The sequence below is a fragment of the Flavobacterium aestivum genome (assembly GCF_026870175.2).
GTDB lineage: Bacteria > Bacteroidota > Bacteroidia > Flavobacteriales > Flavobacteriaceae > Flavobacterium > Flavobacterium aestivum.
The window spans coordinates 3,690,484-4,151,856 of record NZ_CP113977.2 but is presented as its reverse complement, the minus strand read 5'-3'; the positions used below and the strand labels follow the sequence as shown (position 1 = coordinate 4,151,856).

General features: G+C 33.2%; 340 protein-coding genes, 3 tRNA genes and 1 other RNA gene (2 of these 344 cut by a window edge). 166 read left to right on the top strand and 178 right to left on the bottom strand.

Annotation, left to right across the window (positions count from 1 at the left end; all coding sequences use genetic code 11):
• Both OZP08_RS17645 and OZP08_RS17640 read right to left on the bottom strand, forming a co-directional pair.
• Positions 1-610: the beginning of a hypothetical protein gene (locus OZP08_RS17645; protein ID WP_281322475.1), read on the bottom strand. It extends 5,060 nt beyond the left edge of the window; 610 of the gene's 5,670 nt are visible here — the first part of the coding sequence; the start codon lies at positions 608-610; its stop codon lies off the left edge, out of view.
• A gap of 5 nt (positions 611-615) precedes the next feature.
• Entirely contained in the window at positions 616-8,097 is a 7,482-nt protein-coding gene (locus OZP08_RS17640) for a hypothetical protein (protein ID WP_281322474.1), read from the bottom strand.
• A gap of 638 nt (positions 8,098-8,735) precedes the next feature.
• On the opposite strand from OZP08_RS17640, the gene OZP08_RS17635 reads away from it, so the two are divergent.
• Positions 8,736-9,659, top strand: a complete 924-nt coding sequence (locus tag OZP08_RS17635) for a leucine-rich repeat domain-containing protein (RefSeq protein ID WP_281322473.1) — start codon at positions 8,736-8,738, stop codon at positions 9,657-9,659.
• Positions 9,660-9,953: 294 nt separating this feature from the next.
• Here the strand turns inward: OZP08_RS17635 and OZP08_RS17630 are convergent, their stop codons facing one another.
• From OZP08_RS17630 to OZP08_RS17580, 11 genes are all read right to left on the bottom strand, one after another.
• On the bottom strand, positions 9,954-10,580 hold the full coding sequence (locus tag OZP08_RS17630) for a hypothetical protein (RefSeq protein WP_281322472.1): 627 nt from the start codon (positions 10,578-10,580) through the stop codon (positions 9,954-9,956).
• Positions 10,581-10,583: 3 nt separating this feature from the next.
• Positions 10,584-13,535: a hypothetical protein gene (locus OZP08_RS17625; protein ID WP_281322471.1), complete on the bottom strand. Its 2,952-nt coding sequence runs from the start codon at positions 13,533-13,535 to the stop codon at positions 10,584-10,586.
• Positions 13,536-13,537: 2 nt separating this feature from the next.
• Complete coding sequence (locus tag OZP08_RS17620) at positions 13,538-15,706, bottom strand: hypothetical protein (RefSeq protein WP_281322470.1); 2,169 nt, start codon at positions 15,704-15,706, stop codon at positions 13,538-13,540.
• A 41-nt stretch (positions 15,707-15,747) separates the two neighbouring features.
• Positions 15,748-16,239: a hypothetical protein gene (locus OZP08_RS17615; RefSeq protein ID WP_268847389.1), complete on the bottom strand. Its 492-nt coding sequence runs from the start codon at positions 16,237-16,239 to the stop codon at positions 15,748-15,750.
• A 15-nt stretch (positions 16,240-16,254) separates the two neighbouring features.
• A complete protein-coding gene (locus OZP08_RS17610) occupies positions 16,255-16,707 on the bottom strand; it encodes a CHAP domain-containing protein (RefSeq protein ID WP_281322469.1) in 453 nt (150 codons plus the stop codon).
• Positions 16,704-16,991, bottom strand: coding sequence for a hypothetical protein (locus tag OZP08_RS17605; protein ID WP_268847387.1), 288 nt, complete (start codon positions 16,989-16,991; stop codon positions 16,704-16,706). Before OZP08_RS17605 ends, OZP08_RS17610 begins: the two co-directional genes overlap by 4 nt.
• Positions 16,992-17,309: 318 nt before the next feature.
• Positions 17,310-17,555 (bottom strand): hypothetical protein, encoded by a 246-nt coding sequence (locus OZP08_RS17600; RefSeq protein WP_268847386.1) that lies wholly within the window; start codon positions 17,553-17,555, stop codon positions 17,310-17,312.
• Positions 17,556-17,982: 427 nt separating this feature from the next.
• Positions 17,983-18,183 carry a hypothetical protein gene (locus OZP08_RS17595; protein WP_268847385.1) on the bottom strand — a complete coding sequence of 67 codons (201 nt, stop codon included), beginning with the start codon at positions 18,181-18,183 and terminating at the stop codon, positions 17,983-17,985.
• Positions 18,184-18,305: 122 nt separating this feature from the next.
• Entirely contained in the window at positions 18,306-19,022 is a 717-nt protein-coding gene (locus OZP08_RS17590; protein ID WP_268847384.1) for a DUF3164 family protein, read from the bottom strand.
• Positions 19,023-19,034: 12 nt separating this feature from the next.
• Positions 19,035-19,319 carry a hypothetical protein gene (locus tag OZP08_RS17585; RefSeq protein WP_268847383.1) on the bottom strand — a complete coding sequence of 95 codons (285 nt, stop codon included), beginning with the start codon at positions 19,317-19,319 and terminating at the stop codon, positions 19,035-19,037.
• Positions 19,312-19,449 carry a hypothetical protein gene (locus OZP08_RS17580; protein ID WP_268847382.1) on the bottom strand — a complete coding sequence of 46 codons (138 nt, stop codon included), beginning with the start codon at positions 19,447-19,449 and terminating at the stop codon, positions 19,312-19,314. Before OZP08_RS17580 ends, OZP08_RS17585 begins: the two co-directional genes overlap by 8 nt.
• Before the next feature lie 284 nt (positions 19,450-19,733).
• On the opposite strand from OZP08_RS17580, the gene OZP08_RS17575 reads away from it, so the two are divergent.
• A complete protein-coding gene (locus tag OZP08_RS17575; protein ID WP_268847381.1) occupies positions 19,734-20,417 on the top strand; it encodes a S24 family peptidase in 684 nt (227 codons plus the stop codon).
• A 1,318-nt stretch (positions 20,418-21,735) separates the two neighbouring features.
• Here OZP08_RS17575 and OZP08_RS17570 read toward each other — a convergent pair.
• Positions 21,736-22,689 carry a T9SS C-terminal target domain-containing protein gene (locus OZP08_RS17570; protein ID WP_281322468.1) on the bottom strand — a complete coding sequence of 318 codons (954 nt, stop codon included), beginning with the start codon at positions 22,687-22,689 and terminating at the stop codon, positions 21,736-21,738.
• 342 nt (positions 22,690-23,031) lie between these two features.
• Here OZP08_RS17570 and OZP08_RS17565 point away from each other — a divergent pair, with 342 nt between their 5' ends.
• The 11 genes from OZP08_RS17565 (at position 23,032) to ftsY (ending at position 32,115) form a co-directional block, all read left to right on the top strand.
• Positions 23,032-24,222 carry a BamA/TamA family outer membrane protein gene (locus OZP08_RS17565; RefSeq protein WP_281322467.1) on the top strand — a complete coding sequence of 397 codons (1,191 nt, stop codon included), beginning with the start codon at positions 23,032-23,034 and terminating at the stop codon, positions 24,220-24,222.
• 82 nt (positions 24,223-24,304) lie between these two features.
• Positions 24,305-25,468 (top strand): glycosyltransferase family 2 protein, encoded by a 1,164-nt coding sequence (locus tag OZP08_RS17560; protein ID WP_281322466.1) that lies wholly within the window; start codon positions 24,305-24,307, stop codon positions 25,466-25,468.
• 83 nt (positions 25,469-25,551) lie between these two features.
• Positions 25,552-26,892 (top strand): dihydrolipoamide acetyltransferase family protein, encoded by a 1,341-nt coding sequence (locus OZP08_RS17555; protein ID WP_268847378.1) that lies wholly within the window; start codon positions 25,552-25,554, stop codon positions 26,890-26,892.
• Positions 26,893-27,020: 128 nt separating this feature from the next.
• The gene (locus OZP08_RS17550; protein WP_281322465.1) at positions 27,021-27,791 is read left to right on the top strand and encodes a 3'-5' exonuclease; all 771 of its coding nucleotides are present in this window, start codon (positions 27,021-27,023) and stop codon (positions 27,789-27,791) included.
• Between the two features lie 54 nt (positions 27,792-27,845).
• A complete protein-coding gene (locus OZP08_RS17545) occupies positions 27,846-28,457 on the top strand; it encodes a fumarylacetoacetate hydrolase family protein (protein ID WP_268847377.1) in 612 nt (203 codons plus the stop codon).
• Positions 28,457-28,801: an Hpt domain-containing protein gene (locus OZP08_RS17540; protein ID WP_268847376.1), complete on the top strand. Its 345-nt coding sequence runs from the start codon at positions 28,457-28,459 to the stop codon at positions 28,799-28,801. The genes OZP08_RS17545 and OZP08_RS17540 overlap by 1 nt, the downstream gene beginning before the upstream one ends.
• 182 nt (positions 28,802-28,983) lie before the next feature.
• Positions 28,984-30,237 carry a CinA family nicotinamide mononucleotide deamidase-related protein gene (locus OZP08_RS17535; protein ID WP_268847375.1) on the top strand — a complete coding sequence of 418 codons (1,254 nt, stop codon included), beginning with the start codon at positions 28,984-28,986 and terminating at the stop codon, positions 30,235-30,237.
• Between the two features lie 72 nt (positions 30,238-30,309).
• Positions 30,310-30,546, top strand: coding sequence for a 50S ribosomal protein L28 (gene rpmB / locus OZP08_RS17530; RefSeq protein WP_024980263.1), 237 nt, complete (start codon positions 30,310-30,312; stop codon positions 30,544-30,546).
• Between the two features lie 27 nt (positions 30,547-30,573).
• On the top strand, positions 30,574-30,756 hold the full coding sequence (rpmG, locus tag OZP08_RS17525) for a 50S ribosomal protein L33 (RefSeq protein WP_017495179.1): 183 nt from the start codon (positions 30,574-30,576) through the stop codon (positions 30,754-30,756).
• Positions 30,757-30,831: 75 nt separating this feature from the next.
• Positions 30,832-30,984, top strand: coding sequence for a DUF4295 domain-containing protein (locus tag OZP08_RS17520; protein WP_116760430.1), 153 nt, complete (start codon positions 30,832-30,834; stop codon positions 30,982-30,984).
• Between the two features lie 177 nt (positions 30,985-31,161).
• Positions 31,162-32,115: a signal recognition particle-docking protein FtsY gene (gene ftsY, locus OZP08_RS17515; RefSeq protein ID WP_281322464.1), complete on the top strand. Its 954-nt coding sequence runs from the start codon at positions 31,162-31,164 to the stop codon at positions 32,113-32,115.
• Between the two features lie 324 nt (positions 32,116-32,439).
• Here ftsY and OZP08_RS17510 read toward each other — a convergent pair whose 3' ends face one another.
• A complete protein-coding gene (locus OZP08_RS17510) occupies positions 32,440-33,507 on the bottom strand; it encodes a serine hydrolase domain-containing protein (protein WP_268847374.1) in 1,068 nt (355 codons plus the stop codon).
• Between the two features lie 283 nt (positions 33,508-33,790).
• Between OZP08_RS17510 and OZP08_RS17505 the strand changes: the two genes are divergently transcribed.
• The 3 genes from OZP08_RS17505 (at position 33,791) to OZP08_RS17495 (ending at position 35,410) form a co-directional block, all read left to right on the top strand.
• Positions 33,791-34,234: a hypothetical protein gene (locus OZP08_RS17505; RefSeq protein ID WP_268847373.1), complete on the top strand. Its 444-nt coding sequence runs from the start codon at positions 33,791-33,793 to the stop codon at positions 34,232-34,234.
• Positions 34,215-34,511 (top strand): DciA family protein, encoded by a 297-nt coding sequence (locus tag OZP08_RS17500; RefSeq protein WP_268847372.1) that lies wholly within the window; start codon positions 34,215-34,217, stop codon positions 34,509-34,511. The genes OZP08_RS17505 and OZP08_RS17500 overlap by 20 nt, the downstream gene beginning before the upstream one ends.
• A 179-nt stretch (positions 34,512-34,690) precedes the next feature.
• Positions 34,691-35,410 carry a hypothetical protein gene (locus OZP08_RS17495; protein ID WP_268847371.1) on the top strand — a complete coding sequence of 240 codons (720 nt, stop codon included), beginning with the start codon at positions 34,691-34,693 and terminating at the stop codon, positions 35,408-35,410.
• A gap of 97 nt (positions 35,411-35,507) precedes the next feature.
• On the opposite strand, the gene OZP08_RS17490 is transcribed toward OZP08_RS17495, so the two are convergent.
• The 3 genes from OZP08_RS17490 to bshC form a co-directional block, all read right to left on the bottom strand.
• Entirely contained in the window at positions 35,508-35,927 is a 420-nt protein-coding gene (locus OZP08_RS17490; protein WP_268847370.1) for a nucleoside-diphosphate kinase, read from the bottom strand.
• Positions 35,928-36,038: 111 nt separating this feature from the next.
• On the bottom strand, positions 36,039-37,310 hold the full coding sequence (locus tag OZP08_RS17485) for an acyltransferase family protein (protein WP_268847369.1): 1,272 nt from the start codon (positions 37,308-37,310) through the stop codon (positions 36,039-36,041).
• A gap of 114 nt (positions 37,311-37,424) precedes the next feature.
• Complete coding sequence (bshC, locus tag OZP08_RS17480; protein WP_281322463.1) at positions 37,425-39,023, bottom strand: bacillithiol biosynthesis cysteine-adding enzyme BshC; 1,599 nt, start codon at positions 39,021-39,023, stop codon at positions 37,425-37,427.
• Positions 39,024-39,608: 585 nt separating this feature from the next.
• On the opposite strand from bshC, the gene OZP08_RS17475 reads away from it, so the two are divergent.
• The 17 genes from OZP08_RS17475 (at position 39,609) to OZP08_RS17395 (ending at position 56,222) form a co-directional block, all read left to right on the top strand.
• The gene (locus OZP08_RS17475) at positions 39,609-41,000 is read left to right on the top strand and encodes an RtcB family protein (protein WP_281322462.1); all 1,392 of its coding nucleotides are present in this window, start codon (positions 39,609-39,611) and stop codon (positions 40,998-41,000) included.
• Positions 41,001-41,014: 14 nt separating this feature from the next.
• Positions 41,015-41,704: a peptide chain release factor H gene (gene prfH, locus OZP08_RS17470; protein WP_281322461.1), complete on the top strand. Its 690-nt coding sequence runs from the start codon at positions 41,015-41,017 to the stop codon at positions 41,702-41,704.
• A 36-nt stretch (positions 41,705-41,740) separates the two neighbouring features.
• Positions 41,741-42,271 (top strand): hypothetical protein, encoded by a 531-nt coding sequence (locus tag OZP08_RS17465; protein WP_281322460.1) that lies wholly within the window; start codon positions 41,741-41,743, stop codon positions 42,269-42,271.
• Between the two features lie 132 nt (positions 42,272-42,403).
• Entirely contained in the window at positions 42,404-42,658 is a 255-nt protein-coding gene (locus OZP08_RS17460; RefSeq protein ID WP_281322459.1) for an autorepressor SdpR family transcription factor, read from the top strand.
• A 15-nt stretch (positions 42,659-42,673) separates the two neighbouring features.
• Positions 42,674-43,330, top strand: a complete 657-nt coding sequence (locus OZP08_RS17455; protein ID WP_281322458.1) for an SdpI family protein — start codon at positions 42,674-42,676, stop codon at positions 43,328-43,330.
• A gap of 41 nt (positions 43,331-43,371) precedes the next feature.
• Positions 43,372-44,745 (top strand): alpha/beta hydrolase family protein, encoded by a 1,374-nt coding sequence (locus tag OZP08_RS17450; RefSeq protein WP_281322457.1) that lies wholly within the window; start codon positions 43,372-43,374, stop codon positions 44,743-44,745.
• 113 nt (positions 44,746-44,858) lie between these two features.
• Positions 44,859-47,045: a B12-binding domain-containing radical SAM protein gene (locus OZP08_RS17445; protein WP_281322456.1), complete on the top strand. Its 2,187-nt coding sequence runs from the start codon at positions 44,859-44,861 to the stop codon at positions 47,043-47,045.
• A 689-nt stretch (positions 47,046-47,734) separates the two neighbouring features.
• Positions 47,735-48,220 carry an acyl-CoA carboxylase biotin carboxyl carrier protein subunit gene (locus OZP08_RS17440; protein ID WP_268847363.1) on the top strand — a complete coding sequence of 162 codons (486 nt, stop codon included), beginning with the start codon at positions 47,735-47,737 and terminating at the stop codon, positions 48,218-48,220.
• A 4-nt stretch (positions 48,221-48,224) separates the two neighbouring features.
• Positions 48,225-49,664, top strand: coding sequence for an acetyl-CoA carboxylase biotin carboxylase subunit (gene accC, locus OZP08_RS17435; RefSeq protein ID WP_281322455.1), 1,440 nt, complete (start codon positions 48,225-48,227; stop codon positions 49,662-49,664).
• A 143-nt stretch (positions 49,665-49,807) separates the two neighbouring features.
• Positions 49,808-51,349, top strand: a complete 1,542-nt coding sequence (locus OZP08_RS17430) for an acyl-CoA carboxylase subunit beta (protein ID WP_281322454.1) — start codon at positions 49,808-49,810, stop codon at positions 51,347-51,349.
• Between the two features lie 382 nt (positions 51,350-51,731).
• A complete protein-coding gene (locus OZP08_RS17425) occupies positions 51,732-52,106 on the top strand; it encodes a c-type cytochrome (RefSeq protein ID WP_268847361.1) in 375 nt (124 codons plus the stop codon).
• Positions 52,107-52,197: 91 nt separating this feature from the next.
• Positions 52,198-52,593, top strand: coding sequence for an OB-fold protein (locus OZP08_RS17420; RefSeq protein WP_268847360.1), 396 nt, complete (start codon positions 52,198-52,200; stop codon positions 52,591-52,593).
• 5 nt (positions 52,594-52,598) lie between these two features.
• A complete protein-coding gene (locus OZP08_RS17415; protein WP_281322453.1) occupies positions 52,599-53,462 on the top strand; it encodes a DUF5777 family beta-barrel protein in 864 nt (287 codons plus the stop codon).
• Positions 53,463-53,480: 18 nt separating this feature from the next.
• On the top strand, positions 53,481-53,825 hold the full coding sequence (locus tag OZP08_RS17410) for a hypothetical protein (RefSeq protein ID WP_268847357.1): 345 nt from the start codon (positions 53,481-53,483) through the stop codon (positions 53,823-53,825).
• A 10-nt stretch (positions 53,826-53,835) separates the two neighbouring features.
• Positions 53,836-54,378 carry a YceI family protein gene (locus tag OZP08_RS17405; RefSeq protein WP_268847356.1) on the top strand — a complete coding sequence of 181 codons (543 nt, stop codon included), beginning with the start codon at positions 53,836-53,838 and terminating at the stop codon, positions 54,376-54,378.
• A gap of 499 nt (positions 54,379-54,877) precedes the next feature.
• Entirely contained in the window at positions 54,878-55,459 is a 582-nt protein-coding gene (locus OZP08_RS17400) for an inclusion body family protein (RefSeq protein ID WP_268847355.1), read from the top strand.
• A gap of 172 nt (positions 55,460-55,631) precedes the next feature.
• Positions 55,632-56,222, top strand: coding sequence for an AidA/PixA family protein (locus tag OZP08_RS17395; protein ID WP_281322452.1), 591 nt, complete (start codon positions 55,632-55,634; stop codon positions 56,220-56,222).
• Positions 56,223-56,329: 107 nt separating this feature from the next.
• Here the strand turns inward: OZP08_RS17395 and OZP08_RS17390 are convergent, their stop codons facing one another.
• Genes OZP08_RS17390 through OZP08_RS17380 form a run of 3 tightly spaced genes read right to left on the bottom strand, consistent with a single transcriptional unit; the run spans position 56,330 to position 58,865 of the window.
• Positions 56,330-56,860: an NADPH-dependent FMN reductase gene (locus OZP08_RS17390; RefSeq protein ID WP_281322451.1), complete on the bottom strand. Its 531-nt coding sequence runs from the start codon at positions 56,858-56,860 to the stop codon at positions 56,330-56,332.
• A gap of 55 nt (positions 56,861-56,915) precedes the next feature.
• On the bottom strand, positions 56,916-57,605 hold the full coding sequence (locus OZP08_RS17385; RefSeq protein WP_268847351.1) for a response regulator transcription factor: 690 nt from the start codon (positions 57,603-57,605) through the stop codon (positions 56,916-56,918).
• Positions 57,606-58,865: a sensor histidine kinase gene (locus OZP08_RS17380; protein ID WP_281322450.1), complete on the bottom strand. Its 1,260-nt coding sequence runs from the start codon at positions 58,863-58,865 to the stop codon at positions 57,606-57,608.
• Positions 58,866-59,064: 199 nt separating this feature from the next.
• Here OZP08_RS17380 and OZP08_RS17375 point away from each other — a divergent pair, with 199 nt between their 5' ends.
• The 3 genes from OZP08_RS17375 (at position 59,065) to OZP08_RS17365 (ending at position 61,693) form a co-directional block, all read left to right on the top strand.
• Positions 59,065-59,496: a DUF1573 domain-containing protein gene (locus OZP08_RS17375; RefSeq protein WP_268847350.1), complete on the top strand. Its 432-nt coding sequence runs from the start codon at positions 59,065-59,067 to the stop codon at positions 59,494-59,496.
• Between the two features lie 242 nt (positions 59,497-59,738).
• Positions 59,739-60,698 (top strand): aldo/keto reductase, encoded by a 960-nt coding sequence (locus OZP08_RS17370; RefSeq protein ID WP_268847349.1) that lies wholly within the window; start codon positions 59,739-59,741, stop codon positions 60,696-60,698.
• Positions 60,699-60,763: 65 nt separating this feature from the next.
• Positions 60,764-61,693 (top strand): hypothetical protein, encoded by a 930-nt coding sequence (locus OZP08_RS17365; protein ID WP_268847348.1) that lies wholly within the window; start codon positions 60,764-60,766, stop codon positions 61,691-61,693.
• An 11-nt stretch (positions 61,694-61,704) separates the two neighbouring features.
• Here OZP08_RS17365 and OZP08_RS17360 read toward each other — a convergent pair whose 3' ends face one another.
• The 3 genes from OZP08_RS17360 to OZP08_RS17350 form a co-directional block, all read right to left on the bottom strand.
• On the bottom strand, positions 61,705-63,039 hold the full coding sequence (locus OZP08_RS17360) for an aminotransferase class III-fold pyridoxal phosphate-dependent enzyme (RefSeq protein ID WP_268847347.1): 1,335 nt from the start codon (positions 63,037-63,039) through the stop codon (positions 61,705-61,707).
• A 27-nt stretch (positions 63,040-63,066) separates the two neighbouring features.
• A complete protein-coding gene (locus tag OZP08_RS17355; protein WP_268847346.1) occupies positions 63,067-63,516 on the bottom strand; it encodes a GNAT family N-acetyltransferase in 450 nt (149 codons plus the stop codon).
• A gap of 181 nt (positions 63,517-63,697) precedes the next feature.
• A complete protein-coding gene (locus OZP08_RS17350; protein WP_268847345.1) occupies positions 63,698-65,155 on the bottom strand; it encodes a CoA-acylating methylmalonate-semialdehyde dehydrogenase in 1,458 nt (485 codons plus the stop codon).
• A gap of 304 nt (positions 65,156-65,459) precedes the next feature.
• Here OZP08_RS17350 and OZP08_RS17345 point away from each other — a divergent pair, with 304 nt between their 5' ends.
• On the top strand, positions 65,460-65,936 hold the full coding sequence (locus tag OZP08_RS17345) for an Lrp/AsnC family transcriptional regulator (RefSeq protein WP_268847344.1): 477 nt from the start codon (positions 65,460-65,462) through the stop codon (positions 65,934-65,936).
• A 129-nt stretch (positions 65,937-66,065) separates the two neighbouring features.
• On the top strand, positions 66,066-67,418 hold the full coding sequence (locus tag OZP08_RS17340) for an NAD-dependent succinate-semialdehyde dehydrogenase (RefSeq protein ID WP_281322449.1): 1,353 nt from the start codon (positions 66,066-66,068) through the stop codon (positions 67,416-67,418).
• 158 nt (positions 67,419-67,576) lie between these two features.
• Here OZP08_RS17340 and OZP08_RS17335 read toward each other — a convergent pair whose 3' ends face one another.
• Positions 67,577-68,056: a hypothetical protein gene (locus OZP08_RS17335; RefSeq protein ID WP_281322448.1), complete on the bottom strand. Its 480-nt coding sequence runs from the start codon at positions 68,054-68,056 to the stop codon at positions 67,577-67,579.
• Positions 68,057-68,663: 607 nt separating this feature from the next.
• Here OZP08_RS17335 and OZP08_RS17330 point away from each other — a divergent pair.
• Positions 68,664-69,758, top strand: a complete 1,095-nt coding sequence (locus OZP08_RS17330; RefSeq protein ID WP_268847342.1) for an outer membrane beta-barrel protein — start codon at positions 68,664-68,666, stop codon at positions 69,756-69,758.
• 107 nt (positions 69,759-69,865) lie between these two features.
• Here OZP08_RS17330 and OZP08_RS17325 read toward each other — a convergent pair whose 3' ends face one another.
• The 6 genes from OZP08_RS17325 to OZP08_RS17300 form a co-directional block, all read right to left on the bottom strand.
• Entirely contained in the window at positions 69,866-71,008 is a 1,143-nt protein-coding gene (locus tag OZP08_RS17325) for a DegT/DnrJ/EryC1/StrS family aminotransferase (RefSeq protein ID WP_281322447.1), read from the bottom strand.
• A 367-nt stretch (positions 71,009-71,375) separates the two neighbouring features.
• Positions 71,376-72,281 (bottom strand): N-acetylmuramoyl-L-alanine amidase, encoded by a 906-nt coding sequence (locus OZP08_RS17320; RefSeq protein ID WP_268847341.1) that lies wholly within the window; start codon positions 72,279-72,281, stop codon positions 71,376-71,378.
• Positions 72,282-72,320: 39 nt separating this feature from the next.
• On the bottom strand, positions 72,321-72,803 hold the full coding sequence (locus tag OZP08_RS17315; RefSeq protein WP_281322446.1) for a hypothetical protein: 483 nt from the start codon (positions 72,801-72,803) through the stop codon (positions 72,321-72,323).
• Between the two features lie 26 nt (positions 72,804-72,829).
• Positions 72,830-74,143: a 30S ribosomal protein S12 methylthiotransferase RimO gene (gene rimO, locus OZP08_RS17310; RefSeq protein WP_268847339.1), complete on the bottom strand. Its 1,314-nt coding sequence runs from the start codon at positions 74,141-74,143 to the stop codon at positions 72,830-72,832.
• A 408-nt stretch (positions 74,144-74,551) separates the two neighbouring features.
• Positions 74,552-76,054, bottom strand: coding sequence for an OmpP1/FadL family transporter (locus tag OZP08_RS17305; RefSeq protein ID WP_268847338.1), 1,503 nt, complete (start codon positions 76,052-76,054; stop codon positions 74,552-74,554).
• Between the two features lie 38 nt (positions 76,055-76,092).
• The gene (locus tag OZP08_RS17300; RefSeq protein ID WP_281322445.1) at positions 76,093-77,097 is read right to left on the bottom strand and encodes a hypothetical protein; all 1,005 of its coding nucleotides are present in this window, start codon (positions 77,095-77,097) and stop codon (positions 76,093-76,095) included.
• A 102-nt stretch (positions 77,098-77,199) separates the two neighbouring features.
• Here OZP08_RS17300 and proS point away from each other — a divergent pair, with 102 nt between their 5' ends.
• The 5 genes from proS to rpsT all read left to right on the top strand — a co-directional run bounded on the left by proS (position 77,200) and on the right by rpsT (position 79,349).
• Positions 77,200-78,678: a proline--tRNA ligase gene (gene proS, locus OZP08_RS17295; protein WP_281322444.1), complete on the top strand. Its 1,479-nt coding sequence runs from the start codon at positions 77,200-77,202 to the stop codon at positions 78,676-78,678.
• A gap of 78 nt (positions 78,679-78,756) precedes the next feature.
• Positions 78,757-78,828: transfer RNA gene (locus OZP08_RS17290), tRNA-Glu, on the top strand.
• Between the two features lie 46 nt (positions 78,829-78,874).
• Positions 78,875-78,946, top strand: a tRNA-Glu gene (locus OZP08_RS17285).
• Between the two features lie 43 nt (positions 78,947-78,989).
• Positions 78,990-79,061: transfer RNA gene (locus OZP08_RS17280), tRNA-Glu, on the top strand.
• Positions 79,062-79,097: 36 nt separating this feature from the next.
• Positions 79,098-79,349, top strand: a complete 252-nt coding sequence (gene rpsT, locus OZP08_RS17275) for a 30S ribosomal protein S20 (protein ID WP_268847336.1) — start codon at positions 79,098-79,100, stop codon at positions 79,347-79,349.
• Between the two features lie 186 nt (positions 79,350-79,535).
• Here rpsT and OZP08_RS17270 read toward each other — a convergent pair whose 3' ends face one another.
• Positions 79,536-79,928 (bottom strand): response regulator, encoded by a 393-nt coding sequence (locus tag OZP08_RS17270; RefSeq protein WP_268847335.1) that lies wholly within the window; start codon positions 79,926-79,928, stop codon positions 79,536-79,538.
• A 4-nt stretch (positions 79,929-79,932) separates the two neighbouring features.
• Positions 79,933-81,642 carry a PAS domain-containing sensor histidine kinase gene (locus tag OZP08_RS17265; protein ID WP_281322443.1) on the bottom strand — a complete coding sequence of 570 codons (1,710 nt, stop codon included), beginning with the start codon at positions 81,640-81,642 and terminating at the stop codon, positions 79,933-79,935.
• Between the two features lie 173 nt (positions 81,643-81,815).
• On the opposite strand from OZP08_RS17265, the gene typA reads away from it, so the two are divergent.
• On the top strand, positions 81,816-83,612 hold the full coding sequence (gene typA / locus OZP08_RS17260) for a translational GTPase TypA (RefSeq protein WP_281322442.1): 1,797 nt from the start codon (positions 81,816-81,818) through the stop codon (positions 83,610-83,612).
• Positions 83,613-83,902: 290 nt separating this feature from the next.
• On the opposite strand, the gene OZP08_RS17255 is transcribed toward typA, so the two are convergent.
• The 4 genes from OZP08_RS17255 to OZP08_RS17240 form a co-directional block, all read right to left on the bottom strand.
• Positions 83,903-88,390: a T9SS type B sorting domain-containing protein gene (locus tag OZP08_RS17255; protein WP_281322441.1), complete on the bottom strand. Its 4,488-nt coding sequence runs from the start codon at positions 88,388-88,390 to the stop codon at positions 83,903-83,905.
• Positions 88,391-88,413: 23 nt separating this feature from the next.
• Positions 88,414-90,744 (bottom strand): T9SS type B sorting domain-containing protein, encoded by a 2,331-nt coding sequence (locus tag OZP08_RS17250; protein WP_281322440.1) that lies wholly within the window; start codon positions 90,742-90,744, stop codon positions 88,414-88,416.
• A gap of 14 nt (positions 90,745-90,758) precedes the next feature.
• Complete coding sequence (locus OZP08_RS17245; protein WP_281322439.1) at positions 90,759-91,595, bottom strand: ABC transporter permease; 837 nt, start codon at positions 91,593-91,595, stop codon at positions 90,759-90,761.
• A gap of 66 nt (positions 91,596-91,661) precedes the next feature.
• Entirely contained in the window at positions 91,662-92,558 is an 897-nt protein-coding gene (locus tag OZP08_RS17240; protein ID WP_268847328.1) for an ABC transporter ATP-binding protein, read from the bottom strand.
• Positions 92,559-92,659: 101 nt separating this feature from the next.
• Here OZP08_RS17240 and OZP08_RS17235 point away from each other — a divergent pair, with 101 nt between their 5' ends.
• Entirely contained in the window at positions 92,660-93,718 is a 1,059-nt protein-coding gene (locus OZP08_RS17235) for a hypothetical protein (RefSeq protein ID WP_281322438.1), read from the top strand.
• 53 nt (positions 93,719-93,771) lie between these two features.
• Here the strand turns inward: OZP08_RS17235 and OZP08_RS17230 are convergent, their stop codons facing one another.
• From OZP08_RS17230 to OZP08_RS17190, 9 genes are all read right to left on the bottom strand, one after another.
• The gene (locus tag OZP08_RS17230) at positions 93,772-93,996 is read right to left on the bottom strand and encodes a DUF1660 family phage protein (RefSeq protein ID WP_268847327.1); all 225 of its coding nucleotides are present in this window, start codon (positions 93,994-93,996) and stop codon (positions 93,772-93,774) included.
• 242 nt (positions 93,997-94,238) lie between these two features.
• Positions 94,239-95,297, bottom strand: a complete 1,059-nt coding sequence (locus tag OZP08_RS17225) for a nucleoid-associated protein (protein ID WP_281322437.1) — start codon at positions 95,295-95,297, stop codon at positions 94,239-94,241.
• 87 nt (positions 95,298-95,384) lie between these two features.
• The gene (locus tag OZP08_RS17220) at positions 95,385-95,924 is read right to left on the bottom strand and encodes an IS1096 element passenger TnpR family protein (protein ID WP_268847326.1); all 540 of its coding nucleotides are present in this window, start codon (positions 95,922-95,924) and stop codon (positions 95,385-95,387) included.
• Between the two features lie 211 nt (positions 95,925-96,135).
• Positions 96,136-96,732 carry an HPP family protein gene (locus OZP08_RS17215; protein ID WP_268847325.1) on the bottom strand — a complete coding sequence of 199 codons (597 nt, stop codon included), beginning with the start codon at positions 96,730-96,732 and terminating at the stop codon, positions 96,136-96,138.
• Positions 96,733-96,738: 6 nt separating this feature from the next.
• The gene (locus OZP08_RS17210) at positions 96,739-98,010 is read right to left on the bottom strand and encodes a chloride channel protein (protein ID WP_268847324.1); all 1,272 of its coding nucleotides are present in this window, start codon (positions 98,008-98,010) and stop codon (positions 96,739-96,741) included.
• 184 nt (positions 98,011-98,194) lie between these two features.
• Positions 98,195-98,584, bottom strand: coding sequence for an SMU1112c/YaeR family gloxylase I-like metalloprotein (gloA2, locus tag OZP08_RS17205; protein ID WP_268847323.1), 390 nt, complete (start codon positions 98,582-98,584; stop codon positions 98,195-98,197).
• Between the two features lie 122 nt (positions 98,585-98,706).
• The gene (locus OZP08_RS17200) at positions 98,707-99,675 is read right to left on the bottom strand and encodes a lipid A deacylase LpxR family protein (RefSeq protein WP_281322436.1); all 969 of its coding nucleotides are present in this window, start codon (positions 99,673-99,675) and stop codon (positions 98,707-98,709) included.
• Between the two features lie 53 nt (positions 99,676-99,728).
• Complete coding sequence (locus tag OZP08_RS17195; RefSeq protein WP_268847321.1) at positions 99,729-99,989, bottom strand: hypothetical protein; 261 nt, start codon at positions 99,987-99,989, stop codon at positions 99,729-99,731.
• A gap of 66 nt (positions 99,990-100,055) precedes the next feature.
• The gene (locus tag OZP08_RS17190) at positions 100,056-100,514 is read right to left on the bottom strand and encodes a YciI family protein (protein WP_268847320.1); all 459 of its coding nucleotides are present in this window, start codon (positions 100,512-100,514) and stop codon (positions 100,056-100,058) included.
• A gap of 161 nt (positions 100,515-100,675) precedes the next feature.
• Between OZP08_RS17190 and OZP08_RS17185 the strand changes: the two genes are divergently transcribed.
• The 9 genes from OZP08_RS17185 (at position 100,676) to OZP08_RS17145 (ending at position 108,519) form a co-directional block, all read left to right on the top strand.
• Positions 100,676-102,835 (top strand): TonB-dependent receptor, encoded by a 2,160-nt coding sequence (locus OZP08_RS17185; RefSeq protein WP_281322435.1) that lies wholly within the window; start codon positions 100,676-100,678, stop codon positions 102,833-102,835.
• A 212-nt stretch (positions 102,836-103,047) separates the two neighbouring features.
• The gene (locus OZP08_RS17180) at positions 103,048-103,461 is read left to right on the top strand and encodes a DUF2141 domain-containing protein (RefSeq protein WP_268847319.1); all 414 of its coding nucleotides are present in this window, start codon (positions 103,048-103,050) and stop codon (positions 103,459-103,461) included.
• 28 nt (positions 103,462-103,489) lie between these two features.
• Entirely contained in the window at positions 103,490-104,110 is a 621-nt protein-coding gene (locus OZP08_RS17175; protein ID WP_281322434.1) for a hypothetical protein, read from the top strand.
• A gap of 24 nt (positions 104,111-104,134) precedes the next feature.
• Positions 104,135-105,490 carry a 2TM domain-containing protein gene (locus OZP08_RS17170; RefSeq protein WP_281322433.1) on the top strand — a complete coding sequence of 452 codons (1,356 nt, stop codon included), beginning with the start codon at positions 104,135-104,137 and terminating at the stop codon, positions 105,488-105,490.
• 40 nt (positions 105,491-105,530) lie between these two features.
• Complete coding sequence (locus OZP08_RS17165) at positions 105,531-105,836, top strand: 2TM domain-containing protein (protein WP_268847317.1); 306 nt, start codon at positions 105,531-105,533, stop codon at positions 105,834-105,836.
• Positions 105,837-105,850: 14 nt separating this feature from the next.
• Positions 105,851-106,201 carry a 2TM domain-containing protein gene (locus OZP08_RS17160; protein WP_268847316.1) on the top strand — a complete coding sequence of 117 codons (351 nt, stop codon included), beginning with the start codon at positions 105,851-105,853 and terminating at the stop codon, positions 106,199-106,201.
• A 60-nt stretch (positions 106,202-106,261) separates the two neighbouring features.
• A complete protein-coding gene (locus OZP08_RS17155) occupies positions 106,262-107,032 on the top strand; it encodes a LytR/AlgR family response regulator transcription factor (protein WP_268847315.1) in 771 nt (256 codons plus the stop codon).
• Between the two features lie 391 nt (positions 107,033-107,423).
• Complete coding sequence (locus OZP08_RS17150) at positions 107,424-107,900, top strand: TlpA family protein disulfide reductase (RefSeq protein ID WP_268847314.1); 477 nt, start codon at positions 107,424-107,426, stop codon at positions 107,898-107,900.
• A gap of 13 nt (positions 107,901-107,913) precedes the next feature.
• Positions 107,914-108,519, top strand: coding sequence for a thioredoxin family protein (locus OZP08_RS17145; RefSeq protein WP_281322432.1), 606 nt, complete (start codon positions 107,914-107,916; stop codon positions 108,517-108,519).
• Positions 108,520-108,572: 53 nt separating this feature from the next.
• Here OZP08_RS17145 and OZP08_RS17140 read toward each other — a convergent pair whose 3' ends face one another.
• The 8 genes from OZP08_RS17140 to OZP08_RS17105 form a co-directional block, all read right to left on the bottom strand.
• Positions 108,573-109,343 carry a CDP-alcohol phosphatidyltransferase family protein gene (locus tag OZP08_RS17140; protein ID WP_281322431.1) on the bottom strand — a complete coding sequence of 257 codons (771 nt, stop codon included), beginning with the start codon at positions 109,341-109,343 and terminating at the stop codon, positions 108,573-108,575.
• Positions 109,344-109,725: 382 nt separating this feature from the next.
• Positions 109,726-110,745 (bottom strand): COX15/CtaA family protein, encoded by a 1,020-nt coding sequence (locus OZP08_RS17135; RefSeq protein WP_268847313.1) that lies wholly within the window; start codon positions 110,743-110,745, stop codon positions 109,726-109,728.
• A 25-nt stretch (positions 110,746-110,770) separates the two neighbouring features.
• The gene (locus OZP08_RS17130) at positions 110,771-112,192 is read right to left on the bottom strand and encodes a CCA tRNA nucleotidyltransferase (protein ID WP_268847312.1); all 1,422 of its coding nucleotides are present in this window, start codon (positions 112,190-112,192) and stop codon (positions 110,771-110,773) included.
• Positions 112,193-112,214: 22 nt separating this feature from the next.
• Entirely contained in the window at positions 112,215-112,598 is a 384-nt protein-coding gene (locus OZP08_RS17125) for a GxxExxY protein (RefSeq protein ID WP_268847311.1), read from the bottom strand.
• A gap of 33 nt (positions 112,599-112,631) precedes the next feature.
• Complete coding sequence (locus tag OZP08_RS17120; protein WP_268847310.1) at positions 112,632-113,198, bottom strand: L-threonylcarbamoyladenylate synthase; 567 nt, start codon at positions 113,196-113,198, stop codon at positions 112,632-112,634.
• 6 nt (positions 113,199-113,204) lie between these two features.
• Positions 113,205-114,182 carry a glycosyltransferase family 2 protein gene (locus OZP08_RS17115; protein WP_281322430.1) on the bottom strand — a complete coding sequence of 326 codons (978 nt, stop codon included), beginning with the start codon at positions 114,180-114,182 and terminating at the stop codon, positions 113,205-113,207.
• Positions 114,183-114,278: 96 nt separating this feature from the next.
• Positions 114,279-115,877 (bottom strand): capsule assembly Wzi family protein, encoded by a 1,599-nt coding sequence (locus OZP08_RS17110; protein WP_281322429.1) that lies wholly within the window; start codon positions 115,875-115,877, stop codon positions 114,279-114,281.
• 112 nt (positions 115,878-115,989) lie between these two features.
• A complete protein-coding gene (locus tag OZP08_RS17105; protein ID WP_281322428.1) occupies positions 115,990-116,949 on the bottom strand; it encodes a WaaS/CpsH family glycosyltransferase in 960 nt (319 codons plus the stop codon).
• 260 nt (positions 116,950-117,209) lie between these two features.
• Here OZP08_RS17105 and OZP08_RS17100 point away from each other — a divergent pair, with 260 nt between their 5' ends.
• From OZP08_RS17100 to OZP08_RS17090, 3 genes are read left to right on the top strand one after another with little or no spacing between them, the layout of a single operon-like run.
• Entirely contained in the window at positions 117,210-118,319 is a 1,110-nt protein-coding gene (locus tag OZP08_RS17100) for a glycosyltransferase family 4 protein (RefSeq protein ID WP_281322427.1), read from the top strand.
• Positions 118,316-119,107, top strand: coding sequence for a glycosyltransferase family 2 protein (locus OZP08_RS17095; protein ID WP_281322426.1), 792 nt, complete (start codon positions 118,316-118,318; stop codon positions 119,105-119,107). The genes OZP08_RS17100 and OZP08_RS17095 overlap by 4 nt, the downstream gene beginning before the upstream one ends.
• Before the next feature lie 47 nt (positions 119,108-119,154).
• Positions 119,155-119,916, top strand: a complete 762-nt coding sequence (locus tag OZP08_RS17090) for a Kdo domain containing protein (protein ID WP_268847301.1) — start codon at positions 119,155-119,157, stop codon at positions 119,914-119,916.
• Here OZP08_RS17090 and OZP08_RS17085 read toward each other — a convergent pair.
• The 3 genes from OZP08_RS17085 to OZP08_RS17075 all read right to left on the bottom strand — a co-directional run bounded on the left by OZP08_RS17085 (position 119,900) and on the right by OZP08_RS17075 (position 122,847).
• A complete protein-coding gene (locus OZP08_RS17085; RefSeq protein WP_268847300.1) occupies positions 119,900-120,691 on the bottom strand; it encodes a glycosyltransferase family 2 protein in 792 nt (263 codons plus the stop codon). The two genes, OZP08_RS17090 and OZP08_RS17085, sit on opposite strands and share 17 nt — an antisense overlap.
• A gap of 4 nt (positions 120,692-120,695) precedes the next feature.
• Positions 120,696-121,667, bottom strand: coding sequence for a glycosyltransferase family 2 protein (locus OZP08_RS17080; RefSeq protein ID WP_268847299.1), 972 nt, complete (start codon positions 121,665-121,667; stop codon positions 120,696-120,698).
• A gap of 112 nt (positions 121,668-121,779) precedes the next feature.
• Positions 121,780-122,847 carry a glycosyltransferase family 9 protein gene (locus OZP08_RS17075; RefSeq protein WP_281322425.1) on the bottom strand — a complete coding sequence of 356 codons (1,068 nt, stop codon included), beginning with the start codon at positions 122,845-122,847 and terminating at the stop codon, positions 121,780-121,782.
• A gap of 72 nt (positions 122,848-122,919) precedes the next feature.
• On the opposite strand from OZP08_RS17075, the gene OZP08_RS17070 reads away from it, so the two are divergent.
• Together OZP08_RS17070 and OZP08_RS17065 are read left to right on the top strand one after the other, a co-directional pair.
• Positions 122,920-123,633 (top strand): polysaccharide deacetylase family protein, encoded by a 714-nt coding sequence (locus OZP08_RS17070; protein WP_281322424.1) that lies wholly within the window; start codon positions 122,920-122,922, stop codon positions 123,631-123,633.
• A gap of 8 nt (positions 123,634-123,641) precedes the next feature.
• The gene (locus OZP08_RS17065) at positions 123,642-124,397 is read left to right on the top strand and encodes a glycosyltransferase family 2 protein (RefSeq protein ID WP_281322423.1); all 756 of its coding nucleotides are present in this window, start codon (positions 123,642-123,644) and stop codon (positions 124,395-124,397) included.
• Positions 124,398-124,524: 127 nt separating this feature from the next.
• On the opposite strand, the gene OZP08_RS17060 is transcribed toward OZP08_RS17065, so the two are convergent.
• Positions 124,525-125,340, bottom strand: a complete 816-nt coding sequence (locus tag OZP08_RS17060; protein ID WP_268847297.1) for a 2,3,4,5-tetrahydropyridine-2,6-dicarboxylate N-succinyltransferase — start codon at positions 125,338-125,340, stop codon at positions 124,525-124,527.
• A 216-nt stretch (positions 125,341-125,556) separates the two neighbouring features.
• On the opposite strand from OZP08_RS17060, the gene OZP08_RS17055 reads away from it, so the two are divergent.
• The 4 genes from OZP08_RS17055 to OZP08_RS17040 all read left to right on the top strand — a co-directional run bounded on the left by OZP08_RS17055 (position 125,557) and on the right by OZP08_RS17040 (position 128,336).
• Complete coding sequence (locus tag OZP08_RS17055; RefSeq protein ID WP_268847296.1) at positions 125,557-125,970, top strand: class I SAM-dependent methyltransferase; 414 nt, start codon at positions 125,557-125,559, stop codon at positions 125,968-125,970.
• Positions 125,921-126,292, top strand: coding sequence for a hypothetical protein (locus OZP08_RS17050; protein WP_268847295.1), 372 nt, complete (start codon positions 125,921-125,923; stop codon positions 126,290-126,292). Before OZP08_RS17055 ends, OZP08_RS17050 begins: the two co-directional genes overlap by 50 nt.
• Positions 126,293-126,313: 21 nt before the next feature.
• Positions 126,314-126,724, top strand: coding sequence for a Holliday junction resolvase RuvX (gene ruvX / locus OZP08_RS17045; RefSeq protein ID WP_281322422.1), 411 nt, complete (start codon positions 126,314-126,316; stop codon positions 126,722-126,724).
• 115 nt (positions 126,725-126,839) lie between these two features.
• The gene (locus tag OZP08_RS17040; protein WP_281322421.1) at positions 126,840-128,336 is read left to right on the top strand and encodes a malate:quinone oxidoreductase; all 1,497 of its coding nucleotides are present in this window, start codon (positions 126,840-126,842) and stop codon (positions 128,334-128,336) included.
• Between the two features lie 66 nt (positions 128,337-128,402).
• On the opposite strand, the gene OZP08_RS17035 is transcribed toward OZP08_RS17040, so the two are convergent.
• Positions 128,403-130,619 (bottom strand): FUSC family protein, encoded by a 2,217-nt coding sequence (locus OZP08_RS17035; protein ID WP_268847291.1) that lies wholly within the window; start codon positions 130,617-130,619, stop codon positions 128,403-128,405.
• A gap of 195 nt (positions 130,620-130,814) precedes the next feature.
• Here OZP08_RS17035 and def point away from each other — a divergent pair, with 195 nt between their 5' ends.
• The 3 genes from def to mazG all read left to right on the top strand — a co-directional run bounded on the left by def (position 130,815) and on the right by mazG (position 132,836).
• Positions 130,815-131,402, top strand: coding sequence for a peptide deformylase (gene def, locus OZP08_RS17030; protein ID WP_281322420.1), 588 nt, complete (start codon positions 130,815-130,817; stop codon positions 131,400-131,402).
• Between the two features lie 64 nt (positions 131,403-131,466).
• Positions 131,467-131,946: a DUF5606 family protein gene (locus OZP08_RS17025; RefSeq protein WP_268847290.1), complete on the top strand. Its 480-nt coding sequence runs from the start codon at positions 131,467-131,469 to the stop codon at positions 131,944-131,946.
• A 116-nt stretch (positions 131,947-132,062) separates the two neighbouring features.
• On the top strand, positions 132,063-132,836 hold the full coding sequence (mazG, locus tag OZP08_RS17020; RefSeq protein ID WP_268847289.1) for a nucleoside triphosphate pyrophosphohydrolase: 774 nt from the start codon (positions 132,063-132,065) through the stop codon (positions 132,834-132,836).
• Between the two features lie 45 nt (positions 132,837-132,881).
• On the opposite strand, the gene OZP08_RS17015 is transcribed toward mazG, so the two are convergent.
• On the bottom strand, positions 132,882-133,562 hold the full coding sequence (locus OZP08_RS17015; RefSeq protein WP_281322419.1) for a Crp/Fnr family transcriptional regulator: 681 nt from the start codon (positions 133,560-133,562) through the stop codon (positions 132,882-132,884).
• 214 nt (positions 133,563-133,776) lie between these two features.
• Here OZP08_RS17015 and OZP08_RS17010 point away from each other — a divergent pair, with 214 nt between their 5' ends.
• The 8 genes from OZP08_RS17010 (at position 133,777) to OZP08_RS16975 (ending at position 142,712) form a co-directional block, all read left to right on the top strand.
• The gene (locus OZP08_RS17010; protein ID WP_281322418.1) at positions 133,777-136,161 is read left to right on the top strand and encodes a heavy metal translocating P-type ATPase; all 2,385 of its coding nucleotides are present in this window, start codon (positions 133,777-133,779) and stop codon (positions 136,159-136,161) included.
• A 122-nt stretch (positions 136,162-136,283) separates the two neighbouring features.
• On the top strand, positions 136,284-136,463 hold the full coding sequence (ccoS, locus tag OZP08_RS17005) for a cbb3-type cytochrome oxidase assembly protein CcoS (protein ID WP_268847287.1): 180 nt from the start codon (positions 136,284-136,286) through the stop codon (positions 136,461-136,463).
• Between the two features lie 65 nt (positions 136,464-136,528).
• Positions 136,529-138,706, top strand: a complete 2,178-nt coding sequence (gene ccoN, locus OZP08_RS17000; protein WP_281322417.1) for a cytochrome-c oxidase, cbb3-type subunit I — start codon at positions 136,529-136,531, stop codon at positions 138,704-138,706.
• A gap of 15 nt (positions 138,707-138,721) precedes the next feature.
• Positions 138,722-138,898 (top strand): CcoQ/FixQ family Cbb3-type cytochrome c oxidase assembly chaperone, encoded by a 177-nt coding sequence (locus OZP08_RS16995; RefSeq protein ID WP_268847285.1) that lies wholly within the window; start codon positions 138,722-138,724, stop codon positions 138,896-138,898.
• Positions 138,899-139,002: 104 nt separating this feature from the next.
• Positions 139,003-139,929, top strand: a complete 927-nt coding sequence (locus tag OZP08_RS16990; RefSeq protein WP_281322416.1) for a cbb3-type cytochrome c oxidase N-terminal domain-containing protein — start codon at positions 139,003-139,005, stop codon at positions 139,927-139,929.
• An 80-nt stretch (positions 139,930-140,009) separates the two neighbouring features.
• The gene (ccoG, locus tag OZP08_RS16985) at positions 140,010-141,428 is read left to right on the top strand and encodes a cytochrome c oxidase accessory protein CcoG (RefSeq protein WP_281322415.1); all 1,419 of its coding nucleotides are present in this window, start codon (positions 140,010-140,012) and stop codon (positions 141,426-141,428) included.
• A gap of 59 nt (positions 141,429-141,487) precedes the next feature.
• The gene (locus OZP08_RS16980) at positions 141,488-141,940 is read left to right on the top strand and encodes a FixH family protein (RefSeq protein ID WP_268847284.1); all 453 of its coding nucleotides are present in this window, start codon (positions 141,488-141,490) and stop codon (positions 141,938-141,940) included.
• A gap of 70 nt (positions 141,941-142,010) precedes the next feature.
• On the top strand, positions 142,011-142,712 hold the full coding sequence (locus tag OZP08_RS16975) for a sulfite exporter TauE/SafE family protein (protein WP_281322414.1): 702 nt from the start codon (positions 142,011-142,013) through the stop codon (positions 142,710-142,712).
• Positions 142,713-142,778: 66 nt separating this feature from the next.
• Here the strand turns inward: OZP08_RS16975 and hemN are convergent, their stop codons facing one another.
• The 8 genes from hemN to OZP08_RS16935 all read right to left on the bottom strand — a co-directional run bounded on the left by hemN (position 142,779) and on the right by OZP08_RS16935 (position 153,095).
• Positions 142,779-144,143 (bottom strand): oxygen-independent coproporphyrinogen III oxidase, encoded by a 1,365-nt coding sequence (hemN, locus tag OZP08_RS16970; RefSeq protein WP_281322413.1) that lies wholly within the window; start codon positions 144,141-144,143, stop codon positions 142,779-142,781.
• Positions 144,144-144,430: 287 nt separating this feature from the next.
• Positions 144,431-144,907, bottom strand: coding sequence for a hypothetical protein (locus OZP08_RS16965; RefSeq protein WP_268847283.1), 477 nt, complete (start codon positions 144,905-144,907; stop codon positions 144,431-144,433).
• Positions 144,908-145,004: 97 nt separating this feature from the next.
• Positions 145,005-145,352: a hypothetical protein gene (locus OZP08_RS16960; protein WP_268847282.1), complete on the bottom strand. Its 348-nt coding sequence runs from the start codon at positions 145,350-145,352 to the stop codon at positions 145,005-145,007.
• A gap of 135 nt (positions 145,353-145,487) precedes the next feature.
• Positions 145,488-147,500, bottom strand: a complete 2,013-nt coding sequence (locus OZP08_RS16955) for a DUF349 domain-containing protein (protein WP_281322412.1) — start codon at positions 147,498-147,500, stop codon at positions 145,488-145,490.
• Positions 147,501-147,798: 298 nt separating this feature from the next.
• Entirely contained in the window at positions 147,799-148,551 is a 753-nt protein-coding gene (locus OZP08_RS16950; protein WP_281322411.1) for a shikimate dehydrogenase family protein, read from the bottom strand.
• A complete protein-coding gene (locus OZP08_RS16945) occupies positions 148,551-149,948 on the bottom strand; it encodes a tetratricopeptide repeat protein (protein WP_281322410.1) in 1,398 nt (465 codons plus the stop codon). The genes OZP08_RS16950 and OZP08_RS16945 overlap by 1 nt, the downstream gene beginning before the upstream one ends.
• Positions 149,949-150,219: 271 nt before the next feature.
• Complete coding sequence (locus tag OZP08_RS16940) at positions 150,220-151,404, bottom strand: aspartate aminotransferase family protein (protein ID WP_268847281.1); 1,185 nt, start codon at positions 151,402-151,404, stop codon at positions 150,220-150,222.
• Between the two features lie 56 nt (positions 151,405-151,460).
• Entirely contained in the window at positions 151,461-153,095 is a 1,635-nt protein-coding gene (locus OZP08_RS16935) for an OstA-like protein (RefSeq protein ID WP_281322409.1), read from the bottom strand.
• A 275-nt stretch (positions 153,096-153,370) separates the two neighbouring features.
• On the opposite strand from OZP08_RS16935, the gene OZP08_RS16930 reads away from it, so the two are divergent.
• Positions 153,371-155,242 carry an alpha-amylase family glycosyl hydrolase gene (locus tag OZP08_RS16930; protein WP_268847280.1) on the top strand — a complete coding sequence of 624 codons (1,872 nt, stop codon included), beginning with the start codon at positions 153,371-153,373 and terminating at the stop codon, positions 155,240-155,242.
• 67 nt (positions 155,243-155,309) lie between these two features.
• Here the strand turns inward: OZP08_RS16930 and OZP08_RS16925 are convergent, their stop codons facing one another.
• The 7 genes from OZP08_RS16925 to rsfS form a co-directional block, all read right to left on the bottom strand.
• Positions 155,310-156,014, bottom strand: coding sequence for a superoxide dismutase (locus OZP08_RS16925; protein ID WP_268847279.1), 705 nt, complete (start codon positions 156,012-156,014; stop codon positions 155,310-155,312).
• Between the two features lie 85 nt (positions 156,015-156,099).
• Positions 156,100-156,366: an acyl-CoA-binding protein gene (locus tag OZP08_RS16920; RefSeq protein ID WP_268847278.1), complete on the bottom strand. Its 267-nt coding sequence runs from the start codon at positions 156,364-156,366 to the stop codon at positions 156,100-156,102.
• Entirely contained in the window at positions 156,366-157,019 is a 654-nt protein-coding gene (locus tag OZP08_RS16915) for a phosphatidylserine decarboxylase family protein (RefSeq protein WP_281322407.1), read from the bottom strand. Before OZP08_RS16915 ends, OZP08_RS16920 begins: the two co-directional genes overlap by 1 nt.
• Positions 157,009-157,860, bottom strand: coding sequence for a phosphatidate cytidylyltransferase (locus OZP08_RS16910; RefSeq protein WP_281322406.1), 852 nt, complete (start codon positions 157,858-157,860; stop codon positions 157,009-157,011). Before OZP08_RS16910 ends, OZP08_RS16915 begins: the two co-directional genes overlap by 11 nt.
• Position 157,861: 1 nt before the next feature.
• The gene (locus tag OZP08_RS16905) at positions 157,862-158,464 is read right to left on the bottom strand and encodes an LUD domain-containing protein (RefSeq protein WP_281322405.1); all 603 of its coding nucleotides are present in this window, start codon (positions 158,462-158,464) and stop codon (positions 157,862-157,864) included.
• Positions 158,465-158,575: 111 nt separating this feature from the next.
• Positions 158,576-160,501, bottom strand: coding sequence for an ATP-dependent zinc metalloprotease FtsH (gene ftsH / locus OZP08_RS16900; RefSeq protein ID WP_281322404.1), 1,926 nt, complete (start codon positions 160,499-160,501; stop codon positions 158,576-158,578).
• 15 nt (positions 160,502-160,516) lie between these two features.
• Entirely contained in the window at positions 160,517-160,888 is a 372-nt protein-coding gene (rsfS, locus tag OZP08_RS16895) for a ribosome silencing factor (protein ID WP_268847276.1), read from the bottom strand.
• Positions 160,889-160,982: 94 nt separating this feature from the next.
• Between rsfS and OZP08_RS16890 the strand changes: the two genes are divergently transcribed.
• On the top strand, positions 160,983-161,711 hold the full coding sequence (locus tag OZP08_RS16890; protein ID WP_281322403.1) for a biotin--[acetyl-CoA-carboxylase] ligase: 729 nt from the start codon (positions 160,983-160,985) through the stop codon (positions 161,709-161,711).
• Between the two features lie 91 nt (positions 161,712-161,802).
• Here the strand turns inward: OZP08_RS16890 and OZP08_RS16885 are convergent, their stop codons facing one another.
• Both OZP08_RS16885 and pyrE read right to left on the bottom strand, forming a co-directional pair.
• Complete coding sequence (locus OZP08_RS16885; RefSeq protein WP_268847275.1) at positions 161,803-162,195, bottom strand: SRPBCC family protein; 393 nt, start codon at positions 162,193-162,195, stop codon at positions 161,803-161,805.
• A gap of 66 nt (positions 162,196-162,261) precedes the next feature.
• Positions 162,262-162,903, bottom strand: coding sequence for an orotate phosphoribosyltransferase (gene pyrE / locus OZP08_RS16880; protein ID WP_268847274.1), 642 nt, complete (start codon positions 162,901-162,903; stop codon positions 162,262-162,264).
• Between the two features lie 7 nt (positions 162,904-162,910).
• Between pyrE and OZP08_RS16875 the strand changes: the two genes are divergently transcribed.
• Complete coding sequence (locus OZP08_RS16875) at positions 162,911-163,510, top strand: NUDIX hydrolase (protein ID WP_268847273.1); 600 nt, start codon at positions 162,911-162,913, stop codon at positions 163,508-163,510.
• A gap of 11 nt (positions 163,511-163,521) precedes the next feature.
• Here OZP08_RS16875 and OZP08_RS16870 read toward each other — a convergent pair whose 3' ends face one another.
• Positions 163,522-165,252, bottom strand: a complete 1,731-nt coding sequence (locus OZP08_RS16870; RefSeq protein ID WP_281322402.1) for a M14 family metallopeptidase — start codon at positions 165,250-165,252, stop codon at positions 163,522-163,524.
• A 318-nt stretch (positions 165,253-165,570) separates the two neighbouring features.
• Between OZP08_RS16870 and OZP08_RS16865 the strand changes: the two genes are divergently transcribed.
• Together OZP08_RS16865 and OZP08_RS16860 are read left to right on the top strand one after the other, a co-directional pair.
• The gene (locus OZP08_RS16865) at positions 165,571-166,920 is read left to right on the top strand and encodes a DEAD/DEAH box helicase (RefSeq protein WP_268847271.1); all 1,350 of its coding nucleotides are present in this window, start codon (positions 165,571-165,573) and stop codon (positions 166,918-166,920) included.
• A gap of 261 nt (positions 166,921-167,181) precedes the next feature.
• Positions 167,182-167,625: a hypothetical protein gene (locus OZP08_RS16860; protein ID WP_268847270.1), complete on the top strand. Its 444-nt coding sequence runs from the start codon at positions 167,182-167,184 to the stop codon at positions 167,623-167,625.
• Between the two features lie 68 nt (positions 167,626-167,693).
• Here OZP08_RS16860 and OZP08_RS16855 read toward each other — a convergent pair whose 3' ends face one another.
• From OZP08_RS16855 to OZP08_RS16840, 4 genes are all read right to left on the bottom strand, one after another.
• Complete coding sequence (locus tag OZP08_RS16855) at positions 167,694-168,272, bottom strand: PhnA domain-containing protein (RefSeq protein ID WP_268847269.1); 579 nt, start codon at positions 168,270-168,272, stop codon at positions 167,694-167,696.
• A gap of 154 nt (positions 168,273-168,426) precedes the next feature.
• The gene (coaD, locus tag OZP08_RS16850; RefSeq protein WP_268847268.1) at positions 168,427-168,891 is read right to left on the bottom strand and encodes a pantetheine-phosphate adenylyltransferase; all 465 of its coding nucleotides are present in this window, start codon (positions 168,889-168,891) and stop codon (positions 168,427-168,429) included.
• Positions 168,892-168,970: 79 nt separating this feature from the next.
• Positions 168,971-169,549, bottom strand: a complete 579-nt coding sequence (locus OZP08_RS16845; protein ID WP_268847267.1) for a TMEM175 family protein — start codon at positions 169,547-169,549, stop codon at positions 168,971-168,973.
• Positions 169,550-169,627: 78 nt separating this feature from the next.
• Complete coding sequence (locus tag OZP08_RS16840) at positions 169,628-170,599, bottom strand: D-alanine--D-alanine ligase (protein ID WP_268847266.1); 972 nt, start codon at positions 170,597-170,599, stop codon at positions 169,628-169,630.
• 387 nt (positions 170,600-170,986) lie between these two features.
• Here OZP08_RS16840 and OZP08_RS16835 point away from each other — a divergent pair, with 387 nt between their 5' ends.
• Together OZP08_RS16835 and OZP08_RS16830 are read left to right on the top strand one after the other, a co-directional pair.
• Positions 170,987-171,610, top strand: coding sequence for a PASTA domain-containing protein (locus OZP08_RS16835; RefSeq protein ID WP_281322401.1), 624 nt, complete (start codon positions 170,987-170,989; stop codon positions 171,608-171,610).
• On the top strand, positions 171,600-172,637 hold the full coding sequence (locus OZP08_RS16830) for an RluA family pseudouridine synthase (protein WP_268847265.1): 1,038 nt from the start codon (positions 171,600-171,602) through the stop codon (positions 172,635-172,637). The genes OZP08_RS16835 and OZP08_RS16830 overlap by 11 nt, the downstream gene beginning before the upstream one ends.
• A 35-nt stretch (positions 172,638-172,672) precedes the next feature.
• Here OZP08_RS16830 and OZP08_RS16825 read toward each other — a convergent pair whose 3' ends face one another.
• From OZP08_RS16825 to OZP08_RS16810, 4 genes are all read right to left on the bottom strand, one after another.
• Positions 172,673-173,263 carry a CHAP domain-containing protein gene (locus tag OZP08_RS16825; RefSeq protein WP_268847264.1) on the bottom strand — a complete coding sequence of 197 codons (591 nt, stop codon included), beginning with the start codon at positions 173,261-173,263 and terminating at the stop codon, positions 172,673-172,675.
• Positions 173,264-173,276: 13 nt separating this feature from the next.
• A complete protein-coding gene (locus tag OZP08_RS16820; RefSeq protein WP_268847263.1) occupies positions 173,277-174,695 on the bottom strand; it encodes an amidohydrolase family protein in 1,419 nt (472 codons plus the stop codon).
• Between the two features lie 312 nt (positions 174,696-175,007).
• Positions 175,008-175,781 (bottom strand): sulfite exporter TauE/SafE family protein, encoded by a 774-nt coding sequence (locus OZP08_RS16815; RefSeq protein ID WP_281322400.1) that lies wholly within the window; start codon positions 175,779-175,781, stop codon positions 175,008-175,010.
• A gap of 6 nt (positions 175,782-175,787) precedes the next feature.
• Positions 175,788-177,065: an MFS transporter gene (locus tag OZP08_RS16810; RefSeq protein WP_281322399.1), complete on the bottom strand. Its 1,278-nt coding sequence runs from the start codon at positions 177,063-177,065 to the stop codon at positions 175,788-175,790.
• A 502-nt stretch (positions 177,066-177,567) separates the two neighbouring features.
• Here OZP08_RS16810 and nagB point away from each other — a divergent pair.
• Positions 177,568-179,508 (top strand): glucosamine-6-phosphate deaminase, encoded by a 1,941-nt coding sequence (gene nagB / locus OZP08_RS16805; protein WP_281322398.1) that lies wholly within the window; start codon positions 177,568-177,570, stop codon positions 179,506-179,508.
• Positions 179,509-179,600: 92 nt separating this feature from the next.
• Here the strand turns inward: nagB and OZP08_RS16800 are convergent, their stop codons facing one another.
• A complete protein-coding gene (locus OZP08_RS16800; RefSeq protein WP_268847257.1) occupies positions 179,601-180,122 on the bottom strand; it encodes a GNAT family N-acetyltransferase in 522 nt (173 codons plus the stop codon).
• Positions 180,123-180,251: 129 nt separating this feature from the next.
• Positions 180,252-181,652, bottom strand: a complete 1,401-nt coding sequence (locus tag OZP08_RS16795; RefSeq protein WP_281322397.1) for an FAD-binding oxidoreductase — start codon at positions 181,650-181,652, stop codon at positions 180,252-180,254.
• 564 nt (positions 181,653-182,216) lie between these two features.
• Here OZP08_RS16795 and OZP08_RS16790 point away from each other — a divergent pair.
• Complete coding sequence (locus tag OZP08_RS16790; protein ID WP_268847255.1) at positions 182,217-182,609, top strand: helix-turn-helix domain-containing protein; 393 nt, start codon at positions 182,217-182,219, stop codon at positions 182,607-182,609.
• A 201-nt stretch (positions 182,610-182,810) separates the two neighbouring features.
• Here OZP08_RS16790 and OZP08_RS16785 read toward each other — a convergent pair whose 3' ends face one another.
• The 17 genes from OZP08_RS16785 to OZP08_RS16705 form a co-directional block, all read right to left on the bottom strand.
• Complete coding sequence (locus OZP08_RS16785; protein WP_268847254.1) at positions 182,811-183,224, bottom strand: hypothetical protein; 414 nt, start codon at positions 183,222-183,224, stop codon at positions 182,811-182,813.
• Entirely contained in the window at positions 183,217-183,690 is a 474-nt protein-coding gene (locus OZP08_RS16780) for a Panacea domain-containing protein (protein WP_268847253.1), read from the bottom strand. Before OZP08_RS16780 ends, OZP08_RS16785 begins: the two co-directional genes overlap by 8 nt.
• Positions 183,691-183,965: 275 nt before the next feature.
• Entirely contained in the window at positions 183,966-184,556 is a 591-nt protein-coding gene (locus OZP08_RS16775; protein ID WP_281322396.1) for a Swt1 family HEPN domain-containing protein, read from the bottom strand.
• Positions 184,549-185,193, bottom strand: a complete 645-nt coding sequence (locus OZP08_RS16770; protein WP_268847250.1) for a DUF5343 domain-containing protein — start codon at positions 185,191-185,193, stop codon at positions 184,549-184,551. Before OZP08_RS16770 ends, OZP08_RS16775 begins: the two co-directional genes overlap by 8 nt.
• Before the next feature lie 56 nt (positions 185,194-185,249).
• The gene (locus tag OZP08_RS16765; protein WP_281322395.1) at positions 185,250-186,569 is read right to left on the bottom strand and encodes a serine hydrolase domain-containing protein; all 1,320 of its coding nucleotides are present in this window, start codon (positions 186,567-186,569) and stop codon (positions 185,250-185,252) included.
• A 270-nt stretch (positions 186,570-186,839) separates the two neighbouring features.
• Positions 186,840-187,751 carry a hypothetical protein gene (locus tag OZP08_RS16760; RefSeq protein WP_281322394.1) on the bottom strand — a complete coding sequence of 304 codons (912 nt, stop codon included), beginning with the start codon at positions 187,749-187,751 and terminating at the stop codon, positions 186,840-186,842.
• 87 nt (positions 187,752-187,838) lie between these two features.
• Complete coding sequence (locus OZP08_RS16755; protein ID WP_268847248.1) at positions 187,839-188,378, bottom strand: helix-turn-helix domain-containing protein; 540 nt, start codon at positions 188,376-188,378, stop codon at positions 187,839-187,841.
• A gap of 197 nt (positions 188,379-188,575) precedes the next feature.
• Positions 188,576-189,964 (bottom strand): serine hydrolase, encoded by a 1,389-nt coding sequence (locus OZP08_RS16750; protein ID WP_268847247.1) that lies wholly within the window; start codon positions 189,962-189,964, stop codon positions 188,576-188,578.
• Between the two features lie 462 nt (positions 189,965-190,426).
• The gene (locus OZP08_RS16745) at positions 190,427-191,212 is read right to left on the bottom strand and encodes an SDR family oxidoreductase (protein ID WP_268847246.1); all 786 of its coding nucleotides are present in this window, start codon (positions 191,210-191,212) and stop codon (positions 190,427-190,429) included.
• Positions 191,213-191,280: 68 nt separating this feature from the next.
• On the bottom strand, positions 191,281-192,156 hold the full coding sequence (locus OZP08_RS16740; protein ID WP_281322393.1) for a helix-turn-helix domain-containing protein: 876 nt from the start codon (positions 192,154-192,156) through the stop codon (positions 191,281-191,283).
• 901 nt (positions 192,157-193,057) lie between these two features.
• Positions 193,058-193,549, bottom strand: coding sequence for a hypothetical protein (locus OZP08_RS16735; protein ID WP_281322392.1), 492 nt, complete (start codon positions 193,547-193,549; stop codon positions 193,058-193,060).
• Positions 193,550-193,696: 147 nt separating this feature from the next.
• Entirely contained in the window at positions 193,697-194,239 is a 543-nt protein-coding gene (locus OZP08_RS16730) for an STM3941 family protein (protein ID WP_268847242.1), read from the bottom strand.
• Between the two features lie 160 nt (positions 194,240-194,399).
• Positions 194,400-194,846, bottom strand: coding sequence for a hypothetical protein (locus tag OZP08_RS16725; RefSeq protein ID WP_268847241.1), 447 nt, complete (start codon positions 194,844-194,846; stop codon positions 194,400-194,402).
• Positions 194,847-195,027: 181 nt separating this feature from the next.
• Positions 195,028-195,642 (bottom strand): DUF2306 domain-containing protein, encoded by a 615-nt coding sequence (locus OZP08_RS16720; protein WP_281322391.1) that lies wholly within the window; start codon positions 195,640-195,642, stop codon positions 195,028-195,030.
• A 66-nt stretch (positions 195,643-195,708) separates the two neighbouring features.
• Positions 195,709-196,167, bottom strand: coding sequence for an SRPBCC family protein (locus tag OZP08_RS16715; protein ID WP_268847239.1), 459 nt, complete (start codon positions 196,165-196,167; stop codon positions 195,709-195,711).
• 18 nt (positions 196,168-196,185) lie between these two features.
• Positions 196,186-196,578 (bottom strand): DUF1801 domain-containing protein, encoded by a 393-nt coding sequence (locus OZP08_RS16710; RefSeq protein ID WP_268847238.1) that lies wholly within the window; start codon positions 196,576-196,578, stop codon positions 196,186-196,188.
• Positions 196,579-196,739: 161 nt separating this feature from the next.
• Positions 196,740-197,573, bottom strand: a complete 834-nt coding sequence (locus tag OZP08_RS16705) for a toll/interleukin-1 receptor domain-containing protein (RefSeq protein WP_268847237.1) — start codon at positions 197,571-197,573, stop codon at positions 196,740-196,742.
• Between the two features lie 261 nt (positions 197,574-197,834).
• On the opposite strand from OZP08_RS16705, the gene yaaA reads away from it, so the two are divergent.
• The gene (gene yaaA / locus OZP08_RS16700) at positions 197,835-198,593 is read left to right on the top strand and encodes a peroxide stress protein YaaA (RefSeq protein ID WP_268847236.1); all 759 of its coding nucleotides are present in this window, start codon (positions 197,835-197,837) and stop codon (positions 198,591-198,593) included.
• A 163-nt stretch (positions 198,594-198,756) separates the two neighbouring features.
• Here the strand turns inward: yaaA and OZP08_RS16695 are convergent, their stop codons facing one another.
• From OZP08_RS16695 to OZP08_RS16670, 6 genes are all read right to left on the bottom strand, one after another.
• Positions 198,757-200,340, bottom strand: a complete 1,584-nt coding sequence (locus OZP08_RS16695) for a DHA2 family efflux MFS transporter permease subunit (RefSeq protein ID WP_281322390.1) — start codon at positions 200,338-200,340, stop codon at positions 198,757-198,759.
• Between the two features lie 58 nt (positions 200,341-200,398).
• Positions 200,399-201,478, bottom strand: a complete 1,080-nt coding sequence (locus OZP08_RS16690; RefSeq protein WP_281322389.1) for an HlyD family secretion protein — start codon at positions 201,476-201,478, stop codon at positions 200,399-200,401.
• Between the two features lie 12 nt (positions 201,479-201,490).
• Complete coding sequence (locus OZP08_RS16685) at positions 201,491-202,810, bottom strand: TolC family protein (RefSeq protein ID WP_281322388.1); 1,320 nt, start codon at positions 202,808-202,810, stop codon at positions 201,491-201,493.
• On the bottom strand, positions 202,800-203,426 hold the full coding sequence (locus OZP08_RS16680; protein ID WP_281322387.1) for a TetR/AcrR family transcriptional regulator: 627 nt from the start codon (positions 203,424-203,426) through the stop codon (positions 202,800-202,802). The genes OZP08_RS16685 and OZP08_RS16680 overlap by 11 nt, the downstream gene beginning before the upstream one ends.
• Before the next feature lie 215 nt (positions 203,427-203,641).
• The gene (locus OZP08_RS16675) at positions 203,642-204,115 is read right to left on the bottom strand and encodes a GyrI-like domain-containing protein (RefSeq protein WP_268847235.1); all 474 of its coding nucleotides are present in this window, start codon (positions 204,113-204,115) and stop codon (positions 203,642-203,644) included.
• A 10-nt stretch (positions 204,116-204,125) separates the two neighbouring features.
• The gene (locus OZP08_RS16670; protein ID WP_268847234.1) at positions 204,126-204,578 is read right to left on the bottom strand and encodes a GNAT family N-acetyltransferase; all 453 of its coding nucleotides are present in this window, start codon (positions 204,576-204,578) and stop codon (positions 204,126-204,128) included.
• Between the two features lie 309 nt (positions 204,579-204,887).
• On the opposite strand from OZP08_RS16670, the gene OZP08_RS16665 reads away from it, so the two are divergent.
• From OZP08_RS16665 to OZP08_RS16645, 5 genes are all read left to right on the top strand, one after another.
• Positions 204,888-205,310 (top strand): NTF2 fold immunity protein, encoded by a 423-nt coding sequence (locus OZP08_RS16665; RefSeq protein ID WP_268847233.1) that lies wholly within the window; start codon positions 204,888-204,890, stop codon positions 205,308-205,310.
• Between the two features lie 63 nt (positions 205,311-205,373).
• Positions 205,374-206,144: a helix-turn-helix domain-containing protein gene (locus OZP08_RS16660; RefSeq protein WP_268847232.1), complete on the top strand. Its 771-nt coding sequence runs from the start codon at positions 205,374-205,376 to the stop codon at positions 206,142-206,144.
• Positions 206,145-206,224: 80 nt separating this feature from the next.
• Entirely contained in the window at positions 206,225-207,052 is an 828-nt protein-coding gene (locus OZP08_RS16655) for an NAD(P)H-binding protein (protein WP_281322386.1), read from the top strand.
• A complete protein-coding gene (locus OZP08_RS16650) occupies positions 207,039-207,548 on the top strand; it encodes an anthrone oxygenase family protein (RefSeq protein WP_281322385.1) in 510 nt (169 codons plus the stop codon). The genes OZP08_RS16655 and OZP08_RS16650 overlap by 14 nt, the downstream gene beginning before the upstream one ends.
• A gap of 2 nt (positions 207,549-207,550) precedes the next feature.
• Entirely contained in the window at positions 207,551-207,946 is a 396-nt protein-coding gene (locus tag OZP08_RS16645; protein ID WP_268847228.1) for a c-type cytochrome, read from the top strand.
• Between the two features lie 85 nt (positions 207,947-208,031).
• Here the strand turns inward: OZP08_RS16645 and trpA are convergent, their stop codons facing one another.
• The 19 genes from trpA to OZP08_RS16550 form a co-directional block, all read right to left on the bottom strand.
• Complete coding sequence (gene trpA / locus OZP08_RS16640; protein WP_281322384.1) at positions 208,032-208,793, bottom strand: tryptophan synthase subunit alpha; 762 nt, start codon at positions 208,791-208,793, stop codon at positions 208,032-208,034.
• A gap of 42 nt (positions 208,794-208,835) precedes the next feature.
• On the bottom strand, positions 208,836-209,573 hold the full coding sequence (locus OZP08_RS16635) for a carbon-nitrogen hydrolase family protein (RefSeq protein ID WP_268847226.1): 738 nt from the start codon (positions 209,571-209,573) through the stop codon (positions 208,836-208,838).
• A gap of 37 nt (positions 209,574-209,610) precedes the next feature.
• Positions 209,611-209,928 (bottom strand): gamma-glutamylcyclotransferase family protein, encoded by a 318-nt coding sequence (locus OZP08_RS16630; RefSeq protein WP_268847225.1) that lies wholly within the window; start codon positions 209,926-209,928, stop codon positions 209,611-209,613.
• Positions 209,929-209,979: 51 nt separating this feature from the next.
• On the bottom strand, positions 209,980-210,615 hold the full coding sequence (locus tag OZP08_RS16625; protein WP_268847224.1) for a LysE family translocator: 636 nt from the start codon (positions 210,613-210,615) through the stop codon (positions 209,980-209,982).
• Between the two features lie 168 nt (positions 210,616-210,783).
• Positions 210,784-211,965: a tryptophan synthase subunit beta gene (gene trpB, locus OZP08_RS16620; protein ID WP_268847223.1), complete on the bottom strand. Its 1,182-nt coding sequence runs from the start codon at positions 211,963-211,965 to the stop codon at positions 210,784-210,786.
• On the bottom strand, positions 211,950-212,573 hold the full coding sequence (locus OZP08_RS16615) for a phosphoribosylanthranilate isomerase (RefSeq protein ID WP_281322383.1): 624 nt from the start codon (positions 212,571-212,573) through the stop codon (positions 211,950-211,952). Before OZP08_RS16615 ends, trpB begins: the two co-directional genes overlap by 16 nt.
• Positions 212,574-212,690: 117 nt before the next feature.
• On the bottom strand, positions 212,691-213,470 hold the full coding sequence (trpC, locus tag OZP08_RS16610) for an indole-3-glycerol phosphate synthase TrpC (RefSeq protein ID WP_268847221.1): 780 nt from the start codon (positions 213,468-213,470) through the stop codon (positions 212,691-212,693).
• 58 nt (positions 213,471-213,528) lie between these two features.
• On the bottom strand, positions 213,529-213,897 hold the full coding sequence (locus OZP08_RS16605) for a four helix bundle protein (protein ID WP_268847220.1): 369 nt from the start codon (positions 213,895-213,897) through the stop codon (positions 213,529-213,531).
• 131 nt (positions 213,898-214,028) lie between these two features.
• Complete coding sequence (gene trpD, locus OZP08_RS16600; RefSeq protein WP_281322382.1) at positions 214,029-215,021, bottom strand: anthranilate phosphoribosyltransferase; 993 nt, start codon at positions 215,019-215,021, stop codon at positions 214,029-214,031.
• A gap of 145 nt (positions 215,022-215,166) precedes the next feature.
• Complete coding sequence (locus OZP08_RS16595) at positions 215,167-215,574, bottom strand: GNAT family N-acetyltransferase (RefSeq protein ID WP_268847219.1); 408 nt, start codon at positions 215,572-215,574, stop codon at positions 215,167-215,169.
• A 50-nt stretch (positions 215,575-215,624) separates the two neighbouring features.
• A complete protein-coding gene (locus tag OZP08_RS16590) occupies positions 215,625-216,191 on the bottom strand; it encodes an anthranilate synthase component II (protein WP_281322381.1) in 567 nt (188 codons plus the stop codon).
• A 5-nt stretch (positions 216,192-216,196) separates the two neighbouring features.
• On the bottom strand, positions 216,197-216,586 hold the full coding sequence (locus OZP08_RS16585; RefSeq protein ID WP_281322380.1) for a tautomerase family protein: 390 nt from the start codon (positions 216,584-216,586) through the stop codon (positions 216,197-216,199).
• Positions 216,587-216,597: 11 nt separating this feature from the next.
• Positions 216,598-217,998: an anthranilate synthase component I family protein gene (locus OZP08_RS16580; RefSeq protein ID WP_268847217.1), complete on the bottom strand. Its 1,401-nt coding sequence runs from the start codon at positions 217,996-217,998 to the stop codon at positions 216,598-216,600.
• Positions 217,999-218,285: 287 nt separating this feature from the next.
• Entirely contained in the window at positions 218,286-218,855 is a 570-nt protein-coding gene (locus OZP08_RS16575; RefSeq protein ID WP_281322379.1) for a YceI family protein, read from the bottom strand.
• A 319-nt stretch (positions 218,856-219,174) separates the two neighbouring features.
• Entirely contained in the window at positions 219,175-220,452 is a 1,278-nt protein-coding gene (locus OZP08_RS16570) for a hypothetical protein (protein ID WP_281322378.1), read from the bottom strand.
• 299 nt (positions 220,453-220,751) lie between these two features.
• Positions 220,752-221,318 carry a YceI family protein gene (locus tag OZP08_RS16565; RefSeq protein ID WP_281322377.1) on the bottom strand — a complete coding sequence of 189 codons (567 nt, stop codon included), beginning with the start codon at positions 221,316-221,318 and terminating at the stop codon, positions 220,752-220,754.
• A 42-nt stretch (positions 221,319-221,360) separates the two neighbouring features.
• Positions 221,361-221,993, bottom strand: a complete 633-nt coding sequence (locus OZP08_RS16560; protein ID WP_268847215.1) for an NAD(P)H-dependent oxidoreductase — start codon at positions 221,991-221,993, stop codon at positions 221,361-221,363.
• Between the two features lie 21 nt (positions 221,994-222,014).
• Positions 222,015-222,470 (bottom strand): MarR family winged helix-turn-helix transcriptional regulator, encoded by a 456-nt coding sequence (locus tag OZP08_RS16555; RefSeq protein WP_268847214.1) that lies wholly within the window; start codon positions 222,468-222,470, stop codon positions 222,015-222,017.
• 178 nt (positions 222,471-222,648) lie between these two features.
• A complete protein-coding gene (locus tag OZP08_RS16550; RefSeq protein WP_281322376.1) occupies positions 222,649-223,386 on the bottom strand; it encodes a ZIP family metal transporter in 738 nt (245 codons plus the stop codon).
• Positions 223,387-223,672: 286 nt separating this feature from the next.
• On the opposite strand from OZP08_RS16550, the gene OZP08_RS16545 reads away from it, so the two are divergent.
• Together OZP08_RS16545 and OZP08_RS16540 are read left to right on the top strand one after the other, a co-directional pair.
• A complete protein-coding gene (locus OZP08_RS16545; protein ID WP_281322375.1) occupies positions 223,673-225,691 on the top strand; it encodes a PAS domain-containing protein in 2,019 nt (672 codons plus the stop codon).
• 307 nt (positions 225,692-225,998) lie between these two features.
• Positions 225,999-229,304 carry a PAS domain-containing hybrid sensor histidine kinase/response regulator gene (locus OZP08_RS16540; protein WP_281322374.1) on the top strand — a complete coding sequence of 1,102 codons (3,306 nt, stop codon included), beginning with the start codon at positions 225,999-226,001 and terminating at the stop codon, positions 229,302-229,304.
• Between the two features lie 86 nt (positions 229,305-229,390).
• Here the strand turns inward: OZP08_RS16540 and OZP08_RS16535 are convergent, their stop codons facing one another.
• Both OZP08_RS16535 and OZP08_RS16530 read right to left on the bottom strand, forming a co-directional pair.
• The gene (locus OZP08_RS16535) at positions 229,391-231,631 is read right to left on the bottom strand and encodes a tetratricopeptide repeat protein (protein ID WP_281322373.1); all 2,241 of its coding nucleotides are present in this window, start codon (positions 231,629-231,631) and stop codon (positions 229,391-229,393) included.
• 155 nt (positions 231,632-231,786) lie between these two features.
• Positions 231,787-231,963 (bottom strand): hypothetical protein, encoded by a 177-nt coding sequence (locus OZP08_RS16530; protein ID WP_268847206.1) that lies wholly within the window; start codon positions 231,961-231,963, stop codon positions 231,787-231,789.
• Between the two features lie 390 nt (positions 231,964-232,353).
• Between OZP08_RS16530 and OZP08_RS16525 the strand changes: the two genes are divergently transcribed.
• The 7 genes from OZP08_RS16525 to OZP08_RS16495 all read left to right on the top strand — a co-directional run bounded on the left by OZP08_RS16525 (position 232,354) and on the right by OZP08_RS16495 (position 239,526).
• Positions 232,354-233,604 carry a TolC family protein gene (locus OZP08_RS16525; RefSeq protein WP_268847205.1) on the top strand — a complete coding sequence of 417 codons (1,251 nt, stop codon included), beginning with the start codon at positions 232,354-232,356 and terminating at the stop codon, positions 233,602-233,604.
• 16 nt (positions 233,605-233,620) lie between these two features.
• The gene (locus OZP08_RS16520; protein ID WP_268847204.1) at positions 233,621-234,520 is read left to right on the top strand and encodes an HlyD family secretion protein; all 900 of its coding nucleotides are present in this window, start codon (positions 233,621-233,623) and stop codon (positions 234,518-234,520) included.
• 204 nt (positions 234,521-234,724) lie between these two features.
• The gene (locus OZP08_RS16515) at positions 234,725-235,654 is read left to right on the top strand and encodes an ABC transporter ATP-binding protein (protein ID WP_281322372.1); all 930 of its coding nucleotides are present in this window, start codon (positions 234,725-234,727) and stop codon (positions 235,652-235,654) included.
• A 21-nt stretch (positions 235,655-235,675) separates the two neighbouring features.
• Positions 235,676-236,413, top strand: a complete 738-nt coding sequence (locus OZP08_RS16510) for an ABC transporter ATP-binding protein (RefSeq protein ID WP_281322371.1) — start codon at positions 235,676-235,678, stop codon at positions 236,411-236,413.
• 1 nt (position 236,414) lies between these two features.
• Positions 236,415-237,521, top strand: a complete 1,107-nt coding sequence (locus OZP08_RS16505; protein WP_268847202.1) for an ABC transporter permease — start codon at positions 236,415-236,417, stop codon at positions 237,519-237,521.
• A 2-nt stretch (positions 237,522-237,523) separates the two neighbouring features.
• A complete protein-coding gene (locus OZP08_RS16500) occupies positions 237,524-238,636 on the top strand; it encodes an ABC transporter permease (protein ID WP_268847201.1) in 1,113 nt (370 codons plus the stop codon).
• Between the two features lie 92 nt (positions 238,637-238,728).
• Positions 238,729-239,526 (top strand): polysaccharide deacetylase family protein, encoded by a 798-nt coding sequence (locus OZP08_RS16495; RefSeq protein WP_281322370.1) that lies wholly within the window; start codon positions 238,729-238,731, stop codon positions 239,524-239,526.
• Positions 239,527-239,636: 110 nt separating this feature from the next.
• Here OZP08_RS16495 and OZP08_RS16490 read toward each other — a convergent pair whose 3' ends face one another.
• The 8 genes from OZP08_RS16490 to OZP08_RS16455 all read right to left on the bottom strand — a co-directional run bounded on the left by OZP08_RS16490 (position 239,637) and on the right by OZP08_RS16455 (position 244,532).
• Positions 239,637-239,837 carry a DUF6132 family protein gene (locus OZP08_RS16490; RefSeq protein WP_268847198.1) on the bottom strand — a complete coding sequence of 67 codons (201 nt, stop codon included), beginning with the start codon at positions 239,835-239,837 and terminating at the stop codon, positions 239,637-239,639.
• A complete protein-coding gene (gene trxA, locus OZP08_RS16485; protein ID WP_268847197.1) occupies positions 239,834-240,136 on the bottom strand; it encodes a thioredoxin in 303 nt (100 codons plus the stop codon). The genes OZP08_RS16490 and trxA overlap by 4 nt, the downstream gene beginning before the upstream one ends.
• Positions 240,133-240,336: a hypothetical protein gene (locus tag OZP08_RS16480; protein WP_281322369.1), complete on the bottom strand. Its 204-nt coding sequence runs from the start codon at positions 240,334-240,336 to the stop codon at positions 240,133-240,135. Before OZP08_RS16480 ends, trxA begins: the two co-directional genes overlap by 4 nt.
• 107 nt (positions 240,337-240,443) lie before the next feature.
• Complete coding sequence (locus OZP08_RS16475) at positions 240,444-241,274, bottom strand: methyltransferase domain-containing protein (RefSeq protein ID WP_281322368.1); 831 nt, start codon at positions 241,272-241,274, stop codon at positions 240,444-240,446.
• Positions 241,275-241,278: 4 nt separating this feature from the next.
• Positions 241,279-241,485, bottom strand: a complete 207-nt coding sequence (locus OZP08_RS16470; RefSeq protein ID WP_281322367.1) for a YgaP family membrane protein — start codon at positions 241,483-241,485, stop codon at positions 241,279-241,281.
• A 52-nt stretch (positions 241,486-241,537) separates the two neighbouring features.
• A complete protein-coding gene (locus OZP08_RS16465) occupies positions 241,538-242,953 on the bottom strand; it encodes an MBL fold metallo-hydrolase (protein WP_268847195.1) in 1,416 nt (471 codons plus the stop codon).
• Positions 242,954-243,032: 79 nt separating this feature from the next.
• On the bottom strand, positions 243,033-243,821 hold the full coding sequence (locus OZP08_RS16460) for a sulfite exporter TauE/SafE family protein (protein WP_268847194.1): 789 nt from the start codon (positions 243,819-243,821) through the stop codon (positions 243,033-243,035).
• Positions 243,822-243,905: 84 nt separating this feature from the next.
• Positions 243,906-244,532 (bottom strand): Crp/Fnr family transcriptional regulator, encoded by a 627-nt coding sequence (locus OZP08_RS16455; RefSeq protein ID WP_281322366.1) that lies wholly within the window; start codon positions 244,530-244,532, stop codon positions 243,906-243,908.
• Between the two features lie 298 nt (positions 244,533-244,830).
• On the opposite strand from OZP08_RS16455, the gene OZP08_RS16450 reads away from it, so the two are divergent.
• The 7 genes from OZP08_RS16450 (at position 244,831) to OZP08_RS16420 (ending at position 259,260) form a co-directional block, all read left to right on the top strand.
• On the top strand, positions 244,831-245,136 hold the full coding sequence (locus OZP08_RS16450; RefSeq protein ID WP_268847193.1) for a rhodanese-like domain-containing protein: 306 nt from the start codon (positions 244,831-244,833) through the stop codon (positions 245,134-245,136).
• 75 nt (positions 245,137-245,211) lie between these two features.
• Positions 245,212-246,792 carry an NADP-dependent glyceraldehyde-3-phosphate dehydrogenase gene (locus OZP08_RS16445; RefSeq protein ID WP_268847192.1) on the top strand — a complete coding sequence of 527 codons (1,581 nt, stop codon included), beginning with the start codon at positions 245,212-245,214 and terminating at the stop codon, positions 246,790-246,792.
• Between the two features lie 439 nt (positions 246,793-247,231).
• The gene (locus OZP08_RS16440; protein ID WP_281322365.1) at positions 247,232-247,789 is read left to right on the top strand and encodes a hypothetical protein; all 558 of its coding nucleotides are present in this window, start codon (positions 247,232-247,234) and stop codon (positions 247,787-247,789) included.
• A 430-nt stretch (positions 247,790-248,219) separates the two neighbouring features.
• Entirely contained in the window at positions 248,220-254,843 is a 6,624-nt protein-coding gene (locus OZP08_RS16435) for a DUF8696 domain-containing protein (RefSeq protein ID WP_281322364.1), read from the top strand.
• Positions 254,844-254,852: 9 nt separating this feature from the next.
• Positions 254,853-255,848, top strand: coding sequence for a PorP/SprF family type IX secretion system membrane protein (locus OZP08_RS16430; protein ID WP_281322363.1), 996 nt, complete (start codon positions 254,853-254,855; stop codon positions 255,846-255,848).
• 376 nt (positions 255,849-256,224) lie between these two features.
• Positions 256,225-258,111, top strand: coding sequence for a M1 family metallopeptidase (locus OZP08_RS16425; RefSeq protein ID WP_281322362.1), 1,887 nt, complete (start codon positions 256,225-256,227; stop codon positions 258,109-258,111).
• A gap of 516 nt (positions 258,112-258,627) precedes the next feature.
• Entirely contained in the window at positions 258,628-259,260 is a 633-nt protein-coding gene (locus OZP08_RS16420) for a response regulator transcription factor (protein ID WP_281322361.1), read from the top strand.
• Here OZP08_RS16420 and OZP08_RS16415 read toward each other — a convergent pair whose 3' ends face one another.
• Positions 259,261-260,736 (bottom strand): sensor histidine kinase, encoded by a 1,476-nt coding sequence (locus OZP08_RS16415; RefSeq protein ID WP_268847185.1) that lies wholly within the window; start codon positions 260,734-260,736, stop codon positions 259,261-259,263.
• A gap of 390 nt (positions 260,737-261,126) precedes the next feature.
• On the opposite strand from OZP08_RS16415, the gene OZP08_RS16410 reads away from it, so the two are divergent.
• From OZP08_RS16410 to OZP08_RS16390, 5 genes are all read left to right on the top strand, one after another.
• On the top strand, positions 261,127-267,522 hold the full coding sequence (locus OZP08_RS16410) for a DUF7507 domain-containing protein (protein ID WP_281322360.1): 6,396 nt from the start codon (positions 261,127-261,129) through the stop codon (positions 267,520-267,522).
• Between the two features lie 138 nt (positions 267,523-267,660).
• Positions 267,661-268,569 carry a PorP/SprF family type IX secretion system membrane protein gene (locus tag OZP08_RS16405; RefSeq protein ID WP_268847182.1) on the top strand — a complete coding sequence of 303 codons (909 nt, stop codon included), beginning with the start codon at positions 267,661-267,663 and terminating at the stop codon, positions 268,567-268,569.
• 13 nt (positions 268,570-268,582) lie between these two features.
• Positions 268,583-270,514 (top strand): OmpA family protein, encoded by a 1,932-nt coding sequence (locus OZP08_RS16400; protein WP_281322359.1) that lies wholly within the window; start codon positions 268,583-268,585, stop codon positions 270,512-270,514.
• Between the two features lie 179 nt (positions 270,515-270,693).
• Positions 270,694-272,118 carry a sensor histidine kinase gene (locus OZP08_RS16395; protein ID WP_281322358.1) on the top strand — a complete coding sequence of 475 codons (1,425 nt, stop codon included), beginning with the start codon at positions 270,694-270,696 and terminating at the stop codon, positions 272,116-272,118.
• Positions 272,108-272,572 (top strand): response regulator, encoded by a 465-nt coding sequence (locus OZP08_RS16390; protein WP_281322357.1) that lies wholly within the window; start codon positions 272,108-272,110, stop codon positions 272,570-272,572. The genes OZP08_RS16395 and OZP08_RS16390 overlap by 11 nt, the downstream gene beginning before the upstream one ends.
• On the opposite strand, the gene OZP08_RS16385 is transcribed toward OZP08_RS16390, so the two are convergent.
• The gene (locus OZP08_RS16385) at positions 272,569-273,129 is read right to left on the bottom strand and encodes a 2'-5' RNA ligase family protein (RefSeq protein ID WP_268847178.1); all 561 of its coding nucleotides are present in this window, start codon (positions 273,127-273,129) and stop codon (positions 272,569-272,571) included. The two genes, OZP08_RS16390 and OZP08_RS16385, sit on opposite strands and share 4 nt — an antisense overlap.
• A gap of 427 nt (positions 273,130-273,556) precedes the next feature.
• Here OZP08_RS16385 and OZP08_RS16380 point away from each other — a divergent pair, with 427 nt between their 5' ends.
• On the top strand, positions 273,557-274,012 hold the full coding sequence (locus tag OZP08_RS16380) for a hypothetical protein (protein ID WP_268847177.1): 456 nt from the start codon (positions 273,557-273,559) through the stop codon (positions 274,010-274,012).
• A gap of 74 nt (positions 274,013-274,086) precedes the next feature.
• On the top strand, positions 274,087-275,547 hold the full coding sequence (locus OZP08_RS16375; RefSeq protein ID WP_268847176.1) for a Dyp-type peroxidase: 1,461 nt from the start codon (positions 274,087-274,089) through the stop codon (positions 275,545-275,547).
• Positions 275,548-275,804: 257 nt separating this feature from the next.
• Here the strand turns inward: OZP08_RS16375 and OZP08_RS16370 are convergent, their stop codons facing one another.
• A complete protein-coding gene (locus tag OZP08_RS16370; RefSeq protein ID WP_281322356.1) occupies positions 275,805-276,479 on the bottom strand; it encodes a response regulator in 675 nt (224 codons plus the stop codon).
• A gap of 809 nt (positions 276,480-277,288) precedes the next feature.
• Here OZP08_RS16370 and OZP08_RS16365 point away from each other — a divergent pair.
• The 28 genes from OZP08_RS16365 to OZP08_RS16230 all read left to right on the top strand — a co-directional run bounded on the left by OZP08_RS16365 (position 277,289) and on the right by OZP08_RS16230 (position 389,550).
• On the top strand, positions 277,289-286,168 hold the full coding sequence (locus tag OZP08_RS16365) for a non-ribosomal peptide synthetase (RefSeq protein ID WP_281322355.1): 8,880 nt from the start codon (positions 277,289-277,291) through the stop codon (positions 286,166-286,168).
• A gap of 12 nt (positions 286,169-286,180) precedes the next feature.
• On the top strand, positions 286,181-291,739 hold the full coding sequence (locus OZP08_RS16360; protein WP_281322354.1) for a non-ribosomal peptide synthetase: 5,559 nt from the start codon (positions 286,181-286,183) through the stop codon (positions 291,737-291,739).
• Between the two features lie 162 nt (positions 291,740-291,901).
• On the top strand, positions 291,902-294,286 hold the full coding sequence (locus OZP08_RS16355; RefSeq protein WP_281322353.1) for a TonB-dependent receptor domain-containing protein: 2,385 nt from the start codon (positions 291,902-291,904) through the stop codon (positions 294,284-294,286).
• A 59-nt stretch (positions 294,287-294,345) separates the two neighbouring features.
• Positions 294,346-295,971 (top strand): MBL fold metallo-hydrolase, encoded by a 1,626-nt coding sequence (locus OZP08_RS16350; RefSeq protein WP_268847166.1) that lies wholly within the window; start codon positions 294,346-294,348, stop codon positions 295,969-295,971.
• A 139-nt stretch (positions 295,972-296,110) separates the two neighbouring features.
• Positions 296,111-306,292, top strand: a complete 10,182-nt coding sequence (locus tag OZP08_RS16345; protein ID WP_281322352.1) for a non-ribosomal peptide synthetase — start codon at positions 296,111-296,113, stop codon at positions 306,290-306,292.
• 49 nt (positions 306,293-306,341) lie between these two features.
• The gene (locus tag OZP08_RS16340) at positions 306,342-308,144 is read left to right on the top strand and encodes an outer membrane beta-barrel family protein (protein ID WP_281322351.1); all 1,803 of its coding nucleotides are present in this window, start codon (positions 306,342-306,344) and stop codon (positions 308,142-308,144) included.
• 12 nt (positions 308,145-308,156) lie between these two features.
• Positions 308,157-308,876, top strand: a complete 720-nt coding sequence (locus OZP08_RS16335) for a thioesterase II family protein (RefSeq protein ID WP_281322350.1) — start codon at positions 308,157-308,159, stop codon at positions 308,874-308,876.
• Positions 308,869-310,518: a cyclic peptide export ABC transporter gene (locus tag OZP08_RS16330; protein WP_281322349.1), complete on the top strand. Its 1,650-nt coding sequence runs from the start codon at positions 308,869-308,871 to the stop codon at positions 310,516-310,518. Before OZP08_RS16335 ends, OZP08_RS16330 begins: the two co-directional genes overlap by 8 nt.
• 77 nt (positions 310,519-310,595) lie before the next feature.
• The gene (locus OZP08_RS16325; RefSeq protein ID WP_281322348.1) at positions 310,596-315,059 is read left to right on the top strand and encodes an amino acid adenylation domain-containing protein; all 4,464 of its coding nucleotides are present in this window, start codon (positions 310,596-310,598) and stop codon (positions 315,057-315,059) included.
• A 15-nt stretch (positions 315,060-315,074) separates the two neighbouring features.
• A complete protein-coding gene (locus OZP08_RS16320; protein ID WP_281322347.1) occupies positions 315,075-315,707 on the top strand; it encodes a 4'-phosphopantetheinyl transferase family protein in 633 nt (210 codons plus the stop codon).
• A gap of 29 nt (positions 315,708-315,736) precedes the next feature.
• A complete protein-coding gene (locus OZP08_RS16315; protein WP_281322346.1) occupies positions 315,737-317,677 on the top strand; it encodes an alpha/beta fold hydrolase in 1,941 nt (646 codons plus the stop codon).
• 547 nt (positions 317,678-318,224) lie between these two features.
• A complete protein-coding gene (locus OZP08_RS16310; RefSeq protein WP_281322345.1) occupies positions 318,225-318,734 on the top strand; it encodes a UpxY family transcription antiterminator in 510 nt (169 codons plus the stop codon).
• Between the two features lie 130 nt (positions 318,735-318,864).
• On the top strand, positions 318,865-321,318 hold the full coding sequence (locus OZP08_RS16305; RefSeq protein ID WP_268847156.1) for an ABC transporter permease: 2,454 nt from the start codon (positions 318,865-318,867) through the stop codon (positions 321,316-321,318).
• Positions 321,319-321,417: 99 nt separating this feature from the next.
• Positions 321,418-337,419 carry a non-ribosomal peptide synthetase gene (locus OZP08_RS16300; RefSeq protein WP_281322344.1) on the top strand — a complete coding sequence of 5,334 codons (16,002 nt, stop codon included), beginning with the start codon at positions 321,418-321,420 and terminating at the stop codon, positions 337,417-337,419.
• Positions 337,420-337,456: 37 nt separating this feature from the next.
• Entirely contained in the window at positions 337,457-339,211 is a 1,755-nt protein-coding gene (locus OZP08_RS16295) for a carbamoyltransferase family protein (protein ID WP_281322343.1), read from the top strand.
• A gap of 20 nt (positions 339,212-339,231) precedes the next feature.
• Positions 339,232-341,301, top strand: coding sequence for an SGNH/GDSL hydrolase family protein (locus OZP08_RS16290; RefSeq protein WP_281322342.1), 2,070 nt, complete (start codon positions 339,232-339,234; stop codon positions 341,299-341,301).
• A gap of 56 nt (positions 341,302-341,357) precedes the next feature.
• Positions 341,358-343,232, top strand: a complete 1,875-nt coding sequence (gene asnB, locus OZP08_RS16285; RefSeq protein WP_281322341.1) for an asparagine synthase (glutamine-hydrolyzing) — start codon at positions 341,358-341,360, stop codon at positions 343,230-343,232.
• Between the two features lie 34 nt (positions 343,233-343,266).
• The gene (locus OZP08_RS16280) at positions 343,267-344,928 is read left to right on the top strand and encodes an ATP-binding cassette domain-containing protein (RefSeq protein WP_281322340.1); all 1,662 of its coding nucleotides are present in this window, start codon (positions 343,267-343,269) and stop codon (positions 344,926-344,928) included.
• 19 nt (positions 344,929-344,947) lie between these two features.
• Positions 344,948-345,661 (top strand): thioesterase II family protein, encoded by a 714-nt coding sequence (locus OZP08_RS16275; protein ID WP_281322339.1) that lies wholly within the window; start codon positions 344,948-344,950, stop codon positions 345,659-345,661.
• A gap of 10 nt (positions 345,662-345,671) precedes the next feature.
• Positions 345,672-346,262, top strand: coding sequence for a hypothetical protein (locus tag OZP08_RS16270; RefSeq protein ID WP_281322338.1), 591 nt, complete (start codon positions 345,672-345,674; stop codon positions 346,260-346,262).
• Between the two features lie 58 nt (positions 346,263-346,320).
• Positions 346,321-346,671 carry a 4'-phosphopantetheinyl transferase family protein gene (locus OZP08_RS16265; RefSeq protein WP_281322337.1) on the top strand — a complete coding sequence of 117 codons (351 nt, stop codon included), beginning with the start codon at positions 346,321-346,323 and terminating at the stop codon, positions 346,669-346,671.
• 105 nt (positions 346,672-346,776) lie between these two features.
• Positions 346,777-358,179 (top strand): non-ribosomal peptide synthetase, encoded by an 11,403-nt coding sequence (locus OZP08_RS16260; protein ID WP_281322336.1) that lies wholly within the window; start codon positions 346,777-346,779, stop codon positions 358,177-358,179.
• Positions 358,176-369,458, top strand: coding sequence for a non-ribosomal peptide synthetase (locus OZP08_RS16255; RefSeq protein WP_281322335.1), 11,283 nt, complete (start codon positions 358,176-358,178; stop codon positions 369,456-369,458). Before OZP08_RS16260 ends, OZP08_RS16255 begins: the two co-directional genes overlap by 4 nt.
• A 54-nt stretch (positions 369,459-369,512) precedes the next feature.
• Positions 369,513-370,196, top strand: a complete 684-nt coding sequence (locus OZP08_RS16250; protein ID WP_268847133.1) for a hypothetical protein — start codon at positions 369,513-369,515, stop codon at positions 370,194-370,196.
• A gap of 37 nt (positions 370,197-370,233) precedes the next feature.
• Positions 370,234-385,539, top strand: a complete 15,306-nt coding sequence (locus OZP08_RS16245; RefSeq protein ID WP_281322334.1) for a non-ribosomal peptide synthetase — start codon at positions 370,234-370,236, stop codon at positions 385,537-385,539.
• 76 nt (positions 385,540-385,615) lie between these two features.
• Positions 385,616-387,217, top strand: a complete 1,602-nt coding sequence (locus tag OZP08_RS16240; RefSeq protein WP_281322333.1) for an MBL fold metallo-hydrolase — start codon at positions 385,616-385,618, stop codon at positions 387,215-387,217.
• A gap of 22 nt (positions 387,218-387,239) precedes the next feature.
• Positions 387,240-388,208: a TauD/TfdA family dioxygenase gene (locus OZP08_RS16235; protein ID WP_281322332.1), complete on the top strand. Its 969-nt coding sequence runs from the start codon at positions 387,240-387,242 to the stop codon at positions 388,206-388,208.
• A gap of 85 nt (positions 388,209-388,293) precedes the next feature.
• The gene (locus OZP08_RS16230) at positions 388,294-389,550 is read left to right on the top strand and encodes a KamA family radical SAM protein (RefSeq protein ID WP_281322331.1); all 1,257 of its coding nucleotides are present in this window, start codon (positions 388,294-388,296) and stop codon (positions 389,548-389,550) included.
• A 209-nt stretch (positions 389,551-389,759) separates the two neighbouring features.
• Here OZP08_RS16230 and OZP08_RS16225 read toward each other — a convergent pair whose 3' ends face one another.
• Together OZP08_RS16225 and OZP08_RS16220 are read right to left on the bottom strand one after the other, a co-directional pair.
• Entirely contained in the window at positions 389,760-391,127 is a 1,368-nt protein-coding gene (locus OZP08_RS16225; protein ID WP_281322330.1) for a sensor histidine kinase, read from the bottom strand.
• Positions 391,117-392,481: a sigma-54-dependent transcriptional regulator gene (locus OZP08_RS16220; RefSeq protein WP_268847119.1), complete on the bottom strand. Its 1,365-nt coding sequence runs from the start codon at positions 392,479-392,481 to the stop codon at positions 391,117-391,119. The genes OZP08_RS16225 and OZP08_RS16220 overlap by 11 nt, the downstream gene beginning before the upstream one ends.
• 305 nt (positions 392,482-392,786) lie before the next feature.
• Here OZP08_RS16220 and OZP08_RS16215 point away from each other — a divergent pair, with 305 nt between their 5' ends.
• The 5 genes from OZP08_RS16215 (at position 392,787) to OZP08_RS16195 (ending at position 399,251) form a co-directional block, all read left to right on the top strand.
• Complete coding sequence (locus OZP08_RS16215) at positions 392,787-394,031, top strand: efflux RND transporter periplasmic adaptor subunit (RefSeq protein WP_281322329.1); 1,245 nt, start codon at positions 392,787-392,789, stop codon at positions 394,029-394,031.
• 29 nt (positions 394,032-394,060) lie between these two features.
• Positions 394,061-394,771: an ABC transporter ATP-binding protein gene (locus OZP08_RS16210; protein WP_281322328.1), complete on the top strand. Its 711-nt coding sequence runs from the start codon at positions 394,061-394,063 to the stop codon at positions 394,769-394,771.
• Positions 394,764-396,089: a TolC family protein gene (locus OZP08_RS16205; protein ID WP_281322327.1), complete on the top strand. Its 1,326-nt coding sequence runs from the start codon at positions 394,764-394,766 to the stop codon at positions 396,087-396,089. The genes OZP08_RS16210 and OZP08_RS16205 overlap by 8 nt, the downstream gene beginning before the upstream one ends.
• A 120-nt stretch (positions 396,090-396,209) precedes the next feature.
• On the top strand, positions 396,210-397,589 hold the full coding sequence (locus tag OZP08_RS16200) for a M28 family peptidase (RefSeq protein WP_268847116.1): 1,380 nt from the start codon (positions 396,210-396,212) through the stop codon (positions 397,587-397,589).
• A gap of 15 nt (positions 397,590-397,604) precedes the next feature.
• Positions 397,605-399,251 carry a serine hydrolase domain-containing protein gene (locus tag OZP08_RS16195; protein ID WP_268847115.1) on the top strand — a complete coding sequence of 549 codons (1,647 nt, stop codon included), beginning with the start codon at positions 397,605-397,607 and terminating at the stop codon, positions 399,249-399,251.
• A 248-nt stretch (positions 399,252-399,499) separates the two neighbouring features.
• On the opposite strand, the gene OZP08_RS16190 is transcribed toward OZP08_RS16195, so the two are convergent.
• Positions 399,500-401,116 carry a reverse transcriptase domain-containing protein gene (locus tag OZP08_RS16190; protein WP_281322326.1) on the bottom strand — a complete coding sequence of 539 codons (1,617 nt, stop codon included), beginning with the start codon at positions 401,114-401,116 and terminating at the stop codon, positions 399,500-399,502.
• Between the two features lie 408 nt (positions 401,117-401,524).
• On the opposite strand from OZP08_RS16190, the gene OZP08_RS16185 reads away from it, so the two are divergent.
• Positions 401,525-402,898, top strand: coding sequence for a hypothetical protein (locus OZP08_RS16185; protein ID WP_281322325.1), 1,374 nt, complete (start codon positions 401,525-401,527; stop codon positions 402,896-402,898).
• A gap of 79 nt (positions 402,899-402,977) precedes the next feature.
• On the opposite strand, the gene ssrA is transcribed toward OZP08_RS16185, so the two are convergent.
• Positions 402,978-403,374: a transfer-messenger RNA gene (gene ssrA, locus OZP08_RS16180) on the bottom strand.
• 137 nt (positions 403,375-403,511) lie between these two features.
• Positions 403,512-404,720: a serine hydrolase domain-containing protein gene (locus OZP08_RS16175; RefSeq protein WP_281322324.1), complete on the bottom strand. Its 1,209-nt coding sequence runs from the start codon at positions 404,718-404,720 to the stop codon at positions 403,512-403,514.
• Between the two features lie 502 nt (positions 404,721-405,222).
• Here OZP08_RS16175 and OZP08_RS16170 point away from each other — a divergent pair.
• Positions 405,223-406,425, top strand: a complete 1,203-nt coding sequence (locus OZP08_RS16170; protein ID WP_268847109.1) for an NAD(P)-dependent oxidoreductase — start codon at positions 405,223-405,225, stop codon at positions 406,423-406,425.
• A 106-nt stretch (positions 406,426-406,531) separates the two neighbouring features.
• Here OZP08_RS16170 and fumC read toward each other — a convergent pair whose 3' ends face one another.
• Both fumC and OZP08_RS16160 read right to left on the bottom strand, forming a co-directional pair.
• Positions 406,532-407,917 carry a class II fumarate hydratase gene (gene fumC, locus OZP08_RS16165; protein WP_268847108.1) on the bottom strand — a complete coding sequence of 462 codons (1,386 nt, stop codon included), beginning with the start codon at positions 407,915-407,917 and terminating at the stop codon, positions 406,532-406,534.
• A 339-nt stretch (positions 407,918-408,256) separates the two neighbouring features.
• Positions 408,257-410,974 (bottom strand): M16 family metallopeptidase, encoded by a 2,718-nt coding sequence (locus OZP08_RS16160; protein ID WP_281322323.1) that lies wholly within the window; start codon positions 410,972-410,974, stop codon positions 408,257-408,259.
• A gap of 210 nt (positions 410,975-411,184) precedes the next feature.
• On the opposite strand from OZP08_RS16160, the gene OZP08_RS16155 reads away from it, so the two are divergent.
• The 8 genes from OZP08_RS16155 to OZP08_RS16120 all read left to right on the top strand — a co-directional run bounded on the left by OZP08_RS16155 (position 411,185) and on the right by OZP08_RS16120 (position 420,607).
• Positions 411,185-413,836 (top strand): patatin-like phospholipase family protein, encoded by a 2,652-nt coding sequence (locus OZP08_RS16155; RefSeq protein WP_281322322.1) that lies wholly within the window; start codon positions 411,185-411,187, stop codon positions 413,834-413,836.
• A gap of 148 nt (positions 413,837-413,984) precedes the next feature.
• Positions 413,985-415,091: a site-2 protease family protein gene (locus OZP08_RS16150; RefSeq protein ID WP_281322321.1), complete on the top strand. Its 1,107-nt coding sequence runs from the start codon at positions 413,985-413,987 to the stop codon at positions 415,089-415,091.
• Entirely contained in the window at positions 415,081-416,217 is a 1,137-nt protein-coding gene (locus OZP08_RS16145) for a phospholipase D-like domain-containing protein (RefSeq protein WP_268847102.1), read from the top strand. The genes OZP08_RS16150 and OZP08_RS16145 overlap by 11 nt, the downstream gene beginning before the upstream one ends.
• A 196-nt stretch (positions 416,218-416,413) precedes the next feature.
• Positions 416,414-417,316 carry a J domain-containing protein gene (locus tag OZP08_RS16140; RefSeq protein ID WP_268847101.1) on the top strand — a complete coding sequence of 301 codons (903 nt, stop codon included), beginning with the start codon at positions 416,414-416,416 and terminating at the stop codon, positions 417,314-417,316.
• Positions 417,317-417,401: 85 nt separating this feature from the next.
• The gene (locus OZP08_RS16135; protein WP_268847100.1) at positions 417,402-417,695 is read left to right on the top strand and encodes a chaperone modulator CbpM; all 294 of its coding nucleotides are present in this window, start codon (positions 417,402-417,404) and stop codon (positions 417,693-417,695) included.
• A gap of 188 nt (positions 417,696-417,883) precedes the next feature.
• Positions 417,884-418,666 (top strand): MlaE family ABC transporter permease, encoded by a 783-nt coding sequence (locus OZP08_RS16130; RefSeq protein WP_281322320.1) that lies wholly within the window; start codon positions 417,884-417,886, stop codon positions 418,664-418,666.
• 5 nt (positions 418,667-418,671) lie between these two features.
• Positions 418,672-419,424, top strand: a complete 753-nt coding sequence (locus OZP08_RS16125; protein ID WP_281322319.1) for an ABC transporter ATP-binding protein — start codon at positions 418,672-418,674, stop codon at positions 419,422-419,424.
• Positions 419,425-419,635: 211 nt separating this feature from the next.
• Positions 419,636-420,607: an MlaD family protein gene (locus tag OZP08_RS16120; protein WP_281322318.1), complete on the top strand. Its 972-nt coding sequence runs from the start codon at positions 419,636-419,638 to the stop codon at positions 420,605-420,607.
• Positions 420,608-420,741: 134 nt separating this feature from the next.
• Here the strand turns inward: OZP08_RS16120 and OZP08_RS16115 are convergent, their stop codons facing one another.
• The gene (locus tag OZP08_RS16115; RefSeq protein WP_281322317.1) at positions 420,742-421,863 is read right to left on the bottom strand and encodes a cysteine desulfurase family protein; all 1,122 of its coding nucleotides are present in this window, start codon (positions 421,861-421,863) and stop codon (positions 420,742-420,744) included.
• 24 nt (positions 421,864-421,887) lie between these two features.
• Positions 421,888-422,784 (bottom strand): EamA family transporter, encoded by an 897-nt coding sequence (locus OZP08_RS16110; protein ID WP_281322316.1) that lies wholly within the window; start codon positions 422,782-422,784, stop codon positions 421,888-421,890.
• A 293-nt stretch (positions 422,785-423,077) separates the two neighbouring features.
• On the opposite strand from OZP08_RS16110, the gene OZP08_RS16105 reads away from it, so the two are divergent.
• Positions 423,078-424,028, top strand: coding sequence for a hypothetical protein (locus tag OZP08_RS16105; protein WP_268847098.1), 951 nt, complete (start codon positions 423,078-423,080; stop codon positions 424,026-424,028).
• A gap of 116 nt (positions 424,029-424,144) precedes the next feature.
• On the opposite strand, the gene OZP08_RS16100 is transcribed toward OZP08_RS16105, so the two are convergent.
• From OZP08_RS16100 to OZP08_RS16065, 8 genes are all read right to left on the bottom strand, one after another.
• Positions 424,145-424,696, bottom strand: a complete 552-nt coding sequence (locus tag OZP08_RS16100; RefSeq protein ID WP_268847097.1) for a DUF8465 domain-containing protein — start codon at positions 424,694-424,696, stop codon at positions 424,145-424,147.
• Complete coding sequence (locus tag OZP08_RS16095; RefSeq protein ID WP_268847096.1) at positions 424,689-424,892, bottom strand: hypothetical protein; 204 nt, start codon at positions 424,890-424,892, stop codon at positions 424,689-424,691. Before OZP08_RS16095 ends, OZP08_RS16100 begins: the two co-directional genes overlap by 8 nt.
• Before the next feature lie 270 nt (positions 424,893-425,162).
• Positions 425,163-426,533 carry a cell envelope integrity protein CreD gene (gene creD / locus OZP08_RS16090; RefSeq protein WP_268847095.1) on the bottom strand — a complete coding sequence of 457 codons (1,371 nt, stop codon included), beginning with the start codon at positions 426,531-426,533 and terminating at the stop codon, positions 425,163-425,165.
• Between the two features lie 380 nt (positions 426,534-426,913).
• Complete coding sequence (locus OZP08_RS16085) at positions 426,914-427,234, bottom strand: hypothetical protein (RefSeq protein ID WP_268847094.1); 321 nt, start codon at positions 427,232-427,234, stop codon at positions 426,914-426,916.
• Between the two features lie 3 nt (positions 427,235-427,237).
• The gene (locus OZP08_RS16080) at positions 427,238-427,690 is read right to left on the bottom strand and encodes a hypothetical protein (RefSeq protein WP_268847093.1); all 453 of its coding nucleotides are present in this window, start codon (positions 427,688-427,690) and stop codon (positions 427,238-427,240) included.
• A 134-nt stretch (positions 427,691-427,824) separates the two neighbouring features.
• On the bottom strand, positions 427,825-428,061 hold the full coding sequence (locus tag OZP08_RS16075; protein ID WP_432419641.1) for a winged helix-turn-helix domain-containing protein: 237 nt from the start codon (positions 428,059-428,061) through the stop codon (positions 427,825-427,827).
• Positions 428,062-428,124: 63 nt separating this feature from the next.
• Positions 428,125-428,796, bottom strand: a complete 672-nt coding sequence (locus OZP08_RS16070) for a YiiX family permuted papain-like enzyme (protein WP_268847091.1) — start codon at positions 428,794-428,796, stop codon at positions 428,125-428,127.
• 57 nt (positions 428,797-428,853) lie between these two features.
• Positions 428,854-429,483, bottom strand: a complete 630-nt coding sequence (locus OZP08_RS16065) for a hypothetical protein (protein WP_268847090.1) — start codon at positions 429,481-429,483, stop codon at positions 428,854-428,856.
• A gap of 106 nt (positions 429,484-429,589) precedes the next feature.
• On the opposite strand from OZP08_RS16065, the gene OZP08_RS16060 reads away from it, so the two are divergent.
• Complete coding sequence (locus tag OZP08_RS16060; RefSeq protein WP_281322315.1) at positions 429,590-429,940, top strand: DUF1801 domain-containing protein; 351 nt, start codon at positions 429,590-429,592, stop codon at positions 429,938-429,940.
• Positions 429,941-430,258: 318 nt separating this feature from the next.
• Here the strand turns inward: OZP08_RS16060 and OZP08_RS16055 are convergent, their stop codons facing one another.
• From OZP08_RS16055 to OZP08_RS16045, 3 genes are all read right to left on the bottom strand, one after another.
• Positions 430,259-431,119: a hypothetical protein gene (locus tag OZP08_RS16055; RefSeq protein ID WP_268847089.1), complete on the bottom strand. Its 861-nt coding sequence runs from the start codon at positions 431,117-431,119 to the stop codon at positions 430,259-430,261.
• A gap of 18 nt (positions 431,120-431,137) precedes the next feature.
• Entirely contained in the window at positions 431,138-431,956 is an 819-nt protein-coding gene (kdsA, locus tag OZP08_RS16050; protein ID WP_268847088.1) for a 3-deoxy-8-phosphooctulonate synthase, read from the bottom strand.
• 235 nt (positions 431,957-432,191) lie between these two features.
• Positions 432,192-432,644, bottom strand: coding sequence for a 2-dehydro-3-deoxyphosphooctonate aldolase (locus tag OZP08_RS16045; protein ID WP_268847087.1), 453 nt, complete (start codon positions 432,642-432,644; stop codon positions 432,192-432,194).
• Between the two features lie 181 nt (positions 432,645-432,825).
• On the opposite strand from OZP08_RS16045, the gene OZP08_RS16040 reads away from it, so the two are divergent.
• A complete protein-coding gene (locus OZP08_RS16040) occupies positions 432,826-433,383 on the top strand; it encodes a YeeE/YedE family protein (protein ID WP_281322314.1) in 558 nt (185 codons plus the stop codon).
• A gap of 3 nt (positions 433,384-433,386) precedes the next feature.
• Positions 433,387-433,800, top strand: coding sequence for a DUF6691 family protein (locus tag OZP08_RS16035; protein WP_281322313.1), 414 nt, complete (start codon positions 433,387-433,389; stop codon positions 433,798-433,800).
• 284 nt (positions 433,801-434,084) lie between these two features.
• Here the strand turns inward: OZP08_RS16035 and OZP08_RS16030 are convergent, their stop codons facing one another.
• The 5 genes from OZP08_RS16030 to OZP08_RS16010 form a co-directional block, all read right to left on the bottom strand.
• The gene (locus OZP08_RS16030) at positions 434,085-434,756 is read right to left on the bottom strand and encodes a lysoplasmalogenase (protein WP_281322312.1); all 672 of its coding nucleotides are present in this window, start codon (positions 434,754-434,756) and stop codon (positions 434,085-434,087) included.
• Between the two features lie 8 nt (positions 434,757-434,764).
• Positions 434,765-436,036, bottom strand: coding sequence for a sterol desaturase family protein (locus tag OZP08_RS16025; RefSeq protein ID WP_281323613.1), 1,272 nt, complete (start codon positions 436,034-436,036; stop codon positions 434,765-434,767).
• 261 nt (positions 436,037-436,297) lie between these two features.
• Entirely contained in the window at positions 436,298-436,573 is a 276-nt protein-coding gene (locus tag OZP08_RS16020) for an ATP-dependent Clp protease adaptor ClpS (protein ID WP_268847085.1), read from the bottom strand.
• A 43-nt stretch (positions 436,574-436,616) separates the two neighbouring features.
• The gene (prmA, locus tag OZP08_RS16015) at positions 436,617-437,450 is read right to left on the bottom strand and encodes a 50S ribosomal protein L11 methyltransferase (RefSeq protein ID WP_268847084.1); all 834 of its coding nucleotides are present in this window, start codon (positions 437,448-437,450) and stop codon (positions 436,617-436,619) included.
• A 188-nt stretch (positions 437,451-437,638) separates the two neighbouring features.
• Positions 437,639-438,523 carry a hypothetical protein gene (locus tag OZP08_RS16010; RefSeq protein WP_281322311.1) on the bottom strand — a complete coding sequence of 295 codons (885 nt, stop codon included), beginning with the start codon at positions 438,521-438,523 and terminating at the stop codon, positions 437,639-437,641.
• A gap of 744 nt (positions 438,524-439,267) precedes the next feature.
• Between OZP08_RS16010 and OZP08_RS16005 the strand changes: the two genes are divergently transcribed.
• Positions 439,268-440,407 carry a hypothetical protein gene (locus OZP08_RS16005; RefSeq protein WP_281322310.1) on the top strand — a complete coding sequence of 380 codons (1,140 nt, stop codon included), beginning with the start codon at positions 439,268-439,270 and terminating at the stop codon, positions 440,405-440,407.
• Entirely contained in the window at positions 440,367-442,727 is a 2,361-nt protein-coding gene (locus tag OZP08_RS16000) for a hypothetical protein (protein ID WP_281322309.1), read from the top strand. Before OZP08_RS16005 ends, OZP08_RS16000 begins: the two co-directional genes overlap by 41 nt.
• 86 nt (positions 442,728-442,813) lie before the next feature.
• On the opposite strand, the gene OZP08_RS15995 is transcribed toward OZP08_RS16000, so the two are convergent.
• From OZP08_RS15995 to OZP08_RS15975, 5 genes are all read right to left on the bottom strand, one after another.
• Positions 442,814-443,617, bottom strand: a complete 804-nt coding sequence (locus tag OZP08_RS15995) for a hypothetical protein (protein WP_281322308.1) — start codon at positions 443,615-443,617, stop codon at positions 442,814-442,816.
• A gap of 107 nt (positions 443,618-443,724) precedes the next feature.
• Positions 443,725-444,477 (bottom strand): triose-phosphate isomerase, encoded by a 753-nt coding sequence (tpiA, locus tag OZP08_RS15990; RefSeq protein ID WP_268847076.1) that lies wholly within the window; start codon positions 444,475-444,477, stop codon positions 443,725-443,727.
• Positions 444,478-444,558: 81 nt separating this feature from the next.
• The gene (locus OZP08_RS15985; RefSeq protein WP_268847075.1) at positions 444,559-445,056 is read right to left on the bottom strand and encodes a TlpA family protein disulfide reductase; all 498 of its coding nucleotides are present in this window, start codon (positions 445,054-445,056) and stop codon (positions 444,559-444,561) included.
• A gap of 242 nt (positions 445,057-445,298) precedes the next feature.
• On the bottom strand, positions 445,299-446,399 hold the full coding sequence (locus OZP08_RS15980) for a BT_3928 family protein (RefSeq protein WP_268847074.1): 1,101 nt from the start codon (positions 446,397-446,399) through the stop codon (positions 445,299-445,301).
• 56 nt (positions 446,400-446,455) lie between these two features.
• Positions 446,456-446,998 carry a DUF1599 domain-containing protein gene (locus OZP08_RS15975; protein ID WP_268847073.1) on the bottom strand — a complete coding sequence of 181 codons (543 nt, stop codon included), beginning with the start codon at positions 446,996-446,998 and terminating at the stop codon, positions 446,456-446,458.
• A gap of 87 nt (positions 446,999-447,085) precedes the next feature.
• Between OZP08_RS15975 and folP the strand changes: the two genes are divergently transcribed.
• Both folP and OZP08_RS15965 read left to right on the top strand, forming a co-directional pair.
• Positions 447,086-447,910: a dihydropteroate synthase gene (gene folP, locus OZP08_RS15970; protein ID WP_268847072.1), complete on the top strand. Its 825-nt coding sequence runs from the start codon at positions 447,086-447,088 to the stop codon at positions 447,908-447,910.
• A 41-nt stretch (positions 447,911-447,951) separates the two neighbouring features.
• The gene (locus OZP08_RS15965) at positions 447,952-448,572 is read left to right on the top strand and encodes a hypothetical protein (protein ID WP_281322307.1); all 621 of its coding nucleotides are present in this window, start codon (positions 447,952-447,954) and stop codon (positions 448,570-448,572) included.
• Positions 448,573-448,678: 106 nt separating this feature from the next.
• Here the strand turns inward: OZP08_RS15965 and OZP08_RS15960 are convergent, their stop codons facing one another.
• Positions 448,679-449,158 (bottom strand): CHRD domain-containing protein, encoded by a 480-nt coding sequence (locus tag OZP08_RS15960; protein WP_268847068.1) that lies wholly within the window; start codon positions 449,156-449,158, stop codon positions 448,679-448,681.
• Positions 449,159-449,407: 249 nt separating this feature from the next.
• On the bottom strand, positions 449,408-449,881 hold the full coding sequence (rlmH, locus tag OZP08_RS15955; RefSeq protein WP_268847067.1) for a 23S rRNA (pseudouridine(1915)-N(3))-methyltransferase RlmH: 474 nt from the start codon (positions 449,879-449,881) through the stop codon (positions 449,408-449,410).
• Between the two features lie 388 nt (positions 449,882-450,269).
• Here rlmH and OZP08_RS15950 point away from each other — a divergent pair, with 388 nt between their 5' ends.
• The gene (locus OZP08_RS15950) at positions 450,270-451,052 is read left to right on the top strand and encodes a sulfite exporter TauE/SafE family protein (protein WP_281322306.1); all 783 of its coding nucleotides are present in this window, start codon (positions 450,270-450,272) and stop codon (positions 451,050-451,052) included.
• Between the two features lie 330 nt (positions 451,053-451,382).
• On the opposite strand, the gene tamL is transcribed toward OZP08_RS15950, so the two are convergent.
• The gene (gene tamL / locus OZP08_RS15945) at positions 451,383-453,677 is read right to left on the bottom strand and encodes a translocation and assembly module lipoprotein TamL (RefSeq protein ID WP_281322305.1); all 2,295 of its coding nucleotides are present in this window, start codon (positions 453,675-453,677) and stop codon (positions 451,383-451,385) included.
• Positions 453,670-458,664 carry a translocation/assembly module TamB domain-containing protein gene (locus tag OZP08_RS15940; protein ID WP_281322304.1) on the bottom strand — a complete coding sequence of 1,665 codons (4,995 nt, stop codon included), beginning with the start codon at positions 458,662-458,664 and terminating at the stop codon, positions 453,670-453,672. Before OZP08_RS15940 ends, tamL begins: the two co-directional genes overlap by 8 nt.
• Before the next feature lie 306 nt (positions 458,665-458,970).
• Here OZP08_RS15940 and dnaK point away from each other — a divergent pair, with 306 nt between their 5' ends.
• On the top strand, positions 458,971-460,851 hold the full coding sequence (gene dnaK, locus OZP08_RS15935) for a molecular chaperone DnaK (protein ID WP_268847060.1): 1,881 nt from the start codon (positions 458,971-458,973) through the stop codon (positions 460,849-460,851).
• Between the two features lie 132 nt (positions 460,852-460,983).
• Here dnaK and OZP08_RS15930 read toward each other — a convergent pair whose 3' ends face one another.
• Positions 460,984-461,373, bottom strand: the 3' portion of a protein-coding gene (locus OZP08_RS15930) for a transposase (RefSeq protein WP_268847059.1). The gene runs 222 nt beyond the window's last position; the window shows 390 of its 612 coding nt (coding positions 223-612); its start codon lies off the right edge, out of view; the stop codon is at positions 460,984-460,986.

Sequence of the window (461,373 nt, the reverse complement as noted above, 5' to 3'; positions counted from 1 at the left end):
GTTGGTTTAACTCCGAACCCAAAGTACTAAAATCTGGAACTCTGATATAGTCTGTATTTAGAATAGAAGTACCGTTAGTTTTTAGGATAGGTTCCTTCCCTAAGTAAAAGTTAAGTGGAGTTACCAATTCTGTGGCTGTAGATTCACTACTTGTTACACCATAAACAAAAACATGTGATTTTTGGTTTAGATTGCTATATAAACCTTTTAGTATGCTGGTATTGCTTGCTTGTAAACCATCGGTAACAACAACAATAATGTCTGGAATTACTGTTAAATTGTTAACAACGTCTAAACCCGATGCCCAATAATCTGATTGTGGGTTGATTGATCTGGAACCAAATGAATTAATCCAGTTTGTAAATTCCGATTGATTACTTGAAATTCTTTTTTGAATAATATGATCAGATCTTAAATTGCCATCATTATTCGACATACCGATTAACGAAAGTGTTATTTTACTCTGAGCTTGAGAATTGATAAATGAAGTTAACCCACTGCGTATTTGCTGTGCTTCGTTTCCATTAATTGAACCAGATTCATCGACTACAATAGCTATATAGGTTTCGCAACCGGTGAATTGGCTCTCTTGAAGATTTATAGAACTCATTTTTATTATTGTTTTATATTTATATTTTTTAGTACAACTACACCATTCTCAACCGGTAATGTCAAAGGCACATTGCTATTAACAATTTCCCCGTTATTGTTCCACTTTCTGTATTCAAACTTGAAGTTCAAGTTTTCTTCGGTGATTTTCTTAGTATCAGACATGATCAATACCTGAGAATAGTCCTTAGAATGCAATACCTTGTAATTATCTTTTTTAGCATATACTTCTTTGTTTTCTGCATTAATAGTTACATCAACCACTGTAATTGTGTCCTTTATTTCTGCCAATGGCATTTTAGGAATATTAAACGGTTCCGGGTTACGAATTAAAAGCGCAACGATATCACCGTTGGCATTGATAATGCGATTGATTTCGGTACCCTGAGCAGGATCAAGCGGAGATAATTTTAAGACACCTTCTATTGCACGATCAAATGTATGTTGGTATTTTGTGGCAATAGAATCACTTAATGTATTGGCAACCGTTGCGACAGAAACCAAATGGTATAAGGCATCTATTTGATCCTGAACTAAGTTTAACTTAATGTCAAATTTTGACTCTCGGGTTTTGATTACAAGCCCTGATTCGTCTTTTTCCTTAATGATAAAACTGTTTACTTGTTCATCAAAGTTTTTGTAACGTGAGGTTTGGAATCCAAACTGATGCACCAATACGTTTTCAGCTTCTTGGATTATTCCGTCTTGGTTATCATCAAAATAATTATTCAATAAAAGCGTGTACAATTTTGAAGGTTTCAAATCCGTTAAGACTACCTCATAACCATATGATTTTGGTTTTAAAGGAGCTCCAATTTGCAATTGACATTTCATTAAAGAATTCTCTTTATTTACTGCATTGATAAAGTTGTTTAGCAACTGCACTCCAACAGGAATCCTAGGATCATTATCATCAATCCATTTTGCATTTATATCTTCTGCCTTAGGATATTTGGTAGCTGTTGTTGGTAGCGGATACGGAATAATCTCATCATTTAATGGGTCTTTAATAGTGATATTTAAAGCGCCTTTAATTGCGTTTCGGCTTCCATATTCTTCCCAATTTGTGAGCATGTGATGCATGTATGGATTTGTAAAAAACAACGAGACTTTGCATTCTTCGTTTCCATAATAAGCTGGTTTAGCTTGCAGCAAGCTTCCGTCTGCATTAGGATAAGAACGGTTGTAATCTAGGTATTGTCTTAATGATGCTAATGGCGATTTTGCTAAATCTGTTAGTTCATTCTTTGGAGTTGGTGTCTCTCCAACAGGTGTTACTGGATCAGGAATAGGGTAGTGACCTACAGGTCCTGATGTTTTAAATCCATAGTAGTAATCATACGTTACAGCATTTTTATCATCTACAGTATCTTGTAGTTTAAAATTCAAGCAATAAGTTGTATTAGGTCTCCAAATAGGCTGAACCGTATTTTGGATTGCTGCCACCATTGCCGCTTTGTCTTCCTGTACAGCATTTACACTAGGTATGGTTGTATTATGAACATAACTCTCTTTGCTTAACCAACCTATTCTTTGTATATAAGTGGTATAATCTAATTCTACATCATCTTCAGGATTGTTTCCATTTGAACAAATAGTATCATTGACTGTGATTAAGTCTGAATACTTAATTGTTTTTTTATACTCTAAAGGAGCAGCAATACTAAGCTCCGTAGCACTTGTAGTTACACTAGTTAATGTTGAAGTAGATGAAGTCATGAAAACTGTTGATACAGGATTCAATGAACAGTTATTAAATTGGTCATTAAATAGAGAGAAGTAAACCCCTTTTTCATCCTTCTTAGTAGAAAGCATTAGGATTTCATTTGCAGAAGGTTCGTTTTGAACATTAATAATAGAAGCTCCTTCTGTAGAATTTCTTCTTTCGATCAATCGTGTGAGTTCTAACGCATCATTAAATAAGAACAAATATTGTTTGTTATATGCTAATAGGGTATTGTTGCTTAATGTATGGTTTGATAGATAAACAGCCGAATTGAAAATAGTATCATTCTTAACAATGTTGAGAGTGGTACCATTAATTTGCGCTAACCCAAATTTTCCGTTTTCCATTTTAACTGAAACCAAAATTTTATCATTTGCAATAACAGCATCAATGATTTCGACAATAGATGCGTCAGAAACTACTTTTGTATTAGTTACAGTTGCTGTGTTAGTATTAAAAAGAATGATCTTTTTATCTTTTGTAATCAAGCTAAATTCGGTGTCACTATGCTGAAGTGCTTTGATTACCACTTCGTTAATTTTAACACGACGGACAATAGAACGATTACTGTTATTAACCCAATTGATTTGAGTTTCATTAGCCAGTGTATTAATCCAAAGCAACTCATTATTAGCTAAAGGAAACAATTTGTTAAACCTTAAAGAATAAGTTTCAGGATACTGTAATCCAAAGATTTGGTTCAATTCAGGATCAAGCTCAATAATTGCTGTTGTTGCAGCAGGATTTTGGCAACCCACTATAAAATCATAATCTATAATTGCTTCACCAATTCCTTTGCATTGATTGGCATCTATACCTTGAGTAAGTAATAAATTACCATTTACCACTTGCATCGAAGTCACAAAACCGTTTAGCAAACGCTCTCTTAACAACTTCCCACTAGCGTCAATTTGAACAAGAACTGTAGTGTTTGGTTTAGGATGGAATGAAATAAGATAGGTATCATCATATTTAAAAATGCTATCAAATGTATAAACAGTTGTTCCTTTGTATCCATAGTAATGAGTGAAGGTTGAAGCACTTGGATTGCCAATCGGATTGCTATTTTCGTTACCAGCAGCAGTTTTTAATTGTGCCAGCTCTGCTAATAGTTGGTTGTATTTTGCCATATCAATTGGATTGGAAATCTCAACTTCTCCATTTGATGCTGCTCCATAAGTGCTATTGAATAATTGAGCTATTTCATTTCTAATTTGAAGGATACGTTCTGAATTGGCTGCTAAAGGTGTAATTACAATTTTATCAATTTTAGTTTTTAAAATGGCATCACTTTGAGCATCATATAAAGTAATTGCGCTTGACAATTCATTTTTTGAATAAGTCAACTCTTTTGCAGTTACAGTACCAGTTTTAGTCTTTTTTAGATAAACCTCTTCATAAGAAACAAATTTTTCATTCTCTTTTGTTACAGCCGTATAGGCTTTTATTTTTACTTCTTTCGCATGTGTGGTAAGGTTTAAAGTTGGTTCAATAGCCGATTCTGGGAATATAATTTCTAACTGATTATAGTTTTGAAATGATAATGATCTGTTGTAGCCAAAAGGATTACCTTCTCCAGTAATACTCATAAAATCTCCTGGTTCTATTTTGCTTTCTGCTTGGGTTAAATCAATAACCTGACCTTCACCAATGAGCCTAAAAAACAGTCCGTTAATTTTATCTGCTTCATATTGAGTAGGGACATAAAAACGTTTTCCAATATTCTTGTTAAGGAAATCAGTGTATTCTGGTTCTATTTTATCGGTTACACAGAACAGTTTAGACGGAGTAATTCCGTATTGTTCCGGAACGTGCCAACCAGGTTCACCAGCACTTAAAAATGAAAATGGATTGGTTGCTAAAACACGTATGCTATCATATTGATCAATAGTTTTTTGCCATTGAGCCCATGGTAATTTTTTCAGTGCATCGGTTCTATCAGCTTCTTTTACGACAGCTTCAAAAGGATGATAATCTTCCCAAGAACTGCCATTCCAGGATTTTAGGTCAATGGATTGAATAGAATACTGGTGTTTTACCTGACGGAGTTTTCTACCCGCTGCTGTACTAACTGGCGGCATCATATCGACATAATTATTTGCTCCGGAAGTATAGCCACCAATTTTTTGTGATAATTGCGGATTTGGCAATACTCCTTTAGCCATTTTAACATCAATATAAGTATCCAAAGGAATTACTTTAGTAATAGTACTTGCACTAGGCAGAGTATCAAAATAATTAAGCGAGAACGCTTGATTGGTAAGCATATGTACCCCTTTTACAGATTCTGAAGTTCTGTTATCGATTCCATCTCCATCTGTTCCTTTAGGGAGTGGGCTATATGGAGTACGGTCAATAACTCTATTGATATCCCATTGCAATTCTATTGTAAAGTTTTTGCGTACTTTAACAAAGCCAATTTTTACACGTACACTTAATTCTAATTTAGCGTAGATTAAAAAGGGTTTAAAAGACTCAACAGAGAACACGGTGTCTAAAACAATCTCTACATTTACAATCCAAATCTTAATCTGAATTCCTCCGCCTGCGGTCATGTAACCACCCATTTGAGGACGTTTGAATGAAATTTTTCCTCCTAATTCGATATAGGCCCATAAACGCACTTTGGCAGGTCCAAAGCTTTGTTGCAAATTGAAATCTAATCTTGCTCCAGCTTCAATACCTTGAGCCGAAAGCATGATAAATGATTTGGCAGTAAATAAGCTTAATACCCTTGCAGTGATTGGATCTTTTTTGGTTCCTAAATTTACATACCAAGGTTTTTGGTTTTTAAAGAAAAATCCAGACTCTAATAAAGCATGCAATTGAAAGATTTGTCCGCTATCTTTAGGGATACTAAAATCTGCTCCAGCTGCTAATTCCAAAGAGTCGTCTCCAAAAGCCACCATAGCAAAAAACGGAGGATTGCTAGGATCGTCTTCAATAAGACCTAATCGGCCAGCAATAACGTTTAACCCAGCCTCAATATAAAATAAGGTTGGAAGTGACAATAATAACATCGCTCGCAATGACAACACATGTCCGCCATCTGCGGTGGTTCCGAATGTTGCTCCAGCTCCAATAGAGAATGGAGAATTGTATTGCATCGAATCTGGCGGACCACTAAATTTCTTAATATTGATCCCTTTTTTAGGATGCTTATAAAACTCATACCAAGAGTTATCAGTCGTTAATCCAGCAGCTTTTTTGGTGGCTACATACCTAAATCCTAGCAGACCTCTAAAAGCCGAAATTGATATAAAACCAAGCGGAATAGGAGTAGGCAATTCGATATGAGCATCGACTAAAAAGGCAGGGTATTTTGGCATAAAGCGCATTCCAACACCACCTGATATTTTAGCTTTTGGTAATTTTAAAGAAACCTCTCCTGTAAATTCTTGAGATTCACCAGGTTGAGGTAGCGATAGCATACCGTGAATAATAGCTAATGTTTTCTCAGTTTCTTTTTTTGTTGTGTTACCGTTCGTTCCTCCTGATGCAATTTCAGGCTTTGGTGGAGCAGGAATAATTAAATCTATTTCGATCGTTTGAATATGTAAAAACGAATCCTTAGGGCCATCATCAATGGTATAGTAATATTTAACTCCTTCACCACGTGCATCCAACCCTAGCGGATTAACACTGATAGCTCCATCAAATCCCCAGAAGTGGTATTTGCGTGGTACGCCATCTTTAGTGATTTGAGTGGCACCAAAATTGATGTTGGACACTCCCATTTTTACGGGTCCAAGATTTAAAGAAAGATTTATAGGTAATGGAACGGAACCTCCTTCAAGTTCGATGTTTCCATCGCTGTAAATACGTAATTTTTCGAGAATGATTTTTTGATTCCCCATGAATTTGCTCATGACAGCGTTCGGAAACGAAACCTCACACGATGTTCCGATGTAATAATCATCCTGTTCTTTACCTAGTTCTAAACTATTAAATTTAAAGTCTACAAAGTTGAATAATGTGGCTTTTTTAGGCTCATTTTCTTTAGGAAATGAAGCAGTAAGGTTAAAATCGCCATTATCATATAAATGGCCTTCAATGTTTGCTCTGAATGGTCCGTTATCAGCTGCCTTGAACTTATTTATGATTAATGATCCTTTTATATTAGAACCAATAACTTTGTTTTGCTTGAAGGTAATATCAAATTTGTTGAAACCTACTTTAAAGCCTTTATTAGATGAACCTATGGTTTTCCAAAGTGTATTTTCAATAAGTTTTGATAAAAAGGTTTGGTATTCCTGAGCAGTATTAAAAGTATAAATAGTTGAAGGACTTACTACTGTAGATGTTAATGTAGCACTTGTTTTTAATGTTAGCGGGTACTTAAAAGGGTATGGTAATTTTGTAGCGTTTAATTCCTCTAAATAACTAATTAAAGCTGTGTAATCAGCAATTTTCTTTTCTTTAACAACCTTATCATTTTCTCCAGTTTCGAACATGGTAATCGGATAAATGAAATCGAACTTGTCATTAAAATAGCTAAAAGCCCCACCTGTAACCACAGGAACCGTTTCCAGATAAATATTTCCAGATAAACCTCCAGTACCAACTAATAAATCTGAAGCACCAATTTTTAATGTTGATGTAGTATTTCCTGTTGATTCTGTATCATCATGAAACCATTTTGAAGGTAAGGTTACCGATACCGCACGGGCATATACTCCAACAAAGTCATTAGGTCTGCCATCGGCATCGGCTTCCGGAATATTGGTTTTCTTACTTAAATCGAGTTTTAAAGTATCTAACTCCAGAATTAATCCGGATTTACCAATCATGGCATATTTAGAAGGCATTAAGGAACCTCCCATTTCTAATTGGTAACCTATTCCGGCTTCAGTATCAGCATACAGTTGTGCTTGAGCGAATGCAAATATTGATTTTGCATTTGGATCACTGTAAGCAGAACCATTTTCGTTAACAGGTCTTAAAATAGTTTGAGGAAACTCAATACCGGCGCTCAAGGCTAGTGTAGCTTTGGCTTTTGGGGTAATAATTCTTTTGATGTGAGCTTCTATACCATCTGGAACGATGATATTATAAAACTCCTGTAATCTTTGTTTAGTTACATCCAAATCTGATTTTAAAATATAAGCTGCAAACAAAACCAACGGAATCGATTTTGTGATTTTCGGGTGACTACTTATAATTGTAATAAGATTCGCTATAGATTGTTCTACACCTGGAGGGAATTTTAATTCGTCATATTCTGGGGTTTGTGTAATAGCATACAGCTCATTGATATCTTTTAAAACTTGCTCGTATTTTGTTATTGTATCTGCAGGCTCAACAAAAATATTGAGCATGTGGGCAACCACCTGTTCTTGGCTGATGTGAAAAACTTGTAATCCTACCGAATAAAAATCTTCTGGTGAAAACGAAAAACTAGAGGAGTTAAACGTTTTTAGAAACGCTAAAATCTCCCACTGATACTCGAGTGTGATAGGAAACGATGATATCTTAGAATCATTACCGGTTAAGTCTGGATTAAGTACAAACGATAAGCCAAAGGGGATAGGTATAGCCAGTTTTTCGCTTGTTACGATATCAAGACTATAAAAGGCTGAGTCGCCACGATACCCCTTAGAATATTGTAAGTTTTTATAATGTATCTTATCAAAAATGGCATTTAAGCCATTTTGTACAAAAGACAAAAACTCTGGTAAATCATCTACAGTTACTACCTCGGATAATCGCGGGTAATATCTAGCTGTAGGAATTGGAATCGCTGGAATTGGGTTAGTTGGCATATTCTATTTTTTTGACTTTAATTTTGTTCGTATTTTGAATGATAAATTGTAGTTCTATCAAACCAATCTGCGCAATCAAGGGCATTTTTTTTGGGTTAGATTATTTATAAGAACTGTGATAATTTATTTAAGCTTCACAATACTTTAAAAAGGTTTGTTTTTTGGTTTTTACCAGTGTTTATTCCTTTTGACAGTGTAAAGATGAGCCTAATTTTGAGCTTTAAGAAACGTATGCTTAGAGGTTTAACATGGCTGTTCTGGGGCTTTACAGAGTTGTAAAGCAAATGGATAATGTTTTTAAATATGGCTAAAAAAAAGCCAATGAAAGGGTAGGGGAACCTATGGCTTTAAGTTTCCGTTTGGGTGTGTAGAATGTAATTTTTTCGAGTTTGTTAGATCATGATTTCTGCCTTGAGTATGACAATTTTTATGATCGTTTGGATCAGTATTTTTTACTGAAATTGTAGTTTTTAGAACAGCTCAAAGAATCTTCTTTTGAAAATATTTAGAGAAATTTTTGGCAAAAAATAATTTAATTTATAATCTTACATAATGTTATACTCTTTTGATTTTTAGTAATAAATATTCTAAATCATAAAAAAAGTCTAATTTTCTAAAACCTTATTCCTAAATAAATAATGCAAAACAAAACTTTATCCATAAAAAAAAATCGGCTTATAATAAGATTCATTATTGTTTTTGCAGTATTAGTAGTAAGTCATATAAGTTATAGTTGTTTTAAAGAGAACAATATTCCTCCCGTTGATAATTCCTTAAAAAAAAATAATATTCCTTTTGTTGATAGTTCTTTAAAAAAGAACAATACTCCCCCTGTTTATAGTGAAATACCAGATGCAAACTTTAGGACATATTTAAAAACAATAGTGCCAAAGGCTTTTACTCTCGATAATAAATTCATTTCAAATCATCCTTCTGTTGTTTCTCGTGATGAAATGATTATTAGAAATAAAAGCATTGCTTCCTTATCCGGTATAGAATATTTTACTTCTTTGAGAGAACTTGATTGTCGGGACAATCAACTCACTACCCTTGATGTAAGTAAAAACATAAGTTTAATAGGTCTTAATTGCGGCTACAACCAACTTACTAACCTTGATATAAGCAAGAATATAAATTTAGCAAGACTTGAATGTTACAATAACAAACTCTCTAGGCTTAATATAAGTAAGAATACAAATTTGACATGGCTTAATTGTCAGAAGAATAAACTCATTACCCTTAATTTAGGGAAAAATAATGTTTTGAGAACAATTCATTGCAGCAACAATCAACTCACAAGTCTTGATGTAAATGATAATATAAATTTGACGAAACTTGAATGTAATGACAACCAACTCGTTGCCCTTGATGTAAGCAAAAATGAGAGTTTAACAGGTCTTTTTTGCGACAATAACAACCTCATTTGTATTGATATAAGCAAAAACAAAAGTTTGGTATTTCTTTCTATAGATCCTTCTATCAAATGTTGCCACCCCAGTATAAAGGATTTTAGCGACAGGGGAGGTGATTTATTGAGAATACCTAAATTTACCTGCCCATAATTCCATAACTCTTCTAAATCTAAATTACTTCAAAACACTGTTAAAATAAGAGTGACTACTATTTTTTTCCCTTTTTTAAAAATTGATAACTCTTGCAATCTATTTCGAGTTGGTTCATTTCATTTTTAATAATGACCAGATCGCTCGGAGCACGGATTACTTCGTCAATTCGCTTCGCTCGGGTGCAAATCCCCGCTATCGTACATGAGTGACTTTTTACATATCCGAGCGATCGGGTAAATAAGTTATATTCTTATGCAGGACATTCGAACTAATGGGGAATACAAAAAATAATTATTTTTTTTGTTTTTGAAACTCTTCCCACAATTGATTCGTTTTTTCTTGATTCGGAATACCATCGCTACCTCTTCTTTCACATACTTCATCAATATAATCTAGAAAATCATAATCTAGTGATGGTAACCTAAAATCAGTTTGTGTTCTAACTATACATTTTGAATCAATTGTAATTTTAGTTGGTTCTGATCTATCAACGTAATGCCCCGTAATATATAATGCTTTTATGGAATCATAGGGATCAGGTAAATTTTTATATTTATCAAATACTGGATTGTCTTTAAATGAATCCCAACAAAATAGTGCATAGATTAAACCTGCATCAAGACCTCTTGCACTTGATAAATTGAATGTATCACCATATTGAGGATCATTATTTCTAAATTCATTTAATGAAATTACATTTTTCAACAAATCTGGAGCTACTATTCCAACAATATTTAATAAATCATGTTGTCTACTAATTTTACTTATCCAATCTTCAGTAAAACTAGCCTCATGATTCCATTCACTCATTTTTGATAAAAAATCTTTAAACAATAATATTCCAGCAGTATCTGAGTCTATTTTTCTTCCTTTTATTTGATTTTTAAACTCTTTGAGTTTCTCTTGAAAATTTTCCATTTTTTATTCTAGTTTATAAAAAGTTATTAACTGATTTAAAATATCATCCAAATTATCTAAATTTTGAGTTGGTAAAGGAGGGATATTAACTTGCAATCTTCCTAAAGTTGTATACGGTGCAAATTCAAACATTAATCCTGTTTTATTAACACTAAGGTAATGAGCTCCTACATCATAACTGAAATAATTATCTCCATTAATAAAACTTCTTAAAGGCATGTGTTTTTCCATAAGACCAGCTTCTATATATTCATGTGCTATTAACCATTTGAATTCTGCTTTTCTTACATTTGTAATTTCTGTAAAAGGAGTATTTATAAAATGATTCCAAAGATCACTATCACCGAATGTATCTCCATTAGTCTCAAATCGTTGTAATCTACCCAAACTAAAAGTTCCATCATCTTTAAGTATAAAATATTCGTTTTTAAATAGATGATTCTTAACTCTTTGAATTATATGTTCAGGGTATCCGCAATTGTTGGCTATTATTACTACATCATCGGTTCTGTTTGCAATTATTATTGCTTTATTTAATTCTTTTAGTGTTTCTGCTGTTGCATCGGCAGTAGTCATAGCATATCTAACACCATTATGTAAATATCCTTCAGTAATGGGTTTATCATATAAAATTGAAATTAGATCATAACGACCATCTTTTAGATACTGTTGCAATTTAATGTTTTTTATCCAAATCTCTGATTTTTGTATAATTTCTTGTTTTGTAGCAAACGTAGAACCAATCCAGTGAGATTGTAAAGCATTAGCTTCTCTTTCCGATAAGTTAAGAAACTTTGTTCTAAAAGCCAATCTTTCAAATTCAGATAATTCATCAAGAGCATTTTTTAAACCTGGAAATTTAAAAAATAATACATCCGCTTTTACCTTTTTAATAACATCTACAGCTTCAGGTACATTTCTTATAGAATATAATTCCTTTTTTATTTTTATAATTGCTTCTTCTAGTGCTAATCTAGCCTCTAAACGTAAAGCAGGAGTAGCTCCCAATTTTGAAAGGGCATTAGAATCTTTCAATATTGCTTCACCAGTACCTACTAATTTTAGAGCTTCCTCTCTAGAATATGCTTTCAAAATTCCTGAACCTGCAATAGTATTTGTGCCTAATGAAGCAATTGTAGAAAGAATTGCCATATTACCTAATATTTCAGTTGCTCTAGCTTGTCCATAGGTTACAACAAGATAATTATGAAAATCTGTTTCTCCAACTAAATAGGCAGCAGTATCACTAGTTATCATACCTACTCCTAAAATTGCTCTTGCTGCATTTATAGTTCTTACAGCTGCAATTAATTCTCCCAAACCTATAGTCAATGAAATGGCATATAGAGTTGCATTAAATACATTTTCTGCTACTTTAGTTCTTTCTTTTTCTAATATATAGTCAACAAATCCTGCAAATGTGAAAAAATTTAGACCTTTATAAGTTGGATCGGCAGTGAGATCAATAAAAGAAGGATTATTGTAAAAATGTATTGAAACTAAATCAAAATGATCTAACTCAAATATCCGTGGTTCTTTTGTTACAGGAACTTCTGTATATCCAGCAATAACATCTACTCCTATAGAATTTGTGTTATAATAAGGTTCTAGTTTAGTTGTAAGCCAAATCGTTTCTTTAAATTTTATTTTTTGATCTGTATTGCTTACAATTTCGTATTTTACTCTTTCTACTTTTGGTCCATTTTCAGGTTGTTTTTCTCTCCAGATAAATTGGGCTTTCGCAATTGCTGTTAATTCTTCTTTTGTATATAAAGGAGGTGTATTTGCCTTGATAATACCGTTTTTCAACAAAACAATCCTCTGTAATTCCTGCGCAAAGGTCGTGAAATTATCATTTCCTCCATAATCATCCATTCTATAAAATAATAACTTGTAGAGTGTTGTATTGGTAGTTTTATATGTTGTACCTTGATTATCCTTGTATTCTGATTTTATGACATTGGTAGAAACAAGCAATTTCAAAAACAAATCAGTATCATCTGCATTTGTGACTGATTTTAATATATTGATTGCCAAATCTTCTTTATGAATAAAACCAATAGAGAAATTCTCCCAATACCAATTCAGTAAGAGTCTTTTTTCAACTAAAATTTTTAAAATATTAATTCTTTGTTGAGGAGTCAATAATGTAAGCATGTTATGTCGATACATAACATCAATATAAATAAATAATTGCTCTTCATGACCTAATTTACCAATCTCAGATTGATATTTTTTTAACATCTTTAGCCATAATTCAAGCCCTTTTTTATATTCCAAAAACTCTGTTCTTGAATAGCCATTTTGAGATGTATGAAAAGTAAAAACACTAGTATTTACACCTGATAAAGTAAAATTCTGAAAAGCTTCTGCTGTTTTCTCACCTGCTTTTTTTAATAAGGATGCAATTTCCCCTACAAGTCTTATGTCATTTTGACTAGTATCGTAAAAGGTTTGATTCTTGTATGCATCAAAAAAGTCTTTTGCATGTGTGCCATTAGCAAATGTATCACATGCCCTACCTTCAGGAAAAGAATTAGGCGCTGGTTGTGGATTTGTAGGAACTTTGTAAGGGTTTGTGTAAATCCAAGTATAATAATTATAACACAATCCAGATGAATCTCTAAGTAAACCAAAGATTGTATCGTTAAATTTAGCAGGTGTTAAATTATTAAATTTCTTAAATACAAAATTCTCCCATAATTTTTTATCAACTCCATCATATTTATTTCCCTCTTTATAAACTTCTTTTGCTTTTAGTTTGTCAAAATAACTTTCTTCAACATAGTCTAAGAATTCATTTGATTTGAAATCAAAAAGCGCGATATATGTTTGATTTTCATATAAAAAGGAAACTACTTTACCTTGCCGATTAAATTTTAAATTAAGAATGCTTCCAAAATTCGAAGCTTTTACTACCAAATCATTGGCTAAAACAACTGCGTAATCTTCCATAATTATATAATAATTAGTTCATTAATTAAATTATCACCTTGAATTCCGTATGAAATTAATGGCACATGCTCACTATACCCCTTGCTAAAATGATATTTCCTATCTAGGGAATACACTATCACATCGGTTGTAGAAAGTTTTAGTTTTCCTTCTGAGTTTTCGGCCACGATTCCCACTTTGTATTTTTGGTATTTTATGTTTTCGGGAGAAACCAATTCGTTGCCATCTTCGAACAAGTCAATCAAAAAGAGACGTGGGTTTTTTAAATCTGGAGTAATCAATGCTTTGATGATGTCGTTTTCGGCTTTGGTCAAGCCCAGAATAATTTTGTTGGGTGTGCTGCCATCAACTGTTTTGAGTTCCAGTCCAGTAATGGTTTGTGTACTGTCTGTAAATAGTTGTAGACTATAGTAGTACGGATCTGGTAGCTCATAGGTTTTGCTTTTGGTTACGGTACCGCTTGCTGAGGCGCTGGTTTTGGTATCAGGCGTGGTGCTTCCGGTAGCTGATACCGCATTGTTCATAACATCACCAGCTTCAGTAAGATAGGTTACACGGGCTACAGTTGGTGTAGCCTCGATTCCAGTTTCTATCACATCATTGACTGTGAGGGTTTGCACTACTGTGATTCCTTGCTGCTTCTTGTCATAATACTGATTTATGAGATTGAGCTTTTCAGAAGTCATTTTAGAAAATTCGCTAATACCATTCAATTTGAGTAAGGGTTCGGCATTTATCAAGCTAAACACATCGTCAAAAAAATTGGATTGCCCATTTAAGACTACAGGATTTCCGTTAGCATCTTGTGTTGTTCCAGCTTCATATTCATAAGTTACCCCTTGATAGAGTATTAAACTAAGATTTGCTATGTTTTTACCATCAGCTGCGGGAGTTTTAAGCTGCACTGTTGTGGTCAGACGGCTGTAATTGCCTTCTGAATCGGGCGCTGAACGCAAACCATCGGCATTTATGAAGTTATCTTTTTGCGCGTTTACCAGGTTTGCGATTTGCCCGTACATCATAGTATTATTGTTATTGTCGGTAACCAATTGTAAATAGAGGTTATTAGTTGTGGCGGTACTGGCCTGTTGTTGGGTGTTGATAATGAGTGGCCAGCCATTTGTGCCGTATTTGGCTTCAGTCATAGTGGCCAAATGGGTGCCAGGATCTTCAAGAAGTCCTGTTTTAATATTATTGGTTCCTGTTCCTTTGGTTATTTTATAATCACCATAAAAGTCATAACTGCGGGTACGATCTCCTTGTAAGTAGATATACCAATTATTTTTTGTTGCAAATTTGTTAATGACCTCATTGTATATGGCTATTCCTTTTTTATCCGTTTTAGTGCCTGCAACGTCCGCAGTTACTTTACCTTCTGAGGTGTATAAACCATAAAAAGCGGCAATATCAATGAACTGCGTACTTTGTTCACGTAGTAGTTTTTGTTGTAATGCATCACCACTAAGAACAATCTTCGCTTCTGCTTGGCGGGCATACCCTAAATCAAAAACAAATTCGCTGTTGTCAAAATTGTGTTTGTAGTCGCCGTAGTTAAGTACTACATCAATACCACATTCGCCAGTGGCAAAATTCCCCAATGATTTTCCCATATCAATTAGCGGCAATTCGAAATCGTCTTTTTCGTCGAAAGTATTTCCAGCAGTAACAAATTCAGATTCTTTAAAAAACAAACTCGATAGTAGTGTAGAATTCAGAACCTCAGGGTCATAACCGATGTACTTAGCTGTAAAAGCGGGCACTGGTATAGGATTGTTTTGCGCATCTTTGCGATTGTCATGAAAAGCATGAAAATCAATATTGATCTTATTGATAAAATCAGATGTTGATGCCGTTTGTTCGATGATTTTAGGAACCGAATCTGCTGTGAAAAAATCACTTTTTTCTAAACCTCTATAGATAAAATATTTTACATTCAATCCCGGAAAAGGTTGTTTGTAGGGACGAAGGATGAGGTTTACTTTGGTAGGATCACCCGTTTGCGGTTGTAATAAAACCACACCTTTGCATATAGAAAAGGCTTTTTTGGGACTAGCTAAAGTAAACTTTGAAGTCAATCTAAATTCATCATTAGTAACGGGTCCAAATGATTGTGCTTCGGTTTGTTGAGGAAAGCCTCCTGACTCTATGAAAAAATGAGACTGTATAGACATATGTATTAGTATGAAATTGTTTGAAAATTGTGTTCTTGTCTTTAAATCGGTCTATAGAATTTATATACCAATCGTATTATAAAATAGACCAGTACGATAAGGAAGATTCTCCCTAACCAGATTTGCAGTTTTTGCCAAAAGGTTAGTTGGTTAATGTATTTTGTAATTCTAATGGTTTGGAGTTGAACCTCTTTTACTTGCTTAGACTTCCAAAAAGCATAGAGTTCTTGTTTATTTATTTCGCAGTCCACACTAAGTTTGTTGTTCTCAACCCGAACCCTTGGGCTTTTTAATTTACGCCCTGGTTCGGCTTGAGTAACATTTTTCAGTACGACTTTTCCGTTTTGGCATTCTAATAATGCCATGTAGGAGCTGCTGTCTTTTTCAATTCTAAAAATGGTATCGTGTACGGTTTCTGTGATGGTGATGGTTTTTGTTTTGTCTTCGCTTAGAGCCGGTTTCGGACTACTACACGAAACCAGTACTGAGATAGAAAAAAACAAAAAAACAATTCGGTTTAAATTTTTGTTCATATGGTATATTTGATTTTATAGTCCTAAAAATCCTTTAATGGTTTTTATGTCTCTTTTACGTCTACATACTTTATAACCTTCGCGACTTCCGTTATCATTGGTATTTCCTTCAATGGTATAAAGCGTGTTCCCTACTACTTTTTCGATTATTCCGGTGTGACCTAAACCTTTTCCTAAATCGAGTATAAAAATGTCTCCTGACTGAGGTATAGTTTTGACTAAAAGAGGTCTTGAATTATATTGGTCCAGTACGCCACCAGTTTTCTTTAAAGGATTTTTGACTGCTATTTGAAGGGCTGCTTTTTGGGTACACCAATAAACAAAAGCCATGCACCATGAATATCCTTTGGTAAGGCCTACACTTCTTAAATAAATTTCGACTTCGGGACCAGAGTTGCTGTTTTTTGGAATTTCTTCCACGCCAATCTGAGCAATGGCAATTTCAAGGGTTTTTTGGGCAAGTGTCATATTTGTTTTCCGTTTAGTTGTTTAAATTTTTGTAATTCATCTACTAATTGCTGATTGATTAGCATGAGTTCCCGATGTTGTGTTTCCATTTTTTTGATTGTTTCGGTTGCTGCAGTGAGCCGGGCGGTAATGTCGTCGAGTAAATCACGATAATATTTTACGGCACTGACAGCGTTGTCAAGTTCGGCTGCCCGATCTTCGGCTAATGATTTTCTTATTGAAAAAAGCCAGGTAATAAAAGCGGCAAAGAATGCGGTTAGAGTGGGGTATAAAAACTGCTCCATTGAATGTTGGTAAAAATTGAGTATTAGATTAAAAATGTTTTTGGGAAACAACCTGATTGTGTTTTTTGAGGGGAAGCTTTACCGGATTTTTTACCGGTTTTATTGTACGGTTGTTTCTTTTTGAGATTGCAAAGATTAGGCGAAAAAAGCCCTAAAAAAAACGAATGCAAGGTGCTTGAACATTTGTATTCTAGGGCTTTACAGAGTTGTACGGAAAGTGAACAAAGCTCGTTTTTGAAGCAGTAAATGCCTCATCTTTGCATCACAAAAAGGATGTTTTGATGGTTTAAAAAGAATATATTTTTCTTTTAGAATTGATTAAGAAGCCTTTTGCTGATTATCCAAAAGTTCTTCTATTTTTTTTAATTCTGAAGTGATGGGTGTACAAAGAATTTCATACAAAGTAGTCCGTGATATGGGATAAACAGGATAGACATATTTACGCCATACCACTGTAGTGGGAATATCTTCTGTTTTGTGTTTTTGATACAGTTCTTTAATGAGTTTATAACGAAGTAGTTTGTTTTTTTGAATTCCGAGGCTTCTGTTTGTTGATATAGGCATGAGGATAGAATGTTATGAATGATAGAAAAAGAAGAAAGATTTTAAGAAGAACGAAGTTTAAGAAGAGTTGCTAATTATTTGAATAATAATATGATGACATGATATTTTATACAGCCAAAACCATTTGATCATTTTTTTAATGAATGGTTTTATACTTCTCTAATACCATTTTGTATTTACCTCGTTCTGAGGGTGTATTTGTTAAAGATTTCTTTTTAACAATTTAGGTCAGCAAACTCCGCATGACAATCCTGTTTCCTAAACCTAAAAAGGTTTGGATTCCAATAGAGAGAATGTGTTTTGGCTGTTTGTTATTGGGCTGAATAGGCCCGTTTTCCGGTTCCTGGTTCTCTTCAGAAAGAAGAAGAAACAGGAACCCTTTTTTTACTTGTCAATCTGTTTTTAGCTTACAAGTATGAGGAGCATTTTAGCCTTTATAAGTGGCTGTTGTATGTTTTTTAAACCGGGGGTTTTTGATTACAATACTTTCGTATTGATTAAAAGCCAGACGCTCTTTGTTTGATAAATCATTGCTACAGTTCCAGTTCCCGAGTCCATCTTTAAAAATCGTATGATTATTTACTTTATAACTTTCATGATCAGCGATCGGCTTTATTTTTACGCTCATTTAGATGTTGTTTAAAAATTATTTTTATTTTGAAGTAAATCCATTCCCTAAATATCAGTATGGGTTTTATGTTGGTTATAATCAGTAAAATGGTTAAAAGTACCAATGTGTAGATGTCGCTATTAGGCTGCATGATTTTGTTCGTTTTGCTGATTAAAGAAATTAAAAGCATAGCCATGTAAAAAATCTACTGATGACATAGATAACGGAATATTGGTTTTGATACCGTTTTCGCCAATTGTACTGGCCTCAATAAACCAGCTTGAACGTACAGGCTTAAATGAAGAAGCAATAATCTCAACACCATCTGTAAATTCTTCATTGTTGAATTCCTTGGTTAGTTTTTGAAGTTCTAGAACTCTTGAGCCTTTTAAGTTTCCTTTGGCATCTTTTTTTAGCAGATTAAAAACAATTTTAACTAATGAGGCTGTTTCTTTGCTGGTAGAAAGAGACGAAATGTAATTTTGAACCTTCTCAATACCAATGGTTACGGTATCATCCCAACCTTCATTAATGCGATATCCAATCGTAATTTCCTCTTTGTCATTAGAGAAAGTATGAGACATTTGTTTTTCCTTGAAACCGTAAACCTGGTTTTTTAGATCCAGAATAGTTTCGAACAATTGAAAGGTTTCTGTTTTGGCATTTCTCATCATTTCAGATGTTTCATGTAATCTCGAAAGTGCTTTCGGAATCGTTTCGGCTACTAATTTTTTATAAGCATCTCTTTCTTCGTTTTTTTTATTTTCGATTCTGTTTAAAGCCTCTTTTAATTGTTGGGCTGAGAATTGAGATAAGTCCATAGCTGGGTTGAAATTGGTTGTTGCTGGAGTGTTCATAATATCAGGTTTTTAGTTTTGTAATAAAATTTCTGTTTCGTCTTTGAATGGATCTTCATAATAAGGTTTGAAATTATGCTGAGCAGCAAGTCTTGAAACCTCTTTCAATTTATTTTCAATACTTTGTGAAACGGGGCGTGGAGAGACAGTTTCATTGTCTAGAATGTGCATCCATTGAAAACGTTCTTGATTAATGCAGATTCTTTCTCCGACTGTGAAAGTTTTCGTTTTTTCAGAGCAATACTGAAGTGCTAGATATAAAAATGCAATACGGGCTTCGATTTGTTTTTTACTCATGATTTTTCTCTAATTGATTTTTTAATTTTTTTATATCTGACTCGATTAAATTTCTTTCAGAACTATTTGGATTTTCGATTAGCCAGTTTTCCAGTTCCTGAATTTTTGTTTTGATTTGAGGAATTGTCATTTTTAATTTTGATTAAATGTTAATAATGAATGTGGTGTTTTTTGACTCGTAGTTTTATCCATGTTTTTAATTTTAGATTGTTATTTGGTTTTCGTTTTGTGAAAAATCGATTTTTAGCTAGTAATCATATAGTTGCTTTTTATTTTCATTTTTTGTTTACTTCTGCATTCCGTTAATTTGTATGCAATTGTATTGTTTTTGATTTTTATTTTTCTTTACTTTGCAAATATAATGTAAAATAATACATTAAAACAAATAATTAACGTAAAAAAATACATCTTTTTATGGGGTCAACTGAAAGAATGAGGGAATATCTTGATTATAAAGGGATTAGCAAGTATAAGTTTTGTAATGATCTAGGGTTTTCTAATAAATTTTTAGATAATAGTAGTAATATGGGGACTGATAAGGCGTGTAAAATATTACATTATTATCCAGAAATAAATTCAGAATGGTTATTGACAGGTAACGGATCAATGCTAAAGGAAAACAACGCTAATATTGTAATAATGAATAATGATAGAAAAACAATTGATTCGCTTCATACGAGCCAGGAAATCCCATTGTATGATCTGGAAGCTGTGGCAGGTTTACGAGAATTATTTAATAGTGGAAAACCACAAAGAGTACTGGATACTATAAAAATACCGAATTTGCCTAAATGTGATGGTGCAATTTCTGTGACAGGTGATAGTATGTATCCATTATTAAAATCAGGTGATATAGTGTTGTATAAAGAAACCGAATTTGAAAATATCTTTTTTGGTGAAATGTATCTTTTGAGTGTTAAGTTAAATGAATGGGAAGAATATATTACGGTAAAATATGTGCAGAAATCAGAACAAGGTCAGGAATTTGTAAAATTGGTAAGTCAGAATTCTCATCATCAGCCTAAAGATATTCATATCTCAAAAATATCTGCATTGGCTCTCATAAAAGCAAGTATTCGTATTAATACTATGATGTAAAAAAAGGTAAATGAAATTTATTCTTTTAGAGTATGATTATTTGAGTTGGTTTGGTTGAATGTAAAGTATAAAGTTTTCTTTGTGTTGAGGTAATTAAAATAAAAATGCCCCAAATAGTGTCTAGCTTTTTGGGGTATTTTATGGAATTTATAGCGTTTTTATTTTAATGGATTAGTTGTCGATACTATAAAAACAGATAGAAAACTTTTGAGATTATTAGCCATGTGTCTTAAGTGTTTGTAAATAAAGCAGATAACTATTTTTTTTTTTTTTTTTTTGTTTTTTTTTTTTTAAAAAAAACAAAAAAATAGTGTGTCTTTTTTTAGACATATAAAAATAGGGGTTTCCATTTTGAATCTAAAAAGTTTTTTATTTATAAGTTCTTTATGTATCTAAATCATATTCTTAATGTTTTTTTATATACTCAGTAATGTCTTTTTTTTGTTAAAAAAGGTTGGAAATTGATTAAAAATTAAGCCCCAGAATCCTTAACTCGGTCAATTTTTGAAATGATATAATAAAAAATTAATTTCATGTAAGTTCAATTTGAATGTAAATGAATCTGATGATATACTTTGTGATTTTTTAATTGGTTTTTGTTCCTGAGGTAACTGTTGTTACAAGACCTTCAGGAACAAATAAACCATAATGAGTTATGCTGCACATGATAATATCAATGTTGCAATCTCTAAGGGACATACCCCTCCTCCTGATTTGCTTATTTGATTAGTGGCAATTTGGAATCGTTATTTTTGCTAAATTCTTCAAAATTTTCTCTATAAAATCAATGGTTGTTATTCTCTAGTGATAGTACCTCTCCTTCTATCTTAATTTCAATATTTGTTCCCTTATAAGATTCCAAAGATTAATAGAAATTTCTTTTTGAAAAAATAGATGTGCGCCCCTTTTACAGAGATGTTCTCTAACTGTACAGTAATGTAAGATTAGCGAACTAGAGTTTGTTCTTTAGAACCTTTTCTTATTTTTGCTTTTGATAATTTAATATATTGTGAAGGATCAACTCCACCAATTTTTTTACAATTATTTTAGCTATAAAAGATTTGCTAATTCTTGTAGTAGATTTAGGCAATTTAGCGGAATAATGCGTTTCAGCCCTGCATAGCCCGATCGCCCGGATATGTTATGATTATAAATTAAGTACAATGATAGCGCGGATTTGCACAGGAGCGAAGTGAATTGACGAAGTAATCCGTGCTCACATAGTAATTCAATTATCTAAAACAAATCTAGCACTTCAACATCCAATTCGTTTTCTAAACCTGCATAGTTTCTTGCTGAGCTAAGAGAGATGAGGTATTTACTCTTTTAAATACGAACTTAAATCAATAGAATGTATTTGTTGAGGAGTGTTTACAAATGGTTTTTTTATAGTGGCTTCATTCGTTAGGTAAAAGAGTAATCCATCTTGGGTAGTAATTCCTTCTATCTGATGAAATGGCAATGCAATTTTTATTTTTCGTTGGTTTCCAGTCGAAAAATTGTTGTTTTTGTAGTCGTATAATAGATACACAAATGGCTGAAGCATTTTAGAATACCCACATAAAACAATTCCTTTTTTCTTAGGTAATGCAGCAGTATCGGTTATTAAGCCTTTTACGTTTAGGGTTACTTTGAGTTGTGCAATATGTGTTCCTGGATTTTTGGGTACGGAATATATACTTGTTTTTTCTGTTGTCCATTGTTTGGTAAACAAATAAATGCTGTCTTGTAATACTGCAAAAGCCTCACAGTCAAAATCAGTGGTATTTGGTTTTTGAGCTGCAAAATCCGTTTGATTTTCATACGAAAAAGAAATACTATCAATCACGGGAGTAGACATTGAGATTGATTTTTTTTCAATTCTCAAAATCCGTAAATCTTTTCTGTTTCCTTTGTAGTTATTTCCAAAATCGCCAATGTAGAGATACGAACTGTCTTGTGAAATAGCCTCCCAGTCTGTATTTTTTAAACCTTGAAGATTAATTTTTTTCTTGATTTGTCCTTTCGTGTCTAGACCATAAAGAGTTGTATCGTAGTCGTCATTGTGTGTCCATAATGTATTTTCAAAAGCAATCAAACCAGAAGTTTCCGAGATAGAATCGCTGATTTTTTGCGTGGACTCAGGCTTTACTTTTACGGAAGCATAGAGACAACTTCCATTGTTTAGTGTAGCTTTTGGGTCAAAATTTTTCGCAAGAGGATCTGTACAGCCCGGAACTTGGGCATAAGAACCTGTTAGAACCAGAAAAAAAAGGATGAAAAATTTTTGCATTGTTGTGTTCAAATTGAAATCAAAAGCAAGATATCAAACAAATGGTTGTAATCCTAAATTCATAAATAAAAGGTTTAAGGAGCGAATAATTAGGCTTTTTTCGGGGTATCGTTCCCGCTGTCATTCCAATCTTTTTATTTTTAAAAGAAAAATAAAAAGGATTTTCCCTTTCATCGGGGCTATTGAGGTTATATTTTTTTTGTATTTGGGAATTAAACTAATTCTTAAATAAAGGTGCAAGAAGCTAAGTTTAAATGGACTTATGTCACTTATCTGTTTTACTTTTTTTCCTTATATTTGAAGACCAAAGAGTTATTTTTTCCTAAATATTTAATAAAATGTATGGGTTTCATTAGACAAAATTTGCTTCTGTTTTTTGTGGTTCTTACTTCTTTTATTTCTTTTTCTCAGAAAATAGACTTTAGAAGCAATGATTTGGATGGAAAGCAGATTTTGAAAAGTATTTTTTTGAAAAATGACAGTCTGAAAACAAAAGAATCAAGAAAAATAGCCTTTTCTCTAATGCCTGCTCCAGATATGAAGAGCGCCGAAGGCGGACTGGTAGTGTCATTCGTAACTACTTTTTTTCTAGACAAAAACCATGAAACAACCAAAATGTCCGAGGTCTATTTTACCCCAACAACTAGTTTTACAGGACAATATTCTTTCCCGATACAGTCATACATTTATACAAAAGACAATAAATATAATTTTATAGGCGATTATAGGTTTATGATTTATCCGCAGTTTACCTATGGTTTAGGCGGCAATAGTTCAAAAGATCCACAGTCAGAAGTAAATTATCAGCAAATTCGTTTTTATCAATTTGTAAGCCGAAAGATAATAGGAGATTTTCGTTTAGGACTGGGCTTTCAATTGGATAATTATCAGAATATTTCTGAAGATTCAAAAATATCAGAACCAACAGATTTTACTTTATATCAGGAAGGAAATTACTCGGATGAACTTTCTTCCGGAATAGCTTTTCAGGCTTTGTATGATTCCCGAAAAAACATTTTAAATCCCAAACAAGGTTATTATTTTGAGGCCGATTATCGTATCAATTCTAAAACCTTTGGTAGTGATACTGATTGGAAATCAATATATATAGATGCACGGAAGTATATTTCCTTTAGTGATACTCGTCATAAAGTACTGGCATCTAGAATATTTTATTGGGCAGTTTTCGACGGAAAGCCCCATTATTTGGATTTGCCAAGTATAGGTTGGGATCGTTATGGTAAAACAGGCAGGGGATTCACTCGCAATCGCTACCGAAGTAATTCTTTATTGTATTTAGAAACGGAATATCGTACAGATATTACAAGAAACGGTTTTCTCGGAGCGGTTTTTTACGGAAATATTTCTTCAGTTTCTAATCTGGATACCTATCGTTTTGATAATTGGACTCCGGCCATAGGAACAGGTCTTAGAATAAAATGGAATAAAGTTAATGATTGTAATCTGGTTGCAGATTTCGGTATCAGTAAGGATGATTGGACTTTTAGAGTCGGACTTTCGGAAAATTTTTAATTTCGAGAGCGTTAATAATTAAGAGTAGACTTTGTTATTAGGAAACTTTGCGACTTTAAGACTTAAAATATATCTTTGAAAAATGCAATTATCGGTTATTATTCTCAATTATAATGTTCGCTATTTTTTGGAGCTATGTGTGCTAAGTGTTGAAAGCGCTTTGAAAAACATAGATTCCGAGATAATTGTCATCGACAATAATTCTTCTGATGATAGTTGCGAAATGATGAGAAATCGTTTCCCAAACATCAAACTCATTCAAAATGACCAAAATATAGGCTTTCCAAAAGGGAATAATATAGGAGTAGCTCAGGCAAAAGGTGAATATATCTGTATTCTGAACCCAGATACCGTTGTAGCTGAAGATACATTTGAAAAAGTATTGGCTTTTGCCAAAAAACAATCCAATTTAGGAATAATAGGAGTAAAGCTCATAGATGGCACTGGTAATTTTCTGCCCGAAAGTAAAAGAGGAGTTCCAACACCATGGGTTGCCTTTACAAAGATTACCAGTTTGTATAAAATATTTTCAAGATCTGTTTTTTTAAATAAATATTACGCCCAACATTTAACCGAAAATCAAACAGGTAAAGTTGATATTTTGGTTGGTGCTTTTATGTTTCTAGAAAGAGAACTGTATAATGAAGTGGGAGGGTTTGATGAAGATTGTTTTATGTATTCAGATGATATTGATTTGTCGTATAGGGTATTGCAAAAAGGAAAATCAAATTATTATTTTCACGAAACAACAGTAATACATTATAAAGGAGAAAGTACAGTTAAGGACGGTACTTATATGAAACGATTTCAAGAAGCTATGGAGTATTTTTATAGAAAACATTTTCAGGCTTCCTTTCTTTTTTCGGCATTTATGAAAATAGGAATTGTATTCTTTTCTTTGATAAAAAGAATTCAGGGTAGGGAAAAAATCAAAAGCATGCCTAAAAATTATTTGTTGTTATCCTCATCTGCAGTATTAGCAAAAATAATAGCGTTTGTGGTACAAAAAAAGGTCGATTTTCTCGATTGGAAAACAGAAAAAGAGGTAAATTTGTCGTTAATTTCAATAGGAAAAGGGACACAGATTATTTTGGATAATGAGTTTGTTTCTTTCAAAGAATGCATTAATATTCATGAAAATTATAGAAACAAAGGGATTATATTTAGAATTATACCCAAAAAAACAAATTTCATAATTGGTAGCGATTCTTCTGATGATAGAGGAGAAGTTGTAAAAATGAAGTAAAAATTATATTTAGTGTAATTTATATTGATAATATTTAGTAATTTCGCAAACTGAAAATCAAAATCACCTTTTAGATTAACAATATGGCAAGATTTGAATTAAAGCTTCCTAAAATGGGAGAAAGCGTTGCAGAGGCAACAATCACAAATTGGTTAAAAGAAGTAGGCGACAAAATTGAAGCCGATGAAGCAGTTTTGGAAATTGCTACCGATAAAGTGGATTCTGAAGTTCCGTCTGAGGTTTCGGGTGTACTTATCGAAAAGTTATTTGGTAAAGATGATTTAGTTCAAGTAGGGCAGACCATTGCTATTATTGAAACCGAAGGTGGAAATGTTGAAACGACAAGTGCAGAAGCTGCGCCAGCAGCTGTTGCTGAAATTCAGAAAACAATCGAGTCGGTTAAAGAATCAGTTTCTGTACCAGTAAATTTTTCTGAAAGCGATAAGTTCTTTTCGCCATTAGTGAAAAACATAGCAAAAGAAGAAGGAGTTACTTTGGCTGAGTTAGAAGGTATCAGAGGTTCTGGAAAAGACGGCCGTGTTACTAAAGAAGATATATTAAATTACGTAAAAAATAGAGGGAATCAACCAGTTGTTACTAATCAGCCAGTTGCAGCTGCAGCAGTTGTTGAGCCGGTTAAAGTTGTTGAAGCTCCAGTAGTTGCTCAAAATACGGTTAGTAAATCACAAGCAGCAGTTCCGGTTTCTGTAAATGGAGGTGATGAAATTATCGAAATGGACAGAATGCGTAAGCTGATTTCTGGTTATATGGTAGCATCAGTTCAAACTTCGGCACACGTACAGTCATTTATTGAAGTAGATGTAACTAATATTGTAAAATGGAGAGATAAAGTAAAAAATGCTTTTGAAAAAAGAGAAGGCGAAAAATTGACTTTTACTCCAATATTTATGGAAGCAGTTGCAAAAGCATTGAAAGATTTCCCAGGAATGAATATTTCTGTAGATGGTGATTTTATCATTAAAAAGAAAAATATCAACCTAGGAATGGCAGCAGCTTTACCTAACGGAAATTTAATTGTTCCAGTTATTAAAAGTGCAGATCAATTAAACTTGGTAGGAATGGCAAAAGCGGTAAATGATTTAGGAAACCGTGCAAAAGCAGGAAAATTAAAACCAGACGATACTCAAGGAGGAACTTATACAGTTACCAATGTGGGAACATTTGGAAGTGTTTTTGGAACACCAATTATCAATCAGCCACAAGTAGGGATATTAGCTCTTGGTGCTATTAGAAAAGTGCCAGCAGTTATTGAAACTCCAGAAGGTGACTTCATTGGAATTCGTCAAAAAATGTTCTTATCTCACAGTTATGACCACCGTGTGGTAGATGGAGCATTAGGAGGAAGTTTTGTGAAACGAGTAGCAGATTACCTAGAAGCTTTTGATGTAAATAGAGATTATTAATTCTGTATAAATACAAAAGAACCCGACAAATTTTATAATTTGTCGGGTTTTGTTTTTTCGTTATTTTATGAAACATTAAACGAAATCAAACCCAAATTTTTATATTTGTGCAAATTCAAAAACAAAAAATGGAACTTAAACTGAATAGACCAATTTGCTTTTTCGATCTTGAAACAACCGGAATTGACATTGGAAAAGATAGAATTGTAGAGATATCAATTTTTAAAGTTTTCCCTAACGGAAATAAAGAAAGTAAAACATGGTTGGTTAATCCTACGATCCCTATTCCACCACAATCAACAGCGATTCATGGGATTAGTAATGAGAAAGTGGCTAATGAACCTACATTTAATGAATTGGCTTCTCAGGTTTACAATATGATTAAGGATAGTGATTTGGCAGGATTTAATTCGGATCGTTTTGATATTCCGTTGCTTGCCGAAGAGTTGTTACGTGCAGGAGTAGATTTTGATATGAAAGGAAGAGTTTCTGTAGATGTACAAACTATCTTTCATAAAATGGAAGAACGTACTCTAAGTGCTGCTTTAAAATTTTATTGTGGTAAAGGACTGGATAATGCTCATTCTGCAGAAGCAGATACCATGGCTACTTATGAAATCCTGAAAGCACAATTGGATCGTTATCCTGAATTGGAAAATGATGTAAAATCATTGTCTGAGTTTACTACCAGAAAAAAAATTGCTGATTTTGCAGGAATGATCGCTTTTGATAAAGACGATGAGGAAATTTTTACTTTCGGAAAACACAAAGGGGCAAAAGTTGATAAAGTTTTAGAGGCTGAACCGGGGTATTTTAGCTGGATTCAGAACGCAGATTTTCCTCTGTATACCAAGAAAGTGTTGACTGCGATTAAATTAAGAAAACTAAATACAAAGTAAGTTTCTGAGATTCTTAGTGACATAGAATCTTAGAGCCTTAGAAACTCAAAAAGAATGAAAATAATTTGTATCGGTAGAAATTATGCCAATCATATTGAAGAATTAAAAAACGAACGCCCTTCGGAACCAGTTGTTTTTATGAAACCAGATTCGGCAGTTTTGTTGAAGCAACATCCTTTTGTAATTCCTGAATTTTCTGAGGATATTCATCATGAAATTGAGCTTATAGTTAAAATAAACAAAGTAGGGAAATATATAGAGCCTAAGTTTGCTCACAAATATTATGATGAGATTAGTGTAGGGATTGATTTTACGGCTAGAGATCTTCAGGAAAAATTAAAAGCGAAAGGACTGCCATGGGAGAAAGCAAAAGCATTTGATGGCTCTGCGGTTATTGGAGAATTTTTGCCAAAAAGTCAGTTTGTTTCATTGGAAAATATTACATTTGAATTAAAGAATAATAATAATACGGTACAAAAAGGTAACTCTAATTGTATGTTGTGGAATATAGATGAACTTATATCCTATGTTTCTCAATATTTTACTTTAAAAATAGGTGATATTATTTTTACGGGAACGCCAGCAGGGGTTGCGGTAGTAAAACCAGACGATGTTTTAGAAGGATTTTTAGAAGGACAAAAACTATTTAGAATACAAGTGAAATAATGGCTTTAAAATATAACCTAGCAAAAGTGTACGCACTTTCAGATAATGATCCGGATTTCGTGAGTGAAATCTTAAATTTATTTGTTACTGAAGTCCCTGAAGATTTGATACAAATAGGAGAGGGGATTAAGAACAAGGATCACAAACATACGTATGCTTTCGCACATAAATTAAAGCCAACATTAGATTTGATGGGTTTAAATGTGGCATTCGAAGAAATTTTACAAATAGAAGCCTGGACAAAATCGGAAGGCAAGAAGAAAGAGATTATTGAGACGTATAAGAGTGTTAAAACTCAGGTAAAAGATGCTATTAAAGAGTTGAAAAAAGATTTTGATCTTTAATTAGTTTCATTTTAATCTTCTTTGCAATCAAAAAATATAACTTAAATCCACAGCTGTATTAAAACATACAGTTGTTGGATTTTTTTATTTTTATTTAATAATATTTAGGATTTAACTGATGTTTTTGTTGGGTAAATTTGTTTAGAGGAGTTAGATTTGTATAAAAAAATAATAACCAATATATGAAAGCAACTATAATTACCATTGGAGATGAAATATTAATTGGTCAAATAGTAGATACCAATTCTGCATTTATAGCAAAAGCATTAGATAGAATAGGTGTTGAAATCAATGAGATTATTTCGATTAGTGATTCCAAAGAGCATATATTAAATACGTTTTCTAAGCTTCAAAATACAGTAGATTTAGTTATTGTTACCGGTGGATTGGGGCCAACGAAAGATGATGTTACCAAGAAAACTTTTTGTGATTATTTTGAAGATGAATTAGTTGTTGATAAAGAAGTTTTGGCTCATGTTACTGAATTGATAGAAGGTTTTTTTAAAAGAAAAATAACTCAGATCAATAAAGATCAGGCGCTAGTTCCATCAAAATGTACAGTGCTTCATAATAAGATGGGGACGGCTCCTGGAATGTGGATGAAGAAAGAAAACACGGTTTTTGTATCGCTACCTGGAGTGCCATATGAAATGGCATATTTGATAGAAAATGAAGTTGTGCCAAAGGTAATCAAAGAATATAAAAGACCTTATATTATACATAAGACAATACTTACTTATGGGCAAGGAGAAAGTATTGTTGCGGAGCGCATCGAGGAGTGGGAGGATAGTTTGCCGGAATTTTTGAAATTGGCCTATTTGCCTAGTCCGGGAAAACTGCGTTTGCGACTTTCGGCAAGAGGAACAGATAAGGTGAAACTAGAAAAAGCAATAGAGGGATATGTGTGCTCTTTGGATGCTATTATTAGTGATATAATTGTTGGTTATGAGGAAGATGAAACGATTGAAGTTGTGCTGGGAAGATTGCTTACTCAACAAAATAAAACTCTTGCTACTGCAGAAAGTTGTACCGGTGGTAAAATTGCACAAACATTGACAGCAGTTCCGGGAGCTTCAAAATATTTTAAAGGAAGTGTTGTTTCGTATGACGCTTCAGTAAAAATTGATGTTTTGGGATTATCGGAAAGTTTGATAGAGGAGCATGCGGTAGTTAGCGCTGCTGTCGCATCCGCTATGGCTTTGAGCGTGAAAAAGATAATGAAAACCGATTATGCAATTGCTACCACAGGAAATGCAGGTCCAACTAAAGAGGAGGGGGATGCAGAAATTGGTACTGTATTTATTGCATTGGCTACACCAAATGGAGTGATTGTTGAAGAATTTAATTTTGGTCAACCCCGTGATAAAGTGATAGATAGAGCTGTAGTTAAGAGTCTTGAAATATTGCAGAAAGAAATTTTGAAAAAAGAGCTTTAAATATTTTGTTTTATAGGTTTATTTTTCTTTTCTTTGCACCCTGATTTTAGATAACGATAAAAGATAAGTATAATGTCAAGAGTTTGTGACCTTACAGGTAAAAGAGCGATGGTAGGAAATAACGTTTCTCACGCTATGAACAAAACTAAGAGAAAATTTTCTGTAAACTTAGTTAAGAAGCGTTTTTATCTTCCAGAAGAAGATAGATGGATTACTCTTAGAGTAGCAGCATCTACGATAAAAACAATTAATAAAAATGGAATCGCTGCAGTTTTGAAAAAAGCGCAGTCAGAAGGATTTATTAAATAATCTTTTCCAAAATAAAAAAATAGCAAGATGGCAAAGAAAGGAAATAGAATCCAGGTAATTTTAGAATGTACTGAGCACAAAACTTCAGGTGTTGCTGGTACTTCAAGATACATAACTACAAAGAACAAAAAAAATACTCCAGATAGATTAGAGATTAAAAAATTTAATCCAATCTTGAAAAGAGTTACTGTTCACAAAGAAATTAAATAATAATTAGAGATTTTTATTGAAATCTCAGATGGTTACATTTGTAGATTTTATTAAAATTCAAATAACATTTGAATCATGGCAAAGAAAACAGTAGCATCGTTACAAACATCTTCTAAGAGATTATCAAAAGCCATCAAAATGGTGAAATCTCCAGTAACCGGAGCATATACATTCGTTGAATCTATTATGGCTCCTGAAGCAGTTGACGAATTCTTGAAAAAGAAATAATCGACTTACAAATTTTATAGAAAAGCTACTTTCATTCGGAAGTAGCTTTTTTATTTTCTATATTTACAACTCGAAATAGAGAACATTGCCTTTAGAGATAAATTTTTAAGTTTTTTTAATATTTGTTGTCTGAAATTTTCGAAAATGTGAATTCCAAATCGTAAATCTTCATTTTAAATGAGCTTTTTTAAAAAATTATTCTCCTCAGAGAAAAAAGAATCATTAGACAAAGGTCTAGAGAAAACTAAAACTACTTTTTTTTCCAAGTTATCCAAAGCAGTGGCTGGAAAGTCAAAAGTTGATGATGATGTTTTAGACAATTTAGAAGAAATCCTCGTTTCTTCGGATGTAGGAGTAAACACGACTCTAAAAATAATTACCCGAATAGAAAAAAGAGTTGAGGCTGATAAATACTTAGGTATTGATGAGTTGAACCAAATATTAAGAGAAGAAATTGCGGGCTTATTATCAGAAACCAATACTGGTGAAGCAACGGAATTTGTTATTCCAATAAACACGAAACCATACGTTTTAATGGTAGTTGGGGTGAATGGAGTAGGTAAAACAACTACAATAGGAAAATTGGCTTATCAATTCAAAAAAGCAGGTCTTAAAGTAGTTTTGGGAGCTGCAGATACTTTTCGTGCGGCTGCCATTGATCAATTGCAAATTTGGGCTGATAGGGTTGATGTACCCATTGTTAGACAAGAAATGGGAAGTGATCCAGCTTCGGTAGCTTTTGATACCTTGCAATCTGCGGTAGCACAAAATGCTGATGTTGTTATAATCGATACTGCGGGTCGTTTGCATAATAAGATTAACCTGATGAACGAACTTTCAAAAGTAAAACGTGTAATGCAAAAAGTGGTTGGAGATGCCCCACATGACGTAATGCTGGTTTTGGATGGTTCTACTGGACAAAATGCTTTTGAACAAGCCAAGCAATTTACTGCTGCCACAGAAGTTACTTCGCTAGCGGTGACTAAGTTAGATGGTACTGCCAAAGGTGGTGTCGTTATTGGTATTTCGGATCAATTTCAAATCCCTGTTAAGTATATTGGTGTTGGTGAAGGAATTGAAGATTTACAGGTTTTTAATAAATACGAGTTTGTAGATAGCTTTTTTAAATAATAGTTTATGAATTTTTCTTCCCTAAAAAATGCAAGTCCCATATACTTTTATTTTGTAAGTATTGCGGCTTTTGTCTTAGCTAATCTTATTAGAGAAACCAACATTAGTTTTTATTATATACTATTGATTATTGGTTTAGTTTTCTTCTTTTTGGGATTGATGCGAAGAATCAAGAAATAAGTTTTATAGTTATTAGTGAAAAGAATCAACTGATAATAGAACAAAAAGCACAAATTCTTAAGAGTTTGTGCTTTTTATTTTTGTGATGATCAGTTACTTATGTTAATTATTCGTCATTAATAATTAATCATCGAATATTCTTGATTATTGATACAAAGCAGAAATTTTTGTCCACAACGTTTCATCAAAATTTGATAAGGCTAAATTTGCAGCGTCAGCAGCGTCTCCCATTCGGATAACGACCATTTTTTTGCTGGGAATCACATAGATTTTTTGGTCATTTTTACCCAAAGCCATAAACATATCGTTTGGGGCAGTAGGGATGATACTTCCTTGAAAAGTTACTTGTGATTGTGGCAGGTGATAATTGGCTTTACCATTTAGCCACCATAAATAGCCGTATCCCAAGTTAATATTTTGTGAGGTATTGGTAGCTTCGTTAAAGTAGTTTTCGTTTAAAATAACATCATTCTCCCATTTTCCTTTGTTTAGCATGAGCAACCCAAAGCGTGCCATACTTCTTGTGGTGCTATTGTAAACAATATTGTTGCCAGATGTAAACCAAGTGCCATTCATTCCTATTTTGTCTCTTAGCTTGGTATTGAAATAATTGCTCCATGATTGTCCACTAGCTTGCGCAATAACATCTTGCAATTTCACATATACATTATGATATGCCCAGCGGGTACCAGCATCAGCGGTGTATGTAAGGGCAGAGGGAGAAACATCGTCGGTAGTGTCGTCTAGACCGGAAGTCATGGTCAATAAGTTTTTGCAAGTAATTAGATTCTCTTTGGCAATTGGAGCACTGGTCCAACCTGTGCCTATATATTGAGAGACTTTATTATTGATATTGATGAGGTTTTCTTGTTGGGCAATTCCAGTCACTGTTGCCGTTAATGTTTTTCCGGCACTTGCCCAATACCAATTGGCGTTAGCATTATGTCCGTTGAAATAATTTTCTATCACGATACGCCCGTTGACAAGGATGATGAAGCCTTTGGAATGTTTGAGTTCTAAATAATCTAAAAGAGGCTGAACGGCAGAAGGTTTCCAACCGAGACTTTCTATGGATTTGGTTTCCCAAGTGGTGCCTGAAAGTGGAGGAAAGTATAGTATTTCTGTTGTGATTGGAGGAGTTGGATTTGTAGTGTCAGAGGAACAACTGATGCAAAAAAGAGCTAATAATAAGGATAGTATTGATTTTGACATGGTTGTGAAAATTAGTTTCGGGTAGGATCAAAAATATTGAAAATAGTTTAATGGGAATGTGAAATTTTTATTTTCTTTGGATTTTTAAAGTTTAACTTTGCCCCATTAATTAAAGATGTTGATGTATGGGATGCTTTAACTTCGATTGCTTTGCCAGTTCGCTTCGTTTGTGTAAATTGGATATTTTTTTGCCTCATTTTATGAGATAAACACGATAGAAATGGATAGCAGGAAATCGAAGATTCAACGGAGTTAAACAGCTTCTTATAAAAGTAATTATTATATGAAAAAAGTATTTGGTATTTTACTGGTAGCCCTTTTATTTATTGGGTGTAAAGAAAAAATAAATCCGGCTGATATTGCTAAAATCAACGGCTATTGGGAGATTGAAAAAGTGATTTTTGAGGACGGGCAAGAAAAGCAATACGGAGTGAATGAATCATTTGATTATTTTAAGATTGATAAAAATAATTCGGGAATTCGTAAAAAGGTGATGCCACAATTGGATGGAACTTTCTTGGTCAATAATACTTTCGAGAACGTAAAAATTCGATTTACTGACGATCAAACCTTTTTGGATTATAGTACACCATATATGAAATGGAGTGAAGAAATACTGACTTTGAACGATAAAGAATTAGTGGTTTTGAATAAAGAGAAAAAAGAATATCATTATAAAAAAACAGGGCCAATAAACCTTGACGACTATGGCAAAAAGACTAAATAATCAAAGTACGGTGGGGGATGTTTTGAAACAAATTATCGAAGTTAATAAATTACAACCCGGGATGGATCAGATTGATGTAAAGGATGCTTGGCGAAATTTGATGGGAAATGGCGTGAATAGTTACACTAATAATGTTGTTTTAAAAGGCTCTACGCTTTATGTAGAGTTAACCTCTGCGGTATTGCGTGAAGAGTTAAGCCATGGTAAATCCAAAATCGTAGCAATGATTAATGAGGAATTGCGTCGTGATGTGGTTCGTGATGTGGTTCTTAGATAGACTGTTTGGATTATTAGATTATTGGATTTTTTTTGATTTTCAATTTTATAAAATATAATTAGCACTTCTATTCTAGAAGTGTTTTTTTTATAATACATTTGACCGTAAGTGTTTTTTAAATAAATTAAAAAATGCTTGCTTATTTAATAATCAACAACTAAAAACAATTTTAAAAAACAATGAAAAAAGTATTACTTATTTTAACCGTATTATTTGCTTTAAATAGTTATTCACAAAAGAAAAAAGTAGCAGTTGTTGCTTTTTACACAGACAAAACAATCGATCTTTCTGATTTGGGTCTAAATAGTTTAGCTTCAATAGCTGATTTGGGTAATGATCCAAGCTTTAATCTTACTCCTATTTTAGAGAAATATCACGATGCTTTTTTTAATGTTTATTCTAAAAAATTCCCATTTGACATAGTTTCTGAAAATGAAGTGACTCAAAAACAAGAATATATTGATTTTTCTCCTAAATATGCTAGAGAGGGAAATGCAGGAAAATATATAATCAATTACCCTGGATACAAATATATTTATGAGGGAGCACTTGGTGAAGCAAATGAAGTAGGAACTGCTACTATTTTTAAAGATATTGCAGATGGTGTTTTATTTACAGAAATACATTTTGCTTTACAAAAAGGTTTCGCTGTTGGAGGAACAGGAACGGTTAAAATGAAAGCTTATGCTAGAATTTCTTTGTATGACAAAACTGGAAAAAAAGTATTCGCGTTCAATGAAGGAGCAAACTCTAAAAAGACTGGAGCTATAGTAGGGGGGATTCCTGTTTTAACACCCGAAAAAGTATTACCTATGTGTGAAAGTGCTTTAGACGAACTTCTAAAAGATTTAGATGAAAAAGCAAATAAATTGATTAAAAAGACTGCTGAAAATCTTTAATAATTTTACAATTAAAAAAACAAAACCCGCTTAATAATTAAGCGGGTTTTGTTTTATCTAAAAATCCAGTAATCTGGAAATCTAATTAATCTGAATATTAGAATTGCTCTCTTCCTGCGAAGTGGAAAGCACCTTCGATAGCAGCATTTTCGTCGCTATCAGAACCGTGTACTGCGTTTTCTCCGATAGAAGTTGCGTATGCTTTACGGATAGTTCCTTCAGCAGCTTCAGCTGGGTTTGTAGCACCAATTAAAGTTCTGAAATCTTCAACAGCGTTTTCTTTTTCTAAAATTGCAGCAACGATTGGACCACGAGACATGAATTCTACTAATTCTCCGTAGAAAGGTCTTTCAGCGTGAACAGCGTAGAATGCTTGAGCATCTGCAACTGTTAATTGAGTTAATTTCAAAGAAACGATTTTGAAACCACCGTTTGTAATCATTGCTAATATGTTTCCGATGTGTCCGTTTTGTACAGCATCAGGCTTAATCATTGTAAAAGTTCTATTAGTAGCCATTCTTTTTTATGTTTTAAAATTTTGTGCAAAAATATACTTTTTTTATTGAAAGATTTTATCAAATTGTCAAATTAATGATGAAAATTTGAGTTACTATCTTTTGTTTTGCTTTTAAACTTTAAAATACATTTTCTTTTTGTAGAAATACCCCAAAAGAATCGACCATAAGGCTACATAAATGAGGGCAAATACTAGAGAAGCTGTCATGGGATTACTAAAGAAAGGCTGAACTCCAAAGGAATACAAATAATCAAGGAGATTGATTTGCTCAGCAGGGATTTTTGGATTTGGGAAAGTAATCATTACAAAAGCTTGCGGAATAATTTCAGAAAGAAAGAATACTATCATTGGGTTTACTCCCCAGATCAAGAATAATTTGGTTCCCTTTTTGTAATTAGCAATATCAATACAGTAGTATAAAATGGCTAATGTTATTGTGGCTAATCCTGCAGTATACACAACATAAGAACTGGTCCAAAGTGCTTTATTGATTGGAAAAACAATATTCCAAGCTAATCCCAAGCAGATAAGAACTACTCCGATAATTGCCATTTTTTTAGCCTTTTCTATTTTTAAAGATGAACTATTGAGTAATTGTCCAATAAGAAGTCCTATGATTCCGGTAGCAATTGATGGGATTGTGCTTAGGATTCCTTCTGGATCCCAAGTGTTGGTTACCGCCCACATATGTCCTTTTAAAACAACACTATCTACCCAAGCGGCTAAGTTGGTTCCTTTTTCAAGATTTGTGATTTCCAATCCAGGTGCTGGAACAAGTGTCATGACGGCCCAATAACCTAGTAATATTCCAATAGCAAACAATAATTGCGTTTTTTGTGTAGTTTTTAGATATAAAAGCGAAGCTATGAAATAGATAATCCCGATGCGTTGCAATACACCAGGGAGCCTTACATTTTGATAAGCTTCAATACCGCTATAGGCTAAAATTAAATAAACAGCAAAAATAGAAACTGCTAAATATGTTTTTAGTTTGGAATTAAAATTGCCCATAAGTGCATATCCTATCAGAGCGGTTATAAATAAACGTCCGATGACTAATGGAATGCCCTCTAATCCGAAGAGTTGAATGTTGCCAAAAAAATTAAAAAATACACCTAAGCAAAACATTCGTAAAGAACGCGTTAGTATTTTATTGAAGGTTTCACTATCATAGCTTTTTGTTGGCATTGCAAAAGAAATGGCGACTCCCATAATGAATATAAAGAAAGGAAAAACCAAGTCAGTAGGAGTACAGCCGTGCCACTCAGAGTGTAAGAGAGGAGGGTAAACGGTTGCCCAACTGCCGGGATTGTTCACAATAGTCATTAATAAAATTGTCAGTCCTCTAAATACATCTAGCGAAATAAGGCGTTCTTTGGTCATTTTTTTTGAGTTACTAAGTTGTTAAGACTTTAAGTTACTGAGTTTTTTAGTTTATTTTTACTGTTATTCAAATCTAACTTACTCAGTAGTTTAGTAACTTAGAAACTATTGAACTTACAAAATAATTATATTGAAATTTTGTTCCAATGGTTTAAGCTGACTTATTAGTTGAGGAATCAAATGTTCTCCATTTTCCAGATAAAATTCCGAGAAATTGGCTTGACGTTCCTGTAAGCTTTCATTGGGAAATAAATCGTTTTGCAGGTCAATAATGCGTTGTAGTTCGTCATGGAATTTTCTTTTTTGGGCAATAAGCAATCGCTTTTCCAAATTTTCCAATCCTTTGGTTTGCTTGACTTCTTGTGCTTTTACAGCGCCTAAAAATGACTTGTCAGTATGATTGGCCAATTCTAAAAGTGTTTCGAATTGTTTTCTTAAGACTTCTTTTTGTTCAGAGAAATCAATTGGGAAATCGGATAGTTTTTGAGTAATGTTATTGACTAAAGAGGCTTGTGTCGAGAATAAATCAGACCAAGTTAGATTTAATTTATCGGCTTTTTTATTTTGTTTTTCAGTTGCCAAAAGCACTGAATTTCTCAATAATAATATTGGGAAAGTCATTTTTGCAGCATCGAAAAAAGATTTTAGCTCTAGCCAATAAGCAATTTCTCCACCTCCGCCAATGTAGCATAAGTTTGGTAAAATGACTTCCTGATACAAAGGACGCATGATTACGTTCGGACTGAATTTTTCAGGATTACTTTCCAATAATGCTAAAATTTCAGATTCAGTAAATTCAATTTTGGTGTGATTAACTTTATAAATACCATTTTCAAGAATAATTCTTTCACGCAAATCATCTTCAATATAGAATAAATTAATTTCACGAGGGTTTACCTGAATCGGATAGTCTGTTATTTTTTCTATAGTATCAGTTACAGCCTTGAAGGAAGTTTGATGAAGCAATTCGTCTTTTATATACGGAATAAAATTGCGTTTTAAATCTTGATGATCCCCGTCTAGAATCACTAATCCTTGAGAGCCAAAAAGAGCGTTAGCCAAATATCTCGTGGCGTCGGCTAAGTTGTTATGTTTGATATAAGAATCCTCGAAAAGCTTTTTGATAATTTTAGCATTGGTACTAGAACCAATTTCTAAGGCATAGATTTCAAGGAAATCAGCCAGACCTTCGGTAGATAATCTCCCTACAGGACCAGTGCTTTCTCTATTCCAATGGAATTTTTTTCCTTTAAAACTAAAATAATTAATTTCTTCAAAATCATGATCCTCCGTTGCCATCCAATAGATTGGAACGAAATTATAGTTTGGATACTTCTTTTTTAATTCGGTAGTCAAATTAATGGTCGAAATGATTTTGTATAAAAAATACAACGGACCACTGAATAAATTGAGCTGATGTCCAGTGGTAACAGTAAAGGTGTTGGGTTGGTTTAAAAGTTCAATATTGCTTAAAGTTTCATTCGAAATGGTTAGTTCTGCATATTGATTTTTTAGTACACTTACTAATGTCTTTCTTTTAGAATTTTCATCGTCATTGAAATTAATTTTTTTCTCAAGAATTTGTTCTTCAAAGTTTTCGAGAGTAGGAAAGCGATGGTATAAAGATTGTAATTCTGGTTTTTGGTTTATATAATCTTGTATCAATTTGGAAAAATATCCTGAGGTTTGATAGCTGATACAGTCTGTAGGCATAGTTTTAGATTTTTTTTATAGTTGTAAATTTAATGAAAAAATGCTGTTAAAAATTATTTTAGCATTTGCTTAAGATTTGAATTCTATGATTGTTTTTAAATTGTTGTTTGTTAGTTGTTTATGGTGTTGTTGTGAAAATATTTCAAAATTAATTTGTTAATTAGAAAAATATTTCACAAAATTTGCGTCAGAAAAATAAATCATTAACTATTAATAACGAAGACAATGTTTGTATTAAACTTTACCTCTCAAAACATCGCATCAGGATCAGATTCTGTTGTCATGTGTCTTCGTGGCTTTTCTCAATCATAGCAAATCAATTTTAGATATATGAACAAGCCCGAAGGAAAATAACTTTCGGGCTTTTTTTTATTCTAGACTCTTCAAAAAATTCCCGATCGCTAGAACTTGTATTTATCTGTTTCAGATAAAATAGTTGTCAAAATTAGTATTGCTGTTAATCTGCAATGTGTTTTGCTAATATTCTTATTTCCCTATAAATGGATTTAAGATGTTAAGCATTTCCTTTTGCCAGAAATAGAATGCGCAATATTGATTTTGGAAAAAATCAATATTAAAAATAAAATGGGAAATAAATTATCTGGAAAAGACCTAATTAAAATAGGCTTTCCAAAAAATAACAGTATCAATATTGCCTTGGGGCAAATAAACAGATATAGAAAAAGAGAAAAAAAAGAGAGCATATTAACTGAAGCTAAAGAAGTTTTACTGTATCCTGAAAAATTTACAGGCCATGGAACCTGGGGGAAAGTAGCCGAAGGATTAGTAAATCCGGTACAAGTAAGAATGCATCAGCTGAATAATACACGAGCACCATTCTCCATATTTGGAGAAAATGAAATTGATGAACAAGCGAAGTATCAATTGTATGATGCTCTGAAATTACCAATTTCGGTAGCTGGAGCTTTAATGCCAGATGCGCATACTGGTTATGGTTTGCCAATAGGAGGGGTGCTTGCAACAGATAATGCCGTGATTCCGTATGGAGTTGGAGTTGATATTGGCTGCCGAATGAGTTTGTCAATTTTTGATATTCCAGCTTCTTTTTTCAAAGGAAAAGATCATCAGCTGCAAGCAATTTTAAAAGACCATACCAAATTTGGAATGTACGAAACCCACACAATTAAGGCTGATCATGAACTATTTAGCCGAAGTGAATTTCAAGACATCCCGCTTTTGAAAAATCTTTTGAGTAAAGCATACAAACAGCTTGGAACATCTGGTGGAGGAAATCATTTTGTTGAATTTGGAATTGCAAAAATAACCAATCCGCTTAATGAATGGAAAATTGGTGTTGGCGAATATTTTGCGGTGTTATCACACAGTGGTTCAAGAGGATTAGGAGCAAATATTGCCAAGCATTACACTTATCTGGCATCCAAGCAATGTCCTTTGCCAAAAAATGTTCAGCACTTGGCTTGGTTAGATTTAAATACACATGACGGTCAGGAATATTGGCTGGCGATGAATTTAGCCGGAGATTATGCAAAAGCCTGCCATGATGATATTCATCGCCGAATTGCAAAAGCGATTGGAAAACGAGTGGTCGTGACCATTGAAAATCATCACAATTTTGCATGGAAAGAAACAGTGAATGGGAAGGAGGCAATTGTGCATAGAAAAGGCGCAACTCCTGCCAATGTTGGAGAATTAGGGATTATTCCGGGTTCGATGACGGCCCCAGGATTTATTGTTCAAGGAAAAGGAAATGCGGAGAGTTTAAAATCTGCTTCACATGGTGCCGGACGACTTTTTTCTCGAAGAAAATGCAAAGAATCTTTTACTCAAAGTGAGATTACTAAAGTGCTTAAAGCAAATGATGTCAGCTTAATAGGAGGTAATGTTGATGAAGCTCCAATGGCGTATAAAGACATTAATACAGTAATGGCAAACCAAAGCGAGTTGGTAGATGTACTTGGTACATTCACGCCAAAAATCGTTAGAATGGATCGCTAAAAAAAATAGAAATTATGGAAAAAATAATTCAAATAACATCAGGTCGGGGCCCAGCTGAATGCAGCTGGGTTGTGGCTCAGGTTTTGAAAACCTTTATCGAAGAAGCAAAAGAAAATAATATAAAAACAACTATGCTTCAAAGAGAAACTGGAGTTGAAAACGGAACTGTAGAAACCGCAACAATTTTACTTGAAAACAATGATTTGAATGCGTTTGTCAATTCTTGGATTGGAACAATTCAATGGGTTGGAAAAAGTCAGTTTAGGAAATTTCATAAACGGAAAAATTGGTTCATTGGAGTTTTTGAGATTCAAAAATCATCAGTAATGGAGGTTTCCGAAAATGATATCCAATATCAGGCTATGCGAAGCTCTGGTGCCGGAGGACAGCATGTAAATAAAGTAAGTTCGGCAGTAAGAGCTACACATATTCCGACTGGAATTAGCGTGGTTTCGATGGATTCGCGTTCGCAGCATCAGAATAAAAAACTGGCGACAGAAAGATTATTGCAGAAATTCAAAGAAGAAACCGTAAAGCAGTTTAAAGCTGAGTTTCAAGCACAATGGATGAACCAGTTGGAGGTTCAGCGCGGAAATCCGATTCGGGTTTTTCAGGGTTCTGATTTTAAAAAACAAAAACAGGAAAAAACAAACAAGCAGGAAAGGCAAAGATTAAAAAGAGAAGATTATTTCGATCGGGAATAATAGGCTTGATTTTTTGAATTTCCAAATCGAATGATTATGAAAACAGTTGATAAATACATTTTTGAAGCATTAGATAATTATCCCTATTCGTTGGTAGAAACAATAGAATCACTGGATTATGCATTGTCTTATGATGATAAAAATACAATGGCGTTATGTTTATACGGTCGTGTTCAGGCTGATCAATTGCTTAGATATGAAGAAGCCAAAGAATATTTTCAGGAGGCAATTTCAATTAATATTAATGCAATCGAAGTTTATTCATACTACATAAATACTCTAGTATTGAATGAAGATTATGAAGAAGCGAAGAAACTTATAGATTTTGCATTGACTATTAAAGGAATTAATAAAACTGAAATTCTTCTAAAAAAGGCGATGCTTTTAGAGAGTCAGAAAAACTTCAAAAAGGCCTTGAAAGTTCTTAAGGAGGCCAGACTTGAAACTTTGAGCAATGAGTATGATTTTCTTATTGATGAATCTGAAAAACGATTAAATATAAAAGCAAAGAAAAAGTTGGATAAGCTTTCTAAAAAAGAGAAAGTGACCAAGAAAAAGAGCAAATAAAATAAAAGGGATGCCATAACAGCATCCCTTTTTAGTTTCATAATTGTTTGAATATGAAATATAATTTGAAAATTATTTGTCAGATTAAAAATATATTTAGATATTTGTCTAAATATATAAACACTTTGAATTATGAATGATATATTCAAAGCATTGAATGATGCCACGAGAAGAGAAATATTAGAACTTTTGAGAACAAAGGATATGTCAGCTGGGGAAATAGCAGATCAGTTCAATATGTCCAAACCAAGTATTTCTCATCATCTGGATATTTTAAAACGTGCCGATTTGATTACTTCCGAAAAATCGGGACAATTTATTTTCTATTCCATTAATACTACTATTATGGAAGATGTGCTACAATGGATTTTAACTTTTAAAAAATAAATAAATTTTACGAATATGAATTCAACTTTTAGAAAAGAGATTCCTATTATTGGAATTATGTTAATGCCTTTTGTTTATTTGGCTTTTATTTGGAATACATTGCCAGCAAAAGTTCCGACTCATTGGAATTATAAAGGTGAGATAGATCATTGGGGAGATAAATTTTCACTTATTTACCTGTTGTTGGCATTGCTTATTTTGTCCTATGGCATATTATTCATAATTCCTAAAATCGATCCTAAAAAGAGAATTACATTGATGGGAGGCAAGTACTATCAATTCAAATTTGCTTTTTTACTAGTGATGGTGATACTTTCTTTTTTTATTTTGTATGTAGCCAAAAATCAATCTTTTTCGACACCCAATATAAATTTTGCTCTTATTGGGATTTTGTTTGTAGTGTTAGGTAATTATTTCAAAGTCATACAACCCAATTATTTTATTGGAATTCGTACTCCGTGGACATTAGAAAATAAAGAAATTTGGAAATTAACCCATGCTTTTGCCGGTAAACTTTGGTTTATTGGAGGATTACTCATTATAGTCACATCATTAACTTTTTCGGATCAGTTTATGATTTACACTTTTGCTTCTGTTTTAGGTATGATGGTGATTGTTCCAATAGTGTACTCCTATATTAAGTTCAAGAAATTAGAGAAAAAGGAACAGTAGTTTTAACGATAGGCAGCAATTTTAATATTTAATCCAATAAGATGAAGAAAGCAGTATTTTTTTTAATAGCAATTCTAACCTCTTTTATTATGGTTGGGCAAGAAATTACGGGGCAATGGAATGGAGTTTTAAAAGTTCCGGGTAGTCAATTAAGAGTTGTATTCAATATCACTAAGGCGGAAAATGGTTATAGCTCAACATTGGATAGCCCTGATCAGGGAGCCAAAGGAATTCCGTTTACGAAAACCAGTTTTGAGAACTCAATTTTAAAACTAGAAATACCAAATGCTCAGATTGTTTATGAAGGAATGTTAAATAAGGATAATAATATAGTTGGTAATTTTGTGCAAAGAGGTCAATCTTTTTCTTTGAATTTGTCAAAAGGGAAAATCGAAGAAAAAATAGTCTTAAGACCACAAGAGCCACAAAAACCATATCCATACTATTCTGAAGAAGTTGCTTTCGAAAATAAAACGGATAAAAATGTTTTGGCAGGAACATTGACTTTACCTCGAAAAGAGGGCATTTTTCCAGCCGTAATTTTGATTACCGGCAGTGGTCCGGAGAACAGAGATGAAGAAATATTTGGACACAAACCTTTCCTCGTCTTAGCAGATTATTTGACTAAAAAAGGAATTGCAGTTTTACGATTTGACGATCGCGGAGTAGCAAAATCAACTGGAGACTATAAAACAGCAACCACATTGGATTTTGCCCACGATGTTCAATCCGGAGTTGATTATTTGAAAAGTAGAAAGGAAATTGACAAAAATAAAATTGGTTTAATTGGGCATAGTGAAGGTGGAGTAATTGCACCTATTGTTGCGGAGAATTCAAAGGATGTTGGTTTCATAGTGTTATTGGCTGGAACAGGAATTCGAGGAGATAAATTGATGCTTTTGCAAAAAGAAAAAATTGAGCATCAAATGGGAATTTCTGAAAATGAAATTCAAAAGGGGCAGGAAAAATTTAAGGGTGCTTATGATATAATTTTAGCTTCAACTGCTGCTGATGATTTAACAACTAAAATTAATAGTTATATCAAATCGCAATTTGGAAATAAATTGGACGGGGAACAAACAAGCGCATTAGTTGCCCAACTTACGAGTCCATGGATGGTTTATTTTCTGAAATTTGATCCTGCAACGGCTTTAGAGAAAGTGAAATGTCCAGTTCTGGCCTTAAACGGTGATAAAGATCTTCAAGTTCCCGCAGATGAAAATTTGGATGCGATTAAAAAAGCAGTTGCTAAAGGAGGAAATAAAAAAGTAACAACCAAAGTATTGCCTAATTTGAATCATCTGTTTCAAGAATGCAAGACAGGATCTCCTGACGAATATAAAATTATTGAACAGACATTTTCTCCAATAGCATTAGAGGAAATATCTAAATGGATTTTGGTTCAAGTCAAGTAATGAATTTATATTTCAGTAAAAAAGCCCAATGAATGGGCTTTTTTTGTGTTTATACTTTGCTTAGAATTTCAGAATTATTAAATATCCCTTATTTTTGCACAAAATAATATCCCTTGAAAACCAAACTTTTCCTCATCACGCCCCCATTTACGCAACTGAATACACCGTATCCGGCAACTGCTTATATCAAAGGGTTTCTGAATACTAAAAATATCGAATCGGTTCAAGCGGATTTGGGTATTGATGTGATTTTGAAATTGTTTTCGAAGAAAGGTTTGATTGATTTGTTTCAATCTAATAGCCAACAACCCACAACCGATAACTGTAAACGTATTTTTGCTTTACAGGATGAATATATTAAAACCATTGATCCCGTAATTCAGTTTTTACAGGGGAAAAATCCAACGTTGGCACTCCAAATCTGTCAAGAAGATTTCTTGCCGGAAGCTTCGAGATTTGCACAGTTAGAAGAACTCGATTGGGCTTTCGGGACAATGGGAACACAGGACAAAGCCAAGCATTTGGCAACGTTGTATCTCGAAGATATTTCGGATTTTATTGTAGAATGCGTTGATGAAAACTTTGGCTTTAGCCGATATGCAGAACGTCTTGGCCGAAGCGCTAATTCTTTCGATGAATTATACGAAGCTTTACAGCAGGAACCAACGTATATCGATTCCATTTTAATTTCGATTTTAAAAACTAAAATTGAAGTTATAAAACCTTCACTGTTTTTAATTTCGGTTCCTTTCCCAGGGAATTTATATAGTGCATTTCGATGTGCACAATGGGTAAAAGAAAATCACCCTGAGATTAAGATTTCTATGGGAGGGGGTTTTCCTAATACCGAATTACGTTCGCTTTCGGATGCTCGCGTTTTTGAGTTTTTTGATTTTATTACTTTGGATGATGGTGAAACGCCAATTGAAGAACTAATTACCAATATTGAAAATCCGGATTACAATTCATATAAAAGAACTTTTCTGTTAGAAGACGGAAAAGTAGTGTATAAAAACAATTCCACTCAACCAGATTACAAACAATCTCAAGTGGGAACACCAGATTATTCAGATTTGCTTTTGGATAAATATATTTCGGTTATCGAAATCGTGAATCCGATGCATAGAATGTGGAGCGATGGTCGTTGGAATAAACTCACGATGGCGCATGGCTGTTATTGGGGGAAATGCACATTTTGTGATATTTCATTAGATTATATAAAAGTCTATGAACCCGTAGCTGCAGGTTTGCTTTGTGACCGAATGGAAGAAATGATTGCCCAAACGGGACAAAATGGTTTTCATTTTGTTGATGAAGCTGCTCCACCAGCTTTGATGCGAGCTTTGGCTCTTGAAATTTTAAAACGAAAACTGGCAGTTACTTGGTGGACCAATATTCGTTTCGAGAAAAGCTTCACAGGAGATTTATGTTTGTTACTAAAAGCTTCGGGGTGCATTGCAGTTTCTGGAGGTTTAGAAGTGGCTTCGGATCGATTATTGAAATTAATAGACAAAGGAGTTACGGTAGAACAAGTAGCGAAAGTTACACGGAACTTTACCGAAGCCGGCATTATGGTGCATGCATATTTAATGTATGGTTACCCAACACAAACGGTGCAGGAAACTGTGGACAGTCTTGAAATGGTGCGTCAATTGTTCGAAGAAGGAGTATTGCAATCAGGGTTTTGGCATCAGTTTGCGATGACGGCACACAGTCCGGTGGGAATGTTCCCGGAGCAATTTGGAGCTATAAAAGAAACGGAAGTCATAGGTACATTTGCTAATAACGATATTAATTATACAGACAAAACGGGAATCGACCACGATAAATTTAGTTTTGGACTTAAGAAATCGCTGTTCAATTTTATGCACGGCATTTGTTTTGACTATGAATTGCAGGAGTGGTTTGATTTTAAGATTCCGAAAACAAAAATTGGTCCCGATTTTATTTTTGATGCCCTACAAGAAGAAAATAATTTTAATACCAAACCTAACGCCAAAATTGTTTGGTTGGGAGGAAAACCTACTATTGAGCATTTCACCAAATCCAAGAAAGGAAATAGTTGGGAAATGATGGCTTTGACTTTTCACGACAAAAAAGAAAGTTTTGCGATTCAAACAGCAAAAAGTGAAGGCGAATGGCTTATTGAAATGCTTCAGAAAATCTCGGTTTCGAATGCTAAAACCTATTCTTTTCAAGAAATAAAAGCCGATTTTGAAACCAGTTTAGAGGATTTTGAATTGTTTTGGTATTCCAAACCGGTGAATACTTTGAGGGAATTCGGGTTGCTGGTTTTATAGAATTAAAATTACACCATAAATAAAAAATTATTCACCATTAAGAGATTAAGGTTCATTAAGTTTAATAGTTTTATTTTGTAAAGTTTGTGTTGTATTAGCCCACAGATTTTGCGGATTAAACAGATTGACACGGATTTTTGATTTCCTTATCTGTGTAATATTCGCTACATCCATATAATTCTATTTAACTCTTTTTAAATAGTTGATATTAAGAATTCGAAATAGTGCTATGGCACTATAAAATCTGCCGAATCTGCGAGAAAATTTTTTGGCACGCAGATTTAGCAGATTAGTATTGTGAAAAATCTGTCTTTATCAGCGTTTCGCTTTAGCGAACCCGTTTCATCTGCGTACCTCAGACAACGCTTTTCTTAGTTAACAACTCATTGTCAAAGTCTCAACTTTCTTCAAATCTGTGGGATTTTTTTATTTTTAAGTAAATCATGATTTTTACCACTAAATTTTCGGGTACAACGGGTTTACGTGAGGGATAGAAGCAAGTTACCGAAGTAACGCGGATAGCCCGACTCTATTAGGGAAAGGGCTGTGTGAGCGAAAAGTGAAGTAGCCCTTTTCCTAATAGAGGCACGCCCCAATTGTAATTCTTCGGATGATTTTGTACGGAATTCGAATTTTTATTCACGAAAACGTTTTCTTTTCATACTTTTACTCCCCTAAAAGAGTAAAGAATGAGTGCTAATTACAAAGTAAATGTAAATGATACTTTTCAGTTTGATTTTGAAAAGGAAAGTATTTCTCAACTGGATGCAATACCTACGGGAGTAAATGAATTTCATGTACTGCATCAAAACACACCTTATAAAGCAGAAATCATCGCTTCGGATTTCAATCAAAAAAGCTATACGGTTAAGGTAAACAATACCAATTATACGGTAGCTATTTCTAATCCTTTGGATATTTTGATTAAGGAGATGGGGTTTGAAGTTGGGTTGACTAAACAAGTTAATGCAATTAAGGCACCTATGCCTGGATTAATTTTGGAGATTAGCGTTGTTGTTGGGCAAACCGTAAAAGAAAATGATAACTTAATCATCTTGGGTGCCATGAAAATGGAGAACAGTTTTCTTTCACCACGTGATGGTGTGATAAAATCCATTTCGGTGAGTACGGGAGATGCAGTAGACAAAGGGCAATTATTAATTGAATTCGAGTAAAATTATGAAAAAAATAGTAGTTGCCAATAGAGGAGAAATCGCCATTAGGGTGATGAAAACCGCACAAAAAATGGGCATTAAAACAGTGGCAGTATATTCTACAGCCGATAGAAATGCACCACACGTAAAATTTGCTGATGAAGCTGTTTGGATTGGGGAAGCACCTTCTAACCAGTCGTATTTGTTAGGAAATAAAATTATAGAAGTAGCCAAAGCGCTAAACGCAGACGCAATCCATCCTGGATATGGTTTCCTGAGTGAAAATGCTGATTTTGCAGAAGAAGTAGAGAAAAATAATCTCATCTTTATAGGTCCAAAGTCAAAAGCCATAAAAATTATGGGAAGTAAATTGGCAGCTAAAGATGCTGTTAAAGAATATAATATTCCTATGGTTCCCGGTATTGATGAAGCTATTACCGATATAGAAAAAGCAAAGCAAGCTGCTACAACAATTGGTTTTCCTATCTTGATTAAAGCTTCGGCTGGAGGTGGTGGAAAAGGAATGCGTGTGGTAGAAAACGAAGCCGATTTTGAATCTCAAATGAATCGTGCCATAAGTGAAGCTGTAGCTGCGTTTGGCGATGGTTCGGTTTTTATCGAAAAGTATGTGGCTTCACCAAGACATATCGAAATTCAGGTGATGGCAGACAGTCATGGTAACATTTTATATTTGTTTGAAAGAGAGTGCAGTGTTCAGCGTCGTCATCAAAAAGTGGTTGAAGAAGCACCTTCGGCAGTTTTGACGCCGGAATTGCGTAAAAAAATGGGAGAAGCAGCTGTTTTGGTGGCTAAATCCTGCGATTACTTGGGAGCGGGAACTGTTGAGTTTTTATTAGACGAAAATAATAATTTCTATTTCCTTGAAATGAATACCCGTTTGCAGGTAGAACATCCAGTTACGGAATTAATTACTGGTACTGATTTGGTCGAATTACAAATTCGAGTGGCAAGGGGAGAAGCATTGACAATTCAACAAGAAGATTTAAAAATAAAAGGTCATGCATTGGAATTACGTGTCTATGCCGAAGATCCGTTGAATGATTTTTTGCCGAGTGTAGGTCATTTAGATGTTTACCAATTGCCTGTTGGTGAAGGGATTCGTGTAGATAATGGTTTTGAGCAAGGAATGGACATTCCGATTTATTATGACCCAATGTTAGCTAAATTAATCACTTACGGACAAACTCGTGAAGAAGCTATTCAATTGATGATTAAAGCCATTGAAAACTATCAGGTAGAAGGTGTTCAAACCACTTTAGCTTTCGGGAAATTTGTTTTTGAGCATGAGGCGTTTTGTTCGGGGAAATTCGACACGCATTTTGTCAAGAAATTCTACAATGCCGATGTGTTGAAAAACCAAATGGCCCAAGAAGCTGAAATTGCTGCTTTGGTAGCATTGAAACAGTATTTTGAAGATCAAAAAATCGTACGCTTACCGAATTAAAAATATTTGAACCATTAAGGAATTAAGTTTCATTTAGAAAGAGACAAAGCTTAATTTTCTTAATCTCTTAATGGTTTAAAAAAATAAGTTGGCTTTAGCCAAAAAAGGGAAGTATTACTTAAAACTTAGCGGTTAAAAACAGTATGCAAGACAAAATAAAAACATTAAACGATAAAATTGCCGAAGCCCATTTGGGTGGAGGAACAAAACGTATTGCGAAACAGCATTCGAACAAAAAACTGACAGCAAGAGAGCGCATTAATTATTTGATGGATGAAGGTTCTTTTGAAGAAATCGGGATGTTGGTAACCCACCGAACTACTGATTTTGGAATGGAGAATGAAATGTATTATGGTGATGGAGTTATTACCGGTTACGGAACCATCAACGGAAGATTGGTTTATATTTTCGCACAGGATTTTACGGTTTTTGGAGGTTCATTATCAGAAACTCATGCTGAGAAAATCTGTAAAGTAATGGATATGGCTGTAAAAATGGGCGCACCAATGATTGGATTGAATGATTCCGGTGGAGCGCGTATTCAGGAAGGCGTTCGTTCATTAGGCGGTTATGCAGATATTTTCTTTAGAAACGTACAAGCCAGTGGTGTGATTCCGCAAATATCTGCCATTATGGGGCCTTGCGCCGGTGGAGCGGTGTATTCTCCAGCCATGACGGATTTTACAATGATGGTTGAAGACACCAGTTACATGTTTGTTACTGGACCAAATGTGGTAAAAACCGTGACGAATGAATCAGTGACATCAGAGGAATTGGGAGGAGCAAGTACGCATTCTACAAAGTCGGGTGTGGCACATTGCACTTCGACAAATGATGTGGTTTGTTTAGAAGACCTTAAGCGATTATTGAGTTATTTGCCTCAAAACAACAAAGAAACTCCTCATAAATTGCCGTATGAATTTAAGGATGAAATACGCGAACAATTAGCAAATATTATTCCGGATAATCCAAATAAACCTTATGACATGCACAGCGTGATAGGTGGGATTATAGATGAGGATTCGTTTTTTGAAATTCATAAAAATTATGCCGAAAACATTATTGTGGGCTTTGCCCGATTGGGAGGTCGAAGTATAGGAATTGTAGCCAACCAACCTATGTTTTTGGCAGGATGCCTAGATGTAAACAGTTCAATAAAAGCGGCACGTTTTACTCGTTTTTGTGATGCGTTTAATATTCCGTTGTTGGTATTGGTAGATGTACCGGGCTTTTTGCCAGGAACTGATCAAGAATGGAATGGAATCATTGTACACGGAGCAAAATTACTTTACGCCTTAAGTGAAGCAACGGTACCAAGAGTTACAGTAATTACTCGTAAAGCTTATGGTGGTGCTTATGATGTAATGAACTCCAAACATATTGGTGCCGACATGAATTTTGCTTGGCCTACAGCTGAGATTGCTGTAATGGGAGCGAAAGGTGCTTCAGAAATTATCTTTAAAAAAGAAATCAACGAAGCTGAAGATCACGAAGCTAAACTTCTGGAAAAAGAGGCAGAATATGCTGATTTGTTTGCTAATCCGTATACAGCAGCCCAACGTGGTTTTGTAGATGAGGTAATTCTACCGCAAGATACGAGACGCAAATTGATAAAAGCTTTTAGCATGCTTGAAAACAAAGAAAGCGTAACCCCAAATAGAAAACACGGAAATATTCCTTTGTAAGCGTTTATCTAAATTTTATAGATTAAAGAACCACCTGATTAAGGTGGTTTTTTTGTTAATATCAAAGTGGTTGGTTTAAATTTTCGTGAGTTCTGTTTATGAGATTTTACTATTCATATATGCAAAAAAGCATATATTTCATTCAGCCGGTTTTCTGTAGATATAATGGATTTTATAGTGATATGTTTATTTCTTTTATTATAATGCTGTAAAATTTGGTTTGTTTTGAATTATTTGATTAATTTTATGTTAAATGTCTTTGTATGTATTTTGATTACTTTAAATAGTTTCCGTGGGGTGAAAATATAATAGATGAGTTAAGGGAGCTGTTTGACTTAGGGTTGAAAATCTTTTCTTTTATTAATCTATAAATTAGTTGACCATGAGAAAAATAAAAACAATCTGTTCAGCTTTAGTCTTAGCACTATCAGTAATGTCCTGTAGCGGTGGAGATGATTCTCCATCAGATACAACAGCACCTCCTACAGGTGGTGGCACAACAGTAACCAATCCTACTTATTCAGCAAATATTAAAGCAATAATTGATGGGAATTGTGTTTCCTGTCATGGTCCGGGCGGAGAAAATAGCGATCATCCACTTCAAACGTATGAACAGGTTAGTGCCAGAGCTTCTGATATAAAGGAAAGAATCGGAAAACCGGTTGGTGATCCGTTGAAGATGCCAAAAGGAGGAAGTTTGTCACAAGCCAATATTGATTTAATCAATAAATGGATAGCGAACGGAATGCCTAATTAAATGTGTATCAAAAAAAGTTTTGCACGATACATTTATTATAAAGTCAAAATGACAAAATCCTTCAAATTTTTACAATTAAAAAGGAAGAGTGATGAATAAAAAAATCAAAATAATTCTTTTAATCCTTGTAATAGTTGGTCTTACTGGCTTGATTGCCTATAATTATGTAATGCATGGAGGAGCAAGAAATCTTGAAAAAGAAGAGACTAATTTCACAGTGACTTCGGTATCTATTGCGTCGGAATTTACCACAAATACCGAAGCGGCAAATAAAAAATACCTCGAAAAAGCAGTAGAGATAAAGGGTAAAGTCACAGCTTCAAACGAGAAAGAGGTTATTCTGGATGAGGTGATTATTTGTAGTTTCAGTAATCTGGATTCGTCAATCAAAAACGGTCAAATAGTAAATATAAAAGGAAGAATTGTTGGCTATGATGATTTGATGGGTGAATTAAAAATGGATCAATGTTTTGTAATCAAAAAATAAATTAGATGAACATAAAATTATTTTTATTCCTGGTGTTTGGACTTTTGGTGATTGAACAGGCTTCTGCACAAGACGAGTTGTTAAAACAATTAGATACCATAAAACCAAAAGAAAAACAAGTAGAAATTGCAGGTTTCAAAGGGTTACAAATTTGTAATATGCAATCGACCAAATTGACGGCTAAGGGTGAATGGTATGTATTGATTTCACACCGATTTGGTGATTTGACTGAGGGGTTGGATAATTTTTTTGGTTTGGATGATGCATACACAAAATTAGGGGGAATATATGGGGTGACAAATTGGTTGTCAATTGGTGCATCAAGACAAACGAATAATAAAATTTATGAGTTAACAGCGAAATATAGATTGAAAAGTCAGGAAGAAAATGGGTTTCCCGTAACGATTGTGGGCTATAACACTATGGATATCAATACAAACTTGAGCACAGATATTTATCCGAAATTAGAATTCTATAATCGTTTGGCATATACTACCCAATTACTGATTTCCAGAAAATTTTCCAGAAAATTTTCAGCTGAATTGGCACCAATTTTTATTCATAAAAATCTCTATGATCCAACTACCGAAAGGAAGAATCAATTTGTGTTGGGAACTGGAGGAAGATACAAATTGTCCAAAAGATTAAGTGTGAATTTAGAGTATGCGGCCCGAATAGATGCACCAGAAAACACTGTTTATCATGATTTACTTTCAGTAGGATTGGATATTGAGACGGGTGGACATATTTTTCAGTTATTGTTTTCCAATTGTCAGACTATGAATGATGTTTATGTGTTCTCTAATGTTAACGGAAAGTGGAACGGAGGAAGTCTTTATTTTGGATTTAACTTGTACAGGGTTTTTTAAAATTAATATGATATTCAGATGGGAAAAATAAAAATGTTTCTGGTTGTATTATGCGGTGCACTGGTCGTTTCATGTGAGTCGAACACTTATAGTGAAGTAGGCGAGCAAACGAGCAATCCCACTTATGTTGCGAATATAAAACCAATTGTTTCAGTAAATTGTATTAGCTGTCATTATGGTACGTATCAATTTCCTAATCTGGAAACCTATGAAGGAGTAAAAAGTGCATGTTTAAACAATAATTTGGTCTGTAGAATTGAATCAGAATCCTGTGGCGAAAGAATGCCACAAGGAGGAAAACTGCCACAGTCAAATATAGATTTGATAAAACTTTGGGTAACTAACGGATTTGTAGAAAAATAATCTTTATGCGATGAAAAAGATAGTATGTTTAATAATGTTCATTTTTGTGGGAAACGTAATTTTCTCCCAAAAGATGATGACGCGTACAGGAGAAATAAAATTTGAGGCTTCTGTACCTTCCTTTGAGCCAGTAGCGGCAGTAAATAATTCAGTTTCTGCTATTCTTGATGAATCCAATGGGGAATTTGCCGCATTGGCTTTGGTAAAAGCTTTTAAGTTTAAGGTTCCTTTGATGGAAGAACACTTTAATGAAAATTATATTGAATCTAGCCAATATCCAAAGGCGACTTTCAAAGGGAAAATCATCAATTTTGATGCCTCCAAATTAACTAATGAAGCAAAATATGATGTAGAGGGTGATTTAACGGTACATGGAGTCACTAAAAAGATTAAAACCAAAATGTCTTTAGTCTTAAAAGATGGAAAAATAAACGCCAGTTGTAATTTTACGGTTAAGGTTCAGGATTTTAATATAAAAATACCAAGTGTCGTGAAGAGTAAAGTGTCAGAGAATGTAGAAATTGAGGTTAATTTTGTACTCGCCGAGAAATAATGCTAGAAATACCATTTTCATATACTTATTATCAAAAAACCATCAAATGATTTTGTTGGTTTTTTTGTTTTTAGGATTGTTATGATTTAGAGTTTGATTAATAACAATCCGTTTTATTATTTCCTCAATTTGGTTTCACTCGTTTTCAACAGAAGTGAAATATTTCCAATAAAATATAATAGTATTTTTTAAATTCTGTATGAAGAATACTCATTTTGGCTTTTGGTTTGAGCTGGTAATATCATTCAAATTATTGTAAAAAACAGGACTAATTTAGTTTTTAATTTTGGTTAAATATAGGTGTACGTAGTATTACCTTGTTTGTAATCAAGTATTTATACTCTTTTAAAATTGGGTGTTCTTTTTAAACTTTGTGTAGCTATCAATAAGGAAGTTTGTTGAAAAGGTAAAAAAATACAATGCTTCCTTAAATAATTAACACACTTGGCGAAATCCGAAAAGCCTTTAATAGAGTAGGAAATTTTAAAAAATTAAATTTATGAAAACTCAAGATCTTAATGAAAAAGTAGGAGCTGAATTAGCTTCTTCAAACGAAATTATTAATGTTCAAATCATCATTGATACTGATAAAATAATCAGTGATATGAACAAAAAAGGTATTAAACCTAGCCAAAATAAAGATGCTCCAACAGGTTTGGATCATAGCTACCAATTTATGGTTGCTTCGACTTTGGCAAGCATAAAAGGTCAAGGAACTGCTGACCTAGAATTTAGAGCAGAAGTTGGAGACGTTGTGAGATTTAATGCTGTTTCTGAATATAATAACATGGATAATGCAGTATTGATGTATCAAATTAAAAAATTTGCTGGTACTGATGTATTTAATGAGTTTTCATCAAAAGTGTATACTAAAAGAGTTATTCAAGCTGCAGGAGGTATTTCACCACTTCCTCCAACTTTTGCAGATGTTAAATTCTGGTTTTATGAGTCTAGTATAGCTAAAGCAGGAACAGAGGATTTTGATATTCGTTTTGCATTATACACAAGAGTAAGAGGTCAAGAAAATCCAGTTCTATATGGTTATTTCTATTGGGATCCAAGAGTTGTTGTGAAATTCTAATTTCATAAAGAAAACTTATAGATTTTATTAGTTATAAGAGACTGTCCAAAAATTGGTTTGGACAGTCTTCTTTATGTTATGGCTATTCTTTTTTATTAGGTAGATATAAAAATAGAGTAGCAAAAATTGAAAAGTCTTTAATGGAGCTGAAAAATTTTTAAAATAAATAAACATGAAAACAAAAGAAATTTACGGGGCAGCTAATGCTTTTTTTGTTAACTCAGTAAATGAGATAATTAATGTAGAAATTATTATTGATACTGATAGATTAATAGATGATTTTGAAAACCCTAGCCAAGATATTGATAGTCCTATTGCTATAGATCATAACTATATGTATGTAGCTGTTTCAACCCCAAATGGGACTGTGGGTAGTGAAAATAATACTAAATTGAAGCTTAGTGCAGAAGTTGGAGATGTTATTCGATTTAATGCTATTTCTGAATATAATAACATGGATAATTCTGTATTGCTATGTGATATTAAGAAAGTTAAAGGCGCTAATGTTTTTAAAAAGTTTAAATCTAAAGTTTACAATAAAATCTCTATTGAGGCTGCTATAGGAGAATCACCACTTCCACCTGTATTTGCAAAGAGAAATTTTTGGTTTTATGAATCGAGCGTTAAAAAAATAGGTAAAGAGACATTATCTTTAAAATTCGCTCTATATGTAAGAGTTAGAGGTCAAAAAGATCCTGTTTTCTGGGGGTATTTCATTTGCAATCAGGTGATAGTAGTTGAAGCTATATCAGCTACTTCTTAAGTAGTATATATTTGATCATATTTAAAGAAGACTGCCTAAAGTATTTTAGACAGTTTTTTTATAAAGTGATCTCAAAAAATAGTATCGGGTTATTTCAGACCAAAAGATTATAGTAATTCTAAAAAATGAGTCATTACGCTTTTTAGATTTTGCTTGGTTTCTTCCTCTTTTATATCTCCATTTTCATCAGTTTTGCCTCTGGCACCTTTTATCAAAAGAGTAGTGCTGTCATTAAAATTTGCCTCTAATGTCTTCATTATGAGATTTAATTCTTCCTGGGCTTTTTCTCCCGAGGCCGAAGCCGTTATCAAGGCAGCAGGTTTTTTTGAAAATAAAGTAGTAGAAACAATCCATTCTAACGCATTCTTTAAACTTCCAGGCAAGCTAAACACATATTCTGGAGTGCAAATAAGGATACCATCAGCAATTCTTATTTCTTCTCGAAAAGCATGAATTGATTCTGGTAATTGGTCATTATCTAAGTCAGGATTGAAATGAGGTAAGTCTGCAATTGTATCAAAAATTATAAAATGAGCTTCTTCTGAAAATATTTTTGATATTGCTTTTACGATTTGTAGGTTAGTTGAGTTTTTTCTCGTGCTTCCTATAATGGCTAAGATTCTTTTTTTGTCAGGCATTTTTGCTTTTGTGATTTTAATACTTGGAGTAATTTTTTACAATCAATAAAAGTAGTTATTTATTTACTGTAAACCGAAACCCAATCCCGTGTAAATTCTCAATGGCAATTCCTTTTTCGTTTACTAAAATTTTGCGCAAGCGAGAAATAAAAACATCAAGACTGCGCCCCATAAAATAATCATCGTCACCCCAAAGAGAAGTCAGGATTTGTTCTCGTTTTAAGACTACGTTTTTATTGTCCAGAAATAATTTTAAGAGATCTGCTTCACGTTGGGTGAGAGTTATTTTTTCTGTTTCATTGAATAAGATAAAATTTTTGGTATCGAATTGGTATTTTCCAATTTCATAAATCGATTTTTCAACCGTATTATTTTTACGGGAACGTCTCAAAAAGATTTCGATTTTGAGGAGTAATTCTTCAATGCTAAAAGGCTTTACGAGATAATCATCGGCACCCAATCTAAGCCCTTTGATACGGTCTTCTTTTAAGGTTTTTGCCGAAAGGAAAATAATAGGAATATCAGCATCAAGTTTTCTGATTTCGGTAGCCAGTTCAAAACCATCCATTTTGGGCATCATGATATCAAGAATGCAAATATCAAAAGTGCCTTTTTTGAAAACTTCAAAACCGTTTTTTCCATCTTCGCAATGGGTTACTTCATAGTGATTTTGTTCCAAATTATCTTTGGTTAAAAATGCTAAAGTTGCATCGTCTTCGGTATATAATATTTGAACAGTACTCATTTAGTTTTGCGGAATTAATAGTGAAAAGGTACAACCTTTTTCTGGATTGCATTTTACAGAAATTTTCCATTGATGAAGATCACAAATTTTTTTGACATAATACAAACCCAATCCAAAGCCGTTTACCTCGTTGCTTTTTTGACTTGGAACTCTATAAAATTTATCAAATATAAAAGGAATGTTTTTAGAGGAGATGCCAATGCCATTATCTGTAAAATCCAATCGCAGATGTTTCCCCACTTTTGTAATACCGATATTAATTTCGGGTTTATTTTCGCAGTATTTTATAGCGTTATCAAGCAGGTTATAAACCAAATTAGAGAAATGAAATTCATCTGCTTCAATTGTAGCCAATTGTAAACGGGTATTAATTTCTATTTTGGTTTCTGGGTGTTTTAGCTTAATGTTCTCAATTACTGATTCTAAAATAGCTTGAATGTTCAATTGGTTTTTGTTTAAAACCAAAGGAGCAGTATCAGATTTTGCAATGGTTAAAATTTTCTCAATATGCTGATTCAATTTGTTGCTTTGATCGATAATAATATGAGTATACTTTTCCAGTTTTTCGTCTTCTAAGATTGGATTTTGCCTGCTGAGATAGTTGGAAGCTATCAATATAGAGGATAGTGGCGTTTTGAACTCATGAGTCATATTGTTAATAAAATCCCGTTGTAAATCAGAGTATTTCTTTTGCTGTAAAAGCGTAAAAATAGAATACACATAAACGAGTAAAATGACGATTAAAGCAATAAAAAGCACAAACCAGAATTTTAATGAACTGAACAAATAACTGGTTTCATTAGGAAATCGGATAGCAAAATAATAGATTAAATTTTTATGTTTGGGAAAATGTATAGAATGTTTGGTTTGTGTTTTTTCGGATAATGAGATATAATTGCCATAAACCATCTCATCGCTTTGACAATTGTACATAGCATATTCGAAATCCGTGGTGATATTCATTTTTTTGAACTCCGATATTAGATAAAATTCTAAAATTTCGGGTTCAAAATCATTGTCAATATTGACGATATAATAATCATTAGAAATTTTTCGAACCGGATTTTTACCTGGAAGCTCGTGATTGGTTCCTTTATATAATTTTTTGGCAACTTCAAGTAAAGCGATATGGGTTTTTTGACTAAACTTTTTTTCTTCAATAGTAAAGGCTTCTTTGGTCCAAAGCAATTGTGCCACAAGAATACCTATAATGGCAATTAATCCAATTATGATGCTACTATTGAGTTTGTTTAATTTCATATGAATAGGATTTCAGACTGTAATATTAATCAAAATTTAGCTGCCTTTTTTGTATTAACAAGTCGTTAACAAACATTTGAAACCGCTTAACAAGGGGGTGAGTTTTTCTAATCTAATTTTGAATTGATTAATTAAAACAAACTATTAACCAAAATCTGAAATAACCTGACAATTCGGGCAGATTAAAAAAAATCGAGTTATGAAAATTATAAGAATTTCAATGTTGGCATTAAGTTTAGGATTAATGTCATTTTCTGCTATCGCTCCAATAAATGCGCTAGTGAAAAAAGAGGTAAGTACAACTTCTTCAATTGTATGGAAAAGTGAAAGTATAGATGTGGGCAATATTCCTCAAAATACTCCCAAGCCTATAGTTTTTGAATTTAAAAATACAGGAAAAACTGCTATTCTGGTTACAAACGTTCAAGGTTCTTGCGGATGTACGGCTACAAGTTATACAAAAACTCCAATAGCTCCAGGGAAAACAGGTACCGTTACAGCGACATATAATGCTGTTAATGCTGGAGCGTTTACCAAAACAGTATCCGTAACGACTAATGATGATACAACTCCTAAAATTTTGACTATAAAAGGAACTGTTGTTGCGGCATCTACTGGTACAAAAAGTTAATTTTAAATTGTAAAAATGTACAAGAAACCACCTCTTCAGGTGGTTTCTTGTTTATATAACCTTTTTAAAAAGTTACAAAAGGATATAATTAATAATATAGCCATTTTCTGTTTAAATTTGTATTTTTGGAATCATGACCATTTAATAGTTTTAGTATTGAATACGAATTTGCTAAAAAAAGCATTTTGTATTCTTAAAAGGTATGGAGTAATTAATTGATTTAATACTGTAAAATTTGAACAATGAAATACAACAGATGTGGAAAAAGCGGATTGTTATTACCGCAAGTTTCTTTAGGATTATGGCATAATTTTGGGTCGGTTGATTCTTTCGAAAATGCCGAAAATATTGCCAAAGCAGCTTTTGATAAAGGAATAACTCATTTTGATTTAGCTAATAATTATGGGCCAGTACCGGGTTCTGCAGAGACTAATTTTGGAAAAATTATTAAAAATAATTTTCAGGGAAATCTTCGAGATGAAATCGTAATTTCGACCAAAGCTGGATATACTATGTGGAATGGTCCTTATGGAGACTGGGGTTCCCGCAAGTATTTATTGTCGAGTTTGGATCAAAGCTTAAAACGAATGGACTTGGAATATGTAGATATTTTTTATTCGCATCGTCCAGACCCGGAAACACCAATGGAAGAAACAATGATGGCATTAGATCATGCCGTTCGAAGCGGAAAAGCACTGTATGCTGGGATTTCCAATTACAATGCGGAACAAACCAGAGAAGCTACCGAAATTTTGAAGCGATTGGGAACACCTTGTTTGATTCATCAAGTGAAATATTCGATGTTTGTTCGACAACCAGAAGAAGGATTGCTAGACGTTCTTGAAGAAAAGGGAGTAGGTTGCATAGCCTTTTCTCCTTTGGCACAAGGACTTTTAACCGACAAATACTTAAAAGGAATACCCGAAAATTCTAGAGCTTCAAATCCTAATGGACATTTAAAAACCGATGAGGTTACCGAACTGAGAATTCAAAAAAGTATTGAGCTAAATACTATTGCCCAAGATAGAAATCAATCGTTGGCACAAATGGCTCTGGCTTGGTTGCTAAAAGACAGTAGAGTCACTTCGGTATTGATTGGAGCTAGTTCTGTTTCTCAATTGCATAATAATATTGATTCTTTGGAGAATCTATCGTTTTCTAATGATGAACTAGAGAAAATCGAACGAATTTTAAAAGCATAAAAAAATGGAGTGATTCTAATGGGGTCACAATTTAAGCCTATAAAAAGGTGCAAATAATAAATAATATGAATATAGATAATATTGGAGTAAATGATTTAAAAACTAAGTTAAATCAAATTTTAGAAGATAAAATTATTGCGATTGAAAAAGGTTGTCAAGAGCAGGTATTAATAGAGGCAAATAAATATATTTCAGGAAAAGAAATAAAATTAGTATTAGTTTGTGATTCAAATAAAGCAAGCACAGATGTTTTAATAAGGAACTTAGATGTTCTAAATTATTTAAGTAATATCAGTAATTTAGTGATTTTATCCAACTCTTCAAAAGAGTTGGAAGAAATTAAAAATGTGCAAAATATTACTGATTTAGTAAGTTTTAAACTATCTGGATATTACAATAAAAATATAGATGTTGAAGTAATTAGTAAATTCAGCAATATCAAAATATTTGAAATTGAAGCTTTAAGTGATGGTAAAAAATATAAATTACTCGAGAATTTTAATCTTGAAAAATTGGCAATAGAAAAATTAGACTTATCAAAAGTTGAAGCAAATATAAATTTGAAACATCTAAAAATTTCTAAAGAGTTAATTAGCGAAAATTTATTAATTGAAAAATTCCCAAACATCGTTAATATTGAACTTGTTAACTGCAAAAAAATCATAGATTTTTCTTTTCTATCTAATTTAATGCATTTAGAAAATATAATAATAAACAATACAAGCATAGAAAAATTTCCAGAACTCAGTAACAAAGTGACTAAAGTACAATTGTTAACTAATAAAAAGTTAAAGGATATTCAAGCAATTTTTAAACTAAATAATTTAAACAAAATAGCTATTACAGATTCTGTTGTAAATTTTGAAGATATAATTAAGTTATCTAAATCTGATTTTATCAATTTTTATTTTAGAAGTAAACTGAAAGTTGAAAATGATGACTTTGAAAAAATTGCAATAGAAAATAATTTTAAAAATAATTTAGCGAATTGGTAGGAGTGTTTTTTCTATACTAAATGTTCATCAGCTATTTTCAGAGCTTCAGAAATAATAGCCAAACCTTCGTCTATCTCAGACTCAGTAATGCATAATGGAGGAGCTATAAAAATGTAGCCCCAACGTACAAAAGTATATAATCCCAAAGCTCTCAATTTGGCCGCAATAAGGTTTGTTATCTTTAGGTCTTCACCACTGGCGTTATAGGGAGCAATTAGCTCGCCAGTAGTTTTATTTTTTAAAACATCAAGACATCCCAACAGACCAGTGTTCCTAAAAGCACCCATACTTGGATGCTTTGCGCGCATTGCTTCTATTTGTGACTCTAGATAAGCACCCATTTTTTGAGTGTTTGCTATTAAATTATCACTTTCATAAATGTTTATTACTGCTAATGCTGCTGCCAAAGCTACTGGGTGGGCATTGTAAGTAAGTCCGATCATCATTGGAGTATTGTCGAATTTTGCGGCTATTTTATCGGAAACCATCAAACAGCCCAAAGGGAGATAAGATGATGTTAATCCTTTGGCCATACAAATCATATCGGGAATAATATCATGGTTTTCAAATCCGAACCATTTTCCGGTTCTTCCAAATCCGCTCATTACTTCATCTGCAATAAAAAGGATATCATATTTTTCGCAAAGAGCCTTTATTCCTTTTAGATATCCTTTTGGATAATGCAAACAGCCCGAAGAACCGCTTTCGCCTTCAAAAATGAATGCTGCAATATTTGTCTTTCCTTCAAAATGGATTATTCTTTCTACATATTCTAAGCTTAAACTCAATTTTGTAGCCTCATCTAGCCCTTTCATTCCAAAGAAATAGTAGGGGTCATCTAAAAGTACCGCGTTGGGCATTTGTTGAGTATCATTGGCTAGTTTTCGTGGATCTCCACCTACAGACATTCCGCCTATGGAGCCTCCATGAAAAGCTCTGTATCTCCCAATGATTTTATGTCTCCCAGTATATAATCTTGCCAGTTTTATGGCATTATCTACAGATGAGGTGCCGCATAATGTAAAGAAAGCTTTATTCAAATCACCAGGGCATATTTCAGACAATTTTTTGGACAGTTTGGCTCTTATTTCGGTGGTGCAGGTTGGTGTTACATAACTTACTTTTTGCATTTGTTCAACCACTGCTGCGGTAACTCTTTGATCGCCATGCCCAATATTTACAGACATTAATCCTGACGAAAAATCGATTATCTTGTTACCATCGTAGTCATATAAATAAACCCCTTTGGCTTTTTCTATCGCTATGGGGTTTATATTGGCTTGTGCGGACCATGAAAATAAACTGAATTCTTTGCTGTCACTTATGATTTGTTCTTTGCTTAACATTTTTATCTAATCAGTTGTAGTTAGTAATTAGTTAACGGTAAGGTCGTAACTATAGAGGTAGTCTTCTCTTACAAAGCCCATTTTGTTGTATAAACCTTGGGCGGCAGTATTGTTTTTTGCGGTTCGTAATCGTATGATATTAGAACCTAATTCTTTCGCGAACTCAACTGTTTTTTGAATTAGTTTTTCGCCAATTCCGTTTTTTCGAACGGAGTCATCAACAAAAAGATCATTTAAAATCAAAATTCTATTGAGAGCCAACGAAGAAAAAGTAACGTAAATAAGTGCAAAGCCAACTATTTTATCAGCATTGGCTTCGTCGCAAGCGATGAAAATAGTAGCTTCATTATTTTCTATTCTTTCCTTTAGATATTCTTTGTGTTTTTCATAATTGGATGGTTTCATATAAAAAACTACATATTGATCAAATAAATTAGTCAATTGATCTAAGTCCTTTATAGTGGCTTTACGTATCATAATCAGTTGGTTTTTAATGGTTAGTTGTCTAAAGTTACAAAAAAAATCTATAACTATTCAGATTGGCTTTTGGACTAAATATTAAAATAAAAATTCTTACAAGACATCAATGAGAACTTATTTTTTAATTTATATAAATAGCCATGATGTTTTTAAGATAAATATTTTAAAATTAGAATCATTAACTCATCCAGTTGATTCTCGCTTCTGGATTCCATTTGGTAGTGGTTTTCTTTTCTTTGGTAAAAAAGTTGATAGCGCTTTTTCCTGTAATATCGCCAGAGCCAAAATGGGATTGATTCCATCCTCCAAAGCCGAAAGGCTCTCTAGGAACTGGAACACCAATGTTTACACCACACATTCCTGCCGAGGCATGTTCGGTAACGTAATTAGCCAAACCACCGCTTTGCGTAAAGACAGAACAAGCATTTCCGTACGGATTAGCGTTTTCTATTGCCAATGCTTCATCAATAGTGTTTACACGAACAATGGTTAGAACGGGGCCAAAAATTTCTTCTTTAGCAATTTTCATATCGGCTGTAGCATAGTCAATTAGAGTAGGACCAACATAATACCCATTTTCTTTTCCGGGAACAATAGTGTTACGGCCGTCTAAAATAATTTTGGCGCCTTGTTGTTCGGCTTCAGTAATATAGGATTCAATTCTGTCTTTGGCAGCTTTAGAAATAACGGAACCTAACGTAGTTCCGCATTGAATTTTTTGGGCATCAGTTATCAATCTATTTAGTGTAGCGTCACAATTTCCTACGGCTATTAAGGTCGATGCAGCCATACATCTTTGTCCTGCACAGCCACTCATTGAGGCAGCAATATTAGAGGATGCCATTTCAGGATGGGCATCAGGTAATAATAGGATATGATTTTTTGCACCTCCAAGTGCCAGTACTTGCTTTAGGTTATTGCTGGCTCTTTGGTACACAATTTTGGCTACTTTGGTAGAGCCTACGAAAGTGATTGCCTGAATTTCCGGATGGTCACAAATGTTTTCTACCGTAGTTTGTGTGCCATTTATAATGCTGAATAATCCGTCAGGAAGTCCAGCTTCTTTTAAGAGTTTGGCTGTATATTGACTGCTTATTGGTACTGCTTCAGAAGGTTTTAGAATAAAAGCATTTCCAAGAGCTATTGCGTTTACAATAGTCCAATGCGGTACCATAATCGGAAAATTAAAAGGTACAATAGAGGCTACAATTCCTAAAGGAACTTTTGTAGAGGAACAAAAAACACCTTTGCTAACCTCCATATTTTCGCCATTGATGAATTGTGGCAAGGAACAGGCAAATTCGGTCAATTCTATGGCTTTGTCAACCTCGGCTTTAGCTTCGCTAAGAATTTTTCCGTTTTCAAGATGAATGATTTCGGTTAGTTCTTCACTGTTTTTTTCTAATAATTGTTTGTATTTGTAGAAGATTTGAACTCTGTCTTTTAGAGTGATTTTTTGCCAAGCTTTTTGAGCTTTTTGCGCGGCTATTATAATTTCATTCAAATCTTCCATTGTAGATTCTTTGAATGTTGCTAATTCTTTGCCGTCTAGCGGAGAGATAACGGAATGTGTTTTTGTTGAACTTCCAGATTTGAATTCCCCGTTTATAAAGTTTTTTACTTCGTTAAATAGCATTTTTTTTGGTTTTATGTTTTTCTAAAAATACAAAATATATAAAAGCATAACGTATTTTGTTGGTAATAAAAGCATTATAGGATTTGTGAAATAAAGGATTGTCTGTTGATTTATTTGCAATCTCAAGAGTTTTAAAGAGAGTTGATTCATAAAACATAAACTTTTGTAATAAAAACAAGAGTAGAATAAATTGCAAAAAAGAAGTTTGCTTTTTAAAAATAAAACAAAATAGTTGTTTTTTATTGTAAATAAATTAATTACATTTGATTTGTTGTGTAATCTTTACAAAAATAAGCTGCTATATATGAGTGTATTAGATGATGAATTAGATTTTCAAATTTTGACATTGCTTCAAAAAGATGGTAGAATGTCATTTACAGAAATTTCAAAAGAGATTAATGTTGCTGTAAGTACCATTAGGCATCGATATATCAATTTGGTTGAGGATGGGACTTTGAAAATTATTGGAAGAATTGATCCGAATAAAATTGGTTTTAATGCGTATGCCAGTATTTTGATTTCGGTCAAGCCTAAAACGTTCATGAATTCTATTTTTGAGGAATTGTCAAAATTACCTGAAGTTAGTTTTCTAGCATCGGTTTCTGGTGATTTTGATATTGAAGCGAATGTAATGTGTCGGGATATGGAACATTTGAATAATTTAATTGGAGAAAAAATACATGTTTTAGAAGGTGTTTTTGATACTAAAACAAATATGTATATGAAGATTTATAAAATTTCACAACCAGATTTGGAGTTGGCAAAATTGTCAAGTAAGTAAAACGAGCGGCGATAAATTCAGTTGTTTAATTATACTTAATCACATTGATTATTGTAACTCGAGGGAATTCTAGATGTATTTCTATCATCTTTGAGATGAAGTTGGAAGAGAATATAAAATTAAAGGAAAATGATATTTAAGTCTATAAATCCATTTACACAAGCTGTTATTGCTGAGCATGAAGTATTAACGAACGCTCAATTGACTCAGAAATTGCAACTATCGGAATCTGCTTTTAAAAACTGGCGTACGACGAGTTTTCAAGAGAGGTCCGATAAAATGAAAAAGTTGGCAAATATTCTGCGAGTCAATAAAAATGAATTAGGAATGCTCATTACTAATGAAATGGGTAAAGTTCTCCGAGAAGGAATTGCCGAAGTAGAAAAATCAGCAGGGAATTGTGATTTCTATGCAGAGCATGCAGAGAAAATGCTTAAAGAGGTTCAGTATGATACACCTTTTAAAAGTATGTCGGTTTACGATCCGATGGGAGCTGTATTTGCTATTATGCCTTGGAATTATCCTTTTTGGCAAGTGCTGCGTTATGCCGCACTAGCAATTATGGCTGGAAATGTGACACTTTTAAAACACGCACCCAATGTAATTGGTTGTGCCAAAGCCATCGAAAATGCATTTTTGGAAGCTGGTTTTCCAGAAGGTGTTTTTCAGCAAATAACCATTGATATTCCACAAGTAGAAAGTGTGATAGCAAGTGATATCGTTCATGGAGTTACTATAACGGGTAGCGAAATGGCTGGTTCATCAGTTGCGTCATTAGCAGGTAAACATATCAAAAAATCAGTTTTAGAATTAGGAGGGTCAGATGCTTTTATTGTTTTGAATGATGCTGATTTAGAAAAAGCAGTTACAATAGCCACACAATCCAGAATGCTCAATGCTGGTCAGGCTTGTATTTGTGCCAAGCGTTTTATCGTTACCGAAAAAGTAGCTGATGAGTTTGTAGCTCTTTTTATGAATAAAGTAGCTGCGCTACAACAGGGAAATCCGTTACAAGAGGGAATTCATATGGGGCCATTGGCGCGAATTGATCTGGCTGAAAAGTTAAGCTTTCAATTAGAACGTTCCTTGAAACAAGGTGCAAAAGTGATAGTAGGAGGGGAGCGAGATCATTGCAATTTTCAGCCTACGTTAATAGATTTTGTGGATTCAAATAATATAGCTTTTCAAGAAGAAACCTTCGGTCCACTGGCTACAATTATTAGGGCTAAAGATGAAAATGATGCTATTGCTATTGCCAATAATCATAGATATGGTTTGGCTTCGTCAATATGGACAGAGGATAGGGAGAACGCATATAAATTGGCCAGAAAGATCGAAGCTGGCAATGTTTTTGTCAATTCTTTGGTGCGATCAGATTCCCGAATTCCTTTTGGTGGAATAAAGAAATCAGGTTATGGTAGAGAATTATCTGAGGTAGGAATAAAGGAATTTATGAATATGAAGTCCATAATCATTGAGTAATGATGCTTTGATAAAGAATCAAATTTAACTTAAAACGAGAGTTTGAACTTTAAAAAAAAACAGTAGTAAGTGCTTATTTACTACTGTTTTTTTAGTTTTATTTTGTGTGAGCTTTTTGATGCAAGATAAATATTGTATCCAAAAATGATTAGTAACTTTTAGTAGGTAAAAGTGATTGCTCTTAAGTCATCAGCCTTGTTCGATAGTATTACTATAAATGGCTCGCCTTTTAGCGCAGCATTTTCTTTTAGTCGTTTTTCTCCCATTTCTAATAATGCTATTCTTGATTGACCTTTTATTTTACCCCAAAAACTACTCAGGTCATTAGACTTTTTTAGACCAACGGTTTCTGATTCTTTTAGTATAATCACCTTTTTATAGTCTGATTTCTTTGTCAAATAGATTTTTTCAGATATAGTCTGTGAATTATTTTTTGATTTATCATTTAGTTGAGCTACTGCGTATTTGCTTATTTTTTTCTCTTCAGTACTGGAGGGTAGTGAATAGTAAATGAGATTGTTTTCAATTTTTATAAAGTTTATGTCTAATTTTTCGCCATTATGCTTAATGATTTCATGTGTTTGCGCAAAAATTTGGACAGTAGCTAATGCAATTATTAGGGTTAATATGTTTTTCATTTTTTTATAATTTATAAGTTTTTGCAGTTGTATCGCTCTTTTTACATTTGAAAAAGACAAAGTTGTAAAAAATTATAAAAGCAGTTTTATTTATAAATCTAACTTTTTAAATAGGCTGTTTTCTATATCTCAAATTTAATTATAAAAGACAGGACTAACAAATGGATACAAGACGGTATATGAGGTTTTTGAGCTGTTTTATGTCTTTTTGGAGTATAGTGTTTGTGTATTGTTCTGTGCTGGAAAAGTGTTTTTCTTGTTCTTTATATTTTTTATTTAAAACAAATACCCCTGTTTTATTTATGGGTGCTTTTTTATTCTGTATTGTTTATTGATGATTTTCTTGTGTTTTTTGTTTCAAGTTTGGTTTTTGCGTAAAAATTTAATGGGGTATTTGTAAAAAATACTGATTATTGAATTTGTAAAATAAGCATCGAAAAAAAGAAAATGCATATTATTTTTTGGTGATATTTAGATATCGATAATTCTTCTCTAAAAATTCAAAAAAAACTTTTATGTGAACGAAAAGTTAATAATTTCACTCCAATGAATAACCAAAACCAATTAATAAAGAGTAATTTAACTACTAATTAAAAACCAATTACGCATGAAAAAAGGAGTGAAAATTATAGGATTAATGCTAATAACAAGTATGGCTTTTGCACAGGAATCAGAAGTGTCAACAACATGTCCGGCAACCACATTTGGAGGGTCTGCAGATGCATATTATAAATATGATTTTTCAGGAATCTCAAATGGGTATACTAGTTTTACTAATGCGGATAATTCTTTTGAATTAGGAATGGTCTCTTTAGAAGGTTCCCATAAATGGAAAAAAGCTTCGGTTTTTGTAGATTTAGGATTTGGAAGCAGAGCGAAAGAGTTTACTTATAATGATAATCAATATTCATTTATGATTAAACAATTGATATTTGCTTATGATATTTCAGATAGTTTTAAAGTCACTGCAGGTACATTTGGAACTCATATTGGCTATGAGTTGCTAGACGCTGTTGATAATAAGAACTACAGTATGTCTTATGCTTTTACTTACGGACCATTTTTTAATACTGGAATAAAAGGGCAATATACTTTGGGGAAGTTTAGTTTTATGGCAGGAATTACGAATCCTACTGATTTTAAATCGACTATGGAAACAGGTACAAATGCAAAAACCTTCATTGGGCAAATGGCTTATGCTGGTGAAACTGGAAGCGTTTATCTTAACGTATCTTCTGGTGTTTCTAACGGAAGTCCTATAAGAGATGAAGATGGTAAAGTTATAGCACCTTCGGATGAAGATAAAACTCAGTTTGATTTTGTTGGGTCCAAAAAATTAGGAGATAAATTTACTATTGGTTTCAATGGGACATATGCTATTACTAATAATAGTGTTGATAGTAATTTAGATGGGAAATGGTTTTCATTGGTTTTATATCCTACTTATACATTCAATCCTGCTCTATTATTGGCCTATAGGTTGGAGTATATGAATTCTAAGGAGGCTGCTGCTTCAATTGGAGTTCTAGCCGGTTATTCTATAATTGGTAATACGTTATCCTTGAATTATAAATTGGGGAACTTAACGATTATACCTGAATTTAGAATAGACTCTGCTTCAAATGATATTTTTGAAGACAAAGATGGCGCATTAAAAGGAGTAAATAAATACGCTTTGGCGGCTGTTACTTATACATTCTAAGTTTAGGAGTGATCACTTTTTTGCTGTCAGGATCCGTAATGGTTTTGACAGCTTTTTTGTTCTAAAATACCTTAAAATATTTGTTTTTTAAAGAATATAAATTTTATTTAGGACAATAGTTTTAATAAAATGGTTTGTATACGATCTCTGTCAGAGTCAGTCAGATTGGAGCCTGAAGGCAAACTAAGTCCTCTCTCAAACAATGTTTCGGCAACTTTATTTCCATAAAATGGATAGTTTTCATAAAGTGGTTGCAGGTGCATGGGTTTCCATAAAGGTCTGCATTCTATATCAGAATCCAATAATGCCAATCGTATGGTTTCCCGATCGATTCCGTTTTTGGTTTCATCAGGATTTACAAGAATAGATGTCAACCAATAATTAGAGAAGCTGTCTGGATTTGTTGTAGAGAAAACAGCGATTCCGGGAATATTTTCAAAAAGCGAAACATAAAAATCATGCATCGCTCTTCTTAAAGCAATATGTTGATTCAATACTTTCATTTGTCCTCGTCCGATACCAGCACAAATATTACTCATTTGATAGTTGTATCCTAATTCGCTGTGTTGATAATGAGGAGCTTCATCTTTTGATTGTGACGCCAGAAATTGCGCTTTTTTCTTTAATTGATAATTTGAGGTGACAATAGCTCCACCTCCTGAAGTGGTTATGATTTTGTTTCCATTGAATGAAAAAACGCCAACATCTCCAAAAGTACCACATTTTTGTCCTTTGTAGCTACTTCCCAAGGCCTCGGCACTATCTTCCAAAATTGGGATTTTGTATTTATCGGCAATGGTTCTTATTTCGTCAATTTTATAGGGAACACCGTATAAGTGTACAGTAATTATTGCTTTTGGTATTTTTCCTTTAGAAATAGTGTCTAGAATGGCTTCTTCTAAAGCAATGGGACAAAGATTCCAGGTTTCCGGTTCGCTGTCAATAAAAATGGGAGTTGCTCCTAGATAAAGAATAGGATTTGCTGATGCAGTGAATGTTAGTGATTGGCAAATGACAACATCGTCTTTTTTTACGTTTAGGAGAATTAAACCCAGATGAATGGCAGAAGTTGCTGAGTTTAATGCAGTAACATAAATATTTTGAGATAAATATTTTTCCAAGTCATGTTCAAATTCGGTAATATTTGCTCCAATAGGGGCAATCCAGTTTGTGTCGAAAGCATCTTGTATGTATTCGAGTTCAGTGCCTCCCATATGGGGAGAGGATAACCATATTTTTGATTTGTTCATTGTCTTTGGATAAAACTCAGTGAAATGGTTTTTTATCTGCTGGTTATTTAAATTTAAATCAGGAACACCATTAAGCTTTATTATAAAACTGTATTAATTAATTTAGAAAGACTTGAGGGATTCCAGATTTCTAAGGAAACATTTGTCTAATAAAAAGCGGAACAGTTTAATAAATACTAATAATGGATTAAATCTATGTAAAAATAATCTTTTTTAATAAAGTATGAAAAAGAGATAGATTTGCAAAGGATGCTATTCTTAATTTTTCCTTTCTTTAGCAGTGATCTATTGATAGAAAGATGTGATTCAGATTAAAAAAAAGCTTTTTGAATTGATCAAAAAGCTTTTTATAGATTAAATGAAAATTTTATTTTTTGTAAATCGAGTATATGGTACTGATTGTTTTTTCGTCCAAAACATTATTGACTTCAGTTTGAATGAAGTGAAGTTTGAAAGCAGTAATGGCAGCCGAAAGGTTTTTTGTGTTATAACCAATTACCTGTAAGCCTTGTTCTGCATTGAAATCCTCAGGTGGGCAAGGTAATTCCTCATCAGGCCAAAGACCAAAACCATTTGCAGCAAGAAGTTTCCATGGAAATAATGCACTTGGATCTACTTTTCTAGTAGGAGCAATGTCTGAATGACCAATAATGTTTTGAGTAGGAATGTTGTAGTCTTTTTTTAATTTAGTCAAAAGAGCCAACAAACTATTGATTTGTGTGTCAGAAAATGCTTCGGAACCATTATTGTCTAATTCAATCCCTAAAGAAGAAGAGTTAATATCTGTGTTTTTGCCCCAAGAACTATTGCCTGCGTGCCATGCTCTTAGATAATCATTGAGCATATGCACTACTTTACCATCTCTTGAGATTACATAATGAGCACTTACTTTTGTCTTTAGTGAGGTAAAAGTTCGTAATGTTTTTTGAAGCGAATCTTGGGCTGTATGGTGGATAATAATAAAATTAGGTTTCCTTAAATTAAAATTTACGGTACCAACCCATTCTGATACAATGCCGTTTGGTAAAATATTACTATCGGTTTTAGAAAGAGTATCTTTATAATTCAGCAGTTGATTTTTATAGCGATAAGCAATACTATCAATAATTACGGCAGGTTCATTTGTTAAGGGTACAGCTTCTTTTTTTGAAATGGTTTCTTTTAAAGAATTCATTTGGGTGTCATAGACCTTTTCACTTTTCTTGTAAGGATTAGTGGAGCATGATGCAACTATAACAGCTAAAAAAATAAAATAGTAAAAGTTTGTTTTCATATATAGAACTGGATTTTTTAAAACCTCAAAAGTTTTTTATCAGTGTTTTCTAGATTCTATTTTATTTTTTCGGTCTTCACTCAAGATTTTGTATTTAGCTTTTTGGTCTTTGTTTAGAACCTCCATTACTTCTAAGTCGGTCATTTCACTAAGAACTTTAAATTCCTTTGTTTTATCCTCGTCGCTTATTTCTTTTTTTATCAAAACATCTTGTTTTTTTAGCGATTTGGTATAAATATTTGTGATAACCACTTCTTGAAGCGCATCTAAACTAAGCTCTTTTTTATAGTATTCTACAATCTTAGCAGCAGTTACTTCTGCTGGAACTTCTTTTGGGGTATATTGGGTAGGAGTTTGACTCAATTGACTCATCTGGTTTGGAGTACTATTTCTATACCCGCCGTATCCATTTCCACCATATCCGTTCCCACCATACCCATTTCCGTATTGTGCGGTAATAGTGTTTGTGGACAAAAATAAAAATGCCACAAAAAGTACTGTTTTAAAAGTTTTTGAAATCATATATCGTGAAAAATTAAATTTAAGATCTAAACAGGTTCTCCGTATAAATCAAATTCAGTAGCTTCAATAATTTTGATCATTACAAACTCACCTGTTTTTACATAATGTTTTGTAGCGTCTATTAAAACTTCATTATCTACATCTGGGCTGTCAAATTCAGTTCTACCCACAAAATGGCCGCCTTCTTTTCTGTCAATGATGCATCTAAAAGTTTGTCCTACTTTTTCCTGATTCAAATCCCATGAAATCTGTGATTGTAATTCCATTATTTCATTGGCACGAGCTTGTTTTACATCGTCTGGAACATCATCTTCCAATAAATAAGCATGTGTGTTTTCTTCATGTGAATAAGCAAAACAACCCATTCGGTCAAATTTCATTTCTTGAACAAAATCTTTCAAAATATTAAAATCTTCCTCCGTTTCTCCAGGATACCCAACAATCAAAGTTGTACGAATAGCCATTCCAGGAACTGCAGCTCTAAAGTCTTTTAATAATTGTGTTGTTTTTTCCTGAGTAGTTCCGCGACGCATCGATTTTAAAATAGAATCCGATATGTGTTGCAACGGAATATCAATATAATTACAAATCTTAGGTTCGCGTTTCATTATTTCAAGAACGTCCATTGGGAAACCGGTAGGGAAAGCGTAGTGTAAACGAATCCACTCAATACCTTCTACTTTTACCAAAGCTTCCAGTAATTCACCTAACGCACGTTTTTTATATAAATCAAGACCATAATAAGTTAAGTCTTGTGCAATCAAAATCAATTCTTTTACTCCGTCTTTAGCCAATCCTTCGGCTTCCTTAACCAGTTTTTCAATGGTTTGAGAAACATTTTTTCCTCTCATTAACGGAATAGCACAAAAACTACATGGTCTGTCGCAACCTTCAGAAATTTTTAAATAAGCATAGTTTTTTGGAGTAGTAGTCAAACGTTCTCCTAATAATTCATGCTTATAATCAGCACCTAAAGCTTTTAATAAAGCTGGTAATTCGGTAGTTCCAAAGTATTGATCCACATTTGGGATTTCTTTTTCTAAATCCGGTCTGTATCTTTCAGACAAACAACCTGTAACAAAAACTTTGTCTACAAGTCCTTTGTCTTTTTTATCAGCATATTCCAAAATCATATTTACTGATTCAGCTTTGGCATTATCAATAAATCCGCAAGTATTAATCACGATAATATTCCCCTCATCTTCAGCCTTGGCTTCATGGGTAACTTCTTTTCCGCTTGCACGGAGTTGCCCCATTAACACTTCACTGTCATACACATTTTTTGAACACCCTAGAGTGATCACATTGATTTTGTTCTTTTTTAAAGACTTCGTTCTCATAGTATTATATTCCGGATAATTTAGGAATTTTGCAAAATTACAATTTTTTGGGCAAACCCTGCCAGTTTCTGTTTCAAAATGACTGCTTAGTTTGTGCAAAATGATTTTTGAGCACAGTTTTTGGATTGTTCAAGGGCATTTCTCCCGCTGTTTGCTGTATCTTTTCTTTTTTAAAGGAAAAAGAAAAGGATGCCGCGACCATCGGGGCTATATTTAGGTGTTTAGTTTTTCATAACGAAGAGATTGAATCAAATAACTTGGATGAAGCTTTAGAGATTAGTTGATTAAAATCGCTCTGTTTTTATGGAAGTCAAAAGCTGTTTTACTTAATTCTTTTTTATGCTAAAAAACGAAAACCACTTTTGAAACATATCAAAAGTGGTTTTTCGATGCAAAGATGTTTATATTTTACATTTCAAATAACAAAGTCATAGTAAAATTGTTTTTGTAGGTATCAATGTGAGCGCTTTCAGTAAATCCTTGTGTGAAGAATTGTTGTTGAGAGCTGCTGTGGGCGTAGGCGTAAGCAAAATCAAGTTTTATGGCTCCAAAACTATAACCTAAGCCACCTGAAAAGCTATTTAAATCGCCTACGGTAGAAGAATCATTATAGGGGCTTCCTTCAAAACGGTATCCGCCTCTTAGTCTGAAATTATGAATTTTATATTCGGCTCCAACTCTTACTTCATTACTGCTGCCAAGAGAGTTTTTCATAGCGTTGTTTATTCCTCTAAAATAAGGATCGTTTTCTGGACTAAATTGGGTGCAGCTATAATCTTTGTATTTGTAATCAAGACTTATTAAGCCGAATTTTCCAAAAACATAAGCAATACTTCCGGTCAAACTTCCTGGAGTGCGTAAATCATAGGGAGCGTAATAATTAATTACTAAAGGATCGACTACATCTGGAGGAAGTGTCTCTACTGTGTTACTACTGGTAGAAGATAATCTTTGGGAGAATTCATCCTTCAAATTATACCATGTTGGAGATTCGTAAGCAAAACCTAAGCGTATCTCGTTGGTTATTTTTGCAATAGCACCTATTTGAAATGAAAAACCGGCACCATAGGTGTGAAGATCGTTTGAGAAATTCAAACTTTTAACTTTGTAACTCAAGTCTAATGGGTTGTTGTTTAACTCATAGAATTTAGTACTTTGAACATAATCTGTAAAATGAGAGTTTAAGTTGACCCCAAAATAAATTTTGTCTCTGTATTGAAGACCAGCGTTAAAAATCAGTTTTCCGTTATATCCATTAGAGTAAAGACTGTTCTCTTGGTAGTAATTTCCGCCTGGGCGAACATTAGAAGTGTATTGTGAATTGTTGGGAGTTTCTGTTACGGGATTTATAATGTAGCCTTGATAGCCAAGAAAAGCTTGTTGCGCTCCGTGGTTTAGACTGGCATAATTAGAATCCTGTAATAAGCTTAATGGAACTCCATTGGCGTAACTTAAAAAATAATTGGCAACCGAATTGATTGGGCTTCTTCCGGCAGAGAATAAATAGTTGTCATAATTATTCGTGTTCTCATAATTGATAGCCATACTAAATTTTTTCCAATCGCTATTTGGATTTCTGTCTTTAAAAACAAAAACACCTCCAGCTTGATTAAGATCAAAAGTGTTCTTACTTGCCGAAGTGGTAGTGCCAAAATAATTAGAATTGTTTTTTGTGTCATAATTGCCCATTGTAAAGGCAAATTGATTGTTTGTAAAAACAGCAGAACCTGCCGGATTTACATTTATTGCAGATAAATCACCACCGAGCGCTCCAAAAGCACCACTCATAGAGGTAAAGCGAGCAGTTCCATGTAAATCGGGTTGACTATATCGAATGGCGTCCGTAATTTCTTGGGATTGAGCCATGCTAAATGATAATCCGATTACAAATAACAATAAGTTTTTTTTCATTTGGTTGAGCTTTGGGTTAGTTAATCTTTAATACAATATTAGCGTCTTCCTCCTCCGCCACCTCCGGACATTCTTCCTCCTCCGCCTGACATTCCACCACCTCCGGATGATCTATATCCACCTCCACTAGACATACCGCCGCCGCTACTTCTGTATGTATTGTTGCTTGGTGTATAGTTGCTTGAAGATCGTTGATAGTTCTGACCTGAGTTCATTCTATTGTATTGATTGTAGTTGTCTCTGGATTGTCCTTGAGAATAACTTCTGGTATATGTGCCACTATTTCTATTGTAATTAGAGTTAGTGTAATTGTTGTTGCTATTTCTATTAGTGAATGTAGGTGATGTTCTAGTGTAATTAGAATTAGTATAGCTGTTTCTACTATAAGTGCTATTTCTGGCACTATAATTTCTGCCATAGGTAGTGTTGTTGTAAGTACCAGCATAAGAAGAACCTCTACGACTATAATTGTAATTATATGCGTACGGGGTAGCATAGCCACAACCATATCCATAATGAGGATATCCGTAACCGTAATATGGGTAGCCGTAGCCATAATATGGGTAACCCCAGCCGTAGTAAGGGTAGCCCCAACCATAATATGGATAGCCCCAGCCATATCCGTAACCGTAATAAGGGTATCCAAATCCAAATCCAAAACCAACAGACCAATAAGAGTCAGGATAAACTGTAACTACTGTTTGTTGTGATCCGCCTCCCCAACCAGCATAACCGGCAGTTGGAGATTGAATACTGTCATTTGCAATACTCTTATTGTTGTTGTAATTGTTGATGTCTGTAAAAATCTCTCCAGATGATTGGTCAGTACTTTGTAAAGAACCAAAATATTCTTTGTACTGAACAGAGGCTGAATTGGCTTGAGTTCCTTTTGTAACAATTTTATCTCCGTTTGTGCCATAAATACCATCGTTCTCATAGTAAGAACTGTTTTGGTAAGAGCCACAAGAGGTTATCAGCAAACTCAAAAAACCAATTAAAAAATAAAGTGATGTTTTCTGGGTGATATTTGCGTTTGTTTTCATTTCGGTAGATTATTTTATTGTTGGACAATACAAAAATAGTTAGTTTTGCGTAATTATTTAGTTAAATTATATATAAACAAATTTTATGCCAAACGATTCAATATGAGCAAAAACCTTACGACAAGAGCAGAAGATTATTCAAAATGGTACAATGAGTTGGTTGTTAAGGCCGATTTAGCTGAGAATTCAGGAGTTAGAGGCTGTATGGTAATAAAACCTTATGGGTATGCCATATGGGAGAAGATGCAAGCAGAACTTGATAGAATGTTTAAAGAGACAGGACATCAAAATGCTTATTTTCCTTTATTTGTTCCCAAAAGCATGTTTGAAGCAGAGGAAAAAAATGCTGAAGGATTTGCAAAAGAATGTGCGATTGTAACTCATTATAGATTAAAAAATGATCCTGATAAAGCAGGTAAGCTAATGGTTGATCCAAATGCAAAGTTAGAAGAGGAACTTATTGTTCGTCCTACCAGTGAAGCTATTATTTGGTCTACTTATAAAGGATGGGTGCAGTCATACAGGGATTTACCGTTATTAATAAATCAATGGGCTAATGTGGTTCGTTGGGAAATGAGAACTAGGTTGTTTTTAAGAACAGCTGAGTTCTTGTGGCAAGAAGGGCATACAGCGCATGCAACTAGAGTAGAGGCTGTAGAGGAATCAGAGCAAATGATGCATGTATATGCTGATTTTGTCGAGAATTTTATGGCAATACCAGTAATAAAAGGATTGAAAACTGAAACAGAACGATTTGCCGGTGCCGAAGAAACGTATTGTATCGAGGCTTTAATGCAGGATGGTAAAGCATTGCAAGCAGGGACATCGCACTTTTTAGGTCAAAATTTCGCAAAAGCTTTTGATGTTAAATTTGCTAATGCCGAAGGAAAACAAGAATATGTTTGGGGTACTTCGTGGGGAGTTTCAACTCGATTGATGGGAGCGCTAGTAATGACGCATTCAGATGATCAAGGGCTAGTGTTGCCTCCTAATTTGGCGCCTATACAAGTTGTTATTGTTCCTATTTATAAAACAGATGAGCAATTAGAAGCCATTTCTGCTGAAGTAGCTGTTTTGGTTAGTGCTCTTAAGAAATTAAGGATATCTGTAAAATTTGATAATAGAACGACTCAAAAACCAGGATTCAAATTTGCTGAATGGGAATTGAAAGGAGTGCCGGTTCGAATTGCTGTAGGACCAAAAGATTTAGAAAACGGAACTTTTGAAGTAGCCAGAAGAGATACTTTGACTAAGGAAGTGGTTTCGAAAGATGGAATTGAAACTTATGTAAGTAGTTTGTTAGAGCAAATCCAAAAAGATTTGTTTGATAAAGCATTAAATTATAGGAATACTCATATTACAGAAGTAGAAAATTTTGATGAGTTTAAAGAAGTTTTAGATGGTGAAGGAGGTTTTGTTTCAGCACATTGGGATGGAACTGCAGAGACAGAAGAGAAGATTAAGGAGTTGACTAAAGCGACTATAAGATGTATTCCTTTGGATAGGGTTGAACAGGCGGGAAGCTGTGTGTTTACAGGAAAACCTTCTGTAGGAAGAGTATTGTTTGCTAAGGCATATTAAAAAAAAAAATATTTTTTTTGCTCTGCTATTGTAGAACTCAAAAATAGTTGTATTTTTGCATCCGCATTACAGAAGCACGGTCCGTTCGTCTATCGGTTAGGACGCCAGGTTTTCATCCTGGTAAGGGGGGTTCGATTCCCCCACGGACTACAAGAAGTATTTAGATTGAAAAATTTCTGAGAATAAAAAAAGTAATGGTCCGTTCGTCTATCGGTTAGGACGCCAGGTTTTCATCCTGGTAAGGGGGGTTCGATTCCCCCACGGACTACAAATTTTTTTGATCTAGAATGTTCCAGAACTTAGAGGAATAAGGTCCGTTCGTCTAGGGGTTAGGACGCCAGAATTTCATTCTGGTAACAGGGGTTCGATTCCCTTACGGACTACAAAAAATGAAATAATAAAAGATAAAAGAAAATAAAATGGCAAATCATAAGTCAGCTCTAAAGAGAATTAGAAGTAACGAAAAGAAAAGAGTATTAAATAGATACCAACACAAAACGACTCGTAATGCTATTAAAGCATTAAGAATAGCTACTGATAAAGTTGATGCTACTTCTAAATTATCAAGTGTAATTTCTATGATTGATAAATTAGCTAAGAAAAATATCATTCATGATAATAAAGCTTCTAACTTGAAGTCTAAATTAACTAAGCACGTTGCAAAATTGTAATTAGTACAATTTTTATATAAATTGAAAGCTCCTTTTATAGGGGCTTTTTTTTGTGCTTATTTTTCAGAGAGAATTATGTTGTGAAATTTATTAATGTGATTATTTCGTTTAGTAGGAGTGAAGTAGTTTTTTAATTTGTTTAGAAAAACATTTCAATAGGATGTGTGGGTAAGTGTATTATTGTTTTTAAAACTTAGTTTTTAGATAATCAAGCATTGAAGTGGTGATAGGTTTAGGTAAGAAATCAATAACTATAGGGTAAGTTTTCGATTTTTTAACATCTTCTGGATCTATTGTAGATGATAAAACAACAACCTTGATGTTGTTGAAGTTGAGGTATTCTGGCTTGTTGAAATAATCTAAAAACTCCCATCCGCCCATAACTGGCATGTTTAAATCAAGGAATATCAATTGAGGTTGCTTGGTGGTTGTGTCTTTTATTGATTTAAAGAATTCTAATGCTTCTTCGCCATTTTGAGCGGTTATTATTTCTTTTGAAAAAAGGGCTTTATTGATGACTTTTTTAAATAACAATAAAGTTATAGGATCATCGTCGATACACATGATTAGATCTAACATTTTTTTAGGCTTTAAATGTTAATGTAAAAGAGGTTCCTTTGTTTACTTCGCTTTCAATGCTAATAGCGCCTCCCATGGATTCTATTTGAGATTTTACTAAATATAGTCCCAGGCCTTTGCTGTCTGGATAATTATGGAATCTTTGGTATAAGCCAAATATTTTGTCTTTATTACGTTTTAAATCTATTCCTATTCCGTTGTCTTTGATTTTGATAACGATTGTGTTGTTAATTTTGGTGCTGGTGATTTCTATAACTAGTTTTCGATCTTTAGATCTGTACTTGATGGCGTTAGTTAGTAAATTTAAAATAATACTTTCAAAATAGGCTTTGTTTGTTTGTATTGTTGTAACGTTTCCGAAGTTAATATTAAATTCGGGTTTGTGTAGTTCTATTTGGAAATTAAGTTGATTAAAGACGTTTTGAAAAATATTTTTGATTAAGACTTCTTCGTTTTGTATAGAAAGGTTGTCTCTTATGATAATTACTTTTGCGAGATCGTTGATGGTTTCGTTTAATAAATGTGTAGATTTACTAAATCCTATTAAGATTTCTTTTAATTCTTCATCTTCAATAGGGATGTCTTCTATTAGATTGAGTAATCCAGTTAGGTTAGATAAAGGAGCTCTGAGGTTGTGAGAAGTGATGTAGGAGAATTGTTTTAAATCCTTATTGTTTTGCGTTAATTCTCGAATGAGTTGTTCTTTTTCTTTTTCTAATTTTTTTTCCTCTGTGACATCTCTTTGGATTGAAATCCAGTGAGAGAGTTCATGTTCTAGGTTGTATACAGGAATGAAAGAAAGTTGAACCCAATATTCTGATTGGTCTTTTTTGTAGCAAATAATTTCTAGAAGAGATTCTTCTTTGTTGGTTATGGCGTTGATTAATTTTTCTATTTGTTGTGTGTCTGAATTTTTTCCCATGAATAAATTCGGGGATTCTCCAATTATTTCATATGTTTCATAGCCAGACATGTTGATGTAAGCAGGATTTGCAAATACTATTTTTGGAATCTGACCGTCATTAGACTCGGCTTCTGTGATAATAATAGAGTCTTTGGCTTCAGTAAAAACAGTTTCTAATAGTTTTAGTCTGTTTTCTTCTTCTTTTTGTTTGGTTATATCCTGTATGGCTCCAATCATTCTAATGGCCTTGCCGTTTTCGTCTTTTAGGATAAAACCTCTGTCTAGGACATGTTTATAGGTGTTGTCAGCACATTTGAAGCGATATTCGTCTTGCCATTTCTCTGTCTTTTGTTCTAAAAAAGCGTATAATTTGATAGACATTTTGATACTGTCTTCTGGGTGGATATTGTTGAACCACCATTTTGAATTGTTTTCAACTTGATCTTGATCGTAGCCATAAATCCCTTTTATTCCTCTGTTCCAAGTCAGGTTGTCTTCCGGAATCTTCCAATCCCAAATAGTGTCACTGGTTGCCTTAGAAACGATATCGTATTTCTCGTTAGATTCTTTGATCTTGTCGTTGGTTTGTTTTAGGTTTTCGTAGAACTTGGTATTTGTCTTGTCGTTTTTGTGTAAAATATATCTAAAGAACAAACCTGTGATTGTAATGAAAATAAGGTCTTTTATGAAATTGTATGAGTGGTAGTTGGTGTTTGATGTATAAATTTTCAATAATTTATAGCTAATAATAGCAATAAATAATGAAGAGAGAATGTAGAATGCAGTTATTTGATTGGTTTTATTTTTCATTACTCAAATGTAAATAAATATTGTCAAAAATTAAAATTTCGATAATAATATAATTGAAAGTTTAATTTATTAAGATGCTTTAACTATTTATAAGTTAACAAAATAGCAAACTATTGCATAAAGGTTTTTTATATCAAAATAAAGTGTACCTTTGCACCCATTAAAAATCACAGATGGAAGCTATTAGAAACATTGCAATTATTGCCCACGTCGATCACGGTAAAACAACTTTGGTTGATAAAATTATGTATCACTGTCAATTATTTCGTGAAAACGAAAATACAGGTGATTTAATCCTTGATAACAATGACTTAGAGCGTGAAAGAGGTATTACCATTACTTCTAAGAATGTTTCTGTAGTATACAAAGGAACTAAGATCAATATTATCGATACTCCAGGCCACGCCGATTTTGGTGGTGAGGTTGAGCGTGTGTTGAATATGGCTGATGGTGTTTGTTTATTGGTAGATGCTTTTGAAGGACCAATGCCACAAACCCGTTTTGTATTACAAAAAGCAATTGATTTAGGATTAAAACCATGTGTTGTAATCAATAAAGTTGATAAAGAAAACTGTACTCCTGAAGAAGTTCATGAAAAAGTTTTTGACTTAATGTTTGAATTAGGTGCTCAAGAGTGGCAGTTGGATTTCCCAACGGTTTACGGATCAGCTAAGAATAACTGGATGTCTGACCACTGGGAGAACAAAACAGAAAATATTGAGCCATTATTGGATATGGTTATTGAAAATGTACCAGCTCCAAAAGTATCTGAAGGAACTCCTCAGATGTTGATTACTTCTCTAGATTTCTCTTCATTTACAGGACGTATCGCTATTGGTCGTTTAGAAAGAGGTGTTTTGAAAGAAGGAATGCCAATTTCTTTGGTAAAAAGAGATGGTAAAGTAATAAAATCAAGAATCAAAGAATTACATACTTTTGAAGGTCTTGGACGTAAAAAAGTTGAACAAGTTGTTGCAGGAGACATTTGTGCTGTAGTTGGTGTTGAAGGATTTGAAATTGGAGATACGATTGCCGATTTTGAAAATCCAGAAGCTTTGCAGACAATTGCTATTGATGAGCCTACAATGAGTATGTTGTTTACAATTAATGATTCTCCTTTCTTTGGAAAAGAAGGTAAGTTTGTAACTTCTCGTCACATTAGAGAAAGATTGACAAAAGAGTTGGAGAAAAACTTGGCAATGAGGCTAGGTGAAACTGATTCTGCTGATAAATTCATGGTTTTCGGACGTGGTGTATTACACTTGTCTGTTCTTATTGAAACTATGAGAAGAGAAGGATATGAATTGCAAATTGGACAACCACAAGTTATCATCAAAGAAGTTGATGGTGTGAAATGTGAGCCAGTTGAGGAATTGACTATCGATTTACCAGAAACACTTTCAGGTAGAGCTGTAGAGTTTGTTTCTATCCGTAAAGGTGAAATGTTGAGTATGGAAGGAAAAGGAGATCGTATGATTGTAAAATTCAACATCCCATCTCGTGGTATCATCGGTTTACGTAACCAATTATTGACTGCAACTGCTGGTGAGGCTATTATGTCACACCGTTTCATTGGATATGAACCATACAAAGGAGAAATTCCTGGACGTAACAATGGTTCGTTAATCTCTATGGAAAACGGAAAAGCGATTCCTTACTCTATCGATAAATTACAAGATCGTGGTAAGTTCTTCGTTGATCCAAATGAGGATATCTACGAAGGTCAGGTTATTGGTGAAAACACCCGTAGCGACGATATGACTGTTAACGTAACTAAGACTAAGAAATTATCTAACGTACGTTCTTCTGGAGCTGATGATAAAGCTAGAATTATTCCAGCAATCAAATTTTCATTAGAAGAAGCTTTAGAGTATATTCAAAAAGACGAATACGTAGAGGTAACTCCAAAATCACTTCGTTTAAGAAAAATATATTTATCTGAAACTGATAGAAAAAGATTCAAATTCTAAAAGATTTAGATTTCGATATTTAAAATCCCAAATTCCTAAGTACTGGAATTTGGGATTTTTGTTTTAATGCTTTAGAGTTATTACGTTGTATTTATTTTGTAGATGCTTTTAGTTTTTTTTCTTTTGACATGTATGATTGTTGGAAGAAAATGTTCTTGATTTGCACGAGTGAGGGATAGACGGAAGCTACCGAAGTAGCCCAGATAGCCCGACAGCATCCCGATAAAAAGAGGGATCAACGCAAAGAGAATAACTCTTTTTATCGGGATGGTGGCACTCCCTAATGATTATTATCTTTTCAATGAAAAATGCCCTTTGGCTTCTCGTCCGTCTTCTAATTTTATGGAGTACCAATAGTCATCAGCAGGCATTGGATTCCCGATATAAGTGCCGTCCCAACCATTGCCTGAGGGGAGTATTTGTTTGATTATTTTTCCGTATCGGTCATAAATAATAATCTGCGCACTTTTATTGAAGGTTTCATTTACACCCTTGATGCTCCAGTAATCATTATAACCATCATTGTTTGGTGTGAAAAATTTAGGAATTCCAAGCACTGAAATTGTTTTCTTTAGCGTACCGCAACCTTTTGTGTCATTGATGTAAACATCATGAATTCCGGAAGGGACATTATCAAAGAAATTAGATTCTTGAAAAGGACCGTTGGGTAAATCTATACTGTATTGGTAATTTCCTTGACCTGAACTGTTTACTGTGACTGTGTTGGATTCTGATAGATCTTCAATGGTAATTGATTCCAGATGTGCTATATCTGATGAAGTTACTAAAATGGTTCTAGGAGTACTGCAACCTTTTTTGGTTGACACAGTTACAGTATATGTTCCTTTTTCATTAACATCTAAAGTAGCGTTTGTTTGACCAGGAATTATAATGGCGTCTTTTGTCCAGATATAATTATAATCACTGGCTGGAGTGTTTCCTATAATTCCGGAATCTAGTTTGACAAAAAAGGCAGGAAGATTAGAGCAAACTATTTGATCACTAATATGGCTATTATTGGCATCTATATTAGGAATGGGGTTTACTTGAAGAGTGATATAAGCTCCCAATCCAAAACAAGAATTGTCCAGATTATTGTCTATCCTTACCCAAATTTTCTGTTGATTTGGTATTGTGTTTCTATAGTTGGAAGGATTTAAAATAGGATTAGCTTCTGCCAAAGCATCGGTTTGGCTAACATAAAATTTTATCGAATAGGTTTGACTTGAAGAAGGAATCAGCGCTTGAATCTCTGAAGTAACGCTACTAAAGTCGAAAGTGGTAAAACCATCTTTATTATCGTTTGCTGTGTCTACAAAATCATCACATACTTCAAAAGTTCTTTTGGATGTTAAATTTAGCTGAGTTGTTGAAACCATTAGGTCTAATTGAGCCACGTTAAAACAACCATTTGTGTTTTCGACCCTAGTCCAAATAGTTTGGCTTGAACTTGAAAAAGCGGTGGGATTTGTAATGAGTGTAGTTGGATCTTTGGTATTAGCACCTGTAGAAGTGGTGTAATAAGTAAAGGTTTCGTTGGCGTAATTAGCCGAAATGAAGTTGTTTTTTTTTGTTAAATTAAAGTTGGTAATACCATCAATATTATCATCACATTGTATGATAGTGATAGGGGAGTTTAATGTTGGTAAAGCAAGAACAGTCAATGTTGCAGCAGAAGAAGTTAATCCGCAGATAATGTTGTTTTTGTTTAAAAGAACACGATATTGATTAGCATTCATAGCTGCACTTATCTTTGTGATATGTAATGATGCAGTTTTAACACCAGAGTAAGTAGCGTTATTCGATAAAGAATTCCAATTTATACCACCATCAGTAGAAACTTCCCATTGAAAACTATCTGCATTAGAATCGATACTAAAACTGGTATTTAGTTGCAAACATTGGGTTTGGTTTATGGGTTGTGTGGTTATAAGGATTGGGTTGGCAATAGTGTAGTTATTGTTTGGAGTGGTGTATCCATCGGTTTTACTGGTTACTAATCCATTTGAGTTTACTGCAACTGGGCTGTTTCCTAATATACCATCAAAATTGGGATCTGTAAATCCTGCTTCGGTAACATCATTGCACAAATCATTATCACTGTCTAGTTCAATGTGGTTTTTTATCCCGTCAGCATCGGAATCAGCAACTGTGTAGTTAAGAATTCCGTTGTCAGTAGTAGTTTCCAATATATTGGCTAATCCATTTAGCCCAAATGCAGAACCATCTATTATTCCATTTTTATTACTATCCAAAGCATTGCTTCCTGATTCAACCAGATCGTAAATACCGTCGTTATCACTGTCTAAATCAAGATAGTCAGGAACGTTATCTTTATCGGTATCCATTGGACTTGCTATGGGTTCAAAAATTTCATCCAATCCATTTAGATTGGTATCGGTATTTGATAAAGATTTTGGATTTTTTTGAGATTCGATAGCGTCTGGTATTCCATCATTATCGCTGTCTAAATCCAATTGGTCGGGAATTCCATCTCCATCACTATCTTTCGGAATGCAAGTGGCGATTAGTCTAAAAGTAGATTTGTTTCCATCGCTATTGGATAGGTTTTTGTGAGTAATTTTGAAAGATTTTGTTTGATACGATTGAAATTTAAATGTGCCGGTTCCCGCAGGGAGTGGAATGCTTCCGTTGAGAATGAATCGAATTTCGAATGATGAAAATTGAGTGACACCACTTTCGTATATTCCGTCATAGTTGGTGTCAATCAATAGTTGATTGGTTGGATTTTGGACAGTAATGGTTTTATCAATATCTGAATTCACAATATATTCAGCATTGGTATTGAGCAGGTCATTTGAGTTGGCATTTGCTGGATATTCTAAACTCAGGTTTATAGGTTTATTAAAATTCAAATTATAAGTTGTGTAAAAACCTTTTCCGGCCAATACTTCTGTGACAAAACTACCATCTGTATTCCCAATAAAGGGTATTGGGGCAGTAGGAGTAGAATTGGTAACAGCACCAGTGAAAGTATTGGAATATGTACCTATTGAAACCACTCCTGAATTAGGATTGGAGCTGTTGATGTCTTGATTGCCATAAGATTCAGAGCAGTTTTCTATTCCGTCATTGTCATAATCAATGTCAATATTGTCACTAGCTAGATCATTGTCGTTATTTATTGCACATTCGCTAACGGGGATTTTATCTGAAAAAATATTGCTTAAGCATCCTGAAATACTTCCTTTTACCTGATAAAAGCCAGGTTGGGTTGGTATATAGCTATTATTGGTTGCTGATGGAATTGCGATATCGTCTTTATACCACTGAAAGACATCATAGGAGGATAATGTATTTATCTTTAAAACAACATTAGGAATGCAAGTAGAATTAGAAATGGAAATTCTATCGGATACAATTTCAGGTTTTAGATCAAACCCAGAATAATATCCTCCATAGGTTGCAAAGCCATTAGTGCCAAAATAAGAAACATATACTTGCTTACTCGATTTTACGGCTATATTACCAGATAAGTCTGAAATGGTATATCGCACAAAATTTGGATTTCCTGTTATAGAAATTGGTGTAGCGGTAATAGGCGAATTATTAACCTTTACAGTAGCTCCAGTTTCGGTTACTATATTTAAAACGCCACTAAATGTATTATTTCCTATGGATTGAATAAGAGGAATGTTGTCTACGGAGTTGGGTGTTGAACAATTTATAGGTGGGACAAAAAACAAATTTTGATTGGCTGGCGTATCTGTACCGGCAATACTTTGATATGCAAATACATTTTTACTTGTCGTTACATATAAATTTCCATTTTTGAATTGACTTCCATCTATAGCAATGTGTTCTCCTGTATTGAGGGTTGTGAATGGAGTAGGATTATCGTTCAAAAAAACTTGAGTTTGATCTGAATGAGCAACTAATAGTACACGTTCTAATTCATCAGTACCAAGTCCTTTTATAAAAATATACTCTTTTCCTGTTTTTTCTAGAGAAACAATTTGATCAAAACCTACATCTCTACCAGGAGGGGCTAAAATACCATCTGGATTTGGTTCCAAGACAGTACTGTTGCTTCCGCCAAAAGAACCAGAATTTACAACTACAGGTTTATCGGATTCGACTAATGCTCCAATTATTTTAGAGCTATTGGAAGGGGTATTATTAGTAGAATTGTAGTTCTCTAATGCCAAAACATAACTTTCGTTTTTATTTAAAGTTACAGTGATCGGACCGTTTATAAGCATTCCGTTTGTGAGCATTGTCCCGTTTGGAATATTTGAAATGGTTACTTTTGTTCCGTTTTCTGTAGATAATATGGAGGCAAAGTTTAATAAAGTTGTATCATAAAGCGGATTCAACATAGCACCTAGTCTGAATACTGTTCCCAGTGCACTATTTCCTTTAGAAACCAATCCTCCGGCATGATTGTAGCCAGAAGTATTATTTCTTCCTGCATTGACTCTGGCACTTGCATAGATTAAATCTTCGGCTTCGATTATATATCCTTTGTTTTTTACAATGCCAATATTGGTATTTGGAGTAAATAATTGAGTGTTATCTCCTGTGCCAATATCATATCTATACGGATTTGTACTATTAACAGTAGCATTGATTACTGACCCGCCAATAGTTATGATTTTAAAATTTACATTTTTAATACTCGGTGTTGAGATGTATAAATACTGGTCTTCGACTAATCCGTTTGCTGAAATTAGTGGGGGTATATAATGGGTTTTACTGAATTGAGCAAAACAACTGATCGATAAAAAGGTGAAAATGCAGAGTAATTTTTCTTTCATTTGCTAAAAATAGCAAAATAATCCTATCTTTTTAAAGAAAAATGACCCTTAATAATTTTTCCGTCTTCGAATGTGAGAATGAACCAATAATCATCTGCAGGTAGCTCTCTTCCGTTATAGGTACCGTTCCAACCAAGGCTATTAGATTCTAGTTGTTTTAATAATTTTCCGTAACGATCTAATATGTCGATTGTGGATTTTGGTAAAAGATCTAGATTTTTTATTTTCCAAGTGTCATTATAACCATCATTATTTGGAGTAAAAAAACGGGAATAATCAAGTACATAGACTTTGTAAGGGTTTGAGATACCACAACCATTTTTGTCTCGAACTGTTATGTTATATGTTCCTGCATTTAGGCCTGTAAACAAAGGAGCATCTTGATAAGAATTACCATCTAATGAAAACTCATAATCTCCATTACCGGAGTAAGAAATTAAAATAGAGTTTTCGCTTCCGGCAAAATCGTTAACTGTTGCGTTTGTAATCATTCCAATACTGGAAGGTCTAACAATGAATTTTTTTGTTTTTTGACAACCCTTTGCATTCGTTACCGTTACTGTATATTCTCCAGGCGCACTAATGTTTGTTGTATTTATTGTAGATCCATTGCTCCATAAATAATTTGAGTAACCTGAGTTGACTGTTAAATTTAAATTAGATCCGTTGCATAGAGGAAGGGTTTCGTCTTGAAAATTAGGTGGATCGAAGGAATTTACCACAAGTGTTTCTGGAGTAATTTTGAAACAGTCCGGACCATTTACAATTCGGGCATAAATTGTTTGCTGATTTGGAGTTGTATTAGTAAAAAGATTAGGCAATTGATTTTTTTGGGAAATAGCATCGGTTTGATTTAGATAATATTCCACTGTTAATCCAGTAGCCAATCCATTGATTACTTGAGGTGTTACTTGTGTGCTTAAATTAAATTGAGTCAAACCATCTTGTGTAGTATCGATATCGCAACTCTCAATTGGATTTTGAGTTGCAATCGAATTATTTGAAATAACTAAATTCAATTGTGCATAATCAGCACAACCAAACGCATTGCTCACTTTGGCATATAAAACTTCATTGGGTGCAGTATTACTGTAGTTGCTAGGATTTAAAATAGGGTTAATTTCTCCTTGAGCTTCTGCTAAAGTTTTATAATAGGTAAGTTTGATTAATTTTGGATCATTGTTTTTTATGATAGATTCTACTTTTGTTAAATCGAATATCGAAATTCCATCTGCATTATCATCACATTGAACAAGAGTGGTGTTATTCAAAACGATTTGAGGTGCATATTCTATTTTGATTTCATCTTCGGCGGTACAAGTTGATGGCAATAAAGTTACTATTACTTTATAAGTACCAGCAGTAGTTACATCTAGAGTTGGTTTATTTTCACCTGGAATTGGAGTTGTTGAACCATCTTTGTACCATTGATAACTATAATTTGCAGGAAGTTTAGTGTCTATAGTAAAGCTTTCGCCAAAACATAATGGATTATTGGTTGTCGAAGAACGATCTGGACCTAAATCTATTTTAGCAGAAAAGCTTCCGGCTTCCAGAAAAACAGCTGAGTCATAATATTCTTCTTTATCATCAGCAATTACTAATTTTATATGATAAGTTTTTCCCGCAATTACATCAGTTTGGGCATTTAACTTTATAGTTTGCCCACTATAATTCACTGGGCTTGTAGCGTTGTTGAATCCGTTAAAATAAGACTCGTTTTTGGCTGGGCAACCAGGATGGGAAACACCCTGCGAATCTACAAAGGTATTTGTTATAAGGTGTACATTCTCTGATGAAACAGGAATGGTTGTACCAGGGAGAACTGCAATGTTTTTATAACTATCAGTACTTCCTGCCTCTTTGATTAAAAAGGCAAAACCATCTGAGAAGGCACAAGGGAAATAGGATTGATATTCATTTGAGGCAAAAATATAGTTAAAACTGATATAATTGGTCAAAGGAACAAAATCAAATTCGAGCACTGTTGCATTCAAGCTATTAATGCCTAGGGTTTGGTTAAGGTCTGCATCTCCAAGCCAAGTGTTTCCTCCGCCACCTCGATTACTTACAAAGGGACCTATGGCATTTTTACTGGCTGAAGTACTTAAAAGTACACCTTCGGCTAAAGGGAAATTACTGCCTGCAGAATTAAAATAAGCATAACTGTTTTGTACAGGGACTGCATTATTCCCGCTGGCATTAAAATTGGACACACTGGCACAAGCACTTTTTACCAAAACATCCTGAACCAGTTGTTGGGCAGTTTTGGTGTCATCTACAGTAATCTGAGCTATTGCAACAGTTGAGCAGAAGTAAAATACTAGAAATAAAATATTCTTTATAAGATTCATAGCATGCAAATATACTACAAATCTCTGTTTTTTAATATTCTATACGATAGGAATAGAAAAATAATAGTCCAACATAAAACTATTGCAATTGCTGAAAAAGGTACACCATAATCTTTTAGATTTTCCATTCCTATTTGATTTTCAATGGTTTTTGCAAAGTTTGTTCTCGTGAGCGGTTCGACTATTAAGTTAGACATAGCTTCTAAAGGGAAAAGTTGAGTGATGTAATCTGCCGTTTTACCTTCAGGAAAAATACGAAAGTTCAAAATTCCTTTTGCAATGGCTTCTATAATATTCCAAACCAATAAGAAACCTAATGCAAATGCTGATCGTTTTACCAATATTCCTAAGAACAAACAAAAAGAGAAAAATCCAACCAGTTTTACAAAAAAGGCTAAAATATATTGTAAATCAGAAAAAACAATGCTCAATTCGGTATAGGATGAAAAACTATAGCCTAAAATCAGAGTCAGAATAAAGACAAAAATAGTAGAGCATAAAGAAAACAATACTATGGTAACGAATTTAGAAAGAATGAATTCTTCCTTGCTTAATCCATCTATCAGGTTTTGTTTTAATGTTCCGTAGCTGTATTCGTTTGCCATCATAGAAACGATAACGATTGCTAAAAAGAGTTTTAATATTGCTGCTATATAAGTATTAAAGTGCCATATGTATGGAAAATTAAAAATTCCCATTTCGGCAATTTGAAACTTAAGTGGACCAATATTAAATTTAATAGAGGCTATCAAAGCAATAAAAGAAAGTAATATGAAGTAGGTTAATGTTAGCACGCGACTGGCTTTGTTTAACCATATTTTTTGTAATTCTATAGAGAGTAATCGTTTCATTTTGAGATAACTTAGGTTTTAAGATTCTTGGTTTTGTATTTTAGATCAGATAGATTTTTCCAATTGTTATTGATTCTTGGTTAGTTCTAAAAATTGCTCTTCAAGGCTATTTTTACGCTTTACCAAATGACTTAGGCAAATGTTATTTGAAAATAAAAACTGATTCAAATCTTTTGATTCTAATTTTGTTTTTAATTGTACCAAAACTTTTCCTTCTGCGATTCTTGTTTTTTCAATAGCCGGATGCGTATTCAAAACACGAATTAAGGATTCAGTATCATCGGCTTGCAATTCAAAATATCCTTCATTGGCAGAAATACCATCTACTAAACCGGAATATAGAACCTGACCCTTTCTTAAAACCAAAACGTGCGAACAGACTTTTTCTACTTCATCCAATAAATGGGATGCCAATAAGATTGTAGTTCCTTTAGCAGCTATTTGTTTTATGATGTCTCGTATTTGATGAATTCCTTGAGGGTCTAATCCATTAGTAGGTTCATCAAGTATTAAAATCTCAGGGTCATTCAATAGGGCAGAGGCAATGGCCAAGCGTTGTTTCATCCCTAAAGAAAAAGTACTGAATTTGCTGTTTTTCCGATCATTCAAACCAACAAGTTCCAGTTTTTCTGATATTTTAGAATAGTTGATGTTTTTTATTTTGCAGACTAATTTCAGGTTTTCTTCAGCCGTCATGTAAGGATAAAAGTTAGGCCTTTCTATAATGGCTCCCACTTTTTTTAAGGCTTCATGTGTTTCCAGTTTACCATCAAACCAACTGTATTCCCCAGAAGTCTTGTTGACCACATTAAGAACAATTCCTAAAGTGGTTGATTTTCCGCTTCCATTAGGACCTAGTATTCCGTAAACATTTCCTTTTTTTATTTCTAATGAAACATTTTTTAAGGCTTGTAAGCTACCATAACGTTTGTTGAGGTTATGTATTGAAAGTATTGTATCCAAATCAGTTAGTTTTAATTTCCTGATAAGACGAACAAGGAATGGTTTTGTTACTGTAAAAAAATATTTTAGCGTAAATTTGTGTCTAATACACATTAAACCCAATGAGTGAGCCATTAATGCTTTTTAAAAAACCTACGTATCCAATAAATTCTGCTCTGTTGGATTATTTAGGACGTTATAATCGGATCTCTAGAGTTCCTATTGTTTATGATGATTTATTGCGTTTTTCGGGATCGATAAGTGTATTTGATAAAAATGATCAAGATACGCTCTGGATTAGGGTGTATTACAGCGAGTATGAGAGAATTGAAATTGATTTAACGCTAAAAAAAATATATTCGCTTTTGCATTCCGATGGTAATATTGGGATTATTAAGTACCTGAATATTGACTCTATAGATTTTTGCACTTTTGGAAACTCTAAGCCTTTCCGGATAAAAGTTAGAAACATTCTCAATGATAACTACACTCATTTTTATGTTAAAAAAGCGGATGCATCCCGTGTTTATGGATTAGAATTGGAGCATATTTTGTCACCAGATAAAATTAACTTTTTGGTGTATAAAGACACTCTAATCGAAGAGCATATTATGGGAATTGCAGGTGATGTGTTTATTAAAACTCATCTCAAATTGTGTAATGAAACCGAGAAATCTCAAATTGCAAAGGAGTTTGTAAAGTTTAATGAGCGAAGTATGATTCGGTTATTGGGAGATATGCGTGCTTATAATTATGTCGTAATTCCAATTCATGATTTTGACCAAGTAGTTTATAGAATTCGTGCAATTGACTTTGATCAACAATGTTATGAAGGAAATTTTAAAGTGTATCGCCCTCAGTTTTTCAAAGAAAATTACCCAATGGTAAAATTGGTCAAAGAAAAATTAGAAGACAGCTCTATTGATCAATATAAGCATGAAGAACGTGCCGTGTTGGCCAAAAGAATTATTTCGGCAGAATATAGAATAAAGCGATTAATGAAAATTATGAGAAATGATATTATTTCTACCGATGAGCATATAGAGCGATTGAAGAAAGAGCTTTATAGCTATACCCATGATTTGAATTTTAAAAAGGCAAAATCTATGGGAAATATCATGAGTGCTGCTTTTGAATTTATTACCAGAAATTTCAAGAACACCAATTTATTTGGTTCTTAGAAAAGAATCGTAAAGCAGTATCTTAAAGTCTGCACAATTTTATGGTTTAGAAATTATAAAGAAAGAACTCTTCTTCTGTTATAATGATCCAATAAAGTTTCGTTTATTTCTTTTAGCTCAGGGGTTAGAAATGTTTTCCTGTCTTGTAAATCATTCGTTAGTTCAATTCCACAACAAGTACATTTGAACTCTTTAAAATGTCCAGTTACATTTCTGACAGTCACTATTTTATGACCAAAAATAGAACAGGCTGTTTTTTTATTTACAAATTTTGACATGAAATTTAAAAAGCTCATAGTGTGTGGATTATAAATTTGGACAAACGTATAATAAAAACTCCCATGACCCAAATAAATCCGATGAAATGCGCTTTTTTTGTTAAAAAACAAACTAAATCTTACATGAAATGTTATTTTTAATTTGCGTTGAATTTTGAGGCAAAAAAAATCCCCAACTATTTAGATTAGTAGGGGATTGATTTTTTTGAGACACCAAATTGTTGGTTACTTCAAGCTATATACTAACTTTTTTCTTCCTTATTAAAGTAAACCAAATAATAATACATTTGTTTTTCTTCGTCCCAACCTTTTTCCACAAATTTTTCGGCACTTTCAGGATTGATGAAATCCATTTTGATTTGAATATGTGTATCTAGATTGATTACGTTTTTTATTGATTTTCTGGCATCACTAACTGCTGCATTGGCAATAGGAAATGAAGTTACATCTTCAATACTATATTTTTCTCCTTTGTCTACTTTATAGTTTTTAAATTCCGGAATCAAATCAGGATTGTCTAATACTTCATTCAAGAAATTGCTTTCTTCAAATTGATCGTTTTTTGCAAAATAGTTTACAGAACGGTTCATGAACATTACCTCTTCTTTTTTGTCTTCGGCTGGAAAAACAACATCTTTGGCAAAGTTTTGACAAAATTTCAAGTATTTTTTGGTAATGAAGTTTTCATCTTCAAAAGCATCAACAGATAGGAAATGCTCTAACCAATATCTTGCATCATAGCGATTGCTATCTACAGATAAAATTTTGTAACCTTCTTCTTTTTTGTAATTAAAGATCAAACAACCTTTGTCAAGTTTGTTTAGACTTACACCATGTTGCAAAATCATTTCCAGTTGTGTGCCTTTTTCTTCAAACTGTAAAAAGTCTGATTGAATCTCACTTTTGAAAATACCAATTGCATCAACTACATTATTATCAATACTTACACCAGTTAAATAGGTTACATATACTTCACCGTTTTTAATATGTGGGTGATTAGACTGCTCAAAAAGATGTTGTGTAATCTTTTTGGAAACGTCATGTAATGAATTTGGGTTGGTAAAAATTTCTGTCGCAAATTTAAACATGTCGTTGTAGTCTAAGTCTACCTCATGTGCAAACTGAAAGTAATTTTCTTCCTTTTCTTTGAATGGCTTTAGGAAGAACTCTTTCATCAATGGCACAATCTCATCATTTAATTTATAAGGTTCTTCTGATAAAAAAAGTGGTTCGTTACGACTGATGTTCCCCACACGGTGTATGGATAGCGTTTCAATGTGGGTGTTGTATAAGTTGATCATTTTTTAAGTTTTTATAGATGAAAGAGCCAAGAAGAAAGATAGTATTAAATTCTTTATTCTTGGCTCTTGATTTTTATTTTCGTTTATTTAATTCCAATTCTCCTCAAAACCATAGTCTTCAAAACTATCATCTCCCTCAAACATATCTAAGTCATCTTCGTCTAAATCGTCTTCAAATTCACCATAAATGTCATCATGCATATCAGCTTCAAAGTTTTTCTCAGTAGCTTCATCTGGCATTTCTCCGTGAGAAAATAAGGTTTCCGGATAAGTTTGACCAACAGTTTGTTCTTCTATAGCTGCTAATTCAACTAGGAAGGTCCACATATTGAGGAAGTCATAAACATAAATGATCTTGGTGTTTTCCTCATCTAGTATATCAGATAATTTATAATCACTCATGATTCTTTGTTCTCCTTGAACATCTCCGGTGTCAAAAAGCGAAATTTCCTCTTCTTGATTCCAGGTTTCATCGCAAGTGTAAAAAGAAGCTACCTCCATTCCGTCAAAACCAAATGAATTGAAAATAGCATTGTGTAAATCTTCTAAAGTGTCTTCAGCAAGTATCGCTATGTCTCTAAAAATGTCTTCTTCGGCATCTAGAATAACTCTGAATTTATAAACCATAATCTTTGTTTTTATTGAAAGAGCAAATGTAAAGTTTAATTTTAGATTTCAGATTTAGGAATTGGGATTTGTTGATAATATTTTTGTTTGAAATATTTTTAGATGTAAGTGGTAGATTTTCATTTTGTTAACAAAATAAAACAAATGAAACATTAAAATTATTGTCTGATAAAAGTTTTAGAAATTGAAACGGTATTTGGAGTGAATTCCTTTAGCTTTTTATAGATTTAACAATTCTCTTTCTAAGTTGATGGTATTTTTTATGATTTGGATAATACCTGTTTGAAGTCATGTTATTAAAAATTAATGCTGTGGCAAGCAAAATAAGAGAACCGGCTAAAACAGGACAAAGCACATACCAATATCCTAAAGCCTTTACTTTTGCAGATCCAACAACTGCAATTAATGCTGTCGCACCTCCTGGTGGATGTAGCGTTTTTGTAATTTGCATTAATACAATCGATGCCGATACTGCAAGTGGAGCCGCTATCCATAAAACATTAGGAGCAAATTTTGCAACGGTAACACCTATGATTGCTGAAACAAAATGACCTCCAACTAAATTTCTGGGCTGTGCAAGCGGACTTTGTATAATACCGTATACCAAAACACTCGAAGCACCAAACGATCCTATCAAATAAACAACATCTGATTGTTCCAATGATCTGGATTGTAAATAAGCAAGGGTTCCTATACCAACAAATGAGCCCAAAAAGGACCAAAAATGTTCTTTGAAATCAATTAAAGTTTCTTTGTAAAGAATGTGTTTTGTTCTGTGATAACCCCGTTTTATTTTTTGTATTGGCATATATAATTATTTTGATAAACTTGGTGAAAAACTATAAACAGTAAAAGGATAAATTGCTTTTGCTGTGTATTTAGAGATCAGACAAACTAGTAAAATAGGGATAAATAAAGTATAATCATCCGTTAATCCGCAAACAAGAAAAATTGCCGTAAAGGGAGCATGAATACTGGCGCTTAAAACCGCAGCCATTCCTATGATTATGAAATTTACAGGAATAACATTTACTCCAAAATAGGTGTTTAAGATCGAAGCAACCAATAATCCTAGAAATGCACCAATAAAAAGACTTGGGGCGAAAACACCTCCATCTCCTCCAGAAGCCAGTGTAGCAGAGGTAACGATTGGTTTTAAAACTAAAATAGCCAGAAACGTTAAGGCTATTGAAAGCGTTAGTTGCGTTCCGCTTGGGTTAGCAATAATTTCCTTGATGCCATGATATCCTTCACCATAAAGTTGAGGAAACACAAATAGAGAAACACTCAAAATACTGGAACCAAGAAGAATTTTAAAATAATGTACTTTTATTTTCGAAAATTGAGATTTAAAAAATAATACACATCTAGTTAAATAAACAGAGGTGAATCCCGCTAAAATTCCTAAAAGGATAAAATAAGGAATTGCTTTTAATTGCCAAGTTGTAATAGCTACGGTAAATAAGGGCTTTTCTTTTAATAATAAAACGAGTCCAAATGCGGTAAGGACAGAAATTAGATTACTAACTAAGAAGGCTCGGGTTACTTTTCTTGAAATAACTTCTAGAGCAAAAAGTATTCCGGCAATTGGACTACTGAATAAAGCAGTAATTCCTGCTGCAATACCAGCACAAATCAATTCGGTTTTGTATTCTTTAAATACATTTTGTTTCCTTTGTGCAACAGAACCAATAGTTGCCGATGCAACAACGGTAGAAACTTCTATCCCTGTAGAACCACCAAAAATCACTGTCAGTAATCCGTTAATAAAATGAGACGAAATCTTGTAATTAGGTAAGTTTTGTGATTTAGAATTGGTGCTTTCAAAAATTTCCTTGATGCCTTTGTTTTCTTTTTTCTTAAAAAGATACTCTCGAAGAAAATAAATAACAGACAATCCAAAGATTGGGAAAAAGATATAATACAAAGAATTTATTGAGGCTTGATGAGCAAATATTTCCTCGTAATATTCGGTTAGTTTTTTTAAAGCAACTCCTAAGAATGCCGAAAGAAAACCAATTAGGATAGAAACGATAACTAATTTTTGAAGCTTTAGGAATTGAAAATTTCGTATTGTTTGGATCATTTTCTTTATTTAAGCCGAATAGACGGGATTAATTTGATAAAAAAACAAGTCTTTATTTTATGTAATGAAAAGCGGTTCTTTTTTTAGGACTACAAAACTAAAGAAAGTAAATTGGATTTCTGATACTTGGGTAATTATAATAACAATGTTTTGTGATTTCTTTAAGAGTTTGTTTGTTGATATTTTATTTTTCGTAAAACTCAATAGGTGTGTTATCTGGGTCGGTTATAAAGAAAAACTTTTTGTTGGTAAATTCATCTATTCGTATTTCTTCGGCAATACAATCTTGATCTATTAGGTATTTTCTTGTCTCTTGAATGTCATTTACTTCGAAAGCCAAATGTCTTAATCCAGCAGCTTCTGGATTTGAAACTCGTTTTGGAGGTTTCGGGAATGAAAATAACTCAATTACATAGTTTCCATCAAGCGCTAAATCGAGTTTATAGGATTGTCGTTCTTTGCGATAGATTTCTTGTACAATCTCTAACCCCAGAATTTGGGTGTAAAAGTGTTTTGATTTTTGATAGTCAGAACAAATAATAGCAATGTGGTGAATTTTGTTTAATCTTATCATTGTTGGCAAATTGGTGTTTCCCTTTTTTGTATTGGAAAAAGTATTAACTCAAAAAAAGTGTTTTAGCTTTATTGGAGAATCAAAGGTAAAATTTATATTCAAATTTTAGTTTTTTGAAAAAATTATAGAGTGAATCCAATTCTAAATCCGCCCCATCTATGTGCTTCTCCGGTTTTGAACTCCTTAGTAAGTTCTGAATGGCAATATTCGAAATAAAATGTTTTTCGACGTAAGACTATTCCAAAATTGCTTTGAAAAGTAAATCTTTCCATATTTTGATCAGTAATAACATAAGGACTACTTTGATTAAAGAGACCGCCTTGTAAGCTAGCATCATATCCAACTGCGGTAACCAGACCTTGGCAGTAAAGATAGATTTGTACATTATTTTTGTTTTTTAGAGCAATGAATGGGGAGTTGATTTTTCCAAAAGTAGTTGTTAATCCTCCAGAGATATTTGTGTTCATTGTCCCTAATCTGAGCTTTGAGTTAGAGTTTAATGCAAATAAATTATTAAACCGATACAATTCTTTCTCATGTGAAATGTCATAGTTTAGTATCAAATCATTTTTGATTTGGTATTCCCATCCATGTGGGATTTTATGGTTAATCCATTCGTGAATTTCAGTTTGTATTTCTTTGCCTAAAGCAAAGGGACCAATAATACCAATAGTTAGATTTGAAGAAAGCATTGTTTTATGTATAGTATCAGTCGAAATTAAAAATGGTTTTAGGGCTGCTGTCGCTGCAAAAGGCCTATCATCGTAAAGAATTTCTTCTGGTTCTATGTTTGTAGGTGTAAAACCCAATTGTTCAAACGATAAACCATATTTTTGTTTGCTGTTTTTTAACTTTATAAACAATGTATTTATTGGGTTTTTAGACAGCTTTGGACTTACCAACTCAATATTGTGGCCTTGAGTGTAGTAATAATCTGTTCCTGAGAAAAAGTCGTTGTCATAATGATAACGCAAGTAATGATTACTGTTTATTTCCCTGAAAGATGCAGTATTGTCTATTCTTTGGGAAAAAGAGAGTAAAGGAAAAAAGAGTAAGTTAATGGCGTAATATTTCTTACATTCATATATCAAAAAAAATATAGTGTTTTTTATTAATTTGAAAATAATAATATTAGCTAGATAAATCATTGCAAGTAGATCATCGTTGGTAAATTAGCATTGGGATCTTGTGATAGAGCGCTGGAATGTAGTTTCTCGATTAATTTTTTTGTCTTTTCTATAGAATTTATTCTGAAAAGAAACAGTACTTCATTTTCATCATCAACGTTTTGCCAAATATGCTCTAAATACATTTCCTCCGAAGCATGAAACGCTTTATCGTTTTCTAAAACTCCTTTGATGGTTTCAAAAGGGACATTCCTGAGTGTTGCTAAAAGGTGTGGCATTTTTTCTAGGTATAAAGTTTTTACTTTCTGGAACGATAGTGAGTTTTCAGTTTTTAATGAAAAAAGCTAGAATTTGTTTTTTGCTATTTTTTCATGAATTTTAAGCGTTTCCTGTAATGCCGCACTTCCGTACCAAAGTGTCAATTCGGCTTCCAAAAGATTTGCTTTTACTGCTGGATCTGTTGCTACAAGTGTTTTTGCTTCTTCGATGGTGCTAACATTAAAGATGTAAAGGCCTCGATAGTTTCTGTCGTTTTTCATGAATGGCCCAGCTAAAACAAGTTTGCCTTCTTGCGCAAGCCGAGTTATGTTAGCCATATGTCCCTTAAATAGATTGCTTTTTTCTTCGGCTGTTGCGGTTGTATAGCTGCCGGTTTTCAAAATACAAAATACGTATTGTTTCATTCCGTGATCATCAGCATTCAATGATTTGGCTAGTTTTTCGTCATAAACAGAATTAGCCTCTTGAGAAAAAAGTAGATTAAAATTAACTACAAGCAGTAAGGTAAGAATAGCTTTTTTCATAACAGTTCTTTTTATATACCAAATTTACGAATTCTGAGTGATTTATGGGATACTTCATAGAAACATAAAAAACGGTTCATCCCTAATTTTCCGCAATTGGGTCAGAACAATTTCAATTCCCTTTTTTTCTGTAAGATATTTGTCTCATCAAAATAATAATCATGAAAACCATTTTATTCGCATTCGTTTCTTTATTTAGTTTTACACTTTTTTCTCAAACTACTATTTCAGGTAAAATCACCAATCAAAAAGGAGTTCCAATCGCAGGTGCCAATGTTTATATTGAAGGCAGCTATGATGGTGCTTCAACTTCAGAAAATGGTGATTTTACATTTGCTACTACCTCTACAGGAAATCAAAATTTGATAGCAAGTTCTTTACTTTACGAAACATCAAATACCATGATAGATGTAGCTAATTTTCAAAATCAAACTATTAAATTAAAAGATAATATTAACACACTGGATGCAGTTGTAATTACAGCTGGTTCTTTGAATTCTGGAAGTAAAGCCCGAGTATCTGTATTAAAGCCTTTGGATATTGTAACCACTGCAGGTTCAGTAGGGAATATCGTGGCAGCTTTGCAAACTTTGCCAGGAACACAATCAGTAGGTGAGGACGGAAGATTGTTCGTTCGTGGAGGTGAAGCCAATGAGACCCAGACTTATGTTGATGGAATGAGAGTCCCGCAACCTTATAATTCTACGCCTAATAATTTGCCAACACGTAGTCGTTTTTCTCCTTTTCTTTTTAGTGGAATTTCTTTTTCAACAGGAGGATATTCTGCAGAATATGGGGATGCTTTGTCGAGTGTGCTGCTTTTGAATACGATAGATGAACCAGACCAAAGTAAAACTGAAATCTCGGTAATGTCAGTGGGTGTCGGGCTTGGGAATACTCAAAAATGGGCTAAAAGTTCTTTTAGTATCAACACTTCTTATATCAATTTAACGCCATATCAGGCTCTTGTTCCTCAGGATGTAGAATGGAAAAGCGCTCCACAATCCTTGTCTGGAGAAATGGTATACAGATACAATTTTGAAAGAGGGATTTTTAAGATGTATGCCGCTTTTGATGCCTCTCAATACATCATAAAACAAGAAAATATCAATTCAGTCGATAAAATTACGGTCGATTCCAAAAATGATAATCTCTATTTCAATACTTCATACAATGGTTTTTTTGGAACCAATTGGAACATTACGGCAGGAATGAGTTATGGTTACAATAAGTTGAAATCAGGTATTGATTTGGACCAATTGGAGAATGATGAAAATGCCGTGAATATGAAGCTGAAATTGAAAAAAAGCATATCTAATAGCTTTAAATTGACTTTTGGAGCCGATTATTTTATCACTAAATATGATGAAAATTTTACTCGAAATGCTGGAAATTCCTTTGATTACGGATATGATAACACCATAGGGGCATTATATACTGAAGCTGATGTTTCCCTTTCTAAAGAATTAGTGGCTAAGGTAGGTGTTCGTGCCTCTGCAAATGATTTAACGAATGATAATTTTATTTCACCAAGAGTTTCATTTGCTTATAAAATGGCAAAATTTAGTCAGTTGTCTTTTGCTTATGGTGATTTTTCTCAAACTCCAAGTGTTGAATATATTAAGTATTCTAAATTCAATCAGTTTGAGAGTGAAAAAGCTTCTCATTATATCTTGAATTATCAATACCATAAAGATGGACGCACACTTAGAGCCGAAGCCTATTATAAAGATTACAGTAATTTGGTTCGATTTGACAGCCCTCAGGTAGCATACAATTCTATATTTACCAATGATGGGAAAGGATATGCTAAAGGTTTGGATTTGTTTTGGAGAGACGGAAAAACTATTAAGAATTTAGAGTATTGGGTATCATATTCTTATATAGATACCGAGCGTTTGTATAAAAATTACCCAACTCAGGTAACTCCTAATTTTGTTCCGAATAATAATTTGTCTATAGTGACTAAATATTGGATTACAGATTGGAAATCCCAAGTAGGTTTAACCAATTCTTTCAGCACCGGAAGACCATACAATAATCCGAATGAAACTCAATTTATGAACGGAAAAACAAAATCATACAACGATTTGAGTTTTAATTGGGCTTATTTATTAACCACTCAAAAGATTTTATATTTCTCAGTATCGAATGTTTTAGGGGCAAATAATGTATACGGATATAACTATGCAGTTAGGCCTGATGCTAACGGTGAGTACCAGCGAAGTGCCATAAAACCAGCTGCAGATCGTTTTTTCTTTGTGGGCTTCTTTTGGACCATCAGCAAAAACAAAAAAGACAATCAGTTGAAGAATTTGTAAAGTTGCTAAGTCGCTGATGTTCTATGTAATTTTAAAAAAAAACTTAGAATCTTAGTAACCCAGAAACTTAGAATCTCAAAAAGAAACAATTCATCCTTCAAAAATGACAGTTCGGTATTATTAAATTTTAAAAGCCTTACAATCAATATAAATTTGTTCAAGAATTAAATCAATAACTATTCAATTTTATTAACAACTAAAAATTAAACACCATGTTAAAAATCATTACCACAATCGCATTATTTGTTTGTAGCTTATTATCAGCTCAAAATGTAAAACTGACTGTTTCAGTTTCAGGTTTAAAGAATGACACAGGAATTCTAAAAGTAGGTTTGTATAATTCAGAAGGGACTTTCCTTAAATTGCCATACAAAAGTATTCCTTCCCAAATTAAAGGAAATGCAGCTACTATAGTTTTTGAGGGGATTCCAAAAGGAGAGTATGCTATTTCGTCCTATCAAGATGAAAACAACAACGGAAAACTAGATCGAAATGAAATAGGAATTCCAACTGAAGATGTTGCTTGCTCTAACAATGCAAAAGGATTTATGGGGCCTCCAAGATATCAAGATGCTAAATTTAATGTTGATAAGGATTTAAAAATAGACGTAATATTCAATAACTAATCAAATAACCATTTAATTTTTTATAAAAATGAAAAAGATCATCACCGCAATCGCATTACTAGTAACAATAATAAGTTCAGCTCAAGGGCAATTTGAACAAGGAATGGGAAAAGCATTTCAGCTCTGGAAAGAAGGAAAAAATACTGAAGCATCAGATTTATTTGAACGTATAGCAGCAGCAGAGAAAGCCAGTTGGTTACCTAATTATTATGTGGCATTGGTTAATACAACCTCTTCTTTCGGGACTCAGGACAAAAACCAAATTACTGCATTGCTTACTAAAGCGCAAAATGCTTTGGATGTAGAAATGATAAAAGATCAAAAAAATGCCGAGCTGTATGTAATGCAGGCAATGATTTATACAGCTTGGGTAGTTGCAGATCCGATGACAAACGGAATGATATATTCGCCTAAAGTAATGGAGGCATATGCTAAAGCAAAAGCTATAAATCCAAATAATCCAAGAGTTGTTTTTGGAGAGGCTGATTATCAGTTAGGTGGGGCGAAATGGACAGGGGTTGATACAAAACCACTTTGTGTACAAGTAAATAAAGCTATCGAACTTTTTGCTACTTTTAAACCGGAAACACCTTTTTCTCCAAAATGGGGATTGGATAGAGCACTAGAAGCTCAGAAAAACTGTAAATAATTAAACTAATTAAAGCTGATTATAATGAAAGATTATAGAGAAACATTTTCTGATTTAAAAAGTGCAACAATTGCTTGTCTTAAGATTTCTATGGTTTTTACTGTCATTTTTTCAGCCTTTTTAGGAAATGATTTTAGTTTAAAAAGTGTATTAATAACGTTCTCTTTGAGTTGTTTGTATTCTTTTGGCTTAGGTTTTGGGAATGGTTTTTTAAATAATTTGCTTGACAGAAAATGGGATTGGCTCGAACAAACTAATTTGAGGGTATATTACGGAATTTTGGTTACTGTTTTGTACACGGTTCCTGTTGTTTTGGGTATAAATTATATCATTTTTGTGATTTTGCAAAAAATGTCATTGGATAAGTTTTTTAGTGAAAGGATGATTTGGATTCATCTTTTTTACATCATTTTGTCATTGGGCGTTTCTAGTTTTATGCAAGCCAGAAGTTTTATGGTAAAATGGAAACAAGCTTCCAAAACCGAAGCAACTCAACAAAGAATCATTGCCGGAACTGCCAATGCTAAGTTTGAAACCTTAAAAAACCAAATCGACCCACATTTTCTTTTTAATAGTTTGAATGTTCTGAGTTCATTGATCGAAGAAAATCCAGATAATGCACAACGGTTTACCACTTCTTTGTCTAAAATTTACCGCTATGTATTAGAGCAAAAAGACAAAGAACTGGTTTCAGTTGCCGAAGAGTTGTCTTTTGCCAAAACGTATATGAATCTTTTGAAAATGCGTTTCGAAAACAGCTTGTTTTATGAATTGCCGGAAACTGTAGTAAATTCAGAGACCAAAGTAGTGCCACTTTCATTGCAGTTACTGTTAGAGAATACAGTAAAGCACAATGTGGTAAGCGAACAAAAACCGTTACATATCCGGATATTTATAGAAGGGGATTATTTGGCAGTTCAAAATGATTTTCAGAAAAAAGAAGTGATACAGAGCCGTCAGGGAGTAGGATTACAAAACATAGTAGACCGCTATGGAATTATTACCAACAGAAAGGTGTTGATTGAAGAAAATGAACAAACATTTACGGTTAAGATTCCTATTTTGACCAAACAAATTAGCGTTATGGAAACAAATTTAAATTACAACGAAAATAGTGCTTATTACAGAGCCAAAAAGAGAGTAGAACAGCTTAGAGGATTCTACGGAAACTTGATTTCTTATTGTTGCGTGATTCCAGTTTTAATTTTTATTAATCTAACCTATACGCCAAAATTTCATTGGTTTTGGTTCTCAGCAGCTGGTTGGGGATTTGGATTAATAATGCATGCTTTTAAGGTATTTGGATATGGTACCAATTGGGAAGAAAGAAAGATCCAGGAAATTTTGAGAAAAGAAGAAGGTAAGCAAACTTGGAAATAATCTTGGAAAAGGAAAATAACAAACCAATTTAGAAATAATCATGGAAAATCAATATACAGAAGAAGATCGTTATCGCAAAGCGAGAAGAAGAGTAGAAGAGTTAAAAGGATTCTATGGGAATTTGATTTCTTATATCGTTGTCAATTGCTTTTTATTAGCAATAAATTTAGTGACATCACCAGAATATTTATGGTTCTTTTGGCCTTTATTTGGGTGGGGAATAGGAGTGTTTTTTCACGGATTAAAAGTGTTTAACTACTCACCTTTTTTAGGTAAAGAATGGGAAGAACGAAAAATTAAAGAGTTAATGGAAAAAGAAGAACAAATCAAAAAAACTTGGGAATAATAAAATAAAACACAATGGGAAGATATAGAAGACATTTTTATGAAAATTTTCGGGATGAAAATTTCAATCCAGACACGAGATATGAATTGGCTTATAGACGAGTAAAAAGAATAAAAGGTTTTTATGTACATGCTTTGATTTATGTACTGGTAAATGGCTTTGCAATCATAGCTGATTATAATAAAGGTTTATTAGGAGATGGAGTTACTTTAGCAGGAAGCTTTTCTACTGCTTTTTTCTGGGGGATAGGATTGTTAGCGCATGGTTTGAGTGTTTTTGGCAGAAACTTGTTTTTTAGTGATGATTGGGAAGAAAGGAAAATCAAGGAATTTATGGAGAAAGATAAAAATCAAAAGTGGGAGTAAGGAGTAGTACTTAGTTAGCAGAAAATAGTTAGTAAGAAACAGTGAATTTAAAATTTTAAAATGACCACAATAATAATAGAAGACGAAAAACCGGCAGCAAGATTGTTGCAACGCAAACTCGAAAAAATAAATATTCAAGTAGGGGTGATGCTTCATTCTGTAGAAGAGGCTATAGATTGGTTTTCGAAAAATGAACACCCAGATTTGATCTTTTTGGATATTCAATTATCGGATGGTTTGTCTTTTGAAATCTTCGAAAAAATAGATATAAAAAGTGCTGTTATTTTTACCACTGCTTATGATGAATATGCATTGCGTGCTTTCAAATTAAACAGTATAGATTATCTTTTGAAACCTATCGACGAAGATGATTTGGAAGTGGCCGTTTTGAAATTTAAAGACCGTTTTCAGCTATCTAAAACTACAGGGAATGAAACCATGCAATTGGACTTTGAACAGATCCGAAAAATGTTTTCTAACCCTTTTGAAAAAACATTCAAAAAAAGATTTACTGTCAAAATAGGACAACATCTTAAAGTAATTTCAACAGATGAAATCGAATGTTTTTTTAGTGAAAATAAAGGAACTTATATTCATACTTTCGACAACAGAAATTATTTGATGGACTCCACTTTGGAAGTTTTGGAGCAAGAATTAGACGCCTCAGAATTTTACAGGATCAGTAGAAAATTTATTATTTCGCTCAAATCAATAAAGGAGATTGTGATGTACAGTAACTCCAGATTGAAGATTGTTTTACCGTCTTATAAAGAAGATGAGGTGGTTGTGAGCCGGGAAAAGGTGTCTGATTTCAAAAATTGGATCAGTTAAGGAATTACCTAAAATCATTGTTTATATAAGTTATTTTAAATATCTGGATTTGTGTATTTTAAGTTTTATGTATAGATTTTACTTATGATGATTTTATAAGCTAAAATGAAGCTTAAAAAACTCAAATCCTGTTTGTTTTATAAGTTTACGGAATCAGAATTAGAAGTTTGGTTTCTTTTCTCAGAAAGCTAAAAAATGCTTTTGGCAGTTGATGTCGTTTTTAGAATAACGATTGCTTTCATTCAAAAATTGAAAGTCCTTTTTTTTCTTTGCAAAATTTTTTATGACCTCGATTTTTAAACTTGGTATGATAATCTTTTGTTAATCATTTTCTTAGAAATGTTTAAAGATTGTACTTTCGTTCTAGTCAGTCATAAATAAATTTTTTAGGATGAAATATTTACTCTATTTAATTTTTCCGCTTCTGTTTTCGAATATAATTGCTGCTCAAAAGGTAGCCGTTTTTGAAAAATATACTGCTTTAGAAAAAGAAGTTTTGAGTGATAAAAACACAATTTATGTGGTCAATTTTTGGGCAACTTGGTGTGCTCCTTGTGTGAAAGAATTACCCCATTTTGAAAAATTAAATTCGGAAAATAAAAGTGTAAAAGTAGTGCTGGTAAGCTTGGATTTTAAGAATCAGTTTGAAACGAAATTACTGCCATTTTTGAAAAACAGAAAGGTCAATTCTGAAGTGGTTTTACTAACGGATAAAGATTATAACACTTGGCTTCCGATAGTAGATAAAGATTGGTCGGGATCAATTCCAGCTACACTAATTATCAAGAATGGAAAGAGAGTTTTTGCAGAAAAAACATTTTCTAGTTATGAGGAACTCAATGAGTATGTAAATACAAATATCAACTAAAACCATTTATAGTATGAAAATTTTGTCAGGACTTTTATTGTTCGTTTCCGTTTTTTTTATCGCTGGATTTACGCCAGACACACCAACTCCTTATAAAATTGGAGATAAAGCTGCTGATTTTAAATTAAAATCGGTTGATGGAAAAATGTATAGCATGTCTGATTTTAAAGACGCAAAAGGCTTTATAGTCGTTTTTACCTGTAATCATTGTCCTGTAGCACAAAAATATGAAGGCAGGATTAATGATTTAGCCAAGAAGTACAAACCGAAAGGGTATATTTTATTAGCCATAAATTCAAATGATCCAGAAGTAGAGCCTGAAGATAGTTTTGAATTAATGAAAGTTAGAGCCAAAGAAAAAGGCTTTGCATTTCCATATTTATTTGATGATGGACAAAAAGTGTATCCTCAATTTGGCGCGACAAAAACGCCACATGCCTTTTTGTTGGATAAAAATCTCGCTGTAAGATACATTGGAGCCATTGATGATAACATGGATAGCGTTAATGATGTAAAAGAAAAATATCTTGAAAATGCTATTATAGCTTTAGAAAACGGTAAGACACCTTCTCCGGAAACCACAAAAGCAATAGGCTGCTCGATTAAAACAAAGAAATAATTTATTATATAAACAGATAGAAAGAGTAAGGACAAATTCGTTTTTACTCTTTTTTATTTTATGTAAACTTTCCTAATTCCTATCAAAACAAAAATCAATACAGAATAGGCCACGAAAAAAGGAGCAATCAATTCTATTTTGTTTAAAGATAATAGTACAGCAATCAATAGCAATTGAAAGCCTAATCCATATAGAGAAACAAGAGTCATAAACCAGTTTGGAAATGTTTTTACTTTGTAGGCATCACTATCCAAAGTGTGTATTATCTTGTCAAAAATGCCATACACAACAGTGTAAATAGCGAACAAGATATCTACTGATCTTTGACTTTCCCCTGGAAGGGCACGAGGTGATTTGTCCTCAAAAATTTTACTAGTTACGTCTCCTCCTACCGATTTATTTCTTAAAATGACATAATAATAGTTGTATAGAGTTCCTTGTAATTGTATTCCGATAAAGGCCAAAAAAGTTAGCCAAAAAGGGGTTTCGGATACATAACAAATAGTCATTAAAATCAAAAAATTCAGGATAAGATCAAATACGCTGTCGAGGTATCTGCCAGTGTAGGAAGGTGTTTTTTTGATGCGTGCAAGTTCACCATCGACGGCATCAATTATTGATTTTAAAATGATAAAAAAAGAGGCTGTAAAGTAGTGGTTTTGCAAAATGCAATAGATGGCAATCAAACCCGAAATACCAAAAAGAAGAGTTACATGTATGGGAGTAAAACGAGTATTTTTTAATCGATTTGCAAATAATCGTGCCAATGGCCTACCATAATCGGATAGATCTAGAAATTGATATTGCGGAGCAAGTTTGGACATTTGGCAGTGAACAAGAGGTGAGACAATAAAGCGGAACTACAAAAATAATGTTTATTTAACCTAAAATTCACTTTTGAGAGGTTGAATTAGCTATTGAATTAGCGTGGTTTTTTTTTGAGTTAGCTAAGTCCTTGCGAGGAACGAAGCAATCTCACTAATCTATGTAAACAAAGTCTTTATTTGAAATGAATAATCGTAGTGAGATTGCTTCGTTCCTCGCAAAGACTTATGTCAATCTGCGTGATTGTTTTTCACGCAGATTAAACTGATTTTAAAATGATTTATAGTTGTCTATATTTCTAGGAGACAGAATTCAACAGACAGAAAGAACTTTATCAGTAGATAAAGCCTATTGTTTCGCTTCTAAAAATTTAAAAATATTCTATTTACTCAATCGATGAAGAGTATAGGTCATTGCTGTTAGCAGAAAGAAAGCATTGACTTGGTGGGTTAGACCCAACCAAAGGGGCACGTGGTACAACAAAGTGTAAACTCCTAAAATAAATTGCAGGAATACAATTCCAACCAAAGCATTTAATCCGTTTTTTTGTTGGGAGCTGAGGTTGTATTTTTTTCCTTTGAAATACAGGAACAAAATGAATCCCACAACAAAGTATGCTAATGTTCTATGAACAAATTGTACGCCGCTTTTTCCCTCAACCAGGTTTAGAAAGAGTGTTTTTTGTTCTATAAATACACTGTCGTGAATGAACTGTCCGTCGCTCATCATGGGCCAATGGTTGTGTACTAGTCCAGCATTTAGCCCAGCAACAAAGCCTCCGTAGATGATTTGTAAAAGTAAAAGGAACAATGTGATTCGGGCTATTTTTTTCAAAGGGACAATTGCCGCTTTTTTGTCAGGATAGATTAAATCTAATGCTACCCAAAGCGTGTAGGCAAAAGTGATAAAGGCAAACGTAAGGTGTAGTGAAAGACGAAAATGGCTTACATCTGGATTATCAACCAAACCGCTTTTTACCATAAACCAGCCAAAAAATCCTTGTAAAGCACCCATTCCCAATAAAACAAAGCATTTGTTTAAAGTGGCTTTGTCAATTTTTTTCTTGATTAGAAAATAAATGAACGGAACAACAAAAACCAACCCGATTATTCTTCCTATAAAACGGTGAAACCATTCCCAGAAATAGATAAACTTATAGTCGGATAGTGTAAAATCGTTATGGATGTTGATTTTTTGGTATTCAGGAAATTGTTTGTATTGGTCAAAGGCTTCTTGCCATTTGGCTTCGGTAAGCGGAGGAAGTGTGTCAGTGACCAAATGCCAATCGGTCATTGATAAACCAGAATTTGTTAATCGGGTGATACCTCCTACTACAACCATTACAAACACTAAAAAGCAACCAGATAGAAGCCAGATAATTACGGATTTGTTATTTTTCATTTCTAATTATGTTAATCTTTTGTAGTTATTTCTCCGCTTTTTTCAATCCCAATTTTTCTGCTCTTTTCATCATAAACTCATAAGCGGCATCATAATCATTAGTAATTTCTCCTTCAAGTATAGCTTCTTTAATTGCTTCTTTTAGCATTCCGATTTCACGGGAAGGTTTTAAATCGAAAATTTCCATAATTTCCTCACCAGAAATGGGTGGCTGAAAATTGCGTACATGGTCACGTTCTTCTACTTCAACTATTTTTTTACGAACAAGTTCAAAATTGTTATGATATTTCTTGAATTTATTTGGATTTTTAGTGGTGATATCCGCTTCACAGAGTGTCATCAGATTTTCAACGTCTTCGCCAGCATCAAAAACGAGGCGTCTAACGGCTGAATCGGTTACGATATCCTGAGCCAAAACGATTGGTCTGGAACTCATGATAATCATCTTTTGAACAAACTTCATTTTGTGGTTTAATGGCATGTGCAATCTTTCAAAAATCTTTTTTGCCATTTTACCACCAATAAATTCATGTCCGTGAAAAGTCCAACCTTGTTTTTTGTTGAAGCGTTTTGTTGGTGCTTTTCCGATATCGTGAAGCAAGGCTGACCAGCGCAGCCAAACGTCATCGGTATTAGGACAAATGTTATCTACTACTTCAAGAGTATGGTAAAAATTGTTTTTATGGGTGTGTCCTTCTATTTCTTCTACTTGGTTTAAAGCAGTCAGTTCTGGAAGGATAATATCCAAAAGGCCGGTTTTGTATAGCAATAAAAAACCAACAGAAGGTTTGTCTGTAGAAAGGATTTTATTCAGTTCCTCAACGATTCGTTCCCCTGAGATTATTTTGATACGTTCAGCATTTTTGGTAATCGATTCTAATGAATTTTGGTCTATTTCAAACCCCAGTTGAGTGGCAAACCGAATTCCTCTGAGCATACGCAAAGGATCATCAGAAAATGTGATGTCTGGGTCGAGTGGGGTTTTTATGATTTTGTTTTCTAGGTCAGAAATACCGTTGAAAGGATCTGAAAGAGCTCCATAATTGTTGGTGTTTAATGATAAAGCTAACGCATTTATTGTAAAATCACGTCTGTTTTGGTCATCTTCAAGTGTTCCGTTCTCGACAATAGGATTTCTGCTATCGAGATTGTAGGATTCTTTTCGGGCTCCCACAAATTCAATTTCAGTGTCTTCAAAGCGTAACATTGCAGTTCCATAAGTCTTAAAAACTTGAACTTTTGGTTTTTTAGGAAGCAAATCAGATACTTTTAAAGCCAATTCGATTCCGCTCCCGACAGCGACAATATCAATGTCTTTTTTTGAATCTCTGTTTAAAAGTAAGTCACGAACAAAACCGCCAATCACATAGCTTTCGACATTAAGTTCTTGTGATGCTTGTGAAATGACTTCGAATATTTTATTATTTAGAGCTTTTGTATAATTCATTTTTTAACCGCAAATTCGCAAATTAACTTTTTGATTTTACTATTCGTTTGTATTCTAATGATATCAGATTAAAATTGGCTAAAATTGCTAATTGATTTCCTGATATTTTTAAATAGTTTAAGCATTGATTATAATGACTATTGTTGAAGCAGTCAACCGTTTTTATTTCAAGAATTATTTTATCGTAAACTACAAAGTCTGCATAAAATTTATGTTTCAATATTGTGTTTTTATAACTTACAGTAAACTCTTTTTCTCTTTCAAATGGAATATTGAGTTGAGTGAATTCATATTCTAACGCATCTTTATATACAATTTCGGAAAATCCTTTCCCAAGATTTTTATGTACTTCATAAAGAACTCCAACGATAGAATAACTTTCATCTTTGTGTAAGTAGTCTTCCATAAATTTTAAAATAATTTGCGAATTTGCGGTAATTTACTTGCGAATCACTTTTACCTGCGAATCATTAGTCAGTTTAATGATTGTAGACGGTTTTCCGGCAATTTTATCGTGGTGCAAATTTACAACATAGTCAACGCCTTTTATAATTTCAGGACTAATTTCTTTGAAACTTTTTGGAGTAGGTTGACCAGAAATATTGGCAGAAGTAGATACCAATGGTTTCTTCATACGTTCCATCAGTTTGAAACAAAAAGGTTCTTTGACGATGCGAATACCCAATGTATTATCGGGTGCAATAACGTTAGGAGCCACATTTCTCGGTTGATCGAGGATTAATGTCGTTGGATTTTCGGATAAATCCATGATCTGCCATGCTACTTCCGGAATTTCCTTAAAAACATTATAAATCATTTTTTCGCCGTTCATTAGGCAAATCATGCTTTGTGTTTCGGCTCTCTGTTTGAGTTTGTATATTTTGGAAATGGCTTCTGGATTGGTTGCATCACAACCAATTCCCCAAACGGTATCGGTAGGGTAAAGTATGATTCCGCCTTCTTTTATGACTTCAAATGCGTTGTGTACTTCTTGATTAATGTCCATTTTGTTTTAATTTAATTGTCTTTTTCCTCTTATTTTATCAGTTAAGCTTCTAAAAAAGTAGAAAATGGGACTAGTCTTTTTTAAAGAGTCATCACATTTTTTAAATAATTCTAAATTGGTTTCTGCTATTTCTTTAAAATTGACAGGATTGTTACCTCCTGTGTTTTCGGATACATTTTTAAATTTTAAATAATTGCGATAGTAAGTTTTGGATAATTGATTGAAATCTTGATATGATTTTGGGGTTGCATTACCTAAAATATAATTGCTAAGTTTCAAGTGTTTTTGGGAGGTACTTTTTTGAATGTTATTTTTTCCTCCAATTTGTTGATCAGAATGAATCCTATAGGAAATAAGTTCATCTGTTACGTAATCTAATTTTTTTCTGGAAGCAATGATAATAGCTATCCATTCATCATGATAATATTTTTTAAAGTCAGGAAAAGGAAAAATAAAATCTTTTGTTTCTTTTTTGATGCAAAGTGTTGCTCCAGTTACCATGTTTCTTTTAGAACTCATTAATTTGAATAAATTGATAGGTCTTTCTAATTTATTTTCGATAAAAAAAACAGAATCCCAAAGTGTGTGAGTACTGATTTTTTCGTTCTTGTCATTAATTAAGTCTCCATTGGTGAAAACAGCTTCTGTAGATGGATTCGCTAAAAAATATTCAATGATTTTCTCAACTTTATTTTCTTTCCAAATGTCGTCCTGATCGCTCAAAAAAATATAATCACCAGAACAAATTGAAATGGCTTTTTCGAAATTTTTATTGCTACCTAAATTTATTGGATTGCTATATAAGGATATTTTATTTGGGTTTTCTGCTTGAAATTTAGATATGAGCTCAATTGTATTATCATTAGACCCATCATCACATATGATTATTTCATCAATGTTTATTGTTTGATTTAAAATACTTTCAAGTTGTGCTTTAATGTATTTTTCACCATTATAAGTACACATGGCAACAGAAGTTTTCATAGTATTTTTTCTTGTTTACAAAATAAGCATTACTAATGTAAGTTGTTAATATCAATAAATCTAAATAAATAGTTTTACTGTAATGATTTTGTTGTTTTATAACTGGTATTGCAATGAAACTTGAAACTGAACATTGAGTTTATTATTGTCTAATTGCCACTGATAATTACGCATTTTTGAAAGGTTAAGTTTTGCTTGGATACCTAAATTGCCAAATTTTCGATAAGCATATGTGTTTAATCCTAAATCAACCCATTTGTGATTATAGTCTGTATATGCATCATAATAGAAATCCATATTATGTGCATATCGTTCTACTTGTATACCCCATACTTTATCTTTTTCCCAGACACTAAAATCTAAAGTTTGTAAATTACTCCCAGGACCTATACCAGCTCCAAGAACTTGTCCTTTATTAGTATATCCATGTAAAATGATTCCGTGCATATACCAAGCACCAGCCGGTCTTACTATACGATCAGCACTTTGTTCTAGATGAGTAGTTTCAAAATTTACTTTTAAATACTTGTTTCTGGTTTTGTTAAGCATGAAAAGTTTATTAAAACCAAAAAGATATGCTCTGGAATGTTCAGGAGATTCATATAGGTCCCAAAGTGTTGAGGAGTGATCATTCCAACCACTTTCTCCATAAAATTCGAATTTAGATTCTTTCATTACCCATCTGAAAAAGAGAGAGGCTAATTGATCCCTATTTTTTGCATCTTCATTTTTTAGATTTTTTTTCTGAAAAGGGGCAAATATTGGCATATAATCAGAAAAACTATGCCCCATATCATCACGATAAACTTGAATAGTACGATTTAAGCCCAAAAATAATCCAGGAATCCATTTTGGGTGATAGTTTATGGATAATCCATTGATATAACGCCAATCTTTAGATTTAGATAATTCATAGTCAACGCCATCAATTATAAATTGTGATTTTGGACTTGATATGTTAGAGCCTTCTAGCTTGCCACAGATGATTTGTCCTTCAAAGCTCCCTATGAATGTTTCTATAGGTTGTTTTGTATTAAAAGTGAAGTGTAAAAAGCCAGGTGCCGTATTACTCATTATTAACGAATTTCTAGTTCCAGGACCCCACCATAAGTTTTCTGTAGAGATTCCGATAGAAAATTTATTAATGGCAACACTAATATTGCTTTGTCCCCAGTTTAATTTGCTATAGGATTGGTCACCATACGGGCTAGGTAAATCAGTATGGTTTAAATAATTAATGTAATTCAGACGAACCGAGTTAGATTCAGTTAAAGGAAAAGTTTCAAAATCCGGATTTGCTGCAAATACATATTCAGGTTTTAGTTGTACACTTAAAATTCCATATTTTGCATATAATCCTGTAGTTAGGAGTGTTTGATAACCTTTGGCAGGAATCATCGAGCCATCATTCCAACCATAAGGTGCAAAAGTATTATACTGTTGGGTTAGGGTAATTGGTAGTACTTTTAAGATTACTTTTTTAGGATTACTTTCATCAGATTTAATTTGTGTACTATCAATCGATTCTATGGCTAATGGACGTAAAGTATGGGATATTAAAGGGTTTCCATTGCTTAATAATTGTTCGTTTCTGCTTCTTTGTTCTATCATATCGATAGATCCTACAGGGATGTTTTGTGCTTTTAATGATAGGCTAACTAATAGGCTAACTACGAATAAGAAATTTATTTTCATGAATTTATTTTTTGCTAAAGAGCATTATGGACTGATTTTTTTTAATTATAAAAATTAAAAATGCAAATGTACTTTAATTATGTGAGGTTTTATGGATAGAAATTTTGTCAAATTATTGAGGTGAATTAAAAACTTGATTAATCCATCCATCTAAAGTGTATTTTTTTAGGATCACCTCTGGAATTTTTTCGTATTCATTATTAAAAAAATCTAAAGGGATATTTGGTGTTTTCTCATCTACAATTAGAATATTATTTGGGTTGTAGAAATCATAGTTTTTTACATCAGCATTTGTAGTGATTAGTTTTTTTTCTAATCCTAAACTCTCAAATACTCTAAAGGTAAGTCCGTTTTGTCCTTTTCTATTAATGTCAAGTAAAACGGCAGAATTACTAATGTAATCATTTACTACGGATAACGGTATATGTTTTGTTGTGTACTCTATATTTTTGTCTTTGCCTTCGTTTTTATTATCGTAAATAATGAATTTGTAATTTATATTTTTTGCAAATAAATCTGCAGCTATTTTAGATAAGACTGGCAATCGTTTATCGATAGAGCTGATGTTAAAAACTTGGTATTTAATAGTAGCTTCCTGGTGATCAGGATCGGTAGAATTATAAATCCAATTGGTAGCAAATTTTAAATTATATTTTTCGCAGTCTTCTTTTTCAAAAGAATAAACTTCATCAAAATTACCAATAACACGCAATATTTTTGGGCATCTAGTAGCACTATCATTAAAAAAAGCTATGGATTTTTTAGTGTAATTTTTAAATTTTGATATATTTTCAGGATCTATAAAATCACCTTTTATCGTTAAAATTATATCTTGAGTTTCATTGTTCTCTTTTAATTTTTTTAGCACTTCGTTACCGTAATGTATATTTTTAAGATTTTTTTTGAATATTGTTTTTAAGATGAAATTGTATAATCTTAATATAATATTTGGATATTCATACTTAAAATTATTAAAATTAATATGATGTACAGTATGTCCTGAATTTTTCAAAGAAGTTACTATATGGCTATTAAATCCCCAATTATCAAAGCTTATAATTGTTATTTTCATTAAATAATTTTATATTAATTATAGTTCAAAAATACTTGCAAATGTAGTTTATAATTCAAAGTTTTTCGATTTATTTGTTACATAAAATTTACTTAAATTGTTTTAATTTATTTAGATTTTGATTTTTTTGCTAGTTTTTAGATTAATAGCTTTTTTTATAGGCTGATTATTTTTTTAGCTTCTTGTTTTATATAATATAGTTGTTGTAAATGATTAGATTTGCGGCTGTTTTAATATATCAAAATTTAGGCATACTATAAATGATGAAAGTATTACATATATCTGGGGCAACAGGCTGGGGTGGAAATGAACAACAATTGGTTGATCTGATCCCAGAATTGTCAAAATTAGGTGTTGAAAATATTGTTTTTGGTGTTTCGAATTCTTTACTTCAAAAAGAGTGCGAAAGCAAAGCTATTCCTTTTGTTAATGCCAAAAAAAGCAAACTCAACAAATTTGTAAATTACTTATATTTAAAAAAGATAGTAAAACAGATCAAGCCAGACTTAATTCATTTGCACACAAGTGATTCGTTAACTGTTTTTACAATTTCAGATTTATTGTTTGGGTTGAAAACTAAAGCAGTTTTTTCTAAAAAAGGAATGGGAAGTAGTAGTAGTATTTTGAGTAAGTTTAAATATAATTACTCTGGGTTGAGTTCCATAATTTGTGTTTCGAAAAATGTTTCAACAGATTTTTCTAAAATTTTAACTGCTAAAGCGAAATCTAAGTTATTAATAATTCATGATTGTGTTTCTTTGGAAATTCTCAATTCAGACACTAATTTAATTCTCAAAGAGTTTTTTTCTATAGATAAAAATGATGTTATAGTTGGAAATATAGCAAATCATACGAGAGCTAAAGATTTAGAAACATTTATTGATACAGCTGATTATGTTGTAAATGTTTTGAAGCAAAAGAATATACGATTTATACAAATTGGAGAGTTTACGAATTTGACCAATGAATTAAAGCGAAAAGTTGAGGAGAAAAAATTAGATAGTTATCTTTTTTTTACTGATAAAATTAAGAATGCAAATGTCTTAAATAATCAATTTGATGTTTTTTTAATGACTTCAGAAAGGGAAGGAGGTCCAACTTCAGTACTCGAAGCTATGATGATAGGTGTGCCTGTTGTTACTACAAGTGTTGGAGTTTTACCTGAAATAATAGTTGATGGGGAGAATGGTTTTATTAGCTCTGTTAAAGATTATAAGGATTTGTCAATAAAATTGATAAAGTTAATTTCTGATCAATCGTTAAAGAAACAATTTATAGAGACAAATAAATTAAAGATTACTAAAGAGTTTAATTCTGCATTTATTGCTAATGAAACTTATCTTGCATATAAAAAAACATTAAGAAAATGAAAACGGCATTATTAATTTCCACTTATAATTGGTCTGATGCGCTGGATTTGGTTTTAAAAAGCGTTTTAAATCAGACTAGGCTTCCTGATGAAATTTTGATTGCCGATGATGGTTCAAATGATACGACTAAGGAATTATTGGACAAGTATAAAAGAGAGGCAAAATTTGTCATTCGTCATATCTGGCAAGAAGATATTGGTTTTAGAAAATCAAAAATTTTGAACAAAGCAATAGCTCAAACAACCGCTGACTATATTGTTCAGATAGATGGAGATTGTATAATACACAAAAATTTTATCTCGGATCATATTAAATCCGCTCAAAAAGGACATTATATATATGGTTCCAGAGTCAATATTTTGCCTAAATACGTATCCGAAGTTTTAGAAAAAAAAGTCACAGTTTTTAATTTTTTTTCAAAAGAAATTAAAAATAGGACACGAAGTTTATCAATTCCATTTTTATCAAAACTCTATAAATCACACTATGGAATTTCTAAAAAATTTAGAGGGTGTAATGTTTCCTTTTGGCGAAATGATTTGATTGCTATTAATGGTTATAACGAAGATTTTGAAGGCTGGGGCAGAGAAGATTCGGATTTGGTTATTAGAATGGGTAATAACGGTGTAAAAGCCAAAAGACTTCGTTATGGAGGTATTTTATATCATATTTATCACAAGACTAACTCAAGAAACAATTTAGAGCTTAATAATAAAATTCAGAAAGAAACAATTGAAAAGGGAATAACAAGAGTTACTAACGGAATAGATCAATATTTGAATTTGTAATATTCAACAGATGTGTGTTAATAAAATAGGCACTAAAAAAATAATCGATGCAATTTAAAATAAATAATAGACTTATTAAGTATACCGATTCGGTCAAATCAAGCATACTTGAATTTAAATCCTCAGGTAAGATATTTGGTGATGGTAAAAGAAACATCATTAAGTTATTTGAATTAGATGGGAAAACAATAAATATCAAGTCCTTCAAGATTCCTAATTTGATTAATAAAATTGTATACAAATATTTTAGAAAATCTAAAGCCAGACGTTCTTTTGAATATGCTACCCTTTTACTGGAAAAAGGAATTGGAACACCAGAGCCTATTGCTTATCTTGAGAATTATAATTGGATAGGACTAAAAGATAGCTATTATGTTAGTGAGCATCTTCAATGTGATTTGACTTATAGAGAGCTGGTTGAAATTCCAGATTATCCGGATCATGAAAATATCTTAAGACAATTTACCCAATTTTCATTCCTTTTGCATCAAAAAGGAATAGAATTCAAGGATCATTCGCCTGGAAATACATTAATACTAAAAAAGAGCCAAGAACAATACGATTTCTTTTTGGTTGATTTGAATAGAATGGAATTCCATAAATCAATGCCATTTGAATTACGAATGAAAAATCTTTGCCGATTGACACCTATGAAGGAAATGGTAGCGGTGATGAGTAATGAATATGCTAAATTATCAGGTGAGTCGGAGGAGTTAATTTTTGAAACTCTTTGGAAATATACTGCTGATTTTCAAGAAAAATATTGGAGAAAGAAAAGATTGAAAAAGAAACTTAAGTTTTGGAAATAAGATGTTGATTTTGTTTCCAAAGTTTATTTAATTCTCTGTATCTTACAGTAATACAATACGCATTAAGATAACAAATATAGATACCTTTTTTGCCATCGAGAATACCTAATCGAATGATGTAGTTATAGAAAAAATTATAACTAGGGTGGAAAATTTGATGTAAAAGAGTCGGTTTCATTCCTTTTATAAACTTTTCTTCAGCTTTAAATTTACCATAGAAAATAATTTTTTCCTTATAGTCATGGTAAGATGCATAGGAATAATGGATTAGTTTATTTTTTAAAAAACCGATTTTTCCATTGACTATTAATTTTTCATGAACCAATCTCTTTTCATCATATTTTGCGAATTTTTTATCGAAAAGGCGAAATATTTTATCGGTTTGATTGCCGCTATATTTTAAAATTGAATTCTCAAACATAAATACCCTTTCAAAAAAATAAGCAGAATAATATGGTCTTTTTTGTAATGTTTCTATGATTTCTTGTTTTAATTCCGGAGTCAACCGTTCATCAGCATCAAGAAATAATATCCAGTCGTTTTTTGCTTGTTCAATAGCAAAGTTTCTTTGAGCGGAAAAGTTCTCAAATTTATTTTGAATGAACTTTACTTTAGAAAAAGATTTTGCAATAGTTTCTGTTTTGTCATTACTATACGAGTCGACAATTATTATTTCATCGGCAAAGTCTAAGTCGGATAACAGCTCTTTTAAATGCTCTTCTTCATTTAAAGTTATGATTAATATGGATAATTTTTTAGCATTGTTATCTGTCATAAAATTATTTTTGATAGTTTACAGAACTTTGGCTTAACCATGTTCTTTTTTTAATGGCATTAAAATAATAAAAACAAAGATTACTAAGGATGTATCTATTCGTTTTTAATTTCAAATTAAAAAATAAAAATAAACTTAAAAGAGATAAAAAAGTTTTTTCTAAAAAGATAAAGAGTATTAAAAAAAGATGAGAGGGTAATTGGGATAAAGTATTAAAATTAGTATTGATATACACATGTTTAGAAATGATCACTTCAGTTTTGCTAATGTGTTCAGTTTCAAAATTATTTCTTGAAGAACCACCGTGTTCATGAAAAATGGTTGCGTCACAGGTTATAGCAATTTTGCCTTTGCTCTGCGATATTTTTTTGCAAATATCTACATCTTCAAAGTATAACCAATAATCTTCATTCCATCCATTGACTTTTTTAAACCAATCCCTGCTTATAAATAGTAAAGCGCCAGAAACCCAGTCAGGATAAAATAAATCATCTTGGATTTTAAATTTTTCATTTAATGCTTTTGAGGTAAATTTTCTATAAAAAAATCGGGTAATTCCAAAAACTTGAAAAAATGAAGGAAAAAGGTTTTTTTGATTGAAAAAGCGATTTTTTTTATCAACTTGTAAGCAAGACAAAATACCTATTTCCGGGTGTTTTTTGTATGTTGTATAAAGTGTGTTGAGTGTATCCGGAGCAATTATTGTGTCTGGATTCAGGAATAACAAATATTCTCCTTTTGCTACTTTAGCGCCAAGGTTACATCCGTTAGAAAAACCAGAATTAATATAGTTTTCAATAAAAATAAAGTCTTTGAATTTGCTTTTATAATAATCAAACTGTCCATCGTTAGAAAAATTATCAAGAACAATTACTTCAAAATTTATTTTAGTATCCTCTATTGTTTGCAACGATTCTAAACAGTTAAGTAATGGCTTCCAACTACGGTAATTAACTATAATTATTGAAATGTCCATATACGATGAAACTGTTTTTTGTTATGAATTAAATAGGTTTGAATAAAAGTAAAATAGGAACAATGTTTTTTGCTAATTATTTAAAAAAGAATTCAATAAAAACTAAAGTTGGTTATAAGTTTTGATCCATAAAAAACTCAATTCTGTCTTTAAATAATTCTGGTGTAAATTGTTGATATAACGAAGATGCATTTTTCTTTATTTCATCGTGATGTACATTTTTTATTAAATCAGGCTTGTAATCGTTAAGATGGACTGATATGTTTTTGGATCCATCCTCAAAAGTGGCCCAATTTTTCTTTTCTATAAAAGGAGAGAAGATTGTAAATGAAGGTTTGTTTAATGCTTTAGCCATATTAATTGCTCCACCATCATTTCCTATAATTATATCACAATTATTCATTATGGCAACGAATGATCTTAAATCGCTGCCCAATAAATCAAAACGAATTTTTTCTTGGGTGCTTTTTGAGCAAGAATTGTATATTTTCTTGGCATCTTCAATTTGACTTTCAAAATAATTGAAAAGTATCGTTACATCTTTATGGCTTGCAACATATTCAACTACTTTAGCCATATATTCTAATGGATAAGTTTTGCTTTGCTCACTTCCCAGTAAGCTTATCATTATGATTTTTTTGTTTTTATCTATTTTGTGCTGCTCAAAAAGAGAGATTGTATCCTCATTTTCTTTAGGGCTTACAAATAATTTAGGAAACGGATCTATTGTACTTTTATCTAAGTTTAGTGGTTCTAATAATAAAAGTCGATTTTCAATTGCAAAACCATAATTTGTATCCATTGTATTGTCAATACGTTTTAAATTATGGGTGTAAAATAAAGTAGTATACCATTTATGATAGGCTATTTTTGTATTAGCGCCAGAAAATAAAGTGATCAAATTTGTTTCTAATTTGTTATAAACATCAATTACAACATCATATTTCTTGGCTCTAATTTCAAAAATAAACTTAAATAGGGAAAAGTAATTTTTTCTGACTTTATGAGACAAAACAATTACATTATCAATGTTTGGGTTTCCAATTAGTACATCAACACAATTTGTGTAACCCATGAAATCTATTGTAGCATTAGGATACTTTTTTTTTAAATTGTTGCAGATAATTGTACTAGTCAATACGTCTCCAACTCTTTTTTGTTGAATTACTAAAAACTTCATTATAGATTAAGGTTAATTACTAAAAAAAAAAATTACTTTTGGGGGTCAGCAAAACTACAAAAAAAAAACTAAATGTCTAAGTTGCCCATTTTAATGTACCATAATGTTGTTGAAGATGACTCTAAGTCTTTAGATTTAAGCATTTCCATATCAAAGTTAGAATCACAATTTAAATTCTTGCATGATAATAATTACAAAACATTTCATTTTAGGGATTTAGAAAATTTAAAAGAATTACCTAAAAAAAGTATCATTATCACTTTTGATGATGTTACCGAGTGTCAACTTACATATGCTGTACCTTTACTTGAAAAATACCAATTAAAAGCTTCTTTTTTTATACCATTTTCTTTCGTTGGAAATTTTGATTATTGGATCGAAGGAAAAGAAAAAATAATGAGTGTAGAGCAATTAAAGAAATTAGATAGTAACCTTATAGAGTTGGGGCATCATTCATTTGAGCACAAACGATATGAGGCATTGTCTAAAGAGGAACTGGAAGTTGACTTTGCAAAATGTAATACTTTTATTAAAGAAAATCAATTGGATATAAAGCCAGTTTTAGCATATCCTTTTGGGAATTATCCTAAATCAAATGCTGAGTTTGCCGTCTTTGAAAAAATAATGCGTGAGAATGGTATAAAGTATGGTTTGCGAATTGGGAATAGAGTAAATGATTTTCCGTTTAAAAATAACTATTTAATAAAGCGAATAGATATAAAGGGAGAAGATAATTTGTTTAGATTTAGATTAAAATTGAAAATAGGAAAGCTTAAATTGTTTTAGAATATATTATGAAAATTAGTGGATTAGTAATAACCTATAATGAAGAAAAACATATAGGAAAATGTATAGATGCTCTTTATAGAGTTTGCGACGAAATAATTGTTATAGATTCACTAAGTTCTGATAATACAGTTCAAATTGCCCAAGAAAAAGGAGCTAAAGTTATTTCGCAGCCTTTTTTGGGAGATGGGCCCCAAAGAATTTTTGGGCTTCCTTACTGCAAAAACGATTGGATTTTAAATTTAGATGCGGATGAGATTTTAGCAGCCGATGCTGAGGAATTTGTTTTATCCGGTAAATATGAAAATCAAGATTTTGACGCATATGCTTTTAGCCTGTATAATTATATGGGTGATAAATTAATTAACTTTTCTGGCTGGTATCCTGATAGAACAGTTCGCTTTTTTAATAAAAAAACAGCTTCTCCATCAAAAGACATGGTACATCAAAAGGTTTTAGGAAACAAGAAAGCTAATTTAAATGTTCATTTGAATCATTATGCATGGGCGAGTTATGACCAATTAATCAGTAAGAAAAATTTATATTCTACTTGGCATGCTCAACAACTTTATGATCAAGGAAAGAGGGTAGGGAATTTTAAACCTGTATTAAATGGTTTAACCACTTTTGTAAGATGTTATTTTTTTAAAAAGGGAATATTTAATGGTATAGATGGAGTTACTTTTGCATTAATTCAAGGTCTTTTTACTCATATGAAATATGCTAAACTTTTAGAAATTCAGAATAACAAAAGCAAAAAATAATTTTTTACTTTATAGTTTGCAATAAATAGATTCCTAATAGAAAATAGGAAACTTCAAATAAAAAACTCCAAATTTCAATTCGTATGTCAATTGAAATTTGGAGTTTTTTTTATTGAGCTTAAGTTTATTAAACCGCTACATCATATTCGCGTAAAGCATCATTCAATGATGTTTTTAAATCGGTAGATGGTTTACGAGTTCCAATAATCAATGCGCATGGTACTTGAAACTCTCCAGCAGCAAACTTCTTAGTGTAACTTCCAGGAATCACTACCGAACGAGCAGGAACAAAGCCTTTCATTTCTACAGGCTCATCACCAGTTACATCGATGATTTTTGTAGAAGCTGTCAAACATACATTGGCACCAAGAACGGCTTCTTTACCCACATGAACACCTTCTACAACGATACAACGAGAACCTACAAAGGCACCGTCTTCAATAATTACAGGAGCAGCTTGTAATGGCTCTAAAACTCCACCAATTCCAACTCCACCACTTAAGTGTACATTTTTACCAATTTGAGCACAACTTCCTACTGTTGCCCAAGTATCTACCATAGTTCCTTCATCTACATAAGCTCCGATGTTTACATAACTTGGCATCAAGATTACACCGCTTGAAATGTAAGCTCCATATCTTGCAACTGCATTAGGAACTACACGAATTCCTTTTTCTGCATAACCTTTTTTAAGTAACATTTTGTCGTGGTATTCGAAAATTCCAGATTCTAATGTTTCCATTTTTTGAATAGGGAAGTACATCACAACTGCTTTTTTAACCCATTCGTTTACTTGCCAACCTTCGCCAACAGGCTCGGCAACTCTTAATTTTCCGGCATCTAATAATTCTATAACTTCTCTGATTGCATCAGTAGTTGTTGTTTCTTGTAGCAAAGCACGGTTTTCCCACGCTTGTTCTATTATTGTTTGTAATGAATTCATATGAAAATAATATTAGTTTTTTTATTAGGAATATGATATCGCCATTCTGCCAGAACTTGTATTTAGGAGTCAAGACGATTTCATTTTTTGATAGATTTTGGGCAAAGATACCATTTTAAACCAATAGCAAAAAAAGGAAATTGTATGGAAAATGTTATAGATTTAACTTGAAATTATTTAAATGTAGTAAATTTGATAAGTAAAAAAGTAAGGAATATGAAGGATAATTTCTCTAAGCAAGCATCAGAATATTCAAAATATCGTCCTCATTATCCCGATGAAATGATTGATTATTTGATTTCTTTTGTCAAAAATAAATCAAAGGCACTCGATGTTGCTACTGGTAACGGACAAATTGCTCATAAACTCTCTGCTGTTTTTGAAAAAGTATATGGAATTGATATTAGTCAAAACCAACTCGACAATGCTATTCCGGCGCCCAATTTAGAGTATAAATTAGAGTCTGCTGAAAAGACTTCATTCGATAATCAAACTTTTGATTTGATAACTGTAGCTCAAGCAATTCATTGGTTTGATTTTGATTTGTTTTACAAAGAAATCTACAGAATCCTCAAGCCTGATGGAATTTTTGCTATATTTAGGATACGGACTGTTTTCTACGAATGCTGAATCGGATGTGATAATTCGAAATTATTATTACACTATAATTGGGGAGTATTGGGACAAAGAGCGAAAATATTTGGATGAAAATTACACTACCATTTCTTTTCCTTTTGATGAAATTAGTACTGAGAGTTTCGAAAACCATTTTACTTGGTCTTTTGATGAATTGATGGGATATCTCGAAACATGGTCGGCAACACAACATTATATTCAAAAAAATAACAGCAATCCATTAGATATAATTCGAGAGGAACTGAAAATTTCTTGGGAAAAGAATGATAAGAAGGTGACTTTTCCGCTGCTGTTCAGAATAGGAAAATTAAAATAGTTACCTTTGCTAAAAAAATAAATGCCAAGAATACTCTCCATAGATTACGGACAAAAACGTACCGGAATAGCGGTTACAGATGAATTGCAAATTATTGCATCAGGTCTTACTACGATTCCTTCTGCTACTGTAATACCCTTTTTAAAAGATTATTTTTCTAAAGAAAAAGTTGAAGCTGTTCTTATTGGTGAGCCAAAACAAATGAATGGTGAGCCTTCTGAAAGTGCCTCCATTATAAAAGGATTTGTAACCCATTTTACCAATCATTTTCCGGATATGAAAGTTATTCGTGTAGATGAACGTTTTACTTCTAAAATGGCATTTCAAACAATGATTGATAGCGGACTCAATAAAAAGCAACGTCAAAATAAGGCTTTGATTGATGAAATCTCAGCAACTATAATGCTTCAAGACTACTTGAACAGGAAATAAAAATACCCTTTTGATTAAGGATTAAAACGTTTTCGATCTTTATCACTTTTCTAGTAAAAAATTAATTTTTTATTGTGATTTTATGAGCTATTTTTGCACCATTAAAATTTAGAAAATGCCCGATTCAACAATTCGTTCAAATACTGATGTCGTACTTATTGGTGCTGGAATTATGAGTGCCACTCTTGGCTTGATTCTTAAGGAGTTACAGCCTGAAATTAAAATTGATATATACGAAAGACTGGATATTGCCGCTGCCGAAAGTTCTGATGCATGGAACAATGCTGGTACCGGACATTCTGCTTTTTGTGAACTAAATTACACTCCGGAAAAAGAAGATGGGAGCATCGATCCTAAAAAGGCTATTAGCATAGCTGAATCTTTTGAGGTTTCTCGCCAGTTTTGGGCATACTTAGTCAATCAAAAATATATGGATTCTCCAGAGAAATTCATAAAAAGCATCCCACACATGAGTTTTGTTTGGGGGGAGAAAAATGTTGATTATCTAAAGAAAAGATTTGACGTTTTACATCCTAATGCACTTTTTAAGGATATGGAATTCAGTACTGATTTTTCTAAATTAAAAGAATGGATGCCATTAGTTATGGAATCCAGAAAAGAATCTGAAAAGTACGCAGGAACAACTATGGCAATTGGAACCGATGTGAATTTTGGAGAATTGACCAGAGGGATGTTCAAACATTTATCTCAATTAGAAGGTGTTACTTTACATTTTAATCACCAGGTAAATAAGTTAAAGCAACGTGAAGACGGTACTTGGAGAATAAAAATAGAAGATTTGGCTACTAGTCAAAAAAGAAAAGTATACACAAAATTTGTATTTATTGGTGCCGGAGGAGGTTCATTGCCATTATTGGAAAAAGCTAATGTACCAGAAGGAAAAGGATATGGTGGTTTTCCTGTAAGCGGACAATGGTTAAAATGTACCAATCCAGCAGTTATTGCAAAACACGAAGCTAAAGTCTATGGAAAAGCAAGTGTAGGTGCACCGCCTATGTCTGTTCCTCATATTGATTCTAGAATGATAAACGGAGAAAAAGCATTGCTTTTTGGTCCTTTTGCAGGTTTTTCTACTCGTTTTTTAAAGAACGGATCTTATTCAGATTTACCATTTTCAATAAAGACGGACAATGTTATACCAATGCTTATAGCAGGTTATAAAAACTTACCTCTTACTAAATATCTAATCGAGCAAGTGCGTCAATCTCCCAAAGACAGAATCAATGCTCTTAAGGAATATGTGCCAAAAGCAGTTGCTAAGGATTGGGTTTTAGAGCGTGCTGGTCAAAGGGTTCAAGTGATCAAAAAAGATGAGAAAGAAGGAGGAGTGCTTGAGTTTGGTACAGAAATGATTACTACAGCAGATGGTTCATTAGCAGTTTTGCTTGGAGCATCTCCTGGAGCTTCGACAGCCGTTTCTATAATGCTAGAATTGGTTACTAAATGTTTTAAAGAAGAAAGTAAGACCGCAGAATGGCAGGAAAAATTTAAAGCAATGATTCCTTCATTTGGTCAAACTCTAAATGATAAGCCAGAACTTTTGGCAGAAATCAGAAAAAATACTTCAACAGTTTTAAAACTAAATGAGTAATTTTTTGTTTCAATAACAGTTTTCGGTTTCAGATAATTTATGAAACCGAAAACTGTTATTAATAATTTACTCAATCTTCATTAATAATTTGGTATTTCTTAATATCCGCTCGGATAAATTGGTTAACCAAACTAATTGTTCAAGTACCAATTGTACTTCTTGCATTTTTAAGGCAAATGCTTCTTCATCGATAGGTTTTCCTTCTTTTAGTTCTCTTTCCCTAATATTTTTTAACTCAGTAAATCGATGAGCGAGTTCTTCATTTGTAATAGGGTCCTTTTGTATGAAGACTTCGTTTTTTAAATAACTAATAGCTTCCTCTAAATTCTTAATACTCTTTTTTACAACAATTGTAAAAGCTTCTGATGATGGGGTTGTTTTATGGGATTGTATATAAGTACCCAACGAAGCAATTGATGAAAGTAAGGAATGATTAAGCTCTGTTAATTTATAGACTTGAGTTATTTTTATTTGTTTGGATTTGGGTTCTTGTGACATTCTTTGAAATGAGGCCATAAGATTTCCAATTTCGATAAAAGCATTTTTTCTTGCCAAACGATATGATGTTGTTACTTCACCTTTATTTCGGTAAAAAGTAAATATTTCGTTTAAATAATCGCGATTGGCAGCAATAGCTTTTTCTAAATATTCAGGGGCTTTTATGTATTCCCATGAAGGCCATAAAAAGTGGTTGGCCAGAAATGCCAAAAGTGCTCCTGTCAAGGTATCGATAATTCTAAACTGAATAACATGAACAAAATTTGGGGTTAATATACCATATAAACATACAATATACATGGTTACAAAGGTCGCGCTAGCACTATAATTGGTTTGGGTAAAGGATAAGCCTAAAAGCATACTGGTGATGGCTAATGAACTTATAAGTATTTCATTTTGGGTCAAGGATAAAATGCTAAATGCGATTACACCTCCTAATATTGTCCCAAAAGAACGTTGTATCGAGCGTTGCTTTGTTAAACCATAACCAGGCCGCATAATGATTATAATTGTCATCAAAATCCAATAAATATTTTGAAAAGGAAGTAGCTCCCCGATGATGCCCCCAATTATAACAGTAACAGTTAGTCTTAAAGAATGTCTGAATATTGTAGACGAAAAACTCAAATTCTGAACAAAAGTGCTCAATGGATAATATTGAGGAGTTAAGAATTTTTCTAAATCTTTGTCTTTACCATTAAACTCATAAGTATTGGTGGTCAGGGTAAAAGCACGTTCGACAATTTTAATTTTTTCTATCTGGTTTTCTGCATATTCCAACATTGTAGTTAGCATAAAAACGCCTTCGGAGGCTGCAATTGCTCCTAAATCATTTTCATATTCTTTGATAGCAAGCTCAAGTGAGTTGAGGTCTTTGAATAAATTGTGTTTCGGAACGTATTTTGTTCTGTTATTTATGTTTTTGGACAACTGTTTTAATGTAGAAGCTAGATTATAGGCTAAGTTTTGATAAGTTGACAATACTTTAGGATGATCATCAAATTTTTGATGCAGTTTATCATGATCAAAAGAGGTTGATAGAGCCAATTCTAATATCTCAACTAGGGAAATAAATACAATTAGCATTTTTCTGTTTTGATTGGAAGAAATGGAGTTGATTTGCTTTCCAATAAGAACGCTTCTTATATTATGGTGTATCGTATTGAGTTCTACCTGTAAATGCAATTGTTTCTCTATTATTGCAGTCTTATTGGCACCGATTTTCCATAGATCACCTCTTAATTTTAGGTACTTTGCAGTCAATCGGATACATTCCGTTACTTCTAATTCGGCATATCTGTATGGTCGCAGGTAATGAAAGAGAAGCGATATGGCTAGGTAAAATAAACCTCCTGATAGAATTAAAGCAGCATATCGAATCATTTCTAATCCTGTGTGCATGTGCGAAAAAGATAAAGATACAGCCACCAATGCCGAAAAAGATACAATAGTCGCTCTTTGCCCATAAACGGATATCATAGATAATGCAAACAATAATAGAGCGAAAAATGGATAAAAAAGCCAAGGAAATGGATAGAAAAGGTTAATGAGCAAATTAATGCTTGCGACTAAAAAGGCAGTAAAGCCTATTCCTTTAATCTTATGGTTTAAACTACTAGGGATGTCGCTTGGATAGGTTAAGAAAGCTCCGAGAGCAATAGTAAAACCAATTTCAAAATGATCTAAATAGGAGAATAATAAAACAGGAAAAACCGCAGATAGTGTTGCTTTTAGAGCATTGGTAAAATGAGTGCTATCAGTGAAATTTTCAATTTTATTGATCATACGGATTGATTTAATGCAAAGATACTATTTGTAAGGATTTAAGAAGACTTTATTATAAGATTAAAGCCTAAATTACAAAAAAATGCTAATTATTTAAATGGAATTAATCCTTGTCTATTTTTTTACTATTTTTGCCAACCAAATTAAATGGAATTCCTATTTAATTTGTACTAGTTACTAATTAATACAACACTAATGATATTACCAATTATAGGATATGGTGATCCTGTTTTGAGAAAGATAGGAGATGAGATTACACCTGATTATCCAAATTTGAAAGAGATTATAGCAAATATGTATGATACCATGTATAATGCATGTGGTGTTGGACTTGCTGCTGAGCAAGTAGGTTTGTCATTGCGCTTATTTGTTGTTGATACTACTCCTTTTAGTGATGATGAAGATCTGGAAGACAAAGAACAAGATCAATTGAAAGGGTTCAAAAGAACTTTCATCAATGCTAAAATTATAAAAGAAGAAGGTGAGGAATGGGCTTTTAATGAAGGTTGTTTGAGTATTCCTGATGTGCGTGAAGATGTATACAGAAAACCAACAGTTACTATTGAATATTGTGAAGAAGATTTTGTAATGAAAACCGAAGTTTTTGATGGTTTGATTGCAAGAGTGATTCAACATGAATACGATCATATCGAAGGAATTTTATTTACAGATAAAATATCGTCTTTGAAAAAACGTTTGATTCAAAAGAAATTAAAAAACATCACCGAAGGGAAAACATTTCAAGATTATAGAATGAAATTTTTTGCTAAAAAAGGGAGATAATTTAGTAGTAGTTTACCGTTTATAGTGTTCAGCTTTTAATAAAGAATAAGTAAAAAAATATAAAATGAATTTAGAGAAAATATTATCCATTTCAGGAAAACCTGGTTTATATGTTTTAAAAGTACAAACACGTACAGGTTTTGTTGCTGAGTCATTATTGGATGGGAAAAAAGTAACGGTAAGTTTAAAAAGTAACGTAAGTTTATTGTCAGAAATTTCGATTTACACATACGGAGGAGAAAAGCCTTTAGCAGAAATAATGCAGAGTATTGCTAATAAAGAGAATAAAGGGCAAGCAATTTCTCATAAAGAAGAAAATGCGGTATTGTCTTCTTACTTTAGAGAAATTTTACCTGAATTTGATGAAGAAAGAGTATACCCTTCAGACATCAAGAAAATACTAAATTGGTACAACTTGCTTCAAGAAAGAGGTTTGATCGTTGATGAAGCTCCTGCAGTAGAAGCAGCAGCACCAGTAGCAGAAGAAGTTGTAGCTGAAAAAACAAAAGCTCCAGCTAAAAAAGCAAAAGCTAAAAAAGAGTAATCAAGATCATAGTAATTAGCTCTTATATTTTTAGGCTAAACGCTAAAGATAAAATTTAATCCTGTCAAGATGTTTTCCTGACAGGATTTCTTATTTTTACCAAAAACCCAAATACAATGAATTCCAAACAGAACCAACTCCAGGCCTTTGAACGATTACTGAACATCATGGATGATTTGCGTGAAAAATGCCCTTGGGATAAAAAGCAAACCATGAAAACTTTGCGCCATCTTACCATTGAAGAAACTTATGAATTAGGAGATGCTATATTAGATAATGATTTAAACGAAGTAAAAAAGGAATTAGGGGATTTGTTATTGCATATAGTATTTTATGCTAAAATCGGAAGTGAAACAAACGATTTTGATATGGCAGATGTATGTAATGATATTTGTGAAAAACTAATTCATCGCCATCCTCATATTTACAGTGATGTTGAGGTAAAAGACGAAGAAGAGGTAAAGCAAAATTGGGAAAAACTTAAACTGAAAGAAGGAAAAAAATCGGTTTTGGAAGGTGTCCCGAAAAGTTTACCTGCTTTGGTAAAAGCTAGCCGAATTCAGGATAAAGTTAAAGGAGTGGGATTTGACTGGGAAGAATCGCACCAGGTTTGGGATAAAGTTCAGGAAGAATTACAAGAATTACAAGTTGAGGTAGATGCAGGAGATCAAGATAAAATTGAATCAGAGTTTGGAGATGTTTTATTCTCAATGATTAATTACGCCCGTTTTTTGAATATAAATCCCGAAGATGCATTAGAACGAACTAATAAAAAATTCATTAAACGCTTTCAGTATTTAGAAAGTAAAGCAGATGAGTTAGGAAAACCACTCATGGATATGACCCTTGCAGAAATGGATGTTTTTTGGAACGAAGCAAAGAGACTTTAATATTAAGATGGCAGATAGCAGTTCGCAGAAAATAGTTGCGAAATATTATTCTGCCATTTTTTTTAGCTTATTGATATCTTTCAAAATAATTTTTTTGCCAATCAATTCGATCAATCCTAATTTATTAAAGTCAGATAGTAATCTAATGCAACTCTCGGTTGCAGTTCCTATCATACTAGCTAGTTCATCTCTGGAAAGCTGAACTTTTAACGTTTTGTCAGTATTGGTACCGAAAGTTTCGTGTAAATAAATCAAGGTTTCGGCCAATCGTTCTCTTACAGACTTTTGAGCCATATTTACCGTGTGTTCATCTGCAATTCTTAAATCACTACATATCGTTTTCATAACATTCATAGAAAACTGATTGTTTTTATCGAAGAATCCCATCACGTCGCTTTTTGGAATGAAACAAACGTGCATGTCTTCTAAAGCAATCGCGCTTAAATTAGCAGGTTCGTCACTAATCATGGAGCGTTGGCCTAGTAATTCTCCTTTTGTTACCAGTTTAACGATGTGATCTTTACCATTTGGGCTTAATTTGGTAAGCTTGCAAACTCCGTCTTTGATGCAAAAAATACCATTCACATTCTCACCTTCTTCAAAAATATTTTCACCTTTTTTAATGATTATAGATGTTTTGCAGTCAGAAAGTTTTAATAGTTCGTCTTTATTTAGTGCTTTTAAAGAACTAAATTCTCTAACGATACATTGTTCACATTTGCTCATAATAGGATTGAATTTGCATCTACAAAGTTATAAATTTATACCTTTAGTTATTTCAATTTAGTATTATAAAATTGTGCTAAATAATGTATGTAATGGTATTGTGTTAAAGATCATTGTACTAAAAAACATTAGTAAACTAATGTTACATGATAAATATCATTTTTTTGGGTCAATCAATTAGCAATCTTTGTATTCGCTTTAAGAAGCTATATTTATGGAGAAGAACAATTGTTTTCATTGTGGTTTAGACATTGTAAAGGAAGAAGTAATACTTTTTGATGAAAAAGAGTTTTGTTGTAACGGCTGTAAGACCGTATACGAAATTTTCAGCCTGAATGATCTGACTTGTTATTATGATTTTGAGAATGCACCTGGAGCGACTCCACAGGACATTAATGGTAAATATGATTTTTTAGATAATGATAGCATTGTATCAAAATTGCTAGAATTTCAAGAAGAGTCAACTGCTATTATTTCCCTTAATATTCCTCATATACATTGTAGCTCATGTATTTGGATTTTGGAGAATTTGCAACGCTTACAAAGCGGAATAAATACCTCTCAGGTTAATTTCCCTGAGAAAAAAGTTAGAATCAATTATAATCCAGAAATCGTCTCACTCAAAAATATTGTTTATTTATTGAGTTCTATAGGCTATGAACCTTATATAAGTCTGGAGAATTACGAAACTGGAAAAAATAATGTCGATAGAAGTTTGACCTATAAATTAGGGGTAGCTTTCTTTTGTTTTGGAAACATTATGCTGCTTTCTTTTCCTGAATACTTTGAGGTAAAGGAGTATTGGTTAGATAATTACAAACCCTTTTTTAGAGGTTTGATTTTTGCATTATCCTTGCCTTCGTTTTTATATTCGGCCAGTGGTTATTATGTTTCGGCCTATAAAAGCATTAAACTAAAAATGCTTAATATAGACATTCCTATTGCTTTAGGTATAGTTGTAATGTTTATCCGTAGTACTTTTGATATTATAATGAACTATGGTTCTGGTTTTTTCGATAGTTTAACGGGTTTGATTTTCTTTATGCTATTAGGAAAGATGTTCCAGATTAAAACCTATAGTTTTTTAAATTTTGAAAGGGACTTTAAATCGTATTTTCCAATAGCTATAACCAAAATTGTAAGTGATGCTGTAGAAGAAAGCGTTCCTGTTTATGATGTTCAAAAAGGAGATAGATTATTAATCAGAAATCAAGAACTTATTCCTGTTGATGGAATTTTAATCTCTGAAAAAGCTGATATAGATTATAGTTTTGTGACGGGAGAAGCTATTCCGATAACGAAAAAATCAGGAGATAAAATATTTGCTGGAGGAAAACAAATAGGAAAAGTGATAGAAATGGAAGTTTTACATTCTGTTTCACAAAGTTATCTAACACAATTGTGGAGTAATGATGTCTTCCAGAAAAATGTTGAGCAAAAACACAAAACTATAACAGATAGAATTAGCCGATATTTTACCCCAATTTTGTTATTAATAGCATTGGCAGGATTTGGTTATTGGATATTTTTTGATGCCAATACGGCTTTCAATGTCTTTACCGCTGTTCTTATTGTGGCTTGTCCTTGTGCATTAGCTTTGACCGCTCCTTTCACCATGGGAAATATGTTACGAATTTTAGGAAATAAACATTTTTATCTCAAAAATGCTTTAGTTATTGAGCAATTGGCAAAAGTAGATACTGTTGTTTTTGATAAAACAGGTACGATAACAACCAATACAAGCTCTAATATTACTTATGAAGGGGAGGTTCTTACAGAATCTAATATAGTTTTAATAAAAAATGTACTTCGCGCCTCCAATCATCCTTTGAGTAGAATGTTATATGACTTTTTACCTGAAAAAAAGAGAGTAAAACTTGATTCGTTTGAAGAGATAACAGGAAAAGGTATTCAAGCAATAATAGACGGAGTAGATGTTCAAATGGGCTCGGCAGCACTTTGCTCACCACCTTCAGAAGGGTTAACAGATGTTTTGCAAACTTCGGTTCATATAAGAATAGGGGGGAATTATTATGGGAAATATATCTTTAATAATGAATACAGAGAAGGATTGTCTAAATTGTTTGGTGATTTGAGTACACAATATCAAATCAAAGTACTATCAGGAGATAATGAAGGTGAACAGGCTTTATTAGCAACACTTTTACCTGCTGGAACCGAAATGATTTTTAATCAAAAACCAGAACAAAAATTAGAGTTTATTAAAAAATTACAGGAACAGGGAAAAAATGTGATGATGGTAGGAGATGGTCTTAACGATGCGGGTGCTTTGGCACAAAGCAATGTTGGGATTTCTATTTCTGAGAATGTGAATGTTTTTTCACCGGCTTGTGATGCAATTTTGGATGCTAAAGAATTTAAAAAGCTGAACTACTTTTTGAAATTATCCAAAAAAGCAATAACAACTATTAAAATGAGCTTTGCTTTATCGCTTTTATACAACGTGGTAGGATTGTCCTTTGCCATAACTGGAAATCTCTTACCATTGGTCGCTGCTATTATTATGCCGCTGAGTACAATAACTATAGTGAGTTTTGTAACAGTGATGAGTAATTACTATTCCCGAAAAATAAAATAGTCTGATAGATAGATAGTTATTTGGTTTTTTTTCATATTTTTAACATATTAGATCAAATATGATAATTATCATTTTTTCTTAAAAGCAAGGCCAGTAATTTTGTTTTACTTAATATTTAAGATATGAGCGTTATATATTTATTGATTTCCATTAGTATTTTCGTCGCAATTGGATTTTTTATTGCATTTGTTTTCGCAGTAAAATCAGGGCAATACGATGATGATTATACTCCATCAGTCAGAATGCTTTTTGATGATGAATTGATTAAATCCAAAAAAGAAAAATCTACAACCAAAGGTTAACTCCCATTACTTTAATATTCTAAGAATATACCAATTTAAAAACAACTTTAAAAACAATTATAAATATGGAAATGCAGCAATTTTATTACGATAACAAAATTGTAAAGAAGTTCATTTATGCCACTATACTTTTCGGAGTGGTCGGGATGCTGGTTGGGCTTATTTTGGCCACGATGTTTCTTTTTCCGAACATGACCGATGGTGTTTCGTGGTTAAGCTTTGGTAGACTAAGACCTTTACATACCAATGCAGTTATTTTTGCCTTTGTGGGTAACGCTATGTTTGCAGGAATTTATTATTCTCTACAGCGATTATTAAAAGCAAGAATGTATAGTGATTTCTTGAGTAACTTGAATTTTTGGGGTTGGCAATTAATCATTGTAGCAGCTGCTATCTCATTACCTTTGGGATATACTACATCAAAAGAATATGCTGAGTTAGAATGGCCAATAGATATTGCAATTGCAGTAATATGGGTGGCATTCGGAATCAATATGATTGGTACCATGCTAAAAAGGAGAGAACGCCATTTGTATGTTGCTATTTGGTTTTACTTAGCCACATTTATTACAGTTGCGGTATTACATATATTTAATAGTTTAGAGTTGCCGGTTTCTGCTCTCAAAAGTTATTCTGTTTATGCAGGGGTTCAAGATGCATTAGTGCAATGGTGGTATGGTCATAATGCGGTTGCCTTTTTCTTGACAACACCATTTTTAGGTTTGATGTATTATTTTGTGCCTAAAGTAGCTAATCGCCCAGTATATTCATATAGACTTTCTATTATTCACTTTTGGTCATTGATATTTTTATATATTTGGGCAGGTCCACACCACTTATTATATTCAGCATTACCAACCTGGGCTCAAAACTTAGGAGTTGTATTTTCAGTAATGCTAATTGCTCCATCTTGGGGAGGTATGATAAACGGTCTTTTAACGCTAAGAGGAGTTTGGGATAAAGTTCGTGAAGAACCAGTTTTGAAATTTTTTGTTGTAGCCATGACAGGTTATGGTATGGCTACTTTTGAAGGACCAATGCTTTCATTTAAAAATGTAAATGCTATTGCGCATTATACAGATTGGATTATTGCACACGTTCACGTAGGCGCATTAGCATGGAATGGTTTTATGGCTTTTGGTATTATTTATTGGTTGATTCCAAGAATGACAAAAAGTACTTTGTATTCTACTAAACTGGCTAATTTCCATTTTTGGATCGGAACTTTAGGGATTATATTATATGCATTACCAATGTATTTGGCAGGTTTCTTACAGGCTTCTATGTGGAAACAGTTTAACCCAGACGGTACTTTAACCTATGGTAACTTCCTTGAAACGGTTACTCAAATCATGCCAATGTACTGGATGAGAGCTATTGGAGGTTCTATGTATTTAATTGGAATGCTGACATTGGTTTATAATATTATACAAACCGTAAAAGCAGGAAATGAAATTGAAGATGAATTAGCAGAAGCTCCAGCGTTACAAACGATTAGTTCAGGAAGAATAAAAGGAGAAAAATACCATACTTGGTTGGAAAGAAAACCAATAAAAATGGCTGTTTTTGCTACAATTGCAATATTGATAGGAGGTATTATTCAAATTGTGCCAACCATTATGGTAAAATCGAATATACCAACAATTACAAGTGTAAAACCGTATTCTCCATTAGAATTACAAGGTCGTGATTTATACATACGTGAAGGTTGTGTGGGTTGCCACTCTCAATCGGTTCGTCCTTTCCGTAGTGAAGTAGAACGTTACGGGCCTCAATCTAAAGCAGGAGAATTTGTTTACGATCATCCATTCCTTTGGGGATCAAAACGTACAGGTCCAGATTTATTAAGAGTTGGAGGGAAATACAATGACAACTGGCATTTTAACCATATGTGGAATCCACAAAGTATATCAGCAGGATCTATAATGCCTGGTTATAAATGGTTGTTTGATAATAAAGCGATGGATGTTTCTTCGACTGAAAAGAAAATGGAAGCAATGGTTACTCTTGGAGTTCCTTATACAAAAGATCAAATAACAAATGGTTTAAAAGATTTGAGAACCCAAGCAATTGCAATTGAAGAAAGTCTTAAAAACGACCCTGATTTTGTAAAAAGTTATGAGGATAGCAAGAAAAAAGCAATAGCAAAAGGAGAAAAATTTATCCCGATGAATGAAAGAGAAATCGTTGCATTGATTGCCTATATTCAAAGACTTGGTACGGATATTAAAGTAAAAGAATAACTAAAAAGTAACGTCATGTTCGAACAGATAAAACACAATATGGAGACTATTGCAGGAGTTGCAATTTTCCCAATACTATCATTACTAATTTTCTTTTTCTTTTTTGTAGGGCTAGGTATTTGGGTTTACTCATACAAAAAAGAAACGGTTGATGAGATGAGTCAAATTCCATTAGAAGATTCAATAGTATAATTTCAAAATATATAAATAATGAAATCGCCATGATTCAAGAATCATGATTGAAAAATGAAGAATGGCGATATCATGTTCCTTTAAAAACTAAATATAAACTACGTATGAAAAAAATAGTTCCACCTTATATAAGAGTACTTTTCATATTTTTCTCCGTTTTTGGAGCGATGGAATACTTTATAGACTCAGGAAACCATCCAGCTTTTTTAAAGTACCCTATGGTTGCAGCCTTTTTGTTTATATTGCTTTTTCTTTTGATTGCAATTGAAATAACATTAAATGCTGTTAATACAATTACCTATAGATTGTTGTCAGATGAGGAAAAAGCAAGATTGGCTCATGAAGATAGTTTAAGTTTGAAAGATAAAAGTTGGTACAAAAACCTAATGCAACGTTTGACAAGAACGGTACCAATCGAAGATGAAAAACAATTATTGATGGATCATGACTATGATGGAATCAAAGAACTAGATAATAATTTGCCACCATGGTGGGTATATTTATTCTATGCATGTATTGTTTTTGCAGTAGTTTATTTGGTTAACTATGAAATGATGGGAGCTCCTGATCAAGAAGCTGAACTTAAAGCTGAAATGGCTCAAGCTAAAATAGAAGTAGCTGAATACATGAAAACAGCTCCGGATTTGATGGATGAAAAAACAGTAACATTGTTGACCGATCAAGCAGATTTAGATAAGGGTAAAGCTATTTTCCAGACCAATTGTGTGGCTTGTCATCGTGCTGATGCTGGTGGGCAAATTGGACCAAACTTAACTGACGATCACTGGATATTGGGTGGTGGAATCAAGAATTTATTCCATACAATTACCAATGGAGGTAGAGATGGTAAAGGGATGATTGCCTGGAAAGGTACTCTGAAACCAAAAGAAATTCAGGCTGTAGCGAGTTATGTTATCTCATTAAAAGGAAGTAATCCAAAAGATCCAAAAGCACCAGATGGTGAAATTTGGGTTGATGAAAATGCTTCAGCGACAGCTACTGCTGCTCCTGAAAAAACGGAAGTAAAATAATAATGATCATATATTTAATGAAGAGCTTTGTCAAAATTAACTACTTTGAGAAAGCTCTTTTTTAATTTAAAAATAATAAAATGTCAAGTAAACTGGACGAATCTTTCAGAGATACCATTGGGACTATTGATAAGGAGGGGCGTAGAAAGTATATCTATCCTAAGAAACCTTCTGGTAAGTTTTATGATTATAGAAAATGGGTTAGCTATTTTTTATTAATTGTACTTATCACTAATCCCTTTATAAAAATAAACGGGAATCAGTTCATGATGTTCAATGTTTTAGAACGTCGTTTTAATATTTTTAGCTTTCCTTTTTGGCCACAGGACTTTTATATTTTTGTTCTGTTTATGGTTATTGGGGTTGTGTTTGTGATTTTATTTACAGTCATTTTTGGACGAATATTTTGTGGTTGGATTTGCCCGCAAACCATTTTTATGGAAATGGTTTTCCGCCGTATAGAATATTGGATAGAAGGAGACAGGGGAGCACAAATTCGTTTGGAAAAACAAGAATGGAATGGAGAAAAAATAAGAAAGAAAACTTTAAAATGGTTTGTGTTTCTTATGATTTCATTTCTGATTGCCAATGTCTTTTTAGCTTATCTTATCAGTAGTGATGAATTATTCCGTCTAATAGAGGAAGGACCTTTAGTACATTTGAGCAGCTTTCTATCACTATTGATTTTTACGGGTGTTTTTTATTTTGTTTTTGCTTGGTTTAGAGAACAAGTTTGTATTATTGCTTGTCCTTATGGAAGATTGCAAGGTGTTTTATTAGATAAAAAATCAATAAATGTGGCCTATGATTTTGTAAGAGGTGAGAAAGAAGTAGGTAGAGCCAAATTCAATAAGCAAGAAGACAGAGCAGCTTCCGGTAAGGGTGATTGTATAGATTGTAAACAATGTGTAAATGTTTGTCCTACAGGAATTGATATTCGTAACGGTGTTCAACTCGAATGTGTAAATTGCACCGCTTGTATAGATGAGTGTGATACTATAATGAAAAGCGTTGGGTTGCCTGTTGGGCTTATTAGATATGCCTCTGAAGATGAAATAGAAACTAAGGCCAAGTTTAAATTTACTGCCAGAATGAAAGGATATACCGCAATATTGGTTATATTGGTCGGGGTACTTACAGGCTTGTTGTTTTTACGATCCGAAGTCGAAGCGACTATTTTTAGATTACCTGGACAATTGTTTCAACACAAAGGAGATAATATCAGTAACATTTATACTTTTAAGATTATCAATAAAACCAATCGAGATATTAATGATATACATTTTAAATTGGTTGGAATAAAAGGAGATTTAAAAGTTGTGGGTGTTCAGGATTTAAAAGTTCCTAAACAGGGAATGTCAAGCGGAACCATGTTTATAGAAATTAATAAGTTTTTATTGGAGACTGATAAAACTAAGGTAGAAATTGATGTGTACGAAGGAAATAAAAAAATTGAAACTACTTATACCAACTTTTTGAGTCCAAGGAGTTTTGATTAGATTTATAAATGTTTTTGAGCCTTCAATAGTTAAATAAAAATAAACTAAAAGAATAAAAAATGAAAATTAATTGGGGAACTGCTATCGTAATTGCTTTTGCTTTGTTCATTAGCTTTATAATGTATTTCGTTTTAAAAGTACAAACAGATAGCAAATATGATAATGAATTGGTAGTAGAAGAATATTACAAACATGATGTACATTTTCAAGACGAAATGACACGTGTACAAAATGCTCACGATTTAAAAGTAAAGCCGGTAATAACTAATGATTCTAAAGGGATTACTATTGTTTTTCCTGCTGATTTTACGCCAAAAGACATAAAAGGAACAGTTGCACTTTATCGACCATCTAATAAAAAGTTTGATTTTCAGGTGCCTATTTCATTTACAGATTCATCTACTTTGTTTATTCCTAAAGATAAATTTATTGGAGGAGAATGGTATATTAATATGGAGTGGCAATACGGAGGGAAATCCTATTTGACCAAAGAAGAAATTTATATAAAATAGTTTTTGAGTTTTAGGTTATGAATTATCAAGTTTCAAATCTAAAATCTGCATTCTATAATTTAAAATCACAATGCTTTATACTGCTTTTTTATTCGGTTTAATCAGTAGTTTTCACTGCATAGGAATGTGTGGTCCAATTGCTATGATGTTGCCTGTAGAACGAAACAATCCTGCCAAGAAAGCCACACAAATAATCACTTATCATTTAGGACGATTGACGGCTTATGGAAGCATTGGATTGCTATTTGGTTTGTTGGGAAAAGGTTTCTTTTTAGCAGGAATTCAGCAACAGATGTCTATTTTTATAGGCATTGCAATGATTATAGTGATTTTAATACCTGAAAAGATTTTCGCTCAGTATAATTTTTCGAAACCAGTGTTTAGATGGATCTCAAGAATGAAACAAATTCTGGGAAGCCATTTTAAAAACAAAAGTTATAAATCACTCTTTATTATAGGCTTGCTCAATGGTCTTTTGCCATGCGGAATGGTTTATGTAGCCTTGTTTGGGGCTATTGCTATGCAAAGTGCTGGCTTTGGAGTTTTATACATGATTTTATTTGGACTAGGAACTGTGCCCTTGATGAGTACTGTGGTTTATGTCAATTCCTTTCTGACAGTTCCTTTCAGGAATAAGATTCAAAAAGTAATTCCTTATGTAGGTGTTATAATTGGCGTATTGTTTATTCTAAGAGGTTTAGGTCTTGGGATACCTTATGTTTCCCCATCCAATATGAGTTTGTTTATACAAGAAAAAGCCAATTGTCATTAATTTAAAAAAGTGCCTAAATAACTAAGATTCTTAGTTATTTAGGCACTCATAATTTTAGTTACTTACTTAAATTGTCATTGAAAACAAAGCAGTTTCTGGTGCTTTTCTTTTTAGACGTAAATCGAATGCCATGCAAATATTACGTACGTAAGGTTTCCCTTTTTCAGTAACTTGAATTTTATTTTCATCAATAATCAATAAACCATCATTCTCCATTTCTTTAAGTTGTATTAGAATTTCCGGTATTTCATCAAAATAATTGGCAGAATCCGTCCAGCTTGTTTCAAACTGACACATTAGATTTAATATGTGTCTTCTAATAACAAGATCTTCATTAGATAATAAATGCCCTCTGTAGATAGGTAATTTATCTTTTTCTAATAACTGGTAATACTCTTCAAGAGTTTTGACATTTTGAGCAAAACTATACCAACTGTCACTTATTGCAGAAACACCCAATCCAATCATCAATTGGGTTTTAGAGGAACTATATCCCATAAAGTTTCTATGCAATGTTTTGTTCTCAAAAGAACGGTAGAGACTGTCTTTTTTTAGGGCAAAATGATCCATACCAATTTCATGGTATTCATTTTTGGATAGTAGTTTTTTCCCTATTTCGTAAAGTATTCTTTTTTCATCATCTTTAGGAATGTCTTCATCATTAAAGCCTCGTTGTCCATTTCCTTTTATCCAAGGTACATGGGCATAACTATAAAATGCTAAACGATCCGGTTGTAGAGAGTTCGTTTTTTCTATAGTATCTACAACATCTTCAATTTTTTGAAAAGGTAATCCAAAAATAATATCATGCCCCACAGAAGTATATCCAATTTCTTTTGCCCAAAAAGTAACTTTGGCTACATTGTGAAATGGTTGAATTCTATGAATGGCTTTTTGAACCTTTTCAGAATAATCCTGAACACCAAAACTCACTCTTCTAAAACCTAACTCATACAGTTTTTGTAAATGTGCATGGGTGGTATTATTGGGATGACCTTCAAAACTAAATTCGTAACCCTTTGCTTTTTCTGCATGATCAAAAATACCATTAATAAGATATTCTAAATTTTGGACAGAGAAAAATGTAGGTGTCCCTCCACCTAAATGGATTTCTTTAATTTTTGGTTTCTCTCCAAGAATATCACAATAAAGAGCCCATTCTTTTAAAATAGCTTCTATATATGGGTTTTCTACAGTGTGATTTTTTGTAATGCGTTTGTTACACCCACAAAAGGTGCATAAACTTTCACAAAAGGGGAGGTGTATATAAAGACTAATACCTTCTTTGGTGTTGCTTTCAAGAAAAGACTTTTTGAGGGTCTCTATCCAAATTTGATTTGTAAATCCAGACTCATCCCAATAAGGTACAGTTGGATAACTAGTGTATCTTGGACCAGGGACATTATATTTTTGAATCAGTGAGTTTTTCATATGAAGATAATATTAGTTTTTATCAGAACACGGTATCGTCATTACTTTATTGCAGTTTATGTATAGGAATCATGGCGATTACATAAATTGAATATTTTATCCTGACAAAATTAGTGTGACTTTTTAGGAATTAAAATGATATTTATCATATTAGAAAAATACTTATAATAAGAAAAGAGACCCATATTACACTGCCCCGAATTGTGTCTCACATTTTAGGTGCAGTCTATATAGAGTCTCTCTTTAATTATGCTTGGTATGATTCAGCCGAATAGTTGTAGAGAATATTATTTTGAAATACAATCGTCAATTATTTTTACCCATTTTTTGGCTAATTGATGGTCTTCATACAAACAAATTGGATCTAAAAATTGGTTGTCTATATTGTAGATTGGAATTAATTCCTTTTTTTGATCTTTTGTATACAGGAATTCTAATTCTAACTTGAGAATTGTACTCGAATTGGCGCTAGTAGTTGGGATTATTTTGCAGGAATGAATCTTGTTTAGATCAATAAAATTAACGATATCTTTTTTATAACTAAAATCAATAAAGAGTAAACCTTTCTTTTTGAGATCAATCGATATTATCTTTTTATTTTGAGATTCAGTTACTTCAAAATTGTAAAGATTGTTTTGACTGTATTGTTTTTTTATTGCTTTAATTTTTGATTTATTGACACTATTAGAGCGTAATATGAATGTTAGCGGTATAGCGATTAGAATAGTTATTATAATGCCAATTATTGTTACAGATGTGTCCATTTGTATTATTTTTTAGTTGATTTTAAAACATGTTTGGTTGAACTGAGTCCAATTTGAACCAGTCTTTTAATTTTTAAAGCGGAATAGTTGTTTTAAATCACCAAAAATAATGGAAAGGGAAAAGTAAGATGGAAACCTTAATACATCGATTGATGTCCTGGTTTAAGTAGGTATTATGGAAATTATATTTTTTGAAACCAGGAATTGTAATCAAAAAAGGAGTTACCCATTTTATAATGGGACTATCTACACTTTTGTGATTTATTATGAGTGTTGAACCATGTCTTGGTACAATAAAGGCAGAAGAATGAATGCCTTTGGCAGTAATGGTAGAATTGTTCTCTTCGGGTTTAGTTTGCTCGCTATTACTTTTATTTGCAGTAATGGCAAATGTAAAAAGAAACAGAAGCCCACTAAAAATGATTATTTTTCGAATCCAATTCATTTTGCGAATTTAATACATATCTGCCATTGCGTATTATTTTATATAATAAATGAAAGTTAAAATTTAAGTTTGAGCAAATTCAAAAAAAACCTCGAGAATGTAAGTACTCGAGGTTTTGTTTCAGTTTTTTTGAATCTATTCTTGATTCATATTTCTTAATTGTTTTAGTTTTTCTTTCCAAACATCAAGGCTTTCTTTATGGATAGCGATGTTTTTTCGAACTTCTAAAACTATTGAATTTTCTTTTTTTGCATTTTTTGTATTAGTAAAAAATTGAATGTTATTCTCTAATTGGAATATCTCATTTTGTACTTCTTCAATTTTACGCATTATGAAAATCTTCTCATTGTCTAGTTTTCTAGTGTCATTGCTTTCAGATAAATGATCTATTCTGTTAGAGAAACGCATCATTTCAGTATCTTTTTTGCTTAAGCTTAATTTTTCAAATAAAGCATCTAGAATTTTATTGAATTTTCCTTCGATATGTCTTCTTGGGAAAGGAACTTTACCAAAGCCTTTCCAAGTTTCTATATGTGATTTGATGGCATCCAGATCTGTTTTGTGATCTCCAGTCAATTGAAACTCTCTTAACGTTTCTAAATAGGCTTTCTTTTTATCAAAAGCTTCTACTTCTTCAGCGTTTTCTTCATTTTTTTGCTCTTTTAATTTGTCAAAATAATGATTGCAGGCTTCTCTAAATTCGTTCCAGATTTTATCAGAATATTTTCTTGGTACATGACCTATTTGTTTCCACTCTTCCTGAATTTGCTTCATGATAGGAGTAGTTGCAGTAAAATCTGTACTTTCTTGTAATTCTTTCGCTTTGTTTACAAGCGCTATTTTTTTATTTAGATTCTCGTTTTGGTCTTTTTTAATGTCTTTATAAAATGAATTTTTAAAAGTATTAAAATTTCTAACCGCAGTTTTAAATGCTGACCAAGTATCCTCATTTACATCCGATGGCACTTTTCCAGCAGAGAAAAATGCTGTACGTAATGCTTCAACTTTTTCTATTTGGGCCAACCATTGTGAATGTGAGTTTACTTTTTCGGTAGCTAAAACTTCAATTGCAGCAATAATTTCTTTTTTCTTGTTTAAATTTTCAAGTTCAGTTCCTCTTTGTTTTTCAAACAACAATTCACGCTTATCATGCATTTTTTTTGTTAGTTCACTAAACTGGTTCCAAATTGCATCACGATGTTCTCTTGAAACAGGTCCAATTTCTTCTTTCCAGATTCGGTGTAAATCTTGTAATTCTCTAAATGCTTTATTGATATCTGCTTCGTTTGTCAATTCTTCTACACGAGCAATAATTTTTTGTTTTTGCTCTAAATTGTGTTTGAAATCTATGTCTCTAGCTTCTCTGTCAAGATGCAAGTAGTCATAAAAGTTTTCGACATGAAAATGGAAATTATTCCAAACGTGATTGTATTTGTCTTTAGGAATAGAACCCGCATTTTTCCATCGATCTCTTAATTCATTAAAATGTTTTAAGGTGTCTTTGATGTTCGCCTGTGGGTTGATTAATTCTTTCAATTCTTCAACAATAGCCAATCGTACCTCTAAGTTAGATTTTAAATTGGTTTGTAAACTCTTAAAGTGAGTATTCTTGTTGTCTTTATAAATAGTATAGTATTGATCAAATTTCGTTTTTAGAGGAGAATGGTATTGGAACTCTTCATTTGGATCTTGATTTTCCTGATTGAATTCTTCTTTTTTCTCTTCTATAAGGTGGTTGTATTTTGCTAAAAATGCTTTGCGAATCTCCTCTACATGCTCTTTTACTGACATTACTTTTTCGTTTGTAATCAAATTTTTCAATTCATCTACAAGCTTCTCCATTGGTAATGCTTCATAGTCGAGCATAGGTATGTCATGACGTTCTTTTAACGTTTCATCTTCACTTTCTTCAGCATTTGAGTCAGAAATGGCGTCAATAACGTTCTGATTTTCGTTTGTCTCAGTTTCATTTGAAAGTACTGTTTCAGAAATAGGATTTACTGTATTTTCTTCTGCTACAGCATCACTGATTTCATTTTCACCAATAATAGGTGTTTCTGATTGAACTGTTTCTTTCAATTCATTGACTGCTTTTCCGTCTGTCTCATTTTCGTGAAGAGACAGGTTATCATTCTTTTCTTCTAACATTTTTAAAATGTATAAGGTTTCTAATTATTTAATGCGAAAGATAGTAAAGGTGTAGCAAAATACAAAATAAAACTTTTGTTTATAATGTATTTAATGTGAAAATTCTTTCTTTAATGGTTTAATTTGATTTCTTGATATTTTTTGCACTAAATATGCCAAGTTTTTTGAGAAAAAGATGAGATAAATATTAAGAAAAATGGATAACTATCATGATAGTGAGTAAAATACGTTTTTTAGTAAACAAAAAGTCCTCAAATGGATAATTCTATTTGAGGACTTTTGTGTTTTTTAAGTGATCTTAATGTTTGTTCCAAATTTTCCAAGCTTTCTCTGCTTGAAAAATTAGCATATCTAAACCATTTTTTATTTGTGCTCCTTGGGCTTTTGCTTTTTTAAGGAATTGCGTTTCTGCTGGATTGTAAATCAAGTCATAAGCAATGTGTTTGTCCGTAAAAAAATCGTATGGGATAAGTGGAAATAAATCGATATTTGGGCTGGTTCCCACAGGTGTGCAGTTGATTATGATCTGATAATTATCAAATGTAGTGGCATTAATTCGAGAGTAGTCAATACAATTTTCTTTCGCTTCGCGTGAGACAAATGTATAGGCTATTTTTAACTGATCAAGTGCAAATGCAACTCCTTTTGAAGCACCTCCTGTTCCTAAAATCAAAGCTTTTTTGTGGTGTGGCTGTAATAATGGCTCTAGTGATTTTTTGAAGCCATAATAGTCTGTATTGTAGCCTTTTAGTTTTCCTTTTTTTGTAAACTTTATAGTATTTACAGCTCCAATTTGAGATGCGTTTTTTGATAACTTATCTAGAAAAGGAATGATTGTTTCTTTGTAAGGAATAGTAACGTTTAAGCCATTAAGGTCAGTATTGTTCTTTCTTAATTCTGTAAAAAAGTCAATATTAGGAATATCAAAATTCTCATAAGAACAATTCGAAAAATACTCATTGTTGAATTTTTCTGTAAAATATCCTTTTGAAAAGGAATAACTGATATTACGGCCTAATAGGCCAAAACGTTTTCTTGTTACTTCAATCATTACTGCTTTTTATGTTTGTCGATATAATTTTGTACTGTTTTTTTTGTCCAAACAACAGGGAATAAATTTTCAATTAGTTTGTGATTATCGAAATTCAAACGCAAGGCATTGCTTAAATGAAATTTTCCTTTGGTGTCGTCGGATAGCATGAAATACAAACCGGCCAAACGGTATTCTATTTCGTTTTCTTCCGGGAAGTATTCGGATGCTTGTAATAAAGTTTGTATGGCACTTTCAAATTCGCCTAAAAACTGAAGAATGTCAATCCAAAATAACCATGTATCTAGTTGGTAATCTCCAAATTCTACCGCTTTACGATAACCAAATTCTGCTTCCTCAAAGAAATTCATCTGTTTGTTTATGGTTGCAAAACGTTTCCAATACAAACGGTTTTGATTGTCTATTGCCAGTGCTTTGTTGACATAAAATAAAGCTTTTTGAAAGTTCTTTTGACGTACGTAAAAATCAGTTATGGCGATCCAGCCTTTGTCTAAAAGTGGGTCCTCATGAACGGTTCTGTTAAAGTATTTTAAAGCGAGAACTTTGTTGCCTAATTTCTCATAGCATTTACCTATTCTAAGTAAAGCGTATGACGTAGCATCGTCCAATTCGATTGTTCTGTTGTAACTTTCGATGGCAAGTTCGTATTTTTTTAAGCGCTCCAGTGTTTTTGCTTTTTCCATAAAAGCGCCAAGAAACTCATCATCGATTAATGTGGCGTAATCAAAGGCGCGAATAGCATTTTCGTATTCTTTTACGCCATAATACAAACGTCCCAGTTGATGCCAAGCGATTTCGCTATATGGGTTTTTGTCAATGTATTTATTTAGATAAATTATTGCTTCTTGGTTTTGATCTAAAAATTCAAAACAATATACCACATTGTATAATGCTGATTGATCCTCGAAATCTTCTTCCAGGCATTTGATAAAGCTGTCTTTTGCCAGTTCAAGATTATCCATAAAAAGATATTCCATTCCAATCAAGTTATAGACATCAGCATAATCATCGGTATAGTTTAATGCTATTTTTAGCATTTCAACCGCTTTTTCATGTTGATCTCTCTTGGAGCAGATATTTGCCTTTTGGATATAGATTTCTTCGTTAGTAGGCTCTATGGCATAAAGCTCATTCAATAGCTTTTCGGCTATTTCTAGTTTGTCTTCATAGATTAACATCTCCACTTGGACTAGTTTTAGTCCGGTTGATTTAGGGTGTTGATCCAGAGCTAGTTTTAGGGCTTTTTTTGCCAAAGCTGTCTTACCCATGTCGAGATAGTGAAGGATGATTTCTTCAAATTCTTCGGAGTCAAAAAAGAGTACTTTGTTGGTTTTCAACATAGACTCAAATTTGGATAGGGATAAGTTATAGTCTTCTTCTTCGTTGCTTAACTGCATGCTGTCTGTTTTTAAATTATCCTAAAATAAAAATAGGAAATCGTATTGTTGTTGTGAGGAAGAATTATATTTATTGTGAACAATTTAATTAACAAAAAAATGGAATGATTATTTAAGAAATAGTATGTTTTTTTTAATCTAAAATGATCTTTTTGTTATTGGATGCCCTAGCCCTGATAGCAGTGAAAATCCTTTATAGGCTCGTTCTTAAAACGAGACTGTAAAGATTGTAACGGATAGCAGGAAATAGCTCCTTAAAAAAAAGATTATACTATTTATTTAAAATCTCATTCATTACTTCGAGAATTATAGCGCACCCTTCTCTAATTTCCTCTTCAGAAATGGTAAGGGGTGGTGTAATTCGGATAGCGCATCCCTCAAAGAGTAACCAAAATAAAATGAGACCTTTGTCTTGACATTTTAGGATTACTTCATTTGTGATCTCCGCACTTGCTGTCATTGTAGCAAGCATTAATCCTTTGCCTCTAATTTCTTGTATCAAAGGGTGTACCAAAAGTGATCTGAAAAGATTTTCTTTTTCTAAAGTGTCCGGCATTAAGCTGGTTTCGGTTAATTCTTTCAAAGTTGCCAAACAAGCTGACGCAATGACAGGGTGTCCTCCAAAAGTGGTTATATGCCCTAATTTTGGGTTTTCGCTCAATAAATCCATCATGGCTGTTGATGCGGTAAATGCTCCTACGGGCATTCCGCTCCCCATTCCTTTTCCCATTACGACTATGTCTGGGACAACATCGTAGTTTTGAAAACCAAAAAGAGTACCGGTTCTTCCAAAACCCGGTTGGATTTCATCGAGGATCATTATTGCGCCTACTTCTGTACAACGTGCTCTTACTTTTTTAAGAAAATCATTGTGGGGTTCGATAAATCCTGCTCCTCCTTGAATTGTTTCGAGAATGATTCCGGCTGTTTTGGTAGTTATCTTTTGTAAATCGGCTTCGTTATTGAAGGTTATAAAATCGACATCCGGAATTAAAGGACGAAACACTTGCTTGCGTTCTTCAAATCCCATTACGCTCATGGATCCCATGGTATTGCCGTGATAAGCATTGTGACACGAAATTAGCTGACTTCTTCCAGTGGTTCTTCGGGCTAGTTTTAAGGCACCTTCTATAGCCTCGGTTCCAGAATTGACCAAATAGGTTTTGTCAAGAGGAGCGGGCAGGAGAGAAGCCATAAGTTTGCAGTATTCAACTGCTGGGCTTTGGGAATATTCGCCATATACCATTACATGCGAATACTTGTCTAATTGATCCTTAATAGCATCATTTACCCTTTTGTTTTGATGTCCAAGTGTGCAAGCCGAAACACCCGCCACAAAATCTAAATATTTTTTGTTATTGGTATCGAAAATATATGAGCCTATAGCATGAGAAACCTCCATACCTAATGGGTAAGGTGAGGTTTGTGCTTGGTATTTTATGAAATCAGGATTCACTTTTTTTAGTTTAAAGGTTTAAGAGCTTGAAAGTGTTTACAGTAAATTGTAAACTGTTACTTTTTCGTTCCTTTCTTTTTGTCATAATTCAATGTTTCCTTTCGGATTTTCATCGGAGTATCTTTTTTCGCCTTGTCTTTTGCAGTTGAATTAGCAACTTTGAGTTCCTCTTCATCTTCTTCTTTTGTGAAAATATCGTCTTTAGATTTTATTCTTTCGTCACCACGCCAATTAAGTCCCCGAAGTTTTCTTGCGTTTTCAGGTAAATCAGCTTCTGGAAAGATATCTCCATCTACTTGCTTGAAAAAAGTAATGGTCTCGATTTTGTTTTTATCAAAAAGGATATTAATCTTGCTACTGACATTTTTATTGATTCCGATGAGTTCTTTGGCGTCATTTCGCATGTAATAAATCACTTCGGTGTTTTTTACAATATCTACATCGTGGAGTTTCCCATCCTGAAATTTACCAAATAAGTTTTGACCTTTTGTTTGGTTAAATCCAGTTCCAATGGTGTCTTTCGAGACGAGAAAAGTGTTGTTGAGTACTTTGAGGGAATCTAATTTTTTAGTTGCATTATCACCTATAAGGTGTATCACATCTCCAGTGATTTGGTTCTCGCCATTCCAAAGTATCGGGTTGCCTATCAGTTTTGTTAATGCTGTTTTGGAACGGGAATGTATTGAATCACATTTTCCGCTCATATCCGTTTTATAAAATCGTACATTATTGTAAGCACGTATGATTCGGTCGCCTTCTTTACCGGTAACCATTAGTTTTTTGCCATGAATATATACCGAGTCATTCTCTACGAAATTTACCGCCACGGCTCTTTTGGTGACAAACATAGAGTCTTTCTTTTTGTATAATTCGGCATAATGACCTTTTACAATTCCGCGGTTAATAGAATCGGTGATTTTTACATTTCGTGTGGCTGATGCAAATTCGCGATTCCGATCATAATAAAGACTATCCCCTTTTATGACTCTGTCATCATATTTTATGTATGATTTGTTAAGAAAATGGGCTTGATTCTTTTTGGTGTCATAAAATCCTTTTTCGGTATAGATATAATTGGCTTTACTGGTAATTGTTGATGGTCCAAAAAGATAGGAATGACCTGAATTACTGTAGTAATCCAAATGATTAGACTTTATTTCGTAAGTTTTATTAGTAAGGGTAACGGCGGTTAAGAACTGGAATTTTTTTTGCGCTACATAATACCTGCCGGATTTGCTTTTTAAGGTATTGTCTTTGTTGATAATAGTTCCTGGGCTATTATAAAAAACTTCTTGGGAGTTTCGGTCAAAATTGATTGTATCAGTAGCCAAAGTGGCATCTGGTGAACTCATAACCGCATTTCCAGTTGCAAATGCTTTCTTTAATTGTCCGCTGTATTCGGCATAATTACTGTTTAGATACAAAGTGTCTCCCTGTACCAATTGCACATTTCCAAAAGCTTTTAGATAATTTTCTTTCTGAAAAAAATAGGCTTTATTACAAGTAAGAAGTACACCGTCATGGCTTATGCGCACGTTACCGGTTAGTAAAACAGCATCAGGTATTTTGAGTTGGTCGACATCACTAAAGTCAGAATTCTCGACAAGTATTTTTTTTGGAGCTTGAGCCAAAACAATGTGGGCGCAAAGCAACACTAATGTATATGTAATGAAATTTAAAGATTTCTTCAATGGATTTTAATTTTTTGTAAATTTATGAAAAAGGAGTCAAACGGTATATATATTAGGATTTATTTATAATTAGAATTGATTTTCAAAATTTGAAAGAGATTTGTTTTTTAAGTTATAAACATTAGCTCGAACTATCTCGTTGTAGTGTCGTTTTTGCTTATAAATCAGGCTTGAATGAATTGTTTTTTCTAAACTGCTTTTCAAAAAAAGTTTAAATTTATGGATTGATAATTCAAACTGATTCAATTATCAAGTATATTTTTAATAAATTAATAATGATAAAGAAAATAAACTTTGTGACAGGAATAAGTCTACTACTTATGGTTGTAGCCTGTAAAACTAAAGATGTAAAAACGTACGCTGAAAAGAAAGATATTGTTTCTGGAAAAAAGGAAGTAGTATATCAAGTCTTTACTCGATTGTTTGGAAACAAGAATACCACCAATAAACCTTGGGGAACCATTGAAGAAAATGGGGTGGGGAAGTTTAATGATTTTACAGCAAAAGCATTGCATGAAATTAAAGATTTAGGAGTTACTTATGTTTGGTATACTGGCGTTCCTCATCATGCTGTAATACGAGATTATACAGCGATAGGAGTTTCTAATGATGACCCTGAAGTGGTAAAAGGAAGAGCGGGTTCTCCCTATGCGGTAAAAGATTATTACAATGTAAATCCAGATTTGGCTGTAAATCCGGAAAAGCGTTTAGAAGAGTTTGAAGCACTTATAAAAAGGACACATGAAGCCAATTTGAAGGTTATTATAGATATTGTTCCTAATCATATTGCCCGTAAGTACGAAGGGAAAAACAATCCTAAAGGGGTGAGGGATTTTGGTGCAGATGATGATGTTACTGTAGAGTACAAAAGAGATAATAATTTTTATTACATCCCTAACACTCCTTTTCAATTGCCTGATGGAGATAAACCATTAAATGGAGAAAGTAATCCTCTTATTGATGGTAAATTTGATGAAAATCCTGCTAAATGGACTGGTAATGGATCTCGATTAGCAAAACCTGACAAAAATGATTGGTACGAAACGGTCAAGGTAAACTATGGAATTCGCCCTGATGGTTCGAAAGATTTTCCGGAATTGCCAATGGGGTATGATAAATTGTCAAACAAAGAACATTATGCTTTTTGGAAAGACAAAAATGTACCTAGTTCTTGGGTTAAATTCAGAGATATAGCTTTGTATTGGACAGCCAAAGGTGTTGATGGTTTTCGATATGATATGGCTGAAATGGTTCCTTATGAGTTTTGGAGCTATATGAACTCTGCCATAAAAAATGCAAACCCTGATGCTTTCTTAATGGCAGAAGTGTACAATCCGAAAGAATATCGTAATTATATTCATTTGGGTAAAATGGATTATCTGTATGATAAAGTAGAGACTTATGATAAACTGAAAGCTGTTATTCAAGGTAAAACATCGCCGGATGGGCTTTCTTATATTCAGAAAGGTTTGGCAGATATTGATGTTCATATGTTGAAATTTTTAGATAATCACGATGAACAACGATTGGCGAGTCCAGAATTTGCAGGTTCATCGGAAAAAGGAAAACCAATGATGGTGGTATCTACCATGATAACTTCGGCTCCTATTATGGTTTATTTTGGTCAGGAAGTAGGGGAGGCTGGAAATGAAAACGGTGGATTTGGTACACATTCCAGAACATCTATTTTTGATTACGTAGGAGTGCCAAATCATCAAAGATGGATGAATGATGGTGCATTTGATGGAGGAAAATTATCGCAAAGTGAAAAAGACTTGCGTGATTTTTATAAAAGATTGTTGAATTTCTCTAAGAATAGTTCAGCAGTAATGGGGCAATTTCAAGATCTTCAAGAAGTAAATCGTCAAGCAGAACTCGGATATGACCCTAATCATGTTTATTCTTTTGTTCGTTGGTCTGATACTCAGAAACTAATTGTGATTACTAATTTTTCATCAGAATTGACAAATAGTTTTGAATTGAAAATACCTGTCGATATTATTGCTAAATGGAATCTAAAAGACGGAAGTTATACTATAAAAGATCAATTGTATGAAAAGAGCGCAATACAATTGAGAGTGGTAAACGGTGAAGGCAAAGCCACAATCTCAATAGCTCCTTTAGAATCTTTTATCTATCAATTGTAATCTTTATTGATTATAGATTATATAAAAAAAAGCTGATACTTAACGGTATCAGCTTTTTTTGTGTTGTTTATTTCTTAAAAGTAGCTTTGTAATTTTCGTTTACTTTTTCCCAACTTATTATATTGAAAAAATCATCAATATATTTTTTCTTTTTGTATTGGTAATCCATGAAATAAGCATGTTCCCAAAGATCAATTCCTAAGATTGGTGTTCCGTGAAATCCAACAACAGGAGCATATGTCATTAATGGATTGTCTTGGTCTTGAGTTGTTGATAATTGCAGTACACCTGTTTTATCAACTACCAGCCAAACCCAACCGGAGCCAAATTGTTTGTTTGCAGCGTCTTTAAATGTATTTTTGAAATTAGAAAACGAACCAAAATCTTTATTAATCTTTGAGGCTAATGTGTCTATTGGTTCTCCACCCGATTTTGGCGCTATGGTTCTAAAGTACAAGCTATGGTTGTAATATCCACCTGCATTATTACGTAACGCAAGGTCATTGATGTCTAATTTGGCAAGAATGTCTTCAATGCTGAGATTTTCTTTATCAGTTCCTGCTACCGTTTTGTTTAGACTGTTGGTGTAATATAAATAATTTTTATAATGTGACTCCATTGTCAAAGCAGATAATTCAGGAGATAACGCATCATACCCAAAAGAAAGTTTTTCTAATTGAAAAGAACCTTCGTTAGCTTTTACATCATTTGGATTTCCTAATGTTATTTTTTCCTTTACAGTTGGTAACGGAACTTCAACAACTTCTGTCATTTTTTTTTCATTACAAGAAATGAAAACAGAGGCGAAAAGTAAACTAGATAATAGAAAAATGTTTTTTTTCATGGGAATATTACAATTACTTTAATAAAGAATGTATTAATTCAATGTACTGTTCTTTGGCTTCATCTTGTGTAAGATGGCTAATTTGGATCCAGGCATTTGTCTTAAAAGCATTTCTTAAGTCTGAATTCTCTGAAATACTGAACTTGGTTCTGTCAAATGTAGCATGTTTATAAAAGGCATAAAGGCGTAACTGGACGTCTTGAGGTAATGATGCCTGCGTCATATTCAAAGCTATTTCAACGGCTTCTTGAAATTTTTTATCTAAATCTTTTTCAATCATTAAGGTTTTATTGCAATTATTGTTTTTCCTCCGATTGCTTTTTGGTTTAGTTCTACATTGATTGGTGTTCCTAAAGGTAAAAATACATCTACTCTTGAACCAAATTTAATAAAACCTGCGTCGGTACCTTGTACAACTTGCATTCCTTCTTGTGCATAATTTACGATACGTTTGGCCAAAGCTCCAGCAATTTGACGGTATAATATTGCTCCAAAAGTTTTGTTTTCAACTACAATTGTAGTTCTTTCATTTTCTTCACTGGCTTTTGGGTGCCAAGCTACTAAAAACTTACCAGGATGATATTTACTGAATTTTACAATTCCGCTTATGGCATAACGGGTAACATGTACATTTATAGGAGACATGAATATAGATACTTGTATTCTTTTGTCTTTGAAATATTCTCCTTCATAAACTTCTTCAATCACAACAACTTTACCATCTACTGGGGCAATGATATGATTTTCGTTTATTTCTACAGTTCTTTTTGGGTTTCTGAAAAATTGTAAAATGGTAATCAATAGTAATAAAGTTACTATTTCAATCGTCATTTTGATCCATTCTGTTTGAATGAAATGATCTGCCACTAAAAAAACGACAGCTGTAAAAACAGTGCCTAATAAAATACTTTGAGTTCCTTCTTTATGAAACATAATTTAAAATTTGATAAAATAAAAATATTATTGGTGCTACAAAGATAACACTATCTAGTCGATCTAGGATACCTCCATGACCAGGCATTATCTTTCCGCTGTCTTTTTTTCCTGCTATTCGTTTGAACTTTGATTCAATTAAATCGCCTATTGTTCCGAAAACGCCAACAATAAAGGCTATTATGAACCATATGTACATGTTTTTCTCTGGAATTTCAAGGAAATATTTTGAAATAAAATAACTTGAAATTATTGCGAAGATTATTCCTCCAATGAAACCTTCAATTGTTTTTTTAGGTGAAATTCTTTCAAATAATTTATGTTTCCCTATTGATTTCCCTACCAAAAAGGCAAAAGTATCATTAGTCCAAATTAAGATAAATATGCTAATCAGGATATTTGGATTGTAGCCTTTTATACCAAAAGGTATTTTTGTTATGATAACAAAAGGAAGGATAATATACCCGATTAAATAAGCAAACTTTGAAAAAGAATCTATTCTTTGAATTTTGTTATCGTATAAAAACACTATACACTTTAATGAGACAATTAGAGTTAAGAAAAGAACAGCTAAGTCGAAAGTGTTATTGTAACGCAAAATAAAAAAAATATCATCTGCCTTTGTTGCAATGGCTATTTTGTAAAAAAACAAATAGACCAAGTTTGCAATTACAATTGGTATAATTTTATTAATGCTTAATAAATTGCAAAATTCAATAACTGAAATAAGCAGAAAGACTCCAAATAGAATGAAAAAACTTTCTATTGAGTATACTATAGAGGCTATTAATAATATGATGTAAATAGCTCCAGATATAGACCTTTTTAGTGTTTCATTCATTTTAAAGATCTTCTAGTAGCAATAAGTAAAGATTTTTGGCAGAACTTCCATATTGTGTAAAATCTTCTTCTTTTGCTTTCTCGAAATATTTTATTGTAGTAATATTGGTAGGGTATTCTGTTAAGTATTTTTTTCGGATAGCGCTAAGGCCATCGCTTTTACCTTCAACTATCTGGCTGGTATTTGCCAAAATGATAATATTTGATGGTAATTCATTTGGTTTTTTTTGTTTGATTTGATTGGATGAAAATAATATGGATCCTTCCTCGGCTACCAAATTTTCACAAGTTGATAATAGAAATTGTGGATTTTGGGATATACCGTAAGTAAGTTTGTTTTCGTCTAGTAAACTATATAGTTTTGGTTCGTAACATAAGGCTTCACACTCAAACCAATCGTTTTCTTCCAGTATGTTTTCAAATTGTTCTTTTACTTCATTTAGATTTTCACAATATAGAAATTTACCTCCGTTTCTTTTAAAATTATAGATAAATTGCTCATCTATAGGAGAGTTAATGTCTGGAGTTGGTTTGTTACTATTGTGTCCTTTTCCCTCATCGGAAGCAGGATTATTAGTGCCAAAAAATTTACTAAAAAGACTCATATATTGTTAATCTACGTTTTGTATTTGCTGAAAACGTTCAAAGATAAAAAAATCTTAATTCAAAACAGGGTTTTGAATTAAGATTTTGAATTTTTATGTTATTTGGAAGAATTATGAAACTACTTCACCTAGGTTTTTGTCAAATGTTCTTTTGCCAAAAATAGCTTCTAAATCATCTTTAAAAATGACTTCTTTGTCAATTAAAATAGAAGCAAGTTGTTCTAGTTTGTCTTTGTTTTCTTCTAATATTGTAATTGCTCTTTGATATTGGCTTTCGATAAGATCAGAGATTTCTTTGTCAATTATCTTCGCAGTATCTTCTGAGTATGGTTTAGAAAAACTGTATTCGCTTTGTCCGGTTGAATCGTAATAAGTAACATTACCTATTTTTTCATTCAAGCCATATACAGTTACCATAGCACGAGCTTGTTTAGTTACTTTTTCTAAATCACTTAGTGCTCCTGTAGATATTCTGTCAAATGTTACTTTCTCAGCAGCTCTACCACCCATTGTAGCACACATTTCATCTAGCATTTGATCTGTGCGAACAATTAATCTTTCTTCTGGTAAATACCATGCAGCACCAAGACTTTGTCCGCGAGGAACTATGGTTACTTTAATTAATGGAGCAGCGTGTTCCAGCATCCAGCTTACTGTTGCGTGTCCAGCTTCATGAATAGCAATAGCTCTTTTTTCTTCTGGAGTAACAATTTTGTTTTTCTTTTCAAGACCTCCAACAATTCTGTCTACTGCATCTAAAAAGTCTTGTTTGTCAACAGCGTCTTTATTGTTTCTAGCGGCAATTAAAGCGGCTTCATTACAAACATTGGCAATATCAGCTCCAGAAAAACCAGGAGTTTGTTTGGCTAAAAATTCGATATCTAATCCTTCAATTTTTTTCAAAGGAGCAAGGTGTACTTTGAAAATTTCGGCTCTTTCGCGAATGTCTGGTAAGTCAACAAATATTTGTCTGTCAAAACGTCCAGCACGCATTAAGGCTTTATCAAGTACATCAGCTCTATTGGTTGCTGCCAGAACGATTACATTAGAGTTAGTACCAAAACCATCCATCTCAGTAAGAAGTTGGTTTAATGTATTTTCTCTTTCGTCATTTCCGCCAGACATATTGCTTTTACCTCTAGCTCTACCTACAGCATCAATTTCATCAATAAAAATAATGGCTGGAGATTTTTCTTTAGCTTGTTTGAATAAATCACGTACACGTGATGCACCAACACCGACAAACATTTCAACAAAATCCGAACCTGATAATGAAAAGAATGGTACTTGGGCTTCACCAGCCACTGCTTTGGCTAATAATGTTTTTCCGGTTCCAGGAGGTCCTACAAGTAAAGCTCCTTTAGGTATTTTTCCTCCTAAATTGGTGTATTTTTCAGGGTTTTTTAAGAATTCTACAATTTCTTGTATTTCTTCTTTTGCGCCTTCTAAACCAGCAACATCTTTAAACGTTGTTTTAATGTCGTTTTTCTCATCAAAAAGTTTGGCTTTAGATTTTCCGATATTGAAAATCTGGCCACCACCGCCAGCTCCACCGCCAGACATTTTTCGCATGATAAAAATCCATACTCCAATAATGATAATGATTGGTAATAGGCTAACAAAAATGTCGGTCCAATTGCTTTTTGGTAAAAAACTAAAATCTTTTAGTTTACCTTCGGCAACGGCTTTTTCTAATTTGGTCTGGAATATTTGATCATTCCCAATATCAAAAGAATAATGAGGACCTTTGTTAGGTCTGTCTAATACGTCTTTTGCTACTTTTTTATGTGCAGGATCTTTTAAGGCTTCAGCATTCAAAAATACTTCGGCTTCAGTCTTGTTGTATACAATTACTTTTTCTATTTGACCTTTTTCTAAGTATGAATTAAACTTGGAGGAGGTTAATTGTGAAGGTTCCTGAAAATTAGACCCACCAGTAATAAAACTTATAAATAAGAAAATTAATAGAATTGCTGTATAAATTAACCAAGGACTTACTTTAAATTTATTCGGATTTGGATTATTATCTTTAGCCATTAGAAGTTTGTTTCTTTAGTATTTGTTTTCGATTTTAGTGATTTTTGCATCTCCCCAAAGACTTTCGATGTTGTAATATTCGCGAATGTGTTTTTGAAATACATGCACTACAATATGAACATAATCCATTAGGACCCATTCCGCAACATCTGAACCTTCTACGTGCCAAGGTTTGTCTTTTAAATCTTTGGAAACTGTTTTTTGGATTGAGTTTACAATAGCATTTACTTGAGTATTTGAGTTACCATTGCATATTACGAAATAGTCACAAACCGCAGTGTCTATTTCTCTTAAGTCTAGAATGTCGATATCGCTTCCTTTTACTTCTTCAATCCCTTTAATGATATTCGCTAACAAAGCGTCATTATTTATAGTCTTTTTCGTCATTTATTTTTTTATATAAGTTTGTAAAGTTACCATTTTTTGTGATTATTTTTGAACCTTAACATAATATTAAATTATGTTTTACAAAAAAAGATATATGAAGCTAATCAAACTCGATGCCATAGATTCTACAAATGAGTTTCTGAAAGGATTATCAAACAAACAAGAGGTGCAAAATTTTACTGTAGTTACTGCTGAAAGTCAGTTCAAGGGGAAGGGGCAAATGGGTGCTAAATGGGGTTCTGAGTCTGGTAAGAATCTAATAATGAGTGTTTTGGTTTCTGGTTTTTTATCAGGTATTGAAGAGGTTTTTAATTTGAATGTAGTCGTTTCATTAGCTGTTATTCAAGTTTTAGAATCTTATGGTATTCCTGAATTAAGTATAAAATGGCCTAACGACATTATGTCAGCCAATAAGAAAATTGGTGGCATATTGATTGAAAATAGCATAAAAGGTGACGGTACCATTACGTCTGTGGTGGGTTTGGGTTTAAATATTAATCAAACTCAATTTGAAAATTTGCCGAGAGCTTCGTCTTTGGCGGTTATTTGTAATACAAATTTTGATAAAGAGGAAATCCTTTTGAAGATTATAGCCAAATTGGAAGAGATGATTTTGTTTTATAAAGAAAATGCTCTTTCTATTTGGAATAACTATTCTGGTAAACTGTTCAGGATAGGAATTCCAACTGCTTTTACTGATGCCAATGAACAAAAGTTTATGGGGATTATTACTGGTGTTTCTTCAATCGGGATGTTGCAAATTCAGTTAGAAGACGATAGAATTTGCGAATACAATCTTAAGGAAGTTCAGATGTTGTATTAATAGAATCAAATGAAAGTTTATGGCATTTAAGTTCAATAAAAAAGCCTTTTAGTAAATCTAAAAGGCTTTTGTTTTTTTGTTGAGTAAAGTTTTATAGCTTTGACATATTACCAGCCAAAGTCTCAATGAATTTACTGATTGGTCCTTTTACCATCATTGCCATCATGGCATTGAATTCGCCATCAAAATTCAATTTTACAGCACTTGAGCTATCTGAAACTGAATCAATATTAGCTACTAATGTAAATGGAAGTTTATCGCTAGCAGCACCCAAAACGATTTTGTTTGGAGCTACTTTCTCTTTCATTTTTAATTTTATTTCAGGCATTCCTTTTAATCCAAAAATAAAAGCATCTTCACCTATTACTTCAAATTTTGCAATGTTATCAGGCATTAATTTTTCGAAATTTTTTACATCACCCAATAAATCGAATAATTCTTGACTTGATTTTTCAACCGTAACTTTTGGACTTTCTAAGTTCATAATGATATTTAATGTTTGTTATTTTATTTATTTAAATCCAAAAATCTAAATTGGTCAACTTCAAATTTAGATGCTCCAAGTAGATGGACTTACGTTCCATTCTCTCAAAGTTTGTTCTTCATTTTCGGTAATGTATTTTTTGGCTACGGCTAGATTTAATAAGTTTTGGTAATTACTTAAAGTATATAAATCTATTTTGGCATTTTTGAAGTTCTCATCAGCAACATCAAAACCATAAGTAAATATGGCAGCCATTCCTTTTATGTTTGCTCCAGCTGCTTTCAAGCCTTCTACGGCTTGTAAACTACTGTTTCCAGTACTAATTAAATCTTCTATAATTACAACGTTTTGTCCTTTTTGTAAGAAGCCTTCTACTTGATTCTGACGACCATGTTTTTTTGGCTCTGGACGTACATAAACAAAAGGCAATCCTAAACTCTCGGCAACTAGCATACCAATTCCAATTGCTCCAGTGGCTACACCGGCAATTACATCTGGCTTACCAAATTGTTTCTCAATGTGTTTAGAAAATTCATCTCGAACATAATTTCTTATGGCTGGAAATGAAAGGATTAGACGATTATCGCAGTATATAGGCGATTTCCATCCAGAAGCCCATGTAAAAGGATTTCCTGGATTCAATTTAATTGCATTTATTTGCAAAAGCAATTCGGCTGTTTTTTCGGCAGTATCTTTATTAAAAATCATAATACAAATGTATAAAGTTTTTGTTAACGACAAACCACTTTTTTTGACAAATCAAATCTCTAAAGAGACTGATTTTCAATTATTTTTACTTGAAAGCATTGATATTAAGCAGGTTATAATAAAAATGTTTCAAAATAAAATTCAAAAAGCCTATCTCTATCATCCGGATGAAAGCGTTATTATGAAAACATTAAAAGCGAAAATTCCTGTTAATAAAGCTGGTGGAGGCTTGGTTTTTAATAAAAAAGGTGAGGTTTTATTTATTTTTAGGAACGGAAAATGGGATTTGCCTAAAGGTGGTATTGAAAAGGGAGAATTGATTGAGACTACTGCAATGCGTGAAGTAGAGGAAGAGACTGGAGTTGGAGGGTTAAAGATTGTGAAAAAACTTCAAAAAACATATCATGTTTTTAAACGTAACGGAAACTATAAATTAAAAGTTACCCATTGGTTTGAAATGCAGTCTTCTTTTGAAGGAATTCCTCAAGGACAATTAGATGAAGGTATCGAAAAAGTTGCCTGGCTTAAACCAAGTGAAATTCCAATGGCTTTGCAAAATTCATACGAAAATATTAAGCTTTTATTTGAAGAAGAAAAATTAACCTAATAGTTTGATTCTTAATTGAGCAATCGATAAACAGGGTATTGCAAATGGGCTTTTTCATAATACTTAGAATGCTTATACACCCAGTCTAATTGAGCCTCACTATTTTTTGCAAATGCTGGATCACTATTGACTTTGGTGGCTAATTCTGTTTTTAGATTAGGATTTTCTTTTAAAATTTGAGCTGCCAAGTCTTCAAAAACATATTCTGAATATCCTTCTTTTTGTTGTAAAATAGTGTCAAAAAAGTTCCAATTGAAGAAAGAGTCTACTGCTTCGGGCTCTAAGGTTTCTAATAAATATTTTACTGCTTTTTGTTCAGTAGGAAATACATAATCGCCTTTGGCAAAGGCTATTTTTTGAATAGTTGCTGTCAGCTTTGTGTTTCTATGCGGATAATGTCCTTCATAAGCTTGGCTTGAAGTTTTATAGTCGGCAATTTTATAGCTTTGTATTTCTATAATAGTATCATTTTTTAATTGGGTGTATTTACAATTATTGTTTTTCAATAAATCAATAACATTCCAATATCCTTTTGGGATAATGTATGCCTTAGGAATGGTAACTTCTTTTACTGATTTGTATTCTTTGATGTAAGGTATATTTTTTTTGTAAGGTTTTGTTCTGTCATAGAATAATCGTTGTCCAGTTGTAACTTCACTTTTTTTATAGGAAGCCTCAAATCCTGAAAACAAGAAAGTAGTAGTTTTAGAGCTGTCTATTTTCCATTCGATTGGATATTGTTTTTTGGGTTTGTATTGTTCTTCGTTTTTAGCTCTTAATTCTTTTAGTTTTTTGTAATTCGAATCCATAAAATCGATGGTAGTTACCATGTATTCATAGGTGGCTTTTACGCGATCTGCATATTTTTTTAGCATATGTGTTTCGACCACAAAGCCAATGGTGTTAAATAGTGATGTGTAACCAGTGGTGTATCTTGGAGTATCTGAAAATTGTACAAAACCATTGTCTGGAGTTTCGGTAAATGCATTGACATAAGGTGTTGTAGGGAAGTTTTTTTGTTCTAAATCTTTTACAATAAACGGCATCATTTCAGTATTCATATAATCTCCTAAAATGGTTCCCAATTTATTGTGCTGAGTCATAATGTAGGTGAGTTTGTATTGATAATCAGATCCATTACTCACATGGTTATCTATAAAAACGTCCGGGTTTATTTTTTGAAATATTGAGACAAAACTTTTGGTATTTCGGGTGTCTGATTTGATCATATCCCGATTCAAATCATAATTTCTGGCATTTCCTCGAAAACCATATTCTTCTGGACCTTCCTGATTAACTCTTGATGTTGAATTTCTATTCAAAGCCCCTCCAATATTGTAAATTGGGATAGTTACGATTACGGTGTTTTTTGGGATTTTAATTTTGCCTAGAGCTAAATCTCGAAATAATTGCATGGTTGCATCTATTCCGTCTGGTTCACCTGCATGTATGCCATTATTGACAAGTAATACCGCTTTGTTTTTTTGGATAGCCCCAAAATCGAATTTTTTCTCTGGGTTAAAAGTGATCATGTATAAGGATTCACCGCTATCTGTGGCTCCCATTTTCTCCATTTTGATGGTTGGGAAATCATGTGCCAAAAGTGTATAATATGACATGGTTTCTTGGTAATTAGCCGATTGATTTCCATTTCCTTTTTCGAAAAAAGTATCGTATTTATTTTTATTTTGGGCAAAAAGCGAAACCGTAATCAATAGAAAATAAAAGTGTATTAGTTTCATAAGGCTAATTTTAATGTATGGGTTTCAAATGTAATTAATTTTGGATTAAATTTTTAAGTAGGTACTAAGATTCTAAGTGACTAAGTTTTAAGTAGACAATTTTAAAAAGAGTAGAATAATTATCTTGAAAATAAAGAGTTAATATGCAGGTGTTTATATAAAGGAAGTGAATTTTTTCTTCTTTAGCTGAGAATCTTTGGGACTTAGTTGCTTAGTACCTGAATTAGAGTGTAGGATAGTTATAGTAATTTTAAATTTACTTTTTACTGACTTCTAAAAAATGAATATTGAACACTTTTTTTAAGCTACCTTTGCAAAATGAATAAAAAACACCATTCCAACAATATACTTTTGAATTTAGGTATCGAAAGCCTAAACGAAATGCAAGTAGTCGCCCAAGATGCTATCTTGAATGATAATAATGTTTTATTGCTTTCTCCAACAGGATCCGGAAAAACATTAGCATTCTTACTGCCTATTTTAGAAATGTTACAACCCGAAATCTTATCGGTTCAATGTTTAATTTTGGTTCCATCACGCGAACTGGGATTACAAATTGAGCAAGTTTGGAAAAAAATGGGTACAGATTATAAGGTAAATGTGTGCTATGGCGGGCATTCTATCGATACTGAAATTAAGAATTTGAGTAATCCTCCAGCTGTTTTAATAGGAACTCCAGGAAGAATTGCAGATCATATAGATAGAGGAACTTTTAGATTAGATAAAATTCAAACCCTAATTCTTGATGAATTTGATAAATCATTGCAATTGGGTTTTCATGAGCAAATGTCTTTTATCATTGGTAAATTGACCAAACTCAATAAACGTATTCTGGTTTCAGCCACTTCTGATATTGAGATTCCAAAATATACCAGAGTTGTTAATCCTACAGTTTTGGATTTTATTCCAACCGAAGAAGAACAAGAAAGTAATTTGACTACCAAGATGGTAGTATCGAAAGAGAAAGATAAACTGGGAAGTTTATTCAACCTGATTTGTTCTTTAAAATCCCAATCGGCTATTATTTTCTGTAATCATAGAGATGCTGCAGAGCGCATCAGTGATACCTTAAATGAAAAAGGTATTTATGCAACGTATTATCATGGCGGTATGGATCAAGATGAGCGTGAACGCTCGCTAATTCAATTTCGTAATGGAAGTATGAGTTATTTAATCACAACGGATCTTGCAGCACGTGGACTTGATATTCCCGAAATGAAACATGTAATTCATTATCATTTGCCTTTGAAGGAAGATGAATTCACCCACAGAAATGGTCGTACAGCTCGTATGTTAGCATCTGGAACGGCTTATGTTATTGCTCACGAAAGTGAGAAAAAAATGGAATATCTGGATTACGGAATGGAAGTGTTTAATGTAGAAAATACGACTTCATTGCCAAAGCCACCCGAGTTTCAGACCATTTATATTAGTGGTGGAAAGAAAAATAAATTGAATAAAATTGATATTGTAGGTTTCTTTTCTCAAAAAGGAAAATTAGAAAAAGGCGATCTGGGATTAATAGAAGTAAAAGATTTTATCTCATTTGCAGCTGTAAAATTCAGTAAGGTCAAAGGTTTGCTTCATGCCATAAAAGATGAAAAAATGAAAGGAAAGAAGTTTAAAATTGAAGTGGCTAGAAAGGTGATTAAGAAGGAGGAAGAGTAGTTTGCAGTTTGCAGTTTGCAGATTTCAGAAAACAGACTTCAGAATTATAAAAACAAAAACGTCTTGAGAAATCAAGACGTTTTTGTTTTTATGCAAACTGCAAACCGTGTTATTATTGTGGTATGCTAATTTAGTTTACAAACAAAATAGTTAATTTAATGTTGATAAATAATTGTCGTAAAAAGAGAGTTGTTTTTTATTATTAGTATGTTTGCCCCAAATACTTACCTACAAAGTATATCATTAAACCTCAAATTAATTATGAAAAAAATTATTGCGATTGCGATTATGTTTATTAGTTCTGTTGGCTTTAGCCAAATTAAAGTTGTTGAAACTGTACCTGTTGAGAAATTAGGAAGAGTAAATAATAATTTTTATGTTCAAAAAATTGGAGATGAGTTTACCTTTTTCTATACAACTGTTCAAAGCGAGGATGAAGAGCCATCTTTAAAGGCTTTTACATTCAAGAATATTGATAATGCTTATCAAAGCCTTTACGGTATTATATCAAACGGATTTAATGCAAACCCTTTGAATGATGTAAAATTAGAATTGCCTAATAATTTTGTTTGGTTGCATTATATTCCCAATTCAGATAAAAAGACAACTGTACAATTTATGGTTTCTAATAAAGCTGCTAATTCAACTAATGTTTCTGAGCCTTTATCAAGAGAGCAAGTTGAAAAATTATTTCAAAAAAGTTAATAAGCTTGATTTTAAAACAAAAAAGTCCCGATTTAATCGGGACTTTTTTGTTTTAAATAAGTTGAGAATTATATTTTCTTAACGTATTGTGTAATAATTACGATTTGTTGTCCATCTACTTTTCCTTCAATGTATTCTGCATTTTCGTGGTCTAATCGGATGTTGCGTACAGATGTTCCTTGTTTGGCAACCATACTGGATCCTTTTACTTTTAGATCTTTGATTAATACAACTGAGTCTCCATGTGACAAAATAACTCCGTTAACATCACGGTGTATGATTTTGTTTTCATCATCTTCACCTTCTCCTGTGGCTTGTGCCCATTCAAGAGTGTCTTCGTCCAAATACATTTGTTCCAACAATTCTTGAGGCCAACCATTTTTGCGTAAACGGCTTAACATTCTCCAAGCAACAACTTGTACCGGAATGTGTTCGCTCCACATACTGTCATTCAAACATCTCCAGTGGTTTAGGTCTTCATGTCCTGGGTTTTCGATTTGATCGATACAAGTAGGACAAGCAAAGATACTTTCGTCTAATCCTCCTTTTTTGGTAGGAAGTACTTGGTATTCTTTTAGGTTTTCGGTGGCAGCACATAGTTCACATTGTGAACCGCTGCGTTTATTTAATTCTCTTTCGAAGCTCATTATAATTTGTGTATTTTTTAGGTTGCAAAATTACGCTTAAATGGTAGGTTTTACAAGTTTATGTTTTGGGTTATTGGGTATTGAGTTTTATTGTTTGTTTTGATTATCTTCATCTGCGGAATCAAAAAGAGAGGAGCGAAGATTATTGATAATCTTACTTATCCAGTTTTACTCTTACTGCTTCTGGAACAAGCATTTGGTATTCACCATGATTTCGGATTACGTCTCTTACAATACTTGAACTGATGTATGAAGTTCGTGCTGCGGTCAATAAAAACACAGTTTCTATTTTAGATAATCGTCTGTTGGTGTGTGCAATGGCTTTTTCGAATTCAAAATCGGCAGGGTTACGTAGGCCTCTTAGAATAAAATCGGCCTTAATTCGGTGGCATAAGTCGATAGTTAGCCCTTCGTAAGTGATAACTGTAACTTTGGGTTCGTCTTTGAAAGTTTCTTCGATGAATTTTTTTCTTTCATCAAGTGTAAACATGTATTTCTTTTCGGCGTTGACTCCAATAGCAATTACAATTTCATCAAACAATGGAATGGCTCTTTTGATGATGTCTTCGTGTCCTAAAGTGATAGGATCAAAAGATCCAGGGAATATGGCTTTTTTCATATATGATATTTTTTTATCGGAATAGGGTATCGCCATTTTTATTACTAATTTTTGATTAGGAATCATGGTGATTTTATTTTTAAAGTTTATTGATTTGATTTTCAATTCTTTTGTCAGGGATGATCCAGATCAATGCTACAAAAATATACAGGATTCCTGAGATTATGGGCGATACAAATGCAAGCGGAATAGCCGAGGTATAGCAGACCATAGATAATTTTCCTTTATTGTCTTTTTTTACCGCATGATGTAAAACTGATTCCTTGCCTTCCAGCTTTATAATTTTATTTTGTAGTAATATGTATGAAACACCACACATTAATAAAATGAAACCATAACAGGCAATGGGAATTGTTGCAAATGAATGTTCTCCCATCCAACTTGTGGCAAACGGAATTAAGGATAGCCAAAACAATAACATAGTGTTATACCACAGTACCGAACCATCTATTTTTTTGACCACTTGAAACATGTGGTGGTGGTTGTTCCAATAAATTCCCACATATATAAAACTCAAAACATAACTCAAACAAACAGGAATCAGAGGAATTAAACTCTCGAAAGTTGGTTGTTCCGGAGCTTTGATCTCCAGAACCATGATCGTGATAATTATGGCCATGACACCATCGCTAAAGGCTTCGATTCTGCTTTTGTTCATTTCTTTTGAGATTTTAAGATTCTAAGTGTCTGAGATACTAAGTTGCTTAGAAATTTAGTATCTCAGAATCTCAGCAACTTAATTAAGGGCTAACTCAATAGCATTGGTGAATAGATCTTCTAATGAAATTCCGGCAGCTCTGGCTTGTTGCGGGATTAAACTTTCGGTAGTAAGACCCGGAATAGTATTCATTTCAAGCATGTGTGGTTCTCCGTCTACAATAATGAATTCGCTTCTGGAGAATCCTTTCATTTTAAGTACTTCGTAGGCGCGTTTTGCAATTTCTCCTATTTTTTGGGTCATTTCATCCGAAATTCTTGCCGGTGTGATTTCTTGAGATTTACCTTGGTATTTGGCTTCATAATCAAAGAAATCATTCTCAGATACGATTTCGGTTATAGGTAATACCGTGATGGTTCCTTTGTAATTGATTACTCCAACAGAAACTTCGGTACCATCAAGGAAACTTTCTATGATGATTTCGTTGTCTTCTTTGTAGGCTACTTCTATGGCGATTGGCAATTCAGAAGCGGTTTTTACTTTTGAAATTCCAAAGCTAGATCCGGCTTTGTTTGGTTTTACGAAACAAGGTAAACCTAATTTTTTTACAATTTCATCTGTATTGATGATATCTCCTTTGTTTAGGTAATAGGAAGTGGCAGTTTTTATTCCGTATGGTTTTAATACCGATAATAAATCACGTTTGTTGAAGGTTAATGCGGATTGATAATAATCGCAGGAAGTTTGCGGAATGTTTAATAACTCGAAATAGGCTTGCATTAATCCATCTTCACCCGGTGTTCCGTGAATGGCATTGAAAACGCAGTCAAAACTAATTTTTTCACCGTTTACCTGTACCGAAAAATCATTCTTGTCAATTGGGAATTCAGTATCATTTGCATCTACATACACCCATTTTTCTTTAAAGATATGGATGCGAAAGGCTTTGTATTTAGTTTTGTCAAGAAACTGGTAAACTACGTTTCCGCTAATCAATGATATTTTGTATTCACTTGAATAGCCGCCCATGATGATGGCAATGTTTTTCATAATTTTTTGTTTTAAAGTATTCTGAATTCTATTGGGTATTTTATTTTGTTTTTGGTGCCTAACAGGTTTTCTTTAAGCTGTTTATTTTATATAATGTGATATCGAAGTCTGTGTTTGTAATTTAATCTTGTTATGAAAATGAATTCCCTAGCCCTAATGGAAGCGGTTTCCTTTTGTGAAAAAAAACTAATTTTTATTAGTAGAAAAGAGCGACCAAAGGAAGCTCCTTTTATGCTTTAGAAAAATGTTTTTTTGAGCAAAAGATACAAGCGTACAGCAGGAATAGCTCCTTCCTTGTGTGATACTCGGAAGGACAAATACTATTAAACAAAATTATCATTTTTTTTGAAACGAAAAGCTTTATCTTTGCGGGAAATAAAAATATTTATGAGCTTAAAAAAATATCTTACGAGTCGTGTATTTTTTGGACAAGTAGCCCTTGCGCTTGTTATTATTGCAGTTTTAGGTTATTTATTCATGCATTGGTTGACATTTACGACAGACCATGGACATGAAATTGCTGTTCCTGATTTGAGAAAATTGACTGAGGAGCAAGTAGAAGAAAAGTTGGATGAATTGGATTTGGATTACGAGCTTTTGGATAGTGTGGATTTTAGAGGAGATTATCCAAAATTTAGTGTTGTAGAACAAGATCCTATGCCTGGAACAAAGGTAAAAGTAGGTAGAAAAGTATATATTAAGATAAATTCATCTGGATTTTCGTCTGTGCGAATTCCGGATTTAATTGATAAAACATATCGTGAGGCAGTGCCAACGCTTAAGGCTTTGGGACTAGAAGAAGGAACGATTACGTATGTTCCTAATTTAGGAAAAGACATGGTCTTGGAAATGCGTTATAAAGGAAGAAATTTAAAAGTAGGAGACAGAGTCCTAAAAGCATCCAAAATTGATTTGGTTTTAGGTGATGGAAAAGAGAGTTATCAGGAAGAAGAAGAAGTAGTGGACAGTACAGCTGCCCCTGCACAAGAAACACCAACAAATGAACAATAATAGTGAACCATTAGAATTAGACGAAGAATTATTTGAACATTTTAGATTTGAAGTTCCTAAAGGACAGGCTTCTTTACGAATTGACAAATATTTAATGAGTCTGATTCAAAACGCCACAAGAAATAAAATACAGAACGCTGCTACGGGAGGGAATATTTTTGTGAATGATGTGCCCGTAAAATCAAATTACAAAGTTAAAGCTTTTGATGTGGTGCAAGTGATGTTGTCGCATCCGCCTTTTGAAAATAGAGTAGACCCAGAGGATATTCCGCTGGATATAGTATATGAGGATGATGCTCTTTTGCTCATCAACAAGCCTGCTGGATTAGTGGTACATCCCGGTCATGGGAATTATACTGGGACTTTGGTGAATGCATTGGCATTTCATTTTGAGAGTTTGCCTATGAACAGTAGCGAACGTCCAGGTTTGGTACATAGGATTGATAAAGATACTTCAGGCTTATTGGTTATTGCCAAAACCGAGGCTGCTATGACCCATTTAGCCAAACAATTTGAAGCAAAAACATCTGAAAGAGAATATATTGCTTTAGTTTGGGGGAATGTTGCACAAGATGAAGGAACTATTGAAGGGAACTTAGCCAGACACTTAAAAGATCGTATGCAAATGGCTGTTTTTGCAGATCCAGAAATAGGGAAACCAGCAATTACACATTATAAAGTTCTGGAGCGTTTTGGATATGTAACTTTGATTTCATGCCGATTGGAAACAGGAAGAACCCACCAGATTCGTGCCCACATGAAGCATATTGGTCATCCGCTTTTTAATGATGAGCGTTATGGTGGTCACTTGATTTTGAAAGGAACAACCTTTACCAAATACAAACAGTTTATCGAGAACTGTTTCAAAGCTTTGCCACGTCAGGCGCTGCATGCTAAAACACTAGGTTTTGTTCATCCTACTACTGGAGAAATGATGCGTTTTGATACTGAATTGCCTCAGGATTTTCAGGATTGTATCGAGAAATGGAGAGGATATTCTAAATCTCATCATGCTGAAGAAGACTAGAAATAAAATAAAAAAGCCCCAATTTGGGGCTTTTTTTATTTTCTTAACCATCCTAGGATTCGATCATTATCAATTTTCCAATTTCCAATTTCCTTTTTAAGTAAATAGGTTTCTCTGGATTTGCCAAATGGACCTGGATTTTGCTGAATGATTTCTATTTCATTATCTGTTACTTTTGATATAATGGCTACGTGCCCGAATCTATTAAAAATGGTTCCTGATAATACGATTAGATCTTCAACTTTGGGTTTTGATTTACTTGGATTATGGTATTGAATTAAATCTCGTTTTTGATTTTTTGCGCCATCTGAAAGTTCATCATCGTAAAAGTCTTTTGCATGCCCATAACTATCAGGCATCTTGTGATGGAAACGCTCATAATAATAGCGTTTTACAAATTCGACACATTGATATTTAAGCCCAAGGTTGTAATTGTCTTTTGTAAGCGTACGCTCAGAAACATTGTCGACACCGCCATTATAATATACCTTGACCCCGTTTAGACTATCGAGAGGCTGACCGATAGTATAAGCTGTATTAAAGTTGAATTTTTTGAAAGCCCAAATGCCAGAAAAACAGAAAGCAATGCATATTATTATAATGTAATAAGATCGTTTAATTTTCATTTTGTCTTTAGATTTATTTCATTGGGAAATTAGCTTCGAAAGTTTTGAATCGGTTGTCTAAATCTTGGACTAATTGTTTTTTGACCTTAGCATCTTGGATAAAACTATAATCGATACTGTTATAAACGAATTGTTTGATATCTGTATATGAAATGGTTTTATATCTTTTGGCCAATAGAACGTACTGTTCTGTCATGTTCGTTCGTAATATTCCGGCATCATCTGTACTAATGACAATTGGTACTCCAAATTCTTTGTATAACGTAATAGGATGACGGTTTTCTTTTATTTTTAAAATAAACTCATTACTGGCAAGATTTATTTCGACCGGAATGTTATTCTTAGCCATATATCGCATCAAATCATAGCTTTTTTCTTCGTAAGCCATATCAACTCCATGACCAATTCTATTGGCACCAGCGGTATAAACGGCTGCGTTGATATGCCAGGTCAACTCTTCTGGTTGAACCAATCCCAGTGTAAGTTCACCGGCATGCAAAGTGTATTTTACTTTTGGAAAACGGCTATGGCAATATTTGAACATAACCATGTGTAACCAATAATCTTTCATGGAGGTTTCACCATCTTCGGGAGAAACGATATTCACTCCTGCCATTAGCGGACTGTTATCAGCCGATATAAAAGCGACTACCAGATTCTTGAATAAATCTACTGGTTCCATGAAGCGCAAAACATAATTCTGGTAACGCATCGTGAATTGTTTATCATCCATTTTAAGGTCTTTGTGCATTTTGGCAACAAAGTTGGAGTTAAAATCATTGGCGTATTTTTTTGCTTCTTTTTGAATGAAAACCCCATACAAAGAGTCCAAAGATTGCATAACGGCTTTTTCGTTTTTACTTGCCGCCATTTGTCTCAATCGGGTATTGTATTTGGCTAAGTCATTTGTTTCTATCGCACAAGGAATTGTAGATAGTTGTGTTTCAATATAACTTACATTTTCCTTAATGGCTCTATTTTTTAACTCCAATAAACCAGCTTCAAAGTTGTTTTTTATGGCGGGTTCAAACTTCATAAAAGATTCAAAAAACAATTTATCCGATGGGTAATCGACATTGTTATAGTCTTTGACAGACCATTTTTGCATTATTTTTTGTTTGTAAGCGTCTAATTCTCCGTTGTTTTTCAAGGTCGAAAATAATACCCAGTCACCAGCAGTTTGTTTTTCTTTACTAACTGTCATGGTTTGAGTGTTGAGGTAGTAATCTTCGGCAATGGCGTGAGCTAATAAAGGTTCGGAATAAATAGAACCGGAATAGTGGTGGTGTAAATCACCTCCTTTGGGCATTTGAGCAAAAAAAGCGGTTAGTTCAGCTTCGTTATTTCTAATTTTTTCAAAATACTGATCAGCTGATTGGGAATATCCTACTTGGAATAAAATGTAGGAAAGGAATGTGAAAAATATCTTCATTGTATAAATTTCATTCAAATATAGTAGAATTTAAAATGAAATAAAAATTGGAAAATTTAATTTTTTTTCACCTACCACTAATTAGGCGGGTTTTAACAAATTGTTTAGAAAAATTAACACCGACCAAAAGTGCGATAGCGAACAGGTGAAGTAATTTAAATAAAGTTGATTACTTTGATGAATAGTATGTAAATAAATACTACACGTAAGTAAAATCTTTTGAAAATCTGCGTGCTAAAAAATTTTCACGCAGATTTATCAGATTTAGTAATGATATGGCACAATTTTGAACTTAATACCATACAAATTTCTTTAAATGACGCCGAGAATTAGGAGCAAAGCAAAAAGAATTAGCATTATAGCTACTAAGGTTTGAAGGTTTTTGATAGTTACTTTTTTAAGTAATTTATTGCCAACAAATGCTCCTATAAAAGCAGATAATGTTGCTGAAGTCAGCAAGAGATAATCAAATTGGTTATGGTGAATTATTATTTCCTTTGAGTAAATAAAAAGTCTGGAAATATCAATTAGACAGGCAATTATAACTCCTGTGGCAATATACGATTGTGGAGAAAGATTTGCTCGAATCAAAAATGCGGCTCTCAATGCACCCTGATTTCCGGAAAGTCCTCCAAAAAAGCCACTTAACATTCCGCCAAGAGGCAAATATTTTTGATCAAACTGTAATTTGCTTAAACTTGGAGTTATTTCGAAAAGGGAAAAAAACAGCAATACGATACCAATAATCAATTTTATAGGCATAATCTCGAAAGTACTGTTTCCTATTTTATATTCCAGTATTGTCTGCATATCGTTTAATAATGATAGGAGGTAAGCACCAAGAAATGCAAATAGAATGGCGGGAATCCCGAAACGCAATACGATATTTAGATTAGCATTTTTGCCTAACAGAATCAATTTGAAAAGGTTGTTGAGAAAGTGAACAATTGCTGTGAGTATTATTGCTATTTCTATGGGAAAGAATAATCCAAACACGGGTACAAGGAGTGTGCCCAAGCCAAATCCTGAGAATAATGTCAATCCAGAACCGATCAAGGCAGCTAGGCAAATTATTATATATTCCATTTTGTTTTAGATAAAAGTTTCGTTGCCTTTTTCGGAGTAATCCAAATCAACATGGAAAGTTTCTTTTAAATTCCAAAGAGCCGCAAATGAAATTACAGATAATAAAGATCCAACAATCATTCCTGATTTAAGAATGTCACCTTCGAGGAGATGGTCACGGAAAAAGCTATAGGTCAAAATAATTAGCGGGAGCGAACCTCTAACAAAATTTGGGACAGTAGTTGTTACTGTAGCTCTGATGTTTGTTCCAAATTGCTCAGCAGCAATGGTTACAAATAAAACCCAATAGCCCACTGAAAAGCCCATAATAAAGCAAAGTATGTAAAAGGTTGAAGCAGAAATCCCGAATGCATTCAGGTAAACAAAAACCATTATTAGATTGAAAATCAAAAACAAACACATGATTTTTTTTCGGCTTTTAAGCCATTGACTAAATAATCCGCTGGCGATATCTCCAAAAACCAAACCGGAGTAGCAAAAGGCAATTGCTTTTCCAGCAGCTATAGTTTCGGCTTGTTGTACGCCTAAAGCTTTAGCAAATTCGGGAGCAAAAGTAATTAGAACCCCTACTAAAAACCAAAGCGGAATCCCAATAAGAATGCATTGCAGGTATTTTGAAAATCGTTTTGAGTTGGTAAACAAAGACAAAAAATCGCCTTTCTTTTCGTCACTTTGTTGCACTTGCTTGAACATACTTGATTCTGTGATACTGATTCTTAGAAACAACAACAAAACCCCAAGAATTCCTCCTGCATAATAGCACAAGCGCCAATCTTGAAAAAATTGATACACTAAATAGGCAGCAACCGCTCCAGATACTCCAACCGAAGCGACTATCATGGTTCCGTAGCCTCGTTTTTCTTTGGGTAAACTTTCGGTTACCAGCGTAATTCCTGCGCCCAATTCTCCTGCCAGCCCAATTCCGGCAATCAATCGCCAAAAGGCATACCCATTTACGGAGGTTACCATTCCGTTAGCAATATTGGCAACCGAATACAATATTATAGAACCAAATAAAACGGATATTCTTCCTTTCTTATCTCCTAAAACTCCCCAAAGAATTCCGCCAAAAAGCATTCCGAACATTTGCATACTGATAAGAAACTCTCCTTGATTCCTAACAGCATCGCCTGTTATTCCAAGGTCTTTGAGGCTATCCGTACGAACAATCCCAAAAAGGAGTAAATCATAGATATCTACAAAATAGCCAAGGGCGGCTACAATCACGGCTGCATTGAGAATGTTTTTAGAATTTTTTGTTATGGGATCGGCAATAGAATTCATTAGGCTTTGGTCTTTTTGGTTTTAATAATTGGTTAGTTAGTAGTGCAATTCTAAAAATAGGTGGTTTTATTTATAAAGAATAGCCAAATATAATCGACAGCTATTTGTTGTGCAAATTTTCGTTCTTTGTTTAAAAGGTAAAAAAATGGTACACTTTATATTATTCAATAGTTAAGATTTTAACATCTGTAAAACAGTTTGGATATAATTTAGTGTGTTCGAGCACATTTTTATTGTTTTTTCTTGTTTGGTAATAATTTAATCCATAGTTTCGTGATATCATTACACTTAGAGTGTAAATATAGAAGCGCTAGATTGAGCTTTTTTACTTTATTAAAAAGGTAAAAAAAGAGATTATGAATCGTTTTTTAGATGCTGATTTTTATAGTTGTCGATATGATTTTCTATAAAAAATCATTCGAATAGACGAGAATTTTATAAAAGCAGGATTTGACCCAACGAGGTTGTTGTAGTATAATTTATTAAAGCAAACAATAAAGAGATGAAAAGCAAATTAGAATTAAAAAGGGATATCAGCTACAAAACAGCTGGACAGTTTGAAGAAACCCGTTTTGAAAAAATACACAATGTAATTTTTAAGAATTCAGCAGAAGCTTCCATTGTTGTGGCTCATGAAATTGCAGATTTAATCCGTTCCAAACAAGCCAAAAGCAAGACTTGTGTTCTGGGACTGGCAACAGGCTCATCTCCTATAAAAGTATACCAGGAATTGGTTCGTATGCATAAAGAAGAAGGATTAAGTTTTGCCAATGTTGTAACTTTTAACTTAGATGAGTACTACCCAATGCCAAAGGAAAGTAACCAAAGTTACCATTACTTTATGCACCAACATCTTTTTAATCATGTAGATATAAAACCTGAAAATGTCAATATCCCAGATGGAACAGTAGCCATTGAGGATTTGAATCAGTTTTGTGTTGACTATGAGTTGAAGATAAAAAGTGCAGGAGGGCTTGATTTTCAATTACTGGGAATTGGGCGTACAGGACATGTAGGATTCAACGAGCCAGGTTCACACATCAATTCAGGAACCCGCATCATTACTTTGGACCATATAACAAGAGTAGATGCTTCGGGAGATTTTAATGGAATCGGAAACGTTCCCAAAAAAGCCGTAACCATGGGAGTTTCTACAATCCTTAGATCCAAAAGAATAGTATTGATGGCATGGGGACAAAATAAAGCATCAATAATAAAACGAACAATCCAAGGCGAGATTAGTTCTGAGGTACCAGCGACCTTTTTGCAGAATCATAAGAATACCACTTTTGTATTAGATGAAGGTGCTGCCTCAGAATTAACACGTTTGGAAACACCATGGCTGGTTGGCGAATGTATCTGGACAGAGCAACTTAAAAACAAAGCGATAGTTTGGTTATGCCAACATAGCAACAAATCGATTCTTAAATTAACCGATAGAGATTACAACAACAATGGTATGTCAGACCTTTTGGCTGCTGGTGGAAGCTCATCCTATGATTTGAACATCAATATGTTCAACGTTTTGCAACACACCATAACAGGATGGCCAGGAGGGAAGCCCAATACGGATGACACCAATAGACCGGAACGTTCTACGCCAGCAAAGAAAAGAGTAATACTTTTTAGTCCGCATCCGGATGATGACGTAATTTCTATGGGAGGAACATTTGCTAAATTAATAAAACAAGGGCATGATGTACATGTGGTGTATCAAACCTCTGGAAATATTGCTGTTACTGATGATGAAGCACTAAAATTTGCGGAAGTATGTAATGATTTTGTGGGAGAAAATCAGTCTGGAATTAATTTCCAATCGGTTATTGATACCCTGAATGCCAAAACTCAAGGAGAAATGGACTCTTTGGAAGTTCGCAAATTGAAAGGCTTAATCAGAAGAAGAGAATCCTATGCCGCAGTTAGGTATATCGGGCTAAAAGATGAAAACGTACATTTCCTGGACTTACCGTTTTACGAAACCGGATTAATACAAAAGAATCCATTGGGGGCGGAAGACATTGCCATTGTAAAAGACATCATTGCACAAATAAAACCACATCAGGTATTCGCAGCAGGTGATCTAGCCGATCCACACGGAACGCATGAAGTGTGTCTGAATGCCATTTTTGCGGCAATGGGGGAATTAAAATCAGAATCCTACATGAATGATTGTTGGTTGTGGTTGTACAGAGGGGCTTGGCACGAATGGGATGTACATGATATAGACATGGCTGTTCCGCTGAGCCCAGACGAAGTTTTAACAAAAAGACAAGCCATTTTGTGTCACCAATCGCAAAAAGACCGAGTGATGTTTCAAGGAAATGATGCCAGAGAGTTTTGGGTTCGAGCCGAAGATCGTAACAAAAATACTGCAAGAATATATGATGATTTAGGTCTTGCAGAATATGAAGCTATCGAAGCTTTTAAACGTTTTGATTATTAAAAAATACGTTTTTCTATATAAAAAACCAATCGTATAATGCTACACGATTGGTTTTCTTTTTTTGAATTGGATTAATGTAACTGAAATATTTTTTAACTGATTTCAAGTTTCATTAATAAATCTGTTTGTGGGTCATCACCTAAAAGAAACAAATGCTTATCGAAAGTGATAAAACCATTTTTGGTATAAAACCCAATGGCATTATAATTTTTTTCCCAAACTCCCAACCAAATAGAATTGACAGCCATTTGTCGTGCAACTTTTATGGCTTCGTCAAGTAATAATTGCCCTATTCTTTTTCCGTGAAATTCCTTTAGTACATATATGCGTTGAATTTCTAAGGCATTTTCATTTGCGTTTTCCGTTTGTGCATCGCCAAAATTAAGTTTTAAATAACCAACGGTTTCAGAGTCTAAAGTAGCAAGGTAAAATAGAGAATTGGGATTGTCTATTTCTAGTGATAATTGTTTGGCGTTGAAGTTTAGAAGAACATATTCCTCCATATTTTCGGGAGTATTTACGTCTGAAAATGTTTCGATGAAAGTTTGTTTACTAATGTCTTGAATGGTTTCCAGATTGGATAAGGATGCTTTTCTAATTTCAATTTTGGGCATAGTATAAGTTTCTAAGAGGCTAAGATACTAACTTTCTAAGACACTAAGTTTCTAAGTAGATACTTAAAAGACTAAATAAATTATCTTCTAAAAAAACTTAGAATCTTAGAGGCTTAGTATCTTAGTGCCTTATTTTACAGTTTCCGCTTCTTTCATTGAGGGTTTTATGTTTTGGTTCACCCTGAATAAATTATTTGGATCATATTTATTCTTAATCGTTACCAAACGGTCATAATTATCTCCATAAGTAGCTTTTACACGATCTTCGCCTTCATCCATCATGAAATTTACATAGGCGCCACCAGCAGAATAGGGGTGGAGTGCTTCCCAATAGTCTTTTGTCCACTTGGTTATTATATCTTTATTAGACGGATCGGGATCAATACCCACAATTACCATTGCCCAGGTAGCATCGCGGTAATTCCATGCAGTAGCTTCGTTGCTTATTCGCGAAGCTGCGCCGTTTATAGGATACATGTGCATGGTAGAGAGTGGTGTAGGCATAGCTTCGGCAAATGTAATATGTTTGGCAATGGCTTCATCGCTCAACTCATTTACAAAATCGGCACGCCAATACCATTGCAAACCGGTTGGCAATAATCCGTCAAAGAGACTTTGAAGAACCGGAAGCGGTATTGGACCTACAAAGTCAAGAGCAGGTGTTTTGAAGGCACGAATGGGTTTGAATGCCTCTTCTCCATCTTCTAAGGAACCTGTGTAGGACCAAACGACTCCGCACATTTTTTTTAGGTGAAGATGCTCTGGAAAAGGAGCTACAGGAGGAACGGTAAGAAAAGCAAAAAATCCGTTGAGGTCGTCTGGTGCATCTTTAATAAGTTCGCGATACCATTTCATTACGGCTTCACTTTCGCTTAATTCATATAGCATTGGGCCGCCATAAATCATTGCAATAGGATGGAGATTAAAAGTAAAGGAAGTTACCACCCCAAAGTTACCGCCACCGCCTTTTAAAGCCCAAAATAAATCCTGATTCTGATTAGCGTTTGCAGTTATAAAACTACCGTCGGCTAGCACTATATCGGCAGATAATAAGTTGTCGATGCTCAAACCACACTTGCGGGAGAGATAACCCAGTCCTCCGCCAAGAGTCAATCCGCCAGCACCAGTTGTAGAAATAATTCCGCCTGGTACCGCCATCCCGAATGCGTGGGTAGCATGGTCAATATCTCCCCAAACACAACCTGCGCCTACCATAACCGTTTTTGCTTGTGGGTCAACGCGAGTGTATTTTATGAGTGAGAGATCAATCACTAATCCGTCATCACAAATTCCTAAACCACCGGCATTGTGGCCGCCGCTACGAATGGAGAGAAGTAGTTTGTTTTCTCTCGCAAAATTAACTGATTGAATCACATCTGCCACATCTGCGCAACGCACAATCATGCGAGGACGTTTGCTAATCATGGCGTTGTACACTTTTCGGGCATCCTCATAACCTTGATCTTGCGGCTCTATTAGCTCGCCTCTTAAGGTAGCCCTGAAATCCTGAATAGAAGTTTCATTAAGCATAATATGTTTTTTAGAAAGTTATATTATTGCAGGTTAAAACTTGAAATGAGGCAAAGAAAAAACGATAATTCTTTTTTTTGAAATTGGACCATAAATTTACGCAAATAAATTTAGAAATTGTAAGTGATGGAGGTTTAAATTTTTATTGAAAATCAGTGTTTTAAAGTGTATTTGTTCGTTTTTTTTATAATGTTTGTTTTTAATGAAAGTGTATTACAAATCAGCAAAAATCTGCTAAATCTGTGTGGGAATTTTTTAGCACACAGATTTAGCCGATTTTGTAATGGTATGGCGTAATTTTGAACGTAACACCAATCTATTAAAATGAGCCATAAAAATCTGCTAAGATTTGAAATTCTATGTGCAGTTTTGATACTGTAAGCCAATTCATATTTTTTGCTTTTGCATGTTAAACATTATTATTAAATTGTATTTTTGTTTACTAGGCACAAGTAAAGAAGATAGGGTAGCGTACAGAATCGTTTTTTGAATGTATCGTACCGAATTGAATATGTTTTTTACCTATTGCTTAATTTTTTATTCCTAATTATTATCTTTGACTCTATGAGCACATTAACAAAACCAAATCATATAGGGCGAAAAATCAGCCGTATTCGTGAACTCCGAGACATGAAGCAAGAAGCGTTAGCGCAGGCTTTAGGAACAAACCAACAGGCAATATCCGCCATGGAAAATAGCGAAACCATAGAAGATGAAAAACTTGCAGAGATTGCAAAGGCGCTTGGTGTAACGGTAGAAGCAATTAAAAATTTTTCGGAAGAAGCGGTATTTAATTATTTTAATACTTTTAATGAAGCTGTTTCAAGTAGTAATTTTGGTCCCCAAAGTACATGTACTTTTAATCCTTTAGATAAAGTGGTTGAATTATATGAACGCTTAGTTCAAGCTGAAAAAGATAAAGTCGAATATTTAGAACAATTACTAAAAGGAAAATAACCTTTTATAAAAAGATATATTAAAACAGAAAAGAGACCTTATTGAGGTCTCTTTTTTTATTTTTTAGATTGTTGGTTTGTAATTTTTTGTGGTTAAATTAAGCTCGTTATTTGTATTTACCAAATCTATCAAATGCAAAATAATTTTCCCATTAAGCGAATTACCCAAATCCGTTGTAGTAGTTGTTGTAGGTAGTTGTTTTTATGTGGTTGTGTTCGGGTTATTTTTATCTTTTCTGCTTGGAAATAAGTTTTTAAGAATCACATACATCATTCCTAAAACTTGAATTGTTGTAGTTGTTAAGAGCGTAATTAAAACGGAATCTGATAATTTTAATGTCTTAGTGTTTGTAAGTAAAATTAAAAATACAGCAAATAACCAAGCATTAATTGTTATAGTAAAAAGTATAGCTAAACCTCTTCTTAATTCGGTATTATCTTTATATCTTTTATTTCTAAGCTCTAATTTATTTACTTGCGCTTTTAATATATCGATTTCAGTTAGCTTACGTTGGTCGCTCTTACGTTCATAGCTTTGTTCTTCGTTAAAAGCCCTATTGTCAATATCCGTGCTTACGACATTGTCTTGTATTTCATCTAATAAATTTTCAAGCATTTTGCTTATTATTAGCGATTTTCATTAAATAGTGTTCTCTAATTAAATCGTCTGGTATTGACAAGGAAAATGTATTAAAGTACTCTTTAGCTTTTTCCCAAGTTTTAGACCAAGGTGTGTTTGGTTCGTGCGTTTTTGCACTTAACTGTACTCCTGTATATTTTCCGTACACTTCCCAAATCTTATCAAGAAATTTTGTTAAATCTTGGTCGTTAATAGGGTTATCTGTGACTTGTTTTTCAATTTTTTTATTCCCAAATTCTTTAAATTCATCATATAGACTAGGAATTACAGGCCCAAATTTCCAAGCTTGTGGTTGTTCATTTATCAAAGTTTTATTGTACAAGCCTAAACTCCAACCATGAGCTATATAAACTAACTTTATTAGCTTCATAGGTGTCAAAGTATTGTCATCTTTGCCTTTCAGTAAAAAATAATCTGCAATTTTTTTTGGACTATAAGCCATTACATTAATGTTTTGATTAAAAACTGTCTGCTTTTCTTCTTTTCGCAAAGTTATTAAAACTAAACCAATAATAAAAACTGTAAGAATTATCTAAGTATTTTTTGCGTTGTTTTTTAACGCTTCGACTCTTTACCATATACTCACTACCAATTTAAAGTATACTTATTAAAAAAATTAAGCCCTATTTTTGGATTTGCCAAATCATCCAAATACAAAACTTTCTTTCTCTTAAGCTAATTTCCTAAATTTGTTGTAGTAGCTGTTAGTGGTAGTTTTTATTCCATTATTCTGAACCAATCTTTTACTGTTAGTTCTAATCTAACGATTTCATCTTCTGCTAAAGGACAACAATGAGCTATTGGTCCTCTTAATTGATTTAAATTTGTCATTATCTTTTGAAAAGATCTTTGTCCTCTTTTGAAAAGAGTTTCAAAAGCTTCCCAATTGCCGGTAACAATTTGGCTTAATTCTCCAAATGTCGTATAATCTATTTTTTCCTCTGAGCGAATTGTAAAACCTGATTCTTCTTCACGTTTAATATTCAAATCAACACCTTTCCGAATTTCTTCTTTTACGTTATCCCACCAATTATCTCCATATTTTTCAAACATTAGTTCGACAACTAAACTTCTAATAGATTTTTCTAAACAATAAAAAACTTCGTAGTGTTGAGCCATCATTCGTGCTTCTTTTCTATAATCAGAATTAAATTGCAAATAGTAACTTTTTGCTTGAACTTCTTTTTTTTCTATTCGCCCTAAATTTAAATCAAATTCATTTTCGATTTTATCAAGTTCATTTTCTGTCAATGAATTGGCAAGAGCAAATAATTTAATTTTTGATAATTGGTCTTGTTGATTATTCATTTAACAAGTTTTCTTTAAGCGATTTGAAAATAGCATTATAAATAGCTGGATCATCAGTTTTTGGCAAGACTAAATTAATTGTATAATTAATTCCTAAATCTATTTGTCTTTTGCGACTTGCTCTTTGTACAGAATCATTTGTTTCAATATCTAATTTAATTTCTTTTATCTTTTCAGTTTGAGTACTATTATCTTCTCTTTTTAAGTCACTTTCAAAGTCGGCAAATTCTTTAGCATTAGTAAAGGAATTCACTATTGCTTTTACCGTTTGATTATCGTGCGCCAGTCCAGTCGTATCAGTTACTAATTTTATAAAATCCGGCTTACTTAAATCGTGTGCATATTCATTTCGCACATATAATTCTTCATAACCTTTTTTTAAAGCTGAAGCCATTGAAGCACCTCTGTGAGTAGGATTTCTAAAGTCTTTATATAGTTGTGTTGGCGCTCCATCTTCTCCCAATAGTTTACATTTCTTAGCCCAAGGGATAAAAGCTTTTTGATTTCCTCCGGGAAAACCAAGTTTAGTCCCTAAAAAATCTCCATTAAAATTTTCAGGAATTGAAGCGTCACAGATTTTATTAAGAATTTTTGTCAAGGTTCCAGACGAAACCATATAGGGTAAATTTGTTGCCATTTTTTTTGTTTGTTTTTTATTTCGAGCTGTATAATTGCCGATGTTGGGTGCTGTTTTTATTCTTTTGTAAATTTAATTTGTCCCCCGTCTTGTGATAAAATCATTGTCTTGTCTATAGGATTAAATTCAAATTTTGCTCCTGCTTGGTCAAACTTAAATTTATCTTTTTCTGTTGCTTCAAGAGAGAATGCTGGTTGCCCTGTGCCTTGTGCGATTATAGAGTTTCCATCTTTTGTAATTGTAATTTTAAATGGGATTTCTTTGGAAGCATAAACGCCCAAATACTTATCAAAATCCTCCGAAGTCAAGTTGTAAGTCGTGAAAACAGGTATGTCATAAGGTTTGTCGTAAATTGCACTTAAAACAGCAATTGAAATATCGTTCATATTTAGTTTTGTTCCGTTTGTGGTTAAAGCATACGAAATTTTGTCCTCTGCGAAATGTGAATAAACAGAACTAAAACCATCAATTCCGCCTGTATGTCCATAGCCAATCTTTTCATGGAAAGGCATTTGAAATAAACCAATTCCGTAACCTTCTTTAATGGTTTTCATTATTTCGAGACTTTCAGGTTTTAAAAGTTTTCCTCCAAACAAGGCATCCGCGAATTTTGTCAAGTCACTTGGCGTGGAAGTTATTGCCCCTGCACCTAACGGAATTGTAAAGTCTGTTTCGGTTACTGCCTTCCAAGTTCCTGCGAAGTTGTATGATTTACATTCATTGTTGGCTGTATTGATTTTTCCAAAAACATAAGTATTTGTTAAACCAAGCGGCTTCACAATATGTTCTTGTAATAAGTCAGAATACGATTTTGAAAAAGTTTTTTCTAGAATGTAAGTCAAAAGCACAAAGTTTGAGTTGCTGTATTCTGCTTTGCTGTCTGGTTCGAAATCGCTGCCGCCTTTTGCTATAATTTCAAGCATTTCTTTTTCTGTCTTTGGTTGTGTGTTCCAAGTCAGATAGTCATTGTCGTCTGTGAAATTGTGTATTCCGCTTCTATGACTAAGTAAATGTTTTACAGATATTTTCTTTGCGTTTTTGATTGTTGGAAACCATTTGTCAATAGTTTGGGTTAGGTCTAACTTTTTTTTCTCAACTGCTTTTAAAATCAAAACTGCCGTGAATGATTTAGAAATTGAACCAATTCTGTATTTTGAATTTTTGGTTGCTTTAATGTTTTTTTCAACGTCTGCAAATCCGATTGATTTTGTGTAAATGATTTCTCCGTTTTTTGAAACGGCAACACTTCCCATAAACTTATTGTTCTCTTCAAGTGCATTGAAGTAATTGTCCAATTTTGTTTTATCAAAATTTGTTTGAGCAAATCCGATTTGAACTAATGTTAAAAGTAATGCTGTTAAGAGTGTCGTTTTCATTTTTTTTTTGTTGTTATCGTTTATGGGGCGTTCTAAAATAATAGCGACAAAATATCTAAAAAAAGGTGTGATTGTTGCTATTTTGTAATGGCTATCAAACAAATATAAATATTCTTTTTATTACAAATAATTAAAAATACTTTTTATTTTTCTGTAAACTTTTTATGCTCAGGTGAATGTCTGTTTTAGTTGTTTTTATAGCTGTGGACATAACAACTTAAAGTGGCGATTTAGTTAAAGTATATTGGGAGCTTTTAGCAGAAGGTTTTTTTATTCAATTCCCATTTTGTTTTGTGTACAGTCAATATATAAACTATTGTTTAAAAATATTTTATTGCCCAACATTCCCGTCATACCTGAAAATTTCATCATTGAATATTGAACTTGTGAAAATCCTTCGACATAAGTGACATTATTTAATTGTATTTCGTGGTTGTCAAATTGTATTTTTTGGTTGCAGTTAGCTGTATATGTAGTTAAAACTTTATCCCAAGATTGTGATTTTTCAATGTCAATTTTTGAGTTAGTTAGTTTCAAGTTTTTCCATACTTCTTTGTTGGTTAATAACTCATAAGAGCTTGTACCCGAATCAAATAAAAAATTTTCCTCTTGTCCTTTTAAAAAACCTCTAACGATGATTTTTCTTTTTTTGAACTTGAAATCAAAGAGTTTGGATTGAAATCGAGAGGGCACTTTAGATAAATTTATTGCAATATAATTTTCTTTAAAATTGATGATTGTTTTTCTGTTTTCTAAAATATCAGCTCCAATAGTCCCAATTATTTTTAGTGAATCATTATTATTGTCATTTCCGTGATTATAAATTTTGAATTTATCGGAAGTAATTTTTGTCTTTCCAATATAGAAAGAAGTTTTTACAAGGCTTTTATTTATAATTGCTTGTCTGATTTTTTTAATTGAACTTGAGTAAAATACAGTATAAGGCGAACCTGTGTCAAATTGCAAATAATAAGTTATTGTGTCGCTCGAAAAATGTATAGGAAGCAACAAAGCATTTTTTTCAGAACCCAACCACTTAAATGGAATAAAACCACTTTCATTATTTACCGTCAAATAATTTTTTTCTGGAGTGAATTTTTGGTCAAAATAAATATAGCCGCCAAGCATAGCTAAAACTAAAACGACCAATAATGTCAGTACAATTTTCTTTAAAACTTTCATAAATTATTTTTTTGCAAACTTCTAAATTTGAAAACAATTTCTTTACAAAAGTAATACGCCATTTTTACGTCAATTGCCTGACATGATTTATAAATAATTAATTTTTAGGTTTTTATGTAAATCATTCTTGTTGTTTAAACTATTGCCATTTATAATAACTACCAATAATTTCAGGCAAATAATTAATAATAACGGAAGTATAAAAAGCGGAAAATGTAGAGATAATCCTTTTTGAATAAATGGACTTAGGATTTGTGAAACAGAGAGTGCAACTGCTATTAGTATTTGAACACTTACTATACTTTTTCCAAGTTCTCTGTTTTTTGGGTCGTTTGTTTTGTAGGTCAAAATCAAAGGGAATATAACTCCTCCAAAAGGGATTATAAGTCCCATTAAACTTGAAAAATTAATCAATTTTGCTCTATCAAGTTTTATAAATTCTTTGGAAGGAAGTAGTTTTTTAGGTTCAGTTTCAAAGACATTTGCAAGTGCTTTTAATGTAAATCCTTTTGGGATATTTCCTGCTTCAATCCTTTGAATTGTCCTTAACGAAAGACCACTTTTTTCGGCAAGTTCGGTTTGGGTTAAGTTTTTATCCTCTCTTAAATTTTGAACTATTGATTTCATTTTCGTATTGTTTGCGGTTGTTGTAAACTTTCTGCTAACGTCCTGTTAATACAGCGGGTTTGGGACCAAATTAAGCCTATTCTTCGGATTTGCCACCCGAGCGATAGTGAACAGGCGAAGCAAATCATCCAAATACAAACCATTTTTCCATTTAGCCAAATGCCCAAATTGCTTGTAGCGTGTGTTGGTGGCAGTTTTTATTTCGTCCGTTTTGCTTCTATCTTATTTCCATTCTGTAATAAAAACAAATTTGAAATTTCTCCTTTTTCGTTCTTTTCAAACTGAATTTGTGCATCTACTACTTTATAGAAAAATAACATTTCACTTTCTACAAATATCGGGAACGTATTTTGTCCTGTCAATTGTGAAAATAGTTGGTCTTTATCTAATGAAATTTTGATTTCAAAATCTTTTTCAACTTTATAAGTCCCAACAAACTTTTGAAGTTCTTCAGGTGTAATACTAATTTCTTTTCTGATTTTTTGCACTGGTAATGGTTTATTATACAGAATACTTCTAATTGATTTTGAGGGAATTGTAACGTTATTGTGATTTTGAAGTATTATTATTGTTTTATCATTTGTAATATGTCTTTCGATAAAAGTTACATAACCTGGCCAACCGCCACTATGGTTTGCAATTTTTCCAAAATCAGCATTGTCTTCAATTCCCCAACCAAAACCATAATTCCTTTTAGCTCCGTCTTTCAGAGTTGCTAGTTCAAAAACTGCTGCCATTCCCTCTTTTGTGAGTAATTTATTGGTGTATAATGCTCTATCCCAAATTAATAAATCCTTTACAGTTGAATTAACTGTTCCGTCTCCAACAATACCATCAAGCCAAATAACGATGTTAGTTTCTTTCAATTCGTCTGGTAAAACATATTTTTTCAAACTATCTGAGTAAACATAACCAAAAGCATAATTGTCAATTTTCTTTGGCGATAATCTACGAGTGTACACAAAGGTATTTTTCATTTTCAACGGTTGGAAAATAGCTGTGTTTAGATATTCAGCGTATGTCAAACCCGATGCTTTCTCAATTATTGATGCCAATAATGCATAGCCCGTGTTGCTATATTCCCATTTAGTATTTGGCTCAAATAATATTTTTGGTTGATGTTTACTAAATATATTAATTATGTCTTTGTTAGTGGCAATTTTAGATTTGTCAAATAAACTATCCATAAGCTGCATATAGTCTGGCAGACCTCCGGTATGATTCAATAAGTTTCTTACTGTTACACCTTTATAAAAAGAAAGTTCGGGTAAGTATTTATTGATGTCATCGTCTAAATTCAACTTCCCTTTTTCTTTAAGTATCATTATCCCCATAGCAGTGAACTGCTTTGAACAAGATGCCAATTCAAAAATAGAATTTTCGTTCAACTTTTCTTTTGTTGTTTCGTTTGCAAGTCCGAAACTATGGCTATAAATAACTTTCCCTTTTTCTGCAATTAGAAAATTTCCATTGATTTTCTCTTTTGAATAAAGAGAATTGAGTAAACTGTCAATTTTTTGAATTCTGTCTTGTCCAAATGTAAGATGTCCAATTAAAAGAAGTCCGATTGTAATTGTTAATTTCATTTTTTTATTTCTTGTTAATTAATGTAGGTGAGATGTCTCGCAAAATTGCCACCAACTTGTATATGCTCGCTACAAAGTAGCTACAAACCATCTAAAAAAAGGTGTGATTGTCGCTATTTTGTAATGGCTATCAAACAAATATAAATATTCTTTTTATTATAAATAATCAAGAGAGCTTTTTGTTTTTTGTAAACTTTTCCTGCTTACGTAATGTATATTTTAGTGGTTTTGCAGTTGTGGACATACCAACTTAAAGAGGTGATTTAGTTAAAGAATGCTTATTTAGAAAAATGGGTTAATATGAAATAGTACCATGCCAAATTTAGTTTTCATAAGAAAGCCCCGAATTATTGCGAGGCTTTCTTTATATTGAAAAACTACACTTGAATTTTGCACTTCAGCCCCGCTTTTGGCAATACCTGTTAGCGGTTCGTTGTTTTCTCCAAGGTTAGTATGTTTTTGTTACCAAGGAATTTCTCCAGTCACAGGATTATTTTCTTCACTAAAGAATTTTCCGGTAGGCCCGTTTTTGTCAATCAAAGCATACTTTAAAATTCTTTTTCCAGCATCTTCAACGTTCCCAGGTCCACGATGACCGTTGAAATCCGTTTTTGTATATCCGGGACAAACAGCATTTATTTTGAAGTTACTATCCTTTAGTTCGTATGCCAAAACAACTGTGTACATATTCATTGCTGATTTTGAAGAAAGATAAACGGCTCCTTTGTAATCGTAATATTTGTATGAAGGGTCGCTGTGCAAAGTAATAGATCCTTGACTTGAGCTTACATTTACAATACGAGGTTCAGATGATTTTTTCAATAAATCAATAAATGCCTGCGTGACTCTTACCACTCCGTAAACATTTGCATCGTATGTTGCTTTGAACTGGTCTATAGTTGTATTAAGAGCTTCTTGTGGGTAGCCGCCATAGATGCCTGCATTGTTGATAAGTATGTCCAACGTTTTTGTTTTCTTGCCAATTTCTGCACGGGCATTTTCTACAGATTTATCATCTGTAATGTCAAGCAGAATGGCTTCTGCATTGTTTAAGCCTTCCGCTTTTAATTTAGTAACGGCTTCTAAACCGTTTTCTAAATTACGACTTCCGAGGTAAACATAAATTCCTTTTTGAGCAAGTTGCCTCGCCACTTCAAAGCCAATGCTTTTGTTGGCTCCTGTCACTAATGCTGATTTGCTCACATTTTTATTATTCTCTATTTTGTGATCGTGATTCTGTGAATTCATTTTTTCTGTTTTTAAATTAATGAAGCAAAAGTAGATTGCTAAAAAACAGAGAAGATGGACAAATCAATTTATTCTCTTGACAAATCTTGCCGAGTTTCTAAAACTTCACTTACGCTTTTTCCTGTGCATTTTTTGAAAAGGCGTGAAAAATAGTCTGGGTCATTAAAGCCCAACTCATAGGCTAATTCTTTTACTGAAAGATTTGAATAATGCAGTTTTCGTTGTGCTTCTATTATTAAACGGTTGGTAAAAAAATCTTTAGGCGAAACTCCCGAATATTCTTTTACAATCCGATATAAACTGTTGGTGGTTAAGGCCAATTTTTCGGCTATTGCATTCACAGAAGGTTGCTCTGTAAGATGTGTTTCTACCGCTAACTTGAACTCAATAAATTTTGAAAGGTTAGTGTTTAAAATATTGATTGGTTCTTTGTTCTTGAAATAGGCGCTGTTCAATTCTACCAATAGTGAGTTTAGGTAAGCCAATACTATTTCTGTGTCTGTTGGATGTTTGTCTACGTGAAGTATTTGATTTAAAATTTCAAAACTCTTTTTTACCCTTTGCTTTGCAGCGTTGTCAAAAATTATTGTTTGCGAGTTTAATGGGTTGATTAAAAAAGGAAATTGCTGTGGCAGCAATGCTAACGTATTTTCATCAAATAATACCTTGAAGTATTTAAGATTGTCTGCTTTATAGGGCGGTGTAAAAACTTGATTGGGCATACCGAAAAGCAATTGTCCATCTGTAAGTGTGATGTCTTGCAAATCTAAATTGTAGGTAATAGAGCCGCTTTCAATAAACACGATGAAATACGAAGTTAGTTTGCGTGGTTGATAGATTTTTTGCTGAATATCAACAGAGTGATAAGGATTTTCGTCCGAATTAATCTTTATCTTCAACTTGTCGTTTTGTAAACTGTCGGGTATTTTGTTTGTTTCTTGCATATGTCTGCTCAAAGTTTGTAGGGTGTCGCCAATTGCTCAAATCCGTTGTAGTAGTTGTTATAGGCTGGTCGTTTTTTACGTGTAAATTTCAAATGTTTTTCTAAATTTCTGTTCTATAATTCTTTTACTAAACTTGTAATTTAAACTTCCAAAGGTTAACATTAGTAATAAAAAAAGATTTGATATCATTACATTGTTTTTGTTACCGAATGTAAGATTGATATAAACTATCATACCAATTCCACAAACTAACCATAATAGTAAAAAATATTTTTGATATTTAAATTTCGGAAAAATTTCATATTGAATTTGAAGTTTTTTATTCACAAATTTATAATTCCCTTTTATGAGGTATGAACTATGAGTAATTCTTAAATTTAAAGTTAGATAGAATGTTGAGTCATTGTAACGTCCATAAAAAGATTTTGAAGAATCGAAAAAAAACAAATTAAGTGGAGTATTAGTTTTGATTTGAGGGTGTCCAATTTTTGTAGAGTTTTTTAATTTTTCTCTAAATTCAGTGATGTTAAGCTTTGATTGCATTCCCTTTTTGAATTAATAATTTAAGGTTTGTATTTTTTGTATAAAATTGTATTCAATTTTTATTCTTAATTTCAAGCTTCCGCTTCAAATTCCAATTTTCAACTTTTTTCTTTTTAGATTCCGATTTTTACGCTTCTGCTTTGAAATTTTCTGCGGAAAGAAATTCGTGTTTTCAAATTGTTTTTCATCTAGATGCTTTCGGTGCAATTTGTCTGTACATTTTGGTACTAAATTAAGTATATTCTTCGGATTTGCCACCCGAACGATAGTGAACAGGCGAAGCAAATCATTCCAAATACAAAACCAACTTTTCATTGAGTCAATTGTCTAAATCCGTTGTAGTAGCTGTTGGCAATCGTTATTTTTCTATAATTGGTGGTGGTACTGGAGCAATAAGTATTTTATTAATTTCATTTAAATCAAATTTTTTATTTGTTTGACTGAATTTATGCAGACTCTTAATTTCTTCTAATGACTTCCCAAAACGTAAAAATTGATTTAGTCCTTTATATTCATGAATTTTAAGTGTTTTGAATTGTTTGCCATTCTTTAAATTAAAGGCATAAGTTTCTCCATCTTCAATTGAAGAATTTACAAACTCTTTATCCTTTGGGAAAGATAATGTGTCTAAGATATTTTGAATTTTTTCTTTTTCTTCACTACTTAAAATTGTAAAGGAAGTTTGTTCTTCAAACGGATAAGTGTTAATATAGTAAAGTGTATCAGACGAGTTGAATTTTAGATAAAATGTTTCATGAATATTCCATTTAAAAAAAGTAAAATCGCAATCCTTTTTAGGAGATTGGCATCCTACAAAAAATATTATTAGAATTATTGCTAAGATTCTCATATTTACGTTTTCATAATAACCGCTAACGTTCTGGTACTACTGTGGGTTTGGTACTAAAATAAGTCCATTCTTCGGATTTGCCAAATGATTCCAAATACAAAACAATCTTTCTATTAAGCCAATTGCCCAAATCCGTTGTAGTAGCTGTTAGTGGTTCGGCTTTTCTTTGTAAAGTTCATAATTTCGAATAATTAATTTTTCGAGCCTTTCGCGATCATATTTTAATCCTGCCAGTCCAATGATTAAGGGTGTTCCGTATAATTTAGTATTTAAATTTAGAAGAACTTTTTTAAATCTATTTGAGCCTTCAATATATTTTTCAGGATTATGGATATTTACTATTAACATTTTTGTCGAATTTATTTTTTCGATCCGAATTGATTCAATGTCTTTCCATAATATCAAGCCAACACTTACAGCACTAGAATTATCATAAATTCCATTTTCATCAAGTATCAACCCAGGTTTTTTGTCAAATAATTTTATTGGAATATAAAGCCAAGCTGAACTACAAAAAACAAGCATAAATAATCCAATTGTTTTAATAAACTCAACGCTTCTGAAACGATAAGAAATAAATCGCTCCGGATATTGAAAAAGATAATAACTGCCTACAATAAAAACAGATGTTCCAATCAACATTAAAATAAGTTTAATTTTACTGGATGGAATCTCAATTTTATGCATCATAATTTTTCGCTTTTAAGCTGACCACTAACGTTCTGGTACTACAGCGGGTTTGGGACTAAATTAAGCCCATTCTTCGGATTTGCCAAATATCTCAAATACAAAATCAACTTAGCATTAAGTCAATTGCTAAATCGGTTGTAGTTGCTGTTAGCGGTAGTTTTTATTCATTTAGCCCGGATTTTTTTAATTTTTTTCTGAATAATAAAATTTCTAAAGTTGTAAAAAGTAGATAAATTATTGAAAAAATCAGAAGATTTCTAAACACAGTAACATTATTGTCGATTGGAAGACCGTCAGTTAATATCTTACTAATTATAAAAATAACACAAAATAAAGGTATTCCTAAAAATGTTAATAATGATAGATAAAGATTATTTCTAATTTTATCTATTAGATTTAGAAAAAGTGCAAACGAACAGAAAGTGATAGCAATGAGATATATAAATGAATAAGCTAAGTTCAATACTATATCTAAAATTTGTAAAAGCGTTTCAAGAAAATTTCCATCAGCGTGATTTGTTTCTGAAATTACTATTCTATAAGTAATGAATAACGCAATATTTATTAAAATGTTTATTAACCAAAACTTAAATATAATTCTTTTCATTTCTTGTATAGTAAGTCAAATTTGTCTTTCAGTTTAGTGGTCAGTCTGTAAAATTACCGCCTAAAGTGTCGCTACTCTAGCGAATTTGGGACTAAATTAGCGTTATTTTCGGATTTGCCAAATCTATCAAATACAAAACCAACTTTCCATTAAACCAATTGCCAAATCTGTTGATGGCAGTTTATATTTTTTGTGTTGCGCGTGGTCTTGTTATTATACTAGCAATAATTAAGTTTGGAATCCAACACAGCCAAGCTACAATAACGTAGGCTTTTACAAAATTTCCATAAAACATTGTCAAAAACGGAAGCCATATTCTTAATGTAACGGCAGCAAAACAAGTAGCGTAACTATAAACCATCATCTTTTGATGTTGTTCTATTTGTTTATTCTTGATGTATAAATAAGCCTTTAAAGTGGTATAAAACCAAATAATACCTAAACAAATAAAACCTAAGGAAGATATAAGTCCTCCAGTAGCAAAAAAGCCAATATAAATGCCTGTCATGGAACTAAGAAGAACTGCAATTAAATAAACCTTTCCAATTTTTTTATGTAGAGTAAGATTCCATATTCTGATTTTTGAACTGAATTGTGTCCAGCCAATGAGCAAAGAAATTCCTCCTAAAATGATATGAGTGTAAAAACAAATGTTCCAAAAAGTGTTTGTCAGTAACTCAGCGGATTTTGAACTTAATAATCCAAATTTCCGGTCTATCAAGAAATAAATATTTGGGTAAAGTCCAATTACAATCGCTAATGCAACCATTAAAATCCATAATGCTTTTTTTGTCATAGTACAGTTCGGTTAAATTGCCACCAACGTTCCGGAGCTTGGCGAGGTTGCGAGTTTCGGAATTGTTTATTTTTCGCTTATTTCTTTCAGTTTGTCTAATGCCAGTGGATAGGTTTTATTCATATAATTTGTAAAATCCTCAGTGGAGTCTAACTCAACGGATACTACAGTGATTCCATTTTTCTCTTCAAACGAATAATTTTCAAATCCTCCTGCCCATTTTTCAACATCAGGACCTTCTGTAATTTCTTTACCGGCAACTAAAATTCCATTGTGTTTGATTGAAACAAATTTGTTTGGTATGTTTTCCACTATTTCAGATACCATTCCTCCTTTTTCTCCTTTCTCGTCTGTCCCGATAAAAAGTATTTTACTTCCTTTATCCCAACTACCCTCAAAACTAGAGGTAGGATTAAACAAAGCAGTCCATTTTTCATAATTAGATTTATCGCTGATGCCAAGCATAAAATCATAAACCTTTTCTACTGGGGCATTAATTGTTATTTTAAATTGAAGCTTTTCCATAATTATAAAAGTGTTTAGTTAGTGTAATTTTACAAGTTGTCCTTTTCTTTTCATTATGTTTTTATAGTCCCATTGAATTTCTCTTGACTTTTTGAGCCAAAGTATCAAATCGTCAAATTCAATGTCAGAAATAGTATTGTAGAAAATAGAAGCGTCCATAAACTTTGCTCCTTTAATATTCAATTTTTCTTCGTCAAAATCGGCACCACTCCAAAACATCAGTCTTATACCTCTTTTCTGTTTGCTGTAACCAACAATCGGGTTGCCGTCTAAAAACCATACAGGGTGAGCATGCCATATCTTACTTTCTGCTTCGGTTAGTTCGTTGTCAATTATTTTTGCAAGTTGGTCGCAAATTACTTGATCATCAAGTGCCTGTTTTTGGTTGTATATTTTTATTTCTTCTATCATTGTTGTTGTGTCAAGCAGTTTTGTAACATAGTCTATAACGGTTTGCAGCTTGGCGAGGTGTGAACTTTGGAACCGTTTATTTTCGGTTAAATTAAAAATTTCTTACGAAACGAAAACGTGTGTTTACCCCATAATTCGCAATCTCGCTAAACCGCTGTTAGCTATAGTTTTCCTAAATTGGCGTATCTTAAAAGAAGAAGTTTAATACCTTTTTCATCAAACTTAACTTCAATTTTTGAATCCTTTAAATTATTTGGAATCATAATGTGTGTAACAATGCCTTCTCCAAATCTTGCGTGAACAACCCTATCGTCCACTTTAAGTTTTAAAGCTTCTTCGAATAGTAACGGTGTGAAGTCATATGTGTCTTTCCATAATTCAAAATCTGGAGGTAATAGATTTTCTTCGGTAATTTTTGGTTTTACATATTGTTTTCTAGTCAATTCTAATATTTCTTCTAAAATATCTCTATCAGATCTTTTAGGAATGTTATCTGATTCGTTTTCATTGCTTGTGTTTGAAAGAATCTCATTAATTACACTTTCTAATTTTGGATAAAAAACCTCGAATACTTCTTCAAAAACTGCATCTGAGATTCTGTTATCCTCAAGTAATAAATTCATAGTTTTCATTAGCTTTTTGAAATCGCCCTTTTGAAATTCAGTTGTTTGAAAAGTTGCTAATGGGCCTTTTAAATCTGAATTATTCAAACCAAATAAAATTGGACAAACTTTAGATTTTTCAAGTTTATTTGATAATGCACCGGCCTCAAAAAGTATCCAAGGTTTTTCAGTATTTTCTGGAGTTAAGCATATGATACCGATTTTACATTCATTTAGTTTTTTTGTAATTTCACTTTCCCATTTCGATCCTTTTTCAATGTCTGACGGAGTAAAATAAGGTTTTGCAGACTGTAAAACTGTTGGAATCCAATTTTTTAATGCGTTTGCAATTTCTTTACTATTTTCTCCAGACCAACTAATGAATATGTTCATAACTTTTCTTTTTTTAAGGTAATCGTTCTTTAAAATTGTAGCTAACTTGCATATACTCTCTACAAAGTAGCGACAAAACATCTAAAAAAGATGTGATTGTCGCTATTTTGTATTGGTAATCAAACAAATATAAATATTCTTTTTATTACAAATAATCAAGAGGGCTTTTTATTTTTTGTGAACTTTTCCTTTTCACGTAATCTATATTTTTAGTGGTTTTAGTCTCGGAATTTGTATTTTTGGCGTCATTAATTAGAAAATATGAAAATCGTACTATCGCCGGCCAAATCGTTAAACTTCGAGCAAGAATTGCCAACAACACTACATACAGCATCTTCTTTTCTAAAAGAATCCAGACAGGTTCATAAAGTTTTGAAACAGCAATCACCCAAAAACTTATCGGAATTGATGTCTATTTCAGAGAAATTGGCGGATTTGAACTGGAAACGCAATCAGGATTGGAAAACTCCTTTTACACCCGAAAATGCGCGTCCGGCAGTTTATGCTTTTAATGGTGATGTTTATACTGGGTTAGACGCTTATTCTATTCCTACGGATAAATTAGAGCAGCTTCAAGGTAGTTTACGAATTTTATCAGGTTTGTACGGATATTTGAAGCCATTGGATTTAATACAACCGTATCGTCTCGAAATGGGAACAAAATTACCTATTGGCGAAAGCAAAAATTTATATGAGTTCTGGAAAAAGACCATTACTGATTCCTTGAATAAAGAACTCAAAAAAGGGGAGTTGTTCATCAATTTAGCCAGTAATGAATATTTTTCGGCTGTAGATGTAAAAACTTTGAAAGTTCCTGTTATCACTCCTGAGTTTAAGGATTACAAGGATGGAAAACTAAAAATGATTAGTTTCTTCGCTAAGAAGGCTAGGGGATTGATGGTGCGTTATATTCTGGATACCAATGCCCAAACCCTTGATGATCTAAAAGGATTCAATTATGAAGGCTATCAGTTTGACGCTAATTTATCCAAAGGGAACCACTTGATTTTTACGAGGTAGATTTTTAGATTTTTAGATTTTTGGATTTTGAAGTAAAGAGGAAGTCAATTTCATAACAGAGAATCTATTTTATATAAAAACTCCGAATTTCACTAATTAATAAGTGAGATTCGGAGTTTTTTTAAAATCTAAAATCTAAATTCTAAAGTCTGCAATCTAAGATCTAGTGCATTGCATCAGCTGGATTTACTTTGTTTTTTCCTTTTTTGATCAAAAGAATAAAAGGAATACATAGTAAGAATAAGACCCCGAGATACATAAAGATATCCATAAATGAGAGCACAGAACTTTGCGCCATCACTTTCATTTCTATTACTTTATAGGCTTTAGACAGCGCTTCATTGGCAGTATAACCTTTGGCCATAAACCCCATTTGCAGTTTGTGTACCATTTGTTGCACTTTGAATGACGATTGATCAAGATTTGCAATTAGGTCTACTCGATGTGCCTGATTGAATCTTGAGATATAAGTGGTAATAATGGCGATACCAAAAGAACCTCCCAATTGTCTCATCATTCCTGTAAAGGCAGCTCCTTCACCAATATGTTTTCCTTTCAGAGTTGATAATGATAGAGTGGTGATAGGTACAAATAAAAGTCCTAAACCAACCCCTCTAAGAATTAACGGCCAGAACATGTGTTCTACTCCAGTGTCAGGTGTCATTACACCACGTATCAAAAAGGTGAAAAGAAAAAATACTAGGAATCCTAATGCAACCAGATAGGCTTGTGGGATACCACGCTGAATCATTTTACCTATAAAGGGCATCATAATACCCGTTGTTATGGAACTTGGTATTAACAATAATCCTGCATCGGTAGCTGTCCATCCTAATAATGATTGGGTGTATATCGGGATGATAAATGTTGATCCATACAACCCGAATCCCATAATAAAAGACATAATCGTTCCAATTTTTAGATTGTTGTCTTTTAAAACTTTTAGGTTTACAATAGGATGTTTATAAATAAGTTCCCTCCATATAAATAAAACTAAACCAAAAAATGAAATTATGCTTAAGGTTACAATCATGCTGTCATTGAACCAATCGTCCTGCTGACCGTGCTCCAAAACAAATTGTAATGAACCAATAAAAGTGGCCAAGAGTATAATTCCCCACCAATCGACTTGGTTGGCTTTTAGTTTGTCTCCGTATTTTGGGCTTTTTACATAACCAATGGTTAGTAAAGTGGCAATAATACCAATTGGAATGTTGATGTAGAAAATGAAAGGCCATGAAAAATGGTCAACAATATAACCTCCCAATGGCGGACCAAGTGTAGGTCCTACAATAACTCCCATTCCATAAATAGCCTGTGCCATTCCTCTTTTGGCAACAGGATAACTCTCTGTAATAATGGTTTGAGCGGTTACCAATAAGGCTCCTCCACCCAAACCTTGTATGAATCGAAAGGCAACGAGCTCCCATATATTTGTGGCATTTCCGCACAAAAAGGAAGCCACTGTAAAAATTACAATAGAGGTTGCAAAGTAATTACGACGACCAAATTGTTGTGATAACCAACTCGTCATAGGAATCACGATTACATTTGCAATAGCATAAGCGGTAATTACCCAAGCCACATCGGTTAAGGTAGCGCCAAGGCTACCTCTCATGTTATTTAAGGCTACGTTTACAATCGTTGTATCTACAATTTCGAGTAAAGCACACATTATACAGGTTATCGTGATAATGACCCTGTTTAAGCCGTATTCTACTAAATCGTCTTCTTGATTTTGTACCATTTTGAATTTTTAATATGTAATGGTTTAAATTCTTTTAAATAAGTTTTTCAAAAGCTCATTATTTTAAATGAACATCTACATCAGCGTTCATACCCGGACGAAGCAATTTTATTTTTTCAGGATCGTTTGATGCATTCAAGCTTATTTTTACGGGTAATCTCTGAATGGTTTTTACAAAGTTTCCTGTTGCGTTATCCGGAGGAAGTAATGAGAAACGAGATCCTGTTGCTGGTGAGAAAGAGGTAAGGGTTCCTTCAAAAGCATAACCAGGATAAGCATCTACTTTTACAGTTACTTTTTGACCAACAACCATTTTGTTCAATTGAGTTTCTTTGAAATTAGCTACAACCCAAGCTTCATTGTTATTGATGATGTAAAACAAAGATTGCCCTTGTTGTACCAATTGTCCCGGTTGGATATCTATTTTTGAAACCTGACCGTCTATAGCTGCTGTTACAACAGTGTAAGTAAGGTTTAATTGAGCTACTTCTAGTAATGCTTTTGCTTTTTTGATATTAGCAGCAGCAACTTCAGTTTGTTTATTGGTAACTCTTGATTTAGCTTCGATTACTGATTTTTGATAAGCACTCGCTTTTTGTTGTTGTTGCAAAATACGTACTTGATTTTCAGCTTCTTGTTTGGCTGCTAATGCTTGCTCGTATTGTTGTTTGGTAATCGAATGATTTTTGTATAGGTTTTCATAACGAGCATAATCACTGGTTGCTCTTCCTAATCTGATTTTGGCAGTTTCAATATTTCCTCCAGCCGATTGTACATTGGCATCCGAAACAGCAATACTGGCAAGTGCACTTCCAATATCTTCTTTGGCAACTTGAAATCCACCTTCGGCAGCTATATAAGCAGCATTAGCTTCTTCTATTTTTAATTGATAATCTCTTTTGTCAATAGTAAATAAAGTGTCTCCTTTTTTTACATAATCATTGTCTTTTACGTACACTTTGCTAATATATCCCGAAACTCTTGGGATTATTGGGTTCATGTTTTTTTCTATTTGTGCATCATCTGTCTCTTCGTGTGCTTGAGAGTGAATGTATTTTGAAATTCCGTAAGCTCCTCCTGCAAGGATCAAAACCAATAGGATTATAATGAATCTGGCGTTTGTTTTTTTCTTTTCCATGGTTGGTAGTGGTTATATTTTTGTAAGGTTGAAGGTTTCTGTTAATTGTCCAGTAGTCGAAAGCAATTCGTAGTATTTTTGGATAACATCTACTTTGGCAATGGTTTCGCTTATTCTTGATTTTAGTTGCTCTACATCGGCTTCCAGTAAATCATTGGTATCCGAAAGACCATTATCGTATTTGTCTTTTACAATTCGGTAATTTTCGGTTGCTTGTTCAACTGCTTGCTTGTGAACGATGTTTTGTTTTATAGCCAAATCATAATTTGTGATGGCTTGTTGCACTTGAATTTTGATATTGTCTTTTAATAATTCCTGAGAGTTTTTTACCTCAAGTGCTTTACTTTCGGCAATTTTTACATGAGTACCATTTTTTAGAATACCACTAATGTCATACGATAATCCTACTCCAAAAAACATGGCGTTTTGCAATGTTATTATATTGTTGAGGTTTAATGCAGCATATCCTCCTACCAAAGCAACGTTTGGATAATATTCACCTTTAGCGATATTTATGTTGTTTTGGGTTGCTTTTTCTTGATATTGCAAGGCTGCCAGATCTTTACGATTCTGAAATGCAGGTTGCTCATCAGTAGGAAGGGCACTTTTTGGAAAACCAATCAAGTCACTTTCATTTACCACTAGTTTGGTTTCTGTTGGCAATTTTAATAAAGTAACCAGGTAGTAATTGATTATGCTTTCATTATTCATGGCTTCGTCAAGCGACAATTGAATTTTAGAAACCTGAAGTTGTGCCTTCAATAAATCATTTCTAGGGATAATTCCGTTTTTCTCTAATGCCGTGAAATCAGTTACACGTTGTTGGGCACTTTTTTGATTTTCTTTTAATAACTCAACAGTTCTTTGTGCTTTGTACAAATTGGCATAATAGTTTATCACTCGCATGGCCACATCTTCTTTGGTTTTAGAAGCCATTGCGTTTTCGGCCTGGAATAAATTATCTTGAAGTTTTATTCCGTTTTGTATTTTCATTCCGGCAAAAACAGGCATTTTTAAATTAGCTTGCCCCACTAATAATTGATCTGGTACTGGCAACGTTTTTGAACCGGTATTAATTTCTAAATCAACAGTAGCTTCAGTCAAACGTAGGTATTGCCCAGAAATTGTAAAATCTGGATATTGATTGTGTTTAACCGATTGTAATTCTTGCTTTTTGGTTTCTACTTTGGTGTTGGCCAATGAAACCTCATTGCTTTTTGTCCAAGCCAAGTTTATCGCTTCTTCCAGCTTTAAATTGGTTTTCTCTTGGGCATTTATGGATGAAACCCCAATAAGGAAACCTCCAAAGAGCATTAAATAACTAATTTTCATATGTTAAGAGGGCTTTAATTGTTTGTTGAATGTGCATTGTCAAAGTTGTTTTTATATAGGTATTGTATTCTTCTTCGGTATTCAGGTTTAATAGAGTCTCGTAGAAAGGTCTATTTAAATGAAAATGAAAATAGGTACCAAGAATGGTTGTTGTAAGGAGCGGAACAACGATGTCTTTCCTGAAAATTCCTTTATCCTGACCTTCCTGAATGATGGATTCTATTGATTTTAGATTTCCTTTTTTTAGATCTGTAAAAGCCTGAAGATTAATTACCCTTTGACTTGAGGAATATTCAAGGTGCATAATTTTGTATATGCATCTGTTGCTATTGATTTTATCAATGTAAAGTTCAATAAGCTTATTTATTTTTTGGAGAGGATCTAAATCTTCCAGAGTCAAAATATCCAGTTGTAGTTTAATATCTGTGATACGGTTTAGAACAATGGATTCTAATAATTGTTCTTTGGATCCAAAATAATAGGAAACCATGGCGATATTAATTTTGGCTTCTTTGGCAATGTCTCTTATCGAAGTGCCATCAAATCCTTTCTCAGCAAATAGCTTTTCGGCCACTCCTAGAATTTGAATTTGTTTGTCGTTAAAGTCAGTTTTCAATGCAGCGATTTTTAATTCGATACAAAATTAAACAACTGTTTAAATTAAACGATTGTTTAATTTTGTTTTAACGTTTCTTTAACGATTTTGGACAAGGCAGAATAATGCTTAAACCGATATTGAACAATCCGGATTAAATAAGGAGGTACCCTATAAGACATTGGTTTTTATGTGCCTTAGATGGTTTAGTATGGTTGAAATTTATGCTGTTTATTTTAGTTTTTTTCTTTGATAGGAATCCAGATTTCTTCTTCTGAATTGGGATCATCTTTTTTGTATTTTGCTCCCAATATCTCAAAATGGGGTCTTTGGTCTAAATCGTATTTTGAATTGGGTATCCATTCTCTGAAGATATAATCAAAAATAGCAGTGCTGTGACCTTTATGTTCAAAAACTGCATAAAGCCCACCTGATAAAGTAAGAGATTCCATTGCTGTGGGAATACTATCAAAGTCAGCAACTTCTAGTGTGGCCCATTTCTCGAAGATGGCGTTGGGGTTGAAAGCCTCAAAATAATTAGGTTCGTAAACTTGTACAGCATAGAGATCCGAACTAACAGGATTTTGAATTTCGTTTCTTCTAGGCATAAAACCTTGCCATAACTCTTGAGTTTTATTGTTGGCAAGCGACATTTGCAATCGTTTGCCAATTAATTTCTTTTCGGATAAAATTTCGATTCTTGGAGTCATTTTGAACTATTTATTGAATGGATTTTTTTAAACAAACACTAGTGTCAATATTTTCATATTGATCGTAATTAGGGATTATCTCGTAACCTGATTTTTGATACAATGCAATGGCTTCCGGATTGTTTCTACCAGTTTCCAGAACGCAGTTGGTATAATGGAGTTCGCTTGCCCAAATTTCAAGTTCTTTTAGAACCGAACTGGCAATTCCTTTTCCCCGATAGTCAGGATGAACAAACATTCTTTTTATTTCTACGGCATTAGAATCAAATTCCTTGAAGGCGCCACAGCCAATTGCTACATTATCCTGATAACAAACCACAACATGATTGATTTTATCTAACGTATTATGTTGTGCATAAAAATCATGATCCTCGCCATCTTTTATTCTCAAAGCTTCATCGAGTAAAACAACCAGTTTTTGAAAATCGGCGCTTTCTGACGTAGTTCTTTTTATTGTAATCATGTTTTGTAATGTTATTTGTCTTGAAACAAAAATAAGTAAGCCGTTTAATTAAAAGAGGTATTTGATTTAATTTTTTTGCTAGTTATAGTTGCTTTATTCAGCATAGTTTTGATAGAGTAGGTGCAGATTTGATGTTTTTTTGAGAAATGGATTATAGTAAAAGCAACCTTGTGTCTCTATCTATTTACAAATTATGAGGTATTCTCGTTTTTTATCGTATTTTCGTTTAGCTGAAAATAATCGTTTTCAAAAACATGTAAACGATTAGAGACTCGATAGCAACAATCATAAAAAAAATGACAACTAAAAATGGATGAAGAACAAGTAAAAAAAATATTGATAGATTTTTTTATCGAGATGAATAAATGGGAGACGGATTCTTATTCAATGCTTGAACAAAATAGCCTTGATGTAAATCATGTCAATGAAACTTTTGCTATTTCAAAAGTAGGATTACAAAAGATTTATGATAAATACCTAACAAAAAAGAAAAGGGTATACACAACCAGAGATGGTAGTTTAGGAAATCCACCAGCATATAATCACTTAATTGAAAATATTAAAGAAGTTGCTATTATAACGAAAAACAGAATTGTAATTGAGACCATTAAAGAGGATATAATTAAATTTAGAAATCAATATGTTTTCTTAAAAGAGGGTGGAGAATGGAAAATTGACAATAAGAAAACATACAGGAATCATAAAGAAAAATTTGAAAGCACAACTATATAAAGTAAAGTAGTAGCCACTAATTGTACAAATTGACACTGTAAATTCAATACTAAAAAACATACTATGGACTTCAAGAGCATAAATCCAGACAAAGCCATTTCTTTATTTGTAAAGGATATTTTGGTATTTGACGAACCAAACAAAGTTCAAGAAACGATACTTCCTTTTTTTGCTGATGGTTATCCTGGAATTATGTTTCAAGAAACTGAAAAAGGTTTAGTAGTGATGCCTTATGAAAAAGAAATGCCTTCATTTATTTTATACGGACAAACGATACACCCAATCGAATTACTAATGAAAGGGTCTTATAAACTGATTATTTTTAAGTTGTATCCTTTTGTGCTAAAAAGCTTTTTTAACATCACTGCAAAAGATTTTAATGACAATTGTTATGATTTGCTACAAGTAGAAAACGGAATTAATGTTGTTAATGAACTACAAAGCAATTGTGATACAGATGCTAGAATCGAGATCATAAGTAATTTTCTTGTCGAAAAATTTATAACAAAAAAAGAAACACTCGATTTGCAGATCAGAGATGCCATTCAAATGATTATCGATAATAAAGGGCAAACTGTAATTGGAGAGATTAGTGGAAAAGTTAGCATGACCGAAAGAACTTTTGAAAGACGCTTTTTGAAAGAAGTAGGTATTTTACCAAAACAATTTTCGAAAATTATTCAGTTTCAAGAATCATTGCAGCAGCTCACATTAAAGGAATATTCTAAACTTAACGACTTGGTTTATGGTAATGGTTTCGCGGATCAATCTCATTTTATAAGGATCTTTAAGACTTTCACCGGGAAGACTCCAAAAGAGTTTGCTGTAAAGTAAAATATGCTTTTGTCGGTTTTATTCTATTTTTTGAGTTAGCGCTGCAATAGTTTTGTCTTATAACTTTAAAACAAAATAAGATGAGCAATAAAATTTTAGTATTAGGAGGAACAGGAAAAACCGGAAGAAGAGTCGTAGAACGATTAAGAGGAATGAAATTACCAGTAGTTGTTGGTTCAAGAAACACACAACCTGCATTTGACTGGGAAGATTCTACAACTTGGGGAGAAGTTCTAAAAGACATCAACAAGGTTTACATCACCTTTCAACCCGATTTAGCAATTCCGTCTGCAGTAGAAACCATTCAGGCATTTGTAGAGGCGGCAAAAGAATCTGGGGTTCAGCATTTAGTATTGCTTGCAGGAAGAGGCGAAAAAGAAGCGCAGCTTTGTGAGAACATCGTTATCAATTCTGGTTTAGACTGGACGATAGTAAGAGCGAGTTGGTTTATGCAAAATTTTAGCGAAGGGTTTTTTCTGGATTCTATTTTAGCAAATGAAATGGTGTTACCAAAAACCAATAGCAAAGAACCTTTTATAAATGTTGATGATATTGCTGATGTAGTGGTGAACGCCTTGCTAGACAATATTCATTCAAAAAAAATATATGAATTGACTGGTCCGGAATTATTGACTTTTGAAAATGCTGTTTCTAGAATAGCAGGTGTAAAGAAACAAAACATTACGTATCAGGAAGTTTCTATAGACGAATATGTTGCTATGTTGAGAAGCTATCAATTATCTGAAGATTTTATATGGTTGGTTAAGTATCTTTTTACCGAATTGCTAGACGGTAGAAACGAATCTGTAACCAATGATGTTGAGAAAGTACTTGGAAGAAAAGCCAAAGATTTTGACAATTATGTAGTAGAAACCCTTGAAACTGGTATTTGGAATGAAAAAAACTAATATGAATATTTGCTTAATTTTTCAGATAGTAGCTGTTTTGGCTACAGGTTTAGTGGCTGGTCTTTTTTATGGATATAGCTGTTCTGTAAACTCAGGATTAGGAAATCTTTCAGACGAGAAATATCTGGAAGCATTTCAATCTATAAACAGAGTAATCCAAAACCCTATGTTCTTCTTGAGCTTTATGGGTAGCGTTTTTATATTGCCAATTTCAAGTTATTTGATGTATAGAAACGGAGTATCTACCTCATTTTATCTTTTGATAGGTGCAACCCTGGTTTATTTAATTAGTGTTTTTGGAGTTACTGTTGTGGGTAATGTTCCGTTGAATGATCAATTAGACAAGTTCTCAATTTTGTCAGCCACGGCAAACGAAATTTCGGCAATGCGAAAAGCTTTTGAAACACCTTGGAATGCTTATCATTCCGTTAGAACTATTGGTTCTGTACTATCGTTTGTTTTGGCTGTTTTATCTATAATCAAACTAAAGATTTAGACATGAAAAATTCAAAATTAGCTATCCTACTGTTTATTTGTATGGCAATTGTTTCTTGTAAGCCAAAGATTTACTCAACCAACGGTGAAACCATTTACAAAACAGGAAAAAATATAAAAGGTGAAAAAATGCTTGACAAGAGCGCTTCAAGAATAACAATAGTAAGCAGTTGCATTACTTGTCACGGAAAAAATGGAGATAGAATGAATGGTCTCTCTATACAATTTAGTTCTTTGTCTAATCCAAATAACTTTACAATTCCCTACAATGACAGTTTAGTGTATCGTTTCCTTGACGATGATTTAAAGAGTGATGGTACAAAAGCTGATATTGGAGTAATTTGGAAAATGAATGACCAAGACAAAAAAGACCTTTTAGACTACTTGAAAACATTGTGATTTTACAATGAACTTTTTCAGGATAAGGCAATATTCAAAAAGTCCCTCAAATAGTATACTTGAGGGACTTTTTGAATATTTATAATTATCGGATTGCTTTCACAAACTCTTTAATTTTTCCGGCTCCATTTTCAGTCAAATGCTTGATGAAAGCACTTCCGATGATGGCACCTTTGGCAAATTGAGTAGCTTGATTGAAGGTTTCTTCGTTTTTAATTCCAAAACCAACTATTTGTGGGTTTTTCAAATTCATGTCAGCAATGCGTTTGAAATAAGTTTCTTGTATGTCTCCAAAACCTGCCTGTGATCCCGTTACACTCGCTGAACTCACCATGTAGATGAATCCATCTGTAACACTGTCAATAAAACGAATGCGCTCTTCTGAAGTTTGTGGCGTAATCAAGAAGATATTGATTAGTCCGTATTTATCGAAAATGGCTTTGTATTGTTCTGCATATACATCTACCGGAAGATCAGGAATGATTAAACCATCGATTCCTATTTCGGCACATTTTTTACAGAAATTCTCTACTCCGTATTGTAACATCGGGTTGAAATACCCCATAATAACTAACGGAATGGTTACGCTTTGGCGAATGTCTTTCAATTGATCAAACAAGATTTGTGTTGTCATACCGTTATGCAAAGCTTGGGTCGAACTCTCTTGAATCGTTGGTCCATCAGCCAAAGGATCACTGAACGGCAATCCAATCTCAATCATATCAATACCACTTTTTTCTAAATCCTGAACGATTTGTACGGTGTCATTTAGGTTGGGATATCCAGCTGAAAAGTAAATGGAAAGTATTTTTTTGTCTTCTTGTATTTTTTGATTTATTCGATTCATTTTATGTGTTTTTTATAATGTCTTTTATCTTTAGTTGTGCTTTTAATCATTTAGTATTTTACTGGTCCAGTCGGTATTTTGTTTTTCTATGAGCAGTAATCCGGAACCCGAATCACCCATTTGGGCAATCAATTCTCCTTTGTTGTTCCAAAAAGCGGAACGACCACCTGAAGGACTTCCGTAGGAGTCTCCTCCAAAATTAGCCATTAGAACATTCATTTGGTATTGAGAGGCATAACTCTGTAAGGATTGATGTGCTTGCGGAATCCCATTTGGCGAAAAGAATATACTGGCAACATAAGTAGAACTGTTATTTTTGCTGGCATTTTCCGGATGCTTCGGATTATCAATATCGGCGCAAATAGCACAGGAGATTCTTTCATTCTCTATTTCAAGCATCGGATTGTAATTGAAGGATGATTGATAATACATATCTTCTCCTGTGTGAAGAAATTGTTTGGTATATATAGAAACAGAATCATTTGGGGCTATACAAAATTCGCCCAAAAACAAATCTGATTGTATGCGTATCGGTGCTCCGGCAATTATTGTAATATTATTTTCGGTGGCTAATTTTTTAAAATGATTTAATCGGGTATCATTTTCATCAAAAGCTAATCGTGCGGCATCTTCTTTTTCATATCCTGTAATAGACAGTTCCGGAAATACAATTAATTGAGCACCATTTGTGGCAGCCAATTTTACCAGGCGATAATGATCTAAAAGATTGGATTCTATATCTCCTCGTTTAGGTTTGGTTTGGGCAGCTGCTAAAATCATTTTTTTCTTATTTCGTTTTTAATTCTTTTAATAGTTTCTAGAAGGCACTATAAGTCCAAGCTTTTTGATTTGATTGTAGTGTTACTTCCACACGTTTGTAATGCAATCCTTCATACAAATCGACTTGATGAAGCTCTTTCATTGTAACTTCATATAAAATCCCGCTGATGGTATCATTGGAATCTTTTGTTTCCATAATGATAGGATAATGTGCTATTCCAAATTCTTCTTCGATTTGGATTTCATTTAATTCATAACCAATCAATGTTTCTGGAGTTCCGTGAAGAATGCGCTCAAAAAGGTTTTCTTGTACCTCCTCATTTTTCAGGGTGCCATAAGCGAATAATTTTTGCATAGATTCTATTTTTAGAAATGTTAATTATACTCAATCTGAAATAATGCTATTTTAGTTTTTGTTTGACAGGGCTACTTTGATTCCAAGTCCTATCAAGACTGCTCCACAAGTTTTGTTTATATAATTGGAGAGGGTTTTATTGTGTTTTAATTTTGAAAAAATAAATGAGGCAAAATTTGCCAGGATTAAACACCATATTGTTCCTGTTACCGTAAATGTTACTCCAAGTTTTATAAAGGGTAAAACAGTACTCGAAACACTGGAATCAATAAACTGAGGAAGAAATGAAATAAAAAACAAAGCTACTTTTGGGTTTAGGACATTGGTTATAACCCCATCTCTATATATTTTTTTCAGGTTTATTGATTTCTCGGAAAAAGAAGTGTCAGTATTGAGACTCTTTTTATCCGTTAGCATTTGGTAACCGATGTATAATAAATAAGCAGCTCCGGCATATTTAATAATGCTAAAAACCAATATTGATTTGGCAATAATGATGGATAGACCAAAAGCAGCAAGAATGGTATGGATTAAGGATCCTGTTGCAATACCCAATACAGACATAAAACCTGCTTTTTTCCCTTGAGCCATGCTTCTGCTTAATATAAAGATAGTATCATTTCCTGGAGTAATATTTAAAAGTATTCCAGTCAAGATAAATGTCTCATAATGAATAATTCCAGTCATAATTTTTAGTTTTTTATTTCCCTCTTGTTTCCTTTTTATCTTAGTAATTGCGATTGCGCGTTAGGGATGGAAGCGGCATCTCCCGATTTAGAAAAACAAGGCTTTTTTGCCGTAGTTTTTGTTAATCGGGAATATAGCGTACAGCCCGACCCTTGTGGTAACGCCCAACTACAATTTGAAATAATCAATATAAGTGTTCAAATCCTTGTCACCTCTTCCAGAAAGGTTGATTACCACAATGTCGTCTTTTTTGAATTTCATTTCGTTAAGAACGGCAAAAGCATGGGCACTTTCGATAGCCGGAATAATACCTTCTGTTTTGCAAAGTTGTAATCCAAAGTTCATTGCTTGCTCATCAGTGATAGAGACAAATTGTGCTCTTCCTGAGGCGAACAAATGCGCGTGTAGTGGACCAACACCCGGATAATCAAGACCTGCTGAGATAGAATAGGGTTCGGTGATTTGACCGTCTGGTGTTTGCATCAAAAGAGTTTTACTTCCGTGAATGATACCTATTTTTCCTAAAGCCGAAGTTGCAGCACTCTCGCCAGAATCTACGCCTAAACCAGCGGCTTCAACAGCTATGATGTTTACATCTGGATTGTCTAGAAAATGATAGTAAGCACCTGCGGCGTTGCTACCGCCACCTACACAAGCAATTACATAATCTGGGTTTTCACGACCTTCTTTTTCTAATAATTGTCCTTTGATTTCTTTTGAAATAACCGATTGGAATCGTGCCACCATATCTGGATAAGGATGAGGTCCTACAACAGATCCTATGATGTAATACGTGTCAACCGGATTGTTGATCCAATCACGAATGGCTTCGTTCGTAGCGTCTTTTAGGGTCTTAGATCCCGAAAGTGCTGGACGAACTTCTGCACCTAGCATTTTCATTCTAGCTACATTGGGTGCTTGACGCTTGATGTCTATTTCTCCCATATATACGATACACTCCAATCCCATCAAGGCACAAACAGTTGCTGTTGCCACACCGTGTTGACCTGCACCGGTTTCGGCAATGATGCGTTTTTTGCCCAATCGTTTGGCTAATAAAATTTGCCCGATGGTATTGTTGACTTTGTGTGCGCCTGTATGACACAAATCTTCTCTTTTGAGATAGATTTTGGTGTTGTATTGTTTTGATAAACGTTCTGCAAAATACAATGGGGTAGGACGTCCCACATAATCTCTTAGTAATGCATCAAACTCTGCTTGAAACTCAGGGTCTGATGTTATTTTTAAATAGTTTTGGCGTAATTCTTCTACGTTTGGGTATAACATTTCTGGAATGTAAGCTCCTCCAAATTCGCCGTAATAGCCTTTTTCGTTTACGTTGTATGACATTTTTTTATTTTTTTTAATAATGATATATTTTTTAATCCAGGTTCAATTTCAAATTTACTGTTTACATCGATGGCATAAACCGGTAAATTGGTTTTTGAAATTTCGTTTATGGAATCTAATTCCTCGATTCCAATTCCGCCACTAAGGAAGAAGGGTTTTGTCGAGGGGTATTTTTCTAATATTTTCCAATCAAAAGTGGTTCCGTTTCCACCCGGTAATTTGCCTTTGGTGTCAAAAAGGAAATAATCACAAACGGGCTCGTAAGCTTTTAGAACACTAAAATCAAAATTCTCGTCTGCCGAAAATACTTTGAAGATTTCGATAGAAGGGTCAATCTTGCTTTTCAGTTCTGAACAAAATTCAATAGATTCCTGTCCGTGTAATTGAATGGCCTGCAAATCATATTTTGCTATTTTTTCTTCAATTACAGGAATGTTTTCATTCACGAAAACGCCCACTTTTTTAATTGATTTTGGCAAATCTGGTATGACTCCATCAAAATACCGAGCCGATTTCTCCCAAAATATAAATCCCATATAATCGGGTAGGAGCGAGCCTACTTCGAGTATATTGTCAGGGTATTTCATTCCGCAGATTTTGAGTTTCATTTTTTTTTGCTTTAAGCAATAAGCAATAAGCTTTAGGCTTTTTACTTTATGCTGAATTATTTTATTTATTAAATGCTCAAGCTTAAGGCTTATAGCCTATAGCTTATAGCTTACAGCCTACAGCTTGCTAATAAATTCCGTTGCAGCCTTGCCTGCATTATCGGTTTTCATAAAGTTTTCTCCAATTAAAAATCCTTTGTATCCATAAGGTTTTAGTTCGTTGATGGCTTCAATAGAGCTGATGCCGCTTTCTGAAACTTTTACAAATTCATTCGGGATTTTTGAGGCTAATTCTTTGCTGAAATCCAAGCTTACTTCGAAAGTTTTTAGGTTTCTATTGTTTACGCCAATCATATCCAGTGTTGGCATAATCGATTTTTCCAGTTCTTCGAGATTATGTACTTCTAGTAAGACTTCGAGTCCTAGGTTCTTGGCAAATTCGGACAATGATTTGATTTCTTCTCTTGTTAGAACGGCTGCGATGAGCAAAATTAAATCGGCTCCATGTGCTTTGGCTTCCAGAATTTGGTATTCATCTACAATAAATTCTTTTCGCAAAAGCGGAATATTTACTGAGGCTCTAGCCAAAAGTAGATCGTCTAGAGAGCCACCAAAATACTTTCCGTCTGTTAAAACCGAAATTCCACAAGCACCTGCACTTTCATATCCTTTCACTACTTCTTCAACAGTAAAGCCTTGATTGATTATGGACTTGGATGGCGAACGGCGTTTGTGTTCTGCTATAATTCCTGTATTACTGTTTTTTAAATTTTGACTTAATGAAATAGTCTCTTTTCCAAAGAAAACTGATGCTTCCAATTGAGAAACTGGAATAATAGATTTCTTGAGAACAACTTCTCTTTTTTTGTCGATTATTATTTTATCTAGTATATTCATTTGTTATGATTTAAAGATTGAAAAATTTAAAAATTTAAAAATTCCAATCGAAATAAAATTAGTCTTTGATTTTAGTATTTAGATATTTTATAAAATTTGATAAATTTTGCGATATTTCTATACTTGTTTTGTAGCTTTCTTCAATTTCCGTTTGGGAACAAAATCCAAGTTCCCGAGATAATATTAGCATACTTCTAACTTCTGCGCAACTCCCTTTTGAGATTTTTAAATATCTGATAAGTTGCTTATTGTTATTGTATTCTGACCCTTCTGCAATATTATTGGTTATCGAAATAACAGCTCTTTTTATTTGATCTTTAAAACCAAATTCTTTTTCAAAGGTTTTGTTGTTTACCAATTCAAAAATCAATTTTGCTAATGAAATTCCTTTTTTATAAACATCAAACTCTTCGAACGATTTTGTCATTTTTTTTATTTATTTAAAGATTTAATTATTTAAAAATTGAAATATTTAAAGATTGAAGGATTGAAAGATTATTAAAATCCATCTAGTTTATAAATTATTAAATCTTTTAATTTTTAAATTTTTCAATCTTTTTATTTACTTAACTCTTTCAATTTATTTAATGCTGCTAATCCTTTCCCAGAGAGTAAACTTTCTTTCGCTAATTCAAAACCTTCGAGAGGTGTGCATTTGGTAACAGTTGAAATTGCTATTCCGGCATTGGCACAAACGACATTGTTTTGGGCTTCATTACCTTGTCCGGATATAATATTCATAAACATTTCAGCCGATTCTTCGATGGTTTTTCCGCCTTCGATTTCGCTTTGATCTAAAAGACGAGTACCAAAATCATTAGGATTCAATATTCCTTCCATAGTGCTGGTTATAATTTTTGTAGGTCCTGTTAGAGACACTTCATCATAACCGTCTAAAGAATGTAAAATCGTAAAATTCACATCGGTATTTTGATACAAGTAGGCATACATTCTGGCTAATTCAAGATTAAAAACACCAACCAATTGGTTTTTTGGAAACGATGGATTTACTATAGGGCCCAACATATTGAAGAATGTTTTTACGGCCAATTCTTTTCTTATTGGTCCTACATTTTTCATGGCAGGGTGAAATAAGGGGGCATGTAAGATAGCAATCCCTGCTTTGTCAATGCATTTTTCGATAAAGTCACTGTCATTACTGAATTTTACTCCCAATTTCTCCATCACGTTACTGGAACCAGAAATAGAGGAAACACCGTAATTACCATGCTTAGCTACTTTTATTCCCGCTCCCGCAGCAATAAAGGATGCCAAAGTTGAAATGTTGAAAGTGTCTTTTCCGTCACCTCCAGTACCGCACAAATCGATAGCGTTGTAAGCGGATAGATCTACTCGAATACACAATTCTAAAAGTGCATCTCTAAAACCCGCTAATTCATCTATACTAATGCTTCGCATCATATATACAGTCAAAAATGCAGAAATCTGACTTGGATTGTAACTCCCATTTGAGATATTAACCAATACGTTTTTAGCCTCTTCTCTCGAGAGCATTTCGTGATTGATAAGTCTATTTAATATGTTTTTCATGATATTAGTCTTAAAGTCCCAAGTCAAAGGTTTTAAAGTCTCTGACTTCTATGTTTATTTTTAGTGTTGTTTCTGTTTTTTAAATATCTTTTTTTGACGTATTGACTTTATGACTTTCGACATTAAGACTTTACGGCTATCTTTTTCAGTGTTCATTTCCTTGATAAATCCACATAGGTTCTGTGTTTCCTGCTCGTTCAAAACCATTCTTTTTATAGAAATCGACTGATTTTCCATCTGCTGTTAACATTTGCATATGGAATTCACGATATTTCTCCTGCATTTTGTCAAAAATCATTTTTCCTATTCCTTTGCCGTGATATTCCGGAAGTACCAGTAAATGCGGATAATAAACGGTTAAATGCCCATCAGAAATAGCATTCCCTAGTCCAACTAATTTTTTGTCTTCCCAAGCGGTTATTAATGTTTCTGAATTCAACAGACCGTTGTATAATTGTGTTGGTTTATCGGCAGAACTCCATTTATTTGCTTTGTAAAGAGCTAAAATATCTTCAAGATTTATATTTCTGGTGTCTGAAATTCGTATATCCATTTCTTTAAAAATGTTTAGTTTTTTATTAATTCAAGTTCTAGGACTGTGCTTTAACTTTTAATCCAATTCTCCAACATTTTTTTTCCATTTGGTGTTAGGACACTTTCTGGATGAAATTGTACGCCACGAACATCATATGTTTTGTGTCTTAATGACATTACTTGACCATTTTCATCAAATGAGGTGGCTTCTAGAGTATCAGGTAAATTAGCATCAACCACCCATGAATGGTAACGACCTACTTCAAATTCGTTTCCTAATCCTTCAAATAATAACTCATCATCTACAACTGTTTTTACCAATGTAGATACGCCGTGGTACACTTTGTCAAGATTAGAAAGGGTTCCTCCAAAAACTTCCCCTATGGCTTGTTGACCAAGGCATACTCCAAAAATGCTTTTGGTAGGAGCGTATTTCTGGATCACTTCTTTCAATAATCCTGCTTCATCAGGGATACCAGGTCCTGGTGAAAGTAAAATTTTGTCGAAAATAGCAATCTCATCAATATCAAATTCATCGTTTCTGTAAACGGTTACTTCACAATCTAAATCTTCTAAATAATGTACTAAATTGTAAGTAAAACTATCGTAATTGTCTATGACTAGTATTTTTTTCATTTTGTCTAAATATTAACTTTGTAATTTAATGCTAACTCATCTCCGCTTTTTCCTCGAATTCCCCAATTGTGCATTGGAGTTTCAAATATGGTGATCTCGACATCCATTGTTGAAATTTGTAATTCCTTTTCGAATTTCTCAAAAATAAGTTGATGTAACTTTTTTTTGGCTTCGATACTTCTTCCTTCAAAAGCACTTATTTCTATAAGAGTGTGTTTTTTTGTTCTGCCTTCAAAATAGAAAAAGCTATCTTCGTCTATATAAATGAAACGATGTGCTCTTTTTTCTTTAGGATATTGAAACGCTTCAAACATGCATTCTTGTAAAATTACGGATATTCGTTCCCGAATAGGATGTAATTCTTGCCTGATTCCAAATATTTTAATTTGTCCCATTTTTGAATTTTTTAAATTGTTTCTGCTAAATCCAAGGCTTTATTCAACGCCAGTAATTTGTTATATACTTCTTGCATTTCGCTTTCCTCATCAGAGCTAGCTACAATTCCGGCACCAGCTTGAGAGTGTAACTGGTGGTTTTTACTCAAGAAAGTTCGAATCATAATGGCATGATTGAAGTTGCCTTCAAAATCCATAAAACCAATGGCACCTCCATAAAAATTGCGGTTTGTTTTTTCGTAATCTTCTATCAATTGCATGGCTCTGTGTTTCGGGGCTCCGCTTAAAGTACCAGCTGGAAAAGTATCTGCAACTACTTGCATTGTCGATGCTTTTTCGTGTAAAATCCCTGTCACTTTAGAAACTAAATGGATAACATGAGAGAAAAACTGTACTTCTCTGTATTTTTCTACATTAACATTATGACCATTTCTGCTTAAATCATTTCGAGCCAAATCTACTAGCATTACGTGTTCGCTATTTTCTTTTTTGTCTTCTGATAATTTTTTGGCAAGAACAGCGTCTTTTTCATCATCGCCAGTTCGTTTGAAAGTTCCTGCTATTGGATGAATTTCGGCTTTTTTGTTTTTGACAATAATTTGGGTTTCTGGTGAAGAACCAAAAATTTTGAAATCACCATAATCAAAAAAGAATAGGTAAGGAGATGGGTTGATGCTTCTTAAGGCTCTATAAACATTAAATTCATCACCTTTGAAGCCTTGGGTAAATCTTCTGGATAAAACCAATTGAAACACATCACCACGGAAGCAATGCTTTTTGGCTAAAGCCACATTTTGTTTGAATTCTTCATCGGTTAGATTAGAAAAACCTTCACCTTCTTTTGAGAATTTATAGGAAGCTATGTTTCTGGATTGTAATAATTGTTCTATTTCGGATATATTATTTTTTCCGTCAAGACTGTGACAGAAAATATAAGCTTCATTTTTGAAATGGTTGATGGCAATAATGTTTTGGTAAACCGCATAATACACATCAGGAATAGAATTGCTGTTTTCTTTTTTGGCAATAGTTACTTTTTCAAAATAACGAACTGCATCATAAGAAATGTATCCAAACAATCCGTTATTGATAAATTTGAAACCATTTTTATCCGATTGGAATTGCCCTGAAAATTCTTGAATTATTTCCGGAATATTAGTGTTGGCATCTATGGCAATTGTTTGGGAATTTCCGTCAGGAAAAGTTTTATAGATGGTTTCGTTTTCAATTTTTATTGAAGCTATAGGGTTGCAACAGATATAGGAAAAACTGTTGTCACTCCCATGATAATCGCTACTTTCTAATAGCAAGCTGTTTGGGAATTTATCCCTGATTTTGAAATAAACACTAACTGGTGTAATGGTATCAGCCAGAATTTGTTTGTAGTTTGTTTGTAGTTTATAGGTTTTCATATGTAGTTGCTTTTGATACAATGGATTTTTTTATTTGCCTGATTTTAAAAACAAAAAAAAGGCTTGTCGTGATGACAAGCCTTTTATATTTATAGTTCAAATAATACTATAGGAGCTTAGTTTCACGACGACTGACGTAAATTATTCCACCACCAAGTATTGTTTGTTATAGTTTTCATGTTTTGTTTTTTTCTTGTTCGCAAATATATAAATGATATTTGGTTTGACAATACCAAAAAAATAAAAAAAAATATGACTTTTCCTCTTTTTTGTTAAATTTTGAAAAGTTAATAGACTAATACCACGTTTAATTCGAAATCATCATATATCGTTTTATCTCCTAAATCATCAAAATAACTTCCTGAGCCATACTTAATATCATATTTGGTTCGATCTACTGTTAATTTGGCTGTAGCCTTATTTGCGTTTACAATTACTAAATCAAATTGATTCGAGTTGGTAATCCCTTTGATGGTTAAATCCGCATTTATCAAATAAGTATTTTTCCCTTTATCAGCAATACTTTTAATAACCAAAGTTGCTGTAGGGTAATTATCGACACTAAAAAAATCTTCAGATCTTAAATGACCTTCTAATTTTTGTTTGGAGGTCCCTGTTTGATCAGTATTAGATAAACTTTTCATGTTTACCGTAAAATTTCCTCCAGCTACTTTTTTGTTTTTTAAAAGAAGTATACCATCTTTGAAAAGAACAACACCTTCATGTTGTCCAGTAATTTTTTTCCCAGTCCAGTTAACAACACTTTTTACAGGGTCTATTTTATACGATTGAGCTATTCCTTTATTAAATGAAAAAAGAACCAGTAGAGCTATACTAATTAATTTTAGGTTTTTCATATTTCTTTAATTTAAGTTAATAAAGCATTAAGTAGAACTGATTTCATTTTGTTGAAAGAAGTTAATGAAATCGTTTTGAATTGGAAGCTTGTAATTTTCTACTAAAGATTTCAAGCGACGTATAAAGTTAGTTTAAAATTTTTTATTTTAATTCGTTTATACAGAATAATTTACGGCTTATATTCTAAATTTTTTAAAAATAGCTGTTTTTATTTAGTATTAGTAATAACTGCGTTTTTTAGGGAAGTGACAAAGATAAAAGAAGCCATCTCAAAACTGAGACGGCTTCTTTTATTACAAATTGATTATAAATAATGTATTAATAATTACTAGTTAATACGGTACTGGTTTTAGTTCTAAAATCAGGAATTTTTTTAATATCTGACTGTATAAATAATTCGGGATTGTTGAGTTTTGTGAATTCTAATGAAAAGGTATCGCTATTGTACCAACTTACTAAATCAGGATTGTTTACCGGAGCTTCACTTAGAACTACACCATTACATCTGTTTATTTGAATTCCCTGAATGTTTATTTTGGCTAAGTTCGTTGGATTTGCGCCTATTTTATTTTCGAGTAAAACACAAGAGCTAAAACCATCTACAATACTATTGCTTAAGCTGAAATAGCTTTTGTCTTTGATGTAAACTGCTTCCCTTACTAATCCCTGATTGTTGTCTTCAGTATTAACTAATGTAATGTTGTTGGCGGTAATTTTAGTTAGTTTTTTGTTTACATCCGCATTTTCAACTTTGTCATAAGAATCGATTTCAAAACAACGTGAACCTGAAAAGTCTGATGAATATGGATTGCGAATCGCTATACTATTAGATATGGTACATTGAACTCCTTGTGTGAAATCAAAATCATCATCTGTGGCTCTATATGAAATTAAATTTTTGAAATTAACGTCACCTCCGTAACATTCAAAAGAATCATCATTAGAAAAACTTATTTGAATGTATTCGAATTTAGTTCCTTTTCCAACGCCAGCAAGAGATAAGCCGTTTAGTTCTTTGAGAGCATTTATTTTTCTGCCTGAATATTCGATACGAACATATTTTAATGAACCTGAATTGCTATTTGGATTTTGTCCGCCATAATAAGTAATGGCAGGGTCAAGATTGAAATCTAAAAAGCCTACACCACCAATTTTATTTATTGGAGCTTCTCCCAGAATAATAATCCCTCCCCAATCACCAGGTCTTCTTTCAGAGATATTATTGTTTGTGGTAAAAACTATCGGATCTGTCGCGGTACCTTCTGCTATTATTTTTGAACCTTTGGTTATTACAAGCGTTCCGCAGGATTCTTTATCCCCTCGTATTACTGTTCCCGGTTCAATTGTTAGAACTGCATTATTGGTTATATATACTACACCAACTAAACGATAAGTGTTATTTTTTGTAAGTTTTAAGTCTGTGTTTATTGTACCGGTTAAAATTTGATTGGCTTCTTTGTATTCTGCAGTAGAGGGTCTGAAATTTGTCCAATTATTGAACCAATTTTTCTCTCCGTTTATCCCTTTTATTTGTTGCGCATTTACAGTTGTAGCTATAAAAATACTGATAATTGCAACTAATATTATTTTTTTCATGACAATAAATGATTGTGGGTTACTTAGGTAACTTTTTTCGGTTAATTTGTTTTTATCAAAAGTACTATTAGAATGTTTGGGGAGTATTTTCTGAATATTATCTATTTGTAATTTTTGGGTTAACAATGTAGAATCAATACTTTTCGAGGGAAAAATGTGTAGAAGATTATTATTGTTATAAAGAAAAGCCCTTGTTTATCAAAAGTTTATAAAGGAATTATTGGTGTAGATTGTAGCCATAAAAAAAACACCCTCAACAAATAATGTTGAGGGTGTTTTGTAAAATGGGTTCTCTAAAATTAGAATTTCAAGTTTACAGCTAAGTCAAAATCATCATAGATAGTTTTGTCTCCTAAACCTTCGAAGAAACTTTTTGAACCGTATTTGATATCGTATTTAGTTCTGTCAATTTTCAATGCTGTAGTTGCAGTATCTCCTTTTACAGTGATGTCAAAAGTAATTGGATTTGTTTTTGCTTTGATTGTTAAATCTGCAGTAACTGTATAAACTCCATTTCCTTTGTCAGCAATAGTTTTGAAAACTAAAGTAGAAGTAGGGTATTTTTCAGTTCCGAAGAAATCATCAGCTTTCAAGTGACCGTTTAATTTTCCTTGGTATTCTCCACTTAAATCTGTCGCATTGATTGAAGTCATATCAACAGTAAAAGTTCCTCCTTTTAATACATTTTTTTTGAAAACTAATGCGCCGCTTTTTAGGGCAACAGTTCCAGAATGCTCACCTGTTACTTTTTTTCCAACCCAGTTAAGTGTACTTTTAGAAGCATTTACTTTTTTAGTTTGTGCAGTTACTGTTAATGTAGATAAAGCTACTACGAATGCTAATGCAATTGATTTTAAATTTTTCATGTGTAATTTGTTTTAATTGATTTTAATTTGAATTAGTAATTATTATAAAGTGATAAATAAGTCTTCTTGTGATTTTCTAACTTTTTTGTAAAATTGAGTAGCATCCTCTTCATGACGGTATCCTACAGTTGCAATTAATGAAGCATTAAGATTAAGTTTGTCTAATCCTAGTATTTCGTTTACTTGTGCTGGAACAAATCCTTCCATAGGTGTTACGTCTATTTTAAGTTCGGCTGCAGCATTCAATAAATTACCTAAGGCTAAATAGGTTTGTTTTGATGTCCAAATATTTTTTACTTCTGGTTCCAAAGTAGAGATTTTAGATTTCATGAAATCACCATAACCTGCCAATGCTTCGATCGGAGTTTCTCTGGTAATACTCATTGCTCTTAATAATTCATCGATTGCATCATCTCCAACGTTGGTGTCATTAGCAAAAATGAATAAATGTGAAGCATCTACTATTTGTGATTGTCCCCAAGCTGCTGGTTGTAATTGGGCTCTTAATTCAGGATTTTCTACAATAATAACTTTGTATGGTTGTAATCCGTATGAAGATGAACTCATTCGGATAGCTTCTTTTAAGGTGTTTAAATCTTCAGCGGAAACTTTTTTAGTAGCATCAAATTTCTTAGTTGCGTATCTCCAGTTTTGGTTGTTTAAAAAATTGCTCATAATATTTATATTTATTTAGTTTTATTTAGTTCGATATTTTTCTAATAAGGTATTTAAATTTATTAATTCATCGTCATTCAAATTTTTAGAGAAGATTTCTTCGTGTTCTTTTACTTTGGGGTCTAGTTCAGTTAATAAATCCAGACCTTTTTGTGTAATTAAAACTTCTATTTTTCTTCTGTTTTCAGGACAGACATTACGTGTGACTAAGTCTTTTAATAATAATTTATCGACCAATCGGGTTGTATTGCTTGTTCTGGCTAGCATGCGTTCTTGTATGATACACATATTGGCCGGATGTCCTTTTTGCCCTCTTAATATTCGTAAAACGTTATATTGTTCCCCTGAAATATCATAAGGTTTAATAATTTCATTAAAACTGTCGTTTATGACTGTTTGTGTATACAATAAATTTAAAATCACTTTTGTTGATTTGCTATATTCAACAGTACTTTTTAACACATCTTCAATCTTCATATTTACAGTTGTTTTATTTGTTGATACAAATGTAGTATTATTTATATTTGTATATACAAGTATTAAAGTTAATTTTTTGTTAAAAAAAATATTTGTTAGTATTGATGAAGCTTCTCTTTGGGCTCTTGATTCAATAAATAGGGATGGAGTAGTGTTACTTGAATAGAGTCATTTTGGTTTATGAATTCTCAAGTATAATGGTAGATACAGAAAGAAAAAATCCTAAAACGGTTGCTACACCTGCATTTTTTCCTCCGTGTTCATAAGCTTCAGGAATCATAGAATTGGCCAACATCATAAGTATGGCACCACCAGCAAATGCTTGAATGAAAGATAACCATTTCTCAGAAGTAGTAGCAAATAAACTGAATCCAGCAACTGAAGCGAAGGAACATATCAAAGCAATAAAAAGCCATAAGAGTGTAATTTTATGTTTACTCCACCCATCACTTTTCATACCTGATGATCCCGCAATGGCTTCGGGTAAGTTGGATATAAAAACAGCCGCCAGCATGGCTAAACTGATTGTTCCTCCTTCAAACAGTCCCAAACCAATTACAATAGATTCAGGGATTCCGTCAAGGATAATGGCGAGTACCATAGGAATGATTAATTGCGAATTCTGGGATGCATCAACAGAAGAGGATTTTCTAGCCCCCATTTTTGAAATTAACTTATCACTGAAATAAAACGTAAAAGCTCCTACGAAAAAACCATAAGCCGGGAATCCGGTTCCTTTACCAATTTTTAATGCATCAAAAATGAGCTCATAGGAAATAGCCGAAATTAATGTCCCAGCTCCAAATCCCATAATAATACCTATGGCATTCTTACTCAAGTTAAAATTAGAAGAGATTAATCCCCCAATTACTAAGGAAGAAGTAGCTAATAACCCCCAAAGAAAAGCGTTTAGCATAGGCTAAGGTTTATTAAGTTATACTCAAATTTAGGTAAAGTATATGATTTAGAACTGTTTAATTTAAAATAAATCCAAAATGGGAATAATTATGGTTCATAAGAATTGAGTTTACAAGCTGATATTTATGTGCTTTTAAAAACGATAAAAGGCACAAATTATGGTAAAAAAAACTATTGAGAATTATCGTATTTATTTTTTTAATTATGTCTGATTTTAATGATACTATACTATATTTGTAGAACTATTACTGCCAATAACCAAACAACTATTTTGAATTTATATAATGAAAAAGGCAAAATCGGAACTGACTTATGTTGAGTTACTTGAAAAAGTAAAAGAACAAGAAATAAAAATCAATGAATTGATTTCTGAGAAAAGTTCAATTACGAATTTTGAATTTTTTGTAAATGAATCTCCTGATTTGGTATGTATTGCTGATTCAAGCGCCTACTACAAAGCGGTAAACCCCGCTTTTACAAAAATTTTGGGCTATTCAAAAGAAGAATTACTGTCTAGACCATTTCTTGATTTTGTCCATCCTGAAGATTTAGAAAAAACATTTGCTGAAGTGCAGTTTTTGACCAATAATAATCCTACTGTAGATTTCGAGAATCGTTACATTACCAAAAAAGGGGACTTGGTTCATTTGCAATGGAAAGCCAATTTGAATTCATCCAATAATTTGATATATGCTATTGCAAGGGATATAACTGAAACCAAAAAAACACAGGAAAAATTATTGGCTAGTCAGAAATCACTAAATGAAGCACAAAGAATAGCCAAAATAGGAAGTTGGGATTTTAATCTATTTACACAGGAATTAAATTGGTCCGATGAATTGTATGAAATTTTCGAGATCGAAAATAAATCCAATAATCCGAATCTTTATGCTGAATATTTATCTCGATTTACACCTGAGGATGCTGAACAGTTAAATATAAATGTTGGAAATACTATATCGAATAATGTTCCTTATGAAATGGAACACCAAATAATTTTAGATGATCAAAAAACAAAATGGGTTTTTTGTACAGGAGTTCCAATTACAGATGATAAAAATAAAGTCATTGCTCTAAAAGGTGTTGTACAAGATATTACACAAAAGAAGCAAATAGACGAAACCATAATGGCTAAAGAAAAAGCAGAAGCAGCAAATAAGGCTAAATCTGATTTTTTGGCAAATATGAGCCATGAAATAAGAACACCATTAAATGGAATTGTAGGTTTTACTGATTTGTTATTGAAAATGAATTTTGATGAAGATCAATTGAAATACCTCAATACGGTAAATGAATCGGCAAATACATTAATGGATATTATCAATAATATTTTGGATTTTTCTAAAATTGAATCAGGTAAACTCGAATTGGATTTTGAAGAAATTAACCTCCATGAATTATCCCATCAAATTATCAATCTATTTAAATACGAGGCCAATTATAAAAAAATAGATTTAATAATTAATATTGATAAAGACGTACCGCAATTTATAATTGGAGATTCTATTCGGTTAAAGCAAATATTATTGAATTTGTTGAGTAATGCCATGAAGTTTACTTTTTCTGGGTATATCAAATTAAATGTTAATCAGGTCGAGGAAAAAGATGGTTTCTCAAAAATAAAATTCTCTGTAAAAGATACCGGAATTGGCATCAAAATAAAAAACCAGAAGAAAATATTTCAGTCATTTGTTCAGGCAGATAGTACAACGACTAGAAAATATGGAGGAACAGGTTTAGGATTGGCTATTTCGAATCAACTTTTGGGACTGAAAAAAAGTAAGCTAAAATTAGATAGCACTTATGGAGAAGGAAGTGAATTTTTCTTTACAATAGAATTCGAAAAAGTGCATAAGAAACCAGAGCAGTTTCCTTTTATTCCTGAAACAAATGTAAAAAGCAAAAAGAATAGCTCAAAAAAGCATCCCAACCTGAAAATTTTGATAGCCGAAGATAACAAGATTAATATGCTTTTGGCAAAAACACTCATCAAAAACTTGTTTGCAGAATGCACAATTATAGAAGCAACAAATGGCTATGAAGCGGTACAAAAAGTACAAATGACAATTCCAGATATCGTTTTGATGGATATACAAATGCCAATCCTTAACGGATATAATGCTTCTCTTGAAATCAGAAAATTAAATGAGTTCAATCATATACCTATAATCGCTTTAACGGCAGGAGTTTTAAGTGGCGAAAAAGAAAGATGTATAGAACACGGTATGTCTGATTATATAGCCAAGCCTATTACTCAATCAGAATTAGAGGAAACCGTATTTAAATGGTTGAAAGAATCATAGAAAATGTGACTATAATGCGTCTTTTAATTCTACAATAGCTTCGTTTTTAATCAAAAAATAATCTGGTCTTTCTTTATTTTTTTTAAGTAAAGAAAGATTTTTTTTTGGTTTTATTTTTTAGGCTTAATAAATAAGGAGGGTTTGTTTTTTGAAGTTTTATTTGCATAATACATTTCTTATTTATTAAGAAAATCAATCAGTGTTCTTTTAATTAATTGAATATTAGTGATTTATTTGATGTAATTTTTATATCTTTAAGATTGATATGTTTGTTATTTAGTCTTGTTTGTTAATTCAATTTTTGATTATGAAAGGAACTATACTATCTGTCGAAGAATTACTTCAAAAAACAAAAAATCTTGAGTTAGAGCTCCATAAATTGAAAAAGAAAGAAGATTCAATTGTTAATTTTGAATTTTTCACTCGGGAAACATCAGATTTCATTTGTGTTACTGATTTTAATGCCGATTTCAAAAAATTTAACCCCGCTTTTATTAATAAATTAGGATACTCTAAAAAAGAATTACTACAGCATAGTTATCTAAAATACATTCATCCAGACGATATTGCCAAGACAAATGAAGCCTTGAGAAAGCTTTTAGAAGGAACTACCTCTGTCAATTTTGAAAACAGAATCTTAAAGAAAAATGGTGAATATTTTTTGATACAATGGACTACAATTGTCAATCCTTCCAAGAAACTCATTTATGCAATAGGAAGAGATATTACCGAAATAAAAAAAATTCAAGAAAAACTAATTGCTAGTGAGAACTTATTAAATGATGCCCAGAAAATAGCCAAAATTGGTAGTTGGGAATTTAATTTGATTACCAATGATTTGATTTGGTCTGATGAATTATTTCGGATTTTTGAAATCCCAAAAGGATTAGAAGAGAATTTGTACACTAATTATTTAAGCCGTTTTACTGCCGAGGATAAAGAAATTCTAAACAATAAGATAAGTGAATCCATTGCCAGTAAAGTGCCTTATGAAATCATACATAAAGTAATTTTGCCCAAGAAAAAGTTTAAATGGGTATATGGAACCGGTGTTCCTATAGCAAATAAAAATGGAGATATTATTGCCTTAAGGGGAATTGCCCAAGATATAACTGAAAAAAAACGAATTGAAGATGAAATTCTAGCCAAAGAAAAAGAAATGGCTGCAATTAAGGAGAAAAAGCGTGAGCAAGAAAGTAATGCTAAGTTTAGGAATTATGTAGAGAATGCTCCGGATGGAGTTTTTGTGACTAATGAAAAAGGATATTTTCTCGAAGTAAATCCAGCAGCAACACAAATCACCGGTTTTTCTAAAACTAGATTGCTAAAAATGTCACTCCAAGATTTGACCTCTCCAGCATCAGTACAGGATATAATTTCTAATTTAGAAACGCTTTTGCAAAAGGGAGCCTTAAATGTTATCATGCCTTTTGTTCATAAAAATCAAACTATTCGCAGTTGGTCTATCGATGCCGTTAAACTTTCGGAGACACAAGTGCTTTTGTTTGTAAAAGATGTGACAGAAGGAATTCAAATAGTAGAATCATTAAAAAAGAAAGAAGAACGTTTTCGAATTTTGGTAGAAAATGCTCCAGAAGCTCTTGTGGTAATAGATATGGAGGAGCTAAAATTTGTAACTGTCAGCGAAAGTGCATTGGCTTTGTTCAAAATGACAGAAAAAGAACTTTTGCAATTAAGTCCCTTAGATTTAAGTCCAAAATACCAACCCAATGGTCTTTTATCGGCAGTACTGGCAGAGAAAAATTTTTCGGAAGCTGTGGCAGGAGGGAAGCCTTCCTTTGAATGGATTCATGTAGACAGTGAAGGGAAACCTCTTTTTTGTGATGTGCGATTAGTGCGATTACCAGATGAAAATAAAACGCTAATTAGAGCGAGTATTATAGACATCACAGAGCGGAAAAGCGCCGAAGAACGATTGAAAGAAAGTGAACTTTTTTTGAAAGAAACCCAAATCATTGGACAATTGGGAACTTATAGCATCAATATGGCTACCGGTAAATGGATCTATACCGAATTAGTTAACTCCATTTTCGGGATTGATTCCAGTTATGAATTAAACACAGAAAAGTGGCTTTCAATAATTCACCCTACTTGGCGCAAAAAAATGATTGATTATATCGTGGATGAAGTTGTAGGGAAGAAGCAGCAGTTCAACAAGGAATATAAAATAATTAGGGTTAGTGATAAAGAGGAACGTTGGGTTCATGCATTAGGCACTTTAAAATGGGATAAAAATAATCAACCTCAGGTCATTGTAGGGGCTATTCGGGATATTACTGAGCTTAAGCTTATGGAAATGGAATTGATTAGGGCAAAAGAGAAAGCAGAAGAAAACGAAAAAGATTTACTCATAAAATATATAGAATACGAAGAAATCAATGAGAAACTTAAACAAACCAATGCAGCATTAATAAAAGCAAAACTACAAGCCGAGGAAGCGAGCAAAGCAAAGTCTAATTTCTTATCTAATATGAGTCATGAGATAAGAACCCCATTAAACGGAATAGTTGGTTTTACTGATTTGCTGATGAAAACAAATCTTGAAAAAAATCAATTAGAGTATATGTCAACCATTAATGTATCTGCCAATTCATTGATGGAAATTATTAATGATATTCTCGATTTTTCTAAAATTGAATCTGGAAAATTAGACTTGTATATCGAACAAACTGATTTGTATGATCTTTTGCATCAGGTAATAGACTTGTTTAAACATCAGGCCAATTTAAAGAATATAGATTTAACCTTAAATATGTGTGGTGAAGTCCCGCAATATATTTACGCAGACTCAATTCGATTGAAACAAATATTAGTAAACTTAATTAGCAACGCTTTAAAGTTTACTTCATTTGGTTACATTCGGTTAGATGTCGATTTAATAAAAATGAGTAAAAAAGATAAAGCTACCATTAAGTTCTCGATTAAAGATTCTGGTATAGGAATACAGCAATACAACCAAAAGAAAATTTTTCACTCTTTTGTGCAAGAAGATAATGCTACTTCTAAAAAGTTTGGAGGAACAGGATTAGGGTTAGCAATATCTAATCTGTTGTTAGGGCTAATGGATAGTAGTTTGCAATTAAAAAGCAAATACGGTGACGGTAGCGATTTTTTCTTTGTTATTAAGTTTAAAAAAGCAAAATCAATAAGAGATTCCCTTGTGGAGCTAAATAATAATAGCATGCATAGAGAAGTTAAGGAGTTGAAGAATCCAAATGTTTTAAAGGTTTTAATAGTCGAAGACAATAAAATCAATTTGTTTTTGGCTAAAACGTTGATTAAAAGAATTATTCCCAATGTTATTATTTTTGAAGCCAAAGATGGAAATGAAGGAGTTGAACAATTCGAAACCCATAGCCCGGATTTGATTTTAATGGATGTTCAAATGCCCATAAAAAATGGATATGAAGCAACATTAGAAATTAGAAAAGAACAAAAGAATAAAAATATTCCCATAATAGCATTAACAGCAGGAATTATGGTTGGGGAGAAAGATAAATGCTTAGAATATGGAATGAATGATTATGTTTCTAAACCTATTGTAGAATCAGATTTAGAAGCAATCATACATAAATGGCTGCCTGAACAATGATTTGGACCAAGCAGTAAAACATTAAAATTTACTGCTGTAAACCCTCTTGCTACCAAAGGATCAATCGTTTACTTTGATTCTATTTACTATATCCCTAAATTTTTAAATAACCCCTGATAATTAGGATTAGTAGGATCTAATTGTTTTAATTGAAAAGCACTTTGTTGTGCTTTTGTTTGGTTTCCAGCTTGAATATAAACAAAAGTTAGTGCATAATAAAGATCGGGTGTAGAAGGGTTAATTCCTATTCCTTTTTGTAAAATGGCCTCGGCTTCCTTGAATTTCTTATCGGCATTCAGCATCAAACCATAATTGTAATACACTCTTGGATTTTGAGATTTTAACTCAACAGCTTTGATAAATGATTTTTCGGCTGCAGGTTTGTTGTTCATTTCATTGTAAAGCAGAGCCATATTATAATAAATACGATCATTGGTTGCATCGTTTTTTAAAGCACGTTGAAGCATTTCTAAAGAAGCATCATTCTTTCCAACAGTATTATACAACGAAGATAAATTAAGATAGGCATAATTGATTTGATTGTCTTTTTTGAGTCCTTTGAGATAGAAAGACTCTGCGTTGGTATAATCCTGTATTTTTAGATAATAATCAGCAAGCATAATATTACCAACCGAAAAATCGGTTTGATAACGAAGATAACTAACCAATTCTTTGTTCGCAGCTTCAAAAGCATTGACGTATTGCCCCGGAATTTGATCTTTAGGAATTGTAATAAATAAATCGGCAGCGGCAATACGAACGGCTCTTACTTTGTCTGAAAGCAAAGGAGCTACTTTGTTTATCCATTCATTAGGAGGGAAATTAGCCAAACTGCGTAAAGCTCTGTATCGTATTTGTGCATCTTTATGGTTTAGACAAGATATTAAAATATCCAAACTCGATGGAGTTGTAATACTGCCTAAGTAAAAAGCTGCCGTAGCTTTTATAATGTTCGGAGTCACTTTGGTATTGATTAATCGAGTAAGGTGGGCTTCACTGTCGGTATTCAATCTGCTTCCAGGAATCAGGTCATCTGCAAAATGATATTTTCGATTAGGACCATACCATTTGATAACCGCATCGGCCAGTACTTTTTCGGATTTGTCTTTATGACAGTTACTGCACGCGTTTGGGGTGCCATATTTTACTGAAAGATCAGGACGTGGCACTCTAAAACTGTGGTCATGACGCAAATCATTCCCCATGTATAATTTTCCGGGCATATGGCAGTTTACACACAATGAGCCTTTTGAGCCTGGAGTATGAAAAGTGTGCTTTGGAGTGTCATATTTTTTAGGGTTATGGCATTGCACACACGTTTGATTATCAATGTGTTTTAATTTGGTACTATGGGGATTGTGGCAATTGCTGCATTTTACGCCTTTACTATACATTTTGCTCTGTAAAAAGGAAGTATAAATATAATCTTCATCATTTACTTGTCCGTCAGCATGAAAAAACTCAGTATCCGGAATTTGCGGAATGTAGTTGTCCATGATTTCTTTACTGTCTATATGGTTAGGACTAATTTCGGTAGTACGGGCATGGCAAGGAGCACAAGTATTGATTTGTTCCAGTTGTCCGGAGTTTTTGCTTAATTTCATAAAACTGCCAGTTACTTTATCTCCCGATTTGTAATCAGAACTGTTTATATACTCTAAATGCTTTTGTCCGGCACCATGACAACTCTCACAGCTTACATTGATGATGCTGTAACTGGTTTTATAAGTATCGGTTTTGGTATCGTAATTTTTGTGCAAGTTGGTCGAATGGCAAGAAGCACACATTGTATTCCAGTTTTGGGAATTACCGGTCCAGTGCAACCAATCGTGAGAGGGTATTTTTTGACCAGCATATTGATTGAACCATTTTTTTTGATTGACATCCCAACTCAAGCGCGGTACTTGCAATCTTCCGCCAGGGAAATAAACTAGATATTGTTGTAAGGGCTTGTATCCAAAGATATATTTTACTTCAAAGTCGTGGTTTTTGCCATCATCACCTTCGGTATTAATAAAAAATTTTGATCCTTTTTTATAGAATTTACTGGTAACACCGTCTGCGGTGAATGTTACATTATTAAAATCCCCTTTTACAGTCGAATCATTGGGAGGAAGCATTGACATATAATGATCAGATTGTTTCCATTGATGATGCTCAGCGGTATGGCAATTTTTGCAGGATTGATCTCCTACATAAGCGTTGTTAGAAGAGAGAACTTCGGAGTATTCGGCATCTTTTGAGCTGCAACGGTCTACAATAAAAACCCTGAAAGTAATAAAGAGAATGAGGAGAATTGCAACGGCAATAGATGACTTTTTGAGCATAAAAAATAGATTTCCTCAAAAATATAGAATTATAAAATAGGAGCAAAGCTATTTTTGATGATAAACAGTCTTTAAGTGAGATTTGTTTTATATAAAGTAAAAAGAGTGCCTGAAAATTCAAACACTCTTTTAGGGTCATTATAAATTAAATTACATTACGCTTTCTTCTCTGATTTAGCTGCACAACAAGATTTTTTAGATTTGTCGCAAGCTTTTTTGTCTTTGGTGCTGCATTCTTTTTTAGGAGTTTCTTTTTTAGGAGCTTCTTGAGCATTTACACTCATTCCTGCTGAAAATAATGTTACGGCTAAAATGGCAATTAAATTTTTCATGTTTTTCTGTTTTTTGATTTTTAATGATGATTCAAAATTATAGTTTTTTTTGTAAGTCCGTCATTAATTAACTTTTTTATAACTCAATATTACTGATGTATTTAAAATAATGGTCAGATATAAGGACAAATCAAGTAGTATAGATAACATTCTTTTTCATTATCAACAGTATATGCTTAATCAAATGATTTAATAATAGGTTTCAATCAAAAAAAGAATCGTATATTCGTTTAGTAGCACTTTTCATAAGAAAAACAAAGAAGTATATTCCCGTTTGGATAAACAGAATACTACATGTAAAGTGATATTCTTTTGTTCATTAAATTAATCAAATATTCAAAAAGCTACTGAATTTGGGATAAATCTTAAGAGATAAAATTTGTGAATTAAATGAAAGAACTGTTATCATTTATTTTGTTTTTCGGTTTTTGTACGGCAAAAGGACAAATAACCATTGATGGTTGTCAAGAAAAAGCCAAAGCAAATTATCCGTTAATCAAGCAGTACGATTTGATTGCGAAATCGTCTGATTATACTATCTCCAATGCTAACAAAGCCTATCTTCCGCAGCTAAGTATAACGGGAATTGGTGGATACATTTTCAATGGATTGCCTGAATTTTCAGTACCAGGTTCAACTCCAGGTGAAAAAAATAAAGCCCAGTTTATCGGGATTGCTCAAATCAATCAAACCATTTGGGACGGAGGAGCCATACGTACCCAGAAAGATATTGCAAAATCAGCAGCCGAGGTCGAAAAATCAAGTGTTGATGTTTCTTTGTATTCTATTCGCGAACGTGTTAATCAAGTGTTTTTTGGGATTTTGTTAATCGATGAACAAAACAAACAATTGGATATTCTATACGATGAATTGAAACTGGGACAGAAAAAAGTTCGACTTTCTAAAGAAAACGGACTGGCCTATACATCGGATGTGGATGAGGTAAAGGCTGAAATGCTCAATTTGGAACAGAAAAAAATCGAATTCAATTATACCCGAAAAGGCTACGTGCAAATGTTGTCTTATTTAACGGGGCAGCAACTGGATGAAAATGTAAAGCTTGAGAAACCTATAATGGTTGAAACGGTAAATAATCTTAGTAATAACAGACCTGAGTTGAGTTTATACGCAAATCAGGTAAAATTAATAGAATCCCGTTCCAGTCTAAATGAGGTTTCCCTTATGCCTAAAGTCGGTTTAATAGGAGCCGGTATTTTAATTGAACCAGGGGTGAATTTTGGACCATCAAAGTTCAACGGATTTGCTTTAGCTGGACTGAGTGTATCCTGGAGCACAACAGGTCTTTATAAAAATAGGAACAACAAGGAGTTGGATAAAATTGAAATAGATAAAATCAACAATCAGCAGGATACTTTTTTGTTTAATAATAAATTGCAATTAGCACAAGCCAATAACGAGATCGAAAAGCAAAAAGCTATTATAGCGAAAGATGAGGAAATCGTAAAACTGAAAGGCAATATCAAAAAATCATACCAGCTCATGTATGACAACGGAATATGTGCCATGAATGATTTGCTGTCCTCCATGAACAAAGAGAATGAGGCTATTGGGAATCAGGCATTTCACAATGTACAATTGCAGATGAGTATTTACAACTACAAAACGATAAGCGGTAACTAAATTTAATTATATAAAAATGAAGTTCAATTTTTATAAAACAAGCATTATAGCTTTTTGTATTACCCTTTCTTCCTGTGGTAATAGCGAAAATGTCAATGAAGCCTCAGGAACTTTTGAAGCCACAGAAACAATAGTGTCGGCTGAAGCCAATGGGAAAATTTTGAAACTGACGATTAATGAAGGAGACCAATTGGGAAAAGGACAAAAAGTAGGTTTTATTGATAGCACCCAACTGCACTTGTCCAAAATGCAACTGAAGCAAAATGGAAGAGCTATTTTATCTGGACGTCCCGATAGTAAAGTACAAATTGAAGCTTTGCAGAAAGAGCGAGAAAATGCGGTTAAAGACAAAAAACGAATAGAAAATTTAGTAAAAGGAGACGTGGCTTCGCAAAAACAGCTTGACGATGCGAATTATAGAATTGCCATCATCCAATCTAAAATTGATGCCTTGAGCAGTCAATTGGCAACAACAACCAATAATCTTAATGAACAAAGCGGTTCAGTTGGGTTTCAATTAGCACAGGTGGAGGATCAGCTTAAAAAATGCAACATTATAAATTCCGTTTCGGGAACGGTATTGACCAAGTATGCAAATGAGTATGAAATGGCTACTGTAGGTAAGCCAATTTATAAAATAGCGGATTTGTCTACCCTCAAATTAAGAGCCTATATAACTGCTTCGCAATTTGCTAAAATTAAAATTGGAGATGTTGTAAAAATAAACGTGGATGCAGAAAACGGTAAATCAAAAACATATTCCGGAACCGTGGAATGGATAAATAGTAAAGCCGAGTTTACTCCTAAAACCATTCAGACGAAAGATGAAAGAGCCAATCTGGTTTATGCCGTAAAAATTAGGGTAAAAAATGACGGAACTTTAAAAATAGGGATGTACGGTGATGTCGTTTTTTGATGAGAATTAAAACAGGCATTTTCGAATCTGCAAAAAATCTGCTTGAAAATAATTAGCACACAGATTAAGCAGATTTATCTAGTAATATTATAAGAAAGACTCTGCGTCTTTGCGAGCACAATTTCTTGTAAAGACGCAAAGCATAAATTGGGGAGATAAAATACTTGATATAAGTAAAGGGCAACCACATAAAATATTATTCTAATGGACAATAAGGAAAATGTAGTTCCCATAAATGTAAGCCATATCAACAAATCGTATGGTAGCGGAAAAATAACGGCAGTACGCGAAGTGTCTTTTCAGGTGAACAAAAGCGAAATCTTTGGACTGATAGGTCCTGATGGCGCTGGGAAAACCACTATTTTTCGTATTCTGACCACACTTTTGAAACCTGATTCGGGAAACGCAACTGTAGATGGGCTAGATGTGGTTAACGATTTTAAGACAATCAGGCAAAGGGTAGGATATATGCCCGGTAAATTTTCGCTCTATCAGGATTTGACAGTTGAAGAAAATCTTAATTTTTTTGCCACTGTTTTTAATACTACGGTCGAAGAAAATTATGATCTCATAAAAGATATTTACCAGCAAATAGAACCTTTTAAAACCCGTAAAGCAGGCGCACTATCTGGAGGAATGAAACAAAAATTGGCATTGTCTTGCGCTTTAATCCATAAGCCATCGGTATTGTTTCTCGATGAACCCACAACAGGCGTTGATCCGGTTTCCCGAAAAGAATTTTGGGAAATGCTCAAGAAATTAAAAAAAGAAGGTATAACCATTTTGGTTTCTACGCCTTATATGGATGAGGCTACTTTATGCGATCGCATAGCCTTGATTTCGGAAGGGAAAATATTAAAAATTGATACACCCGAAAATATGATCAACCAGTTTGGGATGCCACTTTGGTCAGTTCAGAGTAATGACATGTACAAATTATTGAAAGACATAAGACAGTTTCCAGATGTAAAATCCTGTTTTGCTTTTGGAGACTCGCATCATGTAACTTTCAAAACGGAACAGATTTCGACAAAAGAATTAGAAAGTTTTTTGATTGAAAAAGGTCATATAAATATTAATATCCAACCAACTAAACCTAAAATTGAAGATTGTTATATGAATTTAGGTGTTTAAAAACCTCAAAATAAAATTTGAATGAAAGCAATTACGGTTAATAATCTGGTGAAACGCTTTGGTAATTTTACTGCTGTCGACAATGTTACCTTTGAGGTAAATCAGGGAGAAATTTTTGGTTTTCTGGGTGCAAACGGTGCCGGAAAAACAACAGCTATCCGTATGCTTTGCGGTTTGAGCAAACCTACATCTGGCGAGGGAACTGTGGCAGGTTTCGATATTCATAAAGACCCTGAACAAATCAAAAAGAATATTGGTTATATGAGCCAGAAATTTTCGCTCTATAATGACCTTAAAGTATGGGAAAACATTCGGTTGTTTGCCGGTATTTATGGTATGCCTGAAAAGGAAATAAGCACAAAGACGGATGAGTTGTTGCATACTTTAAATTTTGAATCAGAAAAGAATACCTTGGTAAAAGACCTTCCGCTAGGGTGGAAACAAAAACTGGCATTTTCTGTTTCAATATTTCACAATCCAAAAATTGTTTTTCTTGACGAACCCACAGGTGGTGTCGATCCTATGATTCGAAGACAATTTTGGGAGCTCATTTACGAGGCTTCTTCTCGAGGGATAACCATTTTTGTAACCACTCATTATATGGATGAGGCCGAATATTGTAACCGTGTTTCGATTATGGTTGATGGAAGAATAGATGCACTGGATACTCCAAAAAATCTTAAATTAAAATATAACGCATCAAATATGGATGAGGTTTTTCAGCAACTGGCTAGAAAAGCGATCCGAAAAGCAGATTAAAATGAAACAGTTTGTGTCATTCGTAAAAAAGGAATTTTTGCATATTTTTCGCGACCTGCGAACAATGATGCTGCTTTTGGTAATGCCAATTATCCAAATTCTTCTTTTTGGATTTGCTATTACTACCGAAGTCAAAAATTCTCAGGTGGCAGTTTATGATCCCTCAAAAAGTATTACTTCCAGAAAAATAATAGAGCGCATTAATTCCAGTAAGTATTTTGATATTGTAAAATATCTTAATGATCCTACCCAAATTGAACATGAATTTCGGGAAGGCAAAATTGGGTTAATCATGGTTTTCGACGAAAATTTTGAAACCAATCTTTTTCATTCTGGTAATTCTCATATTCAGATAATTGCAGATGCGACCGATCCTAATACGGCTACAGCTGTGACCAATTATGTCCGTGCTATTATAATGGATTATCAGCAGGATTTAATGCAAGGCATGAAAGTTCCTTACCAGATTTTGCCGGAAGTGAAAATGCTTTATAATCCTCAAATGAAAGATTCCTATAATTTTGTTCCGGGAGTTTTAGGGCTAATTATGATGCTTATTTGTGCCATGATGACTTCTATTGCCATTGTTCGGGAAAAAGAAATGGGGACTATGGAAGTATTACTTGTTTCACCACTCAAGCCTATTTATATCATACTAGCCAAAGCGGTGCCTTATTTTTTGCTTTCTTGTGTCAATACGGTATCAGTACTTCTTTTGGCAGTATACGTTCTGGGGGTTCCTGTTGCGGGAAGCTTGTTTTTGCTCGTGATCCTTTCGACGCTTTTTATTTTTGTTGCGCTTTCGTTGGGATTGCTGATTTCTACCGTCACACAAACCCAAATGGCGGCCATGCTAATTTCGGGAATGATTTTTATGATGCCTATAATGCTGTTGTCCGGAATGATTTTCCCTGTCGAAAATATGCCTTGGCCTTTGCAATGGCTGTCTAATGTCATACCGGCAAAATGGTACATCATAGCTGTTAAAAACATTATGATCAAAGGAACCGGTGTCTCTTCTATTTATAAAGAGCTGATAATACTCGGATTTATGGCTGTGGTAATTGTAGCCGTAAGTTTGAAAAATTTCAAAAATCGTTTAGAGTAGTTATGATAAAGTTTTTATTAGAAAAAGAATTCAAGCAAATTTTCCGCAATTCATTCTTGCCTCGGATGATTTTGTTATTTCCGGTGATGGTATTGTTGGTATTTCCTATTGCAGCCAATTTTGAAATAAAAAATATAAATCTGTGTGTGGTAGATAATGATCACAGCAGTTATTCGAATCAATTGGTACAGAAAGTGATTTCTTCAGGATACTATAAGCTGACTTCGGTTGCTGAAAATTCTAAAAAGGCACTTCATCAGATTGAAAAGGACGAAGCCGACATTATCTTGGAAATTCCAGCCAATTTTGAAAAAGATTTGGTTCGTGAACAAACGGCTCATTTGCTGATTTCAGCCAATTCTGTTAACGGTACAAAAGGTGGATTGGGGAGTGCTTATCTTAGTGGTATTATAACGGATTTTTCTAGTGAAGTGCGTGAAAAGTGGATCCAATCTGCATCATCAGCAAAATTTCCGTTTGTAGAAATAGTTTCCCAAAATAGGTTTAACCCTCATCTGAGTTATAAAATTTATATGATTCCGGCTTTGATGGTTATGGTGCTCACCATGCTTTGCGGTTTTCTTCCGGCTCTGAATATTGTTGGGGAGAAGGAAGCGGGAACTATGGAACAGATTAATGTGACTCCAATCCCAAAGTTTGTTTTTATAATTTCAAAGTTACTGCCGTATTGGATAATAGGATTTACGGTAATTACCATCGCTTTTGGTGTGGCTTACGCCGTTTATGGATTATCACCAATGGGCAGTTTAGGCACCATTTATTTTTTTGCGGCAATCTATATTTTGGGAATTTCTGGTTTTGGCCTTGTGATATCCAATTACTCCAATACCATGCAACAAGCTATGTTTGTGATGTATTTTTTTATGTTGATTTTGATATTAATGAGTGGTTTATTTACCCCAATTAACAGTATGGCCGAGTGGGCGCAGTACATCACCATCTTTAATCCTTTGAAATATTTTATGCAGGTAATGCGTATGGTTTATCTAAAAGGAAGTGGAATTTCTGAACTGGGTACCCAATTTTTCGCATTAACTTGTTTTGCTGTGTTTTTCAATCTTTGGGCGATTTTAAATTACAGGAAAACGGTTTGATGGGGTTAGGGCGGTAGGCAGTAAGCAGTAGGCAATAGGCAGTAAGCTTCTTGCAGCTGCAATAAAAATATAATTAATAAAACTTTCTCATAATGAAGTCTTTATCAGTAAATAGAATAGTGCAAATACTAATTGTAGCTGTTACAACTATAATAATGGGTGTTAAAATGTATCCGGAGGGAAAAACTGCTGTAGTAAAACAGGAGAAAAAAACCTATCAGCCCGGTGTGGTTTTTTCTTTTGATGACGATTACATAGAAGACTGGTACGTTGCTGAGAGACTGCTGCATCCTTGCGGTTGGAAGGCAACATTTTTTGTTTGTAAGTATGGTAGTTTGACCACAGAACAAAAATCGAAGTTGCATTATTTAAAAGCTATGGGACATGAAATTGCTGCGCATGGTTATAATCATCTTAATGCCCTGAAGTATTATAAGAAATTTGGAATGGAGAAGTATATTGAAGATGATATTTTACCTTTGAAAGCGGCTATGGCAAAAGACGGTTTTGATGTTCAGTCTTTTGCTTATCCAGACGGTGCACGTGATAATAGACTGGATAATGAATTACTTAAATATTTTGATATAATAAGGGGAACAACCTACGAAGAGATTCTGCCCAAATCACAATACTGCTATTATGAAGGTAAAAGAGTTATCTACGGACTCGGAATAGATGATGACTACAAACAGTTTAATCTTCCGTATTACAAAAGTCTTATGGATTATGCTAAAACCCACAATAAAATTGTGATATTTTATGGGCATAAGACAGTTCCAGATGCCGATGAAAAGCTGGAAACACCCCTTTCTGCACTAGAGGAGCTTTGCAAATATGCAAAGAATGCTGGGCTTAAATTTTATACAGTGAATGATCTCGCTAAGCTTTGATTCTAAATCAAAACTACTTTTTTGCGCCTTTTATCAGTTAGAGCATAGCAGTTCTTTTGCTTTACTATTTAGGATTTGTTTTGTGACTAAATGAATTGATTGTAATTTTATTACTCTTTATTTTTTTCTTCTTTCACAAACATATTAAACAATAATCCTCCCAGTAAACTGCCGTATAGAGTAGAGTTCAAGGGTTTTGAGGTTATGGCGCAACTACCCGAAGCACAACCAACAAAGTGATAATACAAATAGCCGGAAATGGCTCCGATTACGATTCCTATGCTGGTGATAATAATGGCTTTTCGGGTCATGAATTGCTTTTTTCGGTAATAACTCTAATCAAGTCACTGGTGCTTAACACTCCGGATTGTCTCCATAATTGTTTTCCGTTTTGGAATAGAATCATTGTAGGAACGCCTCGAACTTGGTATTGTGAGGCGATTTGCTGGTTTTTGTCTACATCAATTTTGATGATTGAAATTCGGTCGCCCAAATTATCTTTTACTTGTTTCAAAATAGGAGCCAATGTTTGGCAAGGTCCACACCAAGTGGCAAAAAAATCAACTAAAATCGGTTTTTCAGATTGAATAATATCGTTGAATGTACTCATTTTTTTGTGTATTTATTTTTGGGAACAGCACAACCATTTGGTCCGCAACCAGTATTAAAAATGGCTTGAACAAAGAAAAATATTCCAAAGGCTATAAAGAACCATTCATGTGTATAATAGGCTTGTGCAAATAGGAATACTGCAAAAGCGAAACGAAAAATACGCATGATATGCCAGTTCCTGAATAGTAGTTCTTTCATTTTTTTCTTAAAAAAGATTAAAAGATTAAAAGATTAAAAGATTAAAAGATTAAAAGATTAAAAGATTAAAAGATTAAAAGATTAAAGCTTTAAACAATTTTAAATTTTTAAATTTTTTCAATTTTATATTTAACATCATAAGCGATTTCATTTTGCAATGCTTCTAATGCAACTTCATTTTGGCTAACAATCAATACTTCAGCAAAATCACTGCTCATACTCACGTTTAAAATACCTTCGATAGTAGCAAATTTTTCGGAAACCGTATTTTTGCAACCGCTACATGTAATGCCTTCAAATGTATATAAATTGACCAATACTTCACTGTTCTTTTGCAATTCGATAAACAATTCGGAACCGGCTCTTGGTGCGGCTGAATTTTGGCAAACGTCCATTTTTAGAAAATGAAAAGCTTGTTGAAAAAGCAAAGTGTATTCTTCTTGGCTTCCGCCAAAAGGTGGGCCACTTTCGAATGTTCGGTTGAACAATAATCCGGCAATTTTTCCTTTTTCGGCCAAAAGCTGATGCATTTTCCAGACGTATTTTTGACGTATTGTTGGTGGTAGGGCACAAAAGAAAGTTTGTTCAAGGATTATGTCATACACTCCCTGATGCTCAAAAAAGTCTCCCAATACGATATTGATGTTGGGATTATCCTTGAATTTGGTTTTTAGATTTTCAACTAATGTTGGCGCGATATCAATTACGGTAACGTTTGTAAAGCCCAGTTCCAAAATGTATTCGGCTTCATAAGTATTCCCGCAACCAGGAATTAAAATTCTGACATCTTTATTTTCTAAAGTATTGATGTAACTTTTTAGGGGAGGGGACACTTCTCCTAAATCCCAACCTATTGTATTAGACTGGTATTGGCTATCCCAATAGGTTTGATCCAAAGGCCTTTCACAAGATGTCACACAGCATTGCAAGTTGTCCATAAAATTATAGTTTTTTATTATTGGTGTTTATTCCTAGGAGCTTATATAATGGGCTAAAGCCAATGAAACTGGTTAGCAAAAGAACAATAGCAAAAGCTAATAAAATGATTGCCAGCGTTCCATTTATAATACCTGAATAGTATAATATAGCAATGATAATTCCAATTACGGAACGAATCATTTTGTCTGTAGGACCTATATTTTTTTTCATGATAAGAAGTATTTATCAGTTAATGAAATACTTGGGCTATTTGAAATATTTTTTATTTGAATACTTTACTTTGACATACAAAATCGGTTCTCGGAATATCAGTTTTGGCAATAGCGCTAAATCCGCCTTCTATTTCGGTGAAATTTCTAAACCCACGAGCTTGCAAAATCGATGCCGCAATCATACTGCGATATCCTCCGGCACAATGCATAAAGAAATGTTCTTTTGGGTTGATGTCTTTTATCCATTCGTTGATGTTAGCCAAGGGTTTACTGAAAGCTTCATGAATATGCTCGGCACTGTATTCACTTTCTTTACGAATATCAATAATTGTGCTTTCGCCAATTTTTACTTCAGTTTTGAACTGCTCTGCTGTAATTCTATTTACGTGGTCAATTTCTTTGCCAGCATTTTTCCAAGCTTCAAAACCGCCTTCCAGATGTCCCACAAGATTATCAAACCCCACACGGCTCAAGCGAGTCACTGTTTCTTCTTCTTTTCCAACTTCGGTAACTAAAACAATAGGTTGGTTTACATTGGCAATCAAAGCGCCAACCCAAGGAGCAAAATCACCATTAATCCCTATGTTTATAGATTGCGGAATGTAGCCTTTGCTAAAAATTCCGTTATTTCGGGTATCTAAAATTAAGGCAGAAGTTTCTTCAGCCACAGTTTCGAATTCGGTTACAGATAAGGGCTTCATACCATGTTGCAATACATGCTGGAAACTATCATATCCTTTTTTATTCATGGATACATTCATTCCAAAATAGGCTGGGGGAGGTAGCAACCCGTCAGTTACTTCGGTGATGAATTCAGCTTCGGTCATATCGGCTCTCAAAGCATAGTTAGTTGCTTTTTGGTTTCCAATGGTAGAAACGGTTTCTTTACTCATATTCTTTCCGCAGGCACTACCGGCGCCATGGGCTGGATATACAATTACATCATCGGCCAGAGGCATTACTTTATCTCTTAACGAGTGAAATAACAATCCTGCCAATTGCTCTTGGGTCATCGATGCTGATTTTTGGGCAAGATCGGGTCTTCCTACATCTCCAATGAATAGAGTGTCCCCAGAGAAAATGGCATAGTCTTTTCCGTTTTCGTCGATTAATAAATACGTAGAACTTTCCAAGGTATGCCCAGGAGTGTGAAGTACTTTTATTTTGATGTTTCCAATTTCAAATACTTGATTGTCTACTGCAATAGTGGCTTCAAATTCTGGTTCTGCAGTTGGTCCATACACTATTGTTGCTCCAGTTTCTTTGCTTAAATCAAGATGTCCGGAAACAAAATCGGCATGAAAGTGAGTTTCAAAAATATATTTCAGTTTGACCCCATCACGAGCAATACGATCCAGATAAGGTTGTGTTTCCCTAAGCGGGTCTATTATAACAGCTTCTCCATCAGAAGTGATATAATAAGCACCTTGTGCCAGGCATCCTGTATATATTTGTTCTATTTGCATGGTATTTTATATTTAATTTGATACAAAGTTAATTCTGTTTTTTTATACTGTCAGTGACAATAGTTACTTTAACGAAAGTTTAATTTAAGAAAATTTCCTTGATAAGGATATAGATTCCCATTACCAAAACGAACCATCCAAAAAGAGGTTTGAGTTTGTTTCCGTCCATTCTTTTGGATAGTTGAGATCCAATAAGCATCCCTATAAAAGCAATACTCGATATTTCTAGTAAAAAGGGATAATCTATGGGAGTTCCAATATATAAGTCGCCTATAAAACCAATAGAGGAATTAATGAAAATAATCAATAATGAAGTCCCTACAGCTTGTTTCATGGGTAAATTGGCAAAAAATAGTAAGGCAGGAATAATTAAAAAACCACCTCCAGCACCAAGAAAACCAATTATGATTCCAACAACAGCACCAATCACAGAAAGCTGAGTAAAATTTGTTGTTGAAGATTTTATTTGAGAATTAGATTCTCTAATCATAGAAATAGATGCAGCCATCATAAGAACTGCGAAAATAATCATGATCAGAAAATTTTTGGTGATTTGAAAATCATTTATTGTAAAAAGTACATTAGGAATCTTTAGAAAAATGACTTCACGGATAATTAATATGGAAAAGACAGAAGGAACGACAAAATACAATGCCGATTTAATTTTCAGATTTCCCATTCTGTAATGACTGAAACATCCTGATAAAGCGGTTATGCCCACAATGAACAGTGAATATGTAGTTGCTAATTTTGGATCTATTTTGAATAAATAGACCAATATGGGAATGGTTAAAATAGATCCTCCACCACCTATTAATCCTAACGAAAGACCTATTATGACAGAAGCCAGATAACCAAAATATTCCATGTTTTTATATTCTTAATTTAGATTTACTGCAAATATGCGAAGACGGTTTTTTATTTACAGTAACATTTGTCACATTAAGATAATCTACATCAAAACTTCAATTTGGTTGCGAGACAAAACAACGAGACCTCTTTGTTCCATTTTTTTGAGTAGTCTTGAAATTACTTCTCTGGAGGTATTCAAATCTGATCCAATTTCTTGATGAGAAAGTTTTAGTTCCTTGCTGCCACACACATCAACTTGGCGTTTCAGGTAGAACTCCAGACGTTCATCCATAGCTCTAAAAGCAATACTGTCAATAACTTCCAGTACTTCTTCAAAGCGGTTACGGTAGGTACTAATTACAAATTCATACCAACTGCGATGTTCCATCATCCATTTATCCATCAAGGATAGAGGAAGCATGATTACTTCGGCATTCTCAACAACTTTAGCCATAATTTGGCTTTTTTCATTTTTGGTGGCACAAACCATAGATAGTGCACATGCTTGCCCAGGTTTTAAGTAGTACATAAAAAATTCGCCACCATCAATATCTTCACGATAAACTTTGATGGTTCCTTTGGTAACCAGAACTGTATTCTTGATATACTGCCCGGTGCGCATGATAACTTCGCCAGCACTAAAGTCTTTGATGACTTCGTTTGTTTTTATCTCTTGTATCAATTCGTTAGAAAAGGATGGAAATATTTTTTTTAATTGTTCTGGCATTTTGATTTTTGTTTTGGAATGGAGTTGGAATACTAACACTGTAAAAGTAGTGAAAAAGATGCTATTTTTTGTGAATGAATAGTTAACTACCATTTCTAAGTTGCCTTGAAATGAAATTATTAAAAATAGAATTTACCGAGCCAAAAGCAGTTCTATTTTATGGTTTAATTAGATAAAATTGCTATACACTGCATATTAGTACTTTACGAAATCGTTTTCTACGATTTATTGGCTAATTCACAAAAAAGAGGGCTAATGTTTGAGTAAAACCTCGTATTTTTACAGAAAAATATATATTATGAATTTAACACAAGAAGAATGGGTTTCTCAATTTGAAGCCGATGAAAACGCAGTGATACTAGATGTAAGAACCGAAGACGAGTGCGATCAAGGCATAATCGAAGGTGCTATAAATATTGATATTCATAAAGGACAGGAATTTATTGATGCTATTGAGGCATTAGATAAAAGCAAAAGTTATTATGTGTATTGCCGTTCTGGAGCAAGAAGTGCAAAAGCCTGTGAAATCATGAATGAATTAGGTATAGAGCATGCTTATAATCTACTGGGTGGAATTATAGAATGGGAAGGCGATATCGTCTAAACTGTATAACTAAAAAAAGAGGCTTATGCCTCTTTTTTAAATTTTAGATATTAACAACCAAAAATTAACCAAAGAATGAATGTAATACCACAAGAATTCCAAATTACAAAACCGCTTATACAAGACACCTATTTAGTAAATGGTGAATTAAAAAAATGGACAGGGGAATTGACCCCTGTATATTCTACAATTTCTTCAACCGAGAAGTATGAACCAACATTGTTGGGCTCTATTCCTTTTATGGGCGAAGCAGAAGCTTTAGAAGTGGCAGAATCAGCAAGGGCAGCTTTTAATAACGGACAAGGTTTATGGCCAACCATGAAAGTTGTTGATCGGATTAAGTGTATGGAAAAATTTGTAGTCCAAATGAAAACAACCCGTACCGAAGTAGTTAAGCTTTTGATGTGGGAAATAGGAAAAACACTTGGAGATTCTGAAAAAGAATTTGATAGAACTGTAGAGTATATAAATGATACCATAGAAAGCTACAAAGAATTGCACAGTAGTTCAGCCCATTTTTCTAAAGTGCAAGGGATAAATGCTATGGTGCGTAGAGGACCTCTTGGGGTAGTTTTATGTCTAGGGCCTTATAATTATCCATTAAACGAAACATTTTCATTGCTTATTCCGGCATTAATTATGGGTAATCCTGTGATTTTTAAACCTGCAAAGCATGGCGTTTTATTAATTTCTCCATTGCTGGAAGCTTTTAAAAGTAGTTTTCCAAAAGGGGTAATCAGTATTGTTTATGGAAGAGGCCGTGAAATTGCCTCACCAATAATGAGATCTGGAAAAGTTGATATTTTGGCTTTGATTGGAAACAGTAAATCGGCTATCGCATTGCAAGACCAACATCCGAACAAAAACAGATTGCGTTTGGTGTTAGGATTAGAAGCCAAAAACCCAGCAATAATTTTACCGGATGCCGATTTGGATTTGGCAATCCAAGAGTGTATTACAGGAACTTTGTCTTTTAACGGGCAACGTTGTACCGCACTGAAAATTCTGTATGTGCACGAATCAATTGCGGAAGAATTCAACAGACGTTTTGCTGCCAAAGTAGATGCTTTATTATATGGGAATCCGTGGGATAAAGGAGTGTCATTAACACCATTGCCAGAAACCGAAAAACCAGCTTATATTCAGGAATTAATTGATGATGCAACTAGCAAAGGAGCACAAGTGATCAATGCAAAAGGAGGAGAGCGTACGGATAATTTTATATTTCCAGCAGTTTTGTTTCCTATAAATAAAGATATGCGTGTGTACCATGAAGAGCAATTTGGACCAGTTGTACCAATTTTGACTTTCAAGGACATTCAAGAGCCATTGAATGATATGGCTGAATCGAACTATGGGCAACAAGTGAGTTTGTTTGGCAAAAACATCAAAACCATTGCGCCACTTATAGATACCTTGGTTAATTTGGTATGTAGAGTAAACCTGAATAGTTCTTGCCAAAGAGGGCCGGATGTTTTCCCATTTACAGGAAGAAAAGACTCCGCTTTTGGGACATTAAGTATTCATGATGCTTTACGTTCTTTTTCTATAAGAACTTTTGTAGCCTCAAAAGACAATGCTTATAACAATGAAATTTTACAGGAATTATTGAATAGCAAAGAATCAAATTTCATTAATACGGATTATATATTATAAGACTGTTTTTTATGTCTTTCTAAAAGCATCCCATTTCTAGGAATGGGATGCTTTTTTGTTTTTTATAATTTCTAACTAGAAAAAGATATTGCACTTGTTTGAAAACTAAATATAAATATATTAATTGTTATAATTTAAAACTTACAATGTTGTTTTTTGAGTGCATTTTATCGATAAAAAGGGTTTTTAATCTGTTTTGTTGAATTAATGTTTTATCTTTATTACACAAAATTAGAATGTTTTACTTTTTAATTTAAGCAATTGAGTAGTTGGTCTACCTGTATTAATTTCAGTTGTTTTAAAAAAATGTTTTTTGTATTTGGAGTAAGTAATTACCAAGATTTGCAAAAAAACTTTGGATACTTATTTTTTGTACATCAACATGGCAATAATGATTTTGATAGAGATAGAATTCTTTAAAAATTAATTATAGTTACAGATGAAAAAAAATGCGCCAATAGTATTAATTGTAGTTGGATTAATGATCTCTATTTATTTTTCTTCTAAAGAGAATGAAGAATCTACTAATAATTTAAGGTTTAACAACGCCACTAAATCAATTGCTAAAACTAAGTATAAAGTAAATCTGGATAGTATACTGTTTGCTTATAAGGCAATAGAGAATAAAGAAGAAGTATCCGTTTTTCTGGATAAATTAGAAAACTATTCGAAAGTTCTAAATCAAAAATACGAAGCCTCCGAAAAACGAAAAAAAGAAATTGCTTTTGAGAAAGAAAACATTCAGTTTATGAAAAGCAAAGCGGGAAAGATTAAAAAATTACACCCGGAATGGAGCAAAGAAGATTGTGAGAAACTAGCCAACAATTATATCTGGAAAGGAATGCATATAGATATGGTAAAATACAGTAAAGGGAATCCAGATGATATAAATATATCCAGTAAAGGATTTTCGAGCGAATACGAATATGTTTGGAAAGACGAAGGTGTTTCACATTTTTATACAGGAAAAGAAAGAGTTGTTGTTGATTATGATTAGTCGTTATTTTTAGTGTAAAATTGTTATTAATTGATTGTTAATTGTTTATATTTGTAAGGAAAGTCATTCTGATGTTCTTCTAAAAAGAACTTTTGACGTACAGTAACGATTCAGTATTTTGAGAAGGAATAGGATATCTATTGAGCCTCCATTTAATATGGAATCAATCTGATATACCAGCTATAATTTATGTTTCTAGCAGAACATAGTGATTAAAATACCACCCCCTTCATTTTAATCCTAAAGCCTTTGAAATTCATTGCTTACTGAATAGTTTCAATTACTACTAACTTTAGACTTATAAATGATGAGCCAATTACGAAAAAATAGTATTTTCTTATTTTTTATTTTTTTATTTGTTACAGTACAAGCTAAAAATAACATTGCTTTCTTAGGGGGAAATAAATTTGAGAAAAAGACAGCTTCGGTTGTGTCAATTTTTACTAGAACAACTTGTGATACTATAAAAACGGTTAATGATAGTATTAAAGATGAAAAGAATACTGTAAAGAAAACAACTGTAAATGAGGTTAATGTTGCTTTATTGCCTCCAGATGCCACATTAATTGGGACAGGTTCAGGAACGGTATATAATGGAATTCCAGTTTTTAGAAATTGTTCAAATCCGGCTTCTGCTGATTTTTCTTTTAGAAATGGTTCTACAACAACAGCAACAAATGTAAGTTATAAAATAGTATGGGGTGATGGTTCTCCAGATTTTGTAACAGCTGCTCCTTGGAATGTCATACAAAATCATACTTATCTCAGAGGAACTTATAATTTGGTATTTACCGTAGTTAATAACTTAGGAGAATCTACGTCTAAAAATTATACCGTTTTTGTAGGTGCAAATCCAGAAGTTTCAATTAGTAATCCGGGGGGAAATTCTATTTGTACCAATAATCAGCTTTCTTTTAAAATTTTAGGAATAGCTAATAATTCCCCATCTACGGTTTATAAAGTAACTATAAATGATGCAGTTCCACCTAGTGTGCAATTTTACAATCAGCCTGCACCAGGAGTAGATTTTATAGATGTAACACATACTTTTGTAAATACTTCATGTGGGACGAATAGCCAAGTTGGTAATGCAACTTATACGGATGCGTTTTATGCATCTGTAGAGGCTTCTAACCCTTGTAATGTTGCGACAGGTTTGATTGCTCCGTTATATGTTTCGACAGCACCTGTACCTAATTTTACAATTTCGACAGCAGTAGTACCGCCAAGTACAGTACCAATAAATTGTACCAACACCACAATTCGATTCACTAATACTTCAATAGGAGGATCATTAGCAAGTGCACTGGGATGTAATACAAATTCTAAATTTGTTTGGACAGTTTCGCCTGCTACTTACACTATAAACGGAGGAACTTTGGGAAACGACTTTGGTACTTCTGATACAGATTTATGGGATTCTGGATCAAGTCCTTTGGATTTACAATTTACTGCACCGGGAACTTATACCATCACATTGAAAATTGGAAATGCTTGTGGTACGAATCAAATTTCGAAAACGATTTGTATTGAAAGTCCGTTAGTTCCCGCATTTACATTAAATACGAATTCGGTTTGTACTACAGCTCCTGGAAATGGCGATATCATTGTTAACAATACAACCGATGAAAGCAAATCGTGTATTCCGCCTACCTATAGTTGGTCAGTGATTTATACCCCTTCTTATTGTGGGACTTCTTCCAATTGGAATTTTACAGGAGGAACTAACAGTACATCCAAAAATCCTTCTTTTCATTTTATTAATCCGGGAACTTATTTGCTAAAATTAGATGCCAAAAATTCCTGTGGGACTATTTCAACATCTCAAGTTGTAGAGGTTAAACAGCCTCCAATGGTAAGTATAAATTCAATAAACCCAATGTGTAGCGGGTATACAATAGCGAATCCGTTAAATCCAACAGCAGTAGTTAATGGTTGTGCCCCAGCATCAAGTACTTTAACTTATGCCTGGAGTTTTCCGGGAGGAACACCAGCTTCTTCAACTTTAGCAAATCCTACAGGAATAACATATCCTGCAAGTACTACTACACCTGTTACTTATACAGTTTCTTTGAGTGTGACTAATGAGTGCGGAACTACAGTAGCTACACCACAAACTTTTACAATTAAGCCTATACCTCATGTAGCCAATACACCTCCATTAGAACAAACCATCTGCTCAGGTACCAATTCTACAAAGGTTGATTTAATCCCGGATTATGTTAGAACTGAAAATACTTTCAGTTGGACCGCTACTGCTACTCCAGGAATAACCGGTTTTCTAGCTACATCCCCAGGTATAGCAGGAGATCCGGCAACACCGGTATTTGAAATTCCATCACAAACTATTTCTACTACCAATACCATTTCAGGAACAGTTACTTATACTATAACTCCATGGGCATTTGGATGTCCGGGACCCACGGTAGATTATGTAATAAAAGTAGATCCTTTGCCTTATTTTACAACTCAACCAGTTGATAACGGTTTATGCCAAGGAGGTATAACAAATCCGTTAACAGTTGCGGTTAATGTAGTGCCAAGCAGCTACCAATGGTATTCGAATACAGTTGATAATACTACTACCGGAACTATAATTGTGGGTGCGAATAGTTCAACGTATACACCTCCAAATACTTTCGGAACAATCTATTATTATTGTACAGTAACATTTGCAGTAGGAGCTTGTACTAGTATAACATCCGAAACGGCAAAAGTAGAAGTGAAAATCGTTCCAACAATAGATATACAACCGCTTTCGACACAAAATTTGTGTGTTGGCGGAGTAACCCCAATACCATTGACGGTTCATTATATCAATGGTGCGGGTGCCGCAAGTTATCAGTGGTATACCAATTCAACTAATTCAAACAGTGGAGGAACACCAATTACAAACGCCAATACGGATAGTTTATATGCAGCTGCTCAAGCTTCACCGGGTTCTTATTATAATTATGTGGTGATTACGATTGCAGGAAATGGCTGCGGAATATTGACCAGTAATACGGCAGAGATTGTAACCGTTGCAGATCCTGTATTTACTTCGGTGATACCACTCCCGAATCAGGAAGTGTGCCAAAGTATTGCACCAGCCTCAAATGCATCTCCTTGGGCAGTTACCGTAAGTGGTGGATTGGATCAAAACGGAGGCACAACTGGCACTTTTACTTATAATTATCAATGGTATTTGAACAATGGTTCGACTCCGGTTAGTGGAGCGAATTCGGCTAGTTTTACTCCACCAACAAACCAAGTGGGAACTTTTTCCTATTCTTGTGATGTTACACAATCTAATAATAGAGGATGTAATGTGACAACTCCTTTTGCCCAAGTCAAAGTTAATCCTCAAGCCACAATTACGGTTAACCCAATTTCTGAGAGTATATGTGTTGGGGGAGTTTTTGCTCCTTTGAATGTTTCATATACAGGATCATTTGGTACACCACAGTACCAATGGTTTTCGAATATGACAGCTTCAAATACGGGTGGTACATTAATTTCGGGAGCAAATACTTCTAGTTATACTCCAACTGATATCACAACTCCAGTAAAATATTACTATTGCGAAATTTCTTTCCCATCTGGCGGATGTAACCCTATAAGCTCTAATTTTGCAACGCTAAAAGTCAATCAGCAAACCACAATTGCAACACAGCCTACAGCAAGTCAGACTCTTTGTGTAGGAGGAACAGGAACATTATCCGTAGTTCCCGGAAATGGCGCAGGAACGCCAACTTATCAATGGTATTATAATGGTTCGACAAATTCGAATATAGGAGGTAGTCCAATTGCTAATTCAAATAGTGATAGTTTTACACCTCCGCCATTTGCGACAATAGGAACATATTATTATTATGTTACCATTCAGTATAGCGGTAATGGTTGTAATCTAGCTACAAGTTCTGTTGCACAAATTATTGTAGTATCAGATCCAGCGATAACCCAACAACCCATTGCTAGTCAAATAATATGTAAAGATGCATTACCATTGAAGGTAGTTGCTACGGGTGGTTATGTAAACGGTTCCTATTTGTATCAATGGTATTCAAATACAACGAATTCAAATAGTGGTGGAGTTCTTATTGCTGGTGAGACTCTGGATACCTTTACTCCTCCAAATGAGGCACCGGCTGAGAACAGTTCAATAACAAAGTATTTTTATTGTGAAATAAAACAAATAGGGGCTGGTTGTGGTGTTACCAGTAACACAGCACAAGTGATAACTTATCCGCAACCTAAAATGGATGTGCAACCGCAATCCAGTACTATTTGTTTAGGACAAGCAGCTCCAGTTTTGGGAGTAACTTCTCATGATGGGGTACGTGTTTCAGGTTCGCCTACCTATCAATGGTATTCTGATTCGAACGGAGATTATATAGGAAGCACATTAATAACAGGAGAAACTACAGCTAGTTATACACCTCCAGTTAGTGTCGTTGGAACAAATTACTATTATTGTGTTATTACTTTTTTGGGTGGTTGTAATTCTCTTTTTTCGAATATAGCCACAATTACTGTAAATCCTGTGCCGGTAATTGCACCAAAAACAACAGCTACCTGTAATGGTGTCGCATTTAGTATCACACCTGTAAATGGAGGATCAGAAATTGTCCCTCCAAGAACTGTTTATACTTGGTCGAATCCAATGATAAGTCCAGCAGGAACTATAACTGGCGGTAGTACTCAAGTTACACCTCAATCTAATATAAGTCAGACTTTAACAAATACTTCTACCAGTTTAGCTACGGCGACTTATACTGTAACACCAACTTCGGGGGCATCATGTGTGGGAGCGACTTTTACGATTGTTGTAACTGTTAAACCATCTATGTATGCTAACGAAATAATTACTAATAGCAAATGTTTTCAGGCCCATAATGGTTCTATTAGTACCAATATAGCAGGAGGAATCCCTTTTGGAGGGGCAACACCTTATATTGTTTTATGGACAGGCCCCAATGGCTTTACATCTTCGGCTACAACAATTTCATCATTAGCTCCGGGGATTTATCATTTGAATATAAAAGACAATAGCGGCTGTGCCAATTTTGATAAAGATTATACTGTTACAGAACCCAATGACATGCTCATTAGTACTGTTACTGAAAAAGATATTACTTGTTTTGGTGACGGCAATGGTGCTATCGATATTAATGTTTCTGGAGGAACGCCGCCTTATGTGTATGTATGGACCAAAAATGGAGCCACTTATCCTGTAACGACTCAGGATTTGTCAAATTTAACTCCAGGGACGTATGTTGTCACCGTTACAGATTTTAATGGCTGTGCGCCTGTAAATAACCCAAAAACAATTTCTTTTACCATTACACAGCCACCTGTTTTGGCAGTAAGTTTAGTGAATCAAGTCAATGTAAAATGTTATGGAGATGCCACAGGAGCCATTACGGTTAATACAATTGGTGGGACTCCATTTCCGGTTGGGCAATACAATTATATGTGGACGGGACCAAATGGTTTTAGAAGTACAAATCAGAATTTATCAGGACTCTATGCAGGGGTTTATGATCTGATAGTTTCGGATAAATCAAATTGTCAAACGTCTTTAAGGGTTACGATAACTCAAAATAGCGAAATCATCATCAAAGCTACAGTAACTGGGTTGAGTTGTTCGGGATATAATAATGGATCTATAGATTTGGTAGTTTCAGGAGGAATTCCACCGTATCAGTATTCGTGGAGTAATTTTGGTAGCGGATCCTCACAGGACAATCTCGCTCCTGGAGATTATACGGTAACTGTTACCGATGCGCTACTTTGCGTAAAGAAGAGTACTATAACTGTGCCTGTTCCTCCGCCTTTCAGTATCAATCCGGTGAAGACAAATATATCTTGTTTTGGCTCTAAGGACGGAAGTATAGCACTAAATATAAGCGGGGGTGTATCTCCGGTAAAAGTACTTTGGGATGATAATCCTTCGGCAGGAAGTACCAGAAATAATTTGGCGGCCGGAACATATTCGGTTACGGTATCTGATGGCGCACCTTGTTTTATAAAAGAGTCTTTTGTAATTGTAGAACCTCAACAATTGGTGCTTACGGCTAATTTAACCAATGCCTTCGATTGTAATAATGCCAATAGTGGAGCCATAAATCTTTTGGTCTCAGGAGGTACTGCTCCTTTTACCTATGCTTGGTCAAATGGCAGTACAACTGAGGATTTAACCAATATACCAGCGGGAAATTATCTCGTAACGGTTACAGATGCAAGAGGATGTAAAAAGCAAGCCGAATATGTTATTTATAGACAGCCCCCAATTGTAATTGCAGTAGAAACCCAAACAGATTTTAATTGTGATACCCGTTATGTGCATCAAACTTTTGTGGCCAATGTAACTGGTGGGGTACCGCCCTATAAATTGTCTTGGTCTAGTGGAGTTGTTAGTGGGGCTAATAATGAAATTATGAATACCAACCAAAACGGAGCTGTAACACTTAGTGTAGTAGATGGTTTAGGGTGCCCAGCTCTTTATACTTTTGATGTGAAAATTCCAGAATTGGGCTATCCTAGTTTTTTAACCAGTTCATATGCCTTTACTACTTATGGGGTATATTCTGTGGTAGATCCTATCCTATTTACCAATACTTCTAATGGAGATTTTATAAGTGTGGCATGGAATTTTGGTGACGGAAGTGTTTCTAATGAAATAAACCCAAAGCATTCATATGTACTTGCCGGAGAGTATTTGGTTTCGCAAATGGTAACTTATCCTTTTGGGTGCGTTTATACTAGTACTCAAAAATTAAGTATCGAGAAAGGATATGAATTGATTTCTCCAACTGCGTTTACACCAAACGGAGATGGTATAAATGATTTTTTTACCCCTCAATTTTTAGGAATGAAATTAATACAGTTTGAAGTGTATAATACATGGGGTGAACTTGTTTATTCTGAGGAAGGGGAAACCATTAGAGGATGGAGTGGCTATGTAAAGAATAAGCTTTCAGAGAATGGTAATTATTACTATAAAATTAAAGCAACTACTTTTTATGGTACCGAGATTTTAAAAGAGGGGCCTTTTACTTTACTTAATTAAAATAGCAAGATGAAAATTAAAATAGTAGCCTTTCTGTCGTTATTCTTTTATTCAATTATCGTAAATGCACAAGATCCTGTGTTTACGCAATATTTTATGGTGCCACAGGTTTTAAATCCCGGATTTACAGGTATGTTAGAAACTACCAATGCAGGAATATTGCATAGAACACAATGGCCAGACTTAGAGTTAAGAGTAGACTCAGATTTTGCATATGCCTATACTTGGGATGAAAATATAAATAGCGGATTTGGATTAAACTTGTTAAGCGAGAGAGAAACATTTACAGATTATAAATTTTTTGAAGGAAGTCTTTCCTATGCATACCGAGTGCAGTTGACAGATGATTGGTATTTTCGCCCGGCAGCTGAAGTAGGATTTGGGTATAAATCTTATGGTTTTCAAAACTTGGTGTTGGGAGATCAAATCAATATTGGATCCGGAAGCATTAATCCAGGGAGTGGAGATCCTTTATTGTATAATAATCATATAAATTTTTTCGACATTTCTGCAGGAATGTTAATCAATAATGAAAAAGGATGGATTGGTTTGGCATTGAAGCATATTAATAAACCTGACATTTCTTTTGAAGAAGATGGTAATATGCCATTAGACCGTTTTTTTTCGGCCAATTTGGGATATGAATTTCATATTGCAGATTATGTAGATATAATCAGTTTTCCTTATGAAACCCGATTATTGGTAACGACAAACTATATGGCACAAGGATCCTATGATCGTTTGGATTTTGGAACGGGTCTGATATTTGAAAAATATTTTTTTGGGGTAGGTGCCGCAACAAATCCGTCAAAAGATACTCCGGGGAGTGATTTTTTAATTTCGGTCAACCTTTTTGGAGGGCTACAGTTTAATCATTTTAAATTTGGCTATTCTTATGATTTCAATACTACACATATTGGAAAAACAGGAGGGGTATATGAGCTTTCATTCATGTATATTTTTGATACGAGTAGAAGATGTTATAGTTGCCCTGCTTATTATTGATTAAAAAACATTAAAAATGTCTAAATAAAGCTTAAATTAGAAGTGAAATTTATTAAAGCATTTAAGCTATCAAAAAGAAAATAAAAATAGCAGCCAAAAATGTGCACGAACGTTTGCATCGTGAGCCTTTTTATGTGCATCCAAGACTAAAATTCATTCCCAATATTGTAATTAATATTCTTGCTTTTATTCTCGCTTTTGCTTTAATAGGTGCTATTTTGTATGTATTAGTCAATTTTCTCATAAAAGCGTTTTATCATTTATAAAAGGCATTTCGAATTTCATTTTGGTTTTTTTATAAAAAAACGACAAGTTTTTGTTACAAAAATCAAGATTTGGATACTTATTACAAACTGTCACAATCTAAAAATCAAAAATGAAAAAGAAAATCCTATCGAAACTATTAGCCCTGACAATTATTGTATTTGTACAAAGTAGTTTTGCCCAAGAGCTTTATATGCCTAGAAACATAAAAGAAGCTTATGCAAAAGAGACTCGTTCTATGGATGGAAAGCCCGGTAAAAAGTATTGGCAAAATCACGGTATTTATACCATGAATATTAGTGTAAATGCAACGACAAAGGAGGTAAGCGGTAGCGAAACTATTGTATACGAAAACAATAGTAATGATACACTGAGAAATATAGTGATACGTTTTGTGAATAATTTGCACAAGCCAACATCTCCAAGAGGAGGAAGTGTGGGTGAAAACTTTCTATCAAATGGATTGACGATTACATCTTTAAAAATAGATGGGGTTACTTACAATGAAGATGCCAGAAAATGGGGGACTGTTGGAAATGTAAAGATAAAAAGCCCTTTGCTGCCAAAGACTAAAGCAACTTTTGAAATCGAATGGAATTATCCTTTGTCAAAAGAGAGTGGAAGAGAAGGACAAATAGACGAAACTACTTTTTATGTAGCCTATAGCTATCCTAGAGTATCAGTTTTTGACGATTATAATTACTGGGACAGAATACCTCATACAGATCGTCAAGAATTCTATAATGACTTTAACGATTATGTTTACACAGTTAATGCACCCAAAAATTACGTGGTTTATGGAACAGGAGATTTATTAAACCCAGATGAGGTTTTGCAACCTGAATATGCTGCTCGTTTAAAAAAATCATATATCTCAGATGAGGTAATGCGTATTGCTAATGAACAAGAATTGAAAGAAGGACGTGTTACTCAGCAAAATGAATGGAATAGCTGGAAGTTTAAAGCCAACAACATTAGTGATGTTTGTTTCGCATTAAGCAATCATTATATTTGGGATGCCAGTAGCGCAATTGTAGATGCTAAAACCAAACGTCGCACCAGTACTCAAGCAGCTTATGATATAACAGGCACGGATTTTTTTAATTCGGTTAAAAATATTAATTACGCATTAGATTGGTTTTCTAATAATTGGCCAGGAATTCCTTATCCATACTCAAAAATGACTGCTTTTCAGGGATTTGCTGATATGGAGTATCCTATGATGGTTAATGATGCACAGGTAGGGAATGCTATTTTTGCACAATTGGTACAAGATCATGAAATAGCACATACCTATTTTCCCTTTTATATGGGAATAAATGAAACCCGATATGCTTATATGGACGAAGGCTGGGCTACTACTTTTGAATATCTAATAGGCATTGCAGAACATGGTAAAGAGGCAGCCGATAGATTTTATAAAGAGTTCAGAATCAATCGTTATATAAAAGACCCATCTGCAGAAGAAGATCAACCCATAATCACGATGTCTACCCAAGTGTCTGATGCGGGATATGGAAACAATTCATATGGCAAAGCTTCTCTTTCGTATCTTGCTTTGAAAGATTTGCTTGGTGATGACCAATTCAAAAAATCATTGCATTTTTATATGGATACATGGAACGGTAAACATCCAATTCCTTGGGACTTTTTTAATTGTATGAATACCAGTTCGGGTAAAAATTTAAATTGGTTTTTCAACAACTGGTTTTTTAGCAATAATCACATTGATTTAGTGATTGAAAAAGTGGAAGATATGAATTCGAAAAAAACAATTTGGATTAAAAATGTTGGTGGTTTCGCCATTCCTTTTGATGTTGTTATTATGTATGATGACAATTCAAAAGAGATTTTGCATCAAACTCCAGCCGTTTGGAAAAACAATCAAAAAAACACAACAATTTATTTGAAATCTGATAAAAAAATAAAATCGGTAAATCTTGATAATGGCATTTATGTAGATGCTAGTCCGAAAAATAATGTGTGGAATAGTTATTAGTATTAGAAAAAGTAGTTCTGCAAAGAGAAAAGGTTAATTATTAGTATAAGGAAAAACCGCTATTACTTAAATTTAAGTAGTAGCGGTTTTTTTATAGCAGTTTTTTTTTGATACAATAATTTGAATTTAATTAAACAGAAAGATTATGCTTACTATTTTTGATTATAAGAATTATATTATATTAATTTGAATAATTTGATGTTGTTTTCTTAATAAAACGCGTATTTTGATAAAAATAATTATTTTATATTGTTAATTTTTTTTAAAATCATTATATTGACATCATGATTTAGTTTTTTAATGTAATATTCTCCTTTAGATGATAATATTCTTTTATCAGAGATGAGGTTGACCTTATATACCTCAACTCTTATAATTAAGTTTAAAGGACTTTGTTACAAGACAGTACTAGTTTTTTGCACTAAAATGCTTTTATAAAGGGAAGTTATCGTTGATGGCAAAACTGTTGGCTTGATTTGGGATAGGTTGTAATAGTTTTAAATTTAGTTTTCCGTTATGGTAAAAAAAATACTAATTGTTGATGATCATTTTATTGTAAGATCAGGAATGTCCCTTTTATTAGAAAATGAACTTGATGATGTTCAGGTTTTTGGGACGAATGATTTTCCGGGAGCACTTATTGAATTGGGAAAAAATTATTTTGATTTGGTAATATTGGATATCAATTTACCAGGCGGTAAAAAATACTACATGATAGATGATCTACGGGAGTTACAAAAAAATCTAAAAATATTAATTTTTTCTGCTCATGATGAGGATATTTATGCTTTTCGTTACATACAAGCTGGGGCAAATGGATACCTGAATAAGTTGAGCGATAGTGGCACAATTGTCAAAGTTGTAAAAACTGTTTTAGAAGTAGGGAAATATATCTCAACAGATATACTTGATAAATTCATAGAGTTTTCTCAAAATAAGAGAGAAAGCTGTAATCCTCTGGAAGAACTTACCCAAAGAGAATTTGAAATTGCGGAACTTCTTGTAAAAGGATTTGGAAATCTTGAAATTGCCAATGAATTGGATATAAAAATGACTACTGTAAGTACCCATAAATTGAATATTTTCAAAAAAACACACATAACCAATATTATTGAGTTATCTGAATTGTTTAAAAAATTCACAGTTTGACTAATTTAAATCAGTAATTATTTCAATTTTAGAACCTTTTCCTCCTTCACTATAAAATTTTAAATCACCGTTGAGTATCTGAATTAATTCTACAACCATATGTAGCCCCATTCCGTTATTCCTTAGGATTAATTTTTCATCAGATTGTTCATTACTTAATTGGTTGTAATAGATTAGATCCTCTTCTTTAAATCCTTTTCCCGAGTCTTCTACAACCAGATATAATTTTTTGTTTTTAACGTGGCTATACACTTTAACGACTCCTCTCTCTGTGTGTTTTATGGCATTATCAAGAATGTTGTGAAGAATAACAGATAATATGTCCTTGTTTATTTTTGTCTTAACATTTTTATCAATTTCATTTACTAAAACATTATTTGAAGCCTCGGCTATATCATGGAATAAATTGCATTTCGTTTGTACCAGTTCTTTTAGATAATAATCCAGATTTTCAGAAGATTTTCCTTCAAAGAATATTTTAGAATAGGTCAATAAACTGTCAATGAAATTATACAGTTGCAGTGTAGATGAATAAACGGATTTCGTGTTTTTTTTGAATTTTACATCATTATAGTTTTTAGACTCTTCATAAATATATTTATTGGTCATTACTAAATATTTCAAAGGGCTTTTTATATCATGGCTTATGGTCCCAATTAGTTTTTTATGCTGGATTATTTCTGTAGATAATTCTATTTTAGTTTTTTCTAAATCTTTTATAATATCGTGTAATTGTTCTTTTTTACTACTAATATCCTTCTCTGAAGCTATTATTTTTTTTAATGTGATTACATAATAAATACTAGCACAACTGATTATTATTAGTATAAAAAATATATTTATAACGATTAAAATGCCTTTAATTTCTCGGGTACCGTCACCAACAATATTAGAGAACTTATCTGCAGCAACGCCTAGTTTTTCGCATAGAGAATTTATTTTAGACGAAAGTTCATGTTTTGTTTTCTCATCTAATGTACCAGATTTAATTTTTTCATGAACTTCAACGCCCATTTCATGAAGCTGATTTACTAATTTATCAGCATTTTTCCACTCGTAAATTGCTCTTTTTAGAAATGGTACAGTATTAAAATTTTTAAATACCCAGATTAAATCATCTAAATCCCCTTCTTTATTTCTCCCAGCTCTAAACCCTTTTTTGGCGATACTATCATCAAGATTATGAGTTAAAGCTATTCTTGCTAATTGGTCACCCAAGGGAACACTCAATTCTTCGTTAAACGATTTCCAGCTTTTATCATTTTCTGTGTACAAATAGGTAATCAAATGCCGAGATGCTTTGTTTTGTCCTTTGGAGTAATGTGACTCCCCATTTATATAGGCTCTCGATGTAGATAGAATTGTAATAGTAATGTAGTTTATAATGATTAGTGAAGTACATGAAAAAAACAATATAATATAGAGTAGGATTATATTGTGATTTTTTGATTTTGAATGGTTCTTAATTTCAGCCATAATCTTTACTATTATTAGGAATCGTAATTTATGAAAATTAGTTCATGTTATTTGTTTTTTATAGCGAAATAAGAAGTATCGAATATAGTAATTGGGTTACATAACTAGTATTTGTTAGATTTTCTTCTAGTAATAATTCTATGTTACTATCGATTTTTGTTTGCTTGATTTATGTGCTTCTCCTTTCTTAATAGAATAAATTTACAGGAATAATATGTTCTTTGTCCTGCTTTTCCAAGTTCTCCTATCGATTAATTACGTAGTCAATATTCTATTAAATACATTTTATTGTGTATTATATCGATTTTTTAGTTATATTTAACGATATGTTGTTAGATGTTAAAAGAGTTGTGAATTTTATTTTGTTTAAAAAGTTTAATCTTTTATTCTATGAAAAAAAATTACAAAGACCTTTCGATTAATCAATCAAACCAATCTATTACATTAAAGACATTAATTCAAAGAACATTCAAAAGAGCATTCCTTTTTTTTGTTTTTTATGTGTGTTCAGCGACCATTGTTTCGGCCCAATGTAATACAGAAACTCCACTTCCTTTTATAAACAGTACTTTTGGCAATTTGACGGCAACGGGTAGTCTTAGTGGTGTTTGTGTGCTTTGTTCGGCAACAAATGCCCCCAGGTTAATAGATGCTGACTTGAATAATTTTGCAACAGCAAATGTTACTGTTGGTGTTTCTGGCTCTGTAGATTATAGAGTTACCGATACCGATACTGATTATACCGCAGGTACTTATGTTGGGTACAGAATTGATACAGGTGCATTATTAAATACAAATTTATTAAGTTCAATTACAATCAGGACTTATCTAAATGGTGTTCTGAAAGAAACCACCTCAGGGCCATTACTTTTGGGACAGGGATTGCTTAATGGTACAGGGAACAATTATGTTGTGGGTTTCAATACTACCCAAGATTTTGATGCGATTGAAATTTCAATAGGAGGTTTGGTCGGTTTGTCGAATATTATTGATGTTTATTATCCTGTTATTAGAAATTATTGTGCTGGTCCGGCTCTGGGTTGTAATACTGTTTCAGCAATGAATCTTCCAACTTATCCAGTAAGTTTAGAGCCTACACATACGGGTGTATCCGGTACAAGCGTAGGAAGTGTTTATGATGTAACGAATTGTATTAGCTCTAATACAAATGATTATGCGACTATTGCTTTGACTGCTGGTATAGCAGGATCAGGAAGTATTTCAGTAAAAGATCAACTTACAGATTATCCATCAGGTACTTATGCAGGTTTTGAAATAGAAAATTCAAATTTGCTGAATGCTTCGGCATTGGGTAATATAGTTATAACTACGTATCGTGACGGAGTTCAGCAACAACAACTCTCTGGCAGTAATTTAGTAGTCGGCGGTTCGTTGTTAAACAATCCTGGCCGATATAAAGTAGGCTTTGTATCAACTACTTCGTTTGATGAAGCTAGAATATCGGTTAATCAAACATTAGCTCTGAATTTGGGTTCTACCAAAGTGTATAGTGCTGTTTTTGAAAATTTTTGTGCTGGACCTGATTTGGTTTGTAACACACAAACGGTCATGTCTGCCCCAACTTATCCAGTTTATATTAATGGGGTAAATACAGGTATTGATGGTTTGGTTTGTGCGCTTTGTACAATAAATAATGCTGAAAATCTAATAGATTCCAATACGACTAATTATGCTCAGATTAGTTTAACAGCAAGTATTGGAAACAGTGGTAGTATTTCTATAAAGGATGAAAAAACAGATTATCCTATTGGTTCTTTTGTAGGGTTTACTGTTGAAAACGCTCCACTGTTGAATGTAAATGCTCTTGACGCAGTTACATTAAGAACTTATCTCAATGGAGTACTTCAAGAAACTAAGTCAGGGAATTCTGCTTTGGCAATTGTTGGAACCAGTAACAGTACACAAACGATTGGGTTTGTAAGTACTAAATCCTTTGATGAAGCTCGTATCACTATCACGAATACAGCAACTGTAACTTTGGGAGTTGTAAATGTTTATAATGTAGTTTTTGAAAAATTATGTCCGGTAACTTTAGAATGTAATAGAACGTATCCATTAACGAACCCAGCTTTTCCTGTAATCATTGATAGTGATAAAACAGGAATAGATGGTGTGGCATGTGTGGCGTGTGTGGTGAATAATACCAATAATGTATTGACTGCAGATACTACTGATTTTGCTACAATCATGGTTACTGCAGGAGTAATATCTACGGCTTCGATTGCTGTTCTGGATCAGTTGACAACTTATCCTGCGGGTACTTTTGCGGGATTCACAATAAAAGATTTAAATAGTTTAGCTCAGTTAGATTTATTCAATTCTTTGACCGTTTATACTTATTTAGACGGTGTGCTTAAGGAGTCAAAAAGTTCAGCATTGTTAACAAACGTACCTATACTGGCTCCGTATGTTTCTGGCACGGCGGTTTATAATGTAGGTTTCAAGACCTCACAAGCTTTTGATGAAATTAGGATTAGTTTAGGGTCACTTGCGAATGAGATAAATAATATCAATGTATATGGAGCATTTGTTAATACGGCAGGTACTAGTGGAGGTTCATTACAATGCGCAGTTATTGATGCGGTAAATGATGTTTTGCCACCAACAGTCGGAGCAACTGGTAATGTAAATGCCGGTAATGTATTGACAAATGATACCTTAAACGGAACCCCGGTAAACATATCTGATATTATTTTGACTTCTGTTCCAAACGGACCACTTACAGTAAATGCAGACGGAAGTGTAACCGTAGCACCAAATACTCCTGGAGGTACTTATACTGTAAATTATACTATTTGTGAAAAATTGAATCCTACAAATTGCGATACTGCTACGGTCACCATATTTGTGACAGCTCCAAGTATTGCCTTGGTAAAGGTAGGAGCAGTAGGAGGAACTGGGGCGGTAGGTGATGTAATTACATATACGTTTACGGTGACCAATACAGGAAATACAACATTGACCAACGTTGTGATCAATGATGCCTTGACCAATAGTGTAAATCTTGCTGTAACACCAAGTACATTAGCACCCAATGAGACAGGAACAGCAACCGCAACTTATACAATTATTCAGGCTGATGTAGATGCCGGAAAAGTAACCAATAGTGCCACTGTAACAGGAACAACCCCAACTAGCGGAACAGTTACTGATACTTCAGGAACGACTATAAATAATGACACGCCTACAGAAACCACACTGACTCCAAATCCAAGTATTGCTTTGGTGAAAACTGGAGCAGTGGGAGGCACCGGAATAGTGGGAGATGTAATCACTTATACTTTTACGGTTACCAATACCGGAAATACTGTTTTGACAAATGTTGTTGTTAATGATGCTTTGACCAATAGTGTGAATCTTGCCGTAACTCCAAGCACATTGGCACCAAATGCCACAGGAACAGCGACAGCTACTTATACAATTATTCAAGCAGATGTAGATGCCGGAAAAGTAATTAATAGTGCTACAGTAACAGGAACTACGCCTACTAGCGGAACAGTTACAGATATTTCCGGTACAGCTATAAATAATAACACTCCAACAGAAACCACGCTAGTTCCAAACCCAAGTATTGCCGTGGTTAAAACAGGAACAGTAGGAGGAACCGGAGCAGTAGGTTATTTAATCACATACACTTTTACGGTAACCAACACCGGAAATACAACATTGACTAACGTTGTTGTCAATGACGCTTTGACCAATAGTGTGAATCTGGCGGTATCACCAAGCACATTGATCCCAAATGCTACAGGAACAGCGACCGCCACTTATACCATTCAACAATCAGATATAGATGCCGGAAAAGTAACTAATAGTGCCACCGTAACAGGAACAACCCCAACTAACGGAACAGTTACAGATACTTCTGGAACAACCATACTCAATAACACACCAACTGAGACTACACTGACTCAAAACCCAAGTATCGCTGTGGTAAAAACAGGAGTTGTGGGAGGAACCGGAGCAGTAGGAGATGTAATCACTTATACGTTTACCGTAACCAACACAGGAAATACTACCTTGAATAGCATCATTATCAATGACGCTTTGACTAATAGTGTGAATCTGGCGGTAAGTCCAAGTACCTTGGCACCAAACGCTACGGGAACAGCAACTGCCACTTATACCATTCAACAATCGGATATAGATGCCGGAAAAGTAACTAATAGTGCCACAGTAACGGGAACAACCCCAACAAATGGAACAGTGACAGATACTTCGGGGACAACTATTCTTAACAATACGCCAACAGAAACTACTTTGACCCGAAGTCCAAGTATTGCGATGGTAAAAGTTGGTGCTGTTGGAGGAACTGGAGGAGTAGGAGATTTGCTTACATATACTTTTACAGTTACTAATACAGGGAATACAACATTGACTAATATTGTTGTCAACGATGCTTTGACCAATAGTGTGAATCTTGCTGTAACACCAAGTACTTTGGCTCCAAATGCCACTGGAACCGCAACAGCAACTTATACAATTATCCAAGCCGATGTAGATGCGGGAAAGGTAACCAATAGCGCAACAGTAACGGGAACAACCCCTACAAGCGGAACAGTTACAGATACTTCCGGGACAACTATAAATAATGACACACCTACAGAAACTACGCTAATTCCAAACCCAAGTATTGCTTTGGTAAAAACGGGAGTAGTAGGAGGAACTGGAGCCGTTGGAGATGTAATCACCTATACGTTTACGGTGACCAATACCGGAAATACCAATTTGACCAATATTCATTTTAGTGATGCTTTAACCAATAGTGTGAACATGGCAGTGACACCAAGTACATTGGTACCAAATGCTACAGGAACTGCAACAGCAACTTATACCATTCAACAATCAGATATAGATGCGGGCAAGGTAACCAACACAGCAACAGTAACGGGAACAACCCCAACAAGCGGAACTGTGTCAGATACTTCTGGGACAACCATTCTTAACGATACTCCAACAGAAACCAGTTTGACCCAAAGTTCAAGTATTGCGATGGTAAAAGTGGGCACAACGGGAGGTACGGGAGCTGTAGGTGATGTAATTACTTATACGTTTACTGTAACTAATACCGGAAATACTACTTTGACTAACATCATTGTCAGTGATGCTTTGACAAACAGCTTGAACCTTACTGTAACACCAAGTACTTTGGCACCCAACGCTACGGGAACAGCGACCGCAACTTATACCATTCAACAATCGGATATAGATACTGGAAAAGTAACCAATAGTGCTACAGTAACGGGAACAACCCCAACAAGCGGAACGGTGACAGATACTTCTGGGACAACTATTCTTAACGATACACCAACAGAAACAATACTGACTCCAAGTCCAAGCATAGCTTTGGTAAAAACAGGAGCTGTGGGCGGAACCGGAGCCGTAGGAGATGTAATCACTTATACATTTACGGTAACCAATACCGGAAATTCCACTCTGACTAACATTATCGTCAATGATGCTTTGACTAATAGTGTGAACCTAGCAATACTACCAAGCACCTTGGCACCAAACGCAACAGGAACTGTTACCGCAACCTATACCATTAAACAATCAGATATAGATGCCGGAAAAGTAACCAATAGTGCTACGGTAACAGCTACCACACCAACAAATGGGACGGTTACTGACACTTCAGGTTCAACCATACTTAATGACAGCCCGACGGTAACTGCCTTGAATTCGCTTTTTAGCATTAAAATCATGAAAGAAGGAATTTATGAAGACAAGAATCATGATGGTATTGCCAATGAAGGAGATGTTATAAACTATGCATTTACGATAACTAATACCGGAAATTCTGCTTTAAATAATGTTACAATAAAGGATGATAATGTATCTACAGTTAAAGGATTTTTGCACACTTTGGCAGTAGGAGCTTCGGATAGTGTCACTTTCACGGCGGTGTATATGATTACCAATAACGACATAAAATCAGGATATGTATATAACTCAGCTATCGTCTCAGCAATCTCTCCTGCAAATACAACAATATCAGCTATATCTACAGATCCTACTCCGTGTTTGACATGCCCCGTAGACTCTAATTGTTTGACCTGTACCATAACTGCTATCGCTCAGTCACCTTCTATTGCGATTGTAAAAAAAGCGGTATTTAACGACAATAATGGAGATGGTTATGGAGAGATTGGGGAAACAATAGGTTATAGTTTTACAGTTATGAATACTGGGAATTTACCACTTACCAATGTTGTACTTACAGATGCTTTACCTGGAATTGTTATTTCTGGCGGACCTATAAGCTTGGGAATAGGGGAGTCTAATAGCACTTCATTTAGCGGAATATATGTTTTAACTCAGCAAGATATTATAAAGGGATCTGTAACTAATCAAGCTATGATAAAAGGTGTAACTCCATCAGGAGCAGAAGTTAGTGATATGTCAGATGATACTAGTCCTTTAGAAGATGACCCTACAATCTTAAGCATTAACAGTTGTAGTTTAGAAGTATTTAATGCTGTATCTCCAGATGGCGATGGCTTAAATGATTTCTTCCGTATACGAGGTATAGAGTGTTACCCCAAAAACACAGTAGAAATCTATAATCGTTGGGGAGTCAAAGTATATGATGCGAAAGGATATAATAACGACACTATAGTTTTTAGAGGTATTTCCGATGGTAGGGCAACAATTGACACATCAGAAGGATTGCCAAGTGGTACGTATTTTTATGTTGTTAAGTACGAGGATTTTAATGGTAATGGCATTGATCAATCGGGTTATTTGGATTTAAACAGAAATTAAATTTAAGATTTTCGAGTCATCATTATTATTTCTTTAGAATTTAAAAAAAGAATATGAAATAGCTATTATTCCAATACCCAAAATTAGGAATGAAGAAAGGCAATACCATATTCCATTAAAAACAAATACTATATTCATATGAAAAAACTATTCATTATTTTATTGTTAGTAAATATATCGGTATTTGCACAACAGGACGCTCAATATACAAACTACATGTATAATACCATCACCATTAATCCTGCTTATGCGGGAACACGAGGAGTTATGAGTGTTTTTGGATTGTACAGGACCCAGTGGGTAGGACTCGATGGAGCTCCGCAAACTGCTACAGCTTCTATCAATAGTCCGATTGAAAATTCAAATTTAGGTGTTGGACTGTCTTTTGTAAACGATAAAATTGGAGCGTCGAACGAGAGTACAATTTCTGTAGACATATCTTATACAATTCGAACTTCCAGCATTTATAAATTATCATTTGGAGTAAAAGGAACAGCAAATTTGTTGAATGTCGATTACACAAAATTGAACCGATATGATCTGATTGATCCAAAGTTTCAAAATAATATAGATGATGAATTCTCTCCTAATGTTGGAGCTGGAGCCTATTTTTATTCGGATAAACTTTATGTAGGACTGTCAGTTCCTAATTTTTTAGAGACAGATTTTTATAATGATAATGCCTCGTCTACAACATTAGAGCGTATGCATTTTTATTTAATAGGTGGTTATGTCTTTGATTTAAGTCCAAGTATTCAGTTTAAACCCGCCTTTTTATGTAAGTCAGTAGTTGGATCTCCATTGCAGGTTGATGTATCCGCAAATTTTTTATTCAATGAAAAGTTTGTTTTGGGAGCAGCATGGAGATGGGATGCAGCAATGAGTTTTATGGCAGGTTTTCAAGTCAATCAAGGATTGTATATTGGATATGCCTATGATTTAGAGACCACTAAATTAGCTCATTACAATTCCGGATCGCATGAAATATTTTTGCGATTTGAATTGTTCAAAAATCAAAAGAGAGTTTTATCACCTAGATTTTTCTAAAAAATAGACGATCATGAAAAAAAGAATTACATATTTCATAGTGTTCATTGTTAGTACGATGAGTGCCTATTCGCAAAAATCAAGTCTGGTTAAAGCTGATAAAAGTTACGATCAATTTGCCTATTTTGACGCTATAAAGACCTATGAGCGAATGTTTTATAAAGGGTATAAATCGGCTGATTTGCTAGAAAAATTAGCCAACTCCTATTATTTTAAGGCCGATTTGCAAAATGCTGCCAAATGGTATGGAGAGCTATATGCAATAAAGAAGGATTTATCCCCAGAATATTATTATCGTTATGCCCAATCATTAAAAGCAATAAAAAAGTACAGTAAGGCTGATGAAATGATGGCAAAGTTCAGTCAAATGAATGGCAATGATCGCAGAGCAAAATTAGCGGTAGAACAAAAAGATTATTTGGCAATAATAAAAAAGAATTCAGGTAGATATAGTATAGAAAATGCGGGAATTAATACTGAATATTCAGATTTTGGAAGTTCTTTTTTTGGAGATAAATTAGTTTTTACATCAGCTAGAATGAAAGATAAAGTATATGAAAAAAAATCTCCTTGGACAGGCGAAGGGTATACAAATCTTTATATGGTTAGTAAAAGTGCAGATGGGACACTTTCTGGTGTAGAACGTGTTTCCGGAAATATTAATTCTAAATACAATGCATCGACAGCCGTATTTACTAAAGATGGGGAAACCGTTTATTTTACGAGAAATAATTATTTAGATCAAAAAGGAAAAGATAAAGCGATATTGTTGAAAATATATCGGGCAACACTCAAAAAAGGAGCTTGGGAAAATATAACGGAATTACCGTTTAACAGTAATGATTATAGTGTGGCACATCCGGCTTTAAGTCCTGATGAGAAATATTTATATTTTGCATCCGATATGCCAGGAACATTAGGACAATCGGATATCTTTAAAGTAGCCATTAATTTTGATGGCAGTTTTGGAACACCGGAAAATCTCGGTGATATTATAAACACTGAGGGAAGGGAAACATTCCCATTCATTAGTGAAGACAATGAACTTTATTTTGCTTCAGATGGACATCCGGGATTAGGAGGGCTGGATGTGTTTGTTTATAAAGTAGAAACAGATAAATGGTATAAAAAAGTACTAAATGTTGGTGAAACACTGAATAGCTCAAAAGATGATTTTGGTTTCCTGATAAACACGACTACTAAGCTTGGCTATTTTACTTCTAATAGAGATGGAGGTTTAGGAGGTGATGATATTTATAAGTTTAAGGAGCTTAAAAAAATTCAATATCCATGCGAGCAATTTTTAGGAGGTAAAGTTACAGATAAAGCATTGGGAGAGCCACTTGAAGGAGCGAAAGTAACTTTGTTTGACAGCGACTATAAAATGTTGAAAGTAGTTATTGCAGGAAGTGACGGGAAATTTGATTTAGGTCCGGTGGGATGCAATGAAAAGTATTATATCAAGACAGAAAAAGCAGATTATAATAGCATTGAAGTACCAGTAGTTATCGCTAATGAATCAGGAACAACATTTGTACCCTTGATGTTAGATAAATCCGTTAGGGAATTGAAAGTAGGTGATGATTTAGCAAAAGTATTAGAACTAAAAACGATTTTATTTGATTTGAATAAATCCTATATCAGACCGGATGCAGCCCTAGAGTTGTCTAAAGTTTTTGATGTGATGGAACAAAATCCAAACATAAAAGTTGATATCCGTTCGCACACAGATAGCCGACAAAGTAGTGATTACAATAAAAAATTATCAGAAAGAAGAGCAAAATCAACTATGGAATGGTTGATAAAAAATGGTATTGATAGAAAGCGCTTAACAGCAAAAGGATATGGAGAATCTCAATTACTGAATAAATGTGCTGATGGTGTAAAATGTACAGAAGCAGAACATCAAGTCAATAGAAGAAGCGAATTTATTATAGTAAAGTAGTTAAGCGGGTTTATTAATAATTAAAATTTTATTATTCTAAATAATCAGCTTCTGTAAAGGAGCTCATTTCTAATCTTTTAATTAAAAAATGCAAATTAATAGTATTGGTAAAAATGTGAAGTCACAGTTAGTAAGAAAATTTATTGATCTTTTTTTATTTACATTCTAAATTAAAAAGTATGTCTAGATTCATTTTTTTTAAGAAGTTAAGGTCTTCCAATCTTTTTGTTCTTTTAATAATTGTATTTCTATCTTGTACTTTGTTAATAGTTATTAATTTTTATACAATTAAAATCTTATCAGCAAGTAGGGCTTATGTAAATGGAGAATCCCATTATTCAAAAGCACAGAAAGACGCGGTTCGGCACCTCATAATTTATATTTACACACAAGACCAAAGAGAATGGGAATTATATAATGAAGAATTAAAAGTTCCTCAGGGTGATGGTATTGCACGAGTTGCTCTTTTGAATTACGATGATGAAGCTGTTATTAGAAAAGGGTTTTTAGCAGGTCGCAATAAAGAAGAAGATTTAGATGATGTTATATGGCTGTTCAGAAATTTTAAAAGCATTTCTTTTATGGCAAAAGCTATTAAGGAATGGGAGCAAGCAGATAATTTGATCAATCAGCTATATTGGTTCGGAAAAGAGATCGATCATCAGGTAAGAGCTTCAAAGTTGAACTCTGGAATCAGAGAAAAAATGCTTTTGGAGATTAGTATTCTCAGTAATAAATTAACGATAAATGAACGCAATTTCTCTAACACACTAGGGGAAGGAACACATATGATTAAAGGGGTATTAATCATTATAAATGTTTTTTTTATATTGATTATCATAAGTAGTGTGAGCTATTATTATTCTATAATGGTCAAAAGGCTTATTGCATCAAAAAAAGAAATTGAGATTAAAAACGAAAATTTGATTATACTCAATAGCGAGCTTGACAATTTTGTCTATAGCGTTTCACATGATTTAAGATCACCTATTACCTCCCTTAAAGGCTTAATTGAATTAACAAAACTGGAAGATGACTTAGAGCAGATCAATTATTATTTGATGCTAATGTGTAAAAGTCTTAATAAGCAAGACCAGTTTATAAATGATATAATCGATTACTCAAAAAATAAGAGAATAGAAATTGTTGTAAAGCCAGTGAGTTTAAACGAGCTTATAGATGATGCAATTTATCAGCATAATAACAATATAAATGCAAATAAAATTACAATTACGAAAGATGTACTTGTAGATGAAGTACAAAGTGATCGATTAAGGTTAAGAATCATTTTGAATAATTTGCTTTCAAATGCCATAAAATATGTTGATGAAAGCAAAAATGAAATGCTAATATCAATTAAAACCTATAATTCAGGGTCGTTTCATAAAATTGAAATCACAGATAACGGGATTGGAATCCAGGAAGAATATAAAGATCATATTTTTAATATGTTTTTTGTAATTAATAGTAATAAAGGTTCAGGTTTGGGGCTTTATATCGTAAAAGAAACTTTGGAAAAAATTAACGGAAATATTATGGTATATTCTGAGAGCAAAGTGGGGAGTAAGTTTATAGTAACAATACCTAATTTATATGGAAACTAATCTTTGTACGGAAATTAAGTACGCATTTTTGGTAGTAGAAGATAACGAAGTTGACCAGTTTGTTATGACTAGGTTATTCAAAAAAAGGCTTGATATAACCGAAATAAATATAGTCAATAATGGAGAAGAAGGAATTCAATGGATATGTGATAACAGAGAAAAAATTAAAGAAAGTTTAATTATTTTATTAGATATCCAAATGCCAATTATGAACGGAGCCCAATTTTTATTGGAGTATGAAATGTTAGAAGACGAACTAAAAAGAGAAACTCAAATTTTCATGCTTTCCTCTTCATTAGATACCGATGAAATCAAACGTCTTAAAGACAATCCCTATGTCACAGATTTTTTAAGTAAGCCATTATGTGTCGAAGAGTTTGGTAAAAGAATATATGCCAATTTTCAAAAAAAATCCGAAACCAACTATAACATAGATATTCAAAAGAATGACTAAAAAAGTGTTCCCTGAATTGGTTTAGGTTGTGGGTTATCTTTAAAATCGAAAGTATCAGTTACAAAAAACTGTTTTATATTTTCGTCAAACTTTCTTAAAACAACACTGTCACAAACAAAATTTAGATCAATACTGGTGAATAAATGATTTGCTTGTGCCAGATTCTCTGGGCTTAGTTTTCTGGCAATCGACAGATGCGGATTATCACTTTTAAGCATATTCTGAATACGAAGTGATTTATGAAATTGCTTCATAATATACTTCAGGTTGCTTTTAGAATCGCTGTCTGGTGCTATAAAAAAAGCACCATTGGGAAAACTTCCTAATTCATTTAAGTATACTTCAACAGGAGTTAAAGTATCACATAATCTACTTATTTGATTCTTTATTGTTTCAATAGCAGCATCTGTCGCTCTGAATTCGCAGATGGTAATATGCCCTACAGAATTTTTACTGTGAAACCAGCCCACTTTAGAGGCCAACTCTTCTTTCATAGACTTAACCAAAGTAAGGATAGTTTCGGGAGGATGAATGACAAGAGAATACAATTTTTCCATAGGTACTATTTTTTAATATGGTAAAAATAAAGATTTAGTTATTATCAACGCTATTGAGAATCGCTTTGTTATTTATGACTGCTACTTTTTTGAATCATAATTCAAAGAGTGTAGCTAATCGACTAAGCAAATAACTTCCCAAAAATTTTATCCTACTTATAAACTCTCTCATGTGTAAGAATTCCTGTCTTATGCCTTTTTTTTATAAATGGTTTTGCATCTCCTGTAATTTAGATTTAAAGCAAAAATAATGTGAGTAAAACTTATTTTAGGAAAGGGCTAAGTGAAATGAGGAAGATTATGCCTTCAATTTTTTAAGCAAAAGTCATGAAAATATACAGTAATACGATAAAGAACAACAAAATTAATATCCGGAGAAGCTGAAAACGGAATCAAAGAGTAGGCAAACATTAAACAACATCTTATTATGCAAACCGTAAACCCATTAACTATGTATGTGCCAATCTATCAAACTACAGAAGCACAGAACGCAGCAAATTCAATTTATCAGTCTTTTAACAATCCGACAACTAAGGCTTCTTTAGATAAAATGGCAATTGTTCATTATGCAAGAGTTGCCCTTGTGCCTAATACTAACGGAGTAGGTATAGCTGGTATATTAGTAATAACCGAGTTTGACGGAAATATGAACTCATATTTGGAGGCTTTCTATAATAATTCGGATACAATTAGAGCAGCATTTGTTGCCATTATTCAATTATGGGTAAACAGACCTGCTGACTTTCCAACGGATCCGTCGAAAATCACTTATACTATCTTCTCTAATTTCATAAACGAAAGTAATCTTAGCCAGTCTAGTGATCTTTATTATGCATATCCTCAATCGGTAAAACAGATTGTAGCTAAATTTTCTAACTCATAAGAGAATAGTAAAAAGAAACAATTTCAGTTGGGTTAACAAGCCCAACTGTTTTTTTATAATTTAAATTTAATTTCATGACTAACTCACAACTTCCTCCTGTAATTGAACCTGAATTGCATGACATACAAGGGCTTATCATTCGTGGTTATACACATCCATGTTCAGTACATATGCTATTTAATTTCAGCCAAGATTCATCAGCTATAAACAATATCAGGGGCTTTTTTAAAGATTTACTTCCATATCTTCAGAATGCAGAAGACTGGGGAGCTTTAAAACCCGAATATATGCTTAACATTGGTCTTACAGCTAATGGAATTGCAATTGTAAAACCCGAATTGAATATTCCATCTTCAAGTTTCTCCGCGACTTTCAAAAAAGGACCTTGGGATAAAAACAATGCACAACAATCCTTAGGCGATTATGGTGATGGTTCTCCTGATAAATGGTGGTATAATAATTTTCAAAACAAAGATCTGCATTGTGTTGTTCATGCTTATGCAATGAACCCAGGGGCACAAGAAAAAATAGTTGAGATTATAACAGCTGCAGCCCAGAGAAGTGATGGGAAGGTAACCGAGTTAAAACCTTTTCAACCAAATGATGGAGGGCTTAATCAGCCTAAAAGTGGTAGATTAGAACAATATCCTTTAATTCCGGATGATTATGTTCATTTCAGATACAGGGATTCAATTGATAATCCTGATCTTAACAATAATCCTGCAGGAACAGATGAACAAGACCTCAACAATTTTCTTATAGGATACAGCACGCTTCCAAATCCTATACCGGGTCCGCTTTCTGGCCCAGAGGCTAAGTTTGCTAAAAATGGTTGTTATAATGCATTAAGAATCCTTCATCAGGACACAAAAACATTTAATGCCTTTTTAGAAGAAAAGGCAGAGCTAATAGCTCCACAAATAAAAATGACCAAAGAATATACAGTCGAATGGCTTGCCGCTAAATTATGCGGACGTTGGCGTAATGGTTCGCCACTGGTGCTTTCACCAAATGCACCTGAACAAAGTACGTCTAAAAGTACTGATTTTGGGTATAAAGCCAATGATGATATGAAAGGGATGAAATGTCCTTTTTCTGCACACACAAGGGTTTCAAACCCAAGAGATGAAGGTGTAGATGTTGCAGGTTCAACCCTAGTACCACGTATTCTAAGACGCGGAATGGCTTATGGAGCACCAATGGCTATTGATCCAAATGCCAATCGAGGTCTCATAGGTTTGTTTCTTTGTGGCGATTTAAACTCTCAGTTTGAAACTATTTATGGATGGATTAACATGAACAATTTTAGCCCAGTCTTTGATCCCGCAAATAATACACCACAGGATCCATTAATAGCCAATCGCATTTGCCCTCTGCCAGGCAATGTTGATCCAGACTTTACTATACCCATGCCAGATGGTACAAACATAGTTATTACCGGACCATTACCTCAATTTGTGGTTACCCAAGGAACAGCTTACTGTTTATTGCCATCTATTTCATCACTTAACGAAATAGCAAATGGTGTTGCTTAAATAAAGTATTTAGTAAATCTGACAGAGGAGAAAATTAGGAGAAGAATCAATGAAGTATTGAGACGTATACCATTACTTTCAAAAAAATAGAAAAATAAAAAATGGGACAAGCAGTCTTTTAGTACTTGTCCCATTTTTTTGTGAATGAATAAGGCAACAGTCGAATACCTCATACTCATATTAATGTTTTTAGATAACCTAGAATTTATAATGTATTTGTATAAGCATTAATTAATAGTTGAATTGATTTTTGGGATTTACAATAACCCTAAATTTTGAGCTTTATCAATTAGATCTTTATCACTGCCTTTTCCTTTTAAAAGCTGATCTTTTATGTTTGCTTTTCTTTTTTCTATAGCACTCATAGAAAGAGGGATGTAGTTGGGAAGATTAACTGTTTTAATTCCTTGAGAAATTAAGCTCAAAATTTGACAGTCATGATTATCCCAGTTTATGTTTCTTTTAAATAATTCTCTTTGAGAATCTATTATAGTATTGCTTCGGAATATTTCACCTTCAAGAATCTTTCTACAAATAACTGGAAATAACTCAAAGTTAATATCACTTTTTGAGATGAATCCTTCAGGTTGTATCCCTTTAATGATTTTGTCTACCGTTAAGGGTTTACTATGCATTGTAAGAAGGACTATTTTGCAATTTGCCAGTTTTTCTCTAATGAGCAAAGCCAAATCAATGCCATTATTAATATTAAGTCCACTATAAGGAGGGAGACTAACATCTAATATAGCCAAATCAATTTTTGTGTTTTGTCTTAGTAAAAATTTTATTTTGTTATAAGCATCTTCACAATTATAACATTTTATGAAGTTTGGTGCTTTTTTTTGAAAATTGATCCCAGATAATAGGTTAATATAACTATCAACTGTCATTGGGTGATCATCGACTATTAATATATTAAGATTTATATCCATTTTTTGTCCAATTTCATACAATACTAATTAAATATTACGGTTATATCGTACAATTATAATGAATCTTAGTGGTTTTTTTTACACTAAATGAAATTAAAACTATTTTTTTTTAAGAAAATCAAATTTTACACTTCAAGTCATATTTCAATTTCGATATAATTTATAGAGATGTTTACCTAATCACTACTGAATTTTTTTTAAGATGAAACCAGTAATAATTTTTTTTTGGAATAGCATTTTCGATGTATGTTTTATTTCCAAATTTTCCAATCAAGCCCTTTGTTTTACTGGCAGTTTGATCTGAAATATTCAACTTTTCCACTACCATTTTTTGTGGTTAATATGATTTTCCAATCAATTCGAGGTAGAAAAAAAACATAAAAAACGTGCAACTTTTACAGCCTATTTATCTTAAGATTTTAAACATGCAAGGAGCCAAAACAGTACCACTCCAAATGCTTATTTAGTAAGTTTTTTCTGTATTATTTTTTCATTAACTTAAAGTTAAAATAGCTGTTCAAAGTGCTTATTTGTAGGGTTATTTAATTAATAATCAGTGGTTTTTATGCTATATATGTGAGACCGTAATTTTTCAATTAAAAAACCGTAATTTTTTGAAGAATGTTGCTACTATTTTCGTGCGAAATTTATAAGCAAATATTAAAAATTAACATTTTGAAGGAAAATTTAGACTTTATAGTTAATGGATAAGGTATAAATGATAGACCATGCGGAATCATTTAAGCGGTTATTAAATAAAATAATTCAATAGAATACGATTGTAAACAAGAAATACGAATTTGGAATTTATGGATAAGAGTGAAGTGACAAATAATTTTAGTTTAGTTTCAAAATATTGGAAGAAAAAAGTACTAAACAGGGAGAGGGTTATTGGGCTACAGGATAGACAAAATAATCTTTCATGTGTTACTATTAAGGCCGATGAACTAAGCTATTTCAATAAGCTTACAAATAGTAATTTAATAGCTCAAGCTACAGTTATAAGTGCTATTTATTCTTTTTTGTTAAAAAAACTGATTAATGAATTTGACGGTTATGTCGTTTCAGATTATAAAGATCAATGCAATTCTTTACTCCAATCATTTCCTATAGACTTAAATATATCTTTTAAAGAATATCTTCAAAAGGTAAAAGATGAAATTTTAGAGTCATTAAAATATTCAGACTATAACAATGATGATTTATCTGGAAAGATAAGTTTTAATGATTTAAACACTCTGTCAAATTACAGTATTGGGGTCAATTCAGAAAGGAATTTAGATTGTCATGGTATTTTGCTTAATATAAGAATAAATGAGAATGAGGATTTAGAAATTCACGTTTCTTATTTAGAAGATTTTGTAAAGAAAGGAATCGTAGAGTATTTGGTTAAGTATTTTAAACAGTTTATAGTTAATTTAGAAAATAATATAACACCAAACTTATCGGATTATGAGCTACTATCTGAAAAAGAAAAGCATCAATTATTAGTAGATTTTAATAATACAGCTGTAGCATATCCGAAAGAAAAAACGATAGTTGATTTATTTGAAGAACAAGTTGCAAAAACACCAAATAATGTTGCAGTTGTATTTGGAGAATCGAATTTAACCTATTCGATATTAAACGAAAAAGCAAATCAGTTAGCCAATTATATTTCTTCCCAACATACCATCAATACAGGGGACATAATTGGAGTGTTTTTACCTAAATCAGATATTGGAATCGTTTCGTTATTGGCAATATTAAAGTTAGGAGCAGTTTATCTGCCCATAGACACCAATTATCCACAAGAAAGAATTGATTATTTAATAAATGACAGTGGTTTAAAACTAATAATTTGTGACAGTGCTGCATTAGATATAGATAATTGCGAGACAATTGATCTAAGCACAATAAACATTGATGCAAATAGTAGTGAGAATATAAATAGGTCTATTTCGCCTAAAGATTTAGCATATGTGATTTATACATCGGGTTCTACAGGGCAACCAAAAGGGGTAATGATAGAGCATACGAGTAATATAAACATGTCTTTGGATCAGATTGAATCATTTGGAATTAGCAATGATGACAAGATTGTATGGTTTGCTTCAGTAGCTTTTGATGCATCTATATCTGAGATTATGATGAGTTTGTATAGTGGGGCTACATTATGCATTCCAACAGATGAAATAATAAAAGACAAAGATCAATTTATAGGTTTCTTAAAAGAAATAAAAGCATCAGTAGTCACTTTTCCTCCAAGTTATTTAGGATTATTGTCCGAAAAAGATATTTCAGGATTGAGATGTATCATTACGGCTGGAGAATCTGCTAATCCAACTAAAGCAATAGCAGTTGTAGAATCCGGAATTGAGTATTATAACGCCTATGGACCTACGGAATGTGCCGTTTGTGTGTCGATTTATAAGGTATCCAAAAATGATTTTGATAAGCCAGTTATTCCAATTGGGAGACCAATATCAAATACTAAGATTTACATATTAGACGATGCATTACAACTTTTACCAATAGGAGTTGCAGGAAAAATATATGTATCGGGATCAGGCGTAGCCAGAGGATATTTAAACAAGCCGGAACTTACTTCCGAAAAGTTCGTTGCTAATCCTTTTCAAGAAGGAGAGCGTATGTATGATACAGGTGATTTAGGCTGTTGGTTAGCAAACGGAGATATTGAGTTTTTGGGCAGAAAAGACCATCAGGTAAAGATAAGAGGGTACAGAATAGAGCTGGGAGAAATAGAAAATACAATATCACAGTTTTCAGAAGATTTAAAACAAGTAGTTGTTGAGGTAAAAGAAAACAACCAGGAGAAAGTATTAGTAGCTTATTTGGTAGCTACTAAACAAGTGGATAAATCTGAATTGCGAAATTTTCTGCAAAACAGACTACCTGATTATATGGTTCCAGGATTTTATGTAGCATTAGAAAAACTGCCATTAACTCCAAACGGAAAAATAGATAGAAAAACGCTTCCAGGTATCACAGGTGATGATATTATAAGAAGAGCGTATGTCGCTCCAAGAAATGAAGTAGAAAAAAGCTTAGTAGCCATATGGCAAGAAGTATTAGGGATAGAAAGAATAGGGATAACAGATAACTTTTTTGAGTTAGGAGGACATAGTTTAATTATTGCTCAAGTAATTAATAGAACCCATAAGCAATTAGGGAAAACGGTATCTTTTAAAGTGTTTTTCACAAACCCGAGCATAGAAGGATTAGCCAAACAATTACAGGAGAATGATTATTTGGCAATACCTAAAGCTCCAGTAGCAGCATCTTATCCGTTAACAGCAGCACAAAACAGGCTATGGATATTGAGCCAGTTAGACGGAGGTTCTATAGCCTATAATATGCCGGCAACGGTTAAATTGACAGGAACGGTTGATGCTCAAAAATTTGAAGAATCGTTTAGACTATTAATGCATCGTCATGAGATTTTAAGAACCTATTTTAAAACGAATGCAGAAGGAGAAATTCAGCAATATATTACACCAGCTGAACAAATAAACTTTAAGATATCTGAGAAAGATTATAGTTCAGTTGAAAACAAGAAAGATGAGATAGCTAATTATTTACAGGATAAAAATAGTCAACCTTTTGATTTAGAAAACGCGCCACTTGTAAGAGCTTCATTAATCAAGTTAAGCCAAGATGAGTATGTATTTTTCTTATCCTTACATCATATCATTGGTGATGGATGGTCAATAGAGTTATTGATTGCTGAGGTTGTAAAAACATACAATGCATTAACACAAGGAGGTAAAACTAATTTACCTGAATTAGGCATTCAGTATAAAGATTATGCGGTATGGCTTAATCAGGAATTACAAGAAGAAAAATATAAAACATCAGAACAGTATTGGTTAAATCAGTTTACTGGAGAATTACCAGTATTAGAATTACCAAGTTTTAGAACCCGTCCGTTAGTGCAAACGTATAACGGAAATAATCTGGTTCATCAATTTTCAAATGCATTTTTAGAGAAGTTAAGAGCATTTTCAAAAGAGCATGATGTCACTTTATTTATGACCTTGATGGCAGGAATAAATGCCTTGTTGCATAGATATTCAGGTCAGAATGATATTATAGTTGGAACCCCAATAGCAGGAAGAGAACATCCGGATTTAGAGAATCAAATGGGGCTGTATTTGAATACGCTTGCCATACGAACTCAACTAAAAGAGGAAAGCAGCTTTTTGGATTTGGTTGCCACACAAAAAGAAACTTTATTAAATGCTTATGACCATCAAAATTATCCTTTTGATGCGCTAGTGGGAAAATTGAATTTAAAGAGAGATACCAGTCGTTCAGCTTTATTTGATGTATTGGTGGTGTTGCAAAATCAAGGACAGTTAAATAATCTTAATACCGAAGAACTTATTAGTCTTGAAGTAAGTGATTATGAGTTTAAGAATAAAACCTCTCAATTTGACATCAGTTTTACTTTCGTTGAAAAAGAAGGGTTAGACCTTAGAATTGAGTATAATACAGATATCTACGAAGAACATTTGATAGAAAGAATGTTTCTTCATTTAGAAAACCTGCTTACAGAATCATTAGAGCATCCAGAAAGTCTTATTCAAAAAGTAAATTACTTAACCGATAAAGAAAAACAACAACTATTAGTTGATTTTAATGACACCGAAGTAATTTATCCGAAAGACAAAACAATAATCGATTTATTCGAAGAGCAAGTAGCCAAGACTCCAAATAATATTGCAGTATTATTTGAAGAAAAGGAATTAACATACAGTGAATTAAATGAGCAATCCAATCAGTTGGCAGCTTATTTGATTGAAAATTATGCCATAAAGCCAGACGATTTAGTTGGAATCAGACTCGATAGGAGCGAGCGTATGATGGTTGCTATTTTTGGGATATTAAAATCGGGAGGAGCATATATCCCGATGGATGTAAATTATCCTCAGGAAAGAATAGATTATATAACAAAGGATGCCAAGCTGAAACTTTGTATTGATGAAAATGAATTTGAGAAATTCCAATCACATCAAAATTCTTATAGTAAAGCATCGCTTCAAATAGGCAATTTAGTTAATCATTTAGCTTATTGCATTTATACTTCCGGATCTACAGGAAACCCAAAAGGCGTATTGAATCATCATGCAGGATTGTATAACCGATTGTTATGGATGAAATCGTATTTAGAGGTTGGAGAGAAAGAAGTTTTTCTTCAAAAAACCCCATATACTTTTGATGTTTCAGTTTGGGAGTTAATCTTGCCTTTTATCACGGGAAGTTCTCTGGTCATAGCAAAACCGGAAGGACATAAGGATGCTACTTATTTGCAAGAAGTAATCAATAAAAAACAGGTTACAATAATCCATTTTGTACCTTCAATGTTAGGCGTATTCTTGTTGGATGTAGACAAAGAAAAATGCAATTGTTTGTCGCATATTGTATGTAGTGGCGAAGAGTTGCCAGCAATTATGGCGCAAGAATGCAAAGAAAAATTCCCAAAAACACAACTGCACAATCTATATGGTCCCACAGAGGCTGCTATTGATGTAACAGCTATAAACTTGAGCGAAGTTGATGTAATGCAGCAAGGTGTAAGCATAGGTAAACCTATAGCAAACACAAGTATGTATATCGTTAATAATTCGTTCGAATTACAACCTTTGGGTGTGACAGGAGAATTATTAATATCTGGAATACAAGTGGCTAGGGGTTATTTGAACCTGCCGGAACTTACAAAAGACCGTTTTATAGCCGATCCTTTTAGGAAAGATTACCAGGTTTATCGCACTGGTGATATAGCACAATGGCAACCAGATGGTTCCATTCGTTATATGGGAAGAATTGACAATCAAGTAAAAATTAGAGGTAATAGAATTGAATTAGGGGAGGTAGAAAATGCCATCATGATATATGGTGGCATTCAACAAGTGGTGGCTACCCCAAAAGAGCTAAACGGAGAGAAAGTTCTTGTTGCTTATTATCTTTTAGAAAAAGAGATAGCAATAGACAAAGCAGAAATACGTGCTTATTTGCAAGGAAAGCTTCCAGATTATATGGTACCAAGCTTTTATGTACAGTTAGAAACTTTACCAATGACTTCCAGTGGTAAAGTAGACAGAAAAGCGTTGCCTAATATAACAGGAGATGATCTTATTCGAGGTGAATATGTATCACCACAGAATCAGACAGAAGAAAAAATGGCAACAATCTGGCAGGATATTCTGGGTATTGATAAAGTAGGAATTACCGATAACTTTTTTGAATTGGGAGGTGATTCAATACGAGCTATACGAATTCTAGGAAGAATTAATAAAGACCTATGTCTAAATTATAAATTAGCAGATATCTATGCATTGCCTACTATACAAAAGTTGTTATCTATAGAAACGGAACGAACTGAAAATGAGATTCCAAATGCAATAAAAGCTGAAGTTGAAGCCTATTTTGAAAATTTAGAAAAAGAATTTAATCCATATGAGTTTTATGAAGAGAGAAAATTTCTTTATGAAACCAATAGTGAAGATTCAGAAGGTTTGAATGTTGTTACACCATTTTCGAAAGAAAAAATTGTTTCCATTTATCCTATGAGTGATATAGAATTGGGGATGCTTTTTGGTTCTATTGCAACCCGAAGTAAAGGAGTATATCACGATCAGTTCGTTTTTCCATTACCAACTTCACAATTTGACAAAGAATCATTTATTAAAGCTATTTCGGTTTTAGTCGATAAGCATGAAATACTTAGAACAGCCTATAATATTGAAAGGTATAGTACACCTGTGCATCTTGTTTATGAAAAAATAGATATCAAATTAGATTATGAAGATCTGTCGGCAAATAATCAGGAGGAAATTTATTCTAAAATAAATGATTTTATGGTTAATGAGAGAACTCAAAATTCTTTTGTTACATCTGAACCAGGTTTGTGGAGGATGAAAATTTATAAAACTGCCGAAACAGAGTATAGCCTTCTTTTTCAATTCCATCATGCAATATTAGATGGATGGAGTGTGGCTTCATTAATGACAGAATTGAACAACATTTATCTTTCTATTTTAGATAATGAAGAAATAGCCACAGAAAAATTAGCACTAACCTATAAGGATTATGTTTTTGAGCAAAATTGTATCAAGAAGAGTGATAAATACAATGATTTTTGGAAAGAAAATTTAAGCGAGTATAAAAAGCTGGACATTTTTACTGAGGAGAATTTTTCAAAAAGACATGATTTTACGATTGACGGAGAACTCTATGATTCGGTAATACAATTTAGCCAAACTCATAGTTTAAGTTTAAAAACAATTGCCTTTGCAGCTTATTTATATACTTTAAAAACCTTAACCTACGAGGGCGATATAACAGTAGGTATGGTAACAAACGGCAGGCCTTTGCAGGAAGATGCAGATAAAATATTAGGCTGTTTCCTAAATACAGTTCCTTTTAGAATTAAGGAAACAAACGGAACTGCGTTGTCATTTGTTGAAAAAATTAATGAATTGCTAATCAGTCAAAAACAGTTTGAAAGAATTAGCTTGAATGAATTGCAAACCCGTTTCTCATTAAACAAAAAAGGAGAGAATCCTTTTTTTGATACTCATTTTAATTATATCGATTTTCACATTTACAATGATCTTAATGTGAAGAATGATGAAAAAGTAAATGAATTTAGATTTGCCGATCTCAATTTTGAAGCAACGAATACTTTTCTGGATTTAAATATTCGTCCAGTTGCAAATGGCATAAAAGTATCATGGAATCAGCAAAGAACATTGAAATACGGATTAACAGTAGCGCGACTGCAAGAGTACTACAATAACTTTTTATCTACTTTAGTAAATTCTACCGATGCTGTTTTAAAAAGTGAATCTGTTTTGCCAAGTCTGGAGAAACAAAGTTTACTTTATGATCTTAACAATACAACAATCGAATACCCAAAAGGTAAAACGATTCTTGATTTGTTTGAAGAACAAGCAGCAAGAACCCCCGATAATATTGCAATACTATTTGAAGAAACAAAACTGACTTATAAAGAGTTAGATGAACAATCCAATCAATTAGCAGCTTATCTGACTAAAAATTATGCTATTGAAGCGGATGATTTAGTTGGAATTATACTCAACAGAAGTGAGCGAATGATAATTTCCATTTTTGGGATATTAAAAGCCGGAGGAGCTTATGTCCCGATGGATGTAAATTATCCGAAGGAAAGAGTCGATTATATAACAATTGATGGCAAGCTTAAAGTAAATATTGATGAGCAGGAATTTACGAAATTTAAGTCACATCAGGATTCGTACAGTACAAAAGCAATTGAGCGTGGAGATTTAGTGAATCATCTGGCTTATTGTATTTACACTTCCGGATCTACAGGAAACCCAAAAGGCGTATTAAATCATCATGCTGGTTTGTACAATCGCCTTATGTGGATGAGATCCTACTTGGAAGTTGGAGAGAACGAAGTTTTTCTTCAAAAAACACCTTATACATTTGACGTTTCCGTTTGGGAGTTAATCCTTCCTTTTATTACAGGAAGTTCCCTTGTCATTGCAAAACCCGAAGGGCATAGAGATGTTGATTATCTACAGGAAATAATCAGTAAAAAACAAGTTTCTATAGTGCATTTTGTGCCTTCAATGTTAGGGATATTCCTTCTGGATACAGACAGTGAAAAATGTAACAGTTTGTCACATATTGTGTGCAGTGGTGAAGAACTGCCAGTACTTATGGCGCAGGAATGTAAGGAAAAATTCGGAACAGCAAAACTGCACAATTTATACGGCCCAACAGAAGCAGCTATTGACGTAACAGCCATAAATTTAAGTGAAATAGATGTTATAAACGAAGGTGTAAGCATTGGTAAACCTATAGCCAACACGAGTATCTATATCGTTAATAATTCGCTTGGGTTACAGCCTTTAGGTGTACCTGGTGAATTACTAATCTCAGGAATACAAGTTGCCAGAGGGTATTTGAACCTTCCGGAACTTACCCAAGACCGTTTTATAGCCGATCCGTTTAGAGTGGGTTATCAAGTATATCGCACCGGTGATATTGCTCAATGGAAACCTGACGGTTCGATTCATTATATGGGAAGAATTGACAATCAGGTAAAAATAAGAGGGAACAGGATTGAACTAGGCGAGGTAGAAAATGCAGTTATGGCTTATGGTGATATTCAGCAGGTAGTAGCAACTCCAAAAGAATTAAACGGAGAAAAAGTACTTGTTGCTTATTATCTTTTAGAAAGAGGAGTTGTAGTAGATAAAGCCGCGATACGCACTTATTTACAAGGAAAACTTCCAGAATATATGGTGCCAAGTTTTTATGTAGAACTGGAGACTTTACCTATGACTTCGAGCGGTAAAGTCGACAGGAAAGCATTGCCAAGTATAGCAGGCGATGATCTTATTCGCGCTGAATATGTGTCGCCAGGAAATCAAACAGAAGAAAAACTAGCCACAATCTGGCAGGATATTTTGGGAATTGATAAAGTAGGAATTACTGATAACTTTTTTGAATTAGGAGGTACTTCTTTTCAGCTTATCAAATTGCAAAAAATGATTGAATTGTTATGGCCTAATAAAATGGTTATTTCGGATTTATTTGAATTTAATTCGATTAAAGATATTGCAGCCTTTATCAATAAAGATTCAGCTGAAACCAACTTAGAAGAAAAAGAAGAGATGAAATTTTTCGAAATATAAAAACAAAACGCTATGGATATTGCATTAATTGGAGCTAGTATAAAATATGCTGATATAACAACGTTGCAGCAGTTTGTAGAAGTTATAAGAGATAATAAGGTTTGTATAAAACAACCTTCAGAAGAACGAATCTTAAATTCGAAAATAGAGAAAAAAGATGCGTATCATCCTTATGGATATTTAGATAGAGTTGATTTCTTCGATCATGAATTTTTTAATATATCAAAGGGAGAAGCCAATACAATAGATCCGGGACATAGAATGATTCTGGAGGGTGTGTGCACTGCGATTGAAAACAGTGGTTATGATTTAGATTATATCTCGTCGCAAAACACAGGATTGTTTACTACAACTCAAACCGGACTTTATAATTTATTGTACCAATCTGAAAATAAAGGTTTGGATTTTATAGGAGGATTGCCTTCAATAGGAGGTGGTAGAGTTGCCAATATTTTAAATATTAGAGGACCAGTGATGAACATAGATACTGCATGTTCATCTTCTTTGGTTGCTATTCATGAAGCAGTACAAAACATAAGAAACGGCGAAATCGATTTAGGAATTGTAGCAGGTTCACGCCTATTATATTTGTTTGATGAAGCTGATAGCTTTGAAAAAGATGCAATAATGTCTACCGATGGTATGTGCAGGGCTTTTGATGAGGATGCCTCCGGAACAGCAGGAGGAGAAGGTGTGGCTGTTGTTATTTTGAAAAGATTAGATCATGCAATAAGAGATAATGATACTATTCTGTCTGTAATAAAAGGTTCAGCCATTAATAATGATGGAAGCAGCTCTAATAGTATAACTTCTCCTAGTCCAGTTGCACAAAAAAATGTTATTTTAAGTGCTTGTAAAAATGCAAATATTCCTGTTTCGAGCGTAGGTTATATAGAAACTCATGGTACAGGAACTAAACTAGGAGATCCAATTGAGTATAAAGGTATAAAAGATGCATTCACTTATAATAATGAAAAATATTCGGTTCGTTTAGGGACTTTAAAACCAAATATTGGACATCTGGATAATATGTCGGGATTATTTGGATTGATAAAGGCTGCCTTTGTATTAAAGGAGAAAGAGTTTTTTCCTTTGGCAAATTTTAATACTGTCAATAAATTTATAGAGGAAGACTCAAATATTATTTTGCAAAAAGAAGGGGCAAAATGGGTTACGACTGAAATTAGAAGAGCAGGAGTAAGCTCGTTTGGATTAAGCGGTACAAATGCACACATCATTCTTGAAGAATATACAGCAAATGCAGAATCATTATTAAATACCGGAAATAATAACTGGTTTAAAGTAGCTGCAAAAAGCAAAAAATCTTTAAATGCATATCTTGATACTATTTATAATTTTATTTCGGAAACTACTCCAATAGAGGATCTAGCCTATACTTTAAATGCTGGTAGAAAAGATTATAAATACCAACTGGCAGTATCAGGAAATACGATTGATGAAATAAAACAATCACTTTTAAACCAGAAAGATAAGAACTATTTTAGTACGGTAAACTATAATAAAATAGCTTTATTATATCTTTCAGATGAGGTTTCAAATATTGAAAGTTTCTTAAAATGCAGCCACTTTAAAGATGTTTTCGGTAAACTTAAAAAAGAGATTGAAAACAATGAAATTGATCTTTCTGTTTCACAAACTTTAGCTTTTCAAGTTTCTTTATTCAAATATCTTTCAGCAAAAGGATTTAATGTAAACCAACTTATTTGTAATGGAAATATAGCTAAGGCTTCTAAAGAAATAATAGATGGAAAAAATATCATTTCTAAAGATTTAAAATTCAATGAAGAATTCAGCCTGGACTTTGAAAAATTAAAAATATTAGCAAAGAATTGTAATGATAATAACATATTGCTGGTTATAGTTGGAAACAGCAGCCATGCAATGCCGGCTATTCTCGAAGCATTAACAGAAGAACAAATTCCAGGCATAGATTTATTAAAAATTGTTGATGACAATAATTGGAATACGCTATGGAGTACTTTGTACAATAAAGGGTTGGAGTTTAATTGGAAAGAATTTTACAACAATGAAGTTTACAAAAAAGTTATTGCACCAACTTATCCATTTGAAAGGATATCCTGTTGGAACGAGAATAAAAATCCTTTACTGTTTGGTAATCTAAACACGAAACCTGAAGTTGAAAAGCCACAATTGCTAACCGAAAATTTGAGTGAGGAAGAAATTGTTGTGAATATTCTAAAAGAAGTTTTAAAAAATGACAGTCTAACTCTTACGGACGATTTTTTTGAATTAGGTGGGAATTCTATTGTTGGAGTTCAGTTTATAAATAGGATTAATGAACTTTTTGAGATAACAATAACATTCGATGATTTGTTTAACTGCTACGAGATTAATGAAATTGTAAATCTTATTAAACAAGCGGTTCAGGCAAAAGGTGAAAGTGATTTTATAGCACTTCCTAAGAATGATGAATTGATTTTTGAAACTCTTGAAGCATCAAACTCACAGCAAAGAATGTGGATTGAATCTTTGGTCGATAATTCTATGCAGTCAATTTATAATATCACTTTAACCTATAATGCCAAAGGAAGTTTGAATGTTGAAGTTTTTAAAGAAACACTTCACGAGTTAATCAAGATGCATGCCTGTCTGCGATCGACTTTCTTTACGGATGAGAACGGAACTGTCCGTCAGAAAATAAATGAGATTGAGAATATAAATATTGACCATTTTTTTACTTTTTGTTCTAATAACGACCCTCTTATCGGGGAAGAGAAAAAGAACGAAATTCAAAATATTAAGTTCGATTTAGAATTTGGCCCATTGTTTCAGGCATCTGTACTTCAAATTGATGAAAACAACTATAAGTTAATATTTGTTTTTCATCACATCATATTCGACGGTTGGTCTACAGGAGTTTTTATAAAAGATTTTGTGTCTGTTTATAAGCAAATTATGAGTCAGGTATATGTTCGCGCAGCTAGCAAAAATGATTATTTTGATTATCTAAACTGGCTGAAAGAAAACCTGCATATCGAGAAAATAGAATCATACGCAGACTATTGGAAAGATAAATTAAGAAATATTAATTCAAATTTAAAATTAGGAAATCCTAATGTTGGAACTTTTGAAGGTTCCCGATTAAATTTTAGTATTGATAAAAATCTGAAAGATAAATTGGCAGACTTTGCCAATAAAAACAGAGTAACGCTATTCAGCATATTAATTTCCTCAGTGAGAATATCTTTATATAGATTGGCTCAGGAAAATTTTGTGATTGGTACAGCTGTTTCTGGAAGAGTTAAAAAAGAGTTTGAGTCAACAATTGGTATGTTTATCAATACCCTTCCTATTTATACAGAAATAGATGCTGATAAAAACTTTACTGATTGTGTCGCCGATGAGATGAATACTATTTTGAAGGCATTAGAATATCAAGTGTATCCTTATGATTTGATATTAAATGATCTAAAAGTAGCTAATAAAAAATCATTCTTTGATGTAATGGTTGTATTGCAAAATCAGAATAATAGAGCGGGACTGGCCAGTAAAAATGATCTGCCATTTGAGATTGAAGAAGAGATTAATCAAACTTCTACATTTTCAAGATTTAATTTGTCATTTACGTTTTTTGATGTATTGGATGCTATTGAACTTGAATTGGATTACAAAGCAGGTGTGTTTAGCCAAGAGTTTATTTATTCTATGATGGATACATTCTTCTACCTTTTGGAACAATTTGTTGATGTTCCTGAGAAAAAGATTTCACAGTTTTCGATTCTAAACGAAGCTAAATTTCATGATATCGTATACGGATTTAACGACACCAAATCTGATTTTCCAGAGCATAAAACTCTTATTGATTTATTTGAAGAACAAGTAGGAAAAACGCCGAATAATATTGCGGTTGTTTTTGAAGATACCGAATTAACGTATAATGAACTCAATACAGAAGCCAATCAATTAGGAAGTTATTTGAGAAATCAGTATCAAATTGCAGCAGATGATTTAATTGGAGTTAAACTCGAACGAAGCGAAAAAATGATTTTGGCCGTTTTAGGTACACTAAAATCCGGAGCTGCTTATGTGCCTATAGATCCTGCTTACCCTCAGGAGAGAATAGATTATATAGAGAAGGACAGCAATTGCAAAATTGTAATTGATGAAGATGTATTAGAAGCGTTTTATAAAAATCAGCACGAATATCTGGATGCGAATATTGAAAAAATAAACGGTTCAAAAGATTTAGCTTACATCATTTACACTTCGGGAACCACAGGAAATCCAAAAGGAGTGATGGTCGAACATACGAATGTAGTTAACCTGATAATTTCGCAGACAAAAGAGTTTAAAATAGACGAAAACGAAAAAATACTTCAGCTTTCAAATTACACTTTTGATGCGTCAGTAGAGCAAATTTTTCTGGCGCTTTTAAACGGAGCAAGTTTGCATATTATTCCAAGAGAAGTATTACTCGAAGCGGATGTTTTTGAAGAATTTATTTTGAAAAATGAAATTACACATCTTCATGCAGTGCCGTCTGTTTTAGAAAAAATAGTACCAGACAGTCGTTTTAATTTAAAGAGAGTTATTGCGGGAGGTGACATTTGTTCTATCAAACTAGCCGAATCATGGAGTTCTGTTTGTGATTTTTATAACGAATACGGGCCAACCGAAACGGCAGTTACTTCGATTGAGCTTCTTTATAATAAAAACGAGACATTTTGTATTGGCAAACCAATTTCAAATACGCAGGTTTATATTCTGGATAATAACCTGCTGCCAACTCAATTAGGCGTTTTGGGTAAAATATATATTTCCGGTGCCGGAGTTACCCGCGGCTATCTGAACAAACCGGAGCTTACAGCCGAAAAATTTATTGAAAATCCATTCATATCAAATACAAGAATGTATGATACCGGAGATTTAGGAAGATGGTTGCCTGACGGAAATATCGAATTTTTAGGTAGAAACGATGATCAGGTAAAAATAAGAGGTTTTAGAATTGAGCTGGGAGAAATAGAAACTACTCTTTTGCAATTTTCGACACATTTACGACAAGTTGTGGTTCAGCCGCAATATGTAAATGGAGAGATAGCATTAGTTGCTTATTATGTTTCGGACGCTGTAATTGACAAAACAGAAATTCGCCGCTATCTCCATACCAAACTACCGGAATATATGGTTCCTTCCTTTCTTGTGGTTCTGGAACACTTACCATTAACAGCTAACGGAAAAATTGATCGCAGCGCTTTGCGAGGCATTAATGAAGAAGACATTATCAGAAAAGAGTATGTGGAACCAAGAAATGAAATTGAGCAAAAAATAGCCGAAATATGGCAAGAAATTCTTGGAGTTGAAAAAGTAGGAGTTACTGACAGTTTTTTTGAGTTGGGAGGGCATAGTCTGAACGCTACAAAATTGATTAGTATAATTCATAAACAGTTTAATGTCAAATTATCAATCATCGATTTGTTTAACAATATTATACTTGAAGAATTAGCACTGCTTTTAGAAAATACAATATTGTATAGCACAAGTAATGAAGAGAATATTTCGATTGAAGAATCTGAAAATTTCACCATATAATTTATAAAATCGAAATCCGCAGGGTGCTATTAAGCCCTATTCGAAAAAATAAATTCTTAAAAGCATCTTAAGTTTTAAGCTATGTTTCTATGCGTTGAATATTTTTTCTGGAATTACATCCAACGGGTTAAAATTAAAATACTAATAAAACAAAAATTACAAATGAATCGGTTTTTATTTATTGCATTTATTTTAAGTAACGTATTAACAGCACAAGTCAAAATATCCGGGAAAGTGGTTACTACAGAAAATATTCCTGTAGATTTTGCTGAAGTTGTCCTTTTTGAAAATGAGACTGTTCCTGTAAAAAGTCAAGTAACAAATGAAAAAGGTGAGTTTGTATTAGAATATAAAGCGGGTTTATACAAATTGAAAATCAATCAATTTAATTCTGTTTTATATACAAAGGAGATAGAATTGAATTCAAATCTGGATTTAGGGGTAATAATAATAAATCAGGTACAAGAATTAGAGACAGTTGTAATTTCTAAAAAGAAAGAAATCGTAGATCGTAAAGTTGACCGACTGGTTTTTAACGTAGAAAACACTATAAGCACTGCGGGTGGCGATGCTCTGGATGCATTAAAAATTACACCCGGAATACAAATTCAGAATGAGACTATCACCATAATAGGTAAGAGTACAGTAAGAGTTTTGATAGACGATAAAATGATTGAGCTTGGACAAGAAGAATTGACAAATTTATTAAAATCAATTCCTTCAGAGAACATCAAAAGTATCGAAGTAATTACAACACCACCAGCTAAATATGAGGCTTTAGGAAATAGCGGATTGGTAAATATCAAGTTAAAAAAGTCCAAAAAAGATTCTTGGAATCTCTCTCTTGGGAGTGGCTATCTGCACAGGCAACACGATGGAGAAGGATCATTAACAAGCAATTTTATATACAATCAGAATAAGTTAAGTATGTCAGCTTCATTGAATTATAGGAATGGCGGAATCTATCTGGAACAAGAGAGCCGCATCCACTTTGCTGATGAATTATGGGCTTTAGATTACCCTCTCCAAAAAAAGCATAAAATGCTTAATGGAATTTTCAGCATGCAATATGCAGCTACACCCAAATGGACTTTTGGTTTTCAATATCTCACTAATCTGAATAAAACAAATACTGATGCAACCAGAAGTTTGTTGATTTATGATAATGATACTAATGAAGTTAAACAAAATATAACCTCCGTTGGATATGCCTTTTTAAGACCAACACTCCATTCAATAAATTTATTTAATGAATATAAGATAAATCAAAAAGGGGGAAAAATGGTCGTGAATTTAGATTATTTTAATTATGGAAGCGACGATTCAAGACCATATGAAGGGACTTCGGAAGAGTATAATCCACCTAAAGAACAATTTTTTAAAGGAATTAATAATAATAATCAAAGTATCAATAATTTTTCAAGTAAAATTGATTTTGAATTACCGATAGCATGGGTTAATCTTAGTTTTGGGGGGAAAATTTCTTTTTCAGACACAAAAAATTTAATTTCTGCATTCAATAGTGATTTTACAGATGTACCTGTAACCGATATGCCATTATCAAACTTTGAATTTGGATATAAAGAAAATGTACAGGCAGTATATTTATCAGGAAATAAAAAGTTTAGTAATAATTTAGAATCCCAAATCGGATTGAGAGTTGAAAATACTCAGGCAAAATCGTATGATGTAGATTTAGATCAATCAGTAAATAATAATTATACAAAGTTATTTCCTTCCTTTAATATTTCATACACACCTCAGCCTAATTCTGTATACAGATTTAGCTATAGCCGAAGAATAGACCGACCTAATTTTGCTCAATTAAACCCCAATATAGCCTATATAAATCCGTTTCAGAGTATTCAGGGCAATCCTTTATTGCAGCCTTCCTTTGCGGATAATTTTGAGTTTATTTATTCTTATAAAAAGCTTGAAAGCAAATTTTATTATAGTCATGATAAAAATGTATTCATGCAAATATCAACACCAGATCCTGAGACAAATGTTGTTCGAATAATTAACCAAAATATCTTTAATATGGAAAGATTAGGGATTGCGGAAATCTATGTTTTTAACAAATTTAAGCGATGGACAAGTAACAATACGGCTGATTTTAATTACACAAAATCAAAATCTTTAATAGAATCAACAAAAGGAGTTGAAGGTTTTAATTTGAAATTATCAACGAATAACGATTTCATCTTAAATGATAAAAAAACCTTCTTGTTTAACCTTAATTATTGGTATGTTTTTCCAAAAACAGAAGGATTTGTAAAGTTAGACGCATCAAGTTCTACCTCATTAACTATTCAATATTTATTGCTTAACAATGATCTAAGAATATCACTGAAAGCCAATGATATTTTTAGAACAGAAAAAATAAAATTTAATCCAACCGTAAACGGAGTTTATCAGGAGTACAGCCTTTACAATGACAGCAGGTATATACAACTGTACCTAAATTATAGACTTGGAAGCAAAAAGGCAAAAATTGTAAACAGAAATACCGGTAATGAAGAGGAAAGAAAAAGAACAGGTAGTTAATCAGGAAATGCTGAACAAATAATCAGTTAATAAAAAATAAATCATTAATAATATTTCAAATGGAAGGATTAGTTTATTTAAAGCCAAACGTAGTTATAGAGCCTTTAATAGAAAGATGGTATGCTTGGGCTCATCTAATATCGCCAGGAACGGCATCGATGAATGTTACAAAAAGACATATTGAAATAATGAACTCTTATATTGAATGTCCAGCAGTGCATGATGAAGCTGTAAAAGATCCTAAAATGTTAGGAGGGCCTTTTATGGATTATAGTGGGGATAGATCTGAGGATGTCAGAAAATTGCTGGAATCAACTTTTGTAAATCAGAAAGAGTTGATTAGTCTTTCAATGGCAATTAGAAAGTTGGTTTTAATGCTGAATAAAGAAGCCAAAGGACAGTCATTAGAAGGATTATATAAAAATGTACCGGATATCTTGAAAGGCTACGTAGAATTGATATATGATTTAAATGGTAATCCTTCCTTTAGATTTTATGAGCAGCTTTTATATAAAAGTAAATTCTATAATAAAAACAATCAAAGTTTGGCATTGTGGGTTACAAATAATGATTCACGCCCTTTTTGTCTAAGTACACCAAGATTAGATGAGAAAGATGTATTGCATTTGGATATGCCTTTTGAACATACATTTATTGATGAGTTAAGTAAAATGAAGAGAACCCCACGGCCTTATAATGAAATAAGAGAATTGTTGGGTGATTTAAATGAAACAGATGAAGGATTATTTAAATCGTTTTTTACTGAAACACCATCAGTTCCTTATGTTAAGTATGAAGGGGATAAAATTAGAATGAGGTATTTTGGTCATGCTTGTATATTAATTGAAACAAAAGAGGTAAGCATACTTGTAGACCCATTAATTAGTTACTACGGATACGAATCAAGTGTAGAACATTTCTCTGACTATGAATTGCCGGAACAGATTGATTATGTTTTGATTACTCATAATCATCAAGATCATATTTTACTTGAAACACTTCTGCCACTTAGACATAAGATCAAAAACATTATTGTACCACGTTCTGGAGGAGGGCATCTACAAGACCCATCTTTAAAACTAATGTTTAATAATATAGGCTTTAATAATATTATTGAAATTGAAGAATTCTCGACTGTAAATTTTTCAGATTGCAAGATTACAGGTATCCCTTTTACAGGGGAGCATAGTGATTTAGACATTAAGGCAAAACTTTGTTATCATGTTGAGATCTCTGAATTCTCTTTACTTTTTGCAGCAGATTCAAGGATTTTAGAAAAGAAATTATACGAGCATACCCAAAGTTTAATGGGTAATGTAGATGTTATTTTTCTGGGTATGGAATGTGATGGCGCACCATTAACCTGGTTATATGGTCCTCTAGTTGTTAATGAATTATCAAAAGAACATGATCAATCGAGAAGATTAGCCGGATCTGATTTTGCAAGAGGAATGCATTTAGTAGATGTATTTAACCCGTTAGAAGTTTATGTGTATGCCATGGGGCAGGAACCTTGGTGTGAATTCATTAGTAGTATAAAATACACGGATGAATCCAATCCTATTATTCAGTCTAATCGCCTTATTGACGAATGTAATTTGAGGGGAATAATTACGGAAAGACTATTTGGGGAAAAAGAGATATTGTATAGTAAGAAAAAAGTAGAGAGCTATAGTTTGGTCTAAAAAAGGGACACAGATGGCACTGATAAAAGCGGGTTAATACAAGTTTTTACTAAAAAATGAATTTGTGAAAAATTATGTAACCCGTAATTAAAAACAATTTAGGGAATCATTACCGACAAGTATATAATAAGATAAAGCGATGCAAACATTACTCAAAAAATTAAGAGCTTCAAATATAAAACTTAATTTGTCTGGAGATAAACTGGACATTAATGCTCCTAAAGGAGTCCTGACTCAAGAGCTATTAGAGGAAATTAAATTAAACAAACAAAAAATAATTGATTTCATTAAATTTTCACAAAGCTCAAGTGACAATCACATTGCTATTCCAAATGTTGATCAACAGGAAAGTTACATCGTATCTTCATCGCAAAAAAGCTTGTGGCTTCTATGTCAATTAGAGGAACAAAACACCGTTTATAACATCCCTAGTGTATTTGAATTCAAAGGTGACTTAAATATTGAGGCACTGGAAAAAGCATTCCAGACCATACTTGAACGTCATGAATCTTTAAGAACCGTTTTTGTTGAAACTGAAAATGCTGAAGTAAGACAACGAATTGTTGATAGCAAAGATCTTGATTTTAGGTTTAATGTAGAAGACTTAAGCAATAATGGTCTTGGCGAAAATATAAATGACCTTATTGAAAAAGAACTAAAATTTTCATTTGATTTATCAAAAGATTGCTTAGTTCGTGCTAAGTTGATAAAAACTTCAAATGACACTTTTGTTTTTGTATTGGTAATTCATCATATAATTAGTGATGGTGTGTCTATACAATTAATGATTAATGAGTTATTTGTTTTATATGATGCATTTACAAAAAAACTTTCTAATCCATTACTTCCGTTACAAATTCAATATAAAGATTATGCAGCTTGGCAGCAAAACCAGTTAAGAGATGGTAATACAGCACATAAGGAATACTGGTTAAAACAATTTCAGAATACTATTCCGATACTGGATTTACCGATATATAAAACAAGGCCACTAACAAAAACATTTCATGGAGGCATAGTAAAAAGAAGTTTTAATACTGAAATTTTAAAAGAGTTTTCAAATTTATGTCAATCTCAGGAGTGTACACTATTCATGGGATTAACAAGTTTGTTGAACCTATTATTTTATAGATATACAAATCAAAATGATATTATAATAGGTAGTCCAATTGGAGGAAGACCACACTCGGATTTGCAAAATCAAATGGGGCTTTATTTAAACACATTAGCACTACGAACTCAATTTGATGGGCAAGACAGCTTTATTGATTTATTATTGAATGTTAAAAATAGGACATTGGAAGCCTATGAACATCAGATCTATCCATTTGATGAATTAATCGAAAATTTAAACTTAAAAAGAGATGTAAGCCGCAGTCCATTATTTGATGTTATGTTAATATTACAGAACATGGATAGTTACGGCAGTAGTTCACAAGAGCTGGAAGGCATCACGATCCAACAGTATCAAAATAAACAAAATCTGCTTATCAAATACGACTTAGAGTTTACATTTGATGAGTTTGGCAATGAATTAAATCTCAACTTAACATTCAATACTGATATTTATACTATAGAATTTATAGAAAAAATAACAGAGCATTTTGGTACGATATTGCAAGGAGTTATTGCAGAACCGAACGTTTCTATTTCACGAATAAATTATTTATCGCCAAATGAAATAAATCAGCTAGTAGTAGATTTTAATGCTACTTCAGTAGAATACCCAAAGGATAAAACGATTGTAAATTTATTTGAAGAGCAGGTTGTCAAAACACCAAATAATACAGCAATTGTTTTTGAGGAATCGACATTGACATATAAGGAGCTTAACGAAAAAGTGAACCAATTTGCCTGTTATTTAAGAGAGAACTACGATATCAAGCCAGATGATCTTGTGGGTATAAAATTAAATAGAAGCGAACAATTGATTATTGCAATCTTAGGAGTGCTAAAATCAGGAGCCGCTTACGTTCCTATTGACTCGGATTATCCGCAGGAAAGAATAGATTACATAGAAGAAGACACGAATTGTAAAGCTATTATTGATGAGGATGAACTCATGATTTTTAATTTACAAAGATTTAGATATAAAACAGAAAATCTAGAGCCTATAAATGCACCATCGGATTTAGTCTATATAATTTATACATCTGGTTCAACCGGAAATCCAAAAGGAGTGATGGTCGAGCATCACAATGTCATTAGATTAGTAAAACCTTGTTCTTATTTCCCATTGAATACAGATAGTATTTTACTAAGTACAGGTTCAATATCCTTTGATGCCACAACGATAGAGTTTTTTGGAACTTTACTAAATGGAGCAACATTAGTACTAACAAGTCAAGATGATTTACTTGATTTATCCAGACTGGAAAATATCGTTAAAACGAATAAGGTTAATAGTCTTTGGATGACTGCATCTTGGTTTAATAGTGTGGTAGAGAATAACGTTAAATTTTTTGAAAGCATCAGTCAATTGATTGTTGGAGGAGATGTAGTATCTCCAAAACATACCCAAAAAGTTTTTGAAAGTAATCCGTCCATAAAAATCGTAAATGGTTATGGACCTACAGAAAACACAACTTTTTCGACAACTTTTGATATTCAGAATGAAAAGTATACCACAATCCCAATTGGTAAACCTATTCCAAACAGTCAAGCTTACATATTAGATCAAAATTTACAGCCAGTTGCTATTGGCGTAAGTGGTAAGTTGTATTTATCTGGTGCGGGTGTTTCAAGAGGATATTTAAATCAGCCAGAACTTACGTCGGAGAAATTTATAGCCAATCCGTTTATATCTGGTACTAAAATGTATGATACCGGTGATTTGGGGCGTTGGCTTCCGAATGGTACTATTGAATTTTTGGGTAGAAATGACCATCAGGTAAAAATAAGAGGATATAGAATTGAATTAGGGGAAATAGAGACTAGTCTTTTACAGTATTCATCTGATTTAAAGCAGGTGGTAGTTCAGGTTAAAGAAGTAAATGGAGAAAAAGTATTGGTTGCCTATTATGTTTCGGACATCGAAATAGACAAGGCTGAAATTAGGGACTACCTTCAAACAAAGTTGCCTGACTACATGATCCCTGCATTTTATGTGCTTTTGGAACAGATACCACTGACTCCAAATGGGAAAACGGATCGCAATGCATTACCAAGCATTAATGGAGAAGATATAATTCGAAGAGAATATGTTGAGCCAAGAAATGTGACAGAGCAAAAAATGGTCGAAATATGGCAAGAAGTTCTAGGTCTTGAAAAAGTAGGGATTACCGATAATTTCTTTGAATTAGGCGGACATAGCCTTATTGTGGCGCAAGTTATTAATAGGGTTAACAAGCAATTGAACAAAACGGTATCCTTCAAGGATTTCTTTTCTAATCCCACAATCGATGCTATGTGTGAAACCTTGAGCCAAAATGATTATGAAGGAATACCTCAGGCACCTGTTATGGATAGCTATCCCCTGACGGCTTCTCAATATAGATTTTGGATATTGAGTCAGTTAGAAGGAGGTTCTTTGGCTTATAACATGCCAACGGCTATAAAATTAATTGGTGATATAGATACAGATAAATTTAAAGAAACATTTAGTTTATTAATCTATCGATATGAAGTATTAAGAACAAGTTTTAGAAACAATTCAGAGGGACAAATACGTCAATTTATAACGCCTGTAAGTGAAATTAACTTTGAGGTAACAGAAAAAGATTTCACAAATCAAGAAGATCAAGAGGTGGTTGTTGCACAATATTTACATGAACAGAATAATATTGCTTTTAATCTGGAACAAGCTCCTTTAATCAGAGCCTCTTTGATTAAATTACAAGACAACGAGCATATTTTTTCTTTATGTATGCATCATATAATTGGTGATGGATGGTCTATACAACTAATAATTTCAGAAGTTGTAAAAACATATAATGCAATAGTTCAAGGAACTACTGTCGATTTACCACATTTAAACATTCATTATAAAGATTATGCGGTATGGATTAATGAAGAGATTCAACAAGAAAAATATCAAAAGTCTAAAGAGTTTTGGTTAAACCAATTAAAAGGAGAATTACCAACATTAGAACTTCCTAGTTTCAAGAAAAGGCCTTTGGTTCAAACCTATAATGGTGCCATTAAATTATATGAATTCTCAAGCGAATTTTTAGAAAAACTAAAAACTTTTTCAAAAGAGCATGATGTTACTTTGTTTATGACATTAATGGCAGGTATCAAAACTTTGTTGTACAGATACACCAACCAAGATGATATTATTATTGGTACGCCTATAGCAGGTAGAGAACACCCGGATTTAGAAAATCAGCTGGGACTTTTCCTTAATACACTAGCCATTCGAACTAAGTTTGAGCAGAATAATACTTTTTTAGATATTTTAAATAAAGAAAAAGAAACACTCTTAAACGCTTACCAGCATCAAGATTATTCATTTGATGAATTGGTAGGAAATCTGAATTTAAAGAGAGATCTGAGTCGTTCAGCTTTGTTTGACGTGCTAATAGTGTTACAAAATCAAGCTCAATTAAAAAGCTTAACAAACAATACAGGTTTAACAGGATTAGAAGTAGAAGGTTTTGATTTTGAGAGTAAAACATCAAAATTCGATATCAGTTTTATTTTTGTAGAAACAGAGCAGTTGCTTCTTAATATCAATTATAATACGGATATATACGATTCATTTTTGATAGATTCTATATTCAATCATCTTGAAAATCTATTTAATGAAGGAACCGATAATCCTACACAATTTATAGAAGAGTTAGATTATTTAACCGCTTCAGAGAAAGTAAAATTGGTATTAGATTTTAATGCTACTTCGGCAGATTACCAAGAAGAAAAAACAATCATAGATTTGTTTGAAGAACAGCTTGAAAAAGCCCCAGATAATATTGCAGTTGTTTTTGAGGAAAAAGAACTTACCTATAAAGAGCTTAACGAGCAAGCCAATCAACTGGCAGACTATTTAAGAAAAAGCTATGCAATTCAATCTGGTGATTTAGTTGGAATAAAACTAGAACGAAGCGAGAAAATAATTATAGCAATTTTGGGAATATTAAAATCCGGAGCGGCTTATGTACCAATCGATTCTTCGTATCCTCAAGAGAGAATAGAGTATATTGAAAAAGACAGTAATTGCAAAATTGTGATTGATGAGGATATTTTTGGATTACTTGATAAAAACAAACAAGAATACTCTTTTGTCAATGCTGGAAAAATAAATGCTTCGGGAGATTTAGCTTATATTATTTATACCTCTGGAACTACAGGTAATCCAAAAGGGGTGATGGTGGAGCATAAAAACGTTATCAACTTAATAAATTCGCAAACTAAGCAGTTCAAAATAGATGAAAAAGAGAGAATTCTTCAACTTTCAAACTTTTCTTTTGACGCATCAGTAGAGCAAACATTCTTAGCACTCTTGAATGGAGCGAGTTTATATATTTTGCCAAGGAAAGTATTATTGGATGAAAATGAATTAGATGCATTTGTCTTCGAAAATAAAATTACTCACTTCCATTCCGTACCATCAGTAGTAAGTAAATTAAAACCTTCTAATAAATTTAGTTTGAAGAGAGTTCTTTCAGGAGGTGATATTTGTCCAGAGAAACTGGCAGAATCTTGGAGTTCTATTTGTGATTTTTACAATAAATATGGGCCTACTGAAACTACCGTAACTTCGATAGAATTTTTGTTTAACAAGAATATGCCATTTAGTATAGGTCGTCCAATTTCAAATACACAGGTGTATATACTGAATAGTACTTTGTTGCCAACACCATTGGGAGTTGCAGGTAAAATATACATATCTGGAGCAGGTGTGACTCGAGGCTATTTGAATAAACCGGAACTCACTGCCGAAAAGTTCATTGAAAACCCATTTATTACAGGTACTAAAATGTACGATACTGGAGATGTAGGGCGATGGCTGCCAGACGGGAATATTGAGTTCTTAGGCAGAAACGACCATCAGGTAAAAATAAGAGGATTCAGAATAGAATTAGGAGAAATAGAAACTAATCTTTTACAGTATTCATCTGATTTAAAGCAAGTAGTAGTTCAAGCAAAAGAAGTAAATGGAGAGAAACTATTGGTTGCCTATTATGTAACCAATGCTGAAATTGACAAAGCAGCGCTAAGAAGCTATCTTTTAGGAAAGTTACCGGAATATATGGTGCCTTCATTTTTTGTAGTTCTTGATAGTTTGCCATTGACACCAAATGGAAAAATAGATCGTAAAGCGCTACCAAGTATCAGTGGAGAAGACATTATCCGAAGAGAATATGTAGAGCCAAGAAATGAGACAGAACAATGCATGGCAGAAATATGGCAAGAAGTTCTAGGTCTTGAAAAAGTGGGTATTACTGATAATTTCTTCGAATTAGGCGGGCATAGTCTTATTGTGGCACAAGTCATTAATAGACTAAGCAAACAATTAAATAAAACGGTATCGTTTAAGAGTTTCTTCTCTAGCCCAACAATAGAATCTCTATGCAAAGAGCTGAATCAAAATGAGTTTATAGCCATACCACAAGCGCCTGTTATGGACAGCTATCCTTTGACGGCTTCTCAATATAGATTTTGGATATTGAGTCAGTTAGAAGGAGGTTCTTTGGCCTATAATATGCCTACGGCCATAAAGCTAATAGGTGATATAGATACAGATAAATTTAAAGAAACATTTAGTTTATTAATACAACGACATGAGGTATTAAGAACAAGCTTTAGAAACAATTCAGAGGGGAAAGTACATCAATATATAACACCCGCAAATGAGATTAATTTTGAAGTAGCAGAAAAAGATTTTACAAATCAAGAAAGACAGGAAAGTGCTGTTTTGCAGTATTTGGAGGAACAGAATGCTATTGCTTTTAATCTTGAACAAGCACCATTGTTAAGAGCTTCTTTAATCAAATTACAAGAAAACGAGCATGTCTTTTTCCTTAGCATGCATCATATAATTGGCGATGGATGGTCTATGCAACTAATAATGTCGGAAGTTGTAAAAACATACAATGCAATACTTCAAGGAACTACTGTAGACTTACCACATTTAAACATCCATTACAAAGATTATGCGGTATGGATTAATGAAGAGATTCAGCAAGAGAAATATCAAAAGTCTAAAGAATTTTGGTTAAACCAATTCACAGGAGAATTACCGGTATTAGAACTTCCTAGCTTCAAGAGAAGACCGTTGGTTCAAACTTATAATGGGGATAATAAATCACGTGAATTTTCTAGTGAATTTTTAGAAAAACTAAAAACTTTTTCAAAAGAGCAAGATGTTACTTTGTTTATGACATTAATGGCAGGTATCAAAACTTTGCTATACAGATACACCAACCAAGATGACATTATTATTGGTACACCTATAGCGGGGAGGGAACACCCAGATTTAGAAAACCAAATCGGACTTTATCTTAACACACTAGCCATTCGAACAAAGTTTGAACAAGGGGATGACTTTTTAGATATTTTAAATAAAGAAAAAGAAACACTCTTAAATGCTTACGAACACCAAGACTATTCATTCGATGAATTGGTGGGGAATCTGAATCTAAAGAGAGATTTGAGTCGCTCAGCTTTGTTTGATGTATTAGTTGTGCTTCAAAACCAAACTCAATTAAAAAATATATCAAACAATACCGCTTTAACAGGATTAGAAGTAGAAGGTTTTGATTTTGATAATAAAACATCAAAGTTAGACGTCACTTTTACTTTTGTTGAAACTGAACAGCTAATCCTTAACATTGATTATAATTCAGATATATACGACTCATTATTCATAGGTTCTATATTTGGTCATCTTGAAAATGTATTCAATGAAGTAATTTATGATCCTAAGCAATCTATAGAAGAGTTAGATTACTTAACAATTGCAGAGGAAACAAAATTATTGTTAGAATTTAACAATACTTCGGCAGAATATCCGCAAGATAAAACCATGATAGATTTGTTTGAATATCAGGTTGATAAAACACCGGATCATATCGCAGTTGTTTTTGAAGAAAAAGAACTTACTTACGAAGAACTTAATGAACAAGCCAATCAGCTAGGCAGTTATTTAAGAGAGAATTACAAAATCAAAACCGACGATTTAATAGGTATCAAATTAGATCGAAGCGAGAAAATGATTATCACACTCTTGGGTATTTTAAAGTCTGGAGCTGCTTATGTACCAATAGATCCTTCATATCCTCAGGAAAGAATAGATTATATAGAGAAAGACAGTAATTGTAAAATAGTAATCGACGAAAATGTACTTGAATTATTTTATAATAGTCAAGAGGAGTACTCTAAATCAAATATTGAAAGAACCAATACGGCAAATGATTTAGCGTATATCATTTACACTTCTGGGACAACAGGTAATCCTAAAGGGGTTATGATTGAGCATAGAAATGCAGTAGCACTAATTCATTGGTCAAATGCAGAATTCGACATTAATAAATTTGAGACAGTATATGCGGTAACTTCTTATTGTTTTGATTTATCAGTTTTTGAAATATTCTATACACTATCAATAGGTAAAAAAATAAAACTATTAAAGAATGGTTTAGAAATTAAAAACCATATAGACAAAGACAAGAATGTATTAGTAAATACGGTTCCATCTGTAGTAAATCAACTTTTAGATAATGGAGTTTCATTTGAATCAGTGGGGATTTTAAATATGGCGGGAGAGCCAATATCTCACAACATAATACAAAGATTGCCATTAGATCAAATAGAAGTATATAACTTATATGGTCCTTCAGAGGATACTACCTATAGTACATATTTTCAAATTAAGAAAAAAGACTATCTATCGATCCCAATTGGGAAACCAATTTCCAACTCTCAAATATATATTTTAGATCAAAAACTGCAACCAGTACCAACAGGGGTGTTTGGTAAAATATATGTATCAGGAGCAGGTGTATCCAGAGGTTATTTGAATAAGCCAGAACTTACTACAGAGAAATTCATTGACAATCCGTTTAAATCAGGTAGCAGAATGTATGATACTGGAGATTTAGGACGATGGTTGCCAGATGGGAATATTGAATTTTTGGGCAGAAATGACCATCAAGTAAAAATAAGAGGATTCAGAATAGAACTAGGAGAAATCGAGACCTGCTTTTTACAATACTCAGAAGATATAAAACAAGTAGCTGTTGAGGCAAAAGAAGTAAATGCAGAAAAGGTATTAGTAGCCTATTATGCATGTGAAGCCAACATAGACAAAGCAGCTATAAGAAATTATCTTTTAGGGAAGTTGCCAGAATATATGGTGCCTTCATTTTATGTGGTTCTTGATAGTTTACCATTGACACCTAATGGAAAAACAGATCGTAAAGCACTTCCTAACATTAGCGGAGATGATATCATAAGAGCAGAATATGTAGAGCCAAGAAATGAAACTGAAAAGAAAATGGCAGGAATATGGCAAGAAATTCTAGGCCTGGAAAAAGTAGGGGTTACCGATAATTTCTTTCAGTTGGGAGGTAATAGCATTTTGGCAATAAATGCAATAATTAGAATGAATAAAGAATTTTCAACAAATTATCCTGTGGACTTGCTGTTTCGTTTTAATGCCATTGCTGAGGTATTAAAACACCATTTGAATACTGTTTTTGATTCGAATAAAGATTTTTATGAATACGGAAATAGCCATTCTCAAAATACAGTATTTGCTTTTCCACCAATAGCTGGTTATGGAACTGCATACATGGACTTATTTCAAAATAATGAAGATTCTAGAATCATCTCCTTCAATTTCATGGAAAATGAAGCTAATGTGGCGGCTTATTATGCTAATACAATCAATGAAATTCAAAAAGATGGTGACATCGTTTTATTTGGTTGGTCAGCTGGAGGGATTCTGTCATATGACGTAGCAAACTATCTAACAAATGTGCTAAATAGAAATGTATCCAGAATCATAATGTTTGATTCTGTAATTCTGGATGAAGAAAAACTAAATATAGAATTATCAGCTGATGGATTTGATTTAGGAACGGAAATCAATGAAAATATGCAGGAAATAGTAGCCCAGGCAAAAGAAAAGAAAATAGGGTATATCAATTATTTGATGCATATGAAATACACAAACAAATTACCGACCGAATTAGTGTTAGTAAAGACAGAAAATAATGAAAATAAACAATGGGAAGAAAATTTTGAAACAGTTAGCTATATAACAGGAAAAGGGGAGCACCAAAATATGCTTGAAGGAAATAATTTGAAGCACAATAAAAAAATATTAAACAAAATTATTGCAAAAGAAGATATTCTTACAGCCATTTTTCAAGAATAACATCTTGGAAAAGGCTGCAAAGGATAATCAATAAAAATACAAATTGTACATGAAATATAAATTATTTTGCTTGCTGTTCATTCCGTTTTTATGTTTTTCACAGACAGGCATTTCTATAAAAGAACCAAGTCAGACAGAAGATTCAGGTGAATATTTTGGTGGTGCAATAAAGTCAGCGTATAAACAGCATAAGTTTCCAAGTTTTAACAATAGCATAAATCTAGTCTACAATCGAGGAAGATGGAAAGTCAATTCGAGCATAAGTTATGGGCGGGAAAAATTTTTTAGAGAAAATGATGTGAGTACTTTTTTTCCTGATTTATCATTTATTGGTACAGGAACAACAGATTATGACTTTAATAGTTTTGTGACCTTTATTGATGTACAATATAAGATTTCTGAAAAGACAAAAATAGATGTCTCATCAATGAATGATACCTATGAGAATATATTAGACACTAAAACGAATATAGATATCTATAATACTTCGAACCAACTGGATAAATATTATATAGGGAGTAAGAGATTGATTTCGAACCTTAAACGGAATTCTTTGAATGCTCTGTTAAGGCATGACTTTAGGAGTAATGAATTTTTAACAATCGAAGCAGATTGGCTTCAAAGACCTTGGGATTATAATCAAAACACGTATGGTCAGGATTATGATATAAATGGTGTAGGAATACCCAATCGTAATTATACGGTATATCATGACGGACGTACAGATCTGAATATATATACCCTAAATGGTTTGTATCACGTTCCTACGAGTTTATTCGAATTTACTGTTGGGGGAAAATGGATATACATTGAATCAGATTATGACATAAGGCACTTTAGAAAATATGATGCAGATTATGTACAGGATTTGTCTTTATCACCAATTTGTAAATACATTGAAAACAGACAAATTATATTTTCAGATTTCAAAAAGAGCTTTGGGAAATTGAATCTTCAGGTTGGATTTAAACTTGAAAATACATTAATAAACGGTTATGTTACTGATACAGTTCATAAAGATATAGATGATAAATACTTGAAATTATTTCCATCACTAAATGCAACGTATAATATTGATAAAGAAAACAAAATAAGTTTTGCTTATTCCGAGTATTTCAACAGGCCTTTATATAGATTTATAAACCCCTCTTTAGGGATTTATCATGCTTACGAGAATTATTTAGGGAATCCATTTTTAAAGCCATCAACAACAAGAAATTTAAATCTGGGATATTCTTTTAGATCAAAATATGATTTGGGTTTTACATATTCGAATACCAAAGACAATTTTTGGTCTTTGACAAATTTTACAGAAGATTATGTTGTAGCACATAAAGTGGTCAGCTATATGGATTTAAACACACTACAGCTTACAGGTAATACGCTCTTGAAATACAATAATTCTATTGAAACGAATGTACAATTACAAGGATTTTACAAGTACAATAAATCATTAGTTCCGGTTATAGATGATCTGGATGTCTGGGGATGGTACGGTATGGTAAACAATCAGGTTTATTTCAATGCATCGAGAAATATTTCCAGTAGCCTAAGTTTTTGGTATCGTTCTAAAAATATTAGTCAGGAGGCTTTGATTAAAGAACAGTGCGCACTGGATTTTGGAATGAAATTTTTATTGCTCAATAAAGATTTTATAATAGAACTTAATGTTACTGATATTTTAAAGTCAATGACTGAAAACAAAGTATCTACAGTTGATAATGTGTACCAAACATTTAGGAACTATCAGGATCCAAGAGCTTTTAGAATTTCAGCGACCTATAAATTTGGGAACAAGAAATTAAATTACGCAGAAAGAATTGCCGAAAATGCAACTGATCATTCAAGATAAAACGTAAGAAATATGCAACTTTTTTTATTACACTTTGCTGGAGGAAATGTTTATTCATTTGAATTTCTCAAAAAAGAGATAACAAATGTTGATTTCATTCCGCTAGAATTACCTGGAAGAGGTAAAAGACACAGAGATAAACTAATTAAAAATAAAGAAGAAGCCATTGAAGATTATTACAGCCAGATTAAATCTTTAAGAAACGGAGAGCCTTATATAATTTATGGTCATAGTATGGGAGCCACTTTGGGGCTTTCTGTAGCAGCAAAACTGGAAATTATGGGAGATGGTCCTGAATTACTTATAGTTTCAGGAAATGCAGGACCAGGTATAAAAAGAGGTAAAGATTTTCTATATCATGAATTAGACGATCTTAATTTTAAAAATGAACTTCTGGATTTAGGAGGTATCTCTACTGAAATAACGGATAATATAGAATTGCTTGATTATTTTTTGCCCATAATAAGAGCGGATTTTGAGTGTATAGAAAAAGATTTTTTTTCCGAAAAGGAGATAAAACTAAACAGTCCGATATATGCATTAATGGGTTCTGAGGAAGAAAACAGTAATGTGATAGAAAACTGGAAAAATTTCACACATAATTCTTTTACACATCAAATATTAAGTGGAAATCACTTTTTTATTTACAAACATGCTGCAGAATTAGCAAAAATTTTTGCAGATCAGTTTAAAAAACAATTAACCAACCAAAATAGCAACTATTATGTTTAAACTAAAATTTTCCTATGTCATTTATCTTTTGCTTTATGCAATACCAAACACGATTTTTAGCTTCGGGATCGTTTATATCATCAATAATGTGATTTCTGGCAAGAAAGATTTCATAACAGATTATATGGGAATTGTATTTGTATCAACTGTCATATATACCTATTTATTGAATATTATTTTTCAAAAAAAAATCAATCAATACTCTTTTGAAGCATTGTATGAAAATGAAAAAAAAATATTTGATAAAATATTAAAAGCTCCGTTGATTACCCTAGAAAAACTGGGCTCACAGCGATTTTATACAGCAATAGAAGATTTAAGGGTATTCTCGATTTTTCCTGAAGTTGTAACTCATTCCATCAATTCATTATTAATGTTGTTACTCTGTATGATCTATTTATTTACGCTATCCGTTTCATCAGCTTTGGTAGTTGTTGCTTTGATCGTTTTGATAGCTTTCACCTATTTTTTTGTGATAAATACGATGTCACAAAAAGTAGCCAATCTTAGAAAGTATAACGAGCATTATTACAAATATGTAGATGATGTAATAAAGGGATTCAAAGGATTTAAGTTAAGTACTCAAAGAAGAAAAAAATTAATGGATGAGCATTTGTCACCCAATAGAGAGAATGCCAAAATATTGGACTTTAATATTAACTATGTTTTTTTATCCATCAATTTAATAAGTCAGTATGGGCTGTATTTAGTTATCGGAGCTATCTTATTTATATTACCAGAGATAGGACTGCTAAAAAGAGAAGATATTATCTCTTATGTAGTTATTTTATTATTTGTTTCAGGACCTATAAACAACTTGATTAATATGCAAAATGTATATACAAGATTGACGGTTGCCAATAATAGAATAAAGAAATTTTTAATGGATTTTGATAGTACAGATGCGACTGTTAAAATTCAAAATTCCAATATAGAAGCATTCAATTCTTTGAAATTTAATAATATCCATTTTGCATATGAAAATGAGGCTACTGAGAAAACATTTGCACTAGGCCCTATAAACCTTTCGATAGAAAAAGGGGAAATGATATTTATAATTGGAGGAAATGGTAGTGGTAAAAGTACTTTTATCAACATTTTAACCGGTTTGTATCAACCTTCGGGAGGCGAAATAATATTAAATGAACAGAAATACAACAAGAAAAAAACGACTACACAAAACCTAATATCAGCAGTCTTTACAGATAATCATATATTTTCTCGTAATTATGATGACTATACATTAGAGCAAAACAAGGAGTATCAAGAATTGTTAAAAATAATGGAACTGGACAAAGTAATTCTAGATGACAAAGAAGATTCGGCAAGACGACCTTTTTCTAAAGGGCAAAGTAAGAGAATGTCATTGATTTTTGCTCTTTTAGAAGACAAGCCAATTCTGGTATTAGATGAATGGGCGGCCGATCAAGATCCACATTTCAGAAAATATTTTTATGAAAACTTACTGCCTAAGCTAAAGCAAGAGGGTAAAACCATTATTGCGGTAACGCATGATGATGCTTATTTTAAGCATGCAGATAGAATTCTAAAATTTGATTATGGAGAAATTGTGAAGGATTTCAAAGTAAAAGGCGAAATCTTGCACACAGAAAGTTTATGGCATAGTGAAGTTGTGAGTTAAAAGATAAAATAGCCAAAGGCTAAAATTTCTTAAACCATAAATTTTGTAATGAATAACAGTTAACGAACAACTTTTTTATGAAACTTACTCTACCCCAACAAGATGTTTATTTTGAACAATTATTATTCCCTAAAGACCCTATATATAATATTGGAGCTAAAATTGAAATTAAAGGAGCAATAAATGCTGAAGTTTTTAGGAAAGCATACATAGCGCTTATAGATCAGCATGATAGCTATAGAAGTATTCTTGTAAAGAATCAAGAGGATATAACAATCAATTTATTGGATGAGCATCAATCAGAATTGGGATTTGTTGATTTTTCTGATTGTGAGAACCCTATAGAAGAAGCTACCATCTATATGCAAAAGGAATTTATGAAACCTTTTGATTTATTTGATGAAAATCTTTTGCATGTTTTTACTTTGGTTAAAGTAAATGAGAGTTTTCATTATTTGTTTTCTGTATACCATCACATCATAACAGATGGTTGGGGGACTTCATTGATGTTCCAGAGATTGGTTAAAAATTATAATGAAATCTATGAGTTTGGTGATGTAAAAACAGTCTATCCTTTTAGTTATAAGGATTTTATTACTGATGATAATGAGTATCAAAACTCTCAGTCATTTCTTGAAGATAAAAAGTATTGGGTACAGCGGTTTGAATCTCTACCCGAAGCTTTTTTGGAAAAAGAATTTTTATCAGAAAGAGTAAATGATTCATCACAAATCAATAAAAGTAGTCGCAAAGAATTAATTATAAAAAGAGAATTATACAATCAGATCAATCAGTTAGCATCTGAATATAAAAGCTCCTCTTTTCATTTAATTTTAGCAGTTTTATATACCTATTTTGGCAGAAAACATCAAAATAATGATTTTGCAATAGGTCTACCAGTTCTAAATAGGAGCAAATCTGACTATAAGAAAACGGTGGGGCTATTTATGGGAATATCACCTTTAAGAATCCCTTTGGATTTTGACGCTACTTTCGAAGATTTAGTTATCCAGATAAAAAATCAATTGAGACAGGATTACCGTCACCAAAGGTTTCCTTTAGGGAAGCTAATCCAAGAACTGCAGGTATTTAAAGAAAAAGAAAGGATATTTAATATTACGCTTTCTTATGAAAAACAAAATTACTCTAATGATTTTGCGAACACACAAACCCGGGTGATTCCATTAACGCATCAATCAGAGCGAGTGGCTTTGGCTATTTATATTCGGGAATTTGATGAATTGGAGGATGTGAAAATTGACTTTGATTACAATTTAAACTATTTCAATGATTCACGAATTACAAAAGTGGTTCATCATTTTGAAAATCTACTTAAGAGCATTTTAACCCATCCGGACAAAAAGTTAAAGGAGTTAACTTATCTATCAGAAGAAGAGAAGCGTCAAGTTTTAGTAACATTCAACAATACCAAAACTGACAATCAAAACGATAAAACAATATTAGATTTATTTCGGGATCAAGTTGAAAATTTTCCCGGAAAAGAAGCTATAAAAGACGATTATAGATCATATTCTTATTCCGAGCTTAATAAATTATCGAACCAAATAGCCGAATATTTAATAACGACTTATGGAAAAAATGATAAATCTCCTATTACCGTTTTATTAGGGCGATCTGCCAATCTTATAGTTGTTTTATTGGGAATATTAAAATCGGGAAGATCTTATATCCCGTTAGATCCAACATTTCCAGAAGAAAGACTGAAGTATATTATTGAGAATAGCAAAAGTAAAATACTTATAAATGAAAAAGAGTATTTCCTGAATACAACAAATGATGTACGAGTAGCATCGTTGGAGGATATTCTGGAAGGAATAGATATATTTAAAGAAATCCCAAGAAAAGTAGTTCTTGCTAAAGATACAGCCTATATAATTTACACATCAGGTTCAACAGGAAACCCAAAAGGTGTCGAAATTGGTCATGGATCATTGATTAATTTTTTGACTAGTATGCAACAAAAACCGGGAGTTAAAACCAATGATGTATTTTTTTCGGTAACGACTTATTCATTTGATATTTCAATATTAGAGTTTTTTGCACCGCTAATATCCGGAGCTACTTTATATGTCGCAAATCAGGATGTTTTGTCAGATCCAAATTTGATTATTCAAAAAATAGAGGAGACACAGCCAACTATAATTCAGGCTACACCAAGTTTTTATCAAATGTTGTTTAATGCAGGCTGGCAAGGAGATAAGCGATTAAAAGTATTGTGTGGAGGTGATTTGTTAAGTGAAGCATTGGCTGAAAAATTGGTTAATCATAGCTTAGAAGTTTGGAATATGTATGGACCAACTGAAACGACTATTTGGTCTAGTGTAAAAAGAATTGAGCACTTCAAAGACGCATCAAATATTGGAAAACCAATAGACAATACACAGTTTTATATTCTGGATGAATTTTTAAGTCCTAAGCCAGTAGGAACGTCAGGAGCAATTTATATCTCAGGAGATGGATTAGCCAAAGGATATTATAAAAATGAGGCATTAACAAAGGAAAGATTTATTGAAAACCCGTTTGATGCCACTAGTTTGCTATACGAAACTGGCGATGTGGGGAAATGGAATGATGATGGAGAAATAGAGTTTTTGGGCAGAAATGACAATCAGGTTAAGATTAGAGGATATCGAATTGAACTAGGGGATATAGAGTCGCAATTAAATCTGATTGAAGGAATTCAAGATTCAGTTGTAATAGCCAAAAAAGGAGATCAACAAGAAGCTTTTTTGGTGGCTTATGTTTTAAAAAGTGAAGAAGGAATCGATACGGAAAAAATTAGTACAATATTAAAAATGAATCTTCCGTACTATATGATTCCGAATGCAATTATTCCTCTGGAAGAATTTCCTCTTACTCCAAACCAAAAAGTAGATAGAAAATCTTTGTCACAAAGGACTATTCAACAAATAACAAATTATGATGATTTTAAAGCGCCAATTTCAGATTTGGAGAAAAAACTTTCTGATTATTGGAAAGAAGTATTAAATAGTAAAGACGCAATAAGCGTAAATGATAATTTTTTTGCTCTAGGAGGGCATTCATTAAATGCAGTTAAATTGATTGGATTAATAACCAATGAACTTTCGTTGGATATTTCTCTAAAAACTATTTTTGATTATCCTACAATAGAATTGCTGGCAAATCATTTGCAAAAACTCCTTCCGAGTCAATCAATTGCTATGTCATTATCTGAATCTAAAGTTTTTTACGATTTAACCCCACCACAATACAATATTTGGCTGGCATCACAACAAAAAAATAGCTCAATAGCTTATAATATGTTTGCTGCTTACAGTGTAGAAGGGATTATGGATTTGGATAAAATTTCAAGAGCGATAAATAAAACAATAAATAAGCATGAAATCTTAAGAACCAATTTTATTGAAATAAACGGAATACCTTATCAAAAAATTAATTCACCTGAAGATGTAAGGTTCTCAATTTCTACTCATGAAGTTGGAAATGAAAAGGTTGAAGAAATTATAAACCAGTTAAATAATACAGCATTTGATTTAGAAACTGATTTATTAGTGAGAGTTCAACTTCTTCAAGTAGAGGAAAATCAATTCATATTGCTTTTCTGTACGCACCACATTATAATGGATGGTTTATCATTAGAAATTTTCATCAAAGAATTTGTTGAAAATTATAATGAAACTACTTCTCTGAATGAGCCAAAAGAAGATATTTTAAAATTTCAGTTTAAGGATTATTCGGAATGGCATAATAAAACATTGGAAGAAAAAGCCGTTCAAAATGAGTTATTTTGGAAAAAATATCTTCAAGATTATCAGCCAAAGGATTCATTTGAGAGGGATTTTAGCGCTAAGCAAAATCAACAAAGAGGAGGCAAGCATCATTTTGAATTAGAACCGGATACCACTTTAGCTTTAAAGAAATTAGGCATCGAGAATCAGGTTACTTTTTATACCATTTTAGTAGCATCTTTAAATGCATTAATCTACAAATTCTCAAATCACAATGATATTTGTATAGGGGCCGTAAACTCAGGGAGAAATATTCCAGAGCTGAATAATCAAATCGGGATGTTTGTTAAGACGCTAGTTTTAAGAACACAAATAAAACCAGAACAAACTTTTGTTGAGGTATTGAAAAGTACACAAAGTAATTTATTAGAGATTAATGATTATCAAAATGTTCCGTTTGATAAAGTGTCTCAATCTGTTTTTGATATTATGTTGGTATATCAGAATCCGGAGTTCACTTTTGAAAGCATCAATGAATTAAAAGATTTGAAGTTGACCTCTTATCCTATTGACAATAAATACAGTAGAATGCCTATAGTATTTAATTTGTTTGAAAGCGATAATAGATTGAAAGGAGTCATAGACTACAATAGTGATTTATTTGAGAAGGAAACTATACAGATTATTGCCATTAAGTACAGTAATCTTTTGACTGAAATAATAAAAAATCCATCAATGACATTAGATTCAATTGATATTAAATTAGAATTTGAGAAAAGCGCAGCATTTGATTTTGATTTTAATTTCTAATAAACAGCTATAGCTTTGATTTACATCTATTATTCTTATTTGTCGAAAGAAAATCATGAAAGTTTATTGGAAAATTATTTGCTAAATTTTTCAAAGGACTATCAAGATAAAGTTATGCGATTTAGGAGATGGCAAGATGCACAATTGTCGCTTTTGGGTCGGGTATTATTATTAAAGGGAATTGAGGAAGTTGGTTTGTTTTGTCCTCCAGATAAAGAGATAAAATACACAAAACACAACAAACCCTATTTTGAAGATAATTTAATACAGTTCAATATTTCACATTCAGGAGAAATAGTTGTTTGTGCATTAAGTACTGAAAATGAAATAGGAATTGATATTGAAATTATAGCGGATGTTGAAATGGATGATTTTAAATTGCAGATGACAGAAATGGAATGGGATAACATTACTGGTTCCAATAACAAAAACAATGCTTTTTTTAATTATTGGACGCAAAAAGAAGCTGTTATAAAGGCACATGGTCATGGATTAACGATTCCTTTGAAATCCTTTGAAATTAGAGATAGTATGACCAAAATTGATGAAGAAAAGTTCTACTTAAAAGAAATAAAAATTGATGAAAAGTATAAGTGTAATATTTCACAGAAAGCAAACTTTGATAAAATTTCTATTAAAAAAATATAATGTAAACAAATAATTTAATTCAAAATAAAATGAAAAATCTATTAAGACTATTTTTATTGCTATGGCTGTTGCCTAGTAGTTTGTTTGCCCAAACGAATGTTTTAAAATTTGAAAAAGCAAGTAGTTTTTTTCCTGAAGAAAAAATTATCAATGAGGAGAACATAGAATGGGGTTATCTAATAGTTCCGGAAAATTGGGATAAACCAAATGGTAAAACAATAAAAATTGCAGTAGCGATTTTAAAAAGAACCTCAAAAAATACAGATTCAAATCCGGTAATTTATATTGAAGGAGGTCCTGGTGCAGGAGGGATTAAAGGAATATGGGGTTGGCTTAAGCATCCACTAAGGAATAATAGTGACATTATTTTGGCAGATGTTAGAGGAACAGGTTTTTCGTTACCTAAATTTTGCCCAGACTTAGGAAAGAAATTCCTGGAGATATTAGCAAAAAACCAAAATGCTACACAGGATGAGCAGCAAAAAACGATAGCAGCAGTAGCTTGTAAACAAGATCTATTAAACAGAGATATTGACATAGACGCATATAATAGCAAATCGATAGCCAAAGATTTAAATGCTTTAAAAAAGGCATTAAAATATGATAAATGGAATGTTTATGGGGTTTCATACGGAACTTATACAGCTCAGGTTTATGCAAATGATTTTCCTCAAGATGTTAAGTCATTAATTCTGGATTCTTCTATTTCAGATATTTCCAAGTATTATGATTTGAATGCAACAAATTACATGAATAGTCTTAAAAAAGTTTTTAGCGCTTGTGAAAATGACCCAAATTGTAATAAGCAATATCCCAATTTAGAGAATGCGTATTATGCAACATTAGAAAAACTAGAAAAAAAGCCTATCACAGTAAAAGTGGATAAGAAAATTATTCCTAGTGGCGAGTTTACTTATAATGCTGAAGATTTTAAAATTGCTATTCAGCAATCATTGTATCAAAAGAAACTAATCGAAGTATTGCCCTTATTAATCACTGAATTCAATAAAAGCAATAAAAGCACTTTGAGTTCACTGGTAGCGGCTTTTTCAGGAGCATTAGGTTTAGATTATGGACAGTATTATTGTGTGAGCTGTAATGAGGCTATTCCCAATAATTCAATTTCAGAATTTGATAAGAATGCAATCAATTACAAAAAACTAAAAGGCGGATTATCTTTTTATAAATCAGACTTTTTAGTTTGTGACAAATGGAATTTAGGCAGTGCTAAGGAACCAAAGATGATGAATGATTTATCTAATCTGTCAACAATAACTGCACCTGTGTTAGTGCTTTCAGGAGCATTTGATCCTATTACTCCGGCTTCAAACGGAAAAGTAACTGTTGATAGATTTAAAAATGGATTTTTAGTTAATGCTCCAGTTTATGGGCATGCACCTGGTTTTTCAAAAATTGGGGTTAAAGTAATCGATGCATTTATCAGTAATCCGGAGAAAAACCCTGATGTGAGTGAATTCCAGTCAGCGAATAAAGTGAATTTTGTTACTGATGTAAAAATAAGTGGAGGGATTTCAAATTTTGCAAATAGTTTAAATGGCTTTAATCTTTTATTTTTTGCACCATTACTAATTGCCTTCATCATTCTGTTGATTTCAATTTTTGGGTTTATTTATCTATTCATAAAAAGGAAAGAAGATACTAAGGCTAATAAATTAATTAGGGGTTTAATTGTATTTACTTCCCTGTTGGGGTTATTTACTATTATTGGATTTATTTTGGCCATAAATAGTACAGTAAAAGACAACTTTTATATACTCGCTTTTGGGATGCCTAATCAGTTTGGGTATTTATTTATAGTTCAATGGATCTTTATAGTATTTACTATAGTATCAACGATTTATTTTGCACTAAAAATTAAGTCTATTTCAAATGCAAGCGTTATTTCGACAATTCTATTCTCATTAATTGTTGTAGGTGTTTATTTTCAATATTGGGGATTTTTGCTTTAAAAAGAAGCTTGTTTTAGCATTAGGAAATTAAAAAGAGAGGATAGTCAGTTAAAAAGCTGATATCCTCTCTTTTTTTATGGATTCAAAAAGAGGAAATCAATATTTTTTTACTTTTCTTTTATTTGTTTTTATGGCTTATAAAAACCAAAAAACCTGTAAATATTTTGTTTACAGGTTTTTATATGGTTAAATAGGACTACAAACGAGTACTTTATACCGATAGTAGCGCTTTCTGTAATTTGAATTAGTATTGTAATGTATTGAAAATAAATAAGTTGTGATTATTTTGATTGATTTGCTTCTATCTAAATAGTTACATCCAACGGGTCAATAAATGATATTGTTATTTGGGGTATTATTAATGCTATCTACTTGGTATTCAAAAAAGTCCGTAATTTTTATTTCAAAAGTCCGTAATTTTTATATGAATACTACTACTATTTTAGCGCCGATTCTAATACGTTTTAGTTTTTTCAAAACCAGTATTTTAGAACAGAATTCTCGTAACCGAGAACAGCGCAGCTATATAAAATCCTAAATATTATTTATGAAATCAACTCCCCCTGGTTGGTATGTTTTATATGTTAAATGCCATCATGAAAAAAAAGTATTCGAAGTACTTAATGATTTATCAATTAAGGCTTTTTTGCCAACGATTCAAGTTTTAAGTAAGCGTACAGATAGAAGGAAAATGCTTCAGAAATTGCTTTTTCCGTCTTATGTTTTTGTAAAGATTAATTCATCACAGGATTTTTACAAAACTCTTTCGGTTAATGGAGCGTGCATGTATATTCGTTTTGGTATGGAATACGCTAAAGTAAGCGATAAGGAAATAAAAAATATCGAGCTTTTGTTACAGAGCAATGAGCTCACTGAAGTTGAAACCATTACTGAAAATTTTAAAGTTGGAGACTTTAAGACAATTTCATATGGTGCATTAAACGGATTAGAATGTCAAGTTTTAAATGTAAGTAATACAAATAAAATCATTGTTAGAATAGATTCCTTACAGAAAAATATAATAGCTACGATTCCTTCAGTTTACTTACAAGCTTAGTAATACATAATATTTTCTATTGTTTTTTATTCTCTAAATTTTAGTTAGATCTAAAAAATAATATGAAAAAGGAATTCCATCATATTTTACAATTCAAAAATTAAATTGCTCATTTTAAAAGATCTCAAAAATGCTGAAAAACTATCTAAAACTTGCTTGGAGAACTTTAATAAAGAATAAATATTTTACTTTAATTAATATAACTGGTTTAGGAATTGGGATTGCCAGTTGTTTATTTATAGTGCAATATGTATTTTTTGAGTCTGATTTTGATGTATTTCATAAAGATTCAGATTTAATTTATCGTGTAACACAAAGTCGTTCGGAGAATAATGTGTTAGTTGAAAACTCAGCTATGAATTTCTCAGCCGTTGGACCTACCATTAAACGATATTTTCCGGAAATTGAAGCAGCTACAAGTATAAGTAAGCAAGACTGTATTGTATCTGTAGAAAGTTCTTTTGGAGATGTAAAATCGTATAAAGAGAATGAGGTGTATTTTGTTGATAAAAGCTTTTTAGATGTCTTTGACTTTCCTATTTTGAGAGGAGACAAAAAAGCTTTAAAACAGCCAAATTCTATTTTATTAACTAAAAGCTTAGCAGAAAAACTATTTGGAAAAGAAGACCCTATTGGGAAAACAGTAAGAATTGTAAATTTTAACCAAGGAACCAACTTAGAACTGGTTACCCGTGCAATACTTGAAGATGTTCCTGCAAATTCGCACCTTAAATTTAATTGCTTAATAACAACTGCAGATAAACTTGGTTCATGGCATTTTATTGATGAATATGCTTATGTAAAGTTTTTTCCTGAGACAAATGTGAAGAATTCAACTTCAAAATTACCAGGATATGCTAACAAATATCTTGGCGATTACTCAGATGGTATCACTAATATTCAATTTGCATTTCAACCTTTAGAAACGATACACTTATATTCTGATTTAACTAAAGAAATTTCAGTTAATGGAAATGGCAAATTTGTTTGGTTCATGTTGGTTATAGCATCATTAATCTTGATAATTGCGTATGTAAACTACATAAATTTATCTACAATCAAGTCAATGGACAGGGCAAAAGAAGTAGGCTTGCGCAGAACATTTGGTTCACAGAAAGGAGCACTTATTATGCAGTTCTTTTTTGAATCTTTAATTCTAAGTTTTATAGGAATCATTATAGCCATCATCTTAGTATTACTTTTCAGGAGTGGGTTTGAAGAACTGACAGGAATAAAGGTAACGACCTTTTTCTGGACGGATTATAAAATATGGTTGCCATTATTCGCATTGCTAGTATTAGGAAGTTTTCTATCAAGTTTATATCCTGCATATCTGCTGTCTTCGTACAATCCGGTACAAATTCTTAAGGGGAAATTACCAATAGGAGGATCCGGAATCTTTATGAGAAAATGTTTAGTTCTTTTTCAATTTATAATTTCCATCTCTTTAATTATAGGGACATTTACGATCTACAACCAGCTTGAATACATGCGCAAAAAAGATATAGGAATCAATTTAGAAAGAACCATAGTTGTACCAGCCCCATCAAATAATTTTGAGTCACAAATGGGAGGACGTAATTTCTATCAAAAAATGCAAGCATTTAGGGCAAGTTTAGTAGGATATCCTGAAGTCGAAAGTGTAACGTCGGCATCATCTATACCAGGAATTGATCTTAATTGGACAAGACCGTACAAACGAAAAAATGCTGTAAACAAGAATAATTTGTATGCAACTTTTGCGATAGGTCCTGAATTCGTAGATCAATTTAAAATAGGAATAGTTGCAGGGAAAAAATTCGACAGTAGCATGATTTCCGTAAATCAGATGCCAACAGGAAATACCCCGATCTTAATAAATGAAGCAGCAGTAAAAGCATTAGGTTTTGAGAGTGCGGAAAAAGCTATTGGAGAATTTTTGACAGATACGAACGGATCCGGAACTGAGTTTGAATATGAAATCATTGGTGTCATAAAAGATTTTAATCAAAAATCATTAAAAGAAACGCTTACCCCTATAGTATTTAGATTAGAGGATGGTTCGAGTATAGAATATTACGCTGTCAAAGTTTCTTCTAAAAACCTTCCGGCATCTATTGAGAGAATAGAAAAATCATTCAAAGAAAATTTCCCGGTAAGTCCATTCGAATATTTTTTCTTAGATGAGTTTTTTAATAAGCAATACAAAGTAGATCAGCAATTTGGTGAAATATTTACGGTTTTTGCCGGACTGGCAATCTTTATAACTTGTCTAGGTCTTTTTGGATTAACATTATTTACAAGTTTTCAGAAAGCAAAAGAAATTGCTATACGAAAAGTATTTGGAGCATCTGTATTTAGTTTATTGATGCTGCTAATCAAAGACTTCTTGAAACTTATATTATTTGCAAGTACTATTGCCTGGGTGCTTTCCTGGTGGGGATTAGAGCAATGGCTTCAAGGATATTCTACAAGAATTGAAATAAATTTCTTGTTCTTCGCACTTGCGACATTAATGGTCATTTCTATTGCGTTTATTATAATTGGAGCACAATCTTGGAAGGTCAATAAAAACAATCCTCTAATAGCTATAAAGCAAGATTAATAGCTGTTCCTAACATATCCATTTCAAATTAGACTAGTCTAAATACGTCTGTATTTTCATAAAATTCTCTTTTTAGAAATTACTTAAACATTCTCCGTGGTGAAAAATAAATTCTTATACAAAAGCTTTGAGGATATAGTATCACTATATCCTAGCCATACAGCATTAGTAGAATCTAATGGCAATACGAGTTATGCATCTTTAAATTCATTTGCAAACCAGTTAAGTGGTTTGTTGTTAGACATTGGTCTGTCAGCAGATGATTCAGCAGGCGTATTATTATCCAGCGGAAAAGAGCTCATAGGAAGTTTATTATCTTGTCTGAAAACAGGAATCACCTATGTGCCCTTATCGAATGGTTTCTCGCAAGCACGAATGCAACAGGCAGTTTCAGAAACCTCGATGAAAGTATTAATTACTGATGATGCATCTTGGTCAGAGTTCCAAAGTCTGGGTATAAGTTATGAATTTAGTCATGTATTGGTATTTAAAGCCTCAGGATCTTCACTATTGGGAGATTTAGGACTAGGAAATTTAGATTTGATTTCGTTAGAAAAGACTAGTCTAGAAGTATACACCATAAGTGCATTGGGCGATTATGTAGTGTCAGATTATAGATTAGAGCACTACAGTGAAGAAAATATCAATGTTGATTATCCGGTTGATAACAGCAGTTACATTTTTTACAGTTCGGGAACAACAGGAAAATCGAAAGCGATAGTTGGGAATCAAGAGAGTATTTCACATTATGTGAACTGGCACAAAAACACATTTGGGTTTGATACTCAAAGCCGAGTAAGCCAAATCGCATCAGTAACTTTTGATGCAAGTTTAAAGGATATCTTGACGAGTTTAATTTCGGGAAGCAGTTTGTGCATTCCAGCAAAGAAAACACGAGAGAATATGGTTTTGTTGGCAGGCTGGTTATTAGAAGAAAAAGTGACCATTCTGCAAACCGTTCCATCCTTATTCAGGTTACTCACCAATAGTGTATTGGAACAAAATCTTTCTTTACAGAATGTAAAAGAAGTGGTTCTGGCTGGAGAGAAATTATACGGACGTGACGTAGAATTATGGCGTTCCATTTCAGGACATTCAGCCCGTATGAGTAATCTGTACGGACTAACGGAAACAACAGTTTTAAAAAGCTGTTACCATATTCCAAATGAAGATTTAGATCCCGGTACCGTTTTACCGGTTGGACAAGCGATCAGTAATACTTTAATAGCAGTCATTAATGGAGATGAAATTTGTAATGACGACGAAATTGGTGAAGTATATATCAAAAGTCCGTATGTAAGTAAAGGATACTTAGATCAGGAACTTACAGCAGCTTTATTTGTACAGAACCCATTGGTTACAGATCGAAAAGATTTGGTTTGCAAAACAGGTGATTTAGGTCGTTATGACAGCAATGGAAATTTAGAAATTCTGGGTAGAATAGACGATCAGATCAAACTTCATGGTGTACGAGTGGAGCTTGACGGCATTCGCAGTTCATTATTAAACCTAGAGGGAATAGGTCAGGTAGAATTAGTATTGCATACAGATACTACCGCAGATTCATTACTTTGTTATTACAGCGGAACAGAATACGGATCAGGAGAATTGCGTTTGCTTTTATCGGCTACCTTAGATCGCAGCAGCATTCCAGATTACTTTATTTATATCGAAGAATTTCCACTGACCTTAAATGGTAAAGTCGACAAACGTGCTTTACCAAAACCATCCGAATTATTACGAGGCAGTAATTACGAAGCACCAAATGGAGCAATCGAAACCTCATTAAGTACAATTTGGGCTGAACTATTGAGTGTTCCCCAAAGCAGTATTGGCAGAAACAATTCCTTCTTTGATCTAGGGGGGTCCTCTTTAAAAGCGATTCAGTTAATCTCAAGAGTGTATAAACAACACGAAGTGCAACTGAGTATAGGAGAGATCTTCAATCATTCGCAGTTAAAAGCGCAAGCCTTATTAATCTCAGCATCAAAAGGCGAAACGGTTTACAGTGCTATACAACAAGTGGCAGAACAGGAAGATTATGCATTGTCACATGCACAGCGTCGTTTATGGGTTTTAGAACAATTACAAGAAAACCTTACAGCATATAGTCGCCCGATAAGTTATGATATTCAGGGAGAATTAAATCTAGAAGCACTAACAGCAGCATTTATAAAATTAATTGAACGTCATGAGAGTCTGCGAACAATATTTATCTTAAAAGATGGCGAACCACGCCAATTGATAAAGCCTTCAAAAGATATCAATTTTGAAATTCCTGTCACAAGTTTACAGGATTCTCAAAATCAAGAAGTTTCGATTGAAAAAGTCTTAGCGGAACTAGCAGCTTCAACTTTTGATTTGTCTAAAGGACCTTTATTTAAAGCTGTCTTGTTGCAATTAGGCAAAGAACATCATCGATTGCTGTTTTCTATTCATCATATTATTTCAGATGCATGGTCGATGCAGGTATTGGTTCGTGATTTAATCAGTTATTATAATTCGATTGTTAAAGGCGATACCAAATCATTAGAAACATTACCAATTCAGTATAAAGATTATGCAGCCTGGCAGTTACAAACACTTTCAAAAGGAGAATTGGCTGATTCCCGCAATTATTGGTTAAAGCAATTAGGTGGAGAATTACCGGTTTTAGATATACCGTCAGATTACGTGCGTCCATCGGTGCAGACTTATAATGGTGCGCAGATTCAAGTTCAGTTTTCAGAACAAACCAGTCATGCTTTTAGAAATTATGTAAAAGAGCAGGACAGTACGCTCTTTATGGGATTTATCTCATTGACAAAAGCACTTTTGTATCGATACAGCGGTCAGGAAGATATTATTATAGGAACTCCGGTAGCAGGAAGAGACCATTCAGATCTTGAGAATCAAATTGGGTTTTATATCAATAATCTGGCATTGCGAACTCAATTTAAAGGGTCTGAGAGTTTTACAAGTCTGTTAAACTTAGTAAAAGAAACTTGTTTAGAAGGATATGAAAACCAATCCTATCCATTTGATTTATTAGTAGACGAATTGGATTTATCCAGAGATTTAAGCCGTTTCCCGTTATATGATGTTGCAGTTATCTTAGAAAGTGATGAGGCCTTATTAGAAGATACAGTAGAGATGGAAGGCTTGGCAGTTTCGTATATGCGTGTAGCTGTAGAAACAAGTTTGTATGATCTTACATTTTGGTTTAGAGAAAGTCCATTAGGAGAAATCAGTGTTCACATAGAATACAATACCGATATTTACAGCCATGAGCGTATTCAAAGATTAGGCGCTCATTTAGAAAAATTATTAGAAAGTGTAGTTGATGATAGTACAATATCGTTAGATAAATTATCATTACTAGATGCGGAAGAACAAAGAGAATTACTCGAAAACTATCAGGGAGAAATTGTATCCCAATCTGTAGATAAAACTTTGATTTCGTTTTTTGAATCTCAAGTAGATTTAAAACCAAATCAGACAGCACTACAATACGAAAACATCACGTTAAATTATCAGGAATTAGAAGAGCGTTCCAATCAATTAGCGCATTATCTGCAAACCAAACATAATATTGGCAAAGAAAGTATTGTGGGTATCATGCAGGACAGAAGTGAGAATTTAATAATCAGTATTTTAGGAATATTAAAAGCTGGTGCTGCATATCTGCCAATTGATCCTAATTACCCTGCAGATCGTGTAGAATATATGTTAAGTGATGGAAATGTTTCATTACTGCTTACAGATACAGAAGTATCAGGATACTTAGTGTCAAGCCTTAATATTATTGATATTCAGGAAGAATTAGGAACTTATCCAAAAACACGATTAAACGTATCACTAAATGGAGAAGATCTAGTATACATTATCTACACTTCAGGTTCTACAGGAAGACCGAAAGGTGTGATGATTAGGCATAACTCAGTGGTTAATTTGCTAAAATCAGTTATCGATATAGTAGGTGTTACAAATCAAGATAAGTTGCTGGCTATTACCACTTTTACATTTGATATTTCTGTACTGGAATTTTTTACGACATTATGTGTAGGTGGTTCAGTTCTGATTGCTCCAAGTGCAGTAATTACAGATCCTAGGTTGCTGTCTGCGATGATAGATGAAAATGAAGTTACTATTGTACAAGCCACACCAAGTGTATGGAATTTACTTTTAGAAACAGGTTGGAAGGCAACAACATCATTGAAAAGAATATCTGGAGGGGAATTTTTACCACTATCATTAGGAGCACGATTATTAGAAATGCCAGGACAACTTTATAATATGTTTGGTCCGACAGAAACAACAATTTGGTCAACATGCCAATATATTCAAAAAGAAACAGATTTAAACTCAATAGGAAAACCAATCTATAATACAACCCTTTATATATTGGATAAACTGGGACAAATTTTGCCTCATGGAATAACAGGAAATTTATTTATTGGGGGTAAAGGAGTTGCAAAAGGGTATACGGATAATGAATTAACAGCGAAAAAGTTTATAAAGAATCCACTTAATAATGATGAGATCATTTATGATACAGGTGATTTATGCCAATGGGATTTTAATGGAAGATTAATATATCTGGGAAGAGGCGATAGCCAAGTGAAACTTAGAGGATATCGTATTGAGTTGGGTGAAATAGAATCATTATTGCAAGCAGATTCGCAAGTAAACCAAGCAGTGGTAATCGTAAATGGAAATGATCTTTTAGGATATGTTACCGGAAAAGAAACTATTGATACAGACCATTTAAAGACACTACTTCGAGGTAAGTTGCCTGCTTATATGGTGCCTGCTCATATATTACAATTAGAAGAGTTCCCATTAACACATAATGGTAAAATTAGCAGAAAAAAACTAGCTGAAATTGATATTGAGCTAAGAGAAAGAGTACTTACAGCGCCACAAACGGTTACGGAAAAAGTACTGATGGAATTGTGGGAGTCGATATTAGGTGTTAAAGATATAAGTACTACAGATGATTTCTTTGAAATTGGAGGACATTCCTTAAAAGCAATTCAATTAATACTTAACATACATAAAAAATTAAATGTAGAGTTACGATTAAAAGATGTTTTCGAATACCCAAGACTCGTTGATTTAGCGGGTTGTATAGATCAGTCATATGTGAATCATTATAAAACGATTACTACTGTAGAAGTTAGTGATCGTTATGAATTATCGCATGCACAAAGAAGATTATGGATATTGGAACAATTTGAATCTCTGGGTTCAACAGCTTACAATATACAAATGAGTTATTGGTTGAATGGTAAAGTAAATATCGGTAATGTAACAGAAGCATTTAAATGTCTTATTGAGCGTCATGAAATTCTAAGAACCAATTTTAAAGAAATTGACGGAATTCCGTATCAGTTTGTTAGTGACATAAATACGATAGATTTCAGTGTTGATTATAACGATGTATCAAATGAAGAGAATGCAATAGAAATTGCAACTAATTTATCAAAAGAAGCAGCTTTTGCTTCATTTAATTTAGCAAGTGATCAATTATTAAGAGTGCAGATAAACAAAGTTGAAGAAGAAAGATACTTATTCATGCTTAGTATGCACCATATTATTACAGATGAATGGTCTATCAAAAACTTAATTACTGAGTTTTTAAGTATATACAATGCTTTACAACACAAAACAGAAATTAGTTTACAACCACTTTCAATTCAATATAAAGATTATGCTGCATGGCAATTACAAGAATTAGAAGGTGGCAATCTTAATGCACATAGAAATTATTGGTTGCAAAAATTTGAAGGAGATATTCCTTTGATAAATTTACCAATGGATGCACCAAAACCTTCCATAAAAACCTTCAATAGTACACAGTTTAAATATTCATTTGAACCAGAATTGGTTGCAAAATTCAGGTCATTATTAGTTGGAGAAAAAACGACTTTGTTCGCTGGAATCATGGCGATTACAAAAATGTTGGTTCATAAGTATACAGGTGAAAAAGATATTATAATCGGAACGGCAACGGCAGGAAGAGATCATTCGGATTTAGAGGATCAAATAGGGTTTTATATCAACGCATTACCATTAAGAACGTTATTAAACACAGAAGAATCTTTTACGGAGTTTTTAAAGAAAGTAAAAAATGTTGTTGTTGAAGCATTTGATCATCAAATCTACCCATTTGATTTATTAGTAGATGATTTAGGCTTTAACAGAGATTTAAGCAGATCGCCTTTATTTGATATAGCTGTTTTAATTCAAAACAAGGAAAATAGCGAGAAGTTGCCTGAAATGGAAGGGGTAAGTATTGAAGATCATTTACTTATCAATGAAAAGAGTAAAGTTGATGTTCGATTATTTTTTGTAGAAAGCGATAACGAAATTAATTTAAATCTAGAATACAATACCGATCTTTTTCTGGAAGAAAGAATGCAAAGATTCTGTGTACATTTTGAAGAATTGATTCGGGCAGTAGTTGAATTGCCTTCTCAAAAAATAAAAGAACTCAATTATATTACAGATAAAGAGCGTCAGCAATTACTATACGGATTTAATCAGGCGTCTTTTGAGTATGATGAAAAATTAACTTTAGTTCAATTATTCGAAGAACAAGTTGACAGAAGTCCTCATGCCATAGCGCTTCAAACTTCAACAAAATCATGGACTTACGAAGAACTGAATAATGCTGTTAATACGCTGGCAAAATCTTTACAAGAGCATTTCAATGTCTCTAAAGGGATGCATGTTGGTTTAATGGTAAATAGAAATGAATGGTTAATTATCGGGATGCTTTCTATTTTAAAAGTTGGTGCAGTTTATATACCAATAGATTCTTCCAGTCCGGCAGAACGAATAAAATACATCATATCTGACGCTAACATTTCATTATTGATTACTGAAAGTAGCATGATAAATCGTTCTTCAGATTTTATATCTAATGCGTTTAGTGTAGATGAAATTTATGAAGTTATCGAGAAACAAGAACAAAATATAGTACCAGATTACACAGCTGATGATTCAGCTTATGTAATTTATACATCAGGTTCTACCGGAAAACCAAAAGGAGTATTAGTATCTCATAAAAACTGTGTCAATATGGTTAAAAATGAGTATATTATATTCAAACCATCTGTAGAGGATAATGTGTTACAATTTGCGTCACCATCTTTTGATGCTTCGATTGCTGAGATTTTTATGGCGATTACTTCTGGCGCAAGTTTAGTCTTGGCAGATAATAAAATTTTAAAAGATGTCATTGCTTTAACAAGTTATTTAAAAGAGAAAAAAGTATCGATTGTGTTACTTCCTCCTGCATACTTAGCATCAATACCTGTAAATGACCTTTCGTTTTTACGATTAATAATTACGGCTGGAGATGTAGCAAACAAGCAAGTGGCAATAGATTATAGCAAAGAAGTAACATATATGAATTGTTATGGTCCTACAGAATGTGCAGTATGGGCAACAATGCATCAGGTTGAAGCTTCTGATCTCAAATATCAAAGATTGCCGATAGGAAAACCAATAGGCAATCTTCAGGTATACATTTTAAACGAATTTCTTCAACCGCAACCTATTGGAGTTCCAGGCGAAATGTACATTGGAGGTGTTGGTGTTGCTCAGGGGTATTTAAATAAAAACGAGCAAACAGAAATCAGCTTCTTGAAAAATCCTTTTGGCGCCGGAAAGATGTATAAGACAGGAGACTTGGCTTCATGGTATTCAAACGGTAGAATTGACTTTTTGGGTCGTATAGATACACAAGTAAAAATAAGAGGCTATAGAATAGAATTAGGAGAAATAGAAAATGTATTAAATAATCATCCTCAAATTGTTAATGCTGCGGTAATTACCCAAGGAGAAGGTCATGATAAGTATTTAATAGCATATTATGAAGGAGTACAGGATATTCCCGCTACAGAAATTCAGGAATATTTAAAAAACTTTTTGCCTGACTATATGATCCCAGCTCATCTAATTTATTTAGACGCATTACCAAAAAACAGTAGTGGGAAAATTGATAAAAAGGCATTGCCAAGCTATTTGGAAACAAAACCAAAAGAAATAGTAGTACCAAGAGACAAAATAGAAGCTGGGTTACTGGAAGTATGGCAAAATGTTTTAGGAATTCAAGAAATTGAAACTCAGGACAACTTCTTTACTATTGGAGGACATTCATTACGAGCAATCCAATTAATTTCACAATTGTTTAAAAAACTGGAAATCAAACTAGAACTGGAAGATATCTTTATAAATCCGGTTTTTGAGAGTCAGGTAGCTTTATTAAAAGCTTCTGATAAGACAAATTATCAAAAAATTGAAAGAGTTCCTGAGCAAGCTCTCTACAAACTTTCCTATGCACAACTAAGACTATGGTTGTTGGAACAATTTGAAGATGGAGTAGAAGCGGTACATAATATTCCTGTTACTTATTGGCTTCAAGGTGATCTAAACCTAGAAGCGCTAAATAAGGCATTTCTATTTGTAATAGAAAGACACGAGAGTTTACGAACATCGTTTATACAAGAAGAAGGAGAAGCGTATCAAAAAATAATAACGTCAGAAGAATGTTCATTTGAAGTTAGTCAAGAAGACGCTTCTAATGAATCAAACCCTAAAGAATACGCGCAAAACAAAGCACTGGAACTTTCCTTAATACCTTTCAGTCTGGATAAAGCACCATTAGTAAAGGCTCATATAATTAAAGTTGCTGATAACGAACATCTTTTCTTTTTGTGTGTTCACCATATTATTTTTGATGAAAGATCGATTCATGTTTTTGTTAAAGAAGTAATAGAAGGATACAAAGCATTTATAAAAAATGAACTTCCTGTATTGCCAGCGCTACCAATTCAATACAAAGATTATGCAGCATGGCAGGAGAAAGAATTGCAATCGGATCGATTATCAACGCACAGAGCCTACTGGTTAAATCAATTTGAAGATGAAATAGAAGTTTTAGGCTTACCAACAGATTTTCCAAGACCACCGGTACAAACATTTCACGGAGATCAGGTACATCTTAGTTTAAGCCCAGAAATAAGTAAGGCATTCAAAGCTTGTTTAGAGGCACAGGAAACTACACTTTACATGGGATTATTATCACTTGTAAAATCGTTATTGCATCGTTATACAGGACAAAATGATATTATTATTGGTTCGCCTTCAGCAGGAAGAGAACATCCGGATTTAAGAGACCAAATAGGGTTTTTTATCAATACGTTGGTATTAAGAACCAAGATTAGTGAGGACGAAACGTTTAATTCTCTTTCTAAAAAAGTAAAAAATAACGTCCTGAATGCATTCAAGCATCAAGTATATCCTTTTGATTTATTAGTAAATGAACTGCAGGTAGAACGAGACATGAGTCGTTCACCATTATTTGATGTAGTGGTAGTTTTAGAAAATTTATTGGATAAAAATGAAATACCGGAATTTGAAGGTCTTTCGGTTATAGATAACCAATTAGATGTACCGATAAGTAAAGTTGACTTGCGTTTTTACTTTATAGAAAACGAATCAAATATTTCGTTGACATTAGAATACAATACTGCTATTTATAGCAAACATCGTATGGAAAATTTATTAGGGCACTTAACGGCCTTAATGAATTCAGTAATCGAAAAACCATCGGTAGCAATAAATACATTAAACTATTTAACAGCACGAGAACAAAATTGGCTGCTTAATGAGCTCAATCAAAAAGCATTAGTATACGATAAAGACGAAACCTTAATAGATATTTTCGAGCAACAAGTAACAGCAACGCCTGATAGCATAGCTCTTGAGTTTGAAAATAAAACGTTTACTTACAAGCAGCTTAATGAACAAGCAAACCAATTAGCACATCATTTGCGTGATGAATATAATGTAACAAGAGGAGATGTTGTTTCCTTGATGGTAGAGCGCAACGAATGGCTTATCATAGGGTTCTTAGGAATCTTAAAATCCGGAGGAGTATATCTGCCAATGGATTCTGGTAATTCAGGTGAACGAAACAATTTTATCTTATCAGACGCAAATAGCAAAATACTCATCACAGAATCGTTAAACATATTTAATGTTAGTGATTTTACAGGAAGTTTATTTGCGATTGATGTAGAGTTTGATATGTTGAAAACTTCAACCGAGAATCCTTCAAAGGTAAACGAGGCATTAGACTTATCTTATATTTATTATACTTCTGGATCTACCGGAAAACCAAAAGGAGTTATGCTTCAGCATCGTAATGGTGTACATATGGTGTATAATCAAAGAGAAGAATTTAAGGTAACAACAGCAGATGCTGTTATTCAATTCTCGTCAATGATTTTTGATGGATCTGTATTTGAATTCTTTTTGGCATTGGCAAATGGAGCACGCTTAATAGTTGCGAAAAACAATATCATCAAAGATGCAGTTCAGTTAGTCAAATTCATGGCTGCAAAAGAGGTAACAATAGCGGTTTTGCCAGCAGCTTATTTTTCTTTGATTTCTGTTGAGGAATTGAAATTTTTAAGAAAAGTGTTATCAGTTGGAGATGCCATAAACAAAGATCAGGCAATAAAAAGTAGTGCTGTTACGGATACCTATAATGGTTATGGCCCAACAGAATGCGCAGTTTGGACAAATGTTTATAAAGTTAGAGCTGAAGATAATCAAAGAGTTAGATTGCCAATAGGTGAAGCTATCAGTAATGTTCAAGTTCATATTCTTGATGGATTATTAAATTTAGTTGGAGAAGGAATTCATGGAGAAATTTGTATTTCAGGCGAAGGAGCAATTGCCAAAGGATATTTAAACAGAGAAGAATTATCTAATGAGAAATTTGTGAAAAATCCTTTTGGTAAAGGAACCATGTATCGAACAGGAGACAAGGGAGTACGTTTACCGGATGGGAATATTGATTTCTTAGGACGTATAGATAATCAGGTAAAAATTAGAGGATATCGTATAGAATTAAATGAAATAGACAAAGTAATTAAATCACATCCTCTGGTAATCGAAACATTGGTTACCACACATGTTACGGAAAATGATACCGCTTTGGTCGCTTATTATACCGCTACTGAAGATATTAATATCACAGAAGTTAAGGACTTTATGGGAACCTTCCTGCCTAATTATATGATTCCACCATATCTAATTCAATTAGCAGATTTTCCATTAAATTCAAGTGGTAAAATTGATAAAAAGAAACTGCCTGAACCGGAAATAAAATTAGATTCGGCATATGTAGAACCAAGAAATGCTATAGAAGAAAGCTTAGCACAAATTTGGAAAGAAGTCTTAAACAAAGAAAGAATCGGGATTGAAGATAATTTCTTTGAATCTGGAGGGCATTCATTAAAAGCAATTCAATTAATAACCAAAATTTATAAAGTACATCAAGTACAATTAAACATTGGGGACATCTTCAATAAGCCTAAGTTAATAGAGCAAGCGTTATTAATTTCGAATTCAGATACGACAAGTTATTTTTCTATTCCAAAAGTGAAAGAAGAAGAAAACTATCCGCTATCGGCAACACAGCTTAGAACCTGGTTACAGGTAGAACAATTACAAAACGCAATAACCCATAATGTACTTACGAGTTACAACCTAGTTGGATCATTTAATAAAGGAGCTTTTGAATTTGCTTTTCAGCAATTAATAGCACGTCATGAAAGTTTGCGTACTGTATTTGAGCTTGTAGACGGATCACCAAGACAACGTATTATAGACGCTGGCGACATTCTATTTGAAATAAAATACGCAGATGTTTCTAAAGAAAATGAAGCTACAAAACAAGCACAGAAAGCAGAACTTTCGGGTAAAGTATTTAGCTTAGATACAGCGCCGTTATTCAATATTGACATCTTAAAGCATGATGAAAACAAGCATGAGCTATTGCTAGCCATGCATCATATCATTTCTGATGAATGGTCAATGCAAGTAATGGTACGAGATCTGGTATTATTGTATAATGCAGCTGTAAAAGGAATTACAAGCAATTTAGAGCCTTTAGCAATTCAATACAAAGATTACACCGCTTGGCAATTAGCAGAATTAAGTGGTGATAAACTTTTGGAACATAAGGAATATTGGATGCAACAATACCAAGGAAATATTCCTATGCTGAATCTCGCTTCAGACAGGCAACGTCCTGAAATCATGAACCATGAAGGAGCGCAATACTATTTTAAACTTGATGAAACGATAAGTTCAAAACTAAAAGAATTGGTCAAAGCTCAGGGAGCAACCTTATTCATGGGCGTACTTTCTTTAGTAAAAACAATATTGTATCAATATACAGGTCAGCAAGATATTATCATTGGAACTCCTGTAGCCGGAAGACAACACCCGGATTTAGAAGATCAAATAGGATTGTACCTAAACACATTGGCGCTGCGATCAAGATTTTCTGGAGAAGAAGGATTCAACGCATTGTTAAGTGAAGTTAAAAAAGTAAGCTTAGAAGGATTCAATCATCAGATATATCCTTTAGATATGCTCATTGAAGATTTATGCATATATCCACCAAAAAATAGAGGTGCTTTATTTGATGTAGTAGTGATATTGCAAAATGTGCAACTCAATCTTTTAGAAGGTGTTGAAATGGAAGGGTTGGAAGTTTCAGCAGAAGGAGAAGACTTAAAAATAAGTAAAGGTGACTTGCGATTCCAGTTCATGGATCAAGGTAATTTCCTTGATGGAACAATAGAATACAGTACTGAATTATATGATGAAGAACGTATTGCCCGTATGGTAACGCATATGAAAAATCTGTTAACAAACATTGTAGAAACTCCAGAGCAGCCATTAAAAGAAATTCAGTACTTAGAAGATACAGAGGCAGAAAAATTACAAGGGTTCGAAAAAACAATACAAAAAGAACAGCCACAATATATTCATAAAACTTTTGAAGGAATTGTAGAAGCATATCCTGAAAAGGAAACATTAAGGCTTGAAGGAATTTCGTATACCTATCAACAAATTAATGCATTCAGTAATCAAGTAGCGCATTTATTAGTTGATCTTACAATACAACCAGAAGATACTGTTGGTGTATTACTATCATCAGGGAAAGAATTAACAGGAACACTAATGGCGTGTTTGAAAACAGGTGCAACTTATGTTCCGATGGCTGTAGAGTTTTCAAAAAGCAGAATCGAGCAAGTGTTTTCAGATACAAGCATGACAACTTTAGTAGCGTCTAAAAATGAGTATGAAGCGTTAAAAGGCAAAGTTGATATTTCTCAAACAAAGCTTGAAAAGATAGTATTGTTTTCTGAAAATGGAATATTGACAGTTTATGAATTAAAATCTTCAGGTGATTACGTATTGTCTGATTATAGCTTAGAGTATTACAGTGAAGAGAATATAGATATTGATTATCCGGTTGATAACAGCAGTTATATATTTTACAGTTCGGGAACAACAGGAAAATCCAAAGCGATAGTAGGAAATCAGGAAAGTATTTCACATTATATCAATTGGCACAAAAACACATTTGGATTTGATACCGAGAGTCGTGTAAGCCAAATAGCATCAGTAACTTTTGATGCAAGTTTAAAGGATATCCTGACGAGTTTAATTTCGGGAAGCAGTTTGTGCATTCCAGCAAAGAAAACGCGAGAGAATATGGTTCTGTTGGCAGGTTGGCTATTAGAAGAAAAAGTGACCATTCTGCAAACCGTTCCATCTTTATTCAGACTACTGACCAATAGTTTATTGGAACAAAATCTATCTTTAAAAGAAGTAAAAGAAGTAGTTCTGGCTGGAGAAAAATTATACGGACGTGATGTCGAATTATGGCGTTCTATCTCAGGACATTCAGCCCGCATGAGTAATTTGTACGGACTTACGGAGACAACAGTTTTAAAAAGCTGTTATCATATTCCAAATGGAGATCTAGATCCAGGAACCGTCCTACCAGTTGGACAGGCAATCGATAATAGCATGATAGCCGTAATCAACGATAGCGGACTCAGTATGTGGGGAGAAATCGGCGAAGTGTATATCAAAAGTCCATATGTAAGCAAAGGATATTTAGATCAGGAACTTACAACAAACTTATTTGTGCAGAATCCATTGGTTACAGATCGCAAAGATTTGGTTTGCAAAACAGGAGATTTAGGTCGTTACGACAACAACGGAAACTTAGAAATACTGGGCAGAATAGACGATCAGATCAAGCTTCATGGGGTAAGGGTAGAGCTTGACGGAATTCGCAGTTCCTTATTAAACCTAGAAGGAATAGGTCAGGTAGAACTAGTATTGCACACGGATAATACCGCGGATTCATTGCTTTGTTATTACAGCGGAACAGAATACGGATCGGGAGAATTGCGTTTACTTTTATCAGCAACCTTAGACCGCAGCAGCATTCCGGATTACTTTATTTATATAGAAGAATTTCCACTGACTTTAAACGGAAAAGTAGACAAACGTGCTTTACCAAAACCATCCGAATTATTGCGAGGCAGTAATTACGAAGCGCCAAACGGACCAATCGAAACCTCACTAAGCAGCATTTGGGCAGAACTATTAAGCGTACCCCAAAGCAGTATTGGCAGAAACGATTCCTTCTTTGATTTAGGAGGATCGTCTTTAAAAGCGATTCAGTTAATCTCCAGAGTATACAAACAACATGAAGTGCAACTGAGTATAGGAGAGATTTTCAATCATTCCTCTTTAAAAGCGCAGGCATCATTAATAGCGGAATCAAAAGGAGATACCATATACAATCCTATTAAACAAGTAGCAGAACAGGATGATTATGCACTTTCACATGCACAGCGCCGTTTATGGGTGCAAGAAATGCAACAACAAAAAGGTGAAAGCACGTATAATATATTTATGCGCTACCAAATGGAGGGTAGGCTTCAAATAGAAAAACTAAAAGAAGCTTTTGACCAAATCATAAGTCGTCACGAAAGTTTAAGAACCATCTTTGTTTTGAAAAATGGTGAGCCAAGACAAAAAATTCTGTCGATGAAGGAGCAATCTTTTGAATTGGAATTTGCAGATCTTCAGACAATAAAAGAAAATGCATCAATCATAGATCAAGAAGTACAAAATCATGCCTATCATCCTTTTGATCTTCAAAATGGACCATTGATGAAAGTAAAACTTCTGAAGTTAGATTCAGAAAATCATATGTTGTTGTTTGCAACGCATCATATTATTTCAGACGAATGGTCATTACAAATTTTGGTCAAAGAAGTATTGTCGGTTTACAATGCATTATCAGAAAATGAAGAACCAAATTTATTACCATTAACAGTTCAGTATAAGGATTACGTAGCTTGGAAAGAAAATGAATTGTCAGTAAATGGTATTAAAAATCATCGTGAATTTTGGATGAAAAAATTGCAAGGAGAAATTCCTGTTTTACAGATCCCTACTGATTTTCCACGACCAGCAATACAGACTTTCAACGGATCAGAATTGCACTTTGAGTTTCCTGTTGATGCAGCATTGAAGTTTAAGCAATTATTGCAAGAACATAATGCAACTCTATTTATGGGATTAATGGCCATAGTAAAAACGATTCTATACCATTATTCCGGACAAGAAGATATCATTGTAGGAACACCAATAGCAGGAAGAGAGCACCCGGATCTGGAAGGGCAAATAGGCTATTATCTAAATACACTGGCGTTGCGCAGTAAACTTGATCCTACACTGAAATTTGTTGATTTTCTTTCAGAGATAAAGAAAACGTCAATAGATGCTTTTGAACATCAGGAATATCCATTTGATATGCTTATTGATGACTTAAAATTAAAGAAAGATTTAAGCAGAAGCCCTTTATTCGATGTCGTAATGATTCTTCAGAATGTTGATTTACACAGAGAGTCAGATTTAGAGATGAAAGGCATTACCGTAAATCCTATGAAAGAGCCTATGAATATTAGTAAAAGTGATCTTAGATTCCAGTTTGCTGATTTAGGAAATACAATAATGGGAACTATAGAATATAATACTGATTTATTCAAAAAAGAACGTATAGAACAACTCATAGAGCATTTAAAAAGCTTAATAACTCTTGTGAGTACAGATTCACAACGTTGCATAATAGACTTTGATTTTTATACAGATTCAGAGCGTCAAGAAGAACAACTGGCTACAGATTTTTTTGCTTCTAATATTAGTAAAGACTTCTAACATAATTAATAATCTACTAACACTAAAATTAAACCTAATGAATAGAAATATTATTGGTATATCAGCTTTTTACCATGATTCAGCATGTTGCATAATTCAAAACGGAAAGCTAGTAGCTGCGGTACAGGAAGAACGATTTTCAAGAAAAAAAAATGATCCGGATTTACCGGTAAACGCTTTCATGTATTGCTTAGATCAAGCAGGGATAAGTATTGCGGATATTGATTGTATCGCTTATTATGAAGATCCGTTTAAAAAATCGGAGCGACAATTGTGGAGTGGAAGTAATCAAATTTCTGCAGATTCAATTTATGAAATAGATCCAAACCACGTCATCCAACAAATTCGCAAAGAATTAGGGTATGATGGACCAATCAAAATTTACGAGCATCACCAATCACATGCCGCAAGTGCTTTTTATTTCTCTGGGTTTGACTCGGCAGCTATCTTAACAGTAGATGGAGTAGGAGAATGGGCTACTACAACTTATGGAGTAGGAAAAAATAACAAAGTTGAGATATTCGAAGAAGTAACATTCCCAGATTCACTAGGACTGCTTTACAGTACTATAACTAGTTATTTAGGATTCGAAGTAAATGGCGGAGAGTATAAAGTTATGGGATTGGCGCCTTATGGGGAAGACAAGTATTTAGCGCAAATGCACGAGCTTCTGAATATGGAAGAAGATGGTAAGTATAGTTTAAACTTAAAATATTTTGACTTTTTACGCGGAGAACGCATGTATTCTGATGAATTGCCAAAACTATTTGGAATACCCGTAAGAGAGAAAAACACAAAAATGTTGCAACACCATATGGATATTGCAAAAAGTTTGCAGTGTTTCTTAGAAGAAACGCTTATCAAAATGGCAAACTATCTGTATGAAAAAACGGGAGAAGAAAATTTATGTATGGCTGGCGGAGTTGCTCTGAACTGTGTAGCAAATGGTAAAGTTTTAAAAAATTCTCCTTTCAAAAAACTATATGTACAACCAGCAGCAAATGATTCGGGTTGTGCATTAGGGGCAGCAGCATTAGCATACACAGAACTATATCCTGAAGAAAAAATTGAATCGCTAAAAAATGTGTATTTAGGGCCATCCTATTCAGGAAAAGAAATAGAAAACCTTTTAGGCGCAACATCTTTATTATATGAAGATTGCAGAGCAGAAGGAGATACACTTGTAAAAGCAGCTCAAAAATTAGCCGAAGGAAAAGTAATTGGCTGGTTCAACGGAAGAATGGAATTTGGACCAAGATCATTAGGAGCGCGCTCTATCTTAGGAGATCCACGCGTGCCAGACATGAGAGATCGCATCAACGCAATGGTAAAAAAGAGAGAAGGTTTCAGACCTTTTGCACCAGCAGTTTTAGAAGAAAAAATGTATGACCACTTTGATATAGATCATCCATCTCCTTTTATGCTAGAAACATGTCAGGTAAAATCAACAATAGATATGCCGGCAATTACACACGTAGACAATTCTGCCAGAATTCAATCTGTAAATGATTTTGATAATCCAAGGTTTGCACAATTAATTCGTGAATTTGATAAAATTACAGGTTGTCCAATTTTGCTAAACACATCTTTTAATATAAAAGATGAACCAATAGTTTGTACGCCGGAAGACGCTTTGGTGTGTTTTATTACTACAGATATCGATTGTTTAGTGCTGGGAGATTTCATTATAAGTAAAGAAGGAAATGAAATTACAATGCTTGAAATGATTAATAATAACTTCACTGAAAGAGGACGTTTCGAGTTAAATCCCAACGTTTACACATTCATTTAATCCATAAAAGAGAAAAAATCATGTCAAGACCTTCAGAATTACATAAAGCAATAGCTAGTGACTTAGCAGCATTATTACCTATTACAGACGAAAATCAACAAAAAGCGTTTGACTTAATGGAAAAGTTAGGATATACAAATCCGGGAAAATCCAAGGAAGAAACTATCGCTGAAGATCTTTCCTCATCACATGTAGGTATTTACAAACTAGAAATAAAAGACGGTAAAAAATATTATCAAAGAGATATTTTACTAAAAGACAGATGGAGTTATTTTGCAGATGTACAAACCATTCTGCCTAAATCTGATAAAAAGCGTATAGTACTATTAGGAGAATCAGTAACCAGAGGATTCCTATTAGATCCGGAATATACACCGGCAATTGTATTAGACCAATTGTTAAATTCAAATAAAGAACAATTTGGATACGAAATAATAGATTTAGCCGAAACCAATCTGGGAATGGAAGGAATCAAAGAAAGATACACAGAATGCATGGCGCTAGAGCCGGATATGGTGGTTTTTCTGGCAGGGAATAACTGGAGAGAAGATTTATTAGTTTCTATTGGTAACAGTCAGGAAAAGCAAACAGCCTTACAAGAATTAACCCAAACAGGAGACGGAATTGCAATAGCAAAACCGCTAATTGAAGACTATTTTGCGAATATAGTAGATGACTTTTTAGCTTATGTAGGAAGCGTTGCAAATAAGAATAAAGTTCCTGTATTGTTTGCCATTCCAGAATTCAACCTATTAGATTGTAGAAGCACACCGGGAGAACGAGTAGTCTCGGAATTGCCATATGAAAAATTAAAAAATTGGATTGAAGCCAAAGAAAGCGCAGAAGAAAACCTTGCATCAGGCGATATACAAACCTGTATGGCGCTAGCTAAAAAAATGGTAGAAATTGATCCAAGTCATCCTTACGGATTTGAACTATTGGCAGATTGCAGTATCAAAAACGAGGAGTACAAAGAAGCCAGACATTATTTAGAAATGGCAAGAGATACAGCTCTTTTTTGCAGAACCAATAGTAAGCCAAGAACTTTTAAGATAGTTCAGGAAACAATATTGGTAAAAGCAGCAAGCTATGGAATTGATGTTGTGGATTTACCGGCTATTTTTAAAGCACATTTAGGAGGGAAAGTTCCGGGAAGAGACTTATTCTTAGATTATTGTCATTTTAGCGTTGCAGGAATTCAAGTGGCTATGGATGCTGTTTACAAAAAAGTGCTTCGGGAGTTTAATGACACCAGAGAAACACATAAAGATGTAAAAACAATCATTCCTTCAAACGAAGTATTAGCATTAGGACACTTATTTGCTGCAATACATAATGCCCATTGGGGACAATCGTATGATATTCTATTGTATCATTGTTCAGAAGCATTGTCAAAATCGAAAGATATTGCAAAAACAATGGTGTATTACTGTGACATGATTAGTAGGGGAGCGGCCAATAACGTTTGTAAATCACTGGAAAAAATATTGGAAGACAATACAAAACTAGACCGATATGTACATGCGTTGGTTCCAGCAAGAAACATGAAAAACATGGAGCTTGAGTTAGTAGATGCTATGACGGCAGTATTAAAATCTAACGGAGTTGATATAACCAACTACTTATTAAAAATACGTTTAGACGATCATAATATCAAAAACAGACGAATCAATTTGTTGCAGAACTATTACTATGCAACTTCTTATGATGAATATCAAGGACAAAAAACTGCTTTTCTGCAAGCAAGAGATAACAAATCTGATTTTTTTGTTGTAGCAGATGCTAAAACGAAAGCGCAGTTGTCTATATCCTTACGAATACCCGGAGTCATAAATGAAAACAATGATGTAGCAACACTATATGTAAATGATAGAGAAGTAGAAGCATTGTCTGTTGGAAATAAATGGCAAACACACAACATAGAAATTCCGGTTGATTTTCTTAAAAACGGAATGAATGTATTCAAAATAAAATGGCCAATAGTGGCTACAAACAGAGAGTTACAGGGCAAAGATTCTTCTACGACAATATTAGATGCTGCTTTTCGTGTTTTTGGAGAAATTTCGAACATGACAGTTTCAGGAGTGTAGTTTTATTATAACGATAACAAGTGTCATAACAGCAGGACTTACCAATTTTAAAAATTATGTGTGGAATAAGTGGAATTTATAATTTCGACAGAGAACGTATTGCAAGAGAGGATATTATTATTAACATGACCGATAAAATACAGCATCGAGGACCGGATGATTCGGCCTGTTATGTAGATGGTCATGTAGGGCTCGGATTTGTACGACTAAGTATCATTGATTTAAGTCATGGAATGCAGCCTTTTTTTAGTCCAGATAAATCTATCGTATTGACCTGTAATGGAGAAATCTATAACTACAAGGAATTACGTTCTAAGATGGAAGCTAAGGGACATATCTTTAAAACGAATTGTGACATCGAAGTACTTGTTTATCTGTACATGGAGTATGGTGTAGATTTCTTAAATATGATTAACGGCCAGTTTGCTTTTTGTCTTTATGATAAAAAGAAAGAAATACTGTTTATGGCTAGAGATCATTTTGGAATTTGTCCTTTATTCTATGCAAATCTGGACAATGCCTTAGTGTATGGTTCAGAAATAAAAGCAGTTTTAGAACATCCGGACGTTTCCAGAAGAATAGATTACAAAGGATTGGATCAGATTTTTACATTTCCGGCAAATATTGCCCCAATTACATTTTTTGATGATGTAAAAAGTCTTGAACCAGGGCATTATGCAATACTGAGAAACAATAAGTTAGAAACAAAAGAGTATTGGAATCTTGACTACCCGACAGCAGATTACGATTATGGTCAAAAATCCGAAGAATATTATATAGAAAACTTAAATGATTTACTCTTAAAGTCTATACAATATCGCTTAAACGCAGATGTACCTGTTGGATTCTATCTAAGTGGCGGATTAGATTCATCTTTAACTGGCGGAATGATGCGACATTTAGATAAAAGTAAAGAATTCAACTCTTTCTCTATTTGTTTCTCTAATGTTGAAAATAAGGACATTAATGAGCAACGTTATCAAAGATTATTAAGTGAGCAAATAAATTCAAGACACAACGAAATAGAATTTGGGTGGGATGATTTTGAAACCAAATTACGAGATGTAATTTATTATTCTGAATCTCCGCTAAAAGAAACCTATAATATTTGTTCAATTGCTTTATCCGAAAGAGCAAAACGCGAAAAAATTAAAGTAGTCCTTTCTGGAGAAGGAGCTGATGAATTATTTGGAGGATATGCAGGCTACAAATTCGACGGAAGACGCGAAGGAAACATAGGTTACAAAGACTTAGAGCACTTAAGAGAAGATGAGGTTCGAAAAAAACTTTGGGGAAATCCAGATTTCATTTATGAAAAAAATGAAAATGTATTCAGAGAAAGCAAACAAGCCATTTATTCATCACTTTTAAACAAATCGTATCAGGATTTTGATTGCTTACAAGAGCCGGCTATTGATCACACACGTATCAAAGGAAGACATCATTTTCATCAGCGTTCTTATGTAGATTTCAAACTACGTTTAGGAGGGCACTTAATAGCAGATCATGGAGATCGTATGACGTTGGCAAATAATGTAGAAGGTCGCTATCCGTTTTTAGACATAGATCTTATCAATTTTGTAAAAACAGTGCCACCATCATTAATGGTGAAAAACATGGAAGAAAAGTACATACTTAAAAAAGTAGCCCAAAAGTACGTGCCTTCCCAGATAATCAATCGTGAAAAATTTGGATTCGTAGCGCCAGGTAGCCCACAATTATTAAAAACAAATAGTGAATGGATAAATGATTTATTGTCTTATGATCGTATCAAAAGGCAAGGTTATTTTAATCCGGATACTATAGAGCGTCTTAAAAAAATGTATAGCAGAGATGGTTTTATACTAAATCCTCCTTACGATTTAGACTTACTCATCATTGTATTGACATTCAATATGTTTATTGACATTTTTGATGTTCCAAATGCTTAATAAATTAAATCCTTCTACTTAAAACTAATACTAAATGAAATTTATCAATACATTATTAAGCAAATCCAAAAAGGCTTTTGTCTTTATGTTTATTTTAGGAATCTTCAACAGTATTCTTAATGCGGGATTATTAATTTTTATCAATAATACAATAATAAAACAACCCATTCCATTCTTTCCAAAATATGATTGGGCCCTTTTTATCGCAATCATTCTGGCATCGCTGGTATGTTCTCGTTTCTTTCATACTTATATGATTAAGTTGACTAATAACTTATTATTTGATTTTGAAATTATGATTCTAAAAAAACTGCGTATAGCATCATACCAGGATTTTGAAGAAATAGGAAATGAAAAAATATATACAGCAATCAATGATACAAAAGTATTAGGAAGCGTTCCCGAAGTATTCATGAATGCGTTTAACTCATTGATTGTAATCTTATGTTGCTTTGGATATTTATTTTATATCTCTCCAATAGGGGCCAGTTTAGTAGTTGCTACAATGGTAGTTTTATTGGTTTTTTACTTGGTGAGAAACAATGCTATTGAAAAGGACTTAAACGAACGAAGAGATTTGCAAAATACATATTACCGCTATTTAGCAGATATGCTACACGGTTTCAAAGAACTAAAAATGGGCATTACACGAAGCAATAATATCTTCGATAAATTCTTAGTACATAATAGATTAAAAGGAAAAAATATAGGCATAGATACCTCTATAAAATACATGGATAATGAGCTAACAGGATATTACAGCTGGTACATTATTCTAGGAATAGTCATGTTTGTATTGCCGGTTTATTTCAATATAAATGCTGAAAAAACAACCGCTTTTCTAGTAACAATTTTATACCTTATTGGGCCTGTGGCGGTTTTAATTACATTAATTCCAACTTACACCATGGTAAAAATTTCGGCTCAGCGCTTAAATCTAATCGAGCAAATGCTTGACCCAATTCGGGATAGAATCGTTCCAAGTAAGTTAAGTAACGTAGAGCCATTCGAGGAAATTAAATTTGAAAATGTAACCTACTTCTATAATGATGAAGAGAAAAACCAAAAGTTTTATTTGCAGCCAGTAAATCTTACGATCAAAAAAGGAGAAATCATATTCATAACCGGAGGGAATGGTAGTGGTAAAAGCACATTTGGGAACATACTTACAGGATTATATAAGCCATATGAAGGTCGTATATATTTTAATGATCAAAAAATTGATTCAAGTCAGTTAATGTATTACAGTGATAAAATATCAGCAGTCTTTACAACAAACTATATCTTCAGTGAAAACTATGATGAATTTGAATTGAAAGAAGATAAAGGCAAATTAAAAGCACATGTAGATATGATGAAAATGCAGGATGTACTTCACTTAGATGAAGAACGAAATGTATTTGATAAAAATTTATCAAAAGGACAACAAAAAAGATTGGCATTAATCTATGCATTGTTAGAAGATAAAGATATCATCGTATTAGACGAATGGGCAGCAGAGCAAGATCCTGGATTCAGAAAATATTTTTATGAAGAAATATTGCCACAACTTAAAGAACAAGGAAAAACAATCATAGCCATTACCCATGATGATGAATATTTTGACAGAGCCACCAGGGTTATCAAGTTTAATTTCGGAAAAATTGTAAGTGACAAAAACAATTTCGCGCAATTTGTAGGTAGCACTGTAAATTAATTAGAAATAGGAACGTGACATGATGAATTTAGTTTGTTTACATTTTGCTGGAGGAAACAAATATTCCTACTATCCTTTTGAAGAGCATATCGATAAAAATATCAGTTTAATTACACTGGAACTTCCAGGAAGAGGAAAAAGATTTCATGAACCTTTACTGACAGATGTAAATGATATAGTAGATGATTTATTTGAGCAATTAAAAGAAAACGTATCAAAACCTTATGCCATTTTTGGACATAGCATGGGGGCAATGCTAACTTATTTATTGGCACATAAAATCGAGAAAAGTGGCTTTGAAAGCCCGGTTCATTTATTTGTTTCAGGTTGTAAGGCACCAAAAATTAATAGAAAACCTCCTTTTTATCATGATATGCCCAAAGAAGAATTTATTAATAAAATTAGAGGGATGGGAGGGTGCCCAGAAGAAATATTAGGAAATGATGAACTCATGGCACTTTTTGAACCTTCGCTAAGAGCAGATTTTAAGGCGATAGAAACGTATACATACATAGAACAAAATCCATTAAAAATACCTGTAACAGTCTTTATAGGAAACAAGGACAAAGTTACCTGGGAAGAAGCAAAAGCTTGGGAAGAAGAAAGCGTACATGCTATTGATATTAAGGAATTTGAAGGGAATCATTTTTTTATATTTCAGCACAAAAAAGAAATAACCGCTTTATTTAAATATTATTTAAAAACCAAAAAAACCATATTCAATAACTATTAAAACTAAAATTATGAACTTAAAAATTAAAACATTAGTAACAGCTTTAGTAACGCTATTTATTGTTTCTTCAGTAACAGCCCAAAAGAAAAAAGATCTGGATATTAAAACCAACTTAGTTTTAACTTATGCTGCTAAAGATCCAAAAGGAAATAAAGTACTGCTTCCGTTGGAAATCAAAGAAATGAATGACAAAAAAGTAACCTTAGCATATTCTATGATTAATGGAGAGAAAAAAATTTCCGGACAATGGGTTATTTCAAATGAAGGACTTAATTCAGGAACATATTTTAACTGGCAACCTTTAAATCCGGGAGAAGTAAGGATACTTCCTAAAGATCAAACTATTTTTTGTGTTTCAAAAAAGTTTTTTGATGAAATAAAAAGTAAAAAAACAGCAAAATATGATGATAAAAGTTTCGAATTGAAAAACTTGCCAAAAGGAAAAGAAATTAAAATTGATGGTAAAGAAGTAGATGCAATATATGTTGCTGAAAAAGGTGGCGAATCAAAATATTGGATTTTAAACAATAGAGATTTGCCTTTTATCATCAACTCTGCCGGAGGAGATGGGCCAGCATTTAAGCTTATAAGAGTAAACTAATAATTACACCAATACTACCAGAATATATCAGGAAATATGTTAGATATATTTTGAATAGATGCCAAAAGTCATACGAGTTTATTATGCAAACTTAAGTAAGCCGTTAAGCGATTTTGATTTTCAAAGGTATCTTAACCAAATGCCGCTATCTATTCAACAAAAAATTGGTCAGTATAAAAATTGGGAAGATGCACACACTTCTTTAATAGGGAGATTATTGCTTCTGTATGCCTTACAAGATATTGGCTTCCAGAAAAATAATCTTCCATTACTCACATGCAATCAATATGGTAAGCCTTTTATTTCTGGAAAGGTAGAAATTCCATTTTCAGAAAAGTATATAGCCCATATAGGGACTAAAGAACTATACAATTACCCAGTTGTTTTAATACAAAAACAATTTTCGTGAGGTTGAATATTCACAATTCAAGCTTCCTCAAAAAACAAAATCAGATCCTTTAAGAATATATTTTTTCACCGCTAACTTACCGGTGGAGGTTAATAATGTCATAACATGCGTATTAATAGTACTTTAGTAGATGTTTTAGAAAATTCTGCACAAGAGCAAACCGGGATTACGTTTATTCGTTCAACTAATGACGAGTTAACATATTCATATAAAGAATTGTTTAGTAAGGCATTGTATACACTTCATAATCTTCAAGAGCTTGGAGTAAACTCTGGCGATGAAGTCATTATACAAATAAATGATAATGCAGACTTTCTACAGGTTTTTTGGGCATGTATACTTGGAAAAATAATTCCTGTTCCAGTGGCAATAGGAAGACAAGAAGGACACAAGCATAAACTATATAATATTTGGAAAAAATTAAATAATCCTTTTTTAGTTTGTGATGAGGGCTTGTTAAAAGAAATGTTTACATACAAAAGTGATGAGGTAACTGAGAAAGCGTATCAGAAAATTGCAAATAGCACATTATTTACAACAGATGCTATACTTGAGAAATCACATGGAATCATAAATACCAGCATACGCTCAGAAGATATTGCATACATTCAGTTTTCATCAGGTTCTACAGGGAACCCAAAAGGAGTCGTATTAACACATGCTAATTTAGTAGCTAACATTGTAGATATTGCTAATCGTTCAGAAATTTCAGCAGCTGACCGATCTTTGAGCTGGTTGCCACTAACGCATGATATGGGGCTTATTTGTTTTCATTTATCATCGACACTAAGAAAAATTCAGCAATTTCTATTGCCAACCACACTTTTTATTAGAAGACCCTTACTTTGGATGGATAAGGCGAGTGAGCATAAAGCAAGCTTACTTTATTCTCCAAATTTTGGTTGTCAATATATTTTATCTGCAATAACTACTGCAAATAAAACTATTGATTGGAATCTTTCTAATGTAAGAATCATGTACAATGGAGCTGAGCCAATCTCATGGAGATTGTGTAATCAGTTTCTGGAAGAAATGAGTCAGTTTCAATTACGATCATCAATTCTGTATCCAGGTTATGGATTGGCAGAAGCCTGTGTGGCAGTTACACTTCCAATTGTAGGTGACCCTTTCAAATGTTACTTTGTAGATCGTAATCATTTAAAAATTGGAGATAAAATAGTAGAAGTTGCAAATGCAAACAGTTTCAATTGTACTTCATTCGTAGAAGTTGGAAGGCCAATAGAACAGTGCCCTGTAAGAATAGCGAATGATCTTGACGAAGTATTGGCAGATAAACACATTGGACATATCCAGATTAAAGGGACTAATGTTACAGCAGGATATTATAACGATCCAGAAATAAGTGCAGATTGTAAAACAAAAGATTACTGGCATAGAACAGGAGACTTAGGTTTTATGTACGAAGGGGCTTTGGTGATAACAGGACGCGCTAAGAACCTGATTATTATCAATGGACAAAACATTTACCCGCAGGATATTGAAGAAATTATACATAGAAAACTTCATTTAAAGCCAGAAACCGTAGTAGCTTGTAGTGCCAGAAAAGATGTAAATCATTCAGAAGAGTTACTGATTTTTGTACAACAGCGCCAAATATCTGAAGATTTTATTCAGACGATACAAGATATAAAACGAGAAGTTCTTAATGAGCTAAATTTAGAAGTTCAGCAGGTAATAGCCGTAAAAAGTATTCCAAAAACAACAAGCGGAAAAGTACAACATTACCAATTAGTACAGCAATATCTCAAAGGAGATTACGAAACACAAACTCAGGAAGCTGCTGAATTTGAACAACAAATAGCATATAAAAGGGAGAAAAATGCCAACTCTTTAGATGATAAATTGTGGGCCATCGCAAAAAATATATTTAAGAATGACGCATTAGAATTTTCTCAAAATTTCTTTACAGATGGATTCAATAGTTTAAAAGCGACCGTATTGTTGTCACGAATTCATCAATTGGGATATCAAATATCAATAGAGACACTTTTCAAAAATGCTAGTGTAGCAGAATTAAGTAAGCATCTCAAAAATGAAGAACTTGTTCCTATACCGCAAATTCAGGTAGCAAAAACAAGTGATAATTATCCATTGACTACTGGGCAAAAGCGATTTTGGATGTTGTATCAATTTAATCAAAATGCCGCGTCACATATTACAAGTGTTAGTAATATAAAGGGGAATTTCAATCCAGAGGCTTTTAGAAGCGCCATGAAAGCTATTGTAAACCGTCATGATAGTTTACGAACTGTTTTCAGGGCTGAAAGAGGCGAAGTATATCAAAAGGTAATTCCAGAGGCTTCTTTTAACTTTGAAATTAGTGTATTGGATTTCAGTGCAGAATCAGAACCGGAATCATTGGCAAAATCACGTGCACAGGATTTTGCGAACCTTATTTTTGATTTGTCCGAAGGACCGTTACTTCGTGTAGAACTAATAAAAATATCCGAATCTCAGTATTACTTTATATTTGTAATTCATCACATTATCAGTGATGGTTGGTCAGTTGATATCATTAGTAAAGAATTACGGTCGCTCTATAAAACGTTTTGTTCAGGAAATGAATCCTCACTCTTGCCGTTGCGATTACAATACAAAGATTATGTAGCCTGGTATGATTCTTATACAGCAACAGCATCTTACCAAGTCTCACGAGCCTATTGGTTAGATCGTTTTTCAGGAGAATTGCCAAGTTTAGAATTGCCATTCTCCAAAAACGGAGGTGATTCATTGTCATTTTCAGGAGCCTATTTGCACCATAGTTTCAGTAAAGAAATCAGCAAAGCATTAAAAGAACTTTGCGCCTTACATCATGTGACGACTTTTACAGGAATCATGAGCGTGTTAAGCGGAGTATTCTATCAGCTTACAGGAAAGACAGACCTTATTATCGGAACCGATACAGCCGGAAGAATGCATCAGGATTTAGAAAATCAGGTAGGCTATTATTTAAACTTACTACCAATCCGCATAGAATTTTCAGGAGAAAACAGCTTTACAGAATTACTCTCAGCAGTGCATGAGGAATTATTGGCAAGTTACAGTCATCAGTCGTATCCTTTTGACAGTCTAATCACAGAATTGGGATTACCCAGAATAATGGGCAAACTACCGCTGTTAGATGTGTTGGTATTATTCCAAAACTTCGAAAATGCATTAGGTTTTAATGACCTGATAGAAGATATATCCATTACAAGCCAAACCATAGAAACACCAACGAGTCTGAACGATTTGTTATTGGAATTCAAAGAAACGGAGGATACACTATCATTGACGGTTCGTTACAATACAGCAATTTACAATGCAGAGCAATTAGAAGTTTTAGTAGAATCACTGGAAAATGTACTCTCAGCAGTTATAGCAAATCCATTGCAAAGGATTGAAAGTTGTAGTATCCTATCAGAATCGGAAGAAGCAGCAATTCTAAAGATTAGTCAGGGGGAAACAAAACAATATGAATCAGGATCTATACTGGACTTGTTCAGAAAACAAGTATCTAAAACACCGGAATCAAAATGTCTGACCTATCAGGGAGAAAGCCTTAGTTATGGGCAAGTAGAAGAACTTTCTAATCAATTGGCAGATCAGTTAGCGAATGATTATCAGGTAAAAAGCGGAGATATCGTAGGCTTAATGACCAATCGAGGTTTTGATATGATAATTAGCATGCTCGGAGTTTTAAAAACAGGAGCAGCCTATGTTCCTATAGACAAAGAATACCCTGTAGCGCGTCAAAACTACCTGATAGAAGACAGCGGATTAAACGTATTAATTATCAGTAGTGATGTAGAAGTTGACGCAGCAGTTAGAAAATTAAAATTAAATAATAGCCAGTTATCAAAATACAATAGCAATTATAAAGGAATCACGCCGGGAAAAGATACTCCAGCGTATTTGATGTACACCTCAGGCACAACAGGAAAACCAAAGGGAGTGATCATTAGCCACAGTTCATTGTTGGATTATACGGAAACCTTTATCAGTTATTTTGAACTCACTGCCAATGATGTAGTCATTCAGCAATCATCCTATTGTTTTGATACCAGTGTCGAAGAAATTTACCCAATATTAAGTACAGGAGGCGAATTAATACTAACACCATCCGGCGGAAAAGATGTCGAAGTCTTGCTGAATCTAACAGAAAAACACCATGTTACCGTATTAAGCAGTACACCATTAGTCATACAAAGCATCAACGAATTAGTAAACGATAAAAATTTATCTTCATTACGAATCGTAATCAGTGGAGGGGATGTTTTAAAGTTAACATACATTTCAAACTTTTCATCAAAAGTAAAATTGTACAACACCTATGGACCAACAGAAGGGACCGTTTGTACAAGTTATTATGAAATAGAAAACACAAGTGCTACAAATTGCATTGGTTCACCTATTTTCAACAGAGACATTTACATCTGTAATGACAGTTTAGAACTGCAGCCACTGTATGTTATTGGAGAGTTGTATTTAGGCGGAAAAGGAATAGCCCTAGGTTATCACAATGAGCCATTACAAACAGAAGAACATTTCCTTGAAAACCCATTTGGTAAAGGAAAACTATACAAAACAGGCGACTTAGGCTATTGGGATGCCACAGGAAATATCCATTTTATGGGTAGAAAAGACCATCAGCTAAAAGTTCGTGGTTATCGTGTTGAAGCAATAGAAGTAGCCCGAGCCATTATGTCTTTTGAAGGAATTACGGACAGTCATGTAATAGGCTGTAAATCTCATGGAATCCAGCACTTAGTAGGTTACTTTACGGGAGAAAGCACAGAAAACGCATTACGTGAATATTTGCGGGGCGAATTACCGGATTACATGATACCAACCTATCTGGTAGCAATGGAATCTTTCCCCATGACAGCCAATGGAAAAATAGCCATAGACCAATTACCAGATCCGATATTATTTTCGGAAAAAGAATATCAAGAAGCCAGAAACGAAAGAGATCAAAAATTGATTAAAATCTGGGAAACCGTATTGCAATTAGATACAATAGGAATCACGGATAATTTCTTTGAGTTAGGCGGACATTCTTTAAAAGCAGTTCAAATTGCCAACAGAATACAGGAAGAATTCTCGGTAGCAATGGGTTTAAAAGAGATATTCTTATATCCGGTGCTAAAAGAACAATCCGATGTCCTGGCTACTATGGAGGAATCGTTATACGAACCAATTCCGACGGCATCAGTTCAAGAAGGATACCCATTATCATACGCCCAAAGAAGACTATGGTTTTTGGATCAACTCGGAATCGCAAAACAATCATTCAACCTATGCTGGTTATGTAATATAGAATCAGGAAGCAAAGCATTCAATCCAACGGCTTTTGTCAATGCAATGAAAATCATTGTAAACCGTCATGATAGTTTACGAACCGTTTTCAGAACGGAAGGAGGCGAAGTATATCAAAAGGTAATTCCAGAGGCTTCTTTTAACTTTGAAATTAGTGTATTGGATTTCAGTGCAGAATCAGAACCGGAATTATTGGCAAAATCACGTGCACAGGATTTTGCGAGTCTTAGTTTTGATTTGTCCGAAGGACCGTTACTTCGTGTAGAACTAATAAAAATATCCGAATCTCAGCACTATTTTATATTTGTAATTCATCATATTATCAGCGATGGCTGGTCAGTTGATATTATTAGTAAAGAATTACGATCTCTTTATAAAGCGTTTAGTTCAGGAAACGAAGCCTCACTTTCGCCGTTGCGATTACAATACAAAGATTATGTAGCCTGGTATGATTCTTATACAGCAACAGCGTCTTATGAAGCTTCCCGCATGTATTGGTTAAATCGTTTTTCAGGAGAATTACCAAGTTTAGAATTGCCATTCTCCAAAAACGGAGGTGATTCATTGTTATTTTCAGGAGCCTATTTGCACCATAGTTTCAGTAAAGAAATCAGCAAAGCATTAAAAGAACTTTGCGCCTCACATCATGTGACGACTTTTACAGGAATCATGAGCGTGTTAAGCGGAGTATTCTATCAGCTTACAGGAAAGACGGACCTCATTATCGGAACCGATACAGCCGGAAGAATACATCAGGATTTAGAAAATCAGGTAGGCTATTATTTAAACTTACTACCAATCCGCATAGAATTTTCAAGTGAAAACAGTTTTACAGAATTACTCTCAGCAGTGCATGAGGAATTATTGGCAAGTTACAGTCATCAGTCGTATCCTTTTGACAGTCTAATCACAGAATTAGGATTACCCAGAATAATGGGTAAACTACCGTTGTTAGATGTGTTGGTATTGTTTCAAAACTTCGAAAATGCATTAGGTTTTAATGACCTGATCGAAGAGGTATCCATTACAAGCCAAACCATAGAAACACCAACGAGTCTGAACGATTTGTTATTAGAATTCAAAGAAACAGAGGATACACTATCATTGACGGTTCGTTACAATACAGCAATTTACAATGCAGAACAATTAGAAATTCTAGTAGAATCACTAGAAAATGTACTCTCAGCAGTTATAGCAAATCCGGCACAAACGATAGAAAGCTGCCGTATCCTGTCAGAATCAGAACAAACAGCAATTCTAAAGATTAGTCAGGGGGAAATAAAACAATATGAATCAGGATCTATACTGGACTTGTTCAGAAAACAAGTATCTAAAACACCGGAATCAAAATGTCTGACCTATCAGGGAGAAAGTCTTAGCTATAGGCAATTAGAAGAACTTTCTAATCAATTGGCAGATCAGTTAGCGAATGCTTATCAGGTAAAAAGCGGAGATATCATAGGCTTAATGACCAATCGAGGTTTTGATATGATAATTAGCATGCTGGGAGTTTTAAAAACAGGAGCAGCCTATGTTCCTATAGACCAAGAATACCCTGTAGCGCGTCAAAACTACCTGATAGAAGACAGCGGATTGAACCTTTTAATCATCAGTAATGATGTAGAAGTTGCCACATCAGTAACAAAATTAAAATTAAACAATACCCAGTTATCAAAATACAATAGCAATTATAAAGGAATCACGCCGGGAAAAGATACTCCAGCGTATTTGATGTATACCTCGGGAACAACAGGAAAACCAAAGGGAGTGGTTATTAGCCACAGTTCATTGTTGGATTATACAGAAACCTTTATCAGCTATTTTGAACTCACTGCCAATGATGTAGTCATTCAGCAATCATCCTATTGTTTTGATACCAGTGTCGAAGAAATTTACCCAATATTAAGTACAGGAGGTGAATTAATACTAACACCGTCTGGCGGAAAAGATGTAGAAGCCTTACTTGATTTAACAGAAAAACACGATGTTACCATATTAAGCAGTACGCCATTAGTGATACAAAGTATCAACGAATTACTAACTGATAAAAATTTACCTTCATTACGAATCGTAATCAGTGGGGGAGATGTCTTAAAGTTAGCATACATTTCAAGCTTTCCATCAAAAGTAAAACTGTACAACACTTATGGTCCAACTGAAGGAACCGTTTGTACAAGCTATTATGAGATAAAAAACACAAGTGATTCAAACTGCATAGGCTCGCCTATTTTCAATAGGGATATTTACATCTGCAATGACAGTTTAGAACTGCAACCACTGTATGTTATAGGAGAGTTGTATTTAGGCGGAAAGGGAATAGCCCTAGGTTATCACAATGAGCCATTACAAACAGAGGAGCGTTTTTTGGAAAACCCATTTGGTAAAGGAAAACTATACAAAACAGGAGACTTAGGCTATTGGGATGCCACAGGAAATATCCATTTTATGGGTAGAAAAGACCATCAGCTAAAAGTTCGTGGTTATCGTGTTGAAGCAATAGAAGTTGCCCGAGCCATTATGTCTTTTGAGGGAGTTACAGACAGTCATGTAATAGGCTGTAAATCTCATGGAATCCAGCATTTAGTGGGTTACTTTATGGGAGAAAGCACAGAAAACGCATTGCGTGAATATTTGCGGGACGAATTACCGGATTACATGATACCAACCTATCTGGTAACGATGGAATCTTTCCCGATGACTGCCAATGGAAAAATAGCCATAAACCAATTACCGGATCCAGTATTATTTTCGGAAAAAGAATATCAAGAAGCCAGAAACGAAAGAGATCAAAAACTAATTAAAATCTGGGAAACTGTATTGCAATTAGATAGAATCGGAATCACAGATAATTTTTTCGAGTTAGGCGGACATTCCCTAAAAGCAGTTCAAATTGCTAACAGAATACAGGAAGAATTCTCGGTAGCAATGGGTTTAAAAGAGATATTCTTATATCCGGTGCTAAAAGAGCAGTCTGATGTCTTGGCTACTATGGAGGAAACGTTATACGAACCAATTCCTGTGGCAGCTGTTCAAGAAGGATACCCATTATCATACGCCCAAAGAAGACTATGGTTTTTGGATCAGTTAAATGAATCCTCAATTGCATATAATATTCCATTTGGGCATTGGTTGCAAGGCACGCTAAATATAGAAGTATTGTCGTACGCTTTCAATGAACTAATAAAGAGACATGAAAGTTTACGAACCGTATTTCAATGGAAAGATGAAGAAGTAAAACAATATGTGAAAGCTTATGAAACTAATGATTTTGTAATTGAAAGTATTAATTGGGAAGATAAAACAGAAGATGATGAAACCTTAGTTGATACCGTTTTCAAAACATATAATACAGCTTTTAACCTATCTACGGGACCATTGTTAAGAGTATATGCGTTTAAACGTACAGAAGAAAAATATTTTCTGTTTATAAATATGCATCATATTATAGCAGATGAAATTTCTGTTCAGATATTAATTAGAGAATTACAGCAATTATACAACGCTAAAACTAACGGAAATCAAAAAGTTCTGGATGAATTAACCATTCATTACAAAGATTTTGCGGTATGGCAGCAAGTATCGAAAAAGCAGGAAGAATCGATTCATAAATCGTATTGGTTAGAAAAATTCTCAGGAGAAATTACGCCGTTAGATCTTCCAACCTGTTTTCCAAGAACGATTCAACAAACCTTTAAAGGAAAACGTATACAGCGCACGTTTAGGCAGGAAACAAGTAAAAAGTTTCATTCGCTTTTAGAACATCAGGATTCGTCATTGTTTATGGGCGTACTTTCTTTGGTAAAAATGCTGCTATACCGTTACACAGGAGCCAAAGACATAATTATCGGGACTCCAATCTCTGGCAGAATACATCCGGATTTAGAGAATCAGATAGGATTTTATCTAAACACATTGGCACTTAGAGATGAAGTTTCTGGCGATATGAGTTATGAAGCTTTGTTAGCGGAAGTAAAAGAAACGTGCTTAGATGCGTATGAGCATCAATCGTATCCTTTTGATTTATTGGTAGAGGAATTAAATACTTCTCGAGATTTAAGTCGTTCACCATTATTTGATGTAATGGTTGTTCTGGAAGATATGGAACGTTATGATAAAAAGCTTTCCTTCACTGATATTACCATCGGGGAAGAATATGTAGAAGAAGAAACGAGTAAATTCGACATCACTTTTTACTTCAGCAAACGAGAAGATAATTTACATCTGACAATCGAGTACAACACCTCGTTATTTTCAGCATCGCGAATAACGAGAATGGCATCACATCTGGAAGAGCTATTGCAATTAGTAGTTGCAGCACCGCAAACCAGTATAGGAAAGTATAATTATCTATCACAGGCAGAACGCACACAAATCTTGGAAGAGTTTAATGCCACGTCAAAAGACTACCCATTAAAAGGCAGTTTTCTAGCAAGATATGAGCAAAATGTAAGCAAGACGCCAGAAGCCATAGCGGTATGTTATGCAGATCAGGAATTAAGTTATGGAGAATTAGATGCAAGGGTAAACCAATTGTCAAATTATTTAAAAGACAATTATGGCATTACACAAGGAGATAGTGTGGGATTATTGGTAGATCGAAGCGAATGGATGCTAATCTCCATGTTAAGTATCCTAAAACTGGGCGGGATTTATTTACCAATTGATAAAAGTTATCCGGCGTCAAGAATCAGTTACATATTAGAAGATGGCGGAACAGCCTTATTAGTTTCCGATACCGTATACAAAGACGAATCAGGAATTAAAGTAATGAAGCTGCCAGAAGAAATAGACGCATTATCTACATATAGCAGAGAATTAGCAACAGTATTGGTGAATGAAGAAGATCTGGCGTATATGATATATACATCAGGATCAACAGGAACCCCAAAAGGAGTAAAGATCCGTCACAAATCCGTCACCAACCTGATGTATGCTATGGAAGCCGAAGTATCGGCCAAAGCATCAGATTCCTTACTGGCCGTAACAACCTATGCTTTTGACATGTCAGTGGTAGAATTGTTCCTGCCATTACATGTAGGCGCCAGTGTCATAATAGCATCAACACCATCACTGAAATCACCGGAAGCCATTATAGAATTGTTTGAAAAGTACAACCCAAGCATCATGCAGGCAACACCAGGGTTTTGGCAGATGTTAGTAGATGCAGGATGGCAGGGAAGCAATAAAGTTCGTGCCATAACAGGAGGAGAAGCCTTATCACTATCCTTAGGGGAATCGTTGATTCAGAGTACAGAAACGATATGGAATATGTATGGGCCAACGGAAACCACGGTTTATTCAACCTATAAAAAGGTAAAAGAAACACAAGATATTCCATACATCGGACGCCCGGTAGACAACATGCAGTCATACATCTTAGATGACAAATTACAGTTAGTACCAATTGGAGTGATAGGCACATTATACATGAGCGGTACCGGAATCGCAGTAGGTTATCAAAACAAGGAAGAGCTGACCCAAAAGTCATTCATCAGCCATCCGTATCAGGAAAACACAGTAATGTACAACACAGGAGATTTATGTAGTTGGAATGAAGAAGGAAGCATAAAATACTACGGACGAATAGACCATCAGATAAAAATTCGAGGTTATCGAATAGAGCTGGAAGAGATAATATCGGCAATGATAAGCTATGAAGGCGTACAGCAAAGTGTAGTGGTAGGAATAGAGATCGATGGAGAGAAACATTTGGCAGGTTACTACACAGGCGAAGAAATCGAAAACAATTCTTTAAGAAGATACTTAACAGGCTGCTTACCAGAATACATGATTCCGACGTATTTGATTGGCATAGAAAAATTTCCATTAACACCAAACGGAAAAATAGACAAACGAGCCTTACCCAATCCATCAGAAGAAATGATCAGAGAATATGTTGCACCAACTAATGAAACGGAACGCATATTAATCTCAATCTGGGAAGAAGTATTGGGGAAAAAAGAAATCGGAATCAAAGACAATTTCTTCGAACTAGGCGGACATTCACTCAAAGGAATCCAGATTGTGTCCAGAATCAAAAAAGAATTAGGGGTTAAATTGGAATTAAAAGAATTGTTCATCGCGCCAATATTGGAAGATGTCGCTTTAAAAATTTCAATCATACAATGGGCAAAAAGCTCAAAAACTTCAGAAGATAATATCATTAAAAAAGAGACTATAGTACTATGAATGTATATTCGTTTTTAAAAGAATTAAAATCTAAAGGGGTTCAGTTAAATCTCAATAACGGAAAATTAGAAGTACAGGCTCCAGAAGGAGTATTGACGTCTGATCTTGTTGAACGCTTAAAAAATAGCAAGGAAGACATTATTGATCTATTGCAACAGCTAGGAAATGAAGAACATTCATTAGAAATCCCAGTTGCGGTAGAGAGAGAAAATTATCCACTATCATTTTCACAAAATAGATTGTGGGTTTTAGATCAATTTGATCAAGTTTCAACAGTTTTTAATATGGCAATGCATTATCGTTTAAGCGGAGCTATTGATGAACAACTATTTGCAAAAGCATTTGAAATTTTAGTTTCAAGACATGAAATTTTGCGAACCCGATTTGTATATGAAGAAGGACAACCTTACCAACAGATATTACAAAATGCGTTGGAAGGAATTTCTTTAGAGAGCTTAGATTATTCGAATAAAGAAAATTCAAACCAACTTGTATTAAATAAAGCAAAAGAAATAGCAGAATCAAAATTTGATTTATACAATGATCCGTTATTAAAAGTTGCGTTTATAAAAGTTGCAGAGGAACATTATTTTCTATCATTATGTATACATCATATCATTTCTGATGAATGGTCGATGAAAATCTTAGTAAGAGATATTATTGCAATATACGTTGGATTAAAAAAGGATGCAAAAGCTATTTTGGAGCCTTTGAGAATACAATTCAAGGACTACGCAAGTTGGGAATTAGAAAATATAAAGAACGAAAATGCAAGTAAACACTATTGGTTAAAAAAACTGGACGGTGCCCTTCCTATATTAGAATTAGCCTCAGATAGTATTCGTCCTGCAATACAAACGTATAATGGTAATGAAGTTTCGGTACAAATTTCAAAAGAAAACAGTCTACAATTTCATGAGCTATTAGAAAAACAAGGAACTACACTATTCATGGGAGCCATGTCACTTGTATATACTTTATTATACAGATATAGTGGTAATAACGATATTATTCTGGGAGCGCCAGTATCGGGACGTAAACATGCAGACTTAGAAAATCAGATCGGTTTTTATATCAATACACTGGCATTAAGACAAAATATTGATGGCGATGCAGGTTTTATAACATTACTTCAAAATGTTAAACAAAATATCCTAGAAGGTTACCAACATCAATCTTATCCATTTGATTTATTAGTTAACGAATTATCAGTACAAAGAAATCCGTCAAGATCACCACTATTTGATGTAATGGTTGTTGTTGAAGATGAAGGAAAAGACAACTTAACCAAATTTGAAGGTGTTGCGATTGAAGAAGTGCATTTAGAAAAAAAACTAAGTAAGTACGATCTAACCTTTTGGTTCAAAGAAAGTTCGTCAGGACAAATCAGCGTACACATAGAATACAACACTGATATTTACAGCAATGAGCGCATTAAGCGACTAGGTGTTCATTTAGAAAAATTATTAGAAAGTGTAGTTACCGATACTTCTTCTTCATTAGATAAATTACCATTAATAGGTGCAGAAGAACAAAGAATATTACTGGAAGACTATCAGGGAGAAATTATAGCACAATCTTCGGATGAAACCTTGATATCACTTTTTGAAGCGCAAGTAGATAAACAAAGAAATGCATTAGCTTTAAGCTACGACAGCATCACGCTTAATTATCAGGAATTAGAAGAACGTTCCAACCAATTGGCACATTACTTACAAACCAAACATCATATTGGTAAAGGAAGTATTGTAGGTATCATGCAGGATAGGAGTGAGGATTTAATAATCAGTATTTTAGGAGTATTAAAAGCGGGGGGAGCCTACTTACCAATAGATCGTAACTATCCATCAGATCGGGTAGAGTATATGCTAAGCGATGGGAAAGTATCATTGTTGCTTACCGATATAGAGATATCGGAATATGAAGTGACAAGTAACAATATTACCAATCTAAAAGAAGAATTAGGAACTTATCCAAAGACACGATTAAATGTATCACTAAACGGGGAAGATCTAGCATACATTATCTACACATCCGGTTCTACAGGAAGACCAAAAGGGGTGATGATTAGGCATAGTTCGGTGGTTAATTTACTAAGATCGATTATCGATATAGTAGGTATTACAAACCAAGACAAGCTACTGGCTATTGCAACTTTTACATTTGATATATCTGTATTTGATTTTTTCATGCCATTATGCGTAGGCAGTTCGGTTATCATAGCTTCAAGCAATGTAATTACAGATCCAGTATTATTATCTGAGATGATTGATGAAAATGATATTACGTTTCTGCAAACGACTCCAAGTATTTGGAACGTACTTCTAGAAACAGGTTGGAAAGCATCAACTTCATTGAAAAAAATAGCTACAGGAGAATTTTTACCAGTTGCATTAGGAACTCGTTTGCTAGAAATGCCCGGGGAATTTTACAACTTGTATGGTCCGACAGAAGCAACAATTTGGTCAACATATCAGCATATTCAGGAAGTAAAAGATTTATATTCAATAGGAAAACCTATAGGTAATACAACCATTTACATATTAGATAAACATGGACAAATTTTGCCACATGGAGTAATAGGAAACTTATTTATTGGTGGTAAAGGAATTGCAAAAGGATATACGGATAATGAATTAACAACAAAAAAGTTTATAAAAAATCCTCTTAATAATGACGAAATCATTTATGATACAGGTGATTTATGTCAATGGGATTTTAACGGAAGATTGATATATCTAGGAAGAAGTGATAATCAGATTAAACTTAGAGGATACCGCATTGAGTTGGGTGAAATCGAATCATTATTACAAGCGGATTCGCAAGTAAATCAGGCGGTTGTAGTCGTAAAAGGAGATTTCCTTTTAGCATACGTGACAGGAAAAGAAAAAATTGACACAGACCATTTAAAAACACTACTGCTAAGCAAGTTGCCAGCTTATATGGTGCCAGCTCATATACTACAATTAGAAGAGTTTCCATTAACACATAGTGGCAAGATTGACAAATCAGCATTACAACTTCCAAAAGAGTTATCTACAAAAAACTACATTGCACCAGAAACAGAGACAGAACAACTGTTAGCCACAATTTGGTCAGAATTATTATTAGCTTCCCAAGTAGGAATAGAAGACAACTTTTTCGAGTTAGGAGGAAACTCTCTCAAGGCAATACAATTAATTACAAGATTAAGAAATGATGCTTCCCTACAAGTAAGCATAGAGACTATTTTTAGAAACCCAATTCTAAGAAATCTTGCCAAACAAATTAAAGGAATACAGCCAAAAGAAACAGTAGTAATACCAAAAATAGCATTACAAGACGATTACGAATTATCAAAAGCGCAACGCGGAACTTGGTTACAGGTACAAAGACAACCAAAAGCGCCGATATTCAACATATTTAATATTTATCAGTTAAAAGGAGCTTTAAATCGTGAAGCATTACAGGAATCTTTTAACGAATTAATAAACCGTCATGAAAGTTTAAGAACAATCTTTGTTTCAAAAGGAGTAGAACCCCGCCAGAAGATTGTATCAAGAGAAGAATATAATTTTTCTATTGAATATAAAGAAGCAAAAGACAGTAATTCAGTAATTGCAGAATTCACAAATTATGTTTTTGATTTAAGCAAAGGGCCACTTTTTAAAGGAACAATCGTACAAAACGATGTCAATAATCAAGAACTATTCTTCTCCATACATCATATCATTTCTGATGAATGGTCAATGCAAATTTTAGTTCGTGATTTAATAAGTTATTATAATACATTAGTATTAGGGCAAGATGTTTTATTAGAACCATTGTCTATTCAATATAAAGATTATGCCGCTTGGCAATCTTCAATTTTAGGAAGTACTGAATTTGAATTATCTCGTAACTATTGGAAAACGCATTTATTAGATGCACCAAGAATAGAATTAGCATCAGATCGTCCGCGTCCTGCAGTAATGAGCAATCAGGGACTACAACACTATTTTTCATTCTCAAAAGAAGCTAGTGCAGGATTAAAAGCAGTTTGTGCAGATTCTGGATGCACCTTATTTATGGGAGTTAGTGCAATAGTGTATGCTTTATTGTATCGTTATACAGGACAATCGGATATTACTTTAGGGACACCGGTTGCGGGAAGAAATCATGCGGATTTAGAGAATCAAATCGGTCTGTATATAAACACCTTGGCATTGCGAGCCCAATTCAAAGGTGATGATAATTTCAAAGATTTATTGGCTAATGTAAAAGAAACCAGTATTTCGGGTTTCAATCATCAGTCATATCCGTTTGATGTATTGGTTGAAGATTTAGACAGTTCTTTACAAAAAAATCGTACTCCACTATTTGATGTAGTTGTTATTTTACAGAACGTAGATTTACAATTCATGAAATCGCTGAAGATGGAAGGAATTGAAATTGAGGGGAAAGATTTTGATTTAAAAGTAAGCAAAAGCGATCTCCGATTTGAATTTATTGAACGCGAAGATTACATAGAATGTAGTATTGAATACAATACGGACTTATATGATGAAGCGCGTATTGTACGTATGACAGTTCATATGGAAAATCTATTGACAACCATTCTGGAAAATCAAGATCAACCATTAAAAGAAATAGACTACTTAGAGGAAACTGATACAGAAACTTCAAAATGGTTTGAAAAGCCTGTACAAAAAGTAGCTCCACAATACATTCACAAAAACTTCGAGGATATAGTATCACTTTATCCAAATCATACGGCATTAGTAGAGTCAAGTGGTAATACGAGTTATGCATCTTTAAATGCATTTGCAAACCAGTTGAGTGGTTTGTTGTTAGGCATCGGTCTGTCAGCAGATGATTCAGTAGGTGTATTACTATCCAGTGGAAAAGAACTCATAGGAAGTTTGCTATCATGCTTGAAAACAGGAATAATCTACGTTCCCTTATCGAATGGTTTCTCGCAGGCACGAATGCAGCAAGCCGTTTCAGAAACCTCGATGAAAGTATTAATTACTGACGATGCATCTTGGTCAGAGTTCCAAAGTCTGAGTATTAGTCATGAATTTAGTCATGTATTGGTATTTAAAGCATCCGGCTCTTCACTTTTGGGAGATTTAGGATTAGGAAATTTAGATTTGATCTCACTGGAGAAAACTAGTTTAGAGGTATATCAAGTAACTTCTTCCGGTGATTATATAGTATCGGATTATAGATTAGAGCATTATAGTGAAGAGAATATCAATGTCGATTATCCAGTTGATAACAGCAGTTATATATTTTACAGTTCGGGAACAACAGGAAAATCGAAAGCGATAGTCGGCAGTCAGGAAAGTATATCACATTATATCAACTGGCACAAAAACACATTTGGGTTTGATACCCAAAGTCGTGTAAGCCAAATAGCATCGGTAACTTTTGACGCAAGTTTAAAAGATATCTTGACGAGTTTAATTTCAGGAAGCAGTTTGTGTATTCCAGCAAAGAAAACACGTGAGAATATGGTTTTGTTGGCAGGTTGGCTTTTAGAAGAGAAAGTGACCATTCTGCAAACCGTTCCATCTTTATTCCGATTATTGACTAATAGTTTATTGGAACAGAATCTATCTTTACAGGATGTAAAAGAAGTGGTTCTGGCTGGAGAAAAATTATACGGACGTGATGTAGAATTATGGCGTTCTATTCCAGGACATTCAGCTCGCATGAGTAATTTGTACGGACTAACGGAAACAACGGTTTTAAAAAGTTGCTATCATATTCCAAATGAAAATTTAGACCCTGGTACAGTTTTACCGGTTGGACAAGCAATCGATAATAGCATGATAGCCGTAATCAACGATAGCGGACTTAGTATGTGGGGAGAAATTGGCGAAGTGTATATCAAAAGTCCCTATGTAAGCAAAGGATACTTGGATCAGGAACTTACAACAAACTTATTTGTACAGAATCCATTGGTTACAGATCGCAAAGATTTGGTTTGCAAAACAGGAGACTTAGGTCGTTATGACAACAACGGAAACTTAGAAATACTGGGCAGAATAGACGATCAGATCAAACTTCATGGGGTAAGGGTAGAGCTTGACGGAATTCGCAGTTCTTTATTAAACCTAGAGGGAATAGGTCAGGTAGAATTAGTATTGCATACTGATACTACCGCGGATTCATTACTTTGTTATTACAGCGGAACAGAATACGGTTCGGGAGAATTGCGTTTGCTTTTATCGGCAACCTTAGATCGTAGCTGTATACCGGATTACTTTATTTATATCGAAGAATTTCCACTGACTTTAAACGGAAAAGTAGACAAACGTGTTCTACCAAAACCATCCGAATTATTGCGAGGCAGTAATTACGAAGCGCCAAACGGACCAATCGAAACCTCACTAAGCGGTATTTGGGCAGAACTATTGAGTGTACCCCAAAGCAGTATTGGCAGAAACGATTCCTTTTTTGATTTAGGAGGTTCGTCTTTAAAAGCAATGCAATTAATTACGCATGTATATAAAAAACACGATGTACAATTGACTATTGCGGATATCTTCAATTACTCAGAATTAAAAGCACAAGCTTCACTAATATCAAATTCTAAAAGTAAATCAGCATATAATCCCATACCAAAAACCGCTATACAAAACGATTATGCATTGTCACATGCACAACGCCGTATGTGGTTGATTGAACAGCAAATAGAAGAACTTTCACCATTTAATGGTATAGATATTTATCGTTTAGAAGGAAATTTAGACATCGAGGCTTTAACTAAATCATTTAGAAAATTAATTGATCGTCACGAAAGTTTACGAACGATATTTATTCTAAAAGATGGTGAACCACGTCAGAAAATATTAAAAAGCAGTGATGTTGAGGTAAATATAGAAGCCATAGACATTAGTACAGCTCCTGAGCGTAGAAACATACTCGTACAAGAATTAAGAGGACCACGTTTTGATCTGAGTCAATGGCCATTATTCAGGGTAAAATTACTTTCATACGGATCAAACATATATGATTTAGTTTTTGTAGATCATCATATTATTTCTGATGAATGGTCTCTGCAAGTTTTAGTTCGTGATTTAGTGAGTTATTACAATGCATTGGTGTCAGAACAAGAAGTTTTCCTGGAACCATTGCCATTGCCTATTCAGTATAAAGATTACGTGGCTTGGCAGTACTCGGATATTGGTAGTGCTCAATATGAAACTTCCGGAAATTATTGGAAAACACATTTATCAGACGCACCAAGAATAGAATTAGCATCAGATCGTCCACGTCCCGCAGTAATGAACTATCATGGTGAACAATATCATTTTTCATTCACAAACGAAGCAAGTGCAGGATTAAAAGAAATATGTGCTGATTCAGGATGTACTTTATTTATGGGAGTTAGTGCTTTGGTTTACACATTACTATATCGTTACACGGGACAATCAGATATTACTTTGGGAACGCCGGTTGCGGGAAGAAATCATACTGATTTAGAGAATCAAATAGGTTTGTATATAAATACTTTGGCATTACGAGCACAATTTAAAGGCGATGATAGTTTCAAAGAATTATTGGCACATGTAAAGCAAGTATGCTTAGCAGGATTCAGTCACCAAACGTATCCGTTTGACGCATTAGTTGAAGATTTAGGAAGCAATCCTGCACCATTATTTGATGTAGTAATCATTTTGCAAAATGTAGACTTGCAATTGATGAGCTCGTTAGAAATGGAAGGTTTGAAAGTAACATCTGCCAACGAAGAATTAAAAATCAGTAAAGGCGATTTACGTTTTCAGTTTACAGAAGGCGAAGATTGTATAGAATGTAATATTGAATACAATACTGATTTATATGATAGTGATCGAATAGCTCGTATGCAAAGTCATATAGAAAACTTATTATCAGAAATTTTAAGTACGCCTAAAGCTTCGATGAAAGAGCTAACCTATTTAGGAGAAGAAGAATTGTCTTCAACAGATTGGTTTGAAAAGCCAGTACAAAAAGTAGCTCCACAATACATTCACAAAAACTTCGAGGATATAGTATCACTTTATCCTAGCCATACGGCATTAGTAGAGTCAAGTGGTAATACGAGTTATGCATCTTTAAATTCATTTGCAAACCAGTTGAGTGGTTTGTTGTTAGATATAGGTATCTCTGCAGATGATTCAGCAGGTGTATTACTATCCAGCGGAAAAGAACTCATAGGAAGTTTGTTATCATGTCTAAAAACAGGAATTACTTATGTGCCCTTATCGAATGGTTTCTCGCAGGCACGAATGCAACAGGCAGTTTCAGAAACCTCGATGAAAGTATTGATTACTGATGATGTTTCATGGCTAGAGTTTCAAAGTCAGGGTATAAGTCATGAATTTAGTCATGTATTGGTATTTAAAGCCTCAGGATCTTCACTATTGGGAGATTTAGGACTAGGAAATTTAGATTTAATCTCGCTAGAAAAGACCAGTTTAGAGGTATATCAAGTAACTTCTTCTGGTGACTATATAGTATCGGATTATAGATTAGAGCATTACAGTGAAGAAAATATCAATGTTTATTATCCGGTTGATAACAGCAGTTATATATTTTACAGTTCGGGAACAACAGGAAAATCGAAAGCGATAGTTGGGAATCAGGAAAGTATCTCCCATTATGTGAACTGGCACAAAAACACATTTGGGTTTGATACCGAGAGTCGTGTAAGCCAAATCGCATCAGTAACTTTTGATGCAAGTTTAAAAGATATCCTGACGAGTTTAATTTCGGGAAGCAGTTTGTGTATTCCTGCAAAGAAAACACGAGAGAATATGGTTCTGTTGGTAGGTTGGTTATTAGAAGAGAAAGTGACCATTCTGCAAACCGTTCCATCTTTATTCAGATTATTGACGAATAGCTTGACAGAACAAAATCTATCTTTAAAAGAGGTGAAAGAAGTAGTTCTGGCCGGAGAGAAATTATACGGACGTGATGTAGAATTATGGCGTTCCATTTCAGGACATTCAGCCCGTATGAGTAATTTGTACGGACTTACGGAGACAACCGTTTTAAAAAGCTGTTATCATATTCCAAATGAGGATTTAGATCCCGGCACCGTTTTACCGGTTGGACAAGCGATTGATAATAGCATGATAGCCGTAATCAACGATAGCGGACTCAGTATGTGGGGAGAAATCGGCGAAGTGTATATCAAAAGTCCCTATGTAAGCAAAGGATATCTAGATCAGGAGCTAACCACAGTTTTATTTGTACAGAACCCATTGGTTACAGATCACAAAGATCTAGTTTGCAAAACAGGAGATTTGGGCCGTTATGACAGTTCAGGCAATTTAGAAATTCTGGGTAGAATAGACGATCAGATCAAACTTCATGGAGTAAGGGTAGAGCTTGACGGGATTCGCAGTTCATTATTAAATTTAGAAGGAATTGGTCAGGTAGAACTGGTATTGCATACGGATAATACTGTAGATTCATTGCTTTGTTATTACAGCGGAACAGAATACGGATCAAGTGAATTGCGTTTGCTTTTATCGGCAACATTAGACCGTAGCAATATACCGGATTACTTTATTTATATAGAAGAATTTCCACTGACTTTAAACGGAAAAGTCGACAAACGTTCCTTGCCAAAACCATCCGAATTATTGCGAGGCAGTAATTACGAAGCGCCAAACGGAGCAATCGAAACCTCACTAAGCGGCATTTGGGCAGAACTTTTGAGTATTCCTCAAAGCAGTATTGGCAGAAACGATTCTTTCTTTGATTTAGGTGGATCGTCTTTAAAAGCGATTCAATTAATCTCCAGAATATACAAGCAATACGAAGTACAACTGAGTATAGGAGAGATTTTCAATCATTCTTCTTTAAAAATGCAGGCATCATTAATAGCGGAATCAAAAGGAGATACCGTATACAGTTCCATAAAACAAGTGGCGGAACAGGAAGATTATGCATTGTCACATGCACAACGTCGTACATGGCTTATCGAACAGCAAATAGAAGGCATTTCACCATTTAATGGAATACAAGTATATCGTTTAAAAGGAAACTTGGATGTTGAGGCTTTGACCAAATCTTTTAGGGCATTAATTGAACGTCATGAGAGTCTGCGAACGATATTTATCCTAAAAGATGGTGAAGCACGTCAGAAAATATTAAAAAACAGTGATGTTGCAATACACATAGAAACTATTGACATCAGTGCAGCTCCTGAGCTTAGAGATACCATATTAGAAAAATTAAGGAACGACCGTTTTGATCTGAGTCAATGGCCGTTATTTAGAGTAAAAGTACTTTCGTACGGATCAAACACCTATGATTTAGCTTTTGTAGATCATCATATTATTTCTGACGAATGGTCATTACAAATACTAGTTCGTGATTTAGTAAGCTATTATAATGGATTCATATTAGGAGAAGAATCTTCTTTGGAAACACTGCAAATTCAATATAAAGATTATGCAGCATGGCAATCTTCGGACGTTGGAAGTACTCAATTTGAAACATCTGCTAACTATTGGAAAACACATTTATTAGACGCACCAAGAATAGAATTGGCATCAGATCGTCCGCGTCCGGCAGTAATGAGTCATCAGGGAGCGCAAGAACATTTTTCATTTTCTAAAGAAGCAAGTACAGGATTAAAAGCAATATGTTCTGAACTGGAGTGTACTTTGTTTATGGGAGTTAGTGCTTTGGTTTACACCTTACTATATCGTTACACAGGGCAATCAGATATCACTTTGGGAACACCGGTAGCAGGAAGGGACCATACTGATTTAGAGAATCAAATAGGTTTATATCTAAACACGGTGGCATTACGCGCACAATTTAGCGGAGAAGATAATTTTAGAGAATTATTAGCTCATATAAAACAAATAAGTGTAGCAGGATTCAGTCATCAAACATTTCCATTTGATTTGTTGGTAGAGCAATTGCATAGCGATGTTTCTAAAAACCGTTCGCCAATATTTGATGTCGTTGTCATTCTGCAAAATATTGATTTACAATTGATGGAATCTTTAGAAATGGAAGGTTTAGAAGTATCATCTGCCAATGAAGAATCAAAAATCAGTAAAGGCGATTTACGTTTTCAGTTTATCGATAGAGAAGATTATTTAGAAGGAAACATCGAATACAGTACCGACTTATACGATAGTGATCGCATTAAGCGTATGGTGGCAGATATCAATAATTTGGCAATTGATATTATTGAAAAACAATCTGTTGCTATTAGGAAATTAAATTTCTTATCAGAAATACAAACGAAAAAAATTGCGGCAAAACGCGCAAGTTTCGCAGATGATTTATTAGAAGATTATTAATGTATATAACTTATTGTTTCAGACAACATCAACAACCTCAACAACAGGAAAAATATGGAAAAAGATAGTATAGAAATAGAAAAAGTTTATGAATTAGAATGGCCGGGTTGGTCGTTAGAAAATAATAAATACGGAGAAGATTTTGATGCTGAAGCGAGAGTCAGAATGATAGAAACAGGTAGAAAGTTATTGCCCTATTTGTTAGACTATATACCTGATTCGTCAAAAAATTACTTAGAAATAGGGCCGTTTTTTACTCCTATATTATTCTCTGATGAAATAACGGACACATTGAGAAAAGACAGACAGGTTTCTTTTTTAGAAAATGACAAGAATGTAATTAGTTGGTTAACAGATAGATTTGATTGTAGTGTTTTGAACCTTGACATTAACGCAACAACATTTTCTGATGAGTTAAAACAAGAAATGATGACTCAATTTGGAGTTCATGAAAACTTCTACGATGTTATTACTATCTCTCAAATAGTCAATTATATAGACTACAAACTATTGCTGAAAAATATTTATCCATTTTTGAATACAGGAGGGTATATTTTTATAAATAACGTAGTTGATTATGGTATCCCAGTATTGTTTTCAGAAAAAAGACCCAAGTCTAACCAAGAAATAATAAATGCAGCGATCGCATTGGGATATAAAGTAAAGCTGCAAGAAGAGCTTTCAAAAACTTTCAATGAAGAGCCTCATTATCGATTAATTCTCATTCTCACAAAATAATAGAAACCTCTTTAAGTCTACAATAAAAGTCAAATCAATGATTAAAAAATATATTCACAAAAGTTTCGAGGATATAGTATCACTTTATCCTAGCCAAACGGCATTAGTAGAATCTAATGGCAATACGAGTTATGCATCCTTAAATTCATTTGCAAACCAGTTAAGTGGTTTGTTGTTAGACATTGGTATGTCAGCAGATGATTCAGCAGGCGTATTATTATCCAGCGGAAAAGAACTGATAGGAAGTCTACTGTCTTGTCTGAAAACAGGAATCACCTATGTGCCCTTATCGAATGGTTTTTCGCAGACAAGAATGCAACAGGCAGTTTCAGAAACCTCGATGAAAGCATTAATTACTGATGATGTTTCATGGTCAGAGTTTCAAAGTCAGGGTATTAGTCATGAATTTAACTATGTATTGGTATTTAAAGCATCCGGTTCTTCACTATTGGGAGATTTAGGGCTAGGAAATTTAGATTTGATTTCATTAGAAAAGACCAGTTTAGAGGTATATCAAGTAACTTCTTCCGGAGACTATATAGTATCAGATTATAGATTAGAGAATTATAGTGAAGAAAACATCAATGTTGATTATCCGGTTGATAACAGCAGTTACATTTTTTACAGTTCGGGAACAACAGGAAAATCGAAAGCGATAGTTGGCAGTCAGGAAAGTATTTCCCATTATGTGAACTGGCACAAAAACGCATTTGGATTTGATACCCAAAGCCGAGTAAGCCAAATCGCATCGGTAACTTTTGATGCGAGTTTAAAAGATATCCTGACGAGTTTAATTTCGGGAAGCAGTTTGTGCATTCCGGCAAAGAAAACACGAGAGAATATGGTTTTGTTGGCAGGCTGGTTATTAGAAGAAAAAGTGACTATTCTGCAAACCGTTCCATCCTTATTCCGATTACTGACCAATAGTTTATTGGAACAAAATCTTTTTTTACAGGATGTAAAAGAAGTAGTTCTGGCCGGAGAGAAATTATATGGTCGTGATGTAGAATTATGGCGTTCCATTTCAGGACATTCAGCTCGCATGAGTAATCTGTACGGACTTACAGAAACAACAGTTTTAAAAAGCTGTTATCACATTCCAAATCAAGACTTAGATCCAGGCACCGTTTTACCAGTAGGACAGGCAATCAGCAATACTTTAATTGCAGTTATTAGCGAAAAAGGAATATGTAACAGAGGAGAAATTGGCGAAGTATATATCAAAAGCCCCTATGTAAGCAAAGGATACTTGGATCAGGAACTTACAACAAACTTATTTGTACAGAATCCATTGGTTACAGATCGTGAAGATTTGGTTTGCAAAACAGGAGACTTAGGTCGTTACGACAGTAATGGAAATTTAGAAATACTGGGAAGAATAGACGATCAGATTAAACTTCATGGGGTAAGAGTAGAGCTTGACGGTATTCGCAGTTCATTATTAAATTTAGAAAATGTTGCACAGGTAGAACTGGTATTGCATACGGATAATACTGTAGATTCTCTGCTTTGTTATTACAGCGGAACAGAATACGGTTCGGGAGAATTGCGTTTGCTTTTATTGGCAACATTAGACCAGAGCAGCATTCCGGATTACTTTATTTATATCGAAGAATTTCCACTGACTTTAAACGGCAAAGTCGACAAACGTGCTTTACCAAAACCATCCGAATTATTACGAGGCAGTAATTACGAAGCGCCAAACGGAGCAATCGAAACCTCACTAAGCGGCATTTGGGCAGAACTATTGAGTATTCCTCAAAGCAGTATTGGTAGAAACGATTCCTTTTTTGATCTTGGAGGTTCATCTTTAAAAGCGATTCAGTTAATCTCCAGAGTGTACAAACAGCACGAAGTACAACTGAGTATAGGAGAAATTTTCAATCATTCCCAATTAAAAGCACAGGCATCATTAATAGCGGAATCAAAAGGAGATACGTATAATTCTATTGAAAAAGTAGCGGAACAAGAGGATTATGCACTATCACATGCGCAACGCCGTACATGGCTTATTGAACAACAAATAGAAGGGATTTCACCATTTAATGGGACAGAAGTATATCGTCTAAAAGGAAATTTAGACATTGAGGCTTTAACCAAATCATTTAAGGCATTAATTGAGCGTCATGAAAGTCTGCGAACAATATTTATCCTTAAAGATGGTGAACCACGTCAGAGAATATTAAAAGGTAGTGATGTTGTGGTAAATATAGAAACCATTGACATCAGTACCACTCCGGAACGTAAAGATCAATTAGTAGAAGAGTTACGAAATGAGCGTTTTGATCTCAGTCAATGGCCATTATTCAGAATAAAAGTGCTCTCATATGGATCAAACACCTATGATTTAGTTTTTGTAGATCATCATATTATTTCTGACGAATGGTCTATGCAAATATTAGTACGTGATTTGGTAACGTATTACAATGGATTGATACGAAATGAATTAGTTTCATTGGCACCATTACCAATTCAATACAAGGATTATGCTGCTTGGCAATCCTCAATGGTAAAGAGTACAGAATTCGAAGCTTCCGGAAATTATTGGAAAACGCATTTATCAGACGCACCAAGAATAGAATTGGCATCAGATCGTCCGCGTCCGGCAGTAATGAGCCATGAAGGTGTACAACATCATTTTTCATTCTCAAAAGAAGCAAGTGAAGGATTAAAAGCAATATGTTCTGAACTAGGCTGTACATTATTTATGGGGGTAAGTTCGCTAGTATATGCATTATTGTATCGCTATACAGGACAATCAGACATTACTTTGGGAACACCAGTAGCAGGAAGAGATCACGCAGATTTGGAGAATCAAATCGGTTTATATCTAAACACCTTGGCGTTGCGTGCCAAATTTAGTGGTGAAGATAATTTCAAAGAATTATTGGCTCATGTAAAACAAATAAGTGTTTCAGGATTCAGCCATCAAAGTTATCCGTTTGATTTATTGGTAGAACAATTAGAAAGCAATGTTGCTAAAAATCGTTCACCATTATTTGATGTGGTTGTCATTCTGCAAAATGTAGACTTACAATTGATGGATTCTTTAGAGATGGAAGGTTTGGAAGTAGCATCTATCAACGAAGAGTTAAAAATCAGTAAAGGTGATTTACGTTTTCAGTTTATCGATAGAGAAGATCATTTAGAAGGAAGCATAGAATATAGTACCGACTTATATGATAGTGATCGTATTACACGTATGGTAAATCATTTGGGTAAGTTGCTTTTGGAAGTTATATCTACACCAGAAACATCCATGAAAGAACTAACCTATTTAGGAGAAGAAGAACTGTCTTCAACAGATTGGTTTGAAAAGCCCGTACAAAAAGTAGCTGCACAATACATTCACAAAAGTTTCGAGGGTATAGTATCACTTTATCCAAGCCATACGGCATTAGTAGAATCTAATGGCAATACGAGTTATGCTTCTTTAAATTCATTTGCAAATCAATTAAGCGGTTTGTTGTTAGATATTGGTATGTCGGCAGATGATTCAGTTGGCGTATTATTATCCAGCGGAAAAGAACTGATAGGAAGTTTGCTATCATGCTTGAAAACAGGAATTACTTATGTGCCCTTATCGAATAGTTTCTCGCAGGCACGAATGCAACAGGCAGTTTCAGAAACCTCGATGAAAGTATTAATTGCTGATGATGTTTCATGGTCAGAGTTTCAAAGTCTGGGTATTAATCATGAATTTAGCCATGTATTGGTATTTAAAGCTTCAGGATCTTCCCTTTTGGGAGATTTAGGACTAGGAAATTTAGATTTGATTTCACTAGAAAAGACCAGTTTAGAAGTTTACGAAGTAACTTCTTCAGGCGATTATGTAGTATCAGATTATACATTAGAGCATTACAGTGAAGAGAATATAGATATTGATTATCCAGTTGATAATAGCAGTTATATATTTTACAGTTCGGGAACAACAGGAAAATCCAAAGCGATAGTAGGAAATCAGGAAAGTATTTCACATTATATCAATTGGCACAAAAACACATTTGGATTTGATACCGAGAGTCGTGTAAGCCAAATAGCATCAGTAACTTTTGATGCAAGTTTAAAGGATATCCTGACGAGTTTAATTTCGGGAAGCAGTTTGTGCATTCCAGCAAAGAAAACGCGAGAGAATATGGTTCTGTTGGCAGGTTGGCTATTAGAAGAAAAAGTGACTATTCTGCAAACCGTTCCATCTTTATTCAGACTACTGACCAATAGTTTATTGGAACAAAATCTATCTTTAAAAGAAGTAAAAGAAGTAGTTCTGGCTGGAGAAAAATTATACGGACGTGATGTCGAATTATGGCGTTCTATCTCAGGACATTCAGCCCGCATGAGTAATTTGTACGGACTTACGGAGACAACAGTTTTAAAAAGTTGTTACCATATTCCAAATGAAAATTTAGACCCTGGTATCGTTTTACCGGTTGGACAGGCAATCGATAATAGTATGATAGCCGTAATCAACGATAGCGGACTCAGTATGTGGGGAGAAATCGGAGAAGTCTATATCAAAAGTCCGTATGTAAGCAAAGGATACTTGGATCAGGAACTTACAACAAACTTATTTGTACAGAACCCATTGGTTACAGATCGCGAAGATTTGGTTTGCAAAACAGGAGATTTGGGTCGTTATGACAGTTCAGGCAATTTAGAAATACTGGGCAGAATAGATGATCAGATCAAGCTTCATGGGGTAAGGGTAGAACTTGAAGGAATTCGCAGTTCATTATTAAACCTAGAGGGAATAGGTCAGGTAGAATTAGTATTGCATACAGATACTACCGCAGATTCATTACTTTGTTATTACAGCGGAACAGAATACGGATCGGGCGAATTGCGTTTGCTTTTATCGGCAACCTTAGATCGCAGCAGCATTCCGGATTACTTTATTTATATAGAAGAATTTCCACTAACCTTAAATGGAAAAGTCGACAAACGTGCTTTACCAAAACCATGCGAATTATTACGAGGCAGTAATTATGAAGCGCCAAACGGAGCAATCGAAACCTCACTAAGCGGTATTTGGGCAGAACTATTGAGTATTCCTCAAAGCAGTATTGGCAGAAACGATTCCTTTTTTGATTTAGGAGGTTCCTCTTTAAAAGCGATTCAGTTAATCTCAAGAGTATACAAACAACACGAAGTACAACTGAGTATAGGAGAGATTTTCAATCATTCTTCTTTAAAAGCTCAGGGATCATTAATAGCGGAATCAAAAGGAGATACCATATACAATCATATTAAACAAGTAGCAGAACAGGATGATTATGCACTTTCACATGCACAGCGTCGTTTATGGGTGCTAGATCAATTACAGGAGAACTTTATCGCATATAGCCGTCCGATAAGTTATGAGATGCAAGGAAAATTAAACCTTGAAGCATTAACGGAATCATTTGCACAATTGATAAATCGTCACGAAAGTTTACGAACAATATTTATCCTAAAAGATGGCGAACCGCGCCAATTGATACAGCCAGCAGAAAGAATCAATTTTGAAATTCCTGTTACAGATGTATCAAAAGCTGAAAACAAAGAAGCTGCAATAGAAGAAGTTTTAGCCGAGATGGCGTCATCAGTCTTTGATTTATCAAAAGGGCCATTATTTAAGGTAGTAATACTAAACTTAGGAAATGAACATTATCGATTGTTGTTTTCTATACATCATATAATTTCAGACGAGTGGTCCATGCAGGTATTGGTTCGTGATTTAATAAGCTATTACAATTCGATAGTCAAAGGTGAAGCAAAATCATTAGAAGCACTACCAATTCAATACAAAGATTATGCAGCTTGGCAGTTACAAGCCCTTTCAAAAGGAAAATTGGCTGACTCACGTGAATATTGGCTGGCAAAATTAGGCGGAGAATTACCGGTTTTAGATATACCGTCAGATTATGTGCGTCCATCGATGCAAACCTATAACGGATCACAGACACAAGTTTGTTTTTCAGAGTCAACAAGCCAAGCATTTAAACAATATATAAAAGAACAAGACAGTACACTGTTTATGGGATTAGTCTCCTTGATCAAAGCGCTTTTGTATAGATATAGTGGGCAGGAAGACATTATTGTAGGAACGCCAATTGCAGGAAGAGATCATTCAGATTTAGAGAATCAAATAGGGTTTTATATCAACAATCTGGCATTACGAACCCAATTTGAAGGAACAGATAGTTTTACAAGTCTGTTAAAACAGGTAAAACAAACCTGTTTAGAAGGCTATGAAAATCAATCCTATCCATTTGACTTATTAGTAGACGAACTGGATTTATCAAGAGACTTAAGCCGTTTTCCATTATATGATGTAGTGGTTGTTTTAGAGAATGATCAATCATTGGCGGAAGATAAGGTAGAAATGGAAGGTTTAGATGTTTCTTCAGTGCGTGTCAATGTTGAGACAAGTTTGTATGATCTAACCTTTTGGTTTAAAGAAAGTCCATCAGGACAAATGAGTGTACACATAGAATACAATACTGACATTTACAGTGATGAACGCATTAAGCGACTAGGCGTACATTTAGAAAAATTACTAGGAAGTGTAGTTGCTAACAGTGCAATATCGTTAGATAAGCTATCATTACTAAATGCGGAAGAACAAAAAGAATTGCTGGAAGACTATCAGGGAGAAATTGTAGCACAATCTTCGGATGAAACCCTGATATCACTTTTTGAATCGCAAGTAGATAAACAAAGGAATGCATTAGCTTTAAGCTACGAAAACATCACGCTAAATTATCAGGAATTAGAAGAGCGTTCCAACCAATTGGCACATTATTTACAAACCAAGCATAATATTGGCAAAGGAAGTATTGTAGGTATTATGCAGGATAGAAGTGAGTGGTTGGTAATAAGTATTCTAGGAGTATTAAAAGCAGGAGGAGCCTACTTACCAATAGATTGTAACTATCCATCAGATCGGGTAGAGTATATGCTAAGCGATGGGAAAGTATCGTTGCTACTAACTGATACCCAGATATCTGAATATGCAGTGACAAATATCGATAGTACCAACCTGAAAGAAGAATTAGGCAATTATCCAAATACAAGATTAAACGTATCATTAAACGGAGAAGACCTAGCGTACATTATCTACACTTCAGGATCTACTGGAAGACCAAAAGGGGTGATGATCAGGCATAACTCAGTGGTGAACTATTTGAGTTGGGCAAATACAAATTACTATAATAATGAAGCAAACTATTCAGGTTGTTTATTCACATCACTATCATTCGATTTAACGGTTACAAGTTTATGGAGCGGATTGTTACGTGGTGATGAATTAGAAATTTTATCTTCTAAAGAAGACGATTTTGCTGCGTTGCAAAAAGTATTTAGCAGCGAGTCAATCCGAACAGCAAAACTAACACCTTCACACATACAAGTATTGGCAGGTTTAGATATAAAGAGTACGAATATCGCAGTAGCAATTGTAGGAGGAGAACGCTTAACGGCAAATCATGTTTCTATACTGAAAGGATTAAATCCTTCTATGAAAATCTACAACGAATACGGTCCAACAGAAACAACAGTTGGGTGTAGTGTAGCATTAGTAGAAGAAGAAAATCTAATTACGATTGGTTGTCCAATAAGTAATACATCATTATATGTTTTAGACAGCAATAATGAGTTGGTACCAATTGGTGTTCAAGGAGAATTGTATATAGGCGGTTTAGGTGTTTTCAAAGGCTATATCGGAAACGAAGCTTTAACTTTAGAACGCACCTTATCAAATCCATTTGTAGAAGGAATACTCTACAAAACAGGAGATATAGTAAGCTGGGACAGTGAAGGAAATTTGCACTATCACGGAAGAAAAGACGATCAGGTAAAAATACAAGGACACAGAATTGAACTAGGCGAATTAAGCGGTGTAATATCAGAGAGTAACTTACTTGCACAATTTGAAGTATTAGTAGTTTCAGACGGATTAGTTCCATCATTAGTGGTATATTACATTGGTTCAGATGAAAAGGCAAGCGAGATAAAAGCGTATTTAAAAGCTCATTTGCCATTATATATGGTGCCTAATTATTATGTAAGTATGGAAGAATTTCCATTAACAACTAATGGAAAGTTAGACAGATCAAAATTGCCATCATTACAAGGAGTTTCAGCAAAAAGATACATAGCACCAGAAACGGCAGCGGAGCAATTGTTGACAAAAATCTGGTCAGAATTATTATTGGTTCAACAAGTTGGAGTAGAGGATAACTTCTTTGAATTAGGAGGAAATTCGTTAAAAGCAATACAATTAGTATCTACTGTTGCAAAAGAGCATTCTGTAAAAATTACACTGAAAGATATTTTTGCTACCAGCAACTTAAAAGAATTAGCAAAACTAATAGATCAACAAGAATCTACTACACTTGCTGATATAGAAAAGATACCAAATGCAGATTATTATGTTGCTTCCTATGCGCAAAAACGTATGTGGACACTAAATCAATTTACAGAAGCAAGAGCAGCATATAATACATCAATGTCTTATTGGTTTCATGGAGATTTAAGTATAGAAGCATTAAATCAAGCATTCCTTGAATTAATAAACAGACATGAAATTCTGCGAACAGTATTCAAGATGATCGATGATGAAGTTCGACAAGTAGTATTGGGAATGAATAATTCTTTTAAAATAAATTATATTGACCTGAGTGCAAATGAAAATGCTCATGATGAAGTAAAAGAGAGAATGCGTCTGTTAATAGAAAGCCCATTAGATTTAGAAAATGGGCCGTTAATTAAAGTAAGCATTTTTGAAGTTGCCAAAAACGAATACCTCTTTGTATTAGTAAATCATCACATTATTTCAGATGAATGGTCTGTTGGAATTTTAATTGAGGAGATTAAGCACATATACAATAAAATCAAAGAAGGAAAAAGATTAGAACTTAAACCGCTATCAATTCAATATAAAGATTATGCTGCATGGGAAGCAAAGCAATTGGAAAGTGATAAATTATTGCTTCATAAATCGTATTGGCTAGATAAATTATCGGGAGAAATTACTCCATTAGAATTACCAACTGATTATATAAGACCTCCGGTAAAAACTTTTTCCGGTGCACATTACCATTATCAATTTGAAACAAATACAGCCAAAGGCTTTAGCAAATTGATTACAAGTAGTGGAAATACCATGTTTATGGGGGTACTTTCTTTGGTAAAAATGCTGCTATACCGCTACACAGGAACCAAAGACATAATTGTTGGAACTCCAATCTCTGGAAGGGTACATCCGGATTTAGAAAATCAGTTAGGATTTTATCTAAACACATTAGTACTTAGAGATGAATTGTCTGATGACATGAGTTATGAAGCTCTATTGACACAGATAAAGGAAACATGTCTAAATGCATACGAACATCAATTGTATCCGTTTGATCTATTAGTAGAAGAACTGGAAGTATCTAGGGATTTAAGCCATTCGCCATTATTTGATGTAATGATTGTTTGGCAAGATGGTGCTAAGGAATCATCGGAATCTTTGAATAGTATAGAAATTAAAGAAGATTCTACAGCATTTGTGAATAGCAAATTCGACATTACTTTTTACTTCAGCAAACGAGAAGATAATTTACATCTGACAATCGAGTACAACACCTCGTTATTTTCAGCATCGCGAATAACGAGAATGGCATCACATCTGGAAGAGCTATTACAATTAGTGGTTGCAGCACCGCAAACCAGTATAGGAAAGTATAATTATCTATCACAGGCAGAACGCACACAAATCTTGGAAGAGTTTAATGCCACAGCAAAAGATTACCCATTAAAAGGCAGTTTTTTAGCAAGTTATGAGCAAAATGTAAGCAAGACGCCAGACGCCATAGCGGTATATTATGCAGATCAGGAATTAAGTTATGGAGAATTAGATGCAAGGGTAAACCAATTGTCAAATTATTTAAAAGACAATTATGGCATTACACAAGGAGATAGTGTGGGATTATTGGTAGATCGCAGCGAATGGATGCTAATCTCCATGTTAAGTATTCTAAAATTGGGCGGGATTTATTTACCAATTGATAAAAGTTATCCGGCATCAAGAATCAGTTACATATTAGAGGATGGCGGAGCAGCCTTATTAATTTCCGATACCGTATACAAAGACGAATCAGGAATTAAAGTAATGAAGCTGCCAGAAGAAATAGACGCATTATCTACATATAGCAGAGAATTAGCGACAGTATTGGTGAATGAAGAAGATCTGGCGTATATGATATATACCTCAGGATCAACAGGAACCCCAAAAGGAGTAAAGATCCGTCACAAATCCGTCACCAACCTGATGTATGCTATGGAAGCCGAAGTATCGGCCAAAGCATCAGATTCCTTACTGGCCGTAACAACCTATGCTTTTGATATGTCAGTGGTAGAATTGTTCCTGCCATTACATGTAGGTGCCAGTGTGATAATAGCATCAACACCATCATTGAAATCACCGGAAGCCATTATAGAATTGTTTGAAAAGTACAACCCGAGTATCATGCAGGCAACACCAGGATTTTGGCAGATGTTAGTAGACGCAGGATGGCAGGGAAGCAATAAAGTTCGTGCCATAACAGGAGGAGAAGCCTTATCACTATCCTTAGGGGAATCGCTGATTCAGAGTACAGAAACGATATGGAATATGTATGGGCCAACGGAAACCACGGTTTATTCAACCTATAAAAAGGTGAAAGAAACACAAGATATTCCATACATCGGACGCCCGGTAGACAACATGCAGTCATACATCTTAGATGACAAATTACAGTTAGTACCAATTGGAGTGATAGGCACATTGTACATGAGTGGAACCGGAATCGCAGTAGGTTATCAAAACAAGGAAGAACTGACCCAAAAGTCATTCATCAGCCATCCGTATCAGGAAAACACAGTGATGTACAACACAGGGGATTTATGCAGCTGGAACGAGGAAGGAAGCATAAAATACTACGGACGAATAGATCATCAGATAAAAATTCGTGGTTATAGAATAGAGTTGGAAGAGATAATATCGGCAATGATAAGTTATGACGGAGTACAGCAAAGTGTAGTGGTGGGAATAGAGATCGATGGAGAGAAACATTTGGCAGGTTACTACACAGGCGAAGAAATCGAAAACAATTCTTTAAGAAGATACTTAACAGGCTGCTTACCAGAATACATGATTCCAACGTATTTGATAGGCATAGAGAAATTTCCATTAACACCAAACGGAAAAATAGACAAACGAGCCTTACCCAATCCATCAGAGGAAATGGTCAGAGAATATGTTGCACCAACTAATGAAACGGAACGCATATTAATCTCAATCTGGGAAGAAGTATTGGGGAAAAAAGAAATCGGAATCAAAGACAATTTCTTTGAATTAGGCGGACATTCCCTCAAAGGAATCCAGATTGTGTCCAGAATTTATAAGGTGCTTTCTAAGAAAATAGAATTAAAAAATATTTTCATGTACCCCGTATTAGGCGATTTAGCAAACTTAATTATCAATGAAGATTTTGAGGAATATACACCAATTACAAAAGCGGAAGAACAGAAATATTATCCGCCATCATATCCTCAAAAACGTATATGGGTATTAGAAAAACTGGAAGCCTCAGGAGAAGTATACAATATGCCTCATATTTATTGGCTCGAAGGGAATTTGGATAGAGATATCTTAAAACGAACTTTTGAAACAATCATAGAACGTCATGAGGTGTTCAGAACGATTTTTGTAGAATGGATGAATGAACCACATCAAAAAATTGTACCGTTTGAAGCAATAGATTTTGAAATAGATTTTGTTGACTTAAGAAATGAACAGGAATCAAAAAGCTTTGCAGTAGGTTTGGCACAAAATGCCTCTCAGGAAATATTTGATTTGGGAGAAGACCTTCTTATAAAAGTAAATTTATATCAAACGGCTGATTTTGAATATTTATTCTTATTTAATATTCATCATATCATAGGAGATGAGTGGTCTTTACAAATTCTGAATAAAGAAATAATTACCATATACAATGCACTTTCTAAAGGAGAAGAACATCAATTACCAGTATTAAATATTCAATATAAAGACTTTGCAACCTGGCAACAGAATGAGCTAAGTGGAGAAAATTTACAACGTCATAAAGAGTATTGGAATGAAAAACTGGGAGGCGATACACCTTCAATAGATTTAACCACAGATTTGGTACGCCCTCCATCCCGTAAATTTAATGGAGATCGATTGTACTTTAAAATAGATGCTGAAACCACCAAAAAATTCCAAAAATTGCTATCCAAAGAGAACAGCACATTATTTATGGGATTACTAACCTTGGTAAAAACAATGATGATTCGATACACAGGAAACGAAGAACTCATCATAGGAACAGCAATTACAGGAAGAAGTCATACAGATCTGGAAGATCAAATAGGATTCTACTCCAATACATTAGTATTTAAAAGCAAACGCGAAGAGGAAGATTCATTTTTGAGTTATTTACAAACCGTAAAAACTACGGTCTTGGAAGCATTTGACCACAGAATTTATCCGTTTGATAAATTAGTAGATGACTTAAAATTAATTAGAAATTTAAGTAGATCGCTTCTTATAGATGTTATGGTTGTCTTGCAAGATGCAAATGCAGATGATGATAGCGTATTAACATTAAACGGAATGGAGGTTGTAGAAACTAATGTGCGAATGCCTATTAGTAAATTCGATTTATCATATTATTTCAAGGAACGTGACGGAGGATTAATCATGACAGTTGAATATGATACCGATTTATTTTTCAAAGACCGTATTGAAAAAATGGGAAGCCATATTATTCAATTATTATCTTCAATTGTAGAGAACTCGACAGAAGATATTTATAAATTAAATTATCTTGAAAGAGAAGAAAAACAGTTGCTATTATCAAATTTTGCTGGGAAAGGAAATATAAAAACTCCAGATGAAACACTTAGTGAATTATTTGAAAAACAAGTTGCTAAACACGGAGATCACATAGCGATAGTAGATGGCGAGTATGAAATAACGTATAAAGAACTAAACGAAAAAGCAAATCAACTAGCACAATACCTAAAAAACATATATGGTGCAAAACCGGAAGATGTAATCGGAATTATAGCTGAACACAATCAATGGTTGGTAATAAGCATTCTCGCAGTTGCAAAAACGGGTGCTGCATATTTACCTATGAATTCAAAATCTCCAATAGATCGAATCAATTATCAATTAGATGACGCAGGTGTTGAATTAGTATTGACAGATCATTTTGAAGAAAAATTAAAAGCAAAAACCTTCAAATTGCCTCAGGAATGGTATCAGTTGGAAAACTATCCAATTACAAATTTTACTAACCAAGCCAATACTAATAACCTTGCCTATGTGATATATACATCAGGTTCTACAGGGAAACCGAAAGGGGTAATGATGGAACAGGCAGGATTAATCAATCTTTGTGAATGGCATGCAGAATACTATGATTTAACGCACAAAAGCAAGGTAAGTATGCTCGCGAGTATCAGTTTTGATGCAAGTATCTGGGAATTCTGGCCAGCAATATTACAAGGAGCTACAGTATACATGGCGGCCAAAAAACAAGAAACAGGTTTTGATAACCTAATTGATTGGATTCATGAAAAAGAAATCAATCAGGTATTCTTACCAACAGCAGCATGTAAATTCCTGAAACAATCTGGAAAAGAAATTAATCCAAACATAAAGATTCTGACAGGAGGAGACACGCTCGGAAATTTCGAAAAAGTACCATTTACGCTTTACAATAATTACGGGCCAACAGAAGCTGCGGTTGTAAGTACAGTTTTTAAAGTAGATAAAGCATACGAAGACAAACATGTACCAATTGGGAAACCGATAACGAATAAAGAAATTTACATACTGGATGGTAAACTTAACCCAATGCCGGTAGGTTTTGAAGGTGAACTTTATATTGGAGGTGCAGGTATTGCAAGAGGGTATATCAACCAAGAGGAACTTACAAATGCTGCTTTTATCCCAAATCCATTTGGAGAAGGACGCCTATATAAAACAGGCGACGTGGCAAAATGGCTGGAAGACGGAAACATTGAATTTATAGGACGAAATGATGCGCAGGTAAACCTACGAGGACTTCGTATAGAATTAGGTGAAATAGAAAGTAATCTGTTATCACATCCGTTAATACACCAGGTATTAGTAAATGTACATACGGTGCAGGAAGACGAATACTTAATCGCTTATTTCATCTCAGATGAAGTACTGGAAAAGAATGGACTCAAAGACTATCTAAGAGACTTCCTGCCAGGATATATGATACCTGAGCATTTTATTCAATTAGAAAAATTCCCACTCACGCTAAATGGAAAAATTGATAAGAAGGTATTACCAATGCCTACGGAAATATCGAAATTCAAGTATGTAGCACCAAGAAATGAAAATGAAGTAATGATGGTAGAAATTTGGAAAAAAATCCTTGATCGTGAAGAGGTAGGTATCGAAGATAACTTCTTTGAAATTGGCGGACATTCTATGAAAGCACTACAGATGGTTTCAAGAGTAAATGCTGAAATGGATTTAAGAATAAACCTCGGAAATGTTATCAGCGCGCCATACATCAAAGACTTAGTAGAGACAATAAACGATTACCAACGAGATTTCAACAACATTGTTACACTGACAGATAATGAAGAAAAAGAGGATGACGTATTCTTTTTCCCTCCATTAATGGGAACTTCATTGGCCTATATGGGAATAGTAAAAATGCTGAAGGATGATTTTAATTGTCACGGAATTCAAGATAATGGATTTGATTTTGATGAACCATTTGATAAAAATTTAGAAGACAAGGCCTGGAATTTTGCTAGACAAATCATGAAATATCGTTCACAGAGAAAACTAACACTAATCGGTTTCTCATTAGGAGCAAGTTTAGCCTTTGAAACTGCTAAAATATTAGAAGATAAGGGATTTGAAATACAATTACTCATCATTGATAGAAACATCAGCAGAAGAAAACCAAAACTAACCGATGAAGTAAAAAGAGCCAATGAAAGTGAGCTACAATATTTAGAAGGATGGTTAAAAGGTTTTGAATACAATGAAGAGCAAATAGTTCGTATTCGAAAACTTTGGAAGAACAATATAGACCTCAACAACAAATACAAACAAAGAGGAAGAATAAAAGGAGATATTATAGCATTCAAAACCAAAAATAATATCAGTAATGAATTCTTGAACATGAAAGATTGGGAAAAATATACAACAGGTAGGTTTGACCATATTTATCTTCAAGGAAACCACTATGATGCAATTCAATTAACCAAAAATATTGAAATCATAGCTCAGGAATTATTGGGAGCAACGATCGAGTAATAAACAGATTGCTTGTTTACTATTTTCTTCACTAGAAACAAAACCAAATAAAATAATTACTATCAAAGTACTATCTATGGAAAATAAAAAAGTATATCTAAGACCTAACGTAGTTTTAGAACCATTAATAGATAAATGGTATGCTTGGACACACTTAATTTATCCGCCTACGGCAGCGATGAATATAAAATCGAGACATTTAAAAATAATGAACTCGTATGTACAGGCGCCAAATATTCATATGGCGGCAACACAAAACCCGAAAATGCTTGGAGGCCCTTTTATGAATTACAGCTCTAATAGGAAAGAGGAGGTACAAGGACTTATAGCTCATGCTTTTGAGGAACGAAAGCCAATGTTTGAACTAGCGGAAGCAATTCATGAATTAAACAGATTGCTAGAAAAAAACGGAACTGGACATTCACTAGAACCATTATACGAAAAAGTGCCGGAAATTTTAAAAGGATATGTAGAACTCAATTACGATCTCAATGGGAATCCTTCATTTCGAATATTCGAAAGCCTCATGTATAAAAGTGAATACTACAATACAGCTGCACAAAGTATTACACTTTGGTTAACAGAAAATGATGAGCGTCCTTTTGTATTAAGTACGGCAAGATTGCCAGAAAAAAACTGTTTAGAAATAAACATACCATTTGCACACAAAGCCATTGACAAAATGTGCAGCATGCGCAATGAAGCAGACACATTGGAAAACCTGATAAGAGATCTTAATATTAGCGAAGATCAAAGAGCGCTATTTGAATCATTTTTTACTACAGAAAAACCAGAAAAATATAAAAGATACACTGGAGATAAAATCAGAATGCGCTATTATGGCCATGCATGTATCTTAATTGAAACCAAAGACATTTCGATATTGGTAGATCCGGTAATAAGTTATTATGGATATCAAAACGAAGTAAACAGATACTCGTTACAAGATTTGCCAGACGAGATAGATTATGTACTTATAACACACAATCATCAGGATCATATTTTATTTGAAACGATGTTGAGCTTACGCCATATGGTCAAAAATGTAGTAGTTCCAAAAGGAACCGTAGGAAATCTTCAGGACCCTAACTTAAAACTCATGTTGCAAACCATTGGTTTTAAAAATGTAATAGAATTACAGGATATGGAAACCATTGAAGACAACGAATGTAAAATAACCGGAGTTCCTTTCTTAGGGGAACATGGCGATTTAGACATTCAGGCAAAAATTTGCTACAACGTCAGGATAGGCAAAAATTCGATGATATTCATGGCCGATTCCTGCAATGTAGAACCTAAACTATATGATCTCGTTGCAAAACATATAGGTCCCGTAGATGTAATTTTTTTAGGAATGGAATGTGATGGCGCTCCTTTCTCTTGGGTTTACGGACCATTAATAGAAAAGGAAGTCGATAGGGAAATAGACAATACCAGAAGACTAGCTGGATCAAACTTTGAAAGAGGGAAAGACCTTGTAAAGTCATTCAAACCAAAAGAACTTTATGTGTACGCAATGGGACTAGAACCATGGATAGAATTTATCAGTAGTGTGCGCTATGATGAACAGGCACATCCAATAGTGGCTTCCAATAATCTTATCAATCATTGTAAAGAAAAAAATATAAAGGCAGAGCGCCTTTACGGAGAAAAAGAACTGCATTACGAAATAAACTAATAAATAACCAAAAAAAAACAATATGAGCGTATTAACATTACACGAAGACATACTAGTCGAAGAAGGCAAATATCCAATGACGATCACTTTTAAAAATGGTACCATGGATAAATTTTTAGAATACTATGAAGAAAACAAAGATTTTATTGAAGATCGATTAATGAATGTTGGCGCTATTCATGTAGTAGGAATCAACATTGATGATGTAGATAAATTTGGAAGCTTAATGAAACATTTATGCCCAAAAGCACCAGACTTTCTTGATGGGAACTCATCAAGAGGAAAATATTCTTCGAATGTATACAATGCATCAGAATACGATGAATCATCAATAGTAAGGTTGCACACAGAATTTTCATATTCAAATTTATACCCTAAAAAAATATTCTTTTGTTGTAAACAGCCAGCGGCTACAGGAGGACAAACTACTGTAGGAGATTGCAAAAAAGCTTTAGAATTAATAAAACCGGAAATAGTAAAAGCTTTTGATGAAAAAGGGATTACTTATATCAGAAACCTACATTCTGGAGGCGGCTTAGGTCCATCTTGGCAAGAAGCATTTGAAACAGAAGATAAAGATTTCATGGAAAAATATTGCAAAGAGAATGGAATAGAAGTACAATGGAAAGCAAATGGAATTGTACGCTTAATACAACAAAGACCAGCCATTAGAAAGCATCCGGTTACAGGAGATCGATTATGGTTCAATCAGGTAGATCAATTTTTTCCTGAAATCTATGGAGAAGAAATTTACGAAACTTTATTAGCCATGAATGGAGGCGAAAAAGATGCATTGCCAATGTTTTCCCGTTTTGGAGACGGAACAGAAATCAAGAAAGAATATATTGAGAATATAATTAAAGTACTAGACGACATTACAATACCAGTTCCTTGGCAAAAAGGAGATTTACTAATGGTAGACAATATGACTGCTTTGCATGGAAGATTACCATTTACAGGAGATAGAAGTATTCTAGCGTCTATGGGATAAATTCAAGAAAACAAAATAATTAGAGTGTCTGCATCTTATACTGGCTTTCGATGTTCTAATAAAACTTTAATCTAATAAATTAAATATGCTAAAATTCAAATCATATACATTAAATCAACTTGAAAAGATTCCTCAATTAAGCGGACTAAGTGAAGAGCAGATGGAAGAAATTAGAATAGTCAGCTCAATATATCCTTTCAAAACCAATAACTATGTATTAGAAAAACTCATCGATTGGAATAATATTCCTGATGATCCAATTTTTCGATTAAATTTTCCTCATAAGGAAATGCTGTTACCAGAAGATTTTGAGCAACTAAAAGAAGTCAGAGCTAATGGTACCGATCAGGAAATAAAAGATGTGATTTATAATATCCGAATGAAATTAAATCCACATCCAGCGGGACAAACAGATTTAAATAGTGCTTTTATTAATGAAGATAAGCTAGAAGGAATTCAGCATAAATACAGAGATATTTTGCTTTTTTTCCCTAGTCAGAGTCAGACATGTCATGCCTATTGTACTTTTTGCTTTAGATGGCCGCAGTTTATCAATGACTTAGATTTCAAAATTCAGTCTAAAGAAATTAATCCGCTTTTAGAGTATCTGGATAGAAATCCGCAAATTTCAGAAGTACTGTTTACAGGAGGAGATCCAATGATTATGAATTCTCGTGTATTAGAGTCCTATATAGAGCCATTACTCAAAATAGATAGTATAAAAACCATACGTATAGGAACTAAGGCATTAAGTTATTGGCCATACAAATTTACTACAGATGAGGATGCGGAAGGAATGTTGAATGTATTAGAAAAAATTACTAAAGCAGGGAAACATTTAGGTTTCATGGCACACTTCAATCATCCGGTAGAGTTAGACCCACCTGTAGTAAAAGAGGCGATAGATAATCTGAGAAAAATAGGTGCAACTATAAGGACACAGTCACCTTTATTGCGTTTTATAAATAATAGGGCAGAAACATGGACAACCATGTGGGAAAAACAAGTACAGCTAAATTGTATTCCTTACTATATGTTTCTACCAAGAGATACCGGAGCACAGCATTATTTTGCTGAAACTTTAGAAAGAGCGCATGAAATTTACATACAAGCCATACGAAACTGCACAGGATTGGCATCTACAGCAAAAGGGCCGGTAATGTCCACAACAGATGGAAAAGTAGAGATCTTAGATGTTAGAGATAATCAATACACATTACGCTATGTAAAGCACAGGGATGAGAACAAAACATTTAGGGCATTCACAGCACAACCTTTACATTCTAAACCTATGTGGATTGATGATTTAATTGAAATGAAATCTGAGATAATGAATTATTAATTTAAAATCTCAAAAGATAAAATATGCAGCAAAGAGTTTCAAGATTATTAAAGAGAAGGGGGGAAGCAGAATAAAGTTAGAGTTATACGTATAAAGGTTCTTTTAAGTCATTGGGAAGATTATTGCAGAATTCCTAGAAAAAAGCATTGGTAATTTAAAATAGATTATAAAGAGTCTAGAAATATTCCCAATGTTTTTTTAGGTATATTTTACTTAGAGAGGAACTTTATGGTAAAAATAGTTTGTTTTCCTTCTTCAGATTTTACTGCTAAGGTTCCGTGGTGTAGCTGTATAATCTGTTTGGAAAGACTAAGTCCAATTCCGGTACCTACCTTTTTAGTGGTAAAAAAAGGCATGAAAATTTTATCAATGGCTTCAGGAACAATACCTTTTCCATTATCCATAACAGCCATAAAAGGAATACCTTTTTCGTCTTCTCCACCAGTAATTTCAATTCTAGAAGCCGTGTTATCTTCATTTGCCTGAATAGCATTCTTTACAAGATTAATAAGAACCATTTCCAGTAAATGCAGATCGCCTTTTATGTGTACTTCCTGTTCTTGAATAGTATAGTGAAACTCAATGCCTGCCTTTGTAACTTCAGGATGAAGTAATTGATAGGTTTGGCGAATCATTTCTTTTAAATTAATCTGTTTAAAATTTGGCTTGGGAAGATCAGAATAGTCCCGATAGGAATTAATGAACTTTATCAGACCGTTTGTTCTATTTTCAATAATACTTAAACCTTCTTTTAAATCTTCTACACTTTCTTCGGGCATTATATATCTGGAATCTTCCATTTCTAAATCTTGATTCAAAATAAATAGAAGGGTTGAATTTAAAGAACTTATAGGTGTAATGCTATTCATAATTTCGTGGCGTAAAATTGTAATAAGGTTCTGCCATGATTCAATTTCTTTTTGTTGCAGTTCTGAATAAATATTCTGAAAGGTAAAAATCTGCACTATTTTGCTTTTTATTTTTAAGGAATTAGAGCGTATAATAAGCTGGGTGTTATCCTGAAAATCTAACAAATAATTAGTGTTGGTACTAAATGAATTCAAAATTTTATAAAGACGTTCATCAATAGATTTTAGTTGGTTAATGTGCTGAATTTTTCTAAGATTCATGATTTTCTTAGCGCTATCATTTATCAATGCAATGCTACCATCGTCATGTACTACCATAAGACCTGTGTTTACTTGTTGGAGTATTGTTTTTAAGTATTGCAAATTCTCTTCTTTAGAAGCACGTTCTTTTCTAAAAGCTTCTAATATAGAGTTGAAAGAATCATTTAGGCCTTTAAAATTTTTATCTAAATTATCGTCAGAAGAAAACTTCAATACATAATCAGCGTATTTTATTGATTCTATAAAGCGTTGTAATTTTTGGTTGGTTTTGGCAATAAAAAGATATAAGTGTCTAAATAAAAAAGCACCAATGACGATACACAGAATTGCGATAAAGACGGCAGGAATGTTTCCGATGCTTATAATCAGATAAAGTGCAGTTGTAAAGCTTATGCAGATACCTATAAGATATGCTATTATCTGAAGCTGAAATCTATTAAAGACCATATTTTTTTAATCTTCTATAAAGTGAAGTTCTGTTGATACCTAATTGTTTAGCAACCAAAGAAATATTTCCATCATGAGCAGTCATCGCTTTTTTAATATGATCTTTTTCAATGTCATGAAGAGTAGAGGAAGACCTATAATTATCTAAAGTGTCAGTATGGGTTGTCCGACGTTTTAATTGAAAATCATCAGAAGTCAATAATGGAGTATTTCCCATAATAACAGCACGCTCAATAGTATGTTGTAATTCTCGGATATTACCTGGCCAGTTATAGTTTGTAAGTTGCGTATACGCTTCTCTTTGAAAGCCTTCACAGGTTTTTAGATATTTTTCAGAATATTGACGAAGATAATAATCGGCTAATAGAATAATATCTTCTTTTCGTTCCCGTAATGGAGGCAGATCAATCTCTATGGTATTAATTCTATACAGTAAATCCTGTCTGAATATTTTTTGGGTAATCATGTCAGAAAGCGGCATATTGGTAGCAGATATCAGGCGTATATCAATTGGAATTTCTTTTGTGCTTCCAACACGAATAATTTTCCGACTTTGTAAAGCGGTCAATAATTTGGATTGGAGATGCGACGAAAGGTTTCCGATTTCATCTAGAAATAATGTACCACCATTTGCAAGTTCAAAACGTCCCATACGATCTTCTTTTGCATCAGTAAAAGCGCCTTTTTTATGACCGAATAGTTCACTTTCAAACAAAGAAGAACTAATAGATCCCAGATCTACGCTTATAAAAGGTCCGGAAGCTCTATTGGAATGTTCGTGAATTGCTTTGGCAATCAATTCTTTTCCTGTGCCATTTTCTCCCAGAATAAGAACATTAGCATCAGTTGCAGCAATTTTATCAACCACATTTAATACGTCTAGCATGGGTTCACTTTTACCAATAATTGCAGGGAACTTTTGTTGGTAATTGGTTAAAATTGAAGATGTGAGTTTATTTTTCTGCTTTAGGATGGCATCTTTAAGCGTATTTAAAAAAGCTTCATTATCCCAAGGTTTCAATACAAAATCCGAAGCACCGCTTTTTATTGTTTTAATGGCCATTTGAATATCTCCATAGGCAGACATCATTACCACAGGAAGCGCGGGATTTATATTTTTTATTCGGCATAGCCAGTCAAAACCTTCTTTGCCACTGCTGATATCTTTGGTAAAGTTCATGTCCAGCAATACGAGATCAAAACTATGCTGGGTTAAGATTCTTGGAATTGTTTCAGGATCTGTCGAAGTTTCAACATGAGTAAAATATCGTTTCAAAAATAACTTAGCAGCGACTAGAATATCATCATGATCATCTACTATTAATATGCTGCCAGAATTTTGCGTTTTCGACATATTATTAATGTTTTATATAATCTCTTAGGTGAGAATAGATTAAAAAAAAGATACCAATAACAAAAATACACTTTTATTCAAGAAATATGCTAAAAGTTTTACAAGTGATGTAGTTTTATATTACATATAACAATAGTAAATTAGCTGTTAAATATAATGTGAATTGTTCGATTTCGCACAAGAGTGTTCGATAATGAACACTTGTAAATAAAAGGTTTTTGTTGTAAAGTACTGTAATATAGTGTTTTGAATGAATGGTATGCTTATTGTAAAAGAGTAATGAAAAATTTAATATTATAAATAGAATGGACAAAATAATCTCTAAAAAGAAGTGGACCTATAAAAAAATAAGTTACATCGCAATTGGTGTATTCTTTGCAGTTTTTATTGTAAGTTTTCTTGTAATGTATAAAAGTAAATCTACACTAAAAATCGATCCCGAAAAAGTAGCATTTTCAAATGTTGAACGAGGAGATTTTCAGGAATATATTGTTCAGCAGGGAGAAGTAGTTACCGGAAGAACCTATTTTTTGGACGCAGTTGAAGGTGGTAATATTACCAAGATTTTCAAAGAAAGCGGAGACAAAGTAAAACAGGGAGATAAAATTGTCGAATTAGAAAACATCAATCTTAGGCTTAGCATCCTGGGGCAGGAGAATTCATTGAGCGAACAGATTAATCATATTCGTACCACAAGGCTTCAGTTGGATCAGAATTTTCTAGCCAATAAACAAGAGCTGGCTCAAATAGAGAACCAGCTACAGATTTTAAAACCACAATTCAAAAGAGATAGTATATTATTTAAAAAGCAATTGATTTCAAAACAAGTTTTTGAAAGAACAGAAGCAGATTATAAATATAATCTCAAGAGAAAAGTATTTACACTCAGAGCATTTGAGAGTGATTCAATATCTCGTGTATTACAATTGAAACAATTGCATTCTTCAGAATTAAGTATGTCAGAAAATCTGAATGGAGTTAGAAAAATATTAGATTATCTAGTCATAAAAGCACCTATAGACGGGCAGTTGTCTTCTCCACAGCTACAAGAAGGACAGAATATTAATAAAGGAGAACGAATAGGACAGGTAGATATTACAGGTGTTTATAAAGTAAGAGTGCCTATAGATGAGTTATACTTATCTAAAATTAGAAAAGGGCTTCGCGCAACAACTGAAATTGCTAATAAAACCTATGAACTACAAATTACATATGTATATCCAAATATTACTAACGGAAGATTTGATGTTGATATGCAGTTCATGGAAACAATTCCTAAAGATATTAAAAGAGGACAATCTTTACGCTTAAAAATTGACTTAGGAAACCCTTCAATTGCGACCTTAATACCAGTTGGTGGATTTTATCAAAGTACAGGAGGAAACTGGATTTATGTAGCAGATGGAACCAATAAGGCAGTAAAAAGACTTATTAGACTAGGGAGACGTAATATGGCAAACTATGAGGTCATAGACGGATTGAATCCGGGAGAACGTGTTATTATTTCCTCATATAGCACTTTTGGGGATAACGAAGAATTAATATGGTAACTGAATTATAAAACTTAAGAAATAGAAAAATGATAAAACTTAAAGATTTACTAAAAGTATACGTTAGCGAAGAAGTAGAAACTACTGCTGTAAACAAAATAAGCTTAACAATCAATAAAGGAGAATTTATTGCAATAATGGGACCTAGTGGTTGCGGAAAATCATCATTGCTGAATATTTTAGGTTTGCTTGACAATGCCTCTGGGGGAGAGTACTGGTTCGGAGATAAAGAGGTTGTAAAATATTTGGAAAAAGACAGAGCAAATCTTAGAAAAGGAAACATAGGATTCGTTTTTCAAAGTTTCAATCTTATAGATGAACTAACGGTATTTGAAAATGTAGAATTACCGCTTTTGTACTTGAATATGTCTAAGGCTGAACGTATTGAAAAAATAAATGTAGCACTGGAACGAATGGGAATTATGCACAGAAAAAATCATTTTCCACAGCAACTTTCAGGAGGACAGCAGCAAAGGGTGGCTATTGCCAGAGCTATTGTTACAAACCCAAAAGTAATTCTTGCCGATGAGCCAACAGGAAATCTAGACTCTGCAAACGGAACAGAAGTGATGAACCTGTTACAAGAATTAAACGAATCAGGAACAACAATTGTAATGGTAACACACTCACCGGAAGATGCTAAATATGCAGATCGCATAATTAACCTATTTGATGGTCAGATAGTTACGGAAAACATTAACAAATTACAAGAACTAAAAGCTAGTGTTTACAATGAATAAGTTATGTTTTGTGTGTTTTTTAATTCTATTTATAATTAACAATTTGACCCTGAATGCACAGAATAAATTGAGTTTAGATGAAGCGATAAAATTGGCAGTAGAAAATAACGTAAGTATTGCTAAAGATAAAAATAGAGAAGCCAGTACGGAATATGATAAAATGAAAACAAAGCTTTCTTTATTGCCAAGTTTGAATGCCTCTGGAAATGTATTTGAATCTACTGGAACCAATTTTGATCAGTTAACAGGAATGTTAAGAACAGAAACGGGACAGTATGTAAACGGATCTATTACGGCAAGCTGGGATATTTTAAATATAGCCAGCAAAGTTTCGGCAATAAATCTTTCCAAGTACAATAATGAAAGTCAAAAAGCGCAATTAGCTTACACAAAAGATTTTATAATATTAAATGTAGTGGGAAGATATTTAGAAGCCCTACAGGCAATGAAACAGGATCAGATTTTTAATAAGTTTTGTGATGTACAGGAGGAACAATTAAAAAGAACCAATGAACTCATAAGAGTAGGCTCACTGCCAGGGCAGGATTTTTATACTCAGAACGCTGAATGGAGTCGTTTAAAATCTTTGAGAGAGGAAAATCTAAATTTAATGAATGTTAAGAAAAATCAATTGATTTTGCTTTTACGACTAAATCCGGCTAATGAAGCTCAACTTGACACTATCCTGAGTAAAGAGTCATTTAAAAGAGAAATGGATATAGATAGTCTTTATAAAAAAGCATTAGAAGCCCGTAAAGATTACAAGAAGATTGAAGCACAATCAATGGTGAAAAAGTATGAGGTAGCAGTACAGCAGGCTAGATATATTCCTTCACTGTCACTTTACTACGACTATGGATCCAGATATTCATCATTTCAACAAAGAAGATTTAACAATCAATTTTTTAATGACAACATAACTACAACAATTGGTGTTTCTATGCAGGTGCCTATTTTTAATGGACTGGAAACAAGAAATAACGTATATAGAGCCAAACAAGATTTTAAAAATGCAGAACTCGATGTCATACAAGCTAAAAATGATATTTACGTAGAGCTGAAAAACTTAATGTTTACAATTTCTGCAAACGAGAAGAAAGTTATCTATAGAGAAGATCAAATAGAATCGGCAAAGAGAGCTTTTGAATTGGAAAAAGAACGATATTATTTGGGACAAGGAAGTCCACTTGACTTAGGAGTGGCACAACGAAACTATGTGGAGGCTTCTTTATCATTAAATCAAATTAATTACCAGTTAATGTATAATAGATTTGAACTCCTTTTTTACACAGGAGATATTATTTCTTTGGTTAATTAACACGAGAAAGTATAAGGGAAAATCATGTAATACTATTTAGCTGCTTAAAATAAAACTATTTGTAATTAAAAAATCTTCCGTTTTTTAATACAGTAACGCTATATGTTAAACTCTATTTAAATGAAAACAAAAAAAATAGCAACTGCTTTAATTATATTATTTTCAATTATACTCTGTAAAGCAAATAATCCGGCAATACTATCAAACTTAAAAGGGACAATTGATCAGAGAAACAGTAAATTGATTATAGTTTATGATCTTTTAGATAAAGAGAATGATCAGCTAGAAGTACGGTTAAGGATTACAGATGAGAATGGCCTTACCTATATCATAGACAAAAGTAATGCCGAGGGAGACATTGGATTTCCGGTATCAGCTGGAAAAAATAGAAGAATTGTATGGACTTATGACAAGAAAACGTTTAATCCTAAAAAAAGCATTATAAAGCTAGTAGCAGATGACAGGTATAAGATAGATATAAGCCAGCTCATAAAAGAAGTAGATACAGTTCGTATGATAAAAGATCTAAATTATATCCTTGGAGAGCGGAATAGCAGTAATTCAACAACACAAATGCACTTAGAAAGGGTAGGGGAATACATAAAAAACTCTTTTAAAGATAATGGGGTAAATTCATATTACCATAGAATTGAACTTTCTAATTCAGAACTTAATAAAATCTGGACTGCTAAAACAGGTTTGGCACCAGTGGTTAAGGATAGAGACGAAAAACACAATATAAAAAATGTTATAGGCAGTATAACAGGCCAGTCTCAGCAAGCCGAAACTTTTATTTTATCCGCTCATTATGATTCTTATCCAGGTAGCTTAGGAATGGATGATAATGCTTCTGGTGTCATCGGTCTTTTGGAAGCAATGCGAATACTTTCTAAATATCAATTTGACCATACTATAAAATTTATAGGATTTGATAAGGAGGAAGACGGCCTGATAGGAAGTCTTTCATATGTTTTTGGAGGAGGTATAAAAGAATCGGAAAAAATAGGAGGTGTAATCAATTTGGATATGATTGGTGTATGTTCTGATAAACCAGATTCACAGATAGTTCCGGAAGGATTTGACCAATTATATCCGGAGGTATGCAAATTAGTAGAAAAAAATAAATACAGAGGAGATTTTGTAATAAATACTTCTAATGAAAATTCTACAAAGCTTAGCGAATTATTTTTGAACACAGCTAATAAGTATGTTGGAGATTTGAAAGTAGTTTCTCTGCTTGCGGAAGATAACGGTAAATATGCTCCAGCATTAGCAGAAAGTGATCATGCAAGTTTTTGGTACAACAACAATTCAGCATTGCATATAGGAGAAGGAGGAGCAACAAGAAATCCAGACTTACATACACCCAGAGATAGCAAGCCTCATATAAAATTTAATTATAAATTTATGAGCGATATTGTCAAAACAACAATAGCAGTATTTGTTGAATTGGCAAAGGCTGAACATTATACTATAGCCAATATTCATCTGACAGAATAATTAAAAAACAAAAATATGATAAGACAGTTTGCCATTTTAACTATAATTTTCCTGATTGCATTCGACTTGTTTGGGCAAAGAGCAGACTTTGTAGAAAGTGACAGGATTACTTATCGCATTTACAAATCAAACGTAGGTAAAATTGGCTTCACGAGTCTAAATTTCCCTATTGAAAATCTTAAACAATCTGACTTCCTAACATCATTTGAATTAAAAGATAAAACTAATCTTAATATTAATGTTTTTCTGGGGAATTCTCTAACCAATTACCTTCATTTACTATCTCCGGAATTAACCGCAGACCAACTTACTAAAAATGGAAACTATCAATTTTCATTTTACATAGACGGCAAAAAGATTTATTCAGAGAATTTAAACGTCAATGCAGGAAGCCTAGATAGCAAAAACCAGAAAAAAACGTTAAGAGTTCCCATGATAAGTTCTACCAATGAAGATTCCTGGGGAAGGTTTCTTTGGGATCGATTTCTTGCCAATGGAGGAGAGGAAGCCTTTACAAATGGAGAACACCTTCTTAAAATTGAAATAAGACCATACCTAAAACTGAAAGAAGTTCTGACTGGTAAAATTATTGCAGAAGGACAAATAAAAATTATAGTTCCAGAAATAAAAATTGATGAAAAGCTTGTCAAAGTTCAGCCAGTTCAGCCACTTGAAGATTGGCCTATTTCTACAGAGAAAATAAATATTGCTAAAATTGAAGACCTAAATCGAAAAATCTTAACTAATAAGTATAAAGATATCACAAGTGTTGTAGTAATAAAAGATGGGAAGCTTCTAATAGAAGAGTATTTTAATAAAGTGGCCAGAAATACACTTCACGACACAAGATCAGTTGGAAAATCATTTGCATCAGCACTTTTAGGAATTGCAGTCAAGGATGGTTATATAAAGAGTGAAACACAAACTTTAAAAGAATTTTACAACCTCAAAGACTTTCAAAACTATACTCCATTAAAAGATAGTATTACTTTAGAAAGTTTACTTACAATGAGTTCGCCTTTTGACGGATCTGATATGAATCAAGACTCACCTGGTAATGAAGAAAAGATGTATAGTACAAATAATTGGGTTGACTTCACATTAAACCTTCCCATTGACAAAACAAAAATAGCCGACAAAAGGTGGGATTACTTCACTGCGGGTGTAGTAGTTCTGGGCGACATCATTCATAAATCTGTTCCAGAAGGTTTAGAGAAATATGCTCACAAAAATTTGTTTTACCCGCTCGGCATAACAGAGTATAAATGGCAATTTACCCCTCAAAAAGTAGCTAATACAGCAGGAAGCTTACAATTGCGTTCATTGGATTATGCAAAGTTTGGGCAGTTATACAAAAATTATGGCACATGGAATGACAAACAAATTCTGTCAAAGGATTGGATAACAAAGAGTCTGTCCCACAAGATGAAAATATCTGATGACGAATATTATGGTTATCTATTTTGGAATAAGACCTACAAAGTAAATGACGTAGGGTATGAAGTTTACTATTCGAGTGGTAATGGCGGTAATAGAATTTTTATTTTCAAAGACAAACCTATTGTAATTGTAATCACTTCGACTGCATATAATAGTTTATACGGAGAGAAACAGGTTGACAAGATTATTGAGAATTATTTAATTCCAGCAATCATTAAATGACGAAAAAAAGCGTGTAAATGCTTGTAAAAAATATCCATAATAGAAAAACGGCAACGAAAAAGGTATTTTAAAATAAAAATCATTGTAATTTAGGTAATTACAAGGATTTTTGTGGAATCGCCGAGATTACAATCGAACACCTAATTCCTATTTTAATGTTTATAGATAGGGTTGGTAAAAGTTCTGAATCTATTTGTTTATAAAGAATTTACTTGATCTGACGTGTTTTTAGAATTAACCATCTTTTTTTATTTTTCAATTAAATATTTAGTAATTGCAGAATATGCAATATGCTTGCTTTTTTTTATCTGTTTTTGGAAAGAATCAGTTTGAAATTCATCACAACATCTTTTAATATAACTGTGATAATTAGATTGCTTATTGTTTTTTCTTTCACTAAATCTAAATTCATAAAACCCTCTGTCATTCAAAATAAGTTTGTATCTCATTTTTTTCTGCATTTTTTTTTCTGTTAAATCCCCATCTTTTAATTTTATAGGTAGATTGTATATTTTTTTTACTTGATTTTTAAATATTGCCTTTTTTGTGTTTGGATTTCTCTCAATCAGTTTTATAGTTCTTTTTGCTTTTCTTTTAACTGTTGAAATGATTTTTCTGTAATATTTAGAAAGGTTAGTAGATTTTATAGCAGTATTATAACCCCTAAATTCAAAACCTAAATATGACATTGATGATGAAACTTCTTTTTCGTCATTTATTATTCTAAAGCATTCTAATCTAGTACTATGTTTAATGTGTGATACGTTTTTGAAAATAAATTTTTCTGTTTTGTCAGTACTAATTTTTATTTCATATTTTTTAATTAATTCTTGAATATCTTTTTCAATTTCATTGCAGTGTATCTTTTCACAAACTATGAATATATCGTCTGAATATCTTCTGTAATATATATTATGGGGTTTTACCCATCGATTAACAATTTCTAAATCGAAGTTATAAAGATAAAGATTAGCTAAAACTGTACTGATTGGTAATCCTTGAGGTATTCCATTTTTAACTGTTTTTCCATTTTCTAACTTTTTCAAAAATGAATTTGAATAGATAGGTAGTTTTCCAGTTTGAATATATTTTCTAAAATCTTTATTGGATTCAAAAAAGCATCGAAACCCTTTTGTTTTTCTAATTTGAGCTAACTTACTTTCATTATATGGAGCTTTTTTACCGTTTTTATTTTTCCTAATTCGTAAATCATCCTGTAATACATACTTAAAATTAGTGCAGGCTTTAAAAACGTTATAATGATCATGAGGTAAATTATCAGGTTCGTTTAGGATTTTCTTCCATTGTTCTTTTAAGATTTTATGATCTAAAGTTGAAAAAAAACTTTTTAAGTCAATTGCTAAGACAGATATTTCAGTGTTATTTTTTGTTCTGTTTTTAATCTCATCAAAGCATTCTTTTGCAAAGTGAATATTAGATTTTCCAATGCCAGATCCTTGAAATGTTTCAATTTTTCTATAAGCAATTATAGCTTGATCTTGTAAAGGTTCTTGTTTTAAAAGATTTTCATATTTGTCTCTTAATATACTAGCGTAATATCCGTAAATTAAAGCATCCATATGACTAGCATAGTGCAAAGGTCTTTTTTTTGAATTTTGCTTAGGATGTGAAGTTCTTAATCGATAATGTGTATGTTTTCTTTGGTGTGTTGTAAATTTTTTGGAATCCCCTTTTTTAAACTTCCTTTCTGATAGAACTGTATGTATCAAAGGATAAAAAGCATACTTGGCAATATAATTTTTATTAGCGATTTTTTTTACAATTTTGCGCCAATCACTTCCTAATTCAAGGGAAGGCGATAAATGTATATATCCTTTTTCTTTAAGCCAACTAGGTTTGTCCATAATAAGTTAAATAAAGAATCTGCGGTCAGCAATAACGTTAAAAATTACATACCTCATTTTACGAGTTGGATCGGTACCCATTTACTGAGTCATTGGTTTTGCGAATAAATATAAAAGAATTATGAACTCAACTGTATTATTACTACCTTTACTGAAATCCTGCATAACGCATGATGTATTTGGCATATTTATTGATGGTCTTATCCTTCTATTAGGAGCGGGTTTATCTCTAAACAGCTCGAAAATTTATAAATCTTCTTACCTCAAATATCTTCTTATATTTGAGTATAACAGAATAAATCCTGTTATCTGATCCACACAGCTGTAATTACACTCATCACGCAGATTCTTTTTCAAATTTAACATTAAAATTCATATATTGGACATCTTAACTATAAAAAGAAAACTATGTCTGAATTTAAGCCAGGAGAATTGATAGTATTCAAAACTCATCCGTTTTTGCACAAACTTACTAATATTAAAATAGCAGCTTATTCTGAGTATTCATCTCCTGTTCTAGTTGTGAAGGATATAAAAGATAAAGTGTTTGATAAACAAACTGGTAAAGATATAGGTCAACAATTACACTGTATTTATTATAATTCAAGAGATGGAAAATTTTCCGATAAATGGATAAATAGTAATCTGGTTAATAAAATCGACTTTTCTGTTTCGGAACATAAAATCTTAATCGAATTTAATTTTAAAAAAGAACTAGAAAAAGCAAAGAAAGAGCTTTCTATTAAAAATTATGAAAATCTTATTAAAGAATCTTACCTTAATAAAAAAGTGGTTCTTAAAAGTGTTGATGTTGAATTGTTTAAGAAAAGAGTAAATCGGACTAAGGAAAATGGAGATTTGGTAGAAAATAATCATTTAGAATTTTTACCACCTCTTATGACAATTATTGGTTATAAATTTTCAGATGATAAAAATAAATTTTGTGAAAAATTGGGAGTGCCTCTAATTGAATTAAAATGTAAGTGGTACAATTCAAGTTCTAAGACTTTTTCTGAAGCATTTTTAAAGTATGAGACTTTATATTCAGTTCAAGAGACTCAGGATTTACTTTTAGAGAAGGATTTGTTATCTGATGTTCATGATTCAATTGAAGAAAACAAATTCTTTATATTACCAATTAGTAATCCATTTAAATTAGAAGGTAGTGAAAATGGGAGCTATATTACTGAAACTATAGGACATTCAGAAGCTATAGTTTATAAGCATTATTTCTATCAAATGAGTTATTTTGATTATATCACTTATAATAAATCTATAATTACAATAGATCGTCCTTTTACCGAAATTTCAGAAAAAGATATTTTTGGCAAAAAATACCCTAATTATAATAAAGGATATAAAGTAAAAGTAACAGATTGTAAATTTAAGTTAGGTACTTATTATTCAATTGTTTATAAAGATGCCTATGGTAATATAACTAGAAGAATAATAAAGATTTTAGATCTATTTATTTGCATAAAAGATTTTAGTGAATTTATAGAAACATACAGAAGTTTAGAAAGTTGGAATCCCGAAGAAGAGCTTTCATTTGTTAGTTATAGTTACTTGGAAGATGGTAAATTGTTTATTCATTCAAATGATGGATCAATTCCTAGTAATACTTTACCTAAAGCAATATTTAATGATGAGAATGTTGAAATAATGCTCAACGCAAACTGCTTACTTAGAAAGGGGAAATTCCGTAATTTTAAGCTTAAGAGTATCTTGGAAGTTCGAGAAATTATAAATGGAGAAGATACTTTTGAAGGAATTTTATTTTAAAATAAGATATAATTATTTAACAATTTAAATATCAACCAAAAAACAAAAAGCCTGTAAATATTGAGTTTTACAGGCTTTTTTGTGGAATCGCCGGGAATCGAACCCGGGTCCAAACAAGCAACTAAAGAGCTTTCTACACGCTTATTTTCTGAATAGATTTTCGACTCTGAGTTAGGCCAGAAACAACCACTCTTTGCTTAGCTTCTTAATTTTCGAAACCCACCCGAAGCTTGTGGAAATCTAGGTTTATCTTTACGATTTACCTGAACCGACCGCTATAAACCAAAGCTTTCGAGGTAAATCCTGCTTTCCTACCTTGTAGGACGAGGCTAATCTTACTATGATTCAGATTATGCAGCAAGAGCGTAGTTTCCTTCGCCGTGTAAAAAGTTTGAGACCTTTTATTTACGAGAATTATCCCAGTTCTCGACGTGCTTACTTTTCAATTCGACTTGCTGTCAAAACCAGTCGACCCCATTTTAGATTTATGATATTAGATTTTACAATCTAATATTATAAATAGAATTTCCCGCAAAGGTAGTATAAAATTAAAGGAATTCCCAATTTCAATGGCATCTAAATTCTGACTTCTGATTTCTGAAATCTACAATCTTTATTCATCTGCTACTTTAAACGGATAATCACCAAACAATACTGATAGTTTTCGAACCGCATAAGTGCTTCGGGTAAATTTATTAGACAAGGCAATTATAGTGACATTCTCATCTTTTAAAGGAATATAAGATGAGGTAAAACCATGCCACCAACCATTATGAAAATAGAAATTTTTACCATTTTCCCAATTAATCATACGAATACCAAGACCATAATTTTTGGTTCCTTTATGTTCGTTGCTATAGCCCGTATAGACTTGAGCCAATAATTCAGGTTCCAAAAATGACGGAGAATTTCTTGCTCTGTCAAATTTCAGTAAATCTCTTGGAGTAGAGTAGATGTTTTTGTCTCCGTAAATTTTATCTAGATAGTCAATTCCAATTTCGACTTTATTGCCTTTATAAGATGGAGCTACATTTTTTTTGTCTTTATCAAAATCCAAGACAAAAGTGTTTTTCATTCCCAATGGTTTGAATATGATTTCTGCCATTGCCTCTTTATAAGACAGTTTGGTCACTTTTTCAATAATTAAAGCCAGCATGGCATAATTAGTATTGCAGTAGGCAAATCGGGTACCTGTTTTTTGTTCTAAGCCAATATTTTTGGTGCCCATTATGGTCAAAATGTCTTGATTAGTCAGCGTGTTATGTCTGTCCCAAACGTTTTTATCACGATCTGTAAAATAAGCGTAGCTACGCATTCCGCTTCTGTGGCACAGTAACATTCTTACGGTAACATCTGGATAAGGAAACTCTTTTAAAAAATCAGTCACTTTTTGATCCAAGTCTATTCTTTTGGCATTTACTAATTTTAAAACAGCAGTAGCCGTAAGGACTTTACTAACCGATGCAATATGAATAGGAGTAGTGCTTGTTATAAGGGTTTTATCTCTAAAGTTAGCATATCCTTCGTATTTCTCATAGATAATCTGGCCGTTTTGGGCAACAAGAAAACCGCCGTTCATACTGTTGTTAGGCCAGTTTTTATTATAAAAAGAATCTATTTTTTTTTGTTTTTCGGCTATATAAGAAGCAGTAAGTTTTGGAGATTCATCTACAAAAGGTTTCATTTTTGGTAAAACGTTTTTAGGAAGATCAGCATCTTTTATTTCAGCTTTGCGAACCTCTTTATTTTCGTTTTTGCAGGAACTTACAGCTATTGTCAATAATAGTATATGTAGAATGTTTGTTTTTTTTCTGAAATTCATTTTGTGTGGTACTAGAAGGGCAAATATATAGAAACGAAATCGTTTGATTTATAGTTTTTTTTAAATTTAACTTTTTTTTGGAAGTAATTTTTATCTGACTGATGATCAGTGTAGAAAGGATTGGTTTGCCAAAACTTCGCTTGTAATTTAACAACACTATTCTTGATAAGGAAATTATCTAGGCATTTCTCTACCATTTTAATTCACATAGCACAATGGAGCAAAGCTATTGTATAAAGCTAATTGTATAAAAATATCAAGGAACAAAAAATAGATTCTATTGGCAAATATTTTTTCCGCTTTCCTTTCGACTATATATGAGTTCAGACCAATAAAAAAAAGACTTATTTGGTTTTCAATTTTGTGCATACAGATAGTTTAGCCTATTTTTATCGGCTTTTAGAATTATTCGTGTATATATAATTTATTTCAAAATAAATTGTTATGTTTGTAACAAATAATGTTAATTAAGTTATATTTATATAAATTTAAAATAGTAAAAATGAAGTTTGGAATCATAAAAGAAAGAAAAAATCCACCAGATAGGAGAGTCGTTTTTTCTCCCGACGAATTAGCCAAAATTAAACAGTTGTATCATGATTCTACTGTAAAAGTAGAGACTTCTGATATTCGTATTTTTACTGATGATCAGTATAAAAGTATGGGGATAGAAGTAGCTGATAATGTTAGTGATTGCGACGTCCTTTTTGGAGTAAAAGAAGTGCCAGTTGAGAGTTTAATTCCTAATAAAGCCTATTTCTTTTTCTCGCATACTATAAAAAAACAACCTTATAACAGAAAGTTGTTGCAAGCTATTCTAGAAAAGAATATCGATTTGTATGATCATGAAACCATTGTAGATGCTAACAATCGCAGACTTATAGGTTTTGGTCGTTATGCAGGAATTGTGGGAGCTTATAATGCTTTTAGAGCATTTGGAATAAAATTCGAATTATTTAAAATGCCAAAAGCTGAAACCCTTTCGGGAAAAGATGCGTTGATAGCTCATTTGAAAAGATTGGTTTTGCCTCCGCTAAAAATTGTGGTTTCGGGAACCGGAAAAGTTGGTAATGGTGCCAAAGAGATTCTGGATGCTATGAAAATCAAAGAGGTAACAGTCGAAAATTATTTGACTAAAAACTACACTCAAGCGGTATATACCCAAATTGATGTTTTGGATTATAACAAAAGATTAGACGGACAAACTCTTGACTTTACTGATTTTTACCATAATCCAAAAGAATACACTTCTGATTTTGAGAAATTCACAAAGGTTTCGGATATATACATAGCAGGTCATTTTCATGGAAATGACGCTCCCGTAATTTTAACGCGTGAAATGCTTCAGGCAAATGATTGTAATTTAAAAGTTGTTGCCGATGTTTCTTGTGATGTCGATGGTCCAATTGCTTGTACATTGCGTGCATCAACTATTGCTGAGCCTTTGTACGGCTATTTGCCTATTGAAAACAAAGAAGTAGATGTTTTTCATCCTGCAGCAATTGTTGTTATGGCAGTAGATAATTTGCCTTGTGAATTGCCTAAAGATGCCAGTGAAGGATTTGGAGAAATGTTTTCACAACATGTTATTCCAGCTTTTTTCAACGGAGACAAAGATGGTATTCTTAAACGAGCCAAAATGACAGAAAACGGAAAACTTACTGAGCGTTTTAGCTATCTGCAAGATTATGTAGATGGGAAGTAGTTTTTAATTATAAGTTTTGAGTTATGGATTATGAGTTAGTTGGAGAGTATTAAAATTTTAAATATTTTATAACTCATAACTCATAATTCATAACTCATAATTTTTTCTAAACCATATCTTCCGGTTTTACCCAATTATCAAATTCTTCAGGAGTTACGTATCCTAATCGAACGGCTTCTTCCTTAAGTGTAGTTCCGTTTTTGTGTGCAGTTTGTGCAATTTCTGCCGATTTATAGTACCCAATTTTAGTATTCAATGCCGTAACCAGCATCAGTGAATTGTCTACTAACTCTTTAATGCGTTTGTAATTAGGTTCTATGCCTTGTGCGCAATGTTCGTCAAAAGATCGACAAGCATCACCTAACAATTCAGCCGATTGCAGAAAATTGGCAGCCATCATAGGTTTAAAAACATTCAATTCATAATGGCCTTGCATGCCGCCAATGCTAATGGCCACATCATTTCCCATAACTTGTGCACAAACCATAGTAAGTGCTTCACATTGTGTAGGATTGACTTTTCCAGGCATGATAGATGAACCTGGTTCGTTCTCAGGAATCAATATTTCTCCAATTCCAGATCGAGGTCCCGAAGCCAGCATCCGAACATCATTTGCAATTTTATGCAAAGAAACTGCCAGTTGCTTAAGTGCATTATGTGTTTCTACAATAGCATCATGTGCAGCCAAAGCTTCAAACTTGTTAGGAGCAGTTACAAAAGGATGTCCTGTAAACTCAGCTATATATTGGGCTACTTTTTGATCATACCCTTTCGGAGTATTTAAGCCAGTTCCTACCGCTGTTCCTCCTAAAGCAATTTCGGATAAATGGGATAATGTATTGTTTAAAGCTTTCAAACCATAATTTAGTTGTGCAGCATAACCCGAAATTTCCTGACCTAAGGTGAGGGGTGTAGCATCCATCAAATGGGTACGACCAATTTTGACCACTGAGGCAAACTTGGTTGCTTTTCCTTGGAGTGTATCCCTTAATTTTTCAATACTGGGAATGGTATTTTCGACCACCACTTTATAAGCAGCAATGTGCATTGCAGTTGGGAAAGTATCATTAGAGGATTGTGATTTGTTAACATCGTCATTGGCCTTGATAAAAGGTTCGCCTTCGCCAATGGTAAGCCCTTTCAAAACCTGGGCACGATTGGCAATAACTTCATTAACGTTCATATTGCTTTGTGTTCCGGAGCCCGTTTGCCAAATTACAAGCGGAAACTGGCTCTTAAGTTCGCCTTCCAGAATTTCATCACATACTTGAGCAATAGCGTCTCGTTTTTCAATAGGCAGAACATTCAAATCACAGTTGGCATACGCAGCAGCTTTTTTGAGATAGGCAAAACCTTCTATAATTGCTTTAGGCATAGATGCGGGAGAACCAATTTTAAAATTGTTTCGGGAACGTTCAGTTTGTGCACCCCAGTATTTATCTGCGGGAACGGAGACTTCCCCCATAGTGTCTTTTTCGATTCTGAATTTCATGTTTTGAGTTTGATTGGTCTTTAGAATTGTTATTTAGGCTTTTTAAACCTTTCTATTTTTATAATGATAAAACTTCTTCATTTTGTGAACTTAAGTTACATTATTGTAATCCGAAGCGTTTTTATTGTAGCGAATAGTGCATATAAAATTACAAAATACTGGTGAATTGAAATTAAAAATTATGCTTTGTTTTGGTTTTAAATAATTAGGAATGCAAGTTTAAGAATGTTGAGGAAAGTTAGTAGTAAAAGGGTTGATATAAAAAAAGAGGTATTGATTGCTCAATACCTCTTATAAGGGGATTTCAGCTCTTAATTAAGGAGCTAAAACGTAATGATTTTAGAGTTGCTTTTTAGCAAAATCTCCGGAATTAACCATTACGAATTTTTTTGGATCAAAATATTTGACCAAAGCTGTATTTATTTGTTGAACATTTAGATTTTTAGTTTTGGTTTCAAAAACTTCGTAATCTTTAAAAGTTTGACCATTATCCATATTATCTCTTAGTTCGCGAACTAAAAAATCATCATTTCCTAGTGTCATTTGTCTGCTTTGTAACCAAGATTTTAATGAACTGTCAAATTCTTCTTTGGTAAAACCTTTACTAATTGCTTTTTCAATTTCTTCATTTAGAGCAGTAATTAATTTCTCTTTCATTGTTGGGTTGTAAAAAGCATAAATTCCCCAATCTGTAGTTGGGTCTACTGTATTTGTACGCAAGTAAGATCCTGCACCATAACTTAAACCTTCAGTTTCGCGCAAACGCTGTGGTATTCTTGAAGATAAGAAAGCACCACCTCCTAATAATTCATTAGCCATTGTTACAGCAGGATAATCCGGACTGCTTTTTCCAATATTCAAATTTACTTTTCCAAGCAAAACTGCATTGGTTTTGTCATTGATCTGTATGGTTTTATCACTTGATTTCACATCAAAATACTGATTTGAGATTCTTTTATAAGCAATTTTTGGACTCCATTTATCAAAAGTGCTACTCAAGAATTTTTTAATAAGTGCTTTATCAATTCCTCCTACAAAAGACGAAATACTGTTAGATCCTCCATAGAAAGTAGCATAGAATGACTTAACATCCTCAATAGTGATTTTATCTAATGTTGCCAGACTTTCATCAATTGATTCTAAATAGTAAGGATGTGTTTTAGGATACAGGTTGGTTAATTTTGTCAGTTCTTGACTGGCAACGGATTGTGGCTCACTTTTATTAGCTTCTAATCCGCTTTTGGTTTCCAATTTTAATTTTTCAAATTCACTAACATCAAATGATGGATTTCTTAGAATGTCTTGTACCAAGTTTAAGGCATTGTTTAGATTGGCCTTATCAGTACTGATTCTTACGTATAAACCATCTACAGATCCGCCCAAACTTAAGTTGATTTTGTATTGGTCAAGTTGGTCATTGATGTCTTTTTTGCTTCGGGTTTTAGTTCCTAATTTCAACATACTGGCTGTTAAATTAGCAATCATTGATTTTTGGCTTAATGATTTTTCATCACCCATTCTCAACAACAATCGGGCTTCGATTTTATTCCCTTTAGCAGGTTTTTCCAATAAGGCGTATTTTCCTCCCGAAGCCAGTTTTCCTTCTTCGGTTGATTTTATAATGTTGGCTACCGAAGTTTCAAAAGTATTGGCATTTTCCTCCATTGCTTTTCCTTTGTATCCTTTTACAAGGGCTGCAATATCATTAGTGTTATTTACTTTTGTTCTTTGGCTAGTAGTTTCGGGAATAAAACGTCCCCAAGTTCTATTGCTTTGTAAATAGTATTTTTTGGCGGCGTTTTGAATGTCGGCAACAGTTAAGGCTTCGATATTATCTCTGTCTATAAAGAATAAGCGCCAATCGCCAGCTCCAACAAGTTCTGTCAGCGCTATCGATAAACTGATGGTCTTGTTATAAGTATTTTCAAATTGTTTGAGCAATTCATTTTTGGCACGTTTAAGATCTTCTTCAGTAAAAGTCATTTGAGGTACAGAGTTCATAGTCTCCAAAAAGGCTTTTTGAACGGCATTAATGTCTTTATCTTTTGCAATTTCGCAAGAGAAATAACTAAATCCCGGGTCTTTTAAGCTAACTGTATAACCATATACATCAGTAGAAAGTTTAGTTTCTACCAATGATTTGTACAAAATACCAGATGGATTGTTGGTCAATATTGAAATTAAAGCATTATTAGCAGCAAATTCTTTATCAGAATAACTTGGAGTGTGATAAGCCATAGCGATGTATTGTATATCGCCATTTCTTTTTAATTCTACAAATCGTTCACCGTCTTGAGGAGGTTCAACAGTATAGGTTTGTTCAATATCTGTTTTTGATTTTGGGATTGAAGCAAAATAGTCTTTAATCCAGGAAAGTGTTTTTTTCTCGTCAAATTTTCCTCCAATGATAAGTGTGGAATTATTAGGTTGGTAATATTTTTGATAAAAAACTTTTAGACGACTTGCAGGAACACGTTCTATATCTTCTTTACTACCAATGGTTGATTTTCCATAATTATGCCACAAATATGCTGTTGAAAGAATACGCTCGTTTAGTACTCCAGATGGATCATTTTCACCAATTTCAAACTCATTTCGAACAACACTAAATTCGGTATCCAAATCAGATTGAAGAATAGCCGATGTAGTCATTCTGTCGGCTTCCATTTCAAGAGCCCATTTTAAATTCTCATCTGTAGCCGGTAAAATTTCATAATAATTGGTACGGTCATAATAGGTAGTACCATTAGCTTGTGCGCCTTTATCAGCAATTGCTTTTTTGATATCTGTAAATTTAGATGAGCGTCTGAATAACATATGTTCTAGCAAATGTGCCATTCCTGACTCCCCATAGCCTTCGTGACGTGAACCCACTCCATATACGATATTCACAATAACATTCGATTGTGAAGCGTCCGGAATTAATAAAATTTTCATCCCGTTGGGTAAACTATATTCTTTTATTCCTTCTACGGAAGTAACAAAAGTTGCTTCCTGTGCATAGGAACTATTTATTAATGTGGCAACTAATGATATTGCAAAAAATATTTTTTTCATTAAAATTTGGTTTTTGTAAGTTAATACCACGAAGTTACATTTTATTTTGAATGCAATTTATTTTTAACAATAATTTGTATTTAACATGTAGTTTAGTATTTATAATTGCTTTCATTCTGTTATTTTTTTCTAAATTTATAGAATGTTTTCAGACAGAAAAAATAAGAAATAGTATCGGCAGTCATCTGTTGATGATAAATTTTTTAAATTATGGAGAAAAAGCAAGCGATAGAATTTGCTAAAAATTATTTGAGAGGTGAAGACATTTCAAATTCTATTCATTTTGAGGATTTGTATTCAAAACTGATACAGTATGAGCAATTCGGCTATGCTACAGAGATATTATTAGAGAAAATTGCTGATAATGAAGCAGCTGGTATTGAAATAAAACTATCTGATTATCAGGATTTAGCTGAGAATATATACAAAGACACAACACTATCTTCCTATTTTAAATTTGAAAAAGCGATAAATGTTCTAAAATCATTTTGTGATTTAGAACATACTAGAAACTGTAAAACAATAAGTTTGGCAGGAGAAGTTTATAGACACAAATGGAGATTTGATCATCAGTTTCATAATTTATTGCAATCAAGGGCTTATTATAAAAAAGGATATCAGATCTGGAAAAGCAAATCACATAAATCCATACATTCGGAAACCGATTGTATTAATGCTGCGGTGAATTATGCACATCTCAATGAATTAATCGTAATAGAGAATTTAGAGCGGCTCTCAGAAACCACAGAAATCACGAGTGAGACTATAAAGCGATTCGAAACAGCCCAAGATATTAGAAAAGAAATTATTCATGCCTATGTAAATGATGGCGGCACAGGTAAACCTTTATTTAGAGCAGAAATTGAATCTAAAGAAAAATTATATCCTGCACTAGCCGAAGCTTTTTTTGGTCTTAGGAAATACAAAGAAGCGCTTTATTACATCGCACTTTATACAGCAGACAAAAAAGAAAATTGGCAAATTAAAACGTTTAGCAAGCAAATTTATAATTTGGCATATTTTCAAAAAATTGAAAAAAATCAGCTTGCAACAAGCATTAACCCATTTCATAAAAATGAGATTATAGAAGAAGAGCAAAACCGTTGCTTAATGGCTTTAAATCTTCGATCTGAAGAAAAAAATAGTGCGGCATTTAGCAGACAAAAACAACAACGAAAAGTAGGATTGGGGCTGTCAGGTGGCGGTTTTCGAGCCGCGTTATTTCATATAGGTGTTTTGGCTGCATTGGCAGATAAAGGGAAACTAAAAGATATTGAGGTGATTTCTTGTGTTTCAGGAGGATCTGTGATTGGAGCATTTTATTATCTGAAAATAAAGCAATTGTACGAAAATAAAGCTGATAAAGATATTATTCATGAGGATTATATAAAGCTGGTAAAAGAAATTGAAAAAGAATTTCTAGATGCGGTACAAAAGAACATCCGGATGCGTTTATTGACCAGTTTTTCTAAAAATATTGAAATGTTGAAAGAAGGTCCCTATTCTCGTTCTAATAGATTGGGTGAACTGTACGAAAAATATTTTTATAAGCCATTGATTGCTAAAAATTTGCAATTAAAAAGTACGGATTCGATATACATGAGTGATTTGCTAATTACTCCTTTTAACAATGAAAAATTTAATTACAATAATGATAATTGGAAACGAACCAATAAAGTACCACAGCTAATTCTAAACGCAACATCTGTAAATACAGGACATAACTGGCAATTTACTGCCTCCTGGATGGGGGAGCCTCCTACGTATATTTCGGATGATTTTGATGTAAAACCCCGTTTAAGAAGGATGTATTATGATAATGCACCAGATGAATATAAAAAATTTAGTTTAGGCTATGCCGTTGCAGCTTCGTCTTGTATTCCGGTCTTATTTGAACCCTTGGTACTAAAAGGATTGTATAAAAATATTGATTTAGAATTAATAGATGGCGGTGTGCATGATAATCAAGGAATTACATCAATTTTAGAGCAGGAGTGTAATGAGATTATTATAAGTGATGGAAGTGCCCAAATGCATAACAATACTAAAAATACTGCCAATGCTGTGTCTTTGTTTTTTAGAATGGATACTATTTTGCAAGAACGTTTGCGAGAGATTCAATTGATAGATTTAAAAGCCCGCAAATACACTTCAATTGTCGATAAACTGATTATTGCCCATTTGAAGAACGGATTATCTCAACTTCCTATTAGTTGGATAAATTGCACTGATGTCAACAGAAGTCTTTTATACGATAAAGAAATTGAGGATGAAAATTCGCTTTTGAAATATGGCTTAATGACGAAAATTCAAAAAGGGCTTAGTGAAGTAAGAACCGATCTTGACTCGTTCAATGACATAGAAGCCTATGCTTTAATGTATAGTGGTTATCAACAAATAATGCACGATCATAGCGGAGATACCTCAAAAAAAACAAATTGGAAATTCTTAAAAGTTGCTGAGAGTTGTACGCTTCCCGCAAAAGAAAAGCAACTCGTTGAGCAATTGAAAGTAAGTTGTTTTGTTCCTTTTAAAATAATTAGATTGTCAAAAGCATTCAATTATTCCATATTAGGACTTGGTTGTGTGTTCATGTTGTACGTTTTGTATGTTTTGATTGTGAACTGGCATAATGCGACTCCAATATGTCAATTTGTGGTTTCTTATAATTTCATAGGAATAGTGATTTTAGTTTTCTTAGGTGGATTTTTATCTAAATTTTTGGCTAGAGTTATTAATATAGAAAGTATTATAAAGAGAAAAGTAGCTTTGTTTTTCGGATTAACCTTTGGTTGGTTGTTATCCCATTTGTATATCTTATTTATAAATCCTTTGTATAATAGATTGGGAAAAATAAAATGAGAAAACTAATAATAAATAGAACGATTTTTTCCGTTCATAGTTTTTGTTTTGTTGTCTAAACTGTATTTGTGAAAAAGAAAATCAGTTTTAGAAGTGTTTTTTAAATTATGGGTTCTTTTTGAGTGTCTAAATATAAAAACAATATAAAATGAAAGGTCTTTTTAAACTTGGAACCATTGCGGGTATTGGTATATTTATACACTGGACATTTACCCTACTTATCGCGTTTATTATTTTTATAAATTATAGGAATGGGCAAAATTCTATACAAATTGCATGGTCAGTATTATTCATTTTATGCATTTTTATTACCGTTCTATTGCATGAATTGGGGCATGCTTTAACCGCAAAAAGATACAATATAAAGACTAAAGACATTACGCTTTTACCCATTGGGGGAATTGCCCGTTTGGAGCGATTGCCAGAAAATCCATTAGAAGAGTTAGTAGTTGCAATTGCTGGGCCTTTAGTAAATTTTGCATTGGCATTTATAACTTTATTTTTTATTGAGATTCCAAAAGACACAGAGGAATTATTGGTTTTGATGTCTAGTGGTATCAATGCTAATAATTTTTTCTTTAATTTCTACATTGTAAACCTCACATTGGGCGTTTTTAATTTAATTCCCGCTTTTCCAATGGATGGCGGACGGGTATTGAGAGCGCTGCTGTCTTTTAGAATGAATCGAAATACAGCGACTCAAATTGCAGCTCGGGTAGGCCAGTTTATAGCACTATGCTTTATTTTGATCGGAATTGTTACTAATCCAATTTTAATTCTCATTGGTTTATTTGTCATTTTTTCGGCTCAAATTGAAACAGAATCGGTTGAGTTCAAAAATTTACTTAAAGGATATACAGTAAGAGATGTGGTCATGAAAGAGTATCAAACTATCGAGGCAGATGATACAATAAAAAAAGCAATAGCCATACTTCTGGAAAGTGAGCACAGAAAGTTTCTGGTGACTCAGAATAATAAGCTCGTAGGAACATTAAACAAAAATCAGATTATTAGAGCCCTTTCTGAAAAAGGAGAGGAGGAGTATATTTATAATGTGATGGATAGAAGTTTAGTTTACATTGATATAAATACCCAGTTAGAAAAAGTAATAGAGCAATTGTATGAAAAAAAAGGTAGCGTTTTAATAGTCAATGAAAACAACCAACTTGCAGGGATTTTAGATGCAGATAATCTTTCTGAATTTATATTGATAAATTCTATAAAGGCAAAACAAAATCATGCTAATGAATACTGAATCAATTAATACTATAGAAAGTTTAAGTCTTGTCCATAGTGGGGAAGATTATTTTTCGCGCTTGGAGCACATTATTACTGATTCTAAAGTAGAAATTCATATTCAGATGTATATTTTGGATGAAGATGAGATAGGAAATAAAATTATAGCTGCATTGAAAGAAGCTGCATTGCGCAATGTCAAAATATATATAGTATTAGATGCTTTTGGATCGTTTTCGTTCTCTTCAAAAACAATAGAAGAACTGAGGGAAATTGGTATTAACATTCGGTTTTTTTCACCCATGTTTTCAGCGAATTCTATTTATATTGGCAGAAGATTGCATAATAAAGTAATTGTTTCGGATGCTAAAACGGCACTAATAGGAGGTATTAATATTGCCAATAAATACAAGGGAGCCGAAATTGAATTGCCTTGGCTGGATTTTGCAGTAGAGCTAAAAGGAGATTTAGCGGCATTACAAAATTTTTCCAGAGCAGTTTATTTTAAAAAGGAACGGAAAAAAATGCCCAAAGTTTTGATCCCAAAAGGCGGATATGTTGCTTTCCTTCAAAACGATTGGTTGAAAAGGAAAAATGAAATAGCTGCTGCGTATATAAAATCGATTCAAAATGCCGAAAAAGAAATTATTATAGTGGGGAGTTATTTTTTGCCAGGCAGAAAAATAGTTAAAGCTTTGGAAATAGCTTCTAAAAATAAAGTGCAGATTAAATTGATTTTATCGGGAATATCAGATGTTTCATTAGTTCGGCGGGCTACATGCTATTTGTATGCTAAACTTCTTCGATACAATATGGAGTTGTATGAATGGAATCAATCTGTTTTACACGGAAAAGCAATGGTAATAGATGGTAAATGGACAACGATTGGTTCTTTTAATCTCAATAATTTAAGTTCTTACGCAAGTATTGAACTGAATGTAGAGATTTTTTCGGGAAAGTTTTCCAGAGAATTTCAATCGCAGCTCAACAATATTATTTCGCAGTCTCAAAAAATAACTCCCGAAACCCTTAAACTAAAGGATAGTTTATTTTCAAAACTGATTAACTGGTTGTCATATCGACTGTCAAGAACAATCGAAATTATAATTACTTATTTGCCCTATCATAGATTCGATAGTTTATAAAATGTAAAGCCAATTTTATATGTTTCCTGTTTTTAAAGAAATAACATCTTGTAATAAAACATTTAGTTCATCTTTTAATATTAAAAAAATGATTAAATTTGAGTGTATAATCACTTCATTTTCAGTTGTTATTTTGTTTTTTTATTACTCAAAATAGATATTCGCATCATTGTCCAAATTTGATAATCGAAGTAAAATGGCATTTATAGATTATTATAAAATATTAGGAGTTGATAAAAGTGCATCGGATGCAGATATCAAAAAGGCATACCGAAAATTGGCACGTAAATATCATCCTGATTTAAATCCTAACGATAAAGAAGCTGAAAAGAAATTCAAAGAACTCAATGAAGCCAATGAGGTTTTGGGGAATCCTGAGAATCGTAAAAAGTATGACCAGTATGGTGAAAACTGGCAGCATAGTGAGGAATACGAAAAAGCAAGACAACAACAGCAACAATACCAAAGCAGAGGACAATCAGGTAATTTTGGTGGAGGTTTTGGTGGTGCTGGAGATTATTCAGATTTTTTTGAGTCCATGTTTGGTGGGGGAGCGCGAAGAGATAGCCGTAGGAATTCTGTTTTTAAAGGACAGGATTTGAATGCCGAATTGCATCTTGACTTAAAAGAAGTCTATACCACACACAAACGGACTCTGACAATAAATGGTAAAACTATTCGATTGACCATTCCTGCAGGTGTAGAAAATGGTCAAATCATAAAAATAAGCGGGCAAGGAGGCGAAGGCGTTAACGGTGGACCCAATGGGGATTTGTATATTACTTTTAGCATAGAGAATCAGACTAATTTTAAACTTGATAAGCACAATTTATATTCCACCGTTGAAATAGATTTATATACAGCCGTTTTAGGCGGAGAAATAACTGCCAATACATTTGACGGAAAAGTAAAACTGACAGTGAAAGCAGGAACCCAAAATGGTACCAAAGTAAAACTTAAAGGAAAAGGTTTTCCAATCTATAAAAAAGAAGGAGAATTTGGAGATTTGTATATTTCCTATCAAGTTATGATACCTACCGACCTAACCGAAAGAGAAAAAGAGTTATTCATGGAATTATCGAAGCTTAGAAAAATATGAAATAGCTATTAATGAATAATTCATACTAATAAAAGAGATTAGGGGATGCCATATTTAGGATCACTAAAAAATAAAATTCACATATATGAATACTGAAAACCTGATCCTTTTAGAAACTGTTTGCTCATATTATAAAGTCGAGCTTTATTTCTTTACCCAACTCAGTGAAATGGGTTTGATTGAAATTGAAATCATTGAGCAATCACCATACATTCACAAAGACCAGATAAAAGATATAGAGCGAATAGTACGAATGCATCATGAATTAGAATTAAATCCAGAAGGAATTGATGTGGTTTTTAATCTTCTGCAAAAAATTGACCACTTGCAAAAAGATCTAATAACAACTAAAAATAGATTAAGATTGTATGAAAGCTAAAAGCAAACTAATTTATTTACGGATGTAATTCGAACTAAATCAGTATAATATGTGTATATTTGAGTAAAATTAGTATTAAAAATGATTTGACAGGCTTTTTTATAATTAAGGGACGAAAGTTCTTTATTTCTTAAGTGAATCATTTGAAGCTAATCATAGAATAGTTGCAAAATTAATTCATAAACTCCATGAATAGTGTTTTTAGAATTATAGAATTATTCAAAGCTTTTCTTCTGGAAATAGGCGAGCTATCTTATTTTTCAGGTCGTTTTTTCAAAGAAGTTTTCAAACCTCCCTTAGAATTCAAAGAATTTCTTAGACAATGCTATAATATGGGTAACCGTTCATTATTGCTTGTTGGTGTAACCGGATTTATTATAGGGTTGGTTTTTACGTTACAATCCAGACCTACATTGCAACAATTTGGTGCAGTTTCCTGGATTCCGGCAATGGTAAGTGTTTCAATAATCAGGGAAATTGGCCCTATAATTACCGCCTTAATTTGTGCAGGACGCATTGGTTCCGGAATAGGAGCAGAATTGGGATCTATGCGTGTAACCGAACAAATAGATGCTATGGAAGTTTCCGGAACAAATCCTTTCAAATATTTGGTAGTAACCAGAATACTAGCCACTACTTTGATGCTTCCAGTTTTGGTTTTTTTTGGTGATGCGGTAGCGTTATTGGGATCTTTGATGGTAGAGAATTTAAAAGGGGATGTGTCGTTCTTATTATATTTTACCCAAGTCTTTAATCATTTAGAATTTTTTGATGTGATTCCGTCAACCATTAAAACATTCTTTTTTGGTTTTGCTATAGGATTGGTAGGGTGCTTCAAAGGCTATAATTGTATGAAAGGAACAGCTGGAGTAGGGCTGGCAGCAAATTCAGCGGTAGTTTTTTCTTCGATGTTGCTTTTTATAATTGACTTTATAGCGGTTTTTATTGCTAATATTTTTTACGGTGTTTAAATAATATGGAATCAAAATCAGGACAAGGGAAGGAAATAGTTATTATCAAAGGTTTGAAAAAAAGCTTTGGTGACAACTGTGTTTTGGATGGTTTTGATATGGTATTGAAGGAAGGAGAAAATTTGGTTATTATGGGCAAATCAGGATCTGGTAAATCCGTGATGATAAAATGTCTCATTGGGTTAGAGGAACCAGATGATGGTAGTATAGAAGTCATGGGAAAAAATATTAGTAAATTGTCCCAAGAGGCACTAGACGAACTTAGAACCGAGGTAGGGTTTCTATTTCAAGGAAGCGCGCTTTACGATTCGATGTCGGTACGGGAAAACCTTGAATTTCCTTTGAGGCGACACACCAAAAAATTTGGAGTCATAGAAGACACCACTTCGCTAGTTATGGAGGTGTTGGAAAGCGTTGGTTTGGCAAATACTATTAATCTAATGCCTAATGAACTTTCAGGGGGAATGAAGCGCAGAATAGCCTTGGCAAGGACGTTAATTCTAAAGCCAAAAATTATTCTTTATGATGAACCTACAACAGGATTAGATCCCATCACCTCAAAAGAAATCTTAATGCTGATGGTGTCTATCCAGAAAAAGTATAATACCTCATCCCTAATTATTACACATGATGTAGATTGTGCCAGAATGATTTCAAATCGAATGATTTTATTGATAGACGGTATTAATTATGCCGAAGGAACCTTTGAAAGTTTAGCTGCCTCAACTGATCCAAAAGTGAAAGCTTTCTTTAAATAAGATGCTAAGAAATTGAGTGCCTAAAATTCTAAGTTTTTGAAATGCTGGTGATTGAATTAAAAAAAGGAATGCTATGAATTAGCTAAAAAAATAGCCTTATGAGTTCGTAAATACTACTAAACTAATTCAGCTTTTAAGATAATTGTTTTGCTTTTAGGTATTTGAACCTTAGTGGATTATAGTTTTAATAGCTTAGAAACTAATATAAAAAATGGAAAAAACAGCTTCAGAAAAAATCAAATTGGCCATTTTTGTTCTAATAGGACTAACTCTTTTTGTTCTTGTTGTTTATTTTGTTGGAAGCAAGCAGAAAATGTTTGGAAAAACAGAACACTTAACTGCTATTTTCGATAATGTAAATGGATTGCAATTGGGGAATAACGTTCGGTATTCAGGTATCAATGTTGGAACCGTTCGTGGTATCGAAATGATAAATGATTCGACAATAAGTGTTGATATGGTTATTGATGAATCTATTTTTCCTCATATCAAGAAAAACGCTGTTGCAACTATTGGTTCTGATGGACTGGTGGGTAGTAAAGTTATTAATATCAATCCCGGAAAAGGGAATCAACCATCAATTGAACCAGGTGATATAATTAAATCTTCGGAGCGTATTCGTACTGATGACCTAATGAAAACTTTGAATGTGACCAATAAAAATGCTGCACTTCTCACAGCCGATTTACTTAAAATAACCAAAGAAATAACGCAAGGAGAGGGGACTTTAGGAGCCTTAGTTAATGATACAATCATGGCTTCAGATATGAAACAAACTATGAATAATCTTAAAATGACGAGCAAAGGAACAACTGAAACAGTTAATAATCTAAATAAAATAGTGGTATCTTTGAGTGATAAAAATAGTGTAATTGGAGTACTGAATGACCCTGCTGTTGCTAAAAAAATAAAAGCCATTGTTGAGAATTTGGATCAATCCAGTCAAGAGATAAACAAAGCAGTTACCAACTTGAATGGCGCGATTTCAAACATCAAAAACGGAAAAGGTGCAATAAATTATTTGTCCAACGATCCTAATTTGGTAAAAAAAATAGATTCTACAGTGACAAATTTAAATAAAGCAACTCTGCTTCTTAATGAGGATCTCGAAGCTATGAAACATAATTTTTTATTGAGAGGCTATTTCAAAAAACAGGAAAAGGAAAAAAAGAAACCACAATAAAAAACTTTAATTTCTTAAAAATGGATTGCCACAAATTGACTTCTATGAAATCAATTTGTGGCAATTTTAATTTATTGATTCGTTTTTTTAGCGTCTTAAATCAAATCTATAAATTTACTTTTCAGAAGTGTATTCTAAATACTTTTCAACCCTTCAATTAATAAATCAACATCTTCATTGGTATTATAGTGACTAAAAGAAATGCGTAAACTTGGTTTTTTTAAATCTTCTCCTGATAACATTTCTGCCAATACATGAGAAGGTCTAATGCTTCCGGATTGACAGGCACTACCTCTAGAAACTGCTATTCCTTTCATGTCTAAATGAAATAAAAGCATAGAAGTTTTACTCTCATCAAAAGGCAAAATAACATTGAGTAAATTATATAAGGTATTTTCTCCGTTGATTTTAAATTCAGGAAAATCAGCTTTCAGTCTTTCAATGGTATAGTTTTTCAATGAGGCAATGTAATTGCTTTCAGCTTCCAAATTTTGGTAAGAAAGCTCTAGAGCCACAGCCATTCCTGCAATTTGATGCACGGCTTCCGTTCCTGGGCGCTGTCCTTTTTCTTGTTCCCCACCAAAAAGTAGAGGCTGTATTCCGGAATTTTTTCGAACAAAAGCAAAACCGACTCCTTTTGGACCATGAAATTTATGGGCACTGGCTACTATAAAATCGATAGGGATAGCTTGCAAATCAATTTTGGTTTTCCCAACGGATTGTACAGTATCCGAATGAAATAATGCTTTATGTTCTTGACAAATCTGGCTTATTCTTTCTAGATTTAAAATAGTTCCGGTTTCATTATTGACATGCATCAAAGAAACCAAAGTCTTTTTTTCTTCGGATAATAGCTCGACCAAATGGGTTAGATCAAGTTCTCCATTGGGTTTTACGTTTACAAAATCTACTTGAATGCTATATTCTTTTTGTAATTCTAGAGCGGTGTGTAAAACAGCGTGATGTTCTATTTTGCTGGTAATGATGCGCTCTACTTTCAAATCTTTTATGGCAGATCGCAAAATCCAGTTATTGGCTTCAGTACCACAAGAAGTAAAAATAATTTCGGCTGCAGTAGCATTCAGTTGCTTTGCAATCGATTTTCTGGAAAGTTCAAGGATACTTTTTGCATTACGCCCCAAACTGTGGGTAGAGGATGGATTACCATAATCTTCAGTCAATACTTTGGTTATTTCCTGTATTACTTCTGGACGAAGAGCAGTAGTAGAGGCATTATCGAGATATACTTTTTTCATTTTGAATAGAGTTTGCGTCTTCAATTATAGTAAGGCTTTTTTTTTAGATCGTATTATTTTTTCATTAAAAATAATAATTGATACCAAAATTAAGGAATAAGAAATCATTTGAAGAACAGTTATTTGTTCATTAAAATGAAAAATAGCCAAAGTAAAATTGATTATTGGATTAATGTACATTAGGATTCCCACCGTAGATGAGTTGATTCCTTTTAAAGCATAGAGATTTAAAAAAAGCGGAATAATGGTAAAAAACACAACGATGCAAAATAAGCAAGCGTAAAATAAAGGTTCCGTAGGGATTGTGCCGCTATATTTTGGGTAAAATGGCAAAATTAGTAATGAGATAAAAAGTAACTGTATGTTCAAAACCAAAAATTTATCTATTTCGCTATTCTTGCGCTGACTTACTAAATACAAAGCATAGGTTGAAGCAACAACCAAACTGTAAAAAATATCGTGTAGATTCTTTAAAGACAACAATGTACAGCTAAATGTACTTATACAAACAGCTATCCATTGCCATTTGCTTAATTTTTCGTGTAGCAAAAAGTAAGCAAAAACAGTTGTCAGAATAGGGCAAATGAGATATGCTAGTGAACCCGATTTTACATTGATATGATTGACAACATAAATAAAAATAAACCAATTAGAAGCCAAAATCAAGCTCCCTACCAAGGTTAGTGTTACAATGGTTTTCTTTTTCTTTTGTGGCATTACTTTAAAATCATTCCAATTTTTGCGGATGTTTTTTTGTCTAAAAACAAGATTAATGGCAGTCATGGTAAGTACACTAAAAAATACACGGTAGAATAGTATATCCAAAGAGGGATAATTGGATATTGGTTTTAAAGCCAAACTGAAAAATCCCCAGATAAAGAATGCCGAAAAAGCTGCGAAGTAGTATTTGTATTTTTTCATTGAAATGTAAAATTCGGTGCAAAGATAAGGAATTCTGTAGGGAATCAATGTCTTTAATAAGTAGCTGATAATCTGGGAAATTAAGCAGCTATAATCCAAAATTCAAGACATTGATTTCAGTATCTGGCTTGAAAATACATGTATTTTGATTGTTATGAAGTTTAATATTTATCCAAATCATTATTCCAAAAAACTTTACACCTCAGCAATACTTTTTGTTAAAATGTACGTTTTTGGTTCGTAAAGTTTAGGAAACAAATTAAAAATTCTACTTTTGTTTAAAATAATATATAATGAAACGATTTTTAGGGATTTTAATTTGTGCAATTGCATTAAGCAGTTGTGATGATGGTGATTTAATAGTAGATAAAATTGATTTTTCGGCTGTGCAAACACAAAGTTGTACAACAAATAATCTGCTTTATAAACTCAACGAAAATGAATCTTTAATTTTAAATGTCCCATCTACTACTTTTGCCCAAAACCCAACAGATCCAGGAACACCTATTACCCTTGATGTAAATGCAACAAATCAAGTGGTTTATAGTTTTTATAATGGTAAAGTAGTTTCAGGAAATATTTGTGATATAATCCCTCCAGCCACACCAAATGTAAACAGCCAGTGGAAGGCATCATCAGGTAAGATAGAAATTGTTACAACCGATATTAAGAAATTAGATGAAACTAATAATAGTACTAGGATAACAGGCTATAATAATAGCATTGTTTTCAGAAACATTACTTTCGATAAAGGAGATGGTACCAGTCAGTTTTATGAAACTTTTCCTTTTGGTGATTACACAAAAACAGCAGATCCTTTGCCTTTTGCTTTTAGCGGACTTTTAAACAGATGTAGTAATAATGGTCAGGTATATGATTTTAGCGCTAGTGAATCATTTACATTAAATATTGATCCAGCATTGATTATCAACGAAGCTACACCTGCGGGTGCCCCTAGAACTGGAGTAATAGGAGCAACTGTAAACAAATTAGTGTATAGTTTATTTACTAATGGAATTGTATCGTCAAATTATTTTTGTCAAGCAACAGTTCCAACGATACCAACAGTTAGTCAGGAATGGTTAGGTAGAGTAGGAGGAATTATAGAAGTGACTACAGCAACCAATGGTCCTAATAGTTTTATACACACTATAGTTCTCAAAAATGTAACGCTGGTAAAAGGGAATAGTAATTTTCAGCTAGGAAACAGTTACAAATACGGGGAATTACAAACGACCAAATAAGCAAAAAAATATTTACGCCAAGTTTCTTTTGTATAAAGAACTTGATAAAACGAAAAAAACGTCAATTTTCATAATAGTAGAGAATTGACGTTTTTTTTTATCTAAAGAGTGCGAGACTATTTAGTATTTTGCTTAAAGTATACCTCGGTTGCACCAGAACCGTATTTTTGATAATTAGCATCTTGAAAAATCACATTATCATAGCGTCCTAATAAAAAATCCAATTCTGATTTCAACACGCCTTCTCCCACACCATGGATAAAAACAATCTTTGGAATTCTATTGCGAATTGCAAATTCAATATGGCGTTTGGCTGTTTCCGCTTGTAAAGTCAAGATGTCATAATTAGACATTCCACGTTTGTTAGGTACCAGTTTTTCGATATGCAAATCAAATTCAGGAACAGGTAATTCATGTCTGTCTTTCTTCTCTTTTACAAAACTGCGTGGTTTTGGAATTTCTTTTTCTTTCTTGATCTCATTGATGTTCATCCCTTTTATGTTTTCCATCAAGTTACCAGCTTCACCTATTTTGATGAGTTCATTGGCAGCAAAATTCATAATAAATCCATCTGCAGATTCAATAGTCACCACATTGTCTTTTACAAACAAAACAACACCATCTACCGCTTCATCCAGTACCGAAACCTTATCTCCTTTATTAAACATCGTCTTCTTCTTTATCTTGATTTTTACTTGGAGTTTTACTACTCAATCGCATCATACACATCATAAAAACGACTATGGCAATAACCATAACATAAACATTTTTATCATCACTTGACTGTTCGTATAAAGCAACACCAATGGCAACAACCATTAGTGGAATCATAATTTTTTTCATCATTTCATTTTCAGTCTTCAAAAATACTAAACTTTTTGACTCATTGTTATGAAAATAAATAGCGTCAAGATGTAATTGAGTATAAGTCTTACGAAATATGTAATCTTTTTTATTTATAAGGGTGTAACCCTGTGATACAAAATAGTGGTCGTGCCTCCCTTATTTTGTATCACAGGGTCGGGCTTTTGGCTTTATCTTTATTTTTTTAAAGGAAAAAAATAAAGGATATCGCCGCAATCCCTTACGCAAAACATCATTGAAAGAACATTTTTTGCATCTAATTATCCCTTTTTATTTATTCCAATCAATTTTTCTGGAAAAGTACATTACAGCAGCAAGAATGCCAAATAAACCAATGCTTCCTACCAATAAAGCATAATTTTCTAACTGGATGATAACGTAGATAAATGTATATAATCCAGTAAGGGAAGCGGCAATAAACATTGGGAATTTGCGACCTTTTAGGATCGAAACGGAGTACAGCGATATCAATGTGATGACTGCAGTTGCAGCAATTAAGTAAGCTTTTGTAAAACTACTATGCTCAGTAATGGAAATAAGTAAGGTGTAAAATAAAATCAGTGCCAGCCCAATCATTGAGTACTGGAAAATATGAATCCTGATTTTGCTAATGGATTGAATTAGGAAGAAAATAAGAAACGTCAAACCAATTACGAGAAAGCCATATTTTGCGGCTCTTTCATTTTGTTGGTATTGATTTACAGGAATAACAAAATCGACTCCAAAGGCATATGTACCTAAGTCAGGCAAAATTTCAAAGAATTGTTGCGGAAAGGCTCTGTTGATATGGAGGATTTTCCAATTGGCTACAAAACCGTAGGCGTCGATTTTTTTGGTTTTATCATCGGGAAGGAAATTACCGGTAAAACTTGGTGAGAGCCAGTTAGATTGCATATGCAATTGAGTGGTTTTACCAATAGGAACCATTTTTATTTGCTTGCTTCCGTTGTAGGTAATCGCAAAATCAAAGTTGGTTTTATCTGTTATTAAAACATTTTTCAGATCTATAAAACCGGTTTCTAAAGCTTGGGTAGAATCATTTAGATTAGTACTATAAACCGGTTCAAATGTAAATTTGTTACCGCCAAGATTAATTTTTACCTCATCTTTGATGCTTTTTAAATTGGTAGTTTTTATCAAAATTGAGGCTTTGTTCCATTGAATGTTTTCTACAGGAATATTTTTGCTACTAAAATCGGGATGAATGTATTGTCCCTTAAAGTTTATTTTAGAGTTGTATACTACCGACTCGTAGTTGTTTCGTTTGAGCAATTTAGTGGTAACATTGGATTTTGCTTTTAAATTTTCTGGGAAAAAATAAGCATATTTTGTAATTGCCTTTTGCTGTTTTACTGTTTCATTGGTCTTTTGGTTAATGGTCAATGTTTCTTCAAAAGTAGTGTAGGGAACTTTCAATATAGGACCATAGAAGAATATGTTTTCACCCCATTTATCATTGATTTCAGAAATGACTTCTTCCTGACGGTTCGAGCGTTCATTAATAAGGCTTTTTACAAATTCTAGCGGAATGAGCAAAATAAGAGTCAAAAATCCCACCATCAGCATTTTGGCAGTTGTTGACTGAAAAAGCGATTGAAAAAAAGATGTAGGAGTTGGGGCTTGATTTTCTTGAGTTTCCATGTTTGTTGTTGTTTTAATATTTTATTAGAAAGGTGAATCTGAACACTCCGCATTAAGGGCTATGCAGAGATATATGAACGCTATAGGAATGTTACACAATAAAAGGATGATTTTTAGTGCTAAGTTTTGTCGTTTATCTGGTAGAATAATGCAGAGAAAAATAAGGTACAATAGCATTATAGTATTTATGAAGGTGGCAAAAAGAAAATAGTATATTCCTATTATCATGACCATGTCATTATGGAGTAGGGCTTTGTGTGCAAGGAGTATTAAGGTACCAATAATAAATGAACCAATGGTCAGTTCATTAGAAAATGCCCATTTGTAATAGGATTTTGTTCGGTTTGATGTTTCCATGTTTTGGCTTTTATAGTTATAGATTATAAAAGTTGGAGTGCTTTTAGAATGTTGAAATACAGGAATGCTATTGGGATATTACTTAATAGAATTAAAATTTTCTGACCTATATATTTCCGCTGTTGAGGTAAAATGTAAAAATGATACAACAGATGATGGAGCATTATTGCATTGAGAATTGTTGCCACAACAATGAAGATAAATCCAATAATGAATATAAAAGAAGTATCCTGCAGCGTTAGAAAAAGGATGAAAAATAATGTTCCGATGGCAAAACAACCAAGGGCAAGTTCGGTTGAAGTTCTGCCTTCAAAAGGTTCCTCTTGGGTTAGTGTGGTTGGCATGATCTAAATTTTGAAAGTTTGTTGAATAGTTGAAATTGGAATAAAAAGCATTTTTGAGAAATCCAAATAATGAAAGGAGTGAGCCGTTTTCCCTTTACGAAATTCCTTGAAGAAATAATCGATATACGTAGGGTAGAAGAGCGTTCCTGCAAGAATGACTAGATATAAATACAAGCTTTTTTTGCCATTTCCCATTAGATAATATTGCATTCCTATTTCTTCTCGCACACTTATTCCTGTATTTGTGAGTATATGGATAATGTCATGATCTTCTAATTTAGGTTGAATATCAAAATGGTTCTTTTGCAGAAATTGCCCTAAATGAAATCCTAATGTTTCTTCAGGATAGGCGAGCAATTCTTGCTTGTTAATCTCCCATGCTATTTTGTTTTTAAAAAATCGTTGGTATGGTTTTTTGCTCCATTCGTACATTTTTTCGATTAGTTGGTCTCTCATATTTTTTGTTGTCGTTGCTTTTATGTTATTATTTAGTTCGTGGAGTTTTCTTTTTCTTCGGGATGATAATATTGTTATTAAGTTTTATTTTTAAAAGTACTTTGAATTTCAAAGTAAAAGATTAAAAAAATAGTTTATCGTTTCTGTATCAATTTTTCGAGTGCATTAATATGATCTTGGAACGCTTTGCGGCCTTCTTTGGTTGCTCTGTAGCTTGTATTTGGCTTTTTACCAATGAATTGTTTTTCAATGGCAATATAATTTTCCAGTTCTAGGGCTTTGGTGTGACTGGCCAGATTACCATCAGTAACACCCAGCAATTCTTTCAAAGTACTAAAATCGGCAGATTCATTGACCATCAAAACGGACATGATTCCAAGTCGTATGCGATGGTCAAAGGCTTTGTTTATATTTTGAATAATGTTTTTCAAATCTTAGTAAGTGTCAATTATGGTGGTTACAATTTTAGAATTTTCCAAGTTTGATGGTGCAACTACACTTTCTTCAAGAGGAATGTTTTTTCCGTATCGTTCTGCTAATATGGTTTGTACTCGGGGATCTTTTAGATTAAAATCTTTTAACTTCTGGAGCGGGCATAGTTCGATTCCTGCTCCGTTTTTGTATATTTTCCAAATCAGTTCTGAACAATATATTTTATCGTCAGACCATTCAAAATAGAAATCGTAGTTTTTATTGTTAAATCTATTTCCGTAGTCTTTCATTTTTTGCAAGGTTTCCGGATTCAATAGTGTTGATGCATTTTTTAATCGGGTAACCACAAAATGATTTTCTTTTCCGCGGGTAATCCAGGTTTCAAGCGGAGTGTATTTTACGGGTTGTACGGCTTCAAGAACATATTTTTTACCTTTTTCGATAAAAACAATGCCGCAATGTGAAAATTTAGAATTTGTTGCTATTTTAACAGCTTCGGATTGTTTGGATTGGGACGTTTGAAAAATCATATCTCCTTCTTGTATTTTGTCTAAAGCACTTATTGTTTGTTTGCCAAAAAGAATATTTCCAAACATTGAATTGGCTATGAATAACGCACATCCAAAGCTCATCAGAAAGGTAACTATCGCAAAAATATACTTTGTCTTTTTCATGTTTTTTTCTTCTTGGATTCTACAATTTTCAATGTTTTTCTATGTAAAGAAACTAGTTTATTTTCTATCGTATTTAAAATACATCATACTTCCATAAATAATATGGCAAACCCCAAAACCTAAAGCCCAAAACTCTAATGAATAACCTGAAAATTCGGTAGATAACAGACCTAGTATAATAATTGTAATTCCTAGATAGCGTACGTCTCTAAGTGTATATTTACTTGCGTTTACACAAGATAATCCATAAAAAATTAAAGTGACAGGAGCTACTAGACCATAGTCTCCATTTTGTAATAACAGCATTCCAAAAATTCCTCCGGTAACTAATGGAATTAAAAAGTTGGTTAATAGTCTTTTGGAAGTGGTATTCCAAACGGTTTCTCCTTCTTTTTTAGCTTTATTAATAGTCAGTAATGCGGCAGTGGTAACGGATAGAAATAATACGAGAAAAGCAATTAAAAGTATCATTTTGAATGTATTACTTTCTAAAGTGATAACTTGGTTATAGTTGCTTGATGTATAATCATTTTTATGATTCTGAATCAATTCATGGGCGATATAAGCACCAATCAAAGCATAAATGCCAGCCATTATTCCAGCCAAACCACTCAAAGAAATAAACTGAGAGGATTTGTTCATCATGTTCTTGATGTCACTAATGTCTTGTAAATATTTTTCTTCCATGTTTAAAGTACTTTGAAATACAAAGTAAATGATAAAATTTAAGACTACCAATATTTTTTTTATTTTTATTATATATGACTGATGAAAAAAAAATAAATGTCTAAATATGAAGCTCACAGACGAATATATCTATCGCCAGCCCGAAAAGTTTAGGTCAATTGTCTTGCATTTAATAAGTGTGTTCGAAAGGGAAATGCCAGAATTGGAGCTGCTTTTTAAATGGGGGATACCTTATTTTTATTATAAGAAAAAGCCTTTTTGTTACTTGGCTCCCAATCATAAAAAAAACTTTGTTGATGCAGGTTTTGCCCGTGGATTTCAATTAAAAAGAAATCAAGATTGCCTTGTTGATGAAAAAAGAAATACAGTAAAGTCGCTTCGTTATTATGATTTGGAAGAAATCGATAATACTATTTTAATTGATGTGATAAGAGAAGCAGCAACTTTATATAAATGAAAAGGTTCTACCCTTAACTATGAAGGCTCAAAATCATAAAAAAAATAGCCTTAACCTTAGTGGTCAATGTTTTGCGTTTGGGTAAGCTAAACTTTTAGTAGATTATTTAAAAAAATCTGCGAAAATCTGCGAAATCTGCGCGCCATATTTCACGCAGATTTCGCAGATTTCCGCAGATAAAATAATGAGAAGAATTAAATTAAAATTAATTGGGATTACCCATAATTATGTGACTTGAATCTGTGCCTATACAATTGAGGGTTTAACCAATAAAAAAAAATCTCCCGAAGGAGATTTTAATTTTATGGGATAAGAATATTATAGTCTAAAGATACCTCCAAAAGAAACGATGGTTTCTCCGTACCAAAAATGATGCTGAGCATGATCACCAGTATAAGTAGTTCTTACATCAGTCATGTTGATATAACCACCTTTTAACTCAGTTTGCATGTAGAAATGTTTGAAAAAAGTGAAGTTTAAACCAGCATCTGCAGAGAAACCGTATCCTGAAATATGAAACTCATCGTGTCTTGGCTTACCTAAAACAGTAGCATCAGTTCTTGGAACCAATATTCCCATTCCTACTCCTTGTGTTAAATTTAGTTGGAATATATCGGTATTTGTAATACCAAAAATTGAAGATATGTCTGTATAATGAGCTGCTTCAGTAAAGACATAATTTAATCCGTTTGTATGTTCAAACTTTAAAAATTTACCATCAGTTAAATTTACTGGCACATTATTGTATGATCCGTTAAATTGAGAGCCAACTTCGGTAGAAGGCAAATTAATGTTTCCGTTAATCATTGCAGTTTGATCTTGAGTCATCACATATTTCATGTGATCAATCCCGATAGAAACATTAAATTTATCGTGAAAAAAGTACCCAACTTTCCAGTTAGTTTGTGATGATGTTAAACTTCCAGGTTTAATATAATCGATATTCCAACCTTTTGGTAAATCGTGTGATTGTGCATTTTCTACAGTAAAATTGTATCCTTCTCCTTCAAAGTGTAAATCTGAAGTAGTATAATATGCTCTGTTTCCTCCCCAATGTGCAAAGAACTTTCCTTTGTTGTGTGCCGTATATCTTTCTGTAACTGGCATACTGTCTTGTGCAAAGGCATTAACTGATAAAAAAAGAACGAACAAAGAGGCGTATAAAAATTTTGTTTTCAATGTATTTAATTTAATTTTTTAGAATTGATTTATGGTTTTTCTAATGGCAACCAACTTATTCATTAAAGGTTCGAAGTAATCCAAGTGCAGCATATTGGCACCGTCACTTTTTGCATTAGCCGGGTCAAAATGGGTTTCAATAAAAATACCATCTACACCTACAGCAATTCCAGCTTTGGCAACAGTTTCAATCATATCTGGTCTTCCTCCAGTTACTCCTGCTGTTTGGTTTGGTTGTTGTAATGAATGGGTAACATCCAGAACAGTTGTTGCATATTGTTGCATAGTTGGAATACCACGGTAATCTACGATCATGTCTTGGTAACCAAACATAGTACCACGGTCTGTTACCATCACGTTTTGATTACTGCAATCCAATACTTTTTGTACGGCATGTTTCATACTCTCAGGACTCATGAATTGTCCTTTTTTCAAGTTAACCACTTTTCCGGTTTTGGCGGCAGCCACAACTAAATCGGTCTGACGAACTAAGAAAGCAGGAATTTGCAATACATCTACATATTCTGCAGCCATAGCAGCATCTTCATTAGTGTGGATATCGGTAACTGTTGGTACACCAAAAGTTTGTGATACTTTTTGTAAAATTTTAAGGGCTTTCTCGTCTCCAATTCCAGAGAAACTGTCTATTCTGGAACGGTTAGCTTTCTTGAATGAACCCTTGAAAACATAAGGAATTTGTAATTTATCTGTAATGCCAACTAATTTTTCTGCAATTCGCATTGCCATTTCTTCGCCTTCAATAGCGCATGGACCAGCCAGTAAAAAGAAGTTACCACTCTCAGTATGCTTGATTTGTGGAATATTGTGTATGTTCATAGTGTGTTTTTTTTGAAAGTGCAAAGGTAGTTTGATTTTGCGATTTCCTAATTACAAATTGAAATTAATTTTGAACCAAAAAAACTATAAATTAGCTGCTATTTGCTTGGTTAGTGTCTTTTTGAGTAAAGAAAAATCGCTTTAAAATTGAATACTTCTTCAAACAGAGTTGGCTAGACTTCAATTATGATGAAAGTTATGGAAGTAATCGCAGTTAAGGCGGTATAGGTTTTAATTACATTTTTTGCAAACTAAGACCAAACGGAACCATTAATCGTCCTCTTTCGTAGATGTTTAAATACAAAATAACCGGTTTTTTTTGACCTTCCCATTTCAATTCGTACACATTTAGAAAGCCAGCACCCATTTCATTGTTTTTTGATGGAAAAGGACAGCAGTTTTCCAATCGGGTATAAGTGATCTTTTCTCCTTTTGGGCCTGCCAATGCATTCAAGAAATATTTTTGGTTAATGGTATCGTTTCTGGTACCTCGATAGTAGATATTGATTGGGTAATCTTTGTCATAACCATACTTTTTGTCTTTACTGTATTCTGTAATTACAAAGGAATTATTTTTGCCTAAAACAGGTACAGGAGCGTTGTTGTCTACGTTTTTTATTGTTGATTTAATACTTCCGCAAGAAGTTATAACAAGTAGTAAAGCAATAAAAAGAATTGTTTTTTTCATATTCTCTAGGTTAATTAGGATTCTAAATTTAAAAGTTAAACTGCTGTTTCAAAAATAATCAAAATGTAATTATCATTTGGTTGGACATTGCACTTTGTGACTGAGATTATTTTTTGCAAATGTAACATTTCTCACATTAGGATTGCTTTTACCTTTTTATCTTTGCTCAAAAAGAAAAACTATGAATATTATTTTTCAAACATGGCCTTGGTATGTTTCGGGCTTTTTAATCGGTATGGTTATGCTTTTACTGATTTATTTCGGAAAGAATTTCGGTATGTCGACTAATCTTCAGTCTTTATGCTCAATGACTGGATTAGGAAAAAATATAGAATATTTTGATATTGACTGGAAAGCTAACCGTTGGAATTTTCTGGTAGTACTAGGCGCTATGGCTGGAGGTTTTGTGGCGGTTCATTTTATGGGAGATCCTTCTAATATTGATATTAATCCCAAAACGATAGAGCAACTTTCCCAAATGGGAATTGATGCTCCCAATGGTAAATTAATGCCGGATGCATTATTTGGACATAAAATTTGGGAATCACCCAAAAGTATTTTTATTCTGCTTATTGGCGGAATCTTAATCGGTTTTGGCACACGCTATGCAGGCGGATGTACATCTGGACATGCTATTTCTGGATTAAGTAATTTGCAATTGCCTTCGCTTAAAGCTGTTATAGGTTTCTTTATTGGCGGATTAATTATGGCTCATTTTATATTACCCTTACTTTTTTAAATTATGAGGATATTAAAATATTTTCTCGTTGGATTTCTTTTTGGAATCGTTCTTACCAAATCTGAAGCAGTTTCTTGGTATCGCATTTATGAAATGTTTCAATTTCAATCTTTCCATATGTATGGGATTATTGGGGTTGCTGTAGCGACTGGAATTGTAGGCATTCAGATAATTAAAAGAAAAAATATCAAAGACATCAAAGGTATGCCTATTGAAATCTTGGATAAGGAAAATAATTCTGTCAGATATTTGGTGGGAGGTATTTCCTTTGGATTAGGTTGGGCATTAGTGGGTTCTTGTCCTGGTCCTATTTTTATTTTGATTGGAGCTGGATTTATGCCTGTGATTATTGTATTAATTGGTGCACTGATTGGGACTATTATTTATGGTGCTTTAAAAAATAAATTGCCTCATTAATCACTAAAAAATTTTTCTATAAAAAAAGCATTTCTTATAACTGAGAAATGCTTTTTTTTTGGATTAATATGATGTGAAGGATAGAAATCAACATTAGTAAGTTAAGTGTTTTTAAAATTGTTTTTCGCAAAAGACGAGAAGAAACCCGTCAGCAAAACACACATGCAAGGTCTTTGCGAGGAACGAAGCAATCTCACTAGCCAGAACAACCAATCTGAGCAAATCATTGGTTTGGAAATACGATATGGGATTGCTTCGTTCCTCGCAATGACGGTGTATAAAACTTATTTAGCCCCATTCAACTTTAAAATTCCTGATACTATTAAATATTGTGCTAAACAATATGTAAGCATAATATAAAAAGAGGCATGTGCTATTGGAGTATAAAATTTATTGAAAGCTAAAATACTATCCGAACTGACAAATACAATAGCTCCAATAAGAATATAATTGTTAGCCGGAGTAGCCCATTTTAAACTGCCTTTAAAAGCAAAGAAAAGCATAGTGGTTATCACAACCGCATAGACTATAACAGGAATTTTTAATTCACCCAGTTTAGGGAATAAAGTGTCAATCATGATAAAGAAATAGGCGATTATTGCTAAAATTCCCAACCAAAAGATCTCTTTTTTTTCATTGATTCTGGTGTTTTGCTGTTTGCTGAAAAGAAGTATATAAACCAGATGAGACAGGAGGAAAGCCACTAGTCCGAATATGAAATACAGCTCGCCTCGGTCTGTAAATAAGAGTATAATATCGCCAATCCATGAAAAAGTCAACGCTGTTAAAAGAATTTTTTTGGTGGGAAAACTTTCGGAAACAGCAACTGCCGCTAATAGAATTGGTAGTAAGACTGGTTTCATATACCAATCGAATCCGTCTAATTCGAGAAAAAGGATAATAAGATAGAGGCTTGTAAAACTGATATAAATTTTAAGAAGTAAAGATGATTTCATAGAGTTATTTAAGAGATTGTCACAATAGCTTTTTTGGCATCAAAATTTGTGCTTATAAAATAAATAGTCACAAATAATGACAGAACGAGGTATCCCGTAATAATGAAACTGGCGTAAGGGAAAAGATTATTCATTCCAAACCAATCACCAAGATAAACAATAATAGCAATGCCAAATAGAAAGCGAATTCCTTCCCAAAGCAATGAAATTTTTCGGGCATCCATCAATTCTGTATAACTGTAAACGGTTACGAAAATAAAGGCACCATATATAAATACATTTGGTAAACCAATAATTGCTATTGAGTTGTACATATACGTGATGAATAATAAAGTAATTATGGCTTGAAAAATTGACCAGTACATTAATTTATTGGAATGTTGTGTGCCATATTTTTCAAACGCATAGACATCTGTAATTTTGTTTACAGGGTATTTTTCTTCAAAATTTTCCGGTCTCCAACCAGTAGGTTTGAACCAAATGGTAAGTTTGTCTATCCATTTTTCGGCACGCCAAGCATCAGTAATTAGTAACCAAAGATGCTGAAAGTTAATTCGTACCGGATTCCACGTTAGAGCAGGTCTCGTAATGCCAAAAACTGGAGGTACAGTATCTAATTCTTCTTGAAATGTGCCAAATATTTTATCCCAAATAATGAATATTTGCGAATGGTTTCTATCCATGTAAATAGGATTGATCGCATGATGCACACGGTGGTGGGAGGGAGTAACTAGTATTTTTTCCAGAAAACCCATTTTTTTGATGTGTTTGGTATGGTACCAAAATTGTAAAAATAAATGGATAGGAAGTGTGATTGCTATTACTTTTGGTGGTACTCCCAATAATGCTGCCGGAATCAATAAAAAAGTAAAAAGATTGACAAAGCTGGAAACCGTTTGTCTCAAAGCACAAGCTAGATTAAACTCCTCACTACTATGATGAATGGCATGTTTGTTCCATAAAAAGTTAATTTGATGCGATAAACGATGGCTCCAATAACCATAAAAATCAATAACTATGAACCCAATGATATATGCCAAAACATTGGCTTCTAAATGCATCAAGGCAAACTTGGTTTCGAACCATTCATACGATACAAGCGTAATACTAAGTCCTAAAACATCTTTGACCGAATTGATCATTCCTGAGCTGATACTGGAAACCGAATCCATATTTGGAGAAGTATCTTCTCCTTTATAATGACCATATATTTTTTCGATTATAATTAAGATCAAAAAAATAGGCATAACAAAAACTAAAATTTTACCGTATTCTTCCATTTGGGGTATATTTTTTTTCAAATATAGAAGAATTATAGATATTGTTATATTTTTTGTTGATTATTTATAGATTGTTATAGATATTTAATAATTGTGAGATTTTAGACTACTGTATTTATTAGACTATTGTTAGGTAGACTTTTTGAACTTGAGAGTAATTTGTAGTTTTGGTAATATATTCGCAAAAAAAAAACCTGTTTAAGATTGGTAACATCTTAAATAGGTTTTATCAAAAACTCATTTTTGGAATGGTATTGTAGCTTAGATTATTTCGGCATTTAAGCCGGCTGCGAGTAATCTAGTGCATTGTACTTTTAATTTGTCATATTCACCGGTTTTTACGGTGCATTTTCCATTGTAGTGTACTATTAGTGAACATTGTTCAGCTTGAATTGCAGTGTGACCACAAACCCTAATTAAGGTTTCAATAACGTGATCAAAAGTGTTTACATCATCATTATACACTATTATTTCGTTATTGATTGTAGTTACATCTTCTACTTTTGCTCTTTCTCTTATTTTTTCTTTTGTACTCATATTCTTAGGTTTTGTACTCCGGTTAATAATAAAAAAACTTTATCTAATTTACGTATTTTATTGATACCCAGTTGTTTTTTTGAAACTTTTTAACATATGTCAACCCTTTTTCAGTACATGAAGCATCGATATATGGGATGTCTTCTTCGTAAAATCCGCTAAATAAAATGGTTCCTTTTGGATTAAGACAATCTACATAACTTTGCATATCGTTTAGCAAAATGTTTCTGTTAATGTTGGCAATGATCAAATCGTATTTTTTATCTTTTAATAAAGCGGCATCACCTTCATAAACGGTAATATGCTTACAATTGTTGCGCTCGGCATTTTCTATAGAGTTCAAATAGCACCAATTGTCAATATCAATAGCATCTATTGGTTGAGCACCTTTCATTTCGGCAAGAATTGCAAGAATTGCAGTTCCACAACCCATGTCGAGTGTTTTCATACCAGTAACATCCATTTCTAATAAATGCTGAATCATCATGTGTGTAGTTTCATGATGACCTGTACCAAAACTCATTTTTGGTTCGATAACTATATCAAATTGGGCATTGGTTTTTGGATGAAAAGGAGCACGGACATGACAATTTCCTTCTACATCTATTGGTTCAAAGTTTTTTTCCCATTCTTCATTCCAATTCACTTGTTCGATTTCTTCAAAAGTATAATCGATTTTGAACTCCTCTGATTCTAAAATTTGAATACCATCTAATATTGTCTCGTCCCAAAGATCTTTTTGTACAAAGGCAGAAATTCCTGTTTCGGTTTCTGTAAAGCTTTCAAAGGCTTTTTCACCCAATTCAGCAATTAAAATTTCCGACCCCAACTCTTTTGGTTCTATTGTAAAATGATACCCAATATAAATATTTGACATGTTTAAAATTTTTTGCAAAGGTAACAATAGGATGCAATCCTTTTTGAATTTTTGAAAATATTTTATAATTGCCAATAATATCTTTTAAAGCTTGTTGCTGGTAGTCTTAGTTTTATTCAAACCAATCTTTAATAGAACTTCTTTAGGGACAATATTAATTTGTTGCTATCCTTGTTAGCAGAAGTTTTTTATAGGTCTGTCAATTCTAACTCGTCTAGAGTTCCTTTCACAGTTTTTAATTCATTTATTCTTTCTTGATTATTTTTAATCTTCTCATCTATTTGAGAAATATCCATCTTGGGCATTTCAACCTTTTTTCCTTTAAGGACTAAGCTTAAAACGCTAACTTTTAAATCCAGGTCATAATCAGAAAGTTTTGGATTTTCGATAGGGTATTTTTGTGCGTTCCACAATTTAGGATTTGTTTCTTTGGTTTGGCTAAAAATGATATGTTTAGTTATGGTTTCACCATTTTCCAAAATACTATCATCGTTTCCGTAGCTAACACTTTCGGATTTGATAATCTCATTTTTAGATTTTATTCGGACTTCAAATTGTATTGTTTTTGTTCCTATAAGTTTGTCTTTTCCAATATATTGATAATCAATTTCTAACTCAGGAACCATTTCATCAAAAAAGTCTGTTTTATTTATTTTTAGAGAATTGATTTTAAAAACATTAAGTGATTTTTGAGCACTTAGAAATCCATTTTTTTGAAGATTTAAGCTATCTATTTCTTTAGTTAAATTTTCAATTTCTTTTTTATTTCTATTCTTTAAAATATCTTCTGCTAAATCGATAACTGATGAATAGGAAAAACCGTCTATCATTTCTAAAGATATTTTATTAAATGATTTTCCCTCGTAATTTTGGGGTTCTTCCCATTTTAATCGCATTGCTTCTAATGCAATTACACGCATTGCTTTTTCTAAATCTGTTTTTTCGCTCTGATTGAGATCTTTTTCAATTTTTTCTCTCGAAATTTTGAAACTTTGTTCATCTTTCGTGTTAAATTTTTCTTGGCAAGAAATCATAAATGGTAAGAATGCTAATAGTAATAATTTTTTTTTCATTATTTTTTATAGTTGTAGTCTGATAAAATTAATTATAAAAAGTAAAATTAAAGTGCCTAAAATATTAAGCTGAACTTTGTTTACCTTTTTAGTTCCAAATTTCCATACACAAGTTCTGTCTATGATTAAAATAATAAGCAATAGTGGTAACCAAAGTAGATTTACCCAACCTTGTAACTTATGATTCATTCCGTTATGGTTTATCAAAATAAGTGAAGAAATTATTATTCCCACAATTCCTAGTAGACTGATGGCGAAGAATATCGTTATTTTTTTCAGGTAAGGTGTTATCATAAAATTTTACATAACTTGTATATGTACAAAACAGATCATTATAATATATACCCTTTTTAGGGAAATTGGTTAGGGTTTGTTTCGTTTTTATTTATTTTTCAAAAATAGTCAAAAAAGATTACAAATCTTAAAATGGCTTTTTTGTATACATTTTGTACTTACAAAGAGTGAATTTAGAAAGTTCTATCATTTAGTAATGAGGTAGTTGTGTATACTGGAGGGATGGAAGTAAGCTACTGAAGAGGTGTGTATAAACGACTGTATTAGAGAAAGGATGAGAGTGAGTATTTTGTTGTGTTAGCCTCTTTGTTTAAAGGGTTTTGGCTCAAAATGGAACCATAAATTCGGCTTGAAAAATCGTTAAATATGACTTTTTATTTTATGATTGCTACATGCAAAAATATAAGAATTAGTGTTAATTTTGCTCGACATAAATAGTTATAATAACTTATGAAAAAAGCAATTTTAATTTCTTTTTTGTTTGTGATTTTGGTAAGTAGTAGAGGGGTAAAACCAGAGGTGGTACGATCCTTTTGTTATTGGAAAACAGATCACTATACAAATTCTGCAGAGGATTCTTTAGCCAAAAAGATGCAGGTAAAACATTTATATGTTCGGTTTTTTGATGTAGATTGGAATCCCTATGCGAGTGAACCTCAACCCGTGGCAACGACACGTTCTCTGAATTGGGATATGGAGCAATTCGAGATTACTCCGAGCATTTTTGTGACTAATGAAGTGATGCTTTTGTCAAGTAAAAAGCAGCTGGACTCACTAGCCATGCGTATAGAGAAGAGGGTTGAAAACGTGCTGGAAGGATATAAAAAGGAGCAAGCTCATGCTAAGGCTTACGAAATGTCTCAAAAAATATATGATTCAGGGAGTCAGGATCATAAGGTTTGGCCAAATACAGATTCTATTGAAAAAATTGTGGTAGGAAAAATAAAAATAAATTGCAAGGAGATTTTGATTGATTGTGATTGGTCTGAAAAATCGAAGAAGAATTATTTTTATCTCTTGCAAAGACTTAAAACTAGTTTTCCTCAGTATTCACTTTCGGCCACTGTGAGACTTTGGCAGTACAAATATAGAGAGAAAGCAGGGATTCCGCCTGTTGATAAAGGCTTGCTAATGTGCTATAACTTGACAAGTCCTACGGATCATACCACTGAAAATTCTATTGGTACAAGCAAGGAAGTCGAAGATTATATTACTAAGGGAGGGTATGCATTACCATTAGATTTGGCTTTGCCGTTGTACAGTTGGTCAGTGGTTTTTAGAGGGAATCAGTTTAAGGGGATTTTGTCAGACTATGATGGTTTTGTGAAGGATACTATTCGTTTTAAGAAAGTGAGTGCAACACGCTATTTGTTTCAAGATGACATTTTGATTGGTGATACTTATTTTAGAAACGGTGATGAAATTCGGATTGAAAAAATCTCGGATGCCGAAATAAGAAAAATGATTGGAGTTTTAAAATCTAAAATCACGATTACCGATCAAACCAAAGTGACCTTTTTCTCATTTGATAAAAAATACATAAACGATTATGGAACAGAAAATATATCCAACTATTATTCGCTTTTTTAGCCTTTTAGTTTTTTTACTATCCTTTAATGGGGTTCAGGCTTGCGGTTGGTACGAAAGCCCAGAGGTTGGTCGATTGGCTTTGTTTCGTGCGGAACGGAACGATTTTTTGAAACTTCGATTTTTGACATACTCGTCCGATATTTACGCGACTCCAAATGTCTTTTCAACCCGAGATCAAAAACTAAATTGTTTGGAATGGCAAAAGCAATTGGGTATGGATGTTGATCCGGATGATGTGTATACAATTTTGTATGAAACGAATTCGGAGGTATTTCAGTCAGCATATCAGTCGAAATCACTTGTTAAGGTTTTTGCAAAGAATACTTTTGTGCAAAAACTGCAGCTTCATAAAAACAAGAAATTTTTAGAGTATTTGATTTTTGCCAAAAAGTTAGAATACAATAATATAGGCGGGTATAAATGGGAAACTTGGAATTCTTTGAATTATGGTTATGATTCCGAGAATAAATTTGTAGCGACTTTAGGAGATTATGATAAAAAACTGAGCTCGACCAAAGATGCTTTCCTAAAACAACGTTATGCTTTTTTGTTGCTCAGAATGAGTTATTATGATGGAAAGCCCCAAGAGGCGAATCGATTGTATGAGACTTATTTTGCGATGAAACCCAATACTATTTTGACACCTTGGGCTTTGTATTTTAGAGCTTTGTGTACAGATAATCAAGCATTGCAAAATTATTATTTGAGTCAGGTTTTTGTTACTTGTGATGAGAAAACCCATGCGGTGATGCAACATTATAATCGAGATTTAACTCAAGAAACTTTGAGTTATGCCCAAAATGATACTGAAAGAGGCGCCATTCTTGCACTCGAATGTATGCGTAATCCGTCGCCACAATTAGAAACTTTGAAACAGATTTATGCTTATAATCCCGACTCAGTTTATTTTAGCTTTTTGGTAGGTAGAGAGGTTAATAAACTAGAAGATTGGATTTTTACACCCAAATACACTCAGAGTACACCTTCGGTTGTTTTGGAAGGGGGTGAATGGTATGACGATTATGAAAAGGCAAAAGCAAAAAACTTCGTAAAGGATATGGGGTACTTAAAAGAGCTAAGAACGTTCTTGTTAAGCACTACGTCATCAGCGAAAGGAGAACAAAAGGACTATCTCTACTCGGCAATTGCGCAGCTGTGCTTTATTGATGATCAAATAGATTTGGGTAAGAAGTATGTTGATTTGATTTCAAAAGAGGCTAATTCTTCTATCATTTTACAATCTAAAATTCAGTTGGCTTTAGTGGCTTTAAAACAAAATGATATTCACAGTAAAGAGACTAAAAAGTTGTTATTTGATTGTTTTAATTCGATTGAAAACGCAGTAGATCAAGATTACAGCTTATTTAAAAGTATGTATAGTTTTTATAGAATTGTAGCTGGAGAATATGCTAAAAATGGGGATGAAGCTACTGCAGGATTAATATTCTTGAAATCAAACATTAAGAAAGGTAATAATTCGGAATGGGGATATTATCCTAGTTTTTATAATTATTTAGGCTATTTTGATCGTTTTGCTTCGATTAAAGATATAGACAATTTGATAGCTTTGATTAAAAAGAAAGACAAAACACCTTTTGAAAATTATATCTGCAAAGGGACAATTAATTTTGATATAAATGTCTATAAGGATTTGAAAGGAACGATTGCTTTTAGGGAAAACAATTTGGAATTAGCCTATAAAACCTTTGCCGAAATGCCAAAGAATTTTTGGAAGGATAATTATGAGTATAAAAACTTTTTGAATGAGGATCCTTTTTTTCCAAAAATACTGATGAGTAAAAAAGATAGGCAGTTTAATTATGTTTTTAATAAAACTGAATTTGTAAAAACACTTTTAGAGCTTAAAAAGAAAAATACTGCTGAAAGTAACTTAAAATTAGGGCACGCTTTCTTTAATGTATCAACTTGGGGTAATGCCTGGATGATGACTGCTTATGGTATGGGGTCTAATTTTGGAGAAGGATATTGGGATTATGTTTTTGGTGGGAATCGATTTGAACACGAAAAGAAGTATCAAAATGGGAATTATTTGAATTGTAATTTGGCTAAAGATTACTATCAAAAAGTGCTGTTTCTTTCTAAAAATAAAGAGGAGAAAGCCTTGGCAAGTTTAATGGTTTTTGAGTGTGAATATGTTAGTTACGCCTTAACGAACAATTTTTTAGGTGTCGAAAGCGCTAAGTTTAAACCAGGAAAAGAGATTTATAGTTTTAATTCAGTTTACAGGGATACCAAAACTTTTAAAAAGTACAATTGTCCTTTGTTACAGGATTTTATTAATGGTAAAATGGCATATTAAAGGATTGTATCTTTAGGATATAAAATAGAAGAGAGGCTGTTTCACGAGTTGTGAGATAGCCTCTTTTTTTGGATTGTTATTATGAATTAGTTTTTGAGATTGTCAAATACTTCTATGAGGTCGTGAACAGGTTTTAGCGAAATCTCTGTACCACTTTCTCCATTTTCAGCATAATCAAAAGGATTGTCAAGATCTTTGATTAATAAAAACATATAGGAGATTAAAAAAGTAACTAACAATGAGAAAAATAGAGAGGCGTAGAATGGATCTATTTTGATAATGATTAAACAAAATGCAATTAAAAATCCCATAGCTTCTAGAATAGCATAAGCTGATCCTATAAAATTGGTTTCTCTGATGGTGTCAATTCTTAAAATCATTTTTCGAATGTTGTTTTGCTCATTCTTCATTTTGATAATATAGCCCGCTTGAATGCCTTCATTGTCTAATTCTACCAGAAAATCATTTATTTGGCTTATTTTTTCAAGTATGGATGATGTTGATTCTCTTTTGTAGAACCAATCCATCAATGAATGAATAAATCGTTTTTGAAATTCGATAAGCTGCAAAGCATTTTTAGAATTTTTGCCTTTGTAAATGGTATAGGCATCATCATACAATGTTTTTATGGATGCTGAAAGTTCACTTGGTAATTTTTCACTTTCCTTATAATCTGAAAGAACACCACTAATCAGAAACCCGATTAAGAAAATGGTACCGGCTATTAAACTGGTGAATAGTGCGTTTAACTCGATTAGCTCAAAGTCAAATTTATGGGATAAAATTTTTAAAACTGCTATGGATAAAATGAGAGGAATGATTCGGAAAGCAATAGACCATTTTTGCCAAATTTTATTGGACTTTTTTTTAATCGTTTTTGGGACTTTCATAAAATTTGGGTAGTTAAAAAAACCTGTTCATTTTTATTGAACAGGTTCATTTATTTACTAACCTATAATGTAAACTAAATTATAGGAAATTGAAAATAATAAGATTATTAGATTGAAGTTACAATAGAAATAAAATCTTTTGCGTTAAGGGCAGCTCCACCAATAAGACCTCCGTCTACATCTGGTTTAGAGAAGATTTCTTTGGCATTATCAGGTTTTACACTTCCACCGTAAAGGATAGAAACATCTTCTGCAATATCACTTCCAAAAGCTTTACGAACAGTTTCTCTGATAAATTCGTGCATTTCCTGCGCTTGATCCGGAGAAGCAGTTTCTCCTGTACCAATAGCCCAAACTGGCTCATAAGCCAATACAATTTTCTCCCAGTCTTTAGCTTGAATATGGAATAAACCATCTCTCAATTGGTTTTCAACAATGTTGAAATGATTTCCGGATTGACGATCTTTTAGTTCTTCTCCAAAACAGAAAATAACTGTCATATCATGTACTAAAGCTGTGTTTACTTTGCTGGCAATCAATGCATCTGTTTCGTGAAATATAGATCTACGTTCTGAGTGACCTAAAATTACGGTTTTTACACCAACGCTTTTAAGCATGTCAGCAGAGATTTCTCCTGTAAAGGCTCCACTTTCTGCTTGGTGTACGTTTTGTGCAGCAACGGATATATTTGAGTGTGTTAAATTTTCGACTGCTGACGCCAAGTTTATAAATGTAGGTGCAACAAATACATGTGCAGAGGTTTCAGCTGGAATTTCGGATAATAATTGGTTTAATAAATCTTTAGTTTGAGCTGCATTTTTATGCATTTTCCAATTTCCAGCTACAATCTTTTTTCTCATTTTTTTTGTTTTTTTTTAGTGGTATTTAAATTTGTATATTATTTGTTTTAATATATTAGTTTTTAGAGGTTTAAGTTTTTTTTAGTAATTCAGGCTTTTTAGGGTTTCGTTTATAACAGCAAAATCTGTTTCTATGGCACGATATAGTATTAATTTTCCAGTTTCATCAATGATAATGTATCTTGGAACCCAATCAAGATCGATAGCTTGTCCAAAAACACCTTTCATTCCGTCATTGGCCATGTAATGGTCTCCTTTGAGCTCATGTTTTTGAATTCCTTCTTTCCATTTATCTACAGTTTTGTCCATTGAAAGAAATACAAAAGAAACATTTCTGTTTTTTTCTTGTAACTCTTTTATTTTTGGCATTGCTTTTACACAATCTCCACACCAAGAAGCCCAAATTTCTATGACGGTAGTTTGACCTTTGTGATTTTTTATAATGTTTTGAAAGGATATTTGTTTACCGGCAGTGGTTAACAAAGTTTCAGAAAGTGCTTGTTTAGAAAATTCTGTTTTCTGAGCTTGAGTGCAAGAAAATGTTGCAAAAGCAATAATAAGGAAGGCTATTTTTTTCATTTAATGATTTTTAGATTACACAAAGTTAACCAAAGAATTGAAAAAGGAGGAAATAGATTTAATAATTTTAAAGCCCAAATCGTTAAAAGTATTAGCAATATCGTTATAGTTGCTATTTTTTTTACAAATTTTCAGAAGAAAATTTCAATTAACTAAAGGGATAAAAAAAACCTTGAAGGAATTTGTAATTCCCACAAGGTTTAAATATTTACTCTTTTCGAAAAAGAAAAAAGCTGTTTTTATTAGAAAACTAAGTTTTCAACATCATTGTAATGTACTTTTTGTTTTACAGTACCTTTTTCTAAAATGACAAAACTTGGATTGGCTCTTTCGATTGTTTTTAGTGGAATAGCATCACAGAAATAAAAATCAAAAGTTAGTCCGTATTGCTTTTTAATTTTTGCAATCTCCTCTGGAGTCGATGCTGTCATTCCAATTACTTTATATCCTTTCGCAGAAGCTTTTTTATTGATTTGTTCCATTTTGGCAAGACCATCAACATTGGCCAAATTCAAATCATAGGCAACAACCATTAACAATTTAGGCTCTTGAAGTAACTCGTCTTTATAGTCAGACCCGTCTTTTTCCATTACAAAATCATGAATAGGAGGGACGTAACCTTCAGTAATTACCTTGTCTTTTCTGTCTACAAAAGTGGCACCAGCAGGAATATTAGCCAAATCTTTCTCCGTAAATTCTTTGTCAACACCATTTACTTTGTAAATAAAAATCATTTCTACTACAGATTTTGGGGCGCCATCTGGAATTTCCATACCTTTCTGAATATTGTTTCCTACTTTGTAGGCACGAAAATCTTTTAATGGTAAATGATTGATTACCCAATATCCCATAAAACTGCATAGAAAAACGGTTAATACAGCAAGAATATTTTGGATTTTATTTTCAAATAAAGGTTTTACCAATTTCATATTAATAAAGAGAATCAATATAAAAAACAATAAAACAACGTCTTTTGTAAAGGATTGCCAAGGTGTAAGGTGTAAGGCATCTCCAAAACATCCGCAATCTTTTACTACATCAAAATAAGCTGAATAGAAAGTCAGGAATGTAAACTTTATGATTAAAAGTAATAGTAGCCAAATGGTTAATTTTGATTTGAAACCAATGAGCAACATCACTCCTAAAACCACTTCCAGGATTACTATAAATAATGCCATTGCCAAAGAATATGGAACAAAAAATGGCATATTAAATACCGGTTCACTAAAATATTCAGCTAGTTTATAAGAGAATCCCACCGGGTCATTCAGTTTGATTAATCCAGAAATTATAAACAGTACACCAACAAAGATTCGGGAGAATTGAGTAATTATGTTTTTCATTTTTTATGTTTTAAGCAAAGATATAGGGATGCTTTTTTAATTTTGTTAATGAGTTGTTATTTCTTAAATCCCATAAGAATCAAAGCAAAAACAGAATAGTTAATCATATCCTGATAATTGGCATCAATTCCTTCAGACACAATAGTTTTTCCTTTATTGTCTTCTATTTGTTTTACACGAAGTAGTTTTTGCAAGATCAAATCGGTTAATGAACTTACTCGCATATCGCGCCAAGCTTCCCCATAATCATGGTTTTTGTTTTCCATTAATTCTTTGGTCAAAGCGACCTTAGCATCGTATAGTTGAGTTGCTTTTTCGGTATTTAAATCCGGTTGATCTACCACGCCCAATTCCAATTGAATCAATGCCATAATAGAATAATTGATGATACCAATGAATTCGCCAGTTTCATCTTCATTTACTTTACGAATTTCATTCTCTTGTAAACTTCTAATTCTTTGGGCTTTTATGAAAATTTGATCGGTAAGTGACGGAAGTCTCAAAATGCGCCAAGCGCTACCGTAATCTTGCATTTTGTTGATAAATAGTGAGCGACAAAGCGCAATCACGTTATCATATTCTTGTGAAGTATTCTTCATTATTGGTGTATATTTGTATAAAATTGCATCAAAAATAAGAATATTTTTTTTGAATGCAGAATTTTAAGTTTTTAAAACCAAATTGGAATGACTATAAACTGTAAAGGGCAACTTATTGACTTATCGATGCCGAAAGTTATGGGGATTTTGAATGTAACTCCCAACTCTTTTTTTGATGGTGGGAAGTACAATAATGAAGCCGAACTTTTGTCGCGTGTTGAAAAAATGCTAACCGAAGGAGCTGATTTTATTGATGTGGGAGCCTATTCCAGTAAACCTAATGCTGAGTTTGTTTCCGAAGAAGAGGAGATCTCGAGAATTGTTCCAGTTGTCAATTTATTACAAAAGCATTTTCCGGAAATTATATTATCAATAGATACCTTTCGTGCAGAAGTTGCAAAGGTTTGTATAGAAAATGGAGCTGCTATTATCAATGATATTTCGGCAGGAATTTTAGATGATAAAATGCTGGAAACTGTTGCGAAATATAAAGTTCCATACATTATGATGCATATGAAAGGAACACCGCAAACGATGCATACTTTTGCGGAATATAATGACGTAATTAAAGAAATGCTATTTTATTTCTCTGAACGGATTGCTGCTGCAAGATTACTTGGTATAAACGATTTAATTGTGGATCCTGGTTTTGGTTTTGCTAAAACATTGGAACAAAATTATACCGTTATGCAAAAATTAGAATTGTTTCAAATGTTAGAAATGCCATTGTTGGCTGGTATTTCAAGAAAATCAATGATTTATAAAACATTGGGAGTAGATGCCGAAATGGCCTTAAACGGTACTACGGTTTTAAACACGATTGCTCTAACCAAAGGAGCCAAGATTCTTAGGGTTCATGATGTGAAGGAAGCCGTAGAATGTGTTCATTTATTCAATAAAATGAATTTTTAAATAATTAGGAATTAGCTTTGATTTGTATAAAAAGTATTAAAATGATAAAATATTTATTTGGTATTGTAGTATTGTTATGTGTTTCTTGCGGAAATAAGGAAGATGTTTTGTTGCCAAAATCGGATACTACTATTGTAAAAGAAGTGTTTGACCTTTCGCCAATTTATATTTTTTTTAGGGTAAATGGCAAAGATACTTTGGCCGAAGTAAACAGAAAGAACAGTATTATTACCACCAATTGGATTTTGAATATTGACAAACGATTGCCTTTGCGTTTGGTTATTCCTGAAGTGATGAAATTGCAAAAAAGGAAACGCGAAGAAAAAGAACATAGAAATGAGTTGGCACTCAATTATTATTCTTATGCTGATAGTATAGGCAAAAATCTTGCTTTTATTCCTTTTACACAAGTGTATTATAAATTAGAAAAGCCTAAAAAAGGATTAGTTGTGTTTTTCTCCAAAGACGGAAAAATAATAGTAAATAATGAGGTAGTTCCTAAAAAGGATTTGCAAAAATTCATTAATAACGCGAATACTGATTCAAAAGAAATATTATATTGTTTTGATAAAAACAGTAGCTATGGAAGTTATATTCAGAATAAAGTCTTTATTCATTCTGTAGAATTAAAGAACGTGGTTTCTAAAGAGTATGTCTATTGATACTAATTTTTTGCGAATAATATAAAAGCCTGAAATTATAAAAGCCATTCTTTTAAAAGAATGGCTTTGTTATTTTATATAAAGTTAGATTGTTAGCTTGAAGGTGTTAGTAACCACCACCTCCGCCACCTCCGCCACCGCCAGAGGTACCTGTTTTCATAAGAGTTCCACTTATTTCTCCATTAGGGTATGCTGTAGTATGTAAGTTTACATAATAGTGATTGGCCAAAAGTTCTGTCATTTGAGCATCGGTTATGGAGCCAGATACGGTAAATGGAGAAGTTGAGACATTTGTAAAAGGAATTTCAATGCCTCCAGTTGCGTTATGTATATGCCCAGCATTTGGTGTTAGTCCTGTATAATTTACAGTAATTGAAAATGTTTTGGCAGTTTGGTTCAATGTGAGCGCTGCACTACCAGAAGCACTTGATGTAACGCCAGCTGGAGGAGTCAAAGTAGCTGCGAACGTTGTGATAACAGGGGTAGGTGTTGGTGTAGGCGTAGAATTATTATCATCGCTATTGGAACATGATATTCCGATGAAAAACAAGAATAAAATTGCTGAAAAACTGAATATAGATTTCATAATTATATATTTTTAAGATTAGAAAAATGAATAAAAAAAATACAATTATTAAATTTTATTAAGATTTAATAAAGACATAATAAATTTACGTTTTTATTTTTAATCACGAGTGTTTTTATGTGTAAAATATTGATAATAAATAAAATATGTCTTTTTTTAGGATTGCGATAACCCTGTTTTCAAGCGATTTTAAGACTGAAATTGGAGTTTTAAAATTTTGAATAGGGGAAATAGAATTCTATAAAAAAATTACTGATGGTGGTAAGGTTCATTTCTCAAAATAGTAAAACCGCGGTACAATTGCTCAATAAAAAATAAACGCACCATCTGATGGGGAAAAGTCATTAGGGAAAGTGATATTTTACCGTTTGCTTTAGCATAAACGGTATCTGAAAAGCCATATGGGCCACCAATTACGAAAACCAATGTCTTAATACCTGAGTTCATTTTCTTTTGTAATTCAGCTGAAAAGGCTACACTAGAAAAGGTTTTTCCGTTTTCGTCCAATAGGATAAGCTGATCTGTTGGAGTAATTTTTGAAAGTATAAGTTCACCTTCTTTCTCTTTTTGCTGGCTCTCAGATAAGTTTTTTACGTTTTTGATATCGGGAATGATTTCCAAATCAAATTTGATATAAAAAGACAATCGCTTTGTATAATCATCAATTAAAGTTTGTAATGATTTATTATCGGTTTTCCCGATTGCGATAAGTTTGATGTTCATTTTGGTAGGATTTCAGAGCGGCAAAGTTACAAATTTGAATTCTAGAATTGTCTTCAAAATCAACAAACAAAGTAAATTCTTGTAAAATTTATGTTAAAATTTGTATTGTTAATAATTTTAATTAATTCCATATAGTCTATTAATTATATAGAGTTATTGTCAAATGATTAATTTTTTCTGAGAAAAAAGAAAATTTTTTGATTTTAGGGTAGAATAAAAATGATTTTAGCAATAAATGCTTTTTTTGGCGGAATAATGATGAAATAAAATAAAGTTTTTTCTTTTAAAAATAAGCGCTCTGTTTGAGTCTAGAAGTGCTTACTCCTCTGTATTGTAGGTCATTTTTTCTACTTTTGTCAAAAAAAAAAGAAAAATAAAGATTGAATTTATGGATTTTCAAGTTGGTTTAGTTGTTGCAGGTTTAGCTGTAGGTTTTATAGTAGGGATGACAGGAGTAGGTGGAGGTTCTTTGATGACTCCCATTTTATTATGGTTTGGGATTAGTCCCACGACTGCTGTAGGTACCGATTTATTATATGCAGCAATTACTAAAGCTGGCGGAATATATGTTCATAATAAAAAAAAGAATATCAATTGGAGTATAACAGGTTGGCTTTCTCTTGGGAGTATTCCAGCAGCCTTGCTGACATTATGGGTGCTTCATAGTTTGAACACTGATATTACAGCTCTAAATGCTATTATAAAATTTAGTTTAGGGTGGGCATTACTTTTTACATCAGTTGCTATTATATTCAAAAAGAAACTTTTGGTATTTTCGCAAAGACACGCAGGAGATAAATTCCACAGCGAGAGTAAGACCCAAAATCTTCTAACGGTTGCCATTGGGGTTTTGTTGGGAGTGACTGTAACTCTTACTTCTATTGGTGCTGGAGCTTTAGGAACGGTTACACTTTTTTTTCTATACCCTCTTTTGCCTACACCTCGTTTGGTGGGAACTGAAATTGCTCATGCTGTTCCGCTTACACTTGTTGCAGGATTAGGTCATGCTACAATGGGGAATTTAGATTTAGAATTATTAGGACAATTATTGATGGGGTCTCTTCCCGGAATTTATATGGGTAGTATGTTGAGTGGTAAAGTTCCTGATTTATTTCTTAGAAACGCTATTGCAGTAATGTTATTTTTTGTAGGATTCAAGTTGGTTTCTTAAGTGATTTAGGAAAAAAAATATTTTAAGAAAGGCTGTCTTTTATTAGGGAGCCTTTTTTTATGGTTATACATTCAATAGTGTGGGTACAGATTCAAGTCACATAATTAAGAGTAACACCAATAATTTTAATTCTATTCTTCTCGCGCTAATTTTATCTGCGAAAATCTGCGAAATCTGCGTGAAATATGGCACGCAGATTTCGCAGATTTTTTTAATAATCCACTAAAAGATTAGTTTGTTATTCATATAAAAACATCAATTGCTCGGGTCAAGGTGATTTTTTTCTAATTTTGAGAAGCTCACGTAGTTGAGGCTAGAACCTTTTTTATTTTAGAAAGGATAACCAATTGCAATATTAAAAATCAAATTTTCGTTGCGCCAACTTCCGCTTCCAAAATCAATAGAGTCAATTACCCAGCGATTTCCATCAGGTAAATAAGGTTTTCGAATAGGAAAGGCTAAATCAGTCCTGAAGATTAAAACGGATAAATCAAAACGCAATCCAACACCAACACCAACTGCTAATTCATTCATGAAATCTGAGGAGAATTTTGCTCCCGGTTTGTTTGGATTGTCATGTAGCAACCATATATTCCCGGCATCAATAAACGCAGCTCCTTTTATCATTCGGTATAATTTAGTTCTGTATTCTGTATTCAATTCTAATTTTAGATCACCCGATTGGTCTTCGGTATAGCCATCAGTATTAAGTGCTGGATCATAGTAAGTTCCGGGACCTATTGCACGTGCTTTAAACGCCCTAATACTATTTGTTCCTCCTATAAAAAATTGTGAGATATACGGCATTTCATTTGAGTTGCCATAAGCAAAACCTGCTCCAACAATCATTCTGCTGGCGAGTTGGGAATCTTTTCCTAATTTTAAATAATGTTTGAATTCATTTTCTAATCGGACAAATTGGCTAAAAGGAACACCTAATATTTCAACAGTATCTTTCTTTTTTATATTGGCCGAAGTAATTAAACCGGCAAGATTGCCAGAAAGACTGATTGATCCTTTATAATATATCGTATTTCTCTTTTCTTTCTTCATGATATTACTGTAGATATAGGAATAGGTTGGGCCAAAAACCAACTGTTGTTCTACCACATTTTCCAGGGAAGGGTTTTTATCTACTTGTTCCTGATACAGTGCTGTTACATCTTTTGGTCTGGCATAAGTAATTTCGGCGATGTTCAATTGGTGTTCTTTTCGTTCATTCGATTTCCACAAATAGCCAAAAGAAGCTTTCATGGTTTGAAGAGAATACAATTGTGTTCTGTTTTGGTATTCGTATCCTGCAGTTACTTTTGTTTTGGCCATAAATCCATTATAAGGCTTTATTTTAAAAGGAGACAAAATTTTTGGCCATAGCAAATTGGCTTCTGTACCTGCTGTGTATACATTATAACCCGTGTTTTGTCCGGAAACCTGTACTTCAAAACCTCCATAAATTGAGAGATTGAATAATTCGGCTCCTCCAAAGAAATTTCGATTGCTCCAGTTTAAATTCAGCTCAGTACCATTGTAATTGGCCGAATTAGTTTTGGCTAAAAGCTCTAATCGGATTGATTTTTTTGGTAATGGTGTTAAATAATAATAGGCATCTAGATAATTACCAGTAGTATCTGCTGCTACGAATTTGTTTTTTACAAATTTGAAAGCGCCAATGTTCTCTATATTCTTCAGGGATAAATTATGGTCTGTTCTATTGTATAGGTCACCTTTTTTGAAAGTTAAAGCCTGATCGAAAATTTCGGGTTTAAAAAGTTTTTCTGAATCATAAATCGTAAAATCATGGTGTTTTATAACCGAATCATTAGTTGCTTTTGCCGTGTCGGATGCAACTGAGTAATTGGGATAAATAATGATTTTATTTATTCTATATTGTTTTTTTGATATAGCTGGTGCATCATTTTTTACTTTTACAATAAGATCTACCTGATGGTTAGAAACAGTGCTGTCTACCTGTACCTTAAGATAGTCGGGGTCAAAATAATAGTATCCCTCTTCCTTAAGGTTATTGTTAATCCGGATGCGTTCTTCTTTTATTTTATCAAAACTGTATCCTTCATTTACTTTTAGGAAACTTCCCGGAATTGTTGTTTGAATAGCAGTTGTGAGTGCTGAAGTATCTGTTGGGAATTTAACAGTTCTTATAGTGTATTGCTTCCCTGGGTTCTGAGTGTAAATGGCGCTAACCGTTTTTCCTTTATGGATGGTGTCTGCCTTTGTTTTTGAGTTAAAATATCCTTTGTTTTCTGTGTAATTTTGAAGTAAGTCTTTGTTGTGTTTCAAATCGAGTTGACTTACTAAAACCGGTGGTTCTCCTATCTTTGTTTTTAACCAATATTTGAATCCTTTTTCTTTTTTTACTGGTCCAACAACATTATAGATATATAGACTAGGTCTCATGCCCAGTATTACAGTATTGGGTTTTGGGCGTAAGAGTTTTTCTAATTCTGTTTTTAACTGTTTGCTTTCTTTTGTGATGCTATCTTTTCCTTCTATTTTTACTTTAGCACCCGTATAGAGCATTTCTCCTTCCTGTAGATATTTTAGATTGCTACAGGAAGAGATAAACATCAACAGAATAAAGAAATATAATAAAGACGTTTTATTCATCCGTTTTCTTTTTTTGGGCTTTTAGCTTCGTTTTTTTGTCTTTATCTTTTTGAAACAGTTCTTTAAATTTTTTATAATCCATGGTTATGGTAAAACCTACTCCTGTTTCCATAACTTCACCTTGTAGCGCTACTTGGTATTTATTGACACGGTAGGCTTTTAGTTTGTATCTTCCATCTTTTGATAGTTGATAGTCTAATGTTACATCACCAGCGAAGTTATAGTTTTGCTGATTGGCTTGTTGTGGTCCTTCCAGTCCAAAATTACTTCCTACTGTAACCTTAAGCCTGTCATTCAATAATCTTTTTGTAACTCCAACATTTAGATCTGTTTTCTCTTCTCTTTGTCCGCTGGAATATACTTCGGTTGAGTTTAAATTAAAATTAAGTTCAACTCCCTTAATTAGATCCTTGGTTAGATCGTTCATTTGATTGGTAAGAATTTGGCTGGCACTAGATTTTGCCATAGCCGATACTGATGTTCCTCCTGCCTCAGAGCTAAATGGATCTTCGCCAATAAAACGATTCATTACCAGTAATGATAAAACTTGTTTATTCAATTCATTTGGGTCTTGTCTTAACTGAGACAGTCTTTTTTGAGTTAAATTGATGACATCAGATGAAACATTAGTATTTTCTGTTGGAAGAATAATATCAAAAGTAATGTCAGGCTTCATTAATTCGCCTTTTATTATTAATTCGGTTTCAAAAGGGATCTTTTCCTTAAATGTGTTTTTTACTTCATCAGTAGAGTTTATCAATTGATTTTGCAGTAAGTCAATAGGGGCGGTATTTATTTTATATATCGCTGTAATATTGATATCGGCTGATGTTGGCTCGCCATTCCATTGAATATAGCTTCCCTTTTTGATTGCAAATTTTCGTTTAATGGCGCTAAATGTCATTTCATAAGCCCCTTCATTAAATTCTAATTTTCCGGTTAAGCTAGTTTTTCCAGATGGATCTATACCTCCAGCTAAGAGAGCTTTGCCTTTAAATCGGATAAAGTCTCCATTAGATTTGTCTATAATGATAAAAAACTCGGCATCTTTGTCTATTTCTATATTTACTGATGCATCAATCCCTTTTATAGTCGATTTTATTTCGGATTCTTCTGCGGCAACGGTTTTTGCAATTTGTATCTGATCTTGATCGATAAATTCAACAATTCCCTCTCGACTGGCTACCGAAGGATCAGATTGTGGCATTACCATCGTTAGTTTGGTGTCTTTATTTATTTTGATATTTCCTTCTACGATAGGATTATCGATATTTCCTTTTATTTTTAAATGGTTGTCCAAAAATAATTCTCCATAATACAAATCATTGTCTTTGGCTTTAGAATTCATAGCTTTAAAATTATCGGCATCTACAGTTAAATCAAAGCCTAAATTGCTGAAATTTTTACTGTCAATGATTCCGTTAATCACAAGGTCATTGTCTTTCTCATCTTTAATGGTGAAATGATCAAAAGTAATAGCATCGTTTGTAAATTCGATTGTATCATTAATTGATTTAAAATTAGAATTCAAATCCTTTACCTTGAAACCAACATCATTAAATTTTAGTCCCCCAACTATTTTTGGTTGATTTACATCTCCAGAAATTGTAAATGTTCCGTTAAGAAAACCAGTGCTTTCCGTTATATGATTCATAGAAAAGCCTTGAATACTTTTCATGTTTAGCTTTTCAACAATAAGGTTCATGTCAAGGCTATTATCAAGTGTTTTGTAATTGCCCACTAAATCAACTTGATTGCCTTGATCCGTGATCGAAACTTTGGCATCATATTGATTAGCAATTTCATTATTGACTTTTATACTGACGGTACCTAAAGTATCTTTTCTAAAACTAAAATTTTCAATCTTTAAATCGGAGGTAAATACTGGATTTTTCCTTATGTCTTTTAATAAAGCGTTTCCATTAATTTTTCCGCCCATTTGTAGATCGCTTTTTTCGAGCATATTCGAAATAGATTCTATTTCAAAATTTTCAAAATTGATTGACAAAGGTGAATTAGGAGCTTCAGATTCGGATTGTAATTTTAAACGATTCCCATTATTACTCAATTCAAAGTTGTTGGCATAGAGACCATTTTTGTCCAAACGAATTAGATTGTCCGTAGTTACTTTCCACTTCTCATAATTAAGGAGTAGGTTTTCTGGATTCAAACTAATTTCAGAATCGCCTTTTTCTGTTTTTAGTGTTCCTGCAATGGTATATCGGTCTTTATCGTTTAGGTCTTTTAATTGAAAAAGATAATCTACGGTATTGTCTTTTACTTTTCCGGTCAAGGATGTATATGGTAATTTGTAGTTAGGGCTATCGATGTCATCAATATTTAGGTTGTAAACCAAAGCCTTATCCTGAGTGTCCAGTTTTAGAATGACATTGCTGATTGTGTTGTCCTTATAAACTATTCTCGGAATCGTTCCATTTATATTAATGGTATCATTCTCTGAATTATAGAGACCAACGATGGTAAAAGGATCTATACTCTTGAGATCAGGAATAAATTTGGTAACTAAAAGGCTGTTTTTTACGTTAAGTTTGAAATTTAATTTCTGATTTGCAACTCTTTCTTTCGGTATAGATGGAGTTGTGTTGTAATAGTTTGCAACAGAATGTGACAAGGCTGCTGCTAATTTTGAGAGTTGGTAATGACCGTTTATTTCAGCATCCAAAAATGGTGAATATAGTTTTACTTCATTTTTTTTGGCAGATGTTATTGCAGTTACCTGAATTGAATCTATCGTAAAGGATTCTTTTTCATTTTCGATCTGTATGTTAGAAAATATGATTTTACCATTTGGATAATCAATATCGGCAGTTTGAATTTCTGCTACTGTTTGACCTCTTAGTTTTAGTGGCCCTGCATGGAGATTTAATTTCTCTAAATCGGCAATATCCATGTTTAATTTGATGTTCGCTTTTGGGTATTTATCGCCCAATGCGCCGTTACCTTCTATGTCAAAAGTTAAATTTGGGTCTTTTGCATTTGCGATAAAATTAAATTTTCCGTTGTTTATTTTTCCATTTAAATTTAAATTTTGATAGGTGTATTTGTTGAAATATATTTTTTCTACAGATCCATTAAAATTTGAAATGGCAGTTTTCGTGTTCAATCCAACTCCTTTTATATTTGCCTTTAAAGTGACTTTTCCAATAGAATCATTTTTTATTAACTTCCCTAAATCGAAATTGTAAAGTTGAGCCTGAGCATCATATTTCTCCTTATTTTTTCTCGTTTGATCGAAAGACGCTTTGACTTTTGCATTACCTAAACTACTCAATAAATTAAGATTAGTATAGAAATTGGTTAGCGTTCCTTTGAAAGTTCCGTTGACACTTAATTGAGAAGGGAGTACAATAGAATTTGGAATTGTACCTTTTGGAACAAATGAATTGATATCTTTTGAATTCGATTTAAATTCTTTTAATGTTATATCAAAATGCGCTTTTTTCATGTCAGGCAAACCGACAATTTTTCCACTTGCATGAACTTTTGTTTTTCCCAATCCGCTGATTTCTAAATTGGGGATTTCAATATTTTTTAATTTACCCGAAACTTTCCCGTTAATCAATAGAATTGAGTTGGGGTTGCTTTTGAAAGGATTGCTGTTGGCTAAAGTTGGAGCAAAAAGTAATAGGTCTTTAAACCCCAGTCGGCTTTGTTTTAATGATGTTTTTATGTTCAGTTCCCCTGGATTTTCACTAATCGATGCTATGGAAGGATATTCTAAAATAAGTTTGTCTTTGAGTAAAGTATGCGGTGTTTTAAAGTATAAATTTTTAAGAAAGGTAACTTTCTGCCCATAGAAGAAATCGGTTTTAAAAGATTGGATATTCAAACCGCTTTGTTCTTTTGCAGATAATGAAAGTATAGTGACAGCAGTTGATTCCGGTGTATAATTAAATGTTTCAGCACTTAAGTTTACATGTCGTATATTCAAATGGTTGTAATCTATCCCTTTTTGTAACGAAGCTACATTGTCATTATCAAACTTAAAACCAACTTCTTTTATATCTGTTTTGTTTATCCTTACTTCCCAATCATTTGGTGTATTGGCAACTGTAGTTTTTGGAGTTGCTTTTTTTGTGATTTTACCCAAAGCTAAGGAACCTTTAGTGTCACTCAAATCAATTTTTTCTATCGATATGAATTGATTACTAAGATTAATTACATTGAATTTTACAAGAAATTTTTTCATCGAAAGGGAAGAAGTCACCTTCGAATTTTCATCCTTATAATCAATAAGTAGTTTAGACAGATCAATCTCACCCAGTTTTAGTTTCAAATCAGGTGTTGTTGTTTTTGTAGGTGTAGTTTCTTTATTGGTAATTGTTTTTTTGGGTATACCTTGTTTGAATTTTAATTGCAATCCATTTACTGTTATTTTTGGAATTTCAAAGTTCATTTGTTCCAAATCAAAGCTTGTAATATAGGTTCCCAAATGTTTTAAGCCAATGGATAGGTCATTTTGGGCAATTGCATCCGAATATTTTAAACGAATATGATTTAGGTCTATATTCTCCATAGAAAAAACCATCGGTTTACTGTCGTCTTTTGGTTTTTCGCCCGTATCAAATGCTTTGATAATGTAATCAAAATTAAAAACAGAGTTTTTATCTTTTTTTATAGTTGCAGTTGCTTTTTCCAGTTTAACTGAATTAATTTCGATTTTGTTATTTAATAATGGCAATAAACTAATGTCAGCAACTAGTTTTTTGGCAGATAATAAGGTGTCTTTTTTTTGGTCTTCAAGGTAAACGCCAGTGAGAATTACTTCTTTTGTGATTCCAAAGGAAAGAGAGTCAATAGCAACTTTGGTTTTGATTTTATCTTGTAAGTAGCTGACCAATTTTTCTTTAGTGAAATTTTGAACGCTAGGAATATGGACAAGAATTAGCAACAGCAACAACAAAACTATTATAGTAGCTATTGCCCATCTAAAAAAGCTTATAGTTTTTTGTAGGTTCTTGTTCAAAAGTGATTTTTTTAAGGCTTAAAAGTAGCCATTTTGCACCAAAATTGCAAGATTATGTTTGTGCTGAGTAGGAAATGGTTAGGATTTTAGTGTTAAGATTTCTGGAAGTATAAAAGCTGCAATCGATAATTGATAGTGGTTAATGACACACTCAATGCAGTAGCAAAATGTCAGTTTGTCATATTATTTTGCGCCAATTATAAAGGGAACTGACAATTTACTCGGTTTTTTGTATTGGCACAAAGATTGCCTTAGAGTCTTCGAGCCGTTAAAATAAGTATACAATAAAAATTAAATATATTAAAAATGGGTAAAATAATCGGAATTGATTTAGGTACGACGAACTCTTGCGTTTCTGTAATGGAAGGTAATGAAGCAGTAGTAATCCCTAATGCTGAAGGAAAAAGAACTACACCATCTATCATCGCTTTTGTTGAAGGTGGAGAAATTAAAGTGGGAGATCCTGCAAAAAGACAAGCAGTAACTAACCCTACAAAAACGATTGCTTCTGTTAAACGTTTTATGGGACACACTTTTGCTGAAATTACTGAAGAAGCAAAAAGAGTACCTTATTCTGTAGTGAAAGGTGACAACAATACTCCACGTGTGGATATTGACGGTCGTTTATACACTGCTCAAGAATTGTCTGCAATGACACTTCAAAAAATGAAAAAAACTGCTGAAGACTATTTAGGACAAACAGTTACTGAAGCAGTTATCACTGTTCCTGCTTACTTTAATGATGCACAACGTCAAGCTACAAAAGAAGCTGGAGAGATTGCAGGTCTTAAAGTTATGCGTATCATCAACGAGCCTACAGCTGCAGCTTTAGCTTACGGTTTGGATAAAAAAGGAACTGACCAAAAAATTGCTGTTTACGATTTAGGAGGAGGTACATTTGATATCTCTGTACTTGAATTAGGAGACGGTGTATTTGAAGTATTATCTACAGACGGAGATACTCACTTAGGAGGTGATGATTTTGACCACGAAATTATTGACTGGTTGGCAGATGAATTTAAATCTGAAGAAGGTATTGACTTACGTTTAGACCCAATGTCATTGCAACGTTTGAAAGAAGCTGCTGAGAAAGCAAAAATTGAATTGTCTTCTTCTGCTGAAACTGAAATCAACTTACCATACGTAACTGCTACAGCTTCTGGACCAAAGCACTTAGTTAAAAAATTAACTAGAGCTCAATTCGAAAAATTAACTGATTCTTTAGTAAAACGTTCTATGGCACCAGTTGCTAAAGCGTTGAAAAATGCAGGTTTATCTGTTTCTGACATTGACGAAGTTATCTTGGTTGGAGGTTCTACTCGTATCCCAAAAATTGTTGATGAAGTTGAAAAATTCTTCGGTAAAAAAGCATCTAAAGGAGTTAACCCTGATGAAGTTGTTGCGATTGGAGCAGCTATTCAAGGTGGAGTTCTTTCTGGAGATGTAAAAGATGTATTGTTACTTGACGTTACACCTTTATCTTTAGGTATCGAAACTATGGGTGGTGTTATGACTGTTCTTATTGAAGCTAACACAACTATCCCAACTAAAAAATCTCAAGTTTTCTCTACTGCTGCTGATTCTCAACCATCTGTTGAAATCCACGTATTACAAGGAGCTAGAGCAATGGCTGCTGATAACAAAACTATCGGTCGTTTCCACTTAGATGGTATTCCACCTGCACCAAGAGGAGTTCCTCAAATTGAAGTAACTTTTGATATTGATGCTAATGGTATCATCAAAGTTTCTGCAACTGACAAAGGAACTGGTAAATCTCACGATATTCGTATCGAAGCTTCTTCTGGATTGACAGCTGAAGAAATCGAAAGAATGAAAAAAGATGCTGAAGCAAATGCCGATGCTGACAAAATCGCAAAAGAAAGAGCTGAAAAATTGAACGAAGCTGATGGAATGATCTTCCAAACTGAGTCTCAATTGAAAGAACTTGGAGCTAAATTATCAGATGATAATAAAGTTGCTATCGAGTATGCATTGACTGAATTGAGAATGGCTCACCAATCTCAAGACATTCCTGCAATTCAAACCGCTCTTGACAACATTAATGCAGCTTGGAAAACAGCTACTGAAGCAATGTACGCTCAAGGAGAACAAGGTCAACCAGCTGCTGAGCCACAAGCTCAATCAGGTGACAATGTTGAAGACGTTGAATTCGAAGAAGTAAAATAATTATTTCTTGTAGAGACGCGATTTATCGCGTCTCTACTACATAATAAATGAAAACCGAGCCAGAAATAGCTCGGTTTTTTTGTTTTTAGACCTGTCGGGTTTTTAAAACCCGACAGGTCTAAATGAAACATATTATAAATTCAAAGATTTCTCTAAACCAGAAAAATCCTCATTGTGATTGTGAGTGAGTTTGAAGTTTTCTAAATTTTCAAAAAAAGAAATCACTTCATTTCTTTTTAATTTGGTTGACTTGGATGAGACACATGTTAAGTAGGAACTCCAAGGATATTCTATGGGGTGATCGCAGATGCCGTGTTTTACAGGGTTGTAATGAATGTATTTTATAACGTTCTGTAGATAGGTGTCATTATCAATCAATTTTCTTTTGAAAGGTCTCTCAAAAAGTGCTCCGTGTCGGTCATATCCTTTATTTATTGCTTTTGAATATGCGTTGAATAAATTACCAAAAGACTGGTGTGGTGCTATTATTTTCTTTTTCGTGAGCGTGTCTTTGGACTCTTG

Bases quoted from the DNA above. Each gene is read 5' to 3' on its own strand.
- OZP08_RS17065 (WP_281322423.1), top strand. From the start codon at position 123,642: ATGAAAATTAGTGGATTAGTAATAACCTATAATGAAGAAAAACATATA.
- OZP08_RS16695 (WP_281322390.1), bottom strand. From the start codon at position 200,340: ATGGTACAAAATCAAGAAGACGATTTAGTAGAATACGGCTTAAACAGG.
- OZP08_RS17060 (WP_268847297.1), bottom strand. From the start codon at position 125,340: ATGAATTCATTACAAACAATAATAGAACAAGCGTGGGAAAACCGTGCT.
- OZP08_RS16080 (WP_268847093.1), bottom strand. From the start codon at position 427,690: ATGAGAGACCAACTAATCGAAAAAATGTACGAATGGAGCAAAAAACCA.
- OZP08_RS16990 (WP_281322416.1), top strand. From the start codon at position 139,003: ATGAAAAAAATAGTTCCACCTTATATAAGAGTACTTTTCATATTTTTC.
- OZP08_RS16580 (WP_268847217.1), bottom strand. From the start codon at position 217,998: ATGAAAACCTATAAACTACAAACAAACTACAAACAAATTCTGGCTGAT.
- OZP08_RS16420 (WP_281322361.1), top strand. From the start codon at position 258,628: ATGGTAAAAAAAATACTAATTGTTGATGATCATTTTATTGTAAGATCA.
- OZP08_RS16360 (WP_281322354.1), top strand. From the start codon at position 286,181: ATGGATATTGCATTAATTGGAGCTAGTATAAAATATGCTGATATAACA.
- OZP08_RS17215 (WP_268847325.1), bottom strand. From the start codon at position 96,732: ATGCCAATACAAAAAATAAAACGGGGTTATCACAGAACAAAACACATT.
- OZP08_RS15965 (WP_281322307.1), top strand. From the start codon at position 447,952: ATGATAAAATATTTATTTGGTATTGTAGTATTGTTATGTGTTTCTTGC.
- OZP08_RS16525 (WP_268847205.1), top strand. From the start codon at position 232,354: ATGAAAGAACTGTTATCATTTATTTTGTTTTTCGGTTTTTGTACGGCA.
- OZP08_RS17230 (WP_268847327.1), bottom strand. From the start codon at position 93,996: ATGTCAAAATTTGTAAATAAAAAAACAGCCTGTTCTATTTTTGGTCAT.
- OZP08_RS17465 (WP_281322460.1), top strand. From the start codon at position 41,741: ATGAAAACAGTTGATAAATACATTTTTGAAGCATTAGATAATTATCCC.
- OZP08_RS16890 (WP_281322403.1), top strand. From the start codon at position 160,983: ATGAAGCTAATCAAACTCGATGCCATAGATTCTACAAATGAGTTTCTG.
- OZP08_RS17640 (WP_281322474.1), bottom strand. From the start codon at position 8,097: ATGCCAACTAACCCAATTCCAGCGATTCCAATTCCTACAGCTAGATAT.
- OZP08_RS16875 (WP_268847273.1), top strand. From the start codon at position 162,911: ATGTATAAAGTTTTTGTTAACGACAAACCACTTTTTTTGACAAATCAA.
- OZP08_RS16210 (WP_281322328.1), top strand. From the start codon at position 394,061: ATGATAAAACTTAAAGATTTACTAAAAGTATACGTTAGCGAAGAAGTA.
- OZP08_RS16955 (WP_281322412.1), bottom strand. From the start codon at position 147,500: ATGTTAGAAGAAAAGAATGATAACCTGTCTCTTCACGAAAATGAGACA.
- OZP08_RS16925 (WP_268847279.1), bottom strand. From the start codon at position 156,014: ATGACAGAAGTTGTTGAAGTTCCGTTACCAACTGTAAAGGAAAAAATA.
- OZP08_RS16715 (WP_268847239.1), bottom strand. From the start codon at position 196,167: ATGGAAAAGCTTCAATTTAAAATAACAATTAATGCCCCAGTAGAAAAG.
- OZP08_RS16625 (WP_268847224.1), bottom strand. From the start codon at position 210,615: ATGACTGGAATTATTCATTATGAGACATTTATCTTGACTGGAATACTT.
- OZP08_RS16480 (WP_281322369.1), bottom strand. From the start codon at position 240,336: ATGAAAGAACTACTATTCAGGAACTGGCATATCATGCGTATTTTTCGT.
- OZP08_RS16520 (WP_268847204.1), top strand. From the start codon at position 233,621: ATGAAGTTCAATTTTTATAAAACAAGCATTATAGCTTTTTGTATTACC.
- OZP08_RS16500 (WP_268847201.1), top strand. From the start codon at position 237,524: ATGATAAAGTTTTTATTAGAAAAAGAATTCAAGCAAATTTTCCGCAAT.
- OZP08_RS16395 (WP_281322358.1), top strand. From the start codon at position 270,694: ATGTCTAGATTCATTTTTTTTAAGAAGTTAAGGTCTTCCAATCTTTTT.
- OZP08_RS17135 (WP_268847313.1), bottom strand. From the start codon at position 110,745: ATGAAAAATAACAAATCCGTAATTATCTGGCTTCTATCTGGTTGCTTT.
- OZP08_RS17255 (WP_281322441.1), bottom strand. From the start codon at position 88,390: ATGAAAGAAAAATTACTCTGCATTTTCACCTTTTTATCGATCAGTTGT.
- OZP08_RS17510 (WP_268847374.1), bottom strand. From the start codon at position 33,507: ATGTCAAAATCAATACTATCCTTATTATTAGCTCTTTTTTGCATCAGT.
- OZP08_RS16475 (WP_281322368.1), bottom strand. From the start codon at position 241,274: ATGGACAACTTGCAATGCTGTGTGACATCTTGTGAAAGGCCTTTGGAT.
- OZP08_RS16710 (WP_268847238.1), bottom strand. From the start codon at position 196,578: ATGATAGAAGAAATAAAAATATACAACCAAAAACAGGCACTTGATGAT.
- OZP08_RS17440 (WP_268847363.1), top strand. From the start codon at position 47,735: ATGAGTGCTAATTACAAAGTAAATGTAAATGATACTTTTCAGTTTGAT.
- gloA2 (WP_268847323.1), bottom strand. From the start codon at position 98,584: ATGATAAGATTAAACAAAATTCACCACATTGCTATTATTTGTTCTGAC.
- OZP08_RS17340 (WP_281322449.1), top strand. From the start codon at position 66,066: ATGATATTTAAGTCTATAAATCCATTTACACAAGCTGTTATTGCTGAG.
- OZP08_RS17130 (WP_268847312.1), bottom strand. From the start codon at position 112,192: ATGAATTATACAAAAGCTCTAAATAATAAAATATTCGAAGTCATTTCA.
- OZP08_RS17075 (WP_281322425.1), bottom strand. From the start codon at position 122,847: ATGAAGTTTTTAGTAATTCAACAAAAAAGAGTTGGAGACGTATTGACT.
- OZP08_RS16840 (WP_268847266.1), bottom strand. From the start codon at position 170,599: ATGAAAAACATTGCCATCATCATGGGCGGCTATTCAAGTGAATACAAA.
- yaaA (WP_268847236.1), top strand. From the start codon at position 197,835: ATGAAAATCGTACTATCGCCGGCCAAATCGTTAAACTTCGAGCAAGAA.
- OZP08_RS17210 (WP_268847324.1), bottom strand. From the start codon at position 98,010: ATGATCCAAACAATACGAAATTTTCAATTCCTAAAGCTTCAAAAATTA.
- OZP08_RS16445 (WP_268847192.1), top strand. From the start codon at position 245,212: ATGAATGTAATACCACAAGAATTCCAAATTACAAAACCGCTTATACAA.
- OZP08_RS16590 (WP_281322381.1), bottom strand. From the start codon at position 216,191: ATGAAAAAAATACTAGTCATAGACAATTACGATAGTTTTACTTACAAT.
- OZP08_RS16570 (WP_281322378.1), bottom strand. From the start codon at position 220,452: ATGAAAAAAATAATATTAGTTGCAATTATCAGTATTTTTATAGCTACA.
- OZP08_RS16175 (WP_281322324.1), bottom strand. From the start codon at position 404,720: ATGAATTTCAGAAAAAAAACAAACATTCTACATATACTATTATTGACA.
- OZP08_RS16440 (WP_281322365.1), top strand. From the start codon at position 247,232: ATGAAAAAAAATGCGCCAATAGTATTAATTGTAGTTGGATTAATGATC.
- OZP08_RS16825 (WP_268847264.1), bottom strand. From the start codon at position 173,263: ATGAAAATTAAACGATCTTATTACATTATAATAATATGCATTGCTTTC.
- OZP08_RS16070 (WP_268847091.1), bottom strand. From the start codon at position 428,796: ATGAAAAAGACAAAGTATATTTTTGCGATAGTTACCTTTCTGATGAGC.
- accC (WP_281322455.1), top strand. From the start codon at position 48,225: ATGAAAAAAATAGTAGTTGCCAATAGAGGAGAAATCGCCATTAGGGTG.
- OZP08_RS16005 (WP_281322310.1), top strand. From the start codon at position 439,268: ATGAAAAAAGCAATTTTAATTTCTTTTTTGTTTGTGATTTTGGTAAGT.
- OZP08_RS16185 (WP_281322325.1), top strand. From the start codon at position 401,525: ATGTCTGAATTTAAGCCAGGAGAATTGATAGTATTCAAAACTCATCCG.
- OZP08_RS17115 (WP_281322430.1), bottom strand. From the start codon at position 114,182: ATGAAAACTTCTGTTGCCATGTGTACTTATAATGGTGAAAAATACATT.
- OZP08_RS17245 (WP_281322439.1), bottom strand. From the start codon at position 91,595: ATGAAACGATTACTCTCTATAGAATTACAAAAAATATGGTTAAACAAA.
- OZP08_RS16350 (WP_268847166.1), top strand. From the start codon at position 294,346: ATGGAAGGATTAGTTTATTTAAAGCCAAACGTAGTTATAGAGCCTTTA.
- OZP08_RS16810 (WP_281322399.1), bottom strand. From the start codon at position 177,065: ATGAATTCTATTGCCGATCCCATAACAAAAAATTCTAAAAACATTCTC.
- OZP08_RS16100 (WP_268847097.1), bottom strand. From the start codon at position 424,696: ATGTTTAATAAAGGAGATAAGGTTTCGGTACTGGATGAAGCGGTAGAT.
- OZP08_RS16720 (WP_281322391.1), bottom strand. From the start codon at position 195,642: ATGACAAAAAAAGCATTATGGATTTTAATGGTTGCATTAGCGATTGTA.
- trpC (WP_268847221.1), bottom strand. From the start codon at position 213,470: ATGAATATACTAGATAAAATAATAATCGACAAAAAAAGAGAAGTTGTT.
- OZP08_RS17015 (WP_281322419.1), bottom strand. From the start codon at position 133,562: ATGAGCAAATGTGAACAATGTATCGTTAGAGAATTTAGTTCTTTAAAA.
- OZP08_RS16930 (WP_268847280.1), top strand. From the start codon at position 153,371: ATGATAAAGAAAATAAACTTTGTGACAGGAATAAGTCTACTACTTATG.
- OZP08_RS16645 (WP_268847228.1), top strand. From the start codon at position 207,551: ATGAAAAATTCAAAATTAGCTATCCTACTGTTTATTTGTATGGCAATT.
- OZP08_RS17305 (WP_268847338.1), bottom strand. From the start codon at position 76,054: ATGAAAAAAAACTTATTGTTATTTGTAATCGGATTATCATTTAGCATG.
- OZP08_RS16870 (WP_281322402.1), bottom strand. From the start codon at position 165,252: ATGAAACTAATACACTTTTATTTTCTATTGATTACGGTTTCGCTTTTT.
- nagB (WP_281322398.1), top strand. From the start codon at position 177,568: ATGAAAAGCAAATTAGAATTAAAAAGGGATATCAGCTACAAAACAGCT.
- OZP08_RS16310 (WP_281322345.1), top strand. From the start codon at position 318,225: ATGAAATCAACTCCCCCTGGTTGGTATGTTTTATATGTTAAATGCCAT.
- OZP08_RS17175 (WP_281322434.1), top strand. From the start codon at position 103,490: ATGAAAAAGATCATCACCGCAATCGCATTACTAGTAACAATAATAAGT.
- OZP08_RS16630 (WP_268847225.1), bottom strand. From the start codon at position 209,928: ATGCAAAAATTATTCGCTTATGGCACCCTGAAAAATGAGGAGGTACAA.
- OZP08_RS16615 (WP_281322383.1), bottom strand. From the start codon at position 212,573: ATGAAACTCAAAATCTGCGGAATGAAATACCCTGACAATATACTCGAA.
- OZP08_RS16170 (WP_268847109.1), top strand. From the start codon at position 405,223: ATGAAGTTTGGAATCATAAAAGAAAGAAAAAATCCACCAGATAGGAGA.
- OZP08_RS16660 (WP_268847232.1), top strand. From the start codon at position 205,374: ATGGACTTCAAGAGCATAAATCCAGACAAAGCCATTTCTTTATTTGTA.
- OZP08_RS16280 (WP_281322340.1), top strand. From the start codon at position 343,267: ATGAAATTTATCAATACATTATTAAGCAAATCCAAAAAGGCTTTTGTC.
- OZP08_RS16725 (WP_268847241.1), bottom strand. From the start codon at position 194,846: ATGAAAAGAATTATATTTAAGTTTTGGTTAATAAACATTTTAATAAAT.
- OZP08_RS17575 (WP_268847381.1), top strand. From the start codon at position 19,734: ATGGGGTCAACTGAAAGAATGAGGGAATATCTTGATTATAAAGGGATT.
- OZP08_RS16655 (WP_281322386.1), top strand. From the start codon at position 206,225: ATGAGCAATAAAATTTTAGTATTAGGAGGAACAGGAAAAACCGGAAGA.
- OZP08_RS16195 (WP_268847115.1), top strand. From the start codon at position 397,605: ATGATAAGACAGTTTGCCATTTTAACTATAATTTTCCTGATTGCATTC.
- OZP08_RS16550 (WP_281322376.1), bottom strand. From the start codon at position 223,386: ATGCTAAACGCTTTTCTTTGGGGGTTATTAGCTACTTCTTCCTTAGTA.
- OZP08_RS16380 (WP_268847177.1), top strand. From the start codon at position 273,557: ATGCAAACCGTAAACCCATTAACTATGTATGTGCCAATCTATCAAACT.
- OZP08_RS16225 (WP_281322330.1), bottom strand. From the start codon at position 391,127: ATGGTCTTTAATAGATTTCAGCTTCAGATAATAGCATATCTTATAGGT.
- OZP08_RS16675 (WP_268847235.1), bottom strand. From the start codon at position 204,115: ATGACTCCAAGAATCGAAATTTTATCCGAAAAGAAATTAATTGGCAAA.
- OZP08_RS16995 (WP_268847285.1), top strand. From the start codon at position 138,722: ATGTTCGAACAGATAAAACACAATATGGAGACTATTGCAGGAGTTGCA.
- OZP08_RS17185 (WP_281322435.1), top strand. From the start codon at position 100,676: ATGAAAACCATTTTATTCGCATTCGTTTCTTTATTTAGTTTTACACTT.
- OZP08_RS17335 (WP_281322448.1), bottom strand. From the start codon at position 68,056: ATGAAAAACATATTAACCCTAATAATTGCATTAGCTACTGTCCAAATT.
- OZP08_RS17485 (WP_268847369.1), bottom strand. From the start codon at position 37,310: ATGACCAAAGAACGCCTTATTTCGCTAGATGTATTTAGAGGACTGACA.
- ccoS (WP_268847287.1), top strand. From the start codon at position 136,284: ATGAGCGTTATATATTTATTGATTTCCATTAGTATTTTCGTCGCAATT.
- trpB (WP_268847223.1), bottom strand. From the start codon at position 211,965: ATGTCATACAACGTAAACGAAAAAGGCTATTACGGCGAATTTGGAGGA.
- OZP08_RS16730 (WP_268847242.1), bottom strand. From the start codon at position 194,239: ATGATGCATAAAATTGAGATTCCATCCAGTAAAATTAAACTTATTTTA.
- OZP08_RS16965 (WP_268847283.1), bottom strand. From the start codon at position 144,907: ATGGACACATCTGTAACAATAATTGGCATTATAATAACTATTCTAATC.
- OZP08_RS17620 (WP_281322470.1), bottom strand. From the start codon at position 15,706: ATGTCTATACAGTCTCATTTTTTCATAGAGTCAGGAGGCTTTCCTCAA.
- OZP08_RS16945 (WP_281322410.1), bottom strand. From the start codon at position 149,948: ATGCAGTTAAGCAACGAAGAAGAAGACTATAACTTATCCCTATCCAAA.
- OZP08_RS17500 (WP_268847372.1), top strand. From the start codon at position 34,215: ATGGCAAAAAGACTAAATAATCAAAGTACGGTGGGGGATGTTTTGAAA.
- OZP08_RS17595 (WP_268847385.1), bottom strand. From the start codon at position 18,183: ATGAGCGTAAAAATAAAGCCGATCGCTGATCATGAAAGTTATAAAGTA.
- OZP08_RS17025 (WP_268847290.1), top strand. From the start codon at position 131,467: ATGAATTTAGAGAAAATATTATCCATTTCAGGAAAACCTGGTTTATAT.
- OZP08_RS16910 (WP_281322406.1), bottom strand. From the start codon at position 157,860: ATGAATGAAACACTAAAAAGGTCTATATCTGGAGCTATTTACATCATA.
- OZP08_RS16405 (WP_268847182.1), top strand. From the start codon at position 267,661: ATGAAAAAACTATTCATTATTTTATTGTTAGTAAATATATCGGTATTT.
- OZP08_RS17410 (WP_268847357.1), top strand. From the start codon at position 53,481: ATGGGAAAAATAAAAATGTTTCTGGTTGTATTATGCGGTGCACTGGTC.
- tpiA (WP_268847076.1), bottom strand. From the start codon at position 444,477: ATGAGAAAAAAGATTGTAGCTGGAAATTGGAAAATGCATAAAAATGCA.
- OZP08_RS17080 (WP_268847299.1), bottom strand. From the start codon at position 121,667: ATGGACATTTCAATAATTATAGTTAATTACCGTAGTTGGAAGCCATTA.
- OZP08_RS16505 (WP_268847202.1), top strand. From the start codon at position 236,415: ATGAAACAGTTTGTGTCATTCGTAAAAAAGGAATTTTTGCATATTTTT.
- OZP08_RS17225 (WP_281322437.1), bottom strand. From the start codon at position 95,297: ATGATCAACTTATACAACACCCACATTGAAACGCTATCCATACACCGT.
- OZP08_RS17345 (WP_268847344.1), top strand. From the start codon at position 65,460: ATGAGTGTATTAGATGATGAATTAGATTTTCAAATTTTGACATTGCTT.
- OZP08_RS15985 (WP_268847075.1), bottom strand. From the start codon at position 445,056: ATGAAAAAAATAGCCTTCCTTATTATTGCTTTTGCAACATTTTCTTGC.
- OZP08_RS16830 (WP_268847265.1), top strand. From the start codon at position 171,600: ATGAACAATAATAGTGAACCATTAGAATTAGACGAAGAATTATTTGAA.
- OZP08_RS16130 (WP_281322320.1), top strand. From the start codon at position 417,884: ATGAATAGTGTTTTTAGAATTATAGAATTATTCAAAGCTTTTCTTCTG.
- OZP08_RS16765 (WP_281322395.1), bottom strand. From the start codon at position 186,569: ATGAAAACGACACTCTTAACAGCATTACTTTTAACATTAGTTCAAATC.
- OZP08_RS17400 (WP_268847355.1), top strand. From the start codon at position 54,878: ATGAAAACTCAAGATCTTAATGAAAAAGTAGGAGCTGAATTAGCTTCT.
- OZP08_RS16085 (WP_268847094.1), bottom strand. From the start codon at position 427,234: ATGCCAACCACACTAACCCAAGAGGAACCTTTTGAAGGCAGAACTTCA.
- OZP08_RS17325 (WP_281322447.1), bottom strand. From the start codon at position 71,008: ATGAACAAATCAAAAATATGGTTATCCTCTCCCCATATGGGAGGCACT.
- OZP08_RS16605 (WP_268847220.1), bottom strand. From the start codon at position 213,897: ATGACAAAATCGTTCGAAGAGTTTGATGTTTATAAAAAAGGAATTTCA.
- rsfS (WP_268847276.1), bottom strand. From the start codon at position 160,888: ATGACGAAAAAGACTATAAATAATGACGCTTTGTTAGCGAATATCATT.
- OZP08_RS16755 (WP_268847248.1), bottom strand. From the start codon at position 188,378: ATGAAATCAATAGTTCAAAATTTAAGAGAGGATAAAAACTTAACCCAA.
- OZP08_RS17125 (WP_268847311.1), bottom strand. From the start codon at position 112,598: ATGGAAGACTACTTACACAAAGATGAAAGTTATTCTATCGTTGGAGTT.
- OZP08_RS16345 (WP_281322352.1), top strand. From the start codon at position 296,111: ATGCAAACATTACTCAAAAAATTAAGAGCTTCAAATATAAAACTTAAT.
- folP (WP_268847072.1), top strand. From the start codon at position 447,086: ATGACTATAAACTGTAAAGGGCAACTTATTGACTTATCGATGCCGAAA.
- OZP08_RS16035 (WP_281322313.1), top strand. From the start codon at position 433,387: ATGAGGATATTAAAATATTTTCTCGTTGGATTTCTTTTTGGAATCGTT.
- OZP08_RS17585 (WP_268847383.1), bottom strand. From the start codon at position 19,319: ATGAGTAAAAAACAAATCGAAGCCCGTATTGCATTTTTATATCTAGCA.
- OZP08_RS16790 (WP_268847255.1), top strand. From the start codon at position 182,217: ATGAGCACATTAACAAAACCAAATCATATAGGGCGAAAAATCAGCCGT.
- OZP08_RS17475 (WP_281322462.1), top strand. From the start codon at position 39,609: ATGGGAAATAAATTATCTGGAAAAGACCTAATTAAAATAGGCTTTCCA.
- OZP08_RS16760 (WP_281322394.1), bottom strand. From the start codon at position 187,751: ATGAAAGTTTTAAAGAAAATTGTACTGACATTATTGGTCGTTTTAGTT.
- OZP08_RS17170 (WP_281322433.1), top strand. From the start codon at position 104,135: ATGAAAGATTATAGAGAAACATTTTCTGATTTAAAAAGTGCAACAATT.
- OZP08_RS16575 (WP_281322379.1), bottom strand. From the start codon at position 218,855: ATGAAAAACCTAAAATTAATTAGTATAGCTCTACTGGTTCTTTTTTCA.
- OZP08_RS17560 (WP_281322466.1), top strand. From the start codon at position 24,305: ATGCAATTATCGGTTATTATTCTCAATTATAATGTTCGCTATTTTTTG.
- OZP08_RS16490 (WP_268847198.1), bottom strand. From the start codon at position 239,837: ATGACCCGAAAAGCCATTATTATCACCAGCATAGGAATCGTAATCGGA.
- prfH (WP_281322461.1), top strand. From the start codon at position 41,015: ATGGAAAAAATAATTCAAATAACATCAGGTCGGGGCCCAGCTGAATGC.
- OZP08_RS16400 (WP_281322359.1), top strand. From the start codon at position 268,583: ATGAAAAAAAGAATTACATATTTCATAGTGTTCATTGTTAGTACGATG.
- OZP08_RS16780 (WP_268847253.1), bottom strand. From the start codon at position 183,690: ATGGCTTATAGTCCAAAAAAAATTGCAGATTATTTTTTACTGAAAGGC.
- OZP08_RS17165 (WP_268847317.1), top strand. From the start codon at position 105,531: ATGGAAAATCAATATACAGAAGAAGATCGTTATCGCAAAGCGAGAAGA.
- OZP08_RS16775 (WP_281322396.1), bottom strand. From the start codon at position 184,556: ATGAATAATCAACAAGACCAATTATCAAAAATTAAATTATTTGCTCTT.
- OZP08_RS15960 (WP_268847068.1), bottom strand. From the start codon at position 449,158: ATGAAATCTATATTCAGTTTTTCAGCAATTTTATTCTTGTTTTTCATC.
- OZP08_RS17460 (WP_281322459.1), top strand. From the start codon at position 42,404: ATGAATGATATATTCAAAGCATTGAATGATGCCACGAGAAGAGAAATA.
- OZP08_RS16115 (WP_281322317.1), bottom strand. From the start codon at position 421,863: ATGAAAAAAGTATATCTCGATAATGCCTCTACTACTGCTCTTCGTCCA.
- OZP08_RS16785 (WP_268847254.1), bottom strand. From the start codon at position 183,224: ATGCTTGAAAATTTATTAGATGAAATACAAGACAATGTCGTAAGCACG.
- OZP08_RS17180 (WP_268847319.1), top strand. From the start codon at position 103,048: ATGTTAAAAATCATTACCACAATCGCATTATTTGTTTGTAGCTTATTA.
- OZP08_RS16665 (WP_268847233.1), top strand. From the start codon at position 204,888: ATGGATGAAGAACAAGTAAAAAAAATATTGATAGATTTTTTTATCGAG.
- OZP08_RS16305 (WP_268847156.1), top strand. From the start codon at position 318,865: ATGCTGAAAAACTATCTAAAACTTGCTTGGAGAACTTTAATAAAGAAT.
- OZP08_RS17160 (WP_268847316.1), top strand. From the start codon at position 105,851: ATGGGAAGATATAGAAGACATTTTTATGAAAATTTTCGGGATGAAAAT.
- OZP08_RS16110 (WP_281322316.1), bottom strand. From the start codon at position 422,784: ATGAAAAAATACAAATACTACTTCGCAGCTTTTTCGGCATTCTTTATC.
- OZP08_RS16670 (WP_268847234.1), bottom strand. From the start codon at position 204,578: ATGATTACAATAAAAAGAACTACGTCAGAAAGCGCCGATTTTCAAAAA.
- OZP08_RS17350 (WP_268847345.1), bottom strand. From the start codon at position 65,155: ATGCTATTTAACGAAGTAAAAAACTTTATAAACGGGGAATTCAAATCT.
- OZP08_RS15975 (WP_268847073.1), bottom strand. From the start codon at position 446,998: ATGAAGAATACTTCACAAGAATATGATAACGTGATTGCGCTTTGTCGC.
- OZP08_RS15950 (WP_281322306.1), top strand. From the start codon at position 450,270: ATGGATTTTCAAGTTGGTTTAGTTGTTGCAGGTTTAGCTGTAGGTTTT.
- OZP08_RS17540 (WP_268847376.1), top strand. From the start codon at position 28,457: ATGGCTTTAAAATATAACCTAGCAAAAGTGTACGCACTTTCAGATAAT.
- ccoG (WP_281322415.1), top strand. From the start codon at position 140,010: ATGTCAAGTAAACTGGACGAATCTTTCAGAGATACCATTGGGACTATT.
- OZP08_RS16465 (WP_268847195.1), bottom strand. From the start codon at position 242,953: ATGCAAATAGAACAAATATATACAGGATGCCTGGCACAAGGTGCTTAT.
- OZP08_RS16205 (WP_281322327.1), top strand. From the start codon at position 394,764: ATGAATAAGTTATGTTTTGTGTGTTTTTTAATTCTATTTATAATTAAC.
- OZP08_RS16255 (WP_281322335.1), top strand. From the start codon at position 358,176: ATGAATGTATATTCGTTTTTAAAAGAATTAAAATCTAAAGGGGTTCAG.
- OZP08_RS17235 (WP_281322438.1), top strand. From the start codon at position 92,660: ATGAGTGAGCCATTAATGCTTTTTAAAAAACCTACGTATCCAATAAAT.
- OZP08_RS16250 (WP_268847133.1), top strand. From the start codon at position 369,513: ATGGAAAAAGATAGTATAGAAATAGAAAAAGTTTATGAATTAGAATGG.
- OZP08_RS16020 (WP_268847085.1), bottom strand. From the start codon at position 436,573: ATGAGTACAAAAGAAAAAATAAGAGAAAGAGCAAAAGTAGAAGATGTA.
- OZP08_RS16160 (WP_281322323.1), bottom strand. From the start codon at position 410,974: ATGAAAAAAATATTTTTTGCAATATCATTAGTTGCCACATTAATAAAT.
- OZP08_RS16740 (WP_281322393.1), bottom strand. From the start codon at position 192,156: ATGCAAGAAACAAACAAAATACCCGACAGTTTACAAAACGACAAGTTG.
- OZP08_RS17610 (WP_281322469.1), bottom strand. From the start codon at position 16,707: ATGACACTTGCCCAAAAAACCCTTGAAATTGCCATTGCTCAGATTGGC.
- OZP08_RS16920 (WP_268847278.1), bottom strand. From the start codon at position 156,366: ATGATTGAAAAAGATTTAGATAAAAAATTTCAAGAAGCCGTTGAAATA.
- OZP08_RS17630 (WP_281322472.1), bottom strand. From the start codon at position 10,580: ATGGAAAATTTTCAAGAGAAACTCAAAGAGTTTAAAAATCAAATAAAA.
- ftsH (WP_281322404.1), bottom strand. From the start codon at position 160,501: ATGGCTAAAGATAATAATCCAAATCCGAATAAATTTAAAGTAAGTCCT.
- OZP08_RS16950 (WP_281322411.1), bottom strand. From the start codon at position 148,551: ATGATTGAAGTAACAAGAAAACGTTTTGGCCTATTAGGCCGTAATATC.
- OZP08_RS16845 (WP_268847267.1), bottom strand. From the start codon at position 169,549: ATGAACAAAAGCAGAATCGAAGCCTTTAGCGATGGTGTCATGGCCATA.
- OZP08_RS17565 (WP_281322467.1), top strand. From the start codon at position 23,032: ATGGGTTTCATTAGACAAAATTTGCTTCTGTTTTTTGTGGTTCTTACT.
- asnB (WP_281322341.1), top strand. From the start codon at position 341,358: ATGTGTGGAATAAGTGGAATTTATAATTTCGACAGAGAACGTATTGCA.
- OZP08_RS16105 (WP_268847098.1), top strand. From the start codon at position 423,078: ATGAAACGATTTTTAGGGATTTTAATTTGTGCAATTGCATTAAGCAGT.
- OZP08_RS17355 (WP_268847346.1), bottom strand. From the start codon at position 63,516: ATGATACGTAAAGCCACTATAAAGGACTTAGATCAATTGACTAATTTA.
- OZP08_RS16120 (WP_281322318.1), top strand. From the start codon at position 419,636: ATGGAAAAAACAGCTTCAGAAAAAATCAAATTGGCCATTTTTGTTCTA.
- OZP08_RS17375 (WP_268847350.1), top strand. From the start codon at position 59,065: ATGAAAATTATAAGAATTTCAATGTTGGCATTAAGTTTAGGATTAATG.
- OZP08_RS17495 (WP_268847371.1), top strand. From the start codon at position 34,691: ATGAAAAAAGTATTACTTATTTTAACCGTATTATTTGCTTTAAATAGT.
- OZP08_RS16390 (WP_281322357.1), top strand. From the start codon at position 272,108: ATGGAAACTAATCTTTGTACGGAAATTAAGTACGCATTTTTGGTAGTA.
- OZP08_RS16385 (WP_268847178.1), bottom strand. From the start codon at position 273,129: ATGGAAAAATTGTATTCTCTTGTCATTCATCCTCCCGAAACTATCCTT.
- OZP08_RS16915 (WP_281322407.1), bottom strand. From the start codon at position 157,019: ATGTTTCATAAAGAAGGAACTCAAAGTATTTTATTAGGCACTGTTTTT.
- OZP08_RS17570 (WP_281322468.1), bottom strand. From the start codon at position 22,689: ATGCAAAAATTTTTCATCCTTTTTTTTCTGGTTCTAACAGGTTCTTAT.
- OZP08_RS17430 (WP_281322454.1), top strand. From the start codon at position 49,808: ATGCAAGACAAAATAAAAACATTAAACGATAAAATTGCCGAAGCCCAT.
- OZP08_RS17040 (WP_281322421.1), top strand. From the start codon at position 126,840: ATGCCCGATTCAACAATTCGTTCAAATACTGATGTCGTACTTATTGGT.
- OZP08_RS17010 (WP_281322418.1), top strand. From the start codon at position 133,777: ATGGAGAAGAACAATTGTTTTCATTGTGGTTTAGACATTGTAAAGGAA.
- OZP08_RS16450 (WP_268847193.1), top strand. From the start codon at position 244,831: ATGAATTTAACACAAGAAGAATGGGTTTCTCAATTTGAAGCCGATGAA.
- rpmB (WP_024980263.1), top strand. From the start codon at position 30,310: ATGTCAAGAGTTTGTGACCTTACAGGTAAAAGAGCGATGGTAGGAAAT.
- OZP08_RS16595 (WP_268847219.1), bottom strand. From the start codon at position 215,574: ATGGATATACGAATTTCAGACACCAGAAATATAAATCTTGAAGATATT.
- bshC (WP_281322463.1), bottom strand. From the start codon at position 39,023: ATGCCTACAGACTGTATCAGCTATCAAACCTCAGGATATTTTTCCAAA.
- kdsA (WP_268847088.1), bottom strand. From the start codon at position 431,956: ATGAACATACACAATATTCCACAAATCAAGCATACTGAGAGTGGTAAC.
- OZP08_RS16430 (WP_281322363.1), top strand. From the start codon at position 254,853: ATGAAAATTAAAATAGTAGCCTTTCTGTCGTTATTCTTTTATTCAATT.
- ccoN (WP_281322417.1), top strand. From the start codon at position 136,529: ATGGAAATGCAGCAATTTTATTACGATAACAAAATTGTAAAGAAGTTC.
- OZP08_RS16495 (WP_281322370.1), top strand. From the start codon at position 238,729: ATGAAGTCTTTATCAGTAAATAGAATAGTGCAAATACTAATTGTAGCT.
- OZP08_RS17155 (WP_268847315.1), top strand. From the start codon at position 106,262: ATGACCACAATAATAATAGAAGACGAAAAACCGGCAGCAAGATTGTTG.
- OZP08_RS17370 (WP_268847349.1), top strand. From the start codon at position 59,739: ATGAAATACAACAGATGTGGAAAAAGCGGATTGTTATTACCGCAAGTT.
- OZP08_RS16040 (WP_281322314.1), top strand. From the start codon at position 432,826: ATGAATATTATTTTTCAAACATGGCCTTGGTATGTTTCGGGCTTTTTA.
- OZP08_RS16200 (WP_268847116.1), top strand. From the start codon at position 396,210: ATGAAAACAAAAAAAATAGCAACTGCTTTAATTATATTATTTTCAATT.
- OZP08_RS16375 (WP_268847176.1), top strand. From the start codon at position 274,087: ATGACTAACTCACAACTTCCTCCTGTAATTGAACCTGAATTGCATGAC.
- rimO (WP_268847339.1), bottom strand. From the start codon at position 74,143: ATGAGAACGAAGTCTTTAAAAAAGAACAAAATCAATGTGATCACTCTA.
- hemN (WP_281322413.1), bottom strand. From the start codon at position 144,143: ATGAAAAACTCACTGATTCAAAAATATAATGTCCCTGGTCCAAGATAC.
- OZP08_RS16585 (WP_281322380.1), bottom strand. From the start codon at position 216,586: ATGGGACAAATTAAAATATTTGGAATCAGGCAAGAATTACATCCTATT.
- ftsY (WP_281322464.1), top strand. From the start codon at position 31,162: ATGAGCTTTTTTAAAAAATTATTCTCCTCAGAGAAAAAAGAATCATTA.
- OZP08_RS16265 (WP_281322337.1), top strand. From the start codon at position 346,321: ATGCCAAAAGTCATACGAGTTTATTATGCAAACTTAAGTAAGCCGTTA.
- OZP08_RS16410 (WP_281322360.1), top strand. From the start codon at position 261,127: ATGAAAAAAAATTACAAAGACCTTTCGATTAATCAATCAAACCAATCT.
- OZP08_RS17105 (WP_281322428.1), bottom strand. From the start codon at position 116,949: ATGAAAATAACAATTATAAGCTTTGATAATTGGGGATTTAATAGCCAT.
- OZP08_RS17415 (WP_281322453.1), top strand. From the start codon at position 52,599: ATGAACATAAAATTATTTTTATTCCTGGTGTTTGGACTTTTGGTGATT.
- OZP08_RS17195 (WP_268847321.1), bottom strand. From the start codon at position 99,989: ATGCCACACCTTTTAGCAACACTCAGGAATGTCCCTTTTGAAACCATC.
- OZP08_RS16295 (WP_281322343.1), top strand. From the start codon at position 337,457: ATGAATAGAAATATTATTGGTATATCAGCTTTTTACCATGATTCAGCA.
- OZP08_RS16135 (WP_268847100.1), top strand. From the start codon at position 417,402: ATGAATACTGAAAACCTGATCCTTTTAGAAACTGTTTGCTCATATTAT.
- OZP08_RS17330 (WP_268847342.1), top strand. From the start codon at position 68,664: ATGAAAAAAGGAGTGAAAATTATAGGATTAATGCTAATAACAAGTATG.
- trpD (WP_281322382.1), bottom strand. From the start codon at position 215,021: ATGAAAAACATATTAAATAGACTTATCAATCACGAAATGCTCTCGAGA.
- OZP08_RS16025 (WP_281323613.1), bottom strand. From the start codon at position 436,036: ATGGAAGAATACGGTAAAATTTTAGTTTTTGTTATGCCTATTTTTTTG.
- rlmH (WP_268847067.1), bottom strand. From the start codon at position 449,881: ATGAACATCAAACTTATCGCAATCGGGAAAACCGATAATAAATCATTA.
- OZP08_RS17380 (WP_281322450.1), bottom strand. From the start codon at position 58,865: ATGAAATTAAACAAACTCAATAGTAGCATCATAATTGGATTAATTGCC.
- OZP08_RS17535 (WP_268847375.1), top strand. From the start codon at position 28,984: ATGAAAGCAACTATAATTACCATTGGAGATGAAATATTAATTGGTCAA.
- OZP08_RS16510 (WP_281322371.1), top strand. From the start codon at position 235,676: ATGAAAGCAATTACGGTTAATAATCTGGTGAAACGCTTTGGTAATTTT.
- OZP08_RS17145 (WP_281322432.1), top strand. From the start codon at position 107,914: ATGAAAATTTTGTCAGGACTTTTATTGTTCGTTTCCGTTTTTTTTATC.
- OZP08_RS16650 (WP_281322385.1), top strand. From the start codon at position 207,039: ATGAAAAAAACTAATATGAATATTTGCTTAATTTTTCAGATAGTAGCT.
- OZP08_RS16370 (WP_281322356.1), bottom strand. From the start codon at position 276,479: ATGGATATAAATCTTAATATATTAATAGTCGATGATCACCCAATGACA.
- ruvX (WP_281322422.1), top strand. From the start codon at position 126,314: ATGCCAAGAATACTCTCCATAGATTACGGACAAAAACGTACCGGAATA.
- rpsT (WP_268847336.1), top strand. From the start codon at position 79,098: ATGGCAAATCATAAGTCAGCTCTAAAGAGAATTAGAAGTAACGAAAAG.
- OZP08_RS17450 (WP_281322457.1), top strand. From the start codon at position 43,372: ATGAAGAAAGCAGTATTTTTTTTAATAGCAATTCTAACCTCTTTTATT.
- OZP08_RS17555 (WP_268847378.1), top strand. From the start codon at position 25,552: ATGGCAAGATTTGAATTAAAGCTTCCTAAAATGGGAGAAAGCGTTGCA.
- OZP08_RS17425 (WP_268847361.1), top strand. From the start codon at position 51,732: ATGAGAAAAATAAAAACAATCTGTTCAGCTTTAGTCTTAGCACTATCA.
- OZP08_RS17590 (WP_268847384.1), bottom strand. From the start codon at position 19,022: ATGAACACTCCAGCAACAACCAATTTCAACCCAGCTATGGACTTATCT.
- OZP08_RS16060 (WP_281322315.1), top strand. From the start codon at position 429,590: ATGAAGCTCACAGACGAATATATCTATCGCCAGCCCGAAAAGTTTAGG.
- OZP08_RS16795 (WP_281322397.1), bottom strand. From the start codon at position 181,652: ATGCTTAATGAAACTTCTATTCAGGATTTCAGGGCTACCTTAAGAGGC.
- OZP08_RS16535 (WP_281322373.1), bottom strand. From the start codon at position 231,631: ATGCTCAAAAAGTCATCTATTGCCGTTGCAATTCTCCTCATTCTCTTT.
- OZP08_RS16045 (WP_268847087.1), bottom strand. From the start codon at position 432,644: ATGAAAAAAACAATTCTTTTTATTGCTTTACTACTTGTTATAACTTCT.
- OZP08_RS15980 (WP_268847074.1), bottom strand. From the start codon at position 446,399: ATGAAAAACATAATTACTCAATTCTCCCGAATCTTTGTTGGTGTACTG.
- OZP08_RS16750 (WP_268847247.1), bottom strand. From the start codon at position 189,964: ATGAAATTAACAATTACAATCGGACTTCTTTTAATTGGACATCTTACA.
- OZP08_RS15995 (WP_281322308.1), bottom strand. From the start codon at position 443,617: ATGAAAGTCCCAAAAACGATTAAAAAAAAGTCCAATAAAATTTGGCAA.
- OZP08_RS17505 (WP_268847373.1), top strand. From the start codon at position 33,791: ATGAAAAAAGTATTTGGTATTTTACTGGTAGCCCTTTTATTTATTGGG.
- OZP08_RS17520 (WP_116760430.1), top strand. From the start codon at position 30,832: ATGGCAAAGAAAACAGTAGCATCGTTACAAACATCTTCTAAGAGATTA.
- OZP08_RS16515 (WP_281322372.1), top strand. From the start codon at position 234,725: ATGGACAATAAGGAAAATGTAGTTCCCATAAATGTAAGCCATATCAAC.
- OZP08_RS17090 (WP_268847301.1), top strand. From the start codon at position 119,155: ATGCAATTTAAAATAAATAATAGACTTATTAAGTATACCGATTCGGTC.
- pyrE (WP_268847274.1), bottom strand. From the start codon at position 162,903: ATGATTTTTAATAAAGATACTGCCGAAAAAACAGCCGAATTGCTTTTG.
- OZP08_RS17625 (WP_281322471.1), bottom strand. From the start codon at position 13,535: ATGGAAGATTACGCAGTTGTTTTAGCCAATGATTTGGTAGTAAAAGCT.
- OZP08_RS16330 (WP_281322349.1), top strand. From the start codon at position 308,869: ATGTTTAAACTAAAATTTTCCTATGTCATTTATCTTTTGCTTTATGCA.
- OZP08_RS17035 (WP_268847291.1), bottom strand. From the start codon at position 130,619: ATGATCAATAAAATTGAAAATTTCACTGATAGCACTCATTTTACCAAT.
- OZP08_RS16980 (WP_268847284.1), top strand. From the start codon at position 141,488: ATGAAAATTAATTGGGGAACTGCTATCGTAATTGCTTTTGCTTTGTTC.
- OZP08_RS16865 (WP_268847271.1), top strand. From the start codon at position 165,571: ATGAATAAAAAACACCATTCCAACAATATACTTTTGAATTTAGGTATC.
- creD (WP_268847095.1), bottom strand. From the start codon at position 426,533: ATGGAAACTCAAGAAAATCAAGCCCCAACTCCTACATCTTTTTTTCAA.
- OZP08_RS16960 (WP_268847282.1), bottom strand. From the start codon at position 145,352: ATGAATTGGATTCGAAAAATAATCATTTTTAGTGGGCTTCTGTTTCTT.
- OZP08_RS17390 (WP_281322451.1), bottom strand. From the start codon at position 56,860: ATGCCTGACAAAAAAAGAATCTTAGCCATTATAGGAAGCACGAGAAAA.
- OZP08_RS17250 (WP_281322440.1), bottom strand. From the start codon at position 90,744: ATGAATCTTATAAAGAATATTTTATTTCTAGTATTTTACTTCTGCTCA.
- OZP08_RS17300 (WP_281322445.1), bottom strand. From the start codon at position 77,097: ATGAAAACAAACGCAAATATCACCCAGAAAACATCACTTTATTTTTTA.
- OZP08_RS16905 (WP_281322405.1), bottom strand. From the start codon at position 158,464: ATGAGTCTTTTTAGTAAATTTTTTGGCACTAATAATCCTGCTTCCGAT.
- OZP08_RS16235 (WP_281322332.1), top strand. From the start codon at position 387,240: ATGAGCGTATTAACATTACACGAAGACATACTAGTCGAAGAAGGCAAA.
- OZP08_RS17085 (WP_268847300.1), bottom strand. From the start codon at position 120,691: ATGACAGATAACAATGCTAAAAAATTATCCATATTAATCATAACTTTA.
- OZP08_RS17110 (WP_281322429.1), bottom strand. From the start codon at position 115,877: ATGAAAATAAATTTCTTATTCGTAGTTAGCCTATTAGTTAGCCTATCA.
- OZP08_RS16690 (WP_281322389.1), bottom strand. From the start codon at position 201,478: ATGGAAAAGAAAAAAACAAACGCCAGATTCATTATAATCCTATTGGTT.
- OZP08_RS16555 (WP_268847214.1), bottom strand. From the start codon at position 222,470: ATGAAGATTGAAGATGTGTTAAAAAGTACTGTTGAATATAGCAAATCA.
- tamL (WP_281322305.1), bottom strand. From the start codon at position 453,677: ATGAATAAAACGTCTTTATTATATTTCTTTATTCTGTTGATGTTTATC.
- OZP08_RS17360 (WP_268847347.1), bottom strand. From the start codon at position 63,039: ATGTTAAGCAAAGAACAAATCATAAGTGACAGCAAAGAATTCAGTTTA.
- OZP08_RS16540 (WP_281322374.1), top strand. From the start codon at position 225,999: ATGAAAGGAACTATACTATCTGTCGAAGAATTACTTCAAAAAACAAAA.
- OZP08_RS16335 (WP_281322350.1), top strand. From the start codon at position 308,157: ATGCAACTTTTTTTATTACACTTTGCTGGAGGAAATGTTTATTCATTT.
- OZP08_RS17095 (WP_281322426.1), top strand. From the start codon at position 118,316: ATGAAAACGGCATTATTAATTTCCACTTATAATTGGTCTGATGCGCTG.
- OZP08_RS16190 (WP_281322326.1), bottom strand. From the start codon at position 401,116: ATGGACAAACCTAGTTGGCTTAAAGAAAAAGGATATATACATTTATCG.
- trxA (WP_268847197.1), bottom strand. From the start codon at position 240,136: ATGAGTACATTCAACGATATTATTCAATCTGAAAAACCGATTTTAGTT.
- prmA (WP_268847084.1), bottom strand. From the start codon at position 437,450: ATGTCAAATATTTATATTGGGTATCATTTTACAATAGAACCAAAAGAG.
- coaD (WP_268847268.1), bottom strand. From the start codon at position 168,891: ATGAAAAAAGCCATATTCCCTGGATCTTTTGATCCTATCACTTTAGGA.
- OZP08_RS16075 (WP_432419641.1), bottom strand. From the start codon at position 428,061: ATGTCCGTTTTGATGGTCAATGAATCTGCCGATTTTAGTACTTTGAAA.
- OZP08_RS16260 (WP_281322336.1), top strand. From the start codon at position 346,777: ATGCGTATTAATAGTACTTTAGTAGATGTTTTAGAAAATTCTGCACAA.
- OZP08_RS16030 (WP_281322312.1), bottom strand. From the start codon at position 434,756: ATGAAATCATCTTTACTTCTTAAAATTTATATCAGTTTTACAAGCCTC.
- OZP08_RS16855 (WP_268847269.1), bottom strand. From the start codon at position 168,272: ATGAGCTTCGAAAGAGAATTAAATAAACGCAGCGGTTCACAATGTGAA.
- OZP08_RS16220 (WP_268847119.1), bottom strand. From the start codon at position 392,481: ATGTCGAAAACGCAAAATTCTGGCAGCATATTAATAGTAGATGATCAT.
- OZP08_RS16470 (WP_281322367.1), bottom strand. From the start codon at position 241,485: ATGAAAAAAAATATAGGTCCTACAGACAAAATGATTCGTTCCGTAATT.
- OZP08_RS16010 (WP_281322311.1), bottom strand. From the start codon at position 438,523: ATGAAAAAAAAATTATTACTATTAGCATTCTTACCATTTATGATTTCT.
- OZP08_RS17395 (WP_281322452.1), top strand. From the start codon at position 55,632: ATGAAAACAAAAGAAATTTACGGGGCAGCTAATGCTTTTTTTGTTAAC.
- OZP08_RS17055 (WP_268847296.1), top strand. From the start codon at position 125,557: ATGAAGGATAATTTCTCTAAGCAAGCATCAGAATATTCAAAATATCGT.
- OZP08_RS16735 (WP_281322392.1), bottom strand. From the start codon at position 193,549: ATGAGAATCTTAGCAATAATTCTAATAATATTTTTTGTAGGATGCCAA.
- OZP08_RS17265 (WP_281322443.1), bottom strand. From the start codon at position 81,642: ATGAAAAATAAAACCAATCAAATAACTGCATTCTACATTCTCTCTTCA.
- dnaK (WP_268847060.1), top strand. From the start codon at position 458,971: ATGGGTAAAATAATCGGAATTGATTTAGGTACGACGAACTCTTGCGTT.
- OZP08_RS17550 (WP_281322465.1), top strand. From the start codon at position 27,021: ATGGAACTTAAACTGAATAGACCAATTTGCTTTTTCGATCTTGAAACA.
- OZP08_RS17320 (WP_268847341.1), bottom strand. From the start codon at position 72,281: ATGAAAACAAACTTTTACTATTTTATTTTTTTAGCTGTTATAGTTGCA.
- OZP08_RS17050 (WP_268847295.1), top strand. From the start codon at position 125,921: ATGGAATTTTTGCTATATTTAGGATACGGACTGTTTTCTACGAATGCT.
- OZP08_RS16065 (WP_268847090.1), bottom strand. From the start codon at position 429,483: ATGGAAGAAAAATATTTACAAGACATTAGTGACATCAAGAACATGATG.
- OZP08_RS17120 (WP_268847310.1), bottom strand. From the start codon at position 113,198: ATGGACATTAATCAAGAAGTACACAACGCATTTGAAGTCATAAAAGAA.
- OZP08_RS17615 (WP_268847389.1), bottom strand. From the start codon at position 16,239: ATGAACAAAAATTTAAACCGAATTGTTTTTTTGTTTTTTTCTATCTCA.
- OZP08_RS17405 (WP_268847356.1), top strand. From the start codon at position 53,836: ATGAAAAAGATAGTATGTTTAATAATGTTCATTTTTGTGGGAAACGTA.
- OZP08_RS17600 (WP_268847386.1), bottom strand. From the start codon at position 17,555: ATGCCTATATCAACAAACAGAAGCCTCGGAATTCAAAAAAACAAACTA.
- OZP08_RS16460 (WP_268847194.1), bottom strand. From the start codon at position 243,821: ATGGAATATTTTGGTTATCTGGCTTCTGTCATAATAGGTCTTTCGTTA.
- OZP08_RS16565 (WP_281322377.1), bottom strand. From the start codon at position 221,318: ATGAAAAATTTAAAATCAATTGCATTAGCATTCGTAGTAGCTTTATCT.
- OZP08_RS16340 (WP_281322351.1), top strand. From the start codon at position 306,342: ATGAAATATAAATTATTTTGCTTGCTGTTCATTCCGTTTTTATGTTTT.
- OZP08_RS16815 (WP_281322400.1), bottom strand. From the start codon at position 175,781: ATGGAATATATAATAATTTGCCTAGCTGCCTTGATCGGTTCTGGATTG.
- OZP08_RS16560 (WP_268847215.1), bottom strand. From the start codon at position 221,993: ATGAGCAATTTTTTAAACAACCAAAACTGGAGATACGCAACTAAGAAA.
- OZP08_RS16270 (WP_281322338.1), top strand. From the start codon at position 345,672: ATGAACTTAAAAATTAAAACATTAGTAACAGCTTTAGTAACGCTATTT.
- OZP08_RS16155 (WP_281322322.1), top strand. From the start codon at position 411,185: ATGGAGAAAAAGCAAGCGATAGAATTTGCTAAAAATTATTTGAGAGGT.
- OZP08_RS16860 (WP_268847270.1), top strand. From the start codon at position 167,182: ATGAAAAAAATTATTGCGATTGCGATTATGTTTATTAGTTCTGTTGGC.
- OZP08_RS17270 (WP_268847335.1), bottom strand. From the start codon at position 79,928: ATGTTAGATCTAATCATGTGTATCGACGATGATCCTATAACTTTATTG.
- OZP08_RS17490 (WP_268847370.1), bottom strand. From the start codon at position 35,927: ATGGCTACTAATAGAACTTTTACAATGATTAAGCCTGATGCTGTACAA.
- OZP08_RS16000 (WP_281322309.1), top strand. From the start codon at position 440,367: ATGGAACAGAAAATATATCCAACTATTATTCGCTTTTTTAGCCTTTTA.
- OZP08_RS17605 (WP_268847387.1), bottom strand. From the start codon at position 16,991: ATGGAGCAGTTTTTATACCCCACTCTAACCGCATTCTTTGCCGCTTTT.
- OZP08_RS16800 (WP_268847257.1), bottom strand. From the start codon at position 180,122: ATGCCCAAAATTGAAATTAGAAAAGCATCCTTATCCAATCTGGAAACC.
- OZP08_RS17190 (WP_268847320.1), bottom strand. From the start codon at position 100,514: ATGAAAAAAGCTATTCTTACCTTACTGCTTGTAGTTAATTTTAATCTA.
- OZP08_RS16685 (WP_281322388.1), bottom strand. From the start codon at position 202,810: ATGAAAATTAGTTATTTAATGCTCTTTGGAGGTTTCCTTATTGGGGTT.
- OZP08_RS16885 (WP_268847275.1), bottom strand. From the start codon at position 162,195: ATGAACTTAGAAAGTCCAAAAGTTACGGTTGAAAAATCAAGTCAAGAA.
- OZP08_RS16140 (WP_268847101.1), top strand. From the start codon at position 416,414: ATGGCATTTATAGATTATTATAAAATATTAGGAGTTGATAAAAGTGCA.
- OZP08_RS17220 (WP_268847326.1), bottom strand. From the start codon at position 95,924: ATGGTTTATAAATTCAGAGTTATTCTAGATGCCGAAGAAGACATTTTT.
- OZP08_RS16635 (WP_268847226.1), bottom strand. From the start codon at position 209,573: ATGATTTTAGCAGCTGCCCAAACCAAACCTAAACGAGGAGATATAGAA.
- OZP08_RS17070 (WP_281322424.1), top strand. From the start codon at position 122,920: ATGTCTAAGTTGCCCATTTTAATGTACCATAATGTTGTTGAAGATGAC.
- OZP08_RS16545 (WP_281322375.1), top strand. From the start codon at position 223,673: ATGAAAAAGGCAAAATCGGAACTGACTTATGTTGAGTTACTTGAAAAA.
- OZP08_RS17140 (WP_281322431.1), bottom strand. From the start codon at position 109,343: ATGTCCAAACTTGCTCCGCAATATCAATTTCTAGATCTATCCGATTAT.
- OZP08_RS16145 (WP_268847102.1), top strand. From the start codon at position 415,081: ATGAATACTGAATCAATTAATACTATAGAAAGTTTAAGTCTTGTCCAT.
- OZP08_RS16245 (WP_281322334.1), top strand. From the start codon at position 370,234: ATGATTAAAAAATATATTCACAAAAGTTTCGAGGATATAGTATCACTT.
- OZP08_RS16275 (WP_281322339.1), top strand. From the start codon at position 344,948: ATGATGAATTTAGTTTGTTTACATTTTGCTGGAGGAAACAAATATTCC.
- trpA (WP_281322384.1), bottom strand. From the start codon at position 208,793: ATGAATCGAATAAATCAAAAAATACAAGAAGACAAAAAAATACTTTCC.
- OZP08_RS16770 (WP_268847250.1), bottom strand. From the start codon at position 185,193: ATGGCAACAAATTTACCCTATATGGTTTCGTCTGGAACCTTGACAAAA.
- OZP08_RS17150 (WP_268847314.1), top strand. From the start codon at position 107,424: ATGAAATATTTACTCTATTTAATTTTTCCGCTTCTGTTTTCGAATATA.
- OZP08_RS17365 (WP_268847348.1), top strand. From the start codon at position 60,764: ATGAATATAGATAATATTGGAGTAAATGATTTAAAAACTAAGTTAAAT.
- OZP08_RS16315 (WP_281322346.1), top strand. From the start codon at position 315,737: ATGAAAAATCTATTAAGACTATTTTTATTGCTATGGCTGTTGCCTAGT.
- OZP08_RS17635 (WP_281322473.1), top strand. From the start codon at position 8,736: ATGCAAAACAAAACTTTATCCATAAAAAAAAATCGGCTTATAATAAGA.
- OZP08_RS16240 (WP_281322333.1), top strand. From the start codon at position 385,616: ATGGAAAATAAAAAAGTATATCTAAGACCTAACGTAGTTTTAGAACCA.
- OZP08_RS17100 (WP_281322427.1), top strand. From the start codon at position 117,210: ATGATGAAAGTATTACATATATCTGGGGCAACAGGCTGGGGTGGAAAT.
- OZP08_RS16975 (WP_281322414.1), top strand. From the start codon at position 142,011: ATGCTTTATACTGCTTTTTTATTCGGTTTAATCAGTAGTTTTCACTGC.
- OZP08_RS16820 (WP_268847263.1), bottom strand. From the start codon at position 174,695: ATGAAGATATTTTTCACATTCCTTTCCTACATTTTATTCCAAGTAGGA.
- OZP08_RS17315 (WP_281322446.1), bottom strand. From the start codon at position 72,803: ATGATTTCAAAAACTTTTAAAACAGTACTTTTTGTGGCATTTTTATTT.
- OZP08_RS16230 (WP_281322331.1), top strand. From the start codon at position 388,294: ATGCTAAAATTCAAATCATATACATTAAATCAACTTGAAAAGATTCCT.
- OZP08_RS16705 (WP_268847237.1), bottom strand. From the start codon at position 197,573: ATGAACATATTCATTAGTTGGTCTGGAGAAAATAGTAAAGAAATTGCA.
- OZP08_RS17420 (WP_268847360.1), top strand. From the start codon at position 52,198: ATGAATAAAAAAATCAAAATAATTCTTTTAATCCTTGTAATAGTTGGT.
- fumC (WP_268847108.1), bottom strand. From the start codon at position 407,917: ATGAAATTCAGAATCGAAAAAGACACTATGGGGGAAGTCTCCGTTCCC.
- OZP08_RS16745 (WP_268847246.1), bottom strand. From the start codon at position 191,212: ATGAATTCACAGAATCACGATCACAAAATAGAGAATAATAAAAATGTG.
- OZP08_RS16355 (WP_281322353.1), top strand. From the start codon at position 291,902: ATGAATCGGTTTTTATTTATTGCATTTATTTTAAGTAACGTATTAACA.
- OZP08_RS16215 (WP_281322329.1), top strand. From the start codon at position 392,787: ATGGACAAAATAATCTCTAAAAAGAAGTGGACCTATAAAAAAATAAGT.
- OZP08_RS16125 (WP_281322319.1), top strand. From the start codon at position 418,672: ATGGAATCAAAATCAGGACAAGGGAAGGAAATAGTTATTATCAAAGGT.
- OZP08_RS16415 (WP_268847185.1), bottom strand. From the start codon at position 260,736: ATGGCTGAAATTAAGAACCATTCAAAATCAAAAAATCACAATATAATC.
- OZP08_RS16290 (WP_281322342.1), top strand. From the start codon at position 339,232: ATGTCAAGACCTTCAGAATTACATAAAGCAATAGCTAGTGACTTAGCA.
- OZP08_RS17580 (WP_268847382.1), bottom strand. From the start codon at position 19,449: ATGACAATTCCTCAAATCAAAACAAAAATTCAGGAACTGGAAAACTGG.
- OZP08_RS17545 (WP_268847377.1), top strand. From the start codon at position 27,846: ATGAAAATAATTTGTATCGGTAGAAATTATGCCAATCATATTGAAGAA.
- OZP08_RS16325 (WP_281322348.1), top strand. From the start codon at position 310,596: ATGAAACTTACTCTACCCCAACAAGATGTTTATTTTGAACAATTATTA.
- mazG (WP_268847289.1), top strand. From the start codon at position 132,063: ATGAATTCCAAACAGAACCAACTCCAGGCCTTTGAACGATTACTGAAC.
- OZP08_RS16150 (WP_281322321.1), top strand. From the start codon at position 413,985: ATGAAAGGTCTTTTTAAACTTGGAACCATTGCGGGTATTGGTATATTT.
- OZP08_RS16425 (WP_281322362.1), top strand. From the start codon at position 256,225: ATGAAAAAGAAAATCCTATCGAAACTATTAGCCCTGACAATTATTGTA.
- OZP08_RS17385 (WP_268847351.1), bottom strand. From the start codon at position 57,605: ATGAGTACTGTTCAAATATTATATACCGAAGACGATGCAACTTTAGCA.
- OZP08_RS16835 (WP_281322401.1), top strand. From the start codon at position 170,987: ATGAGCTTAAAAAAATATCTTACGAGTCGTGTATTTTTTGGACAAGTA.
- typA (WP_281322442.1), top strand. From the start codon at position 81,816: ATGGAAGCTATTAGAAACATTGCAATTATTGCCCACGTCGATCACGGT.
- proS (WP_281322444.1), top strand. From the start codon at position 77,200: ATGAGCAAAAACCTTACGACAAGAGCAGAAGATTATTCAAAATGGTAC.
- OZP08_RS16455 (WP_281322366.1), bottom strand. From the start codon at position 244,532: ATGCCAGAACAATTAAAAAAAATATTTCCATCCTTTTCTAACGAATTG.
- OZP08_RS16365 (WP_281322355.1), top strand. From the start codon at position 277,289: ATGGATAAGAGTGAAGTGACAAATAATTTTAGTTTAGTTTCAAAATAT.
- OZP08_RS17455 (WP_281322458.1), top strand. From the start codon at position 42,674: ATGAATTCAACTTTTAGAAAAGAGATTCCTATTATTGGAATTATGTTA.
- rpmG (WP_017495179.1), top strand. From the start codon at position 30,574: ATGGCAAAGAAAGGAAATAGAATCCAGGTAATTTTAGAATGTACTGAG.
- def (WP_281322420.1), top strand. From the start codon at position 130,815: ATGATATTACCAATTATAGGATATGGTGATCCTGTTTTGAGAAAGATA.
- OZP08_RS16530 (WP_268847206.1), bottom strand. From the start codon at position 231,963: ATGAAAAATTTAATTGCCATTTTAGCCGTAACATTATTTTCAGCAGGA.